This is a genomic window from Ruegeria sp. HKCCD6647-2, from assembly GCF_057221075.1.
The window spans coordinates 1-334,456 of the sequence record NZ_JBWVBD010000006.1; the positions used below are offsets into that span (position 1 = coordinate 1).

The 334,456-nt window shown below is 58.1% G+C and carries 321 protein-coding genes, 7 tRNA genes, 1 other RNA gene and 2 pseudogenes; 163 read left to right on the plus strand and 168 right to left on the minus strand.

Annotated features, from left to right (window positions below):
* Positions 1 to 182 (plus strand): annotated as a pseudogene (glyA, locus tag AC2TDJ_RS16070) (serine hydroxymethyltransferase); the annotation flags it as partial.
* Positions 183 to 263: 81 nt separating this feature from the next.
* On the opposite strand, the gene AC2TDJ_RS16075 reads toward glyA, so the two are convergent.
* Positions 264 to 638 (minus strand): hypothetical protein, encoded by a 375-nt coding sequence (locus AC2TDJ_RS16075; RefSeq protein ID WP_480843678.1) that lies wholly within the window; start codon positions 636 to 638, stop codon positions 264 to 266.
* 46 nt (positions 639 to 684) lie between these two features.
* Between AC2TDJ_RS16075 and AC2TDJ_RS16080 the strand changes: the two genes are divergently transcribed.
* A complete protein-coding gene (locus AC2TDJ_RS16080) occupies positions 685 to 1,485 on the plus strand; it encodes an alpha/beta fold hydrolase (protein WP_480843680.1) in 801 nt (266 codons plus the stop codon).
* On the opposite strand, the gene AC2TDJ_RS16085 is transcribed toward AC2TDJ_RS16080, so the two are convergent.
* From AC2TDJ_RS16085 to AC2TDJ_RS16110, 6 genes are all read right to left on the minus strand, one after another.
* The gene (locus AC2TDJ_RS16085; protein ID WP_480843682.1) at positions 1,486 to 1,674 is read right to left on the minus strand and encodes a hypothetical protein; all 189 of its coding nucleotides are present in this window, start codon (positions 1,672 to 1,674) and stop codon (positions 1,486 to 1,488) included.
* Positions 1,675 to 1,757: 83 nt separating this feature from the next.
* Positions 1,758 to 2,150, minus strand: coding sequence for a rhodanese-like domain-containing protein (locus AC2TDJ_RS16090; protein WP_480843684.1), 393 nt, complete (start codon positions 2,148 to 2,150; stop codon positions 1,758 to 1,760).
* An 85-nt stretch (positions 2,151 to 2,235) separates the two neighbouring features.
* A complete protein-coding gene (locus AC2TDJ_RS16095; RefSeq protein WP_480843686.1) occupies positions 2,236 to 3,576 on the minus strand; it encodes an HlyD family type I secretion periplasmic adaptor subunit in 1,341 nt (446 codons plus the stop codon).
* A 9-nt stretch (positions 3,577 to 3,585) separates the two neighbouring features.
* Complete coding sequence (locus AC2TDJ_RS16100; protein WP_480843687.1) at positions 3,586 to 5,886, minus strand: type I secretion system permease/ATPase; 2,301 nt, start codon at positions 5,884 to 5,886, stop codon at positions 3,586 to 3,588.
* Positions 5,887 to 5,923: 37 nt separating this feature from the next.
* The gene (locus AC2TDJ_RS16105) at positions 5,924 to 7,879 is read right to left on the minus strand and encodes a type I secretion protein (protein WP_480843689.1); all 1,956 of its coding nucleotides are present in this window, start codon (positions 7,877 to 7,879) and stop codon (positions 5,924 to 5,926) included.
* A 129-nt stretch (positions 7,880 to 8,008) separates the two neighbouring features.
* Positions 8,009 to 10,282: a hypothetical protein gene (locus AC2TDJ_RS16110; protein WP_480843691.1), complete on the minus strand. Its 2,274-nt coding sequence runs from the start codon at positions 10,280 to 10,282 to the stop codon at positions 8,009 to 8,011.
* A gap of 724 nt (positions 10,283 to 11,006) precedes the next feature.
* On the opposite strand from AC2TDJ_RS16110, the gene AC2TDJ_RS16115 reads away from it, so the two are divergent.
* From AC2TDJ_RS16115 to AC2TDJ_RS16125, 3 genes are all read left to right on the plus strand, one after another.
* Complete coding sequence (locus tag AC2TDJ_RS16115) at positions 11,007 to 11,618, plus strand: helix-turn-helix transcriptional regulator (RefSeq protein WP_480843693.1); 612 nt, start codon at positions 11,007 to 11,009, stop codon at positions 11,616 to 11,618.
* A complete protein-coding gene (locus AC2TDJ_RS16120) occupies positions 11,611 to 12,108 on the plus strand; it encodes a hypothetical protein (protein WP_480843695.1) in 498 nt (165 codons plus the stop codon). Before AC2TDJ_RS16115 ends, AC2TDJ_RS16120 begins: the two co-directional genes overlap by 8 nt.
* A gap of 102 nt (positions 12,109 to 12,210) precedes the next feature.
* Positions 12,211 to 13,281 carry an agmatine deiminase family protein gene (locus AC2TDJ_RS16125; RefSeq protein ID WP_480843697.1) on the plus strand — a complete coding sequence of 357 codons (1,071 nt, stop codon included), beginning with the start codon at positions 12,211 to 12,213 and terminating at the stop codon, positions 13,279 to 13,281.
* Positions 13,282 to 13,314: 33 nt separating this feature from the next.
* Here the strand turns inward: AC2TDJ_RS16125 and AC2TDJ_RS16130 are convergent.
* Positions 13,315 to 14,069, minus strand: a pseudogene (locus AC2TDJ_RS16130) (IS5 family transposase); the annotation flags it as partial.
* On the opposite strand from AC2TDJ_RS16130, the gene AC2TDJ_RS16135 reads away from it, so the two are divergent.
* Positions 14,063 to 14,599: an RES family NAD+ phosphorylase gene (locus AC2TDJ_RS16135; RefSeq protein ID WP_480843699.1), complete on the plus strand. Its 537-nt coding sequence runs from the start codon at positions 14,063 to 14,065 to the stop codon at positions 14,597 to 14,599. The pseudogene AC2TDJ_RS16130 and the gene AC2TDJ_RS16135 overlap by 7 nt on opposite strands.
* A gap of 84 nt (positions 14,600 to 14,683) precedes the next feature.
* Here AC2TDJ_RS16135 and AC2TDJ_RS16140 read toward each other — a convergent pair.
* Positions 14,684 to 14,769: transfer RNA gene (locus AC2TDJ_RS16140), tRNA-Leu, on the minus strand.
* A 173-nt stretch (positions 14,770 to 14,942) separates the two neighbouring features.
* Here AC2TDJ_RS16140 and AC2TDJ_RS16145 point away from each other — a divergent pair.
* Positions 14,943 to 16,121: a BaiN/RdsA family NAD(P)/FAD-dependent oxidoreductase gene (locus AC2TDJ_RS16145; protein WP_480843701.1), complete on the plus strand. Its 1,179-nt coding sequence runs from the start codon at positions 14,943 to 14,945 to the stop codon at positions 16,119 to 16,121.
* On the opposite strand, the gene AC2TDJ_RS16150 is transcribed toward AC2TDJ_RS16145, so the two are convergent.
* The 9 genes from AC2TDJ_RS16150 to mraZ all read right to left on the minus strand — a co-directional run bounded on the left by AC2TDJ_RS16150 (position 16,118) and on the right by mraZ (position 25,799).
* Complete coding sequence (locus AC2TDJ_RS16150; RefSeq protein ID WP_480843703.1) at positions 16,118 to 16,498, minus strand: glycine zipper family protein; 381 nt, start codon at positions 16,496 to 16,498, stop codon at positions 16,118 to 16,120. The genes AC2TDJ_RS16145 and AC2TDJ_RS16150 overlap by 4 nt on opposite strands.
* A gap of 84 nt (positions 16,499 to 16,582) precedes the next feature.
* Positions 16,583 to 17,998: a UDP-N-acetylmuramoyl-L-alanine--D-glutamate ligase gene (murD, locus tag AC2TDJ_RS16155; protein WP_480843705.1), complete on the minus strand. Its 1,416-nt coding sequence runs from the start codon at positions 17,996 to 17,998 to the stop codon at positions 16,583 to 16,585.
* 149 nt (positions 17,999 to 18,147) lie between these two features.
* Positions 18,148 to 19,230, minus strand: coding sequence for a phospho-N-acetylmuramoyl-pentapeptide-transferase (gene mraY / locus AC2TDJ_RS16160; RefSeq protein ID WP_480843707.1), 1,083 nt, complete (start codon positions 19,228 to 19,230; stop codon positions 18,148 to 18,150).
* Between the two features lie 24 nt (positions 19,231 to 19,254).
* A complete protein-coding gene (locus AC2TDJ_RS16165) occupies positions 19,255 to 20,649 on the minus strand; it encodes a UDP-N-acetylmuramoyl-tripeptide--D-alanyl-D-alanine ligase (protein ID WP_480843708.1) in 1,395 nt (464 codons plus the stop codon).
* Positions 20,646 to 22,127, minus strand: a complete 1,482-nt coding sequence (locus tag AC2TDJ_RS16170; protein ID WP_480843709.1) for a UDP-N-acetylmuramoyl-L-alanyl-D-glutamate--2,6-diaminopimelate ligase — start codon at positions 22,125 to 22,127, stop codon at positions 20,646 to 20,648. The genes AC2TDJ_RS16165 and AC2TDJ_RS16170 overlap by 4 nt, the downstream gene beginning before the upstream one ends.
* A gap of 22 nt (positions 22,128 to 22,149) precedes the next feature.
* Positions 22,150 to 23,937, minus strand: coding sequence for a peptidoglycan D,D-transpeptidase FtsI family protein (locus AC2TDJ_RS16175; protein ID WP_480843710.1), 1,788 nt, complete (start codon positions 23,935 to 23,937; stop codon positions 22,150 to 22,152).
* Entirely contained in the window at positions 23,934 to 24,302 is a 369-nt protein-coding gene (gene ftsL, locus AC2TDJ_RS16180; protein ID WP_480843711.1) for a cell division protein FtsL, read from the minus strand. The genes AC2TDJ_RS16175 and ftsL overlap by 4 nt, the downstream gene beginning before the upstream one ends.
* Positions 24,299 to 25,291, minus strand: a complete 993-nt coding sequence (gene rsmH, locus AC2TDJ_RS16185) for a 16S rRNA (cytosine(1402)-N(4))-methyltransferase RsmH (protein WP_480843998.1) — start codon at positions 25,289 to 25,291, stop codon at positions 24,299 to 24,301. The genes ftsL and rsmH overlap by 4 nt, the downstream gene beginning before the upstream one ends.
* A 4-nt stretch (positions 25,292 to 25,295) precedes the next feature.
* The gene (gene mraZ, locus AC2TDJ_RS16190; RefSeq protein ID WP_480843712.1) at positions 25,296 to 25,799 is read right to left on the minus strand and encodes a division/cell wall cluster transcriptional repressor MraZ; all 504 of its coding nucleotides are present in this window, start codon (positions 25,797 to 25,799) and stop codon (positions 25,296 to 25,298) included.
* Positions 25,800 to 26,705: 906 nt separating this feature from the next.
* Between mraZ and AC2TDJ_RS16195 the strand changes: the two genes are divergently transcribed.
* A complete protein-coding gene (locus AC2TDJ_RS16195) occupies positions 26,706 to 26,930 on the plus strand; it encodes a DUF1127 domain-containing protein (protein ID WP_480843713.1) in 225 nt (74 codons plus the stop codon).
* A gap of 373 nt (positions 26,931 to 27,303) precedes the next feature.
* Complete coding sequence (locus AC2TDJ_RS16200) at positions 27,304 to 27,594, plus strand: DUF1330 domain-containing protein (RefSeq protein ID WP_480843714.1); 291 nt, start codon at positions 27,304 to 27,306, stop codon at positions 27,592 to 27,594.
* Between the two features lie 4 nt (positions 27,595 to 27,598).
* Here the strand turns inward: AC2TDJ_RS16200 and AC2TDJ_RS16205 are convergent, their stop codons facing one another.
* Positions 27,599 to 29,995, minus strand: a complete 2,397-nt coding sequence (locus tag AC2TDJ_RS16205) for an ATP-dependent helicase (protein ID WP_480843715.1) — start codon at positions 29,993 to 29,995, stop codon at positions 27,599 to 27,601.
* Positions 29,996 to 30,175: 180 nt separating this feature from the next.
* On the opposite strand from AC2TDJ_RS16205, the gene AC2TDJ_RS16210 reads away from it, so the two are divergent.
* The 3 genes from AC2TDJ_RS16210 to AC2TDJ_RS16220 all read left to right on the plus strand — a co-directional run bounded on the left by AC2TDJ_RS16210 (position 30,176) and on the right by AC2TDJ_RS16220 (position 36,233).
* Complete coding sequence (locus tag AC2TDJ_RS16210; RefSeq protein WP_480843716.1) at positions 30,176 to 31,960, plus strand: sensor domain-containing diguanylate cyclase; 1,785 nt, start codon at positions 30,176 to 30,178, stop codon at positions 31,958 to 31,960.
* 373 nt (positions 31,961 to 32,333) lie between these two features.
* Positions 32,334 to 35,771: a pyruvate carboxylase gene (locus AC2TDJ_RS16215; RefSeq protein ID WP_480843717.1), complete on the plus strand. Its 3,438-nt coding sequence runs from the start codon at positions 32,334 to 32,336 to the stop codon at positions 35,769 to 35,771.
* A gap of 78 nt (positions 35,772 to 35,849) precedes the next feature.
* Positions 35,850 to 36,233 carry an MAPEG family protein gene (locus AC2TDJ_RS16220; protein ID WP_480843718.1) on the plus strand — a complete coding sequence of 128 codons (384 nt, stop codon included), beginning with the start codon at positions 35,850 to 35,852 and terminating at the stop codon, positions 36,231 to 36,233.
* A gap of 27 nt (positions 36,234 to 36,260) precedes the next feature.
* Here AC2TDJ_RS16220 and AC2TDJ_RS16225 read toward each other — a convergent pair whose 3' ends face one another.
* Positions 36,261 to 36,413, minus strand: coding sequence for a hypothetical protein (locus AC2TDJ_RS16225; protein ID WP_480843719.1), 153 nt, complete (start codon positions 36,411 to 36,413; stop codon positions 36,261 to 36,263).
* Between the two features lie 149 nt (positions 36,414 to 36,562).
* Between AC2TDJ_RS16225 and AC2TDJ_RS16230 the strand changes: the two genes are divergently transcribed.
* From AC2TDJ_RS16230 to AC2TDJ_RS16240, 3 genes are all read left to right on the plus strand, one after another.
* Positions 36,563 to 36,637: transfer RNA gene (locus AC2TDJ_RS16230), tRNA-Gly, on the plus strand.
* 32 nt (positions 36,638 to 36,669) lie between these two features.
* A tRNA-Gly gene (locus tag AC2TDJ_RS16235) sits at positions 36,670 to 36,744 on the plus strand.
* An 85-nt stretch (positions 36,745 to 36,829) separates the two neighbouring features.
* Positions 36,830 to 37,696 carry a GNAT family N-acetyltransferase gene (locus AC2TDJ_RS16240; RefSeq protein WP_480843720.1) on the plus strand — a complete coding sequence of 289 codons (867 nt, stop codon included), beginning with the start codon at positions 36,830 to 36,832 and terminating at the stop codon, positions 37,694 to 37,696.
* Positions 37,697 to 37,699: 3 nt separating this feature from the next.
* Here AC2TDJ_RS16240 and AC2TDJ_RS16245 read toward each other — a convergent pair whose 3' ends face one another.
* Positions 37,700 to 37,939 (minus strand): Lrp/AsnC ligand binding domain-containing protein, encoded by a 240-nt coding sequence (locus tag AC2TDJ_RS16245; RefSeq protein ID WP_480843721.1) that lies wholly within the window; start codon positions 37,937 to 37,939, stop codon positions 37,700 to 37,702.
* A gap of 153 nt (positions 37,940 to 38,092) precedes the next feature.
* On the opposite strand from AC2TDJ_RS16245, the gene hisB reads away from it, so the two are divergent.
* Together hisB and hisH are read left to right on the plus strand one after the other, a co-directional pair.
* Complete coding sequence (gene hisB, locus AC2TDJ_RS16250) at positions 38,093 to 38,680, plus strand: imidazoleglycerol-phosphate dehydratase HisB (RefSeq protein WP_480843722.1); 588 nt, start codon at positions 38,093 to 38,095, stop codon at positions 38,678 to 38,680.
* Positions 38,681 to 39,319 carry an imidazole glycerol phosphate synthase subunit HisH gene (gene hisH / locus AC2TDJ_RS16255; protein ID WP_480843723.1) on the plus strand — a complete coding sequence of 213 codons (639 nt, stop codon included), beginning with the start codon at positions 38,681 to 38,683 and terminating at the stop codon, positions 39,317 to 39,319.
* 4 nt (positions 39,320 to 39,323) lie between these two features.
* On the opposite strand, the gene AC2TDJ_RS16260 is transcribed toward hisH, so the two are convergent.
* Complete coding sequence (locus AC2TDJ_RS16260; RefSeq protein WP_480843724.1) at positions 39,324 to 39,725, minus strand: DUF2147 domain-containing protein; 402 nt, start codon at positions 39,723 to 39,725, stop codon at positions 39,324 to 39,326.
* Positions 39,726 to 39,857: 132 nt separating this feature from the next.
* Between AC2TDJ_RS16260 and hisA the strand changes: the two genes are divergently transcribed.
* The gene (hisA, locus tag AC2TDJ_RS16265; RefSeq protein ID WP_480843725.1) at positions 39,858 to 40,577 is read left to right on the plus strand and encodes a 1-(5-phosphoribosyl)-5-[(5-phosphoribosylamino)methylideneamino]imidazole-4-carboxamide isomerase; all 720 of its coding nucleotides are present in this window, start codon (positions 39,858 to 39,860) and stop codon (positions 40,575 to 40,577) included.
* A gap of 1 nt (position 40,578) precedes the next feature.
* Here the strand turns inward: hisA and AC2TDJ_RS16270 are convergent, their stop codons facing one another.
* A complete protein-coding gene (locus AC2TDJ_RS16270) occupies positions 40,579 to 40,971 on the minus strand; it encodes a DUF302 domain-containing protein (RefSeq protein WP_480843999.1) in 393 nt (130 codons plus the stop codon).
* 171 nt (positions 40,972 to 41,142) lie between these two features.
* Between AC2TDJ_RS16270 and hisF the strand changes: the two genes are divergently transcribed.
* The 3 genes from hisF (at position 41,143) to AC2TDJ_RS16285 (ending at position 42,873) form a co-directional block, all read left to right on the plus strand.
* Positions 41,143 to 41,904, plus strand: coding sequence for an imidazole glycerol phosphate synthase subunit HisF (gene hisF, locus AC2TDJ_RS16275; RefSeq protein WP_480843726.1), 762 nt, complete (start codon positions 41,143 to 41,145; stop codon positions 41,902 to 41,904).
* Positions 41,901 to 42,218, plus strand: a complete 318-nt coding sequence (locus AC2TDJ_RS16280; RefSeq protein WP_480843727.1) for a phosphoribosyl-ATP diphosphatase — start codon at positions 41,901 to 41,903, stop codon at positions 42,216 to 42,218. The genes hisF and AC2TDJ_RS16280 overlap by 4 nt, the downstream gene beginning before the upstream one ends.
* Positions 42,219 to 42,297: 79 nt before the next feature.
* Positions 42,298 to 42,873 carry a hypothetical protein gene (locus AC2TDJ_RS16285; protein ID WP_480843728.1) on the plus strand — a complete coding sequence of 192 codons (576 nt, stop codon included), beginning with the start codon at positions 42,298 to 42,300 and terminating at the stop codon, positions 42,871 to 42,873.
* A 4-nt stretch (positions 42,874 to 42,877) separates the two neighbouring features.
* Here AC2TDJ_RS16285 and AC2TDJ_RS16290 read toward each other — a convergent pair whose 3' ends face one another.
* Together AC2TDJ_RS16290 and AC2TDJ_RS16295 are read right to left on the minus strand one after the other, a co-directional pair.
* On the minus strand, positions 42,878 to 43,348 hold the full coding sequence (locus AC2TDJ_RS16290) for a CoA-binding protein (RefSeq protein ID WP_480843729.1): 471 nt from the start codon (positions 43,346 to 43,348) through the stop codon (positions 42,878 to 42,880).
* 200 nt (positions 43,349 to 43,548) lie between these two features.
* Positions 43,549 to 43,998: a YHS domain-containing (seleno)protein gene (locus tag AC2TDJ_RS16295; RefSeq protein WP_480843730.1), complete on the minus strand. Its 450-nt coding sequence runs from the start codon at positions 43,996 to 43,998 to the stop codon at positions 43,549 to 43,551.
* 40 nt (positions 43,999 to 44,038) lie between these two features.
* On the opposite strand from AC2TDJ_RS16295, the gene AC2TDJ_RS16300 reads away from it, so the two are divergent.
* Entirely contained in the window at positions 44,039 to 44,353 is a 315-nt protein-coding gene (locus AC2TDJ_RS16300; RefSeq protein WP_480843731.1) for a hypothetical protein, read from the plus strand.
* Positions 44,354 to 44,397: 44 nt separating this feature from the next.
* On the opposite strand, the gene rlmB is transcribed toward AC2TDJ_RS16300, so the two are convergent.
* Complete coding sequence (gene rlmB / locus AC2TDJ_RS16305) at positions 44,398 to 45,171, minus strand: 23S rRNA (guanosine(2251)-2'-O)-methyltransferase RlmB (protein WP_480843732.1); 774 nt, start codon at positions 45,169 to 45,171, stop codon at positions 44,398 to 44,400.
* Positions 45,172 to 45,287: 116 nt separating this feature from the next.
* Between rlmB and AC2TDJ_RS16310 the strand changes: the two genes are divergently transcribed.
* Positions 45,288 to 45,371 (plus strand) — tRNA-Tyr (locus tag AC2TDJ_RS16310).
* 159 nt (positions 45,372 to 45,530) lie between these two features.
* On the opposite strand, the gene AC2TDJ_RS16315 is transcribed toward AC2TDJ_RS16310, so the two are convergent.
* The 5 genes from AC2TDJ_RS16315 to AC2TDJ_RS16335 form a co-directional block, all read right to left on the minus strand.
* Positions 45,531 to 46,052 (minus strand): DUF2478 domain-containing protein, encoded by a 522-nt coding sequence (locus tag AC2TDJ_RS16315; protein ID WP_480843733.1) that lies wholly within the window; start codon positions 46,050 to 46,052, stop codon positions 45,531 to 45,533.
* A gap of 74 nt (positions 46,053 to 46,126) precedes the next feature.
* Positions 46,127 to 46,792 carry an NnrU family protein gene (locus tag AC2TDJ_RS16320; protein ID WP_480843734.1) on the minus strand — a complete coding sequence of 222 codons (666 nt, stop codon included), beginning with the start codon at positions 46,790 to 46,792 and terminating at the stop codon, positions 46,127 to 46,129.
* A 105-nt stretch (positions 46,793 to 46,897) separates the two neighbouring features.
* Positions 46,898 to 48,964: an ABC transporter permease gene (locus tag AC2TDJ_RS16325; RefSeq protein ID WP_480843735.1), complete on the minus strand. Its 2,067-nt coding sequence runs from the start codon at positions 48,962 to 48,964 to the stop codon at positions 46,898 to 46,900.
* Positions 48,961 to 50,013, minus strand: a complete 1,053-nt coding sequence (locus AC2TDJ_RS16330) for a quaternary amine ABC transporter ATP-binding protein (RefSeq protein ID WP_480843736.1) — start codon at positions 50,011 to 50,013, stop codon at positions 48,961 to 48,963. The genes AC2TDJ_RS16325 and AC2TDJ_RS16330 overlap by 4 nt, the downstream gene beginning before the upstream one ends.
* Before the next feature lie 10 nt (positions 50,014 to 50,023).
* Positions 50,024 to 50,974, minus strand: coding sequence for an ABC transporter substrate-binding protein (locus AC2TDJ_RS16335; RefSeq protein WP_480843737.1), 951 nt, complete (start codon positions 50,972 to 50,974; stop codon positions 50,024 to 50,026).
* A 376-nt stretch (positions 50,975 to 51,350) separates the two neighbouring features.
* On the opposite strand from AC2TDJ_RS16335, the gene AC2TDJ_RS16340 reads away from it, so the two are divergent.
* Together AC2TDJ_RS16340 and AC2TDJ_RS16345 are read left to right on the plus strand one after the other, a co-directional pair.
* Positions 51,351 to 52,013, plus strand: coding sequence for a DNA-3-methyladenine glycosylase I (locus AC2TDJ_RS16340; RefSeq protein WP_480843738.1), 663 nt, complete (start codon positions 51,351 to 51,353; stop codon positions 52,011 to 52,013).
* Between the two features lie 42 nt (positions 52,014 to 52,055).
* Positions 52,056 to 52,742, plus strand: coding sequence for a hypothetical protein (locus AC2TDJ_RS16345; protein ID WP_480843739.1), 687 nt, complete (start codon positions 52,056 to 52,058; stop codon positions 52,740 to 52,742).
* Positions 52,743 to 52,746: 4 nt separating this feature from the next.
* Here AC2TDJ_RS16345 and AC2TDJ_RS16350 read toward each other — a convergent pair whose 3' ends face one another.
* Positions 52,747 to 53,154 carry a c-type cytochrome gene (locus AC2TDJ_RS16350; RefSeq protein WP_480843740.1) on the minus strand — a complete coding sequence of 136 codons (408 nt, stop codon included), beginning with the start codon at positions 53,152 to 53,154 and terminating at the stop codon, positions 52,747 to 52,749.
* 96 nt (positions 53,155 to 53,250) lie between these two features.
* On the opposite strand from AC2TDJ_RS16350, the gene AC2TDJ_RS16355 reads away from it, so the two are divergent.
* A complete protein-coding gene (locus AC2TDJ_RS16355; RefSeq protein ID WP_480844000.1) occupies positions 53,251 to 53,688 on the plus strand; it encodes a DMT family transporter in 438 nt (145 codons plus the stop codon).
* Here the strand turns inward: AC2TDJ_RS16355 and AC2TDJ_RS16360 are convergent.
* Both AC2TDJ_RS16360 and AC2TDJ_RS16365 read right to left on the minus strand, forming a co-directional pair.
* Entirely contained in the window at positions 53,672 to 54,358 is a 687-nt protein-coding gene (locus AC2TDJ_RS16360; protein ID WP_480843741.1) for an ABC transporter ATP-binding protein, read from the minus strand. The two genes, AC2TDJ_RS16355 and AC2TDJ_RS16360, sit on opposite strands and share 17 nt — an antisense overlap.
* Positions 54,351 to 55,637, minus strand: coding sequence for a lipoprotein-releasing ABC transporter permease subunit (locus tag AC2TDJ_RS16365; protein WP_480843742.1), 1,287 nt, complete (start codon positions 55,635 to 55,637; stop codon positions 54,351 to 54,353). Before AC2TDJ_RS16365 ends, AC2TDJ_RS16360 begins: the two co-directional genes overlap by 8 nt.
* Before the next feature lie 445 nt (positions 55,638 to 56,082).
* Between AC2TDJ_RS16365 and AC2TDJ_RS16370 the strand changes: the two genes are divergently transcribed.
* Positions 56,083 to 56,442 carry a hypothetical protein gene (locus AC2TDJ_RS16370; RefSeq protein WP_480843743.1) on the plus strand — a complete coding sequence of 120 codons (360 nt, stop codon included), beginning with the start codon at positions 56,083 to 56,085 and terminating at the stop codon, positions 56,440 to 56,442.
* 24 nt (positions 56,443 to 56,466) lie between these two features.
* On the opposite strand, the gene proS is transcribed toward AC2TDJ_RS16370, so the two are convergent.
* On the minus strand, positions 56,467 to 57,807 hold the full coding sequence (gene proS, locus AC2TDJ_RS16375; protein ID WP_480843744.1) for a proline--tRNA ligase: 1,341 nt from the start codon (positions 57,805 to 57,807) through the stop codon (positions 56,467 to 56,469).
* A 169-nt stretch (positions 57,808 to 57,976) separates the two neighbouring features.
* Here proS and AC2TDJ_RS16380 point away from each other — a divergent pair, with 169 nt between their 5' ends.
* The 5 genes from AC2TDJ_RS16380 (at position 57,977) to AC2TDJ_RS16400 (ending at position 63,759) form a co-directional block, all read left to right on the plus strand.
* The gene (locus AC2TDJ_RS16380) at positions 57,977 to 59,341 is read left to right on the plus strand and encodes an FAD-dependent oxidoreductase (RefSeq protein ID WP_480843745.1); all 1,365 of its coding nucleotides are present in this window, start codon (positions 57,977 to 57,979) and stop codon (positions 59,339 to 59,341) included.
* Positions 59,341 to 60,315 (plus strand): isopenicillin N synthase family dioxygenase, encoded by a 975-nt coding sequence (locus AC2TDJ_RS16385; protein WP_480843746.1) that lies wholly within the window; start codon positions 59,341 to 59,343, stop codon positions 60,313 to 60,315. The genes AC2TDJ_RS16380 and AC2TDJ_RS16385 overlap by 1 nt, the downstream gene beginning before the upstream one ends.
* Positions 60,316 to 60,404: 89 nt before the next feature.
* Positions 60,405 to 61,475: an AI-2E family transporter gene (locus tag AC2TDJ_RS16390; RefSeq protein WP_480843747.1), complete on the plus strand. Its 1,071-nt coding sequence runs from the start codon at positions 60,405 to 60,407 to the stop codon at positions 61,473 to 61,475.
* Between the two features lie 3 nt (positions 61,476 to 61,478).
* Entirely contained in the window at positions 61,479 to 62,168 is a 690-nt protein-coding gene (locus tag AC2TDJ_RS16395) for an HdaA/DnaA family protein (RefSeq protein WP_480843748.1), read from the plus strand.
* Positions 62,169 to 62,217: 49 nt separating this feature from the next.
* Positions 62,218 to 63,759, plus strand: a complete 1,542-nt coding sequence (locus tag AC2TDJ_RS16400) for a Ppx/GppA family phosphatase (RefSeq protein WP_480843749.1) — start codon at positions 62,218 to 62,220, stop codon at positions 63,757 to 63,759.
* Positions 63,760 to 63,769: 10 nt separating this feature from the next.
* Here AC2TDJ_RS16400 and AC2TDJ_RS16405 read toward each other — a convergent pair whose 3' ends face one another.
* The 6 genes from AC2TDJ_RS16405 to scpA form a co-directional block, all read right to left on the minus strand.
* Positions 63,770 to 64,144 carry a hypothetical protein gene (locus AC2TDJ_RS16405; protein WP_480843750.1) on the minus strand — a complete coding sequence of 125 codons (375 nt, stop codon included), beginning with the start codon at positions 64,142 to 64,144 and terminating at the stop codon, positions 63,770 to 63,772.
* Positions 64,145 to 64,182: 38 nt separating this feature from the next.
* The gene (locus tag AC2TDJ_RS16410; RefSeq protein ID WP_480843751.1) at positions 64,183 to 65,196 is read right to left on the minus strand and encodes an endonuclease/exonuclease/phosphatase family protein; all 1,014 of its coding nucleotides are present in this window, start codon (positions 65,194 to 65,196) and stop codon (positions 64,183 to 64,185) included.
* Between the two features lie 4 nt (positions 65,197 to 65,200).
* Positions 65,201 to 65,881 (minus strand): TerB family tellurite resistance protein, encoded by a 681-nt coding sequence (locus AC2TDJ_RS16415; RefSeq protein WP_480843752.1) that lies wholly within the window; start codon positions 65,879 to 65,881, stop codon positions 65,201 to 65,203.
* Positions 65,882 to 65,926: 45 nt separating this feature from the next.
* A complete protein-coding gene (locus AC2TDJ_RS16420; protein ID WP_480843753.1) occupies positions 65,927 to 66,415 on the minus strand; it encodes an N-acetyltransferase family protein in 489 nt (162 codons plus the stop codon).
* Positions 66,412 to 67,008, minus strand: a complete 597-nt coding sequence (locus AC2TDJ_RS16425; protein ID WP_480843754.1) for a VOC family protein — start codon at positions 67,006 to 67,008, stop codon at positions 66,412 to 66,414. Before AC2TDJ_RS16425 ends, AC2TDJ_RS16420 begins: the two co-directional genes overlap by 4 nt.
* Positions 67,009 to 67,145: 137 nt before the next feature.
* Positions 67,146 to 69,272 (minus strand): methylmalonyl-CoA mutase, encoded by a 2,127-nt coding sequence (gene scpA / locus AC2TDJ_RS16430; RefSeq protein WP_480843755.1) that lies wholly within the window; start codon positions 69,270 to 69,272, stop codon positions 67,146 to 67,148.
* Positions 69,273 to 69,440: 168 nt separating this feature from the next.
* On the opposite strand from scpA, the gene AC2TDJ_RS16435 reads away from it, so the two are divergent.
* Positions 69,441 to 69,887, plus strand: coding sequence for a DUF4174 domain-containing protein (locus AC2TDJ_RS16435; protein ID WP_480843756.1), 447 nt, complete (start codon positions 69,441 to 69,443; stop codon positions 69,885 to 69,887).
* A 90-nt stretch (positions 69,888 to 69,977) separates the two neighbouring features.
* On the opposite strand, the gene AC2TDJ_RS16440 is transcribed toward AC2TDJ_RS16435, so the two are convergent.
* Together AC2TDJ_RS16440 and AC2TDJ_RS16445 are read right to left on the minus strand one after the other, a co-directional pair.
* Positions 69,978 to 72,023 carry an ATP-binding protein gene (locus AC2TDJ_RS16440; protein WP_480843757.1) on the minus strand — a complete coding sequence of 682 codons (2,046 nt, stop codon included), beginning with the start codon at positions 72,021 to 72,023 and terminating at the stop codon, positions 69,978 to 69,980.
* Positions 72,024 to 72,140: 117 nt separating this feature from the next.
* Entirely contained in the window at positions 72,141 to 72,344 is a 204-nt protein-coding gene (locus AC2TDJ_RS16445) for a hypothetical protein (protein WP_480843758.1), read from the minus strand.
* A 713-nt stretch (positions 72,345 to 73,057) separates the two neighbouring features.
* On the opposite strand from AC2TDJ_RS16445, the gene AC2TDJ_RS16450 reads away from it, so the two are divergent.
* Positions 73,058 to 74,158: a DcaP family trimeric outer membrane transporter gene (locus tag AC2TDJ_RS16450; protein ID WP_480843759.1), complete on the plus strand. Its 1,101-nt coding sequence runs from the start codon at positions 73,058 to 73,060 to the stop codon at positions 74,156 to 74,158.
* Positions 74,159 to 74,244: 86 nt separating this feature from the next.
* On the opposite strand, the gene AC2TDJ_RS16455 is transcribed toward AC2TDJ_RS16450, so the two are convergent.
* The 3 genes from AC2TDJ_RS16455 to AC2TDJ_RS16465 form a co-directional block, all read right to left on the minus strand.
* The gene (locus tag AC2TDJ_RS16455; RefSeq protein ID WP_480843760.1) at positions 74,245 to 74,598 is read right to left on the minus strand and encodes a hypothetical protein; all 354 of its coding nucleotides are present in this window, start codon (positions 74,596 to 74,598) and stop codon (positions 74,245 to 74,247) included.
* A gap of 136 nt (positions 74,599 to 74,734) precedes the next feature.
* Entirely contained in the window at positions 74,735 to 75,175 is a 441-nt protein-coding gene (locus AC2TDJ_RS16460; RefSeq protein ID WP_480843761.1) for a DUF6497 family protein, read from the minus strand.
* A gap of 116 nt (positions 75,176 to 75,291) precedes the next feature.
* Complete coding sequence (locus tag AC2TDJ_RS16465) at positions 75,292 to 76,824, minus strand: acyl-CoA carboxylase subunit beta (protein ID WP_480843762.1); 1,533 nt, start codon at positions 76,822 to 76,824, stop codon at positions 75,292 to 75,294.
* A gap of 181 nt (positions 76,825 to 77,005) precedes the next feature.
* Here AC2TDJ_RS16465 and AC2TDJ_RS16470 point away from each other — a divergent pair, with 181 nt between their 5' ends.
* A complete protein-coding gene (locus AC2TDJ_RS16470) occupies positions 77,006 to 78,211 on the plus strand; it encodes a multidrug effflux MFS transporter (RefSeq protein ID WP_480843763.1) in 1,206 nt (401 codons plus the stop codon).
* A 63-nt stretch (positions 78,212 to 78,274) separates the two neighbouring features.
* Complete coding sequence (locus tag AC2TDJ_RS16475; RefSeq protein ID WP_480843764.1) at positions 78,275 to 79,675, plus strand: helix-turn-helix domain-containing protein; 1,401 nt, start codon at positions 78,275 to 78,277, stop codon at positions 79,673 to 79,675.
* A gap of 66 nt (positions 79,676 to 79,741) precedes the next feature.
* Here AC2TDJ_RS16475 and AC2TDJ_RS16480 read toward each other — a convergent pair whose 3' ends face one another.
* From AC2TDJ_RS16480 to AC2TDJ_RS16505, 6 genes are all read right to left on the minus strand, one after another.
* Positions 79,742 to 79,981: an HP1242/YdcH family protein gene (locus AC2TDJ_RS16480; protein WP_480843765.1), complete on the minus strand. Its 240-nt coding sequence runs from the start codon at positions 79,979 to 79,981 to the stop codon at positions 79,742 to 79,744.
* A gap of 111 nt (positions 79,982 to 80,092) precedes the next feature.
* A complete protein-coding gene (gene betA / locus AC2TDJ_RS16485) occupies positions 80,093 to 81,751 on the minus strand; it encodes a choline dehydrogenase (protein WP_480843766.1) in 1,659 nt (552 codons plus the stop codon).
* Between the two features lie 72 nt (positions 81,752 to 81,823).
* A complete protein-coding gene (gene betC / locus AC2TDJ_RS16490; RefSeq protein ID WP_480843767.1) occupies positions 81,824 to 83,332 on the minus strand; it encodes a choline-sulfatase in 1,509 nt (502 codons plus the stop codon).
* Positions 83,329 to 83,901, minus strand: a complete 573-nt coding sequence (betI, locus tag AC2TDJ_RS16495) for a choline-binding transcriptional repressor BetI (protein WP_480843768.1) — start codon at positions 83,899 to 83,901, stop codon at positions 83,329 to 83,331. Before betI ends, betC begins: the two co-directional genes overlap by 4 nt.
* A gap of 90 nt (positions 83,902 to 83,991) precedes the next feature.
* Positions 83,992 to 84,900: a DMT family transporter gene (locus AC2TDJ_RS16500; protein ID WP_480843769.1), complete on the minus strand. Its 909-nt coding sequence runs from the start codon at positions 84,898 to 84,900 to the stop codon at positions 83,992 to 83,994.
* Positions 84,901 to 84,940: 40 nt separating this feature from the next.
* Positions 84,941 to 85,540 carry a LysE/ArgO family amino acid transporter gene (locus AC2TDJ_RS16505; RefSeq protein ID WP_480843770.1) on the minus strand — a complete coding sequence of 200 codons (600 nt, stop codon included), beginning with the start codon at positions 85,538 to 85,540 and terminating at the stop codon, positions 84,941 to 84,943.
* A gap of 85 nt (positions 85,541 to 85,625) precedes the next feature.
* On the opposite strand from AC2TDJ_RS16505, the gene AC2TDJ_RS16510 reads away from it, so the two are divergent.
* On the plus strand, positions 85,626 to 86,513 hold the full coding sequence (locus tag AC2TDJ_RS16510; RefSeq protein ID WP_480843771.1) for a LysR family transcriptional regulator ArgP: 888 nt from the start codon (positions 85,626 to 85,628) through the stop codon (positions 86,511 to 86,513).
* A 9-nt stretch (positions 86,514 to 86,522) separates the two neighbouring features.
* On the opposite strand, the gene AC2TDJ_RS16515 is transcribed toward AC2TDJ_RS16510, so the two are convergent.
* Together AC2TDJ_RS16515 and AC2TDJ_RS16520 are read right to left on the minus strand one after the other, a co-directional pair.
* The gene (locus AC2TDJ_RS16515) at positions 86,523 to 87,797 is read right to left on the minus strand and encodes a permease (RefSeq protein WP_480843772.1); all 1,275 of its coding nucleotides are present in this window, start codon (positions 87,795 to 87,797) and stop codon (positions 86,523 to 86,525) included.
* A gap of 185 nt (positions 87,798 to 87,982) precedes the next feature.
* A complete protein-coding gene (locus AC2TDJ_RS16520; RefSeq protein ID WP_480843773.1) occupies positions 87,983 to 88,723 on the minus strand; it encodes a YebC/PmpR family DNA-binding transcriptional regulator in 741 nt (246 codons plus the stop codon).
* Between the two features lie 110 nt (positions 88,724 to 88,833).
* Here AC2TDJ_RS16520 and AC2TDJ_RS16525 point away from each other — a divergent pair, with 110 nt between their 5' ends.
* The 4 genes from AC2TDJ_RS16525 to AC2TDJ_RS16540 all read left to right on the plus strand — a co-directional run bounded on the left by AC2TDJ_RS16525 (position 88,834) and on the right by AC2TDJ_RS16540 (position 93,960).
* A complete protein-coding gene (locus tag AC2TDJ_RS16525) occupies positions 88,834 to 90,606 on the plus strand; it encodes an SLC13 family permease (protein WP_480843774.1) in 1,773 nt (590 codons plus the stop codon).
* A gap of 16 nt (positions 90,607 to 90,622) precedes the next feature.
* Positions 90,623 to 91,357, plus strand: coding sequence for a glutamine amidotransferase (locus AC2TDJ_RS16530; protein ID WP_480843775.1), 735 nt, complete (start codon positions 90,623 to 90,625; stop codon positions 91,355 to 91,357).
* Between the two features lie 72 nt (positions 91,358 to 91,429).
* Positions 91,430 to 92,287: a bile acid:sodium symporter family protein gene (locus AC2TDJ_RS16535; RefSeq protein ID WP_480843776.1), complete on the plus strand. Its 858-nt coding sequence runs from the start codon at positions 91,430 to 91,432 to the stop codon at positions 92,285 to 92,287.
* 11 nt (positions 92,288 to 92,298) lie between these two features.
* A complete protein-coding gene (locus tag AC2TDJ_RS16540) occupies positions 92,299 to 93,960 on the plus strand; it encodes an FAD-binding dehydrogenase (protein WP_480843777.1) in 1,662 nt (553 codons plus the stop codon).
* Positions 93,961 to 93,970: 10 nt separating this feature from the next.
* Here the strand turns inward: AC2TDJ_RS16540 and AC2TDJ_RS16545 are convergent, their stop codons facing one another.
* The 3 genes from AC2TDJ_RS16545 to AC2TDJ_RS16555 all read right to left on the minus strand — a co-directional run bounded on the left by AC2TDJ_RS16545 (position 93,971) and on the right by AC2TDJ_RS16555 (position 97,496).
* Positions 93,971 to 94,717, minus strand: a complete 747-nt coding sequence (locus AC2TDJ_RS16545) for a YbaY family lipoprotein (RefSeq protein WP_480843778.1) — start codon at positions 94,715 to 94,717, stop codon at positions 93,971 to 93,973.
* Positions 94,718 to 94,813: 96 nt separating this feature from the next.
* Positions 94,814 to 96,592 (minus strand): SLC13 family permease, encoded by a 1,779-nt coding sequence (locus AC2TDJ_RS16550; protein ID WP_480843779.1) that lies wholly within the window; start codon positions 96,590 to 96,592, stop codon positions 94,814 to 94,816.
* Between the two features lie 91 nt (positions 96,593 to 96,683).
* The gene (locus AC2TDJ_RS16555; RefSeq protein ID WP_480843780.1) at positions 96,684 to 97,496 is read right to left on the minus strand and encodes a TIGR00282 family metallophosphoesterase; all 813 of its coding nucleotides are present in this window, start codon (positions 97,494 to 97,496) and stop codon (positions 96,684 to 96,686) included.
* An 89-nt stretch (positions 97,497 to 97,585) separates the two neighbouring features.
* Between AC2TDJ_RS16555 and AC2TDJ_RS16560 the strand changes: the two genes are divergently transcribed.
* On the plus strand, positions 97,586 to 97,819 hold the full coding sequence (locus tag AC2TDJ_RS16560; RefSeq protein ID WP_480843781.1) for a putative hemolysin: 234 nt from the start codon (positions 97,586 to 97,588) through the stop codon (positions 97,817 to 97,819).
* 3 nt (positions 97,820 to 97,822) lie between these two features.
* Here AC2TDJ_RS16560 and AC2TDJ_RS16565 read toward each other — a convergent pair whose 3' ends face one another.
* Both AC2TDJ_RS16565 and mgtE read right to left on the minus strand, forming a co-directional pair.
* A complete protein-coding gene (locus tag AC2TDJ_RS16565) occupies positions 97,823 to 98,395 on the minus strand; it encodes a 5-formyltetrahydrofolate cyclo-ligase (protein ID WP_480843782.1) in 573 nt (190 codons plus the stop codon).
* Positions 98,392 to 99,786: a magnesium transporter gene (mgtE, locus tag AC2TDJ_RS16570; RefSeq protein ID WP_480843783.1), complete on the minus strand. Its 1,395-nt coding sequence runs from the start codon at positions 99,784 to 99,786 to the stop codon at positions 98,392 to 98,394. Before mgtE ends, AC2TDJ_RS16565 begins: the two co-directional genes overlap by 4 nt.
* A 139-nt stretch (positions 99,787 to 99,925) precedes the next feature.
* Between mgtE and guaD the strand changes: the two genes are divergently transcribed.
* A complete protein-coding gene (guaD, locus tag AC2TDJ_RS16575; protein WP_480843784.1) occupies positions 99,926 to 101,215 on the plus strand; it encodes a guanine deaminase in 1,290 nt (429 codons plus the stop codon).
* Positions 101,216 to 101,218: 3 nt separating this feature from the next.
* On the opposite strand, the gene AC2TDJ_RS16580 is transcribed toward guaD, so the two are convergent.
* The 3 genes from AC2TDJ_RS16580 to AC2TDJ_RS16590 all read right to left on the minus strand — a co-directional run bounded on the left by AC2TDJ_RS16580 (position 101,219) and on the right by AC2TDJ_RS16590 (position 103,877).
* Positions 101,219 to 102,553 (minus strand): 8-oxoguanine deaminase, encoded by a 1,335-nt coding sequence (locus tag AC2TDJ_RS16580; protein WP_480843785.1) that lies wholly within the window; start codon positions 102,551 to 102,553, stop codon positions 101,219 to 101,221.
* A gap of 115 nt (positions 102,554 to 102,668) precedes the next feature.
* Positions 102,669 to 103,460, minus strand: coding sequence for a histidinol-phosphatase (gene hisN, locus AC2TDJ_RS16585; RefSeq protein WP_480843786.1), 792 nt, complete (start codon positions 103,458 to 103,460; stop codon positions 102,669 to 102,671).
* A gap of 45 nt (positions 103,461 to 103,505) precedes the next feature.
* Positions 103,506 to 103,877: a helix-turn-helix domain-containing protein gene (locus AC2TDJ_RS16590; protein WP_480843787.1), complete on the minus strand. Its 372-nt coding sequence runs from the start codon at positions 103,875 to 103,877 to the stop codon at positions 103,506 to 103,508.
* 337 nt (positions 103,878 to 104,214) lie between these two features.
* Here AC2TDJ_RS16590 and AC2TDJ_RS16595 point away from each other — a divergent pair, with 337 nt between their 5' ends.
* Positions 104,215 to 105,171 carry an NADPH:quinone oxidoreductase family protein gene (locus tag AC2TDJ_RS16595; protein WP_480843788.1) on the plus strand — a complete coding sequence of 319 codons (957 nt, stop codon included), beginning with the start codon at positions 104,215 to 104,217 and terminating at the stop codon, positions 105,169 to 105,171.
* A gap of 5 nt (positions 105,172 to 105,176) precedes the next feature.
* Here AC2TDJ_RS16595 and AC2TDJ_RS16600 read toward each other — a convergent pair whose 3' ends face one another.
* Positions 105,177 to 106,058 carry a LysR family transcriptional regulator gene (locus AC2TDJ_RS16600; protein WP_480843789.1) on the minus strand — a complete coding sequence of 294 codons (882 nt, stop codon included), beginning with the start codon at positions 106,056 to 106,058 and terminating at the stop codon, positions 105,177 to 105,179.
* A 127-nt stretch (positions 106,059 to 106,185) separates the two neighbouring features.
* On the opposite strand from AC2TDJ_RS16600, the gene AC2TDJ_RS16605 reads away from it, so the two are divergent.
* Entirely contained in the window at positions 106,186 to 106,404 is a 219-nt protein-coding gene (locus tag AC2TDJ_RS16605) for a DUF1127 domain-containing protein (protein WP_480843790.1), read from the plus strand.
* A 173-nt stretch (positions 106,405 to 106,577) separates the two neighbouring features.
* Entirely contained in the window at positions 106,578 to 107,315 is a 738-nt protein-coding gene (locus AC2TDJ_RS16610) for a Bax inhibitor-1/YccA family protein (protein WP_480843791.1), read from the plus strand.
* Between the two features lie 201 nt (positions 107,316 to 107,516).
* On the opposite strand, the gene AC2TDJ_RS16615 is transcribed toward AC2TDJ_RS16610, so the two are convergent.
* From AC2TDJ_RS16615 to AC2TDJ_RS16625, 3 genes are all read right to left on the minus strand, one after another.
* Complete coding sequence (locus AC2TDJ_RS16615) at positions 107,517 to 108,023, minus strand: membrane lipoprotein lipid attachment site-containing protein (protein ID WP_480843792.1); 507 nt, start codon at positions 108,021 to 108,023, stop codon at positions 107,517 to 107,519.
* 219 nt (positions 108,024 to 108,242) lie between these two features.
* Complete coding sequence (gene rpmG, locus AC2TDJ_RS16620; protein WP_037309480.1) at positions 108,243 to 108,410, minus strand: 50S ribosomal protein L33; 168 nt, start codon at positions 108,408 to 108,410, stop codon at positions 108,243 to 108,245.
* A gap of 127 nt (positions 108,411 to 108,537) precedes the next feature.
* On the minus strand, positions 108,538 to 109,242 hold the full coding sequence (locus tag AC2TDJ_RS16625) for a DUF533 domain-containing protein (RefSeq protein WP_480843793.1): 705 nt from the start codon (positions 109,240 to 109,242) through the stop codon (positions 108,538 to 108,540).
* A 348-nt stretch (positions 109,243 to 109,590) separates the two neighbouring features.
* Here AC2TDJ_RS16625 and AC2TDJ_RS16630 point away from each other — a divergent pair, with 348 nt between their 5' ends.
* The 3 genes from AC2TDJ_RS16630 to AC2TDJ_RS16640 all read left to right on the plus strand — a co-directional run bounded on the left by AC2TDJ_RS16630 (position 109,591) and on the right by AC2TDJ_RS16640 (position 111,485).
* Positions 109,591 to 110,226: a DUF1326 domain-containing protein gene (locus AC2TDJ_RS16630; RefSeq protein WP_480843794.1), complete on the plus strand. Its 636-nt coding sequence runs from the start codon at positions 109,591 to 109,593 to the stop codon at positions 110,224 to 110,226.
* A gap of 13 nt (positions 110,227 to 110,239) precedes the next feature.
* The gene (locus AC2TDJ_RS16635) at positions 110,240 to 111,082 is read left to right on the plus strand and encodes a DUF2182 domain-containing protein (RefSeq protein WP_480843795.1); all 843 of its coding nucleotides are present in this window, start codon (positions 110,240 to 110,242) and stop codon (positions 111,080 to 111,082) included.
* 70 nt (positions 111,083 to 111,152) lie between these two features.
* Positions 111,153 to 111,485 (plus strand): GYD domain-containing protein, encoded by a 333-nt coding sequence (locus AC2TDJ_RS16640; protein ID WP_480843796.1) that lies wholly within the window; start codon positions 111,153 to 111,155, stop codon positions 111,483 to 111,485.
* A gap of 7 nt (positions 111,486 to 111,492) precedes the next feature.
* Here AC2TDJ_RS16640 and rnpB read toward each other — a convergent pair.
* The 5 genes from rnpB to gatC all read right to left on the minus strand — a co-directional run bounded on the left by rnpB (position 111,493) and on the right by gatC (position 115,200).
* An RNA gene (gene rnpB, locus AC2TDJ_RS16645) (RNase P RNA component class A) lies at positions 111,493 to 111,890 on the minus strand.
* A gap of 123 nt (positions 111,891 to 112,013) precedes the next feature.
* Entirely contained in the window at positions 112,014 to 112,733 is a 720-nt protein-coding gene (locus AC2TDJ_RS16650) for an N-acetylmuramoyl-L-alanine amidase (RefSeq protein ID WP_480844001.1), read from the minus strand.
* Positions 112,684 to 113,382, minus strand: coding sequence for a hypothetical protein (locus AC2TDJ_RS16655; RefSeq protein ID WP_480843797.1), 699 nt, complete (start codon positions 113,380 to 113,382; stop codon positions 112,684 to 112,686). Before AC2TDJ_RS16655 ends, AC2TDJ_RS16650 begins: the two co-directional genes overlap by 50 nt.
* A 39-nt stretch (positions 113,383 to 113,421) precedes the next feature.
* Positions 113,422 to 114,909, minus strand: coding sequence for an Asp-tRNA(Asn)/Glu-tRNA(Gln) amidotransferase subunit GatA (gene gatA / locus AC2TDJ_RS16660; protein ID WP_480843798.1), 1,488 nt, complete (start codon positions 114,907 to 114,909; stop codon positions 113,422 to 113,424).
* Between the two features lie 3 nt (positions 114,910 to 114,912).
* The gene (gene gatC, locus AC2TDJ_RS16665) at positions 114,913 to 115,200 is read right to left on the minus strand and encodes an Asp-tRNA(Asn)/Glu-tRNA(Gln) amidotransferase subunit GatC (protein WP_068335936.1); all 288 of its coding nucleotides are present in this window, start codon (positions 115,198 to 115,200) and stop codon (positions 114,913 to 114,915) included.
* A gap of 220 nt (positions 115,201 to 115,420) precedes the next feature.
* Here gatC and AC2TDJ_RS16670 point away from each other — a divergent pair, with 220 nt between their 5' ends.
* The 3 genes from AC2TDJ_RS16670 to AC2TDJ_RS16680 all read left to right on the plus strand — a co-directional run bounded on the left by AC2TDJ_RS16670 (position 115,421) and on the right by AC2TDJ_RS16680 (position 117,063).
* Positions 115,421 to 115,576, plus strand: coding sequence for a hypothetical protein (locus AC2TDJ_RS16670; RefSeq protein WP_480843799.1), 156 nt, complete (start codon positions 115,421 to 115,423; stop codon positions 115,574 to 115,576).
* Between the two features lie 135 nt (positions 115,577 to 115,711).
* Positions 115,712 to 116,275 (plus strand): DUF4202 domain-containing protein, encoded by a 564-nt coding sequence (locus AC2TDJ_RS16675; protein WP_480843800.1) that lies wholly within the window; start codon positions 115,712 to 115,714, stop codon positions 116,273 to 116,275.
* Between the two features lie 32 nt (positions 116,276 to 116,307).
* Entirely contained in the window at positions 116,308 to 117,063 is a 756-nt protein-coding gene (locus tag AC2TDJ_RS16680; protein ID WP_480843801.1) for a class I SAM-dependent methyltransferase, read from the plus strand.
* Here AC2TDJ_RS16680 and AC2TDJ_RS16685 read toward each other — a convergent pair.
* Positions 117,060 to 117,713: a ceramidase domain-containing protein gene (locus AC2TDJ_RS16685; RefSeq protein ID WP_480843802.1), complete on the minus strand. Its 654-nt coding sequence runs from the start codon at positions 117,711 to 117,713 to the stop codon at positions 117,060 to 117,062. The two genes, AC2TDJ_RS16680 and AC2TDJ_RS16685, sit on opposite strands and share 4 nt — an antisense overlap.
* A 58-nt stretch (positions 117,714 to 117,771) precedes the next feature.
* Between AC2TDJ_RS16685 and AC2TDJ_RS16690 the strand changes: the two genes are divergently transcribed.
* Positions 117,772 to 118,464 (plus strand): metal-dependent hydrolase, encoded by a 693-nt coding sequence (locus AC2TDJ_RS16690; protein WP_480843803.1) that lies wholly within the window; start codon positions 117,772 to 117,774, stop codon positions 118,462 to 118,464.
* Positions 118,464 to 119,639, plus strand: a complete 1,176-nt coding sequence (locus tag AC2TDJ_RS16695) for a M24 family metallopeptidase (protein WP_480843804.1) — start codon at positions 118,464 to 118,466, stop codon at positions 119,637 to 119,639. The genes AC2TDJ_RS16690 and AC2TDJ_RS16695 overlap by 1 nt, the downstream gene beginning before the upstream one ends.
* Positions 119,640 to 119,648: 9 nt before the next feature.
* Here the strand turns inward: AC2TDJ_RS16695 and AC2TDJ_RS16700 are convergent, their stop codons facing one another.
* A complete protein-coding gene (locus tag AC2TDJ_RS16700; protein WP_480843805.1) occupies positions 119,649 to 120,116 on the minus strand; it encodes a nucleoside deaminase in 468 nt (155 codons plus the stop codon).
* Between AC2TDJ_RS16700 and AC2TDJ_RS16705 the strand changes: the two genes are divergently transcribed.
* The 16 genes from AC2TDJ_RS16705 (at position 120,115) to AC2TDJ_RS16780 (ending at position 137,643) form a co-directional block, all read left to right on the plus strand.
* A complete protein-coding gene (locus AC2TDJ_RS16705) occupies positions 120,115 to 120,993 on the plus strand; it encodes a pseudouridine synthase (RefSeq protein WP_480843806.1) in 879 nt (292 codons plus the stop codon). The two genes, AC2TDJ_RS16700 and AC2TDJ_RS16705, sit on opposite strands and share 2 nt — an antisense overlap.
* A 174-nt stretch (positions 120,994 to 121,167) precedes the next feature.
* On the plus strand, positions 121,168 to 122,082 hold the full coding sequence (locus AC2TDJ_RS16710; RefSeq protein WP_480843807.1) for a 5-bromo-4-chloroindolyl phosphate hydrolysis family protein: 915 nt from the start codon (positions 121,168 to 121,170) through the stop codon (positions 122,080 to 122,082).
* A gap of 29 nt (positions 122,083 to 122,111) precedes the next feature.
* Complete coding sequence (locus AC2TDJ_RS16715; RefSeq protein WP_480843808.1) at positions 122,112 to 123,302, plus strand: toxic anion resistance protein; 1,191 nt, start codon at positions 122,112 to 122,114, stop codon at positions 123,300 to 123,302.
* A 31-nt stretch (positions 123,303 to 123,333) separates the two neighbouring features.
* On the plus strand, positions 123,334 to 124,272 hold the full coding sequence (locus AC2TDJ_RS16720; protein WP_480843809.1) for a DUF2927 domain-containing protein: 939 nt from the start codon (positions 123,334 to 123,336) through the stop codon (positions 124,270 to 124,272).
* A gap of 23 nt (positions 124,273 to 124,295) precedes the next feature.
* On the plus strand, positions 124,296 to 125,444 hold the full coding sequence (locus AC2TDJ_RS16725) for an SPFH domain-containing protein (protein ID WP_480843810.1): 1,149 nt from the start codon (positions 124,296 to 124,298) through the stop codon (positions 125,442 to 125,444).
* 66 nt (positions 125,445 to 125,510) lie between these two features.
* The gene (locus AC2TDJ_RS16730) at positions 125,511 to 126,002 is read left to right on the plus strand and encodes a cytochrome b (protein WP_480843811.1); all 492 of its coding nucleotides are present in this window, start codon (positions 125,511 to 125,513) and stop codon (positions 126,000 to 126,002) included.
* Between the two features lie 17 nt (positions 126,003 to 126,019).
* The gene (locus tag AC2TDJ_RS16735) at positions 126,020 to 127,135 is read left to right on the plus strand and encodes a TFIIB-type zinc finger domain-containing protein (protein WP_480843812.1); all 1,116 of its coding nucleotides are present in this window, start codon (positions 126,020 to 126,022) and stop codon (positions 127,133 to 127,135) included.
* 95 nt (positions 127,136 to 127,230) lie between these two features.
* Positions 127,231 to 127,899: a nitroreductase gene (locus tag AC2TDJ_RS16740; RefSeq protein WP_480843813.1), complete on the plus strand. Its 669-nt coding sequence runs from the start codon at positions 127,231 to 127,233 to the stop codon at positions 127,897 to 127,899.
* 30 nt (positions 127,900 to 127,929) lie between these two features.
* Positions 127,930 to 128,370, plus strand: coding sequence for a D-aminoacyl-tRNA deacylase (gene dtd / locus AC2TDJ_RS16745; RefSeq protein WP_480843814.1), 441 nt, complete (start codon positions 127,930 to 127,932; stop codon positions 128,368 to 128,370).
* A gap of 11 nt (positions 128,371 to 128,381) precedes the next feature.
* Complete coding sequence (locus AC2TDJ_RS16750) at positions 128,382 to 129,470, plus strand: DUF4147 domain-containing protein (RefSeq protein WP_480843815.1); 1,089 nt, start codon at positions 128,382 to 128,384, stop codon at positions 129,468 to 129,470.
* A gap of 51 nt (positions 129,471 to 129,521) precedes the next feature.
* The gene (locus AC2TDJ_RS16755; RefSeq protein WP_480843816.1) at positions 129,522 to 131,516 is read left to right on the plus strand and encodes a CocE/NonD family hydrolase; all 1,995 of its coding nucleotides are present in this window, start codon (positions 129,522 to 129,524) and stop codon (positions 131,514 to 131,516) included.
* Positions 131,517 to 131,637: 121 nt separating this feature from the next.
* The gene (locus AC2TDJ_RS16760; RefSeq protein WP_480843817.1) at positions 131,638 to 133,224 is read left to right on the plus strand and encodes an ABC transporter substrate-binding protein; all 1,587 of its coding nucleotides are present in this window, start codon (positions 131,638 to 131,640) and stop codon (positions 133,222 to 133,224) included.
* Positions 133,225 to 133,240: 16 nt separating this feature from the next.
* Positions 133,241 to 134,197: an ABC transporter permease gene (locus tag AC2TDJ_RS16765; RefSeq protein WP_480843818.1), complete on the plus strand. Its 957-nt coding sequence runs from the start codon at positions 133,241 to 133,243 to the stop codon at positions 134,195 to 134,197.
* A complete protein-coding gene (locus AC2TDJ_RS16770; RefSeq protein ID WP_480843819.1) occupies positions 134,194 to 135,009 on the plus strand; it encodes an ABC transporter permease in 816 nt (271 codons plus the stop codon). The genes AC2TDJ_RS16765 and AC2TDJ_RS16770 overlap by 4 nt, the downstream gene beginning before the upstream one ends.
* Positions 135,006 to 136,643 carry an ABC transporter ATP-binding protein gene (locus AC2TDJ_RS16775; protein ID WP_480843820.1) on the plus strand — a complete coding sequence of 546 codons (1,638 nt, stop codon included), beginning with the start codon at positions 135,006 to 135,008 and terminating at the stop codon, positions 136,641 to 136,643. The genes AC2TDJ_RS16770 and AC2TDJ_RS16775 overlap by 4 nt, the downstream gene beginning before the upstream one ends.
* Before the next feature lie 163 nt (positions 136,644 to 136,806).
* Complete coding sequence (locus AC2TDJ_RS16780; protein ID WP_480843821.1) at positions 136,807 to 137,643, plus strand: alkaline phosphatase family protein; 837 nt, start codon at positions 136,807 to 136,809, stop codon at positions 137,641 to 137,643.
* Positions 137,644 to 137,652: 9 nt separating this feature from the next.
* On the opposite strand, the gene AC2TDJ_RS16785 is transcribed toward AC2TDJ_RS16780, so the two are convergent.
* The 4 genes from AC2TDJ_RS16785 to AC2TDJ_RS16800 all read right to left on the minus strand — a co-directional run bounded on the left by AC2TDJ_RS16785 (position 137,653) and on the right by AC2TDJ_RS16800 (position 142,659).
* Positions 137,653 to 138,576, minus strand: a complete 924-nt coding sequence (locus tag AC2TDJ_RS16785; protein WP_480843822.1) for an alpha/beta hydrolase — start codon at positions 138,574 to 138,576, stop codon at positions 137,653 to 137,655.
* Positions 138,577 to 138,588: 12 nt separating this feature from the next.
* Positions 138,589 to 140,478 carry an acyl-CoA synthetase gene (locus AC2TDJ_RS16790; RefSeq protein ID WP_480843823.1) on the minus strand — a complete coding sequence of 630 codons (1,890 nt, stop codon included), beginning with the start codon at positions 140,476 to 140,478 and terminating at the stop codon, positions 138,589 to 138,591.
* Positions 140,479 to 140,635: 157 nt separating this feature from the next.
* On the minus strand, positions 140,636 to 142,456 hold the full coding sequence (locus tag AC2TDJ_RS16795; protein WP_480843824.1) for an ABC transporter transmembrane domain-containing protein: 1,821 nt from the start codon (positions 142,454 to 142,456) through the stop codon (positions 140,636 to 140,638).
* A gap of 129 nt (positions 142,457 to 142,585) precedes the next feature.
* A tRNA-Gly gene (locus AC2TDJ_RS16800) sits at positions 142,586 to 142,659 on the minus strand.
* A 197-nt stretch (positions 142,660 to 142,856) separates the two neighbouring features.
* On the opposite strand from AC2TDJ_RS16800, the gene AC2TDJ_RS16805 reads away from it, so the two are divergent.
* Positions 142,857 to 144,500, plus strand: coding sequence for a hypothetical protein (locus tag AC2TDJ_RS16805; protein WP_480843825.1), 1,644 nt, complete (start codon positions 142,857 to 142,859; stop codon positions 144,498 to 144,500).
* 199 nt (positions 144,501 to 144,699) lie between these two features.
* Positions 144,700 to 146,589, plus strand: a complete 1,890-nt coding sequence (locus tag AC2TDJ_RS16810) for a PhoX family protein (protein ID WP_480843826.1) — start codon at positions 144,700 to 144,702, stop codon at positions 146,587 to 146,589.
* A 59-nt stretch (positions 146,590 to 146,648) separates the two neighbouring features.
* On the opposite strand, the gene AC2TDJ_RS16815 is transcribed toward AC2TDJ_RS16810, so the two are convergent.
* Positions 146,649 to 147,215: a tetratricopeptide repeat protein gene (locus AC2TDJ_RS16815; RefSeq protein WP_480843827.1), complete on the minus strand. Its 567-nt coding sequence runs from the start codon at positions 147,213 to 147,215 to the stop codon at positions 146,649 to 146,651.
* A 30-nt stretch (positions 147,216 to 147,245) separates the two neighbouring features.
* Entirely contained in the window at positions 147,246 to 147,734 is a 489-nt protein-coding gene (locus AC2TDJ_RS16820; protein WP_480844002.1) for an Lrp/AsnC family transcriptional regulator, read from the minus strand.
* Positions 147,735 to 147,836: 102 nt separating this feature from the next.
* Between AC2TDJ_RS16820 and putA the strand changes: the two genes are divergently transcribed.
* Together putA and AC2TDJ_RS16830 are read left to right on the plus strand one after the other, a co-directional pair.
* Positions 147,837 to 151,238 (plus strand): bifunctional proline dehydrogenase/L-glutamate gamma-semialdehyde dehydrogenase PutA, encoded by a 3,402-nt coding sequence (gene putA / locus AC2TDJ_RS16825; protein WP_480843828.1) that lies wholly within the window; start codon positions 147,837 to 147,839, stop codon positions 151,236 to 151,238.
* 42 nt (positions 151,239 to 151,280) lie between these two features.
* Positions 151,281 to 152,024 carry a rhomboid family intramembrane serine protease gene (locus tag AC2TDJ_RS16830; RefSeq protein WP_480843829.1) on the plus strand — a complete coding sequence of 248 codons (744 nt, stop codon included), beginning with the start codon at positions 151,281 to 151,283 and terminating at the stop codon, positions 152,022 to 152,024.
* 5 nt (positions 152,025 to 152,029) lie between these two features.
* On the opposite strand, the gene AC2TDJ_RS16835 is transcribed toward AC2TDJ_RS16830, so the two are convergent.
* Positions 152,030 to 152,848, minus strand: coding sequence for an IclR family transcriptional regulator (locus AC2TDJ_RS16835; RefSeq protein ID WP_480843830.1), 819 nt, complete (start codon positions 152,846 to 152,848; stop codon positions 152,030 to 152,032).
* Positions 152,849 to 153,049: 201 nt separating this feature from the next.
* On the opposite strand from AC2TDJ_RS16835, the gene bhcA reads away from it, so the two are divergent.
* From bhcA to bhcD, 4 genes are read left to right on the plus strand one after another with little or no spacing between them, the layout of a single operon-like run.
* Entirely contained in the window at positions 153,050 to 154,240 is a 1,191-nt protein-coding gene (gene bhcA, locus AC2TDJ_RS16840; RefSeq protein ID WP_480843831.1) for an L-aspartate--glyoxylate aminotransferase BhcA, read from the plus strand.
* Between the two features lie 11 nt (positions 154,241 to 154,251).
* Positions 154,252 to 155,223, plus strand: coding sequence for a beta-hydroxyaspartate dehydratase BhcB (gene bhcB / locus AC2TDJ_RS16845; RefSeq protein WP_480843832.1), 972 nt, complete (start codon positions 154,252 to 154,254; stop codon positions 155,221 to 155,223).
* A gap of 11 nt (positions 155,224 to 155,234) precedes the next feature.
* A complete protein-coding gene (gene bhcC, locus AC2TDJ_RS16850; RefSeq protein ID WP_480843833.1) occupies positions 155,235 to 156,398 on the plus strand; it encodes a 3-hydroxy-D-aspartate aldolase BhcC in 1,164 nt (387 codons plus the stop codon).
* Between the two features lie 15 nt (positions 156,399 to 156,413).
* Positions 156,414 to 157,397 carry an iminosuccinate reductase BhcD gene (gene bhcD, locus AC2TDJ_RS16855; protein WP_480843834.1) on the plus strand — a complete coding sequence of 328 codons (984 nt, stop codon included), beginning with the start codon at positions 156,414 to 156,416 and terminating at the stop codon, positions 157,395 to 157,397.
* Positions 157,398 to 157,451: 54 nt separating this feature from the next.
* Here bhcD and AC2TDJ_RS16860 read toward each other — a convergent pair whose 3' ends face one another.
* Both AC2TDJ_RS16860 and AC2TDJ_RS16865 read right to left on the minus strand, forming a co-directional pair.
* A complete protein-coding gene (locus AC2TDJ_RS16860) occupies positions 157,452 to 158,237 on the minus strand; it encodes an inositol monophosphatase family protein (RefSeq protein ID WP_480843835.1) in 786 nt (261 codons plus the stop codon).
* Between the two features lie 96 nt (positions 158,238 to 158,333).
* Positions 158,334 to 159,239, minus strand: a complete 906-nt coding sequence (locus AC2TDJ_RS16865; RefSeq protein ID WP_480843836.1) for a LysR family transcriptional regulator — start codon at positions 159,237 to 159,239, stop codon at positions 158,334 to 158,336.
* Between the two features lie 96 nt (positions 159,240 to 159,335).
* Here AC2TDJ_RS16865 and metF point away from each other — a divergent pair, with 96 nt between their 5' ends.
* Together metF and AC2TDJ_RS16875 are read left to right on the plus strand one after the other, a co-directional pair.
* Positions 159,336 to 160,202: a methylenetetrahydrofolate reductase [NAD(P)H] gene (gene metF, locus AC2TDJ_RS16870; protein ID WP_480843837.1), complete on the plus strand. Its 867-nt coding sequence runs from the start codon at positions 159,336 to 159,338 to the stop codon at positions 160,200 to 160,202.
* Positions 160,203 to 160,421: 219 nt separating this feature from the next.
* Positions 160,422 to 161,093: a DnaJ domain-containing protein gene (locus AC2TDJ_RS16875; protein WP_480843838.1), complete on the plus strand. Its 672-nt coding sequence runs from the start codon at positions 160,422 to 160,424 to the stop codon at positions 161,091 to 161,093.
* A 66-nt stretch (positions 161,094 to 161,159) separates the two neighbouring features.
* On the opposite strand, the gene AC2TDJ_RS16880 is transcribed toward AC2TDJ_RS16875, so the two are convergent.
* Positions 161,160 to 161,678 carry a YHS domain-containing (seleno)protein gene (locus tag AC2TDJ_RS16880; RefSeq protein WP_480843839.1) on the minus strand — a complete coding sequence of 173 codons (519 nt, stop codon included), beginning with the start codon at positions 161,676 to 161,678 and terminating at the stop codon, positions 161,160 to 161,162.
* A gap of 249 nt (positions 161,679 to 161,927) precedes the next feature.
* Between AC2TDJ_RS16880 and yghU the strand changes: the two genes are divergently transcribed.
* Positions 161,928 to 162,803 (plus strand): glutathione-dependent disulfide-bond oxidoreductase, encoded by an 876-nt coding sequence (gene yghU / locus AC2TDJ_RS16885; protein ID WP_480843840.1) that lies wholly within the window; start codon positions 161,928 to 161,930, stop codon positions 162,801 to 162,803.
* Positions 162,804 to 162,811: 8 nt separating this feature from the next.
* On the opposite strand, the gene AC2TDJ_RS16890 is transcribed toward yghU, so the two are convergent.
* Entirely contained in the window at positions 162,812 to 163,600 is a 789-nt protein-coding gene (locus AC2TDJ_RS16890) for an SseB family protein (RefSeq protein WP_480843841.1), read from the minus strand.
* The gene (locus AC2TDJ_RS16895) at positions 163,593 to 164,180 is read right to left on the minus strand and encodes a uracil-DNA glycosylase family protein (RefSeq protein ID WP_480843842.1); all 588 of its coding nucleotides are present in this window, start codon (positions 164,178 to 164,180) and stop codon (positions 163,593 to 163,595) included. The genes AC2TDJ_RS16890 and AC2TDJ_RS16895 overlap by 8 nt, the downstream gene beginning before the upstream one ends.
* A 216-nt stretch (positions 164,181 to 164,396) precedes the next feature.
* On the opposite strand from AC2TDJ_RS16895, the gene AC2TDJ_RS16900 reads away from it, so the two are divergent.
* Genes AC2TDJ_RS16900 through AC2TDJ_RS16915 form a run of 4 tightly spaced genes read left to right on the plus strand, consistent with a single transcriptional unit; the run spans position 164,397 to position 168,962 of the window.
* Positions 164,397 to 165,056: an ABC transporter ATP-binding protein gene (locus AC2TDJ_RS16900; protein WP_480843843.1), complete on the plus strand. Its 660-nt coding sequence runs from the start codon at positions 164,397 to 164,399 to the stop codon at positions 165,054 to 165,056.
* On the plus strand, positions 165,034 to 166,611 hold the full coding sequence (locus AC2TDJ_RS16905; protein ID WP_480843844.1) for a KpsE/RkpR family capsule polysaccharide export protein: 1,578 nt from the start codon (positions 165,034 to 165,036) through the stop codon (positions 166,609 to 166,611). The genes AC2TDJ_RS16900 and AC2TDJ_RS16905 overlap by 23 nt, the downstream gene beginning before the upstream one ends.
* A 5-nt stretch (positions 166,612 to 166,616) precedes the next feature.
* Entirely contained in the window at positions 166,617 to 167,450 is an 834-nt protein-coding gene (kdsA, locus tag AC2TDJ_RS16910; protein WP_480843845.1) for a 3-deoxy-8-phosphooctulonate synthase, read from the plus strand.
* Between the two features lie 15 nt (positions 167,451 to 167,465).
* Entirely contained in the window at positions 167,466 to 168,962 is a 1,497-nt protein-coding gene (locus AC2TDJ_RS16915; RefSeq protein ID WP_480843846.1) for a phosphomannomutase/phosphoglucomutase, read from the plus strand.
* 40 nt (positions 168,963 to 169,002) lie between these two features.
* Here the strand turns inward: AC2TDJ_RS16915 and AC2TDJ_RS16920 are convergent, their stop codons facing one another.
* The gene (locus AC2TDJ_RS16920) at positions 169,003 to 170,946 is read right to left on the minus strand and encodes an AsmA family protein (RefSeq protein WP_480843847.1); all 1,944 of its coding nucleotides are present in this window, start codon (positions 170,944 to 170,946) and stop codon (positions 169,003 to 169,005) included.
* 110 nt (positions 170,947 to 171,056) lie between these two features.
* Between AC2TDJ_RS16920 and rimO the strand changes: the two genes are divergently transcribed.
* Entirely contained in the window at positions 171,057 to 172,454 is a 1,398-nt protein-coding gene (gene rimO, locus AC2TDJ_RS16925) for a 30S ribosomal protein S12 methylthiotransferase RimO (RefSeq protein WP_480843848.1), read from the plus strand.
* A gap of 17 nt (positions 172,455 to 172,471) precedes the next feature.
* Here the strand turns inward: rimO and AC2TDJ_RS16930 are convergent, their stop codons facing one another.
* The 7 genes from AC2TDJ_RS16930 to AC2TDJ_RS16960 form a co-directional block, all read right to left on the minus strand.
* Positions 172,472 to 173,050 (minus strand): diacylglycerol kinase, encoded by a 579-nt coding sequence (locus tag AC2TDJ_RS16930; RefSeq protein ID WP_480843849.1) that lies wholly within the window; start codon positions 173,048 to 173,050, stop codon positions 172,472 to 172,474.
* A complete protein-coding gene (locus AC2TDJ_RS16935; protein ID WP_480843850.1) occupies positions 172,959 to 173,147 on the minus strand; it encodes a hypothetical protein in 189 nt (62 codons plus the stop codon). Before AC2TDJ_RS16935 ends, AC2TDJ_RS16930 begins: the two co-directional genes overlap by 92 nt.
* Before the next feature lie 463 nt (positions 173,148 to 173,610).
* Complete coding sequence (locus AC2TDJ_RS16940) at positions 173,611 to 173,868, minus strand: DUF6455 family protein (RefSeq protein ID WP_480843851.1); 258 nt, start codon at positions 173,866 to 173,868, stop codon at positions 173,611 to 173,613.
* Positions 173,868 to 174,137 carry a DUF6455 family protein gene (locus AC2TDJ_RS16945; protein ID WP_480843852.1) on the minus strand — a complete coding sequence of 90 codons (270 nt, stop codon included), beginning with the start codon at positions 174,135 to 174,137 and terminating at the stop codon, positions 173,868 to 173,870. The genes AC2TDJ_RS16940 and AC2TDJ_RS16945 overlap by 1 nt, the downstream gene beginning before the upstream one ends.
* Before the next feature lie 15 nt (positions 174,138 to 174,152).
* The gene (locus tag AC2TDJ_RS16950) at positions 174,153 to 174,404 is read right to left on the minus strand and encodes a DUF6455 family protein (RefSeq protein ID WP_480843853.1); all 252 of its coding nucleotides are present in this window, start codon (positions 174,402 to 174,404) and stop codon (positions 174,153 to 174,155) included.
* 69 nt (positions 174,405 to 174,473) lie between these two features.
* Positions 174,474 to 174,842, minus strand: a complete 369-nt coding sequence (locus AC2TDJ_RS16955; protein ID WP_480843854.1) for a YigZ family protein — start codon at positions 174,840 to 174,842, stop codon at positions 174,474 to 174,476.
* On the minus strand, positions 174,839 to 175,543 hold the full coding sequence (locus AC2TDJ_RS16960) for a M48 family metalloprotease (RefSeq protein ID WP_480843855.1): 705 nt from the start codon (positions 175,541 to 175,543) through the stop codon (positions 174,839 to 174,841). Before AC2TDJ_RS16960 ends, AC2TDJ_RS16955 begins: the two co-directional genes overlap by 4 nt.
* A 121-nt stretch (positions 175,544 to 175,664) precedes the next feature.
* Between AC2TDJ_RS16960 and AC2TDJ_RS16965 the strand changes: the two genes are divergently transcribed.
* The 3 genes from AC2TDJ_RS16965 (at position 175,665) to AC2TDJ_RS16975 (ending at position 177,392) form a co-directional block, all read left to right on the plus strand.
* Positions 175,665 to 175,910 carry a hypothetical protein gene (locus AC2TDJ_RS16965; protein WP_480843856.1) on the plus strand — a complete coding sequence of 82 codons (246 nt, stop codon included), beginning with the start codon at positions 175,665 to 175,667 and terminating at the stop codon, positions 175,908 to 175,910.
* A gap of 208 nt (positions 175,911 to 176,118) precedes the next feature.
* A complete protein-coding gene (locus tag AC2TDJ_RS16970; protein ID WP_480843857.1) occupies positions 176,119 to 176,697 on the plus strand; it encodes a nitroreductase family protein in 579 nt (192 codons plus the stop codon).
* Positions 176,694 to 177,392, plus strand: a complete 699-nt coding sequence (locus tag AC2TDJ_RS16975; RefSeq protein ID WP_480843858.1) for an EI24 domain-containing protein — start codon at positions 176,694 to 176,696, stop codon at positions 177,390 to 177,392. Before AC2TDJ_RS16970 ends, AC2TDJ_RS16975 begins: the two co-directional genes overlap by 4 nt.
* A gap of 3 nt (positions 177,393 to 177,395) precedes the next feature.
* Here the strand turns inward: AC2TDJ_RS16975 and AC2TDJ_RS16980 are convergent, their stop codons facing one another.
* A complete protein-coding gene (locus AC2TDJ_RS16980) occupies positions 177,396 to 177,671 on the minus strand; it encodes a DUF1467 family protein (RefSeq protein WP_480843859.1) in 276 nt (91 codons plus the stop codon).
* Between the two features lie 9 nt (positions 177,672 to 177,680).
* The gene (gene mce, locus AC2TDJ_RS16985) at positions 177,681 to 178,085 is read right to left on the minus strand and encodes a methylmalonyl-CoA epimerase (protein ID WP_480843860.1); all 405 of its coding nucleotides are present in this window, start codon (positions 178,083 to 178,085) and stop codon (positions 177,681 to 177,683) included.
* Between the two features lie 135 nt (positions 178,086 to 178,220).
* Here mce and AC2TDJ_RS16990 point away from each other — a divergent pair, with 135 nt between their 5' ends.
* Complete coding sequence (locus AC2TDJ_RS16990; RefSeq protein ID WP_480843861.1) at positions 178,221 to 178,934, plus strand: response regulator; 714 nt, start codon at positions 178,221 to 178,223, stop codon at positions 178,932 to 178,934.
* Positions 178,935 to 179,187: 253 nt separating this feature from the next.
* Here the strand turns inward: AC2TDJ_RS16990 and aspS are convergent, their stop codons facing one another.
* From aspS to AC2TDJ_RS17010, 4 genes are all read right to left on the minus strand, one after another.
* Positions 179,188 to 180,963, minus strand: a complete 1,776-nt coding sequence (gene aspS / locus AC2TDJ_RS16995) for an aspartate--tRNA ligase (protein WP_480843862.1) — start codon at positions 180,961 to 180,963, stop codon at positions 179,188 to 179,190.
* A gap of 79 nt (positions 180,964 to 181,042) precedes the next feature.
* Complete coding sequence (locus tag AC2TDJ_RS17000; protein WP_480843863.1) at positions 181,043 to 181,714, minus strand: CPBP family intramembrane glutamic endopeptidase; 672 nt, start codon at positions 181,712 to 181,714, stop codon at positions 181,043 to 181,045.
* Positions 181,711 to 182,358 carry an aminotransferase class IV family protein gene (locus AC2TDJ_RS17005; RefSeq protein WP_480843864.1) on the minus strand — a complete coding sequence of 216 codons (648 nt, stop codon included), beginning with the start codon at positions 182,356 to 182,358 and terminating at the stop codon, positions 181,711 to 181,713. Before AC2TDJ_RS17005 ends, AC2TDJ_RS17000 begins: the two co-directional genes overlap by 4 nt.
* On the minus strand, positions 182,313 to 183,440 hold the full coding sequence (locus AC2TDJ_RS17010; RefSeq protein WP_480843865.1) for an aminodeoxychorismate synthase component I: 1,128 nt from the start codon (positions 183,438 to 183,440) through the stop codon (positions 182,313 to 182,315). Before AC2TDJ_RS17010 ends, AC2TDJ_RS17005 begins: the two co-directional genes overlap by 46 nt.
* A gap of 177 nt (positions 183,441 to 183,617) precedes the next feature.
* On the opposite strand from AC2TDJ_RS17010, the gene carB reads away from it, so the two are divergent.
* From carB to AC2TDJ_RS17025, 3 genes are all read left to right on the plus strand, one after another.
* Positions 183,618 to 186,962 carry a carbamoyl-phosphate synthase large subunit gene (carB, locus tag AC2TDJ_RS17015; protein ID WP_480843866.1) on the plus strand — a complete coding sequence of 1,115 codons (3,345 nt, stop codon included), beginning with the start codon at positions 183,618 to 183,620 and terminating at the stop codon, positions 186,960 to 186,962.
* A 235-nt stretch (positions 186,963 to 187,197) separates the two neighbouring features.
* Positions 187,198 to 188,322 carry a beta-ketoacyl-ACP synthase III gene (locus AC2TDJ_RS17020; protein WP_480843867.1) on the plus strand — a complete coding sequence of 375 codons (1,125 nt, stop codon included), beginning with the start codon at positions 187,198 to 187,200 and terminating at the stop codon, positions 188,320 to 188,322.
* A gap of 154 nt (positions 188,323 to 188,476) precedes the next feature.
* The gene (locus AC2TDJ_RS17025) at positions 188,477 to 189,034 is read left to right on the plus strand and encodes a class I SAM-dependent methyltransferase (protein WP_480843868.1); all 558 of its coding nucleotides are present in this window, start codon (positions 188,477 to 188,479) and stop codon (positions 189,032 to 189,034) included.
* A gap of 135 nt (positions 189,035 to 189,169) precedes the next feature.
* Here the strand turns inward: AC2TDJ_RS17025 and AC2TDJ_RS17030 are convergent, their stop codons facing one another.
* Complete coding sequence (locus AC2TDJ_RS17030) at positions 189,170 to 189,631, minus strand: hypothetical protein (protein WP_480843869.1); 462 nt, start codon at positions 189,629 to 189,631, stop codon at positions 189,170 to 189,172.
* 351 nt (positions 189,632 to 189,982) lie between these two features.
* Here AC2TDJ_RS17030 and AC2TDJ_RS17035 point away from each other — a divergent pair, with 351 nt between their 5' ends.
* Positions 189,983 to 190,561 carry a thymidine kinase gene (locus AC2TDJ_RS17035; RefSeq protein ID WP_480843870.1) on the plus strand — a complete coding sequence of 193 codons (579 nt, stop codon included), beginning with the start codon at positions 189,983 to 189,985 and terminating at the stop codon, positions 190,559 to 190,561.
* Here the strand turns inward: AC2TDJ_RS17035 and AC2TDJ_RS17040 are convergent.
* The 5 genes from AC2TDJ_RS17040 to AC2TDJ_RS17060 all read right to left on the minus strand — a co-directional run bounded on the left by AC2TDJ_RS17040 (position 190,558) and on the right by AC2TDJ_RS17060 (position 193,766).
* Positions 190,558 to 191,508, minus strand: a complete 951-nt coding sequence (locus tag AC2TDJ_RS17040) for a 2-hydroxyacid dehydrogenase (protein ID WP_480843871.1) — start codon at positions 191,506 to 191,508, stop codon at positions 190,558 to 190,560. The genes AC2TDJ_RS17035 and AC2TDJ_RS17040 overlap by 4 nt on opposite strands.
* Positions 191,508 to 191,846 carry a tRNA-binding protein gene (locus tag AC2TDJ_RS17045; RefSeq protein ID WP_480843872.1) on the minus strand — a complete coding sequence of 113 codons (339 nt, stop codon included), beginning with the start codon at positions 191,844 to 191,846 and terminating at the stop codon, positions 191,508 to 191,510. The genes AC2TDJ_RS17040 and AC2TDJ_RS17045 overlap by 1 nt, the downstream gene beginning before the upstream one ends.
* Positions 191,839 to 192,654 carry a pyrroline-5-carboxylate reductase gene (gene proC, locus AC2TDJ_RS17050; RefSeq protein WP_480843873.1) on the minus strand — a complete coding sequence of 272 codons (816 nt, stop codon included), beginning with the start codon at positions 192,652 to 192,654 and terminating at the stop codon, positions 191,839 to 191,841. Before proC ends, AC2TDJ_RS17045 begins: the two co-directional genes overlap by 8 nt.
* 39 nt (positions 192,655 to 192,693) lie before the next feature.
* Positions 192,694 to 193,194, minus strand: a complete 501-nt coding sequence (locus AC2TDJ_RS17055) for a type III secretion system chaperone family protein (protein WP_480843874.1) — start codon at positions 193,192 to 193,194, stop codon at positions 192,694 to 192,696.
* A gap of 323 nt (positions 193,195 to 193,517) precedes the next feature.
* Positions 193,518 to 193,766 carry an accessory factor UbiK family protein gene (locus AC2TDJ_RS17060; protein ID WP_480843875.1) on the minus strand — a complete coding sequence of 83 codons (249 nt, stop codon included), beginning with the start codon at positions 193,764 to 193,766 and terminating at the stop codon, positions 193,518 to 193,520.
* A gap of 97 nt (positions 193,767 to 193,863) precedes the next feature.
* On the opposite strand from AC2TDJ_RS17060, the gene lgt reads away from it, so the two are divergent.
* From lgt to AC2TDJ_RS17085, 5 genes are all read left to right on the plus strand, one after another.
* On the plus strand, positions 193,864 to 194,751 hold the full coding sequence (lgt, locus tag AC2TDJ_RS17065; RefSeq protein ID WP_480843876.1) for a prolipoprotein diacylglyceryl transferase: 888 nt from the start codon (positions 193,864 to 193,866) through the stop codon (positions 194,749 to 194,751).
* The gene (locus tag AC2TDJ_RS17070) at positions 194,748 to 195,815 is read left to right on the plus strand and encodes a class I SAM-dependent methyltransferase (RefSeq protein ID WP_480843877.1); all 1,068 of its coding nucleotides are present in this window, start codon (positions 194,748 to 194,750) and stop codon (positions 195,813 to 195,815) included. The genes lgt and AC2TDJ_RS17070 overlap by 4 nt, the downstream gene beginning before the upstream one ends.
* Positions 195,812 to 196,570 carry a peptidoglycan editing factor PgeF gene (gene pgeF / locus AC2TDJ_RS17075; RefSeq protein ID WP_480843878.1) on the plus strand — a complete coding sequence of 253 codons (759 nt, stop codon included), beginning with the start codon at positions 195,812 to 195,814 and terminating at the stop codon, positions 196,568 to 196,570. Before AC2TDJ_RS17070 ends, pgeF begins: the two co-directional genes overlap by 4 nt.
* A 269-nt stretch (positions 196,571 to 196,839) precedes the next feature.
* A complete protein-coding gene (locus tag AC2TDJ_RS17080; protein WP_480843879.1) occupies positions 196,840 to 196,968 on the plus strand; it encodes a hypothetical protein in 129 nt (42 codons plus the stop codon).
* Between the two features lie 329 nt (positions 196,969 to 197,297).
* Entirely contained in the window at positions 197,298 to 198,080 is a 783-nt protein-coding gene (locus tag AC2TDJ_RS17085) for a Hint domain-containing protein (protein WP_480843880.1), read from the plus strand.
* Between the two features lie 119 nt (positions 198,081 to 198,199).
* Here AC2TDJ_RS17085 and AC2TDJ_RS17090 read toward each other — a convergent pair whose 3' ends face one another.
* On the minus strand, positions 198,200 to 198,700 hold the full coding sequence (locus AC2TDJ_RS17090) for an Lrp/AsnC family transcriptional regulator (RefSeq protein WP_480843881.1): 501 nt from the start codon (positions 198,698 to 198,700) through the stop codon (positions 198,200 to 198,202).
* A gap of 227 nt (positions 198,701 to 198,927) precedes the next feature.
* Between AC2TDJ_RS17090 and trxB the strand changes: the two genes are divergently transcribed.
* From trxB to AC2TDJ_RS17105, 3 genes are all read left to right on the plus strand, one after another.
* Entirely contained in the window at positions 198,928 to 199,869 is a 942-nt protein-coding gene (gene trxB, locus AC2TDJ_RS17095; protein WP_480843882.1) for a thioredoxin-disulfide reductase, read from the plus strand.
* 201 nt (positions 199,870 to 200,070) lie between these two features.
* Positions 200,071 to 201,762, plus strand: coding sequence for an adenylate/guanylate cyclase domain-containing protein (locus AC2TDJ_RS17100; RefSeq protein WP_480844003.1), 1,692 nt, complete (start codon positions 200,071 to 200,073; stop codon positions 201,760 to 201,762).
* Between the two features lie 196 nt (positions 201,763 to 201,958).
* Positions 201,959 to 203,677, plus strand: coding sequence for a bifunctional sulfate adenylyltransferase/adenylylsulfate kinase (locus tag AC2TDJ_RS17105; RefSeq protein WP_480843883.1), 1,719 nt, complete (start codon positions 201,959 to 201,961; stop codon positions 203,675 to 203,677).
* 57 nt (positions 203,678 to 203,734) lie between these two features.
* Here AC2TDJ_RS17105 and AC2TDJ_RS17110 read toward each other — a convergent pair whose 3' ends face one another.
* The 3 genes from AC2TDJ_RS17110 to AC2TDJ_RS17120 all read right to left on the minus strand — a co-directional run bounded on the left by AC2TDJ_RS17110 (position 203,735) and on the right by AC2TDJ_RS17120 (position 205,347).
* Positions 203,735 to 204,613 (minus strand): PhzF family phenazine biosynthesis protein, encoded by an 879-nt coding sequence (locus AC2TDJ_RS17110; RefSeq protein ID WP_480843884.1) that lies wholly within the window; start codon positions 204,611 to 204,613, stop codon positions 203,735 to 203,737.
* 90 nt (positions 204,614 to 204,703) lie between these two features.
* Complete coding sequence (locus tag AC2TDJ_RS17115; protein ID WP_480843885.1) at positions 204,704 to 204,928, minus strand: DUF1150 family protein; 225 nt, start codon at positions 204,926 to 204,928, stop codon at positions 204,704 to 204,706.
* A 5-nt stretch (positions 204,929 to 204,933) separates the two neighbouring features.
* Complete coding sequence (locus AC2TDJ_RS17120; protein WP_480843886.1) at positions 204,934 to 205,347, minus strand: Hsp20 family protein; 414 nt, start codon at positions 205,345 to 205,347, stop codon at positions 204,934 to 204,936.
* A 163-nt stretch (positions 205,348 to 205,510) separates the two neighbouring features.
* On the opposite strand from AC2TDJ_RS17120, the gene AC2TDJ_RS17125 reads away from it, so the two are divergent.
* From AC2TDJ_RS17125 to AC2TDJ_RS17140, 4 genes are all read left to right on the plus strand, one after another.
* Entirely contained in the window at positions 205,511 to 205,735 is a 225-nt protein-coding gene (locus tag AC2TDJ_RS17125; protein ID WP_480843887.1) for a YdcH family protein, read from the plus strand.
* A 77-nt stretch (positions 205,736 to 205,812) separates the two neighbouring features.
* Complete coding sequence (gene purE, locus AC2TDJ_RS17130) at positions 205,813 to 206,298, plus strand: 5-(carboxyamino)imidazole ribonucleotide mutase (protein ID WP_480844004.1); 486 nt, start codon at positions 205,813 to 205,815, stop codon at positions 206,296 to 206,298.
* Positions 206,250 to 207,050: an NAD(P)-binding domain-containing protein gene (locus AC2TDJ_RS17135; protein WP_480843888.1), complete on the plus strand. Its 801-nt coding sequence runs from the start codon at positions 206,250 to 206,252 to the stop codon at positions 207,048 to 207,050. Before purE ends, AC2TDJ_RS17135 begins: the two co-directional genes overlap by 49 nt.
* Positions 207,051 to 207,052: 2 nt before the next feature.
* Entirely contained in the window at positions 207,053 to 208,120 is a 1,068-nt protein-coding gene (locus tag AC2TDJ_RS17140) for a 5-(carboxyamino)imidazole ribonucleotide synthase (protein ID WP_480843889.1), read from the plus strand.
* 24 nt (positions 208,121 to 208,144) lie between these two features.
* Here the strand turns inward: AC2TDJ_RS17140 and AC2TDJ_RS17145 are convergent, their stop codons facing one another.
* The 6 genes from AC2TDJ_RS17145 to AC2TDJ_RS17170 all read right to left on the minus strand — a co-directional run bounded on the left by AC2TDJ_RS17145 (position 208,145) and on the right by AC2TDJ_RS17170 (position 213,933).
* Positions 208,145 to 209,296: an alpha-D-ribose 1-methylphosphonate 5-triphosphate diphosphatase gene (locus tag AC2TDJ_RS17145; RefSeq protein ID WP_480843890.1), complete on the minus strand. Its 1,152-nt coding sequence runs from the start codon at positions 209,294 to 209,296 to the stop codon at positions 208,145 to 208,147.
* Positions 209,293 to 210,066 (minus strand): alpha/beta fold hydrolase, encoded by a 774-nt coding sequence (locus AC2TDJ_RS17150; RefSeq protein WP_480843891.1) that lies wholly within the window; start codon positions 210,064 to 210,066, stop codon positions 209,293 to 209,295. Before AC2TDJ_RS17150 ends, AC2TDJ_RS17145 begins: the two co-directional genes overlap by 4 nt.
* Before the next feature lie 38 nt (positions 210,067 to 210,104).
* Complete coding sequence (locus AC2TDJ_RS17155) at positions 210,105 to 210,947, minus strand: DMT family transporter (protein WP_480843892.1); 843 nt, start codon at positions 210,945 to 210,947, stop codon at positions 210,105 to 210,107.
* A 174-nt stretch (positions 210,948 to 211,121) separates the two neighbouring features.
* Positions 211,122 to 212,762: a chaperonin GroEL gene (groL, locus tag AC2TDJ_RS17160; RefSeq protein WP_480843893.1), complete on the minus strand. Its 1,641-nt coding sequence runs from the start codon at positions 212,760 to 212,762 to the stop codon at positions 211,122 to 211,124.
* Between the two features lie 55 nt (positions 212,763 to 212,817).
* The gene (groES, locus tag AC2TDJ_RS17165) at positions 212,818 to 213,105 is read right to left on the minus strand and encodes a co-chaperone GroES (protein WP_010441779.1); all 288 of its coding nucleotides are present in this window, start codon (positions 213,103 to 213,105) and stop codon (positions 212,818 to 212,820) included.
* A gap of 153 nt (positions 213,106 to 213,258) precedes the next feature.
* On the minus strand, positions 213,259 to 213,933 hold the full coding sequence (locus AC2TDJ_RS17170; RefSeq protein WP_480843894.1) for a DUF2161 domain-containing phosphodiesterase: 675 nt from the start codon (positions 213,931 to 213,933) through the stop codon (positions 213,259 to 213,261).
* 127 nt (positions 213,934 to 214,060) lie between these two features.
* On the opposite strand from AC2TDJ_RS17170, the gene AC2TDJ_RS17175 reads away from it, so the two are divergent.
* From AC2TDJ_RS17175 to AC2TDJ_RS17205, 7 genes are all read left to right on the plus strand, one after another.
* Positions 214,061 to 215,041: a TraB/GumN family protein gene (locus AC2TDJ_RS17175; protein ID WP_480843895.1), complete on the plus strand. Its 981-nt coding sequence runs from the start codon at positions 214,061 to 214,063 to the stop codon at positions 215,039 to 215,041.
* A gap of 110 nt (positions 215,042 to 215,151) precedes the next feature.
* A complete protein-coding gene (locus AC2TDJ_RS17180) occupies positions 215,152 to 216,072 on the plus strand; it encodes a manganese-dependent inorganic pyrophosphatase (protein ID WP_480843896.1) in 921 nt (306 codons plus the stop codon).
* A 228-nt stretch (positions 216,073 to 216,300) separates the two neighbouring features.
* Positions 216,301 to 217,176 (plus strand): HAD family hydrolase, encoded by an 876-nt coding sequence (locus tag AC2TDJ_RS17185; protein ID WP_480843897.1) that lies wholly within the window; start codon positions 216,301 to 216,303, stop codon positions 217,174 to 217,176.
* A gap of 101 nt (positions 217,177 to 217,277) precedes the next feature.
* Positions 217,278 to 217,721: a MaoC family dehydratase gene (locus tag AC2TDJ_RS17190; RefSeq protein ID WP_170763754.1), complete on the plus strand. Its 444-nt coding sequence runs from the start codon at positions 217,278 to 217,280 to the stop codon at positions 217,719 to 217,721.
* Between the two features lie 225 nt (positions 217,722 to 217,946).
* On the plus strand, positions 217,947 to 218,879 hold the full coding sequence (locus tag AC2TDJ_RS17195) for a bifunctional riboflavin kinase/FAD synthetase (protein WP_480843898.1): 933 nt from the start codon (positions 217,947 to 217,949) through the stop codon (positions 218,877 to 218,879).
* Complete coding sequence (locus AC2TDJ_RS17200) at positions 218,876 to 219,349, plus strand: YcgN family cysteine cluster protein (RefSeq protein ID WP_480843899.1); 474 nt, start codon at positions 218,876 to 218,878, stop codon at positions 219,347 to 219,349. Before AC2TDJ_RS17195 ends, AC2TDJ_RS17200 begins: the two co-directional genes overlap by 4 nt.
* Entirely contained in the window at positions 219,349 to 220,383 is a 1,035-nt protein-coding gene (locus tag AC2TDJ_RS17205; protein WP_480843900.1) for a threonine aldolase family protein, read from the plus strand. The genes AC2TDJ_RS17200 and AC2TDJ_RS17205 overlap by 1 nt, the downstream gene beginning before the upstream one ends.
* Positions 220,384 to 220,395: 12 nt before the next feature.
* Here AC2TDJ_RS17205 and AC2TDJ_RS17210 read toward each other — a convergent pair whose 3' ends face one another.
* Entirely contained in the window at positions 220,396 to 221,001 is a 606-nt protein-coding gene (locus AC2TDJ_RS17210; protein ID WP_480843901.1) for a DsbA family protein, read from the minus strand.
* A 108-nt stretch (positions 221,002 to 221,109) separates the two neighbouring features.
* Between AC2TDJ_RS17210 and AC2TDJ_RS17215 the strand changes: the two genes are divergently transcribed.
* A complete protein-coding gene (locus tag AC2TDJ_RS17215) occupies positions 221,110 to 222,129 on the plus strand; it encodes a ribose-phosphate pyrophosphokinase (protein WP_480843902.1) in 1,020 nt (339 codons plus the stop codon).
* Positions 222,130 to 222,150: 21 nt separating this feature from the next.
* Complete coding sequence (gene rpiB / locus AC2TDJ_RS17220) at positions 222,151 to 222,591, plus strand: ribose 5-phosphate isomerase B (protein ID WP_480843903.1); 441 nt, start codon at positions 222,151 to 222,153, stop codon at positions 222,589 to 222,591.
* 36 nt (positions 222,592 to 222,627) lie between these two features.
* Here rpiB and AC2TDJ_RS17225 read toward each other — a convergent pair whose 3' ends face one another.
* The 7 genes from AC2TDJ_RS17225 to AC2TDJ_RS17255 form a co-directional block, all read right to left on the minus strand.
* Positions 222,628 to 222,978 (minus strand): H-type lectin domain-containing protein, encoded by a 351-nt coding sequence (locus tag AC2TDJ_RS17225; RefSeq protein WP_480843904.1) that lies wholly within the window; start codon positions 222,976 to 222,978, stop codon positions 222,628 to 222,630.
* 117 nt (positions 222,979 to 223,095) lie between these two features.
* A complete protein-coding gene (locus AC2TDJ_RS17230) occupies positions 223,096 to 223,506 on the minus strand; it encodes a F0F1 ATP synthase subunit epsilon (protein ID WP_170670045.1) in 411 nt (136 codons plus the stop codon).
* 12 nt (positions 223,507 to 223,518) lie between these two features.
* Positions 223,519 to 224,943 carry a F0F1 ATP synthase subunit beta gene (gene atpD / locus AC2TDJ_RS17235; protein ID WP_480843905.1) on the minus strand — a complete coding sequence of 475 codons (1,425 nt, stop codon included), beginning with the start codon at positions 224,941 to 224,943 and terminating at the stop codon, positions 223,519 to 223,521.
* A gap of 18 nt (positions 224,944 to 224,961) precedes the next feature.
* Positions 224,962 to 225,840, minus strand: a complete 879-nt coding sequence (locus AC2TDJ_RS17240) for a F0F1 ATP synthase subunit gamma (RefSeq protein ID WP_480843906.1) — start codon at positions 225,838 to 225,840, stop codon at positions 224,962 to 224,964.
* Between the two features lie 12 nt (positions 225,841 to 225,852).
* The gene (atpA, locus tag AC2TDJ_RS17245; RefSeq protein WP_480843907.1) at positions 225,853 to 227,391 is read right to left on the minus strand and encodes a F0F1 ATP synthase subunit alpha; all 1,539 of its coding nucleotides are present in this window, start codon (positions 227,389 to 227,391) and stop codon (positions 225,853 to 225,855) included.
* Positions 227,392 to 227,952, minus strand: coding sequence for a F0F1 ATP synthase subunit delta (locus AC2TDJ_RS17250; RefSeq protein WP_480843908.1), 561 nt, complete (start codon positions 227,950 to 227,952; stop codon positions 227,392 to 227,394). It lies immediately after the preceding gene.
* 312 nt (positions 227,953 to 228,264) lie between these two features.
* Positions 228,265 to 228,999 (minus strand): class I SAM-dependent methyltransferase, encoded by a 735-nt coding sequence (locus AC2TDJ_RS17255; RefSeq protein WP_480843909.1) that lies wholly within the window; start codon positions 228,997 to 228,999, stop codon positions 228,265 to 228,267.
* A gap of 61 nt (positions 229,000 to 229,060) precedes the next feature.
* On the opposite strand from AC2TDJ_RS17255, the gene gloB reads away from it, so the two are divergent.
* The 3 genes from gloB (at position 229,061) to AC2TDJ_RS17270 (ending at position 233,376) form a co-directional block, all read left to right on the plus strand.
* Positions 229,061 to 229,828 carry a hydroxyacylglutathione hydrolase gene (gene gloB / locus AC2TDJ_RS17260; RefSeq protein ID WP_480843910.1) on the plus strand — a complete coding sequence of 256 codons (768 nt, stop codon included), beginning with the start codon at positions 229,061 to 229,063 and terminating at the stop codon, positions 229,826 to 229,828.
* 174 nt (positions 229,829 to 230,002) lie between these two features.
* Entirely contained in the window at positions 230,003 to 232,327 is a 2,325-nt protein-coding gene (gene clpA, locus AC2TDJ_RS17265; protein WP_480843911.1) for an ATP-dependent Clp protease ATP-binding subunit ClpA, read from the plus strand.
* Positions 232,328 to 232,488: 161 nt separating this feature from the next.
* Complete coding sequence (locus AC2TDJ_RS17270) at positions 232,489 to 233,376, plus strand: YHYH protein (protein ID WP_480843912.1); 888 nt, start codon at positions 232,489 to 232,491, stop codon at positions 233,374 to 233,376.
* An 18-nt stretch (positions 233,377 to 233,394) separates the two neighbouring features.
* Here AC2TDJ_RS17270 and AC2TDJ_RS17275 read toward each other — a convergent pair whose 3' ends face one another.
* From AC2TDJ_RS17275 to AC2TDJ_RS17285, 3 genes are all read right to left on the minus strand, one after another.
* A complete protein-coding gene (locus AC2TDJ_RS17275; protein WP_480843913.1) occupies positions 233,395 to 235,074 on the minus strand; it encodes a peptidoglycan -binding protein in 1,680 nt (559 codons plus the stop codon).
* 3 nt (positions 235,075 to 235,077) lie between these two features.
* Positions 235,078 to 236,256, minus strand: coding sequence for a biopolymer transporter ExbB (locus tag AC2TDJ_RS17280; protein WP_480843914.1), 1,179 nt, complete (start codon positions 236,254 to 236,256; stop codon positions 235,078 to 235,080).
* Between the two features lie 69 nt (positions 236,257 to 236,325).
* Positions 236,326 to 236,856: a gamma-glutamylcyclotransferase gene (locus AC2TDJ_RS17285; RefSeq protein ID WP_480843915.1), complete on the minus strand. Its 531-nt coding sequence runs from the start codon at positions 236,854 to 236,856 to the stop codon at positions 236,326 to 236,328.
* 67 nt (positions 236,857 to 236,923) lie between these two features.
* On the opposite strand from AC2TDJ_RS17285, the gene AC2TDJ_RS17290 reads away from it, so the two are divergent.
* Complete coding sequence (locus AC2TDJ_RS17290) at positions 236,924 to 237,925, plus strand: DUF2125 domain-containing protein (protein WP_480843916.1); 1,002 nt, start codon at positions 236,924 to 236,926, stop codon at positions 237,923 to 237,925.
* Here the strand turns inward: AC2TDJ_RS17290 and AC2TDJ_RS17295 are convergent.
* From AC2TDJ_RS17295 to AC2TDJ_RS17310, 4 genes are all read right to left on the minus strand, one after another.
* Entirely contained in the window at positions 237,922 to 238,767 is an 846-nt protein-coding gene (locus AC2TDJ_RS17295) for an extensin-like domain-containing protein (RefSeq protein WP_480843917.1), read from the minus strand. The two genes, AC2TDJ_RS17290 and AC2TDJ_RS17295, sit on opposite strands and share 4 nt — an antisense overlap.
* A complete protein-coding gene (locus AC2TDJ_RS17300; protein ID WP_480843918.1) occupies positions 238,767 to 239,684 on the minus strand; it encodes a prephenate/arogenate dehydrogenase family protein in 918 nt (305 codons plus the stop codon). The genes AC2TDJ_RS17295 and AC2TDJ_RS17300 overlap by 1 nt, the downstream gene beginning before the upstream one ends.
* Complete coding sequence (hisC, locus tag AC2TDJ_RS17305) at positions 239,681 to 240,766, minus strand: histidinol-phosphate transaminase (RefSeq protein WP_480843919.1); 1,086 nt, start codon at positions 240,764 to 240,766, stop codon at positions 239,681 to 239,683. The genes AC2TDJ_RS17300 and hisC overlap by 4 nt, the downstream gene beginning before the upstream one ends.
* A 64-nt stretch (positions 240,767 to 240,830) precedes the next feature.
* A complete protein-coding gene (locus AC2TDJ_RS17310; RefSeq protein ID WP_480843920.1) occupies positions 240,831 to 242,246 on the minus strand; it encodes an aminotransferase class V-fold PLP-dependent enzyme in 1,416 nt (471 codons plus the stop codon).
* A 103-nt stretch (positions 242,247 to 242,349) separates the two neighbouring features.
* Between AC2TDJ_RS17310 and AC2TDJ_RS17315 the strand changes: the two genes are divergently transcribed.
* Entirely contained in the window at positions 242,350 to 242,811 is a 462-nt protein-coding gene (locus tag AC2TDJ_RS17315; RefSeq protein ID WP_480843921.1) for an Lrp/AsnC family transcriptional regulator, read from the plus strand.
* Between the two features lie 128 nt (positions 242,812 to 242,939).
* Here the strand turns inward: AC2TDJ_RS17315 and rpsD are convergent, their stop codons facing one another.
* From rpsD to AC2TDJ_RS17335, 4 genes are all read right to left on the minus strand, one after another.
* Positions 242,940 to 243,560, minus strand: a complete 621-nt coding sequence (rpsD, locus tag AC2TDJ_RS17320; RefSeq protein WP_480843922.1) for a 30S ribosomal protein S4 — start codon at positions 243,558 to 243,560, stop codon at positions 242,940 to 242,942.
* A gap of 217 nt (positions 243,561 to 243,777) precedes the next feature.
* Positions 243,778 to 244,284 (minus strand): hypothetical protein, encoded by a 507-nt coding sequence (locus tag AC2TDJ_RS17325; RefSeq protein WP_480843923.1) that lies wholly within the window; start codon positions 244,282 to 244,284, stop codon positions 243,778 to 243,780.
* Between the two features lie 172 nt (positions 244,285 to 244,456).
* The gene (locus AC2TDJ_RS17330) at positions 244,457 to 246,739 is read right to left on the minus strand and encodes an adenosylcobalamin-dependent ribonucleoside-diphosphate reductase (RefSeq protein WP_480843924.1); all 2,283 of its coding nucleotides are present in this window, start codon (positions 246,737 to 246,739) and stop codon (positions 244,457 to 244,459) included.
* 28 nt (positions 246,740 to 246,767) lie between these two features.
* Positions 246,768 to 246,875 (minus strand) — tRNA-OTHER (locus tag AC2TDJ_RS17335).
* Positions 246,876 to 247,001: 126 nt separating this feature from the next.
* Between AC2TDJ_RS17335 and AC2TDJ_RS17340 the strand changes: the two genes are divergently transcribed.
* Entirely contained in the window at positions 247,002 to 247,433 is a 432-nt protein-coding gene (locus AC2TDJ_RS17340; protein WP_480843925.1) for a DUF1489 family protein, read from the plus strand.
* A 2-nt stretch (positions 247,434 to 247,435) separates the two neighbouring features.
* Here AC2TDJ_RS17340 and hisG read toward each other — a convergent pair whose 3' ends face one another.
* Genes hisG through hisS form a run of 3 tightly spaced genes read right to left on the minus strand, consistent with a single transcriptional unit; the run spans position 247,436 to position 250,701 of the window.
* Complete coding sequence (hisG, locus tag AC2TDJ_RS17345; protein WP_480843926.1) at positions 247,436 to 248,125, minus strand: ATP phosphoribosyltransferase; 690 nt, start codon at positions 248,123 to 248,125, stop codon at positions 247,436 to 247,438.
* Positions 248,122 to 249,210 (minus strand): ATP phosphoribosyltransferase regulatory subunit, encoded by a 1,089-nt coding sequence (locus tag AC2TDJ_RS17350; RefSeq protein WP_480843927.1) that lies wholly within the window; start codon positions 249,208 to 249,210, stop codon positions 248,122 to 248,124. Before AC2TDJ_RS17350 ends, hisG begins: the two co-directional genes overlap by 4 nt.
* Before the next feature lie 3 nt (positions 249,211 to 249,213).
* The gene (hisS, locus tag AC2TDJ_RS17355) at positions 249,214 to 250,701 is read right to left on the minus strand and encodes a histidine--tRNA ligase (protein ID WP_480843928.1); all 1,488 of its coding nucleotides are present in this window, start codon (positions 250,699 to 250,701) and stop codon (positions 249,214 to 249,216) included.
* Between the two features lie 158 nt (positions 250,702 to 250,859).
* On the opposite strand from hisS, the gene AC2TDJ_RS17360 reads away from it, so the two are divergent.
* Positions 250,860 to 251,054, plus strand: coding sequence for a SlyX family protein (locus AC2TDJ_RS17360; protein ID WP_480843929.1), 195 nt, complete (start codon positions 250,860 to 250,862; stop codon positions 251,052 to 251,054).
* A gap of 4 nt (positions 251,055 to 251,058) precedes the next feature.
* Here the strand turns inward: AC2TDJ_RS17360 and AC2TDJ_RS17365 are convergent, their stop codons facing one another.
* The 3 genes from AC2TDJ_RS17365 to dnaE all read right to left on the minus strand — a co-directional run bounded on the left by AC2TDJ_RS17365 (position 251,059) and on the right by dnaE (position 255,232).
* Positions 251,059 to 251,406, minus strand: a complete 348-nt coding sequence (locus AC2TDJ_RS17365) for a hypothetical protein (RefSeq protein WP_480843930.1) — start codon at positions 251,404 to 251,406, stop codon at positions 251,059 to 251,061.
* 26 nt (positions 251,407 to 251,432) lie between these two features.
* Positions 251,433 to 251,645, minus strand: a complete 213-nt coding sequence (locus AC2TDJ_RS17370; RefSeq protein ID WP_480843931.1) for a YMGG-like glycine zipper-containing protein — start codon at positions 251,643 to 251,645, stop codon at positions 251,433 to 251,435.
* An 83-nt stretch (positions 251,646 to 251,728) separates the two neighbouring features.
* The gene (gene dnaE / locus AC2TDJ_RS17375) at positions 251,729 to 255,232 is read right to left on the minus strand and encodes a DNA polymerase III subunit alpha (protein ID WP_480843932.1); all 3,504 of its coding nucleotides are present in this window, start codon (positions 255,230 to 255,232) and stop codon (positions 251,729 to 251,731) included.
* Here dnaE and AC2TDJ_RS17380 point away from each other — a divergent pair.
* From AC2TDJ_RS17380 to AC2TDJ_RS17420, 9 genes are all read left to right on the plus strand, one after another.
* Positions 255,231 to 255,488, plus strand: coding sequence for a hypothetical protein (locus tag AC2TDJ_RS17380; RefSeq protein ID WP_480843933.1), 258 nt, complete (start codon positions 255,231 to 255,233; stop codon positions 255,486 to 255,488). The two genes, dnaE and AC2TDJ_RS17380, sit on opposite strands and share 2 nt — an antisense overlap.
* Before the next feature lie 88 nt (positions 255,489 to 255,576).
* Positions 255,577 to 256,938: a xanthine dehydrogenase small subunit gene (gene xdhA, locus AC2TDJ_RS17385; protein ID WP_480843934.1), complete on the plus strand. Its 1,362-nt coding sequence runs from the start codon at positions 255,577 to 255,579 to the stop codon at positions 256,936 to 256,938.
* Positions 256,935 to 259,349 (plus strand): xanthine dehydrogenase molybdopterin binding subunit, encoded by a 2,415-nt coding sequence (xdhB, locus tag AC2TDJ_RS17390; RefSeq protein ID WP_480843935.1) that lies wholly within the window; start codon positions 256,935 to 256,937, stop codon positions 259,347 to 259,349. Before xdhA ends, xdhB begins: the two co-directional genes overlap by 4 nt.
* On the plus strand, positions 259,349 to 260,284 hold the full coding sequence (gene xdhC / locus AC2TDJ_RS17395) for a xanthine dehydrogenase accessory protein XdhC (protein ID WP_480843936.1): 936 nt from the start codon (positions 259,349 to 259,351) through the stop codon (positions 260,282 to 260,284). The genes xdhB and xdhC overlap by 1 nt, the downstream gene beginning before the upstream one ends.
* A complete protein-coding gene (locus AC2TDJ_RS17400) occupies positions 260,281 to 261,798 on the plus strand; it encodes an ABC transporter ATP-binding protein (protein ID WP_480843937.1) in 1,518 nt (505 codons plus the stop codon). The genes xdhC and AC2TDJ_RS17400 overlap by 4 nt, the downstream gene beginning before the upstream one ends.
* Before the next feature lie 63 nt (positions 261,799 to 261,861).
* Positions 261,862 to 262,944, plus strand: coding sequence for an ABC transporter permease (locus AC2TDJ_RS17405; RefSeq protein ID WP_480843938.1), 1,083 nt, complete (start codon positions 261,862 to 261,864; stop codon positions 262,942 to 262,944).
* Positions 262,945 to 262,947: 3 nt separating this feature from the next.
* Positions 262,948 to 263,868, plus strand: a complete 921-nt coding sequence (locus AC2TDJ_RS17410) for an ABC transporter permease (RefSeq protein ID WP_480843939.1) — start codon at positions 262,948 to 262,950, stop codon at positions 263,866 to 263,868.
* Positions 263,869 to 263,903: 35 nt separating this feature from the next.
* Entirely contained in the window at positions 263,904 to 264,977 is a 1,074-nt protein-coding gene (locus AC2TDJ_RS17415; RefSeq protein WP_480843940.1) for a BMP family ABC transporter substrate-binding protein, read from the plus strand.
* Positions 264,978 to 265,105: 128 nt separating this feature from the next.
* Positions 265,106 to 266,464 carry an MFS transporter gene (locus AC2TDJ_RS17420; RefSeq protein WP_480843941.1) on the plus strand — a complete coding sequence of 453 codons (1,359 nt, stop codon included), beginning with the start codon at positions 265,106 to 265,108 and terminating at the stop codon, positions 266,462 to 266,464.
* 45 nt (positions 266,465 to 266,509) lie between these two features.
* On the opposite strand, the gene AC2TDJ_RS17425 is transcribed toward AC2TDJ_RS17420, so the two are convergent.
* Both AC2TDJ_RS17425 and AC2TDJ_RS17430 read right to left on the minus strand, forming a co-directional pair.
* Positions 266,510 to 267,742, minus strand: coding sequence for an HlyD family secretion protein (locus AC2TDJ_RS17425; RefSeq protein ID WP_480843942.1), 1,233 nt, complete (start codon positions 267,740 to 267,742; stop codon positions 266,510 to 266,512).
* 3 nt (positions 267,743 to 267,745) lie between these two features.
* Entirely contained in the window at positions 267,746 to 268,141 is a 396-nt protein-coding gene (locus AC2TDJ_RS17430; RefSeq protein WP_480844005.1) for a hypothetical protein, read from the minus strand.
* Between the two features lie 188 nt (positions 268,142 to 268,329).
* Between AC2TDJ_RS17430 and AC2TDJ_RS17435 the strand changes: the two genes are divergently transcribed.
* The 4 genes from AC2TDJ_RS17435 to AC2TDJ_RS17450 all read left to right on the plus strand — a co-directional run bounded on the left by AC2TDJ_RS17435 (position 268,330) and on the right by AC2TDJ_RS17450 (position 271,140).
* Positions 268,330 to 269,403 carry an NAD(P)/FAD-dependent oxidoreductase gene (locus tag AC2TDJ_RS17435; protein ID WP_480844006.1) on the plus strand — a complete coding sequence of 358 codons (1,074 nt, stop codon included), beginning with the start codon at positions 268,330 to 268,332 and terminating at the stop codon, positions 269,401 to 269,403.
* Complete coding sequence (locus tag AC2TDJ_RS17440) at positions 269,400 to 270,050, plus strand: DUF938 domain-containing protein (RefSeq protein ID WP_480843943.1); 651 nt, start codon at positions 269,400 to 269,402, stop codon at positions 270,048 to 270,050. Before AC2TDJ_RS17435 ends, AC2TDJ_RS17440 begins: the two co-directional genes overlap by 4 nt.
* A 70-nt stretch (positions 270,051 to 270,120) precedes the next feature.
* Positions 270,121 to 270,456, plus strand: a complete 336-nt coding sequence (locus AC2TDJ_RS17445; protein ID WP_480843944.1) for a carboxymuconolactone decarboxylase family protein — start codon at positions 270,121 to 270,123, stop codon at positions 270,454 to 270,456.
* Positions 270,457 to 270,603: 147 nt separating this feature from the next.
* A complete protein-coding gene (locus tag AC2TDJ_RS17450; protein WP_480843945.1) occupies positions 270,604 to 271,140 on the plus strand; it encodes a hypothetical protein in 537 nt (178 codons plus the stop codon).
* 83 nt (positions 271,141 to 271,223) lie between these two features.
* Here the strand turns inward: AC2TDJ_RS17450 and AC2TDJ_RS17455 are convergent, their stop codons facing one another.
* The 5 genes from AC2TDJ_RS17455 to AC2TDJ_RS17475 all read right to left on the minus strand — a co-directional run bounded on the left by AC2TDJ_RS17455 (position 271,224) and on the right by AC2TDJ_RS17475 (position 279,689).
* A complete protein-coding gene (locus tag AC2TDJ_RS17455) occupies positions 271,224 to 273,731 on the minus strand; it encodes a GcvT family protein (RefSeq protein ID WP_480843946.1) in 2,508 nt (835 codons plus the stop codon).
* Positions 273,732 to 273,867: 136 nt separating this feature from the next.
* A complete protein-coding gene (locus AC2TDJ_RS17460; protein ID WP_480843947.1) occupies positions 273,868 to 275,190 on the minus strand; it encodes a hypothetical protein in 1,323 nt (440 codons plus the stop codon).
* A gap of 95 nt (positions 275,191 to 275,285) precedes the next feature.
* The gene (locus AC2TDJ_RS17465) at positions 275,286 to 276,686 is read right to left on the minus strand and encodes an FAD-binding oxidoreductase (protein WP_480843948.1); all 1,401 of its coding nucleotides are present in this window, start codon (positions 276,684 to 276,686) and stop codon (positions 275,286 to 275,288) included.
* A 94-nt stretch (positions 276,687 to 276,780) separates the two neighbouring features.
* Positions 276,781 to 278,574: a gamma-glutamyltransferase gene (ggt, locus tag AC2TDJ_RS17470; RefSeq protein ID WP_480843949.1), complete on the minus strand. Its 1,794-nt coding sequence runs from the start codon at positions 278,572 to 278,574 to the stop codon at positions 276,781 to 276,783.
* A gap of 128 nt (positions 278,575 to 278,702) precedes the next feature.
* A complete protein-coding gene (locus AC2TDJ_RS17475) occupies positions 278,703 to 279,689 on the minus strand; it encodes a 2-hydroxyacid dehydrogenase (protein ID WP_480843950.1) in 987 nt (328 codons plus the stop codon).
* 138 nt (positions 279,690 to 279,827) lie between these two features.
* Between AC2TDJ_RS17475 and AC2TDJ_RS17480 the strand changes: the two genes are divergently transcribed.
* The gene (locus AC2TDJ_RS17480; protein WP_480843951.1) at positions 279,828 to 280,349 is read left to right on the plus strand and encodes an SH3 domain-containing protein; all 522 of its coding nucleotides are present in this window, start codon (positions 279,828 to 279,830) and stop codon (positions 280,347 to 280,349) included.
* Between the two features lie 223 nt (positions 280,350 to 280,572).
* A tRNA-Gln gene (locus AC2TDJ_RS17485) sits at positions 280,573 to 280,647 on the plus strand.
* 377 nt (positions 280,648 to 281,024) lie between these two features.
* On the opposite strand, the gene AC2TDJ_RS17490 is transcribed toward AC2TDJ_RS17485, so the two are convergent.
* From AC2TDJ_RS17490 to AC2TDJ_RS17505, 4 genes are read right to left on the minus strand one after another with little or no spacing between them, the layout of a single operon-like run.
* A complete protein-coding gene (locus AC2TDJ_RS17490) occupies positions 281,025 to 282,758 on the minus strand; it encodes a carbamoyltransferase C-terminal domain-containing protein (protein WP_480843952.1) in 1,734 nt (577 codons plus the stop codon).
* Between the two features lie 58 nt (positions 282,759 to 282,816).
* Complete coding sequence (locus AC2TDJ_RS17495) at positions 282,817 to 284,652, minus strand: carbamoyltransferase family protein (protein ID WP_480843953.1); 1,836 nt, start codon at positions 284,650 to 284,652, stop codon at positions 282,817 to 282,819.
* Between the two features lie 4 nt (positions 284,653 to 284,656).
* Positions 284,657 to 284,806 (minus strand): DUF5989 family protein, encoded by a 150-nt coding sequence (locus AC2TDJ_RS17500; protein WP_480843954.1) that lies wholly within the window; start codon positions 284,804 to 284,806, stop codon positions 284,657 to 284,659.
* Positions 284,807 to 284,824: 18 nt separating this feature from the next.
* Positions 284,825 to 285,322: an SxtJ family membrane protein gene (locus tag AC2TDJ_RS17505; protein ID WP_480843955.1), complete on the minus strand. Its 498-nt coding sequence runs from the start codon at positions 285,320 to 285,322 to the stop codon at positions 284,825 to 284,827.
* 573 nt (positions 285,323 to 285,895) lie between these two features.
* On the opposite strand from AC2TDJ_RS17505, the gene AC2TDJ_RS17510 reads away from it, so the two are divergent.
* Entirely contained in the window at positions 285,896 to 287,071 is a 1,176-nt protein-coding gene (locus AC2TDJ_RS17510) for an SGNH/GDSL hydrolase family protein (RefSeq protein ID WP_480843956.1), read from the plus strand.
* A 178-nt stretch (positions 287,072 to 287,249) separates the two neighbouring features.
* On the opposite strand, the gene AC2TDJ_RS17515 is transcribed toward AC2TDJ_RS17510, so the two are convergent.
* Positions 287,250 to 288,152, minus strand: a complete 903-nt coding sequence (locus AC2TDJ_RS17515; protein WP_480843957.1) for a LysR substrate-binding domain-containing protein — start codon at positions 288,150 to 288,152, stop codon at positions 287,250 to 287,252.
* Positions 288,153 to 288,247: 95 nt separating this feature from the next.
* Between AC2TDJ_RS17515 and AC2TDJ_RS17520 the strand changes: the two genes are divergently transcribed.
* Genes AC2TDJ_RS17520 through AC2TDJ_RS17535 form a run of 4 tightly spaced genes read left to right on the plus strand, consistent with a single transcriptional unit; the run spans position 288,248 to position 292,810 of the window.
* On the plus strand, positions 288,248 to 289,423 hold the full coding sequence (locus tag AC2TDJ_RS17520; protein WP_480843958.1) for a pyridoxal phosphate-dependent aminotransferase: 1,176 nt from the start codon (positions 288,248 to 288,250) through the stop codon (positions 289,421 to 289,423).
* A complete protein-coding gene (locus AC2TDJ_RS17525; RefSeq protein WP_480843959.1) occupies positions 289,420 to 289,575 on the plus strand; it encodes a hypothetical protein in 156 nt (51 codons plus the stop codon). Before AC2TDJ_RS17520 ends, AC2TDJ_RS17525 begins: the two co-directional genes overlap by 4 nt.
* Before the next feature lie 11 nt (positions 289,576 to 289,586).
* Positions 289,587 to 291,776 (plus strand): dehydrogenase E1 component subunit alpha/beta, encoded by a 2,190-nt coding sequence (locus AC2TDJ_RS17530; RefSeq protein WP_480843960.1) that lies wholly within the window; start codon positions 289,587 to 289,589, stop codon positions 291,774 to 291,776.
* On the plus strand, positions 291,773 to 292,810 hold the full coding sequence (locus AC2TDJ_RS17535; protein WP_480843961.1) for an ACP S-malonyltransferase: 1,038 nt from the start codon (positions 291,773 to 291,775) through the stop codon (positions 292,808 to 292,810). The genes AC2TDJ_RS17530 and AC2TDJ_RS17535 overlap by 4 nt, the downstream gene beginning before the upstream one ends.
* Before the next feature lie 43 nt (positions 292,811 to 292,853).
* Here the strand turns inward: AC2TDJ_RS17535 and cuyB are convergent, their stop codons facing one another.
* From cuyB to AC2TDJ_RS17560, 5 genes are all read right to left on the minus strand, one after another.
* Positions 292,854 to 293,546 (minus strand): cysteate racemase, encoded by a 693-nt coding sequence (cuyB, locus tag AC2TDJ_RS17540; protein ID WP_480843962.1) that lies wholly within the window; start codon positions 293,544 to 293,546, stop codon positions 292,854 to 292,856.
* A gap of 29 nt (positions 293,547 to 293,575) precedes the next feature.
* Entirely contained in the window at positions 293,576 to 294,589 is a 1,014-nt protein-coding gene (gene cuyA, locus AC2TDJ_RS17545; RefSeq protein WP_480843963.1) for a D-cysteate sulfo-lyase, read from the minus strand.
* 392 nt (positions 294,590 to 294,981) lie between these two features.
* A complete protein-coding gene (locus AC2TDJ_RS17550; protein WP_480843964.1) occupies positions 294,982 to 295,800 on the minus strand; it encodes an ATP-binding cassette domain-containing protein in 819 nt (272 codons plus the stop codon).
* 1 nt (position 295,801) lies between these two features.
* Positions 295,802 to 296,926: an ABC transporter permease gene (locus AC2TDJ_RS17555; protein WP_480843965.1), complete on the minus strand. Its 1,125-nt coding sequence runs from the start codon at positions 296,924 to 296,926 to the stop codon at positions 295,802 to 295,804.
* Between the two features lie 76 nt (positions 296,927 to 297,002).
* Positions 297,003 to 297,953 carry a sugar ABC transporter substrate-binding protein gene (locus AC2TDJ_RS17560; RefSeq protein WP_480843966.1) on the minus strand — a complete coding sequence of 317 codons (951 nt, stop codon included), beginning with the start codon at positions 297,951 to 297,953 and terminating at the stop codon, positions 297,003 to 297,005.
* Between the two features lie 194 nt (positions 297,954 to 298,147).
* Here AC2TDJ_RS17560 and AC2TDJ_RS17565 point away from each other — a divergent pair, with 194 nt between their 5' ends.
* Positions 298,148 to 299,149, plus strand: a complete 1,002-nt coding sequence (locus tag AC2TDJ_RS17565; RefSeq protein ID WP_480844007.1) for a LacI family DNA-binding transcriptional regulator — start codon at positions 298,148 to 298,150, stop codon at positions 299,147 to 299,149.
* Here the strand turns inward: AC2TDJ_RS17565 and AC2TDJ_RS17570 are convergent.
* Genes AC2TDJ_RS17570 through AC2TDJ_RS17580 form a run of 3 tightly spaced genes read right to left on the minus strand, consistent with a single transcriptional unit; the run spans position 299,146 to position 302,308 of the window.
* Positions 299,146 to 300,279: a Gfo/Idh/MocA family protein gene (locus AC2TDJ_RS17570; protein ID WP_480843967.1), complete on the minus strand. Its 1,134-nt coding sequence runs from the start codon at positions 300,277 to 300,279 to the stop codon at positions 299,146 to 299,148. The two genes, AC2TDJ_RS17565 and AC2TDJ_RS17570, sit on opposite strands and share 4 nt — an antisense overlap.
* A gap of 12 nt (positions 300,280 to 300,291) precedes the next feature.
* Complete coding sequence (locus AC2TDJ_RS17575) at positions 300,292 to 301,185, minus strand: TIM barrel protein (RefSeq protein WP_480843968.1); 894 nt, start codon at positions 301,183 to 301,185, stop codon at positions 300,292 to 300,294.
* Positions 301,186 to 301,204: 19 nt separating this feature from the next.
* The gene (locus AC2TDJ_RS17580; RefSeq protein ID WP_480843969.1) at positions 301,205 to 302,308 is read right to left on the minus strand and encodes a Gfo/Idh/MocA family protein; all 1,104 of its coding nucleotides are present in this window, start codon (positions 302,306 to 302,308) and stop codon (positions 301,205 to 301,207) included.
* A 134-nt stretch (positions 302,309 to 302,442) separates the two neighbouring features.
* Between AC2TDJ_RS17580 and iolD the strand changes: the two genes are divergently transcribed.
* From iolD to AC2TDJ_RS17605, 5 genes are read left to right on the plus strand one after another with little or no spacing between them, the layout of a single operon-like run.
* Entirely contained in the window at positions 302,443 to 304,311 is a 1,869-nt protein-coding gene (gene iolD / locus AC2TDJ_RS17585; RefSeq protein ID WP_480843970.1) for a 3D-(3,5/4)-trihydroxycyclohexane-1,2-dione acylhydrolase (decyclizing), read from the plus strand.
* A complete protein-coding gene (locus tag AC2TDJ_RS17590) occupies positions 304,311 to 305,150 on the plus strand; it encodes a phytanoyl-CoA dioxygenase family protein (RefSeq protein WP_480843971.1) in 840 nt (279 codons plus the stop codon). The genes iolD and AC2TDJ_RS17590 overlap by 1 nt, the downstream gene beginning before the upstream one ends.
* Positions 305,147 to 306,124 carry a 5-dehydro-2-deoxygluconokinase gene (gene iolC / locus AC2TDJ_RS17595; RefSeq protein ID WP_480843972.1) on the plus strand — a complete coding sequence of 326 codons (978 nt, stop codon included), beginning with the start codon at positions 305,147 to 305,149 and terminating at the stop codon, positions 306,122 to 306,124. The genes AC2TDJ_RS17590 and iolC overlap by 4 nt, the downstream gene beginning before the upstream one ends.
* A gap of 14 nt (positions 306,125 to 306,138) precedes the next feature.
* Positions 306,139 to 306,981, plus strand: a complete 843-nt coding sequence (locus AC2TDJ_RS17600) for a 5-deoxy-glucuronate isomerase (protein WP_480843973.1) — start codon at positions 306,139 to 306,141, stop codon at positions 306,979 to 306,981.
* Positions 306,978 to 307,808: a class II fructose-bisphosphate aldolase gene (locus tag AC2TDJ_RS17605; protein ID WP_480843974.1), complete on the plus strand. Its 831-nt coding sequence runs from the start codon at positions 306,978 to 306,980 to the stop codon at positions 307,806 to 307,808. Before AC2TDJ_RS17600 ends, AC2TDJ_RS17605 begins: the two co-directional genes overlap by 4 nt.
* A gap of 38 nt (positions 307,809 to 307,846) precedes the next feature.
* On the opposite strand, the gene AC2TDJ_RS17610 is transcribed toward AC2TDJ_RS17605, so the two are convergent.
* The 5 genes from AC2TDJ_RS17610 to AC2TDJ_RS17630 form a co-directional block, all read right to left on the minus strand.
* Positions 307,847 to 309,502, minus strand: a complete 1,656-nt coding sequence (locus AC2TDJ_RS17610) for a sulfatase-like hydrolase/transferase (RefSeq protein WP_480843975.1) — start codon at positions 309,500 to 309,502, stop codon at positions 307,847 to 307,849.
* Between the two features lie 99 nt (positions 309,503 to 309,601).
* Positions 309,602 to 311,095: an aldehyde dehydrogenase family protein gene (locus AC2TDJ_RS17615; protein WP_480843976.1), complete on the minus strand. Its 1,494-nt coding sequence runs from the start codon at positions 311,093 to 311,095 to the stop codon at positions 309,602 to 309,604.
* A 26-nt stretch (positions 311,096 to 311,121) separates the two neighbouring features.
* The gene (locus tag AC2TDJ_RS17620; protein ID WP_480843977.1) at positions 311,122 to 311,979 is read right to left on the minus strand and encodes a DEAD/DEAH box helicase family protein; all 858 of its coding nucleotides are present in this window, start codon (positions 311,977 to 311,979) and stop codon (positions 311,122 to 311,124) included.
* An 11-nt stretch (positions 311,980 to 311,990) separates the two neighbouring features.
* On the minus strand, positions 311,991 to 313,601 hold the full coding sequence (locus tag AC2TDJ_RS17625; protein ID WP_480843978.1) for a thiamine pyrophosphate-dependent enzyme: 1,611 nt from the start codon (positions 313,599 to 313,601) through the stop codon (positions 311,991 to 311,993).
* Positions 313,598 to 314,689 (minus strand): pyridoxal phosphate-dependent aminotransferase, encoded by a 1,092-nt coding sequence (locus AC2TDJ_RS17630; protein ID WP_480843979.1) that lies wholly within the window; start codon positions 314,687 to 314,689, stop codon positions 313,598 to 313,600. Before AC2TDJ_RS17630 ends, AC2TDJ_RS17625 begins: the two co-directional genes overlap by 4 nt.
* 169 nt (positions 314,690 to 314,858) lie before the next feature.
* Here AC2TDJ_RS17630 and AC2TDJ_RS17635 point away from each other — a divergent pair, with 169 nt between their 5' ends.
* Positions 314,859 to 315,617 (plus strand): helix-turn-helix transcriptional regulator, encoded by a 759-nt coding sequence (locus tag AC2TDJ_RS17635; protein ID WP_480843980.1) that lies wholly within the window; start codon positions 314,859 to 314,861, stop codon positions 315,615 to 315,617.
* A gap of 150 nt (positions 315,618 to 315,767) precedes the next feature.
* Here AC2TDJ_RS17635 and AC2TDJ_RS17640 read toward each other — a convergent pair whose 3' ends face one another.
* The gene (locus AC2TDJ_RS17640) at positions 315,768 to 316,556 is read right to left on the minus strand and encodes an aldolase/citrate lyase family protein (protein ID WP_480843981.1); all 789 of its coding nucleotides are present in this window, start codon (positions 316,554 to 316,556) and stop codon (positions 315,768 to 315,770) included.
* A gap of 351 nt (positions 316,557 to 316,907) precedes the next feature.
* Here AC2TDJ_RS17640 and AC2TDJ_RS17645 point away from each other — a divergent pair, with 351 nt between their 5' ends.
* From AC2TDJ_RS17645 to AC2TDJ_RS17670, 6 genes are all read left to right on the plus strand, one after another.
* Positions 316,908 to 318,488 (plus strand): ABC transporter substrate-binding protein, encoded by a 1,581-nt coding sequence (locus AC2TDJ_RS17645; protein ID WP_480843982.1) that lies wholly within the window; start codon positions 316,908 to 316,910, stop codon positions 318,486 to 318,488.
* 145 nt (positions 318,489 to 318,633) lie between these two features.
* Positions 318,634 to 320,199, plus strand: coding sequence for an ABC transporter substrate-binding protein (locus tag AC2TDJ_RS17650; protein WP_480843983.1), 1,566 nt, complete (start codon positions 318,634 to 318,636; stop codon positions 320,197 to 320,199).
* A 4-nt stretch (positions 320,200 to 320,203) separates the two neighbouring features.
* Entirely contained in the window at positions 320,204 to 321,124 is a 921-nt protein-coding gene (locus tag AC2TDJ_RS17655; RefSeq protein ID WP_480843984.1) for a glutathione S-transferase family protein, read from the plus strand.
* 66 nt (positions 321,125 to 321,190) lie between these two features.
* Positions 321,191 to 322,168: an ABC transporter permease gene (locus AC2TDJ_RS17660; protein ID WP_480843985.1), complete on the plus strand. Its 978-nt coding sequence runs from the start codon at positions 321,191 to 321,193 to the stop codon at positions 322,166 to 322,168.
* On the plus strand, positions 322,165 to 323,115 hold the full coding sequence (locus AC2TDJ_RS17665) for an ABC transporter permease (RefSeq protein ID WP_480843986.1): 951 nt from the start codon (positions 322,165 to 322,167) through the stop codon (positions 323,113 to 323,115). The genes AC2TDJ_RS17660 and AC2TDJ_RS17665 overlap by 4 nt, the downstream gene beginning before the upstream one ends.
* Before the next feature lie 5 nt (positions 323,116 to 323,120).
* On the plus strand, positions 323,121 to 324,830 hold the full coding sequence (locus AC2TDJ_RS17670) for an ABC transporter ATP-binding protein (protein ID WP_480843987.1): 1,710 nt from the start codon (positions 323,121 to 323,123) through the stop codon (positions 324,828 to 324,830).
* A gap of 102 nt (positions 324,831 to 324,932) precedes the next feature.
* On the opposite strand, the gene AC2TDJ_RS17675 is transcribed toward AC2TDJ_RS17670, so the two are convergent.
* A complete protein-coding gene (locus AC2TDJ_RS17675) occupies positions 324,933 to 325,793 on the minus strand; it encodes a LysR family transcriptional regulator (RefSeq protein ID WP_480843988.1) in 861 nt (286 codons plus the stop codon).
* Between the two features lie 103 nt (positions 325,794 to 325,896).
* Between AC2TDJ_RS17675 and tmpA the strand changes: the two genes are divergently transcribed.
* The 8 genes from tmpA to AC2TDJ_RS17715 all read left to right on the plus strand — a co-directional run bounded on the left by tmpA (position 325,897) and on the right by AC2TDJ_RS17715 (position 333,247).
* On the plus strand, positions 325,897 to 327,042 hold the full coding sequence (tmpA, locus tag AC2TDJ_RS17680; protein WP_480843989.1) for a 2-trimethylaminoethylphosphonate dioxygenase: 1,146 nt from the start codon (positions 325,897 to 325,899) through the stop codon (positions 327,040 to 327,042).
* Complete coding sequence (tmpB, locus tag AC2TDJ_RS17685; protein ID WP_480843990.1) at positions 327,039 to 327,635, plus strand: (R)-1-hydroxy-2-trimethylaminoethylphosphonate oxygenase; 597 nt, start codon at positions 327,039 to 327,041, stop codon at positions 327,633 to 327,635. Before tmpA ends, tmpB begins: the two co-directional genes overlap by 4 nt.
* Before the next feature lie 229 nt (positions 327,636 to 327,864).
* Positions 327,865 to 328,845 carry a biotin synthase BioB gene (bioB, locus tag AC2TDJ_RS17690; protein ID WP_480843991.1) on the plus strand — a complete coding sequence of 327 codons (981 nt, stop codon included), beginning with the start codon at positions 327,865 to 327,867 and terminating at the stop codon, positions 328,843 to 328,845.
* Positions 328,842 to 329,984: an 8-amino-7-oxononanoate synthase gene (locus AC2TDJ_RS17695; RefSeq protein WP_480843992.1), complete on the plus strand. Its 1,143-nt coding sequence runs from the start codon at positions 328,842 to 328,844 to the stop codon at positions 329,982 to 329,984. Before bioB ends, AC2TDJ_RS17695 begins: the two co-directional genes overlap by 4 nt.
* Positions 329,972 to 330,592, plus strand: a complete 621-nt coding sequence (gene bioD / locus AC2TDJ_RS17700; protein ID WP_480843993.1) for a dethiobiotin synthase — start codon at positions 329,972 to 329,974, stop codon at positions 330,590 to 330,592. Before AC2TDJ_RS17695 ends, bioD begins: the two co-directional genes overlap by 13 nt.
* A complete protein-coding gene (gene bioA, locus AC2TDJ_RS17705; RefSeq protein WP_480843994.1) occupies positions 330,589 to 331,875 on the plus strand; it encodes an adenosylmethionine--8-amino-7-oxononanoate transaminase in 1,287 nt (428 codons plus the stop codon). Before bioD ends, bioA begins: the two co-directional genes overlap by 4 nt.
* The gene (locus tag AC2TDJ_RS17710; RefSeq protein ID WP_480843995.1) at positions 331,872 to 332,492 is read left to right on the plus strand and encodes a pimeloyl-ACP methyl esterase BioG family protein; all 621 of its coding nucleotides are present in this window, start codon (positions 331,872 to 331,874) and stop codon (positions 332,490 to 332,492) included. The genes bioA and AC2TDJ_RS17710 overlap by 4 nt, the downstream gene beginning before the upstream one ends.
* Positions 332,489 to 333,247 carry a methyltransferase domain-containing protein gene (locus AC2TDJ_RS17715; protein WP_480843996.1) on the plus strand — a complete coding sequence of 253 codons (759 nt, stop codon included), beginning with the start codon at positions 332,489 to 332,491 and terminating at the stop codon, positions 333,245 to 333,247. Before AC2TDJ_RS17710 ends, AC2TDJ_RS17715 begins: the two co-directional genes overlap by 4 nt.
* Positions 333,248 to 333,291: 44 nt before the next feature.
* Here AC2TDJ_RS17715 and AC2TDJ_RS17720 read toward each other — a convergent pair whose 3' ends face one another.
* Entirely contained in the window at positions 333,292 to 334,299 is a 1,008-nt protein-coding gene (locus AC2TDJ_RS17720) for a helix-turn-helix domain-containing protein (RefSeq protein ID WP_480843997.1), read from the minus strand.
* Positions 334,300 to 334,456 lie beyond the last annotated feature (157 nt).

Here is a 334,456-nt window from a genome sequence, read left to right on the forward strand (position 1 = left end):
CGCCCGCCGGCACCACCCGCGGCTTTGGTGAGGTCGAGTTCCGCCAGATCGCCGACTGGATCATCGAGGTAGTCGACGGCCTGGCCGCCAATGGCGAAGACGGCAACGGTGCCGTCGAGGCCAAGGTCAAAGCCGAAGTCGCCGAGCTCTGCAAGCGCTTCCCGATCTACCCGAACCTGTAATCTATTCGGCAAAAAGCTGAAAACGGCGTCCAGATTAGGCGCCGTTTCTTATTTTGTTGAACGCATTCTTCACCTAAGTGGTCAGATGAAATCTTGCCAACGCAGGATCACAAGAAACACAGTCGCAAGAGCCAGTAAACCGAGCGCCATTGAGCCGAGAATACTCAGAAACAGACCCCAACGGCGATCCGCAAGATTGATGGAATTCAGGTGGGACTGCACCTCATCCGACGCTTTCTGAAGTGCAGGGGTATCCAGAATCAACCTCAGCTTTGGGTGTTCGACCATTGGCTCGGCACTGGCGAGCACCAAAGCCTGTTTGTAGACCTTGCGCGGTAGTCGCCGCTTTGCCCGCCGAACGGATGCAGCCAGCGTTTTGTCGCGCACGCCGAGCTTTTTGCGCAGCAACTGGATCGTCTCGGATATCCGGGATTGGATTTCGGTTTCCTGCGACATGAGCCCTCCTGAACGGGCAATTTAGCTGTGGGTGGGGCGGGGGACAATGGGGCTGGTTACTCCGCCCGGTGAAAGGTATCACGGCAATATGCTGAACACGATCATTCACGGCACGCCGACACAGAAACCGCCATTGTTGATTGCTCATGGCTTGTATGGCTCGGCCCGGAACTGGGGCGTCATTGCCCGCAGGCTTTCAGATGAGCGGCAAGTGATCGCCGTGGACATGCGCAATCATGCCTACAGTTTTTGGGACAGTCATCATGATTATCCCCATCTCGCCAACGATCTGGCCGAAGTGATTGAGAGTATTGGCGGTCAGGCAGATGTCGTCGGGCATTCCATGGGGGGCAAAGCCGCAATGGTATTGGCCCTTCAACATGGTGAAATGGTGCGCAAGCTTGTTGTCGCCGACATCGCGCCCGTTTCCTACGGCCATAGCCAAATCCAATTCATCGAAGCGATGCGTGCCGTTGATATGTCACGTGTCGAAAGACGATCGGATGCGCAGGAACAGTTGTCCGAACTGGGCGTCGACACCGCACTGCAGAGCTTTTTTACGCAATCGCTGGATACCGAACAAAGGAAATGGCGTCTTAATCTGGATGTTCTGGCCGAAGAAATGCCCAAAATCATGGGCTTTCCGGACATCTCATCCTCCTGGGACGGTCCGGCACTGTTTCTGTCCGGGGCCGCATCTGACTATGTGCTGCCCGAACATCGAGACCGCATTCGCAGCCTTTTCCCATCCGCCAAGTTTGCCAAGATCTCCGGCGCCGGTCATTGGCTGCATGCCGAAAAACCGCGAGAGTTCGAGGCCGCGGTCCGGGCATTCCTGAATGCCTGACTACGCGGCGTCTTGATACAGGCGCTTTGCCACCAGCCAGGATACCGGCGCAGCCACAACAGCCCCTGCCGCGGCTGCCGCAAGAATGGCCATGGCTGAAACCATACCAGCCGACAAAACGGCGATTACGGCGGTCCCTGCCGTGGCGGTAGCGATCAAAGAGTACAACATGGCGGCAAGGCGAAACATGTCAGTCGTCCTATCCGGTGGCAATTGAGATTCACATAGCAACAACTGAATGCAACTTCCTTGATCTGCATCAGATCAAAGGGTTACATCCCCGAATCCACCGGACCGACCACCTTGCCACCGCCATTTACCCAATCCGCGAAACCGCCGAGGTTGTAGACCTGTTCATACCCCATTTCCCTGAGCAGCTTACCCGCCAGTGCGGCACGCCCGCCCGAGGCACAATGCAGGATTATCGGGCGATCCTTGCGCAGTTCTGCGTCGTACGAGGGCAAATCCGGGTCAGCGCGAAACTCCAGCATCCCACGCGGGATATGATGCACCCCAACAGCGCGTCCGGCTCGTTCCAACTCGGGCGCATCGCGCACATCCAACAGCAGAGCGCCCTGCTCCAGCAGGTTTTTCGCCCGATTCACGTCGATACGTTCGACCACGGCGTTTGCAGCCTCGAGCATGGTTTTGACCGTCAGCGGCATGAGCATTCCTCCAGTTCTGATCTGGCCAGAGGTTAACATGCAATTTTTCGAAGATGTAGCCGTGTCGGGGCCGATCGCACGAACGTCAGTGTTCCCGAAACGCACGGGACATGCTGTCGACCACGGGTTTGGCGATATAGGCCGCAAAAGTCCTCTCTTCTGTCTGGATCATGATCTCGGCTGGCATTCCCGGGGTCGGGACAAAACCGCGAACACGTTCGATTTCGTCAGCTGTCAGGGAAATACGCGCCAGATAGACCTCTTGCGGAACACCGGCCGAATCCTCGAGCAACGCGTCGGCCGAGACGTAAAAGACTTCACCGCTCAGCACCGGTGTGGTGCGTTGATTAAGGGCCACCAGACGCACCGTTGCGGATTGCCCGGTTACTACGCTGTCAATTTCAGTGCGCGGTATCTGCGCTTCGATGATCAGCGGCGCATCGGCTGGCAGGATTTCTGCGATAGGTTCACCGGTTTCGATAACACCGCCCGGCGTATGGTGATGCAGACGAACGACCGTTCCGGTCACAGGCGCACGCACAACGGCGCGGTCCAGAACGCTGCGCGCCTGACGCGCTTTTTCACGCACGCTTTCCAGATCAGCCTCGATCACGCCCAATTCGTCCAACGCGGCTTCACGATAGGCAGATCGGGTTCGCGAAATCTGTTCCTCGTACTTCAAAAGCATCTGGTTGACTTCAGCCGTTTCGGCCTGCAAACGCGCCAGTTGGCCTTCGGCCTCGGCCTGAACCCGGCGGATCGTGTTCAGATCACCTTTGCGCACTAACCCTTTTTCGAACAAGGATTGTTTCGTGTCGAACTCTTCCTGAAGAATATCCGACCGGCGTTTCATGCTGATCAGCTGTGCTTCAAACCCCGATGCGCGTATCCTCAGCGCCTCCATGTTGCGTTCCAGCAGAGCGATGTCGTTCAGCAAAGTTTTGCGCGACACGTCAAAACTGAGCTTCTGACTGTCGAGAATGGTCATTACTTCGACATCGCTCGACGCTTCGATCAGAGCGGGCGAGAAAGTCAGTTGCTCTTTTTCGCTGTGCTCGGCCAACAGGCGTTCGGTCATAGCCTGCAAGCGAATCTTGCGGATGAACAATTCGCGCTCATTGGCTTGTGCAGAAGTCTGGTCCAGCGTCATCAGAACCTGACCGGCTTCAACCGCCGCGCCTTCCAGCACCAGGATTTCCTCGATAATCCCGCCCTCAAGATGCTGCACGATCTTGTTTCGCCCGGTGGCGACAAAGCTTCCCTGGGCGATAACCGCAGCGGCCAGCGGAGCACTGAACGACCACACGCCAAAGCCACCAAAACATACAATCAACATCAGAATTCCAATTACGATCAGCTTGTTGATCGAGCGTGGGACCTCGGAATACCAAAGGGTCGGGTCATCGGTTCGAGCCAGGTCGTTCATCACATCCCCCTACCTTTGCAACTCGGGCTTACGTCGGTGGCCGCTGAGTTCCTGCAAGACCTGATCGCGCTGACCGAACAGTGCAACGCGGCCATCCGTCAGCAGCATGATCTTGTCCACCACATTCAGCAGCGTGGGTTTTTGCGTGATCACGACGACCGTGATTTTACTTTCCCGCGCTTGTTCGATCGCCCGCGCCAACGCCTTGTCCCCTGCCACATCCAGGTTCGAGTTTGGCTCATCCAGAACCACCATTCGGGGGTTGCCAAAAAAGGCCCGCGCCAGTGCGATACGTTGCTTTTGCCCGCCGGACAGCGGCGCGCCGTCTGCGGCCACTACGGTTTCATATCCTTGCGGCAGTGTAGCAATCATATTGTGCACATCGGCCAGAACCGCAGCATCGTGGATTTGCTCGTCAGTCACATCAGCCCGCATACGGCCGATATTGTCCTTGATGGTTCCGGGAAACAGCTGCACATCCTGCGGCAGGTACCCGATGCTTTCCCCGAATTGGCGAGGATCCCAGTTGCGGATATCCATCAGATCCAACCGCACGCTGCCGGATGTCGGCAGAACCGAACCGACCAACGATTTTCCCAGCGTTGTCTTGCCTGCGCCGGAGTTGCCGATGATAGCCAGCGTTTCACCCGGGTTGAGCGAAAAATTGATGCCGTTCAGAACCACCCGCTTGGTGCCGCCGGGAACGTAAAGCAGACGCTCCACATCCAGCCGGCCTTCTGGGCGCGGCAGGCGCAGCTTCTCAAACTGCAGGGCAGAGTTGGAGAGCAGCGCCTTGACGCGGCCAAAAGCGCCACGCGTCAGCAGGAAGTTGTTCCAGCCTTCGATCGACCCTTCGATCGGCGCAAATGCGCGGCCCGCGATAATCGAGGCCGCGATGACCATACCGCCGGTAATCTCGCCTTGCAGGGCCAGATAAGCCCCCCAACCCAAAATCCCGATCTGCGTCAGCAGACGCACTGCCCGTGATATTGCGGCGAAGATTACGTTGCGATCCTGCGCGCGCACCTGCCACGTCAGGGATTGTGCCGTATCGCGCCCCCAGATGCGTACCGCCTCGGGAATCATCGCCAAAGCGTTTATGATCTGACTGTTGCGCGACATCGAATCCAGATGCTGGTTTGCCATCGATTGCGCCCGATTGGCCTTGGCAAACGGCTTCGCAGTCATTTTCTGGTTGATCAGGGCGATAATCATCAAAAGCAGCGCAGTAACCACAACGATCATTCCAAGCTGCGGATGCACCAAAAAGATCATCAGGATGAACATCGGCGCAAAGGGAACATCCAGGAACGAGATCAGAGTACCCGAGACAAGAAAACCTCTTACTTGCTGCAAATCGCCCAGTGTCTGGTATTCGCGGCCGTTCCCATGCAACGAGGCATGCGCGGCTGCGCTCAATACCGGTGCGCCAAGACGTGCGGCAACCTCGACAGCTGTGCGCATCAGCATGAAACGGCGCACCGCATCGAACGCTGATTGGAAGATTACGGCCCCGGCTACGATTGCCGTCAACATGATCAGCGTATCCAGTGACCGGCTGGTCAGTACTCGGTCGCTGATCTGGAACAGGTAAATCGGGATCGAGAGGATCAGAATATTCGTGGCGCAAGTCAGCAACAGAACGAATGAAAGGTTACGCCAGATTGCGCGTAGAGACGTGCGAAGCGTTTTCTGAAAATCCTCGGGCGGAGTGCGTTTGTGGAATGTCTGGGGTGGCCCTTTACCGTCACCGCCACCGGATTCCGGTCGCAACAACGGCTGATTAGCCTTGGCCTCGATCGTGGCGCCCATGCGATCTCCGCCGTCCGACGGCGCAGAGGGGGTCATACGCGCAGTCGACTGGTCGGTGGTGGTATCACGATCCAAGGTATCGGCGTTGGCCACCCCTTCGCCGCTGTCCACGCCGGAATTGTCGGTGGCAGGTTGCGGCTGCGCACGCTGTTGGGGAGGTTCGGCGCGCACTTGATGTTCTGAGGCTTGCGGTGGTTGCCCTTTCGTGCCGACAGGGTCGACCTTTGGCGATTGCGGAGGTTGCACCGCCTGTCCGGCCTCTTCAGCTTTCACCGCCTTGGTATTTTCGCCGGTCAGCGTGGTCGTGGTTGAATCCTGATCGGCGTCCGGCACACGCATTTCCCCGGTCAAAAGAAGCTCTCTGTCTGCCGCCGGTGCATTCGCCGGCTTTATGGATAGCGATTCAATGCGGGGCTTCTTGGTATTCGCCTGTGCGCCTCCGTTTCGGTCCAGCGGGCTGGAGTAACGGGTGCGGCGTGACGAAAAACAAATCGACATGAATAAACCTTTGAGTCACTCGTAACATTTACGGAAATCAGGCCAGCATGGTCTGCAGGCCATCGACTGAGTTCGCTGTCTCGGACGGGGTCAAATCCGGACCGTTCTGATCTACGCCCGCCGGAGCACCCGTCTGGTTTGGGTCATCCATCAGGAAGGCAATCGCTTCGTTGGCAAGCTCCGAACCGGTGTCGGCCTGGGGCGAGTCGATCAGGCTGGCCTGATGAATCAAGAGATCCGAATAGGTTCCGTTTGCCGCCATAACCGTCGAGTCCACTCCGGACTTGGTAATGTTGGCTGCGTTCAGCATCGCATTGCTGCCCGCGATCACTTCGGTCTGGGCGGCATTTGGCTCGCTCAGATGAATATCGTCCTGATCTGACAGCTTGGTAACTTGGTCAACGATATTAAGCTGCAACAGGTCGCCGTCGATCTTGAGCACACGCATCTGCTCCATGCCGGCGAACATCGGATCGTTCAGCAATGCATCCTCAAGAGCAGCAAGATCCGCTTTGGCAATCGCCATCGCGTCAGATATTTCTTTCTGAACGGCACCCTCGATATCCTGGCCAAGTGTGGTCAATGACGCCTGGTTCATCAGCAGGTTATCGTCGGCACCGCCCGCAGGTCCGGGCAGTCCGCCGGTAACCACATCATCATCGGCCAGGACAAGGGTCTGAAACAGCATGTCGACGGAAATCATGTCGCCGGCAATCATGATGAGGTCATAATAGCTGCCCAACTGCACGATATCAGTCACGTTGACCAACTGGTTCGCGCCCATCGTATAAAGAGTTGAGGCGGCGGTTATTTCGGTCTGAATGTGGTCGATATCGGTGGCGTCAATCGTTTGCTGGATAAAGTTCGACACGATCAGATCAGTCTGAATCCAGTCAATGTGAATTTGCGACGGCTGGCCGCCGGGATTGGTTGTGGCGTCCAACCAAGGTGCCGCTTTCGCCTCGGTCTTGATTTCAGAGGACTGGACGACATTTGTTCCTGATCCGGAGCCGGGGATGCCCTGGTCGTGATCCGAGACTACTGCAACCTGACTGATCATGGTTAGATTGATCGCCTGACCACCGACCGCGATGAACGGGGCGTCCACCCATGCAATGGTCGCAGCCACCTCGTTAATCGCAAGGTTCCCACCGGTGACCACGGTGTGCCCGTCCGCAAATTCCGGATCTTTACTTTGATCCCACTCAGCCGGAGTCATTTCTGGCCCCGCATCTTCGCTTTCGGGATCATCGGGCTGATGATACGCGGGAAGCAGATCGCTCCATTGCGGGGCCTCATCAACACGCTGCCCGTTCACAATGATGCCAACCGCGTCATCGCCGTGGAACTGGTAGATGGTTACTCCTTCCACTTCAGCCGTAATCGGCGACAGCATTTTCTGGGCCAACGCTTCGACGTACTCTACGGAAAGATAGTCCGATATCGAAAACGACGGCGCGGATAATGCGTGCAAGGACAAGGCCGTATCCAACATGACTTCGGCCTGCGCCATCAAAGTTTCGGCGTCGCGGAAATCACCCGAACCCAACGTGTCATTGTCGCGCATGAACAGGGTCTGGAATGTGTAGGTAACGGCCGATCCGATTAAATCTGTCACGATCTGGGGTTGCAGGATGACAATAGCCTGCTCCGCAGACACAATCGGCTCAACCTCTGGCAACTGGATTTCTGGCAGGTACGGCAGTCCCACAGAGATCAAAGGCCCCGCACCCACGCCTTCGGTCGGCGGAGGCAAATCCGGATTGGTCGGAGGAGATGGAAGCCGGTACGGAAGCGGGTCATATTTTCCGGGATCAAGGTCCAATTCCGCCTTAACCCTGATAGCCGATGGATCTTCCAGCTCATCAAGCTCGAACTTGCGCCGCAGCGCAGTGAACTCTTCGTATTGATCCCTCAGGCGGGCTTGTTCAATCGTAAGGTTAAAGGTTCCGATAAAATGGGCAATCGTTTCCGTAACACTGTCGAGAGACATCTGAATGATCCCTATCTCCCTCACCGGCCAGTAATTTCCGGATCTGGGTTCACTGTGCCGGGGCCGACAGTCCGGCCCCGGCGATTAGTTAAAACACGGAGGCCGAAAATGCGGCCTCCGAAACTGGTTTTAGACGTCAGTATCGTCGCTTGCGTAAGACGAAGACATTGCTCCGCCAACCATTGTCGTATCGACCGAATTGCCAAGTACGTTGGCACCCATGATGATCGACTGGTTGAAGGCCGACGTGTCGACCACGGCCGCTGCCGAGGCATAGGACTCGCCGGTCACGATGCCGTCACCGCCATTGTTCGAGCCCCAGTTGCCGCCATTGCCGCCAGCACCGCCAGCGCCTGAATAGGCGCCTGCTGCGCTACCGCCGGTAACAGTTGCACCCATGGTGTCGCCAGACATGCCGGTTCCAGTGGACGAACCGCTGGTTCCGCCGGTCGACGAAGCCATACCTCCGGCGCCGCCCGCACCCGAGCTTGCCGCGCCAGTGGCGCTGCCCGACCCGGTCGAAGTGGCGTCGTTGTCGCTGTTGGCCGATCCGCCATAACCGGCGATGGCTTCAGCAAGGCTGTCGGCTGTGCCGGTCGTCGCCGAGTCGCCCATGACGTCGGCACCACCACCCGCACCAGCGGTATTGGCGGCATCGGCCGAACCCGCACCGCTGCCGGTCGACGTCGAGGTCGGTGTGGTAGTGCCACCGGCACCCGCCACGCCATCAGCCATCGACGAGCCGGATCCCGATCCGGTTGCCGAGCCAGTCGCGGAGTTGGAGCCACCGGCGCCGCCATCCGTGTCCGTTGCTTGCGAGTTGCTGGCTGCACCATTCACATCGCCAGGACTCTGATCGATGTCTGGACCGCTGGTAGACTGATCACCAACACCCTGGGACGTCGACTCTGCCGAAGACGTTCCGCCAGTACCGGCACCACCAGTACCGGTTCCACCGGTGCCGTCGCCGCCGGTTCCGTCGCCACCAGTGCCGTCACCACCGGTTCCGTCGCCGCCTTCACCGGCTTCGGCATCAAATCCGGCGATTTCTTCCTGCAGGGCCATGATGGCCGCCTCGACTAGTGCCGAGAATCCACCTTCGCCATTGCCGCCGGTGCCGTCGCCACCGGTGCCATCACCGCCAGTACCATCACCGCCGGTACCGTCGCCACCAGTACCGTCGGCGCTGCTGGTGGAGGCGCTGTTGGCCTCGCCTTCCGCGGCATTGCTGCCGGCAGTCGCATCGTTGGCTTCGGTATCTGCGTCGCTGGAGTTATTCGCTGTCCCGGCGGTTGTCCCGGTTGCGTCGCCGCCGTTTGCTCCACTCGCAGGAGAGTAGTTGCCGGCAGAGCCATATCCTGACGCGTCAGAGCTGGACCCGTTGTCGCCGCCGTCTGCATCGCCATTGGCGTCCGAGCCCGAAAGACCGAGGCCAAGGCCAAGGCCAAACGAGTCCGCGCTTCCGCCGTCACCGCCGGTACCGTCGGCATCTACGCCAGACGAGCCGTTATTGTTTGCGTTGGAGTTACCCGTGGCGTTGCCACCATTTCCGCCGGCGCTATCGCCGTCCGCGCCCGCACCGGACAATCCCAGTCCCGCGCTGACATTGGTTGCATTACCAGAGGCACCACCGGCGCCACCTTCCGAGCTTGCACCGGCATCACCGGTATTACCGCCAAAGCCCAGCGCATGGCTGCCATAGGTGTCCGAGGCAGCCGAACCGCCATAGCTGGTTCCACCACCGCCGGAATTGCCGCCATCCGTGGACACTTTGATGCCTTCTTGCGCGTTCGCAGTGCCGCCATTGGCGTCGCCATACTGATAGAAGCCCGAGTTGTTTGACACTGACGCGTTTGACAGCGTGTCATCGTCGCTCAGCTCCGCCATCTGTTTGTTGATCGACGACATGTCATTGCCGGCACCATCAAGCGAGATGTTCAGATTCAGGTCGTCGCCCGGATCGTAATCCAGGGCGTCGCCGGCAGTAATCACGTCACCACCAACATAGCCACCTTTGCTCACGTCAACATCGACCTTGTCGTCGTCACGCGGAATCCACTCGCCACCGCCAAAATCAATGTTGATCGAGTTGGTGTTCGAGTTGTCGTTGCTGTCGTCGCCGCCATTGACGTTGGATTGATTCTGAGCCTGTTGCTGAGCCTGGTTCTGATCTTGGTCCTGGCCTTGCTCATTGCCAACCTCGGTTGACTGTTCCTGGCTCTGCTCATTCTGGTCGGCATTGTTGTTTTCGACAGCCTGATCCTGTTGTTGCTGTTGTGCGTTCAGGTCGGCATCAATCTCGGCTTCTGCAACTTCGATATCTGTTTCGAAATCAGCGTCAAGATTGTCGATATTTACTTCGTCAACGGTCGTGACATTTGTATTATTCGTATTGCGTCTCATAATAAATTTCCATCTTTCGAGCGCCAGACCGCCATTCATCTAAAAAGCGATTACAAGCGCGATTGAAACAAACCGAAAAGCACCCGCGCACAAAATCATGCGCGATTGCCACCAAAGTTTTTCTCTGTCTGCACCCCCTTTCTCGGCCAAGCCGATTCCGTGACCTCGCAGATTCCGCAAAATAAGCGGCCTGTTCACCGGTCAGGTTCAAGGACGCTTCCAAAATTGAAGCAGGTTCATCGTTGCAGCGACACAGAACTGTGACTAGCTGACCAAAAGCATAAAACCATGTAACAAGCTGTATTGAATTCGTTTTTTACAGTGGCGCCGACAAACGTGAGGCGCTGGCGCAAGAACCTAACGATCTGACCAGGGATTGGAATAAATTCAGACTTATCGCTGGGTTACAATTCAACAAGGGTTTTTTCCCTAACCAAAAGTTCTAATTTCCAGAAAAACACAATTCCCATTGGTTGCCGATTTCCGCACTTTCAGCTATAATGTGCACACATTTTAGAGACCCTTTGAACATCCTGTACCGGTTAAGTATCGCGCCCTATTTGCAAGGGACCGTTTATTAGTGGGGAAGGAAGCAATGATCGATTCATTGAAAAATAACGCCCGCAATCAGAATGATTACCCAGCAGAATTATCAGTAGTTTTTATTGGAAAGGAATTATTCTACTCCAACCAAACCCTGAGAAGTGTACAAAGCGAATTTGGAGTGCTGGCCTTTCGGTACGACAGTTTGGATACTCTACGTTCGAACAACGGCAAACAGACCCCAATCGAAAGCATTATCATAGTCGATCAGATGTTGCTGGAAGACCTGTTGGCGCGCCCCTCGGACTACACGAAAGTGGCGGCGGCGGGGTGCCTTGCGTTTGCATATCGCAAGGAGAATTCGGCCAGGTTTCTGTTCGAACACTGGGACAGGCGACATCATGGCGACATCGGCTATCTGCCGATGAATGTCGCGCCGGACGTGTGGCGCGCTATTCTGCGCCTTTTGATGCATGAGGAATTGCACCTGCCCAGCTTTGTGGCCGATTGCCTCCCGCACACGCGGGACGTGCAGCCGGAACAATCACACGCGCGAAAGACAGAGCCCAGTAAGCTCAAGCTCTATTCAACGCTGACACGTCGCGAGAAGCAGGTGCTGAAATTGGTTTCGCAAGGCAAAAGCAACAAGATGATTGCAGCCAAACTGGGGATCACCGAACACACCGTAAAACTGCACTTACATAATGTTTCCGGGAAGATCGGAGTGGGCAACCGCACCGCAGCAGCTCATTTCTTCTTCGAGGTCGCTCCGGACGAGCAGTTTCGTGACTGACACATTCGAAACCCGGTTTGACAGGCTGATCCTTCTGGTCGGCCGTCTCAACTATATGTGGACCAATACCGAAAGCTTGCTAATCCATTTGATCGCGGGCCTGACCGGGGCCAATAAAGATGTGGCCGTTATCATATTCCTGACCCTCAACACGACACGCGCGCGGATTGACCTTGTCGAACGGCTTGCCAAGATGGAGGGGAGACCCCCCGAGGTACGCGACCCAATTCTGGATCATACGCATCGCCTCACCCGTCTGGCCGCAATTCGGAACAGGTACAATCATTGCATCTATTCCTTTGACCCCGAGAGCGGGAACCCCAAGACCATTCTGATGCGCATTGCCGATCGCAAAACCGATATCAAGCTTGGCCGTGCCGACACCGTTGATGAAAAGGCCATGAAAGAGATCGAAGGCGTGGTCGACCAGCTGTCAGCCGCAAACCGCGATATCTGGCAGTTGATCCGTCAATTGGGATATCCCGTCTGATCATCCTGTAGGTGAATTTTTCAGCCAGCGGTGGATATCTTAGGTGTTGTCTCAGTACGCTCATGTTTATAACCGCTTGGAACAACGATGCAGGGTGGCTTGGTGAAACGACGTGACTTGCTCTTGTCCGGAGGAGCACTTGGAATGATCGGACCGGCGGGCCTTACCTCGGCAGGTTCAAAAACAGGTTTCTTTGTCCCCGCGGAAGACTCCAGACACCAGCGGACATTCATGCAGTGGCCTGTCAGCAGACAAGTATACCCCGACCCGCTATTCCTCGAAATGATTCAACAGACCATCGCCGACATCGCAAATACGATCGCGGAATTTGAACCGGTTTCGATGTTGGCGGCCCGAGCGGACCACAGCACCGCACGTTCGAAACTAACTGGCGCAGTCGAGCTTTGGGACATTCCAACCGAAGATCTGTGGTGCAGGGACTCAGGTCCGATTTTTGTCGTAAACCCTGCCGGCGAAATTGCCATCAGCCACATCCAATTCAACGGTTGGGGTGGGAAGCAAGTCGACACACACGACAGCCAGATTGCGCGTCGTGTGGCAGAATTGCTGGGACTGCCGCTTTTGCCCACCGGCTTAGTCGGTGAAGCGGGCGGGATTGAACAGGACGGCAACGGCGTACTTCTTGCTCATGAAAGCAGTTGGGTGAACGCGAACCGCAACCCGGACTTGTCACGCAATGAGATCGAGTCCCGCCTGTTGGAAGCCTATGGCGCGGATCGCATGATTTGGTCCGAAGGCGTCTGGGGCGAAGACATAACCGATTACCACATCGACAGCCTTGCCCGGTTCATCGGACCCGGGAGAGTATTGATTAATCTTCCCGACGTGCCGGACGTGAACGACCCGTTTCACCTTGCAGCGTTTGATACATATGACAAGCTTGTCACGTCGGGCCTGCAGGTTGACATCATTCCCGAGCCGCACTCACCACGTATAAAAGGCATTGATTTTGTAGCATCCTATGCAAACTACTACGTCTGCAACAATGCCGTGATTGCGGCAGAGTTTGGCGACCGCGAGACAGACCAAATTGCCAAAACCGCTCTGGCTCGACATTACCCAGACCGTGAAATCATCACGCTGAATGTCGATCCGTTGGGCGAAATGGGCGGAGGAATTCATTGCGCGACACAGCAGATGCCGGTTGCTTGACCAAAACGCCGTGAAACTTACGGTCAGGTCTCGTAACCAAAAGATGACTATTGCTGCGAGATAGACGGCGGATCTGAAGGTATGGGCGCATCTATCGTAGCGGGTTGCGATACGTTGCCAGTCCTTGGGTTTTGCAAAGAAGTTTTCCACCCTATGTCGGGTTTTGTATGTTGCGTTGCAGTAATCGATTGGTTCCTTGCGGTTTTTCTTTGGTGGTATGCACGGAATGATCTCTAGCTCGGCCAGAAGATTGCGGATTTTTGTTGCTGCCGTATCCTCGATCACCGATCAGAGTCTCGGCCATCGGCAGGTCCTTGAGTAGAACATCCGCGCTTTTGAAGTCACTGCGCTGCTCTTCGGTCAAATGCAGCCGAACGGGCCGCCCAAGATTGTCGCACAAGGCATACAGCTTTGTTTTTTAGCCGCCTTTGGTGCGCCCGAAGAACCTTAGCTCATCACCCCCTTTTTGTGGCTGGAGGCGGTGCGATGGGCTTTCAGGTGGGTGGCGTCGATCATTTGAACAATGCCAGCGTCGCCCCGCGCTGTGCCAATTCTTCGATGATACGCTCGAACACACCGTTTTCCGACCATCGCTTGAAGCGGTTGTAGAGCGTTTTATGTGGGCCATATTCAGCGGGGGCGTCCGTCCATTGCAATCCGTGCATTATGACGTAGATGAAACTGCTCAGAACTTTACGGTCATCGGCTCGGCCGACGCCGCGTTCCATGGAAAAGAACGGTGTGATGCGTTCAACCTGTTCTTCATTGAGCCAAAACAGACGTGACATGGGCGATCCTCCTTGCGCCGATGAATCACATTTGGGATCAAGGCGATTGTGCTTTGAAATTGGTAGGGCCAATGATTCCATTATCGCATTTCAATAAACCCGTCTGGAGGCTTCTGCCCAAGGGCCTTGCTAACACGCCAGACGTAGCCGCAAAAGCGCCCGAAGGTAGGTTCCACCATTCGGGACAAGTGGCAGCTTATGCTTCTCTGACCGCAGAAGGCGCGGCGGTGGCGATCCAAAGATATCTCGATGATGACGTCCCGCGAGTTCTCGTTCCAATGCGATTGGTGGCTCAACACGTCGCAGACGAACGCGGCAATCTGAATGCTTCCATCGTTTGGCAAGAAATTCGGGCATCGGGAAATCCATCGCCAACCTGGGCATTCTCAGACGCCGCTCGAAAAGCTGGGGCACAGGCAATGTTGTATTCGTCGCGTTCGCGACCTGAAATTTCACATGTTGTTGTTTTTGAGCCCAGATGCCTGACCTATGTCGGGCCAATCTCGAAATTCAATTCAGGCGACGTTTAATAGGTCCTGACCCTAGGCCGAAGCCCTTCAGCCATTTGGCTACACTTGCAAGTTTTCTGTTTTGCAAAGCATGTCTTAGCGCAGTGGTGCGGGCGGTGGGACTCGAACCCACACGGGCGTACGCCCTTCAGATTTTAAGTCTGATATGTCTACCATTCCATCACGCCCGCACGGCGCCGGACCCGTTGCGGGTCTGAAAAACCAGTAAGGCCACGGGCCACTGAATACAATCCGTTTCACCGACCAGACACCAGGATTTTCTGTTCCTTCAAAGAAACCGGAGCCAGCCCCTGCAATCCTGATCCCTCTTGTCTTCACGCCGGAATCAAGCCAAGGCCTCGGCATGACTTACGACACGATCATTCTGGGCGCCGGAGCAGCAGGCATGATGTGCGCGACCCGCTGTGGCGGGCGGGTCCTGGTGATCGATCATGCAAAGGCACCGGGCGAAAAAATCCGCATCTCGGGTGGCGGGCGGTGCAACTTCACCAACCTGCACGCGGGTCCCGAAAATTTTCTGTCCGGCAACCCGCACTTCTGCAAATCCGCCCTGGCGCGGTATACGCAATGGGATTTCCTTGATCTTGTGAACAGCCATGGCATCGCCTGGCACGAGAAGACGCTGGGGCAATTGTTCTGCGATGGCTCATCGAAGCAGATCATCGCAATGCTGCTGGCCGAAATGGAACGCGCAGATGCCGATTTGTGGCTGCAAACCACACTGCAAACGCTTGACCAGACCGAAGACGGGTTCGCTGCAGAGCTCGAACGCGATGGATGTCGATACAGCGTGACCTGTCGCAATCTGGTGCTTGCGACAGGCGGCAAATCGATCCCCAAAATGGGGGCGACTGGGCTCGCCTATGAAATCGCTCGGAAATTTGGCCTCGAAATCACGGATACACGGGCAGCGCTGGTGCCGTTCACGTTTTCCGATGGCCGATTCAGAGATTTGTCAGGTGTTTCCGTGCCTGCGCGTCTTACGAATTCCCACGCAAGTTTTGATGAGGCACTGTTGTTCACGCATCGCGGATTGAGTGGACCCGCGGTATTGCAGCTATCATCCTACTGGCGCGAAGGAGAGGAGATTTCCGCCAACCTGATACCCGATCTTCCCTTGTTCGATCTTCTGCGCGAACAGCGGCAGTCGGCAGGTCGCAAGGCATTAAAGACAGAATTGGCACGGCACCTGCCCACTCGGTTGATCGACTACTTGAGCCATCACATTCCGATGAACGGAAACTTGGCGGATCAGTCCGATGCCGCGCTTGGTGAATTGATCGCCGCTCTGACCGATTGGCAACTGCTGCCTTCGGGAACCGAAGGGTACAGGACGGCCGAGGTCACTTTGGGCGGGATCGATACCAAGGGATTGTCGTCAAAAACGATGGAGGCCAAGGATGTCCCCGGCCTCTATGCAATTGGCGAAGCGGTGGATGTCACCGGCTGGCTGGGCGGGTACAATTTCCAGTGGGCGTGGTCCTCTGGCCACGCCGCCGGAACGGCAATCGCCGGCCGTTAGCCGACCACGTTGTAGCCGCGCCCGCGCATGCAATTGCGCACGATCACTTCCTGGTTCTGGGTATTCTGAAGCGCGCTGGCGCCGGCACCGACCAGAGCACCTGCAGCCGCAGCGCGTCCGAGATCACTGGCACTGTCGTCGATGATGGCTTTGGTGCCTGCAGCCCCGACAGCACCGATCGCTGCTGCGCCCGCCGTACGACTGTCAACGGTCGGCTGAGACCGTGCCAGCGCCTGACACTGAGCCAGATCAGCATTGTAATTTGGCCCAACCGGACCATCGACAACGGGTTGATAATTTGCCCCGACATTCGAGCAGGCACCCGCCAGCAGAATTGCGGGAACAATCAAAAGAGACTTACGGTTTGGCATATCCATGACCTCGTGTTGAATTTTCGCAAGGCAAGACCAATAACAATGTCGCGTCAAGCGGATAGGGTCCAAGCTTTGCCGAACCGGCAATCAATTGCAACCGGCGGCCTCTTTCAGCCGCTGTTTGACGTTCTTCGTAAAATCCTCACCCCGCTGTTCGAAATTGTCGTATTGATCGAAGCTGGCCGCGGCGGGGGCGAGCAGAACGGTTTCGCCCGGTCGGGCGTCTTGCATGGCCTGTTCAACAGCAGTTGCCATATCCGTGCATACTGCTGTTTCCATATCCAGTTGGATGGCAAACGAGGCCGCCTCGCGCCCTATTACATAGGCCTTGAGGACCCGACCGCCAGCTTCGTTCAACGCAGCAAGTCCACCTTCTTTTTCCAATCCGCCGCAAATCCAGCGGATGCGTTCAAAGGCGTTCAGCGCTTTCAGCGCGCTATCGACGTTCGTGGCTTTTGAATCGTTGACGTAAGTGACCCCGTTTTCCTCGGCTACTACCTGACTGCGATGTGGCAGGCCCGGGAAACTGCGCATGGCGGCTTCGATCACGCGCGGCGCAAGCCCCAGCGCGCGACAGGCCGCATAAGCGGCGCAAGCGTTCTGATGATTGTGGGTTCCGGGCAACCCCCTGATGTCGCGCAGGTCGATCGAACCGGCTTGCCGTCCCTTGCGGTACTCTGACAAGAACCCTTTTCGAGCAAAGACCTGCCAACCCGGACCCGTCAGTTTCCGCGCAACCGAGACACGGATCACCCGATCATCTGCTGCCGCTTCGGCCAGTTGCCCCGCCAGAAATGCTCCTTCGGTTTCATCGACGCCGATTACGGCACGGTCAGGGCCGCCTTCGGCAAACAATCGCCGCTTGGCTGCAAAGTAACCACCCATACCCCCATGCCGGTCCAGGTGATCCGGCGATAGGTTGGTGAAAACCGCAATGTCTGGCGTCAGAGCGCGGGCCAATTCGGTCTGGTAGCTGCTCAGTTCCAATACCACGACAGACCCGTCGCCGCCCGGGTCGATGTCCAGAACACCCCGTCCGATATTGCCCGCCAGTTGGCACTCTCGTCCGGCTTCGGACAAGATATGGTCTATTAATGCAGCGGTCGTGGATTTGCCATTCGATCCGGTTACCGCGATTACACGTGGGGGCGTGTCGTAGTTGTTCCACTCTGCCCCCGCGAATGAGCGGAAGAACAATCCGATGTCGTTATCCACCGGCACGCCCGCTTCAAGCGCGGCTTTCACAATGGGGTTGGTCTTTGGAAAAAGATGCGGAATTCCCGGAGACACGATCAGCGCGGCTACATTGTCGAATGAACCCTTTCGGTGCAGATCAGCACACTGAAACCCTTCGGCCTCGGCCTTTTCGCGTGCGGCTGGATTGTCATCCCAACAGGCCGCGTCGGCGCCGCCGGCGCGCAAAGCTCGTGCCGTGGCAAGCCCAGAGCGGCCAAGGCCCAGTACCGCAACCTTCTGTCCGGAAAACCCTTTGACCGGGATCATTCTGCCCACCCTCACAAGAAAATTATGCGCTGCCACACTGCACCGAAGAAATTCCGAATGGCAAGGGCGCGTTCAGGCTCGCGCCTATGCGCGAGCCGGGCCCAACAGGTGGCAGGCTGGCCGCAGGCCCGCCGAACCTGGCGGGAGTGCTACCTGACCTTGAGGGTCGCCAGACCGATCATCGCCAGGATCAGGGAGATGATCCAGAACCGAATGACGATGGTAGGTTCTGCCCATCCCTTTTTCTCATAGTGGTGGTGAATTGGCGCCATCAGAAACACGCGTCTTCCGGTGCGTTTGAAATACAGCACCTGAATGATCACACTCAGCGCCTCGACGACGAACAGGCCACCGACAACCGCCAACACCAGCTCGTGTTTGGTTGCCACCGCGATTGCGCCCAATGCACCGCCCAATGCCAGCGAACCGGTGTCACCCATGAACACAGCCGCAGGTGGCGCGTTGTACCACAGAAAACCCAGACCTGCGCCGAACAGCGCCGAGGTGAAGATGAAGATCTCTCCCGTTCCTGGCACATAATGCACGTCCAGATATTCGGTAAAGTCGACGCGTCCCACAGCATAGGCAATAACACCCAGCGTCGAGGCAGCAATCATTGCGGGCATGATCGCCAAACCATCCAGCCCGTCGGTCAGGTTCACCGCATTTGCGGCCCCGACGATCACAACGATCGAGAAAGGTATGTAGAAAATACCCAGATTGATCAGAGTATCCTTGAAAATCGGCAAAGCCAGCTGGTTCTGTAGCGCTTCGGGGTGGTGCAAGGTTGCCCAAAGCGCCGCCAGTACGGCAATCAGAATGCCCAGCGCCATTCGCATCTTGCCGGATACGCCCTTGGTGTTCTGTTTCGAAACCTTGGCATAGTCATCCGCAAAACCGATCGCCGCATAGGCCAGCGTAACAAACAGAACCATCCAGACATAAGGGTTGTCCCATCGTGCCCAGACCAGTGTCGACGTGACCAGCGCGCCGACGATCAGCAACCCGCCCATTGTCGGCGTACCGGCTTTGTTGAAATGCCCCTCGGGGCCGTCGTCGCGGATCGGCTGCCCTTTTCCCTGCTTCTTGCGCAATACGTTGATCAGAGGTTTGCCGAACAGAAACCCGAAAACCAATGCCGTCATAAAGGCGCCGCCAGCGCGGAAGGTGATGTAGCGGAAGAGGTTCCAGAAATCCCCTCCATCCGACAAGGCGGTCAACCAGTACAGCATTACAAAACCTCTCTCACGCGGCGGTCATGGTTCAAGCGCGCGCTCATGCCCCATTTTCCGCAAACCGTCAACAATTCGCGCCAGCGCCATGCTCAACGAGCCCTTGGCCAATACAACATCCCCCTCCCGGATCAGGTCGGGTAGTTGCGCGGCCATTTCATCGCTGGATTCAAACCACAGCCCGCGCTTATCTTCGGGCAACGCCTCGTGCAGCGCCCGCATGAGCGGCCCGATGCAATGCACCTTGTCGACGCGTGACATCGCCTCAACTTCCGCCATAGCTGCGTGCATTGCGTGTTCTTGTGCGCCCAGTTCTTTCATATCTCCCAGAAACGCAATGCGACGGGCGCCTTGCGCTGCGGCCAGAACGTCCAGCGCGGCCTCCATCGAGGTCGGGTTCGCGTTGTAGCTGTCGTCCAGAAGTTCAATCTGCCCGCTTCCTGCCAGAGGCAGAGTTTCCCGCACTCCGCGTCCGGTCACCGGTGACCAGCGGCCAAGGCCCTGAATTGCCTGCTTCAACGGAATATCCAGCTCGGCGCACGCCGCCAGCGCACCCAGCGCATTCATGGCAAAATGCGTGCCTGCGGATTTGACCTCGAATGTCGTCGAATGACCGTCGACCATAGCCTGCGCTTTGACCGAATTTGCGGACTGGGCTACGTCTGACAGCACATAGTCCTTCGCGTTCCGCCCGAAATCGACCATCTTGGCACCCGCCGCCGCAGCACAATCGCGCAGGATCTGCGCGTGTTCGATATCGGCATTCACGATGGCCGCGCCACCATCGGTCAGCCCTTCAAAAATAGCGGCTTTTTCATGGGCAATACCGGCAACTGACTCGAACGCCTCAAGATGGACAGCTGCAACTGTCGTGACCAAGGCGACATGTGGGCGGGCTTGCCGGGCTAACGGAGCGATCTCGCCCGGATGGTTCATCCCGATCTCGATCACTGCGAAATCTGTATCGCGCGGCATCCGGGCCAATGTCAGCGGCACCCCCCAGTGGTTATTGTAACTGGCGACGCTGGCATGGGTCTTGCCCTGCGTTTCCAATATCGTGGCCAGCATTTCCTTGGTCGAAGTCTTGCCAACGCTTCCGGTGACACCCACCACTTGCGCGGAACACCGGGCGCGCGCCGCCTGCCCCAGTGCCTCAAGTCCCGCCTGAACGTCTTCGACAATTAAAAGAGGGGCGTCCTCTGCCACACCGTCCGGCACCCGCGATACCATCGCGGCGCCTGCCCCTTTTTCGAGCGCCTGAGCGACAAAATCATGCCCATCTCGCGCTGCCTTCAAAGCAACAAACAGGTCACCGGGCCGCAATGTGCGTGTGTCGATCGAAACACCGTTGACCTTCCAATTCGATGTAGCGTGTCCACCTGTGGCCTCTGCGGCCTCCTGCGCAGTCCAGAGTGTCATGCGACCCGCCCGTCCAGCGCGGCTACGGCAATGCTGGCCTGTTCGACATCGTCAAAGGGTAGTACCTGATCGCCAACAATCTGACCCGTCTCATGGCCCTTACCCGCGATGAGCAGCGCATCGCCCGGCTGCAACGCATCGACGCCGCGTAGGATCGCCTCGGCCCGATCACCGACTTCGGTCGCCTCAGGCGCGCCAAGCATGACGGCTGTTCGGATCGTTGCGGGATCTTCGCTGCGGGGGTTGTCGTCGGTGACAAAAACGATATCCGCGTTGGCCGCTGCAGCCTTTCCCATCAACGGGCGCTTGGTGGCATCGCGATCCCCCCCGGCACCGACGATCGCAATCAGACGCCCCATCACGTGTGGCCGCATGGCCTTGAGCGCCGTGGCCACCGCATCCGGTGTGTGGGCATAGTCGACGAAAACCGCTGCGCCGTTCTCGCGCGTGGCGGCCAGTTGCATGCGTCCCCGAACGGTTGTCAGGTGGGGCAGCGTCTCAAAGACACGCTCAGGGTCATCCCCGGCTGCAAGGGCCAAGCCACAGGCCAACAGAACATTTTCCGCCTGAAAGCCGCCGATGAGGTTCAGACGAGTCTGGTAGACCTTCCCCTTCCACGAGAATCGCAGATCTTGCCCGGTTGCATCAAATCGCTGATTGATCAGACACATATCGGCCGATCCCAAACCTACCGTCAGAACCGACTGACCACGACGTTCCGCGATCCGGCGAACCTGTGCGCCTTTCGGGTCGCTCAGATTGACCACAGCTGTACCGTCTTGCGGAAGAACCCGGTCAAACAACCCGGCCTTTGCATTAAAGTAGGCCTCAAACGTCTCGTGATAGTCCAGATGGTCCTGCGTAAAGTTCGAGAATCCGGCAGCCGACAGGTGAACCCCGTCCAGCCGGCGCTGCTCAAGTCCATGAGACGAAGCCTCCATCGCCGCGTGCGTCACACCATTTCTCGCCGCTTCGGCGAGGCAGCGATGCAATGTGATCGGCTCGGGCGTGGTATGCGCCAGTGGGGCGGTCCAACTGCCTTCAACGCCGGTCGTGCCCAGGTTGACGGCGGCATGGCCGAGTTCGGTCCAGATCTGGCGCACAAAACTGGAAACCGACGTTTTGCCGTTAGTACCCGTAACAGCAACGATTGTCTGAGGCTGTGCACCGAACCACAATGCGGCCGAGCCCGCCAGCGCCTGGCGCGGGTCTTCGACCACGATCAACGCGACATCGGAACGGCCAAGCTCATCAGCCGCGATCTCGGCCCCCTCGGCGTCGGTCAGTATTGCCGCCGCACCCATGCGCAAAGCGTATTGGATGAATTCGCCGCCGTGGACCCGTGTTCCAGGCAGCGCCGCAAACAGGTATCCATCCTTGACCTCACGACTATCAACAGCCAGGCCGGTGATCGTTGGATTCGCCCCACCCCGAGCGGTCAGGGCCAGTTGGCTGAGTTTCTTTGACCTTGCGCCCATGACCCACCTCTTGCCGGACAGTCTAATTCGAAGTCAGCGTTATAGCAGCGCCCGCCTCAGGCTCAAGCCGGGGACGCAGGCCCAGCAGGGGTGCAATCCGTGCGATCAGTTCCGAGGCCACGGGCACCGCCGTCCAGCCCGCCGTCCGCCGTTTTTCGCCGTAAGCCACGATCGACGGCTCATCCAGGGTAACGACCAGAACATATTGCGGGTTATATGCCGGGAAAATGGTGGCGAACGTGGCGATGACCTTGTCGTCATAATAACCACCACGCGGTTTCGGCTTGTCCGCAGTTCCGGTCTTGCCGGCGACGGCATAACCCGGAACGTCACCAAAGCTGGCCGTTCCGTCCGTCACGACCTTGCGCAACATTTTTTGTGCCTGGCGTGCCGCCCCCTGCGACATGACCCGTGGGCCATATTGCGGCCCGTTCCTTCGCAGAATCGTGGGGCTGACATAGTGCCCACCATTGGCAATTGCAGCATAACCTGCTGCCAGATGCATCGGGCTGGTTGAAAGCCCATGACCGTAAGAGATCGTCACAGTGCTCAACTCGCCCCATTTCTTGGGTTTAAGGGGCGCGCCACCCTTCGCTTCGACAATCTCGAACGGGGTCGGATCGAACATACCCAATGCCTGCAGGAAGTCCTGCTGGCGCCGTGCACCGATCTGCAAAGCCAGCCGCCCGGTGCCCCGGTTCGAGCTGTGCATGATCACATCCGCCACACTGATCTTGCCGTAGTTCTTGCCGTTGAACTCTCCGATCGGGAACCGCCCGATCTTCATCGGGCCGGACGTGTCGATGATCGTCTCGGAATTCACCAACCCAAGCTGAACGGCCTGCGCAGCAGTGAAGATCTTGAAAACGGAACCCAGTTCGTAAACCCCCTGAACATAGCGGTTGAACAGAGGGCTGTCGGAAGGATCAAACCCCGAAGTCGGAGGGCGTGGCCGGTCATTTGGATCAAAAGATGGTAGCGAAGCAGCCGAAATCACTTCCCCTGTATGTGCATTCATCAGAACGGCCGAGGCACCTTTGGCGTTCATGATCTTCATGCCGCCATACAGCACCTGCTCGACCGCCGCCTGAACTGTCAGGTCGAGGGACAGTTGCAGCGGCTTGTTGCCGTTGGCCGGGTCACGCAGATAGTCGTCGAATTGTTTTTCAACCCCGGCAACGCCGATCACCTCAGCCGCACTGACACCTTCACGACCAAAACCGGACCCGCCCAGAATGTGCGCAGCCAGTTTACCGTTAGGATAAAGGCGCATTTCGCGCGGGCCGAACAGGATGCCGGGATCGCCGATGTCGTGAACAGCCTGTTTCTGCTCGGGCGAAACCCGTTTTTTGATCCACAGGAATTTGCGTTTGCCCGTGAAATCTTTGATCAGCCTCTCTTTTTCCAGATCGGGGAAAATAGCCACCAGCTTTTCAGCCGCAGCGGTGGGGTCGATCATCAAAGGGGGTTGGGCGTAAACGGAATACGTATCCAGATTGGTTGCCAGGATTCGCCCTTCACGGTCCACGATGTTGGCACGCTGCATGGCGATGGAGGCCCCCGGCGCACTGGCCAGAGGCTCTTGCGCCTCTGAGGTTGCCAGCATCCCCATGCGGAACCCGACCACGGAAAAGGCACAGAAGAAAAACAAACCCAGGACCAGCAGGCGCCCTTCGGCCCTGGCGCGGGCACGGTCCTTCATGTCTTCGTGACGCTGGCGGATGTTCTCACGCTCGATAGCCTTGGGGTTTTCACCGCGGGCACGGGCATCCAGGATTCGCGCAAGCGGGCGAAGAGGTGTGCGTGTCATGGAATCTGCACCTCGATCAATGCCTGAACCTCGGTGATGGCCTGCAACTCATCGGGATCAACTTCGGGCAGATCGGGGTCTTCACCGTAAGCAATACGATCTGCGCGCCCGAATTGCTCTGCCCGCAAGGGCAAAAGACCCAAACGCTCAAAGTTCAGGTCGGCCAGTTCACGCAGTCGGTCAGGGCGGTTGAGATAGGCCCATTCTGCGTGCAGCACCGCCAACCGCGCCTGCGCGACGCCAATCTGGCGTTGCAGCGACTGGGTTTCCTTCAGCACCTGCTGCGTTCGGTAATTCTCCTGATATGCCCATAGCGCCAGCCCGAACACGGACAGAGCAGTCAACACATACAACACACTCTTCATCTTGCCCTTCCCCCCAACTGAGGCATCCCGATGGCGCGGGCATCGATTTCGCCGGCCGGAGCCTCGGTCCGAATGGCCACGCGCAGCTTGGCCGAACGCGCGCGCGGATTTTCCTGCAATTCCTGATCATCGGGGCCGACGGCCTTACGAGTTTTCAGTGTAAATTGCGGCTGTTCCTGCTGTGTTTCGGGCGCATAACGGTTGGGGCGCCCGGTTTTGCCAGCGCGAGACTGGAAAAACCGCTTCACCATTCTGTCTTCGATGGAATGGAATGTGACAACAGCCAGTTGCCCGCCCGACTTCAATGCCCGTTCAGCGGCCATAAGGCCCTGAAACAGTTCCTCATATTCGGCGTTCACTGCGATGCGCAGGCCCTGAAAGCTGCGCGTTGCCGGGTGTGATTGCCCCGGTTTCGGACGTGGCAGACAGGATTCGATGATTTCGACCAACCTCAGGGTCGTAGTGATTGGCTCTTCGGCCCGCGCCTTGACGATGGCCTTGGCAATGCGACGGCTGGCGCGTTCTTCGCCGTAGTGGAACAGAATATCGGCAAGTTGCGCCTCGGTCGCGGTATTGACCAGATCGGCAGCGCTTTCGCCTTCCTGGCTCATGCGCATGTCCAGCGGGCCGTCCTTCATGAAGGAAAAACCACGCTCGGCCTGATCAAGCTGCATCGAAGAAACACCCAAGTCCAACACGACCCCGTCCAGATCCTGTGCGTATTCGTCCATGCGCGAGAATACACCTGGTTGCATCACCAACCGATTACCATATTCGCCGGCCCAATCCGCAGCCATTTCAAAGGCGAGCGGGTCACGATCCACGCCGATGACCTTGTCTGCCCCGGCCTCCAGCAGACCACGCGTATAACCGCCAGCGCCAAACGTTCCGTCCAGCCAAACTCCGGACACCGGTGCCACGGCGGCCAAAAGCGGGCGCAGCAAAACGGGGATGTGAGGTTTGTTCGAGGGGATCTCTGCGCCGGCCATGCCGTCACGCATCCCCGGTTCCGTCGAGGAACTCCATCGGGTCGAAGTCGTCCGGCAGATCATCCAGCCATTCTTCGGCTGCTGCCAGTTCTTCGGCCTCGTAGGTCTCGGGTTTCCAAATCTGAAATGTATCACCGGCAGCGATAAAAAACGCCTCGCCCTCAAGCTCGATTTTGGTGCGCAACTTCGCGGGCAGCACCAGCCGTCCGGTTTCGTCCACATTGGTCGGGAAAGACTGACCATGGAACATGCGCTGCAACATCTTACGCTGCATCGAACCGCGTGGGAGCGCATCGATCTTGGCATCAACCTCGTCGATGGCCTCCATCGTGTAGCACTCAAGGTATTTCCTTCGGTGGTCGCCATAGACGATCACCAGTTCGGGATTGTCACCGGGCTGCCAGTTTGGGTCAGAGGCTTCCAGCACACGACGAAACGAAGCCGGGATCGACACCCTGCCCTTCGTGTCCACCTTGTGGTGGCTTTCACCTCTAAACCTGCGCGCCAAGACGACTGTCCCTTTCGCTTGCGCCCCACCCAAATTCACGTTCCCCCGGATGAAAAACGGCGGGTTGATCTGCTGCCACTGATCAACCCGCCGCATTGACCCGCTTTGCGGGATGTCCAGCTGCGCGCGCCACCTGGGGGGATGTCTGCTCGCCCGCGCGCCGGATCTCTTGAGTGATGAAAGCGAGATGCCTGTATGAAACCTGAATTAGTCTTTTTGGTTCGGGGTCGTTTGGTGCCCCATGTGCCTCGTCCTCATCGGATGTATAAGGGATGGCATGGGAATTCATGGAAATCAATAGTCATTTTTGGGAAACCGCTATAATGCGAAGACAATGAGGCCTCACAGAATCACAAGATTTAGCGCAAATCGCACCACAAATTGCCCTTGTGGATTCCAACAACACAAGATGTATGCGCATCGACAGGAATCAGATTTTTCCCACAATTTCCCAGAATTTTTCGAAAAGTCCCGCCAGAACTAACACTGACTTTAGTTTTGACCTCGGTTTCCGCCGAATCACCCACCGCGCCTGGTAAGGAATTTAGCCAACCGCACCTTAGAAGGTATCGGCCCATGAATTCCCATAGCACCAAATCAATCCCAGCAATTAAGGCACCAGCGCCGTCGTCCAGTTCTCAATCAGCCCAGATTTCAACCGCATCCGCCTAAACAAATCGCACGCCCCCTCTCCCCAAACATGCGCGCAAGGGGCATGACCATGCTGCAAATCCCTGTTTTTAAGGCGGCTTGCGCTGTCCGCAGGCAACATAATGATATCTATGCATTTGCTGCATAGCAGCATTGATGACACCCGCTATTGTGCAATCGCAGCATTCGCTTATTTTCAGTCTCAAGCAAGCGCCGGACGCACCGGTGCAAGACACGAGTTACCGGAATAAGACGATGGCAGCAGCAAGCAACATTTCCGCCCTGAAAGGCACACACACAAACGTCCTGGCGTCACTGATCGAAGCGATGAAAACCCGCTTTGTCCGCTACCGGATCTATCGCCAGACGGTGAACGAACTGTCGGCATTGTCCAACCGTGAGCTGGCCGATCTGGGCCTGCACCGGTCAATGATCCGCCGTGTCGCGCTGCAGGCAACCGAAGACTACGCAGCGCATTAAGCGCGAAACGAACAACCGAGATCAGGCCCACCTCCTCCCTTTGGGTCTGTATTTCAGCGGCAGCGTCTCTCCTCCTCCCTGACGCTGCCGCACTTAATACCGGCTTTGAACGCCGGACGCAGATGCATCGGGTACTCCTCCTCCCTTTCCCGATGTTGAAAGCGCGCGGTGACGCCCTCCTCCTCCCTGGCGTCGCCGCGTCTTCCTCATACCGGGCTGTAACCCGGGTTCGGATACATCGGGGCTTTCCTCCTCCCTGCCCCGGTGTTGAAAAGAACGGCGGTTCCCCCTCCTCCTCCCTGGGAACCGCCGTTTTTTCTTTTGCGCATGCCGCTGTATGATCGGGTCATATCCCTTTGCACCGGAGCCACCCATGCCCGCCTATTTCATCGCTCAGATCGACATTCACGATCCCGAAAACTACCAAGGCTACCTTGAGGGGTTCATGCCGATATTCGACCGACACGGCGGCCGGTTGCTGACGGTTTCATCCAAGCCCGTCGATCTGATTGAAGGCACTTGGCCCGAGGGCGGGATCGTCCTTATGGAATTTCCTGACCTTGCTGCCGCTCACGCATGGAAGAACGATCCGGATTACATCGCGCTTGCGGAAATCCGGAAAGCGACGGCAACAACAAACATGGTACTGGTCGAGGGTATTTGATCTTTCAGAAGGGCACGTCATCCTTAGCAGACAAAAACCGCGAGACGACTTTCTTGATGCCGGCCTTGTCAAAGTCGACCTCTACCTTGTCGCCTTCGATTCCGACCACCGCGCCATAGCCAAATTTCTGATGGAACACACGCTCGCCCAGCGTAAAGCTGGCGACAGCGGTCGCGTCGATCACGGTATTTCTGCTTTCGCGCGGTTGAGACATGCCATACTGGCCCTGCCGCGCCTGCATCCGCTTCCAACCGGGCGAGTTGTATACATTCGCTTCGGCCGCTCGGGTTTCGATACTGGCTGCGGTTTGCCCACCGCCATAGAGGCCCGGCGGTGTCAGAACTTCCACGTGATCCTCGGGCAATTCGTCGATGAAACGCGATGGCATCGAATTCTGCCACTGCCCAAACACCCTCCGGTTGGCCGCAAACGAAATCGTGCAGACCTCTTCCGCGCGGGTAATGCCGACATAGGCAAGGCGACGCTCTTCCTCGAGGCCTTTAAGTCCCGATTCATCCATCGACCGTTGCGAGGGGAACAGTCCGTCCTCCCACCCTGGCAGGAAGACTGCTGGAAATTCCAAACCCTTGGCGGCGTGCAAAGTCATGATCGAGACCTTTGCCCCATCTGATTCCTGCTCGTTATCCGTGACGAGGCTTACATGCTCCAAAAACCCTTGCAGGTTCTCGAAATTGTCTAACTGGTTGACCAGTTCCTTGAGGTTCTCCAGCCGCCCCGGTGCCTCGGGCGTCTTGTCATTCTGCCAATGCGCGGTATAGCCGGATTCATCCAGGACGATCTGTGCCAGTTCGATATGGTTGTGCTCCGGTTCGCCATAGCGGGCCGGCGAGGTGCCATCGTCGATCACCGAGTCATCTTCAATCTCGATCCGCGGTCCACGGGTCATGGCATTCCACCGGGTGACACCGTCAATCAATTGCCTGAGTGCCACGCCGCCTTTGCCCTTGATCAATCCCTGATCCACCGCGATCCGAGCGCCATCCACCAGGGACACACCGTTTTCCCGCGCGGTCAATTGGATCGTCTGCTGTGCCTTGTCGCCCAAGCCGCGTTTTGGCGTGTTCACGATCCGCTCGAAGGCCAGATCATCCTCGGGGCTGACCACCAGCCGGAAGTAGGCCATGGCATCGCGAATCTCCATCCGCTCGTAAAACCGAGGTCCGCCAATCACCTTATAAGGCAGGCCGATGGTAAGAAAGCGATCCTCAAAGGCGCGCATCTGGTGGCTGGCACGCACGAGAATGGCAATTTCGTCTAGGTTCATTGGCCGCACACCGCGCGTGCCGCCCTGCATCGCGTCGATTTCTTCCCCGATCCAGCGCGCTTCTTCCTCGCCATCCCAATGGCCGATCAGGCGAACCTTTTCGCCTTCCTTCTGGTCGGTCCAGAGTTCCTTACCAAGACGGCTTTCATTGCCCCGGATAACGTTCGATGCCGCCGCCAGAATATGCGGGGTCGAGCGATAGTTCTGCTCGAGCCGAACAACGTAGGCACCAGGAAAGTCCTTTTCGAACCGCAGGATGTTGCCCACCTCGGCACCACGCCAGCCATAGATCGACTGGTCGTCGTCACCAACGCAACAGATATTCTTGTGTCCGCCCGCCAGCAGCCTAAGCCACAGGTATTGGGCAATGTTCGTATCTTGGTATTCGTCCACAAGGATGTACCGAAACCAGCGCTGGTATTGCTCCAGAACATCCGAATGAGATTGAAAGATCGTGACCATATGCAACAGCAGGTCACCAAAATCCACAGCATTCAGTTCGCGCAACCGTGTCTGGTATTGCGCATAAAGCTCGACGCCCCTGCTGTTGTATGCCCCGGCATCTGCAGCGGGCACTTTCTCTGGGGTCAGCGCGCGGTTCTTCCAGTCATCGATGATGCTGGCCAGCATCCGAGCGGGCCAGCGCTTGTCGTCGATATTTGCGGCCTGAACCAATTGTTTGAGCAGGCGAAGTTGGTCATCTGTATCCAGAATCGTAAAGTTCGATTTCAAGTCCACCAGCTCTGCGTGGCGTCGAAGCAGCTTGACACAGATTGAATGAAAAGTGCCGAGCCAGGGCATACCTTCTGCCGGCTGGCCTAACAGACGTCCGACCCGTTCTTTCATCTCGCGCGCGGCCTTGTTGGTGAAGGTCACGGACAGGATTTCATTGGGTCGCGCCCGCCCGGTGGACAAAAGATGCGCAATTCGTGCGGTCAACGCCTTTGTCTTGCCGGTTCCCGCGCCTGCCAGCATCAGAACCGGACCGTCCAGGCGTTCAACCGCCTCGCGCTGCGCCGTATTCAATTCATCCAGATATGGCGCGGGGCGCGCGGCCATGGCGCGTGCCGACAGCGATGCGCCCTCGAAGGCGTCCGTTTCATCAAAACTGCTCATGGCCTCAAACTACGCTGGATAAGCGCCGAGGGAAAGGGTTTGTTCACGGCTTGTTCGCCGAAACATATTCAGTTCAATGTGGTCAATTTTAACAATCTTTCCATACATTCAGACGACCGCGTTAAGACTCTGTCAAACCGCGCTTGTGATGCTGGTCCGGTGGATGCGGGAGCACAAGACATGCAAAACGACAGCAAGCCGGGCGATATGCCCAAAGCAAAGGCAGTGGCAATCGCGCTGATGCTGATCGGTCTGACGGGTATTGCAGGTTGGGGCATATTCACGTTGCCCGCTCCGCTGGTGGATCGAATGCTGGAATCCGATCTCCGTTACCGCGCCATGCAGCTGAAACAGCAGGTCATCTCACATTTGGGCGAAGTCGAAGCGACATTTCGAACTGGTGAATTGGATGGGCATGACGAGGAATTTCTGGAACTTTTGCCCGCAACATCCGACATCTATCGTTTCAAACTTTTCAACAGCACCGGACAAGTCGTTTGGTCGACGCGCAGGGCGGACATCGGGGAAACGGCGAACAAACCTTATTTCCAAGCGATCGTCGCCGCCGGCAACATCTTCTACAAACACGAAGAAAAGCCACTTACCGACGTCGATGCTTTCAACCCTGACCTGCAGCATAACGCGGGTAGCACAACGCGCCACGTGGCTGAAATTTATGTCCCTGTTCTGCAAGACGGGCGCTTTCTGGGCGCGATTGAATTTTACACGGACATCACGCAAGTGCGGAACCTGTTCATCCTGCGGGCCCGTCTTTCGCTGGCGGTCCTGTGCGGCGTAGCCCTGCTGGCTTTGACCGCTGTTGTGCTGGTCATCTACCGCACAAATCGCCGTCAGATGCGCGACTTGCGTGTTCGGGCCGCGAAAGAGCGTGATTTGGTGGACGACCAGCTGCGTCTGGCGCGCGAGGTGCGCTTGTTGGGCGAGTTGAACGAATGGTTGCAATCCAGCCGCTCTCTGGACGAACTGTTCGATATGGTCTCGCGCTTTATGACACACATTCTGCCCGAGGCTGAGGGCAGTGTTTACGTGTACTCCAATTCACGCGACGTTTTGGACGGATGCGCCAGTTGGAACGGTGGCGCCCACAAAGCCCATATACATCCGGAAGGCTGCTGGGGTTTGCGGCGAGGTCGAACTTATGAATTCGGAGCCTCGGAAATCGATTTCGTCTGCGAGCATGCAGAACCCCATGACGGGCGTCCCTATTTCTGCTTTCCGATCCTCGCCCATGGAGAGACTGTTGGACTGCTTCACTTGCGTGCTCATGAGGGCCGCGGTGAGGAGTTTCATTCCAGCAAGAAACTCGCGCAACTCTGCGCTGAACAAATCAGCATGGCCATTGCCAACGTGCGGATGCGGGATCAGTTGCACGACCAGTCGGTCCGCGACCCTCTGACCGGGCTGTTCAACCGCCGGCATATGACGGAAACGCTACGCAAGGCGATCGGCCGCAGTCAGCAGACGGGGGCCCGGCTCAGCCTAATCGCGGTGGATGTGGATCATTTCAAGAAGTTCAACGACACGCATGGTCACGATGCGGGCGATATGGTCCTGCGAGCTGTGGGGTCCGCACTGGAACAAGGATGCGACCGGGACGAAATCGCCTGCCGCATTGGCGGAGAGGAGTTTATGCTGATCCTGCCCGACAACAGCCCCGAGGAAGCAAGCACCCGCGCAGAGCACCTGCGGCAGGCGGTCGAAGCCGTGACGGTGCGCTATGGTGAGAAATCATTGCCACGCATCACCATTTCGGTTGGGGTTGCGCATTACCCTGCGCATGGAACCATGCCTCAAGATCTGATGCGTGCTGCGGATGACGCCCTGTACGCTGCAAAGGACAAAGGAAGAAATCAGGTTCAGGTGGCTGGTTCGGCAGTTGCTGGCACCTCGGGAGTCAAAACCAAGCAAAAGGAAGAACCAACCCCGCCTGCATCGGCCGCATAGCCGTTGACCTCATGGACAGGTCCGATGCACCGCTGGCACCGGGTTTGAAAGATCAGCGTTGTCCGATATTCGACCGTCAAAGGGTGGTGGAAGGCACGAATCATTGTCCATGAATTTGATGAAGACGCTGACCCATTCTGTTTCACTCTGACACTCCAAGGCCACCCAAGAAGGCCGGAATCGCAACCTTTGGTAAAAAACTAAGCTCGAATCGTTCAAAAGATTGATGCTGCATTGCCGCATCGCTAAAAGGTCAGCGCGAACAAGTGGCGTTTGCGAGCGTTAACATGCCGGTTCTACCCAGAAGAACTGATATCCCTGCGCATAATCTCGCTCTATCAACACGGCCACACCTAAAAGACCGGGACCAGAGATGACCGACTTCAAGAAAATCCTGATCGCCAACCGCGGCGAGATTGCCATTCGCGTGATGCGCGCTGCCAACGAGATGGGCAAGCGCACCGTTGCTGTCTTTGCCGAAGAGGACAAGCTGGGCCTGCATCGCTTCAAAGCGGATGAGGCTTACCGCATCGGCGAAGGTTTGGGGCCGGTGGCCGCATATCTGTCAATTGACGAGATCATTCGCGTCGCCAAAGAGTGCGGCGCCGATGCCATCCACCCCGGATACGGGCTGCTGTCGGAAAACCCGGATTTTGTCGATGCCTGTGTCAAGAACGGTATCACCTTCATCGGCCCCAAGGCCGAAACCATGCGCGCGCTTGGCGACAAGGCCAGCGCGCGGAAGGTTGCGATTGCCGCTGACGTTCCAGTCATCCCTGCCACCGAAGTGCTGGGCGACGATATGGACGCCATCAAGTCCGAGGCGGCAGAAATCGGCTATCCGCTGATGCTCAAGGCGTCCTGGGGCGGCGGCGGTCGGGGCATGCGCCCGATCCTGTCCGAGGATGAACTGGAAGAAAAAGTGCTGGAAGGTCGGCGCGAGGCCGAAGCCGCCTTTGGCAATGGCGAGGGTTATCTGGAAAAGATGATCACCCGCGCCCGCCATGTCGAAGTGCAGATCCTGGGCGACAAGCACGGCGAGATCTACCACCTGTACGAGCGCGACTGTTCAGTCCAGCGCCGCAATCAGAAGGTCGTAGAACGCGCGCCCGCCCCTTACCTGAGCGAAGACCAGCGCGCCGAACTGTGCGAGCTTGGCCGCCGTATCTGCGCGCATGTGAACTATGAGTGCGCCGGGACTGTCGAGTTCCTGATGGATATGAACACAAGCAAATTCTACTTCATCGAAGTGAACCCGCGCGTTCAGGTTGAACATACAGTCACCGAGGAAGTCACCGGTATCGACATCGTTCAGGCTCAGATCCTGATCGCCGAGGGTAAAACTCTGGCAGAAGCGACCGGCAAGGCCAGCCAGGACGAGATTCGTCTGAACGGCCACGCGCTGCAGACGCGTGTGACGACGGAAGATCCGCTCAACAATTTCATCCCCGACTATGGCCGCATCACCGCCTATCGCTCGGCCACTGGCATGGGCATCCGTCTGGATGGCGGTACCGCCTATGCGGGTGGTGTGATTACGCGGTACTACGACTCGCTGCTGACCAAGGTCACCGCCTGGGCGCCGACGCCTGAAAAAGCAATCGCACGAATGGATCGCGCGCTGCGTGAATTCCGTGTGCGCGGTGTCAGCACCAACATCGCATTTGTCGAGAACTTGTTGAAACACCCGACTTTCCTGTCGAATGAATACACCACCAAGTTCATCGATGAGACCCCGGACCTGTTCCAGTTCAAGAAGCGCCGCGACCGCGGGACCAAGGTCCTGACCTATATTGCGGACATCACGGTCAATGGTCACCCCGAGACCAAGGACCGCCCCGCCCCGCGCACCGATCTGAAAGAGGCCAAGGCCCCTGCGCCGAAGGCCGAGCCGCGGATGGGCGCCCGCAATCTGCTGGAACAGAAGGGACCGCAAGCTGTCGCCGATTGGATGAAGGCGCAGCGGCAACTGCTGATTACCGACACCACCATGCGCGACGGTCACCAGTCGCTGCTGGCGACCCGGATGCGCTCGATCGACATGATCAAGGTGGCGCCGAGCTATGCGGCGAACCTGCCGCAATTGTTCTCGGTCGAATGCTGGGGCGGTGCAACGTTCGACGTGGCGTACCGCTTCCTGCAGGAATGCCCTTGGCAACGTCTGCGAGATTTGCGCGAGGCGATGCCGAACCTGATGACGCAGATGCTGTTGCGCGGGGCGAACGGGGTTGGCTACACGAACTATCCCGATAACGTCGTGCAGGAGTTCGTCCGTCAGGCATCCAGAAACATCGACGTTTTCCGCGTGTTCGACTCGCTGAACTGGGTCGAAAACATGCGTGTCGCCATGGATGCGGTCATTGAGAACGGCAAGATTTGCGAAGGTACCGTCTGCTACACCGGTGATATCCTGGACCCGGATCGCGCCAAGTATGACCTGAAATATTATGTCGGCATGGCGAAGGAACTGCGTGACGCCGGCGCCCATGTGCTGGGCCTCAAGGACATGGCGGGCCTGCTGAAACCGGCCTCAGCCAGGGTTTTGATCCGCGCACTGAAGGAAGGGGTCGGCTTGCCGATCCACTTCCACACCCACGACACGGCCGGTATCGCCAGCGCGACCATTCTGGCTGCGTCCGAAGCCGGTGTGGATGCTGTGGATTGCGCCATGGACAGCTTCTCGGGCAACACGAGCCAAGCAACACTTGGTACAGTGGTCGAGGCGCTGCGCCATACCGACCGCGACACCGGGCTGGACATCAAGGCCATCCGCGAAATCAGCGACTACTTCGAATCCGTCCGCGGCCAGTACGCGGCCTTCGAATCCAGCCTGCAGGCACCGGCTTCTGAGGTTTATCTTCACGAAATGCCCGGTGGTCAGTTCACCAACCTCAAGGCGCAGGCGCGCTCGCTGGGGTTGGAAGAGCGCTGGCACGAGGTCGCTCAGATGTATGCGGACGTGAACCAGATGTTCGGCGACATCGTGAAGGTGACGCCGTCGTCCAAGGTGGTCGGTGACATGGCGCTGATGATGGTTAGCCAGAACATGACGCGCGAGCAGGTCGAGGATCCCGGCACAGACGTGGCATTCCCGGACTCGGTCGTGGACATGATGCGCGGCAATCTGGGCCAGCCTCCGGGTGGGTTTCCCGACACCATCGTCAAGAAGGTGCTCAAGGACGAAGCGCCCAACACAGACCGCCCCGGCAAGGATGTCCCCCCTGTAGACCTTGAGGCCACGCGCGCCGAGCTGTCCAAGCAGTTGGAAGGCAAAGAGGTCGATGACGAGGACCTGAATGGCTATCTGATGTATCCCAAGGTGTTCCTGGATTACATGGGGCGCCATCGGGTTTATGGCCCGGTCCGGACATTGCCCACCCGCACCTTCTTCTACGGCATGGAGCCTGGCGAAGAAATCACCGCGGAAATTGACCCGGGCAAGACATTGGAGATCCGCTGCCAGGCCATTGGCGAAACCGACGAAAACGGTGAGGTCAAAGTGTTCTTTGAGCTCAACGGTCAGCCGCGGGTGATCCGGGTGCCAAATCGTCTGGTCAAGGCCTCAACCGCGCAGCGCCCCAAGGCCGAAGCTGGCAACGCCAATCATATCGGCGCTCCGATGCCCGGTGTCGTGGCGACCGTTGCGGTCAACGCAGGGCAGGAAGTCAAAGAAGGCGATCTGCTGCTGACCATCGAAGCGATGAAGATGGAAACCGGCATCCACGCCGAACGCGACGCGGTAGTCAAGGCGGTCCACGTCCAGCCCGGCGGCCAGATTGACGCGAAAGACCTTCTCGTCGAACTGGAATAAACTACAGATCGAATTAGAATTATTGGGCCGTGCGGGAAACTGCGCGGTCCTTTTTTGTTGCGCATTGAAAGGCTACTTATGCTGACCATCACACCAATCTACGCGGCCCTGATTGCATTTCTTTACGTCGCGCTCAGCGTCAATGTCATCCTGCACCGTCGAAGTGGCAAGATCTCGGTGGGAGACCATGGGAATAAGACGATGATCAAAGCGATGCGCACCCAGGCCAATTGTGCGGAATATGCGCCGTTTGCCCTACTTCTGATTGCCATGGCCGAGCTACAGGGCGCTGTAGGACTGTTGCTGAACCTGTTGGGGCTGATGCTGCTGGCTGGTCGCCTTCTTCATGCCTATGGCTTCGGTCGCACGCCGCAAATCGTGATTCTGCGACAGATCGGCATGTTCCTGACCTTTGCGGCAATTCTGGTCGCAGCGATGGCGAACCTCGCACTGGCGACTTGACGTACCGACAATGGGCGCTGGCCCGCCCTACCCGGTCAAAACGCGCATTTCGACCTCGGGCGGCTGTTTCAGGATCGGGTCGACCTTACCCAACTGATCTTCGCGGGTTTTGCACAAAGCCATGGCCAGCAATATCAATGCGGTCAGGGCCACCATTTTCACACTCTCGAACCTCGCCATCAGCTTTCCTCCACTATTCTTGTTTTGCAATTCACTGGGTCTTTAACGCGCAAGTTCACAATTTCTGTCGCCAAAGATTTTTCGGCTTTTTGTGTTTTTCCGCTTGCAGCCCCGCGTTGGAATTTATACATCCCTCCTCACTCAACGGCGCGGGCGTAGCTCAGGGGTAGAGCATAACCTTGCCAAGGTTAGGGTCGGGCGTTCGAATCGCCTCGCCCGCTCCATTGAGAGACCATTGGGTCGAATTGTATCTGATGCGGGCGTAGCTCAGGGGTAGAGCATAACCTTGCCAAGGTTAGGGTCGGGCGTTCGAATCGCCTCGCCCGCTCCAGATACCAAACACTCCGAACATACTGGTTCTTTCCCGGACGTTGCTCCATTGTGATTTCAGTCGCAATCACGAAGGAGATGCGCCCATGCCGGATTATGAAATTCGCGCGTTGACAGCGGCAGAACTGCAAAGGGCTGTGGACTGGGCGGGTCACGAAGGGTGGAACCCCGGGCTTCATGACGCGGTTTGTTTTCATAGCTCCGATCCCGAAGGGTTCAAGGGCGGGTTTCTGGATGGAGAGATGATCGCATCGGCCTCGGCGGTCAATTACGATGACAGTTATTCGTTTTTGGGCTTCTACATTGTGCGGCCCGAATTTCGCGGCTCGGGATACGGTATTCAGGTGGCCGAAGCAGTCAAGGCACATTGCGGCGAGCGAAACATGGGCATGGATGGTGTCGTCGAACAACAGGACAATTATCGCAAGTTCGGCTTCACCCTGGCCTATGACAATTACCGCTTCGCCGGTACTGTCGGCGATGTTTTGCAGGGCTTGGCGCGCGCTCACACCAACCAGATTACACCATTGAGCGCCGTGACCGACGAGCTTAAACAGTATGATCGGAACTTGTTTCCTGCACCGCGTGATACGTTCCTGCAAGCCTGGCTGGACGCACCAAACCATGTTTCCCGCGTCTATCGGGAGAACGGGCGCATAAAAGGCTATGCGACCGTGCGGCGATGCCTGAGCGGCTACAAAGTCGGACCCTTATTCGCGGACGATTCCGAAATAGCGCAGGCCCTCTTGGTGTCGTTGTTGTCAACCATCCCGGAAGACGAGATGGGCGCCGAGATGTTTATCGACATGCCAAACCCGAACGGACAGGCGATGAAATTGGCCGCCCAGTTGGGATTGACCAAAGTTTTTGAGACCGGTCGCATGTATTCCAGCCACGCGCCAGACATCGATCTGGACAAGATCTTCGGTATTACGACGTTCGAGCTGGGCTGAACGTCAAAACGCCTTGAACGTCATCGTCGTCAGCGATCGCTCGATATCCGGAATCGTCAGCAGGTTTTCGTTGATGAAATGGCCTACATCCTGAGACTCGGGGATGTAGAGTTTCAGCAGCAGGTCATATTCGCCGCTGGTCGAATAAAGCTCGGAATGAATTTCCCGCAGCGCGATGTCTTCGGCAACCTTGTATGTTGTGCCCGGCTTGCAACGGATCTGAATGAATACGCAGGTGGACATGGTATGGCCCTGTTGGTTGAGTTGCCGGCAGGCTGGCATGGCGGGCCCGTAGGTGCAATCCCCTGCAACAGATTGTATCGATAGCCAAGCTTGGGCTGGATCAATCTGCCCCAGCCCGTCTATAAGCGCGCCTGTAGCAAAAGGAAATCGCCCATGCGCACCGCTTCGATCAGCCGCAAGACCGCCGAGACGGATATCTCGGTCGAGGTCAATCTGGACGGCACCGGCACATATGACAACCAGACCGGTGTAGGTTTTTTCGATCACATGCTGGACCAGTTGGCGCGCCATTCGCTGATCGACATGACGATCCGGGCCAAAGGCGATTACCACATCGATGACCACCACACGGTCGAGGATACCGGCATCGCGCTGGGTCAGGCTCTGACGCAAGCATTGAGCGACAAGAAGGGCATCCGCCGTTACGGCGAGTGTCACTTGCCCATGGACGACGCGCAGGTAAGGTGCGCCCTCGACCTTTCGGGCCGTCCATTCCTGATCTGGAACGTGGACCTGCCGACGTCAAAAATCGGGACGTTCGACACCGAGCTGGTGCGAGAGTTTTTTCAGGCACTCAGTACCCATGGCGGCATCACTCTGCATATCGATCAGCTTCACGGGTTCAACAGCCACCACATCGCCGAAGCGGCCTTTAAAGCGGTGGCCCGTGCACTGCGTCAGGCGGTCGAGACCGATCCGCGCAAGGCGGATGCGATCCCGTCCACCAAGGGCGCGCTGTAAATGCTCACCGCAATAATCGACTACGAAAGTGGCAACCTGCATTCCGCCGAGAAAGCGTTTCAACGTATGGCGCGTGAGTTGGATGCGGGTGAAGTCGTTGTCACCTCGGATGCAGAAGTTGTCGCGCGCGCGGACCGTCTTGTTTTACCGGGCGACGGGGCCTTTCCCGCCTGTGCGTCCGAGCTGCGCGGGCACAAAGGCATCCACGACGCGATGGTCGAGGCCGTCGAACAGAAAGGCCGACCGTTTCTGGGTATCTGCGTCGGGATGCAACTGATGGCCTCCAAGGGCCATGAATATTGCGAAACCGATGGGTTGGACTGGATTGAAGGCGATGTAGTGCGGATCGAACCGGCAGACCACACCCTGAAGGTGCCGCATATGGGATGGAACGATCTGGTGCTGGAAAACACCCACCCGGTGTTTGACGGGGTGAAATCCGGCGACCATGTCTATTTCGTCCACTCCTACCACTTCCGGGTCAACGAGCATGCGGAACGTCTGGCCTATGTGGATTACGGTCAGGAAGTCACGGCCGTGATTGGCCGCGACACGATGGTCGGCATGCAATTTCACCCCGAAAAAAGTCAGGACGTGGGGCTGCGTATGATTGGTAACTTTCTGACCTGGGCCCCGTGACGGGTTACTGAACGCGCGTCCAGGTCTGGCCGCGGCAGACCAGGCCACCGGCAACACAGCCTTTGACTGTCAGCTTATTCTGCCCGTCCAGCTCCATTTTCGACCTATAGGTTTTGTCGCGGTCGGGCGCCCAGATCTTGCCGTCGTCATACTTGCCGTCGCCTTCCGGAATCATGTCCCAGATGATCTGCTTCCCGAGGTTCTCGTATTCCAGCTGCTCGTTGCCATCTTTATCGAATGCGGTGTCGATGGTGCCGCAAATGGCACTGCCGCACTCGGCAATCGAAACGTGCAGGTAACCGCCGGTATCGCCCGGCTGCGTTTTCCATAGGCCATCGACCGGATCGGCTGCAATGGCGCTGGTGGCCAGGGCAGCAAATGCAGCCGCAATTGTGAATGTCTTCATGATATTCTCCCTGTTTTGGCCACTCTGGCCGCCTGACTGCAATCGGGCAAGATTGACTTTGCGTCGCGTTGCATCCCCTGCCCCGCTTGTGCGATATCCCGCGCGTGTAACTGAAATATAGGGCCGCGCAAAATGATCCTCTACCCCGCAATCGACCTCAAAGACGGCCAGGCCGTGCGCCTGTTGCGCGGAGAAATGGATAAAGCCACGGTCTTCAACGAAGACCCCGCCGCGCAGGCGCGTGCCTTTGTCGAGGCTGGATGCGAATGGCTGCATCTCGTCGACCTGAACGGCGCCTTTGCTGGTGAGCCGGTCAACGCCTCCCCCGTCGAAGCGATTCTGAAGGCCTGCAACGTGCCCGCCCAATTGGGTGGCGGTATCCGCGATATGGCCACGATCGAAACCTGGATCGACAAAGGTCTGGCGCGCGTCATCCTGGGCACAGTCGCTGTCGAAAACCCCGATCTGGTGCGGGATGCGGCCAAAGCCTTCCCCGGAAAAGTTGCAGTAGGCATCGATGCGCGCAACGGTATGGTCGCCACCAAGGGCTGGGCCGAAGAAACCAACGTTCAGGTCACCGATCTGGCACGTCGTTTTGAGGACGCCGGCGTGGCCGCGATCATCTACACCGACATCAATCGCGACGGCGCAATGCAGGGCCCGAATGTCGAGGCCACCGCAGCGCTTGCACGGGCTGTATCCATCCCCGTTATCGCCTCAGGCGGCGTCAGTTCATTGGACGACCTGATCGCCCTGCGCGACTGCGGAGTAGAACTGAACGGCGCGATATCAGGCCGCGCGCTTTATGATGGCGCGATTGACCTGGCCGAAGCCATTCGCGCCCTGAACTGAGTTACTGCGCGGCGGCCGAGGTCAGTTTGGCCAGCGCGCCGCGCATTTTTTCGATCACAGGCGAGTTTTCGACCGCATCAAGTTCGTCCATGGTCTCTTGTGGGTCTTCATAGGCTAGCCAGACCTGACCGTTTTCATCCTCGTAAGCCTGCACTTTCAGAGGCAGGAACAGCCCGGCGCGTGGGTCGATTTGCATCGCTGGTGTGCCCAGCGCAGGATTGCCAAAGATCAGAACTTGATTGGCCGGGATCGTCATACCTACCTTTTCGGCACCTGCAGCGTGATCTACGCGCGCAAAAACGGTCGCCCCGGCATTACCCACGGCGGCTTCGAGGGCATCCATCGCATCGGACACCGATTTGGCGGTATTTACCTTGATTATGTCGTCGGCCATCGCTGTGGCAGCGCTTCCAAAAATAAATGTGGTCGTCAAAAAGAGTTTACGCATCACATTGATCTCCTGATGAATTAGTGGCCATTTTTCACGGCTTTCGTGCGAGTGACAATCACAACTCTGGCATCGGCGGGGGTTTGCCGGTAGAGGTGCGGCAACAAAGGATGCGCCATGTTGAAAACCCGGATCATTCCCTGCCTGGATGTCGCTGATGGCCGCGTGGTCAAAGGTGTGAACTTCGTGGGTCTGCGCGACGCAGGCGACCCGGTGGAATCGGCCAAGGCCTATGACGCCGCGGGCGCGGACGAAATCTGCTTTCTGGACATCCACGCCACCCACGAAAACCGGGGCACCATGTTCGATGTGGTGCAACGCACGGCCGAACAGTGCTTTGTACCGCTGACGGTCGGCGGCGGCGTTCGGACCAAGGATGACGTTCGCGCGCTGCTGCTGGCGGGTGCGGACAAGGTCAGCTTTAACTCTGCTGCCGTAGCGAACCCGGACGTCGTAGCCGAGGCCGCGGATCAGTTCGGCAGCCAGTGCATCGTCTGCGCGATTGACGCCAAGACCGTCAGCCCCGGCAAGTGGGAGATTTTCACCCATGGCGGGCGCAAACCCACCGGCATCGACGCGGTTGAATATGCCCGGACCGTCGTCGCCAAAGGCGCAGGTGAAATCCTGCTGACTTCGATGGATCGCGATGGCACCAAGGCCGGGTTCAACCTGCCTATCACCCGCGCCATCTCGGACGCGGTGGATGTACCGGTGATCGCGTCAGGCGGTGTGGGTAATCTTGACCACCTGGTCGAAGGTGTTACCGAAGGTGGAGCCAGTGCAGTTCTGGCGGCCTCGATTTTTCATTTTGGCGAATACACGATCCGCGAGGCCAAGGAGCACATGGCCGCCGCAGGCATCCCGATGAGGCTGACATGAACATTCTTCACGACCTCGCAGCGACCATCGAAACCCGCAAAGGCGCGGACCCGGAGTCGAGTTGGACCGCCAAACTGCTGGCCAAGGGACCCGAGAAATGCGCCGAGAAATTCGGGGAAGAGGCAATCGAAGCCATCATCGAAGCCGTCAAGGGTGACTCTGATAAACTGACTGCCGAGGCGGCTGATGTCCTCTATCATCTGCTGGTCATGCTGGCCGCACGCGACGTATCTCTGGATGCCGTTTTGCAGGAACTGGCGCGACGTCAGGGCGTCAGCGGCATCGCGGAAAAGGCCACTCGTCCAGACAATTGACCCGGCGGGTTCCGGTGTCAGGCCTCGGTCTTTATACTCGGGCTGACGCGCGCTGGCGCGACAATCTGAGGGTGCAGGAATGATCAGACCTTTGGCATATGCACTGGCGCTGTTTGCCCTTGTAGCACTTGGCGCCTGTTCCACCCCGCCCCCAGCCGGCAGCGATGATGTTCAACGGCTTTCAACCCAAATCCAAGGCCTGGGGCCGGACATCGATCCGGAAGAAGCGGATCGTGCCGCCAGCATTGCTTATTCCTATACTGCGCAGCTGGTGCAGGAATACCAGATTACCGACCCACCATTGATCCACAATGCCAAGGTTAACAAGGGATTGCGCCCCCGCGGCCTCTGTTGGCACTGGGCCGAAGATATCGAGCGGAGGCTGAAACAGGAGAATTTTCAAACCCTGACGCTACATCGCGCAATCGCCAATGCGGACAATCCGTTCCGAATCGATCACAGCACTGCCATTATCAGCCGCCGGGGAGAAACCATGTATGACGGGGTGGTTCTGGACCCCTGGCGTTACGGAGGCGTCCTGTTCTGGGCTCCGCTGTCCGAGGATACGCGCTATGAATGGGTTCCACGCGAGGTTGTGTTGGAAAAGCGCCGCAAGGAACAAGTGGCACGCCTGAAGCCGCTGCCAGGCGGCTAAGGTCTCAGAGCTTCGACGATATCACACCAGTAGCAAAGCCACCCATTCGCAATTCGCCAAACAGGCGTTGGTATTCGATCTTGGGGCAGCGGTTCATGATCACATCGATGCTGCGCGCTTGCGCTTTCTCAGCCGCCTTTTGATTTTCGACGCCGATTTGCATCCAGATCGTTTTTAAGTCAGGAAATACCTCCAACGCCTCATCAACAATTGGCGGCACGGCTTCAGAGCGCCGGAAAATATCCACCATATCAACAGTTTCTGTAATATCCGATAGGGACCCGCGCACCGTTTTCCCGAAAAGAACCTTGCCTGCATGCCCGGGGTTTACCGGGATCACTGAATACCCTTTGAGCGACAGGTACCGCGCGACGTAATAACTGGGCCGCACCGGATTCAGGGACACACCTACAACGGCAACAACCTTTGTGCGCTGCAAAATGGATTTCAGGTATTTGTCGGAATAATCAGGCATGTCGGCACCCTAACCGTACCGGCTAAAAGAAAAAAGCGCCCAGGAGTTCCTGGGCGCCAGTTGTTGGAACGAGGGACAGTGAAATGACCCGCGGCAGTTCCGTTCCGCGGTCACTGTGACATTTAAGCACGAGTTCGGTAAAAAAAAGAGGGGGAGCGCATTTTTGTGATGACATATCACGAAAAGCGGAAACCCGCCGATCATTGATACAGAATGCCCGGCCAGTTCTTGTCAGCCTGACGGATGAACTTACCCACATTTCGCTGCCAAATCTGTTCGATTGCTGGGGAGTGCGTCAGATACAGCTTGCCGTCGACGATCCTCCAGGCCAGCGGGTCCGAACTGATGAGTTTGCCCTTCGCCATGGCATACGAGCAATACCCGCCGTACTGAGGGGCAAAGGCGCGTGGATTGCGCTCGAACCGGTCGCGGTTTTCCTCGGACACGAACTTCCAGGTCGCCCCTTTCCACATCAGGGCTATCTCAGGCCGCCCGGCTACAGGGCCAGTGGTTCTGAAATATGAAACGGTATCATAGCCGGACACAGCCACACCGCCGGCCGCGTAAAACATCGGCATGGTCTGCGCCCGGACCATTGGCGCCAAAGCGGAACATGTCAGGGCAGAAAGAAATGTGCGTCTGGACAACATGAGCGATTCATTCAGTATCAATTTGAAGGTTTAAACATGCATGTTTCATGCACCAGTAGAAACCCCCGATGACGTTGATGTGAACAACCGTGCCAAGACCCAGTCGGATCAGTCGAATACGTCCTCGATCGCGTCCCAGGCTTCATCAAGTACGCGCGAGAAAAGGCCCTTTTTCTTCTTCTTTTTCGGCCTGTCGTATCTTTTTTCGTATTTTGAGGGCTGCTTTGGTTTGCGTTCTGCCAACTTGGCCTTGGGCATCATCTTAAGGTTATGCAGTGGCGCACCACAGCTCGAGCAGCTCAGCTCGTGCTGCTGCTTGCCTTTCAGAACCAGTGCTGCGCGTGTGCCGCAATAGCAGCACGTTGCGATTTTGGGCGGCGTGGAAATTGGAACCTCCTGCTATCTGCGTCCCGATGCATATAGGGCAATCGCGGCCGCATTTGAGACATTCAGTGACCCAAATCCACCCGCCGCGTCAATCTTAACCAGTTGATCCACGGTCTCTTTGGTCTTTTGGCGCAGTCCCGGCCCCTCGGCACCCAGCACCAACGCCACGGGTCGGTCTCGCCGCCCTTCAAGAGCCGTTTCTATCGTCTCCTCCGCCTCACCGTCCAGGCCGAGCACCAGGAAGCCCATGCCCTGCAATTCGATGATTGCATCGGCCAGATTGCGGACCCGCAGATAAGGCTGCCTTTCCAGTGCCCCGCTGGCGGTCTTGGCCAGTGCGCCGGTTTCCGGGGCGGAATGGTGTCGCGTCCCGATTACGGCACTGGCCCCCAGCACCTCGGCCGAGCGCAAGATCGCCCCGACGTTATGAGGATCAGTCACCCGGTCCAGAAGCAGCACGCGTGGGTTTTCGCGCCCGATACAGTTTTCCGCAAGTCCACCCCAGTCCAGCGGCTTGACTTCGAGCGCTGCACCCTGATGGACCGAACCCGGATCGATAGGAGCGGTAAATTTGCGCGGGTCCACCATCTCGGCGTCGATCCCCGCAAACTCTATCGCGTCGGCCAGTTTATCACTCGCATTCCGGGTCACGATCAGGCGGATTTTCTTACGGTCCGGGTTCATCAACGCATCGCGCACGGCGTGCAATCCAAACAGCCAAACAGTTTCCGAGGCCGCCGCTTTGCGCGCCTGTTCCTTCTCGACGACCCATTTGGGTTTCTTCATGTCATGGGCCTCCGGGCCGACGAATACGTTTCCTGCGTCAAAGCGGAATTTTCCTGTTGACGCTCCTTAGGCGCGCTAGTAATCACGCCTCCACGTCAGGTGCAACGCCTGACAGTGGGCGACAGGCCGCAAGGTGTGGCAGGGGACTGTAACTCCCTCGCGGAGACGCACGCCTGGTTCGATTCCAGGGTCGCCCACCATTCTCCAACCTCCATACAGCACTCCTTCTTTGAACGGCGACACAGAGCATCCATGCGTGATGCATCCACACGCGCGTGAAGCTCGGAAAGGGTGAAACTCCTAATGAGGTGCACTGAATCAGCGCACCCGCTACGCGTTTCGGCTAGGGGGGCTGCGGGTCACTCTGCAGCGGTGCGCAGCGCATCGATCCGGTCGAACCACGCGACAATCGCGTCTACATCCGGTTCCAAAGCTTCCGCTGCTCCGTCCGTAAAGTCCTGAAATTTATCCTCGTTCAGACTGTTCACGCCGACCAGTACCGGGATATCCAGCGCCAAAGCCTCGCCAATCACAGGACGGAAGCCCCGACCGTCGGCTTCATGTTTGCCGAACTTGTTGACGATCAGAAGTTGCGGCGCTTCACTTAGCGATGCCGTCACATAGCCCACCGCCTGTTCCAACGCCGCGGGGTCCAGACGACAGCCGCGCGATTCTGCCCCCAGAGATTGCGAGATTCTGATCGTGTCGCCATCGGGCAGGACCCGCAGATCCATATCGCATTTCGTGTTGTCGGCGCATTCAGTGTTGGTCTGCACAACGCCGGACAACCGGGCGCCCTTCGCCAGCAGGCGTTCGGCAACCGCGCTTAGCAATCGGTCCGTTGCTCCGCGATCGGTAGTAGTGACATAGGCCAGGTTCATTCTTCAAACCCTCAGAGAATTCCAGTGTTTCGTTTCAGATAGCACGCAACGGGCTCCGCGACCACTCCGCACCATTATGGCAGCGCTGAGAGGCCGATCACGGATGCGTGCAGGTGGATGAGGGCCGCATATGCTGCGGCGGCGACCAGCCAGACCCAAAGGCGCGGCCATGGCCGGGGCGCGCGCAGCGACAGGCGCGCGGTGTTTCTGGACAGACGGGACCAATCAGCTCCCATATCCCGTGCCTTGCGGCGATCAACCAGGACCATGCCTAGCCCCGCGAATCCGGCAAACAACCCAAACAGGATCACATGAGACAGGCTGCCATTCGCCAGCAGATGCGCAATCGCCCACAGCATTAGCGCCACAAGGATTGGATGACGGGTCGTGCGCAGTATTCCGGGGTGATCGGGGTCAAATGATGCACTTCCAAGGCCTCCGAAGGAAAACGGATTTTGTATGGTCAGACCGGCGACTGCCAGCCAGCACACCACAGGCATGATCAGGATCGGCGCCCAACGCAATGCGGCATAGGGCGGGATCACCTCGACGTAGGGCGCATTGGCGGCGGCAAGGATCAACCAGGCCAGCACGAGCAGAGAAAGGACCGAATAGGCGGCAAAGTAGCCAGTCCGCCCAAACACACCTATCAGCCACCCCCGCACAGCCGGACGTGCCGGAATGGCGTGGCTGAGCAAAAAGGTCATGAGAGCCGCGAAGAATATGCCCCAACCGGCCATGGTTGCCTCCGAACTTACTGTCGCCGGTTTAGACCTCGGTTTGCTTCTGGTCCTTGTCCGAAATCAAGCCGGGCAAAGGGGCGGTCGCACCGCCCCTGCCATGATTTAAAGGCCGAGCGCTTTCCGGCGTTCCTCGGCGAAACCCTGCACCATTCGGTCGGCGATCAGGGCAAGAATTGCCATGGCTGCACCGGCGGAGATGCCGAGCCCCACATCCGCCTGCCCCAGTGCCAGATAGATTGACTGACCCAGTCCGGTCGTGCCGATCAGCGCCGCAATGACCAGCATGGCGAAGGCATAGAGGATGGTCTGGTTCAAACCCAGCAGGATGGTTGGCGCCGCGTAAGGCGCACGCACGTCACGCAGGATCTGCCACTCGGTCGCGCCGCTGGAAATCGCGGCCTCCATCATCTCGTCCGGCGTGTTCACCAGACCGTGCCGGGTGTAGCGGATCATCGGTACGATCGCGTAGGCACAAATCGCCAGAAATGCCGAAAACTCGCCGATCTGGAACACCATCAACACGGGAATCAGGAACACGAACAAGGGTATGGTCTGCAACATGTCGCAGATCGGGCGAACCACATTCCACACCGGTCCCCAAACCGCACTTGCCAGACCGATCAGGCCACCAAGCACGGCACACGAAAACACCGCCGCACCGCTGAGGTACAGCGACAACAATGCCCGCTCCCACAGCCCCGAAACGAGAATAGTGCACAGCAACCCAACCGACATCGCCGCAAGTCGCCAGCCGCCTGCGACCCAGCCCAGAGCAGCGGCGCCGGTCAATACGAAGGGCCACGGCAGGTTGGCAATGCCCGTTTCCAACATTCCGATCAGGATCAGAACCACCAGCCCGCCGGTCAGATGCCCGCGCCATGCCATCACCAGTGCGATCACCGCACCAAAGGCAAATAGGCCGTAGCTCATCGTTGGTGTCCAGGCAAAGCCCCAGGTGAACGGCAGCACCGCCTGATCAAGGCCGATCCGCAACGGGAGTAGCACATAAAACATCGAGTTGTTCTTGAGCGCATCCAGCCACGGGCCGTTGCTTTGCGTAAACGCCGTCAGGCCGCTATCAACAGCGCCGGCAAGAGGGTCCAGCAGGGTCAGCTCAGACGGGTTCGGAAGCCAGGCCCAGAATGCGACCGTGAGCAGAACAGTGAAGCCCAGTACCGCCCAAACGACACGTTGGTCGTATCGCTTGCGTTCGGTGGCCAAGGTCCCGCTCATGCGGTCGATAACGACGGCAAAGACCACGATCACCAGACCGGCCAGCAGCGATTCCCCAAACTGGGCCTTGCGCATGGTCAGCAGGACTTCCCAGCCGATGTCATTGAAACCGCCGATGACGGCCGCGATGATGACCATGGACAAGGCTGCCATAAGGCATTGGTTTACGCCGACCATGATCTGGGTTGCGGCCGAGGGGATCTCGACCTGAAACAACTGTTGAAACCGATTGCCGCCGGACATAATGGCGGCCTCTTTGATTTCCGGCTCCACCCGCTCGAGGCCCAGCATTACGTTGCGGGCCATCGGAGGGGCTGCATAAATAGCCGAAGCGATCAGTCCCACAACGGGACCAAATCCAAACAGCAGCAACAACGGGGTCAGATAGGCAAATGTCGGAACCGTCTGCATGACATCCAAGACGGCCTGTACCACCGATTTCACCCGAGGGACTTCGTTGGCGAGGATACCGATTGCACCGCCGACGATCAGCGCCACAGGGACAGATACCGCGACTAGGGCCAGCGTATTCATGCTCTCGGCCCAATAGCCTGAGGCCAGTACAAAGCAGAGCCCGAAGAAACCCAGCGCCGCCATCGGTAGCCCGCCCAGATACCAACCCAGCGCTGTAACAAGGCCGATCAGGATCGGCCAGGGTGTATTGCCAAGCACGAAATTGGCCCAGTCCATCGGGTATGCCATCAAATCCGAGAACAGTCGCGCGGCGGGTTTGATACCGTTCAGGAACCAGGCCAGAAACGAACCCACCCATTCCGTTGCGGGCAACTCCAAAGAAGCAGGCCATTTGATCAGCCACGGAGCGACGCCCTCAAGCGCGAGGCACAGCGCGCCAACGACCAGCGTGATCAGAGCCGCCTGCGCTCCTGCCGTCATTCGAGCATGCCTGTGCACCGAAACATCAGTAAGGGCGGTCATGCTTCATCCACCTGCAAGGCCGCCGCCAGATCGGACGGGTGGACCGTGCCAACGATGGCGCCGTTTTCGTCCCGTACAGGCACCGGTTCATAAAGTTCCATGCAATGCGCCAAAGCAGCGTCCAGCGTCATCGACGTCGTCAGACCGGGATCATCGGGGCCATAGTCGCTTTCTCCGTGATGCAGGACCGAGGCGACCTTGGCGTGCTGGCCTTTTGCGACGTCCTTGGAAAACTCTCGCACATAGTCGTCGACCGGGCGCAGCACGATATCCGATGGCGTACCGATCTGAACGATCTTGCCATCGCGCATAATGGCGATACGGTCTGCCAGTTTCAGCGCCTCGGCGATATCGTGGGTAATAAACACGATGGATTTCTTCAGCGTCGCCTGAATACGCAGGAATTCGTCCTGCAACTGGCGGCGGATCAGCGGGTCGAGCGCCGAGAACGGCTCGTCCAGAAACCAGATATCGGGATTCACGGCCAAAGACCGCGCGATCCCTACTCGCTGACGCTGGCCACCGGATAGCTGGCGGGGAAAACTGTCTTCGCGGCCCTCAAGACCCACCAGCGAAATAACCTCTTGCGCGCGGGCAAGCCGCTCTTTGCGACCGACACCTTGGACACGCAGCGGATAGGCTACGTTTTCGGCCACTGTCATATGCGGGAACAAGCCGAAATGCTGAAACACCATCCCCAGCTTTTTGCGGCGCAGTTCGGTCAGCTTTTTCTTTGAGGCACCAATGACGTTGTCGCCATCGACGCGAATCTCACCGCCCGTACCCGGCAAAAGTTGCGAAATACAGCGGATCAGCGTGGATTTGCCCGACCCGGACAAGCCCATGATGACGAACAACTCGCCATCCCTGACTTCAAAATTGGCATCCTGAACGGCTGGAATGAACCCGTTGTCGCGCAAGTCAGCGGCGGCTTTGTCGGCATCATTCCCTGACCGAGACAGCGCGTCGGTCAGGGCTTTGTCAGCGCCGGGGCCAAAGACCTGCCAGAGATTCTGGCAGGCGATGGCTGGCGTAGTCGCTTCAGTCACTTATGTCAGCTCACTGTGTTGCAGCGTCGACAACCGGACGCCACTTACCTTCGTTTTCCGTCATCCAGGCGGCAACAACTTCTTCAACGGAACCACCATCCACGTCGATTGCGCCCATCATCGGCTGCTGGTCTTCAACAGCCAGCTGATAGTTGGACAGAATCTCGTAGGCGGCAGGCCACTTTTCCTCCAGCCCGCTCCAACCGGCCTTGAAAATACGGGACGGAGAGAAGTCGCAATCGTTGACCGCGTTGGGGTTTGGGCCCCATGCCGGATCGGTAAAGCAAGCTTCTTCTCCTGCCGGCAGATCGACGAATTGCACGTCATAGGCCGACATCGCCCAGTGCGGCTGCCAGAAAGTGATCAGCAGCGGTGATTTACGCTCGGTCGAAGCGCGAAGTTCTGCGATCAATGCACCTTCGGAACCTGCCGGAACGGCTTTGAACGGCAGCTCGAGACCGACCATGCGATCAGCTCCCGGTGTGCCCCAATCCGCCGGATAGTCAACCAGGCGCCCGCCGGGCAACGTTTCAGCCGTTGCGAAGACCTGCGCACAATCTTTCAGAGCTTCCCACGCGGGCAAGCCAGGGCACAGATCTGCAACGTGCGCCGGGTATGCGATACCTTCCTTGGCATCCAGCCCCAGATCACCGATTTCGACGACAGTGCCTTCGGCAACTTTCTTGGCATATTCGTCAGATACGTTCGAAGACCAGATTTCCAGCGTTGCGTCGATGTCGCCGTCCGCCAACGCCTGGAACTGGTTCATCATGCCGGCCGTCACGTATTCGACGTTGTAACCCGCAGCTTTCAGCATCTCTCCGGCAACATGTGTCGTAACGTGCTGCCCGGTCCATTCGTTGATCGCCAGTTTTATTGGCTCGTCCACAGCGCCCATGTCGGCGGCGCTGGCAGCACCGGCAACGGTCATCGCCAGAAGGCTTACACCTAGTTTTTTCATCAGTTTAACTCCCTGTTTTCCTTTAAGACCCCTTGTGACAGGCAAAACCCGACCAAGGTGTTCTCCGACTACAAAACCATGTCGCAGCATGCACAAATTCTGTCGGAAAAGAAAAGAGAACAGTTGGCCGCTTGGTCGTTTTGTCCGACCGAAGAACCATCGTCACCCTCCCCATCCCGTCTGCACCACTTTGCGCGCATCTGGCTTGTTTCTCGTCGCAGGCTGCGGGAAATTGATTGACTAGTCAATTACAAAAATCACAGATCGACCATCGATCGCGAATTTGCGACTTCGCCGGCGGCCTCAGACGCCTGAAATTCCCACTTGCCAGAACGGAACAAACGGGCAACACTTCCCGGTAAACAGGAGGTCCGACATGCGCCATTTCGACGAAATCCATACTTTGGCTGCGGACCGCCACGGTGGGTCGGACGCTCTGGAAGGCAAACTGGTCAAACCGAAATCCAAAGCAGAGCTGGCCGAGATATCTGACGACCGTTGGTTATCGACGATCAGCAAGACCGTCTTTCAGGCCGGCTTTAACTGGAAAGTCATCGAAGCAAAATGGGAGGGGTTCGAATCCGCTTTCGACGGCTTTGACGTGGGGCGTTGCGCGTTCATGGACGACGAAAAATTCGACGCCTTGCTTCAGGATACAAGGATCGTGCGAAACGGCACCAAGATCGCATCGGTTCGCGACAACGCTGCCTTTCTGCTGGAACTGCGGAACGAAGGTGGTGCCGGACAGGTGCTTGGGGGGTGGCCGTCGTCCGATTACATCGGTTTGCTTGCGATGCTGGCAAAGCGCGGCTCGCGGCTGGGCGGCGCGTCTGCGCAGTACGCGATGCGGTTTGCCGGGCGTGACAGTTTCATCCTGTCACGAGATGTCACGGCCCGCCTGATCGCCGAAGGCGTGATCGACAAACCCGCAACGTCGAAGAAAGCGATGACAGCAGTTCAGGACGCTTTCAACATCTGGATGGAACAATCCGGGCGCTCCTTGACCGAGATCAGCCGAGTTCTGGCGATGAGCCTTTGAAAACGGCTTGCAGAGCGGATTGGACGCATTAGGCTCATACCCATGGTTCGTCCCCTGCTGATATGCATCGTGTTCCTGATTTCAGCCTGCGGTCGTCCCCTGACCGAGCAAGAACGCGCCTTTGCCGGTAATATTCATGGTGAAACGCTGAATCTCGACCGGGTGCGACTGGTCGAAGGCGCGCCGGTGACCGCAATTACCTATACTCGAAAGGTGCGCCCCCGCCTTGCTTGCCGGGAACGAATCCTGCCGCCGGCGAAAGAGGAAACCGTAACCGGAAAGCCGGCAGCCGTCGCGCTGTTCAACCGCGTGTATTTCACAAGGGACTGGTATCTGGACGACTACATGACCGAATACCCGGATCAGATGAACCTGATCGCCGCGATGTTGCTGGCTCATGAACTGACACATGTCTGGCAATGGCAAAACCGTAAAACGACCGGGTACCACCCCCTGCGCGCAGCCGCAGAACATGGAAGACAAAGCGACCCTTACCTGTTCGATCTGGATACCTCGCCCGATTTTCTGGCCTATGGGTATGAACAGCAGGGGTCGATCGTCGAAGAATACGTGTGCTGCCGTGCGCTGGATCCTGATGCACCACGCACCAAACGACTGCACAAAATGCTGAGCCCCCACTTCGACGTGTCGAAGCTGCCGGGCGCGCGACGCGAACGCGACGTGCTGCTGCCGTGGGCCGGGGCCGAGCTACAGGGGATATGCGGTTGAAGCGTCAGTTGCCCTGCAGTGTTTTCAGATACGCAACCAAATCGACAATAGGTTTGCTTGTTAGAATCGGTTGCCCGTCTGGGGTTTTGATCGCGGTATCCTGTCCTTCGAAATACGGACCGTAGACCGGCATCGGACTGCCGTGGCTGACCAGAGGGTCACGCCCGTCGATACGCGCCACAACCCGAGCTGTTGGAAAGACGCCATCCTCGTCAGCGAGGGTTTTCAGGTTGGTTGGCTGAATAATCAGTACCCCGGCCATCGGACCGTGCCCGGTCGCATCCAGCCCATGGCAGGTCGCGCAGTAGTGTTGATACAACTCAGCACCCGTTTCGGCATCCTGCGCCGCAGCGTACTGGGGGATCGCCGCAAGCGCAGCCGCCATACACGTCTTGAAGTACCACCTGATCATCGCTTCCTCCACTGCAATCAGACATTTACAGGCTTGCCCGAAGCCCTGCTGAAGGCAATGATCCAGATCAACAGTTTCAGCTTGGAAGGGCTTATCATGACACAATACGCGGCGATCATGCTGGCGGCCGGAGTTGGCATACCGGTTCTCGCAGCGCTGAACGCAGCCCTTGGCAAGCTGATCGGGTCGCCGAACACTGCGGCGGTTATCTTGTTTGGCATTGCGTTCGCGGCTTCCGCGCTTGCCTTGATGGTGTTGCCGGGCGGTCAGGCTTTTGCCAAAGCAGCCAGTGCCCCTAAACACCTGTTTCTTGCCGGCGTGCTGATTGCCTTCTACGTGCTCTCCATTACCCATGTGGCACCCCATTTTGGGGTGGGAAATGCCGTATTCTTTGTATTGCTGGGTCAGCTGATCAGCACCGCCGCGATTGACCATTTCGGCCTATTTGGCGCTCAGATCACGCCGCTCACATTGACACGGGCCGCAGGTATCACGGTCATGGCCATCGGCGTTGCAATTACTCAGCTGGCCTGAGAACGCCCGCGTCCAAACGCACCATGCGATCCATACGGGCCGCAAGGTCCAGATTGTGCGTTGCGATCAGCGCTGACAATCCGGCTTCACGCACAAGCGACATCAGCGCGGCAAACACCTGATCCGAGGTTTCGGGGTCAAGATTACCTGTCGGCTCATCCGCCAGCAGAACACGCGGCTCGTTGGCCAGAGCTCTACAGAAGGCAACCCGCTGCTGCTCGCCGCCCGAAAGGGCGGCAGGGCGATGATCAGACCGGGCGGCGACACCGACGCGATCCAGCAGTACCATCCCCCGTTCCCGCGCGACCCGTTCGGAGGCACCATTGGCGAGTTGCGGCAACACGATATTTTCCAGCGCGGTGAATTCCGGAAGCAAGTGGTGGAACTGGTAGACAAATCCAACATCGCGCCGCCGGATCGCCGTACGCGTGCGATCCCCTTTGCCCGATGCGGCTTGCCCGGCAACCTCGATCGTGCCGGTGTCGGGAGTGTCCAGCAGTCCCGCGATATGCAACAGTGTGGATTTACCTGCACCAGAAGGTGCCACCAGCGCCACCGCCTCGCCCGCGCGCAACTCAAGATCGGCACCGCGCAATACCTGCAGCTCGCCCGGCGTGCCTTGCAAGTAGGTCTTAGTCAGGCCGTTCAGCCGCAAAGTTACATCACTCATAGCGCAGCGCCTCGACCGGGTTCAGCCGCGCCGCGCGGCGGGCCGGGAAATATGTGACCAGAAAAGAAAGCCCCAAAGACAGACCAATGGCCTTGAGCACATCAGACAGGTGCAGTTCCGCGGGCAACGCGTAGATACCGCGGATGGATGGATCCCACACCCCTCCGCCCATGGCGTAGTTCACAAACGAAAAGATCGGGTCGATGTATATCGCAAAGAGACACCCCAGGATGACGCCCATCGCGGTGCCGATGATCCCGGTGAAGGCCCCGCAGATAAAAAACACGCGCAGCACCGACCCCTCGCTCAGCCCGATGGTGCGCAGGATCCCGATATCGCGGCCCTTGTTCTTCACCAGCATGATCAGGCCCGAAACGATGTTCATCGCCGCGATCAGAACCAGGATCGACAGGATAATGAACATCACGTTGTCCTCAACCTCGAGCGCGCGAAGAAACCCGCCCGATGCATCCTGCCATGTCCACAATTGCGGCCTATCACCGGCAGCTTCAAGGATCGGAACCAGAATCGGGTTCAAGTCTTCGGGCTGTGCAACCATCACCTCGATCTCGTCGGCAACGCCTTCGCGGTTGAAGAAACTCTGCGCCTCGTCAAACGGCATGTAGACACGGGTGCGATCGATGTCATAACGACCGGCGGAAAAGACATAGACGACTTCATAAGCGTTGACCCGCGGCGAAGTTCCAAAGGCTGTCTTGACGCCGTTGGGTGAGGTTACCTTGACCGTATCCCCCACATTTGCCCCAATAGCCCGCGCCACGCCCGAGCCGATGGCAATACCCTCGTCAAAGCGGGTCAGATCACCATATGCCTGATCGCTTTCGGCAATTCCCGGCAGGCTGAACAGGTCATCCGGCCGAATCCCGAACACTTCGACCCCGGAGCTGCGATCCCGGTTGGTTAGCAGTACCTGACCCTTGACGAGTGGAGCAGCCCGTTCCACTCCCGGCACCTGAGCGATGCGAGCGGCCATTTCATCATAGTTGGCAATGGTGCGGTCGACATGACCTTGCCCATCAATCTCGCCTGTCGAGTAAACAGTGACATGTGCATTCGCGCCCAGAATTGTGCCGACAAACTCCGACCGAAAACCTGACCTCACCGCGAGGGTTGCAATCAAAGCAAACACTGCAAGCGTGATCCCGATCAGGGATATCCATGTCATCACGTTGACGCCCCCTTCGGCGCGACGTGCACGCAGGTATCGCCATGCAATTTTCCATTCAAATGGGGCGAAAGGCGGGGGTGTACTGGCCATTCCTGCTCCGACAATTGTTTTGCCGCGACCCTTTAGGCATTTGGGCGGATGGTCAAGTCGGTTATGGGGGGCAATGCAGGTCAGACCGATTGGTCGGCGGCGGTCTGCAAAACAGCTTTGTCTGCTTACCGAACGCGCTCATGACCCTGGCCTCACGTTGCGAAATTCTGATGCTTAAGCGTGACACTTGCGAATCACTGCACGGCGCTCCTGTTAGGCGATCCTCCAAAAATAGACACGCTTTGATCTGATTAAACCGGCAGTTGTGACGCGCTTCACAGACATCGCGGTATTGTTTCGGTTATGAAGTCAATGTGATTATTGCATCCAAAACTGAATTCAAAATGCAACATATACTAAGCAATTTTCTTTCGCTTTTTGCTTAATTTAAGAAACTTTGACACCCTGTTGTTGGGGGTAACGATTTTAGAGCGGGGGTACGCTCATGAATTTTGATAGTGACTTTGAAACAGTTGGGTCGAATTTGACCCGCACGGCATCAACAGACCTGGATTGCGAAAGCGCAGCACTGTTACGCGCTTCTATCCGCCCGTTATTCACCGGAGCCGCAAACTGGGGCAACCTGACGGACATTCTGAAAGAAAAAGGCTATCGTCTCGCCTTCCGCAAAGGCCGGCTGTGCATTACCGACCGCACGACGGACCAGCGGATCTGCGGGCTGCGGTTTCTGGGCCTGGACTTTCGGGAGCTGGTGCGACGCATGGGCCGCCCGATCGTCGTGGCCCGAGGCAGTCAGGCCGACGGCGATGTGCTGGCCGTTCGGCCAACACAGGGTGCGTCTTGAAGCGTAACGAAACGGCCCGTCCTGTCAGGCGATCTGTTCGTAGATCTTGGCGATCTTGCTGACGGCAGCTTCGGGGCTCAGTTCTTCACTCTTTCCGGTTCGACGGCTGGTCAGTTCAACTACGCCATTCTTCAAACCACGCGGCCCGACAGTGATACGCCACGGCAAACCGATCAGATCCATGGTGGCAAACTTGCCCCCTGCCCGTTCGTTGCGATCATCATATAGCGGTTCAAGCCCCAGAGCGGTAAGCGCCGCGTAGATTTTCTCACAAGCCGCGTCTGCCTCTTCATCGCCTTGCTTCAGATTGACGATGCCACAGTGGAACGGCGTCACGCCTTCGGGCCAGATGATGCCCTTGTCGTCATGGCTGGCCTCGATGATTGCACCGATCAGGCGGCTGACACCGATACCATGGCTACCCATGTGAACCGGGACGGGTTTACCGTCGGGTCCCTGAACCGTGGCCCCCAAGGGTTCGGAATACTTGGTGCCAAAGTAGAAAATCTGACCAACTTCGATCCCGCGCGCCACGCGGCGGCGTTCTTCAGGGATTTGGTTGAACAGCGCCTCGTCATGGGTTTCGTCCGTGCGGGCGTATTTCGAGGTAAACTCCTCAAGGATCGCCTGGCACTGTTCACGGTTGTCATAGTCGATTTCACGGTCGCCAAAGGTCAGATCGGTGACGGCGCTGTCATAGAAGACCTCAGACTCACCTGTATCAGCCAGCACGAGGAATTCATGCGTATCGTCACCACCGATGGGGCCGGAATCGGCGCGCATCGGAATGGCTTGCAAACCCATCCGCTCATAGGTGCGCAGGTAACTGACAAGGTGCCGGTTATAGGCGTGCAGCGCGTCCTCTTTCGTCAGGTCGAAATTGTAGCCGTCTTTCATATAGAACTCGCGACCCCGCATCACACCAAAGCGGGGACGGATTTCGTCGCGGAACTTCCACTGGATTTGATACAGCGTCAGCGGCAGATCTTTGTAGCTGTTGACGTGACCGCGGAAGATATCGGTCACCAGTTCTTCGGCGGTCGGCGTATACAGCATGTCGCGCCCGTGGCGATCCTGCATCCGCAGCATTTCCTGGCCGTAATCGTCATAGCGACCGGATTCGCGCCACAGATCCGCTGATTGCAGGATCGGCATCTGTATCGGAATATGACCTGCCCGCGCCTGCTCTTCATGGACGATATTTTCCAGCTTGCGCAGAACCTTGAAGCCCAGTGGCAACCACGAATAAATTCCGGCCGCGGCCTGCTTGATCATACCAGCGCGCAGCATCAACCGGTGGCTGACGATCTGGGCCTCGGAGGGGTTTTCCTTGAGAACGGGCAGAAAGTAACGGCTGAGGCGCATTGTATGACCTTCAAAGGTGAGAATTCGACTTCAAAGCTGCTTATGACAAAGCCTCGCCGGGGGCAATCGGGCATTGGCGAAATTGCGACCTCAGGTCAGTCGGTTTTTGGATTGACCAGTCAGTCAGGAACCTCAAGTGTGACAGAAATGTAAAACTCATGAGGCTCCAATGCAGACGATTCAGGAACCCGCCCGGCAGATTCCCGTTATCCACAAGACGGACGTTCTAGTTGTCGGATCAGGTCCCGCAGGGCTGGCTGCCGCCTTGGCCGCAGCGCGCGCAGGGGCCGAAGTTTCTCTGGTCGATCGCTTTGGCTGCATGGGAGGTAATATCACCGCCGTCGGGGTCGAGGGCTTCGCGTGGTACCGCCACGAACAGACCGTCGAGGCTGGCGGCATCGGCATGGAGTTCGAAACGCGTGCCAAGGAAATGGGCGCGGCCGTGCCGGAAAGCCAGTCGCTCAGCTATGAACTGGACAGTGAAGGATTCAAACTGGTCGCGGACAAACTGGTTGAAGAGGCTGGCGCGCACCCAATGTTGCACCGGCAGTTCGTGGCTCCGATCATGGAGGGCGACCGTATCACCGGGATCATTACCGAATCCAAGGCCGGACGCGAAGCAATCCTGGCCAAAGTGATTATCGACGCCACTGGTGACGCCGATGTGGCCCATCGCGCAGGCGCACCAACTCATAAGACCCCGCGAGAGGATATGATGGCCGCCTCGGTCATGTTCCATCTGGCGGGTGTCGACAAGCGTGCCTTCATGGAGGGCATCAAATCTGATCCGCAAACCTACAAGGACTGGGGCGGCGGCGGTGAATGGAACATCGAAACAAGCGGAAAAGAGGACGACATGTTCTCGCCCTTCGTCAAGAAGCCGTTCCAGCATGCCATCGAAGAGGGGCTCATCCCTGCGCATCTGAACACCATCGCCGGCACCTGGGGCGCAATGCACGACACGGGTGAACTGACCTACATGAACCTGATCCATCTGGCAGAAATAGACGGCACCGACCCGGACAGCCTGACCAAGGGAGAGATCGAAGGCCGCCGCCAGACCATGCTGGCCATCGAGGCGCTGCGGCGTTTCATGCCCGGGTGCGAAAACGCAAGGTTGCGTAACTTCGGGATGACCATCGGCATTCGCGACACGCGCAAGATCAACGCGGTCTACAACATGACCGAAGACGACGCACGCCATCAGGGGCGGTTCGAAGATACAATCGGTATCTATCCTGAGTTCATCGACGGTTACGGCATTCTGATCCTGCCGACGACTGGGCGGTACATGCAAGTTCCGTACCGCTCGATGCTGCCAAAAGGGATCAAGGGTCTGCTTGTTGCTGGACGGTCGCATGGCGCGGACAAGGTCGCGCATGCCGCGACACGCAACATGGCCTGCTGCGCGGTTATGGGTCAGGGCGCGGGTATTGCCGCAGCATTGTCGCTCAAAACCAATCAGGAGCTGGATTGCCTGAACCTGGCGACAGTCCACTCAGAATTGCAGCGCCAAGGGGTCAGGATCCACTGATGGACAGTATTCCGACCATTGATATCTCACCGCTCGGCGACTCAACCCATCCGCATTTCGCAAGGACGGTTCGGCAGATTCTCGACGCTTGCACTGGAATCGGCTTTTTGTCGATTACGGGCACTGGGATTTCGCAAGAGACAATAGGTAGCGTGCGCGCTTGCGTCCGTGAAATTTTCGCTATTCCGGAGAAAAGGAAATGGGATCAGGCAATTACGCGGGACAATTATCGCGGCTATATCCCGATGGGTTTCTTCACCCCTAATGACGGGTCCGGCAAAGCCGACAAGTACGAAGGCTACAAACTGCATCGCGAAACCGCCGAGGACGCCGCCATCCGTGTGGAATGCCCGCTGTATGGCCCCAACCACTGGCCACAGGAAGTTCCGCAGGCCCGGGACACTATCCTTGAGTATTGGCAAGCACTGGACGGTGTTACGGACAAGCTGCTGGGTGCGCTTGAAACAGGGTTGGAACTTGGACCCGGGGCATTGCGCCAGGCGTTCAGCGACCCAATGACTAATATGACCCTGCTACACTACCCGCCTCAGGCACCTGATGAGGGCGGTTACGGCATCCACCCGCATAAAGATACCGACGCCCTGACCATCATCGCACCGGATCCGGTCGGCGGACTGGAGGTTCAGACCCGCGGGGGCGGCTGGGTCACTCCGGACTGCCCCGAGGGTGGATTTGTGGTCAATATCGGCGATATGCTCGAACTCTGGTCGGGCGGCCGGTTGAAATCCACACCACATCGAGTGGTCAACAGATCAGGGCGAGAACGTTATTCGTTCCCCTATTTTGCGGTGCCGCGCCACGATGTCACCGTGAAACCGCTGCTAACGCCGCTTCCCGGCTTTGACCGTCCCGCGGTGCATTGCGGCCACTGGTCGGCCGAGATCTGGAGGACCAACTGGCCCGACGAAACCGCCGACAGGGATACGCCCGAACTGGGAACGCTTCACGACTGACCAGCAAAACCGGCTGAGCTATGAACCACTTGCATCGCAGGCATTCATACGCCAAGAACATGGCAATGCGCCGCTAAGAAGGATGCGCCATGGCTTTGCCGGTTAAGGATCAACTCAGGTATTGGGGCATCGCAACGGCGGTGTTCGTACTGGTTTTGTACCTTCTGGGCGACGTCCTGCTTCCTTTCGTCATCGGTGGCGCGATTGCCTATTTCCTTGACCCGGTAGCGGACCGGCTGGAAAAACTGGGCCTGTCCCGAATAGCGGCAACCGGGATCATCACGGTGGTTGGTGTGCTTGGCTTTGTCCTGATGATCCTGATGGTCGTGCCTGCGCTGATTACGCAGCTTCTGGATCTGGTGGACACTCTTCCCAGCCTTTTCAAGCAATTACGTGCCTTTATTGAAAAACAGTTCCCGTCGCTTCTGGACAGCGAATCCAACACGCACCAGATGCTGGTCTCATTCGGTGAGACGCTGAAATCCAAAACCGGAGATGTATTGCAAACCGTTCTGGCTTCACTGGGATCGGCCATCAATGTGGTCGTGCTGCTGGTGATCGTCCCGGTGGTTGCTGTGTACCTGCTGATGGACTGGGATCGAATGATCGCCCGCATTGGCGAGCTGTTGCCGCGCGACCATGCCCCCACCATCAAGCGGCTGGCGAGTGAGATTGACGCGGCCCTTGCATCCTTCGTGCGCGGCATGGGTACGGTTTGTCTGATCCTTGGCACCTATTACGCCATCGCCTTGATGGTCGTTGGATTGCAGTTCGGCCTGATTGTCGGTTTCATCGCAGGTCTGGTCACGTTCATACCGTATTTAGGCGCCCTGATCGGCGGCACGTTGGCGATTGGTCTGGCCCTGTTTCAGTTCTGGGGGGACTGGGCTCATATCGGTCTGGTTGCGGGGATCTTTGCGCTTGGGCAGGTGACCGAAGGCAATTTTCTGACGCCGAAACTGGTTGGCAGTTCTGTGGGCCTGCATCCCGTCTGGCTGCTGTTGGCCTTGTCGGTATTCGGTGCGTTGTTTGGGTTTGTCGGAATGCTGGTTGCTGTTCCTGTCGCGGCGGCCCTGGGCGTGCTGGCGCGGTTTGCAACTGACAAATACCTGCACAGCCGGCTCTATACCGGTCACGAAGGGCTGGAGCAGGAAGACTAAGAGATGGCCACTCAGCTGAGTTTCGATTTGCCCTCCAAAACGGCGCTGGGGCGCGAGGATTTCTTTGTCTCGCCTGCCAACGCACTGGCTGTTGCCATGATTTCGGCCACATCCTGGCCTGGAAATAAGCTGGTGCTGAGCGGCCCTGCGGGATCAGGCAAGAGCCATCTGGCGCATGTCTGGGCCGGCGAAACCGGCGCGCGAATCCTATCGGCTTCTGCATTACGGTACGAAAATGTTCCGGATCTGGCCCGCGCGCCCGTCGCTGTCGAAGACGTGCCGCTGATCGCATCGGACCTCGAGCAACAAAAGACACTGTTTCACCTGCACAACCTCGCCCTCGCCGAAGGCCACACCCTGCTGATGACCGGGCGAGAAACCCCGAAGTTGTGGAACTTGCCGCTTGCCGATCTGCAAAGCCGCGTCGAGGGCGCGCATCATGTTGCGCTGGAAAGCCCGGACGACGCATTGTTAGGGGCAGTGCTGGCCAAGTTGTTTACAGACCGGCAGTTGAACCCCGGCCCTGATGTCATCTCGTATCTCGTCAAACATATGGATCGCAGTTTTGAAAACGCGGCTGGCGTGGTTGACCAACTAGACGATTTGGCGCTCAGGGAGAAACGGGAAATTACCAGGGCGCTGGCAGTGCGTGTTTTGAATACTGCGGCCAATAAGCTCACCACCGACGATTGACCGGGCATCAACGATTTCGCATCCTGTGGCCGGAACTTCTGGGGAATCCATGAAACAGACTGTGACTGAAACCCCCGACTACGGCCCGTTTGGAACGCCTCTCTTTGACGATCCCGACGCCAGAGCGTTGTCAAAAGTGGGTGTCGTGGATGTGGGATCGAACTCGGTCAGGATGGTCATCTTCGACGGGGCGGCGCGATCTCCGGCCTACTTTTATAATGAAAAGGTCATGTGTGAATTGGGGGCTGGCCTATCGGAAACGGGGCGACTTAACCCGCGTGGACGCATTCGGGCGCTGGCAGCCCTGCAAAGGTTTCAATTCCTAGCCAACGATCTTGGGCTACCTGCCCTGCACGCGGTCGCAACTGCGGCCGTACGCGAAGCCGAAGACGGGCCTGACTTCTGCGAAGAAGTGAAAGAAAAGACTGGTCTGGCGATCAAGGTTGTCGACGGCGAGGAAGAGGCGCGTTTGTCTGCCCAGGGGGTCCTACTTGGCTGGCCAGGTGCCTATGGCTTGATCTGTGATATCGGCGGTTCGTCGGTCGAGCTGGCCGAGATCGGAGGCGGCGAGGTAGGCCGTAGAATGACATCACCATTGGGCCCGCTGAAACTGCGCGACATCAAGGGCGGTCGCCGGGCCCGCAAGGCGCATATCAAACAAACGCTGGAAGAGATGCGCGACCGGATGGGTCCACAGAGAGATCGCCTGTTTCTGGTCGGAGGCAGTTGGCGCGCATTTGCACGGCTGGATATGTTGCGTCGCGGCTATCCGCTAAACGTGCTGCACGAATACCGCATGACCCATAAACAGGTTCGCGAAACCATCAAGTTCATTGAAAAGAACGATCCGGACAAGCTGCGCAGCAAAGCCGGAGTTTCCAGTTCGCGCATGGCGTTGATACCGTTTGCAATGGATGTTCTTGCGCGATTGATCCGAACGTTCAAACCCAAGGACATCGCGATCTCAAGTTACGGTATTCGCGAAGGGTTGCTGTATCAGCAAATGCCGCAGCATGTGCGCGACCGGGACCCACTGATCGAGGCCAGCCGCTTTTCCGAGGCCAAGGACGCGCGACTGCCCGGATTCGGCAAACATCTTTTCGATTTCGTCATGCCCCTTTTCCGTTCAGCGCCACCCCAAAAAGTGCGGTTGGTGAAGGCTGCCTGCCTGTTGCATGATGTCAGCTGGCGTGCGCACCCTGATTATCGCGCCGAGGTCTGTTTCGAAACTGTAACGCGCGCAAACATGAGTGGCCTGAAGCATTCCGAACGGGTCTTCATCGGCCTGGCCCTGCAACACCGGTACCGCAACAAACGTGAAGGCAATCGGTTTGCGCCGCTGTACGAGCTGCTTGATGAAGCAGGCCAGAAGCAAGCCGAGATTCTTGGCAAAGCCATGCGTTTTGGTGCCATGCTCTGGATGCAGAAGGACGCAGCAATGGGTGAATTACGTTACTTCCCCAAAAAACGTGAGCTGGAGTTGATCCTGCCAAAAGAAGCCGCACCACTTTTCAACGAAGTGGCTGAAGCCCGGTTCAATTCACTTGCTGATGCCCTGAATTCGGAGAGCCGAGTGAAGTTGCGAGGCTGATCCTGGTTGATCAAATTTCGGTCAAACCTTCAGACGGCGCAATCTCGGGCTCAATATCCTGCGGCTCATCTCGTTGTGGCTTTTTCCTGATGATAATGTCGCCATTGGGCAGCAATTCGGGCATCTCATAGACACTCCAATCATCGATCTGCGCCGCCAGCTCTGCCAAGGCGGGGCCCATCTCTTGAATAAAGGACTGAACTGCCGGGCCGAACTGATCCGCAAGCCCCAGCAATTCGTCCAGGGCCGGTTCCATTTCCTTGCGCAGGCCTTCCAGAAACAGCTCGGCACCCTGTTCCATCAGAGACTGACCGCCTTCTTCCTGGGCATGGGCTGGAATAGCCATGGCCGTACAGACCGCGCAGATCATCGCGATACGTTGCATGGCAAAAAATATAGGTGATGCTTATTCAGGTTGAAAGGTTACAGGTTGATATCCAGCGTAACCGGAAAATGATCTGAAGCTGTCAGCAAGGCATCCCTGAGCTCCGGGTTGGACCAACAGGCGGCATCCCGAAACGGGTGCCAGATACGCCATTCCGGGTTCAGGTCACGCAAGTCATTGCTGATCATTATGTAGTCCAACAGTGCCTCAAGGAAACGGCCTTCGTCCGGTCGCGCAAAACGCGCCGTGGAAGGGACCGAGCCGGGGCGCCGCCCATATGCCCGAGCAGCATGTGGATCATAGAGACCGGCCTCCAACAATATTTCGACCGAGGAACGCCCAAACAAGTGCTCGAATTCATCCAGACCGGGACCGTCGTTGAGATCACCCAGCAGGATAGTGGGCTCGTCATCGGCAAGATGAGCCTCGACCCGACGGGCCAGCCATATCGCCTGAGCCAATTGCTTACGGCGATTGGCAATCGAGATGCGGATCGCTTCGTCTCTGGTTTCTGCGCCGTGGGGGGCCTTGGACTTCAAATGCGCGCCGATCAGGCGAAAAGATGCGCCGGTTGCCAATTCGACGGCCAACTCCATCGGAGGTTTGGAAAATCTGACAAGATCTTCCGTGGCGTCCACATCCAGGTCTATTCTGAAAACCCCATCAAATCGCGGTGTATTGGTACTGCCGGCTTCGGTCGTAGGCTCTCCGACCGGGTCATGCCGAACGCGCAGGATATCTGGGTCGAAAAGCAGCCCCAGTTCCTGATGTGTGTCATTGGGAAACCCCATAACAGCGCGCGTTGTCCTGAGGCCGAAAGCCTCGGCAAACTGTTGAAGTGCACGGACTGTGTTTTGGGACTTTCCTGTATTGGGTGCCTCGACAATCAGGATCGCATCGGCGTCCAATGCCGTCAGAACCTTGGCGATGGCTTCGACCTGCCGGGCTTTCGTTATGTCATGACGACCCGACCAACTGTCATCCAAGATCAACGCATCATTTCGATCAAACAGATTGGCAAACCATTCGATATTATAGGTCGCCAGCCGCATCGGCTCAGACCGTTGCCCCGTTGATTTCGTCCCAGGCGCGATTGATGTCGATCATCTTCTTTTCCGCCAGACGCACCGCTTCTTCCGGCACACCGCGGGCCATCATCGCGTCCGGATGTGTATCGCGAACAAGCTGGCGCCAGACTTTGCGGATATCGGACATAGGCATATCCCGGGGCACGCCGAGCACAGTGTAAGGGTCATTTGGCGCGTCCGGAACAAACCGCGCGCGCAGGGCCATGAATTGAGCTTCGGATTGGCCAAAAATGCGACTGACCTCCTCCAGAAACTCGTTTTCGTTCGGATGGTAGAACCCATCCGCCATGGCAATATGAAACAGCCCTTCCATCAGGTCGCACAGGGTGGTGCTGTCCTCGCCAAACATCTTTGCGATCTTGCGGGCGTAATCCTGATACCCCGCGACATCCGTGCGGGCCATGTCAAAAACACGCGCCGCCCCCTCTTCATCTTCGCGCGCGATCTGAAACACCTCGCGAAACGCCGTCACTTCGTCGCGTGTTACCTGCCCGTCGGCCTTGGCCATCTTGGCGCCCAGTGCGATCACCGCGATGGCAAAGGCCACCGAACGCTCCGGCGGCGTGCGAAGTTTCTCAAAAACTGCTGTCAGGCTTTCGCCCTTGGCAAGCGCGCTCAGCGCGTCGGATATGCGGGTCCAAATCGACATGGGCGCACAGTAGCGCGCACCGATGCGACTGTCAGGTGCGACAGATCACAGCGGGGCCAGTATTTTTTGCATTAATACCAAATCCAGCCAGCGCCCTCGTTTTCGGCCCACCTCTGGCATCCGCCCAACCTCGTCAAAACCAATGGCAGCGTGAAAAGCCACTGCGTTCGGGTTGGCCGACGATATGCCTGCCACCAGAACATGCACTCCGTTCAGGCGGGCCGCCTCTTCCAGAGCGGCCATCAAAGCACGACCGACACCCTGGCCGCGTGCCTCGGGCGCCAACTGGATCGTATGTTCGCAGGTATGAGCGTATCCCGGACCCCCACGGAACTGGTTGTACGTGGCAAAACCAACGACCTGTTTGTCCAACTGTGCCACCAGATACTGTTCAGGTCGTGAAGCGATATCGGCAGCAATGCTGTCCCGGTTGCGTGTTTCGGTCGTGAACGTAACCAGTGTGTCCCGAATGATCGCGTTGGTGATCGCGGCAATCGCATCTGCATCGGCGGCCCGGGCCGGACGAATGATCATTCCAGCACACGGGGCCCGTGCGGTGTGTCAAACTCGGCCTGCATCGCCGCAGGGCCAGAGTCGAATTCGACCAGATCCAATGGCCCCAACAGACGCGCAAGATCCAATGCATCGGGATGATACACCACCAATCGTCGCAATCTGCACCCGCTGGCCTGCAGCATCTGAGCAGGATGCAGATCCCCCTGCCACTGGATGAGAGCCGGATAGAGATTGTCGAAAGGCAACCGCCCGGACGGAGGTACTGCCATCCGCCATCGCAACGCGCCCCGATCCAGATCAATTGGTGTAACGGGACCACCAGGCATTGTAACGGTTTCTATATCCGTCACCCGACAAATCCAGTTGGTCAGGCGCGCGTCCCCTTGGAACCGGTCCAGATCGAACCATCGTGGCTGGTCAGGCACAGGTGCATCCGGATCAATTGCGATCGCTTCCAGATACAGACCGTTATCCAGCCCTAGCAAACGATTATGGGTGCCAAATTTCGCGTGCTTGCCGCCTTGCTGCAGTTCAACGCCGAGAGCATGCTCGACATGGGCGGTTGCGGCTTCCAACGATTCACCGGAAACGGCAATATGGTCCAATATCATGGCGTACCCCTTCAAATCATCCAAGAAAAAGCAGCGCGAAAACGCGCTGCTTTCGATGGCAGAGTCGTCGTCGAAGGCTTTGTACCACAAGATTTTTCAGTAAAAAATCTCGTTCCTGCGGTCGTTGCCTGAAAGCACTATTCGCGCGCTTCACCGATCAGACGCAAGATATCCTGCGCCGCCTCAGGTATATTTGTTCCCGGTCCGAAAATCGCCTTGACGCCGTGGTCATACAGGAACTGGTAATCCTGTTGCGGGATGACGCCGCCGCAGATCACGATGATATCCTCGGCACCGGCTTTTTTCAGCTCCTCGACCAGTTGAGGCGCCAATGTCTTGTGACCCGCAGCCTGAGAGGAGATCCCAACCACGTGCACGTCGTTATCCACTGCGTCTTGCGCCGCTTCGGCCGGGGTCTGGAACAAAGGCCCAACGTCCACGTCAAAACCGATGTCGGCAAAGGCCGTCGCAATCACCTTGGCGCCCCGGTCGTGACCGTCCTGCCCCATCTTGACGACCAGAAGACGGGGGCGGCGCCCTTCAGCCTCGGCAAAATCCTCGATGGATTTCTGGATCGCGGCGAAACCTTCGTCGCCCTCGTAGGCTGCGCCGTAAACGCCAGCCAGCGTCTTAACTTCGGCGCGATGACGACCGAATTCTTTTTCCATGGCCATGCTGATCTCTCCTACGGATGCGCGGGCGCGGGCGGCTTCGACGGCAGCGGCCAGCAAATTGCCTCCTTCGCGGGCGGTAACGGTCAGGGCGTCCAAGGCTTGCTGGCAGGCGGCTTCGTCGCGGGTCGACCGAATACGTTCCAAACGTGCGACCTGAGCTTCGCGAACGGCAACGTTATCAACGTCCAATATGTCGATCGGATCTTCCTGTTCCTTGCGATACTTGTTGACCCCGACGATCACCTCGTCTCCCCGGTCGATCATCGCCTGACGGCGGGCCGCGCTTTCCTCGATCCGCAGCTTGGGCATGCCAGAGGTGACGGCTTTGGTCATACCGCCCATCTCCTCGACTTCTTCCATCAAGGCCCAGGCCTTTTCGACCAGTTCGTTGGTCAGGCTTTCGACATAGTAAGACCCGGCCAACGGATCGACCACGTCGGTCACGCCCGTTTCTTCCTGCAGCACCAACTGCGTGTTCCGTGCGATGCGGGCCGAGAAATCGGTGGGCAGCGCAATCGCCTCGTCCAGAGCGTTTGTATGCAGCGATTGTGTTCCGCCCAGTACCGCGCTCATCGCCTCATAGGCAGTGCGGATCACGTTGTTGTAGGGGTCCTGCTCCTGCAAGCTGACGCCCGAGGTCTGGCAGTGGGTGCGCAGCATCTTGGAACGTTCGGATTTTGCCCCGAACTCTGTCATCACACGGTGCCACAGCGTGCGCGCCGCACGCAGCTTGGCAATCTCCATGAAGAAATTCATGCCGATGGCAAAGAAGAAGGACAGCCGGCCAGCAAACTTGTCCACATCCATCCCGGCCTGCGTCGCGGCGCGGACATATTCGCGGCCATCCGCCAGCGTATAGGCCAGTTCCTGAACGAGATTGGCCCCGGCCTCCTGCATGTGATAGCCCGAGATCGAGATCGAGTTGAATTTCGGCATCTCGTTCGAAGTGTATTCTATGATGTCCGAGATGATCTTCATCGACGGTTCAGGCGGGTAGATGTAGGTGTTGCGCACCATGAACTCTTTCAGAATGTCGTTCTGAATGGTGCCAGACAGGGCTGATTTGTCGTGGCCCTGCTCTTCGCCCGCTACAATGAAATTCGCCAGGATCGGGATCACCGCACCGTTCATGGTCATCGAGACAGAAACCTTGTCCAGCGGGATGCCGTCGAACAGAATCTTCATATCCTCGACGCTGTCGATAGCGACGCCTGCCTTGCCCACGTCTCCAACGACGCGCGGATGGTCACTGTCATAACCCCGATGCGTCGCCAGATCGAAGGCAACCGACACGCCCTGCTGGCCGGCAGCCAGGTTGCGACGATAGAAAGCGTTCGACTCCTCAGCTGTCGAAAACCCGGCGTATTGACGGATGGTCCAGGGGCGGCCCGCATACATTGTTGCCTTGACACCGCGCGTAAACGGCCCGAATCCGGGAAGCGACCCCATATGGGGCAAATCAGCGGTATCTTCCTGCGTATAAAGCGGTTTGACGTTGATACCTTCCAGCGTCTCTTTGGTCAGATCGTCCAACGGCCGTCCGCGCAGCTCTTTTTCAGCCAGCGCCTGCCAGTCCTTCGTGTTGGTCATTTCGATTTCCTCTCGTCAATTCGGGTCGCGGCAGGCTGTTGCCCGCGCGCAGAGTTGTTCGGCGCCGCCTCTTTCCGACGGTCAAAGCGCGAATTTTTGAGCGCTGTCTGCAATTCGCCGGTCGCATTCGTCCGCACAGCGGCTATATTCAACAGGACAGGAGGCCCTATGACACGCACGCTTGCCCTTGTTTTCTCGGCACTAATCCCGCTGGCGGCATTCGCCGCAGACGGGTCTGCACCTACGGATGACGCATTCGTTCGTCCGACTGGCGACAGCGATCTGAGCGAATTTCTCTGGGTCAATCGGCCCATTGTCGTATTCGCGGACACGCCGGCAGATCCGCGTTTCCAGCAACAAATCGACATGCTGCTTGAGGGCGAAGAAGCGATGCGCGACCGGGATGTGATCGTGTTGACCGACACGGACCCGGCGGCCCGGTCGGCGATCCGGTCACAGTTGCGCCCGCGTGGGTTCCAGATGGTGTTCGTCGATAAAGACGGCGTGGTCAAGCTGCGCAAGCCCAGTCCCTGGAGCGTGCGTGAGATCGGTCGGTCCATCGACAAGACGCCGCTGCGCCAGCGCGAAATCCGCGAGCGGCGCGAAGGCGGCTGACCGAACTCTTCCAGACTGCCACACAGGCTGGCCCCGGCGCAAAGCGCCGGTAACTTTGGGATATGTGGCACAGTCGCGCGCATGGCGTGATCACTCAAATTCCATGATCACATCGTCCACGGCCAGACTGTCGCCGGGACCCGCGTTGATCTTGGATACGGTGCCCTTCTTTTCGGCGCGCAGGATGTTTTCCATTTTCATCGCCTCAACCGTGCAAAGCGCCTGACCTTCCTGCACCTCCTGACCGACTTCGACATCGACTTTCACGATCAGGCCGGGCATCGGGCACAACAGCATCTTTGAGGTATCTGGCGGTAGTTTCTCGGGCATCAGCTTGGCCAGTTCCGCCGCGCGTGGGCGGCGCACATGCACCTTCAGGTCCGCGCCGCGGTTCCGGATGCGGAAGCCGCCCGAGACCTTGCCGACTTTCAGAACCAGCGTATGGCCATCGACATCCAGCACCGCCAGTTGATCGCCCGGAGTCCAATCCGAAGCGACACGCAGCGCGGATCCGTCCTCGAACTTCACGGTCGCACCTTCCCTGTCGGCATTGACCTGCACGGCATATTCCTGACCCTGCAACGAAACGACCCAGCGTTTCCCGACCTTGCGTTCGTGGTTGTCCATCCGGCCAGATACGCGGGTGCGGCGGATTTCCGCGACCCGGTGCATCGCCGCGCAAGAAGCCGCAATGCGTCGCAGATCGTCTTCGGGCAGCTCGACACCTTCAAAACCATCCGGGTATTCCTCGGCAATGAAGGCCGTGGTCATGTCGCCGCTGACGAATTTGGGATGGTCCATCACGGCCGACAGGAAAGGCAGGTTGTGGCCAATGCCCTCAACCTCGAAACTGTCCAATGCGACACGCATGGCCTCGATCGCCTGCGCCCGCGTCGGGGCCCAGGTGCAGAGCTTGGCGATCATCGGATCGTAATACATGCTGATCTCGCCGCCCTCATAGACGCCGGTATCATTGCGCACGGCCGTGTCGCCTTCGGGCGCGTCACCCTGCCATTTTCCATTCACCAGCAACGGGCCAGCGGCGGTTTCCTGCGGCGGGCGATAGCGGGTCAAGCGCCCGATCGACGGCAGGAAGTTGCGATACGGGTCCTCGGCATAAAGGCGGTTTTCAATGGCCCATCCGGTCAGGGTCACGTCGTCCTGCGTGATCGACAGTTTCTCGCCCGCCGCCACACGGATCATCTGTTCTACAAGATCAACACCGGTGATCAGCTCGGTCACAGGGTGCTCCACTTGTAGACGTGTGTTCATTTCAAGGAAGTAAAAGTTCTTTTCGCCATCGACGATGAACTCGACCGTCCCCGCGCTTGCGTAGTCCACAGCCTTGGCCAGTGCGACCGCCTGTTCACCCATTGCCCTGCGAGTCTCAGGATCAAGGAAAGGCGATGGAGCTTCCTCCACCACTTTCTGGTTCCGGCGTTGGATCGAGCATTCGCGCTCACCCAGATAGATGCCGTTGCCATGGCTGTCACAGAGCACCTGAATTTCGATGTGGCGAGGCTGGGTCACGAATTTTTCGATGAAAATCCGATCGTCACCGAACGAGTTGGCGGCCTCGTTTTTGGATGACTGGAAGCCCTCGCGCGCCTCTTCATCATTCCACGCGATCCGCATCCCTTTGCCACCGCCCCCGGCGCTGGCCTTGATCATCACCGGATAACCAATGTCGTTTGAGATCTTCACCGCCTCATCCGCGTCTTCGATCAGCCCCATGTAGCCGGGCACGGTCGAAACCCCCGCGTCCTGAGCAATTTTCTTCGAGGTGATCTTGTCACCCATAGCCTCGATTGCGCCTTTGGGAGGGCCGACAAAGGCGACACCTTCGGCTTCGAGCGCTTCAGCGAATTTGGAGTTTTCAGACAAGAAGCCATAGCCCGGGTGAACCGCCTGGGCACCGCTTTGACGTATGGCGTCCATGACCTTGTCGATCACGATATAGGACTGGTTGGCCGGCGGTGGGCCTATATGAACTGCCTCATCCGCCATTGAGACATGCAGCGCGTTCTTGTCCGCATCCGAGTAAATGGCAACCGTGCCGATTCCCATCTTGCGCGCGGTCTTGATGACGCGGCAGGCGATTTCGCCCCGGTTGGCGATCAGGATCTTGTTGAACATGAAACGTCCTTTGTCTTGGTGTTCCGAAAACGCAAAAACGCCGCTGCAGGGTGCGAGCCCTGCAACGGCGTGATGCGCGATGACTGTCGGGGCCGTGCAAGCCCCGAAGAAGTGTTGTTAGTTACAGTTGTTCTGCGTCTTGCAGTACAAGACGTTGCCTGCGGCCCCGACCGCCGCTCCGAACAACGGGTCGGCGTTAAGGACCGCTGCGCCGATTGCCCCGGCACCGCCGCCAAGCACCGCTTGCTCGCCTGTAGTGTCGCCGCAAGCCGCAAGCCCTGCGCAGGCCGCCAATACATAGCACAGTCGTGAGAATCGCATTTCTTCTGCCCCTTTAGGTTTCTTGAAGTCTTTGATGGCAGATGTGGGAAACAGGCGTTGTTATGCAATAACAATGCGCGGAATTTCATGAATTGCGCAAGTTTTTGCCTCCGCACCCTGGAACCCTGCCTGGAACCCTGCGCAAAGAAAAACGCGGACAGGTGATTGTGGGGTTCACAAGCCTGTCCGCGGAAGGAAGGGGTACGGAATAGTAGGTGCTTGTGCGACGCAGGCAAAGTAGAGCCGCACGGCCCGACCACCTTGCACAGTTCATTTTCGGCCGCCAACCTGGCATTTCTTCCTTTTTGATTTCCGGCTGAAACCCGCCAATCGGGCAAAATCTCGCGCAGATTTGCGCCGACGTCTCGGCATGAGACATTCGTTTTCACACCCGTTTCGCACGTCACATTGTCGTTACAAAACGACTGTGAGAGCCCAGCCTGGCGCCAAATCCCCTCACAACAAATGTGTTGGATACGATGAAAATTGTTGCGTGCATATGGGCGCTTAGGAACGCGGATCACACGCGAGTGAATACCGCTGCAATTCCCGTCACGATTGCTTGAGAATACGCGGTTGTTTTCTCCAGCTTTAGTGATTTCCATCAACCTTGCATGCGTGAAACTGTGGCGTCGCACACTCGCACACAAGGACTTAATCCCATGAAAATAAAGGGTAAAACAACTTGCCTGCTTGCTGCCAGCACACTTTGCGTGACCGGTACGCAAACCTTTGCGCAAGATGCTCAGACACAGGCCGAACTGGACGCGCTGCGCGCCCGGGTCGAAGCTCTGGAGACCGCCAATCCCGGCTCGAGGACCGGTGATTTGCAGATCGGCAACACCACACTTGACGTCTACGGATACGTCAAAGCCGACTTCTTCTACGACTTTGAATACGATCAGGGCGACACGGCCTTCGTGAACGTAATCGGCGAGCCCTCGGCGGCAACCGACGGAACTTTCGGGGCCACGGTCCGGCAGTCGCGGATTGGCCTCAGAACCAACACTCCCTCGGCGATCGGAGACATCGGAAGTCAATTGGAACTGGACCTTTTCGCGTCGAACGGAACAGCTGAACTGCGCCTGCGCCACGCCAATATCACAATCGGAGACGCCTGGCTGATCGGTCAGACATGGACCAATTTCATGCCGCTCAATTCGTACCCGACCACGGTCGAATTCAATGGCCCCGTCGGGATCCCCTTCGCTCGTGTTCCACAAGTGCGTTACACGAATAACTTTGCGGATAACACGACCTTCGCCGTCTCGGCTGAAGAAAACGTTGGCGGCTCCAATTCCAATGATCCGGTCCTGACCGGTTCTGTCGAATACAATGACGGAACCTACCTCGCACGGGCTTCGGCCCTGTACGGCAAGGCGCAGTCCGGCAATGTCGAGGTCGACCAGACCGGCTTTACTTTGTCCGGATCGATCCGCCCATGGAACGGCGGCTTGTTTCAGGTCAACTATGTCAACGGCGAGGCCCTTGGACCCTACCTGATCGGCCTGGGTGCTCCGATCGTCAACGGCCAAGCCAACGATGTCGACGGCTACACCGTCGAGTTCCGACAGGATATCACCCCGAAATGGAATGTTGGCATCAGCTACGGTCAGGAGGACTACGATCTGCCGACCTCGACCGGAACGCTTTCGTTCACCGAACTGGAAACGATCCACGTCAACGCCTTTTACAAGGCGACTGACAACCTGACATTGAGTGCCGAATACATCTATGGCGAGCGGAACGACGTCAACACTGGCCGTACTTTCGACGGGAACCGCGTTCAGGTTGCCGCGCAACTGAACTTCTGACGCATCAACATGGCCTCGCCCAATCCAGGGCGGGGTCACACAGCCTTCGCCGCGCTGCGCCATATTTTGCATCACACCAGTCACGATCAACCTGCCCCGTCCAGAATGTCGGGAAAGGACTGGCGCACAGCTTCCAGATCAATGACCAGCAAAGCATCATAGCTGGCAGGATCAAAGGGATCCTCCGCCGCGACAACCTCACGCCCGAACAGCCAGCTCAAGCGCCCGGCATCCAGGTTTCCGCGCTCGAATGGCTGATCCCAAAAATGTTCTACCAAGGCACGCATAAAGGCGGCATCAGCCCTGCGGTCAGCCGGTTTGCGGTCCCTGAATCGTTCGCGCCGGGTCAGCGGTGTCGCGCCCTTTGGGTTGGCGCGTCGAATGGTGAACTGGAAATCCGTACCGGGCAAACGGCCGGGGAAACCGCGATGTTTCAACATGCTTTAATCTCCTCGCTCTTATTGCTGAGAAGACAAGGAAACCGGTGTATGGACCGGGATGGAAAAGTCATGCAAACCTCCGAAGGTGCGACATGGGGATAAGGCTCGCTGAGGTCATGAATTCTGGTATTCATGGTCAGAGCCCCTCCCAGATACACCGGGACTCTTCCAGGCGGTAGGCTTCGAAAAACTGGGTGGCGGCAAGGTCCGTTTCGCCGAAATCCAGTGCGCGATCCGAGAACGAGATTACGACGCGGGCCGGTTCCAATTCGTGCTTCGCCACGTAAGGCACCGCCAAAGCCTCGCACAAGTGCGCCATGTCGACCACCGCGACATCATAGGTGATGTGCCCGGCGGTCGAGCCGATTTTCGGCGCGACAAACCTGAACCGAACCCAAAGCTCGCCCGGATTTGTGTCCAGCAAAACGTTGTTGAGTTCGACAGGTTGTCCGGACGGAACCGGAAGCAACGATTCACCCCACGCCACCGGTGCCGACAGCAACGTTACGACGGACCAAACAAAGGCGCAGCCCCGGAACCGCCGCGGGCGACAACCTCCATTCGGAGTTGCGCGCATCAGGCTTTGGACCTGCGCTATGCTATCTCTGTTTGCTTGCATTACTTAGAGGCTGTACGTCGCTGTTTCGCTTGGATTTCTTTGATCGCGGCGGGCGCATTGCTCCGCCGCTTACCTCACAACGGGATATTGTCGTGTTTCTTCCAGGGGTTCTTCAGCTGCTTGTTGCGCAAGCTGGCAAACGCCTTGGACACGCGGCGGCGGGTGGACTGCGGCATGATCACCTCGTCGATGAAGCCACGCTCGGCGGCGACGAAGGGATTGGCAAACCGGTCTTCGTAGTCCTGAGTATGCTTGGCGATCTTGTCCGAGTCGCCCAGATCCGCCCGGTGGATGATTTCGGTGGCACCCTTGGCGCCCATCACCGCAATCTCGGCCGTGGGCCAGGCATAATTGAAATCGCCGCGCAGGTGCTTGGACGCCATGACGTCATAAGCCCCGCCATACGCCTTGCGGGTGATTACGGTGACCTTCGGCACTGTCGCCTCGCCGTATGCGAACAGCAGCTTGGCGCCGTGCTTGATCACGCCACCATATTCTTGCGAAGTACCGGGCAAGAAGCCCGGAACATCCACGAAGGTCAGGATCGGAATTTCGAAACAGTCACAGAACCGTACGAACCGTGCCGCCTTGCGGGAACTGTCGATGTCCAGACACCCGGCCAGAACCATCGGCTGATTGGCTACCACGCCAACAGTCTGCCCCTCCAGACGGATGAAGCCGGTGATGATATTCTTGGCGTAGTCTTCCTGGATTTCGTAAAAGTCGCCCTCGTCCGCCACCTTGGTGATAAGTTCCTTCATGTCGTAGGGCGTGTTCGGATTGTCGGGGATCAGCGTGTCGAGCGAACCCTCAACCCGTTCGGGGCTATCGAAGAACGGACGTACGGGCGGCTTTTCGCGGTTGTTGAGTGGCAAGAAATCGACCAGGCGCCGAACCTCTGCCAATGCCTCGATATCGTTTTCGAACGCGCCGTCGGCAACCGAAGACTTCTTGGTATGGGTCGACGCCCCACCCAGTTCTTCGGCCGTTACGACCTCGTTGGTGACGGTCTTGACGACGTCCGGACCTGTCACGAACATGTACGAGGTATCTTTGACCATAAAGATAAAGTCTGTCATCGCCGGGCTATATACCGCACCGCCGGCACACGGGCCCATGATCACACTGATCTGAGGCACGACGCCCGACGCCATGATGTTGCGTTGAAAAACTTCCGCATACCCCGCCAGCGATGCAACACCTTCCTGGATTCGCGCCCCGCCCGAGTCGTTGATACCGATCACGGGGGCGCCATTCTGCACAGCCATGTCCATGATCTTGCAGATCTTCTGCGCATGTGTTTCCGAAAGAGAACCACCGAATACCGTGAAATCCTGACTGAACACATAGACCATCCGGCCATTGATCGTACCCCATCCGGTCACGACCCCGTCGCCGGCAGTCTTTTGTTTTTCCATACCAAAATCGGTGCAGCGATGGCTGACGAACATGTCGAATTCTTCAAAGCTGCCTTCGTCCACCAGCAGCTCGATCCGTTCGCGTGCAGTCAGTTTTCCTCGCGCGTGCTGCGCGTCGATCCGCTTTTGCCCGCCCCCGAGACGTGCATTGTTGCGGCGGTCTTCAAGCTCGGAAAGGATGTCTTTCATGCCGGTATTCCCCTATGCGATTTTCCGGGACAATACCGATGCGCGACCTGTGACCAAAGAAGTTTTCGGCAAATTTGCAAACCTTTGGCAATCAAAGTGCAGATAATTGCAAATTTGTTAATTCGCGCGACACCTCAAATGCCGGATGGCGTTTCCCGGAATGAGGCACTAATGGTGAACCATGCAGTTCAGAACGTCCACTGTGAGCCGAACACCCCCGACACTTGCAACACTTGTTTTGTTGTCCGGTTTGTCGGCACTCAGCATGAATCTGTTCCTGCCCAGCCTGCCTTTCATGGCCGCCTATTTTCAAACCGACTACAAGATCATGCAGCTGTCCATTGCGTTGTACCTGTTGGTCAACGCAGTCCTGCAGATTCTGATCGGCCCCATTGCGGACAAGGCCGGGCGCAGGCCGGTTCTGCTGTGGGGGCTGGCATTGTTTCTGCTGGCCACGCTGGGTTGTATTTACGCGCCGAATGTCGAGACGTTTCTGGCATTCAGAATGTTTCAGGCTGTGGTTGTTGTGGGTATGGTACTCAGCCGTGCCGCCGTCCGCGACATGTATGAACAGGATCAGGCGGCGTCGATGATCGGGTATGTAACCATGGGCATGGCAGTCGTGCCGATGATTGGCCCTGCAATCGGCGGGTTGCTTGAGGAGGCCTTTGGCTGGAAGGCCAACTTCTGGATGCCCTTCGGTCTGGCAGCGCTGACGTTGCTACTGACCTATCGCGATTTCGGGGAAACAGCCGCCGCGAGCGGAAAGACGCTTTTGCAGCAGTTTCGCGAATACCCCGAGCTGCTGACCTCGCCTCGATTCTGGGGCTATTCGCTGTCCTCGGCGCTGTCTTCCGGCGCTTTCTTCGCCTATCTCGGGGGTGCACCATTCATCGGGACCGAAGTTTTCGGCATGACTGCTTCTGAGGTCGGAGTATATTTCGGCGCCCCAGCGCTGGGTTACTTTTTCGGCAATTTCATCAGCGGACGCTATTCGATACGTTACGGCGTCAACAGAATGGTGCGCTGGGGCTGCTGGTTGAATGCAATTGGCGTAGCGCTGTCCGCGGCATTGTTTCTGTTGGGATTGGGTACGGCCATCAGCTTTTTCGGCCTGATGACCTTTGTTGGCCTTGGGAACGGCATGTCTATCCCGAACGCCACCGCCGGCGCGCTGTCTGTCCGCCCGCGTCTGGCCGCCACCGCCTCGGGGCTGAGCGGCGCGATCATGCTTGGCGGCGGCGCCGCCCTGAGCGCCCTGGCCGGTGCCCTCCTGACGCACGAGACGGGGGCCATGCCCTTGCTGTGGCTGATGCTGGCGACATCGGTTCTGGCCATATTTGCAATTACCAGCGTGATATGGCGCGAACGGCAGCTGGGCCTCTAACGGCTTGCGCCCGTGAATTTGCAAAGTTAGCCTGCGCATTCAGGAAATCTGCAAAGGCACGCCATGGCCACTCAGAAACTATACGCCGGTGCGAAACTGCGCGAAATGCGCACGCGCCTGACCCTGACACAGAAGGAATTCGCCACCAAACTAGGTGTCTCGCTGCCCTATCTGAACCAGATGGAGAACAACAACCGGCCAATCTCGACCACGGTTGTTCTGGCGCTGGCGCAGGAGTTCGGCATGGATGTGACCGAACTCAGTACCGGCGATAGTGAGCGGCTGGTTTCGGATATGCGAGAGGTGTTGGCCGACCCCGTTTTTGCCGACACCATGCCACCATTGGCCGATCTGCGATTGACCGCCTCGAACGCTCCGGCACTGGCGCGCGCGTTTATCGAACTACATCGCACGTATCGTCAAACCCATGAGCGACTGGCGTCGCTGGACGAGGCTCTGGGACGCGAGGACGCGCGCACCCAGGCGAGCCCCTGGGAAGAGGTGCGCGATTTCTTCCACTACTGCGACAACTATATTGATGCGGTGGATCGGGCTGCCGAACGGTTCGCATCGCGCGCCGAAGCACCGGGCGGTATCCGACAGGCGGCCCTCGGTAGCCTGACGGAACGAGGAATTCAGGTCACATTTGCCGATACCGAAACGCTGCGCAGTTATGACGCGGCAGAAAAAACTCTGCGTCTGTCTTCCCGCGCCGCGCCGCAGACGCAGGTGTTTCAGCTTTTGCTTCAAGTAGCCCTGATCAGCCAGGACAAGCTGCTTGAGGCCACCCTGGATTTCGCCCGCTTTCAAAGTGACGAAGCCCGCGCCATCGCGAAAATCGGGTTGGCCAACTATTTCGCCGGCGCCTCGCTGATGCCTTACGGCCCGTTTCTGGCCGCGGCGCAAGAGGACCGGCATGATCTGGAACTGCTCAGCAACCGTTTCGGGGCCTCGATTGAACAAGTGGCACATCGCCTGTCTACGCTGCAGCGTCCGGGGGCCAAGGGCATACCATTCTTTTTCGTGCGCGTCGATCAGGCCGGAACGATTACCAAGCGCCACTCCGCCACCCGATTGCAATTCGCTCGCTTTGGCGGAGCATGTCCGCTATGGAACGTCCACCGCGCGTTCGAAACACCGGGGCACTTTCTGCGCCAACTGGCGGAAACCCCGGACGGTGTTCGCTATATCTCTCTGGCGCGGGATGTTTCGAAATCCGGCGGCTCCTTCGGCGCGCCGGTCCGTCGATATGCTATCGCCTTGGGATGCGAGGTCCGTCACGCCGAGGCGCTGGTCTATGCCGACAATCTGGACATCAACAACGCCAGCGCCTTTGAACCGATCGGCATCTCTTGCCGGATTTGCGAACGCCAGACATGTCATCAGCGCTCAGTCCCACCGCTTGAACGACGCCTGACGATTGACGCGCATAGACGGGGTACCCTGCCCTACGAAGTGACCTGACTGTCCTCGGGCTTAAATTCCCCGAAACGGCGAGGTTGCGGCGGGGGCGGAGCCCCCACTCATATTTCAGGTCTTGGACAGGATCGCCCAGATCTCGTCCTTGAGTGCCGCGCGTTTCTTGCGCAGTTCAACTTCGGCCAGCTCCTCCATCGGGGCAACATTGGTTTCGGCCCTGTGAACCTCGCGGTTGACCTCGTGATACTCATCCGCCAGCCGCGCGAAATGCGCGTCCGTCTGCTTGAGCTGGCTCATCATTTCGACCTTGTCGGGGAATTCTTCGGCCAGTTCATGCGGGGTGTGGGACATCCTGTTCGCTCCTCTAATTGGCGTTACGTCCCGATGCTAAGGATACCTGCCAGACACCACATTGACGCGGATCAAAAACAACCCACGCCATTCAGTCTTTTGTGGGATATCTCATCGCTGCGCCGTCGCCCAACCGGGATGAATCCAGGGGCGATCGTTGGCTTTCGGCAAGGGATTTCTGCCCAGCATGTGATCCGATACTTTTTCGCCGACCATGATCGAAGGAGCGTTCAGGTTGCCATTTGTGATCTGCGGAAAGATCGAGCTGTCAGCGACACGCAGCCCATCCACGCCAATCACGCGCCCCTCGGGATCTACAACGGCGTTTTTGTCGTCAGCACGCCCCATCCGACAAGTTCCGCAGGGGTGATAGGCGCTTTCCGCGTGCTCGGCGATGAAACTGTTCAACTCTCCATCCGTCTGGACATGCGCACCCGGTTGGATTTCCTTGCCGGCGTAAGGTTTGAACGCGTCCTGCCCAAATATCTCACGGGTCAACCGGATACAGGTACGGAAGTCCTCCCAGTCTTCTTCGTGGCTCATGTAATTGAATCGGATAACGGGCGCGTCTTCCGGCCTGTTCGACCGCAGCGTCACCGCTCCGCGCGAGGGCGACCGCATCGGCCCCACATGCGCCTGGAAACCGTGCCCCTCGGCGGCGGCCTTTCCATCGTAACGCACAGCCATCGGAAGGAAATGGTATTGGATATCAGGATATTCCACGCCAGGCTTTGACCGGATGAACGCCGCGCTTTCGAACTGGTTCGACGCGCCTAGCCCGGTTTTCGTAAACAGCCATTGCGCACCGATCAGGCCTTTGCTGATCAGGTTCCAATGCTTGTAGAGCGTGATCGGCTGCAGCGAAGCCTGCTGTATATACAGCTCTAGATGGTCCTGCAGATTCGCACCCACGCCCGGACGATCCGCCACGACTTCAATGCCGTGCTCGGCCAAATGAGAGGCCCGGCCAATCCCGGACAGCATCAGCAACTTGGGCGAGTTGATCGATGACGCAGCCAGAACCACCTCGCGCCGCGCGCGGATGATCTCTTTCTTGCCGCCGCGGACCAGTTCGACCCCGCTCGCGCGTCCGTTTTCCATGACAACGCGCGAGGCGAGACCACGGACAATATCGCAGTTTTCGCGCTTCAGAGCAGGCCTCAGATACGCGTTCGCTGCCGACCAGCGCCGTCCCTTCCAAACGGTCTGCTCCATCGGCCCAAAGCCTTCCTGCTTCTCTCCGTTGTAGTCCCCGGTGACTTCGTAGCCTGCCTGCTGGCCAGCATCCACAAAGGCTTTGAACAGTGGATTTTCACGGGGTCCGCGTGAGACGTGCAGCGGCCCATCCGTGCCTCGCCATCTGTGATCGCCGCCATGACCCCCGTCATGCCAGGTTTCCATGCGCTTATAGTAAGGAAGCACATCCGCAAAGGACCAGCCATCGGCCCCCAGTTCGGCCCATGTATCAAAATCCCGGGCATGGCCGCGCACATAGACCATGCCATTGATCGAAGACGATCCACCGATCACCTTGCCGCGAGGGCAGGCCAACCGCCGGTTGTTCAGGTGCGGTTCAGGTTCTGACTGGTAACCCCAGTCATAGCGCGACATATTCATCGGATAGCTGAGCGCCGCCGGCATCTGGATGAACGGCCCGGCATCTGTGCCACCGTGTTCGATCACCAGAACCGAGGCGCCGGCCTCGCTAAGCCGGTATGCCATCGCACAGCCCGCGGATCCTGCGCCAACGATGACGAAATCTGCTTCCATATTCACGACTCCTTGCCCCGCCGCGCCAATTCGGAAGACACTCGGCGGGAGTATTTCAAAACGATGAAAAGGTCATTCCCCGCGCGGGAAACGAGCGTTTTCCTCTACGACATTCAGATCCATGTGGTTGCGCATGTAGCGTTCAGACGCCTTCTGCAGCGGCTGGTAATCCCACGGATAGTAGCCGCCCTGCCGCAGCGCTTCATAAACGACCCAGCGGCGAGCCTGACTGGCGCGCACATCGGCGTCGAACTGATCCAGATCCCAGCGCGCTTTGGACTTTGCCTGAAGCGTCTGCAACGTGCCTGCATGTTCCGGATCGTCCGCAAGGTTGTTCAATTCGTGGGGATCAGCCTCAAGATCATACAACTGGTCGGGGTCCAGCGTGCAGCGGTTGTATTTCCATTTGCCATAGCGCAGCGACACCAGCGGCGCATAGGACGCCTCGGCCGCATATTCCATCTTCACCGGCGCTGTGCGTTCGGTCCCTTTGGCAAGCGGCACGAGGTCTTCACCATCGGTCCACGGTGCAATCTCTGCCATATCAACACCGGCCAACGCCCCAAGGGTCGGCGTGACGTCGATTGTCGAGACCGGTGTATCGATACGACCGGCAGGCATATCGGGTGCGGAGATCATCAAGGGCACACGTGCCGAACCTTCGTAGAAGTTCATCTTGAACCACAGCCCGCGTTCGCCCAGCATGTCGCCATGGTCAGACACGAACATGACGATGGCGTCCTGCCGTGTGGTATCCAGAACTTCCATGATTTCGCCGATCTTGTCGTCCAGGTAAGAAATATTGGCGAAATAGGCGCGGCGAGACTTGCGGATATCTTCTTCGGTGATGTCAAAGCTGCGCCAGTCGTTGGCGTCAAATATCCGCTTGGAATGCGGGTCCTGATTGTCATAGCCCAGATCGGCAACTTCGGGCAGAAGGTGCTCACAGTCCTCGTACAAATCCCAGTACTTCCGGCGCGCTACATAGGGATCGTGCGGATGGGTAAAACTGACGGTCACGCACCAGGGACGCTCGTCCTTACCACGGGCCAAATCGTAAAGCTTGGCCTTGGCGTTGTAGGCAACCTCGTCGTCGTATTCCATCTGGTTCGAGATTTCGGCCACGCCCGCCCCGGTGACCGAGCCCATGTTGTGATACCACCAGTCAATCCGTTCGCCCGGTTTGCGGTAATCCGGAGTCCAGCCGAAATCGGCAGGGTAGATATCAGTAGTCAGGCGGTCTTCGAACCCGTGCATCTGATCGGGGCCGACGAAATGCATCTTGCCGGACAGGCAGGTGTAGTAACCCGCACGGCGCAGATGGTGGGCATAGGTCGGGATATCACTGCGGAACTCGGCTGCATTGTCGTAGACCCCTGTACGGGACGGCAACTGCCCGGACATGAAACTGGCCCGACCGGGGGCGCATAGCGGCGATGCTGTGTAAGTATTGGCAAACCGCGTCGACCGGGATGCCAGCTTTTTCAGGTTCGGAGCGTGCAGCCAGTCCGCGGGACCATCCGGAAAGAGGGTTCCGTTGAGTTGATCCACCATCAGGATCAAAATATTGGGTTTTGTCATTTTTCAGCCTCAAGCAGGGTATTGAGGACGCGCTGAGCATGCGTAACAGCCAGCTGCGGCTCTTCCGGCGCGCTGAGCGCGGCGCGGATATAAAGGCCGTCAATCAAGGCAATCATGTTCTCGGCTGCCTCGACCGGATCGTTCATTAGCGGGCGCAGGGCGAAAATCAGGTTCGACCGTATCCGCGCCTGATAGATCTGCCACAGGCGCAGGGCATCGTCATTGGTCTGCGCCAGCACATAAAAGGTCATCCACGCGGCAATCACATCCGGCGTAAAGCACGAAGGTGCGAAACATGCCCGGATGATGGCCTGCGCACGCTCGTTCGGCTTGGCATTTTTCAGTTCGTTCCGGGCCTCGGCACCGAAATCTGACAGGATGCGCCGCATGGCAGCCAGAAATATCTGCTCTTTGCCGCCGAAATAGTGGTGGGCCAACGCGCTCGACATCCCTGCCCGCTTGGCGATCTGACTGACTGTTACGTCCAGTGATTTCTGAACGCCCAGTTCGGCAATCGTCGCTTTGATGATTGCGTCACGGCGGATCGGTTCCATTCCGAGTTTTGGCATTGATACACCCCTGGCTCAGGCCTAGTAGCCAAACGCTAGGGGGTTTTTATTGACCCGTCAATCAATAACCGCATGCGGCACCCCACGTCTCTAGAATTTCGTACCAACATCGGGTGGAGTTACCGGTTTCCGGTTCAGCACCGCCTCGCGCCAAGAGATAAAGCTGACCGCAGCCAATATGAGTGTCCCGCCGCCGACAACCCAGATGTCTACGCCCTCGTGAAACACCAGCGCCCCGAGCAATGTGGCCCAGATCAGTTGCAGGAACGTCACCGGCTGGGTCACCGCCACAGGAGCCGCCTGAAGGGCAAGTGTCATGAAATAATGTCCAGCTGTTGCAAAGCTTGCAATCAGGAACAGAACAAAAATGTCTCGCAGGGTTGGTGGCTCCCACACAGCGACGGCAAAGGGGATCAAGGCGATTGTTACCCAGATCGAAAGATGGGCCACGACCACGGATGGTGGAATATGCTGCACGAGCACCTTGGCCAACAGGTAAGACCCACCCAGCGCCAGAGTTGTTCCCAGCATCGCAAGGTGCCCGGGCGACACCTCACGAAATCCGGGGCGCAGAACAATGGTCACACCGATCAGCGCTACACCAATGGCTGCAATCCTGCGAAAGGCCAGCTTTTCACCCAGAAAAAGCGCTGCACCGATGGTGACATAGATCGGTGTCAGGTAGTTCATTGCAGTAACCTCGGCCAGTGGAATGGTGGTCATTGCGTAGAACCAAAGCATAACGGCCACGGCGTGGATGATGCCTCGTACCCCGAACAGTTTCAGATCGCGCGCCGTCAGGTGCGTTGACCAAATCGTTCGCAGAGCCGGAAGCAGGAAAACCAGGCCAAGCACGTACCGCAGGAACGCTGCCTGTATAGGGTTCATTGTCGAACCCAGCGATTTCACCAATGCGTTCATCCCGACAAAGGACAGCCCGGCAGCAAGCATCCAAAGCATTCCGGCAACATGGCGAGACGGGGCAGGAGGAGATGTCATGGCCTTGGTTGAACACCGAAAACGGCCGGGCCACAACCCTTCACATGGCAACAAGTTTCGCAGCAATTCCCAACATGACGATACCGATCAGAACATCCAGAAACTGCCACGCGCGAGGACGTGTGAAAAGTGGCGTCAGAATGCGGGCGCCATACCCCAACGAAAAGAAGAACACAAAGCTTGAAGACATGGCGCCGATGGCAAAACCTACTCGGTCCTCGTACTGAGCTGATATGGATCCAATCAGCACAACGGTATCCAGATAGACATGCGGGTTGAGCCACGTAAACGCCAGCACTGTCAGCAGGGCCGTTCGTCGCGTGGTGATGCGGTTGGCCCCAACTTCCATTACGGCCCCACCCTGCCAGGCCGACCAAAAGCTTCGTAAACCGTACCAAGTCAGAAAAAGCGCACCGCCATAGCGCATGACCGATTCAAACCATGGAACGGCCTGCGCCAAAGTGCCGAACCCGGCCACGCCGGCCCCGATCAGGATTGCGTCTGACATCGCACAGGTGAAGCACAAGGCAAAGACGTGTTCGCGTCGCAGGCCCTGCCGCAGGACAAAAGCATTCTGAGCGCCAATGGCGAGGATCAGGCTGAACCCAAGGGCGAATCCGGCAATGAGCGACGTGGACATGGAACCTCCGGCTGCTGACTGGTTGACTACACAGCACCGATGATTCAAACCAATTAAAGATACTCATCCTGATTAAGACTTGCTTATGCAACTGGATCCACATCACTTGTCCGCACTGTCGGCTATCCTGCGTCATGGCAGCTTTGAGGCGGCGGCTGCGGAATTATCCGTGACGCCGTCCGCCATTTCCCAAAGAATCAAAGCATTAGAAGATCGCATTGGTGTTTCGCTGATCCAGCGTGGCACCCCTTGCACCGGGACACCATCGGGGTTGCGGATCGCGCAATACGCGGCGGAAATCGGGTTGCTTGAAGCGCAGCTAACCCGAGAACTGGGCATGGGCCGGGATACCGGCCCGCCTCGGGTCAGAGTGGCAATCCCCGCTGACAGCCTGGCAACATGGTTCATCGAAGCCATGTCTCAGGTTGAAGACATGCTTTTTGATCTCGTGATCGACGATCAGGATCACTCTGCTGACTGGCTCAAGCGCGGCGAAGTGAGCGCGGCAGTCACGGTGGGTGGACAGCCCGTTACGGGTTGCGATGCCAATGCCTTGGGGACTTTGCGGTATTTGCCGACAGCCAGCCCGGCATTCGTGAAAAAATGGTTTGCAGAAGGTGTAACAACAAGCTCACTGCAAACTGCGCCCTGTCTGACCTTCAACCGAAAGGACAACCTGCAAAAGGCCTGGATTTTGAACCATACCGGCAGCCGGATCACTCCACCCTCCCATTTTCTGCCATCTTCGAACGGGTTTGTGGATGCCGCCGTGGCCGGACTGGGCTGGGGTATGAATCCCGAGAGCCTTGTGCGATCCGCATTGGATGACGGACGCCTTTGCGCAATTGTGCCCAATGCTCCGCTGGACGTGGCGCTCAGCTGGCAGGTGGGGCGTATTCTGGCCCCTGCCCTGGCCCCTCTGACACGCGCCGTACGAAATACGGCGGCGCGCAATTTGATGCCTCCATCCTGAGGATCAGGTTTACGCCCGGACGGGCTTGCTGTCATCCGGGGTCACGATGCGGTAGCAGAAATAGGCCGACCAGAGGCTGACGATGACAATGAACACGATTGCTGCCGCGACCTCGTGAATATGTGCCACAGCCGCCAGGATGGTTGATAAGATAACCCCTGCAAGCCGGCAGATTGCCTTGATAGCGGCGGCCCCTTGAACGCGTTGCTCCTTGGGAGCGACATCCAGATAATACAATCCCTTGGCACTGCTGATTCCTGTCACCGCGACCGAGACGACGAACAGGGCGATCGCGTGCAAATGAACGCCGTGGTCAAAGTGCATGTAGTGGAACAACAGCAAGACAATCCCGGTCACGGCCACCATCAGCGTTCCCGAAACCATGACCGCCCGATGTGATTTCATGTTCACAAGTTGCCACAGCGGAGCCGAAACCAGATAACCGGACGCCGAAGAAACGATCAGTGCCGTCAGCCCCTTGGCCGAGTGATGATGCGCCTCTGCCGCGATGAGGGCAAAGAATGGTACCGACAGCGACACCACCACCAAGGGCAGGCGCATAATCAGATAGCGGCGAAACCATGCCTGATCGAACATGCTCCGGATACCGGAAATTATCTGGCGCAGCGTTTGACGAGGGCCGTGTTTTGCCTGCCCATCAACCGCTTTTTTCGACGCAACTTCAGTCATTGCCAGAATGCACAAGGCGGAAAACAAGAAAAAGGTCACCGAAGCGGCGATAACTGCTGAATGGCGGGAAAACGGTGGGCGCTCCTTTGTGATCTCATGGATGAACAACACAAGACCAATTGCAAACAGTCCGCCCGCGCCCAGTTGCAGATAGCGGATCAGCATGCGGGATTTGGATTTCAGATGATCGCCGCGCAGGTCAGACAACATCAGTGCCTGAGTCTCTTCGATCATCCCGATCGTGAAAAACGCTCCGACAAATGCGGTCGCAGTCAAAAGGATGCTGCCTGTCCATGCGGCAAGCAGGGCCAACAACAGGCACGCACCGATCCCCAATTCGGTTATTGCTATGCCGCGTTTCTTTTGCTGCAACGCTGCAATTGGACGCGCAAAAAAAACGTCCGAAAGCATGCTGCCCACCATGCGAACCGAAACCAATGCGCCAGCCAAAAACATCGGCATCTCAAGCGACACCGCTAAAAATGGCAGGACGACCGAGGGGCTGCCCAGCGTCCAGGCCACCTGCGACAGGATGCTCTGCCCAGCGAGTACCGGCACATTCCGCTTTGCGGGATCAGAAGTCTTGCTTGCCATTCTCCGGCCGTCCACGTTGTGCGACACCACAAGGCGCGAACATTATCGCCTGCAGCGGCATATCCAGCGCTTGCCGCGAGTGTATTTACTTGCGCAGCTCCGGCCAAGAACTCGTTGAAGTACCCCAGGAAACGAAAAAACCCGGCCGTTTGGGGCCGGGTTTCGAAATAGAACGACATCGCCAATCAGAGCTGCGCCATGACCTCATCAGTGGCTTCAAAATTTGTTGTGACGCGCTGAACGTCGTCATCGTCCTCCAAAGCATCGACCAGCTTCATCAGGCGCTGCATGTCTTCCAGTCCCAGCTCGGTCGTGGTTGTAGGTTTCCAGACCAGTTTGGTGGATTCGGTTTCCCCCAATGCTGCCTCCAAGGCGTTGGAAACATCGTTCAGGTCAGTATCGGCACACCAAATGATATGGCCGTCTTCCGAGCTTTCGACGTCTTCCGCGCCCGCCTCGATTGCGGCTTCAAAGATGGTGTCTGCATCGCCGGCGGACGCGGGATAAACCACCTCGCCCTTGCGTTCGAACATGAACCCGACCGAGCCGGTCTCACCCAGATTGCCGCCGTTCTTGGAAAATGTCGAGCGCACGGTCGAAGCCGTTCGGTTGCGGTTGTCGGTCATCGTTTCGACAATCACGGCAACGCCATTGGGGCCATAACCTTCATAGCGGATTTCTTCGTAATCATCCCCTTCACCGGCAACCGATTTCTTGATCGCACGGTCGATTACGTCCTTAGGGACCGAGTTCGACTTGGCTTCTTTCACCGCAAGACGCAGGCGCGGGTTCTTGTCGGGATCGGGGTCGCCCATCTTGGCGGCCACGGTGATCTCTTTCGACAATTTTGAAAACAGCTTGGACCGCGCGGCGTCCTGACGTCCCTTGCGGTGCTGGATGTTGGCCCATTTAGAGTGGCCTGCCATGGTGCGTCCTCGTGATAGTGATTGCGTATTTGGCGCTCATATAGACGTTTGCGGGGCATGGGATCAAGAGAGCGACTTGCGAAGGCCCTGACGGCAGGTATGGTGGCGGCATGACGACAGACCAGATTGTTCTTTTCGCGCTTTTCATTGCTGTTTTCGGAATGCTTCTATGGGGCCGGTTTCGCTATGATCTCGTGGCGTTTACCGCACTGTTGATTGGCGTTGTTCTCGGTGTTGTGCCCGTTGACAATGCCTTTGCCGGGTTTGGCCATCCCGCGACCATCATCGTCGCGCTGGTTCTGGTCGTATCGGCCGGTCTGGTCCGGTCGGGCGCCGTGTTCCTGATCACACGCACGCTGGTCGATGCATCGCGCGGCCTGGGTGCCCACATCGCGTTGATGGGCGGGATCGGGGCGATACTGTCGGCTTTCATGAACAACGTGGCGGCATTGGCACTGCTGATGCCAGTGGACATCCAGACCGCGCGAAAAGCCGGGCGTTCGGTCGGATTGAGCCTGATGCCGCTGAGTTTTGCCACCATTCTTGGCGGCATGGCAACGCTGATCGGGACGCCACCCAATATCATCATTGCCTCGATCCGGGCCGAAACACTGGGCGAGCCGTTTCGCATGTTCGATTTCGCCCCCGTCGGTGGCCTGGCTGCGATCGCCGGCCTTGCTTTTGTTGCACTGATCGGCTGGCGGCTGATCCCCAACCGAGGGCCGCAGGAAGAAACATCGGAGGCTTTGGCCGAGTACATTGCCGAGCTGACCATTCCGGCGGACTCGGCCCATATCGGCAAGCGCGTCAGCGAGTTGTACGAGGCGGCCGAGAAATCGGACGTGGCCATCATCGGACTGATCCGGGACGGGAAGCGACGCTATGGCCGATCGGCGCACGCGACGCTTCACGAAGGCGATGCGCTGGTGCTGGAAGCGCGCCCCGAAGCGTTGGACGAGTTTCGCGCGGCCCTGAACCTGGATTTTTCCGACACACGCCGTCAGGAACTGCTGACCGCTGCCGGTGAAGGGCTGGAAGTGATCGAGGTCGTGGTTCCCGAAAGCGCCCGCATCAATGGCCGCACCGCACAAGGAATTGGCCTTGCCTGGCGGCAGAGCACCGTTCTTATGGGAATATCCCGCCAAGGTCGAAGAATTACCCAGCAAGTGCGCAAGACCGAGGTCGAGCCTGGCGATATTCTGCTGCTGCTTTGCCCGCGCGACCGGGGGCCGGACGTCACCGAATGGCTGCGATGTCTGCCGCTGGCAGAACGCGGGTTGAGTGTAACCGCGAACGACAAGGCGTGGCTGGCCATTGGTCTGTTTGCCGCTGCCGTTCTGGCGGCAAGCGTCGGACTGATCTACCTGCCGATTGCACTTGGCCTGGTTGTCGTCGCATATGTACTGACCAAAATCCTGCCCATTGCCGATATCTACAACCATATCGAATGGCCGGTCGTCGTGCTGTTGGGCTCGATGATTCCTCTGGGCAGCGCGCTGGAAACTTCGGGCGGTACGGAACTGATTGCCAACGGGTTGATTCAACTGACCAACGGCCTGCCGGCCTGGGCAATCCTGACCGTTCTGATGGTTGTCACGATGACCTTGTCGGATGTGCTGAACAACACGGCCACGGCCATTGTCGCGGCACCGGTCGGCATACAGATGGCACGCACGCTCGAAGTCTCGCCTGATCCGTTCCTGATGACCGTGGCCGTCGCCGCCTCTGCCGCGTTCCTCACACCCATCGGGCATAAGAACAATACGCTTGTGCTGGGTCCCGGTGGTTACCGGTTTGGGGACTACTGGCGTATGGGTCTGCCGCTTGAAGTTCTGATCATTGCCGTTTCCATTCCCGCGATCCTTGTCTTCTGGCCGCTTTGACGGGTAAAGGCATCGCATGAAACGCTTTTTGATCCTGCAGTTGCGCCCGGAAACCGATGCGTCGGACGCCGAATTCGCATCGATCCTGAACCGCAGCGACCTGTCGCCCGAGCATGCCCACCGCATTCGGCTGGATTGCGAGGATCTGCCTGAGGGGCTGGATGTCACGGATTATGCTGGTGTCATTGTTGGCGGGGGTCCGGGTTGTGTCAGTGACGATCCGGCAACGAAATCGTCTTTGGATGCGCGGATCGAAGCTGCCATCATGGGGCTGATGCCTCAGATCACCGCGCAGGATCATCCCTTTATGGGGTGCTGTTATGGGTTGGGGATCCTGGCGGCGCATCTGGGCGGAGAGGTCAGCAAGGATCAGTATGGAGAACCGGTCGGGCCTTCGACCTGCTACCTGACCGAAGACGGCTCACGGGATCCGCTGACCGCGGGCCTGCACTCCGAATTCGACGCATTTGTGGGGCACAAGGAGGCCGTGCAGAAACTGCCCGATGGCTGCGTGCATCTGGTGGCCTCGGCGCCTTGTCCGATTCAGATGATCCGCTGGGGTCAGAATGTCTACGCGACGCAGTTCCACCCGGAAGCGGACGCGCGGGATTTCGAGCAACGCATCAACATCTACAAGGATCACGGATACTTCCCGCCCGAGAATGCCCAGCGATTGATCGAGATCTGCCACGCGGCCGACGTCACGCAACCCGGTGAAATCCTGCGGCGGTTCGTCCAGCGATACGGGTGACCCAACGGCGAGGTTGCCTGATCCGTTGCCCCTCGCATAGGTTGATCCGAACGGCTTTGGGAGGAGTTGTTCTTGGATCTGCTTATCAATGTAGGCCTGCCACTGTCGCTGGCCATCATCATGTTATCGCTGGGGATCGGGCTTGAGGTAGCTGACTTCAGGCGCGTCCTGGCCCGTCGCCATGCCTTTGCCATCGGCGCTTTTTGCCAGGTGCTGATACTTCCTGTCGCGGCCTTCGTCACGGTCATGCTGTTGGCCCTGCCGCCAGAGATCGCCGTTGGTTTCATGCTGCTCAGCTTTTGCCCCGGTGGCGTGACCAGCAACATTCTGTCCAAGCTGGCCAAAGCCGATGTGGCCTTGTCTGTCAGTCTGACGGCTGTCATCAGCCTGCTGTCTATCCTGACCGTTCCGATCCTTGCGGCTTGGTCCATATCATACTTCATGGGTGAAGCAGCGCCGAAAGTCTCCATCAGCGGTCTGGCCATTGCCCTTTTTCTGATCACAACTCTGCCCGTTGCCACTGGTGTCTGCATTCGCCGTTTCGCGCGCGGGTTCGCTGATCGAATTGACGACCCCTTGTCGAAAGCCGCCACTGTATTGTTCGTTCTGATCGTGCTGGCTGCATTGGCCGGGAACTGGCAACTGTTTACCGACAATCTTGCCGTGATGGGCACTGGCTTGATTTCATTGAATGTGGCTTTGTTGCTGATGGGGTTGGGTCTGGCACGCGCCGCAAATCTGTCATGGGACGAGAGTAAAACGATCTCGATCGAAACCGGCATCCAGAACTCGACGATGGGCATCACGCTGGCCGCATTGATCACCGGCACAGAAAGCGGGTTTAGCCCACTGGCGCTGCCCGCCGCCGTGTATGGCATTACGATGTACGCTGTCGTCGTTCCGTTTATCGTCTGGTTCCGTTCCCGCTGAAAGGACGCCACATGACCAACAACACTGCTGATGCAATCGTCGTCGGGTGCGGACTTGCTGGCCTGGCCACCGCTGCCGAGTTGGGTGATCGCGGCAAAAAGGTGATCGTTCTGGATCAGGAGCCGGAACACTTTCTGGGCGGGCAAGCGTTCTGGAGCCTCGGCGGGCTGTTCATGGTCGACACGCCCGAGCAACGCCGGATGGGCATCCGCGACAGCCACGAACTCGCCCTGCGTGACTGGATGGGCAGCGCGCAGTTTCACCGGGACGAAGACGTGTGGCCCCGCAAGTGGGCCGAGTCCTACGTTGAATTCGCCGCTGGTGAGATGCGCCCCTGGCTGCACGGCATGGGTCTGCGTTGGTTCCCGGTTGTTGGCTGGGCCGAGCGGGGCGGATCTTTTGCGGACGGTCACGGCAACTCGGTGCCGCGGTTTCACATCACCTGGGGCACCGGACCGGGTGTGTTGGAGCATTTCATCCGCCGAGTCCGTGAGCACATCAGTGCCGGTCTGATTGAACTGAAATTCCGCCATCAGGTAAGCCACATCATCATGCAAAACGGCAGCGCCAAAGGTGTGTCAGGAGAAGTTTTGGCCGAAGACACGGCTCAGCGCGGTGGAAAGACCAACCGGGATGAGGTTGGCGAGTTTGAGGTCTATGCACCTTCTGTCATCGTTACATCTGGCGGCATCGGCGGCAATTTCGAAATGGTTCGCAAGAACTGGCCGCGCGACCGGCTGGGAGAACCGCCGCAGGACATGGTTGCGGGCGTCCCGTTCCACGTCGACGGCCGAATGATCCCGATCAGCGAAAAGGCTGGCGGACATGTGATCAACGGCGACCGGATGTGGCACTACACCGAGGGCGTGCGGAATTGGGACCCGATCTGGCCTTCGCATGGCATTCGCATTCTTCCGGGGCCCAGTTCGATGTGGTTCGATGCGGAAGGCAACAGGCTGGCACCGCCCTGCCTGCCGGGGTTTGACACGCTGGGTACGCTGCGCGAAATTCTGAAAACCGGGTATGAATACAGCTGGTTCGTCCTGACGCAGAAAGTGATCAAGAAGGAGTTTGCGCTCTCGGGTTCCGAACAGAACCCCGATTTCACGTCGGGCAGCTGGAAAGAAGTGATCCGCCAACGTATTCTCTCGGGCGCAAATGCAACAGCTCCGGTTGAGGCCTTCAAGGAAAAAGGTGAGGATTTCGTAGTTGCCAATACGTTGACCGAGTTGGTCAACGGCATGAACCATCTTGGCGACGGGTTGATAAACGAGGCGCACCTGCGCGCCCAGATCGAAGCGCGGGATTCGCAAGTGGACAATCCATTTTCGAAAGACGCGCAGATGATGGCCATCCTTGCTGCGCGCAACTATCGCGGGGACAAACTGATCCGTACCGCCAAGCCGCACAAGTTCCTGGATCCCTCAAACGGGCCGCTGATCGCGGTCAAGCTGCACGTCTTGACTCGCAAGACTTTGGGCGGCCTTCAAACCAATTTGGACAGTCAGATGATCGGATCGGACGGGCAGGTTGTTCCGGGCTTGTTTGCCGCCGGAGAAGTCGCGGGTTTCGGCGGTGGTGGTTATCACGGCTACAACGCTCTGGAAGGCACGTTTCTGGGCGGATGCATATTCTCCGGGCGCAATGCGGGACGGTCTCGGGCGATCGCCTGACGGCCCTGCTCTATTGCGCGCGGACGAATTTCAACGTCGGTTCACCCGCGCTGTCCAGCATCACCAGGCTGTCGCCAGCGACCGCATAGGTCGCAACGCCCTGCAACGCATCAAAAAACGCGCGCTCGATCTCTTCCAGTTCCGGAGTGCACGCCATCAGGGTCGCGGCGATATTATCCGGGAAATCCAGACTGTTGCCTGAAATCTCTGCCTGACCGGTAAACCGATTGCAGCCGCCGCTGCCACCAAACGCCCCGCCGGTTTCGAATGCAATCTCAGGGCGGCGTTCACTGTCGAGCGCTTCGCCATTCAACCCGATGGCGATCCATTTCGTATTCTCGAGCATCGCGGCGCCCTGACTTCCCGCTTGAACCAACACGAGATCTGATGAGTTGCCCTCGCCATTGGTCAACACTGGATAGGCGGTGTCCGTAGTGAACAACAACCTGTCCCCGTCGTAGATCGACCCTTGGACCACATAGATCATTCCGTCCTGAATCAGATCCTCGTCATATGTCAGCTTAAACTCAGCAGGCACTGCGTTCAGCGCATAGCGCTGAGCGGCCAAGGTCACCGCGGCAGCATCGGCGCGAGAGATGTCCTGCAGCTCTACATACAGCGTTGCTTCGGGCGGAAGCGCAATCCGTTCCCGGTACGTCGCAGTTCCAGTCACGGTTCCGGCCGAGCTGATACTGCCCAGAAGGGTCAAAATAATTGCGCCGGCCACAATGGCCGTACCGATCCTTGGAAAAGACATCGTCCCGTCCTTCTTTCAAGAGCTTTGAAGAAAAGATCGGTTCTGGATAAGCGTTTACAAGACCATTGCCACTTTTTCGGCGGTTCTGCGCCGGTTCTACAAAGGCCAGATGAGGGGGATCAGCAGCGACGCCAGTAGCCCAACGGTCAGGTTCAGCGGCACGCCGACCCGCAGAAAGTCGGTGAACCTGTACCCGCCCGGACCATAGACCATCATGTTGGTCTGATACCCGATGGGTGTGGCGAAAGAGGCCGAAGCCGCGACCATCACCGCCACCACAAGCGGGCGTGAATCTATGCCGACCGCCTGCGCCAACCCGATAGCAATAGGCGTAACCACGACGGCCACGGCGTTGTTCGAAACCAGCTCGGTCAACACTGACGTCAGCAAATAAACCGCCCAGATGATCAGGAACGGAGGCAGCATTCCCAACCCGGGCGCCACGGCTTCGACAATCAGAGATACCGCGCCCGAGGCATCCAGCGCCGCCCCGATGGCGAGCATCGAAAAGATCAGCGCCAGCAGGCGGCCCTCGACAAAGGAAAAAGCCTCATCAGCGTCAATGCAGCGGGTCAGCAGTACCACGGCAACCGCAAGGATCGACAGCAAAAGGATCGGCGCCACGCCCAGCGCGGCCAGAACGACGATGCCGGTAAGCGCACCGATGGCGATCGGCGCGTGGCTGCGCCTGAAGGCGCGGGCCGAAGGTTGTGTGACATCCACCATATCCATATCAGCGGCCAGCTTCTGGATGTCGGCGGGCGAACCTTCGAGCAGCAGAGTATCGCCAACCCGAACCACCAGATCGTCCAGTTGCCGTCCGATATTCTGGTTCCGACGATGCACTGCCAGCACATAGACACCATAGCGGCGACGCAACCGCATCGCGCCCAAGGTTCGTCCGACCATACGGCAACCGGGAGTAATCAGGACCTCGACGGTCTTTGTTTCGACCGCCGAGACCTGATCGACGCGTTTCAGTTCCCGGTTGCTCTGAAGGCTCAGCAACTCGGTCATCTCGGTTCTCAGAACAACCCGGTCTCCGACGTTCAGCGTAACGCCTTTCAGGTTCCGCCGCAGCGATTCATCGCCCCGGATCACGTCGATCAGACGCACACCGGGTCGCTTGAAAAGTTGAACCCCAGTCACCTCGCGCCCGATCAGGTTGCTGTCGGGTGGGATCACAGCCTCGGTAAAGAACTTCATCTTGGATCGGTCGCTGAGCATAGAGGCCATGCTGTCCCGATCCGGCAAAAGGCGGTGTGCGACAAAGCGCAGGTAGATCATTCCATAGATCACCAGCGCGATTCCCAGAGGTGTGACCTCAAAAATCGTAAAGGCCTTCATGCCCTGCGCCCGCGCCACACCGTCGACCAGCAGGTTGGTCGAGGTCCCGATCAGCGTAAGCGTTCCACCTAAGATGGCGGCATAGCTGAGCGGAATCAGCAACTTGGACGCCGGCACGCCGAGAGTGCGTGCAATCTGAACAAAGACGGGGATCATCACAACGACGACGGGTGTATTCGACACCACCGCCGAAGCCAGGATAACGAATGCCATCAACAGGCCAATGGCGATACGTGGGTTGACCTGAGCCTGTTTCTGCGCCGTCGAGGTGAACGCGTCCAGCGCACCGGTGCGAACCAATGCGCCCATAATGATGAACATGGCGCCGATGGTCCAAGGTGCAGGGTTGGACAACACGGCCAGAGCCTTCTGATATGGCAAAATACCCGTCACCAGCATCAGGGCGACGCCCCCTATTGCCACCACTTCGGTCGGGTAAACTTCGCGCAGGAACATGACGAACATGCCCGCAACGATTACCAGCGCCAGAATTGCACTGCCCATATCTGTCAGTTGAAGGAATTGCATTCGTGGTATTCTGTCCGAACCCTAACCTGGCCAACGCGCCTGACGGGCAGTTTCTCGCATTGACAGGGGCAGAGCAAGCCTGACGTGCACTTCAGGGGCCTGCCTGTTGCAGCCGACCACCCACGCGGACCATGTGAACGGACTTGGCCTGCCCGTCCCGGTCGTCCGTTTCAATGAATACACCGCTCAGTGTCGCCTCGCCGGCGGCGGGCGTGAACCGTGTCTTGGGCATGCCGGTGATAAAGCGGCGCATCGGCTCCACCTTGTCCATGCCGATGACCGAATCGTAATCGCCGCACATGCCCGCATCGGTCAGGTAAGCGGTGCCACCTGGTAAAATTTGCGCGTCCGCTGTCGGTACGTGGGTGTGCGTACCAACCACCAGGCTGACGCGCTTGTCGCAATAATGGCCCATCGCCATCTTTTCCGACGTTGCCTCGCAATGCATATCGACAATTACGGCTTGCGCCTGACCGCCACGCGGATGCGATTTCAGGATGGGTTCGACAGCCGAGAACGGATCGTCGAATGGGCGTTTCATGAACACCTGTCCCAACACCTGAACCACCAGCACCTTGCGACCGCCGGGCGCCGTATACAGGCGATACCCCCGACCCGGCGCACCTTTTGCATAATTCACCGGGCGAATGATGCGCGGTTCATTCTCGATGAATTGCAGCATATCCTTCTGGTCGAACGCGTGATCGCCCAGAGTCAGGCAGTCGGCCCCGGCCTCCAGCAGCAGCTTGGCATGGTCCCCGCTCAGACCCATCCCGTTCGAGGCGTTCTCGCCATTGACCACAACGAAATCCAGCCGCCATTCTTCGCGCAAACGCGGCAGATGTTGCTGTATCGCGGCGCGACCTGCGCGCCCCATGACATCACCCAGAAAAAGTATTCTCATTCAATCTGTCCTAAGTGTGGTGTCGGACAAGCACAAGCGGTTAAGCTGCGGACATAACCTGTTGAAACGATTTCTCACGGAGGAATTTGATGCACCGTTTTTTTCTGACAACTTTCGCTGTCGTGACGCTTGCCGCCTGCGAGCAAGCCCCGTCTTCGGGCGATACGGCTCAACTGGCTAACCCGGCGGCTACATTTTGCGCAGACAGCGGCCATCGTTACGAGATCCGAGACGGTGCAGATGGCCAGACAGGCGTGTGCATTCTGTCAGACGGGCGCGAGGTCGATGCCTGGGACTACTTCCGCGAGAATCACACGGGCTGACGGTCACGACCGGAACGTCAGCACCCGGCTTTCGGTAATGACCATATCCAAAGGCTGATCCGTCGGCTCCAACGGCAGTCCTTCGGCCTCCTGAGCGTCAAAGGCAAATCCGATGGCAAGCGTCGGGCGCTTGGCGCGCAATCCTTGCAGCGTGCGGTCGTAGAACCCGCCGCCATATCCCAACCTGCCGCCCTGCGCGTCGAAAGCAACCAGTGGGACGATCAGGATTTCAGGATCGAAATAGTCGTCAATTTCCGGCACCCTGGCCCCAAACGGCCCGTCTTTCAGCGCGCCTTCGGGGGTCCAGCGGGAAAACCGGAGCGGCTGCCCGGCGGCCTGAATCACCGGCACTCCGACAGGACCATAGGCCGAGGCCTCGGCCATCGCCGGCAGTGGGTCGATTTCCGTGCGGATGGGCATGTAGCCGGACAGGGGCACGCCCCTGTGACCAGCCAGAACTTCGGACAACCGCCCTGCAGCGCCAGGCAGGCGCGCATCGAATGCAGCTTTGCGGCGGGCAAAAGCAGCCTTTCGCGCGACAGCTTTGATTTCGGTCAGATCAGTTGTTTCGGTCACAAAAGCACCACGCTGGCAAGGCCAAGGAATATGAAGAACCCCATGACATCCGTCGTGGTTGTCACGAAAGTTCCCGATGCCAGCGCCGGGTCCACACCCAGACGATCCAGCACCACCGGTACTACCGTACCCACGAAGCCGGCGATGATCATATTCACGACCAAGGCTGAACCGATCACGACACCGAGCATCGGAGAGTCGAACCACATCATCCCCACGGTCCCCAACACGATCGCGAAACACAGCCCGTTGAGCAGGCCGACCAGCAACTCGCGCCGGATCACCCGCGCCACGTTCGAGCCCGTTAGGTCGCGTGTCGCCAGCGCGCGCACGGCCACAGTCAGGGATTGCGTTCCGGCATTCCCCCCCATTGAGGCGACTATCGGCATCAGAATAGCCAGCGCCACCAGCTGATCGATCGCCGCCTCGAATTGCGAGATCACCAACGAGGCACAGATGGCCGTACACAGGTTCACTGCCAGCCATGGCAGGCGCCGCTTACTGGTGGCGGCCACACTGTCCGAGATCGAGCTTTCGTCGCTGACACCTGCCAGGCGCAGCATGTCTTCTTCATACTCTTCATCCAGAACGACCATCGCGTCATCGATGGTGATGACACCGACCAACCGCCCGTCTGCATCCACCACCGGGGCCGAGATCAGGTGGTACTGGTTGAAGGCATAGGCCACATCTTCTTCGTCCTGATCGACCGGAATGATGTGCAGTTCCTCATCGGTGATATCCCTCAGCAAAACTTCGCGCCGCGTCGCCATCAGCTTGCCCAGCGTCACCTGCGCCACGGGTTTCAGCCGCGGGTCGACCAGAATGACGTAATAGAACTGCTCGGGCAGGTCATCATTGGCGCGCATGAAGTCGATGGCCTGACCGACGGTCCAGTGGTCCGGTGCCATGACCACTTCGCGCTGCATCAGACGACCGGCCGAGTTTTCCGGGTATGACAGCGCCTGTTCAGCGGCAATACGCTCGGAATCCTCCAGTGCGCCCAGAATGGTTTCCTGCTGTGGTTCCTCCAGATCCTCCAGCAGGTCGACGACATCGTCGCTTTCCATGTCGCGGACCGCTTCGGCCAGAACGTCCGGCTTCAGTACGCCGATCACTTCTTCCCGTACTGCCTCGTCCAGCTCCGACAGGATGTCGCCGTCGAATTCCTTGTCATACAGGCGGATCAGGCGCGCCCGGTCATAGGGATTGATCTGTTCAAGAAGGTCAGCGATGTCAGCCGGGTGCAGTGGCTCCATCAACTCGATCAGCTTGTCGCGATCATCCACGTCCACCGCGTAGAGAATTGCCGCAACCGTCCGGCGGTCCAACGCATAGGCGTCCTCGTCATGGGGCTGGTCGGGTTTGACCTCGTCATTGCCTGTCGTCATGCGCTGCCCCCTTTTTTCGGCGATTGGCCCTTAAATAGAAGAAGCAGCTACCGGAAAACAATGACAATGCTCCGATTTACCCGCATCTTTCGCCCCCTTATGCTGATGGGCGGTTCAAAAAGGGCGGAGAACAGAACTCATGGCGCAAAAGACGCTGTTGAAAGGACGCGTGCTGATTTTCACCGGCTCACCATTCGATGGTGAACCGATCGAAGCCACCAAGATCAGCGAAGCGGTCCTTATCGAGGATGCACATATTTCTGCTGTGGGCTCGGCAGCGGACCTGTCTGCCGCGCATCCCGAAGCGCAGGTGAAAAACTATGGCGATCAACTGATCATGGCTGGTTTCATCGACCCGCATGTTCACTATCCGCAGACCGCCATGATCGCCAGTTGGGGAAAGCGCCTGATTGACTGGCTGAACACTTATACATTTCCCGAGGAGATGAAGTTCGACGCGCCGGAATACGCGTCCGAGATTGCCAACCGCTACCTGGACCTCACCGCGGCCCATGGTACCACGACCATGTGCAGTTTCTGCACCATTCACCCCGAAAGCGTAGACGCTTTTTTCCAAGCGGCGCAGGAACGCGGGCAGCGTGTGGTAGCGGGAAAAACCTGCATGGACCGCAATGCGCCCGAAGGGCTGCGGGACACGGCCCAGACGGGATATGATCAATCCAAAGCATTGTTGGAGAAATGGCATGGGGTGGGTCGAATCTCTTATGCGATCACACCGCGGTTCTCGCCCACGTCAACGCCCGAACAGCTTGAAGCCATGGGCGCGTTGTGGGCTGAAAACCCGGACTGCCTGATGCAAACTCACCTGAGTGAGCAAACCGACGAAATTGAGTGGGTCAAGTCCCTGTTTCCAGATGCACGGGATTACCTTGAGACTTATGAGAAGTTTGGCCTGTTGGGAGGACGGGGTCTGTACGGCCATGTCATCCATCTGGAACCCAGGGAACGCGACCGGCTGCGCGAAGTGGACGCCGCGCTTATTCACTGTCCGACATCGAACACCTTTATCGGTTCTGGTCTGTTCGACATGAACGGGCTCATCCGCGATGGGCATCGGGTCGGTTTGGCCACAGATACAGGCGGCGGTTCAAGCTTTTCGATGTTGCGGACCATGGCGGCGGCCTATGAAATCGGCCAGTTGCGCGGCCGTCCTCTGCATCCAGCGCAACTGCTGTGGCTCGGGACCGTTGGATCAGCCCGAACGCTGCGGATGGACGACAGCATCGGCAACGTCGCACCGGGAATGGAGGCCGATCTTGTTGTTCTGGACCTCGCCTCAACCCCGGCCATAGCGCAGCGCGAAGCCAATGCAGACGATCTGTGGGAGGCCATTTTCCCCACTATCATGATGGGCGACGACCGCGCCGTCGCCGATGTGTGGATCGCGGGAAAGCCCGCGACACACTAAACCTCACCCCTGCAAGGCGCGAACCAACTTGTTTTGCCGTTCGATCACACGGGGCAAATCCAGTGTGGTAATCTGACCATCGCGGACGATTTGCCGACCCTCGACAAACAGATGTTTGACCTTTGGTGGACCGGCCAGCAACAGTGCGGCCGGGTCCCAGCTGCCGGCACTTTCGATGCTGCCGGCGTCCCAGATCGCGATGTCAGCGCGTTTTCCCGGTATCAGGCGCCCACAATCCGGCCGGTTCAAGACGTCGGCCCCGCCTCGGGTCGCGATCTCAAGCGCCTCACGGGCGGACATTGCGTCGGCACCGTTGATGACGCGCTGTAACAACATGGTCTGGCGCGCCTCGACAAACAGGCTGCCATTGTCGTTGCTGGCCGATCCGTCTGCACCCAATCCAACCTTAACGCCCTTGTCCCGCATCGCCCGGACCGGAGCGATACCCGACCCCAACCGACAATTCGAGCAAGGGCAATGGGCCACACCCGTACCGGTGCGGGCGAAAAGGTCGATCTCGCCACTGTCTAACTTCACACAATGGGCGTGCCAGACGTCGGACCCGGTCCACCCCAGATCCTCGGCATACTGTCCGGGACGACATCCGAATTGCGCTTGAGAATAGGCTATATCCTCATCATTTTCGGCCAAATGCGTGTGCAACATCACACCCTTGTCCAGCGCCAGCAGGGCAGCATCCCGCATTAGCTCTCGACTTACCGAAAACGGAGAGCATGGCGCCAGACCCACCCGGCACATGGCGCCCTCAGATGGATCATGAAAGGCATCCACAACCCGGATCATATCTTCGAGGATAGAACGCTCGGTTTCGACCAACCCGTCCGGCGGCAACCCTCCATCGCTTTCACCGATACTCATCGCGCCTCGTGTGGGGTGGAACCGCAAACCCAACTCTGCCGCCGCCGAAATCGTATCTTCCAGACGCGCGCCGTTGGGATACAGGTACAGGTGATCGGAACTGAGCGTGCATCCGGACAATGCCAGCTCGGCCAATCCGATCTGCGCGGACACGAACATCTCTTCCGGGCCGAACCGGGCCCAGATCGGGTACAGCGTTTTCAGCCAGCCAAACAAAAGCGCATCCTGTCCGCCAGGAACCGCACGGGTCAACGTCTGATAGAGATGGTGATGGGTATTGACCAATCCGGGCGTGACGACGCAGCCTTTGGCGCCATGCACCTCTCCGGTTGTCGCCAACCCGTGGCCTATTTGGACAATCTGACCGTCACGTATCAACAGATCGGCACCGGTCAATTCCCGGCGGGTTTCGTCCATTGTCAGGACCGAATCGGCGTTTTGGATCAAAATTTCCGGCATATCGCGCACTCCTGCATTTGCCCGCCTCATGCAAAGGAGTGTCGGCTGGTGGAAAACGGGCTCAAGAACCAGCCGTAGCGATGATAACCCGGGCCGCAAGACGCGGCAACCGGGTTCAATAGGCGCGCAAAACCTCCAAGGCTGCGGCATGTATCTCGGGATTGGCCGCGGCCAGCACCCGACCGCCGTCATGCGCAGGATGACCTTGCCAGTCGGTGACGACCCCGCCTGCGGCCTGAATCAATGCGATCGGTGCCTGGATGTCATAAGCGTTCAAACCCGCTTCGATCACCAGATCAACCTGCCCCGCGGCCAGCAAAGCGTAAGCATAACAATCCATACCGTATCGGGTGAGTTTGGCGCGACGGGACACGGCCCGAAACGCCTCGCCCTCTGCCGCTGTGCCGACTTCCGGGAAAGTAGTGAAGACAATTGCCTGATCCAACGAACCGGTCGCGCGGGTTTTCAGGTCGGTCTTGCCGGTCGGTCCATGAACGAATGCCTGCCCCTCACCGCCTATGAACCGTTCTCCGATATAAGGTTGGTCGATCACGCCCAAAAAAGGGCCGTCCTCGGCGCTTAGGGCAATCAGGACACCCCAGGTTGGTGTGCCGCTGATGAAACCACGCGTTCCGTCAATCGGATCAAGCACCCAGGTCCGCCCGCTGGTGCCCGCGCTTTGACCAAATTCTTCGCCCAGAATCCCATCTTCGGGCCGGTGCATGGCCAGAACGGCACGCATCGCCTGTTCTGCCTCGCGGTCGGCAACGGTGACGGGATCGAACCCCGCGTCCAGTTTATTGTCGGTTTTCAGGTCGGACTGGCGGAAAAACGGAAGAATGGCCGCACGCGCTGCGTCGGCCATTTCTTCGGCAATCTCTAGATCGCTGAGAGGAGAGTTTCGCATGCGCTACCCGTGCGATGGCGCAACCCCAAAGTCAAGATGATCGTCTCAGGCAACGTCACTCAGAACACGCGCCAATTCAAAAAGACGACGACGCTGGTTTTCCGGGATCGAATAATAGGACCGCACCAGATCAAGCGCCTCTTTGTCCCCCATCAGATCGGCCGGCACCGAACTCTTTTCGGATTCGTCCTTTTGAACCTCTTCAAGCCCCTCAAAGAAAAAGCTGACGGGAACCTCCAACGCCTCGGCAATGTCCCAAAGACGCGAAGCACTTATCCGGTTGGCACCCGTTTCATACTTTTGAATCTGTTGAAATTTTATACCAACTTGCTGCGCCAGCTGCTGCTGGGTCATGCCAATCAGCCAGCGGCGATGTCGGACGCGCTTGCCCACATGGACATCGACGTGATGGGTCATTGGTATTCTCCTCTGTTACACAAACAACCGACCGGGATAAAACGACAGCAGCCATCACCGCAAAACTAGCGGGTTGCTGCTTAAGAACTCCCTAATCCGGAACAGGCCCCCAGACCGGCACTACCCAACCAATATTGCCGCATTCGAATTTTTTTTCAAGCAGGTTGAATTCACAACCACGAATAGTTGTTTACGGTTGTACCCTTTTGGCACCCGGCTGATAGGACCCAATGTCGCAGCCGGGGCAGGCCGTCTCGAAATCATCATTCGCGGCTTGCCTTTGGAATTGACAACAGCTCGCCCGCGCCCATCAATGCGCCGAAACCGGAGGGCTGACATGCAGGCATATCGAGTAAAATCCAGCGGCTCCAGAGCCGAGCTTTGCGACGCAGAAGTACCAACGCCGGCCGATGGGCAGGTCCGCGTGGATATCCGGGCTTGCGGCCTGAATTTTGCGGATTTGCTGATGCAAAAGGGTACGTATCAGGAAACTCCCGATGCCCCATTTACACTGGGTATGGAAATCGCGGGAATCATCGATGAGATCGGCAAAAACGTCTCTGGCCTGAAGCGTGGAGACCGAGTAGCGGTTTTTTCGGGGCAGGGTGGGCTGGCCGAATTTGGTGTCTTTGACGCTGACCGGGTCATTCCCCTACCCGCTTCAATCAGCTTTGAAGACGCCGCTGCGATGTTGATTGCCTACGGCACCGGCCACGTTTCACTGCATCATCGGGCGCGGTTGCAACCTGGGGAAACCCTGCTGGTGACAGGCGCTGCCGGTGGCGTTGGCCTTACAGCGGTTGAACTGGGCAAATTGATGGGGGCCACGGTCATCGCCCAGGCGCGAGGGTCCGAGAAACTGGCCATTGCTCAAAACGCGGGTGCCGACCACCTGGTGGATGCGGACGAGGATTTGCGCGAACGGGTTCTCGCACTGGGCGGGGCCGATGTGGTCTATGATGCGATCGGCGGGGACGTCTTCAAAGCGGCCTTCCGCGCCACAAACCCCGAGGGACGTCTGCTGCCCATAGGTTTCGCTGGCGGGGACGTACCGCAGATTCCCGCGAACCATCTGCTGGTCAAGAACCTGACCGTGATTGGCGTCTATTTCGGAGGCTACCTGAAATTCCGCCCCGACGTAATTCACGAAAGCTTTGCCACCCTGTTTCGCTGGCACGCCGAGGGTCGGATCAAACCGCATATCAGCCACGTTCTGCCTTTGCGCGACGTCGCGCACGGCATGCAATTGCTGAAAGAGCGCAAGTCGACCGGAAAGATCGTCATTACGCCCTAACCGATTTACCCGACGACGGCCTTGAGTGGCGTGCGTCCCAGCATGTGAAAATTCTGCCGGACCAAAGCAGCCAACGCATCCACCACAGAATCGCGGGCCCGATCGCCCCCGTACAAATTGATCTTGTGACCGGGCAGCTCTGGCAACGCCCCGCCCGAGTCGATTTGTTCCAGATGCGCGGCCTCGGTGCCGTCCAACATGGCGTGAACAGCCAGATCGGCGCTGACCGTTGCCTCGATCGTTCGGTCGTTTTCGGTTTCAACCGACAATTCCCAAGGAATGCCGACCTCATCCAGCGCGGCAATCACCTGCGGCCGGAACAGGCACCGACGCCCCAGTGCCAGTGGGATGGGACGCTTCCGCCATGCGGACCCACCCGGAGCACCAATCCACCTCAGCGGTAATTCCGCGATGGTCTCCGCACCTTCTGCGCCTGATGCCTCGGTCGTGAGAATCAAGTCACATTCGCCGCGTTGAAACATGTCTTTCAATTGCAGAGAGTATGAGGACACCAATTGCACCCGGACACGTGGGAAATCCGCATTGAACCGCTGCAACACGCGTGGGATCGCCGGATAGACGATGTCGTGGGGCACGCCCAGTACGACCTCACCTTCAAAAGCTTGGTCTGTCAGCTTGGAAATCACCTCGTCGTTCAATGCGATCATCCGCCGGGCATAGGCCAGCAACTGTTCACCGGACGCGGTCAGGGCGATTGTCCGTCCGCTGCGGTCCAGCAAGTCCAGGTCCAGCAACTCCTCTAACCGTTTGAGCTGCATCGAAACCGCAGATTGCGTCAGATGCAGAAACCCGGCGGCGCGCGTAACCCCACCATGATCAGCAACGGCAACAAAAGACCGCAGGGTGGTTATATCCAAATTTCGCATCTTCAAGATTCCTTATGGGACTCTTCATAAACATTCATTTTTAAAATATGTCACGGTACGCCATATAGATCAAGAAGTTTGATCCATACCGCAAACTTCATCACATAACGACGAAAGGGCAAAAGCCATGACCCAAATTGCGATCAAAAAACCACTTGGACTGACACGATCCGGTCAAGGCAGCAAACTTTGGCGTCTGCTGAGCCTGGCCAAGCAGCGTCGCGCGTTGGCGAGGCTCGACGACCGAGCGCTCGAGGATATCGGGGTAACCCGCGCCGAAGCGCGCGCCGAGGCTGATCGCCCGATCTGGGATGCGCCGGATTACTGGTGTAAACACCTGTATTAATTGAAGTTGAGCACCGAATTGGCGGCTTGATCGGGCAAGCCGCCAGATTTGTTGACAGTTTTGCTGAGAATTGGGCCTAAAACTCTTGAAACACAGGCCACTCTCTCCGATATTTGCTGGGAAGCCGGCCTGCAATCGCGGGCTGAGCACAGAAATTTGAAGGGAGATCCTTTATGGCACAATTCGACACGATCCGGACGGCGGCCGGTGCGCGCGCTGCCGAGATTGATGAGGGCCTTCGCGCCCATATGAACAAAGTCTACGGCACGATGTCCGTAGGTATGCTGATCACCTTTGCGGTGGCCTGGGCCGTTGGCACCAGCCCGCAATTGCTGTCGGTATTCCGCGACCCGATCACGCTGAGCCCGAACATTCTGGGCTGGATCGTGATGTTCGCACCGCTGATCATGGTCTTCGCCTTTGGCGCAGCCATCAACCGCCTATCGGCGGCCGGAGCGCAACTGTTCTTCTATGCCTTTGCGGCGATCATGGGCTTGTCCCTGAGCTGGATCTTCGTTGCCTTCACCGGCATCTCCATCGCTCAGGTCTTTCTGGTTACATCAATCGCCTTCGCAGGTCTGTCGCTGTATGGCTACGTGACCAAGAAAGACCTGTCCGGCATGGGTACCTTCCTGATGATGGGCGTGATCGGTCTGATCGTTGCAATGATCATCAACCTGTTCCTGCAATCACCGGCGATCATGTTCGCGGTGTCGATTCTGGGCGTACTGATCTTTGCTGGCCTGACGGCTTACGACACGCAGAACATCAAGAACACATACCTGCAGATGGCCCATTCGGGCGATAAAGAGTGGTTGGGCAAAGCCGCCATCATGGGCGCACTGAACCTGTACCTCGACTTCATCAACATGTTCATGTTCCTGCTGCAACTGCTGGGCAGCCGCGAATAATCGGAGCACAATACCATTTCTTTAAAGGGCGGGTCCTGCGCGACCCGCCCTTTTTTGTTTTGCTTCGGAATGGCTGCAATCACTGTCGCCGGCAGGTTGGCAAGCAGACCGTAAAGGGCATACCTGGTCAGCCACTACACGTCTAAACGGAGAACCCCCACCAATCTGGCGGGGGTGAATGTCCGGGTCTGATTGTTTTCGTCAGCTGCAGTTCAGCGGCACCGCAAAACCCGAGCTGCGCTCGGACGAGCCTTTGCCATAAACATCCCCTGCAGGCAGACAGCCGGTGAAACGCTCGGTTTCCTGGCCAAAGATCGAACCGATCGAAGTATCAACCCTTGTGCTGTTGTTCACGGTGCGCAGAACACCGTAAAGGGTCCCGTTCACATCGACGGTGCTCAGATACAGCGTGGTATCGCTGCCTGTCAGTTCCACCGCGTTCGCGCCAGAGCGGCCACCGTTATCAATGGCGACGCCGGCCAGTTTCTCTGCCTCTACCTTGTCGGATGTTACCCGAATGGTCGAAAGCTCAGCAAGTTCCGCGGGTACATTCGTGGCCTCGGGAAGAAAGGCTGCGGCGCCGGGAACGTCGGAAATCGTGCGGGGTTCACCGTCAATTCCGGTGAATCCTACACCTTCGCGGTTGAACGGATCTTCACAGGCGGTAAGCGTCAGTACGGCCAGTGCGGGCAATATGATTTTTTTCATGACGGTCAACATTTTGGAACGGTTAGCTGAAGCGTAGCGGTACGCTGCACGAAAAAGCAAGCCGCCCTGATTCAGAATACCCGAACGCCTGATGCGCCTCTGCAACGGCTGGACTACCGTGAAATTGCACGTTCAACAGACCATGCACCTTGCGGGCAAACAAAAAAGGACCCTGCGCGTGGCAGAGCCCTTTTGAAACTGTCCAAGCTGGACGGCAGATTACTTGATCTTGCCTTCCTTGTACTCGACATGCTTCCGAACGACCGGATCGTACTTACGAATGGTCATTTTCTCGGTCATGGTGCGAGCGTTTTTCTTGGTCACATAGAAGTGGCCCGTGCCCGCGGTCGAGTTCAGACGGATCTTGATTGTCGTCGGCTTCGCCATGGTTATCTCCTGCGTCCGAAAAGGCAGGGGCCCTTCGGTTGAATTCCTATGAGCGTGCGCTTTTACGCTCTGCACAGCCCATGTCAAGGGCATTCGCACCCATGACGACCGACGATTGATACCCCGCTCAGGCGGGTAAGGCCGGTGCACCCATATAAGTATGGATCTGATTTCGTTGGGCGTCCGTCAGCCCTAGGGCCGAGGCCAGCTGCCGCAAATAGGACGCCTCGCGTTCATTATCCAGACGAATCGCCGCCAGCGACGTGGCATAGACCTGCGTTTTGAGTGGTGCCGCGCAGTCTGCCGCCAACCCCAGAACGTTCATCGGTGCTTCCAGTTGTTCCTGCACGAAGGTTCGTTCCTCATCACTGATGTCGTCGCCCAGCTCTGCAAGAATCGTTTGCTTTTCTTGCGCGTCCAGCTCTCCGTCAGCCTTGGCCGCCTGGATCATCGCCCGCAACATCAGCTTGGCCTGCTCTTCCATCGCCGCGCCGCCCGGAGTGCCTTTGAATACTGTCTCCATCATTTCTGCGGTCTGCTGGCTGCCGGTTTTCGCGGCCCCTTGCATGGCGTTCATCAATCCGCCGAGGCCGGCCGCGCCAGTCGGGTTGGCCATACCCAGCTTGCCGATCATTTCCTGCAAGCCGCCTGCACCGCCCGGCATGCCGAACTGTTCAGCCAGCTTGCCAAGCTGATCGACGCCAAATCCCCCACCTGCCCCGGACATCATGTCCTGCAACCCGGCCATTCCACCCATTTGCTTGTATTTCTCCATCCCCTTTGCCGCGGCAAATCCAACGGCAACCGAGGCCAGCGCCTTCATGAAACTCATGACAATTCTCCCTTTTAACGAGTCGTGCTTTCGTCGAGTAGTTTGCAGTTGAAAATATAGAGACCTATCAAATTCCGAGCGCGCCATTGGAACTGTCGCTGACACGCGGCGTGCATTTCCGCACCATATTCCAAATTTCGGATTTTGGGCCGGAAAACAAATCGCGACGTGAAAACCGGCGCAAAGTTGCAGATCAAAGGCATCATTTGAAAACATCACGATTCCGTGATATTTGCGTATTTGTTCCAAAAAACAAACAACCAACGCAAGGTTGGATCGTCGAGGCACCGGAAACAGGCGACACCCTGTCGGCAGGTTTTTACTGCACGATATTTCCGGGGGGATCTCATGACAGAATGGACGATTCAAGGCGAAGAACTTGCCAATTGCAATTGCAACTTCGGATGCCCATGCCAGTTCAGCGTGCTGCCGACGCATGGCAACTGCGAAGCGGTTGTAGTTTTCGACATTGAAAGCGGGAACTACGGCGACACCGACCTTTCCGGATTGCGCGCTGCAGGCGTTTACTACTGGCCGGGTCCAATTCACGAGGGCAACGGCGAGATGCAGCTGATCATCGATGACAGCGCCACACCAGATCAACGAGCCGCCCTGCAGGCCATCATGTCCGGCGAAGACACCGATGAGATGGCGACCATGTGGTACGTTTACAGCGCCATGGCCCCCACCAAGCACGAAACACTTTACGTGCCCATCGAACTGAACTGGAGCCGGGAAGACCGTACCGGGAGCGCCAGGGCCCAAGGCATATTTGACGTAGAGGTCAGCCCAATTCCGCACATCGTTTCCGGTGCCGCGCACAGGGCCTCGATACAGTTGCCCAACGGATTTGAATATCGCCACGCCGAGGCAGCCTCGGGCACCGCCAAAACCACGGGCGGCGCAATCAGCCTGACCTTTGACGCGACGCACGCGCATCTGGCCCATCTGAATATTTCCGGCCACGGCGTCCTCGGCGCTTGACCGGGGTGATCTGATGACCAATCACCCTGCCCCTCCGCGCCTGGGGGCGGTCGAGCGGCTGATGCGTCAGGACGGCGCCATTGTCCTGGGCAGCGTTTTTTTGATCGTTCTTGCCGCGTCCTGGTACACGATCGCCGGTATTGGAATGAACATGTCGGCGGTCGAAATGACCCGGATGGCCGGCCCAATCGGTGACCCCATGCAAATGGGGGATAGCGCCCTGTGGGGGGCAGGTTTTGCCGTCCTGATCTTCCTGATGTGGTGGATCATGATGATCGCCATGATGACGCCAAGCGCAGCGCCAACAGTTTTGCTTTATGTTGCGCTCAAACGGATGGGCCCCGAGAGGGATCGCGCAGCATTCTACAGTCTGCTTTTTCTGTCCGGCTACCTGGTTGCATGGGCTGCGTTCAGCGCCATTGCGACGGTCGCGCAATGGGGGTTGGAACAGTCCGGCCTTTCGGACGGCCCCATGATGACAATCCGGTCACAGGAGTTTGCGGGCACTGTATTGTTGGCAGCCGGGGTTTATCAGTTGACCAACCTCAAATCCGCCTGCCTGAGACACTGCCGAAGCCCCGCACATTTTCTTTCAGAACACAACTTCCCGGGACCGATGGGAGCCTTTCGTGTCGGGGCCTCACACGGGATCTACTGCCTGGGGTGCTGTTGGGCTCTGATGCTGCTGCTGTTCGTGGGCGGCATTATGAACCTGTATTGGATCGCGGGTATCGCAATCTACGTCGCTGTGGAAAAACTGCTTCCGCGGGCGACCTGGCTTGTTCCCCTAACCGGTATAGCGTTGATCGTCATGGGCGTTTGGCTGATCGCAACTCCTTGGTTTCTTGCGGGCTGAAACGCACATTCTGGCCAAAGGACCGGCCAAATTACGGGTCCTGCATCAACTTGATTAACAGGAGGTACACATGCCCCTTTTCATTACCTACGCGTCCTATTCGCAAGCCGGCATCAAGGGAATGCTGAAAAAACCCGCGGATCGCACCGGTCCCGTCAAGGACCTGCTGAAGAAGGTCGGTGGCAAGCTTTTGGCGTTTTACATGACGACGGGCGACAATGATGTCGTTGTCATCAGCGAGGCCCCGGACGGAACGGATGCCGTTGCAATCGGCATGGCCGTCGCCGCCTCGGGCGCGGTGTCCAAAGTTGAGACGGTGCGTGCCTGGACGGCAAAAGACTTTGTCAAAATTTCCAAGAAGGCAGCCAAACTGACCGGGGCCTATACGCCACCCGGTGGATGATCGGAAAACGCGCGAAGGGCCTGTAAGCCGGATCCTGTTCCGGGGTTGCCCCCTTCGATGACCATTCCTCTAGGCCGTGCATTGCTGCGCGGCTCAAGCTGCCAACCCGGTCCCTCTCGGCCAAGGCGCGCCTAGCGGCGGTTTCGGCTGACACCGACCTGCCCGCGCGGGGACCCTATTCGGCATTGCTCCCGGTGGGGCTTGCCGTGCCGCCCCTGTTGCCAGAGACGCGGTGGGCTCTTACCCCACCGTTTCACCCTTACCCGGGACCGAGGTCCTGGGCGGTCTGATTTCTGTGGCGCTATCCGTCGGGTTTCCCCGCCCGGGCGTTACCCGGCACCGTTGCCTTGTGGAGTCCGGACTTTCCTCTCGGGCTTACGCCCCAGCGGCCATCCGGCCCTCCGCGCGGGGTCGTGGGTATGCCCTGGTTTGGGTGGCGTCAAGAGCAGATGGAGTGGAAGGGGCCAGCCCCTTCTTGGCCTGCGGTCAATTCAACCCCGGGATATTTTCGGCCAGATGAAGAACGGATCAGCTTGGTGCGGTTGGGGGCGTCAGGACGGCAATATCCGCATCGTTGAGCGGGCCGGTTGCCCAAGGGCGATAGCGCAGGCGAATGGCGGCCAGGAGGGTGGCGTCATCAACCTCTGCGGTGAAACCTGCCTGATGCGCCAGAACGCGAAACTGATCCGGGCTTGGGGTTTCATTTCCGACACCTGCGTTGCGTGGATTGGCGAGGCCCTGCCGTTCCAGCCTTTGCCAGTCAAACCGGGGGCCGGGGTCGAGTTTGCGGGCCGGCGCCATGTCGGAATGCCCGATGATGCCGGCTGCCGGTATGGACCAGCGTGCCATGACCTCGCGAAGCAGAGTTTCCAGCACCGCCATCTGAGGGGCGGGAAATGGATGGTCGCCGCGGTTGTCCAACTCAATTCCGATTGAGCGCGAGTTGATGTCGGATTGGCTTTGCCACTCCCCGGCCCCTGCGTGCCAGGCGCGATCCTTTTCCTGAACCAATTGCCATAAGGTACCGTCGGCACCGATCAAGAAATGGGCAGACACTTCAGACGCAGGGTCGCACAAGCGATCCAGAGCTTCGGCAGCGTTGTCCATGGCCGTGTAGTGCAAAACGATCAGAGACGGAGTCAGCCCGCCCCGGCGCGGGCCGAAATTTGGGGAAGGATGCCAGATTGGGTCCAAAGCGTCAGTTGCTGACGGCGCTTCGGAACGGGCTGGGATCCCATCCGCAGGCATAACCGTCACCGTCCGGATCAAGCCCTTTTCGGTCGCGCTGCGGACCGCCATTGGCCAGAAACTCGATCTGCGCCTGATCGGGTGAGGCAAAACGGGCGCAGTTTCGTTGCGCTTTGGCTTGCAGGTTGAAACCAGCGCGGCTGTAGAGTTGCGTACCGACCGGGTTCGAGGTGCTCAGGGCATATTGAACGATATTGGGCTGGCCGTCTGTCCCCCGTTGCGGAACCGCGGTAGGCGCAACGACCTCGTAGGTCTGGCGGTTTTGTTCAATGCGGGCCGCGTCGGATTCGATCGTGCGCCTGTTCGACACCGCCTCGAAGTCCTGTTCATCCGAAATATCGGTATTGTTCGGCACCAGCACAGGTTCACCTGACGTGCTGGCCAGCGCAGCAGCTGTTTGATCGGCGATATCGCTGGCGTCGTCCGTACCGTAGGGTGTTATCGCTCCGGTCGATCCCTGCGCCGAGAGCGGCTCCTCGGAGATTACGGGTGGCGGTGCCAACGGGTTACCCGCCAAGCCCTGCCCGGTCAGTTGCGCCTCACGCTGAGCCTGATACTCGGGTGTGTTAAAGCCGGTGCTCGATACGGGCGTCACCGTATCACATGCCGCGATCAACCCGAGGGCGGGGATCAGAAGCAATCTGCGCATTTGGCTGCTCCGTCTTGCTGTGTCTTGCCTGTCTGAGGCTTACCACCATTTCCCCGGCTTGGCCACAAACCCGGCCGCGCTTTCCAGCACATAGGCGGTGTTGAGCAGATCGCCTTCATCCCATGGGCGGCCAATCAATTGCAGACCCAGCGGCAGACCGTGAGTGTCCAGTCCCGCAGGAACCGAAATGCCGGGCAGACCCGCCAGATTGACGGTAACGGTGAACACATCGTTCAGGTACATCTGAACCGGATCCGCCTCGGTCATCTCACCCAGACCGAAGGCTGCTGAAGGGGTTGCCGGGGTCAGAATTGCGTCGACACCCGCGGCGAAGACATCCTCGAAATCCTTCTTGATCAGGGTTCGAACGCGGCGTGCGCGGTTGTAGTATGCGTCGTAGAATCCCGCCGACAGCACATAGGTGCCAATCATCACACGACGCTGTACTTCGTGGCCGAAACCTTCAGCGCGAGTTTTCTCGTACATCTCGGTGATGCCGTCACCCTGCGCCAGATGCGCGCGGCGGCCATAGCGGACGCCATCATAGCGAGCGAGGTTCGAGGACGCCTCGGCCGGAGCAATCACGTAGTATGCGGGCAACGCGTATTTGGTGTGCGGCAGTGAGATATCGACAATCTCGGCGCCCGCAGCTTTCAGCATATCGGCGCCATCCGCCCACAGCTTTTCAATTTCGGCGGGCATGCCGTCCATACGGTACTCTTTCGGGATACCGATCTTCTTGCCCTTGATGTCACCGGTCAGCATCGCCTCGAAATTCGGCACGGCCAGCTCGGTGCTGGTCGAATCCTTGGGGTCGTGACCGCACATCGCCTCCAGCATGATTGCCGCATCGCGGACGTTCTTGGTCATCGGTCCGGCCTGATCCAGCGAGGACGCAAACGCGACGATGCCCCAGCGCGAACAACGGCCGTAGGTCGGCTTGATGCCAGTGATGCCTGTGAACGCGGCGGGCTGCCGGATCGAGCCGCCGGTATCGGTCCCGGTTGCGGCCAGGCAGAGATCGGCCGCCACTGCCGAAGCCGAACCACCAGACGAACCGCCCGGCGTCAATTGCGCGTCGTCATTGCCGCGCCGCCACGGGCTGACCGCATTGCCGTAGACCGAAGTTTCATTGGACGAGCCCATGGCGAATTCGTCCATGTTCAGCTTGCCCAACATTACGGCGCCTGCATCGGCCAGTTGCTGCGACACGGTGGATTCGTATTCCGGCTTGAAGCCTTCCAGAATCTTCGAGGCCGCCTGCGAGGGCACGCCCTTGGTGCAGAACAGATCCTTGATGCCGATCGGCAGACCACACATCGACGGCGCGTCGCCGCCCTTGATCCGCTCGTCCGCAGCTTTCGCGCGTTCGAGCGCGATCTCGGGCGTCTTGTGGACAAAGGCGTTCAGCGCGTCGGCCTCATCAATGGCTTTAAGGAGAGATTCGGTCAATTCGACCGAGGTCACATCACCCGCTCGCAGCGCGTCGCGGGCCTCGGCCAAGCCCAGTTTGTTCAGATCGCTCATGTCTTACTCCACCACTTTGGGGACAGCGAAAAACCCTTCGCGGGCGTCGGGCGCATTGGCCAGGACCTTGTCCTGTTGGTTGCCGTCCGTGACCACGTCCTGCCGGCGCTTCAGGCGCATCGGCTCGACCGAAACCATCGGCTCGACCCCTTCGACGTCGACTTCGTTCAGTTGCTCGATGAACCCAAGAATGGTGTTGAACTCGGACGCCAGCGCCGGCAGCGCGTCATCCTCGACCTTGATCCGGGCCAGTTTGGCCACCTTGGCGGCGGTGCTTTGGTCAATCGACATCGGCTTCCCTCATAAACGTTAGGGGGCATTTACCCGTCTGCCGCAACAGCCGCAAGACCACTGCGCAACTGTCCAGCAATACCCCTTCCGGAAACGTCAAAGTTGGCCTGAATTCCGGCCCGTCGAGAAAATAAACAGATTAGTTCACTTTTGCCCTTGAAAATCTAAACTGAACTGTTCATTTCGTATTGTGCGAAACAACGCATACCGGAGAGTGACCATGAAAACCTTCATCACAGCCCTTACTCTGTCCGTCGTTGCCCTGAGCACCCCGGCCCTTGCCATTGGCACAACCAGCACCCTGATCCCGGATCTTACGTTTCCTGACCAATCCCCTGAGTCGGTAACGAAAAACCGATCCCCCCTGGACAAGTAATCTTGTCCCTTATCCGGGTCGGGTTCCCCCTCCCCGACCCGGAAATTTCACAATTGAGTGATGCACCTGCCATTGCAAGCCGTTAGGATGTCCGCACCATTCCCGCGTCAAGCGGGCCAGACAACGGAGCAGGACATGAGCGCGCAGATGCAAACGGTTTTGGACGCAATTGACGCGGCCAACGCACAAGACCCCAATCACGAAGACGGGCAGCCAGAGGCCTTGCTGTACGGCCAAAGGATGAGCGCCGAACTGAACCGTTTGTTCCCCGATGCCTCAGAACAGCTGCAAATCGCCGCGCGCGGTCAACATGTCGAGCGTTGGAAGTTGAAACGTACCGAATACCCGGAAGGGCGCGCGGGGTATCTGGCCTGGCGCAAAGCACAAGGCGTCTATCACGCGGACGTTGTCATGGGTCTGATGAAACAGGCGGGATATGACGATGACCAGGTCGATGCAGTCGGACGCATGCTGCGCAAGCAAGGGATCAAGCGAGATGCTGACGTTCAGGCGCTGGAGGATGTGATCTGTTTCGTGTTCCTGAAATGGTATTTCCAACCCTTCGCCGCAAAACACACCGACGAGAAGATTCAGCGTATTGTTGAAAAGACGGCCGTGAAAATGTCGGCAAAAGGCCGGACGCGTGTTCTGAAGGAATTCGAACTGCCGGAACCTTTGGCGGCGGCTTTTCAGTCCTGAGCCGGGCTTTTTATGTCCCAAGAGGTGATCTGATGGACGATCTGCGGCTTTTGCTGGACTTGCACAAAGATGGAGATCGCCAGGGCCCCGGCAGCCCTGCCACGACGCGGCGCGCAATGGACCTGGCAGGGCTTACGCACCGAAAGGGCTTACGTATCGCCGATATTGGCTGCGGCACAGGGGCAGCGAGCCTGATTCTGGCACAGGATCTCGACGCCGAGATCGTGGCGGTGGATTTACTGCCCGAGTTTTTGACAGAGCTTGAGATCCGGGCTGCGTCTGTAGACGTGGCGCGGCGCATCCGGACCTTGCCCGTGTCGATGGAAGCGTTGCCATTTCAGGATGCGAAACTGGACGTAATTTGGTCCGAGGGCGCTATCTATAACATCGGCTTTGAGACAGGCATTCGAGAATGGCGCCGGTTCCTGAAGCCGGATGGCATTCTTGCCGTATCGGAATTGACGTGGCTGACGCAGGACCGACCGGATGAACTGACGCAGCATTGGGCTGGCGAATACGCCGAAGTTGGCCTTGCCTCCGAAAAGATCGCGCAGCTAGAGGCAAATGGTTACGCCCTGCTGGGTTACTTTCCGCTGCCGACGGACTGCTGGCTGGATATGTATTACCGTCCCCTGCAGCTCAGGTTCAGTGCGTTTCTCGAGCAGCATGAACAGTCAGAGCAAGCCCGCGCGCTGGTCGAGGCGGAGCAGGCCGAGATCGATCTTTATGAGCGGAACGCGGCTTTTGTCAGCTATGGATTTTATATCGCCCAAAAACTGCCGGATTAGGCACGTGGATTGATGAGGGTCCTTCGGTAGACCTCGATCATCCAGCCCAACATCACAGCGTTCAGAATGTGCCACATGAAATGTGTCCCCAAGGGAAATTGCCCGCAAACCGGCATGTCCAGCGCCCGGAAGGTGATCGAGGCGATCAAAATCAACGCGCCGACGGCCAACCCACCTGCAATTCGCGGTGCGTGCGCCCGAAGCAAAAATGCGTAAATGAGGATCAGCAAAGGAACCGGCGCATAACCTGCTGTGCTGCCCAAGCCGGGAATCAGTCGAAAGACCGGGACTGTCAGCGCCGCGTAAGGAAAGAACAACAAGGTCAGGCCCAGCGATTGCCACGGCCCCAAACCCCACACATCGCGGTTCACGGCAAAGATATAGACCAGAATGAAAGACAGTATTGGCGTGGTATCTGCGATCGCGGCCCAGATCTGAGCATGTGTGTGAAACAGATAACTGCCCACACCGATAATCGCCAAAAGTACCACCAGCAGGCTCGCCAATGGCGCCTTTTGCCCCTGCAACCTGCGCCACATGATCAACGCGGCTACAAGAAAAGCGGCGTTTGTCACAGCATTGATCGGCTCGGCCCAATAGGCGGGCGACAACCGCTCGCAATAGCTGTCAATTTGCTGTGTCCAGTCCATAGATTTTTACATACCGGATGCTAGGCTGCATCCAATAGTATCTCGGGAGGATTTTTTCATGAATATCATCTGGCTGGGGCATGGCAGCTTTCGCATTGAAACCGAAGGCCAGGTTCTGCTGATCGATCCGTGGCTCACCGGCAACCCGGTCCTGCCCGAGACCCAACACGATGCCGCAGTCGATGGCGCGACGCATATTCTGCTGACCCACACCCACTTCGACCACGTGGTCGATGTGTTGCCGCTTGCCAAGCATCTTAGCATTCCGGTCGTCGGGCAATACGACCTGATGGGATACTGGGCCGAAGCCGAAGGCATCGAAACCGTCGGCTTCAACAAAGGCGGTACGGTTAACCTGAATGGTGTGAAGGTCAGCATGGTGCCCGCCTCTCACAGTTCAACGTTCTCAACGCCGGACGGGCTGCGAACAGGCGGGACTGAGGTCGGCTTCATGATCGGGGCCGAAGGGCGCGTGGTCTATGTCTCGGGGGATACCGACATCATGGCGGATATGGAGTGGATGGGGGATTACTACAAACCCGACATCGGCATCCTGTCAGCTGGAGGCCACTTCACCATGGACATGAAGGGCGCGGCCTATGCGGCCAAGCGCTATTTCAACTTCAAGACCATCATTCCCTGCCACTACCAGACTTTCCCGATCCTCGAACAATCGGCCAAGGCGTTGGCCGGCGAGCTGCCTGGCGTCGAGGTGATCGAACCTGAAGTCATGAAAAGCATAACCCTCTGATGCCCGCGTCCGATTTCAGCCCGCAGGAATATGCCGCGCGCCTTGCAGCCACTCGGGCAGCAATGGATCGACAAGGCGTGGAAACACTACTGGTCACCGACCCCTCCAACATGGCCTGGCTGACCGGCTACGACGGGTGGAGCTTTTACGTCCCTCAGATGGTAATCCTGCACCGTGCGGGCGCTCCGCTGTGGTGGGGCCGCACGCAGGATAAGGCCGGGGCACAGCTGACCACGTGGCTGCAACCGCAAGACCTGCATGACTGGCCTGAAGAACATGTGCAGCACCCGGATCACCACCCGATCGAGTCCCTGGTCGACCTGTTGCGGGATCGCGGCTGGACAACCGGGTTGGGCGTCGAGATGGACAATTACTACTACTCGGCCGCCAGCCACCGGATCCTCGAAACTGCTTTTGGGGCGCGGGCCCTGTGCGATGCCACCGGGTTGGTTAACTGGCAGCGCGCGGTCAAAAGCGACACCGAAATCGACATGATGCGCAAGGCCGGGCGCTTGACGGCGCATATGCACGCGGTCCTGCGCGAGACCTTTCGGGAAGGCTTGCCCAAGAACCAGCTAGTAGCCGAGGTTCAAGCCGCCGGTATCGCTGGGCTGCCCGGTCTGGCGGGTGACTATCCGGCGATCGTGCCAATCGCGCCGTCCGGTGTCGAAGCTTCTGCCTCGCACATCACCTGGAACGACAGGCCATTGACACTCGGTGAGGCAACCTATTTCGAGATTTCCGGCTGTTTCCGTCGTTATCACTGCCCAGCCAGCCGCAGCCTCTTTCTGGGCGATCCTCCTGCAGCTATCCAGCGGGCCGAAGATGCAGTTCTGACCGCCATCGACGACGCCCTGCAGGTCGCACGCCCGGGCACCACCTGCGAAGAGGTCGCGCAGCGTGTCTATGATAGCTTTGCCAAAGCAGGTTACACCAAAGCCAATCGAACCGGCTATCCTATCGGTCTCAGCTATCCTCCGGATTGGGGTGAGCGCACCATGAGCCTGCGCCCCGGCGACACGACGGAGTTGCAGCAAAACATGACTTTTCACCTGATGCCGGGGCTTTGGACCGCCGATTGGGGGCTTGCAATAACCGAAAGCTTTGTCGTGACACCGCACGGTGGCCAGCCCTTGGCCGCCATTCCCCGCGCAATGGTTGTCAAACAGGTCTGACCCTTCTGGCTACTCTTTGGCGTCGGCCTTACGCTGCGCGGCAAAGAACACCCGAAGCAGTTCGGCGCAGTCATCGGTCGCAATACCATCGTAGACTTCCGGAACATGGTGGGCCTGTGGGTGGGAAAACACCCGCGCCCCATGGGCCACCCCCCCTGACTTCGGATCGGACGCGCCATAGTAAATTCGCCCGATCCGCGCCGCGGCCATGGCCGCCGCACACATGGCGCAGGGTTCGAGTGTCACATAAAGATCATACCCCGGCAACCGCTCGGACCCCGCCGCGGCGCAGGCCGCGCGCAACGCAAGAATTTCTGCATGAGCCGTGGGATCGTTCAGTTCGCGCGTCCGGTTCCCTGCCGATGCAACGACGCGGCCATCGGGCGCAACGATTACTGCGCCCACCGGCACTTCGCCCCGGTCCGCCGCCGCGCGTGCCTCGTCCAGTGCTTGCTGCATGTGCGATCTGAATGTCATGCCTCTGACTGCCCCAGAAACCTGCCTTTCGCAAGCCGCGCAGATGGGTTATGGCCGGGGAATGAGCAACACCCCTCCCCCAGGCGACCGGATCGCCAAAGTGCTGGCCCGTGCCGGTGTCGCCTCGCGCCGCGAGGCAGAACGCATGATCGAAGCCGGTCGCGTGACCGTGAACGGCAAAGCGATCCAAAGCCCCGCCCTGAATGTGACCGCAAAAGACAAGATCACAGTGGATGGTAAACCGGTTTCCGAACCCGAGCCATCTCGGCTGTGGCTGTACCACAAGCCTGCCGGGCTGGTGACAACCGCGCGGGACGAAAAAGGGCGCGAGACGATTTTCGACAAGTTACCGGATGACATGCCCCGCGTCATGAGCGTTGGACGGCTGGACCTGAACTCTGAAGGGTTGTTGTTGCTGACAAATGACGGCGGCATCAAGCGCAAGCTGGAATTGCCTTCGACAGGCTGGCTGCGAAAGTACCGGGTGCGTGTCAATGGCCGCCCCAAAGACGAAGAATTTGAACCACTGCGCAAAGGCCTGACCGTCGAAGGCGAGCGATTCCAGCCCATGACCGTGACGCTGGATCGCCAACAAGGTGCCAATGCATGGCTGACGATCGGGCTGCGCGAAGGCAAGAACCGCGAAATTCGACGTGCAATCGAAGATATCGGCTTCGTGGTGAACCGCCTGCTGCGCGTCTCCTACGGCCCGTTCCAACTGGGCAACCTGAAACCCGGCGAGGTCGAAGAAATCCGCCGCCGCGTATTGCGCGACCAATTGGGGCTGGACGGGGATACCAAACCAGAGGCCGTTGCCAAGCGTCCAGCTCGCCCGCAGCGGAAACGGCCTTCCGTCGGCAAGAAACCCCGCAAGTGACGCAAGTTACCTTACCTTCCCCCTAGCGCGATGACCTTACATCCCCTACATTTTTCGTGAAAGGCTCAGTGGGGGAATACATGTCCGGCTCAGGAATCCAAAATCTGGCCTATGCAGCGCTGTTGATTCTGCTGTTCGGTGTCTGCACCGGCCTGCTTGGAGGTCTGTAGGGCGATGGCCAAAAGCTATGGCGGAAAGTACAGCCCGGAAGGCGGTTCCGACCCCGAGGATCAAACACGTCGCGGTCAGTTCGACGGTGCCCGGGTTGAACCGGCCGGTGCGCGGGCCAATGTCCTGTTCCTGCCAGCGGTTCCACTGATCTTTTTGTCCCTGAACGACGGCGCTGTCGGTATGACAATCGGTCTTGTGGCGGCTGGACTTTTGACAGCTGCCGCGTTCCTGCTGCGCGAAGGGCTGCGCGCCGAGGCCGCCTATAACGCGCGCCGTACCGCCCGCCGACCGGCCATTCCGCGCAAGATTTTCGCCAGTGTCCTGACGGGCCTGGGGGCCGCGCTGGCATCGTATCGGTCTGAATACCTGGATGCCGAAACCGCCGCACAGGCCAGTCTTTTGGCACCTGTATTGTTCGGTTTGGCGGCAACAGTTCTGCATTCCACAGCCTTCGGGTTCGACCCGATGAAAGACAAGGGAATGGATGGCATTGATACCTTTCAGCAAGATCGTGTCGCCCGCGTTGTCGAGGATGCGGAAACGCATCTGTCCGAAATGACAGACGCCATCAAACGCGCCGGAAACCGCAAGATCGAAGCGCGGGTCGAACGGTTTCAGGACACTGCTCGCGATCTGTTCCGTACGGTCGAAGAGGATCCGCGTGATCTGGCTGGTGCCAGAAAGTACCTGACGGTCTATTTGCAAGGCGCGCGCGATGCGACAATCAAGTTCGCCGATGTTTACGCACGCACGCGCGATGCGCAGGCTCTGGCAGATTTCTCCGCACTGCTGGATGATCTTGAACAGAATTTTGCTGCACGCACCCGGAAGATGCTGCTGGATGACCGCAGCGATTTGACAGTTGAAATTGACGTGCTGCGCGACCGGCTGCAGCGCGAGGGCGTCCGGTTGGACTGACCGGCCATTTTTGAGCGAGGATTATCCCCATGTCCGATACCATAAAGAACAAAGCGGTCGAGGCCGAAACTCTGGTGCAGGAAGTCACCGCCGTCACCCTGCCCGAACCCCATGCCGAGGTCGTTGCGCTGGAGGAGGCGGACGAACCGGTGGGCGCCGAAATCCGCAAGCGGATGGGTGAAATCGATATGGGAAACACCAACTCGATCGTGTCTTTTGGTTCGTCCGCGCAGGCTGAACTGCAAGAGATCAGCCAGGCCATGTTGGCCGATGTACGCAACAAGGATGTTGGACCGGCGGGCGACAGCCTGCGCAACATCGTGACGACAATCCGCGGTTTCTCAGTCAGTGAGCTGGACGTGCGTCGCGAACGCAGTTGGTGGGAGAAGCTGCTGGGCAAAGCGGCGCCTTTCGCCAAATTCACCGCGCAATACGAAGAAGTGCAAAGCCAGATCGACCGCATCACCGACGATCTTCTTGGGCACGAGCACACGCTGTTGAAAGACATCAAGTCGCTCGATCTGCTCTATGAAAAGACGTTGGAGTTTTACGACGAACTGGCCCTCTATATCGCGGCGGGTGAGGAAAAGCTGACCGAACTGGACAGCCACGATATCCCGGAAAAAGAGGCGGCGGTTGAAGCTGCCCCAGAAGAAGAACAGGTGATGAAAGCGCAAGAGCTGCGCGACCTGCGCGCCGCGCGCGACGATCTGGAGCGCCGGGTTCACGACCTTAAACTCACACGCCAAGTGACGATGCAATCGCTGCCCTCGATCCGTCTGGTACAGGAAAATGACAAATCGCTGGTGACCAAGATCAACTCGACCCTGGTCAATACGGTACCGCTCTGGGAAACCCAGCTGGCACAGGCCGTCACCATCCAACGCAGTGCCGAGGCGGCGGCGGCTGTGCGCGGGGCCAATGATCTGACCAACGAATTGCTGACGTCGAACGCGGAAAACCTGCGGCAGTCGAACAAGATGATCCGCGAAGAAATGGAGCGTGGCGTCTTTGACATCGAAGCCGTCAAAAAGGCCAATGCAGACCTGATCGGTACAATCAACGAAAGTCTGGCCATTGCGGACGAAGGCAAGGCCAAACGCGCCGCCGCCGAGGAAGACCTGAAAAAGATGGAGGCCGAGCTGCGGGACACTCTGGCTGCTGCAAAGGCCCGGCGCGACGGAACCGGCGATAACGCCGGCACTGCAGTTCCGGGCTAAGGCTGGATCGGGCGTGCGGCCAGTAGATTATGTGAAACCTGCGTTAGCGTTGGCATCCCTGCTGGCGCTTGCCAATTGTGATGAGGCTTTGACGAGCTCGGTCTCTCTGCCGCCGCCTCCTGTACAGCCGGAACCTGCTGCAAATGCGTATGTCCCGCCATCGGCAGCCAGCCAGGATCTGGCCCGCTTCTACGCCCGGGTCGAGCGCGACCTGCTTACCAGGGGACTGTTGCGCACCGATGGAGGTGGGCCGGACACGCCTTATGATGCCGACGATCTGGCGCGCAATTTCGAAACCATCGCTTTTTACAGCGAATATCCGGATCACGCGATTTCAATCGGATCGCGTCAGACCGACGGTCAGCTTAGCCGCTGGTCCGGGCCTGTGCGTGTCCAGACAGAGTTTGGCCCGTCGGTAGCACCAGAAGTCCGCACGCAGGATGCAGCGCAGGTTGATGCCTATGTCAAACGTTTGGCGAAACTGACGGGACATTCCATTTCGACCGTAAACCGCAAGGCAAACTTCCATGTCTTCTTTGCCGGCAAGGACGACAGCAGTTACGTGGTCACGCGCCTCAGGCAATTGATTCCGAATATCAGTCAGGCGTCTTTGGATCTGGTTGCTAATCCGCGCGCCAATTTCGATTGTTTTGTGTTTGCCTCGGCGACGCGAACGTCGCCGCACAAATATGTGCGTGCCGTGACGCTGATCAGGGCCGAGTTGCCGGATCTGGTCCGACGCAGTTGCATTCACGAAGAGATCGCTCAGGGGTTGGGCCTGTCCAATGACAGCCCAAACGCGCGACCGTCGATTTTCAACGATGATGACGAGTTCGCCTTGCTGACAAGCCACGACGAGAAGTTGCTGACAATGCTTTATGATCCGCGCCTTGAACCCGGCGTAGCCGTCGACGAGGCCCGCCCTGTGGTGCGGATCATTGCACGCGAATTGATGGGTCAGTCGCTCTGACCCCCTAGGACAGGAGAACCCAAATGGGAATTTTCGATTTTCTGACCGGAGAATTCATAGACGTCATTCACTGGGTGGATGACACCCGCGACACCATGGTCTGGCGGTTCGAGCGCGAAGGACATGAAATCAAATATGGCGCCAAGCTGACCGTGCGCGAAGGTCAGGCCGCTGTGTTCGTGCACGAGGGCCAGCTGGCGGATGTTTTCACGCCGGGTCTCTATATGCTCGAGACCAATAACATGCCGATCCTGACGACCCTTCAGCATTGGGATCATGGCTTTCAATCGCCTTTCAAGTCCGAGATTTACTTTGTCAACACCACCCGGTTCAACGATCTGAAATGGGGAACCAAGAACCCCATCATGTTGCGTGACCCCGAGTTTGGCCCCACCCGCATTCGTGCGTTTGGCACCTATACTGTGCGGGTCAAGGACCCGGCCAGGTTCCTCGTCGAAATCGTCGGAACCGATGGTGAATTCACCATGGACGAAATCAGTTTTCAGATCCGCAATATCATCGTGCAGGAATTCAGCCGCGTCATCGCCGGGTCAGGCATTCCGGTTCTGGACATGGCCGCAAACACCGCCGATCTGGGCAAGCTGATCGCCGCAGAAGTCTCTCCGGTTCTGGATGGATACGGGTTGGAAATGCCCGAATTCTACATTGAAAACATATCGCTGCCGCCAGCAGTTGAAGCTGCGCTGGACAAGCGGACCTCAATGGGGTTGGCCGGAGATTTGGGAAAGTTCACACAGTATTCGGCGGCCGAAGCGATGACAGCCGCCGCGAACAATCCGGGCCAGGGCGGTGGCATGGGCGCCGGTCTTGGCATGGGAATGGGCATGGCGATGGCTCAGCAGATGTCAAACATGGCAGCGGGTCAACCGTCCGGTCCCTGGGGCAGTTCCGCACCCGCTGCACCGCAACCAACAGCGCATATGGCACCGCCACCACCGCCGCCCGTCGAGCATGTCTGGCACATCGCCGTGGACGGAAAGACAAGCGGGCCATTCTCGAAAGCCAAGATGGGACGCATGGCGACGGACGGCGAAATCACACGTGACACCTTTGTCTGGACCGCTGGTCAGGATGGCTGGAAAAAGGCGGGCGACGTGCAGGAGCTGGCTCAGTTGTTCACGATCCTGCCGCCGCCGCCTCCGGGCGCATGACGCCGACGGAAAGCTTGATTTCTGACGTTAAAGTAAGACCTGACAACCAATTGAAAGACTCAGACAATGAAGATTTCCGCCAGCTATTCCAAATCACAGATCATCCTGCACTGGTTGACTGCTCTTTTGATCCTGATCGCATGGTTTACCGGCGACAATATGGGCCGGGTATTGCGAGCCCGATTTGAAAGCGGCGCGACGGGTTTCGAGGGCAACACACCGCATGTCTGGATCGGCAGCGCCGTATTCGTGTTGGTTGTGATCCGACTGCTCATGCGGTGGCGACAGGGCACGCCGGGCCCGTTGCCGGGAAACTCGGATCTGATGAATCGGGCGGCAGAATGGGGCCACCACCTGTTGTATGCTGTGATGATTGCCGTACCCGCAACAGGTGCTCTGGTGTGGTATGGAGGTATCAAAGCGGCAGGAGAGTTGCATGAAATCGCGGCAAATGCCCTGTTGCTTGTAGCCTTGGGTCATGCCCTGGCAGCGATCTGGCACCAATGTGTCAAAGGCGATGGCGCGCTGGAACGGATGCGCCTGACCGCCCGAAGGTAAAAGCCCTGGTCAAATTCATGCCCACGACATCCAATCCATCGCCAGTATCCAACGAACACCGGTTTCCCTGCAATCAGTGCGGCGCGGACTATAGGTTCAATCCTGGCGATGGCACATTGACCTGCGATCACTGCGGCCATTCCGAGGCGATCGGGGCCGGCCCATGGGGTGGCGCCAGCCTGAAGGAACTGGATTTTGATGCGGCCATCGCCGACAAACTGCCTGAAGCCGAAATCGAGGAAACGCGCGTTCTCTCCTGCCCGAACTGTGCCGCTCAGGTCGAGTTTGATCCAAACACGCACGCCGCTGAATGCCCGTTTTGCGCCACTCCGGTAGTGACCGACACAGGCGTCAGCCGGCATATCAAGCCGCGTGGCGTTTTACCCTTTGTCTTGGACGAACGGGCAGCGCACAAGGCGATGGGGGACTGGCTTGGTCGGTTGTGGTTTGCGCCGAACGGTTTGAAAGACTACGCCCGCAAGGGGCGAAAAATGCAGGGAATTTATGTCCCCTACTGGACTTTCGACGCCAATACCAAATCCAGCTACAGGGGTGAACGAGGCGTCGTTTATTACGAGACGCGAACCGTTATGCGTGATGGCAAACGGGTTCAGCAACAAGTCGCCAAAGTGCGCTGGTCTCCAAAATCCGGACGCGTTGCGCGTTTCTTCGACGACGTGCTGGTGCTGGCCTCTCGGTCGCTACCGAAATCCTATACCGATGCGTTGGAGCCCTGGGACCTGCCCGCGCTGGAGCCCTATCAGCCCGAATACCTGGCAGGCTTTCGGGCCGAGGCCTACACCGTTGAATTGCAGGATGGCTATACAGAAGCTCGTAGTCACATGGCCCGGGTCATCGAGCGCGATGTACGTTTTGATATCGGAGGCGACCGTCAGCGCATCCACAATATCGACACGGACATCCGAGACGTGACCTTCAAACACGTTCTGCTGCCGGTTTGGTTGGCGGCCTACAAATACCGCTGCGAAACCTATCGCTTTGTTGTGAACGGACGGACAGGACGTGTTCAGGGAGAGCGCCCCTGGTCAGCCATCAAGATCACCATCGCCGTAGTTCTGGGCTTGTTGGTTGCCGCAGGTGTCGGCTATTTGGTCGCGACTGGGCAGCAATAGTTCCGCCCTCATGTGTTTCGGTAAACCCGTTGCGTCGGGCCTTGAAACTCGGGGAATCTGACGTCATCCTGCGCTTCGTTTGGGGGGAGGCCGAGTTGACATTGGATGTTCTGAACAACCTGCTCGAGAACCGACACTCGTGCCGCGCTTTTTTGCCCGATCCCGTTCCTAAAGCTGTGATCGAGCAGATTCTGATCAGTGCGACCCGTGTTCCAAGCTGGTGCAACGCGCAACCCTGGCACGTCCATGTGACAAGCGGCGCCGAAACCGATCGGTTTCGTGAGGCGCTGTGTCAAGAAGCAAAAACCGGCACCCCAGCTCCGGACCTACCATTCCCCAGCTCGTACAGTGGCGTCTATCAGGATCGCCGCCGCGCATGCGGATGGGCGTTGTACGAGGCGGTGGGGATCGAAAAGGGTGACCGCGCCGCCTCGGCGCAGCAGATGATGGAGAATTTTTCTCTGTTCGGTGCCCCGCATTGCGCGATTATCTCCAGCCCCGCTGAGCTCGGCCCGTATGGCGCAATGGATTGCGGCGGCTTCGTTACAGCCTTTACGCTGGCGGCCCAGGCGCTAGGGATTGCGAGCATTCCACAAGCGGCCGTGGCATCTTACAGTCCTTTCCTGCGACGCTATTTTCAGGTTCCGGAAGACAGGATGATCTTATGCGCAGTTTCGTTCGGATACCCGGACAGCGAACACCCAGCAAACGCCTTTCGCACGGAACGCGCAGGGTTGGATGAAGTGGTATTTTGGCACGAATGAACCTGCCGATGTGCAAGACGGGAGAATGAATTGCGCGCCCTGCTACAAAGAGTGTCACGAGCACAGGTTTCGGTCGACGGATCTGTCATCGGGCAGACCGGCCCCGGGCTGACGATCCTTGTGTGCGCTATGCAAGGCGACAGTGAGGAACAGGCCTCTAACCTGGCAGCAAAAATCGCCAAGCTTCGGATATTCAAGGACGACGCCGGCAAGATGAACCGGTCCATTCTGGATATCGGGGGATCGGCCCTTGTCGTAAGCCAGTTCACGCTGGCGGCGGACACGTCACGCGGTAACCGGCCTGGGTTTTCGAATGCCGCCGCACCGGAACAGGGCGAACATCTGTACGAGTATTTTGCGCAGCAGTTACAGGCACAAGGAATCGCGGTCGAAACAGGTCAGTTCGGGGCCGATATGGCTGTTGAACTCGTCAATGACGGCCCGGTTACAATTTGGGTTGAAAATCAGTGAACCAAGCAGAGTTGGCAATCAAGATCTGGCAGGCGGGTGTCGATGCCGTGGGCGGGTATTCTGCCACAAGGGCGGCACTGCCCGACGTCTCAAGACCCGACCGCATTCTCGCAGTTGGCAAGGCCGCGGCCGCTATGGCCCGCGCGGCTTTGGATCAGTTCAAAGCAGTTCCGACCCTTGTCGTTACAAAGGATGGTCACGGGCGCGACCTGCCCGCTGATGTCGACGTGATCGAGGCTTCGCACCCAGTCCCCGACCAGCGCAGCCTGAAAGGCGGTGTAGCCCTGCGCAAGGCGGTTGAGGAGATGGGGCAAGACACTCACCTGCTGTTGCTGGTCTCAGGCGGTGCTTCCTCGCTGGCCGAAGATCTGATGCCGGGCAGGACACTGGCCGATCTGGAAAACCTCAATCGCCGGCTTTTGTCCGAAGGCCTTGATATCAAGGCCATGAATGCCGAACGGCGCAAGCTGTCCCGTATCAAGGGCGGTGGTTTGCTGTCGCACTTCACGGGTCAGCAAGTCACCGTTCTGGCGATCTCAGACGTTCCCGGCGACTCGCTTGGTGTCATCGGATCGGGGATAGGAGCCCTGCCCGAACACTATGGCTTTCAGGCCACCACAAAGATTATTGCGTCCAACGCCCACGCCCGGACTGCGGCCGAGGCTGCCGTGCACGCGGCCGGGCTGGACGTGCTGGCAAATGAAGAATGCCTGCATGACGACTTTCTTCGGGTTGCAGCAAAGCTTGGTCCCCGCCTGAGAGCAATGGAAAACGGCGTCATGGTGTTTGGCGGAGAACCCACAGTCGTCCTGCCCGAAAATCCCGGCTGGGGTGGCCGCAATCAGGCATTGGCCTTGGCGCTGGCTCGGGAAATTGCAGGCTGTGACGGTCTTACCCTGGTGGTCGGCGGAACGGACGGAACAGACGGCCCGACCGACGCGGCTGGTGCGGTCGTGGATGGCCATACCTGGAAAGAAGAAGCCGCAGGCGCCTTGGACAGAGCGGACAGCGGCTCCTTCCTTGACAAGGCGGGGGCGCTGCTCGTCACCGGCCCGACCGGCACAAACGTCATGGATCTGATTGTCGCAATGAGGTGTTAGATTGACGTTTTTGCCCTTCAAGAACATAGCGAACAGCTTGAAACTGATCGGATGACGCCCGCTCACAATTCCCTCTGCGACATCGAAGAATTTCCTGACCTCGGTATACGGTTGTCCGATGGTTGCCGCTTGTCCGCACGGGTCTGGCGACCCGTAGATGCCGAGAAATCACCGGTTCCGGCTATCCTTGAATACCTGCCCTATCGCAAGCGCGATGGGACCACCGCCCGGGACGCGCTGACGCATCCCTGGTTCGCCAAACGCGGCTATGCCTGCATTCGCGTGGACATGCGCGGCAACGGTGACAGCGAAGGGCTGATGGAAGATGAATACACGCAGCAGGAGCTTGATGACGCGGTCGAAGTGATCCATTGGCTGGCTGACCAGCCCTGGTGCAGTGGCACGGTCGGTATGATGGGGGTCAGTTGGGGCGGTTTCAACGCCCTTCAGGTCGCCGCAATGAGACCAGATCCGCTCAAGGCTATAGTCACCTTGTGTTCGACCGCAGATCGATACGCTGATGACATTCATTACAAGGGCGGTTGCCTGCTGAATGAAAACCTCGGCTGGGGCGCGACGATGTTGTCCTATTCCTCGCGTGCACCGGACCCCGAGCTTCGCCCGAACTGGCGCGAGCTGTGGATCGACCGGCTTGAAAACGAGCCTTTCCTTCCATCGATCTGGCTTCGGCACCAGACGCGCGACACTTATTGGCAGCATGGTTCGGTTTGCGAGGATTTCGGGGCAATTCAGGCCGCGACGCTTGCAATCGGCGGCTGGGGTGACGCGTACAAGAACACTGTCCCTTGGCTGGTCGAGGAACTGAACGCGCCTGTCAAAGGTATCGTTGGCCCGTGGGTTCACAAGTATCCCCATTTCGCGGTGCCGGAACCTCGGATCGGCTTTCTTCAAGAAGCGCTGAGATGGTGGGATCATTGGCTCAAGGGTCACGACACGGGCATTGAGGATGACCCTGACTATCGCGCCTACCTGATGGATGGTGTTCGCCCCGCGCGGTGGTACACCGAACGTCCCGGGCGCTGGATAAGCCAAGCCGCAGGTGCGACTTCTCATCTTAACACACTGGATCTTTCGCTGGGCGATGGGGGGCTGGGGATTTCAGGGCCGTTGGATGCCCGAATCCGATCACCGCATCATTGCGGGCTGGAAGGCGGCGAATATTGCGCCATTTGGCTGGGTCCCGACATGCCCGGTGACCAGCGCGCAGATGATGCCCTGTCGGCTTGTTTCGATAGTGCCCCGCTAAAGACCGATCTGGATATTGTAGGTGCTCCGCGCATTCGTCTGAAGCTCAGCTCTGACAAACCGCAGGCACAAATGGCCGCCCGCCTGAATCACGTCCACCCCGATGGTGCCACGACCAGAATTACCTACGGGGTGCTGAACCTCAGCCACCGCAACAGCCATGCCGAGCCCTCGCCTCTGCGCGCGGGCGAGGTTTACGATGTCGAGCTGGATCTGGACCACATCGCCTACAGGGTTCCCAAGGGGCATCGCCTACGCGTCGCCATTTCCAGCACCTATTGGCCTTTGATCTGGCCGTCCCCGGAAACGGCCGAATTGCATCTGACTTCCGGAACAATCTCTGTTCCTACCCGGGCACCGGCAACAGGCGACGAGTGCAGCTTTGCCCCGCCCGACGCGGAAAAGCCGCGTCAGGTTACCACTCTGCGCGAGGGGTCGAATGCCCGCCGCCTTGAAACCGACATGAATACCGGAACCGTTCATCTGATTATTGAAGACGATTTCGGGAAGGTGAAAGATAGCCAGCATGGGTTGATCACAGGTGGCACAGCACGGGAAACGTGGTCGATTCACCCCGATGACGCCCTGTCCGCCCGTGGCGTTTGCGAGTGGACGCAGGAACTGGAACGTCCGGGCCTTCATCTGCGTACGGAAACCCGATGTGAAATGACCTCGGACACCGAGAACTTTATTCTGGAGGCCAGCATAAAAGCGTTTGAAAATGATGTCTTGGTATTCGCCAAAGAACTCGATGACACCGTACCACGCAATCAGATGTAAACTTTGTACGCCCCGAAACCGGACAATAGGTATTGCTCGGTGGGAGGAAATGCGCCAACGTTGACTCATGCGTCAACAAAAAGCCCGCAAAGGGCTGATCCAACCAACTGGGAGATTCTGGATGAACGAACAACTCACTCACATGACCAAACAAGTGACGGCCGGCAAACTGACCCGTCGCGAGTTCATGGGGAAAGCGGCGGCTTTGGGCGTCTCGGCAGCAATGGCAAGCACCATGTTTGCAGATGCGGCACGGGCTGCTGGCCCGAAAAAGGGTGGCGACCTGAAATTTGGCCTGCAGGGCGGCGAATCTACGAACTCGCTTGATCCGGCGACTTATTCCAGTTCAGTGCCGTTCCAAAACGGAAAACAATTCGGCGACCAGCTTGTCGAGGTCGCACCTGACGGAACGATCGAACCCCGTTTGGCCGAAAGTGTCGAGGGCAGTTCGGACGCCAAAGTGTGGACCTTCAAGCTGCGCAAGGGCGTCGAGTTCCACAATGGCAAAACCATGACCAGCGAAGACGTGCTGAAAACCATGGAGCGCCATTCGAACGAAGAATCCAAGTCCGGCGCCCTCGGCATCATGAAGGGCATCGAGTCCATGAAGGCTGATGGTGACAATTTCCAGGTCACACTTACGGAACCAAACGCCGACTTGCCGTATCTTCTGGCCGACTATCACCTGATTATTCAGCCTGACGGTGGTATGGAAAACCCCGGAGCGGGTATAGGTACGGGTCCTTACAAACTGGAGGTCGACGAGCCGGGTGTGCGTCACCTGTTTACGAAGTTCGAAAATCACTGGAACAGCGATTATGGTAACTTTGACAGCGTCGAAGTCGTCGTCATCAACGATGCGACTGCACGTACAGCTGCGCTTCAGTCCGGGCAGGTTCACGCAATCAACCGCGTTGAACCCAAAGTTGCGGACCTGTTGGGTCGCGCACCGAACTTGACGGTACACTCGACCGCTGGTCGCGGCCATTACGTCTTCATCATGCACTGTGATACTGCACCGTTCGACAACAATGAGCTTCGCACGGCGCTGAAATACGCGATCAACCGCGAGGAGCTCGTAGACAAAGTCCTGCGCGGCTATGGTTCAATCGGAAATGATATGCCCATCAATGCGGCTTACCCATTGTTTGATGAAACCATCGAACAGCGTGAGTTCAGTATTGAGAAGGCAGCCGAGCATTACAAGAAATCGGGTCATGACGGTTCGCCGATCATATTGCGCACCGCGGATGGCGCCTTCCCCGGCGCGGTCGATGCGGCCGCCTTGTTTCAGCAGACAGCCGCTCAGGCAGGTATCCCGTTGGAAATCAAGCGTGAGCCAAATGACGGTTACTGGTCCGAAGTCTGGAACGTTCAGCCCTTCTGTGCGTCGTACTGGGGTGGCCGTCCCGTACAAGACCAGATGTACGCGACCGCCTACTTGTCGACAGCCGATTGGAACGACACGCGCTTCAAGGTACAGGCGTTCGACGACCTGCTGTTTGCGGCGCGTGCCGAACTGGACCCGGAGAAGCGTAAGAGCATCTACAGCCAGATGGGCCGGATGGTCCGTGACGAAGGCGGCCTGATTTGTCCGATGTTCAACGACTTTGTCGAAGGTATCAGCAATCAGCTGGACGGTTGGGAAACTGACCCGACGCAGGAGATGATGAATGGCAACATTTCCCGCAAGATGTGGTTCGTCTGATACGGGTCACTGATTTATGCATCCCATTGTCAAATTGGTTTCCCAGCGCGTTGCGCTGGGACTCCTTCTTCTGTTTGGCGCTTCGGCCCTGATTTTTGGCCTGACCGAAGCCCTTCCCGGAGACGCAGCGCAAGCCGTCCTGGGCCAGTCCGCAACGCCCGAATCCCTGGCAAACCTGCGCGAGGAAATGGGCCTCAATCGTCCCGCTCTGACGCGCTACTTTGAATGGCTGGGCGGAATTTTTCAGGGTGATCTGGGCCAATCCCTCACCAACAAACTGGACATTGCCGAATCGGTTGGCAGCCGTCTGGGCAATACCCTTTTCCTGGCATTCTGGGCCGCCATCGTGTCGGTTCCATTGGCCATATTCCTTGGTCTGCTGGCCGTGCGCTACCGCAACCGCTGGCCTGACAAGTTGATTTCGGCGGTCACACTCACGACGATCTCGATCCCCGAATTCCTGATCGGCTATGTTCTGGTCTACTTCATCGCGGTGAAGCTGGGCATGTTCTCGCCCCTGGCCATGATCAACGACAGCATGTCGTTTGGGCAAAAGCTGAATGCAATCGCTCTGCCCGTAATCGTTCTGACCATGGTTGTGCTTGCGCACATGATGCGGATGACCCGTGCGGCGATCCTGAACGTGATGCAGTCGGCCTATGTCGAAACGGCTGAACTCAAGGGCCTCAGCAATTTCAAGGTCATCTACCGCCACGCCTTCCCGAATGCGATCGCACCGATCGTCAACGTCGTCATGCTGAACCTTGCCTATCTGGTGGTCGGCGTCGTCGTGGTCGAGGTGGTGTTCGTCTACCCCGGCATGGGGCAATACCTTGTGGACCATGTGACCAAGCGTGACGTTCCCGTGGTTCTGGCCTGTGGCGTCATCTTTGCCGCCATCTATATCGGACTGAACATGATTGCAGACATCGTTGCCATTCTGGCCAACCCAAGGCTGAGGCATCCGAAATGAAGAATATCCCAATCTCTGCAATGATCGGGCTGGCCTTCACAGCCCTGTATTTCGTCATCGCTGTTTTCGCGCCTCTGCTAGCCCCTTACGGAATGGCCGAGGTCGTCGGTGACGTCTGGGAACCATCCAGTTCTCAATTCTGGCTGGGCACGGATAACATCGGACGCGACCTGCTGAGCCGGATGATCTATGGCGGGCGCACGACCATCTTCATCGCCACCGCCGCGACGATCCTCAGCTTTGTAACCGGTTCGATCCTCGGCTTTCTGGCGGCCGTATTGGGAGGCTGGGCAGACCAGGTCATGTCGCGGACCGTGGATCTGGTCATGTCGATCCCGTCGCTGATTACCGCACTGGTTGTTCTGGCCATGGTGCCAGTTACCATCCCGGTTCTGATCATCGTCATGGGTCTGCTCGACGCGACACGGGTCTATCGACTGGCCCGCGCCGTCGCGGTGGATATCGCAGTAATGGACTATGTCGAAGCCGCCAAGCTGCGCGGTGAAGGCCAAAGCTGGATCATCTTCCGGGAAATCCTGCCCAACGCTCTGTCGCCACTGGTGGCAGAACTGGGCCTGCGCTTCATCTTCATGGTTCTGTTTGTCTCGACCCTGTCATTCCTCGGCCTTGGCGTTCAGCCGCCGCTGGCGGACTGGGGTGGCATCGTGAAGGAAAACAAGGACGGCATCGTCTATGGCATCGGCGCGGCCCTGTACCCCGCCGTAGCTATCGCGACGCTGGCCATCTCGGTCAACCTTGTCGCTGACTGGGTCCTGAACCGTACCACATCGCTGAAAGGAGGCCGGGGATGAGTGATACCCTTCTCAAGGTCCGCGACCTCAAAATCGGCGCGACTGTCTACCCGCCGGGTGAGAAGCCCCATGACATAGAAATCGTGCACGGGGTCAATTTTGACCTCGAGCGCGGTAAAGTGCTTGGCCTGATCGGAGAGTCAGGGGCTGGTAAATCCACTATTGGTCTGGCCTCAATGGCATATGGTCGTGGCGGCGTGCAGATCACCGGTGGCGAGGTTTGGGTAAACGGACGCGACATCCTGAAGTCGTCTTTGGGTGATATTCGCAACCTGCGCGGTGGCGAGGTGACCTATGTCTCGCAATCTGCGGCGGCGTCCTTCAACCCGGCCAAGAAAATCATGGATCAGGTTGTCGAGGCTGCGGTCGAGCACAAGAAATTCTCGCGCAAGCAAGCCGAAGGGCGTGCGCGGGAGCTGTTCGCCAAACTGGGTCTGCCTGATCCGGACAACATCGGTGAACGCTATCCGCACCAGGTGTCGGGTGGTCAGTTGCAGCGTTGCATGACCGCGCTGGCACTGTGTCCCGAACCGGATCTGGTGGTGTTCGACGAGCCCACCACCGCTTTGGATGTGACCACGCAGATCGACGTGTTGATGGCGATCAAGGAAGCCATTGCCGATACGGGAGTTGCCGCGCTCTACATCACTCACGACCTTGCTGTCGTGGCGCAGGTTAGCGACGACATAATGGTTCTGCGGATGGGCAACACGGTCGAATACGGCCACACCGACCAGATCATCAACAACCCGCAGGAAGAATACACCCAGGCCCTTGTCTCGGTGCGCTCGATCGAGCATGAAGAAAAAAAGCCCACACCTGAACCGGTGCTGACGGTCGATGGCATCACCGCGCGCTACAAGGGTCTGAATTTCGACGTGCTGCACAACGTCAATGTCGAGCTTCATCCGGGGCAGACGCTGGCGGTTGTTGGTGAGTCCGGCTCGGGTAAATCCACCCTTGCCCGGGTAATCACTGGTCTGCTGCCGCCACGCGATGGCGAGATCAATTTTGCAGGTCGCAAGCTCTCACCCGATCTGGCGGGACGTACCCGCGAGGACCTGCGCGAGTTGCAGATGATCTACCAGATGGCTGACGTTGCGATGAACCCACGTCAGACAGTTGGAACAATCATCGGGCGGCCGTTGGAGTTTTATTTCAACATGCGTGGCGCCGAAAAGCGCAAGCGGATCATCGAACTGCTGGACGAGATCGAACTGGGCGAAAAGTTCATCGATCGCTATCCGGCGGAACTGTCAGGTGGCCAGAAGCAGCGCGTCTGTATCGCCCGGTCGCTGGCAGCCAAGCCCAAGATGATCATCTGTGACGAGGTTACCTCGGCGCTCGATCCGCTGGTCGCAGACGGAATTCTCAAGCTGCTGCTGGACTTGCAGAAGATCGAGGATGTGGCCTATCTGTTCATCACCCACGATCTGGCGACGGTCAAGGCGATCTCTGACTCGATAGCTGTGATGTATCAGGGTCGCGTGGTTCGCTATGGCTCCAAGTCTCAGGTTCTGAGCCCGCCGTTTGACGACTATACCGACCTGCTACTCAGTTCGGTTCCGGAAATGCATCTGGGCTGGTTGGAAGAGGTTGTAGCGCATCGCAAAATGGAAAGCGCGGGTAACTGATCCCGCCCCTCATTGTAACAACGCAATGAAACTTTGAACTCCCCGGCGTTTGTCGCAATGACAAGCGTCGGGATTTTGCTATTGGGGGCGCGAACTGGCGACCCAGAGAATGCGAATCCATTAGGATCTCCAAAAAAACAAATACTGTCAAAAGGGCCGCAACATGGACCGCAAGTTGTTACTCATCATTCTGGACGGTGTCCCGTGGCGCAACTTTCGCCGCCTGTTCGGCAATCTCGAAGGCTGGGTCGACAGCGGTGAAGCGCAGGTCTGGAAACTACGGGCCGTTCTGCCCTCGTCCTCAGCCAGCTGCTACGCGTCGATCCACACCGGTGTCACTCCGCAGGAACATGGTTGCACGGGAAACGGCAACGTCTTCCGTCTGAGCCACAAGGACGTCTTCAGCCAGGTTCGCGAAGCCGGTGGCGTGACCGGAGCCGTCACGCACAGCTATTGGTCACAGTTCTTCAACCGTCACCCGTTCGACTATGTGCGCGACATCGAATATGACGAGCCGGAAAACAAGACAATCAACCATGGCCGGTTTCACAGCATGACCGGTTACGGCAAGGACAACCAGATGACGCCCAGCGACGTCGACCTGTTTGGTACTTTGACCAATCTGTGCCTGCGGTTCGGGCTCGACTACGGTATTCTGCATACCTGCACGCTGGACAGTATGGGGCACCGCTTTTTTCACGATTGCGAGGAAATGGACCATGCATGCTTCGTCATGGATGAAATGCTGGCCCCGTTTATTCCGCGCTGGCGGGATTTGGGGTACGAGGTGATTGTAACCGCCGATCATGGTCAGGATGAACGCGGGCACCACGGCGGACGTGGCCCCCTGCAACAGGAGACCGCGCTATACTATTTTGGTGACGCTCAAGGCCCGGACGCAGATACCGTGATTGACCAACTGCAACTGGCGCCCACGATCCTGACCCTTATGGGCGCACCAATTGCCGATACGATGAAGGCCGATCCGTTCCTGCGCTGATTCAGCTCTTCAATCGTAGGACCAGATGCACTGCCCCAGCGCCTCGATTGCGACAGAAATTCGTTCGAAACTATCGGCGGCCCGTTTCACTGTAGTGCGGGCCCGCAAGTAGCCGTGAACCAAACCCGGCTCGTTAATCCAATGCGCCTGCCCTCCCGCCGCAGTGATTTTCTCACAATAGGCCGGCCCGTCATCGCGCAGGGGATCGCAATCGGCCGTAAACACCACCGTCGGCGGCAAGCCCGAGAAACCGGAATCTTTAAGCGGTGCGAATGTGGGATCGTCTTGCGGCACGGTACCGCCGCAGCGAATCTTCTCGTAAAAGAGAATTTCATCCAGCGTCAGTAACGGGGCATGCGCATGCTCGACGTAAGAACCCTGTGATGTGTCCCCGCCAAGACCTGGGTAGATCAGTACCTGACCCAGGACATTATCCAACCGGCCTCGGGAGTGTTGCGCGACGGCGGCCGCCAGATTGCCCCCGGCGCTGTCGCCAGCCAATACGATGGGATCTTCGAAATGCTGAACGACCCAGTTGGTTGCGGTCCAACTGTCGTCGAACTGCGCCGGGTGCGGGTGTTCCGGACACAGGCGATAGTCAACGGCCACCACCCGATACCCGGTTTGTGCACAAAGCTCGGCGCAGACATCGTCGTGACTGTTCAACCCGCCGACGACAAAGCCGCCACCATGGAAATAGACGACAGAACGAGTGGGATCCCCGGCAGAATAGACGCGGACAGGCACACCGTCGGCAGACCTGTCCTCTGTTTCGACGCCACGTGGGCGAGGTTGTCGGAAATCCTCGCACATATTGTCATAGACCCGGCGCTGATCAACGATCGTCAGATCCACCGCATCATCAGGATAGCTTTCGGCAGTGCGTCTTATGAACGCCCAGGTTTCCTCATCAATCAGACGTTCATAGTCCATTGTCCCTCCGGATTATTCAGACCACTCCCAAGGCCGGGTAAATGCACCCAACACCTTCGAGACATCGTCTTCGGAGGAACCGTTCGCGTCAAGCTGCGCGACAAGTCCGCGTTTCTTGTCATCAATCACGGACACGACGCGGGCCGTTACTCCGGCCGTCTCCAGCGCCCCGTTGTAGATGCGTGTGATTGCCTGTTTGCGCAGTTCGGGCTTGAAAACCTTGCCGACCGCGGTCTTCGGCAGTTCGGGAAGGATCGTCATGTGCTTGGGTTGTGCCGCCCGTTCGTGAACGTGGACCTTGCAATACTCCATCAGCTCTTTTTCTGTGGTCGAAGCTCCTTCGACCAATTCGACAAAGGCGCAAGGCACCTCGCCCGAATGCGCATCGGGCTGGCCGATTGCGCCCGCAAAGGCGACAGCCTCGTGCCCAAGCAACGCCTCTTCGATCTCGGCCGGGTCGATATTGTGACCACCGCGAATAATCAGATCCTTGGCACGGCCTGTGATCCAGAGGTAGCCATCCTCGTCAAAACGCCCGAGGTCGCCCGTCCGCAGATACTTGTCGAAGTGGTACAGATTCACGTTCTTATCCGCTTCGGTATAAGTGTTGCCCGCAAAGACGCCCGGGTTCGAAATGCAGATTTCGCCGATTTCGTCCTTTTCGCACTCTACCGGCCCGTCGGCTCCGTCTTTGAGGATTTTGACATCCGTGTACGGGAACGGAATACCAATCGAGCCGATTTTCTTTTCGCCATCCACCGGGTTGCACGAGACCAGACAGGTTGCTTCGGTCAAGCCATAACCTTCGACGATTGTGACCCCGGTGGCCTCCTCGAACCTGCGAAACAGTTCAACCGGCAACGGAGCCGAGCCGGAAAACGCGGTTTTCACTGTCGAGATATCAGCATCCACCGGGCGCTGCATCTTGGCGGAAATCGCCGTCGGTACCGTGATGATGAAGGAAACTTTCCAGCGTTCGATCAGCTTCCAGAAATTGTCAAACACACCGTCTCCACGATAGCCGGCAGGCGTCGGGAAAATCACGTGCGCACCGGACGACACCGCAGCCATCACAATCACGTGCACCGCAAAGACATGAAACATGGGCAGCGGGCACATGATGACGTCATTTTCATCAAACAGCAGCGTGTTGCCCAGCCATCCGTTATAGATCAGCCCGGAATATTTGTGCTGCGCCACTTTCGGCATCCCGGTGGTCCCGCCGGTATGGAAATAGCAGGCCACACGGTCTTCGTTACTGTCATCGAAGGTCAGCGTCGTAGGCTGTTTGGCCAGTTCCTTGTTGAAACTTTTGTAATCTGCATGCGCCAGATGCTCCTTGTCGCCCATCTTGGGGCGCAGCAGCGGCACCAGCCATGACTTGGGCGGCGTCAGATATCGGTTCAGGTCGATTTCCAGGATCGTGTTGACATTGGGCGCGTGGCGCACGGCCTCTTCGACCTTTTGGGCCACATCCGTTTTCGGGAAGGACTTCAGCGTGACAACGACTTTGGCCTTGGTTTCGCGCAGGATGGCCGCGATCTGTTCCGGCTCGAGCAACGGATTGATCGGATTGACGATACCAGCCACCGCACCACCCATCATGGTAACCAGTGTTTCGTTGCAGTTGGGCAGGACGTAGGCCACAACATCCTTTTCTCCAATCCCCAGAGACCGGAACAGGTTCGCCGCCTGATTTACCTTGCTCAGCAACTGGGACCAGGTCAGCGTCTCTGCTTTGTCCGTCGGCCCCGACAAAAGCTGGAAACTGATGGCATTGTGGTTCGGGAACTTGCCCGCCGTGCGCGACAGCAGTTGGTGGAAAGTCACAGGTACGTCCCGGTCCTCCCACGGCATCTCCTGTTCGATACGCGCCTTATCTTCCAATCCCACAAAGGCCATGTGGCTCCTCCCCTGATTTTTCCCATGTCCTGCACGGGCTTTTGCTCGCCCCCAAGATGGAAGCAAAAGCAACCTCGTGCAAGCAAGGGCTTAGCTTTCGGGTCAGAGAAAATGTAGAATGACGCTACGGCCCAATGCGATGTGCCGGGGCGTCACTTTATTCCGCGGCAACACCGTCAGTAAATTGCAGGCGCGCCAGACGGGCATAAAGACCGTCCTGAGACACCAGGTCGTCATGCGTACCCTGGGCGACGATACGCCCATTCTCCATCACTACGATGCGGTCGGCCTTTTTCACCGTCGCCAATCTATGCGCCACGATCAGCGTCGTGCGCCCGGCGCGCATCTTGTCAACGGCCCCCTGCACAGCGCGCTCGCTTTCGGCGTCCAGCGCCGACGTTGCCTCGTCCAGCAGCAGAACCGGCGCGTCGCGCAGAATAGCGCGTGCAATCGCGATGCGCTGTTTTTGACCACCCGACAGCATCACGCCACGCTCGCCCACAAAACTGTCATAGCCTTCCGGCAGAGCCATAATGAAGTCATGCGCCGCGGCGGCTCGCGCTGCAGCCTCAACCTCGGCATCGCTGGCGTCCAGACGCCCAAAGCGGATGTTTTCGCGGGCCGAGGCTGCGAAGATCACAGGGTCCTGCGGCACCAGTGCCATATGCTGTCGGAAGTCCGAGCGGTCCAGTTTCTTCAGATCAACGCCATCCAGGCTCACCTGTCCGGCATCCGGGTCATAGAAACGCTGGATCATCTGAATCACAGTCGTCTTGCCGGCGCCTGACGGCCCCACGAATGCGATGGTCTCACCCGGTTCGACTTTGAGCGAGAGGTGGTCCAGCGCCACAACGTCCGGGCGGGCAGGATAGCGGAATGTAACCTCGTCGAACTGGATCTCACCGCGCACGGGCTGCGGCAACGCTTGTGCCCGCTTTGGATCGGTCACGGTATCCTCGGCGTTTAATAGTTCGATAAGCCGTTCCGTTGCGCCTGCGGCACGCTGGAGCTCGCTCCAGATCTCGGACAGGGCTGCTACCGACCCGGCCATGATGATCGAATAGATCACGAACTGGATGAGAACACCTTCGGTCATGACGCCGTTGCGTACGTCATTCGCCCCCATCCACAGCACACCAACGATGCCGGAAAAGACCAAAAAGATTACAATCACCGTCAGCACGGCCCGGGTCTGGATGCGCCGCAACGACACCACATAGGATGTCTCGGTTACCTCGCCGAACTGCTTTCGGCTGGCGTTTTCATGTGTGAAGGCTTGCACGGTCTGCACCGCGCCCAGCGCTTCACCAGCATTCCCGGATGAGGCTGCGATCCAGTCCTGATTTTCACGGCTGATCACGCGCAAACGGCGGCCCAATACCAGAATCGGCACAATCACAACCGGGATCAGCAGCAGAACAAGTCCGGTCAGCTTGGCCGAGGTCAGCAGCATAAGGACCAGCCCGCCGACGAACATCAGCATATTCCGCAATGCAATCGAAACCGAAGACCCCAGCACCGACTGGATCAGTGTTGTATCCGTGGTGATCCGGCTCAGCACCTCGCCGGTCATGATACGCTCGTAGAATTCCGGGCTCATGCCGATTACTCGGTTGAACACCGCCTTGCGGATATCGGCCACCACACGTTCGCCCAAGCGGGTCACCAACGCGTAACGAATACCTGTACCGACGGCCAGAATTGCAGCGATGCCAAGCGCTGCCAGAAAATACCAGTCCAGCAGTTCGCCGTCCTGAATGCGAAAGTTGTCGACCACGCGGCGCACTGCCAGTGGCAATGTCAGGGTCATGCTGGCAGTTAGAATCAATGCAAGCGTCGCGCCGAACATCAGCAGTTTGTATGGCTTCATGAAGGGCCAGAGCGATGCCAGCACCCCAAGCTTTTTTGAGCCCGCTCTTTCTTCGCTGGCTCCCGGTGCAGGTGTGTTTGCTGGACTGGCAGCGGTCTTTCTCGCCATGTCGGGCCCTTGTTTCCTGAACGGTCCTGAGTGAACGCTTCTTGGCCGCAGTGGCAACCGGGGTCAAGCAGCACAACGCAATTTGGCGTGCCAAAAGGGCCATTTGACGCAGAAACTGTGGGGATGAACTGGAGCGGGTAGACGGAATCGAACCGACATAGCCTGCTTGGAAGGCAGGGGCTTTACCATTAAGCTATACCCGCTCAGGTCTGGGCTGAGTAGTCCATGCGCCTGCGGGCGTCAAGCGGCGAAATCGCGCCCAGGCCCGCTTTTCCGATCCTTCTCGCCTGATCCCAAAAAGCGCGGCTCAGAATTTTGTGTTATTTTGAGACTGGCCGAATTCCGGCAAGCCCGGGGCTATTGAGGAACGCGGGCGGTTTTCTCACGGGGGATTTCAAAGATGACCGAATTCGATCTGGGTACATATGGCCGTCAAATCACGACGTCGTCACCTGTGGCACAGGAGATCTTCAATCAGGGGCTTATCTGGCTATACGGATACAATCACGAAGCCGCGGCGGCAAGTTTCGAGCAGGCGGTCGTACGCGACCCGCAATGTGGCTTGGCACATTGGGGCGTGGCCCATGCAATCGGTCCAAATTACAACAAACCATGGGAGTTCTTCGAACCGGACGAAAAGACCGATACCCTGAAGCGAGCCCATCGGGCCATTCAGGATGCGATGGCGCTGCGCGAAGCCGTTACACCTCTGGAAGCCGCGCTGATTGATGCACTGTCAAACCGATTCCCGACGGACCCTGAAATCGAGGATTACGGCCCGTGGAACGACGCATTTTCCGATTCGATGCGCAACGTTTATGCGGATCACCCCGACGATCTGGACGTCGCCTGTCTCTTTGCCGAGGCTTTGATGAATCGCACGCCATGGCAACTTTGGGATCTTAAACAAGGCGCTCCCGCAGAGGGTGCCTCAACCGTTGAGGCGCAAGAAGTTTTGGAACGGGCATTCGACACCCTGCCCGGCGCTTGGGACCATCCGGGATTGTTACACATGTATATCCATCTGATGGAGATGTCGCCGACACCTGAAAAGGCACTGCGCCACGGGGATCGGTTGGTCGATCTGGTTCCAGATAGCGGTCACCTGGTTCACATGGCCACGCATATCGATGTGCTGTGCGGTGACTATCAGAACGTCGTCTGGCGCAACCACCGCGCCGCGCAGGTGGACAAGAAATACGAGGCCATGGCGGGTGGCGAGAACTTTTACACCGTCTATCGCGTTCACAATGTTCATTTTGAAGCCTATGGTGCCATGTTCCTTGGACAGCCGGAAAAGGCCCTGGCCGCTTCGGAAGAACTGATGCGCATGCTGCCCGACAACGTGATCCGGTACTTCCCGGACCTGTTCGAATCCTTCTACGGCAAGAAAATCCATGTCATGGTCCGCTTTGGCATGTGGCAGGAGATTTTGGATGAACCCATGCCGCAGGATGCCGAACTCTATAGTTACACCACCGCCGCTATTCATCAGGCCCGTGCCGTGGCTCTGGCCAATCTGGGGCGCCTGAACGACGCGCAACAGGCGCAAGCGCTGGCCGTTCAGGCCCGCAAGGCGGTGCCGGAAAGCCGTCTGGTCTTCAACAACACCGCCGAGGATGTGCTGATGATCGGCGAGGCCATGATGGATGGCGAGATTGCTTTCAAGTCCGGTGACCGCGAAGGCGGGCTTGCACATCTGCGGCGTTCGGTCGAGCTCGACGATTGTCTGGTCTACGACGAGCCCTGGGGCTGGATGCAGCCTACTCGACATGCGCTTGGCGCCCTCCTGATGGAAGATCAGCGGTTCGAGGAGGCAGAGGCGGTCTACCGGGCCGATCTGGGGCTGGACAACACTCTCGCCCGCGCCTGCCAGCACCCCGGAAATATCTGGAGCCTGCACGGTCTGCACGAATGTCTGGTCCGACGCGGAGAGGAGAAAGAAGCGCGCCACATCAAGCTGCAACTGGACAAAGCGGCCGCACGGGCGACAGTCTCAATCCACGCTTCCTGTTATTGCAGAAGCAAAGCAAAAGCAGCCTGATTTCGATTTGCTGACCCTGCACGAGACGGACGGCTCAAGCGTACCTCCGGCCGGCGGACAGTCAGATGCCCTGCCCAACCGGCGATTTTCTGCGCGCGCGATCGACGGAAAAAAACTTTACTTTGGATGTTATTTTCCTGTCATGTGGACGCTCTACACCCGCTGAACGAATCTTAATTCAGACAGCCAGGAGCCATCCATGAAAGACGTCGATCCTACCACCCTGTCCGCCGACGATTGGGACGAGCTGCACTTCCCCCGCCCTGAAGAAAACGACTTTGACCGTGTGGTCGAAAGCGCCATTTCCCGCCGTGGTTTCCTGGGCGGCGTATTGGCCTTCGGCTCGGGCGCGGCTGCCATGGGCGCGGGTCTGATGGGGTCGACTTCGGCACAGGCCGTCGAAGCCTCGCGCTTTGCTTTCACACCGATTCCGGCGCAAACCGATGGCACCGTACATGTGCCTGAAGGTTACGCGTGGAAGATGCTGATGCGATGGGGTGACCCGCTGTTCTCGGAAGCGGACGGCTACGACGTCACCGATGGCGGCCCGGTCGAGAATTCGGACAAGATTTTTGGTGAAAACACCGACGGAATGGAGACCTTCTCGTTCCAGGGCCACGAGCTGATCGCAATCAACCACGAATACCCCAACCGCAAGATTAACCTGCCTGCCGCGCAGGAAGGCGTTCCGGCCAACGCCGATGAAGTTCTGAAGTTCCAGAACATACAGGGCGTCACCGTAATGGAGATCAAGGAAGGCCCCGACGGCTGGTCGGTCGTCAAGGACAGCCCCTTCAATCGCCGTATCCACCACAACACCCCGATGAAGATCGTTGGCCCGGCAGCTGGTCACGACCTGCTGAAAACCGAGGCCGACCCGACCGGCACGGCTTCACTGGGCACCCTGAACAACTGCGGTTCCGGAAAGACACCGTGGGGCACCTACCTGACATGTGAAGAAAACTTCAATGGCTACTTCGGTTCCTCGAACGAGAATGCCAGCTATGATCAGAAGGTCGCGGACGGCATGAAGCGGTATGGCATCAAGGCCGAAAGCTGGAACCACTACGAGCTGTTCGACCCGCGCTTTGACACGTCAAAGAACCCGAACGAGCCTCACCGCGCTGGCTGGATCGTTGAGATTGATCCGACCAAGCCGGACAGCACGCCGGTCAAGCACACAGGCCTGGGCCGTTTCAAGCACGAGAACGCCGAGGTAACTCTGGCCAAGGATGGTCGTGTCGTCGTTTATATGGGTGACGATGAACGCGGCGAGTACCTGTACAAGTTCGTTTCAAATGGCACCTATCAGCCAGGCGCCGAGACCGAGAGCCTTCTGAACGACGGCACGCTGTTTGTCGCCAAGTTCAACGACGATCTGACCGGTCAATGGCTACCCTTGACGCCGGACTCCACGGGTATGGACGCGGCCGAGATCCTGATATTCACGCGCATGGCGGCTTCGGCCGTGGGCGGCACCACCATGGACCGTCCGGAATGGGTGGCCTCCAGCCCTGTTGCGGTCGAGGCCTATTGCTGCCTGACCAACAACAAGAACCGTGGCGTCAAGCCGAATGCCGGTGGTGACGATACCTCGGCCAATGGCCCGAACCCGCGCAACGAGAACAAGTACGGTCAGATCGTGCGCTGGCGTCCGGCGGATGAAGATCATGCCGCCGAAGCCTTCGATTGGGATCTGTATGTCATGGCTGGAAACCCGACCGTGCACTCGGACGACCGCGCCGGTTCGCCGAATGTGAACGAAGGCAACCTGTTCAACTCACCTGACGGCATGGCCATCGACTCGACTGGTCTGGTCTGGATTCAGACGGACGGCAACGACGACAACGAGGAAGACTTCGCTGGTAACGGCAACAACCAGATGCTGGTTGGCGACCCGATCACCGGTGAGATCGCGCGTTTCATGACTGGACCAAACGGCTGCGAAGTCACCGGTCTTGCCTGGTCCACCGACTTGCGCACCATGTTTGTCGGCATCCAGCATCCCGGCAGCAACTGGCCAGATGGCGGCACGCCACGGTCGTCCGTGATTGCGATCAAACGAGCAGATAACGGTCTGGTCGGCTAAACAGGTTTAGTAACTGAAAGCCCCGGTACCCAAGTCTCTGGGGCACTCCTTTTCAGGGTTCAAATGTCTTCGCCGGGCGGCTCCAGTGGTCCGCCCGGCGCCATCAAATGACGTTCGGACAGCCAGGGATTCAGTTCCAACGCCTGCGACAACGCCTCTCTTGCCTCATCTATCCGTTGCAGCCCCAAAAGTGTAAGTGCTCGACCACTTATGGCTGCGACATGGTTGGGCGACAGTTCTATTGCCTTGTCCAGATCGATCAGTGCAGCTTGAAAATTCTGCCTAAGGTAATTCGCAAAGGCGCGTTGGTTGTACCCTTCGGCATATGACGGGCAATAGGCGATGAGCCTGTCAAAATCTTCGATCGCACCCAACAGGTCCCAGGCATTTCGCCGTGTCATGCCTCGATCCAATACGGCCTGAGCGCTTTCATCCGGTGCGTCCGTCCAAAGCTCCCAAAGCTGGTTTGACAATTCCCGGGCCGCACGTTCATTCTCGGCGTTTTGAATCTGCGCGATGAGCGCATCGACGCCTGCCGTATGATCCGGCGGCATCGGGCATTCTTCGGAATATGCAGTAACCGAGGTTGCCAGGAACAGGACTATGGACGCAGCGCAGAGTTTCATATTCCTATGGTGGCCCAAAGGCGGATTTGGTCAACCCATGCCCTCGATACTGCCTGACACTCCCGTCTCTTTGACCGCCTCCATGGCAACAAAGGTCGAGGTGTTTGCCACATGCGGCAGTGAAGAGATTTTCTCAGCCAGAACAGCGCGGTATTCCGACATCGAACCGGTGCGCACCTTCAAGAGATAGTCAAAATTGGACGCGATCATGTGCGCCTGTTCGATCTCGGCGATGCGACGTACGGCGGCGTTGAACTCACCCAGCGCCTTTTCGCGCGTGTCGGACAACCGAACTTCGACAAAAGCAACGTGATCCAGCCCCAGACGGATCGGATCCAGCATTGCGCGATAGCCGGTAATGACCCCTTCGGCCTCGAGCCGTTTCAGCCGCGCCTGAGTTGGCGATTTCGACAAACCGATCCGCCGGGCCAGATCCGCCACGGAAATCCGGCCATCCTCGGCCAGAATCGTCAACAAGGCCTGGTCAAACCGATCCAGTCCGGGAAAGTCCTTTTGCATCTCAAACACCGTGAATTTCAGCACATTGATCTGCAGAATACTGAAAAACGAACGATTGTCCTGAAAAATCACATGTATACTCCCCAAAAGCCCGGAGGATACATGACTCATACCTTGCGCACCTTAATCGACAATCAGACCTACGCCGATCAATCTGTTGCACTGGAAGAACTGGTTGCCCAAGCCTCATTGGCAACCGATGACCGCCAGTCCATCTGCGATGCGGCGGCCCAGTTGGTGCGCGACATCCGGTCCAGCACCTCACCGGGCCTGATGGAGGTGTTTCTGGCCGAATATGGTCTGTCCACTGATGAAGGCGTGGCCCTGATGTGCCTGGCCGAAGCGCTGCTGCGCGTGCCGGACGCTGACACCATAGACGCGCTGATCGAGGACAAGATCGCCCCTTCGGACTGGGGCAAGCATTTGGGTCAGTCTTCCTCCTCTCTGGTCAATGCCTCGACATGGGCACTGATGTTGACCGGGCGCGTTCTGGACGAAGACAAATCCTCGCCCGTGGGGGCGCTGCGCGGGGCGATCAAAAGGCTGGGTGAGCCGGTGATCCGCACAGCAGTGGGACGCGCCATGAAAGAGATGGGCCGCCAGTTCGTGCTGGGCGAAACCATCCAATCGGCGATGTCTCGGGCCAAAGGCATGGAGGCCAAGGGCTACACCTATTCCTATGACATGCTCGGCGAAGCGGCCCGCACCGAGGCTGACGCCGCGCGGTATCACCTGTCCTATTCGCGCGCCATTGCCGCTATTGCCGAAGCTTGCACGCATGATGATATCCGCGCGAACCCGGGGATATCGGTCAAACTGTCTGCACTGCACCCGCGCTATGAACTGGCGCAGGAAGGGCGCGTGATGGATGAACTGGTCCCGCGTCTGCGTGCCTTGGCCCTGCTGGCAAAATCCGCTGGCATGGGGTTGAACGTGGATGCTGAGGAAGCCGACCGTCTGTCGCTGTCCCTTCAGGTCATCGAGGCCGTGATGGCAGAACCTGCGCTGGCCGGATGGGACGGGTTCGGCATCGTGGTTCAGGCCTATGGCCCACGGGCCGGGCTGGTGTTGGACACGCTGTATGACATGGCCCAGCGACATGACCGCAAACTCATGGTTCGGCTGGTCAAAGGCGCTTATTGGGATACCGAGATCAAGCGCGCTCAGGTCGAGGGGGTCGACGGTTTCCCGGTCTTCACCCAAAAGGCCGCAACGGATGTGTCATACATCGCAAATGCCCGCAAATTGCTGGCGATGACGGATCGTATCTATCCACAATTCGCCACACACAACGCTCATACCGTCAGCGCAATCCTGCATATGGCTGATGATCAGCCGTTCGAGTTCCAGCGCCTGCATGGGATGGGCGAAACCCTGCATCAAATCGTCAAGGGTAAGCAGAACACCCGCTGCCGTATCTATGCGCCCGTCGGTGCGCATCGTGACTTGCTGGCCTATCTGGTCCGGCGCTTGCTGGAAAACGGTGCAAACTCGTCTTTTGTCAACCAGATCGTCGACGAGGACGTCCCGCCCGAGGTCGTCGCGGCAGACCCGTTCGACATGGTGCAAAAGCCGGTGACGCCGCTGCCGACCGGCCCCGAACTATTCAAACCCGAGCGGCCGAATTCCAAAGGCTTCGATCTGCATCACACGCCAACGCTTGATAGCATCGAGGCTGCTCGGGATCAGTTCAGGGCGCATCACTGGTACGCGCAACCGCTTCTGTCGGAAACCGCCAAACCGGAAAAAGACCAACCTGTGATCAATCCCGCGCAACCCCAGGACCATCCCGGCTCTGTCGCAGCGGCCAGCGAGGAAGATGTCGAACTGGCCTTGGCGACTGCAAACCCATGGCACGCCTCGGCCCCCGATCGAGCGCGTATTCTGAACGCTGCGGCCGATCTCTACGAGGCACATTTCGGCGAACTTTTCGCTCTTTTGGCGCGGGAGGCGGGAAAATCCCTGCCCGACGCGGTTGCCGAACTGCGCGAGGCCGTCGATTTCCTGCGCTACTACGCCGCCAATATTCCCGACGCAAAACCTGCTGGCGTGTTTACCTGCATCAGCCCATGGAATTTTCCGCTGGCGATCTTCACCGGTCAGATATCGGCGGCCTTGGCGACCGGAAACGCCGTGCTGGCCAAACCAGCGCCGCAAACCCCGCTGATCGCACATCGGGCAGTGCAGCTGCTTCACCAAGCCGGTGTGCCACGAGACGCCCTGCAACTGTTGCCCGGAGGCCCGATGGTGGGCGCAGCGCTGACCTCGGATTCCCGCGTTAACGGAGTGGCGTTTACCGGATCGACCGCGACTGCATTGAAAATCCGCGCAGCAATGGCCGAAAACCTTCGTCCCGGCACCCCGTTGATTGCGGAAACAGGTGGTTTGAATGCGATGATCGTGGACAGCACCGCGCTGCCGGAACAAGCTGTTCAGTCCATCATGGAAAGCGCGTTTCAATCCGCTGGCCAGCGGTGTTCGGCTTTGCGCTGCTTGTATGTGCAGGAAGACATCGCAGACGATCTTCTGACGATGCTGAAAGGTGCAATGGATGCGTTTCAGATTGGCGACCCTTGGCTGATCTCAACCGATTGCGGGCCGGTCATCGATGAGCAGGCACGCCAGGGTATTGCGGAACACGTTGCCCGGGCACGCGCCGATGGTCGAGTGCTCAAGGAACTGTCCTTGCCGCCTGAAGGAACATTTGTTGCGCCAACGCTAATCGAAATTCCCGGAATCGCTGCGCTGGAGCGTGAAGTGTTCGGCCCGGTCCTGCATGTCGCTCGGTTCAGGGCGCAGGATATCGACCATGTCATCGCCGATATCAATGCCACCGGTTATGGGTTGACCTTTGGCCTGCACACTCGGATCGACGATCGGGTTCAACACGTGACCGAAGCGATCCACGCGGGCAACATCTACGTCAATCGCAATCAGATCGGGGCAATCGTTGGTTCGCAACCGTTCGGGGGCGAGGGGCTGTCGGGTACGGGACCCAAAGCAGGCGGGCCGAACTACATGGCCCGGTTCTGCGCACCCGATCGGCAGACGACCTCGGCTGAATGGACCGACACGATGCCGTCGCTTCCCGTGGCTAAAGGCCAGGCCGTCGCGGTACGGACTCAAACTCTGCCCGGACCGACCGGTGAATCAAATCGTCTGAGTGAGTTTCCCCGGCCTCCGCTTTTGTGCATGGGCCCCGGAGCGGACGCCGCAAAAGCGCAGGCGGACGCTGTCAATGCCCTGGGCGGAACCGCAATCTGCGCAACCGGCGCCGTGGACCTGCATCGGCTGGAAAACCTGACTGATATCGCAGGTGTGCTGTGGTGGGGTGACGAAGGCACGGCCCGCGAGATCGAACGGCATCTGGCCCGCCGAGATGGCCCAATTCTCCCACTGATCCCCGGCAAGCCGGACCGTGCACGTGTTTTGGGAGAGCGTCACGTCTGCGTTGACACCACGGCGGCAGGTGGCAACGCGGCCCTTTTGGGTGGTGCGGCATAACCGAACCTTGACGCTGGGCCGGTAAAGGCCCAGCGTCACGCCATGTTTCCGATCCGTGACCATAACCCTTCGGGGCGCACACCCTTTGTCGTCTATACGCTGATGGCGGCCAATATCCTGATCTTCCTCAGTTATGTAGGGATCATGGACGAGGCGCGCCTGATTAATCGCCTGTATTTCGACTATGCGATCATTCCTGCGCGGATCGCCGACGGAGTCGCGTTCGAGACACTGGTCACGTCGATGTTCCTTCATGGCGGCTGGATGCATCTGGCCGGAAACATGCTGTTCCTGTGGATCTTCGGCGACAATCTGGAAGACGAGATGGGCCACCTGCCCTTTTTGCTGTTCTATATTATTGCCGGTGTCGGCGCGGGGTTGATCCATGTCGTGACAGCTCCGGACTCCGTTGTTCCGACCATTGGCGCGTCGGGTGCAATCGCTGGCGTCATGGGTGGGTACTTGCTGTTATTCCCGCGCGCCCGTGTAGACATCCTGCTGATTTTGATCGTCTATATTCGTATCTTCACGATACCGGCTTTTGTCATGTTGGGCGTTTGGCTTGGGTTCCAGTTCCTTGGCAGTCTGGCCAGCAGCCCGGACGAAGGCGGTGTTGCCTATTGGGCGCATACAGGCGGGTTTGTGGTTGGGCTGATCCTTTGCATCCCGCTTTGGCTGAAACGCGGCGGGACAGGATACTGGAATCGCACCCATGGTCACCCACCGCATCCGGAGCATAAATACAAACTTTCGGCGTCGCGAATTCCCAAAATACCCCGCCGGTAGTCCATTTAAGACGGGTTTTGGCCCCCACTTAAATGCGTGATCTCTTGCGCGGCTTGCGTGACCAAATCGGCCAGCTCCGGTGCCCGCGCCGCATTGAACCGAACGGTCGGGCCCGACACCGAAATGCCGGCGCAGGGCTCGCCCCGACTGTTGAATATCGCGGCACCGATACATGACATGCCCTCGTACCGTTCTTCCCGGTCATGAGACCATCCGCGCGCTCGGGTTTCCGATAGATCGTCCAACAACCCCGAGTCCGGCAGTCGCGTGTGCTCGGTAAAGGCAATCGGGTCCGTTCCCTGCAGGACCTTGGTCAACGCCACCTCGCTCATCGCGGCCAGAATCGCTTTGCCTGTACCCGAGGCATACATCGGCGTCCTTGCGCCCGGCGGAAAAAATGCGCGGATCGGGTTGAGGGTTTCGACCTGACCGACAAAAACAACTTCCGCCCCGTCCGGTACGGCCAGATTGGCAGTCTCGCCGCTGTCCTGCATCAACCTGCGCAGAATTGGCCTGCCGATCTCAAGTACGCTACTGCGTCTCAGGAAGGTTGCACCGGTCCGGTACGCCTCGATCCCGATCAACCACTCCTGCCGTTCTTCATCAAATGCGACAAACCCGTGCTTTTGCAACGTCACGAGAATGCGGTGCGTGGTGGCCGTTGGCACACCGATCTCACGTGCCAGGTCGCTGAGCGTTGCCTTTTTGAGCCGGGCAATTGACGTTAGAACGCCCAACGCCCGGTCCAGTGATTGCATGGTCCCGGCGGAGCTTTCCTTAAACATCGATTTGGGTCTGCCGCGCGGTCTCTTCTGGGTCTCCAAGGCTGATACTCCCTTACGCATTCGGCCGGTACGATGCCAAGGTCAAAAGACTGGCATCTCCCGATCGCTAAATTGAGAAACTAAAATTGTATGCTTTTCAGCGTGTTAGATATTTTATTCCATAAATGAAAATATTTTTCAAGAAAATTGCACAATTACGAAAGACAAGCGACACTTGTGTCCAAAGCGGAGGACATGATGATGTCAAACCAAAACCCGGTCTTTATTCCAGGCCCTACAAACATTCCCGACCGACTGCGCCTTGCCATGCAGGTGCAGACGCAAGATCACCGCGCCCCGGACTTTGTCGAAACCTTTGCACCAGTCCTTGAAGACACCAAAAAGGTGTTCGGCACGACCGACGGCCAGATCGTGACCTTCCCCGCCAGCGGAACCGGCGGATGGGAGGCAGCTATCACCAATACGCTCAGCCCCGGCGACAAGGTATTGGTGGGCCGCTATGGCGTATTCAGCCATCGCTGGATTGATCTTTGCCAGCGGCACGGGCTGGACGTACAGATCATTGACTGCCCATGGGGCAGCGGAGCGCCAGCTGACAAGTTTCAGGAGGTCCTGTCCGCAGACAAGACCCACGCAATTCGCGCCGTTCTGGTTACGCATAACGAAACGGCCACGGGTGTGCGTTCGGATATTGGTGCCGTTCGGCAGGCGATGGACGCCTCGGATCACCCGGCGATGATGTTCGTGGATTGCGTCAGCTCTCTGGCTTCAATGCCGTTTGAGTTTGATCGCTGGGGCGTCGACATCGCCGTTTCAGGTTCGCAAAAAGGGTTCATGCTGGCGACCGGTATGGCGATTTTGTGCGTCAGCCCCAAAGCGTTGGAAGCCGTGGAAACGGCAAAACTGTCCCGCACATTCTTTGATTTTAAGGACATGATGGCGGCCAATGCTTCCGGAGGTTTCCCTTACACCCCTCCCCTGCAACTGATTTACGGCATGCGGGAAAGCCTGAAAATGCTGTTCGAAGAAGGCCTTGATAACGTCTATGCACGTCATTTCCGCCTCGCCGAAGGGGTGCGCCGCGCGGTGGATGCCTGGGGCCTGAAACTGGTCGCGCAATCGCCGGACCTTTATTCGGACACCGTCAGCGCCATTTACGTGCCTGAAGGGTTCGACAGCAACGCCCTGACCGATCACGCGTTCAATGCTTACGGCGTCTCGTTCGGGATCGGACTGGGGCAGTTGAATGGCAAAGCGTTCCGCATCGGCCATCTGGGCAGTCTGACAGACGTGATGGTTCTGTCCGGGCTGGCAACCATCGAAATGGCGATGGCTGATCAGAACTATCCCATCACGCTGGGCAGCGGTGTTGCGGCCGCACAGGACTTTTTTCGCACGGGGCCGTCCGGCCACGCACAGGCTGCGGCGTAAGGAGGGCATGGATGTTGGATCAAATTGCTGCTGCTGACCTGACAATTGACGACATGCGCACGGCGCATGAACGGATAAAACCATATATTCGCCGAACGCCGGTGATGACGTCTGATTACCTCAACGATCTGACCGGCGCGCAGTTGTTCTTCAAATGCGAGAACTTTCAGGAGGCCGGTGCCTTCAAGGTGCGCGGAGCCTGCAACGCGGTGTTCGGACTGCCCGAAGATATGATGGAAAAAGGTGTCTGCACGCATTCCAGCGGTAACCATGCGCTGTCTCTGTCCTACGCAGCGGGCCGACGCGGCATTCCATGCAACGTGGTCATGCCGCGTACGGCACCGCAAGCCAAAAAGGACGCCGTGCGCCGCTATGGCGGAACGATTACAGAATGCGAGCCGTCAACGTCATCCCGAGAGGCGACATTTGCCGAAGTACAGGCACGCACGGGGGGCGAGTTCGTGCATCCCTACAATGATCCGCGCGTGATCGCAGGTCAGGCCACGTGCTCGGCAGAGCTGCTGGAGCAGACCGAGGGCGTGGACGCAGTTATCGCACCCATCGGCGGTGGTGGCATGGTGTCCGGCACATGCCTGACGGTTTCCAATCTGGCACCGCAAACCGCGATTTTTGCGGCAGAGCCGGAACAGGCTGACGATGCCTACCGCTCGTTCAAGGCAGGCCATATCATCGCGGATGATGCGCCCAAGACGATTGCCGACGGTCTGTTGGTTCCGCTTAAGGAAAACACCTGGCATTTCGTTTCGAACCACGTGACCGATATCTTCACGGCGTCCGACGCCGAGATCATCGAAGCGATGAAACTGACCTGGAAGTACTTGCGGGTGGTGATGGAGCCATCTTCGGCGGTACCGCTGGCCACCATTCTGAAGAACCCCGACATGTTTCGGGGCAAGCGCGTCGGCGTGATCGTCACCGGCGGCAATGTGGATCTGGATAAACTGCCCTGGCTGAAAGGGTAAGGAGGAAGAAGATGAACAAACCTGTGAACATTGATCAGCTTGAGGTTGGCTTCGACATCCCTGCCGCTGTCGGCATGGATGAGGCCGACATTCAGACGCCCTGCCTGATCCTCGATCTGGACGCGCTGGAGCGGAACATCAAGAAGATGGGCGACTATGCCAAAGAACACGGAATGCGTCACCGCGTTCACGGCAAGATGCACAAATCGGTTGATGTGGCCAAGCTGCAGGAGGAACTGGGCGGCGCCGTCGGAGTGTGCTGTCAGAAGGTATCCGAGGCCGAAGTGTTCGCCCGTGGTGGCATCAAGGATATTCTTGTCTCGAACCAGGTGCGCGACCCCGCCAAGATCGACCGTCTTGCGCGCCTTCCCAAGCTGGGTGCCCGCACGATCGTTTGCGTCGATGACATCGATAACGTCGCGGACCTGTCAGCAGCGGCCCAGAACCACGGAACCGAGCTGGAAGTTTTCGTTGAGATTGACTGCGGCGCAGGTCGTTGTGGCGTAACAACGACCCCGGATGTGGTTGCAATCGCCAAGGCCGTCGAAGCTGCGCCCAATCTGAAATTCACTGGAATTCAGGCATATCAGGGCGCTATGCAGCATCTGGATACTTACGACGCGCGTAAAGAAAAACTGGATGCAGCGATTGCGATGGTCAAAGACGCTGTTGACGGCCTGGAGGCCGAGGGTATCTCGTGCGAGCTGGTTTCGGGCGGTGGAACAGGGTCTTACTACTTCGAAAGCAATTCAGGCGTTTACAACGAGTTGCAGTGCGGTTCCTACGCGTTCATGGATGCCGATTATGGTCGCATTCTGGACAAAGATGGCAATCGGATCGATCAGGGAGAATGGGAGAATGCACTGTTCATCCTGACCAGCGTCATGAGCCACGCCAAACCCGACAAGGCCATTTGCGATGCGGGCCTCAAGGCTCAGTCGGTCGATAGCGGGCTGCCGTTTATCTTTGGGCGCGACGACGTGGAATACCTCAAATGTTCCGACGAGCATGGCGTGATCGGTGACCCGAATGGTGTGCTCAAGGTAAATGACAAACTGCGACTGGTGCCGGGTCATTGTGATCCCACCTGCAACGTCCATGATTGGTACGTGGGTGTACGAAACGGCAAAGTCGAAGCCTTGTGGCCCGTCTCGGCCCGCGGAAAGGCTTACTGAACGATGAGGGATGCCATGAATACGCAAGATGGCCTGCTGATTGTAGGCGAAGACCTCTGCCAGAAGCTGGTCGGCCGCGAACAGGCCTTTGAAGCCGTGCAATCGGTCTTTGGTGCTATGGCCAGCGGAGGTGCCTGGAACTTCCCGGTTGTCCGCGAAGCGTTGGGTTATGCCGATGCTCTCTATGGTTTCAAATCCGGCTTTGACCGCGACGGTCAGGTTCTGGGCGTGAAGTCAGGGGGGTACTGGCCCGGAAACGCCGACAAAGGGCTGACAAACCATCAGTCCACGGTGTTTCTGTTTGATCCCGACACGGGGCGATTGTCCGCTCTGGTCGGCGGCAATTACCTGACAGCCGTGCGCACGGCGGCCTCCTCGGCGGTCTCGATCGCGCATCTGGCCCGCGCGGACGCCAAAGTTCTGGGCATGGTTGGCGCAGGACATCAGTCCACGTTCCAACTGCGCGCCGCAGCCGAGCAGCGCGCGTTTGAAAAGGTCGTGGCCTGGAACCCGCATCCGGATATGCTGCCGCGTCTGGCGGCAGTCGCCGAAGAGATCGGCTTGGAATTCGAAGCCGTCAGCCAGCAGGAACTGGGTGCGCAGGCCGACGTGATCATTACGATCACCTCGGCGTTCGAACCTCTCTTGATGAAAGACTGGATCAAACCCGGCACGCACCTGGCCTGCATGGGCACGGACACCAAAGGCAAGATGGAAGTCGACCCCGCACTTGTCGCCAATGCTTCTGTTTTCACCGACGAAGTGGCGCAATCCGTCACCATAGGCGAAGCGCAACACGCCGTTGGCTCGGGCGATCTCTCAGAAGACGAAATCACTCAGATCGGCGCTGTCATCAATGGTGATCATGCCGGTCGCACCAGTGAGACTGAGATCACATTGTTCGACGGAACCGGCGTGGGGCTTCAGGACCTGGCGGTGGCCTCCGTAGCCGCGAGGCTGGCGGACGAGGCCGGACTGGCACAGCGCACCACCCTCTAAAACGAACAAGCGCGCCCCGTCGGGGCGCGCCTGTTCGCTTCTTGCTTCCGAAGCTTAGCCCCGGATGACCTTGGCGAAATTGTCGAAAATCGGTTCGTTGGCGCAGATCACCTCACCGTCTTCCAGTACGCTGCCTTCGGGGTTGATGGCCTGAACGAAACCGCCTGCTTCTGTGACGATGATTATTCCAGCGGCCAGATCCCAGGCATGCAACCTGCGTTCCCAGAATCCTTCATATCGGCCTGCGGCCACGTAGGCCATGTCCAGCGCCGCAGCTCCCCAGCGACGCACACCGGCGCATGTGGGCATCAGGCGCGCCAGATCCTGCAGCGTGGCAGGCAAGTCGGAACGGCCACCAAAAGGCACGCCGGTTGCAAAGACCGACTCGATCATGCGGTGACGACCCGAAACGCGGATACGGGTGTCATTCATCCACGCGCCCTCGCCTTTTTCGGCAAAGAACATTTCGTCCTTGGCCGCGTCATAGATCACTCCGGCGACAATCTTGCCCTTGTGCTCCAGCGCGATGGAGACTGCCCAATGGGGCAAGCCATGCAGAAAGTTCGTGGTGCCGTCCAGCGGATCGACAATCCAGCGACGGGTCGGATCTTCTCCGTCCTGACCACCGCCTTCTTCGCCCAGCCAGCCATAGGTCGGACGGGCACCCAGCAGTTCCTCTTTCAAGATGTTTTCGGCCGCGATATCAGCCTTGGACACAAAGTCTCCGGCGCCTTTCATCGACACCTGCAGGTTCTCGACTTCACGAAAATCCTTGACCAAAGACCGCCCCGCTTTGCGCGCGGCTTTCATCATGATGTTGAGATTTGCACTGCCAACCATTTTCAAAAGGCTCCTGTCCGGTCAAACCGCGCGTATACTGGGGCAATGCGCCCTTGCCAAGAGGAATGATGCGCATAGCAGACCCGCGTTTTGCGCTTATTGCGCCTGCAGCTTTCGCGCCTCGGTCCGGGCCAGTTTCACCAGTTCCTGCACAAAGGGTTTTTCCAGGTCTTCGGACCGAACAGCGGCGTAGAGCCTGCGTGTGATCCCTTCTTTCGTGAGCGGGCGCGTGACATAGTCCGAGTTGTATTTGACTTCACGCACAACCCAGTCCGGCAGCACCGAAACCCCTCTGTTCGAGGCGACAAGCAGCAGGATCACAGCGGTCAACTCGACCTGACGGATCGTCGCGGGTTCAACGCGCGCGGGGATCAGAAGCTGGCTGAATACATCCAGTCGGGTGCGCTCCACCGGATAGGTGATCAATGTCTGACCGCGAAAATCCTCGGCTTCGATGTAGGCTTTTTTCGCAAGGGGATGAGAAGATGCAGCCACAAACACCGCGTTGTAATCGAAGAGTTCGACAAACTCGACACCAGGCAGATCTTCCGGGTCCGATGACACGACCAGATCAACTTCTTCTTTTTGCAACGCAGGCAAAGCGTCGAACGCGAGGCCGGGTCGAATGTCCACATCCACGTCGGGCCAGGATTTGCGGAATGCCTCCAACACTGGAAACAACCACTCAAAGCAGGCGTGACATTCGATCGCGATATGCATCCGCCCTGTGCGGCCATCTCGGAGTGACGAAAACTCATCCTGCATCGCCTCGACCTGAGGCAGAATCTGTTCGGCCAATCGCAGCAAGCGCAACCCGGCAGCGGATAATTTCATCGGTTTCGAACGACGCAGGAACAGTTCGACACCGGCCTGATCTTCCAACCCTTTGATCTGATGACTTAATGCCGATTGCGTTATGTTTAGTTGATCCGCCGCACGGGCCAACCCGCCGCATTCGTGTATGGCCTTGATTGTGCGAAGGTGGCGGAATTCGATATGCATATCTCACGCAACTCATGTTGTTCTTGAATAATATGAGTTTGTCTCACAATGCATTGGATGTCACAAGGGGATAGTTCTGCTGTTGATGAGGCTCCGATGACTACGCCCGAAATTTCCTTCGAGTTCTTCCCGCCCAAGTCGCTGGAGGCGTCATTCCGCCTTTGGGACACCGTTCAAACGCTTGCTCCGTTAGAGCCCCGGTTTGTTTCCGTAACCTACGGTGCTGGGGGCACGACGCGTGAATTGACGCGAGACGCCGTTGCCACACTTCACAAATCCTCGGGATTGCCTGTCGCGGCACATCTTACCTGCGTCGACGCCTCGCGTCAGGAAACGCTGGAAATCGCCGACACATTCGCGCGCGCCGGAGTTCAGGATATTGTCGCCCTGCGTGGTGATCCGCCTTCGGGTCAGGATCGGTTTGTGCCACATCCGGATGGATTTGCGAATTCTGTCGAGTTGATTTCTGCATTGGCCGAAACCGAAATGTTCAGCATCCGGGTTGGCGCTTACCCCGATATTCACCCCGAGGCGCAAAACGCGCGTACCGATGTTGACTGGTTGAAGGCAAAACTGGATGCCGGCGCGGACGAGGCACTGACACAGTTCTTCTTCGAGGCCGAGACGTTTTTTCGGTTCCGCGATGCCTGTGCCAAGGCCGGGATCGACAAACCCATCGTTCCGGGCATCCTGCCGATCGAAAACTGGAAAGGCGCCCGCAAATTTGCAGAGCGTTGTGGTACCCGTATTCCGCCCTGGATCGATCAGGCCTTTGAAAAAGCTGTGCGCGATGATCGCGAGGATCTGCTGGCCACGGCGCTGTGTACCGAACTTTGTTCGGACCTGATTGAAGGCGGCGTCGACAAACTGCATTTCTACACGCTCAATCGCCCCGAGCTTACCCGAGACGTGTGTTTCGCCTTGGGAATCACTCCGCGCGCGGAACTGCAGAACGTGGCTTGATTTCGCGTACTGAAGTCTGTGATTGGGCCAATGAATGTTGGCCCAATCGCCATTTTTCGCATTTGATTCAGATGAAATCAGGTCGACAGTTTCGGGCAACAATTTCGAAATGCTCGACCAAACTGTTGACCCAATTCACGCTAATACCCCGATAAATTTGACAAAAATGCAGCCATTCACAAAGTGGTGTGAGTGTAGTTGTTAACGAGTTCTGTGAGTATGGAGCCAGTAAGTAAGATAAAGGCTCGGGCCGAAGCGTTGAAAGAGCTGGGTCTAGACCAAAATGCCAGTGCCGATGAAATTCGCGATGCCTGGCGAGACGTGGCCTTTCACGCCCACCCCGATCACACCGGTGGTGATTGCGCTGATTTTGCGCGCGCCAAATCGGCTTATGATTTCCTCCGGAAAGAGGGGCTGGCCGGCAACAATCGCGCGGGACCAACGAAGCCACGCCGCCCGAAACTGCGCAAGCGCGTGGTTGAGTTGTCGGCCGATGTTCTTAAGACGTGCCGCGAACTCTTATGCCCTGACCGGGTTCTGTCGCATGCGCCAGACACCGGTGGAGTACCAGAAGATTCATCCGACCTAACTTCTGATCCTGCGGCTGATCACATCCCGGATGCGATTGGCTGTTTCGGTCGTGACCTGACTTATTTTGTAAAGACACCAGTCTGTGAAGGTCCGAACCGGGTGGCCTTGCCAACTTCGGTTTTGGCAGGCACGCGCAAGGCCGAGGCGGAAATTCTGACCTTCCAATCCAAAAATTCGGGGAAAGGCGAAGTTGTGGTTCCGGATACAATCCGCGTTCGAAAATTTCCCGGTGCTCGCAGCGTAAAGATCAAATTCGATGCGAACCAGCAGATGAGAGATGACTACTGGCTTGCCAGTTAAAGGGGGGTTGTGCCCATCTGCACATAAAGCCCGGCTGAAATCAGCCGGGCTTTTTTCTTGCCTGTATCAGTTGGTGACCGGACCTTCGGAAGTGAATTTCGGGATAACGCTGGTCGATGCGGCATCAGCCTCGATCCCGGGCCAGTTTCCTTCGGCCAAGTTGATATTGCCCGGTACATCCTCTTCCCAGAAACCGACCACTACATCTGTGATGTTCAGATAAAGCTTGTCATCGACGATCCGCCACAGGTTGGGGTTGGCCGGAACCTTGCCGCCGCGCGACACACCATAGGCGCAATGGCCGTCATATTGCGGCGCATAGTATGCCGGGTTTTCCAGAAATTTGTCGCGATTTTCTTCAGTCGCAAACGCCCACGTCGAGCCGTTGTATTCCGCTGTGATTTCCGAGCGACCGCGGACTGCCTCGGGCTGTGCCTGACCGACAGGAGCTTGGTCGAGGCTGCGATACGCTACGACATCATAGCCCGAAACGGCAAAGCCGGTGCCGTCGACATACTGATCTCCGGCAAAGGCGGGGATGGCAAACGCCATCGCTGCCGCAAAAGTCATGGCAAATCGTTTCATGTGGTCGATCCTTTTTTTGTCTCAACAATTTCTGATGCGCCATCGTGGCGGAACTGGCATGACAATAAGTGATTCTGGATGACTTCGTAGTCCCGCTCGCGGCGGTGTGACCGACTACCAAGAAACGTGAGGCCGCGGCCGGGTATTGTTACAAAAACAGTTTCCCGACCGGGGTTGGACTTTGCCTTTTGCAATATTAGCTGTGGATGCAGCTGCCGCGCGGCCCGGCAGTGAAACGAAAGGCACGAGATGAGCGAACTATCCACCTATACCCCTCCGAAGGTCTGGACCTGGGACAGCGAAAGCGGCGGGCGTTTTGCCAATATCAACCGGCCCATTGCTGGCGCCACTCATGAAAAGGAGCTGCCTGTCGGACAGCATCCTTTACAGCTGTACTCGCTTGCGACACCGAACGGGGTAAAAGTGACGGTCATGCTGGAAGAACTGCTGGCACTTGGGCACAAGGAAGCCGAGTACAACGCCTGGCTGATCGATATTGGCGAAGGCGAGCAGTTCAGTTCAGGATTTGTAGGTGCCAACCCCAACTCCAAGATCCCCGCCCTGTGGGACCGGTCAGGCGAGGAGCCGGTGCGCGTATTCGAAAGCGCTTCGATCCTGTTTCATCTGGCCGAGAAGTTCGGAGCGTTCCTGCCCAAAGTCGGCCCCGAGCGGACGGAGGTGATGAACTGGGTTTTCTGGCAGATGGGCAGCGCGCCCTATTTGGGCGGCGGATTTGGTCACTTCTACGCTTATGCGCCTGAAAAGTGGCAATATCCGATCGATCGTTTCGCGATGGAGGCCAAACGCCAACTGGACGTTCTGGATCGTGAACTGGCGGAGAAAACCTATATCGCAAGCGATGAATACTCCATCGCAGACATGGCAATCTGGCCTTGGTACGGTCAGTTGGTCCTGGGTCGTCTCTATGATGCAGCTGAATTCCTGGATGTGGAATCCTACAAAAACGTGGTGCGTTGGGCCAAGGAAGTTGATGCGCGCCCGGCGGTTCGGCGCGGGCGCATGGTCAACCGGTCATTCGGCGAGCCTCACATGCAACTGCATGAGCGTCATGACGCGAGCGATTTTGAGACGCGCACACAAGACAAACTGGAACCGGCGGACTAACTCTTAGACTACCGAAGAATCGGGGGCCGTTCCGGATCGCTTCCCGGTGCGGCCCTTTCTGCGTTCGACGCCTGCGGTTGCGGAAGGTCGAACCGCAAGCCGACTTTGGCCAAGGCCGTCGTCGTCGGATCATCCGCCTCGAAAAACCCGACATCCAATGCGCCAGCGTCGATCCCGGAAAAAGTCAGGGCCTCGGACACAGCCCGCGCCAGCGCCGGTTTTGCGGCGTCAATCGCAGCTACGAATCCAAGCAAGTGACCCCGACCACTGCCATCAGATTTCGTTCCGACAAGAAATGCAGTTGCAGCCAGACCGGCAGCGGTCGCGAGCTTCGTGTCCAGCGCCGACAGCAGCGTGTCAGGCAGACCAGTTGGCGGCAGAAATTCTGCCAGACGTTGCCGAACTTCTTCTGGACCATGTTGCAAAGTGTCCGACAACCACCCCAGCGCTTCGGCCGGAATTAGCATCGAGGACGGTGCAACATCCAGATTCAGCCCCAGCCCGACCCCCTGCCCGGCCAGCATTGATGACAAGACCCGCCCGGATAGCGCCACGTAGGGAACCGGACGACCAGCGAACTGTGCCAACCGCTCCTCCAGATCAAAGACCAGCACGAAACGGCCATCGGCCACATCGAAGAGTTCCGGCGAGATGTTTTCGTCCTGCGCTTCTTCAGCCAGCATCAGGAACAGTTCACTGTCGGCCAGGCGCTCGAAAAACCGTAGCCGCGCCGCGTCATCCTGCGGGGCGGCCTCCATCACAGAATGCGCGGTGTCCAGAGCCGTGGCGTCAGTCATTCAGCACCTCTTGCACCCGGGCACGCAGATCCGGCACCAATTCGGTCTCGAACCACGGGTTTTTCTTCAACCAAGCCGTATTGCGCCAGGACGGATGAGGCAAGGCAAAGACCCGCGGCGCATGGTCCCGCCAGTTCCGCACCGTTTCGGTCACCGATGATTTTGTGCCAAGGTGGTACTTATGCGCATGCCCGCCAACCAGAACGGTCAGCGGCACCTCACCCAGTTCCGCCATCACCCGGCCATGCCAAGTGCGGCGGCAGAGTGGAGGGGGCGGCAGATCCGCATTGCGATCATCGTAGCCGGGAAAACAAAACGCCATTGGCACGATTGAGACCTTTGATCGATCATAGAACGCCGCCTCGTCCAGCCCGAGCCACTCGCGCAGTCGATCCCCCGATGGATCGGTAAAAGGACGGCCCGACTCGTGCACCCGAGCACCGGGTGCCTGACCTGCGATCAGGATACGGGCGCCGGAACGGAACCAAACAACCGGGCGCGGCTGATGCGCAGTTGCGGTTTCCGCAAACCGCCCCGCACATAGTCGGCAATTTTCGATTTCCCGGGACAGTGAGGTCATCAATTCCTGCTTTTTCTTCAAAGAGGCCCGGCATAGATATGCAAGTACAGTGCAGCGTCCAATACCCGACTGATGCCTCCAACATCACACATTGCGTGATAACCTCTCTGAACGCATTGATCATTTGTTTCATAATTCGACATAATGTGGCCAACATGGATCGGTAGTACTCATGCATTTAAACCGACGCACGCCGAAGGACTGAGCAGGCTCCAGATGCTGGAATTCGAAAACGTCAGCAAATCCTTTTGGACCGGGACTCGCCGCAAGGTGATCCTGGATCAGGTGTCGTTTCGGGTCGAACTGGGCAAATCCATCGGTATCCTCGCGCCGAACGGGACCGGAAAAACCACGCTCATCAATATGATGGCCGGGCTGGAAAAGCCCGACGAAGGCGTAATCCGTCGCGACTGCCGGGTTTCTTTCCCCATGGGGTTCACCGGTGGGGTGTCCAAACGGCTGTCAGCACTGGAAAACGCCCGATACATCGCGAAAATCTATGGTATGGATCCGGACTACGTCGAGGCGTATTGCAATTGGCTGTGCAATCTCGGGGAATATTTCAACCAACCGTTGGGCACCTATTCATCCGGCATGCGGGCCCGGTTCACCTTTGCGCTGATGCTGGCGCTGGACTTCGACATGTACCTTATTGACGAAGGGATGCCGGCGACGACGGATGTGGACTTCAACAAAAAGGCTGGCGACATCCTGCGCGAGAGGCTGCGAACGACAACCTTGGTGATTGTTTCCCACAACCCCTCGGTCCTGGAAAAGTTCGCCGAACAGGCCGCCGTTCTTGTGGACGGGCAGCTTTATATGTTTGAAACCTTGGAAGAGGCAAAACAGTTATATGACTACCAAACCCAAGGCTAAGAAATACAATCCGGATCCCAAACCGCAGGGCAAGGGAACCGCGGACGCCCGTTCCGACGCCATTTCACGGATTCGGCGCGCCACTCAGGGACAGGCACAAGAGGCGGATGAGAATACGAAACCGTCCACCAATCTGGACGAGATCAAGCGCGAGGGGCTGACCGGTCGGCAACTGCGGGTGGCACGGCGGTTGGCCCAAAAAAACGGATTGGCCGCGACGTCGGATTATGACGCGGTGCGCCTGCTGCGCGAGAATGGGATCGACCCGTTTCAGCGCATGAACCTTTTGAATCTTGCGGCCAATGACCAGCCTTCGCCCGAGGCGCAGGACACGATAAAAGTGCAACTGCCGCAAACCGTTGTGAAAAAGCCTGAAAATCTGCCTGGTCCTGAACTCAGCCCGGCGCAGCGCCGGGATTACGAAATCGGGCAGATCCAGAAAGACATCGCCCGACGGCGGCGGCGCAAGCTTTTCGGCCTCTTTGCAAGGCTGGCGGCGTTCGTGATTCTGCCAACGCTGATCGTGGGTTACTATTTCTATCGAGTGGCAACCCCGATGTATGCCAGCGATTCCGAATTCCTGATCCTTCAGGCGGATGGAGGCCCGGGCTCGATCGGCGGCCTGTTGGCCGGGACTCAGTTTGCGACGACGCAGGATTCCATTTCGGTCCAATCTTTCCTTGAATCGAAAGAGGCGCTGCTGTCGCTGGATCGCGACGCCGGATTCTCGGATGCATTCAAACAGGAATGGATCGACCCGGTTCAACGGCTCGCGCCAGATGCGACCCTTGAAGACGCGTACAAGCTGTACAAAAAAATGGTAACAATCGGCTATGATCCGACCGAAGGCGTGATCCGAATGGAAGTGGCCGCACCGGATGCGGCAACGGCGACTTTGTTCTCTGAAAACCTGATTTCCTATGCTGAGGACCGGGTGAATGCCCTTTCCGAGAAAAAGCGCGAAGATCAGATGCGCGACGCGTTGGAAAGTTTCGAAAGCGCGCAGGAAGCACGCAGGCAGGCACAGGAAGACCTGATTGAGCTACAATTGCAGGGTGCGGTTCTGGACCCGCAGAACGTCATTGCCAGCCTGCGCGCCCGCATTGACCAGTTCGAATTCGAATTGCAGGACAAGAAACTGGAACTGGCAGCCCTTCTGGACAACCTTCGCCCGAACCAAGCCAAAGTTGACGGCGTCAGCCGCGACATCGCGCGGCTTGAGGCGGTTCTGGAAGAGTTGAACGCCGAGATGCTGGACGCCTCCGCCGGCGAAAACTCGCTGGCGCGGTTAAGTGTACGAATCCAGATGGCGCAGGCGGATCTGGCCGCGCGTGACCTGATGCTTCAAACCGCTATGCAGCACATGGAAACCACACGGACCGAGGCCAACCGCAAGGTGCGCTATCTCACGGTGTCGGTAAACCCCGTGCCCAGTCAGGAACCCAGCTATCCGCGCAAGTTCGAAAATACGATTTTGGCTTTCCTGTTGTTTGCTGGTATCTACCTCATGATCTCGCTTACCGCGTCGGTCCTTCGTGAACAGGTATCCTCGTAAGACTCATGAAACATGTAAAAATCGCCGACCTGACCGTTGGCAACGACCTTCCGCTGACCATCATCGCCGGCCCTTGCCAGCTTGAGACAGCCGATCACGCCCAGATGATTGCCGGCACCATGAAAGAGGTATGCGAGGCCACTGGCGCGCAGTACGTTTTCAAAGCCTCCTATGACAAAGCAAACCGTACGTCCTTGTCCGGCGCACGCGGCATGGGGATTGATGCCGGCCTGAAGGTGCTGGACGATATCCGCAAAACGATGGGCATCCCGGTGCTGACCGATGTCCATACCGAAGCGCAATGCGCCATTGCGGCCGAAGCCGTGGACGTCCTGCAAATCCCCGCGTTCCTGTGCCGCCAGACCGACATGCTGTTAGCGGCTGGGAAAACCGGCGCCGTGATCAACGTTAAAAAAGGTCAGTTCCTTGCCCCTTGGGAGATGCCCAACATCGTCTCCAAAATCGAAAGCACCGGAAATCACAATATTCTGTTGACAGAACGCGGAACATCGTTTGGCTACAACACTCTGGTTGCCGACATGCGGTCGCTGCCGCAAATGGCGCAAACTGGGTACCCGGTGGTGATGGATGCCACTCATTCGGTGCAGCAACCCGGCGGACAAGGCGGATCTTCGGGCGGCCAACGCGAATTTGCTCCGGTCATGGCGCGCGCAGCAGTTGCTGTCGGCTCTGCCGCAGTATTCATGGAAACTCATCAGGACCCGGATAATGCGCCCTGTGATGGCCCGAACATGATCTACCTTGATCAGATGCCCAAACTTGTCGACACATTGATGCGCTTTGATGCGCTGGCCAAAGCAAATCCTATTCAGATTTAACGATTGAGACTTGTTATGATCAAACCCCTTCCCGAGGTGACTCCAAACACCTGGAGCTTTCTGCGCGACCCGATGATCAAGCCTACGGGCTTTCGCGAATATGACGCGCGGTGGAAATACCCGGACGAGATCAACCTGCCGGGCATGACGGCCCTTGGTCTGGGTCTGGGAACTCAGATGCATAAGCGCGGCATCGCTCCTGTTATCGCGGTCGGAAACGACTACCGCGACTATTCGCTGTCGATCAAGAACGCCTTGGTCGTTGGGTTGATGCAGGCCGGTATTCAGGTCAAGGACATAGGTCCGGCGCTTAGCCCGATGGCTTACTTCGCTCAGTTCCATCTGGACGTGCCCGCCGTGGCAATGGTGACCGCCAGCCACAACCCAAACGGCTGGACCGGGGTCAAGATGGGCTTTGACCGCCCTCTGACCCACGGCCCCGATGAGATGGCAGAATTGCGCGACATCGTCCTGAACGGTCAGGGTGTCGCCCGCGAGGGCGGTTCTTACGAGTTCGTGGAAGGTGTCAAGGAAGCCTATATCAACGATTTGGTGGGTGACTTCAAAATGTCCCGTCCGCTCAAGGTCGTTTGTGCCACCGGTAATGGCACGGCATCCGCCTTTGCGCCCGAAATTTTCGAACGTATGGGCGTCGAGGTCGTACCCAGCCACAATGAACTGGATTACACATTCCCCAACTACAACCCGAACCCCGAAGCGATGGAAATGCTGCATGACATGGCAGACACCGTGAAGTCCAGCGGCGCCGATCTGGCGCTGGGGTTCGACGGGGACGGCGATCGCTGCGGCGTAGTCGATGACGAGGGCGAAGAGATCTTTGCCGACAAGGTCGGTGTCATCATGGCCCGCGATCTGGCCAAGCTGCATCCCGGATCAACCTTTGTTGCGGATGTGAAATCAACCGGCTTGTTCGCCAGTGACCCCGAACTGCAGACCCTTGGCGTGAAAGCAGATTACTGGAAAACCGGCCACAGCCACATGAAGCGCCGGGTCAAGGAAATCAACGCGCTGGCCGGGTTCGAGAAGTCTGGGCATTACTTTCTGGCCGAACCGATCGGGCGCGGCTACGACTGCGGCATGCGGGTGGCGGTTGAGATCTGCAAGTTGATGGACCGCAACCCGGACCGCAGCATGTCCGATCTGCGCAAGGCGCTGCCCAAGACGTGGTCGACCCCGACCATGTCCCCCTACGCAGCCGACACCGAGAAGTACGACATTCTGCAACGACTTGTGGGCAAGCTGGTCGCCAAGGCCGATGCGGGTGACAGTTTTGCCGGTCGCGCGATCAAGGAGGTCGTGACGGTTAACGGAGCGCGCGTTATCCTGGACAATGGCAGCTGGGGTCTTGTGCGGGCCTCGTCAAATACGCCGAACCTGGTCGTAGTCTGTGAAAGCAGCGAAAGCGAAGACGAAATGCGCGCGATTTTCGGTGAGATCGACGCCGTTATCCGCACCGAACCCGGTGTCGGTGAATACGATCAAACCATCTGAACTCGGACCAAGGGGCGGCGCCGAATAGTTGCCGCCCCGGTCAATCGCCGCCCAGCAGTTTCAACAGTCCTTTCCTGGCTTCATCTTCAAGCTTGTTCTTGATCGCGTCTTCGATCTGTTCGCTGTCGGTTATGGTGGTGTCCAGTTCGTTCCCAACTTTGTCCAAGACCTTTTGTTTGGCGTCATCCTCCAACCCCTTGATCTTACCTTCAGCGGCAGCTTCGATAACCTTGGTGAGGTCAGGCTTGATCGAAGGGTTGCTCCATGGGCCCTGAATACGCACAGGAACGGAAATCCCCTGCCCGGCATTGGCGCGCAGAGCGACAGGAGTGAACAGATAGTCGATATCGCGCGCACCCAGCCCGACCCGCCCTGCTCCGTCCGCGCGGAAATTGTCCAGCTGCATCAGCAGGTCGTTATTGGTCAGGTTGCCGCCATCCATCGTGAAGCTTGCTGTCAGGCTGTTGAACACGGTTGTGCCGCCCGACCCCTTACCCCGCCCCATCAAGCGATCAAGATCTATCCCCGCGATGACGCCTTTGCCGACGTTGATATTGCCCTTGCCGCTAAGCGAATTCATGATCTGATCCTCGGTCTGCCCGACCGCCAGAAACTCCAGTGCGCCCGAACCGGTCCCCGACAGACGCTCGATACCACCCAAGGCACTCAGCGCCTGCTGGATGTCGATGCCATCAGCCTTAAGGCTGCCGCCAACCGACAGGCCGTTCCGGTTATTTGCAACAACCTGCCCGTTCAGTTGCCCGGAAAACAGCGTTGCCGGATGCATCTTCAAAACTGCGCGGGACCGGTCGAGGATCAGCGTCAGATCGCTCGGGCCCAGTGTCAGATCCGGAGCGGCAATTGAATTGGCCTGCAGCCTGATTGTCCCGTTGGCCAATGCCAGAGCGGATGCGTCGATCGGCGTATTGGACCATCCTTGCGACGCGGCTGAACCTCCGGACCCTGTACCTCCGGCACTGTCTCCAAGAGACTGTGTGAGGTCCAGATCACCGGCGTTCAGCCGTGCCGTGATCTGTGGCGGGTCGGAGATCACGATATCCGCCTCTCCGGTCAGCCTGTTGTTGTCCAGCGCTGCGGTCATGCTCCGCAATGAAATCCGGCCATCGCTGGTATAGGTCATCTGGGCCGTCAAGTCCGCCACCCGCCCCAATCCCGTGGGTACGGAAACCCCGCTCTGACCAAAAGCCGCCAGCATCTTATGGGTGTTCGTGGCTTTGACCGTTGTCTTGCCATCCATTTCCCCAGCCAGATTGACGCGCCCGGAAAAGCCGAATGTGCCGCCCGGCGCCATCATGCTCAGTTCCAGCGGAGTTGCTGCTCCACTCGAAAATGCCGGCAGATCAGGTATTTTCAGATCTACCCGAACAGAGCCGCCCTGCACGGGCATGCTCGCCTCCATCTCCATCGGGGCAGAAACGTCTGGCCAGCGCGCTGCCAGATCGACATTCGCGAAATCCAGTCTTGTCTGGCCGTTTTCGACATAGATCAGGCGCGCATCAGTAAGTTCCAGCCGATCCAGAGTGACCGTTCCAGAGGACTCTGGAACACTGCCACTGTTCGAAGGCTGCGCCTGAGTGGCTGGCGCGCTCAGTTCCCAATTCCCGCGCCCGTCGCTCAGTTCAAGACGTAGAACCGGTTTGTCTGCAACGACGCGCCTGATCTTTAGATCGCCAGCCAGCAAGGCCGAGGCATCGACGCCGACTGCAAGGCTGTTCGCGCTCAGCATTGGGTCGGGTCCGGCCCATTGCGCGTTACCGAATGTGACTGGACCGGTTTCCATACCCAGAACCGGCCAGAATGACAGGCTGACGTCACCGGACAGCGTCAGGTCACGGCCAGTCTGCGCCTTGACCTGCTCGGCCAGAATAGCGCCCAGCTTGTCGCCTGGCATCAGAAGTAGCGCCCCTACCATCAGCCCGAAGACCGCTACCAGAATGAATAGGATACGTATCAGCCACTTCATTTTCCGCCACCTGCCTTTTCGGCTTATCTGCTCTTTATCTGCTCTGATGCAAGTCAGCCCTGCGCGCACAACATTTGCAAGGGGAAGCGTTCCCCACTATATGCCGCGCCATGAGTATGAACCCGCCGAACCTCCGCCCCGACCTGGCGCCCGCCGCCCGGATCTCTGATGCTCCGCGCACCGGCCAGCCGACGCTGGGCATGGTGTCGCTTGGCTGTCCCAAGGCCCTGGTCGACAGCGAACGCATTCTGACGCGCCTTCGCGCGGAAGGGTACGGTATTTCGCCCGATTATGCAGGGGCTGATGCCGTGATCGTGAATACATGCGGCTTTCTGGACAGCGCAAAGGCGGAATCCCTGGACGCCATCGGCGAGGCGTTGGTTGAAAACGGCAAGGTTATCGTGACGGGGTGCCTTGGGGCCGACCCTGACTACATACGCGAACATCACCCGCGTATTCTGGCGGTCACAGGCCCGCATCAATACGAGCAGGTTCTGGATGCGGTCCATTCTGCCGTGCCCCCGGATCCAAATCCGTTTGTGGACTTGCTGCCCGCCTCGGGTGTCAAACTGACGCCACGACACTACAGCTATTTGAAGATTTCAGAGGGCTGCAATCACAAGTGCAAGTTCTGCATCATCCCCGATATGCGCGGGAAACTGGCCAGCCGCCCAGCACATGCGGTGCTGCGCGAGGCCGAAAAACTTGTCGACAACGGCGTGCGAGAGCTGCTGGTGATTTCTCAGGACACCTCGGCCTATGGATTGGATCGCAAATACGATTCGAACCCCTGGAAAGACAGGGAAGTCCGCAGCCACATCATTGATCTCGCGCGCGAACTGGGACGGTTTGATGCCTGGGTACGCTTGCATTACGTCTATCCCTACCCGCATGTACGCGATCTAATACCTCTGATGGCGGATGCGGGCTGCAACGTGCTGCCGTATCTGGACATCCCCTTCCAGCACGCACATCCAGACGTTCTGAAACGCATGGCCCGCCCGGCGGCTGCGGCCAAAACACTGGACGAAATTTCGGCCTGGCGGTCGGTTTGCCCGGACATCACACTCCGATCGACCTTTATTGTTGGCTACCCCGGCGAAACTGAGGCCGAGTTTCAGACGCTGCTGGATTGGATGGACGAGGCAAAGTTAGATCGCGTCGGGTGTTTTCAATATGAAAACGTGGATGGGGCCAGATCGAACGACTTACCCAATCACGTCCCCACCGAGATCAAGCAGGACCGGTGGAACCGCTTCATGGAAAAGGCGCAAGCCATTTCCGAGGCAAAACTGGCGGCGAAGGTTGGTAGAACACTGGAGGTCATCGTTGACGACGTCGATGATGAGGCCGCGACATGCCGGACCAAGGCGGACGCGCCTGAGATAGACGGCAACCTGTTTATTGACGAAGGGTTTGAGGCGTTATCTCCCGGAGACATTGTAACGGTCGAAGTCGACGAGGCTGGCGAGTACGACCTCTGGGGAAAATTGTCCACAAGCCGCTGAGGCTTACGGTCGGATATTCACGCAAGACTGACCAGCGCTGCAACCCAGGAAACTCCTGCAGCAACCGCCGTGAGGGCCACTGCGGCGCTTGCCGCGTCCTTGGCCTGACCAGCCAGCTTATGGTGATCCGTCGAGGTGTGATCGACCGCACGCTCGATGGCGGTATTGAACAGCTCGGCCACCAAAACCAATAGCCCAAGCACAAGGATCAGCGCTCGCATGTTGCCAGCAATTGGCAGCCAAAAGGCGAAGCCAGCTGATATCAGGTTTGCCCAGGCCCAAACGCGGAACGAATATTCATCGCGGAACGTTTCGACCAATCCCTGCCAGCTCCACCTGGTTCGATCCCTCAGCCGAACAAAGAAGTTTTTCAACGCAATCCCCCGAAAACAAAAAAGCGGATTTGGCGACCGTGCCGCCCGTGAGACAACAAAAAACCGCCCAGCGGGCGGTCTGTCAAAGCCTGATTGCAGGCGGCCCGCAATTGGGCCGCCTGCGGAAAGGTTATTGTGTGACCGGGTTACATACGGTCTGACCAGCTTCGGTCGTGGCCAGTTCATACCCGGCCGAGCAGCTGGGCGTACCGTACTTGTCATAGTCGGGCTGAATGTAAACGGGGGTCGGTTCTTCCTGCTGCGAGCAGGCGGCCAAAACAACGGCCGTGGCACAGATAGCAGCGAATTTCAGTTTCATGTCCATCAATCCTCTAATACTTTTCTGATATTGCCCAACTTTTCGGGGCCACGGTCAGAATAGGGACAAGACTGCACTCTGGCAACTCGGTTAATCACAACCTTGTGATTAGAGGCAAAACAACGCTTGCCGACAGTTACGTCGATGCGGGCTATTCATTTTGAAGTTTGGCCCTGAACATTGAATCCGGCATCAGCACCTGACAAAGAAGCCGCATGTCCGACGCTCCGTTCATCGCCCGGATGTCCCTGTTTCCCGTGGAGGTGCCCGAGGGCAAAAGCCGTTTCTGGTGCGTTTGAGGGAGGTCACACAAACAGCCGTTTTGCGATGGATCGCACAAGAGAACAGATTTCGGACCCGTGAAGTACACAGCTAAGGAACGCAAGAAAGCCTATCCCTGTGGCTGCAAAAAACCGGCACGGCACCATCTTGCAACGGCAGTCACACAGGGCTCTGACAGTGATTAAATCAAGTCGTTAAGGACGTCCGCGTTGGCGCAGAAATCAGGCGCCGTTCGGGCGCGGGCCTGTTGAGCCGCGAGCCAGAACTGACAGTTTTCACTGCAATCCGCGGTGCGGCATTTGGTTACCATCTCGGCATAGTCGTGCGACGAGAGTTTTCCTTCGGCCATCGCCTCGCTCAGTGAAACGCCCATGCACCGGGCCACGGAACGCGTCAGCCAAAAGTGCTTTTCGATATCCCCCAGCGAATTCTGTGGCATTAGCTTACCTGCGTCCTTCTGGCTTTGAGCGCCGCAAACCGCGATTGGTTCGGACAGGTGCATGGCGCGACTTGTGCAGCTTCATTTTCGTCCAACCAGTCCGGGCAGGCATTGGCCCATTCACACCCACGACAATGTTGCACCATCTCGGACCAATCCTGTTGGCTCAGATAGCCTTCACGGTGCGCCGCTACGATATCGGTTCCGGTGACCTTCCCCATCCGCAGAACCAGACGAAGGTGGGTCATGATCTCTCCGAGTTGCGGCATGATGGCCCCTCTTTGTTATGGCGCTAATCGAGCCAGCAGGTCCCTGTTACGGCAGTATTCCGGCGCTGCGGGATCGGCGTGTAATTGCGCCAGAAAAGTCTCGCAGTGACCGGGGTTGGGACACTCGGTGCACTGAAGAACAGCATCCGAGATTTCATCCACCCGCAGACTGCCGCCTATGGCGGCTTCTTCCAAGTCTACGCCCAGCTTCGTGGCCATCTGATCCACCAGCCCGGCATGGTGTCGCAGCGTTTCGCGGCGGGACATGCGGTTTCCTTTCCGTTTCGCGTCTGCGTTAACGGTACCGCATCGAAAGGTCTGCGCCTTTGACTCATGTCAATGCCCGGATTCCAGGTGATCCAGATAGGCACGGGTGGCATCTTGTACACGGCGAAATCGGTCGCCACCCAGTTTTTTGCCACCATACCAGCGGGTTACCACAATGACGTGATCTTCGAGCATGGCGCGCTGCATCATCCGCAGGATCACCATGGCCGCACCGGTTTCGCCATCATCCGCCTTCAGGGCACCCGTCGGCAAAATTGCGGCCCAAGTGTTATGCGTGGCCTTGGCATAGGCCTTGTCGGATTTCAGCTCTGCCAGAACCGCATCCACGTCCTGCCGACAAGAGACGCGCGCGCCGGTCACTGCATATTTCGACCCCCGATCGCTGAGGACCACACCCAGACAGGTCATGCGCGTCATTGCGTCAACCCCAGCTCCGCTGCGGATTGCAACACAACCTGAACCCGTTTGGCATTGGGCGGGTGAGTAGCCAGAAAGCGGTCTCCCGGGTCGGGAATCTTTCGAAAGAAATTCATACCAATCAGCGGATTATACCCGGACGAATACGTAATTACTGTTCCAAGCCGGTCTGCCTCAAGCTCAAATTCCTTGGAATAGCTCTGCACGCCGACTTCGGCACCCAGTTCCTGTGCCCGTTCGACGCCGGCGTCGTCTTCACCTTGCGATCGGGCGAGATCTCCGAAGATTCGGGCACTTTCCTTGGCGTTTTCGGCCTGACGTCGGATATGGCCCAGAACGTGGTGCGCCGCTTCGTGTCCCATGACAAAGGCCAGCTCGTCAGAGTTCTGCGCCGACCGGATCATGGATTGCGAGAAGATAATGACCGGGCGCCCGTCTGCGTCCAGCGTTTGCATGGCGTTTGCGGGTGAACGCGGGTTCAGATCGACCAAAATCCCAAAGTCGCAATTGACGTCACGTGTGTGGCGCAGGCACTCGGTTCGGGCTGCGGCCCCGACCTTTTGACTGACCTCGGCGAAGTTGCGTGCCATGACTTGCAATTCGGGTGTGTTTGGCTGCCAAACTTCGGCCGGCACGGCAACAAGCGAACGGTATCCGCACGCCGCCAGAGACAGAACCAGCATCAGGGCAAGGCGGCGCATTCAATTTCCTTTCAGTCACTCCTGCCGGCAGGCAAGCATAACGCGGCAAATTCGGCTCGACCACTATCGAATTGGTTCGACGCGGGTTGCATTAGGCGTCACAGCCCTGCACTCTGCGAACATGTTTTCGATTGAGCATGAATTCGACTCGACAGTGATTACTCTGGTGGATGAAGGCCCTAAGCCTTTGCAAGAGGATGTCGTCATCAACAGCTTTGCCGAATGTGTCACGCTGGAACAGTTGGACCCGCGCACAGACAAAGTTCAAAAAATTACCCTTTCACCGGAACAGGTGCGCGACCTTGCGGCGGCACTGGATCTGCCTGAAGGCGTCTATCAAGTCCGGGCAACAGCGCGCGACCGATAGTCCGCATCAGGACTTTGGCAAAGGACTGCACATTGCCGTGACGGTAGTGATACGTGTCGCGCAGATCTGGTGGCAGCCTGAACAGGGCGGCACGCGTATTTTTTTTGTTTTTCCGGTTGAGAATCTTCCATCCTTCCCATCAGTTTGCACTTGAAACAGGGCCCTGCCCAACCGAGATACATCTGGGCCATGTAAAGGAAGTTAACATATGTCGCTGAAATCTCCCGCCGCGCTCGAATTTCTGCAGAACCGTCGCTCTCGCCCGGCCAAAACGTTGGTGGCTCCGGCCCCGACGCGGGAAGAACTGAAGCCTTTGCTGAACGCGGCCGCGCGCAATCCCGATCATGGCAAACTGGAACCCTGGCGATTTATCGTTCTGGAAAAGGGCGCGATGCACCGCTTGGCCGAATTGACGGAAACGCGCGGTGCTGCCATGGGCAAAAGCCCCGAAGACGTTGCCAAGGCACGAAGTCAGTTCGACATGGGTCTGTTGGCGGTGGCCGTCGTCGAGGTTCAGAAACCTTCGGATAAGGTGCCTTCAATCGAGCAAACCTATTCTGCCGGGGCGGTCTGCCTGGGTCTGCTCAACGCAGCGCTGGCGGCGGGATGGGGCGCGAACTGGCTGTCCGGGTGGCAGGCGCATGACAGAGAGTTCTGCAGACAGGCGTTGGGATTGGACGAAAACGAACGCGTTGCCGGCTTCATCCACATCGCCACCGAAAGTGTCGCCCCGCCGGAACGGCCTCGACCAGATGTCGAGGCCCTGACGCAGTGGGTTTCTGAATGATCATTCTGAACGCCTTCTTTTCAGCTTTGGGTCAGATCGGAGACCCGAGATTCCGAGGCGTCCTGTGGCGCGGCGTCGGCCTTACGATCCTGCTGTTGATTGCGGCCTGCGCCGGCGCGATCTGGCTCATAAATACATTGTCTGGGAATGAGATCACGTTGCCCTTTGTCGGCGCGGTGCCTTGGCTGAACGATGTGCTGAATTACTCGGGCATCGTTTTGGTGCTGATCTTGCCAGTGTTCCTGATGGTCCCGGTTGCATCAGCCATCACGTCCATGTTTCTGGAAGAAGTCGCGCAGGCCGTCGAGGACAAACACTATCCAAATCTACCCAAGGTTCCCGGCATCCCATTTGGCGATGCTCTGAGGGATACCATTGCCTTTCTTGGCGTCCTGATCACGGCCAACTTGCTGGCGCTGATCCTCTACGCGATCTTTACACCACTTGCACCATTCATCTTCTGGGGCATGAACGGGTTCCTGCTGGGACGCGAGTACTTCACCCTTGCCGCCATGCGGCGGGTGGGTCGAGAAGGTGCACGAAAACTGCGGGCCAAGCATTCAATGACAATCTGGCTGGCCGGCACGTTGATGGCCATTCCGCTCTCAGTGCCTCTGGTCAACCTCGTGATCCCGATCATCGGGGCGGCGACCTTCACGCATATCTATCACGGGCTGTCAGGTACAAAACCCTAACACTTACTCACGAGGCTCCAACTGGTTGAGCCAGTCGAAATCGCGAACCGAGATCACGCCCGACAGGATAATTCCCGCGATGATTGCCCATAACACCACCGAAATCCCGGTGGTAATCCACAGTTTTTTCTTCATGTGATGGATTTCGGGGGCGCCCGCATGTGTGCCCGGTACGATTTCACCCAGGTCTCCCTGCGTCTTGATCCGCACGGGCAGCACAACCAGTAAGGTCAAAAACCAGATAACGGCAAAAAGAACCAGCGCTGCGGTGATTGTCATCGGGTGGCCTCAGACCTGTTCCAATTCAACCAGACAGCCGTTGAAATCCTTGGGATGCAGGAACAGCACGGGCTTGCCATGCGCCCCGATCTTGGGCTCGCCCGAGCCCAGCACACGGGCACCCGTTTCCTTCAGATGGTCACGAGCGGCAATGATGTCCTCGACCTCATAGCAGACGTGATGGATCCCGCCCGAAGGGTTCTTTTCCAGAAACCCTTTGATCGGGCTGTCATCACCCAGCGGATAGAGCAGTTCGATCTTTGTATTGGGCAGTTCGATGAACACAACCGTTACACCATGATCGGGTTCGTCCTGTGGCGCGCCAACCTTTGCGCCCAGCGCGGTGCGGTATTGCGCCGACGCGGCCTCGAGGTCGGGAACTGCAATGGCGACATGATTCAGGCGGCCGATCATGGAACTCTCCTCTGTTCTGCGTTGCAGCGGTTATGGGGGGTGTGCGGCCAAAGGGCAAGTGCGCCAAAACGCGCGTTAACCCGGTATTAGCCAGAAGTTCTTAGCGTGAGGCATCTGCTGATAAGGAGTTCTGCCATGGACGATTCGGGACCTTTCGAAGCCCCCTCTGCCACCGCGTTGCGGCCATTGCTGGGACAGACCATCCTGGTGGTCGAGGATAGCCGCTATGCCTGCGACGCCATCCGCCTGATGTGCCTGCACAGTGGTGCGCGTATTCGGCGGGCCGACTGTTTGAAATCGGCTCGGCGGCATCTGCGGATATATCGTCCGTCAGTCATCATCGTGGATATGGGATTGCCCGACGGCTCCGGGGCGGATTTGATCGCGGATCTGACCCACGCCACACCTCGGATCGGCGTTATTCTGGGCCTGTCCGGAGATGATGCGGCAAAAGATCTGGCACTTCAGGCAGGGGCGGATGGGTTTCTGGCCAAACCACTGACTTCTCTGGCCTATTTCCAGAGGACAATACTGGAACTATTGCCCGAAGACCGACGCCCGAGCGCGTTGAGCGCCGTGAGGGACGACACCATAAGCCCTGATCCGCTGGCCTATCAGGACGACATGGCTCATATCGCGGATGTTCTGACCGGCCCTACGGATCACCAAACGCTGGATTACGCTGCACAGTTTCTGAGCAGCGTCGCTCGGGATGCCGATGACACTGTATTGGCGGAAGCCGCTCAACAACTGGCGGCCTCGCGGGCTTGCGGCGCTCCGGTCACAGCGCAGGCCGCACGAGTTGCCGGGCTGGTTCAAATCCGACTGGAACGGCAGGAAGCGATCTGAAATGGTGACAGCCTATTTCGTGACCGCCTCGATGTTGTGTTATTGGGCCCATCGTCAAACCAGACGAAAAGCTCACAACATTCGCGCCAACCGACAACGGCTGGGCAATCCGCTCGGGTAGATTGTTGGATTCCCCGGTTCCGGAAGTGGCCAATTGCCTGCGTTTTCAGTGCAGAAATCAACCGGGAAGCGACGCGTTTCAGAACCAGCACCGCCATACGCAAACCGCCCGCTCTGGGGCGGGCGGAAAGGGTCAGTCCTGCGGGATGATCCGGAGGCCGAGCTCCATCAACTGATCCGAAGTCGGATCGGACGGCGCATCCATCATGAGGTCTTCGGCGCGCTGATTCATCGGGAACATCATGACCTCGCGGATGTTGGCCTCGTCGGCCAGCAGCATAACGATCCGGTCGATACCCGCAGCGCAGCCCCCGTGCGGCGGAGCGCCATAGTGGAACGCATTGAACAGAGCGCCAAAGCGGGATTTCACTTCATCCTCGCCATAGCCAGCCAGTTCAAAGGCCTTCAGCATGATCTCAGGTTTGTGGTTCCGGATCGCGCCCGAGACCAGCTCATAACCGTTACAGGCTAGATCGTACTGATAGCCACGTACGTCCAAAGGATTGCCGTTCAGCGCTTCCATCCCGCCCTGCGGCATCGAGAACGGGTTGTGTTCGAAATCGATCGCGCCGGTTTCCTCGTCCTGTTCATAGATCGGGAAATCCACGATCCAGGCGAAGGCAAAACGGTCTTTTTCGGTCAGGTTCAGTTCCTCACCGATCACGTCGCGCGCTTTACCGGCAACTTTTTCAAAGGCCTTCGGCTTTCCACCCAGGAAGAACGCTGCGTCGCCAACGCCCAAACCCAGTTGCTGACGGATCGCTTCGGTCCGCTCGGGGCCTATGTTCTTAGCCAGTGGACCTGCGGCCTCCATCCCTTCGCCCAGATCGCGCCAGAAGATATAGCCCATACCGGGCAGACCTTCTTTCTGCGCAAAGGCGTTCATGCGGTCGCAGAACTTGCGGCTGCCACCAGTCGGCGCGGGGATGGCGCGGATTTCTGTGCCTTCCTGCTCCAGCAGCTTCGCGAAAATTGCGAAGCCACTATCGCGGAAGTGGTCGGAGACCACTTGCATTTTAATTGGATTGCGCAGGTCGGGCTTGTCGGTGCCGTACCAAAGCGCCGAGTCTTTGTAGGAAATTTGCGGCCATTCCTGATCAACCTTTCGACCACCGCCGAACTCTTCGAACACGCCGGTCAGAATGGGTTGAATCGTGTCGAACACGTCCTGTTGCTCGACAAACGACATCTCGAGGTCGAGCTGGTAGAAGTCGGTGGGCGAACGGTCGGCACGTGGGTCTTCGTCGCGGAAACACGGCGCGATCTGGAAGTACCTATCGAAACCCGAGACCATGATCAGCTGTTTGAACAGCTGCGGCGCCTGCGGCAGTGCATAGAACTTGCCCGGGTGCAGACGCGACGGCACCAGGAAGTCGCGCGCGCCTTCGGGCGAGGACGCAGTAATGATCGGCGTCTGGTATTCGCGGAACCCCTGATCCCACATCCGGCGGCGCATCGAGGCCACCACGTCCGAGCGCAGGGTCATGTTGCGTTGCATCGCCTCGCGTCGCAGGTCCAGATAACGATAGCGCAGGCGAGTTTCTTCAGGGTACTCCTGATCGCCGAACACCATCAGCGGCAGTTCCTCGGCGGCACCCAGCACCTCCAGCTCGCGCACATATACTTCGATCTCGCCGGTGGGCAGTTTCGCGTTCACCAGTTCGGGGTCACGCGCCTTGACGGTGCCATCGATGCGGATGCACCACTCGGAGCGCACTTTTTCCAGTTCGGCAAAAGCTGCGCTGTCGCCGTCGCACAGAACCTGCGTGACGCCAAAATGATCGCGCAGGTCGATGAACAGGACACCGCCGTGATCTCGGACACGATGCACCCAGCCGGACAGGCGTACGGTTTCGCCAACATTGGCGGCGGTCAGAGCGGCGCAGGTGTGGCTGCGATAGGCGTGCATGGATCATATCCCTTCGGGCGCAAAATTCGTCGCGCCGGTACACCGCGTCAGGTCCGGAAAGTCAAGGCAGGTTGCGCCGTCAAAACGGTCTTTGCACGTTGCCCGAGTAGAAATAGACACCCAATCCCACGGCAAAGATGATATTGCCCGCAATGGCGTGCAGCAGAACGGCAAAGAAAAACGATCCGCGCTTGCGATAGGCCCAAGAAAACAGCAGCCCGCCCGCAAATGTCATGACCGCGACGATCCAGCTCCAATACATCAGGTGAGCCAGTGAAAACAGCGTCGCATTCAACAGATAGGCGACGCGTCCGTTGGGCAGGATCGCATGGTATCGGCGGTAAAAGAGCGACCGGAACAACAACTCTTGCGGCAGGGCAGAGGCCAGCGGATAGCCGACCCAGATAAAGGCCAGCAATTCGGGCCGATACAGCAAAAGGCCAAACGCCGCGTCGGGCCGTGCGATCAAAACGATTGCCGAACAGACAGCCACCATCGCGACTGAGAAGCAAAATACTTCAACCCAGGACCAACTGCGCCATCCATAGCGTAGCTCGGCCCAGGAAAATCCCGGTGTGCAATGCAGCAAAATGATGCCCAGTGCGGTGAAGGCAAACAGCGAAGGAAACATCCAGTCGGGCGGAAATAGCACTGCGATCAGCACTGGTGCTGCAACATAGAACAGGCCGAATTCCAGCTTTAACCGCAGATGGGTATCAGGGGCTTCTGCCCAGTCACTTTGTTTGCTCACCTTGTCACCAACTCAGCCCGGATCAATCCTCTCAGGGAGTTCCCGAGATGGATAGTTCGCGCATTCTGCAAGTCGGTCAAGGTCAGCACGGCCTCGGTAACCTGTTTAGTATCCAATAATTCTTCGCGCAGGACACCGGGAAGCAGCCCGCTGGACAGCGCCGGTGTCAAAACTTGACCATCGGGCATATCAAGAAACAGGTTGGTGATCGTGCCTTCGCACAGTTCCTCGCGTTCATTCAGAAACAGTAGCTCGTCGACACCCTGGGGTAAGGATGCGCGTGCGGTGTCGTACACTGCGCGGCGGGTTGTCTTGTGGCGCAACCAGATGTCCGCGGCAGCAAGGCGTTTTCCTGAAACAGCCAGCTTCCATACTGCTGGATTGGCCGCGAGTTCTCCGGTCGTGACTTCAAAACCGCCCGCTGCATCCAAAGTCAGACGGCAGCGCAATGGCACACCCCCGGCCACAGCTTCCAGGGCTTTAACTGCCGCCTTGATGTCAAAGGGAATTCCAAAGGTCGCAGCCGTCCGGGCCATGCGGTCCAGGTGGCGGTTACGTCGGATAAATCCCTGCCCCGGCCGGAAGGCCAGCGTTTCGATCAGGCGGAAATCAGGCTCAGCTGGTGGGCGAAGCGGGCTTTCCATAGCGCCTCCTCATATTCAGACGGAGCGGTGCTGTCCCAGACGAGACCGCCGCCTACGTTCAGCGTCGCGGTGCCGTCTTCGACCATCAGGGTGCGAATGGCCACGTTGAATTCAGATCGCCCATCCGGCGCAGCCCAGCCGATGGTTCCGCAGTAAATGTCCCGTGGCCAGGGTTCCAGATCCGACAGGATTTCCATTGCTCGGATCTTGGGGGCGCCTGTGATCGAACCGCACGGGAACAACGCGTTCAGAATGTCCGATAGCCCCACGCCCAAATGCAATTGCGCCTGAACTAGTGAAACCATCTGGTGGACCGTGGCATAGGTTTCGACCTTGAACAGTTCGGGCACCTTGACTGACCCCGCCAATGCAACGCGGCTGATATCGTTGCGCAGCAGGTCGACGATCATCAGGTTTTCGGCCCGGTTTTTTTCGTCCGATGAAAGAAACGCGCGGCGGCGGGCATCTTCGACCGGGTCTTCGCAGCGCGGCTGCGTACCCTTCATCGGACGCGTTTCGATACGTCCCTCTGCATCGGTTCGGAAAAACAGCTCGGGCGAGCGGCTCAGCAGATCCGGCAGCCCGTCTTGCTGCACCAGTGCGCCGTGCCCCACAGGTTGCCCAGCCGCCAGCGAGGCATAAATCGCGGCGCTGTCACCAGAGACTTTCAGGTCGATCGGAAAGGTCAGGTTAGCCTGGTAGATGTCGCCCGCCCCAATAGCATTGTGAACCGATTGGAAGGCTGGCGTATACCGCGCCTCGTCCCAACGTGGGCTGAATTCGGTGATTTCACCCGTTGGTTTGGGTAATCCAACCCGGTCGGGCGCATCGAACACCCCAAAACACAGCAGGGGCAATCTGCGCGCCTCGGGTAACCGGGCCGCCAGGCGCGGTTCCAGAACATATCCCAGCTCATAGCTCGCGTACCCGGCCAGCCACGCGCCGTCCGCGCGCGCCTCATCCAGCGCCGCCAGAGCCTGGGGCACATCCTCCGCGTTGTCCGCGCGGATCACATGAGACGGGTGCTCAAACCGGGTGCCTCGCCCGGCCGGTCCCTGATCGAAACGAATACGCAAGTGCATCCTCTTTTGCCGTGCGTCGCGATATAGAGAATAGTCTGCCGAGGGAAAGGGGGGAAAGCGGCAATTTCGCCTCTGTTTCCGATACCCCTTGAACCTTTTCGCGCTGTCCCTATAACGCACGACAATTTGGGCGCTTGGGCGGTGCCCTGACTCGCGGACAATCGAAGGGAAAAGGCCATGCCGAAGAGAACCGACATTCAGTCGATCATGATCATCGGGGCGGGCCCCATTGTCATTGGTCAGGCGTGTGAATTCGACTACTCGGGCGCTCAGGCCTGCAAGGCGCTGCGCGAGGAAGGGTACCGAGTCATTCTGGTAAACTCGAACCCCGCCACGATCATGACCGATCCGGGTCTGGCGGATGCCACCTATATCGAACCGATCACGCCCGAAGTTGTCGCCAAGATCATCGAGAAAGAGCGCCCCGACGCCCTGCTGCCTACGATGGGCGGGCAGACCGGCCTGAACACATCACTGGCGCTGGAAGAGATGGGTGTGCTGGAGGAGTTCGGTGTCGAGATGATCGGCGCCAAGCGCGACGCCATCGAGATGGCCGAAGACCGCAAGCTGTTCCGCGAAGCGATGGACCGGCTGGGCCTTGAGAATCCGAAGGCGACCATCGTGACCGCGCCCCGCAAGGAAGACGGCTCGGCCGATCTGGATGCGGGCGTGCAGATCGCGCTGGATGAACTGGAGAATATCGGCCTACCCGCCATCATCCGCCCGGCCTTCACCCTGGGCGGCACTGGCGGTGGTGTGGCTTATAACCGTGAGGATTATATCCATTTTTGCCGCTCGGGCATGGATGCTTCGCCGGTCAATCAAATCCTCGTCGACGAAAGTCTGTTGGGTTGGAAAGAATACGAGATGGAGGTGGTGCGCGACACAGCCGACAACGCCATCATCGTCTGCTCCATTGAAAACGTCGACCCAATGGGCGTGCATACGGGCGACTCGATCACCGTGGCCCCGGCGCTCACGCTGACCGACAAGGAATACCAGATCATGCGCAACGGTTCGATCGCCGTTCTGCGTGAGATCGGCGTGGAAACCGGCGGGTCTAACGTTCAATGGGCGATTAACCCGGACGATGGCCGGATGGTCGTGATCGAGATGAACCCGCGCGTGTCGCGCTCCTCGGCGCTGGCCTCAAAAGCGACCGGTTTCCCAATTGCCAAGATCGCCGCGAAGCTGGCGGTGGGCTACACGCTGGACGAGCTGGACAACGACATCACCAAGGTCACGCCTGCCTCGTTCGAGCCGACCATCGACTATGTCGTCACCAAGATCCCGAAATTCGCGTTCGAAAAATTCCCGGGTTCCGAACCCTACCTGACCACCGCAATGAAGTCGGTGGGTGAGGCCATGTCCATTGGCCGCACGATCCACGAATCGATGCAGAAGGCTCTGGCCTCGATGGAATCGGGCCTGACAGGGTTTGACGAAATCGAAATTCCCGGGCTGAACGTGGGCGTCTGGGAAGAAGCGGACGACAAGGCCGCCGTAATCAAGGCGATCAGCCAGCAGACGCCTGACCGTCTGCGCACCATTGCGCAGGCTATGCGCCACGGCCTGACTGACGACGAAATCTTCGGCGTCACTAAGTTTGACCCCTGGTTCCTGGCCCGTATTCGCGAGATCATCGAGGCCGAGCGTCAGATACGGAAAGACGGCCTGCCAGTGACCGAAGAAGGCATCCGCAAGCTAAAAATGCTGGGCTTCACCGACGCGCGTTTGGGTGACTTGACCGGCCGCGACGAGGACAACATCCGCCGCGCCCGCCGCAACCTAGGAGTCAACGCCGTGTTCAAACGGATCGACACTTGCGCCGCCGAGTTCGAGGCCCAGACGCCTTATATGTATTCGACTTACGAAGCCCCGATGATGGGTGAGGTCGAATGCGAGGCCCGCCCGAGCGACCGCAAAAAGGTCGTCATCCTCGGTGGTGGCCCGAACAGGATCGGTCAGGGGATCGAGTTCGACTATTGCTGCTGTCACGCCTGTTTTGCGCTGACCGAGGCCGGCTATGAAACCATCATGGTCAACTGCAACCCCGAGACGGTCTCGACCGACTATGACACCTCGGATCGTCTGTATTTCGAGCCGCTGACTTTTGAGCACGTCATGGAGATCCTGACGAAGGAACAGGAAAACGGCACGCTGCACGGCGTCATCGTTCAGTTCGGCGGCCAGACCCCGCTGAAACTGGCCAACGCGTTGGAGGCCGAAGGCATCCCGATCCTCGGTACGACCCCTGACGCCATCGACCTGGCTGAGGATCGGGAAAGATTCCAGGCGCTGGTTAACGAGTTGGGCCTGAAACAACCCAAAAACGGCATCGCATCCACCGACGAGCAAGCATTGGAAATCGCCGAGGATATCGGTTTCCCGCTGGTGATCCGCCCGTCCTACGTGCTGGGCGGCCGTGCGATGGAAATCGTGCGGGACATGGATCAGCTCAGACGCTACATCAACGAGGCCGTGGTGGTTTCCGGCGACAGCCCGGTTCTGCTGGACAGCTATCTGGCCGGTGCAGTCGAGCTGGACGTGGATGCGCTGTGCGACGGCACAGATGTGCACGTTGCGGGCATCATGCAACATATCGAAGAAGCTGGCGTACACTCGGGCGACTCTGCCTGTTCGCTACCGCCCTACTCTTTGTCGAAAGAAATTCTGGCCGAGATCAAGGATCAGGCATTCAAACTGGCCAAGGCGCTGAACGTTGTCGGCCTGATGAACGTGCAGTTCGCGATCAAGGATGACGAGATCTACCTGATCGAGGTCAACCCGCGTGCCAGCCGTACCGTGCCCTTCGTGGCCAAGGCCACCGACAGTGCGATTGCATCCATAGCCGCGCGCGTCATGGCGGGGGAAAAACTGTCGGACTTCCCGATGCGCCCACCTTATCAGGAGGGCAAAGACACCAAGATTGCCGACCAGATGACGCTGGCCGATCCGGACATGCCTTGGTTCTCGGTGAAAGAGGCGGTTCTGCCTTTCGCCCGTTTCCCGGGCGTCGACACGATCCTCGGTCCGGAAATGCGCTCGACCGGCGAGGTGATGGGCTGGGACCGCGAATTCCCTCGCGCTTTCCTCAAAGCGCAAATGGGGGCCGGAATGGTGCTGCCGTCCTCGGGTCGGGCCTTCATCTCGATCAAGGACGCCGATAAAGGCACAGCCATGCTCGAGGCAGCGCAGGTTTTGGCGGCGCAGGGTTTCTCTCTGGTCGCCACCCGCGGCACGCAAAGCTGGCTCGAGGAACATGGTGTCGCGTGCGAGGTGGTCAACAAGGTCTATGAAGGTCGCCCGGACGTGGTCGACATGCTGAAGGACGGTCAGGTGCAATTGTTGATGAACACCACCGAAGGCGCGCAGGCGGTCGAGGACAGCAAGTCCATCCGCTCCATCGCGCTCTACGACAAAATCCCTTACTACACGACCGCTGCGGCAAGCCATGCCGCCGCGCTCGCCATTAAGGCGCAAGCCGAAGGGGATGTGGAAGTAAAGTCGCTTCAGGGATAAGACCCTTCCTGCCCTGCTTTAGGATTACAAAACCCCGGCCAACGCGTCGGGGCTTTTCTTATTACGGGTTGCCCATCCGTTGGATCTGCCCCGGTGCGTCGGCGGAAAAGCACGCAATGCTGCAAGAATTGACACCGAATGTGACCCGAACGCGCATATTCCCTTAGGTCAACATGCCTTGATCAAATGCTGTACCGGCTGCATTTTGTGCAGATCAAAACATTCAGGACCCACCATGTATACGCCCGCGATCACCGGTACCGGAGTTTTCACGCCTCAGAACATCATCACGAATGCCGAGCTTGTCGAGGCGTTCAACGCCTATGCCGATCGCCAAAACGCCGAAAACGCCGAAGCCATCGCCGCCGGAGAGATGGAACCGATGCAGCATTCCTCGGAGGAATTCATCCTTAAGGCTTCGGGCATTGAAAACCGTTACGTGATGGACAAGACCGGTGTGCTGGACCCCGAAATCATGCACCCCTCTTTACGTCAGCGCAGCGATGACGAACCCGGAATCATGACCGAAATGGCGGTGGATGCTTGTAAAACGGCGCTGGCACAGGCCGGGCGAACGGCTGCGGACGTTGATCTGGTCATCTGCGCGGCGTCCAACCACGAACGCGCCTATCCCGCTATTGCGATAGAAATTCAACAGGCGCTGGGAATCAAGGGCTTTGGTTTCGATATGAATGTCGCCTGTTCGTCGGCTACGTTCGGTATTCAGGCGGCGGCGGATATGGTGCGCTCGGGCTCGGTCCGGGCGGCGCTGGTGGTGAACCCCGAGATTTGCTCGGGCCACCTGGAATGGCGGGACCGTGATTGCCATTTCATTTTTGGTGATGTCGCCACAGCCACGCTGATCGAGCGCATCGAAAACGCCAATGGCCCGCATTTCGAGATCCTCTCGACCCGATGTGCCACCGAGTTCTCCAACAATATCAGGAACAACAACGGGTTCCTCCGACGTTCTCGTCCGGATGGTATGATCGACCGTCGCGACATGCAATTCATGCAAAACGGTCGGAAAGTGTTCAAGGAAGTTCTACCCATGGTCAGCCGCCACATCGCTGACCACATGGAGGCCGAAGGTGTCGCCAGCGAGACCCTGAAACGCCTGTGGCTGCATCAGGCCAACAAGACGATGAATGACTTCATTGGCAAAAAGGTCCTTGGACGCGAACCGGAAGACGGAGAGCAGCCCAACATCCTGCAGGACTATGCAAATACGTCCTCGGCCGGTTCGATTATAGCCTTTTCCAAGTATTCCGATGATCTGACGGATGGAGATATCGGCCTGATCTGTTCGTTTGGAGCGGGGTATTCGGTGGGGTCGGTGATCGTGAGGCGGCATGGGTGACGCAAATAACGTTCTCCAGTAGGGCGGAGAGGCCGAGAGCTTTCTCCGCCTCCTAGATTTAAGAAAACTTGTGTGCCAAGTCTTCTTGATGGTGAATTCAACCACGAACACCACACCTCGCTACGAATCCGCCGCGCCCCGGTGGAGAGATAAAATGCGGGCGTTGGGATATTATGACGGGTATCTCGGATTTCTTTCTGCGTCCTCCCATTGCCCAAAGCCTGAGATCAGCGTCGTCGATGTCGGCGCAGGCACGGGTTCTTTCGCGGAAGCATGGGTCGCGGCTTTCGGCGCACCCGGTGCGTTGACTTTGCTCGACCCCAGCGGTGCCATGCTCGAACGCGGCCTGACCGCATTGCGCGCGCGTGGTGTAGAGCCCCAGTTGGAAAAGTGCGTGCTGAACGAGGCGGCTCTGAAACCTTCAGACGTAGTTTTGGCCGCCCATGTGATCGAACATTGCGATGACCCATTGACTGCGCTGCGGGCCATCCATGATCTGTTAAGCCCCGGTGGCCGGTTGTATCTTGTTGTTTCGAAACCACATTGGTGCAATGCGATAATTTGGTTTCAGTGGCGACATCGCACCTTTCGCAAGGACGAGATCATTGAGTTATTGCGAAAGGCAGGTTTCAGCGTAGAGCGCGTCCATGCTTTTCCGTCAGGACCACCTTCGCGAACAAGCCGGGGTATCGTGGCCGTTCGTGCGGCTTGATCCTGACTTTGGCCCTAACGTCGAAGCGGAACTTCAACAAATACGAACCCTATTCGAATGTGTGTTGCGTTGCGAAATACCCAGACACGCCGTTGACGCGACCGCGCTTGACCACGTTAGGGAGCGCGTTTGGGTTCAGCTCACACTCTCTTCTTCCAGGTGCAGCTTCATCTCGATCAGCACCTGTTGCAGCAGGCTGGTCTCTTTCAACAAGCGTTTGGCCTCGTTCACGGTAATTATGCCGTCTTCAATCGCGGCCTGATATTCGGTCATCAGCATTGCAAAACGTTGGCTCAGCGCGATGACGTCCGAGTTGACGCCCCCGGTCCGGGGATTGTCGGAATTTCGGCCGTCATACGACAGCGTGATGTTTCGAAGATCGGCAAGTGCAGATGTCACGTGCGGAAACGAAGAGGCATTCTCCAACCGCGCTACTGCGTCCACCGGCATGAACCGATCCGCATGCTCAGCATTGTCGGAATAGTATCGACCCAATGTAGCCTTGGATTTGCCGGTGATCTCGCACGCGGCTTCGATTCCGACGTCTTTGACCAAAGCTTCGGTATGCTTTTTCAGATAGGCCCCGATATCCGCCATTTTGTTACCTTTGTTACCTGCACACCCACCCCGCCTGTCCATGCGGGGGAAAGGGTGGGGAAATTTCCCATATTCGATTCATAATTGAAATGCCATAAATTGACTATCCCTCAGATATGCAGGGATTTTGTGAGTGAGTGGCGGCCGTTCGTGCCGGTAAAGAGTGGTAGTAGGGCACCATTTATAGCCCTGCCGTTATAGGCCTCATGGTGGCCGGTGCGCCGCTGTTGTGATATCGGGATATCCATCCCCAAGAGCATCTGCTCGATCCCGAGGACCGCAACGGCGGCGTTGCTTTTTCAAATAGATAGACGACTTGCCCCCGCGGGCTGCGCGAATTAGACCCGCGTCATGGCCAAGCTGTATTTCAACTATTCCACCATGAATGCCGGCAAATCGACCGTTTTGCTGCAAGCCTCGCACAATTACCGCGAGCGTGGCATGGACACTTATCTGTTGACCGCCGCCATAGACGGGCGCGCCGGAACGGGGCGCATCGCTTCGCGCATCGGCATTTCGGAAGAATCCGACACATTCCGCCCGGAAGATAATGTATTTTTGATGATCGAGAGACGGTTAAAACAGAGTCCGGTAGCCTGTGTCTTCGTCGATGAGGCTCAGTTTCTGTCCGAAGATCAGGTCTGGCAACTGGCCCGGGCGGTGGATGATCTGAAGATCCCGGTACTTGCCTATGGCTTGCGGGTGGATTTTCAGGGCAAGTTGTTTCCGGGCTCGGCGGCATTGCTGGCACTGGCAGATGAAATGCGGGAAGTTCGGACCATATGTAAATGCGGCCGCAAAGCGACAATGGTGATTCGTCAGGATGAAAACGGTCAGGCGATCACCACTGGGGCTCAGGTGCAGATCGGCGGGAACGAGACTTACGTCTCGCTCTGCCGAAAGCACTGGCGTGAGGCGGTGGGCGCCTAAACCGGGTTGAGTAATGGGCGCGCCGCTATATACGCGGCAACGTTGTCCAACGCCATTTGCCCCATATCGGTGCGCACTTCCTCGGTGGCCGTCCCGAGATGTGGCAGCAGGGTTACATTCTCCATATCACACAATGCCTGCGGGACGGCGGGTTCGAACTCATACACGTCCAGCCCGGCACCTGCGATCTGGCGCGCTTGCAGGGCCGAGATCAGGGCGGCTTCGTCCACGACCTCGCCCCGTGCGATGTTGATCAACAGCGCCGTGGGCTTCATTGCCGTCAAAACCTGCGTGCCGATCAGATGGCGGGTTTCTGCTCCGCCCGGCACAGCCAGCACAAGGAAATCGACGTTTGATGCCAAAGCCAGAAGATCGGGTGCGTGAGTCGCCGGGAAGTTGAGGTCCTTCGGGCTGCGCGCAGTGTAAGACACCTGCATCCCGAAGCCGAAATGGCAGCGCCGGGCAATGGCCTGACCGATGCGGCCCATGCCAACGATCCCGACATGCTTTCCGGTGACGTGATGACCCAACATCTGCGTTGGGTGCCACCCCTGCCATTCACCTGCCCGCACCAATCGTTCCCCTTCGCCGGCGCGTCGGGCGGTTGCCAGCAGCAGGGTCATTGCAATGTCTGCCGTGGCGTCGGTTACCGCGCCGGGCGTGTTGGTGACCTCGATCCCCGCAGATCGGGCAGCCGCAACGTCGATATGGTTGTAGCCAACCCCAAAATTTGCCAGCAGTTTGCAGCGCTGCGCTGACATTTCCGAAAAGACCTGTGCCGAAAACTGATCGCCCAAGGTAGGTACCACAACGTCAAATTCCGTCAGGGCTTGCACCATTTCTTCGTGTGTCATTGGCAGGGTGCTGTTGCGCATTTCAACGTCGAATTCGGATCGCGCCCGGGTCTCAACGGCCTCGGGCATCGGGCGTGTGATCAACACTTTCATCAGTGCATCCTTCCGCCGACAGGCACTTCACCATCTGGCCCGATCAATACGATCTCACCTTTTTCATCCGGGAGACCCAAGACCAGAACCTCGGACATGAACTTGCCGATCTGGCGCGGCGGAAAGTTGACCACCGCCATCACCTGTTTGCCGATCAGCGTCGACGGGTCGTAATGCGCGGTGATCTGAGCCGACGTTTTTCGCTCGCCGACCTCATCGCCGAAGTCGATCCACATCTTGATCGCGGGTTTGCGCGCTTCGGGAAAGGGTTCGGCACGGATGATTTCGCCTACGCGGATGTCGACCTTCAGGAAATCGTCAAAGGAAATCTCACTCACGCGAAAGCTCCTTCGATCGGTCGGTTGCAGCTTTGACTGCGCGGTGCAGAAGATCGGGAAACCCCTCCTCTTCATGCATCAAAACCTCAAGCGCTGCCTGCGTGGTGCCGTTGGGTGAAGTCACATTGACACGCAACTGCGCCGGGTCTTCTTCTGCGGCCATGGCCAAAGCCCCTGCTCCGGCCACTGTGGACTTGGCCAGTTTCATCGCCAGCTCATGTGGCAAGCCCTGCGCCTGACCAGCAGCGGCAAGGGTTTCGATCAGGTGAAAAACGTAAGCCGGACCCGAACCGCTGAGACCGGTCACCGCGTCCATCTGCACCTCATCTTCCAGCCGAACGGTTTCCCCGACTGCAGAAAGCAGATTTTCAGCCAGCTCCAGATCGGTTTCCGAGACATGCGAATTTCCGATCAAAGCCGTAATGCCTTGCCGGATCGCCGCCGGTGTGTTGGGCATCGCCCGGACGATGGGTGTCCCTTCACCCAGCACCGCCTCAAATGTCGCCAGAGATGTGCCGGCTGCAACCGAAACGAACAGGCATCTGCTTTTCCCCAACGCCTGAATGGAGGGCAAGGCTTCGCCCATCATCTGCGGCTTGACGGCCACCAGAACCACTGCCGGGGCTTCGGGCAACGCTGTGTTGATGTTGACACCCTGCGCCTTGAGCCAATCTGAAGGATAGGGATCGATAACCCAGACGGATGCGGCCGGAAGGCCATGCTCAAGCCACCCGGCGAGCATGGCGGATCCCATTTTCCCACATCCCAGAAGCACAAGCCCCTGTTCAGCGACACGTGACATGTCCATGATTGCCCCTCCCCTTACTTGTCGGTTCGGGGCAAAGCTTTACGCGCGGCCGTAAGCCTCTGCAATGGCGACTTGCATCGCTTCTTCGGGGGAGCGGTTCCCCCAGGTCACCAGCTGGATCGCCGGGTAGTAGCGCTCGGCGCTCAGTACGGCGGCGTTGATCATCGTATCGATCTGCTCGGGGCTGGCCATCTGGCCACCTGCAAGCACAAGACCATACCGATAAACCATCAGCTTCTGGTTGGCCCAATACGTGAACGCGCCAGCCCAGCACTGATCGTTCATCTTGTTGAGCAATTCATAAAGCTCGGGATCACGATCCGTTGGTGGTTCCATTTCGAACGAGCAAACCATCCGCAGCGTTTCATCATAGTTGGACCACGCCAGCGTGATCGAATAGGTGCGCCACTGGCCTTCAACAGCCATGGCGATCTGATCATCCCCGATGCGGTCAAAATCCCAGTCGTGGTGTTCAGCCAGATGTTCAACAATGTCGATTGGATGAAGGTCTTCTTCGAGAAACTGCTCGGAAAGGGCCATAATGCCACCTCACTCATCTCTAGCATTTCGGGGCTGGCAGTGCCCCAGCGCTAGTTGCCTGCTCTACAAGCCGGGCTTCCCCCATAGGCTTGTACTAAATATGGTGCGATGCGAGCGGGGTTCTGACAACCCTATTTCTTGGGGATAAGAGCAATAAGTTGTGGACAGCCGGCAACGGCGATCAAAATATTGGCGTGGGATGCAGCTTTGTCTTGATTAAATTCTGCGAGGCGTCACACTACAGCGCACCGCACAACCCGGCACAGGATTGTACGGTGGATGGAATTGTCCTGACAATCTGGGTGACGCGGGGGAAGCTGGTGCTATTTGTACAGTTTCGCCTCAAGTGCGGCGATCCGTTCCTCGAGCGCTGCGTTTTCTTCACGTGCTTTCTGGGCCATCGCGCGAACTGCATCGAATTCTTCGCGCGTGACGAAATCGCGATCAGCAAGCCAGCGGTCGATCATCGACTTCATGGCATTCTCGGCCTCTTCCCGCGCGCCCTGCGCCACGCCCATGGCGTTGGTCATCAACTGGGAAACGTCGTCGAGAATCTTGTTGCGGGTTTGCATGGCTTTACTCCGATATCGCGATTGGTCTCTATATGGGTAAAGAATGGCCCGGGCTCAAGGTTGACTTGCCACGCCAACCCCGGGCAATGAGACGCACATGCAGGCTGTTCTGAATTTCCCCGATCTGTCGCCCGAGCTGTTCTCGATCTCATTGTTCGGGATGGAGCTCGCGCTGAGATGGTACGCCTTGGCCTATATCGCGGGCATCCTGATTGCCTGGCGCATGGCGATGATGGCGCTGCGGCGCCCTACCCTATGGCGGAATGACTTGCCGCCGATGAAGCCCGAGCAACTCGAGGATCTGGTCACGTGGATCATCTTAGGTGTCATTCTGGGCGGTCGTTTGGGCTTTGTGCTGTTTTATCAACCATCGTACTACTTTTCGCACCCTCTCGAGATTCTGAAAGTCTGGCAGGGCGGGATGGCCTTTCATGGCGGATTGCTTGGTGTGGTACTCGCCTCATTTCTGTTTGCGCGGCGTCATGGCATATCCGCCCTGTCGCTTGGCGATTTGGTGGCTTACACGGTACCGCCAGGTTTGTTGCTGGGACGGTTGGCGAATTTCGTCAACGCCGAGCTGTGGGGTCGCCCAAGCGAATTGCCCTGGGCGGTGATCTTTCCCGGAATGGCGGCGCAGGACTGTCCCGGTGTCGTTGCGGGCATGTGCGCCCGGCATCCGTCGCAACTCTATGAAGCAGCGCTTGAAGGACTGCTACTTGGGGCATTGCTGATTTGGTTGGCTTATCGGCGCCAAGCGTTTTGCAAGCCGGGCCTGATCATGGGCGTCTTTCTTGCCGGCTATGGCGCATCCCGGTTCATCGTCGAATTCTTCCGGCAACCAGATGCACAGTTCGTTTCCCCCGGCAACCCGTTGGGGCTGGCATGGCATGTGGGCGGGTATGGTCTTACCATGGGGCAGATGCTGTCACTTCCGATGATTGCCCTTGGCCTTTGGTTTGTATGGCGAGCGGAGCGTGCAACATGAGCCTCAAGGATCATCTGCTTGCCCGCATCCAACAGGATGGCCCGATGAGCGTAGCGGACTTTATGACCGAGTGCCTGCTGCATCCCGAGTTTGGGTATTACATGACCCGCGATCCATTGGGTGCTCAAGGCGATTTCGTCACGGCACCCGAGATCAGCCAGATGTTCGGCGAACTGATTGGGCTCAGTCTTGCGCAGTCATGGCTGGATCAGGGACACCCGGAGCAAATCGCTTTGGTCGAACTCGGTCCCGGGCGTGGGACACTTATGGCCGATATCCTGCGTGCGACCCGCAAAATCCCTGGGTTTCACGATGCCGCACAGATCATCTTGCACGAGGTCTCGCCAGCGCTGCGTGAGATCCAAGCCAAAACACTGGAGGGATATTCCCCCCGGTGGATCGACTCACTTACCGAGTTACCTGATCAGCCCCTGTATCTGGTCGCCAATGAATTTTTCGACGCGCTTCCAATCCGTCAATTTGTTCGGGACCAAAATGGCTGGCGTGAACGCCTGATCGGGGCTGAAGCAGGAAATCTGACATTTGGGCTTGGCCCGCAAGCCGCTCAGGTCGCTCTGGCGGATCGGCTGAAGGATACGCAGGACGGAGATCTGGTCGAATTGTGCGCCGCGGCGATTCCGATCCTCACGGTAATAGCCAGTCGCATCGCGACAGAAGGTGGTGCAGCGCTGATCATCGATTACGGCGACTGGCGCTCTCTCGGTGATACGTTTCAAGCGTTGCGCGCGCACGAGCCTGCAAACCCACTGGACGCGCCCGGTCAGGCAGACTTGACCGCGCATGTTGACTTTGAGCCGCTGGCCATTGCGGTCCATGCGGCGGGTTGCGGGCACACGCGATTGACAACACAAGGCGTGTTTCTGGAGCGCCTGGGAATTGCGACACGGGCCGAGACACTGGCCGCCGCGCAAAGCGGACCGGCGCTCGACTCGTTGATTGCCGCGCATCGACGGTTGACGCATCCAGATGAAATGGGAAACCTGTTCAAGGTGCTGGGTCTCTACCCTTCATATTCCACGCCGCCACCTGGACTGGAGCGATGACACTGGAAATTCTCACCTCGGATCTTCTGTCCCACGTTCGCCATGGGTTCTTCACGCGCCGCGGAGGCGCTTCCTCGGGGATCTTTGCCGGGTTGAACTGCGGGCTCGGGTCGTCTGACCTGACCGAGGCCGTTGCATTGAATCGTCGTCGCGTCGCGAACGCAATGGACGTCGCTCCGGAGGCTCTGGTCGGAGTGCATCAGGTCCATTCGCCGACTGTCCTGACGATTGATGCACCTATCAACGGAGAAAAACCCAAGGCCGACGCGGTAGTCACAGCGACACCGGGGCTGGCCCTGACAATTCTGACCGCCGACTGCCAACCGGTGCTGTTTGCCGATCCTGACGCAAAAGTGATCGGGGCTGCTCATGCCGGATGGCGCGGCGCACTGGACGGCGTGCTTGAGGCGACGCTTGACGCGATGGAAGGGCTGGGCGCAAACCGCCAAAACACTGTGGCCGTGATTGGGCCAACAATTTCGCAGCGGGCCTACGAGGTCGGCCCGGAGTTTTTGGACGACTTCCTGTCGGATTCACCGGAAAACGCCCGATTCTTTGCAAATGGGCAAGGCGACCGGTTGCAATTCGACCTGCCCGCATTCGGTTTGCATCGGCTGCGGGAAGCAGGCGTCGGCCAAGCCGAATGGACCCGGCACTGCACGTATTCCGATCCGGACAAGTTCTTTTCCTATCGTCGCGCCACCCATTCCAATGAAGTTGATTACGGGCGTCTGATTTCCGCCATCAAGTTGTAATTCTGGCCCGAATTAAGGCAGCTCTGCCCAGATTCTGCCACATTCATTGTGTTTATCTGAATCAGAATCGTTTCAAGTTTTCACTAGTCCTCAGGCAGTTACCCGGTACTTCACCCTGACCTGCCTGATCTGGTTAACCAAGGAGTACCAATAACCTTCATTTTGTCCTGAATTCATCCCGGATCAGCCTTATCCGCGCCTCAAATGGGCGTCACTTTAAGGTCATAACCGGAAACCGGGGTTCAAACCCCAAATGAGCAGGACCCAATATGAAGTCGAAATCGCGCTTTCTCAGTGCCGTTGTTGCGGCCATCCGGGATCAGGAACCTGAAATGCCCTGGAAGCGGGTTTCAAGCCATTCTGTCAGAGTCGCGCGCCGTCTGGCCGCACGCCGCTGACACACCAACCCCACGGAGCCATGCTGCCGGCTCCAACGGGCAAGCCGCACATCGGAGGTTGCTTCGACCTGGTGTGTGTTGCTGCAGATGGGTTCTGCGGCGGTTTCTTTCGGAGCGCGTGTGAGCAGGTAATTTTCGCCTGCGAGTAATGAGTTTGTCTGGGGGGTCGGAATATTGACCAGAAGATCACAATTTTCTGTCGCAGCTGTTCGCCTTGATGGCACCGTGCTGCTTCAGCCCCTCGATTCAGACAAAGAACAAGACGGTTTGGTGGGAATGCACGGGGGTTCACCCCGCCAAAACGGAGTTTTAGAGGGGACGGAATATAAATGACTATTCCAAATTCGCTGTCGCGTGCAGCCAGAAACGCGGTCGAAACATCGGCCCTTTTACGGGACGCACCCAGACCTGCATCCAAACCAAAGGCGCAGCTGCGGCGCTATGAAGTCAGCACGCTGTTGGAAAACGGCGACGTTTCCCAGACACGCCACATCGCGCCGGCCCTGCCGATGTTCGAGGACGCGTTCTGCGCCTTCACACGCGGTTCGCTCGTCGAGACGGAAATGGGACCGACGGCCATCGAAGATCTGTTGCCGGGGGATACTGTGCTGACCCAGGACGGGGCGTCGCAACCGGTCCTTTGGAAAGGCTCCGTCACACTGATTCCCGGGCGCGTTGATTCTCGCGGGCGTACACGACCCCTGACACGGATCATGGCTGACACGTTCGGTATGCAGAAACCAATGTCAGGCGTGATCACCGGTCCGGCAGCGCGGCTGCTGGGAACGCCTGCACACATGCGTCATCTCAACGGTGGCCAGCCCATGTTGACACCAGTGTACGAATTCCAGGACGGCATGAGCGTGATCGAAACATTGCCGCCTACTCCGGTCGAATTGTTTCACATCTGCCTTCCACGCCATTCTGTCATTCGGGTCGATGGGCTGCAATTCGAAACGTATCATCCCGGCATCAACGCCGCTCGGATGATCAGTCAATCCTTGCGTTCTATTTACCTCAATTTATTCTCTCATATAGAATCACTGAATGATTTCGGCCCGCTGCTTTTCCCGCGGGCCGGAGATGGTGAGATCGACGCGATTACCGCGTAAGTACATTAACGATTACTGCAAGTGTGGGGGCATCATGCAGATAATTTTATGGTGGGGCTTTTCCCTAACCGTTGCCGCGTTTTTGCGGCCCTGTTGCGCAAGTGACGCTGCAACAGGTGTCAGGCCGTACGGTTCATCCGGTCTTCCAGCACGTCAAATGGTACGCCTGGCTCGTCTTTTGCGCCTCGGATAACCAGAGATGTCTTGACACTGGCCACGTTCGGCGTGGTCAGTAGTTCGCCGGTCAGAAACTGCTGAAAACTGCTGAGATCCGGTGCGACGCATTTCAGGATGAAGTCAACTTCGCCATTCAACATGTGGCATTCGCGGACCAGCGGCCATTCGCGGCACCGCTCTTCAAATGCGCTCAGCTCGGATTCAGCCTGACTTTCCAGCCCAACCATGGCGAAGACCTGCACCTCGAAACCCAGTTCGCGGGCATTCACTTCGGCGTGGTATCCCCGGATATAGCCGGACTCTTCCAGCGTACGCACCCGTCGAAGGCAGGGCGGAGCCGAGATTCCCACCCGTTTGGCCAGTTCCACATTGGTCATGCGACCGTCCGCCTGCAATTCCGCCAGAATCTTGCGGTCGATTTCATCCAGCCGAGTCGTGACCATAAAAAGCTCCTGATTTTTTCGGTTGTTATAACAGCAGACCGGAAATGCGCAATAATATTTCGCAGATACGCAATATCCTTAGTTCTCAACGGATTTCAGTCGGAAATACCATGCAAGGAACGCATATCCGGCTGGCAAAAGGAAGGGGCTTTAAGCCCCGCCCTGTGGTCGCTATATCGAAGCGCACCGGACAAATAGTCCACCGAGGCAGATTGAGTGGGGGTACAATGGGCGACACACGACACACCAAGGTTTTGATCATCGGATCAGGGCCCGCAGGATATACCGCCGGCGTTTACGCGAGCCGGGCAATGCTGGAGCCCATCCTGGTGCAGGGAATCGAACCCGGCGGCCAGTTGACAACCACGACCGAGGTCGAAAACTGGCCCGGCGATACTGAGGTTCAGGGCCCCGACCTGATGGTTCGGATGCAAGATCACGTCAAAGCCATGGGGTGCGAGGTGGTTGGCGATATCATTAGCGATCTGGATCTGAACCAGCGCCCGTTCAAAGCCAAAGGTGACAACGGCACCACATATACCGCCGATGCGGTCATACTTGCGACCGGTGCCCGCGCGAAATGGCTGGGCCTGCCGTCGGAAGAAAAATTCAAAGGCTTTGGCGTTTCGGCCTGTGCAACTTGCGACGGTTTCTTTTACCGCGGGCAGGAGATCGTGGTGATCGGCGGCGGCAACACCGCGGTCGAAGAAGCCCTTTTTCTGACCAATTTCGCCAGCAAGGTCACCCTGATCCACCGCCGTGATGAACTGCGCGCAGAGAAAATATTGCAGGATCGCCTATTCAAAAACGAAAAGATCGAGCCGCTCTGGTTCCATGAGCTGGACGAGGTGATCGGGACCGATGCGCCGCTTGGTGTCGAAGGTGTTCGTGTCAAGAACGTCAAGACGGGCGAAATCACCGAAATCCCGTGCAAGGGCGTCTTTGTCGCCATCGGTCACGCGCCGGCCAACGAACTGGTCAAGGACTCGCTCGAGACTCATATGGGTGGCTACGTCGTGACCAAACCCGGAACGACCGAAACTTCGGTTCCCGGCGTCTTTGCCGCCGGAGACCTGACCGACCACGTCTACCGTCAGGCTGTGACCAGCGCAGGCATGGGATGCATGGCTGCACTTGATGCCGAACGGTTCCTGGCGGAGCAAGAGTAAACAACGACTGAATAACCCGGTTCGGGCGGCGGTTTCCTTCCGGTTTGAAACTGGTGCAATTCCGACCATTCTTGAGCCGGATCAATCAGCTATGCGGTTTGACCTTGCATGACATCGCCTCAATTGGGATCGACCCGTGACTTGACCACCGCCCGGACGCCGCCCACACTTGCGAAAACGAGGTGATTGCGAGTGGTCGCATTGGACAACGCTCTTTGGCGCGGTGGGTGGGCAACCCGGCTCAGGATTGGCAGCGGGCTGATCCTGTTCATATTTGCGTTCTTTCACTTCATTAATATCGGTCTGGGTCTATTTCACACCGACTACCTTCACGGCATGCAGGACGGGCGAAAAGCGGTCACGCGACACGACGTCATGAGCGTGCTTCTCTATGTTGCACTGTTCGTGCACGCTGGTCTGGCGCTGGTGTCCATTGCCCAGCGCAGAACCCTGCGGATGCCGTTCAGCTCTGCCTTGCAGATCGTGCTTGGTTTCCTGATCCCGTTGCAGCTGATCTCGCACATCATTCAGACGCGCGTTGCACACGAGATATATGATGTAAATGACGAGATGGGTTATATCATCATCCTGATGTGGCCCAGTTCGGCGGTGTGGATGCAAAGTCTTCTGCTGCTGATTGTCTGGATACATGGCTGCATAGGGCTTCACATGTGGCTGCGCCTAACCCGTTGGTGGCGCAATGCGCTCCCTTATCTGATTGGCATCGCTGTTTTCATACCGTCCTTCGCACTGGCCGGGCTTCTGACAGAAGGCAGGCGCATCTGGACCGACTTCTCGGATGAGTTCCTGCGTGAGCAGTATATCGAGCATTACAACTGGCCCTCGCCCCAAGCGTTCCAGACCATGTTCAGCATCAAAGACAATGCGGTGGCGGTGTTTCTATTGATGCTTGGCGCGACGGGTCTGATCTACCTGGGGCGCAAGCTGTGGCGGCGCAGACATTCAGTTCGCGTCACCTATGCCCGCGGCCCTGAGGTTGTCGCGGAGAAAGGCCTGACGTTGCTGGAGATTTCACAGGCGAACGGCATCCCACACACGGCACTGTGTGGCGGTAAGGGGCGGTGTACCACCTGTCGGGTCATTGTCGAGGACGGCGCCGATGACCTGCCGCAACCCAGCGATGTTGAGGCCCGCAGCCTGGCAGCAGTAGGCGCAAGCGGGCACACACGGTTGGCCTGTCAGATACGCCCGACCGAACCGATCACTGTGTTTCGCGTTTTCCGACCTGATGGCGGTCGCAATCGCGGGCACGCAAGTCAGGGGCAGGAAAGGCAGTTGGCCGTTCTGTTTCTGGACATGCGCGGGTTTACGGCGCGCACCACAGGCCAATTGCCTTATGACATCGTTTTCCTCCTGAACCGATTTTTCGACGCGATTGTACCCTCGATCACCGAGGAGGGCGGCGTCGTGGACAAGTATATGGGCGATGGCCTGCTGGCCGTGTTCGAAAAACCAGATGCAGCCCGTTCTGCCCGCGCCGGTCTGAATGCAGCGATCCACATCAGCCATGCGCTGGACGGTTTCAATCAGAAGTTGGAGGCCGAAGGCAGCCCGCGAATCCGCGTTGGTATGGGGTTACATCTGGGCGACCTCGTTCTGGGCGAGATTGGCGCGGCAGGGCACGCCTCTCGCACCATAATCGGAGACGCTGTAAACGTTGCCAGCCGCCTGGAAAGCGCAACCAAAGAACAAGGCGTCGAGTTGCTGGTTTCCGAGACTCTGCTGAAGGCAGCGGGCATCGACGTCGACTCGAATCAGATCCGTCTGTTTCAGCTGCGGGGTGTTACGCATCCTGTTCCCGCCCTGCCTGTGGCGCGTGCGTCAGATCTCGATCAATCGGCCCGAGAACGAGAACACACATACTCTGCCTGATTGAATTGTTGCCGATACGCAGAACCAAAGTCGCAATTTCGGGGCCCGGCTGGAAATTCCTTCCAATCAGGAAAAAATCAGCGCATATCGTCCTTTGTTCCATTGACGCCGGTGGACTTCATCGGGCTGTCGGGGCAAATGCCTCGCAAACGCCTGAGAATCACGGGCAAAACACCACTGCGACAAGAGTTTTCTGATGACGATGTTAAGCAATCTGGCCCCGATCCCCGAACTGTATGTTTCCTATGAATCGGCCCAGAAACTGAAGGTTGAAGCGGCAGACCTGACCAGTTGGGATCTGAGCCCGCGCCAGATTTGCGATCTGGAACTGCTGATGAACGGTGGGTTCAACCCGCTCAAAGGGTTCCTGAGCGAAGCCGATTACAACAATGTGGTCGAGAATATGCGCCTGGCTGATGGCACGCTTTGGCCGATGCCGATCACCCTGGACGTCAGCGAAGACTTCGCAGAGAAAATCGAACTGGGTCAGGACATTGCCCTGCGCGATCAGGAAGGCGTCATTCTCGGCACGATGACTGTGACCGACCGCTGGACGCCCGACAAGGCCAATGAGGCAGAAAAAGTCTTTGGCGCGGATGACATCGCTCACCCGGCGGTGAACTACCTACACAACGTGGCCGGCAAGGTCTATTTGGGCGGACCGATCACGGGCATCCAACCGCCCGTGCACTATGACTTCAAGGCCCGCCGCGACACTCCGAACGAGCTGCGCGCCTATTTCCGCAAGGTGGGCTGGCGCCGCATCGTCGCGTTCCAGACCCGTAACCCGCTGCACCGGGCGCACCAGGAACTGACCTTCCGCGCCGCCAAGGAAGCGCAGGCCAACTTGCTGATCCATCCGGTTGTCGGCCTGACCAAACCCGGCGATGTCGACCACTTCACCCGCGTGCGCTGCTACGAGGCGGTGCTGGACAAGTACCCTGCTTCGACCACCTCGATGTCGCTGCTCAATCTGGCCATGCGCATGGCTGGCCCGCGCGAGGCGGTCTGGCACGGCCTGATCCGCGCCAACCACGGCTGCACCCATTTCATCGTGGGCCGCGACCATGCAGGTCCGGGCAAGAACTCGGCAGGTGAAGATTTCTACGGCCCCTATGACGCGCAGGACCTGTTCCGCAAGTATCAGGACGAGATCGGAATCGAGATGGTCGATTTCAAACACATGGTCTATGTGCAGGAACGCGCCCAGTACGAGCCTAATGACGAGATTAAGGATAAGGACAATGTCACCATCCTGAACATCTCGGGCACCGAACTGCGCCGCCGTCTGCGCGAGGGGCTGGAAATCCCCGAATGGTTCTCATTCCCCGAAGTTGTGCAGGAACTGCGAAACCGCTTCCCGCCGCGCTCGCAGCAGGGCTTCACCGTGTTCTTCACCGGATTCTCGGGCTCCGGAAAGTCAACGATCGCCAACGCGCTGATGGTCAAGCTGATGGAAACCGGCGACCGCCCTGTGACCCTGTTGGATGGCGATATCGTGCGGAAGAACCTGTCGTCCGAACTGGGCTTCTCGAAGGAACACCGCGATCTCAACATCCGCCGCATCGGTTATGTCGCCTCCGAAATCACCAAGAACGGCGGTATCGCGATCTGCGCTCCGATCGCTCCTTATGCTTCGACACGGCGCGCGGTTCGCGAAGAGATCGAGGCGTTCGGTGCATTCTGCGAGGTCCACGTGTCGACCAGTATCGAAGAATGCGAGCGCCGTGACCGCAAGGGTCTGTACAAGCTGGCCCGTGAGGGCAAGATCAAAGAGTTCACCGGTATTTCCGACCCCTATGACGTGCCGGAAAGCCCTGAGCTGCGTGTCGAGACCGAGAATGTCGATGTCGACAATTGCGCCCACCAGGTTCTGCTCAAACTCGAAAGCATGGGCTTGATCGCCGGATCTTGATCTGGCCGGAACGTTTCAAGGCCTCCGGCACACCGGGGGCCTTTTCATTTGATCCGCCTAATCCGGCAGATCGACCTGCCCGCGCATCAGGACAAACCCCTTGCCCGCCACTTTGATACCGGACATGTCATCAATGTTGCCAACTCGCGTGACCGTGGCCTGACCTGGGCGACCCAAGTCGTGGCCTTGCTCGGCAACAAATGTATCTTTGTTCATCAATCCGTATTTCCAAAGATAGGCCGCCATCGCTCCGGTCGCTGACCCGGTAAAAGGATCTTCGGGCGGGCTGGGCGGTGCCATCAACAGGCGCGAGAATGTATCGCCGTCTTCGGTCGCGCCTTTTAGTGTGACCAGAAAGGGTTCCGCTATGTCGGACCCGGAATACCCGCCGGCTTCGGCCACTTTGCACAGGGCACGATCATCCAGCTTCGCGGCGCGCAAGGCTTCATGGTCGCGCAGAACAGTAATGCAGTACGGTAACCCCGTTGAGACCATCTGAGGCGGCGAGATGATGGCATCTTCAGGTAAGTTGACGGCGGCCGCGACCAGACCGGCAGCAACATGCAGACCAAATTGCGGGGCGACCTGAGTCATTTCGATACTGTCGCCGTCCAACCGAATCGAAACGATGCCGGCCCCGGTTTCCAATGTCAGGGCATTTCCGGAAAACAGGCCACGCGACCGCATGGCAGCAACGGTCGCAATGGTCGGATGCCCGGCAAACGGAATTTCCCGACTGGCCAGAAAATAGCGGACATGGATATCGGCCACTTCTGAAGGGCCCGTGAATGTGCACTCAACCAGCGAGGTTTCGCGGACATAAGCCAGACAGACCTCATCCGACAGCCCTGCCCCGCCATGAACTACGGCACATCCGTTGCCGCCAAAGGCGCTGTCACTGAAGGCATCCACCCAATCGAAATCGAACCAGCCCATCTACGCCCTCCGGTACTGCGCCACGGCAGTTCGCGCCTTTTGCCTCAGTCGCGGCCAATGCCACGTCAATTCAGATGGATAAGGGGCCGTTCAGTGAACGGCCACCGGGGACAGGTCATGCTGGCGGGCCAGGACAAAGGCCAGCTTGCGGTCTGCCACAAGCGCCAATTGCTGCCCGTCCGAATCGTGAACGGCATAAAGCTGGTCCAAATCGCCCGCCTGATCACGAAGATCCCGAGGCAGATCAGCAACATCAACCGTTTTGACATAGACGATACGATCGCCTTCGGTGTTGATCTCAACCGGTGTATTCATAGCTCTTACCCCTTTTTTATGTTGATCGTTTGCACCACGGTTTCGGGCACGGCGCGGGTCAGGTCCACGTGCAACAGACCGTTTTCCATAATCGCCTCGCCCACTTCGACGCCGTCGGCCAGCACGAACATGCGCTGGAATTGACGCGCTGCGATGCCGCGATGCAGGTAGATGCGCCCCTCGCTGTCGTCGCGCTGACGGCCCCGTATCACCAATTGGCGGTCTTCGATGGTTATCGACAGGTCTTCTTCCGCAAAACCGGCCACGGCCAGAGTAATACGATAGGAATAATCCGAGGTCTGTTCGATGTTATAAGGCGGGTACCCTTCGTTTCCGGCCTTTGCGGACCGTTCCAGAAGGCGTTCCAACTGCTCGAACCCCAAAAGATGCGGGTATGAGCCAAGAGTTAGTTTCGACACGTTTTTTCGTCCTTCATTGTAAAAGCGACGTATTGGGCGGTCCCGTTCCGGCAACCGCGTACTATAGAATATGGGAAGATATGGGGATGTCCACAAGGTCTGGCCGGATAAACCCTGACACACTATCTTGTGTGAAAAGCACCACAACCAAGCCGAGTCGCCAATGAACGCGCCCACCGATCTGTCCATGAAAACCGATGAAGTTCTGCGGGTTGAGCTGGAGGTCTTCCGCCGCCAGCACCGGGATCTGGACGAAGCGATCGAGGCATTGGAGGCCAAGGGTACGGCCGACCAGCTGACCATCAAACGGTTGAAAAAGCAGAAACTGCGGCTGAAAGACATCATTCGTCTGATCGAGGACCGCCTGACCCCCGATATCATTGCCTAAAACCCCCATACCGCATTGCCACAAAACCGGATTTGGCTATAGTGCGCGCTCTTTCTGGATCGCAGGGGCATGAGCGGATGGGCGAGATCAAAGTCGGGATCATCATGGGCAGCCAGTCGGACTGGCCGACAATGAAAGAAGCCGCAGACATTCTGGACGAGTTGGGCGTTGCCTATGAAAAGCGTATCGTTTCGGCCCATCGGACACCCGACCGCCTTTGGGACTACGGAAAGACCGCCGTTGAACGAGGACTGCAGGTCATAATTGCCGGAGCCGGCGGTGCCGCGCACTTACCTGGCATGATGGCATCGAAGACACGGGTTCCCGTGATCGGCGTACCTGTACAGACACGGGCATTGTCCGGAGTCGATTCGCTCTACTCCATTGTTCAGATGCCCAGGGGTTTTCCTGTGGCGACCATGGCCATTGGGTCGGCAGGCGGTGCCAATGCCGGTCTCATGGCGGCTGGCATACTCGCGCTGCAGGATGACGCGCTGGCCACGAGGTTGGACACATGGCGCGCGACCTTGTCCGCCTCGATCCCCGAGGAGCCGCAGGGATGAGCCGGATCGGCTTTGTCGGCACCGGCCATATCGCAGCCCCTATCGCGCGATTCCTGGCGGGCAAAGGGCATGAGATATTCGTAACCGAACGCAGCGCCTCGGTATCCGCCGCGCTGGCAGCCGAAATAGACGCAACAGTTTCAGACCCACAAGGCGTTCTGGATCAATCCGAGATCGTCTTTCTGTGTCTGCGCCCGCACTTGGCGGCCGAAATCCTTGAACCTCTGAGCTTTCGCGCAGAACACCGGATCGTTTCGGTCATGGCGGGCGTGAACGAGGCGCAGTTACGTCCGCTCTGCGCCCCGGTGGCGGAGTGTGTGCAGACCATACCGTTGGGATTTCTGGAGCAAGGCGGCTGTCCGATGGCAGCCTACGGCAATGATCACCTTCTGGCCGAGTTGCTCGAACCCGAGAACCCGGTGATCAAGGTCGCGGACGAATCCGCGTTTAATGCCCATTTCGCTATATGTGCCATGGTGCCGGGTATTCTGGATTTGTTGGCCACCGGGTCCGAATGGCTGGGCGAGGTGACCGGCGATGCGGATGGGGCAGAATTCTATACCACACAATTGATATCCGGCTTTTTGGCCGCAATGGATAAAGGTACTGCCGGCCGGTTGGCTGAAGAACGCGATGCATTGGCGACCGAGGGAACTCTGAGCCTGCAGATGACAGAAACCCTGCATGACCAGCGCGCGCATGATGCCTTGTGCGCGGCGCTCAGCGCAATTGGCAAACGGTTGGAGAATTGAAAATGGCGAAAATGCTCGCCCCCGGCGCAGTAATCGGGATTCTGGGCGGAGGCCAGCTGGGCCGAATGCTGTCGGTGGCCGCAGCACGACTGGGATTCGTTAGCCATATCTATGAGCCCGGCGCGAACCCGCCCGCCGGTCAGGTTGCCGATCGTGTCACAACGGCAGCCTACGACGATGTCGAAGCGCTGAAAGCTTTTGCCGATGCCGTGGATGTAATCACCTACGAGTTCGAGAACATCCCGACCGATGCGCTGGATGTACTGGAGGCTCACCGCCCGATAAGACCAGGTCGAGAAGCTTTGCGGGTCAGTCAGGATCGTTTGACGGAAAAGACCTTTCTGCAGGATCTGGGTCTGAACACCGCGCCCTTTGCCGATATCTCGGACCTGAAAGATCTTAACGCAGCCATTGAACGGATCGGTGCCCCCGCCATCCTCAAGACCCGCCGCTTTGGATATGATGGCAAAGGCCAGGCCCGGCTGGGATCACCCGAGGATGCCGAAGCCGCCCTTGCGGAGATGTCCGGTGCACCGTCCATTCTGGAAGGTTTCGTGAATTTCTCCCACGAAGTGTCCGTCATCGCCGCCCGCGGGCTCGATGGGCAGGTTGCCTGCTTCGATCCCGGCGAGAACGTGCATCGGGACGGTATCCTTCACACGACAACGGTCCCTGCCCGTCTGTCGCCGGCCCAGCGCACGGACGCTGTTTTGTTGGCGGCCAGCATCCTCAACGCGCTCGACTATGTTGGCGTGATGGGAGTGGAGCTGTTCGTAACACCCAAAGGTCTGATCGTGAACGAGATCGCTCCGCGGGTGCACAATTCGGGACACTGGACACAGAACGGATGCGCGGTTGATCAGTTCGAACAACACATCCGCGCCGTGGCCGGCTGGTCCTTGGGGGACGGTCAGCGCCATACGGACGTGGTGATGGAGAACCTCATCGGTCACGATATGGACCGCGTGCCCGAACTGGCACGAGAACGCGATGTCGCCCTGCACCTGTACGGAAAGGCCGATGTCAAGCCAGGTCGAAAGATGGGCCATTTCAACCGGATCGTTCGCTGACCGATCCGGTATTGCCCGCTTGTCTCAATTGATAAAGCGGGTTGCGATATCGCCGGACATATAGCTGATGCGCCCAGCGGCAATTGTTGCCGCGACCCTGTGCGTATCGGCATGCAGTATCACCAGATCCGCACGTTTTCCGGGTGCGAGGGTGCCTCGGTCGCTCAACCCCAACACATTTGCGGGACCAGAGGAAATGAGGGCCCATGCGCCTGCGAGATCGAGCAAACCAGTTCTGGCCGCCAATAGCGCGGCGCGGCGCGGGCTGGGATAGTGGTAGTCCGAGGCCAGCGCGTCGCACAGCCCCATCGCAATCAGATCCAGCGCGCTGGCATTGCCCTTATGGGATCCGCCGCGCACCACATTGGGCGATCCGAGGATGATATGGTCCCCGGCTGCGCGCGCGGCCTCGGCGGCCAACAGCGTCTCAGGGAATTCCGCGATCGAAACGCCTCTCTTTCGCCACCATGCCCTTGTTTCGGCTGTGGCGTCGTCATGGCTGCCCATCCGAACACCCTGCTTGCGCAGCTCCTCGCACAGTGTATCAAGCGCCGCAGGCACTTCATCCTTTCGTTCGTGCATGTTCATCAGCAGGTCAAAATGAACCTCAGGATTGCGCCCCGCTTTCAGCGCCTGGCCGGTCAAGCGCGGTGGTTTGCGACCCTCGGCCAGACGGTCGTGCGGCAGGTGGTCGTTGAACACCACGTAGGGCACCTGCCAAGCGGCAACACGCCTTGGTAGATCATCATAGTCGTCCAGCATGTGGGTTTCGAACCGCAGTTGCGGGATCAGATCGGTCACCACGCTATCTTTGACTGTCGCAATGGCCTCAAAGACCTGCGCCGCGAACTCTGGGCCGCGAACCCCACCTTCCCAGCTGTGAAATTGCGCCAGTACAGCGGTGGTAATACCATTCGCGGCCAGTTCGGCCTCGGCCGAGAGAATACCCTCGGCCATTTGCTTCATCGCCCCGCGCCGCGGTGCAATATGGCGTTCAAACCCGTCACCGTGCAGATCAATTATTCCGGGCAGAACGATATAGCCCGTCAGGTCGACGCGCCGTCCAACTGTGCCCGATTGTACCAGCCCTTGGCCTATGCTGAGCTCTGCCTGCACGACGCTGCCCTCGGGCTGCAGGACATCCGCGCCCGTGAATGTCAGTTCAAGAGATGTCATTGCGTGGGTTCCGACTCCGGTTCCGAACAATCCTGCCCGATGCAGATCTCGTCTATTATGTCCATGACACCATCAAGCCAAGTGATTTGCGGATCGAACCTGCCGAACTCGATGAAATGGAGCGCTTGCGCCATGACGCGCGGGTTGTTCATCATGAACGTGTGAGTCACCGGCAAAACGATATGGTCCGCCATCCCTTGGACCTTGGTAGTCTCGACTGAGACCTTTCCGTCATCCGGGCCATCAATCAGCGAAGAAAACACCGGGTTCAGTGAGTTTTCACCCGCGACGACTCCCAATTCAAACTCCACGGGCGGCAATCGGCGCGGCAATCCTTCCGGCCCGGTTCCAAGCGCCAAACCGGCCGGGCCGTGCAACAGGCCGAATACCTCCCAATCGCCCAGCTCGTCCACAAGTTGGCTGCCCTGATTTGGCGGCCCCAACATGACAACGCGGCCCAGGTTGTCTGGCGCGTTGCCCTGCAGCCAATAGCGCAACAGAATACCGCCCATGGAATGCGCAACCACATTGACCGTATCGTCGCCGCAGGCAGCAAAGGCATCGGGCAAGGTTTGGTCGGCCAGATCCGGTATCGGAAGATCCGTGGACGGATAACCGGGTCGAACCACGGTGTAGCCGTGCGCTCGAAACAGCTGCTCCATGACAGAAAATGATGCTTCAGTCCGCGCGAGACCGTGCAACAGCACAACACATTTCGCGGAAGCTGCGACCGGTGCAAGAACAAACAGCAGGGCGACAAGAAATCTCATGCCCGCCAGATAAGCGCTCGGGCGGAGTGAGGGAACCCCTAACCGCGGCCGACACGCACTACCGCGAGCGCGATACCGCCCAGAACCAGAGCCGCGCCCAACAATAGCTTTATTGTCGCGACCTCTCCCAACAGAACGACCCCACCAGCGATGGCAATCACCGGGACGCTGAGTTGGACAACGGCCGCGATGGCCGGGGCAAGCTGCGGCAATACGCGATACCACAATGCATAGCCCAATCCAGAGGTTACACCGCCAGACAGCGCGGCCAGTAGATAGCCCAAGGCGGTCATCTGCCACGTTCCGCCAGTTGCCAGCAGCACCAATCCCGTCACCGGCAGCGCCGCCAGGAAATTTGCCGCCGTACCCGATAGGGCATCCGGCTCGGACCGTCCTGCCAGCGAATAAGCCGCCCAGCCGATTCCGGCCGCTGTCATCAACGCAGCGCCGGGAAGATCAACCTGAACCTCACCTGAAGGCCAAAGAACATAAGTAAGGCCGCTCAGCGCGATAACTGCGCCCAATAATTGTCTCGTGGTTGGCGTCGTCCCCATTGCGGCGGCGGCAGCGAACATTGTGATCTGTACAACACCAAACAGAATCAAAGCTCCTACACCGGCATCCAGCGTCAGGTACGCAACGGAAAACCCAATCATGTAAAGCGACAAAGAACCTGCACCCACAATCCGCCGAAGGTCAAACAGTGGCAGAGGTCCGTGTCGCAGCGAAACCAAAACGACCAATACAAGCGCTCCGGCCAATACGCGGACGACGGCAAAACCAGCCGGGTCGCTGGCACCACTGTCAATGGCAAGACGATTCAGGACCGAATTCGCCGCAAAGGCGCACATGGTCAGGGCAGTCAGCAAGAACAGTCGCATATCAATGGCATAGCGCGTCGGCCGAGGTTTTGACACTCACTTTCGCACAGACGCCCCTACCCTTCATCTTTTTGTAAATACTCCCGCCGGAGGCTTAGCCGCGCAGCGGCTAATCATAACGAAACGGGGCCGCCCGAAGGCGACCCCGTCCATAAGCACTATGGCTTAAGCAGCTTACATCATGCCGCCCATGCCGCCCATGTCGGGCATACCGCCTGCAGCAGGCGCATCTTTCTGCGGCTTGTCTGCAACCATCGCTTCGGTGGTGACCAGCAGACCAGCAACCGATGCCGCATCTTCCAGAGCGGTCCGGACAACTTTGGCCGGGTCGATCACGCCGAACGAGAACATGTCGCCATATTCTTCGGTCTGCGCGTTGAAGCCGAAAGACGCGTCCGAAGATTCGCGAACTTTGCCAGCAACAACAGCACCATCAACGCCTGCGTTTTCGGCAATCTGGCGCAGCGGCGCTTCGATGGCCTTGCGAACGATGTTGATGCCTGCGTCCTGATCGGCATTTGCGCCTTTCAGCTCGTTCAGCGCTTTGCCGGCCTGAACCAGAGCAACACCGCCGCCCACAACAACACCTTCCTGCACGGCAGCGCGTGTTGCGTTCAGAGCATCGTCCACACGGTCCTTACGCTCTTTCACTTCAACTTCGGTCATGCCGCCGACGCGGATAACGGCAACACCGCCTGCCAGTTTGGCAACGCGCTCTTGCAGCTTCTCACGATCGTAATCCGACGAGGTTTCTTCGATCTGAGTACGGATCTGAGCAACACGTGCTTCGATCTCGGCTTTCTCGCCAGCGCCGTCGACGATGGTGGTTTCGTCTTTGGTGATTTCGATTTTCTTGGCGGTGCCCAGCATGTCCATGGTGACGGACTCGAGCTTCATGCCCAGATCTTCGCTGATGACCTGACCGCCGGTCAGGATTGCGATGTCCTGCAGCATGGCTTTACGGCGATCGCCGAAGCCCGGTGCTTTGACAGCAGCAATTTTCAGGCCGCCGCGCAGTTTGTTGACAACCAGAGTTGCCAGCGCTTCGCCTTCGACATCCTCAGCAATGATCAGCAGCGGCTTTTGCGACTGGATCACTTGTTCCAGCAGCGGAACCATCGGCTGCAGCGAGGACAGTTTCTTTTCGTGCAGCAGGATCATGCAGTCGTCGAGTTCTGCAATCATCTTGTCTGCGTTGGTGACGAAATAAGGCGACAGGTAGCCACGGTCGAACTGCATACCTTCGACAACATCGGTCTCGGTTTCCAGACCTTTGTTTTCTTCGACGGTGATGACGCCTTCGTTGCCAACTTTCTGCATAGCGTCTGCAATCTGCTGGCCGATTTCGGCTTCGCCGTTGGCCGAGATGGTGCCGACCTGAGCAACTTCTGCCGAGTCTTTGACTTCCCGCGAAGCAGCTTTGATGCCCTCGACGACTTTGGCGGTCGCCAGGTCGATGCCGCGCTTCAGGTCCATCGGGTTCAGGCCCGCCGCAACCTGCTTCAGACCTTCCTTGACGATGGCCTGAGCCAGAACGGTCGCAGTGGTGGTGCCGTCGCCGGCTTCGTCATTGGTGCGGCTGGCGACTTCTTTCACCATCTGCGCGCCCATGTTTTCGAACTTGTCTTCCAGTTCGACTTCCTTGGCAACCGAAACACCGTCTTTGGTGATGCGCGGCGCGCCGAAGGACTTGTCCAGAACCACGTTACGGCCTTTGGGGCCGAGGGTTACTTTTACAGCATCTGCCAGGATGTTCACACCTGCCAGCATGCGGTTACGGGCATCGGTGTCGAATTTGACGTCCTTTGCAGCCATGTCGTTTCTCCTTGAGAAAAATATTGAGAATGAAGATCAGAGAAAGCGCATGGGCTTACTCGATGATCCCCATGATGTCGCTTTCTTTCATCATCAGCAGTTCTTCGCCGTTGACCTGGACCTCGGTGCCCGACCATTTGCCGAACAGTATTTTGTCGCCAGCCTTCACAGCCATTGCGATCAACTCGCCGCTGTCCTTGCGCGCGCCTTCGCCGGTTGCGACGACTTCGCCTTCGCTGGGCTTTTCTTTTGCGCTGTCAGGAATGATCAGGCCGCCTGCGGTTTTTTCTTCGCTCTCTACACGGCGAACCAGCACACGGTCATGAAGCGGTTTCAATGCCATCTTTGCAGCTCCTTGGGCTCAAAGTTTATCTATCCTCCCCTCACCGAATGGCGAGGCGTTAGCACTCGACCCTTGCGAGTGATAACGACGCATAGCTAGGAGGTCAGAAACCCTGAGTCAACAATCTGAGAGCGATTTTTTTTGTCATTTAGTTCAGTCAGCCTGTTCCCAACTGTAAGCCCAGTGTTTCAGGCCCTGGGAGCCGGCATCCGACAGCATGTAGACGCCTTTTTCAACCTTGTCGAACCAGCCATAATGATTGTCCCTCATCAGACGTGTGGCCTCGGCCACACCGGTCGCCTTAGCTACTTCCGATCCCTTGGTGGCGCCGTACTCGGCCAAGTGTGCCGCACATTTCAGCGCGTCTTGCCGATAGGCCGTAACGATACCGTGCCGCGTGGCGCCGCCTGCGTTTGGATCCCCCTCCAGACGGTCGAATTCGCGAAGAAGCTGCGTGGCCTTGGCCTTGTTTTTTCGCGGCGCATAAGGACCCGGATCACACTGCACTTCAACCGCGCCGTCGGTACGAACAGTAATCAATCCCAGCCCCAGCCGGCGGCACAGCGCAAGATTGTCTTTCAAGGCGCGGCGAGCCGTTCGCCCCTTTGGTTTACTGACACCAATATAGACTTGATCGGTGATCTTCAGTCGCGCGATGGCCTGATGGAACAGAGCAAGGCTGAACCTCAACTTCAACTCAACAATCACTGGCTCCTGCCCGTCGCGGATCGCGACAATATCGGCTGCACCAACCTCACCCTTGACGGTGTAACCTTGACGTTCCAACAACGCTTTGATCGGGGGATAGAGATCCTGCTCGCGGTTCATGCAGGCATGCTATGCGGTTTCTCGTGGATTGCCAGACGCTATGTTCCGGGCACTCCGTCTTGCGCAGGCTTTGGTGCCGTGAATAAGTGATGAAACAATCGAAGAACTCAAGTCCGGGATGACCTTTATGCGCATTTTCAGCCTTATTCTATTTTTCCTTCTGCCCGCCTTTGCACATGCAGCCTGCGAGGGACGTGATCTTAGGCTGGACATGAGTCCCGAAGACAAAGCCACACTGGAACAACGAGTCAGCAGTACCCTTTTCCCGGAAGGCAATCATTGGATAGCCCAAAAAGACGGGACAGTTCTGCATCTGATCGGAACACTGCACACCAACGATGAACGGATGGGAGCGATCGTCGAACGGCTGAGACCGGTACTCAGTCAGGCGGATGCCATCTACTTCGAAGTAACCGACGCGGACATGAACGCATTCGAACAAGATCTGGCCAAGGATTTCAGCCCGGTTCTCATCACTTCCGGCCCAACACTGGTCGACCTGATGTCCGAAGAAGATTGGGCTGCCTTGTCCGTCACTCTGGCTGAGCGCGGCATTCCCAGCTGGATGGCCGCCAAGATGCGCCCCTGGTTCCTGAGCATGATGCTCGGCATTCCACCTTGCCTCATGGAAACACCCGAATTCGATCGCGGCATGGACAAACGCCTGAGCGAAATCGCCGAAGCGCTGGGTACGCCGCAGCATTCGCTCGAGCGGATTGCCGATCTGATTGCGATGTTCGACAGCCATCCGATAGAAGAGCAGGTCCAATCCCTGACGCGTCTGGCCGGGGCTCTGCATGCCGGGGACGATCAATTCATCACGATGGCCAACGCCTACATTGAAGAGCAGCATGCGCAGATTCTGCATCTCGCAAAAATGGAGGGTCTCGCGGCATCAGGACTGACGCCCGAGGAATTCGAAGAAGAGTGGGAAAGCTTCGAAGATCAGCTTTTGGTGCAGCGAAATACCAACTGGATGAAGACAATTCTGAATATTCAGGATCAAACCGCCGTCATTGCTGTTGGTGCAGGGCATTTGGGCGACGAGCACGGCCTTCTGAACATGCTACAAAAAGCCGGTTACTCCCTCAGCCGCGCCGCGTTTTGACCGGTACAAGCGTTTCTTAAGACCAACGGTCGCAGAGCGCCTGCAACCGGGTGACAAGACCGTCTGGCAGCCCTATAAGGCGCGCAATTTCCATTCCTCAGGACGTTGACATGACAACCCTAGTATTTGGCCACAAGTCCCCCGACACCGATTCCACCGGCTCTCCAATCCTTTGGTCTTGGTATCTGAACGAAGTCAAAGGCGTACAGGCCGAACCTGTGCTGCTGGGCGAGCCCAACACCGAAGCCGCTTTCATGCTGGAAAACTGGGATCTGCCCAAGCCGCGCATTATCGAAGTACTGGCAGCGGATACACCGGTGGTTATCGTAGATACGAACAATCCTGCCGAGTTGCCCGCCAATATCAACGATGCAGACATCCGCGCCATAATCGACCACCACAAGCTGGTCGGCGGCCTGGAAACCAAAGGCCCAATCGACATCACGGTACGCCCGCTGGCCTGCACCGCCACGATCATGGTCGACATGATGGGCGACGATGCCGCCAAAATGCCCGATGCGATCAAAGGTGCCGCCCTGACCTGCATCCTGTCGGACACGCTGGAATTCCGGTCCCCAACGACTACGGAGCATGACCGTATGGTTGCGGAAAAGCTGGCGGCCGAGCTGGAGTTGGATATCTCGGCCTATGCGGCAGACATGTTCGCGGCCAAATCTGATGTCTCGTCATTCTCGGACGCCGAACTGATCCGAATGGACAGCAAGGAGTACGAAGTCGACGGCACCAAGTTCCGCGTCTCAGTGCTGGAAACAACGGCACCCGGCGTTGTATTGGATCGCAAGGCCAGCCTGGCGAACTCGATGGCGGACGTTGCCAAGGAAGATGGCGTCGATCAGGTTCTTCTTTTCGTTGTCGATATTCTGAACGAAGAAGCCACCTTGCTGGTGCCCAATGATCTGGTGAAATCCGTTGCGGAAAAAAGCTTTGGCGCTTCGGTTGACGGTGACGCCGTTGTTCTGCCTGGTATCATGAGCCGGAAAAAGCAAATCATCCCGAACCTCAAGGTTTGACATCCCAGCGTTCAGGGCGCCCAACTTGGGCGCCCTTCTTTTTGCGAGGCTCTGCCTCGCGCTCCGGGATATTTGAGGCCAGATGAAGCACGGATCCCCTGCTTCATCTGGCTAAAAGTATCCCGGGGGAGACGCCCGTAGGGCGGCGGGGGCAGAGCCCCCCTCTGGTCAAACGGAACAACCTCTGCCATAGGCTTGAACTGCCAATGCCCGCCAAAAGAGGCCCCAATGACCCAGATCATTCATTCGCTTGCCGAAATTTCCGACCGTTACCGGGCGCTTTTCGTCGACCTCTGGGGATGCGTCCACAACGGCATCACCGCGTTTCCCGAGGCCGTGGCGGCATTGCAGGCCTATCGGCAGAACGGAGGCGCAGTGGTCTTGGTCACCAATTCCCCCAAGCCGCGCGCAGGGGTTGCCGAGCAACTGGTTCAGTTCAACGTACCATCCGACGCATACGACACCATCGCCTCCAGCGGCGACTCGGCCCGGTCAGCCCTGTTCCGCGGCGCAGTTGGTGAGAAGGTCTATTTCATGGGCGAATGGCAGCGCGATGCGGGATTCTTCGAACCGCTGAAACTGCTGGACCATCCGCTGAAAATCGAACGCGTGCCTCTGAGCGAAGCCGAGGGTATCGTGTGCTGCGGTCCGTTCGACCCTATGGCGGATCCGTCCGTGAACAGGCCCGATTTCCTATACGCAAAGCAAAAAGGCATGAAACTGCTTTGCGCCAATCCGGATATTGTGGTCGACCGCGGGGAAACACGTGAGTGGTGCGCCGGTGCTTTGGCGCGGCTCTATACCGAAATGGGCGGTGAGAGTCTTTATTTCGGAAAACCGCATCCGCCGATCTACGATCTGGCAAGGCGCCGGCTACTTGCGCTTGGCATCGACGTCCCGGATTCGGAGATTCTGGCCATCGGTGACGGACCGCAAACCGATATTGCCGGCGGCATGGGTGAAGGTATCGATACTCTGTTCATCACCGGTGGTTTGGCCGCAGCAGAGACCAAAACGTCGCACCATCCGGATGAACACGCCTTAAGAGACCACAACGAAAAAGAAAATATCAATCCGACCTACTCGATCGGCCGGTTGCGGTAGTCAAAAAAGACTTGATTTTCTGCAAGTGCAAAGTAATAAAGTTGCTCAAGGGCGGCTACTGATGGTCTTTTGTTGCCCTTTCGATCTCGAGTGAGGGCAACATGTTGGACAATCTTCCGCGCGGAACGATCTGTATCGAAGACATCGAAATGGGCATGACCCGGCACCTGCGCAAAGTGGTGACCGACGAAGATATCGAGATGTTTGCCCAAGTCTCGACGGATCGCAATCCGGTGCATCTGGACGATGACTATGCCCGCGACACAATCTTTGAAGGGCGCATAGCCCACGGGATGCTGACCGCCGGGTTGATTTCAGCGGTGATCGGAGAGCAACTGCCCGGGCATGGCACTGTTTATATGGGGCAGTCGCTGAAATTCCTGGCCCCGGTACGCCCTGGCGACATGGTTTACGCCGAGGTCAAAGTCATCGACATCGATTTTTCCAAGAGGCGCGTAAAGCTGGATTGCCACTGTTCGGTCGAAGGAAAGAAGGTGCTTGTGGGCGAGGCGATGGTCCTGGCACCGTCGCGGAAGTTCGACTAACCCAACATCACTTGTTGACACCAAGGGCGCCTATATTGGCGCCTTTGACTTTGAAAGCCGTAGCAAGGCGTCAATCACGTGCCCACTCTGACAGCAAACCTGAAGGACGTTTTGAAAGGCAATTGGCCACCATGCGCTCTCTTGCACAAAACGGCAGGATCCAATCGGCGTCGGCATCTGAATCAGGTGCTTGAACCCAGTCCCTAGTCCCGCTAGGCAAACCACATGCAAATCATCCGGGATTTCCAGTTTGTTGAGCCAGAAGACCGCGGCGCCAGCGTTGCGATCGGCAATTTCGATGGCGTTCATGTCGGCCATCAATCCGTGATCGACATCGCCCGCAATGCGGCGCCTGAGGCTCCGCTTGGTGTACTGACCTTCGAACCGCATCCACGTGAGTTTTTCGCACCGAACTCGCCGCCGTTTCGCCTGATGCGCGGCAACACGCGGGCACACCGCTTGCAGAAGCTGGGCGTTCGGAAACTGTATGAACTTCCCTTTAATTCCGCACTGGCGGGTTTGTCACCCGAGGAATTTGCTCAAAACGTAATCTGCGATGGTCTTGGCTTGTCTCATGTGGTGGTCGGCGCGGATTTCTGTTTTGGCAAGGGCCGTAGCGGAACGGCCCAGGACATGAAGCGGTTTGGTGAAGAAATGGGTTTTGGAGTCACGATTGCGCCGCTTATGGAGCGATCCGAAAACGTTGTATCCTCAACCGCGATCCGCAGTGCATTGTCCGAAGGTCGTCCTCGCGACGCGGCGGCGATGCTGGGCCACTGGCACCGTATAGAAGGCGAGGTTGTGGGTGGCGAACAGCGCGGGCGCGAGCTGGGCTTTCCAACTGCCAACATGTCGATTGAAGGACTGCATCCGCCTAGATTCGGAGTATATGCGGTGTTGGTGGACGTGCTGGATGGTCCGCATCAGGGCAGCTATCACGGCGCAGCTTCTATTGGGACGCGACCAATGTTCAACGGCGAAATTCCGAATATCGAGACCTTCCTTTTTGATTTCTCCGGCGATCTGTACGGCACGACCTTGTCGATCGGACTGGTGGACTACCTGCGCCCCGAGATGAAGTTTGACGGGCTTGACGGCCTGGTTGCCCAGATGGAAGCGGATTGTGACAAGGCCCGTGAATTGCTGGCAGCCTCATGACCACCGACCCGATTGACCGCACAGGACTGGCCCCCCGCTTTTGGGAGCGCAAACCGCTGCAAAAGATGAACCCCCGCGAATGGGAGGCGCTGTGTGACGGTTGCGGAAAGTGCTGCCTGAACAAGCTGGAAGACGAAGACACCGGCGAAGTCGCCCTGACCTGCGTGGCCTGCCGCCTGCTGGACGATGAAACCTGCCGCTGCACACAATACGACATCCGGCACCAGTTTGTTCCCGAGTGCATCGTCATGAGGCCTGACAATATCGACGATCACGCCTATTGGCTGCCAGGGACCTGCGCCTATCGTCTGCTATGGGAGGGCAAGCCCCTTTACGACTGGCACCCCTTGTTGTCTGGTACGCCGGAAACGGTTCACTCCGCCGGTGTATCGGTCAGAGACCGCACCGTTTCCGAGTTCGAAACCCCCATTGAAGAGTGGGAAGACTACATTATCGAGGAGCCGAGCTGATGCACTTTGCCTCTGACAATTCCGGACCCGTACACCCCGAGGTTTTGGCCGCCCTCGCCGAGGCGAACCAAGGGTACCAGATGGCTTATGGCGCGGACACGCTGATGAATGAGGTGCGTGACAGGATTCGGGGGATTTTTGAAGCCCCTGGTGCAGCCGTCTATCTGGTGGCCACCGGCACGGCGGCGAATTCACTGGCTCTGGCCACGCTGTCCCAACCCTGGGAGACCATTTTCTGCTCGCCTGTCGCCCATATCCATGAGGACGAATGCAACGCGCCGGAGTTCTATACGGGTGCAAAACTGACCCTTGTGCCGGGCGGCGACAAGATGACACCCGATGCCTTGCGTCAGTCGATTGAAGGCGAAGAAACCCGGGGCGTCCACGGCCCGCAGCGCGGTCCGGTCTCGATCACGCAAGTTACGGAACGGGGATCTGTGTACTCTCTGGAAGAGCTACAGGCGCTGTGCGGGGTTGCTAAAGACTATGACCTGCCAGTGCATATGGACGGGGCTCGCTTTACCAACGCTCTGGTTGCACTGAATTGTTCACCCGCCGAAATGACCTGGAAAGCCGGTGTTGACGCCGTCAGCTTTGGTGGCACAAAAAACGGTCTGATGGGTGTCGAAGCCGTTGTTTTCTTCGACGAAAGCAAAGCGTGGGAGTTCGAATTGCGCCGCAAGCGCGGAGCGCATCTGTTTTCCAAACACAGATATCTCTCTGCGCAAATGGCGGCATATCTGCGGGATGAACTGTGGTTGAAATCCGCCCGTAAGGCGAATGACAATTGTGCGCGTCTGGCAGACGGGTTGCGTGCCGCAGGTGCTTCGTTCCTTCACGAACCTCAGGCCAATATCATTTTCGCCAGTTTTCCTCGCAGCCAGCACAAACGCCTGCATGAAGCCGGGGCAGTTTATCACCTGTGGGGAGATTCTCTGGACGGCGAGGACGAGGATGAGATGCTCGCCTGCCGACTGGTGTGTGACTGGTCGGTCAGCGCCGACCAGATCGATCGCTTCCTGGCCCTTCTCTGACGGGATCGCGCGTTACGCCTTTTTCAATTCGGTCAAATGCCGGTCAAGATCGTCCAGACGGTCTTGACCCCAGAACCGCTGGTCATCCGGCGTGATGTAGAACGGCGCGCCAAATACGCCACGATCCACGGCTTCTTCGAGATTTGCAGCATAAGTCTCGGCACCGACCAGCAGGCCGCTGTCTGCCAGGTTGGGATCGAATCCAGCCCGTGACAGGCAATCCCGGATCACCTCGTCCTGGGCGATATCCTTTTCTTCGGCCCAGCACGCGCGCAGGATAGAATGGCACAGTTGACCTACATCACCCGACCCATCCTTTATGGCCGCAATCACGGCATAAGAAGACGGCGCCATGTTGGTCGGCCAATGCGCAGGCTGCAGGTTGAAATCCATGCCCAGATTTCTGGACTGGCGCAAAAGTTCCTGCGCGCGGTATTCAATGCGCGAAATATGGCGGTCTTTCGGTGGCACTCCCCCGGTGCGGCTAAACAGGGCGATGATATCCAGCGGCTTGTAGTTGATCCTCGCACCATGTTTTGCGGCAATCTCTTCCAATCGTGTTCCCGCAAGGTAGGAATAGGGCGAGAGTGTCGCAAAAAAGTAGTCAATCTGGGTCATGTTCACTTTCTCCGCTGCGTTACCTTTGCGGGACGGTAAGGCCATGCTAAGCGGTGTCAACATCACGAATCTGTCACATTGCCACTGCTGCCCGGGGACCTTCAGCCGATGCCGACACTTCACGAACCCAAGCTTATCGCTGGGAACGCTAACCTTCCGCTTGCCGAAACCATTGCGCGCCGCATGAGCCTGCACCGCGGCGTCGACCAGGGGTTGGTCGATGCACGCGTCGAACGCTTCAACGATGGCGAGATCTTTGTCGAGGTCTTCGAGAATGTGCGCGGCGAGGATATGTTCATCGTCCAGCCGACCTCGAACCCGGCCAACGACAACCTGATGGAACTGCTGATCATTGCTGACGCATTGCGGCGGTCGTCAGCGCAACGGATCACTGCCGTGATCCCTTATTTCGGATATGCCCGCCAGGACCGCCGTACCAAGGCGCGCACGCCAATCAGTGCCAAGCTGGTGGCGAACATGCTGACCGGCGCGGGGATCGAGCGGGTTCTGACCATGGATCTGCACGCCGCTCAAATTCAGGGCTTTTTCGATATTCCGGTGGACAACCTCTATGCCTCGCCAATCTTTGCCCTGGACGTGAAGAAGCAGTTCAGGAACCAGATGGACGACCTGATGGTCGTATCTCCGGACGTGGGCGGCGTGGCGCGCGCACGGGAATTGGCGAAGCGGATCAACGCCCCGCTGTCGATCGTCGACAAACGCCGCGAGAAAGCCGGTGAAGTGGCCGAGATGACAGTGATTGGCGATGTCAAAGACAAGATTTGCCTGATTGTTGACGACATGTGCGATACCGCCGGAACGCTGTGCAAGGCGGCGCAAGTGCTGATCGATAACGGTGCGAAAGAGGTCCACTCATACATCACCCACGGCGTCATGAGCGGCCCTGCGGTTGAGCGTGTGACAAACTCAGTAATGAAATCTCTGGTTTTGACGGATACGATCCAACCCAGACCCGAAGTTGCCAAGGCTTCGAACATCCGCATCGTACCGACGGCTCCGATCTTTACTCAGGCGATCCTGAACATCTGGAACGGAACCAGCGTGTCGTCCCTGTTCGAGGACAAGACGCTAACACCGATCTATGAATCGCTTTACCACATGGACTGAGGCCCGCAGGGAAGCATGAGCATGACCGCCAACAAACGCATCGTTCTGTCCAGCGACCACGCAGCGATCGAGCTGCGCAAGGCCGTTGCCAATCACATTGCCGACCAGGGCTGGGAAGTAGTCGATATCGGCCCCACCACGTCCGAAAGCACCCACTACCCCCTGCACGGCAAGGCCGCGGCCGAGGCGGTTACTTCGGGCGATTGTCAACTGGGGATCGTGTTGTGCGGCACTGGTCAGGGCATCATGATGGCGGCCAACAAGGTCCCCGGCATCCGCTGCGGCGTCTGCTCGGACGCATTCTCGGCCCGCATGATCCGCCAGCACAATAACGCAAACATGCTGTCTATTGGCGCACGCGTCGTGGGCGAAGGTCAGGCGCTGGATATCGTGGATGCGTTTCTGTCTGCCGAGTTCGAAGGCGGCCGCCACGCAACGCGCGTGGATATGATCGAGGCGTAGCGCCTTACGACAGTTGGCCCCGGTCAACTATCGGGGCTATGAAATCTGCCAATCGTCTTCATGTGCGACTTCCCCTATTGCGGTCCAGGTCACGCGGATTCGTGCAATGCGGGTGTCTGACCAGGTGCGAAACACCGCGTCAAAACCCTCGGGCGTGATGTTTTCGGCCTGAACCTCGGCGCGCAAGGCCGAAGTGGTGTCAACGTCCCACAAAGACACACCTAGCTGAATCAGCGGGGGCGACCGAAACGGCTCGCTGAATCGGATTGCAGAGCGGCGTTCCCGTGGGCCTGCACCGGTCCACATATCTCCACCATTACCGAATTCGGAAAACAGAACGGCTTCGCCTTGGTCGACGCCAATGGGATGAGTTCGAAATGTCTTCATTGCTGTGGTCTTTATCTATCAATTTCCGCAACTTACCGGTCACCGCAGACAAAATCACGACAAAAAAACGGCCCCGCAAAGCAGGGCCGTTCCGAATGATCTAATTGCAACAAGCCCTTACAGGCTCATATGCGTTCCAAGGGCTTCCATGTCAGCCAGCAGTTTGGCGGCATCGTCGACGATGGTCTGATCATCGCCTGCTTTTGCCGCCTCGTGCGAAGCCCGCGCCTCGGCGATCAGGTCGTCCAGATGCGACCGGGTCACTTCGGCAACCGGGATGGCCTTTTCGGCCAGAACCGACAGGCCATCGCCGTTGATCTGGGCAAATCCGCCGGTGACCAGGTATTCGCTGGACCCTTCGGGTGCCTCGACCTTCAGGATGCCCGGGCGCAGAGTGGTGATGGTGGGGGCATGATCGGGCATTGCCGTCATGTCCCCGTCCGCGCCGGGAATCTGGACCGCGGTAGCCGCGAGCGAAGCGAGGCTCCGCTCGGGGCTGACGAGGTCGAATTGCATCGTGTTTGCCATCAGGGATACTCCTTAGGCGGCTTCTGCGGCCATCTTCTCCGCTTTGGCGATCACTTCTTCGATGCCGCCAACCATCAGGAAGGCCGCTTCGGGCAGGTGATCGTATTCGCCGGCCACAACGGCCTTGAACGACGCGATGGTCACATCCAGAGGGACCTGAACGCCGGGCGAACCGGTGAAGACTTCGGCCACGTCGAACGGCTGCGACAGGAAGCGTTCGATCTTACGGGCGCGAGCCACGGTCAGCTTGTCCTCTTCCGACAGTTCGTCCATGCCGAGGATGGCGATGATGTCCTGAAGCGACTTGTAGCGCTGGAGTATCTGCTGAACGTCGGTCGCAACCTTGTAGTGCTCTTCACCAACGATGGCCGGGTCAAGCAGGCGCGAGGTCGAGTCGAGCGGGTCAACCGCGGGGTAGATACCTTTTTCCGAAATCGCACGGTTCAGAACGGTGGTCGCGTCCAGGTGTGCAAACGAGGTTGCCGGCGCGGGGTCGGTCAGGTCGTCCGCAGGAACATAAATGGCCTGCACCGAGGTGATCGAACCGGCCTTGGTCGAGGTGATACGCTCCTGCAGGGCACCCATGTCGGTGGCCAGTGTCGGCTGATAGCCCACCGCCGAAGGAATACGACCCAGCAGAGCCGAAACCTCAGAACCCGCCTGCGTGAAGCGGAAGATGTTGTCGACGAAGAACAGAACGTCGGTACCGGACTGGTCGCGGAACTGTTCGGCCAGCGTCAGACCGGTCAGAGCAACGCGGGCACGCGCACCCGGAGGTTCGTTCATCTGACCGTAAACCAGGGCCACCTGCGATTCCGACAGGTTGTCCGGCTTGATCACGTTCGATTCGATCATCTCGTGATAAAGATCGTTCCCTTCACGGGTCCGTTCGCCAACGCCCGCGAACACCGAGAAGCCCGAGTGCACTTTTGCGATGTTGTTGATCAGTTCCATGATCAGAACGGTCTTGCCAACGCCGGCGCCGCCGAACAGGCCGATTTTACCGCCTTTGGCGTAAGGGGCCAGCAGGTCAACAACCTTGATGCCGGTTACCAGAATTTCCGACTCGGTCGACTGTTCGTCGAACGCTGGTGCGGGCTGGTGGATGGCACGGGTTTCGGATGCCTCAACGTCACCTTTTTCGTCGATTGGCTCGCCGACAACGTTCAGGATGCGGCCCAGCGTGGCGTTCCCAACCGGAACCGAGATCGGGCCACCGGTATCGGTGACTTCTTCACCCCGGACCAGACCTTCAGTCGCATCCATCGCGATGGTGCGGACGGTGTTTTCACCCAGGTGCTGGGCAACTTCCAGCACCAGGCGCTTGCCGTTGTTGGTGGTTTCCAGCGCGTTCAGAATTTCAGGCAGCTGATCTTCGAAGTGCACGTCAACGACGGCCCCGATGATCTGTGTGACTTTGCCTTTTGCATTCGCCATGTTTCGTCTCCGGTTTTCTTACAGCGCTTCGGCGCCGGAAATAATTTCAATCAGCTCGTTGGTGATCACGGCCTGACGCGAACGGTTGAACTGGATCGTCAGCTTGTCGATCATCTCACCCGCGTTACGTGTCGCGTTGTCCATCGCGGACATCCGTGCACCCTGTTCAGACGCTCCGTTTTCGAGCAGAGCCGAGAAGATCGCGGTCGCAACCCCCTTGGGCAGCAGGTCGGCCAGAATGGCCTCTTCGCTGGGCTCGTAGTCGAAGACCGCACCACTGTCGTCACCCATCGCTTCATCTTCGAACGAGGCGGGGATGATCTGGTGTTCCGTCGGAATCTGGGTCACGACGTTCTGGAACTTCGCATAGAAGATCGTGGCAACGTCGAATTCACCCGCGTCGAAACGGGACAGGATGTCCTTCGCGATGTCCTGCGCGTTGGTGTAACCGACGCGCTTGACCTCGCTCAGGTCGATATGGCCAACGAACAGATCGCCGTAGTCACGCTTGAGTGCGTCACGGCCTTTCTTGCCGACGGTCAGGATCTTGACCGTCTTGCCTTTCGCCGTCAGCTCATAAGCCTTGGCACGGGCCAGTTTGGCGATGTTCGCGTTGAAGCCGCCACACAGGCCGCGTTCAGCTGTCAAGACAACCAGCAGATGCACATCATCACTGCCCGTACCACGGAGCAGCTTGGGGGCGCTGTCGCTGCCCCCGACCGAAGCTGCCAGACCCGCCATCACAGCATTGAACTGCTCGGCATAGGGGCGCGAGGCTTCGGCAGATTCCTGGGCGCGGCGCAGTTTTGCCGCCGCGACCATCTGCATGGCCTTGGTGATCTTGCGGGTCGATTTGACCGACTCGATCCTGTTTTTAAGGTCCTTCAGACTAGGCATCGGAACCTCCTATCAAGCGAAGGTCGCGGCGTATTCGTCGATCGCAGCCTTGATCTTGTCGGACGCTTCACCTTTGATCTTCGGATCTTCGTCTGTGATCCACTGAAGCAGGTCAGCATGCTTTCCGCGCAGGTGCGCCAGCAGGCCAGCCTCATAGCGGCCAACGTCAGACACGTCGATCTTGTCGAGGTAGCCGTTGGTGCCGGCAAAGATGACGCAGACGATTTCAGCGTTGGTCAGCGGCGAATACTGCGGCTGTTTCATCAGCTCAGTCAGGCGCGCACCACGGTTCAGCAGCTGCTGGGTTGCGGCGTCAAGGTCGGAACCAAACTGCGCAAAAGCAGCCATTTCGCGGTACTGAGCCAGCTCCAGTTTCACCGGACCGGCAACTGATTTCATCGCGTTGGTCTGAGCCGACGAGCCCACACGCGAAACCGACAGACCGGTGTTCACGGCAGGACGGATGCCCTGATAGAACAGTTCGGTTTCCAGGAAGATCTGGCCGTCAGTGATCGAGATCACGTTGGTCGGAATAAAGGCCGAAACGTCACCACCCTGAGTTTCGATAACCGGCAGAGCGGTCAGCGAACCGGCGCCGAAGTCTTCGTTCAGCTTCGCCGAACGCTCCAGCAGGCGGGAGTGAAGATAGAAAACGTCGCCCGGGTATGCTTCACGTCCGGGCGGACGGCGCAGCAGCAGGGACATCTGACGATAGGACACAGCCTGCTTCGACAAGTCATCATAGATGATCAGCGCGTGGCGACCGTTGTCGCGGAAGTACTCAGCCATCGCGGTCGCGGCGTAGGGTGCCAGGAACTGCATCGGCGCCGGGTCGGACGCGGTGGCAGCAACAACGATCGAGTAGTCGATCGCGCCGGACTCTTCCAGTTTCTTCACCAGCTGCGCAACGGTCGAACGCTTCTGACCAACCGCAACGTAAACGCAGTACAGTTTCTTCGACTCGTCGTCGCCAGCTGCGTCGTTGTACACTTTCTGGTTCAGGATGGTGTCCAGTGCCACAGCGGTTTTACCGGTCTGGCGGTCACCAATGATCAGTTCCCGCTGGCCACGGCCGATCGGGATCATCGCGTCAACCGACTTCAGGCCGGTTGCCATCGGCTCGTGCACCGATTTACGCGGGATGATGCCCGGCGCTTTGACGTCTGCAACGCCACGCTTGGTTGCGTTGATCGGGCCTTTGCCGTCAATCGGGTTACCCAGACCGTCAACAACGCGACCCAGCAGCTCGTCACCGATCGGAACGTCCACGATCGAGTTGGTACGCTTGACGGTGTCACCTTCTTTGATGTCACGGTCGGAACCGAAGATAACGACACCAACGTTGTCGCTTTCCAGGTTCAGCGCCATGCCCATGATGCCGCCGGGGAATTCGACCATCTCACCCGCCTGCACGTTGTCCAGGCCGTATACACGGGCAATCCCGTCACCGACGCTCAGCACGCGGCCGATCTCGGCCACTTCGGCTTCCTGACCAAAATTCTTGATCTGGTCCTTCAGGATTGCAGAAATCTCTGCAGCTTGGATTCCCATTTATCCGACCTCTTTCATTGCATTCTGTAGGGAGTTGAGCTTCGAACGGATCGAGCTGTCGATCATTTTCGAGCCCACTTTAACGACAAGACCGCCGATGAGGCTTTCATCAACGGTCGCATTGATTGTCACGGTCTTGCCCACACGCTCGGACAGCGTCTTGGACAGTTTATCCATTTGCGTCTTGGTCAGTGCCTTGGCCGAGGCGACATCGGCGGTCACTTCGCCACGCTCATCCGCCAGCATGTTGCGCAGAACCTGCACCAGCTGCGGGATAACAAACAGGCGGCGTTTCTCTGCCATCAGACCCAACGTATTGCGCAGGATCGTATGCAGACCCATCTTGTCAGCAATAGCGGTAATCGCGGCTTCTTGTTCTGCGCGGGAAATCAGCGGCGAGGCGATCAGGTCGCGCAAATCGGCGCTTTCGCCCAAGGCTGCTGCCAGATCATTGATGCCGGTTTCCAGACCTGCGAGGTCATTATTCTCTTTGGCGATCTCAAAAATCGCGGTGGCATAGCGTTCGGCGATGCCTGTGGAAATCGAAGCTGGTTCGGACACGTCCACCCTTCCGATATTTTGGGCCCCGAATTCGCGTGCGGCAGCTACCCCGGGGGCGTGAAGAAACCCCGTCCATAAAGGGCGGGGATCAAAATCACCGGGGATGTAGCAGAGCCGAACCCAGCTAGCAACATATTATCACGGGAACGACTTTATCCACAAAATGTTATATTTCATACACTTACACAAGGTGCGACCCTTTTATCCGGCCTCGGGGCAGGAAAAATGTTACGAAAGTGTAGGTTTTTGCGATTCCTGTGACCTTTTTCCCTCAATTTTGCGGTTTGACGGGTCGAAATACGACCCGTAACGCTAGGCCGGTTTCAACAGGCCATCCAGCGCTTTGATCGGGCGGCGTTCAGCGTCTTTGGTGACGCTTCCACTGGGCGGCCGGATGTGCTTGGTGGCTTCGACCATCAGCACTCCACCTGCCATAACGGTCGGCAGGCGCTGTCCGGTTTTCTCGATCAGATTACCCGATTTCAACCAGAACCGACGAAACGACGGCGGCAAATACAGGGCCGAGCAGTGGTTCTCGGGGATGAAGTGATGCGCCTTGAGCTGACTTTCCAGTTGCGATGCCGAGTACGGTCGGCCAAATCCAAATGGAGTTCGATCAGATCGCGACCAAAGACCCGCTCGGTTCGGAACAACGAAAAGCGCGCGCCCACCGGGGCCAAGCACACGCCAGCATTCATCCAGAAGTTCGCTTGGACGTCCCGACGTTTCGAGGCCATGCATCACGACCAGTTTGTCCACGTGACCCGTTTCAATCGGCCAGCGCGTCTCTTCCGTCAATACCGAGACATTAGGCATCCCTGCCGGCCAGGGCATGACACCTTGCGGCCCCGGCATCAGGCCGATTACACGCCTTGCATCGGCCAGGTAGGGCCGCAGCAATGGAACCGCAAACCCGAAGCCAACCACCGTTTGCCCCTTGGCCTCGGGCCACAGGTCGACCAGCCGCCCGCGGATCGCAGCCTGCGCCGCACGCCCCAACGTGCTGCGGTAGTAGAAATTCCTCAGATCCTGCACATCAAGATGCATTGCGGACACCTGACCAATCGGCTTAGCTGGGCGCAGTCTAGCAACGAAAGGGCAAAAGGCCATGCCTCTTGAGATCGTCACCATCCCCTGCCTTAGCGATAACTATGCTTTTCTGGCGCACGATGCCAACAGCGGTGAAACCGCGCTGATTGACGCGCCGGAGGCCGCACCGATCCTGGCCGAGTTGGACGCACGCGGCTGGACCCTAAGCCACGTTCTTTTAACCCATCACCACTGGGACCACGTCGACGGCCTGGCCGGGATTCTCGAAAAACACCCTGCCAAAGTCATCGGCGCTGCCGCTGACGCCTACCGCCTGCCTCCGCTGGATCAACAGGTAAGCGATGGCGACAGCTTCGAAGTAGGAGGAGAGCCGGTTCAGGTCATGGATGTCTCAGGCCACACCGTCGGCCACATTGCCTTTTACATGCCGAAAAGCGGGGCGGTGTTCACCGCGGACAGCCTGATGGCATTGGGATGTGGCCGCCTTTTCGAAGGCACGGCGCCACAGATGTGGGCATCTCTTGGCAAACTGGCCGCCCTGCCCGACGAAACAATCGTGTGCTCGGGCCACGAATATACACAATCCAACGCCAAATTCGCCATTACCGTGGACCCCGACAATGCCGCACTGCAACAGCGCATGGCCGACATAGACCGCGCCAGAGCCGCCGGCGAACCTACAGTGCCGTCGACACTGGCACTGGAAAAGGCCACAAACCCTTTTTTGCGGGCAGCTGACCCCGCGATTCAGGCAAATTTGGGCATGGAGAATGCTGACCCTGCGTCAGTTTTTGCAGAGGTGCGGGCTAGAAAAGACCGCTTCTAATGCCTATTTCGCGCTCTTCATGGCCACGGTCACGGGAAATGTGACTGTCAAGAGCAAGAAAACCCTTGAAGCCGGGCCACGATCAACCAAACTCTAATAGTATGAGGACATGGTTGGGATGGGGTTCCGGCCGCCGCCTGCCCCCGTTTCGACCCAAGACAGAGGAGCACCCGCGTGCCTTCATTCTCGAGCACATTAGAACAAGCCATTCACGCGGCCTTGGCGGCTGCGAATGAACGGCGGCATGAATTCGCAACGCTGGAACATCTGTTACTGGCGCTGCTGGAAGAACCCGATGCCATTCGGGTGATGAAGGCGTGCAGCGTGGATCTTGATGAATTGCGCAGCACTCTGGTCGAATTCATTGATGAAGACCTGTCAAATCTGGTGACAGATATCGACGGGTCCGAGGCTGTGCCGACGGCAGCCTTCCAGCGCGTTATCCAGCGCGCTGCGATTCATGTCCAAAGCTCGGGCCGGACCGAAGTCACCGGTGCCAATGTTCTGGTGGCAATTTTTGCCGAGCGCGAAAGCAATGCCGCGTATTTCCTGCAGGAACAGGACATGACGCGGTACGACGCGGTGAATTTCATCGCCCATGGGGTGGCAAAAGATCCGGCTTATGGCGAGAACCGCCCGGTGTCGGGTGCCGATCAGGTCGAGGATGAGGCCCAGCCAGCGGCCAGCGAAGGTGAGCAGAAAGAAAGTGCTCTTGGAAAATACTGCATTGATCTGAACGCAAAATCTCGGGCGGGCGACGTCGATCCGCTGATCGGCCGCAGTGATGAGGTCGAACGCTGCATCCAGGTGCTGTGCCGCCGCCGCAAGAACAACCCGCTGCTGGTGGGTGATCCCGGTGTTGGCAAGACCGCTATCGCCGAAGGGCTGGCGCACAAGATTGTCGCTGGTGAAGCACCCGATGTTCTCGCGAACACGACAATTTACTCTCTGGACATGGGCGCCCTGCTCGCCGGAACCCGCTATCGCGGTGATTTCGAAGAGCGCCTGAAGGCTGTCGTGACCGAATTGGAAGAACATCCGGATGCGGTGTTGTTCATTGACGAAATTCACACGGTAATCGGTGCCGGAGCGACGTCTGGCGGCGCGATGGATGCGTCGAACCTGCTGAAACCGGCCTTGCAAGGTGGCAAACTGCGCACCATGGGCTCGACGACGTACAAGGAGTTCCGCCAGCATTTCGAAAAAGACCGCGCATTGTCACGCCGGTTCCAGAAGATCGACGTGAACGAGCCTTCGGTTGAAGACAGCGTGAAAATCCTGCGCGGTCTGAAGCCCTATTTCGAAAAGCATCACGACATCAAATATACCGCCGATGCGATCAAGACGGCCGTGGAGCTGTCCGCGCGCTACATTAACGACCGCAAACTGCCGGACAAAGCCATCGACGTCATCGACGAGGCCGGTGCCGCGCAGCACTTGGTCGCCGAAAGCAAGCGCCGCAAGACCATCGGCGTCAAGGAGATCGAGGCGGTCGTCGCCAAGATCGCGCGCATTCCGCCGAAAAACGTCACCAAGGACGATGCCGAGGTTCTGAAAGACCTCGAAGCTGCGCTCAAGCGGGTTGTGTTTGGTCAGGATGAAGCCATCGAGGCGCTGTCCAGCGCGATCAAACTGGCCCGTGCCGGCCTGCGCGAACCTGAAAAGCCCATCGGCAACTACCTGTTCGCCGGCCCGACCGGTGTGGGTAAAACCGAGGTGGCGAAACAGCTGGCAGATACGCTGGGCGTGGAGCTGCTGCGCTTCGACATGTCGGAGTACATGGAGAAACACGCCGTTTCCCGTCTGATCGGCGCGCCTCCGGGCTATGTCGGGTTCGATCAGGGCGGCCTGTTGACCGATGGTGTTGACCAACATCCGCATTGCGTACTGCTGCTGGATGAGATCGAAAAAGCACATCCGGATGTGTTCAACATCCTGTTGCAGGTGATGGACCACGGTGAGTTGACCGATCATAACGGTCGTACTGTGAACTTCCGCAACGTGGTGCTGATCATGACCTCGAACGCAGGTGCGCATGAACAGGCCAAAGCGGCAATCGGTTTTGCACGCGATCGTCGCGAAGGCGAGGATACCGCTGCGATCGAACGGATGTTCACGCCGGAATTCCGCAACCGTCTGGACGCCGTAATCTCGTTTGCGCCGCTGCCGAAAGAGGTCATCTTGCAAGTGGTCGAGAAATTCGTGTTGCAGCTTGAGGCGCAATTGCTGGATCGCGGTGTGACCATTGATCTGACCCCGAAAGCTGCCGAATGGCTGGCAGACAAGGGCTACGACGACAAAATGGGCGCACGTCCGCTTGGCCGTGTTATTCAGGAACACATCAAGAAACCTCTGGCCGAGGAATTGCTGTTCGGCAAACTGGCCAAAGGCGGCGTGGTTCGCGTTTCGGTCAAGAAAGGCGAGCTGAACCTGGAAATTCTAGGCCCAGATCAGCCGCGTATTCCGGGTGACAAGCCACCGCTTTTGACAGCGGACTAGTCCTGGCAGGCAAAAAACACTGATCGCCCGGTTGGCTCTCCAACCGGGTGACTTGATTTCCATCGCCCGAAAAATACTGCTTTCAGTCAGTTGAAAACATTTTCGACGGAATCCCGAACGGCGCGCGTTTCAACGTCACAGTTGAAACGAAAGGGATTTCGATGACCAAAGTCGCCACCGTTTGGAGCGTTGCATTCGCCATTTCAACCATCGCCGCAATAGCGACCGCGCAACACAGGTTTCGATACCATGATGAAACAGAAACGAAACCGCTGACCCTTCAACCCGCTACAGTCAATCCGGGGAACAGTCGTTCCGAATTCGACGAGTACCGCAATACTCTGCGCGTAACGGCCAATGGCATCCCGGATCACCTTGTCGGGCGATTTCCGAACCGAGGGAACCCAAACCGGATATCAGAGCAGATGGTGAACTTAAAGATACCGTCCAGCCCGAAGGCCAAGGGTAGTATAACCCCCTTAAATCTTGGCTGGAATTTTGGTGTATCCTTGAACGGTGTTGTGTTCGATCCATTGGCCGCCGAGTTTTGGCATGGCGATCCCCGCTCCGGCTGGTCGTATAATGCACTGGGTGGTGCTATCGTTCTTGGGTTAGATGAGAATTTTGCGCATGTTCAGCCCAATGGAAAGTATCACTACCACGGTGTCCCGACCGGGTTGATTGAGTTGCTGGACTATGCACCCGACCGACACTCACCGCTGATCGGATACGCAGCTGACGGGTTTCCGATTTACGCAATGACCGGTGTGCTGAACGGGCATGTGACGGAAATGGAGTCATCATACCGGTTGAAAAGCGGCAACCGTCCTGGGGGCAGTTCACCAGACGGCAAACATGATGGAACTTTCAACGAAGACTTCGTCTATGTTCCCGGACACGGAAATCTGGACGAATGCAATGGGGCCTTCACCACCTCGCCCGAATACCCCTCGGGTACATATGCCTACTTTCTGACCGAGGACTATCCCGTCGTGCCCCGTTGCTTTGTCGGAACGCCAGATAACAGCTTTCGTTTCGGGCGGCGCTGACCACCGTACGAGGCAGATTTACCTTTCGGTTAGTTTCAGCTCGATCCTGCGGTTCTGTGCCCGGGCCTCTGGCGTATCCGCAGGATTGACAGGCTGGAACTCGCCGAACCCGTTTGCGGCCAGTCGGTCTGGCGGAATACCCAAAGCGTCAACCATGTATCGCACAACCGACAGCGCCCGCCCCTGACTAAGCTCCCAATTGTCGCGATAGCGTCCGGAGCCGGCCAGCGGCACGTTGTCTGTATGACCATCGACCCGGATCACCCAATTGAGACCCTCGGGGATTTCCGCAGCCACGCTCCGAAGGATATCCGCGACCTTGGCAACTTCCCGACGCCCTTCGTTCGAAAGAACTGCCGACCCGGTGTCGAAAAGCACCTCGGAGGAGAAAACAAAACGATCTCCTTCAATACGCACACCTTCCTGATCGCCCAGCACATCCCTTAGTCGCCCGAAGAACTCGGACCGGTAGCGTTGCAGGTCTTCGGCCTGAGCGGTCAGTTCCAGGTTTTGACCGGCCAAAGCCTCGGCCTCGGCTTCCAGACGAATGCGCTCGGCCTCTTCCAGCAAACGACGGCGACGTTCTTCGGATGCGGCGCGCGCCAGTGCCGCGTTCAGGTCCTGACCCAGCGTCTGGATTTGGATCTCAGCCGCTTCGTTTCGCTCTTCGTAATCGTCCAGCAAGGCCTGCAATGACCCCAACTGGCTGCGCAAGGCCGACATTTGTTGGTTCAGCAAAGCCGTTTGGCGTTGTGCCTCGGTCGATGTTTCTTTCTCGGACGCAAGCGTGTCGCGGGCCACGGCCAAAAGCGCCGCGCGTTCTTCGGCCAAAGATCGCTGAGTCTCTGCTTCGGCTTGCGCCTCGCTTTGCGCATCCAACGCGGCCTGCAACTGCGCTTTGAGTTCCTCGGGCTTCAGGTCACCGAATTGCCGTTCCAACTCGGCTTTGGCAGCCTGTGCTGCGGCCAGCAGGGTCAAGGTCTCTTCGGCCTCCTTACGCTGCGCTTCCAGGGCAAGCGTCATTGCGGTCAGTTCGGCATCTGCGTTCTCAAGCCGGGTGCGCAGGGCTTCTGCCGCAGCGGCCTCGGCCAGTCGGGCTGTTTCTTCATCCGATAGCTGCTGTTCCAGATCGGCAATTTGTGCGGTCTGCGCTGCGTCGCTACTTTCCAGGTCAGCGACCAGGGCCTCCAGTGCTTCGCGCCGGGCTGCGGCCAAACGGGCAGCTTCGGCCTGAGCATCAATTTCCTGCCGGCTTTGCACCAAGGCCAAGTTCAACGCTTCCTGCTCGGTCAGCAACTCGTCCCGTTGGCTTTCCAGCGCCGCGATATTGCCCTGCGCGCGCTCCTGATCCGCTATCAGGGCGGCAACTTGCGCCTCGAAGTCGGTAATACGGGACCGCGCCTGTGCCAGATCTTCCTCTACGGTGGACAAGGTCGTGTTTAACGCCCCAAGACGCGCTTGCAGGCGGCTGTTCTCGCGCTCTTCCAATCCCAGCGCCCCGGCCAGGGCGGCGATCTCATCGGACAGCGCCGTCAATTCGTCCTCTTGCCCTGAGATCGTTTCGCGCAAAACAAACTGCACCACCATGAAGATGGTCAGTACGAAAGTCAGAACCATCAGCAGACCCGTCATCGCATCCACGAAACCAGGCCAGACCGAGCCCTGGAAACGTTGACCGGTGCGACGAGACAGGGCCATCGGTTATTCCCCTTCCGGCGGGGTTCGAACCGCACCGCGGGGCAGTGTCAGCGCTTTGACCAACAGTTCAAAATCCTTGCGCAGCTCGTTCATGCTGTCCTGTCGGCCCGCCGAGATTTCTTCTAGGATGCGCAGCAACTGTACATCCATCGAACGCAATCGCATTCGGCTTTCAGCATCGATCCCCTCGCCTGCGCCATGTTCGCGCATGTGGTCCAGCAACGCGTCCTGCCCCAGCGCAACGCGCTCCAGCGCCCCCGTAACACCCTCGGTCTGTGCTTGACGCTGGTTCATGTCGCTGATCACGTCGACAAGCTGTCCCAGTTTGGAGGAAACTTCGACGCGGTCCCGCTCCTGCGCCGAGAACATGTCCTGCAAGGCATCCATTTGCTCGGCCATTGTATCCAGTACAGGCGTCAGAACCGCCAGTTCGGCGCTGCCTTCGTCTGATCCGCTGAACCCGACGCGGGTGATGCTGGACAGCCATTCCTCAAGCTCACGGTAGAATCTGTTTTGGCCATGCCCCGCGAACAGTTCCAGCAAACCAACGATCAGCGAACCGGCCAGACCAAGCAACGAGGACCCAAAGGCGACGCCCATGCCCTGCAACTGGGATTCAAGACCGGTCATCAGGCGATTGAAGACCGCCAGACCTTCCTCGCCGGCCTGCGGGTTCAGGCTGCGGATCGTATCCACAATTGCGGGCACTGTCGTGGCGAGGCCGAAGAACGTCCCCAAAAGGCCAAGGTAGATCAGAACATTGGTAATATAGCGCGTGATCTCGCGTTCTTCTTCGATCCGCTCGGCCACGGAATCCAGAATGGATCGGGTCGAACTGGAACTGATCTGCGATCGCGCGCCCCGTGCCCGCAACAACGAGGCAAGCGGGGCCAACAATTGCGGCGGGCTGGTGTCATCTCGCTCGACACCGCCGACAAAGGCTTCGATCCAGCGGACCGAGCCGATCAGCTGGGTCACCTGCAGGAAACAGGCCAGCACGCCTATGACGAAGACCAGAATAATGAACCCGTTCAGATAGAGGTTCGCCTGAATGACCGGCAGCACATAAGGCAGTGCCAGGAACACGCCCGCCCCCGACAACCCAATTGCGATCAGCATCATCAAGATCTGACGGATCGGTTGCGAGAAATGTGGTCTCGCGCCCTGCTGTGCCTGCGCCATGCGCGTGGTTCCCGGTGTTTTTCTGCTCTGGCCAGAGCCTAGCGAAAACCTGCCGATGACGCCAAGGGTTTATGCGCTGATTTTGCGTACGCGTTGCGACAACCACTCAAGATCTGGGTCATTCAATCCGATCTCGGCCAGATGTGAAGCGGTGTTGTACAGGTACTCGGTATTCGGGCCCCGACCGCCAACCGCATGCGCAATGATCTGGGCCTGCTCCTCCAGCGGCATGCCACCGCAATACTGAACATGGTGGGGGTCGATCACATAAGTGACGGCGTTCACCACCTGCCCGCAATCCAGATGCACGTCCAGTATCCGTTCCAGATAGGCGGAAGAAATCAATTCCCGCTCGCGTAGTTCGTCCAGCGTCCGCTCTTCGTGGCCTTCTTCAACGGCCAGAGCCAGCCCGGTGCAATAAGCTCCGGATTGTTCGTCCAAAGCAAGCACCAGTCCGGGTTTTTCTTCGGTCCCCCGATGATGGATGGAGCTCATGCAAAAGGAACGGGCATAACCATGCAGCGTGGCCCGCTCGCTGCGCGCGACCGGGAATCCCGGATTCCACAGCAGCGATCCATATCCGAAAACCCACATCGTCATTCTGCTGGTCCTTGCCTGTTTGCGCCTATAAACATCAATTCCAAGGCAGGAAAAAGGGCCATTTGCCATGCGCCGTCTGACACGCGTACTCATTTTTGCAGCCATCGCATGGAGCGCATACTGGTTCATCGCCGGATATGGGTTGCGAACGGCAATCACCGGTTGGTTCGACAAGCAGCAGGAGCTTGGCTGGCAGGCCGAGTTTTCCGGCGTCAAAACGGCCGGATACCCGGCACATCACGCGACAAGGCTTGTCAACCCGGCGCTAGCGGATCCAGTCAATGGCACCGCCTGGAGCGCGGATTGGATCGAATTCCAAAGCCCTGCCATCTGGCCCGGTCGTCAGGTATTGCGATTTGCCGATACCCCGCAGCGATTATCATATTTTGATCAGACCGCAACCATACAGGCCCAAAACCTTCAGGCCGAGTTGCAATTGCAACCCGGCGTCGCGCTGACATTGGAAAAAATGGCGCTGACAGCCGACACATGGTCCGTCACAAATGACGAAATTCCCTGGGCTGGTGGGGACACGCTTGCCCTGGTCATGGAACAGACCTCTGATCCCGAAGCCTATGTCATCGCCGCCCGTGCCGATAGCTTTGCCCCGGGTGACGATCTGCGCGACCTGATGCGCTCGGCCACATCATTGCCTCAGGCGTTCGAAACGCTTGAGCTGGACTTGGTGGCAACGTTTGACAAGCCATGGGACAGAACCACGCTAGAGGAAAGCAGGCCCCAACCGGTCGCAATCGACCTGCGGCTGGCCGAGGTCAAATGGGGTGAACTCCGCCTTTTTGCCACTGGCGAACTGGAAGTCGACGATCAGGGCATCCCCACCGGAGAAATTGCCGTCAAGGCCGAAAACTGGAGGGATATGATTGCCATGGCCAACGCCGCAGGCGCACTGCCCGACCAGGCAGTTGATCCTGTTACCCGTGCGTTGAATTTCATGGCAGGGCTGGGCGGCAACCCTAACGCACTGGATATGCAGCTGAATTTCCGCGATGGACTTGTGGCACTGGGACCGCTTCCGCTGGGTCCGGCGCCTCGTCTGATCCTACGTTAACGGCAATAGGGACCGTTGCGGTACCGCGCGGTATCCAGGTGGAAATGGTCGCGATGGTAACGATCCGAATTCGGCCCCAGAACGGTACCAAACGGTCCGCAAGCCCCGCGCCACACTTTAATCAGCTGCTTTTGTGAAGGGTTTTTTCGCCAGCCATTCAGGACGGTCACCACTTCTCCATCCGCCATCTTGAATCCCGAAATGTCGATGGCCCGCCCCTTTCCATGCTCAGAAATCCGGGCGCCCTTGCGGTTGTTACGCGAACGGCAGGCGTAGTGGGCGGCGACCTGCAGCTCAACCACCGGACCGCGCCGCTTGAACGTCGGTTTCACCGTCTTGTCGACCCACTTGTTCAGGGCAATCGCAGTACCGCAATCCATGGTCGACGGACGGCTGAGTGCCACACCTGAAATGGACGTGATTTGCACCGCGTCCTTGATCCCGCACGCTTTGATCTTGCCCGGCACCGTGCCCACCGGTTTACCCTGAATGGCGATGTCTCCGCACACAGAACCTTTGCGCAGTTTCCGTTTTTTGAAGAGCACCTGTTGCTCCAACGACTTTGGCCGCATGTAAGGCATCAACGAAGTGTCAGGTCCGAGCAACGGCAGATCAGTCGGTCGGGCGGCAACCGCTAACACCTGTGGCGAAGCGGGGCGAAGTTCAGGGCGCAAATTCGGGATTGAAATGACCGTTTCTGCGCTGACAACTACAGCTTGCGCGAGCGTAGCCTCAACAGGACGGCTCACCGGGACAAGAGATCGTTCGAGAGGGGACGCGTAAGACGTCGAGGCCAGCGCGGCCCCACATCCAATCAAAACAGCGCCCCACCGCAATCGCATCAGCTTGCCTTTCCCCGCCCAAAATCCGGAGCATCCGTGTCCTGCCCCGCATCGATGATCCCACGTCGGATCGCACGCGTGCGTGTGAAATAGTCGAACAGGTGATCACCGTCACCGGTGCGGATCGCCCTTTGCAGGGCAAACAGCTCTTCGGTGAAACGGCCCAGTATTTCCAGCGTGGCGTCCTTGTTGCTCAGGAATACATCCCGCCACATCGTCGGGTCCGAGGCTGCAATTCGGGTGAAATCCCGAAAACCGGCGGCCGAGTATTTGATGACCTCGGTGTCTGTAACCCGCCGCAGATCGTCCGCAACGCCCACCATGGTGTAGGCGATCAGGTGCGGCGCATGAGATGTCACCGCCAGCACAAGATCATGGTGTTCGGCATCCATTTCATCGACATTCGACCCAAGCCCTTCCCACAGCGCGCGAAGCCTGGCGATTGCGTCCGGATCAGAACCCTCGACCGGTACCAGCAGACACCAGCGGTTGTCGAACAACTCGGCGAACCCCGATTCCGGACCGGAATGTTCCGTTCCGGCCAGAGGGTGAGCCGGGATGAAATGCACACCATCTGGAACGTGCGGCCCAACCGCCTGAATAACGGCCCGCTTGACCGAACCCACATCCGTTATAGTCGCGCCGGGTTTCAGAGCCGGGGCAATGTCGGCCGCCACTGCGCCCATGGCGCCGACCGGAACGCACAGAACAACAAGATCGGCACCCTCAACCGCCTCTTGCGCAGAGTCGCAGACACGGTCGCACAGCCCGATACGACGAGCTGTGTCGCGGGTTGCCTCGGAACGGGCATACCCCGTCACTTCGCCCGCGAGCCCGGCGCGTTTGATCGCCCAGAACATGGACGAAGCGATAAGGCCCAACCCGATCAGCGCCACACGGTCGTAAATCTGGCTCATGCGGCATCTCCTTTGAACGCAGTGATGGCTGCAACCACGCGGCGACATGCCTCTTCGTCGCCCACAGTGATCCGCAGGGCGTTGGGCAGGTTGTAACCTGCAACCCGGCGCACGATCAAACCCTGCGTCTTGAGGTAGTCATCACAGGCCTCGGCCTCGGCCCTGTCCGCAAATCGCGCTAGGATGAAATTGGTGCAGGACGGATCAGAGGCTACACCGATCTTTGCAAGCTCGTCGGCGAGCCAGACACGCAGACGCGCGTTTTCAGAGTGGCAGAAGGTCAGATACTCATCATCTCTGACCGCCGCCTCGGCCGCAGCCAGCGCCGTCAGCGACAGGTTGAACGGCTGACGTACCCGATTGAGGACATCAATGATGGCCTGATGCGCGTAACCCCAGCCAACCCGCATGCCGCCCAGCCCGTATATCTTCGAAAAGGTCCGCGTCATAATAACGTTGGGATATCGGTCGACCAAAGCTGCGCCACCGTCGAATTCCGGAACGAACTCTGCATAGGCGCCATCGAGTACTATCAGGCAGGTCTCGGGCAGACCTTCGGCAAGGCGCGCCAGCTCGGCCTCGGAAATCATCGTCGAAGTCGGGTTGCCCGGGTTGGTGACAAAGACGATTTTCGTTTTGTTCGTCACCGCAGTCAGGATGGCATCCACATCCACCGTCCGATCCCGCTCGGCGACCATTACCGGTGTCGCGCCGACCATGCGGGCAATGATTGGGTACATCGAGAAACCGTGCTCGGTGTGGATCACCTCGTCTCCGGGCCCGGCATAGGCGTGCGCGATGAATTGCAGCACTTCGTCGCTGCCCACACCGCAGATGATACGATCAGGGTCCAGCCTGTGCCGATCGCCAATCGCCATTCGCAGGCTGGCGTGATCGGTGCTCGGGTACCGATGCAGCGTAGAAGCACTTTCGCGCACCGCCTCAATGGCCTTGGGGCTGGGACCAAACGGGTTTTCGTTTGAACTCAGCTTGATGACATCCGCCACACCCGCGATATGCGACTGGCCGCCCTGATACAGAGCGATGTCCATTATACCGGGCTGCGGGGTGATCTTGGTCATGAGAGGCTCCTTACGTGAGGCCCCTCATACCTGTCTCAACGGGTTGAGAAAAGCGGCAATTCTTTCACGCGGCTTTGAAGCGCGCCGTCGCCGGATCGGCTGTGTAAAACGGCGCGTACTCCTCGGTCCGGCGTGACAGATCGTTGACACTGTTGATGACGAACTGAACCGTTTCTTCGGTCATAAGGTATGAGAAGTTCAGCCGAACCCAACCGGGTTTCTTCATCTCTTCCCCCGCCGATAAGGCGGCATGCAACGCTTCCGAAGTCGCGCGATCGATCCCCAGCAGACGATGCGCATAGGGTCCTGCGCATGCACACCCACCCCGGGCCTGAATTCCGTAAATGTCGCTGAGCATCCGCGTAAACAGTTGCTGATGTACTGGCTGCCCAGCATTGTCACGCACCAGGAAGGAAAAGATCGGCAATCGATGCGGATTGTTGGTCCCCAGCAAGGTCAGATGCGGATTTTCCGCCCAACCGTCCAACGCCATTTGGTTGTACAAGGCCTCTCGTCTGGCAATTTCGTCGGCTCCGACGGCATCCTTGACGATAAAGGCCAGCGCGGCACGAATATCGCCGATCACATTGGGCGTTCCGGCCTCTTCACGCGTGGCCAGATCGGCACTGTAATCATGCCGCCAGGGCGAGACAAAGCTGACAGTTCCGCCGCCTGGCCAGCTGGGGCAAGTTCGCTGGACCGCATTGCCGTTGACGATCAATACCCCGGACGCACCCGGCCCGCCGGGAAATTTATGAGGCGACACCACAACAGCGTCTTTGCGCGCATCATCCGGGCCCATATCCATCGGCAAATATGGCCCGCCGCCAGCATAGTCCCAAACAACCAGCGCGCCGTGTTTCTTCAGCAGTCGCGTCACCGGATCTGGGTCGGTTATGACACCGGTCACGTTCGACGCCGCCGAAAAGGACCCGATCACCAAATCTGCCTCTGCGTTCTCGACCAGTGCAGCCTGCAGGGCGCTCAAATCCAACCCGCCTTGTTTCGCTTCAGGAATCTCGACCACCCGGGCCTTGCTTTCGCGCCAGGGCAGAATGTTCGAATGATGCTCATACGGCCCGATCAAAACAACCGGCCGGTCAGCCTCTTGCACTCCCAGCAGGCTGACCAGCCGGTTGAGCCCTGCAGTGGCACCCGACCCGGCGAAAATCACCGCGTCCTCTTCCCTTGCACCAACAATGCGGGCGATTTCAGATCGCGCCTCACGCCGCAGCCGCGTCATGTAGGAACCGCAATAAGAGGCCTCGGTGTGACTGTTTGCATAAAATGGCAGCACATGTTTTGCCACAAAGTCTTCGACCTGCCGCAGGGCGCGGCCCGAAGCGACGTAATCCGCGTATACCAGCGGCACGTCCCCATGCAGACCCGGGATCATCACATTCTCTCCGATTAGCCCATCACGCAGAGTATTGTCGTGAGCGGCGGCCTGGATCTCTGCGCGAAATCGGGAAAGGGTCATATCATCGGCTCCATATTGCATTTACCAATATGATTGATGCGAAGTACAAATACTTCACCATTCTTTGCTTAATTTTCCCAATAATTGTGTCATATGATCATGTATGAGGAAAAATTTAGACCAAATTGACACACGCATTCTGAAAGAGCTGCAAAAGGACGCCACTCTGTCACAACGAGAGCTGGCCGACAGAGTAGGCCTGTCTCAGAACGCCTGCTGGCGTCGCCTGAAGGCGCTAAACGATGATGGAGTACTGCTCGGATCCACCGCGCGTATTGCGCGGGAGAAACTTGGGCTAAGCCTTGTGGTCTTTGTCATGCTGCGCACCCGTCACCACTCGACCGAGTGGCTGGAGGCTTTTCGCAGTCATGTGCTGACCATCCCCGAGGTTGTGGATTTCCACAGGATTGGTGGCGACTACGACTATCAACTCAAGGTCGTCACGCAAGATATGGCGTCCTATGACAAGGTCTATCAACGCCTGATCGAGAAGGTCGAGCTGGACAGCGTCACCTCGTATTTCGCGATGGAGGCAATTGCCGAAGGGCGCCCGCTGCCGATCTGATCCCCCCTTCATCTGGCCAAAAGTATCCCGGGGGAATCGCGGCCCGCCGCGATGGGGGCAGAGCCCCCCCTCCAACAAAAAAAGACCGCGCATTGCGCGGCCTTTGGGATCTCAAAAGTCGGCGAAGATCAGTTCTTCGCGTAGAATTCGACGACCAGGTTCGGTTCCATCATGACCGGGTATGGCACATCGCTCAGACCCGGTGCACGCACAAAGGTCGCGGTCATTTTCGAGTGATCGACATCAATGTAGTCCGGCACATCACGCTCAGCCAGGGCAGCAGCCTCCAGAACGACAGCCAGTTGCTTGGACTTGTCACGCACTTCGATCACGTCGCCTTCTTTGACGCGGTAGGACGGGATGTTCACCCGCTTGCCGTTCACTTTGACGTGGCCGTGGTTCACGAACTGGCGTGCAGCAAAAACGGTCGCAACAAACTTGGCGCGGTAGACGACTGCGTCCAGACGACGCTCCAGCAGTCCGATCAGGTTTTCACCGGTATCGCCGTTCACACGCACGGCTTCGGCGTAGATGCGGCGGAACTGCTTCTCGGTCAGGTCGCCATAATAGCCTTTCAGCTTCTGCTTGGCGCGCAGCTGCAGACCGAAGTCAGACAATTTGCCTTTGCGGCGCTGGCCGTGCTGGCCGGGGCCGTATTCACGACGGTTGACCGGGGATTTCGGACGACCCCAGATGTTTTCGCCCATCCGGCGGTCGATTTTGTACTTGGCAGACGTGCGTTTGGTCACGGCTGATCTCCTTCGTTTTGGTCGAGGCCTTTGCAGGCCACTATAGAAGGGCGTTGTCCTCTTGGGGTTTCCCCCATGACAGGCATCCCCTTGCGGGGTCCACCAACACCAATGAAGCCGCGCTTATATCTGTGAAAACCGCAGAGTCAACACGCCCAATTGGGCCCAGAGGCATTTCCTGAAAAAATATGCCCGCGACACTTGTTCTCTGAATAGATTACTCGGCCGCCGTCAAAACCAAAGGCTGCGCCTCGCTCAGATCCTGCTCGACAATCGGACGCTGAACTGGAAACGCGACAACGGTTTCGTCGGGCGCTTCCACGCGGCCTCTCTGCTCTGACAGATCTGAGACACGACTGATCCAGAATTCCTGGTCCCGCACGGGGCACCCGTTTTCGAAGATCAGTACAGGCATGTCTTCGCCTTCGATCCACAACAGGTCTGCAATGAACCGTTGCGCACCGTTGGAAATTTCGACCACAGAACACTCCAGACCAGCGCGCGCTGCTACAGCGACCTCTATCCGATCCGACAGTAGTGAAACGGCACCGACGTAGATGGCCTGCTCGGGGGCAACAACTTCCGACGCCGAAAGGGCCAACCCCCGGCCTCGCCACGACCACGCTGCTCCAACAGTCAAGTGGGCAAGCGGCGCAGCCTCAAGCCCATCCAGTTCTGTTTGCTTCCAGGTTATTGCTGTTCGACCGTTATCCCCGGCTCTCATCTGCCCGCCTGTACCTTCAACACCCCAACCGCTCACAATTCGTGTGTATCAACGATGATTCCGGCAGAAAAGAGACGGAAATACAGCATTCCGGAGAATGTTGCTTCTGAGTCAAGTCAATCTGAGACTTAGAAAGTCGAATTTCTATTCAAGGTTGTGCAAATACCCCATGCTACCCGCATTTAGAGTGTCCGCAGCTTCGGCACGTCATGCAACCCTCGATCATGACCATGTCGAACTGCCCGCAGGACGGGCAGGCCTTACCGCGTGGCGCGTCCATGTTCACCACCTGCGCCTGCGGATCGGATTTCAGCCCCATGCCTTCGCCTTCCAGAAACCCGATGGCGATCATGTGCTGTTCGATCACGCCCCCGATCGCCGCAAGGATTGATGGAATGTATTTGCCCTTCACCCAGGCACCACCGCGCGGGTCAAACACGGCTTTCAACTCTTCCACAACAAAAGACACGTCGCCCCCGCGCCGGAACACGGCAGAAATCATCCGGGTCAGCGCAAGCGTCCACGCATAATGTTCCATGTTCTTCGAGTTGATGAACACCTCGAACGGGCGTCGGCGCCCACCGATGAAAATATCATTTATGGTCAGATAGATCGCGTGCTCGCTATCGGGCCATTTCAGCTTGTAAGTCGAACCTTCCAATGACTGGGGGCGGTCCAGCGGTTCAGACATGTAAATAACGTCGCCGCCATCGACCTCATGCGGCGCATTGGCGCTTTCGCCCGGCGCCCTGTCATCGCTTTCCGATACACTCAGCACCGATCCGGTCACATCGTTCGGGCGATAGGTCGTGCAGCCCTTACAGCCCTGATCCCAGGCTTGCATGTAGACATCCTTGAACGCGTCAAAGCTTATGTCTTCCGGGCAGTTGATCGTCTTTGAGATTGAGCTGTCGATCCACTTCTGCGCCGCCGCCTGCATCTTGACATGGTCAGACGGCGAGAGCGTCTGAGCGTTGACGAAAAAGTCAGGCAGCTCCTTATCACCGAACTTGTCGCGCCACATCTGCACGGCGTAGTCCACGACCTCTTCCTCGGTCCGAGAACCGTCTTTCTGCAGCACCTTGCGGGTGTAGGCATAGGCAAAGACCGGCTCGATCCCCGAGGACACGTTGCCTGCGTAGAGTGAAATCGTTCCGGTCGGGGCAATCGAGGTTAGCAGCGCGTTGCGAATACCATGTTCTCGAATGGCATCTCGCACGTCCTCGTCCATCTGCTGCATGGTGCCGCTGGCCAGATACTTCTCGGCATCGAACAAGGGGAAAGACCCTTTTTCCTTCGCCAAATCCACCGAAGCCAGATACGCGGCGCGGGCGATCGCGTGCAACCAGCGCTCGGTCTGACGCGCCGCCTCGCCGGACCCATAGCGCAGGCCCAGCATGAGCAAAGCATCCGCAAGACCGGTCACGCCCAGGCCAATACGGCGCTTGGCCTGTGCTTCGGCGGCTTGCTCGGGCAGCGGGAATTTCGATGCGTCCACGACATTGTCCATCATCCGGACTGCGGTGGCGACGAGCTCTTGCATCGCAGCATCGTCCAAATGGGCATTCTTTTCGAACGGTTCAGCAACAAGCCGCGCCAGATTGATCGAACCCAGCAGGCACGCGCCATAAGGCGGCAATGGTTGCTCTCCGCATGGGTTCGTTGCGGCGATTGTTTCGACATAGCTGAGGTTATTGGCCTGATTGATCCGGTCGATGAAGATCACACCCGGCTCGGCATAATCATAAGTTGCCTGCATGATCTTGTTCCACAGATCACGCGCCTGAACGGTGTGATAAACCTTGTCGCCAAAGACCAGCTCCCACGACCCATCTGCCTTGACCGCTTCCATGAATTCATCGGTCACCAGCACTGACATGTTGAACATACGCAACCGTGCCGGGTCGGACTTGGCGGTGATGAACTGTTCAATATCGGGGTGGTCGCAGCGCATCGTCGCCATCATCGCCCCGCGGCGAGATCCCGCGGACATGATCGTGCGGCACATCGCATCCCACACATCCATGAACGAAAGCGGCCCCGAGGCATCCGCCGCCACACCATGCACATCGGCACCGCGCGGGCGAATGGTCGAGAAATCGTATCCGATCCCCCCACCTTGCTGCATGGTCAGAGCGGCCTCTTTCAGCATGTCGAAAATGCCGCCCATGCTGTCCGGAACGGTGCCCATGACAAAGCAATTGAACAGGGTCACCTGCCGTGCGGTGCCAGCACCAGCCGTGATGCGTCCGGCGGGCAGGTATTTGAAGTCTTCCAACGCCTCAAAGAACTTCTCTTCCCAATGTACCGGGTCTTTCTCTACCCGTGCCAGATCACGCGCGATACGCCGCCAGCTGTCCTCGACTGTCTGGTCGATGGGCGTGCCATCCGCTTTCTTGAAGCGGTATTTCATGTCCCAGATCTGCTCGGCGATGGGGGCGGCAAAACGGCTCATTCGTGCTCCAGTGTTAATAAATGATGGGACGTGGCGGCGGGACTTGAACCTGCAACCTCCTCGCCGTAGTTTATCGGTGGTCAAACCTAAAAACTAACTCGAAAGCGAGGCGCTCAATCCGTTGAGCTTCGCCACGTATACGCCGATTCCTCGACAGGTTTCTACGTTACAGCAGAGCGCACCCCCACCACAACACCTTGATGACAGCGCCTGGCGAGCTACAATATAAAGATGGGCTTAGGGACGACTCTGTGGGTAAGCTGTGGATAACTACGTAAACCTCATAAAACTGTCGGTCGGATCGGAAAGCGTCGACAGCCTGATCGCGTGGCAGGACAGCTATCGCCAGAGGTTCGAGGACGGCTTGCCACGGCACGTCACCCGCATGTGGCCCAAGCGCGAAACGGAAATATTGAACGGCGGATCAATCTATTGGGTGATCAAGGGCGTGGTTCAGTGCCGTCAGCGAATATTGCGACTGGACGAAGCGCGTGGAGATGACGGCATCCGCCGCTGCGCTATTGTGCTGGAGCCCGAGGTATACCGAACGCAAAATGCCCTGAAACGACCATTCCAGGGTTGGCGTTACCTGAAACCCGAAGATACGCCCGCCGATCTACCGAAAAACCGCGCGCAGGACGACGCGCTGCCCGAAGACCTGAACCGCGCGCTTGCCGAAATCGGCGTGCTCTAGGTTCAGGCCAATCGATCCAGCAATTCGGACAAAACCGCTTTCTCCTCAGCAGAATAGCGTGCCATGCGGCTGCGCCACAGCGTAGCCTGCGATTGCAGGATCAGCCCATCCGACAAGATCTTCAAATGGTTCGCCCGCAAGGTTTCACCGGTTGAGGTAATATCCGCGATCGCTTCGGCGGTCTCGTTCATCACTGTACCTTCGGTCGCGCCCTGACTGTCGACCAGTGTATAGTCGGCAACCCCGGCATCGGTCAGGAATTCCCGCACCAGCCGGTGGTACTTGGTGGCAATCCGCAACCGATGGCCATGGGTCTTGCGAAACGCCGCCGCCGCCGCGTCCAGATCGTCCACCGTATCCACGTCTACCCAGCAGGCCGGAGTGGCAATGATCAAGTCGGCCTTGCCAAACCCAAGTTGCGAGATTTCTTCGACCTGTTGCTCCCAGCGCGGCAGTTTTTCCTGCACCAGATCAATCCCGGTCACGCCAAGGTGGATACGGCCAGCGGCCAGTTCGCGGGGGATTTCCCCTGCAGACAGCAGGATCAGCGAGACGTCTTCGATGCCCTCGACCTTACCGGCATATTCCCGATCCGATCCACTGCGCGACAGTGTAATGCCGCGTTTTTGGAACCACGAAAAGGTTTTCTCCATCAATCGGCCTTTGGATGGCACGCCCAGTTTCAGGCTCATTGCGCATCCTCCTCAACCATAAGCATCAGGTCAGGCCGCAACACGCCGCCCACTGCGGGGATTTCAGCCCCGTTGCCCAATTGACGCGTCAGCGCATCGTAGCGCCCACCCGTGGCAATGGGTGGCAGATCAGGCCGACCCTCGGCATAAAACCCAAAAACGAAACCGTCGTAATATTCCATCGAGGTCCGGCCATAGGCGGCCTCGAAATCCAGCCTTTCCACATCAACACCACGCGCCTGAAGCGACGCGATGCGCGCCTCAAGCCGGTCCAGCGCCGGGGTGATCTGCGGCAGGTCGACAGCCACATCCCGCAGCTGTTCCAGTGCGAAGGGCATGGTTTCCCGAACATTCAGGAGTGTTTCCAGCCCCACGAGCTCGTTATCGGAAATCGGTGGCGTCTCGCGGTCGTCGCGCAGCGCTTCGATCCGCGCCTCTATTTCCTGGGCACGACGTTTGCCAATCATCGGAAATTCGAAGGCCATCGGGTCAGCCGCATCAAGCAACGCGTCGCGTCCTTCCGGTGCCGGCTTCCGGCCGGCAAAGCGATCCAGCAATACTCGGAACCGGCGCGGTCGCCAAAGGTGCCGCATCAATGCCGCCTTGCGTCGATCCGTCGTTCGCAGACCCTCGACAGCCGCTGTCAAAATACCGATATCACCTGTCGCCGCCCGCAGAGGCAGACCGCGCAGTTGCAGGGCGAACAGCGAAAACACCTCGGCATCGGCGCCAGCAGGGTCATCGCGGTCAAAAACCTCGTAACCCACCTGAATATACTCGTTGGCCCGATCCGGGTCGTGTTCCTGCCGCCGGAAAACTTCGCCCGAATAGGTGTAGCGCGCAGGCTCTGCTCCATCGCTCATATGCATCTGCACGACGGGCAAGGTGAAATCCGGGCGCAGCATCTGCTCGCCCCGCACCGCGTCAGAGGTCACATAAGCCCGGGCGCGTATGTCCTCGCCGTAAAGGTCCAGAAGCAATTCAGCGGGTTGCAGCAGCGGCGTGTCCACAACCTGCGCGCCGGCGGCTTCGAACCGGACACGCATCATTGCAGCGCGCGCCTGTATCTGGGAACGGTTGGCCATTAGTCAGTCCTGACTGTCCAGAATTTCGCGCACCTTGGCGACCAGATCGCCGCGCGGCACTTCGAATTGGCTGGGACGCTCTTTCCACTCCTCCAGCGTGGCGCTTTCGGCAATTTTTGCGCCTAGGATCAGGTCCTTGATCTGCACGATGCCGTTGGCCTTTTCATCACCGCCTTCGATCACTGCAATCGGAGAGTTTCGCTTGTCCGCATATTTCAGCTGATTGCCGAAATTCTTGGGATTGCCCAGATAGACCTCGGCCCGTATGCCCGCGTTGCGCAGCTCGGCCACCATCGCCTGATAATCCGCCATGCGGTCGCGATCCATCACAGTGACAACCACTGGGCCTGTGGCCTGCGCAGCGATCCGACCCTTTTCGCGCAGCGCCGCCAGCAGGCGGTCAACGCCAATGGAAATACCAGTCGCGGGCACTTCCTGCCCGGTGAACCGCTTGACCAGATCGTCATAACGCCCACCGCCCGCAACCGAGCCGAACTGACGCTTGCGGCCTTTTTCGTCGAAAATCTCGAAGGTCAGCTCGGCCTCGTAGACCGGCCCGGTGTAGTAGCCGAGGCCGCGCACGACCGAAGGATCAATTTCAATCCGGTCCGCGCCGTAGCCGCCCGCATCCAGCAGAGCGCCGATCTGTTCGAGTTCGGCGATACCGTCGAGACCTATCTTGCTGTCCCCCACGGCGGCACGCAGATTGGCCAGCGTACCGGCAGTGTCGGGGGCTTTGGAGGTCAGGAAGGCGATCACCGGCTCGGCTTGATCGTCGCTGAGACCGACACCCTCAATGAATGCACCTGACGCATCCAACCGACCCTTGGTCAGCAACTCGCGCACGCCCTGCTCACCCACTTTGTCGAACTTGTCGATGGTGCGCAGAACGTTATCTCGGGCCGCGACGTCTTCACCCAACCCCATCGCCTCAAGCACGCCATTCAGAACCTTGCGGTTGTTGACGCGCACCAGATAGTCGCCGCGCGGAATGCCGACCGTCTCCAGCGTATCCGACAGCATCGCGCAGATCTCGGCATCAGCGGCCATCGACGCCGTGCCCACCGTATCCGCATCACACTGATAGAACTGACGATACCGCCCCGGGCCAGGCTTTTCGTTGCGCCAGACCGGTCCCATCGCATAGCGGCGATAGGGCGTCGGCAAATCGTTGCGGTGTTGCGCGTAGACTCGTGCCAGAGGCGCGGTCAGGTCATAGCGCAGCGCCATCCAGTCGCCCTTGTCGTTCTCGTCGATTTCCTGCCACGCAAAGACACCTTCATTCGGGCGGTCCACGTCGGGCAGGAACTTGCCCAGTGCCTCGACGGTCTCGACCGCGCTGCTTTCCAAGGCGTCAAACCCGTAGCGATGATAGACGCCAGCAATGGTCCGCAGCATCTCGGTGCGCTGCGTGACTTCCGAGCCGAAATAGTCGCGGAACCCTTTCGGCGTGACTGCCTTGGGGCGGGGCTGTTTCTTGGGCTTGGCCATTTGGGGCGTCCTTGGGATTTTCTCGTTCCGCGCGCGGTCTATCCCATGGTCCGGATCGGGGCAAGCCAAGCCTCTGCCGCAGGTGTTCTTTCTCTGGCCTTGGCGGTCGCAGGCCGCTATGACCAGCACAGAAACAGGAGCGCTCGCAGGAACCCGAAATGCAGCATCTGGAAGAACAGGTCGCCCATCTGACTCGCACGGTCGACGAACTGAACACGGTGGTTACCAGTCAACAGGCCGAGATCGACCGTCTAACCCGCCGGGTCGAAATGTTGTTGCAGCGCGAGGCTGAGCGGGCACAGGAAGGATCCGGCGGGGTTGTATTCGGAGACGAACGTCCGCCGCATTATTGAGGGTTTACAACCCCAGAGTGGTTTTTACCGCGTTGTCGACCACGCCGCCTAACAGGGCATCCTTATCCGCAGCACATCCTTCCGACAGCGCGGCTATGAACGCTTCGCGCAGCTGGGCCTTTTCCTCGTCAGTGGTTGCGTGATCTTCGATATTGATCTGGCGATTGTAGAGAGATAAGGCCGTCATCTTTTCAATAACGGTCACAACAAAAGCTTCGTCGCCGTCTGCCTCCTCGGCGATCGAGGCGCAAGTATAGTGCATCACGGGCAATGCATCCTGTACCATCTGTTCAGCGGCGTCATCGGCCGTTGCCGCACATGGAACCGCCAGAATAGCGGCGCAAGCGGACATTCTAAGTTTTTTTAACAGCATCGCCATCACTTCCAGTTATGCCCGATAATGGCCCCGGCCACGCCACCAATCGCAGCACCTTTGCCGTCGCCGATCAGCGCACCGACACCGGCGCCAATCAAGGCTCCCTCGATGGTTTTCTTTTTCTTCTTGTCATCAGCCATCCCGGCCGATGCCATCGCCAGCGACGCAACAACGGCCAATGTGAATGCCCTGAAACCAATACCAGAGTATGTCATATCGGATCCCTCCTATGACAGTATTCAAAAGGATATGACCTCAGACTAGCCGCGCGATTTCCACGTGGCAACAAATCGGTGTGTCAGATTTCCTCGACCGACATCACACCATCCAAGGATTTTATAGCACCCTTGATCTGCGGATTGATCGGGAATTCCTGTCCCAAATCCATTTCGACTTCACCCGGCAAACCCGGGTCCATCAGGCATAGCTGTATCGGTCCTTTCGAGGCGTTTTTGGCTGCGCTAGCCGCGTCCTCAAGCACTTTGGCGACAGTTGGCAGCACCTGCGGCTCATCGATAAATATCTTGAGCCCGGTCGCCCCGGCCTCGGCCACTACGGCATCAACCGGTCCAACCGAGCGGCCCAAAAGCTTCAACTGATCCGCCTCCATCGTCGCTTCGGCGGTCAGCACTACCTGCGCGCCGGTTTCCAGAAATTCACGCGATTTTTCTAGGGTTTCCGAGAATAGCGTGACCTCATAGGCGCCCGTCGGGTCGGAAAGCTGGGCAAAGGCAAAGCGATTACCCTTGGCGGATTTCCTTTCCTGCCTCCCAGACACCACGCCCGCCATTTTGACCAGCATCATGCCCTTGTGCTGCACGTGTTTGATAACCTGCTCCAGGGTCATGACGTCGCGCCGTTTCAGCGCGGGCATATAGTCGTCCAGCGGATGACCAGACAAGTAGAACCCGATGGCTTTGAATTCCTCGCTAAGCCGTTCAGCCGGCAACCAATCCGGTGACAGCGACAGGCGGGGCTCGGGCAGATCGTCGCCCGCCTCACCAAACAGCGACACTTGGTTCGAGTTCTTCTGTTCGTGGATCGCTGCCGAGTACTGCACCAGCGGGTCAAGGCTCTCGAACACGCGGCGGCGGTTCTTGTCGAGCTCATCGAATGCTCCGGCCCGCGCCAGCATCTCAAGCGGGCGTTTGCCGACCTTCTTCAGGTCAACCCGACGTGCGAAATCGAACAGATTCACGAAAGGCTTATCAGCACGCCCTTCGACGACAAGATTCATCGCCTCGACGCCGACATTCTTGAGCGCGCCCAGCGCGTAGACCAGTTCGCCATTCACCACGTCGAACGTCGCCAACGAGCGATTAACACAGGGCGGAACATAAGGCAGTTCCAGTCCCTTGCGAACCTCTTCGAAATAAACGGCCAGCTTGTCGGTCAGATGGATATCGCAGTTCATGACGCCCGCCATGAACTCAACCGGGTGGTTCGCCTTCAGCCAGCCGGTCTGGTAACTGACCACCGCATAGGCGGCCGCGTGGGATTTGTTGAAACCGTAGTTGGCGAATTTCTCCAGCAGGTCGAAGACTTCGCTGGCCGTTTTTGCATCCACGCCATTCTCACCCGCGCCCTTTTCGAATTTCGGGCGCTCGGCATCCATCGCCTCTTTGATCTTCTTACCCATCGCGCGCCGCAGCAGGTCGGCGCCGCCGAGAGAATACCCGGCCATCACCTGCGCGATTTGCATCACCTGTTCCTGATAAACGATAATGCCCTGCGTTTCCTCAAGGATGTGGTCGATCAGCGGATGCACAGATGTGATCTTGCGCAGCCCGTTTTTAACCTCGCAATAGGTCGGGATGTTCTCCATCGGGCCGGGGCGGTAGAGCGCCACAAGTGCCACGATATCCTCGATACAGGTCGGCTTCATGCGCTTGAGCGCATCCATCATGCCCGAGGATTCCACCTGGAACACCGCCACCGTCTTGGCCGCCGAATACAGCTTATACGTCGCCTCATCATCCAGCGGGATGGCGTTGATCTGGTTTTCAGCCCCTTCTGCAGGTTCGTAGAGTTCGGTACCGTCCGCGGCGATATGCAGAGGCCGCCTGGATTTGAAGATCAGATCCATCGCGTTCTGGATCACTGTCAGCGTTTTCAGACCCAGAAAATCGAACTTCACCAGCCCGGCCTGTTCCACCCATTTCATGTTGAACTGGGTCGCGGGCATGTCAGAGCGCGGATCCTGATACAGAGGCACCAGCGCGTCCAGCGGCCGGTCGCCGATCACCACACCCGCCGCGTGGGTGGAGGCGTTCCGCAGCAACCCTTCGACCTGCTGGCCGTAGGTTAGCAGCCGGTCCACGACCTCTTCGTTCCGCGCCTCTTCCCGCAGGCGTGGTTCGTCCTTCAGCGCCTTTTCGATGGAGACCGGTTTCACCCCTTCGATCGGGATCATCTTGGACAGGCGGTCGACTTGCCCATATGGCATCTGCAGAACCCGACCGATGTCGCGTACAGCCGCCTTCGACAGAAGCGCACCGAAGGTGATGATCTGACCCACCTTGTCACGGCCGTACTTCTGCTGAACGTACCGGATCACCTCTTCGCGGCGATCCATGCAGAAATCGATATCGAAGTCGGGCATCGAGACCCGCTCGGGATTCAGGAACCGTTCGAACAGCAGCGAATATCGCAGCGGGTCGAGGTCGGTGATCGTCAGCGCATAGGCCACCAGCGATCCGGCACCCGAACCCCGTCCCGGCCCCACCGGAATGTCGTGGTCCTTGGCCCATTGGATAAAGTCCGCAACGATCAGGAAATAGCCGGGAAAGCCCATCCCCTCGATGATGCCCAGTTCGAAATCCAGCCGTTCCTGATATTCTTCAGGCGTCACCGCATGGGGGATCACGGCCAGACGTTTCTGCAAGCCTTCGTTGGCGATGCGGCGTAGTTCGGCGACCTCGTCATCGGCGAATTTCGGCAGGATCGGATCACGGCGATAGGCCATGAAGGCGCAGCGTCTGGCGATCTCAACCGTATTCTCGATGGCTTCGGGCAGGTCGGCGAACAGGGTCACCATCTCCTGCTGCGATTTGAAATAATGCTGCGCGGTCAAGCGACGGCGGCCATCCTGCTGGTCGACATAGGCGCCCTCGGCAATACAGATCAGCGCGTCGTGCGCCTCGTACATGTCCGAGGTTGGAAAATACACGTCATTGGTGGCGACCAGCGGCAGGTTCTTTGCATAGGCCATCTCGACATGCCCACGCTCGGTCAGGCGTTCGGCCTCGGGCTGGCCGTCCTCACCCGGATGGCGCTGCAACTCAATATATAGGCGGTTCGGGAACATGTTCGACAGACGATCCACCAGAGCCTCAGCGGCTGGCCGCTGCCCCTGTTGAAGCAGGCGACCCACCGGCCCGTCCGGCCCGCCCGACAGACAAATCAGCCCGTCCGAACGTTCGGCCAGCTCGTCCAGCGTCACCTGCGGCAACTGCCCGCCCTTGTCCACATACAGACAAGTGCTGAGCTTCATCAGGTTCTCGTACCCCGTCTCGGACTGTGCCAGCAGCACCAGCGGCGCGGGCGCTTTGGGTTTTTCCCCCGGTTGCGCCTGCACATAGGTCAGATCGACCTGACACCCCATGATCGGTTGCACTCCGGCCCCGCTGGCCGTCACGGAAAACTCCAGTGCCGAGAACATCGAATTTGAATCCGTCACCGCAACGGCAGGCATCTGCATCTGCTCGCAAAGCCCCGGCAGCTTCTTCAGCCGCACGGCGCCTTCCAACAGGGAATATTCGGTGTGAACGCGGAGGTGGATGAATCGAGGTGTACTGCTCATGACCGGCAGGCTACCCCAGCCAGCGGGTATGAAAAAGCCGGAACCTGAGCCTCGAAAGGTCAAAACAATCGGTGTGGATTATTCGGCTTTTTCAGAAGGTGCTTCGGACTCGAATGTCTTGGCAACGAAGAAAATGCTTTGGTTTCAAGCGACTGACCCTTATGCAATCAACACGATTTCACGCCGTTCGGCCGTAATGGTGCATCACATAGGCAGTTTTTCTTGCCAGACAACACGCGCTGTTTCTAACATCTGACGGCAAGCTATCCGCCCGCCGCTCTTTCTACGTCGCATCGAAGGAGGGCACCGAGGGGCGCAACCAGGTAAGGCGACGGGTTTCACGCATGAATATCACGTTTCTTCTAAACGGAGAGACTGTGGAGCTGGCGGATGTCGATCCGACAGCGACTCTGCTGGATTGGCTGCGCGAGGATCGCGGTCTGACCGGCACCAAGGAAGGCTGCAACGAGGGCGATTGTGGTGCCTGTACTGTCATGGTGACGGATGAGGATGGCGCCAAAGCGCTGAACTCCTGCATCCTGTTCCTGCCGCAGTTGCACGGCAAAGCCGTGCGCACAGTGGAAGGCGCCAGCGGTCCGAACGGAGAGGCACATCCGGTCCAACAGGCCATGGTCGACCTTCACGGTTCGCAGTGCGGTTTCTGTACACCCGGCTTTGTCATGTCGATGGTCGCCAGCCACGTCAACGGGGCGACCGATCACGATACTCAGCTTGCCGGAAACCTGTGCCGTTGCACAGGTTACGCGCCGATTATTCGCGCCGCGAAGGCTGCCGAGGAACAGCCGGTTCCGGTTTGGGTCAAGGACAAGCCCGTCACCACAAAGTCGACATCGCGCTTGCTTCCCGGATCTTCCAACGAGTTGGCCGCTGTCTACGCTGAACACCCGAACGCAACTCTGGTCGCCGGTGCTACGGATGTCGGGTTGTGGGTCACCAAACAGTTGCGTGATCTGGACCCGGTGATTTTCCTCAACCGCTGTGATGATCTGAAGGAAATCGAATTTACCGACACGGAAATCCGCTTTGGCGCCATGGTCGACATGAACCGCATGGGCGAAGCTCTGGCCGATTTGCATCCGTCTTACGCCGAGATGATCCGCCGCTATGCCAGCGTTCAGGTCCGCCATGCCGCTACCGTCGGTGGCAACATCGCCAATGGCTCGCCCATCGGGGACAACCCGCCTGCACTGATTGCCCTGGATGCGACCCTGCATCTGCGCAAGGGTGATGAGCGTCGCTCGATCCCGTTGGAGGAGTTCTTCATTGACTATGGCAAGCAAGACCGCGCGCCGGGCGAATTTGTCGAGGCGGTCAGCTTTCGCCTACAAGCGGATCGGCTGAAGGTTTACAAGCTCAGCAAGCGGTTCGATCAGGATATCTCGGCCGTTTGCGGATGTTTCAACGTCACCGTTTCGGAAGGCATGGTTACCGAAGCGCGTATCGCCTTTGGCGGCATGGCCGGTATTCCCAAACGGGCCGCGAGTGTCGAGACCGCACTGGTTGGAAAACCATGGACGCGCGAGACCGTTCAGTCCGCTCTGCCGGCATTTGCCGACGACTTTACGCCGATGACGGACATGCGCGCCTCGGCCGACTACCGACTGGAGACCGCCAAGGCGATGCTTGAACGCTACTTCTTCGAGGATCAGGGTGAAGTGATCAACGTGCTGGAGGTGACGGCATGAGCGTGACCAAACCTCTTCCGCACGACGCGGCACCACTGCATGTCTCTGGCACCGCGCGCTATGTCGACGACATTCCAACACCCAAGGGGTCGCTGCACCTGGCATTTGGGCTCAGCCCGATTGCCAAGGGCACGATCACTTCGATGGACCTGTCTGCGGTGAAAGCCGCCGAAGGTGTTGTCATGGTGATGTCTGCCGAAGATTTGCCATTCGCAAATGATGTCTCCCCCTCGATCCACGACGAACCGCTGCTATCTGACGGCACGATCCATTATATCGGTCAACCCGTCTTTCTGGTCATTGCGACAAGCCATCTTGCAGCACGCAAGGCGGCGCGTCTCGGCAAGATTGACTATGCCGAAGAGAAGCCGATCCTGACGGTCGAAGACGCGCTGGCCGCCGACAGCCGCTTCGAAGAAGGCCCGCGCATCTACGCCAAGGGCGACGCGGACGCAGCTATTAAAAATGCGGCACACGTTATCGAAGGCTCGTTCGACCTCGGCGGGCAGGAGCATTTCTACCTTGAAGGTCAGGCCGCGCTGGCCGTGCCCAATGAGGGCGCGGATATGCTTGTACACAGTTCGACCCAGCACCCGACCGAGATCCAGCACAAAGTAGCCGACGCTCTGGGCGTTCCCATGCATGCGGTTCGGGTGGAAACCCGGCGGATGGGAGGCGGCTTTGGCGGCAAGGAAAGCCAGGGCAACGCGCTGGCCGTCGCCTGTGCCATCGCGGCCCGGGCGACCGGCAAGGCCTGCAAGATGCGCTATGACCGGGATGACGACATGATCATCACCGGCAAACGCCACGCCTTCCGGATTGCGTACAGGGCCGGTTTCGATGAGTACGGCCATATTCAGGGCGTTTCGTTCCTGCATCATGCCATTTGCGGCTGGGCACAGGACCTGTCCCTGCCGGTCGCGGATCGCGCAATGCTGCATTCCGACAACGCCTATCTGCTGCCCAATGCGCGGATTGAAAGCCATCGATTGAAGACCAACACCCAATCCGCCACCGCGTACCGTGGGTTCGGTGGCCCGCAGGGGATGGTCGGGATCGAACGCGTGATGGATCACGCCGCGTTTGAGCTGGGGATCGACCCGGTCGAATTGCGTCGTCGGAACTTTTACGACCCCGCACATGCGCCGACCATGGAACCTGAGCATCTGGCGAAGCGCCCGTTGGGTCATGTCGACCCGCACGAGGATCTGACCAGCTTGGGTGCTGTCGAGCAGGTAGAGACTGCTCCACCAGTCCGGCCAGTGCCCGAAGGCGGCAATACAACGCCCTACGGCATGGAAGTCACTGATTTCGAGCTGCATGAGATGACAGAGGCATTGCTGAAATCCAGCGACTATACCGCGCGCAAGGCAGCGATCGAGAAATGGAACGCCGAGAACAGCGTGATCAAGAAAGGCATCGCTTTCTCTCCTGTCAAGTTCGGCATTTCCTTTACGCTGACTCACTTGAACCAGGCCGGCGCGCTGGTGCATGTCTATCAGGACGGCTCGGTCCACCTGAACCACGGCGGCACCGAAATGGGCCAGGGGCTGTTCCAAAAGGTGGCTCAGGTCGCCGCTTCGCGCTTTGGTATCCCACTGGAAATGGTGAAGATCACGGCCACCGACACGGCCAAGGTGCCAAACACATCTGCGACCGCGGCGTCTTCGGGCAGTGATCTGAACGGCATGGCGGTAAAGGCGGCGTGCGACACGATACGCGACCGGATGGCGAATTATCTGGCCGAACGGCATCAGGCCGATCCGTCAACCGTCACGTTTTCCGATGGCAAGGTCTCGGTCGGTGAAGAAAGCTATCCCTTCGCTGAGGCCGCCGCGCTGGTCTATCAGGGCCGTGTCAGCCTGTCAGCGACCGGTTTCTACAAGACTCCCAAGATCGAATGGGATCGGATCAAAGGCCGTGGCCGTCCGTTTTTCTACTTCGCCTATGGTGCAGCAATCACCGAAGTCGCCGTGGACACGCTGACCGGTGAAAACCGCATTCTGCGCGCAGATATTCTGCATGACGCAGGTGCATCGCTGAATCCGGCGCTGGACATCGGACAGGTCGAGGGCGGTTATGTTCAGGGCGCGGGTTGGCTGACAACCGAGGAACTCGTCTGGGATGACAAGGGCAGCCTGCGCACGCACGCCCCTTCGACCTACAAGATCCCGGCCTGTTCCGACCGCCCGGACATCTTCAATGTGGCGCTCTGGGACGGCGAGAATCGCGAGGACACGATCTATCGCTCCAAAGCGGTCGGAGAACCGCCGTTCATGCTGGGCATCTCAGCCTGGCTGGCCTTGTCGAACGCGGTGGCAGCCTGCGGCGAGAGTTACCCCGCACTGGATGCACCGGCCACGGCAGAGGAAGTCTGGCGTGGGGTCCAAAGGATGAAGGGAGGCATCTGATGGGATTTGATCGGGAGGCTTTGAGGGAGGCGGTCAAGACCCACGGGAAAGTGGTCCGGGTGGTCATCGCAGGGATCAAGGGATCGTCACCCCGCGAAGTTGGTGCCGCGATGCTTGTCTGGGAGGACGGGCAATCCGGTACCATCGGCGGTGGAACGCTGGAGTTTCAAGCCGCCGAGGCAGCGAGGACTCAGACCGTGTCATCGCGGATGACGCAGCATGCGCTTGGCCCTGATCTGGGGCAGTGTTGCGGCGGAGCGGTGACGTTGTTCAGCGAACTCTATGACATCGACACCGTTGACCACCTGGACGACACTCTGATCGCCCGCCCGGTTTCCGGCAACGAGATGCCGCTATCCGTCAAGCGCCTGCAGACGCAGGCCCGTGGCCAGGGTGTACATCCGGAACCGCAACTGATCGACGGCTGGATGGTCGAGCCGGTGCACAAACCGGCGCGCGATTTGTGGATCTGGGGGGCTGGCCATGTTGGCCGGGCTCTGGTCGACGTTTTGTCACCGTTGCCCGATCTGGCAATCACCTGGGTCGATACCGGGCCGGAGCGATTTCCTGATTCAGTACCGAGCGGTATTGCAGTCACGCCTGCGGCGAAACCTGCCGAACTTGTGCGCTATGCGCCTCGCGGGGCTGAACACCTTGTACTAACCTATTCGCACAATCTGGATCTGGAGCTGTGCAACAGACTGCTTTTGCATGATTTCCGCTTTGCGGGCCTGATCGGCTCGGCTACCAAATGGGCGCGGTTTCGATCGCGGCTGGCGTCCCTTGGGCATCCGCCCGAGCGGATAGCCCGGATCACTTGCCCGATTGGTGACCCAAAGCTGGGCAAACACCCACAGATGATCGCCGTCGGCGTCGCAGCGCAAATCCTGCGCCCTGCCCGACAGAATGACTTGAAGAAGGACCTGAGCGCGTGACCACTCCATTATTGAGTTTGCAAGGGCTGACCAAAGCCTACCCCGGCGTTGTGGCCAATGATCAGGTGTCCTTTGACATCGGCGAAGGCGAGGTACATGCGCTTTTGGGCGAAAACGGCGCGGGAAAATCCACGCTGGTTAAAATGATCTATGGCCTGGTGAAACCCGACAGTGGCACCATGTTGCTGCGCGGTCAGGTATTCGCGCCTCCGGAACCCCGTGCCGCGCGGGCCGACGGGATTGCGATGGTGTTCCAGCATTTCTCGCTGTTCGACGCGTTGAACGTGGCCGAGAACATCGCATTGGGAATGGAAAACCCGCCGCCGATGGGAGATCTGGCTTCGCGCATTCGGGAAGTGTCCGAGACATACGGGCTGCCGCTGGACCCCTATCGAACGGTCGGCGACCTGTCAGCGGGTGAACGTCAGCGGGTCGAGATCATCCGCTGTCTGCTGCAGGACCCAAAGCTGTTGATCATGGATGAACCGACATCGGTTCTGACGCCGCAAGAGGTCGACATCCTGTTCGAAACGCTGAAAAAGCTGCGCTCGGAAGGGACCTCGATCCTCTATATCTCGCACAAGCTGGAAGAAATCCGCACGCTGTGCGACCACGCGACTATTCTGCGTCTGGGTAAGAACGTGGGCGAATGCGTCCCGCGCGAAACCTCGGCCCGGGATATGGCGGAGATGATGGTCGGTTCGACCCTGCAAACGCCCGAGCGCGCGGGGCGCGATTATGGTGAGGTCGCGCTGGATGTCAGCGGGCTTTCGGTACCATCGCCCTCGGAATTTGGAACCGCCCTGAAAAACGTGCACATGACCGTGCGCAAGGGCGAGGTTTTGGGCATTGGCGGCGTAGCAGGCAACGGACAGGACGAACTGCTGGGCGTATTGTCCGGAGAAATCCTCACGGCGGCCGATGCGATCAAGTTCAACGGCCAGTCAATCGGCAAGCTGGGCCCGACAGCGCGACGCAAGCTTGGCGTTTTGACCGCGCCCGAAGAACGGCTGGGTCATGCCGCTGCGCCGGACATGAGTCTGACCGAAAATGCCTTGTTGACCGGCTCGGTTCGCGAAAACCTGGAAAGCAACGGGTTCCTGAAGTGGAGCGAAACGCAAGGCTTTGCCGAAAAGATCATCAAGGCCTTTGACGTCCGCACACCGGGTCCTGAAAACGCCGCGCGGTCATTGTCGGGCGGGAACCTTCAGAAGTTCGTGATTGGGCGCGAGGTATTGCAAAACCCCGACGTGCTGGTGGTGAACCAGCCGACCTGGGGCGTCGACGCCGCAGCGGCCGCTGCGATCCGTCAGGCGATCCTGGATCTCGCGGCCAAGGGCACGGCCGTCATTTGCATCAGCCAGGACCTGGATGAACTGATGGAAATCTCGGACAGCTTCGCCGCCCTGAACGAAGGTCGGCTAAGCGCGCCGCGCCCGACGACGGGTCTGACCGTGGACGAAATTGGCCTGATGATGGGCGGCGCGCATGGCATGGAGGTGGCGCATGTCTAAACCGTTTGACCGCCTCCGGCGGGAGTATTTGCAAAAAGATGAAGAACTTGGGGGGATGAGCAGGTGATTGTATTGGAGAAACGGCCGCAACCGTCCAAAGCGTGGTCCTATGCGACCCCTTTGGTGGCGGTGCTGGCAACGATGATCTTTGGCGGCCTGTTGTTCGCCATTCTGGGCAAGAACCCGATTGAGGCTATTGGCACCATTTTCTGGGAACCACTGTTCGGAGAGTTCGCGTTTTACTATCGCCCGCAATTGCTGGTGAAAGGCGCACCTCTGGTGTTGATCGCCATCGGCCTTTCACTTGGCTTTCGTGCGGGTATCTGGAATATCGGCGCCGAGGGGCAATACATCATGGGCGCCATTTTCGGCGCGGGCGCAGGTTTGGCCTTCTACCCGTTGGATGCCTTCTATGTCTTTCCGATCATGGTGATCGCAGGCGCGTTTGGCGGCTGGATCTGGGCGATGATCCCGGCCTTTCTGAAGGTGCGCTTTGGCACCAACGAAATCCTCGTCTCGCTGATGCTGGTCTACGTGGCGGAACAGATGTTGGCGTCCGTTTCGCTTGGTTTGCTAAAAAACCCCGAAGGGTTCGGCTTTCCCGGCTCACGCAACCTGCAGTCCTATGACAGCGCGTATAATGCCGAACTGATTGCCGGATCCGGTATGCATTGGGGTGTCGTTACTGCACTGATTGCGGTGATCTTTGCCTACATCCTGCTGAACCGCCATATGCTGGGCTTTCATATCCGCCTGACAGGCGAAGCGCCCCGGGCTGCCAAATTCGCAGGGGTAAATCCGGCGCGGTTGATCCTGTTCTGTCTGGGTCTGTCCGGTGCGCTGGCCGGGCTGGCGGGATTGTTCGAGGTCTCAGGGCCATCGGGCGTGGTCAGTATCGACTTTAACGTCGGATACGGCTTCACCGCTATCATCGTGGCCTTCCTCGGTCGTCTGCACCCTATCGGGATTTTGTTGGCCGGCGGTCTGATGGCCCTGACATACATAGGTGGCGAAATTGCGCAGTCTCAACTGGGCCTGCCCGCCGCTGCCATTCAGGTGTTCCAGGGGATGCTTCTGTTCTTCCTGCTCGCCTTCGATCTTTTGACCAACTACCGCATCCGTGCGGCCCGTAGCGAGGTAGCCTGAGCCATGGACCTTTCCGAAATCAATCCCGTCCTGCTGGTCGCCTCACTGATGGTCGCCGCAACCCCGTTGTTGCTGGCTGCGATCGGAGAGCTTGTGGTCGAAAAAGCAGGCGTTCTGAACCTTGGGGTCGAAGGCATGATGATCGTAGGTGCGATCAGCGGTTTTGCCATCTCGGTCGAAACCGGCTCACCCTGGCTGGGTTTCGTTGCCGCGGCGATTGGCGGTGCCCTGTTGTCCCTACTCTTCGTCGTGCTGACCCAGTTTGCATTGGCCAATCAGGTGGCCAGCGGTCTGGCCCTGACTCTGTTTGGCCTCGGCTTCAGCGCGCTTATGGGGCAAAGCTATGTTGGCGTTAAGCCGCCCGACATGGATGAGATCCACATCCCGCTGATCAGCGACATTCCGGTCATCGGCCCCATTTTGTTCCAGCATGATCCAATCCTGTATGTCGGTATCGCTCTGACCGCCGCTGTCTGGGCTGTCCTGAAATACACACGCGTCGGTCTGATACTGCGTGCGGTGGGTGAAAACCACGATGCAGCACATGCCTTGGGCTACAAGGTCATCAAGATCCGTATTCTGGCGATCCTGTTCGGTGGCGCGTGTGCCGGACTGGGCGGTGCCTACATCAGCCTGATCCGGGTCCCTCAATGGACCGAGGGTATGACTGCCGGTGTCGGCTGGATCGCACTGGCGCTGGTGGTCTTCGCCAGCTGGAAGCCGTGGCGCGCATTGCTGGGGGCGTATTTGTTCGGCGGAATCACAGTGTTGCAGCTTAATCTGCAGGCAGCAGGCGTTGCCATTCCTGTCGAGTATCTGGCAATGTCGCCCTATATCATCACGATCCTAGTGCTTGTGATCCTTTCGGCCGACAAGAGCAGCGCACCTGCCTCACTGGGCCGAACCTTCCATGCTTCGCACTAAGCGGGGCCAACTGAACCAACTTGGGGAGTAACCACATGAAATTCACTACACTACTGACAAGTGCCGCAATGGCACTGGGTCTGTCAACAGGTGCCATGGCCGAAGACAAAACCAAGGTCGGCTTCGTCTATGTCGGACCGGTCGGCGACGGCGGCTGGACTTATGAACACAACAAAGGCCGTCTGGCGGTCGAAGAAGAGTTCGGTGACAAGGTTGAAACCGTTTTCGTGGAATCGGTTCCCGAAGGTCCGGATGCCGAGCGTGTGATGACACAGATGGCGCTGGAGGGCGCTGATCTGATCTTCACCACCTCGTTCGGTTACATGGACCCGACGATCAACGTGGCCAAGAAATTCCCGAACGTGAAGTTCGAGCATGCCACCGGGTATAAAACTGCTCCGAACGTCTCGGTCTATTCGGCACGCTTCTATGAAGGCCGCGCCGTTCAGGGCCACATCGCGGGCAAGATGACCAAGTCGAACATCGTGGGATACATCGGCTCCTACCCGATCCCCGAAGTGATCCGCGGGATCAACTCGGCCTATATTCACGCCAAGAAGGTGAACCCGGATGTCGATTTCAAGATCGTCTGGGCCTACACCTGGTTCGACCCCGCAAAGGAAGCGGACGCTGCCACAGTTCTGATCGAGCAAGGCGCGGACGTGATCCTGCAGCATACGGACTCGACTGCGCCGCAGGCGGCCGCGCAAGAAGCGGGGAACGTGATCACCTTTGGTCAGGCCTCGGACATGAGCGAGTATGCTCCGATGCCCCGTGTTTCGTCGATCATCGATAACTGGGCACCCTACTATATCGCACGCACCAAAGCGGTGATGGACGGTACGTGGGAAACCGTGAATACCTGGGACGGAATTGCCGAAGGTATGGTCGAGATCGGTGAAATCACCGACGCGGTGCCTGCTGACGTCAAAGAAGAGGCACTGGCACTGAAAGCGTCCATCGCGGATGGCAGCTATCACCCATTCACTGGCCCGTTGAAAAAGCAGGACGGCAGCGACTGGCTGGGCGAAGGTGAAACCGCAGATGACGGCACGCTGGCCGGCATGAACTTCTACGTCGAAGGGCTGGAAGGCGAAATTCCACAGTAAACACAGCCACATGAAATCAAGAAGGGCCGGCCGTTGCGCTGGCCTTTTTTGTGCCCGATGGCTTGACGCCTGGTTTTCCGTGGGACCTGATAGGCAAGAGGTCGGTTCGCTAGAAGCGGAGAAACTCAGTGACGCGAAGGCACAGCCGTTGGTGGATTTTGGCCGCAATGGGCGCCATCCTTGGCGTGATCCTGTTGGATGAGACCGTTATCAGCGTCGCCCTGCCTACCATTCAAAACGATCTTGGCTTGTCTCAGCTGGATGCGCATTGGGTCGTGAATGTCTACCTGCTGGTTCTGGCCTGTTTTGCGGCGGCTGCTGGGCGCATCGGAGACATTCTTGGTATTCGATGGCTTTTGAGCGCCGGATTGATGGTTTTTGGACTGGCCTCCGCTTTAGGAGGTTTTGCCCAGAACGGATTTGAATTGCTGCTGGCACGCGCCGTTCAGGGCTTTGGGGCGGCGCTTATTTTTCCGTTGTCCCTTGTGGTCTTGGTGCAGTCTTTCGACGAGGACGAACGCGGCCTGGCACTAGGTCTCTATGGCGGGATCGGCACCATATTCCTGTCGCTGGGTCCGTTGGTCGGTGGGTTGTTGACCGAGTATCTGTCATGGCGTTGGATTTTTTGGGTCAATCCGCCAATTGTCTTGGGCGTCGCGGCAATCGCATGGATCTTCTGGCGCGATCCGTCGCACGCACCCGAAGAAGGGTTTGACTGGAAAGGTCTTGTTCTGCTGGTGCCGGGCATGGCGGCAATTGTGTTCGGGATCATGGAAGGACCTGATCGCGGATGGCTGCAGCCCGATGTTTTGGGCGCGCTGGCGGCAGGGCTGGTTCTGCTTGCCCTGTTTACTCGGGCCGAGACGAGGTCATCCAACCCGCTCATCGCGGTTTCCCTGTTTCAAAACGCCAGTTTCGCGGCCTCGAACATGATCCTTTTCACAGCTCAGTTCGGCAAGATTGTGCTCTTTGTGTTCGGCGCACTCTTCTTTCAGGTCAGGCTCGGCTATTCGCCATTGGCGGCAGGCGCTGCTCTTCTGCCGATTGCCGTTCCGCAGATATTCATCGCTCCTCTGGCAGGAAAGATCGCTGATCTTTTTGGAACGCGCGGCGCATCTCTGACGGGATTAACACTGGGCGTACTGGCGATCCTGATGGTTGCCACCGGGACATGGCAACACTCCACCGCCTTACTTTATGCCGGTTTCGTGCTTTGGGGTGGTTTCGTGCCCTTCCTGTTTGTGCCACCACGGCGCGCCGTCATGTCGGCTGTTCCCAAGGACCTTCACGGTCAGGCCAGCGGTATTTCAATGACTTTTCAGTTGCTGGGAGGAACAGTTGGAATGGCGCTGGGGAGCTCGGTCTACGCGATTACCGGTTCGTTTCCGATGGTGTTCGGCTTTGTCGCAGCATTTGCAGCCTGCGTTCTGGCCTTTTCATATGCTTCACTGGAGGCAAGAAGCAAGCCCGGCCCAGCACCCGGATAAACCGGGTTACTTGGCGCGCGACAGTTCTCTTGACCGGCGATTGCATCAATGCCCGCTCAGAACCAGCGTGTTCACGGGCATCAGGATCAGGCGCAAACGCAATCCAGCGGCATGAACAACTCCAATCGTGTCAACAACATGCAGGAACGCTTTTTCCCAGAAACCCAGATTTTCGTCCTCCAGCTTGGCGTGATTGTCGGTATAGACATTGGCCAGACAGTTGCTGCCCGGTGGGATCCGATCGGCCATTCCTTTGTACAAAGGCTCAAGATAGACCAGAATTGAACCCGGATTGGTGTTGGTCTGGACATCGCGCAATTCGTCCGAAGGGCGAATTTGCCCGGACGGGATCACATCCTGTACCTGAACCACAACGACCGGAATAACCGTGAACGGTTTCGTCATGCACCCAAGTTCGCCAATCATCCCCGGCTTGATGACCTGAGCTGACAGTTGGTTGAACGCCGCCTGAAACCGGTCATGACCGGACGATGATGGCACCAGAATGCCTGCGGGACGCAGCAGCGGGCTGACGTAGTCACCGACCTGCAGCCCGAACTGCTCAACACGGCCCGTCACGCCTGCACTGATCACGGTCTTGTCCAACTCGGTCAGGGCGGCATCAAGCTGTGCGTTGGCGCTGGCGAGTTGGGCGGGGATCAGTTCTTCGATCTGCTGAACCACGGCGGCACGCTGAGATTGTGCCGCGACAACCTGAGCCTCCCGTTCGGCCACCAGATTTTCGAGGCGGTCGATTTCCGCCAGACGAACCGCGCTGGACCCTTCGTCGCGCAGTGTGGTATTCCGCTCCAGATCTTCCAGCGCCTGATCCAGTGCCGCGCGCGCGCCTGCGATACTGGCATCAGCCTCGGCCAGGTCAGTTTGCGCCACCTTCAGCGACGCCTGAACCTGAGCGATTTGCGCATGGGCGGCTTCTACCTGAGCGGTCTGCGTGAAGTCCTCGATGCGAAAGATTGGCTGGCCAGCAGTGACCTGCTGGTTGTTGGTGACGTAGACCTCGGACACGCGCCCGCCCAGTTGCGGCAGGATCGTGACCGTGCGGAAATAGGATGCCGCAGCGCTGCTGGACGGGTGGAAGTAGAACAGAGTCGTAATCACGGTCAGCGCCAGAATCGCGCAGGTTGTCAGGCCCCACCGCAACTCGTACCACATGGTGAACAACGTGATCTCGTGACCGATCCGCTTGCCCTGTACAAAACGGCGGAACAGAAAATCGGGTAGCACGGTCACAAGCGCGCACATCAGTGTTTCCAGCATGTTCTAGTGCTCCTGCGGCGCGGCTGTTTGGGGGCCCGGGTCAGCGGGTGGCTCATCGACCGTCGGCACAGACGCACTTTGCGGCGCTAATGAGCGGATGGCGTCGGCGATGGCCCGCAAAGGCGCTGCAAAGTCAGGAAACTGGAAACCCGCCACCAGAATGGCTGCCACCCAGAACAACCCGTTATGCGTAAACAATGCAAGCAACGCCAATATCCCAACCAACTGGAATTGCGGGTGATTTGACTCATGCGCGATTTTTTCCGGGATCGAGTGCAATGTGAAATACGCAACCCCGATCAAGACGATAACGACAACCGTAAAAACCAGCATGAATGTAAAAAGAAAGTCGCTGCCGTCGGCCTGAACCACATAGGCCGGGATATGTCCTGTGGCCATCGGGTGTGTTTCCGCAGTGTTCACCCTGCCCTCCTGTCACCTGTTTATTCATTGTTTGGATGGGTTGATGCACAATTTCAAGCCTGCTTATAGTCTGCGGGCCGACTGAACGGTGTCACGGAACAGGGCTGAGAAACAATGATTAGTGATACACGCTTGGCCGAATCCTCGCGCCTGATCGAATGGCAATGATCGATTTTCTTGTAATCGGCGGTGGAATTGCAGGCCTCAGCGCCGGCGCGCGCCTGTCATCTTACGGTTCGGTCACCGTGCTCGAAGCCGAAGCCGCCCTTGGCTATCACGCCTCGGGCAGGTCGGCGGCGCTGTTCGAGGAAAGTTATGGTCCGCCCTCTGTTGTTGCCCTGAACAGGGCCGGTGCGGAGTATCTGAAATCTGAAAACGGCGGTTACCTGACCCCGCGTGGGCTGATGCTGGTTGGTGCAAGGGATCAGGCGGAATTGTTTCGCAATGACCTAGCCAGTTTGGGTATGCAAAGCATCTCGGTCGATCAGGCAATAGCGCGCGTGCCCATCCTGAATCCGGTCACGGTCGGGTTCGCCGCTGTAAGTGAAGCCGCGTTCGACATAGACACGGACCGCCTGTTGCAGGACTTTGCCCGAACCATTCGCGCAAACGGAGGGTCGGTCCTGACCCGGCAAAAGGTGTGCGGCATTCGCAAGTCGGGGCACTGGGTTGTGGAAGCAGGCCAAACCTTCGAAGCCCGGACCCTTGTGAACGCGGCCGGTGCCTGGGTGGATGACATCGCCGAAATGGCGGGAATAAGCCCAATCGGGATTTCACCCCGGCGCCGATCCATGGCGCGAATCCCGGCACCCGACGGGCATGATGTGACAGGTTGGCCGATGATATTGGGCGCGGGTGAGGGTTGGTACGCCAAGCCTGATGCAGGAAAGCTGCTGGTGTCCCCTTCCGAAGCCGACGCCACTACGCCTCATGACGCCTTTGCGGACGACATGGTTCTGGCCGAAGGACTGGCACGATATGAAGAAATGGTCACGGTACCTGTGACCCGAGTTGAAACCAACTGGGCCGGGCTGCGCAGTTTTGCACCGGATGGCACTCTGGTCCTTGGCCCGGACCCTTCTGATCCAACATTTATCTGGTCCGCCGGTCAGGGGGGCTACGGATTTCAGACTGCTCCCGCTGCCTCGCAACTGGTGGCGGATCTGGCGGTGGGGCGCAGTCCCGATCTGGATCCGCCGCATGTCGCGGCTTTAAGGCCGGAAAGGTTGAGAATATGACCAATGAGACGCCGCCGAAGGCCAGCGTCGTGGTCCAAAGTGACGGCGACAAGCTTATCGCCCCGGCGGCCAATCGAAATGTCGACGTTTTGTGCGAGCTGATTGAACGCATTGCGCCTGTGCAGGGTCGTGCCCTGGAACTGGCAAGCGGGACCGGGCAGCATGTTATGGCGTTCGCCCGGCGCCGGCCGCGCTTGACCTGGCAACCCACAGAGGTCGAACCCGAACGCCGGGCCAGCATCAACGCTTATACCGTTGACTTGCCAAACGTCACCGACGCTGTGCATCTGGATGCGACCGAGCCCGGTTGGCACAAGTCGTTCGGCGAACAGGATCTGATCGTACTCATCAATCTTTTGCACCTGATCACCTGGCCCAGCGCCAAAACTCTGGTTGCCGAGGTGGCGCTGGCCCTGCGCCCATCGGGCCACCTTGTGCTTTATGGTCCTTTCAAACGTTCAGGTCGCCTGACCAGCGACGGTGACCGCCGGTTCCACGATGCTTTGACCCAACAAAACCCCGAAATCGGCTATAAGGATGACACCCAAATCCTTGCCCTGTTGCATGATTGTGGCCTGGACCTTGTCGAACTCACCGATATGCCTGCCAATAATTTGGCATTCGTCGCAAAAAAACCGGACATCTGATCAAGATCAAAGTCCGGCTACGCCTCATAATACATATGCAGTTTATCATATATTTACTGAGGAAAACACAATGGCCTGGCAGGAAAAACTATCGGACACGCGCAAAGGGCTACGCAATCTCAATGCTGCCATCCCGGATACGGCCCGTGCTTTTGGAGCACTGGGAAAAGCAGTCAAGGAAGGCGGGACACTGGATTACAAGACCAAAGAGTTCATCGCCTTGGGAATGTCGATCGCTGTCCGTTGTGAGCCCTGCATATCGTTGCACACCGAAGCGCTGATCAAGGCTGGTGCGACCCGGGGCGAAGTATCGGACGTTCTGGCCATGGCCATCCAGATGGGTGGCGGACCGTCCATGATGTATGCAGCCAAGGCGCTGGAGTGTTTTGACGAGCTAAGCGGATAAGAAGGCTCTCGTAATATGGATCAATCCATGGCGGCAACAGGTTGCCGCCTTTTTTGCGTCAGCCTACTTAAGAAAGGCCTGGTTTCGGCCCTCTTTCGTGACTTTTTCAGAGAGTTTTGCTAGGGTATCTGAAGGAGTGTAGCCGCAATGAAAGCTATACCAGCTATACTGATATCCTTGCTGCCCACGCAATCTCTGTCTCAGGATGATCCGATCAGGGGTCGATTCCACTGCGACGTACTGGACAACCGATTTGTCCCGTCGGAAACGGACCAATCGAACCCGAAGGTCGAGTTTCCTCGGGGTCATGCGCCCGGCACCACCTTGATTGTTGACTACACGCTTGACCCGGCAAGCGGTCTGACGATCTATCTGGGCGAACCGAACCGAATGAATGTCCTGATCGAGGAACCGTTTCCCGAAAGCAGCTTCAAGGGGATATCCAAGATTACCCATAAGGCGGAATACCGCTCGACCTTCAGCGAGGTTTCTCTTGGCAAGCATTCGGTAAACTACAAAGGCAACGATCAGCTCAACATCAAGAGATCCTGCGGCGCCGCATGGTCCGGCCACTACGTCCAGACCTATGTCAGCGGGCGTTTCACTCAGGTTGTCTCGCTGAATTGTCACCCGTTGGTAAACGCTACCGAAGACTTGCTCGACCGATTGAAACTGTACAACTAGGCCACTCCAATCTCTCGTGACTGGCACTGTTTTCGGCAAACGCAAATTGAAAGGCCCCGGATTTCTCCGGGGCCCTTGCTTGATCAACCGTCCTTGCGGATAGTTTCGTTTTTCGGATCGTAGGGGCTGTCGCAGGTGACGACCGCGTCCCACAGTTTGTCTTGGATTTTGACCTGCAGTTTAGTCCCCTCGACCGCCAACTCGGGCTTTACGTAACCCATGCCGATGGATTTCTCGAACGCCACCGAATAGCCGCCCGAGGTCAGACGACCCACTCGCTCACCTTCCGGTGTGTACAGCGCCTCGCGGCCCCACGGGTCTGCATCGTCCGGGCCGTCGATCAGCAGGGTGCAGCATTTGACGCGCACGCCGGTCTCTTCCAGCTTGGCCTTACCGTAGAAGTCTTTCGACAGGTCGACAAAGCGCGGCAGGTCGGCTTCCAGCGGGGTCGCGTCGCGGCCAAGTTCGGTACCAAACGCGCGATAGGATTTCTCCTGACGCAGCCAGTTCTGGGCGCGCGCACCAACCAGCTTCATTCCATGCTTCTCACCGGCTTTTTCCAGCAGGTCGAACAGGTAATTCTGCATCTCGATCGGGTGGTGCAGTTCCCAGCCCAGCTCACCGGTATAGGCCACACGGATCGCGTTGACCGGGCACATGCCCAGCTCGATCTGACGGGCCGACAGCCAGGGGAAGCGCTTGTTGGACAGCGCGGTTTCCGGATCGGCGTCTTTGATGACTTCTTTCAGAACGTCACGCGATTTGGGTCCGGCGATGGCGAAGACGCCCCACTGAGTGGTTACGTCCTGGATCTCGATGTAACCGAACTCCTCCATCTTGTCCTCGGCCGCCTTGCGCAGGTAGTCGGCGTCATACTCGCTCCAGGCACCGGCGGAGACGATGTAGTAGTTGTTCTCGCCATTGCGGACGATGGTGTATTCGGTGCGGGTGGTGCCGTGCGAGGTTAGCGCGTAGGTCAGGTTGATACGACCGACCTTGGGCAGCTTGTTGCAGGTGAACCAATCCAGGAATTGTGTGGCACCGGGGCCTTTGACGACATGCTTGGTGAAAGCCGATGCGTCGATCAGGCCAACGCCTTCGCGGATCGCCTTGGCTTCTTCGACGGCATATTGCCACCAACCGCCACGGCGGAACGAACGGCTTTCCTTGTCGAAGTTGTCCGACGCGTCCAGCGGGCCGAAGTAGTTCGGGCGTTCCCAACCGTTGACCCAGCCGAACTGAGCGCCACGTGCTTTCTGACGGTCGTATGCCGGAACAGTACGCAGCGGACGGCAGGCTTCACGCTCTTCATCCGGGTGGTGCAGAATGTAGACGTGTTCGTAGCATTCTTCGTTCTTGCGCGCCGCGAACTCGGTGGTCATCCAGTTGGACGAGTAACGCTTGGGGTCCAGCGAAGCCATGTCGATCTCGGCTTCGCCGTCGACCATCATCTGCGCCAGATAATAGCCGGTACCGCCTGCAGCCGTGATGCCGAAGCTAAAACCCTCGGCCAGCCACATGTTGCGCAGGCCCGGAGCCGGACCGACCAGCGGGTTGCCGTCCGGGGTGTAGCAAATCGGGCCGTTGAAATCGTCTTTCAGGCCGGATTCAGCGCAGGACGGAACACGTTCCGCCATCGCCATGTACTGATCGGCAATCCGGTCCAGATCCAGCGGGAACAGGTCAGCGCGGAAGCTGTCCGGCACGCCGTGCTCGAACCGCGCGGGTGCGCCATGTTCGTAGATGCCCAGAATCCAACCGCCGCGTTCCTCGCGCGCATAGGATTCGTTGTCGGCGTCGCGCACGACGGGGTGCTCCGGGTTGCCAGCCTCACGCCATTTGACCAACTCGGGGTCTTTGTCCATGACGATGAAGGTGTGCTCCACCGGGATGGCTGGCATCTTGATGCCCAGCATCTTGGCGGTGCGTTGCGCGTGGTTGCCCGATGCGGTCACGACGTGCTCGGCGGTGATCACGACCTTCTCATCGCTTTCAACAAGGTTACCGCCCTTTTCCACCATCTTGGTGCAGGTGACTTCCCAATGAGTGCCGTTCCAATGGAAGGCATCGGCTTGCATCTTGCGGACGATATCGACGCCGCGCTGACGGGCGCCTTTGGCCATCGCCTGCGTTACGTCGGCAGGGTTAATATAACCGTCCTCGGTGTGGTAGATCGCACCCTTCAGGTCCGAGGTCTCGATCAGCGGCCAGCGCTCTTTTATCTGGTCAGGTGTCAGCCATTCGTAGGCCACGTCACAGGTCTCGGCGGTGGACGCATAGAGCATGTACTCGTCCATACGCTCTTGCGTCTGCGCCATGCGCAGGTTGCCGACAACGGCGAAACCCGCGTTCAGGCCGGTCTCTTCCTCAAGCGTCTTGTAGAAGTCGACCGAGTATTTGTGGATGTGGGTCGTCGCATAGGACATGTTGAACAGCGGCAGCAAGCCCGCCGCGTGCCAGGTCGAGCCTGATGTCAGCTCGTCCCGTTCGATCAGCATCACATCGTCCCAGCCCGCCTTGGCCAGATGATAGGCAATCGAGGTCCCAACGGCGCCACCGCCAACGACCAATGCTTTGACTTGGGTTTTCATAACCGGGCGTCTCCCCTTGAAATCAGTTGACACCATATGGCGCATTTGAAGCCCCCGGCGCGACATTCATCCGACCAGTGATATAAAAAAAACGACCCGCAGGTCCCGCGGGTCGTCGTTCTGACTGAATATGAGATCAGTTTCCGCCGACAGAACAGCGTTTGGCACTGCCCACTAGCGAACAAGCCTTGCTGCCGCCGCCTTTGCGCACAGTCACTGCTGCGGATTGTTCGGCATCCGAACCTTGCAGCATGGACGTCAACCCCCCAAGCAAACCACCCGAAGCCTCCTGCCCGCTTTCATCAGAGGAAGCATCGCCGCCTTTGGCTTTCGCAAACAAGCGACCTAAGAAGCCTTTTTCTTCGGTGCTTGCCCGTTCGGTTTCCGCAGCCGTCAGATTGAGCAATCCTTTGCGATACCCAATTTGCATCAGGTCGTTTGGCGAGGAAATCTTGTTCGCCGTCAAATCGAATGCGTCGTTTGGTAGTCCGTATTGTCCGGCCAGCGTGTTCGCCACCAGAGACAAGCCGTCCACGTTTTGAATTCGCATACGTGCCAATTCGCCTCTCAGCTTGACGAACTCGTTGCGCAAGTTCGCCATTTCAACGGCAAGTTCGGCCTCGGTCGCCTTGTCCACTTGCGTGTCATTCCCAACGCCCGGGACAGGCAGGCTGAGCAGCGCGTTCAGGCCGTCATAATCCAGCTGCTCGAGAAAACTGTACACTTCATTGACCGGGGCATCGGAACGCGCAAGAACCCGAATTTCTTCGCCGAAACCGATCGTCCCCACAAAAGTATTGAAGCTGACATTGATGCCGGTCTCAGCCACCTGCTTTTTGACCATGGCCCAATCGCGACGCGCGGATTTGGGCACGTCGTAGTATTCGTCCTGAATCGCCTGAAAAAACGCGGTGCCACCAATGACGCCCAGCGGGACATAATCCGTGTCCGAGAAATCCATCGCGGCAATCGACTGCGCAATGTTGCCCGCGAGCGTTTTGGTATTTGCCCGATTGACCAACGAAACCTGCACCCAGATGGTGTTGTCTCCGTTTTCATAGACCCAGCCGACGCGATCCAGCTTCCGGGCACGCGTTTTCGCCTCTTGCACGGCTACTTCCACGGCCAACGGACGCGCGGCCTCACTCGCCTTGGCCTGATCCTCGCCGAGACGTGCGTCCACAGTAAAGTCGTGGTCCGAAATCGCGCGACGCACCCATTGTTCGCTGGATTCCGGAAGATAGGGCTTTCCGCCGGCACGCCACCGTTTTTGCCGGTCACGTTCGACCTCTTCAGCGGCCTGTTCCTTCTGATACAGGCTGAAGCGGGCGTTAACGGTGTCGACATAGCCGTTAACAGACAGGGTGCCTTCGTGCTTTTTGTCCTGCTGGTAATAGTCGAGGCCTGCGACAACCATTATTGCAACCAACGCGAATCCAAAGAAACGCAAAAAATCCATTGAAAACCTCGGAATCAAATTGCTGCTCTGAGAGGTTTGATCACATGAAATTGAGGCTTCCTTGTGGCCGGAACACGCAGAACTCTGGAACAGAGTCAGGGCAATATCTTGCCGGGATTCATAATGTCATCAGGGTCCAGCGCCACTTTGATCGCTGACATAAACGCCGTCGCTGCGCCAAGCTCTTTCACCAGATAAGGCCGCTTGCCCTGACCGATTCCATGCTCTCCGGTGCAGGTTCCGTCCATCGAAATTGCCAGATCGTTCAGCCAGCCAACGAATTCCTCGGCTTTTGAGACCTCATCCAAATTCTCCATGTCGATCAGCAACAAGGTGTGAAAGTTGCCATCGCCGACATGCCCCACCACAGGGGCCAACAGGCCAAGTTTTGCCGCTTTTTCCTGCGTCTCTGTCACGCATTCGGCCAAGCGCGAGATCGGAACACATACGTCAGTTGATATACCGCGCGCACCGGGACGTAATTGCAGGCAAGCCCAGTACATATCGTGCCGAGCTTGCCACAGCTTGTTGCGCTCTTCGGTGGTCGACGTCGCGGCGAAATCGGCGCCACCAAACTCCTCGGCGATCTGGCCAAAGGTTTCGGCCTGCTCGGCTGCTCCGCTTTCCGATCCATGAAATTCAAGCAGCAATAATGGCGTTTCCGGCAGGTTTAACCCGGAATAGGCGTTTGCTGCCACTACCGACATCTCGTCCAGAAGCTCGATCCGCGCCACCGGGATGCCGTATTGGATCGTCATCATCACCGCCTGACAGGCCGCATCAACCGTCGGAAAGGAGCAGCGGGCCGAGGTAATCGCCTCGGGGATGCCCTGCAGGCGCAGCGTAAGTTCCGTGATAATACCCAGCGTACCTTCGGCCCCGACCAGAAGTCGGGTCAGATCATAACCGGCCGACGACTTTTTGGCCCGATGCCCGGTCCGAATGATCTGGCCATCCGGCATGACGGCTTCCAGGCTCAGGACATTGTCTTTCATCGTCCCGTAACGCACCGCGTTCGTGCCAGAAGCCCGCGTGGCCGCCATTCCCCCGAGCGAAGCGTTGGCACCAGGGTCAATGGGAAAAAACAGGCCCTGATCACGCAGATGGGTGTTCAGGTCCTCTCGCGTGACACCGGGTTGCACGACGCAATCCAGATCACCCGGATGAACGGCCAGCACCTTGTTCATCTGGCTCAGGTCGACCGAGATGCCGCCCGCGGGGGCATTCACATGCCCCTCGAGCGAAGTGCCGGTTCCAAAGGGTATGACAGGCACCTTGTGGGCGGCGCAGGTTCTGACAATTTCGGAAACTTCGTCCGTCGACTGGGGAAAGATGACCGCGTCGGGGTGTTGATTTTCAATCCATGTCGTGGTGTGGCCATGTTGTTCGCGTATCGCTGAACCGGTTTGCAGTCGGTCGCCAAATCGCTGTTTGAGGATTCCGATGGCCGATTCTATTCCCGCCTCGTTTCTCGGCAAAGTTGTCGCCTGCACCATGGCTTTCCTCCCCCAGCTTGACATCAATTGCGGCCATTCGATCCATGACTAAAAGGCCCGTCGTGTCGCGGCAATACCCACAATCCCTGAGGGCCTAGTCGCCAAGCGCAATCCCCTCGCGCCGGGGATCGGCGCCGCCTTTCAGAACGTCTCCGATCTCGATCGCATGCAGGCCCGAAGTCAGGTCGCGCGGGTTTACTTCAAACCCCATGGCGATCAATGCATCGCCATGTCCTTCTGCGGCGGTGTCGAGTTCCAGATCATATGTGCCGAAACGGTTGACCAGGTGCGGTACCATCAGAGCCTGTTGGACATTCATACCCCAATCCGCCCAGGCGATGATCGACTTGGCCACATAGCCAATAATGCGACTGCCGCCGGGCGATCCGATGGCCAAGACCGGAACGCCATCCTGCAGCACAATCGTCGGGCTCATCGACGAACGCGGGCGCTTGCCGGGCTCAAGCCTGTTCGCGATTGGCACCCCGTTGGAATGTGTTCTGAACGAGAAATCCGTCAGTTCATTGTTCAGCAGAAACCCGTTGGTCATCAGCCGCGAACCAAAGCCGTTTTCGATGGTGGTCGTCATCGACAGCACGTTTCCATAAGCATCCACGATGGAGATATGGGAGGTCGACGGCAGTTCGAGCGATTCATCATCCGCCCAGTTCAAAGCATGATCGAATTCGGGATTGCCAGGAACAACCTCTGTCAGCGCACCGTCTTCCGACAGCAATGCGCCACGCTCGGACAGATAATCCGGATCGACCAGGCCTTTGGTTGGCACCGGAACAAAGTCGCTGTCTGCCATGTACCGACCACGATCTGCAAATGCCAAACGCGAGGCATCGCCGATCAGCCGCCACGCTTCCACGTTGTCCGGTCCCATCGCGGCAAGGTCGTATCCCTGCAACATTCCCAGTATCTGCCCGACTGTCAGAGCCCCGGACGAGGGCGGCCCCATGCCACATACTTCATAATCGCGATAAGCCGCGCAGACCGGTTCCCGCTCGATCACTTGATAAAGCGCCAAATCGGTTCCTGACATAACCCCGGGATTACCGGGCGCATTGCGCACCGTATTGACGATACCGGCTGCGATGTCCCCGCCATAAAACCCCGCTGCACCTTCCATAGCGAGCGTTCTGAGCGTTTCAGCATATTGCGGGTTCGTCAGCCTTTGCCCCTGTGAAAGGGGCTGACCATTCGGCAAGAAGTAAGCGGCGGTCGCCGGAAAGCGCGACAGCCGCTCAGCGTCATTTTCAACAAGCCCGGCAAGGCGCGGTGAAACAAGGAACCCATCATCAGCCAGTCGGATTCCGTCTTCGAACAGCGATGGCCACGGGCTGCGGCCCCAACGTCTGTGCGCCTCTTCCAGCAGTGCCGGAGTCCCCGGCGTGCCCACGGACAGCCCGCCGACCACGGCATCGAAAAATTTCAGTGGCTCACCGTTTTCATCCTGAAACAGCGTCGGCGTTGCGGCCAGTGGCGCAGTTTCACGCCCATCCAAGGTGGTCAGAGTGCCACTTGCCGCGTCAAACCAAACCAGAAACGCTCCGCCGCCCAGGCCCGAGGATTGCGGCTCAACCAGTCCCAGCACGACCTGAACGGCCACCATTGCATCCGCTGCCGTACCGCCTGCCGCCAATATGCGGGCACCGGCTTCGACCGCCAGAGGGTTGGCCGCAGCTACCATCCAGTTCTCGGCCTCTACCGGTTTACCTGCGGCCTTGGCCTCCAACGCGGCGATGACCTGATCCGTCAGCGCCTCAAACTGCCCTTCCGTCGCGCCTTCCGGTGACACGGCATCGGCTGTCTCCTGCGCCAACCCGGGTACGGCAAACATGGCGCTGCTCAGCAAAACTCCTGAAATCCAATTGGCACGCATGTGCTCCTCCTGCTTCTGAAATAACACAATTCTGACATCCACACGTGCGCTTACAAGCGTCTTGTGAAACGCCGGCCATGGTCACGAAATATTGCCATCTGGCCGAAAGCAAGAAACCGTCGAGGGCTTTACAGCATCGCCGGCACGACCTGATCGGGTGGGCGATGACCGTCTTCGAAAGTCTTGATGTTGATGATGACTTTCTCACCCATCTCGATCCGGCCTTCCAGCGTGGCCGACCCCATGTGGGGCAGCAAAACAACGTTGGGCATCTGCCGCAACCGCGGATTCACGTCGGTTCCGTGTTCATACACATCCAGACCGGCGCCCGCGATCTCACCAGCGCGGATCATGCGCGTCAGAGCGTTTTCGTCTATGACCTCCCCACGCGAGGTGTTCACGATCACGGCCGAAGGCTTCATCAACTTCAATCGCCGCGCATTCATCAGGTGAAACGTCGATGGGGTCGAAGGGCAATTGACCGAGATGACATCCATACGCGCAACCATCTGGTCCAGGCTTTCCCAATAAGTTGCCTCCAGTTCTTCTTCTACTTCGGGCCGCAGCCTGCGGCGATTGTGATAATGCACCTGCATCCCAAATGCACTGGCGCGTCGCGCAACCGCCTGACCTATCCGGCCCATACCCAGAATTCCAAGCCGGCGACCACCTACGCGCCCGCCCAACAAAGCTGTCGGCGCCCAGCCCGTCCAATCGCCCTTCTGCATGAGGCTCAAGCCTTCGGGGATACGCCGTGAAACCGCCAGGATCAGCGCCATGGTCATGTCCGCCGTGTCATCCGTCAGCACTCCGGGCGTGTTCGAAACCAAAATGCCGCGCTGTCGGGCCGTTTGGACATCGATATTATCAACGCCTGCCCCATAATTGGCGATCAGGCGCAGTTTCTCTCCGGCCTGACCCAATATCCCACCGTCGATCGTGTCGGTTATGGTTGGCACCAGCACATCGGCATCCTTGACGGCAGCCACAAGCTCGTCGCGGGACATTGGCGTATCATCGTCGCGCAGGCGTACATCAAAAAGCTCACTCAACCGGGTTTCAACGGCTTCTGGCAACCGTCGCGTAACGACAACACTCAGACGTTCTCTTGGCACCTCAGCCCTCCTACTGCTTTGCAAACAGTCGCGCGCCATGGCATCGTGGCGCAGGAACAGGCGGGGCACAAGAACCCCATGTGCATTGACGCAACCTTTTTTCGAAACACGATAAACAGGCATAAGAGCAGGCAGGCAGTGAGTGCTACTTTTTCGGTGAAACGCCGCGGTTTGGCGCTGATTTCCGCGTTTCTGGTCGCGTTTGGAGCCTTGACGGCGAATGCACAGGACAAGCGCGGGCCGGTAACGAACCTGCCCCTGCCACGATATGTCTCGATGAAAGCTGCCGAAGGCAACGTCCGTCGCGGACCGTCACTGACGCATCGAATCGACTGGGTCTTCAAGCGGCGCGGCATGCCGCTGCAAATCACCGCCGAATACGGCAACTGGCGCCGGGTTCAGGATCGCGACGGCGCCGGAGGATGGGTTCACTATGCGCTGCTTTCAGGTGTGCGCACGGTTCTGGTCGAGCCCGACTTGCTGCCGGTCTACGCAACTCCCGACCCCAGCTCGCAAGTCAACGCGCATTTCGAAACCGGCGTGGTTGCGCGATTGGGGAGTTGCACGAAGGAATGGTGCCGAATCTCAGCCGGCGGTTACCGTGGCTGGACCCAGAAAACCAATCTTTGGGGTGTCGACCCATCGGAAATCCGCGAGTAACGATCCGCATCCTCTGATTAATGGTGCAGCGGCGGCGGCTGAAACGTCAAAACCCCACAATACTTAGTGGTCGAACACCCGACCCGCAGGCCAGGGACAACCGATCTGAATCGCGCAAACCGGTCAAAACAATGTGGTCGAGATAATTTGCAAGTTCCCCTGATTTTTTGTCCAAAAAGCTCTTGAACCCGGAAAGCAACAGTCGTAGACAGCCGCTCACCGTTGGGGTGTAGCCAAGTGGTAAGGCAGCGGTTTTTGGTACCGTGTATCGTAGGTTCGAATCCTACCACCCCAGCCATAAATCCCTATGCCTTAATGTAGATTGATTATTATTGATCCCCTTGAAGTTATTCATGGTGATTTGAAACCTCAGATCCTCAGGCCATCAATTCACGGTTTGATATCCGCAATATTTGAAGACAGTCTTCGGCACTCGTAAGATGGCGGTTTTGCCAGGGGTGACGCTTGTGTTTCAATTTGGGAAAGCGCCATCGCAAAGTGGATAAACGACGGGTTGGCTTGCAGTGCTCGACCGCATAGATATTTGGTATTCCCGGTTCCCTCACCCCACCACAGGGCAAGGTTCGTTAAGAAAACCGGGCCGCGATCTGCAATGATCAGGGCTCGTTCAAATCAATCCTTGGATAAACGGAACTCTGCACAGGACAAGGCCGGTCAAGAAATCGGTCGTCGGAAGCGGTAGAAAGACAGGCCTGCCACAACACCATCCAGACCGGCAGAACGTGCATAGTTGTAGAGGTCACTGGTTGTGTTGATGAACCCTGCGCCTTGAAAGTTCAACGACGTGTTACACAGAACTCCGCAGCCAGATATTGCCTTGAATTCACGCAGCAAATTGTAAAGCATCGCATTTTGACTTTGCGTGACAGTCTGAACTCGCGCGGACCCGTCCAAGTGAGTTACCGCCTTCAATTTCGCGTCGGTCACTTTCGAAAAATGAAGCATGTAGGGCGATGGGCCTGACCAATCGAAGTGTTTCGACACGTCCTCTTCGAGGCATACTGGCGCAATCGGCGCATTCAAAGCGCGGCCCTTGATCCTGTTCAGCCTGTCGCGGGTTTTTGTGTTGAACGGAGCGGCAAGTATCGAGCGATTGCCAAGAGCCCTGGGGCCGAGCTCACAGTTCCCAATGGCCCAACCAATTATCATTCCGTCATTTAACGCGTCCGCTACCTCGCGCAAATTAAGTTCACTGGACGTTACATCCTCCATTTTGCAACGGTCGTCACAAAACGATTGTCCTGAGTACACGGTCCAATCCAGCTTGGCCTTACCGGTGAAATGGCGCATCGCATCGACCGCCGTTCCAATGGCGCTGCCAGAGTCGTTCGTGCAGGGAGGGACAAATACATCGCGAAAAAGCCCGCTTTCGCGCCAGCGTGTATTCCAGTCGCAGTTCAACCCACACCCGCCCGATATTAGCAGCGGGAAGCCTTCCGTCATATGGGCTTCGGCGAAGTCAAAAAACACCGAGAATATTGCCTGAGAGTATTTTGCGGCCAGGTTTCGGAACCTCTGTGTCTCAACGCCAATGTTGTGGAACGGTGACGTTTTGAGATCATCTTTCGATAACTGATCGACTGCCAAAGGTTTACTCAAAAGGTAATCGATCAGTTCCTGGGCTTCTCCGTCAGCTTCCGCGACATTGCCGAGCGCGCTGGCCGCCATCAACCTGCCCGCGTCGCCTTTTCTCGCCGCCCGACTGGAGGAAGAGAAGCTCGGGTCGGCAAGGGCATAGAGAAACGAGAATTTTTGGCCGGGGTTGGTCATCACTCGACCAAGGTGGCGAATCTTCAAATCACTGCCGATTTGATAAAAATCTCCCAAGGAGCCTTCCCAAACCAACACATAGCAGGGTTCGCTTTGTTCATACGGAGACATCGCATAGGTGGCCCAGATGTGCGACCGCTCGTGCGTTGAAGAGTAGTAATCAATCGATTTTCCGAAGAACCTTTTGACCCCTACAACTTCGGAACCTTTTCCGACCCCAAAGTACCCGGCACCCGAGCGCTTTGTGTGGTCGACGCCCGTGTTTGACCATCCGCTTAACGCCAAGACATCCGGAATTTTGTCAAACCACGATGCTGCATTGATGAGTGTCTCTGGATTTACAGGTGCATTTCGGGGAAAACTGTCTTTCTCAGCTTCATAGGCGAACAGTAAATTCTGCCGGCTTGCATCAACACCGGCGGTAGAGCCGTCATGGCCAGAATTGATTGAAAAGATCCTCATTACTTTAAACCAGAGTTTCGCCCATTTCTTTGCATCGACCGTCCAATTGAGTTTTGCTGACCTTTCATTTCTTTCCACAACACCACTGAGCACCCCGGCATAGTGCTGCACTTTCCCAAATCCGCCCAGTTCAAACTTTCCCAACTCAACAAACAAAGAGTTTCGACGTCAACTTAGGGCACTCATTTCCTGTGTTGAAAATCACCAGCACATTCTAGTCCAACTCATATTTTTCTTCATAGTTTTCAGCCAGATCCGGATTTTGATCTTCCTTGCGAAGAAAGGCATTACCGACCGCCAAAACTTCGATCCCTGTTCCCATGAAACAGCGAAAAGCATCCTCTGGCGAGCAAACGATCGGTTCGCCGCGAACATTGAACGAAGTATTTACGATCACAGGACAACCCGTCAGCTCTCGAAACGCATCAATCAACGCGTGGTATTTGGGGTTCGTTTCTTCATGTACAGTCTGAACGCGAGCCGAATAATCCACATGGGTAATCGCTGGTATGTCAGAGCGTTTCACGTTCAATTTGTCGATACCAAAAAGGCGGCTCTCTTCATCAGACATTTGCCGACGGATTCTCTCGTTCACATCGGCCACAAGCAACATGTACGGGCTATCGTAATCGAGCGCGAACCAGTCACTCACGTGTTCCCGCAACACAGAAGGCGCAAATGGACGGAAACTCTCGCGGTATTTCACCTTCAGATTCAAGACTTTCTGCATTGTGGGTGAGCGCGCGTCGCCAAGGATCGAACGTCCGCCCAATGCTCGCGGACCGAATTCCATGCGCCCCTGAAACCATCCGACCGCTTTTTCCTCTGCCAGGGCTTCGGCCGTTTTCGCAATCACCTCATCGTCCGAGAGGATTTCGAACCTTGCACCAACCTTTTGAAGCTGCGCAGCGATGTTCTTGTCGTCGAATGACGGCCCTAGATAGGCCCCCTTCATCGCGTCTTTGGGGCGAACGGTTCGCGGCATTTTCATTTCGCTGTGCCAAGCACCCAGGGCTGCACCCAATGCACCGCCCGCATCGCCAGCCGCGGGCTGAATCCAGATGTCCTGGAATGCGCCATCGCGCAGGATTTTACCGTTGGCGACACAGTTCAGTGCCACGCCCCCCGCCATGCACAGGTTTGGGCAATCGTATTCCTTGGCCAGCGCTCGGGTCATGCGCAGGACGACATCCTCGGTGGCGGCCTGCACCGACGCTGCAATATCCATGTGAAACTGCGTCAGATCGTCGGTTTCGGGTTTCCGTACAGGCTGACCGAAGAGGTCCGCGAATGCCTGATTGGTCATCGTCAGACCGTGCGTGTAATTGAAATATGATTGATTGAGCTTGTAGGAACCGTCTTCTTTCACATCAATCAGGTTATCCAGGATCAGGTTTTTGTATTTTGGCTCACCATATGGCGCGAGGCCCATAACCTTGTATTCACCGGAATTTACCTTGAAGCCGGTGTAATAAGTGAAGGCGGAATAGAGAAGCCCAAGCGAGTGCGGGAAATGTATCTCCTTGTCGATTGCAAGGTCGTTTCCATTTCCCATCGCTACGGTGGTCGTCGCCCATTCGCCAACACCGTCAAGAGTCAGCACTACGGCCTGTTCGAAAGGCGATGGGTAAAAGGCACTGGCTGCATGGCTGAAATGGTGTTCGGAAAACATCAACCGATCACCGGAAAAGTCCTTTTCCAACCGACGAAACTCGCGCACCAAGAGATCCTTGAGAAACAATTTTTCGCGCAACCAGACCGGCATTGCCTTGCGAAACGAGTTGAACCCTTTGGGTGCTGTGGCGAGGTAGGTTTCAAGCAATCGTTCAAACTTGAGAAACGGTTTGTCGTAAAATACCACATTGTCAACGTCAGCGAGTGAAATGCCCGCTTCGGAAAGTACATACTGCACCGCGTTTTGCGGGAACCCTGGATCGTGCTTTTTTCTGCTGAAACGCTCTTCCTGCGCTGCAGCAATGATTTCACCGTCGTCAATGAGAGCTGCTGCGCTGTCGTGATACAGGGCAGATACACCAAGTACGTAAGTCATGTGATTAGAACAATGTGTATATGAATGGTGCGACTGCAGATCCCTGGCTCAGGACTATCAAAACTCCAAACAGAGCCAACACAAGCATCACCGGAAAAAGCCAGAACTTTTTGCGTATTCTCAAGAAAGCCCAAAGTTCAGATACAAAAGACATTTTTAGATTTCCCTAAAACTAGAACTGGTTGTTCATACTGCCTGGAAGGTCCGTGCGTTTGATCCAGTAGGATTCTGCGTCCGGGTCGAGTTTCTGACCCAGAAGATCTTTGCCAAAAAGCCGCAAGAGACCCCCAATCGTGACGAAAGTCGTTAGAAAAACGAGGGCCATTACAATCGGCGCAATGATCGCACCCAGCAGTAATCCGAACTTGAACCATAACAAATTAAGCCACTTCAATTTCGACGGCGCAACAAACGCCACACATAGGAATACCAAAGAAATTGCGGCAGCCCAAATCCGCACACCCCCGTCGCCCGTCAATGGCCACAGTGCGATAATGGCGAAAACAACGGCAAAAACCAGACCGAAGCTGCGTTCGGAACCTATTTCGACGTCCACTTTGGCTTCGTGATCAGACAAAACAACGATCTCCCGAATTCGACTAGAAATGGACTCTGAAAATTGACGAGCAATAACTCTGGTCAGCCGAGAAAACCCGCTCAGACGAGGCAACTACATGCAACTCCAGGCCATGAACTTGCCCTTTCTACCAGACCTGTTCACGTCGATGTTTTTAGGCCAGGTATTTAAGACCAACCATTGCAGCCAAAAACTCTTTCAGAAATTGGATACTCAAACCATCTTGAACAACTTTAACCCTATTTTTGTTGCCAGATCAAATTACAGAAATAATGGCACCCGAGTTCACGGACAGTATTGTTTCCGCTTGGTATTTTGTTTCCTGGCGCGATGCTGGTTAGATTGAGCTGCCTGTATAACCGGTCTGCCAGCCCAATTCTGAACTGTCGAACAACTCCTCCTGGTCACGATGCACCTGGATTGCAGGGCACGAACGGCAAGGAAACAAAAGGCCACACGGCGCCCGTGACGATTTGAACTGGGGATCGATGGCGTTTCCATCGCCTTCCCAAGCATTGCATCCGCGCAACTTATGCAGAAACCAATTTGTCGGCAATCGCCCATAGGCTAATGTAGCATTGTCGGTAAATAGCATTCCCGAGCGCCGCATTGACTGCAACGACAGGTCTTACCGCGGTATGCATTCGGGACGTAGGGACAAAACAAATGATGGCAGCGTTGAGAATTTTCTTGATCAATGTGCTTGTTGTGGTGGGGCTCTACGGGATCATTGAAATTGCTGTCTCGACATATGTTTTCCTCTCAAACGGGCAAACGGTCTGGGTAGCAGAGGATGCGGGCAGGACCGTCCAATTTGATCCGGTCATGGGATACAAGCTGACAGAGACACCTTCGCGGTTTATCCGGATCAATGACGGTGTTCTGAACTATGTGGGTACGTTCGAAGGTAACGCTCAGGGGTTTCCTGACCGGGACGATTTCGATGCCCAACGAACAACGCCCGAACAGCGCGTCTATGCGGTTCTCGGCGATTCATTCACGGCTGGAAATTTTCTATCTCACAATTGGCCCGACAGAACCGAAGACCTTCTGAGGGCGCAGGACGAGGATGTCGTCTTACTGAACCTTTCAGGTGATGGTTGGGGGCTTGGAAACTGGGCGAGCATTATCGACGGAATGCTGCGGCAGGATCCATATGAGATTGATGGCTTGATCTTCGCGGTCTGGACCTGGGACCTTGCGCGCTCGTTCCGGTATGCGGACTTCAGAAATCAGAAACGCCGCGCTGCATCGCATGTACCAGGATGGAAACTGGACGACCGACCCAAAGACCTGGCAGCGGCAATGGAGACACTGAATGGCACGGGTCCTGAGCAATCATGGATCGTGTCCTCGGAAGAGTTCGATGCGGTGCTTCGCGGCAAACAATTGTCCGAACCCGGCTGGGGCCTGGTGATTTTCGACCGGGTCAAGTCACTGCTCAGGCCAACCGTTCAGCAGTTTCGCAGGGCACGCGATGGCGAGGGCTGGGCAGAGCGAAAAGGCTGCGTGGGGGAAAACGACCCAGACCGGATTGCAATTTTCGATTCCATCAAGGCCTATGCGCAGGACCGCGATCTGCCCATCCTTGTTGTCTATATCTGGAGCCGTGAGGGGTTGATCGACGGGGCGGTCAATACTGACATGTGCCGGAGAGAGAACGCGCGCGAGTTTGCCGAACTTATTGGCGCTGAATTCGTTGACGGCGGCGATGCTTTTGCCGGCATTCCTAATGACCAGCTCAAGCAGCTTTGGCTTCCCAATGACGGCCATTGGGGTCAGGGCGGCTCGGATGTTTTTGCGGGCTTCATGGCTGGAATTCTAGCCCACAACTGGCCGTGAAACGCGACAAACAAGTGTAAGTGTCTCAGAATTGGGAGCGACCCCCGTTCCATTGAGCTCATCAAAGGCAAGTTAACGAGTAACACTGTGCCAGTTGGGCCAGGGCCCATTTGTCGGCTGTTTTCATCGCTGCAACCGACATCAACTGGCTTTCAAATTGGTTTCTGAGCATACCCAATCAGGATCCCGCTCGCGCCTGCTTGCTAATCCAATCAGAGAACAACTGCACCGCTTCATTTCTTTGTCCCGCCGGAGAAACGATGTAGTAAGCGCTGTTTGACGTGTTGTTCAATTGACCCACTTCCAAAAGCGCACCAGAAGCAAGTTCCGCTTCGATCAAGTAGGACGGCAGAATTGCGGCACCCAACCCGGTTACCGCACCGGCGATCAACATTGAGAATTGATCGAAGCGCAGACCGGGAAAGACTGCGCGGCTATCAACCCCCAATTGTGCGTGATAGGTCGACCAGAGATCTGGCCGGGACGTCAGATGCAAAAGCGGCAGGTCAAAGATCGACGCAGACGATTGCAACCCATCCCCGCCGAGCAATGTCGGCGAGGCCGTCACGATCAGGTTTTCCGGGAATAATCTGCGCAACTTTGCGCCCGGCCAGTCGTCGAGGCCAAAGTGAATGGCCAGGTCGATGCGATGCTCTTCAAGGCTGAATGGCGTTGTATAGGATTGCAATTCCAGCTCGATTCCGGGGTGCAGCGCTTTGAACTTCGGCAGGCGTGGCACCAGCCATCGTGTCGCGAAGGTGGGAAGCACAGCCGCACTCAGCAGGGATGCACCGTCGCCTGCAGCAATTGCCCGGCTGATCGTTACATTGAGGCGTTCAAGATCGCCGGCAAGTTCGTCGCGCAGTGCAAGTCCTGCCTTTGACAGGCGTACAGCGCGACCCACGCGGCGAAACAATGCCACGCCCAAGGCCGTTTCCAGTTCGCGGACCTGACGGCTGATGGCGCTTTGGGTTACGCCGAGTTCCTCAGCCGCCATGGTATAGCTTTCGAACCGCGCGGCGGCTTCGAAGCTACGCATTAATGCAAGGGACGGCAGGGCGTTGAATTTCGACATGGTCATTTATGAGTTTTTATCACTAATACGATACTCATTCGCACCTTTTTCTCAAGTTACTTTGTCGATAAAACCGGAAACCAGCTACCTGAGGAGTGTTCATGTCGTTCCAACGCGCCGCCCGTCTGGACGGGATCGAATTATCCGAAATCGTGCAGATTTCGGAAGCCGCCTCACGACTGCGCAGCGAAGGGCGCGATATTGTCGCTTTGTCGACCGGTGAACCAGACTTGCCGACCCCGCCACATGTGGTCGAGGCCGCGCATCGCGCCGCGAAAGAGGGCAAGACAAAATACCCGCCGACTGCCGGAGTGCCTGCATTACGGACCGAAATCGCCAAGCAGGCCGGGGCCGACGCGGCACAGGTAATTGTCTCGACCGGTGCAAAACAGGTGATCGCAAACGCCATGCTGGCAAGCCTGAATCCAGGTGACGAAGTCGTCATGCCAGCGCCCTATTGGACCAGTTATTCGGACATCGTGCGCATGGCGGGCGGAGTACCGATCGTCTTGTCCTGCCCGATGGAACAGGGTTTCAAACTTCTCCCCGAACAACTGGACGCCGCAATCACCCCACGGACCCGTTGGCTGATGCTCAACACGCCGTCAAACCCCTCGGGTGCGATCTACACAAAGGCCGAGATTACGGCTTTGGCCGCTGTACTGGCGCGCCATCCACATGTCTGGGTGCTGGCGGATGAAATCTATCGCCATCTCAGCTATGTGCCCTTCATCTCGGTTGCCGAGGCTGCGCCGGAACTGGCTGATCGTATGTTGATTGTCAACGGCGTTGCCAAGGCATGGTCCATGACGGGATGGCGCATCGGCTGGGGCATCGGGCCGGTTGCCCTGATAAAGGCCATGATTGCTGTGCAAGGGCAGGTCACTTCAGGGGCCTGCTCGATCTCGCAATGGGCCTCTCTCGCCGCAATCACCTGTGACCCAAAACTGCTGGATGACCGCCGGGCCCTGTTTGCCGCCCGCCGCAACCTTGTCGTTGCAAGGCTGAATGCCGTTCCCGGTCTGCACTGCGCGGCACCGGATGGAGCTTTCTATACTTTCCCTTCCGCCACCGGTTTGCTGACAGCGCAGGGTGGGCCGTTCCGCACCGATGCAGAGTTCTGCAACTGGGTGCTGGAAGAGGCCGGCGTTGCACTGGTTCCCGGCCGTGCCTTTGGTCTGCCCGGGCATTTCCGTCTTTCTTTTGCGTATGCCGAGGATACGATTGAAGCGGGTCTGGATCGATTGAAGACCGCCGTCGAAAGGAAACTTGCATGATGCCAGAACCCTTTCCCGACCTTGGCCCGCTCACATGGGACGACCCGTTCCCGTTTGACGACCAGTTGGACAAAGACAAAAGCATGGTGCGTAAAACCGCTCATGCCCCGTTATTGACCCGAACGCCGGCGAGGCTTCGGACAGATGCATAAAAGAGGCTGACATGGATCGCGCCACCATCGTTCACGACAATTTCCTGCGCAGGGTCGCTGCAGGAGACTTGCCCTCGGGCGCCTCCCCGTCGGGTCCGCTGACCGGGCCGCAGGCTGTCGCACTCTATCGTGCACAATGCCTCAGCCGGGCACTGGACCGACAGAGCCGCGCCATGCAGAAAGCAGGGCAAGGTTTCTACACTATCGGATCCTCCGGGCACGAAGGCATGGCGGCAATCGCTGCCGCACTGCGTCCGACCGACCCGGCGTTCCTTCACTATCGCGATGCCGCGTTTCAGATAGCGCGCGCCGATCAAGTGCCGGGGCAGAGTCCGACCTGGGACATCCTGTTGTCCTTCGCCTCATCCTCCGAAGATCCGATCAGCGGCGGACGTCACAAGGTTCTGGGGTCCAAGACCCTGTGCATTCCGCCGCAGACGTCGACCATCGCCAGCCACCTGCCGAAGGCAGTCGGTGCTGCCTATGCCGTCTGTGCAGCACGTCGACACCGACCTGAACATGCAGACATGCCCGAAGACGCCATCGTCTATTGTTCGTTCGGCGATGCCTCGGCCAACCATTCCACCGCGCAGGGGGCGTTCAACACCGCGCAGTGGACATCTTATCAATCCGTCCCGCTGCCATTGTTGTTTTGCTGCGAGGATAACGGGATCGGAATATCCACCAAGACTCCAAAGGGGTGGATTGCATCGACGTTTTCGAACCGGCCGGGGCTAAAGTACTTCACTTGCGACGGGCTGGACATCTTCGAAACCTTCCGCGTCGCGCAAGAGGCTGCAGCATATGTGCGCAACCGCAGAAAGCCCGCGTTCCTGCATGTCCGCACGGTACGCCTTTACGGTCACGCCGGGGCGGACATGCCAACGACTTACATGCCCAGGGCCGAGGTGGAAGCGGAAGAAGCAAACGATCCCCTGCTGCACTCCGTTCGCCTGCTTGAACAATCCGGGGCCATGTCGCCGCAAGAAGCATTGACTGTCTACAACGACACCTGCGCCCGGGTGGCGCGCGTGGCGGAACAAGCCGTAACCCGACCGCGTCTTCAAACCGCCAAGGACGTCATGGCCAGCCTGATTCCCCCGGCGCGCGCCTGCAAGCCAACCAACGGCCCCACGCCAGAGCAGCGAGCCGAAGTTTTTGGCAGTGACTTGAAGGCGCAGTCAGAACCCCAGATTATGTCGCGACTGATCAACTGGGCTCTGACAGACCTGATGCTGGAACATGGCGAGATCGTCATGATGGGCGAGGATGTCGGCCGAAAGGGTGGGGTCTATGGCGTAACGCAAAAGCTTCAGGCGCGTTTTGGCCCGGACCGGATGATCGACACGCTTCTTGACGAGCAGTCGATCCTGGGGCTGGCCATAGGTATGGCGCAAAACGGTTTTACACCGATACCGGAAATCCAGTTCCTGGCCTATCTCCACAATGCCGAGGACCAATTGAGAGGTGAGGCCGCCACCCTGCCCTTCTTCTCGAACGGGCAATACACCAACCCGATGGTCGTGCGCATCGCAGGCCTGGGGTATCAAAAAGGGTTTGGCGGTCACTTCCACAATGACAACTCGGTCGCCGTTCTGCGAGACATTCCGGGTCTGATCCTGGCGTGCCCGTCAAATGGCGCTGACGCCGCGCGGATGCTGCGCGAATGCGTTCGGCTGGCGCGCGAAGAACAGCGGTTGGTGGTTTTCCTTGAGCCCATCGCGCTTTATCCGATGCGCGATCTTCACGAGGCTGGCGACAACGGCTGGATGATGACTTATCCGGACTCTTCCGAACGGATCGGGTTTGGTGAGGTTGGCGTGGATGGTGATGGCGATGACCTTGCCATCGTCACCTTTGGTAATGGCGTCTATCTCAGCCATCAGGCGCGAAGAGCGCTGGAGGCCGACGGGATCAAGACGCGGATAGTAGATATGCGCTGGTTGTCACCTTTGCCCAAGGACACCCTGACTCGGGCCGTGGCCGGAGCCAGGCATATTCTGATCGTGGATGAAACCCGGCACCATGGCGGCGTCGCCGAAGCACTGATGGCGCATTTCCACGAAACAGTCGACGTACCGCTGGCCCGCATCACGGCCGAGGACAGCTTTATCGCAACGGGACCGGCCTATTCCGTGACGATGCCGTCGAAAGACAGCATCGCAGCCGCCGCGCGATCCTTGTTGGAGGCCGACACATGAGTTCCGCCAAACAAACGGCCGTCGTCATCTGCCCGGGCCGGGGCACCTACAATAAACCCGAGCTTGGCACCTTGGGGCGGCATTTCACCGACAAGGCCCTTTTGGCCCATTTCGACGAAATGCGTCGCGCGCAGGGGCAGGACAGCCTGAGCGATCTGGATGGCGCGGCGCGCTACTCCATCGCCAGACATACCCGCGGCGACAATGCGTCGGCCCTGATCTACGCTGCCACGCTTGGAGATTTCCGCGCTATCGACCAAAGCCATATCGAAATCGTGGCTGTAACCGGAAACTCGATGGGATGGTATTCGGCCTTGGCTTGTGGTGGGGCTTTGTCGGCCGAAGCCGGGTTCGAAGTGGTCAACACCATGGGCACGCTGATGCAGCAAAGCCTGATCGGCGGGCAGTTGATCTACCCGTTTTCCGATGCCGATTGGCGACCGGACCCGAGGCGTAAGTCCGAACTGCTGGCTCTTGTCGATGACATAAACAACTCGCACGCAACCTTATCTCTGTCGATAGACCTCGGGGGGATGCTGGTGCTGGCCGGGGACGAAGCCGGACTGTCCGCTTTCGAAAAGGCTGTCCCTGTCGTGCAGGAACGGTTCCCGATGCGACTGGCCAATCATGCCGGGTTCCATTCGCACCTTCAGGCCCCTGTTGCGGCCATGGGTCGTGCGCGGCTGGCAGCAGACCTGTTCCGGCAACCGGACCTGCCTATGATCGATGGTCGCGGCCAGATCTGGTGGCCCGGTGCCTGCGATTTGGACGCGCTTTGGGATTACACTCTGGGCCATCAAGTGACCGAAACCTATGACTTTTCGCATGCCATCGCTCAGGCCGCCCGCGAATTTGCCCCGGATCTGTTCATCGTAACTGGCCCTGGCACCACGTTGGGCGGAGCCGTGGCGCAGAGCCTGATCCTGTGCGACTGGGATGCGCTGAAAGACAAATCGTCGTTTCAGGCGCGCCAGGCCAAAGACCCCATGCTGATTTCCATGGGGATGAAGGAGCAGCGCGTTCAAGTGGTTTAGCCTGCCGTCATCCACGGCAGGTTTCGATTACCTCATCTAACCATCATGCAACAAAATGGTCTCGGATAGCTTCGGCCAGTACATCAACAGTGTCGGTGACGGGTACCGGCACCTCCAGCGTGGCCGCAATCAGCGAGAACTCGGAACACGCGACAATCAAATGCGCGGCACCAGCCGAAACCAGATCAGAAGCGGCACGGGAAAGAATGCCCACAGCCTTGTCGGTCGGTCCGCTGGCTTTGACGTCCTTGATAGCGGAAAGCAGCTCGTCTGGCCGCTCTGGCCAGATTGCCACCAGGTCATGTCGTTTCAGTGACGGGTCAAACACCTCCGCCTTCTGAATTGCTGGCGAGGCCAGAAAGCCCACCCGGCTTCCGGCTGGCAGATTTTGCGATACACGCGCGACGGAAAGCTCCACCATGTCCAGAAACGGTACTGTCAATTGGTCCGTGATCTGAGGCAAATAGTAATGCGCCGTGTTGCAGGGCATCGCCAGCGTCGTGACCCCCGCCTGTTGCAGGCGCCGGGCCATGTCGATGAGAACGGGCGCAGGGGACGGGCCGGTCCCTTCGATCAGATGGGCAATCCGGGACGGAACCTGAGGGTTCATATCGATCAGAAGCGGCAGGTGATCCGAGTCGTCCTGTGCATCGATGATCTGCAAAACTCTTTGCTGTAAAAGAATTGTTGCCTCTGGCCCCATTCCGCCCAAAATTCCAACCACTTTCCGGGTCATGGTCGATCTCGCGTCACTGGCGACACCCCTCAGATTTCGACCCAACGATCAGTGTTATCGAAGGCAAAATCGTATCCGAACAGGCCAACCGAACCGCCGGTGTGCAAAAAGACCACTCGCTCTCCGGCAAACGTGCCCTTGCGCGCCAAATCGATCAACCCGGCTGCGCCTTTGGCGGAATAGACCGGATCCAGCAGGAGGCCTTCAAGCTCGGCAAACAGGCGGATCGCTTCGATACCGCTTTCCGTGGGCAGGCCATACCCCTCTCCGACATAGTCCGTGTTGGCCATCACATCCTCGCGCTTGACGACTCCTGCGCATCCCAGCTTCTCGGCCGTTTTGCATGCCAGATCATAGACCATCTGTTCTTGCTTGGGCTGCGGTGCGCGGGTTCCGACGCCCAGCACAGGGATCTGCGCATTCATGGCACTCAACCCGGTGACAAGCCCGGCCTGGGTGCCTGACGAACCTGTCGCGTGAACAATGCGGTCGATGACCAATGCTTCGTCGTTGGCCTGACCCACCAATTCCATCGCGCAATTCACGTATCCCAACGCCCCGGTCGGGTTCGAACCGCCGCCCGGAATAACGTAAACGTTGCGCCCCTTGGCGCGCATCGCCTCGGCGGCCCGGTCCATCTCGGCCACCATGTCATGACCACCGGGAAACTTCTCGGTCGTGGCTCCGTGGAGGTGATCCAGCAGAACATTACCGTTTCCGTTGTAATTGGCATTGTTATAGCCGGTGCGGTCTTCCAACAGGACGTGACATCCCAGACCCAGCTTGGCGGCAAAGGCCGCCGTCTGGCGCGCGTGGTTCGATTGCGTCGCGCCCTGCGTCATGACCATGTCCGCGCCTTGAGCCAGAGCCTCACCCATCAGGAATTCCAGCTTGCGGGTCTTGTTGCCACCCGTCGACATGCCGGTGCAGTCATCGCGTTTGATCCAAAGCTCGACGCCCAACTCTTCTGACAGGCGTTCCATCGGCTCAAGCGGTGTTGGCAAATGGGCAATATGTACGCGGGGGAAGCGGGAAAGGTGCATGCTGGATCCTGTTGGCCTGTTTCTTTGCGCAGCAGTATCCACTGTCTGCCATTTCAAACAAGGGCTTGCTTCCTGCATTCGCCCGGAAAATACACTGGCGCATCGGGGAACCGGGGAGACTTTGGCGTCTCAACCCTGCCTTCCGACCCGGCGTGCCTCGCTTGCGTGTTCCTACAGGCGTCAATCCGAACTAAGTCCGGACGGATTCAACCAGTGAAGGGACCGAGGAACGGGATCATCCAAACCGTTGTTGACGACCAGGGTCTTTGAACTCAGCGCGTCGGGCGGTTCACCTCACAGAAGGATTTGGTAATTCCACAGAACAGCAGCCGGGGACAGAAGCGGCCTGATTGCAAATCGGACCGGTTCTATCCCAATCTGCAACCTGTCCGTCAGACCGTTCCGCCCAGACTGCCTTCCAGTTCAACCATTTCCTGCCCACCGGCCATCAGATCCTGAAGCTCTTCGGGCGAGATCTGTCCCCGCTGTGCCGTGCCGAGCGTCTTGCCGCGGTTCAAAACAGTGAATCTGTCGCCAACTGCCAAGGCATGCCTGACGTTATGCGTGATAAACACCACGCCGATGCCTTGCTTGCGCACCTTATCGATTGTCGCCAGAACATTTGCGGTTTGGCGCACACCCAGGGCCGAGGTCGGTTCGTCCAGAATCAGAACTTTGGCCCCGAAATGCACCGCCCTGGCAATTGCGACGGTTTGACGTTCGCCGCCCGACAGGGTGCCTACCGCCTGATCCGGACCGCGCAAATTGATCCCCATTTTGCGCATTTCGTCCATTGTCACTTCGTTGGCATATTCATGGTCGAAAAACTTCAACGGACCAACCTTGCGCAAGGGCTCGTTACCCATGAAGAAATTGCGGCTGACCGACATCAGGGGAATCATGGCCAGATGCTGGTGCACCGTGGCGATTCCCGCAGCAATAGCATCACGCGGGTCGTCGAAATGCATTGGTTTGCCTTCGAACAGGATTTCCCCTTTGGTGGGTTGATGCACACCGGACATGGTCTTGATGAATGTCGATTTACCCGCACCGTTGTCGCCCAACAGGCAGTGGCATTCGCCCGGATAGACATTTACTGACACACCGGCCAGTGCGATGACCGCGCCAAAGTGTTTTTCGATGTCCCGCATCTCGATGATCGGGTCGCTGGCGGCCGGGTCACCATGGTGGAATTTGGTATCTTCGGTCATATCAACGTTCTCCGGTGATCATGCGGCGGATGTAGGTGTTCAGGACAACGGCAAAGAGCAGGATCAATCCCAGGAACACTCGGAACAACGAGCTTTCGACCCCGGCAAAAAACAAACCTTGCTGTACGACGCCAAAAATCAACGCTCCCAGGGCGGCACCCAGCACCGAGCCGTATCCTCCGGTCAGCAAGGCCCCACCAATCACCACGGCGATGATGGCCTCGAACTCCTTGAGCAAGCCGCGATCCGCACCGGCCGAGCCGAACTCCATCACCTGACAAGTTGCGAAAATGCAGGCGCAAAAGGCGGTGAACATGAACATCTTGATCTTGACGCTGCTGACCGGCACACCCGAGTTGCGGGCAGCCTCGGCATCACCCCCCGAGGCGAAAATCCAGTTACCGAACTTGGTTTTGGTCAGAAGAATGTGACCAAAGATCACCAACCCGATCGCCCAGACGATCAACATCGGGATACCGTCAACAACGGGCTGCCCTTCGCGCGTTCCACGTTCGAATGTGTCGATGACGCCATTATCTCCCAACCACTGGAAAAACCCGGTCAGAATCTTGCCGCCGAAGATTGGGGCGAGCCAATCGCCTTGAGCGGCATCCTTGATACCGCCGATGATGGTTTTGCGCTCAATCGTTTGCGGCAGATAAATGGTAAAACCGCGCAGAATGAACAAAGAGGCCAGCGTCACGATAAAGCTCGGCAATCCGGTTTTGACCACGATGAAGCCATTGACGGCGCCGATTGCGACACACAGGGCAAAGGTAATAATAATCGCTATCCAGACGGGCCATCCCAAGGTGACCGAAAAGATCGCGATCATCATTCCCGCAAAACCGATCATTGACCCGACGGACAGGTCAAATTCGCCTGCGATCATCAGCAGACAGGCCCCTACGGCGATGATCATGAACTGTGCGGAAACCTGGCTCCAGTTCAGGATACCTTGCGCGTTGAACATGCCTGAATCCGATGCAAAGAGCAGGAACATGGCAAAAACAACGATAGTGCCGACGATACCCCCCAATTCGGGGCGGATCATGGCTTCGCGAAACCGGGAACGTTGTTTGATACGTTCATCGACTGCCGCGGTCTGTTGATTAGATCCGGACATGATCAGACCTCGTGATGTCTTGGAGTTGGGAAAAAAGGGCGGCCGGAAATCTACCAGCCGCCTTCGTTTCATTCGATCAGCGGTATTCGCCGGCGAATTGTTCAACCAGAGTCAGGCCATCGGCTGTAACGAAGCCCGGACCCGAGTTGATGTTGTTGCCCGGCAGAACGCCATAGCGGTGGTAGTTGGTCAGGATCACAACCGGCAGGTAGGCCTGCAGGAAGGGTTGCTGGTCGATGCCCCAGTTGATCACCCCACTTTTGATACCTTTGACGATCTCTTCGCCCAGGTCGAAAGTGCCAAAGTAAATGTCACCGGCCATTCCGTTTTCTTCCAGTGCCTGAATAGTGGGATCAGCCGACACCGGACCAAGGGTCAGAACCGCATCGGTATCCGGGTTGGCGGTCAAATATGCCAGCACCTTGTTCTTGACTTCCGCCGGGTCCGCACCGCTGTCCAGCATTGAATCGCCCAGATCGACACCCAATCCGTCCGCGAAGCCCTGGCAGCGATCAGCAAGGGTCGGCTGTTGGATCGAGTGGTTAACGCACAGGAACGATCCCACGCCATCGCCCTTGGCACGCAGACCAGCCGCGTATCCGGCATCGTATTCCGGCTGACCGACATACATCAGGGCGCCGACCTCGCGCGCCTGATCACCGGTTCCGGTGTTCATGATGATGACATCGATACCAGAATCGACCGCATCCGAAATCGGTCCCTTCAGCACGTCGAAATCAGCCAAAGTCGTAATGATCCCGTCAGGACCCGAGGCCGCGGCCTGTTCGATGATCCGTGCCATGTCTGCAATGTCACCGGTTGGTGGGTTGCGGTATTCAACCTCAACACCCATCTGCTCACCGGCCAGCGCGATGCCGTTCTTGATCGTGTTCCACCAGCTGTCGCTATCCGGTGCGTGGCTGACCAGAACGTATTTCTCGCCTTCCGCGACAGCTGCGCTTGCAGCAATCAACGGAGCGGCGGCCACGGTCGCTGCCAGCGCCAGTTTCTTCATCAGTGATGTCATGATTTCCTCCCAGTTTCACCGTTTGTGGCGACGAGGCGGTTTCAAAACCACTCCTCCGACTCAATTTAAAGCACATCTTGCCATTTCTTGCAACCGGTTGCAAAATGGATCAAGCCAATGAACACTGCAAAAGCGCGCGGAACGTTCTAAAAGGAGCCTGCAAGGCGACGAAAGTCGGAAAGGGAACAGAAGCAATGGCCGTCACTTTGAAAGAGGTTGCAGAACGCGCCGGGGTATCCCGGTCTGCTGTTTCGCGGACTTTTACCGATGGTGCCTCGGTTTCGGACAGGATGCGACGGAAGGTGGAAAAGGCCGCGCGCGAACTTGGCTACAGCCCAAACGCGCTTGCTTCTTCGCTGACGACCGGGCGGACGAAACTGATTGGGCTGATCTCGAACAACTTTCACAACCCGATCTTTCTGGAAGTCTTCGATCTGTTCACACGCGGACTTCAGGATCGCGGCTTGCGCCCCTTGCTGGTCAATCTGACGGATGAAGTAGACCCCGCGAATTCAGTGCGGATGTTGCGCCAGTATTCAGTGGACGGAGTTGTTGTGGCCTCATCGACATTGCCACCCGCATTTGCCAAGGCGTTCCGGGACGCGCAAATGCCGGTTGTTCATTCATTCGGTCGATCTTCCTCTGCGCCGCAGGTGCATGTGGTTGGAATTGACAACGTGGAATGCGGACGCATGGCAGCGAGAGAGCTGATACGCAGAGGCTATGAGCGGGTGGCTTTTCTGGGCGGCCCCGAAATGGCGACGTCTACGCAAGACCGCTTCAAGGGCTTTATGGCCGAACTCGAAAACCATCCCGAAATCCAGTCATCCCATTCGTTTGCCGATGCCTATTCATTCGATGCCGGGCGGAAAGAGATGTTGCGGCTGTTAAAGGACACGCCGGCCGAAGCCTATTTCTGCGGTGATGACGTTTTGTCGATCGGGGCGTTGTCCGCGATACAAGACAGCGGTTATTCCTGCCCCGGGGACATCGGGATTATCGGACTGAACGACATGGAAATGGCCGGGTGGGAGTACATCAACCTCACCACCATTCACCAGCCAATCAGGCAGATCGTGAACTCGTCCATCGAATTGACGGTGGCCATGCTGAACGAACCCGATCGCTATCCCGAAGCCCGCATCTTTCCATGCGCCGTCGTGGATCGGGGCACTTTGCGCCCCGTCCGAACTTAGCGGAACATTGGCGGGCGGGCATCCGTCCAAACCCCATTCCCTTTTGCGGATTCCACCGCCGCGTGAACAGCGGCCATAGAACGAACGCCGTCTTCTGCGCCGGGCAGCCCATCCCGATCCTCGCCCCGGATGGCATCCGCAAGATCGCAATAGATGTTTGCCACGGCCAGGGGGAACCCTTCGGGATGCGCAATTGCGACGCGGGACAGCCGCTGCGCTTCTTCGTGCAAACCGCCCTCACCCTTCTCGATGATCTGAGTGCGGCCGCCCACAGGTGTATAGATCAGCTGGTTTGGTTGCTCGGACATCCACCGCAGGCCGCCGGTTTCCCCGAAGACCTGAATGTCAAACCCGTGCTGGCGACCGATCGCAACCGATGACGTCCACAGACGGCCAACTGCCCCGCCCGCCATTCGAAAATTGACCATCGCGTCATCCTCCAACTCGCGGCTGGGAATGGTCGACGCAAAATCCGAGGACAGGGATTTGACGTGATCATCACAAACAAAGCTGGCCATGTGCAGGGCGTGAATACCGCAATCGGCGAATTGCCCGGACACACCGGCCATTGCCGGGTCATAACGCCAGCGCACGCGCGGATTGTCCGCGTCCGTTGCATCTCCGTGATGGCCGTGACTGAAATTCGTGACAACCAGCCGAACCTTACCGATCTCACCTTCGCGCACCATCGCGCGGGCAAGACGCACCATCGGATAGGCGGAATAACAATAGTTCACCGCGCAGATCTTGCCCGAGGCTTCGGCGATACGCACGATCTCTTCGCCTTCCTCCACAGTCATGGTCATCGGCTTTTCGCACAGCACATTGAACCCGGCCTCTAGAAACGCCTTGGTGATTTCAAAGTGGGTCGAGTTTGGAGTAGCGACGGTCACCAGATCGATCCTGTCCGGGCGCGCTGCCTCGGCCATCAGCATTTCGCGCCAGTCACCATAGGCGCGGTCAGCGGCGATCCCCAGGCGTTGCGCGTATTCACGCCCCTGCTCCGGTCGGTGATCAAGAGCGGCTGCCGCGAATTCGAACAGGCCATCGGCCTGGGCTCCCAGGCGGTGCGCAGGACCAATCTGGCTGCCTTCACCACCGCCAATCATACCCCATTTCAGTTTTGCCATTGCCTGCTCTCCCTAGTTGAAGCCAATGGATTCAAGATATTCGCGATTGCTGCGTGCATCCCCAATCGGGTCAGGATCAAGTGTCGGGTCGCAATCCTGCTCGACCGTGCACCAGCCATGGAAGCCTGAATCCAGAAGCACCTGCCGGACAGCGGCAAAGTCTACATCGCCGTCCCCCAGATTGCAGAAGATACCCTGACCGCAGGCATCATAGAATCCGGTCCGGTTCTCGATGACATCGGCTTTGACCTTTGGGTCGATGTCCTTGAAATGCATATAGGAAATGCGGCTTGCATTCCGCCGCATGAAAGCCACGGGATCAAATCCGGCGTAAGAATGATGGCCGGTGTCAAAGCAGATCTTCAGGATCTTTTCGTCCACTTCGTCCAACAGACGCTCCAATTCGGGTTCAAAATCCATGAAACCTGCTGCATGCGCGTGAATGCCCACGGTCAGCCCATAATCTTCCGTTCCGATCCGGGCAGTTTCCGCGATGCGGTCACGGTATGCGGCCCACTCTGACTGATCCATCTGCTCGGCCTCAGATGCCCGACCCGCAGTCGGTGCGCGGCGTGGCGAGATCGAGTCAATCAGAACCAGGTGCTCGGCGCCATGCGCCTTCAGGGCCCGCGCTGTGCGATGGGTGGCATTCAACACATCCTCCCACGCGTCAGGATCGTGAAAGGCGCGAAAGACAACGCCGCCAATCAATTCCAGATCATGCTCGGCAAGTGCATCCGAAAGGATAGCGGGGTCTTCCGGCATGTACCCGACCGGGCCAAGCTCAATCCCCTTATAGCCCGCTGCGGCACATTCCTGCAGCACCGTCTGCCACGCCGGGTTGCGGGGATCATCCGCGAACTCCACCCCCCACGAACAAGGCGCGTTGCCAATTCTCATTGTCATCTTGTTACATCTCCGATGCTCAGAAACTTTCGACATCTTTCCAAGTGCCGTCCTGCGCCGAAGCCAGCGCCGCAGAGACCACACAGTTAACCGCATGCCCGTCGCGGAAGGTCGGCCAGACCGGCCGTCCAGTCTCGATTGCCGTCAGGAAATCGCGGGCTTCGATAATAATCTGGTCCTGGTAGCCGGTCCCATGGCCGGGGCCTTGACAGAACGGCTCATAGTCCGGATGGGCGGGTCCAGTCAGAATCCTGACAAAACCGCGCGTCGCTTCGGGCCCTTCTGCCAGGTACAACCACAGGGCATTCTGGTCTTCCTGATCAAACCGGATCGACCCTTTGGTACCGGTGACCTCGTAGGCGTAGCCCATCTTGCGCCCCGTCGCGATGCGCGAGATGTACAGGTGGCCCATGACGCCGTTTTCAAACCGGCACATCATCTGCCCGTGATCATCGTTTGTGACATCTCCGCCAGGGCGGGATTTGTGAACGGTTTCCACCTCGGCCGACACGCGCACGATCGGGCCAATCAAAGCCTTTGCCGCGTTGATTATGTGCGGCGCGAGGTCCCCCATCGCCCCGTTGGAAATACCTTTGGCACGCCATGTCGCAGGGGTTTGCGGGTCGGCATAGAAATCTTCAGTGTGTTCGCCGCGAAACCAGGTTATGTCGCCAATGGCACCATCCGCAATCAATTGGCGGGCATATTGGCTCGCCGGTGTGCGGATATAGTTGAAGCCAACCATGTTGACGGCACCCGATCGCTCGGCAGCGGCAACCATGGCCGCTCCATCTGAAACGGACGCACCCAAGGGTTTTTCGCACAGCACCGGCTTGCCCAGCGCAAACGCCGCCTCGGCAATGGCGCGGTGGGTCTCGGAAGGTGTGGCAATCACGATTGCTTCGACTTTCGGGTCGGCCACAAGCTCCTGCCAATCATCCGTTGAACGGAGAAACCCATAGGCGCCTCGGTACCTCTCAGCACTTTCAGCGCTTGAGGCGCAAACCATCTCGAGCCGCGGACGCAGGGCAGTGTTAAACACCGCGCCGACAGAAGACATGGCGACGGCATGAGCTTTCCCCATGTAGCCACCGCCGACGATGCCGATTCCGATCTGGGTCATCCCGCGGGCCTCCCTGTTTGGAAATTGATTTGCAACCGGTTGCAAAATTTGTATCTTGAGATTCGAAAACTCGCAAGCCGCTTTCGGCACAGCGTCAAAAATTCGCCGACACATCCCGGAGGGTTCGCAAGGACATGACGACATCAAATGATACGGTTCGCCTGACCACCGCACAGGCGATAATTCGGTGGCTTTCCAATCAGTTCATTCAGATCGGCGGGCAAGAGATGCGCCTGTGCGGCGGCGGATTCGGTATCTTTGGGCATGGCAACGTGACCTGCCTGGGCGAAGCGCTGAACGGGGTCCGGGACGAACTTCCACTTTATCGTGGACAAAACGAACAAAGCATGGGATTCGCGGCCTCTGGATACGCCAAGCAGTGGTTGCGCCAGCGTTTCATGTTCTGCACCGCCAGCGCAGGTCCGGGAACGGCAAACCTGTTGACCGCGGCCGGGCTGGCCCATGCCAACCGTTTGCCGATGCTGATGCTGTGCGGGGACACGTTTATTACCCGCCTGCCCGATCCGGTTTTGCAGCAGATGGAGAATTTCAACGACCCGACTTTAGGCGTCAACGATGCGTTCAAACCCGTGGTGCGCTACTGGGATCGCATCACCCACCCGGCGCAGGTGATCCAGTCCCTGCCCAACGCCATCGCGACCATGCTTGATCCGGCGGATTGCGGTCCAGCCTTCCTCGGGCTGCCGCAGGACGTTCAGGGCTGGACTTACGATTATCCGGTGAAGTTCTTCGAAAAGAAAGTGCACCGCATTCGCCGTCAGGCCCCGGATGTACGGGAAATCGCCGACGCCGCAGCGGCATTGGCGCAAGCCGAACGCCCGATGATCATTGCCGGGGGCGGTGTTCAGTATTCTCAGGCGGTGGAAGAATTGACGGCTTTTGCCGACGCACATCAGATCCCGGTAGTCGAAACCATCGCCGGGCGCGCCAATATGCTGGCAACCCATCCGCTGAACATAGGCCCCATCGGTGTCACTGGTTCCGACTCGGCCAATGCGATCGCCGAAAAGGCTGATGTCATCGTCGCCATCGGCACGCGCCTTCAGGACTTCACGACTGGGTCGTGGACGGCCTTTGCCAAAGACGCGCAATTCATCTCGATCAATGCTGCGCGCCACGACGCAGGCAAGCATATGTCGTTGCCGGTTGTCGGGGACGCCAAGCTGTGCATTTCGGCGTTGGACGACGTGCTCAATTATCGTGCATCAGACAGTTGGGTATCCACAGCACAAGCCGAGCGCAACAAGTGGGATGCATATGTTGCCGACAACGTCTCGTACGGCTATCGCCCGAATTCTTACGCACAGGCGATTGGCGTCGTAAACGAATTGTGCGACGCGCGCGACCGCGTTGTCGCAGCGGCTGGCGGTTTGCCTGCAGAAGTCACGGCCAATTGGCGCACACTGGATATCGGAACAGTGGACGTGGAATTCGGCTTTTCCTGCATGGGATACGAGATCGCCGGAGCCTGGGGCGCCCGGATCGCACAAAAGCAGCGGGAACCGGACCAGGATACGATCACCTTCTGCGGTGACGGCTCCTATATGATGCTGAATTCCGACATTTATTCTTCTGTTCTCAGCCAGAGCAAGCTGATCGTTCTCGTCTTGGACAACGGCGGTTTCGCGGTGATCAACAAGCTGCAAAACAACACCGGAAACGAAAGCTTCAACAACCTGCTCCAAGACTGCCCGACAATCGCGGAACCGTTTGGCGTGGATTTCGTTGCCCACGCCACATCAATGGGAGCGGCAGCGGAAAAGGTCTCGAACCCCGAAGAGCTGGGCGAAGCCTTCAAGCGCGCGAAAGCCAGCGACAAGACCTATGTCATTGTCATGGACGTCGATCCATACGAGGGCTGGACGACCGAAGGCCACGCCTGGTGGGAGGTTGGAACCCCGCACATCACGGATGACGACACCGTTCGTCAGGCCCACATCGATTGGGAAGCCACACGCGAAAAACAACGGCGGGGCGTGTGATGAAACGGTTTACCGCTCAATCCGCGTCTGCTTCGGAAATCGTGGACGAACTGCTGAACGGCGGCGGGGCTGTCGGCATTTCGGGCCTGTTTTCGCCGCAGGACGTCGCCGAGGCCCGCGCCATTGTCATGGCCCATTCCGAAGAAGCCGCCCACAAGGTGACGCATTTCCAGGGCACAGCCGAGGAGGAGGGCAAACTGAACCTGCAAAGGCGGGTTTGGAACCTGTTGGCAAAGGGCGAAGTGTTCTCGCGCATGGCGGCACATCCCGTGCTGATGAACATTTTGCGCTCGTTTCTGGGGACCGAGTTCATCATGGGGTCGATCGCTGCCAACCGCATCCTGCCGGGCGGGCCCGGGCAGGAGCCACATGTCGACTATCCCTATTGGGATTTTCATCGTCCCGAAACGCACCCCGTTGGATTGAACGGATCGTTTCCGATGAACGCACAGGTTTCGGTGCTGTTGGACCCATTTACCGAAGAAAGCGGCGCCACGGCTTATGTTCCGGGATCGCAAAAAGAACTACGCTACCCCGGCCCCGACGACGGATTCTTTGAGCGTTGCGAACGCATGACAGGCGATCCCGGCGATGTGGCTCTGTTCTATGGTGTGACGTGGCATTGTGCGATGCCAAACCGATCAGATCATGATCGCAGCGCCATCCTGATCCAATACCTGCCCAAATGGGTTAAACCGATGGAAGACATGCCCGCTGCTCTGCCGCAAGAGTTCTTGCAGAAAGCCAGCCCCGACATGCGTCAGCTGCTGGGAATGAACTACCCCTACCCCGAGGTTCTGGACGCTGCGAAAGCTGGCAATACGGAGGGCCGTGCATGAATCTGGTGGACGGAATAAAAGGCAATCGCTTTGCCGTTTTTGGCCGCGCGGGCATGGACCTGTTCGCCGATCCGATTGGCGTCAAAAGCGAAGACGCCGGAACCTTTCGCGCCGATTTAGGAGGATCGTCCGCCAATATCTGTGCGGGACTCGTCAAACTGGGCAGCGCGGCGGCATTGGTCACTTCGGTGTCGGATGACGCCGTGGGGCGGTTCTGCCTCAACCGGCTTAAGGACTACGGTGTCGAGACAACCTATGTCCGCTCGGCGGGCGGAGAAGCACGCACCTCGCTTGCGGTCTATGAAAGCTGCCTCGAGGATTTTCAGAATGTTATCTATCGCAACGGGGCTGCTGATTTTCAGGTCACCGACGAAGACATGGATGCGGTGGATTATTCCGCCTACACAGCATTGATCACCGCAGGCACCGTCTTTGCTGCCGAGCCATCGCGATCAGCCACATTCCGGGCGTTCGAAAACGCGCGCAAGGCCGGGCTTCCGACTATTTTCGACATCGACTACCGCCCGTATTCCTGGCCTTCGCCGCAGATTGCCGCCGACGTGCTATCCCGCGCAGGGGCAGAAAGCGACCTGATCGTCGGCAACGACGAGGAGTTCGGTTTCATGGCCGGCGGAATCGAGCAAGGTCTGGAAAAGGCGCGCGAACTGGCCGCGCAGGGGCGCATGGTCGTCTACAAGATGGGGCACAAGGGGGCCGTTACACTGGTGGACGGGCAGGAAATCCGGACCGGTATCTACCCGGTGACAGCGGTCAAACCCAACGGGGCCGGTGACAGTTTTCTGGCCGGCCTCTTGGCGTCAATCGCTGCAGGGCACGACCTGCGTGACGCTGTTTTACGCGGATCGGCCTGCGCATCGATCGTTGTATCTAAACCCGGCTGTGCCGGAGCCATGCCAACAACTGCCGAACTCGAGTCCTTTTTGGCCTCGCACCCCGGCCCGACCGAGTGCTGAACAAGGAGACGCACATGCATATCGCGCCCTACGACAACCAGAACAGACCGATCGTCGATGTCGATCACGATCTGGTTCCCCTGAACTACTTCAACATCATCAAGCTTCGCCGGGGCGAAACGTTCGACTATGCAGTGCCGGGTTATGAAACCTGCGTTGTGCCGGCGACGGGTACAGTGACCGTCGATGTCGATGGCTCAGTCTACGAAAGCCTCGGCAATCGCACCGTTGACGTCTGGGATGGCGAACCCGAGGGTGTCTATGTCCCGGTCGGGGCCAAAGTTCGCATAACCTGCCAGTCCGACGAAACCGAAACATTCATTGCCGGTGCGAGATTCGACAAGGTGCTTGAACCCTTCGACGTCCGCGCCGACGATCTGGACGTGGTGCAATACGGCTCTGACGACACGAAAACACACCGCAAGATCAAACACATCCTTGGTGCAAACCACCATGACAAGGTTGGTCGCCTTCTGGTGTCCGAGCTTTACACCGTTGGTGAGGGCGGCTGGTCCGGTTTCCCCAGTCATAAGCACGATACCGACCGCCTGCCTGATGAAACGCGGCATGACGAGACCTACAATTTCAGGTTCAAGCCAAACTACGGTTCCGGGCTGCAGATGTTGCAGCGTGAAGACAATGAACCCGGTGACGCCTATCACGTTGTGGACGGCTCGACCCTGTGCATCGACAAGGGATATCACCCCTGCGCGGTTCTGCCGGGGTACCAGATGTACTACTTCACCATTCTGGGCGGGCTCAGCCAACGCAGCCTGAAGCAGTATTTCCAACCCACCCATGCCGAGCAATTACACACCATTCCCGGTATCATGGACATGGTGGCCAAGTTCAAATGAGCCTGGTGACGTTATCCGAAGTTCTGCAACCGGCTTTGCGGGGCAATTACGCTGTTGCCGGTTTGGTGACACTGGGATGGGAGGACATGCGCGCCTATGTGGCGGCGGCCGAGGCCGAAGGCGTGTCGGTCATCCTGCAGGCAGGTCCTTCTTGCCGCGAACACACGCCTCTGCCCGTATTGGGTGCGATGTTCCGACATCTGGCCGAACATGCTTCGGTCCCTGTTGTCGCTCACCTGGATCACGGTTACACGGTCGGGGAATGTCGCGAAGCGATCGACAGCGGATTCAGTTCGGTGATGTTCGACGGCTCGCGCAAGCCCTTGTCCCAGAACATCGAAGAAACGGCTGCGATTGCCGAAATGGCGCGGGCCGCCGGTGTTTCTTGCGAAGGTGAAATCGGCTTTGTGGGCTATTCGGGCGGCGAAGGCTCGGCCGGAACCGATCCTGACGAGGCAGCGCAGTTCGCCAGGGAAACCGGCGTGGACGCAATGGCAATCTCGGTCGGCAACGTTCACCTGCAGCAGGACAAGGAAGGCGGGCTCGACGAACCCCGCATTCGCGCCATCGAGGCCATCACCGAGGTTCCCTTGGTGATCCACGGCGGCTCGGGCGTCCCGTCCGCCCAACGGCAGGCGTTGGCGCGGCGGTCCAAAATCTGCAAGTTCAACATCGGGACCGAGCTGCGCATGGCCTTTGGCAATGCACTGCGAGAGGCCGTGAACGCAGATCCTGCGAGGTTCGATCGGGTCCAGATCCTGAAAGAGACACATGACCCGCTGGTCGCTGCCACCCGTCGGGTGTTGCGGGACTTCAAAGCGGCCTAAGCCACTGTATTTTTGTAAATTTTGGAAACCAAGGACGTCTAGCGCATGTCCTTGGTTTTCTTGCCCACATATTTCGCCGTCAGTTCGGGCGGAAGTTCGTTCTCGTCCCAGACGCCAATCAACACGCCTGTGCCGCCCTTCTCTTCCCGCATGGCCACAAGGTCTTTCTTCGACACGGTCGTGCGCTGCGAGATACGTCGCGACCAGGCCCCCAACCGATCGTACATGTCCCTGACAATGTCCTGATGATCGGCCGAGGCCCCCAGATCGTTCAACTCATCGGGATCATTTTCCAGATCAAAAAGGATGGGCCGGTGATCGGTCTCGAAGTGGATCAACTTCCATTGTCGCGTCGCAACCATGTAGACCATGGCCTGATCCGGCGATGCACCCAGAAGAGCAGCCTCGTTGTTTGTTGTATAGTCCACCTCGCAAAAAACCGCCTCGCGCGCCGTATCTGTCGAGTTACCGTGCAGGATCGGTAGCAAGGACTCACCTTCGAGGATGTGATCCGCCACGTCGCCCCCGGCGATTTCCAGGAAAGTGGGTGCAAGATCGATGCTTTCGACCAGCGCGTCGCATACCATTCCGCGCGATGCATCCGCCTCGGGAGAAGGATCGTAGATGATCAACGGCACCCGGATCGATGTCTCGTAGAAGAATGACTTCTCGCCCAGCCAGTGATCACCAAGAAAATCGCCGTGGTCCGAGGTCAGCACGATCATCGTGTCTTCCATACGTCCGGTTTCTTCCAGCCAGTTGAACAACACGCCCATCTGATCGTCGACCTGTTTGATCAGGCCCATATAGGCGGGCACCACGGTGTTGCGCACCTCATCCCGCAAAAATGCCTGACTGACGCGGCTTTGCATGAAGGCATCCAGCACGGGGTGGGGGTTTTCACGTTCGGCTTCGGACCGCGCGGCAGGAAGAACATGTTCAGGCCCGTACATATCGTTGTAAGGGGCCGGAACGATGTACGGCCAATGCGGCTTGATATAACTCAGATGGCAGCACCACGGGTCTTTTGCTTGCTGGATGAAATCCATACCCCTTTTTGTCAGGTAAGGCGTTTCGCTGTCGTCTTCGGCAATATTGGCGGCCCGAGAAGCATTCTTCATGAACCACCCCGACAGGACATTCCCTTCATCGTCGATGCCCGAGTTGGCATGGTCGTGCCAGGGATTGTCAGCCTCATAGCCTGAGGCCTTTAAATAGGCATTGTACTTCAGCGCGCCATCGGGGTCGTAGAACCCCTTGGGTCCTTCCGGACGCATCCCATCATCACGTTCGAAAACGTCAAACCCGCATTCGGCGATCCGCGCGCCGATCACAGTGTCTTTGCTGATCCCCAGACGCTCCATCCCCTCGACGTCCGCAGACATATGCGTCTTGCCGACCAGCCAGCATCCCATCCCCGCATTTCTCAGGTGATCGCCAAGTGTTACCTCTCCCACTTTCAAAGGGATGTTATTCCAGGTCGCCCCGTGGCTGTGGGCATAGCGCCCGGTATAAAAGCACATCCGGGAAGAGCCGCAGATCGGGGACTGGATATAGGCCCGGGTGAACCTGACGCCCATGCTGGCCAGACGATCGATATGAGGGGTGTGCAGATGAGGATGCCCGTAACAGCTCAGGTAATCCCAGCGTAGCTGGTCAAACATGATGAACAGTATGTTTTTGGCCTTGGGCATTTGCGTCTCCGTCTTCTGGACCCCACATGAGGGGCTCTCAGGTGGTTCAGGGCGAGCCTTTCCACATTCGTCGCACTTTGCACCGCAATTCGCCCAACATCAAAGCTGTATCCACGTCGCCTTGAGGTTTTCATACTTCTCCAGCGCATGCAGCGACTTGTCGGACCCGTTACCCGATTGCCGGACCCCGCCCAACGGCGACGTGATATCCGAGCCCGAAAAACAATTGACGTGCACCTGCCCCGATTTGATCTGCCGCGACAATCGGTGCGCCCGTGACAGGTTGGACGTCCAGACGGCAGATGAAAGCCCGAATACCGTTTCGTTGGCGATCCTGATTGCCTCTTCCTCGGTGTCAAAGCTCCGGGCAGCCAGCACCGGGCCGAAAACCTCGTTTTGCACGATGCTCATGTCTGGCGTCACGTCCCGCAGAACGGTGGGTTGATGATAGAAGCCTCCGCTTTCGGGGAGCAAAGCATTGCCACCGGCACACAAATCCGCCCCTTCGGAAAGCGCCAATTCCACGGCCTTTTCGGTTTTTTTCAACTGCGCTGCATTGGCCAGCGCGCCGGTCGTGTACTCAAGCTTCAAAGGGTGACCGACTTTCAATGCTTCGGCATGTGCGCAGACCATCCCAAGAAACTCGTCATACACGGATCGTTCCACGGCCAGGCGTGAGGCCGCGACACAAACCTGTCCGTTGTTGCGAAAGATCGAAGCCGCCGTTTGGGCAGCCGCGACCTCAAGATCGGGCGCGTCCGAGAAAACCAGATTGGGTGATTTTCCTCCGAGCTCAAGATAGACCCGCTTGAGGTTGGATCGTCCAGAATACTCCATCAGTTTCCGGCCGACGACACCCGAACCGGTGAAGGCAATAACATCGACGTCCATATGCAGACCCAGCGCCTCACCCACAACCGGGCCGCGACCGTTTACAAGGTTCAAAACACCCGGCGGCATCCCGGCCTCATGCGCCAGTTCCACGAATTTCGTCGTCGACAGGCACGCGTCCTCCGAAGGCTTGATCACCACGGAATTCCCCGCAGCCAATGCAGGCGCGACCTTCCACGCGCCGATCATCAACGGGAAGTTCCAAGGAATGATCACACCAACGACGCCGACAGGTTCCTTATGGATCAGTGACAACACATCCGGACCGGTCGGAGTAATCTCGCCCGCTCGCTTGTCGATAGCCTCGGCATAATAGCGGATCGTGGCTGCCGCGGACAAAGGCTCTCCCTTTAGTGCCATGCGGATATCCGTACCGTTATCCCGAACACCAAGTACAGCGATGTCCAGCGCTTTGGCCTCGATCAGATCCGCCCAGTTCAGGAGCACTTTCTTGCGCACCGCCAGAGGCATTGCCGCCCATACGCCCGCCTCAAAGCTCTGACGCGCGGCGGCCACGGCGCTATCGACATCCGTTGCGCTGCTGTCCGCCAGTGCGCTGAAAGGTCTGCCGTCAATCGGGCTGGTGATCTCAAGCTCTTGCCCGTTGGCTGCCGCTCTGGCCTGACCATTTATGATGTTCAATGCCTTCGAGGCCGGTGCTTGCGCAATGTCGTCAATGTACGTCTGATCCAGTTGGGTCATGCCAGATCCTTTGTCTGTATCGGGCGTCAAAAATCCGCCCAGCCTTCGGTGGCTTTTTCCGCTGATTGCCCAGGGAACAGAACCTGCAGCCTTGCATAGGCTGCGTCGACTTCACCTGCTTCAGCGCGAATTGTGTGAATCGGAATCGTTCGCTCATAGGCAGAGCCCGTCGTCGGGAAAACCTGATCGATTGCAAGCAATTCGGTACGTCGAAACCGGCACAGGTGTTTGAAGACAGCGCGAACCACGTTTTCATCATATTGCGCGTCACGCGCGTCTTCGTCTTCCAGCCCGTTCCAGCGGTTATACAGCCTGCGCGATGCAAGCCAGAGGTCGCGAACAATGTAGGGCGGCGCGTCCTTTTCTTCGTGCGCGTTGCGGGGGTTGGAAAACGTTTCGGCCCGAAATCCTTCAATTTTCTGACGTAATGCGTTCGTCGGGACGGGTACCAGGACAATGGTCTGATCTGACGACAACAGGTCCTCGATTGCGTCGTTTTCTTTGTGCAAAAGCTCGATAAAACGCCCACCAATAACGGGAAGCTCGATGACCACAAGGTGTTTCGGGTCCGGATGCGTTTCCTGCCATTTTTGCAAGCCCTGACGCACCCACAAGCCAACAGCCTTTCGCACACCGGGGTGAGTGAGGTTGTCGATTTCAGGATAAAACGCCAGCCATTTCGATTTTTCGAAGGCCTGCCGGGCGTCGTCCCACTGCATCGTGTGGACAGCACGACCAGCTTCCCCCGCAAGAATTGTAAGCTGCTGGAACAGCAGGCTTTTCCCGGTCCCCGGCAATCCCGCGATGAACACGACGCGGGATTTGGCCGCCGCGTTCAGCGTCCGGCGCAAATCCGACCCGTCAGGTATTATACAGTTGCTCAATCCGGATCTCCTCAGCGGAATTGATCGACACTTGGCATGTCGTCAAAGGGCACCTCGATCACTGTGGGCACGTCGTCCGTTGCGATGCCCCGCGCAATCGCAGACCGCAGTTCGGCCGCGTTGGTTGCCCGCATGGCCTGCGCGCCAAAGCTCTCGACCATGCGGCAGAAATCAGGATTGACCAGATCAGTTGCGATGACACGGCCGCCATAATTATTTCTTTGCATCTGCTGCACATTGCCGAACTGATTGTTGTTGAACAACACCGTCACCAGCGGAATCTTATGCTGTACTGCGGTTGCCAGCTCTTGCACGCCGAACATGAAACCACCGTCACCTGTGATCGAGATCACGGGCACATCCGGGCGGGCCACTTTGACGCCCAGCGCAGTTGGGAAACCGTAACCCAGCGTGCCCTGATACCCGGTCGAGATATAGGTGCGCGGGTTGTAGACCGGATAGACGATGCGGCTGGCAAAGCCCACCTGTGTCAGCTCGTCGACAAAAACCCCCTCTTCTTCCAACTCTTCCCGAATGACATTCAGATAGGTGATCTGCGGTTCGAGTATGGCGGAGCGTTTCGCCCAATCCGCCTTGGCCTCAAGCAGCTCATCCTGACGAGAGGCGCGCCCGCGATTGTGGTGTTCAAGCCGCTCCAACAGGAATGGCACTGCGGTTTCGGCGCGCGAAGTAACTGCGATTTTTGGGTGCGCAAAAAGCTCGTGAGTATTGGGGTCGGTATCAATCCGGATAATATCCGGTTGATGCCCCTTGACCCATTTGCCCATCGGCACCCGCATGTTGCTGCCGATTGAAAGAACCACATCCGCCTTGTCCCACAGGGGCCGGGCCGCGGGCAGATGCAGCGAATACGGGCTGCGTGCATCCACAATCCCCATCCCGGTCCGGTAGCCCACAACAGGCGCCTGCAATGCTTCGGCGAGCCTACGAACAGCCGGGCTGGCGTCCATTGCTCCGCTGCCGACAAAGATCATCGGTGTTTCCGCCTGTCCTAACAGCGCGGCAGCCCGGTCCAGTGCCTCTTCATCCAGCGGTGGAATATCGGGTTCTGCCGATTTCTGGTTCAGGTCAACGGGCCCTTGCGCGGCCAGAATATCCATCGGTATTTCCAAGCCGACCGGCCGAGGGCGGCCGGATTCGATCTGGCGAAACGCCTCGTTGATCAGAACGGGAATACTTGCGGGATCATTGGCCCTTGCCGCCCATTTTGTCAGGTTGCCAAGGATTTGCAGTTGCCCCTCGATCTCGTGCAACTCACCCATCTTCTTACCGATCTTGTGCGATGAGATTTGTCCGGTCAGGCAGAAAACCTTGGCGTTCAGTGCATATGCGGTGGACAGGGCGGCAGTTGCGTTCAGCAATCCCGGCCCCGGAACAACGTTGAAAACCGATTTGTCCCCCGTCGCCAGCGATGCGCCTAGCGCCATATAGGCCGCGCCCTGTTCGTGCCTTGTATGAATGATCCGGAACTTCGAACGATGGTCGTAGAATGCATTATACAACCAGTCGTTCTGCACACCTGGCAGACCAAACACTGTTTTCACTCCGTGATTGTGGAGCGAGAGAACAGCCGCTTCACCGCCTGTCATAACCTGCGTCATATTTCTGTTCCCAAAACTGATTGCAGCGCAGCCAGCAGCCGCTTGTTGTCTTCGGGTTTGCCCACCGTAGCTCGGATATGATTGGGCAGGTTGAACGCGGGCCGGACCATGACTGCCTGCTGGACCAAAGCTTTCGTAAGGCTATCTGCATCATGACCAGCGGGGCATCGGAACATCACGAAATTGGCCTGACTTGGCGTCGTCTGCAACCCAAGCGCCTCGAGAGCCTTTGCCAGTTTTGGACGTTCGGCGTGGTTGTTCTCAACGGTTCGAGTAAGATGCTCCGCATCGCCCAACGCCGCGATTGCCGCTGCCATGCCGGCCGAGTTTATGTGAAACGACCGTTTCAGGCGCTGAATTCTGGCGACCATTTCAGGACGGGCAATCCCATACCCAAGGCGCATTCCAGCCAGCCCGTAGGCCTTGGAAAAACTATGCACAATGACGATATTGCGCCCGTTTTTGACGTGACGACTTGCGTCCGGCAACCCCTGATCAGTGGCGAACTGGTAATAGACCTCGTCATAGATCAGGGTCACGTGGTCGGGCAGCCTGTCGATGACAGCGGTCAAAGTATCCTCCCCAAACCACGTGCCGGTAGGGTTGTTCGGATTACACAGATAAACCAAACGGGTCTCGGGCGTGACTGCGTCCAGAAGGCCGTCAACATCGACTGCATAGTTCTTGCCGACAAGCTCGACCATGCGAACCGTTGCGGCCTTCTTATTCAAGGATGCCGCGTAAGCTCCGAAACAAGGGGGGCAAATGATGGCTTCCGCGCCATCCGCAAGGATCGCATCTTCGATCAGGGACAGAACTTCGACACCGCTGTTCGCTGCGAAAAAGTGCTGGGGGGTCAGGCCCCGCCCATGAAACTCCGCCAGCGCCTCGCAAAGCGCGGAGTCATTGCGCTCGGGGTACAGGTTGGCCTCTTCAATCGTGGCAAGCGCCGCTGAGACGGCTTTGGGTGATGGGCCAAACGGGTTCTCGTTTGACGATAGCTTGGTAACCGGCTTCCCGTCAGTTAGCGTTGCTACCTCTTTGGCCGACAAGCCCGCCTTGTATTCCGTTGATGTTACATCATTCATTCCGTACGGCGTCCTCTGTTCATGACCGGCGCATGTTTCCATTGGTTGCGAAACTAACATATCGATACACTCCATTCTGTCCCCCGCAGCAGGGGACATGGCCTGCTTTCGACTGCTCGCTTGCGCCTGTCGCGTTGCCATCGCCCAAGAACTTCCGCATCATGAATTCATGTCACTCGAAACCATCTTCAGCGGAAAAGAATCGCAGGAATTTCTGGAAATTCTGGCGCCCTGCCTGTCGACGGCTGGCACGGCGGAATTCAATGTTCATTTCCTTGATCTGATCGAGCGCGTCGTCAAAGCCGACCAATGCCTGATCTTTTCCTACAAACACGATCGCCCCCACTGTTACCTGTCGTTCAGCAAGAGACAAAAACAATCGGCAACAAACATCGCTCAGAAGTATTTGCGCGGGGAATATGCCGATGATCCGGTGCTGGAAGAAGTTCAGTTGGTCAAGCAGGATAGAAAGATGCGCGTCCTCACTCTGAACGAGGTTCGGGATCGGATGCCGGATTCCTATTTCCAGAACTTTTTCACAAAAACAGGCATAGCGGACAAAATTTCGGTCCTGTGTTGTGACGGAGACGAAGTGCTGGGGATGAGTTTCTACCGTTTTCAGGAAAACGGACACTTTGGTATCAGCGAAGACAACTTGCGTCGCGATTTCTGGACACTGGTTTCGAAGATCGCCTTGCTGCATTACTCCGCCGGTCAACCAGTGCAGCTAAGGAGCCCCCTCAATTCACTATCAGCCCGCGAGAAGGACATCTGCGAAGGTATTCTAATGGGGAAAACCACCGACACTATCGCGTGGGAGCTGAACCTGGCCGCAAGCACGATCAATACTTACCGAAAGCGGGCTTACGGAAAACTGGGCGTCAACTCAAAATCAGCACTGTTCGAATTGTGCAACCCGGGAAATTGAGCATTTGACCCGAGAATGCGCACTGCAAGAAAGCTCCTCTGTTTTAAGAGCTTCTCGGACAAAATCAGCTTTTGGCGATCCACGGGCTTAGCAGGATCGCAACCATTCGCCAGCAAGAGTGGCTCAGGCATTATTTCGACCGGGAATGCCTCAACCTGCAGAGCCTTTCAAACCGTCCCGCGCCCTTTGGGCTGACTGTCGGATACTGCGTGCGAGAGCCGTGACGTCGATCTCGGTTGCAACAAAAGTTGCGCCTTGATCGACGTAAGCCCGCTGTTGAGCCGGATCGAGTGTTATTATACCTGCCGCTTTCCCCGCGGCGGCAATCTTGCGAATACTGTCCAGAATTACCTGCTGAACCTCTGCAGCATCAGATTGACCGAGATACCCCATATCGGCGGCCAAATCTGCCGGGCCGATGAACACACCATCTATCCCATCAATGGTCAGGATCTCATCCAAAGCCGCCATACCCGCACGGTTTTCGACTTGCACCAGCAGGCAGATTTCATCATCCGCTGTCGTCACGTAGTCGTCTATCTCACCAAATCGCGACGCGCGCGCCAACGAGGCCCCCACCCCACGGACGCCCTGTGGTGGATAAGTCACGTCGCGCACCAGGGCACGCGCCTGTTCAGCGCTTTCGACCATGGGGATCAGCACTGTTTGAACCCCAACATCCAGAAGCTGCTTTATGATCCGGGTGTCCCCTATGGGCGCTCGCACGGCCGCGTGACTAGGGTAAGCGGCCAGAACCTGCAACTGAGCCGTGATCGACCGCAGGTCATTCGGCGCATGCTCACCATCGATCAAAAGCCAATCGAAACCGGCCGTCGCCGAGATTTCCGCTGCATAAGGATCTGCCAGACCGAGCCAGCACCCCAATTGCAGTTCGCCCCGCTTCAGAGCAGCCTTCAAAGGATTATGTGGTGCAGGCATGTTGACCTCGTTCAAGATTGATAGCGTCAGCGCCTAAAACAGCATCCAGCAAGTCGGATGAGGCAAACGGACAATACGATGTGAACGGCGTAGCTCATTGTCCGCAAGGCACAATTTCTTGCGCAAAATAGTTGTCACTTTCGGCCTAAGCGTACAACCCGCATGCACGAAAATGAGCTTGTCATTCAAACTCGAACCAAAATCCTGACGCCCGGTCAAGCCCGAGGAAACGAGGTTTCATCATCAATGGTGTTGCAACTTTCGGTTTGATTTGGATTATCAAGGGCATGATGGCCGAAAAACTCGGCCACCCGCATTCTCTGCGGCAAACAAAAAACTGGGGAGACCAAGATGACTTTGAAACACCTGATGATCGCGGCAAGCGCGACTGCGCTACTTGCGGCGGGCGCTTCGGCGGAAACGCTGCGCTGGGCACGTGCCGGTGACGCGTTGACGCTTGACCCGCACGCGCAGAATGAAGGTCCAACTTCGGCGTTGGCCCACCAGATCATGGAACCGCTGGTCATGCGCGACATGACCGGAGCCATGGTGCCTGCGCTGGCCACAGAATGGGGACCATCCGAAGACAACCCGAATGTCTGGGTATTCAAACTGCGCGAGGGCGTCACCTTCCATGACGGCGCTGAGTTTGACAGTGAAGACGTGGTATTCTCGCTGAACCGCGCGATGACGCCGGATTCCGACTACAAGGAACTGCTTGCTTCAGTGAAAGAGGTCCGCGCACCGGACAAATACACTGTTGAAATCGAAACCGATGGTCCGAACCCCATCATGCCCAACAACCTGACCAACATGTTCATGATGGACAAAGGCTGGGCCGAGGCCAACAACGCGGTCAAGGTTCAGGACTATGAGGGTGGCGAAGACACTTTTGCCGCCAAGAACGCAAACGGAACCGGCCCTTACAAGCTGGTCAGCCGCGAACCCGACGTGAAGACGGTTCTGTCCGTGAACGAAAACTATTGGGGCAAAGACGAGTTCCCAATGCAGGTGACCGAGATCGTCTACACCCCGATCCAGAACGCGGCGACCCGCGTTGCAGCGTTGCTGTCGGGTGAGGTGGACTTTATCCAGGACGTACCGGTTCAGGACCTGGAGCGCGTTGCAAGTACGGACGGGCTGGATGTACGCACTGCACCGCAGAACCGCGTGATCTTTTTCGGGATGAACATGGGGGACGCCGATTTGTCGTCGGACAATGTCGATGGCAAGAACCCGCTGTCGGATGTGCGAGTGCGTCAGGCCATGTCCAAGGCCATCAACCGCGATGCGATCAAACAGGTCGTGATGCGCGGACAGTCGGCACCAGCAGGTATGATCTCACCGCCGTTTGTGAACGGATGGGATGCCGATATGGATGCTTCGTCGTCGACGGATATCGAAGGTGCCAAGGCACTAATGGCCGAAGCTGGTTATCCCGATGGGTTCTCGATCACATTGAACTGCCCGAATGATCGCTACATCAATGACGAGGCGATCTGTCAGGCGGCAGTCGGTATGTTGGCCCAGATTGGGATCGCGGTGAATCTGGATGCCAAACCGAAAGCTCAGCATTTCCCGCTGATCAACAATCTGGAAACCGACTTCTACATGCTGGGCTGGGGCGTTCCGACCTATGATTCAGAGTACATTTTCAACTTCCTGGTTCATACCAAGGGTGAAAAGTACGGCTCGTGGAACGGTACGCGTTACAGCAACCCGGATCTGGATTCCAAGATTGTCGCTCTGGCGTCCGAGACCGATCTTCCGGCGCGTGACAAGCAGATCGCAGATATCTGGCAAGTTGTTCAGGATGAACAGCTTTACATCCCAATCCACCATCAGGTTCTGAATTGGGGCATGAAGTCGAATGTCGGCACAGGCGTCGCTCCGGATGACACTGCCAAGTTCAAGTATTTCACACTGAACTGACAATCACCGAGTTGATGAAACAGGGCGCGAATTCGCGCCCTGTTTTTTTTGATCCCGGTCACGCCCCCGTGATCTCAGCGTGAGAATTCCTTTACGCGGCGCTGAAAAAGCCAGAAGGTTCGGGGACAAACAGGGAGTTTTCGCCATGATCCTCAGGAACAGCGTCGTTGGTCTTGCCATGCTGGTGGCAGGGGCTGCGCAGGCCGCCGAGTTCAAATGGGCATCAACCACCGATCCACAAACAATGGACCCGCACGCGGTCAACTCCGCTGCGGTTCTGGGATTTCTCAACAATGTCTACGAAGGATTGGTTCGCCGCGGCAAGGATATGACCGTCGAGCCTGCACTGGCCGTCAGTTGGGAGCCCATCGGTGACGGCGAAGGCTGGCGGTTCAGGCTGCGCGAGGGAATTACTTTTCACGATGGAAGCAGCTTTGACGCTCAGGACGTCCTGTTCAGCTATCAGCGCGCGTCCAGCGAAGCGGCGGACACCCGCAGTTGGTTTGCCCCGATCAGCGAGGTGAAGGTTGTCGACGACTATACCGTCGATTTCATGACAACTGCGCCCAATCCCCTTTTCCCGTCTTCGATCGCCAATTGGATGATCATGGATCAGGGCTGGACCGAAGCGAATGATGCCGTGGTCCCTGACAAGGAAACCGGCAATTACGCGACCATCAACGCAAACGGCACCGGAGCCTTCAAAGTCACCGCGCGCGAACCCGGGCTCAAAACCGTGCTCGAACCCTTTGAGGGTTGGTGGGGAGAACCCGAGCACAACATCACCCGAGCCGAATTCAATCCGATCCAGAACCCGGCAACGGCGGTGGCAGCCCTGTTGTCCGGTGACGTGGACATGATTAATCCGGTTCCCATTCAGGACGTTGCCCGACTGAAAGGTAATGCCGATGTCAACGTCATTCAGGGCATCGAAGCACGCGTAATCATGCTTGGTTTTGACCACGATGCCGAGGCGTTGAAATATACTGCTGACGCCGGCAAACCGAACCCGTTCCGTGACCCGCGCGTTCGGCAGGCAGTGGCGCAGGCCATCAATGTCGATGCCATACTGGCCACCATCATGCGTGGGAGTGCCGCGCCTGCGTCGCAACTCGTCAGCCCGGCAATGAGCGGGTATTCATCGGCCAATGCCGCACGTCCCGCATTTGACCCCGAAGCGGCGAAATCTTTGCTGGCAGAGGCGGGCTATGCCGACGGGTTTTCGTTCGGATTGAAATGCCCGAACGACCGGTATCTGAATGATGAGGCCGTCTGTCAGGCCGTGGTTGGTATGCTGGCTCAGATCGGGATAACCGCAGAACTGGAGGCAATGCCGGTCCGGAATTACTGGCCCGAGCTGCGCGAGGACAACTACGACATGTACCTGCTGGGCTGGAGTCCGGGGACCTTTGACGCCGAACATCCTGTGCGCTTTCTGGTTGCGACCCCCAATGAAGAGAAGAAACTCGGCAGCTGGAATTTCGGTGGCTTCTCGAACGAGCGGATCGACGAGCTGTTGCCGATGATCCAGTCCGAACTGGATGCAGATAAGCGACAGGCCATGCTGGACGAAGCGGCCCGGATCATTCAGGACGAGCAGGCTTATGTTCCCATGTACGTTCAGCCTCTGGTCTGGGGGACACGCGGCAATATCGAACTGACGCAACGCCCGGACAACTTTTTGATCCTGCGCTGGGTCACGGTGAACTGATCCGATGGGACTGATGATCGCGGGCGTTTATCACATCGAAGACCCCGCCCCTGACACGCAGCTTGACGGCGAATACCGCCGTCAGGCTTCGACCATCCGCCACCCGCTGCCCGAAGGCCCGTATGAAACGGGCCGCTTCCATCTTTATGCGGCATGGAACTGCCCGTGGGCTCACCGGGTTCTTCTGACGCGCGCCGTTAAGGGCTTGGAGGACCTGATTACCGTGGCCTATGCCAACCCTCGTCGCACAGCGGATGGTTGGGTGTTCTCGGAAGGTGCCGACGGGCTGTTCGACGCAACAGCCCTGCATCAAGTCTATACCCGCGTTGATCCAGCCTATACAGGACGGATCACCGTGCCGTTGCTTTGGGACCGGATTGAAAACAAAGCCGTTTCAAATGAATCTTCAGATCTGGTCCGTGCGCTGGGAACGCTACCCAATTTCGGGCCGAACCTGGCTCCTGTTGACATGTTGCCAATGATCGAAAGCTGGAATGCCAAAATCTACCCGCGCCTCAACAACGGGGTTTACAGGGCCGGTTTCGCACGAACCCAAACCGCCTATGAGGCCGGCGTTCGGGACGTGTTCGAAATGTTGGATGAGTTGGAAACGCATCTTGCCGAACACCGATTTCTGTGCGGAGACATCCTGACTGAAGCAGACTTGCGTTTGTTCCCGACCCTCGCACGGTTCGATGTCGCCTATCATTATGCGTTCAAATGCAACCTGCGCCGGTTGACCGACTATCCAAACCTATGGGGATATGCGCGTGATCTGTATGCCCGGCCGGAGATTGCCCGAACCGTCAAGTTCGACATCTATAAAGCGGGTTACTTTTCTCAGTCGGAACTACGCAATCCGCTGGGCATCGTACCGCTGGGGCCCGACGTCAACTGGGACACGCCACATAATCGTGGATCATGAGTTATGCTGATGTCTTGACCGCCCGGTCGGTGAAAGCATAGACAGACGGACCAACGAGGAAGAAGAATGTTCGCATATATCATCCGCAGAATGTTCCAGTCCGTGATCGTGCTGTTGGTCGTGGGCTTGGTGGCATTTTCGATGTTTCGCTTTGTCGGCGATCCGATTGACAACATGCTTGGGCAGGAACGTACGCAGGCCGACATAGACCGGCTGCGAACCGAACTTGGCCTGGATCAACCCTTTCCGGTCCAGTACTTCAAGTTTCTGCAAGGCGCGGTTCAGGGGAATTTCGGCGTCTCTTACCGGCAAGGCCGCCCGGTTTCCACGATTATCGCCGAACGCGCCCCTGCAACACTGGAGCTGGCATTTGTGTCGGGATTTCTGGCCATCACGATGGGCATTGCTCTGGGCGTCTTCACCGCCATACGACGACAAGGTGTTGCAGCAAATATCATCATGACGGTCAGTCTGATCGGGGTCTCGCTACCCACGTTCCTGATCGGTATCTTGTTGATCTACATCTTCTCGGTCGAGCTTGACCTGTTGCCAAGTTTCGGTAGGGGTGAGACCGTGATGATCGGCAATTGGTCTACCGGGTTCCTGACCGCATCCGGCCTTAAGGCGCTGATTCTGCCGGCAATTACACTCGGCCTGTATCAAATGACGCTGATCATGCGGTTGGTGAGATCCGAAATGCTCGAAGTATTGCGCGCCGATTATGTCCGCTTTGCCCGCGCGCGCGGACTGTCGGACCGGGTGATCAACTTCCGCCACGCGCTGAAGAACACTCTGGTGCCCGTGATCACCATTACGGGCCTTCAACTTGGCTCGATCATCGCCTTTGCCATCATCACCGAGACAGTATTCCAGTGGCCCGGTGTCGGGTTGCTGTTCATCAACGCAATTCAGTTCGTCGATATCCCTGTGATGGCCGCATATCTGATGCTGATCTCGGTGATGTTCGTAACGATCAATCTGATCGTCGATCTTCTGTACTATGCCATTGACCCGCGCCTGCGTGTCGACGCGAGGGCCACATGACCGATATCACAGAAACCCAAAAGGCTGCGCCCAAATCGCGCTTTGCCAAGTTCTGGGACAGCGATTTCGCATGGTCCTACCGCCACTCGCCTGTGGCAATCGTCGCCTCACTGGTGGTGGTGATCCTTGTTCTTGCTGCGATTTTCGCGCCGCTGATTGCGCCCTATAACCCGTTCGACCCGGCGACCCTGAACCTGATGAACGGCTTTACCCCACCTGGTACGCCGAATGCCTTCACGCAGGATACGTTCCTGCTGGGCACCGATGATCAGGGGCGCGATGTGTTCTCGACCATACTTTATGGAATGCGGATATCGCTTTTCGTAGGTGCGTCCGCAGTGCTGCTCGCCATGATCATCGGAGTGGTACTCGGGCTTGTGGCCGCCTATTTCGGCGGCTGGATCGAGACGCTGATCATGCGCATCGCGGATGTGCAGCTGACCTTCCCGGCCATACTGGTGGCGATGCTCATCTTCGGGATCGCCAAGGGCGTGACCCCGCCGGAATACCGTGACGAGATGGCCATATACGTGCTGATAATCGCGATCGCCCTGTCCGACTGGGTGCAATTCGCGCGCGTCGTACGCGGTGCAGCGCTGGTCGAAAAGAACAAGGAATACGTGCAAGCCGCGCGCCTGATCGGGCGCGGGTCAGTCCCTATCATGTTCCGGCACATCCTGCCCAACGTCCTGAGTCCGGTGCTGGTGATCGCCACGATCTCACTGGCGCTGGCAATTATTGCCGAGGCGACGCTCAGCTTCCTTGGCGTGGGGGCTCCTCCGACCCAGCCGTCACTGGGCACGCTCATCCGCATCGGTCAGGGTTTCCTGTTCTCGGGTGAGTGGTGGATCCTGTTCTTCCCGGCCTGCACGCTGCTGGCCCTTGCCCTGTCGGTCAACCTGCTGGGTGACTGGCTGCGCGATGCGCTGAATCCCAAACTACGGTGACGTTGATGAGCCTTCTTACAATCCAGAACCTCACCGTTGAGTTTCCGACCCGCCGCAAGCTTTTTACGGCAGTGGATCACGCGGATCTTTCCGTAGAACCCGGTGAAATCCACGGGCTGGTCGGTGAATCCGGTGCCGGTAAATCCACCATTGGGGCGGCGGTCATGGGCCTGCTGGATCGCCCCGGTCGTATCGCCAGCGGCGAGATCAAACTGGGCGGAGAGCAGATCAGCGGGCTTGATGCCGAGGCAATGCGGGGTTTGCGCGGCAAGAAAATCTCGATGATCTTTCAGGACCCTCTGACTTCGCTGAACCCGCTTTTCACTGTGCGCGAGCAACTGACCGAAACGATCCAGGCTCATCTGGGTGGTTCCGAAGCAGAGGCCAATGATCGGGCCCGGGCGCTGATCGATCGGGTTGGCATCCCCGACCCGGACACGCGGCTGGACCAGTACCCGCACCAGTTCTCGGGCGGGATGCGACAGAGGGTGGTCATCGCGCTGGCGCTTTGCACCGAACCCGATGTGATTATCGCGGACGAACCGACAACAGCGCTGGACGTATCCGTGCAGGCGCAAATCCTGGACCTGATCAAGGAGTTGGCACGCGAGCGTCAGGTGGGCGTCATTCTGATCACCCATGACATGGGCGTGATCGCGGACACAACGGATCGGGTTACCGTAATGTATGACGGCAAGGTGGTAGAAAGCGGCCCTACCTCACGGGTCATGGGCCGCCCCGATCATCCCTACACCAAGTCGTTGATCGCTGCGGTACCGCGTCCGACGCTGAAACTGCATCGCTTCCCGCAGATCAGCTATGGCGGTCGCGAAACCCGTTTCGCCATCGAGGATATGGCGCGTCATTGGCCCAAGGTGAAAAACGATACAACCAAGCCGGTATTCGAAATCCGCAACATCTCGAAACACTTCTTGCAACGCCGTGGCCTGCTGCCGTGGGATCGCACTTATTTCACCGCCGTGGACAATGTCAGTTTTGACATTCAGGCCGGCGAAGTCTTCGGCGTTGTCGGGGAATCGGGGTCCGGAAAATCAACGGTCGCGCGCATGATTGCCGGGCTTTATCCGGTCGACGGGGGTACCATTACCTTTGACGGTAAAGTGGTCAGCGACCTGAGCGACAAAGCCGGTCTGGACGCCTATCGCAAGAACATCCAGATGATCTTTCAGGATCCGTATTCCTCGCTGAACCCGCGCATGCGAGTCGACGATATCGTGGCTGAGCCAATCCGCCATCATCGCCTGATGCAGGGCAGCGATGTGAAACGCCGCGTGGATGAGTTGCTGGATCAGGTCGGGCTGGGCTCCGAGGCCGGTTTGAAATATCCGCACGAATTTTCGGGCGGCCAACGGCAACGGATTTCGATTGCCCGTGCGCTGGCGACACAGCCGCGGTTTCTGATCTGCGATGAGCCGACCAGTGCGCTGGACGTCTCCATTCAAGCGCAAATTCTGAACATCCTGAAAGACCTGCAGGAACATCTGGGACTGACCATGCTGTTCATCAGCCATGACCTGCCGGTCGTGCGCCAGATGTGCGATCGGGTTGCGGTTATGAAGCAAGGCCAGATGGTCGAAATTCAGAAAACAGATGACCTGTTTGCCAAACCGCAAACGGAATACGCCCAAGAGCTGCTGACCCTGATGCCAAAACTCGATGACCTTTCGGTAGAAGGCCTGGGAGTTGAGGCGTAGCTGTAAGGTTCAAAGGGCGCTGCCGGGAGTTTGCCCCACTATTGGGCAGGCTGGGGAACCTAAAAAGTTGGTTTTGTGCAGGCGAACAGAATTGAAAAAGCTTCAATCCATCGCCACAACGGCCGTCAGCTTTTCCCATTGGCTGCGACCAATGGCGTCTTTGGATGCAAGCAGCCAGTAGGTTTCGTGATGGTCCAGCACGTCATCGCTTAATGGTTCCAGAGTTCCGGCTTCAATCTCGCGGGAACACAAGGGCAGTGACGCCAACGCAACTCCCAGCCCTTCCCTGGCCGCTCCGAGCGCGCTCAAAAACGTGTCGAACCGAAGCCGCGACGCGGGTTCAGCGGGGATGCCAAATCGGCTTGTGTAGTCGCTCCAGCCCGGTCGCGGTCCGGTGCAGGAAATGCGCGGCCAACTTTTCCAGTCCCCACCCAACTCTTTCAGCCGCGGCGACGCTACGGGAACCAGGGCCTCTCGATACAAGGGTTGCTTGTAGTCGTGCGGCCAGTTTCCCGCTCCATAGCGGATCTGGATGACATCATCCAGCGAGGCTAACTGGCTGCCAAGAACCAGCGACTGGATGGACAATTTCGCACCCGTTGCCTTTTGAATTTGCGACAGGCGCGGCGTGAGCCAGAGGTCGATGATCGACTGACTGGCCGATATGGTCAGGCTGTCTCGCCCACTCGAAAACAACGCCTCAGAACTTTCCCGCAATTCGGTCAGGGCGGCCTGCACCGGTGGCAACCAGGCTTCGCCTTCAACAGTCAGGGAAATGTTGCGTGCATTTCGAACGAACAGCTTGGACCCCAGGTGTTGTTCCAGATTGCTGATGCGCTGGCTAATGGCCGGCTGCGTCAATCCGGTCTCCCTGCCTGCGGCTGTAAAGCTGCCACATCGGGCGGCGGCTTCGAAGGCGCGTATCCACTCCAGAGGCGGTAGCTGGAACTTTCGATCACTCATTAGCAAAACCGATACATACTGCGGTTATTTCTGATTTGAGTTTATCCGTTCAATGTACAATTTGTAAGACGAACGACGACACGCCACTTCCATAGCTGAGAGAATGATCATGGAAACAGCCGTTGACCCCACAGGCCGCATCCTGACCTTGAAAGAAGGCAATGAACTGATGCGTTTTCACGCGATTTGGTTGCGCGACAATGCTCAGGATCCGGACACGCGGTCGCCGTCCAACGGCCAGCGACTGATCGCGCTGCGCGACATTCCCGGTGACACGCGGATCGCGTCCGCATCCTGCAGTGAAACCGGTGTTGAAATTCGGTTTGAGCCCGAAGGCAAAACAGTCCTGTTTTCCCCCGATTGGTTGCGCGCCCATACATATGACCGCTCCACAGCGAAGAACCGCGGGTGGTGCGCTGAAGATGTCGAACTTTGGGATTGCGGCATCTCGGGCAACGTTCCGACCGGCAAGCTCAGCGCTTTGGAGCAGCACAACGGTGGACTTGCCGAGTGGCTTGAGGGCGCAACCCGATACGGCTTTGCCAAAATCGAGGGCGGTCCAGTAGAAGAAGGCGCCTTGTTTCGCGTGGTCGATCTGTTCGGTTATGTACGTGAAACCAACTATGGCCGCCTGTTCGAAGTTCGGACAGAAGTGAACCCGACGAACCTGGCCTTTACTGGCCTGGGTCTTCAGGCCCACACGGACAACCCCTATCGCGACCCCGCCCCCACGGTGCAGGTTCTGTATTGCCTCGAAAGCACGGCCGAGGGCGGAGAAAACATGGTCGTCGACGGATTTGCCTGCGCCCGTCGCCTGCAAGAGGAAAAACCGGACTATTTCGACGTACTCGCAAATCATTGCGCACGATTCGAATATTCAGGCGAAGACGGCGTCTGCCTGACGTCCCGCCGCCCTTTGATCGAACTTTCGCCGGATGGTGAATTGATCGCAGTGCGGTTCAACAACCGGTCCTTGGCGACGGTGACAGACGTCCCGTTTGACAAGATGGATCTTTGGTACACAGCTTATCGACGCTTGGGTGAAATCATCGACGACCCCAGGATGGAGGTTACCTTCCGGCTTGAGCCGGGCGAAGGCTTTATCGTCGACAACACGCGTGTACTTCATGCGCGCAAGGCGTATTCCGGCACAGGAAAACGTTGGTTGCAGGGCTGTTACGCCGACAAGGACGGATTGCGCTCTACCCGCGATGCCATGCGACGCAACCGGCTGGAGGCAGCACAATGAGCACGCAAGACAAAGACCTGACACCTGAAACCATCGTTGAATTTCTGGGTTCCATTTTTGATCGCCGCGGCGCCGAAGAGTATCTGGGCGAACCCGTCACGATGGGTGAGCACATGCTGCAAGGCGCCACTCTGGCGGAAAAGGCCGGGCACTCAGAGGAAATCGTGGCCGCCGCTCTGTTGCACGACATCGGGCATTTCACCAGTGAATTCGGGACATTCACGATGGAAGACACCGAAGATCGCCATCACGAGGATGCGGGCGCCGAGGTACTGGAACGTTTCTTCCCCTCGGTAATCACGGATTGCGTTCGTTACCACGTGGCGGCAAAGCGCTATTTGTGCGCCACCCGCCCGGAATACCTGCGCCGTTTGTCCGATGCCTCGATCCACTCTCTGAACCTTCAGGGTGGACCAATGAGCGACGACGAAGTCGCGGAGTTCCAGCGCCATCCAAATCTGGAGGCAATCATCGCCGTCCGCTATCTGGATGATGCCGGCAAGCAGAATGGGATGGAGACGCCGGATTTCTGGCACTTCGCTCCAATTCTCCAACGACTGGTGGATCAACGTTGCCGGCCGACAGAGGCATAGCCGCTTCCGCTCGAACCGCTATATCCCATCCGTCCGATCCGGTTGCGTGCAGTGTGTACTTCGCACCTGCACCCAAGTTTACTGGCTTCCGATTGCTTAAATGATGCGCGAAAGGACCTGGGGCCAAATGTCTCGGTCAGCGGCTGTATTGGAGAATACAGTTGTGGTTTTTGGCGTTATCGATAATAAGGCCGGTGAAAAATAGGGATCCTGAGAAAATATCGATAAAATGAAAGACACTACCTTTTCCTGGACTCGCGAGGCCGCGCAGGCCGTGTATGACCTCCCGCTAATGGACCTTCTGTTTCGCGCTCAGACCGTTCACCGCGAGCATTTCGATCCCAATAAGGTTCAGACTTCAAAACTGTTATCGATCAAAACAGGAGGCTGCGCCGAAGATTGCGCCTATTGCTCGCAATCGGCCCGCAACGGCTCGACACTCTCGGCATCCAAACTCATCGAGGTTCAGCGCGTTCTTGCAGAGGCACGCAAAGCCAAGGACGGCGGTGCAACGCGTTTCTGTATGGGCGCGGCGTGGCGCGAGCCCAAGGATCGGGACATGGACGCTCTTGTCGCCATGGTCGAAGGGGTACGCGAGCTTGGTATGGAAACCTGCATGACGCTTGGCATGCTGGACGACAATCAGGTCATCCGGCTGCGCGATGCTGGGCTGGATTACTACAACCACAATATCGACACGTCTGAACGGTATTATTCCGAGGTCATCACCACCCGCACATTTGCCGATCGGATTGACACGATGAACCGTGTGCAGGAAGCGGGGATCAAAGTGTGCTCCGGCGGCATTCTGGGAATGGGTGAAGAGGTTCAGGATCGTGTCGATATGCTCGTGACGCTGGCCAACATGGAGCCAGCTCCGGACTCGGTTCCAATCAACATGCTGATGCCTCAGGAGGGTACGCCCTTGGCCGATGCCACGCCAATCGACCCGATTGATTTCGTGCGCGTGATTGCCACGGCCCGCATCATGATGCCGAAATCATACGTGCGCCTGTCTGCCGGTCGCAGTGACATGAGCGACGAGTTGCAAGCTATGTGCTTCCTGGCCGGGGCAAATTCGATCTTTGTGGGTGAGACCCTGCTGACGGCAGAAAACCCTGAAGAGGATACGGACGCGATCCTGTTCGCCAAGCTCGGAATTGAGGCGGAAACCGCAGCCGATCCATCCTGCGCGGAAGCCGCTGTATGAAGGCTTTGAGCCGCCTACAGTCCATGCTGGAGGCACTGGACAACAGGCATCGGCGCCGCGCCCTTTCACCACGGTGCGGGTTGGATTTCGCGTCCAATGATTATCTGGGGCTGTCGCAATCCCCGCTATTGCAGCAGGCGGCTCGGCACGCACTGGAACAAGGCGTTCCGCTGGGCTCGGGCGGGTCGCGGCTGTTGCGGGGGAACCACCCCGAACACGAAGCGCTGGAGCAGGAGGCCGCCGCGTTCTTCGGTGCCGAAGCTGCTTTGTTCATGGGGGGTGGATTTCAAGCGAACCAGGCGATATTCTCGACCCTTCCGGCTGCCGAAGATTTGATCCTGCACGATGAACTTGTGCATGCCAGTGCGCATGAAGGCATGCGCATCGGCAGGGCTCAGGTGCGCTCGTTTGCCCATAACGATGTGAACGCAGCGCAAAGCGCTATTCGCGATTGGCGGGCCGCTGGTGGTTCAGGTCAAATCTGGATTGCCGTGGAAAGCGTCTATTCCATGGAAGGCGATATGGCGCCTTTGGAAGACCTGTCCAGATTGGCTTGCGATCATGAAGCCATTCTGGTCGTGGACGAAGCGCATTCCACAGGTGTTTTCGGACCGAACGGCAAAGGGCTGGCGCACGGCCTGAATGCCGAGGTGCTGACACTGCACACCTGCGGAAAAGGGCTGGGTGTTTCCGGCGGGCTGGTCTGCGGAGCGCGCGTTATGATCGATACGCTGATCAACCGCGCAAGGCCTTTCATCTTTGCAACGGCCCCTGCCCCATTCTGTGCCGCTCTGGTACGAAGCGTGCTTCGTCAACTGCAATTGGACAACAGCCTGAGCGAGTCTGCACGGTCCCGCATCCGGTACGCTCATCGCGAAGCGCTGCGCCATGGTGTTCCGAAGGGCGCGCTGAACAGTCAGATCATCCCCATCAATCTCGGTGAAGACGCCCCAACAATGGCCACTGCTGCCGCATTGCAGGCCCGGGGCTTCGACGTTCGCGGTATTCGCCCTCCGACCGTGCCGCGCGGCACGTCACGGTTGCGGATATCCATCACGGGCAATGTCGACACCGCCGACATCGCCAATCTGTTTGAAAACCTCGCCCGTCACCGAAAGGAAGCCGCATGGGCGCCGTGATCGTGACTGGCACCGATACCGGGGTCGGAAAAACCGTATTCGCCGCAGGGTTGGCCGCAGCGCTTGGCGCCAGCTATTGGAAGCCCGTGCAGTCCGGCCTTGAAGAAGCTACCGACACCGAAACGGTCACAAATCTTTCCGGTGTCACATCCCTTCCCGAAGCCTACCGGCTTAACATGCCGGCCTCACCGCACCTGTCCGCCGAGGATATGGGGATCGAGATCGACCTGTCGCGGCTCGCCCTGCCACAGGTCGACGGGCCTTTGGTGGTCGAAGGCGCAGGTGGGGTCATGGTGCCGCTGAATCGCGAACACTTTTTCCTCGACGTTTTCGCGCGGTGGCAGGCCCCGATTGTTCTGGTCTCCCGCACGGCACTTGGCACTATCAATCACACAAGCCTGTCGCTGATGGCCTTGCGCAACGCCGGGTGCCCTGTGGCCGGAGTTGCTTTTGTTGGCGACCCGGAACCGGCTGTCGAACAGACAATCGCTCAGATGTGCGAGGTCCGCCACCTGGGCCGACTGCCGCATATCGACAACCTGTCGCGCCGGACCCTGACCGAAGCCTTTGACGCCATCGACGTCGATGCAATCCGGAGCTTCCTGTGACCCCGCTGGAGTTTGACGCCCGCCATCTGTGGCATCCCTACACCAACGTGCTGGATCCGGGTCCGATGCACCTGATAACCGAAGCTGACGGTGCCTGGCTGACACGCGAAGACGGCACGCAGATGATCGACGCGATGTCATCGTGGTGGTGCGCGGTGCATGGGCATCGTCACCCGGCCATTGTTGATGCGATGCAGGACCAACTGGCGCAAATGCCACACGTGATGTTTGGCGGTCTGACGCACCAACCCGCAATCGATCTGGGACGAAAGCTGATCGACCTGCTGCCCGATGGCTTGGATCGCATTTTCTACAGCGACAGCGGCTCGGTCTCGATCGAGGTCGCGTTGAAAATGGCGGTGCAGTACCAGATGGCCATGGGTCGCGCCGACCGAACGCAGTTTGCCACCATCCGCGGTGGCTACCACGGGGACACCTGGAAGGCGATGAGCGTCTGCGACCCCGTCAACGGAATGCACGGGCTATTCAGCGGAGCCCTGTCGATCCAGCACTTCCTGCCGCGCCCGCCCATCTCATTCAATCAGGAATGGTCCGAGGATGCCGTTCTCAATGGCTTGGGCGCACTGGAGGAGCTGTTGGCCGCCAAGGCTGACCGGATAGCTGCCCTGATCCTTGAACCCGTGGTTCAGGGTGCCGGTGGAATGTACTTTTACCACCCGACCTGGCTGCAGCGCGCGCATGAAATGTGCAGGGCGCACGATGTGCTGGTGATCTTTGACGAGATCGCCACCGGGTTCGGACGCACCGGCGAGCTGTTCGCGATGCATCACGCCGACGTTCTGCCAGATATTCTCTGTCTGGGCAAAGCGCTGACGGGCGGGCATATCACCATGGCTGCAACGGTCACTACCGAAACGGTGGCACGTGGAATAGGTGAGAGCGAGGCCTGCGTTCTGATGCATGGCCCAACTTACATGGCCAACCCGCTGGCCTGCGCGGCGGCAAATGCAAGTCTCGGTCAGTTGATCGCAAGAGATTGGCGGGAAGAAGTCAGCGGCATTTCTGAACAGCTTTCGCAGGAACTTGCACCGGCCCGTGCACTACCGGGCGTCGCAGATGTCCGCGTTCTGGGTGCGATCGGCGTGATCGAGATGGAAGAATGGGTCGACCCCTCGGTCGCCCACGGGTTGGCGGGGGACACGGGCGTCTGGCTGCGCCCTTTCGCCAAGAATATCTATTGCATGCCACCATACATCATCACGCCGGATGAACTGAGCCGCGTGACCGCTGCCATGGTCTCGCTGGCGAGGGGCGCGTCGTGAAGTGTCAATGGCTTACCCGTTCCGAAACCCAGGATCTGATCCTGGTGTTCGGAGGTTGGTCTCTTGGCACGACTCCGTTTGCAAACCTTGCGGGCACCGAGGATGTTCTGTTTGTCGACGACTACACTACGCTGGATGATCCACTTCCTGAGCTGAAGCACTATGACCGGGTCCACATCATCGCTTTCTCATTTGGCGTGGCATCAGCTGGGCATTGGTTGGACCAAACGGGTTTTCGCCCGGAAAGCCTGATCGCCGTCAGCGGAACCCTGGTGCCTGCGGATGCGGAACGCGGCATCGCACCGGACGTGATCCAAGCCACAGCGGACAATTTGAGCACAGACAGTTTCGCCAAGTTCTGCCGCCGCGCCGGTCTGGAAGGCACCGTGCCGAACATAGACATTGAGGCAGCCAAGGCCGAACTCGACGCCGTGATCGCGCGCGGCCCGGCCCCTGAACAGAGCTTTGATCGCATCTGGATTCCGCAAAGGGACCGGATCATTCCCACAAAGGCGCAAGAGATCGCGTGGAAGCCGCAACAGCAGGCCATCCGCTTCGTCCCCGGCCCGCATGTCCCGTTTCGCGTCGGGCAAAACTGGGCGGACTGGATCGAATGAACGTCCATCTGACAGAACGCGTTCAGCGCAGCTTTAGCCGCAGCTTTTCCAGCTACCACGAATCTGCGTGCCAACAGGCACGGATTGCCGATCTGCTGGTACAGAAACTTCTGGAATGCGGTGCGCCACGTCATTTTACATCCGCGCTGGAATTCGGTTGTGGCACCGGTCATCTGACACACCGGTTGCGCGAAAGGTTCGGTTTCGACACGCTCACGGTCAATGACCTGTCACCTCACGCCATTGATACAGCCAACATGTTTCAGGCAGATTTTCTGTGCGGTGATGCGAGGACCGTGGAATGGCCTGCCAGGCCCGATCTGGTCGCGTCCGCCTCGATGATCCAATGGCTCTCCGATCCGGCCGCCTTTTTGGCCAAAGCCTCGCACAAACTTGCCCGCGGCGGCTGGTTGGCAGTTTCCGGCTTCGGCCCCGAGCAATACCGAGAGCTTGCTCAGATTGGCTCAGCCGCCAAAGCGCCCGGCCTGTGCAGATCCAAAGACTTGGTCACGGCCGTGAAAGGCGATCTGGAGATCATTGCCACCGGAGAAACCAAGCAGCAGATGCACTTTGCCTCGCCCCGAAAGGTTCTTGAGCACCTGCGGAATACAGGTGTGAACGGGCGCGCGCAAACGACCTGGACCAAGTCCCGCCTCTCGCAGTTCACAAATGAGTATGCCCGGCTGTTTGGCAGCGAATCAGGTGTGTGTTTGACGTATCACCCGGTCTGGATTATCGCCCGCAAGCACGCTTAAGTCGTGCAGCAATCATTCCACCTGTGGATTGAGTTTCAGACCCACTAAGCAGGTTTGCAGTGACCCGACAAGTTTCCTGCAAAACGCTGATCGCGAACGTATTCCGGTGTCGTCCCATAGTGCGCCCGGAATGCCCGCGCCAAAGCTGTTGCAGAAGAAAAGCCCGTTGCCGTCGAAATCTCCCGCTGTGGCATGTCAGTGTGCCGAAGCAGGCTGTGGGCACGCTCCAGACGAAGCTCCCGGTAAGTTGTAAGGAGCTTTTCCCCAGTCTTGCTCAGGAACCGCCGCTGCAACTGGCGCGTGGATGTTCCAAGTGACCTGGACAGATCCGGAATCCTGAGCGGATCTTCAACATTTTTTAGCATTTGCTGGATGGCCATTCTGACCGTCGGATCGGCTCCTGAACGTTGAATCAGACGATTGGCAAGTTGGCTTTCGCATGTCTGCTTCGGCTCGGTCAGGCCAACGTAGCCGCGCAAAGAATCTGCCAGATGCTCACCATGGTCCAGCGCGACGAACTCGGACAACAGCCTCAGAGCACTCAGTTTGGTAGACGCGCTATGCGTGCGACCATCCAAAGATCGTTGGGTGCCCGTTCCGCTGTCGATCAGCCCGACTTCCCGCGCCGCAGCCGAAAAATTTGGGTGAACAGCCGCAACGGTTTCGTTTGCCCGCCCCACGTGGGCCAGCAGCAACACCGCCCCTCCGACGAGAATGGTCCGGGACGACAAATTCATAATCTGGGTGATCCTCGACTTGTCCTGACCAACCGGCGCCCAGTTCTTGTTGATGTCCCCCCAGAAGATTGCAGTGCGACCGGCCCAGTACAAAGGTCCCCCCGGCGGTTCGTCGGCGATCACGCGAAACTTGATGTGGTACGCGTGACCTTCGACAAGTTCATTTAAAGCCCGGTAAAACTCGACAATCATTTCTGCCGACGTTTTTGCCTCGGGATCGGCAACGATTACGTCGATGTTCTGAGTTTTTTCAGGCGAGCCGGAAACAGGACTTTCCAAATGCGCATGGTCGTTTTTGAGGACATAGTGTTTCATTGCTCCTCCACCTGATTGATATGGGCAGCGCTTGGTGCTGATTTGCCCTCTTCCGGTTTCTGACCCCGCCGATTTACCGGCGGGGTATATTGTTTGTGTTGTTTTTATTCTGCGGCGTCTTCGTATTCCGACATTGGGGGGCAGGTGCATACGAGGT

Bases quoted from the DNA above. Each gene is read 5' to 3' on its own strand.
- AC2TDJ_RS16075 (WP_480843678.1), bottom strand. From the start codon at position 638: ATGTCGCAGGAAACCGAAATCCAATCCCGGATATCCGAGACGATCCAG.
- AC2TDJ_RS16080 (WP_480843680.1), top strand. From the start codon at position 685: ATGGGGCTGGTTACTCCGCCCGGTGAAAGGTATCACGGCAATATGCTG.
- AC2TDJ_RS16085 (WP_480843682.1), bottom strand. From the start codon at position 1,674: ATGTTTCGCCTTGCCGCCATGTTGTACTCTTTGATCGCTACCGCCACG.
- AC2TDJ_RS16090 (WP_480843684.1), bottom strand. From the start codon at position 2,150: ATGCCGCTGACGGTCAAAACCATGCTCGAGGCTGCAAACGCCGTGGTC.
- AC2TDJ_RS16095 (WP_480843686.1), bottom strand. From the start codon at position 3,576: ATGAACGACCTGGCTCGAACCGATGACCCGACCCTTTGGTATTCCGAG.
- AC2TDJ_RS16100 (WP_480843687.1), bottom strand. From the start codon at position 5,886: ATGTCGATTTGTTTTTCGTCACGCCGCACCCGTTACTCCAGCCCGCTG.
- AC2TDJ_RS16105 (WP_480843689.1), bottom strand. From the start codon at position 7,879: ATGTCTCTCGACAGTGTTACGGAAACGATTGCCCATTTTATCGGAACC.
- AC2TDJ_RS16110 (WP_480843691.1), bottom strand. From the start codon at position 10,282: ATGAGACGCAATACGAATAATACAAATGTCACGACCGTTGACGAAGTA.
- AC2TDJ_RS16145 (WP_480843701.1), top strand. From the start codon at position 14,943: ATGACTTACGACACGATCATTCTGGGCGCCGGAGCAGCAGGCATGATG.
- AC2TDJ_RS16150 (WP_480843703.1), bottom strand. From the start codon at position 16,498: ATGGATATGCCAAACCGTAAGTCTCTTTTGATTGTTCCCGCAATTCTG.
- murD (WP_480843705.1), bottom strand. From the start codon at position 17,998: ATGATCCCGGTCAAAGGGTTTTCCGGACAGAAGGTTGCGGTACTGGGC.
- mraY (WP_480843707.1), bottom strand. From the start codon at position 19,230: ATGCTGTACTGGTTGACCGCCTTGTCGGATGGAGGGGATTTCTGGAAC.
- AC2TDJ_RS16165 (WP_480843708.1), bottom strand. From the start codon at position 20,649: ATGACACTCTGGACTGCGCAGGAGGCCGCAGAGGCCACAGGTGGACAC.
- AC2TDJ_RS16170 (WP_480843709.1), bottom strand. From the start codon at position 22,127: ATGGGCGCAAGGTCAAAGAAACTCAGCCAACTGGCCCTGACCGCTCGG.
- AC2TDJ_RS16175 (WP_480843710.1), bottom strand. From the start codon at position 23,937: ATGACACGCACACCTCTTCGCCCGCTTGCGCGAATCCTGGATGCCCGT.
- ftsL (WP_480843711.1), bottom strand. From the start codon at position 24,302: ATGAAGAGTGTGTTGTATGTGTTGACTGCTCTGTCCGTGTTCGGGCTG.
- rsmH (WP_480843998.1), bottom strand. From the start codon at position 25,291: ATGGCCGGCGCAGAGATCCCCTCGAACAAACCTCACATCCCCGTTTTG.
- AC2TDJ_RS16195 (WP_480843713.1), top strand. From the start codon at position 26,706: ATGGCAGCAGCAAGCAACATTTCCGCCCTGAAAGGCACACACACAAAC.
- AC2TDJ_RS16200 (WP_480843714.1), top strand. From the start codon at position 27,304: ATGCCCGCCTATTTCATCGCTCAGATCGACATTCACGATCCCGAAAAC.
- AC2TDJ_RS16205 (WP_480843715.1), bottom strand. From the start codon at position 29,995: ATGAGCAGTTTTGATGAAACGGACGCCTTCGAGGGCGCATCGCTGTCG.
- AC2TDJ_RS16210 (WP_480843716.1), top strand. From the start codon at position 30,176: ATGCAAAACGACAGCAAGCCGGGCGATATGCCCAAAGCAAAGGCAGTG.
- AC2TDJ_RS16215 (WP_480843717.1), top strand. From the start codon at position 32,334: ATGACCGACTTCAAGAAAATCCTGATCGCCAACCGCGGCGAGATTGCC.
- AC2TDJ_RS16220 (WP_480843718.1), top strand. From the start codon at position 35,850: ATGCTGACCATCACACCAATCTACGCGGCCCTGATTGCATTTCTTTAC.
- AC2TDJ_RS16225 (WP_480843719.1), bottom strand. From the start codon at position 36,413: ATGGCGAGGTTCGAGAGTGTGAAAATGGTGGCCCTGACCGCATTGATA.
- AC2TDJ_RS16240 (WP_480843720.1), top strand. From the start codon at position 36,830: ATGCCGGATTATGAAATTCGCGCGTTGACAGCGGCAGAACTGCAAAGG.
- AC2TDJ_RS16245 (WP_480843721.1), bottom strand. From the start codon at position 37,939: ATGTCCACCTGCGTATTCATTCAGATCCGTTGCAAGCCGGGCACAACA.
- hisB (WP_480843722.1), top strand. From the start codon at position 38,093: ATGCGCACCGCTTCGATCAGCCGCAAGACCGCCGAGACGGATATCTCG.
- hisH (WP_480843723.1), top strand. From the start codon at position 38,681: ATGCTCACCGCAATAATCGACTACGAAAGTGGCAACCTGCATTCCGCC.
- AC2TDJ_RS16260 (WP_480843724.1), bottom strand. From the start codon at position 39,725: ATGAAGACATTCACAATTGCGGCTGCATTTGCTGCCCTGGCCACCAGC.
- hisA (WP_480843725.1), top strand. From the start codon at position 39,858: ATGATCCTCTACCCCGCAATCGACCTCAAAGACGGCCAGGCCGTGCGC.
- AC2TDJ_RS16270 (WP_480843999.1), bottom strand. From the start codon at position 40,971: ATGGCCGACGACATAATCAAGGTAAATACCGCCAAATCGGTGTCCGAT.
- hisF (WP_480843726.1), top strand. From the start codon at position 41,143: ATGTTGAAAACCCGGATCATTCCCTGCCTGGATGTCGCTGATGGCCGC.
- AC2TDJ_RS16280 (WP_480843727.1), top strand. From the start codon at position 41,901: ATGAACATTCTTCACGACCTCGCAGCGACCATCGAAACCCGCAAAGGC.
- AC2TDJ_RS16285 (WP_480843728.1), top strand. From the start codon at position 42,298: ATGATCAGACCTTTGGCATATGCACTGGCGCTGTTTGCCCTTGTAGCA.
- AC2TDJ_RS16290 (WP_480843729.1), bottom strand. From the start codon at position 43,348: ATGCCTGATTATTCCGACAAATACCTGAAATCCATTTTGCAGCGCACA.
- AC2TDJ_RS16295 (WP_480843730.1), bottom strand. From the start codon at position 43,998: ATGTTGTCCAGACGCACATTTCTTTCTGCCCTGACATGTTCCGCTTTG.
- AC2TDJ_RS16300 (WP_480843731.1), top strand. From the start codon at position 44,039: ATGTTTCATGCACCAGTAGAAACCCCCGATGACGTTGATGTGAACAAC.
- rlmB (WP_480843732.1), bottom strand. From the start codon at position 45,171: ATGAAGAAACCCAAATGGGTCGTCGAGAAGGAACAGGCGCGCAAAGCG.
- AC2TDJ_RS16315 (WP_480843733.1), bottom strand. From the start codon at position 46,052: ATGAACCTGGCCTATGTCACTACTACCGATCGCGGAGCAACGGACCGA.
- AC2TDJ_RS16320 (WP_480843734.1), bottom strand. From the start codon at position 46,792: ATGGCCGGTTGGGGCATATTCTTCGCGGCTCTCATGACCTTTTTGCTC.
- AC2TDJ_RS16325 (WP_480843735.1), bottom strand. From the start codon at position 48,964: ATGACCGCCCTTACTGATGTTTCGGTGCACAGGCATGCTCGAATGACG.
- AC2TDJ_RS16335 (WP_480843737.1), bottom strand. From the start codon at position 50,974: ATGAAAAAACTAGGTGTAAGCCTTCTGGCGATGACCGTTGCCGGTGCT.
- AC2TDJ_RS16340 (WP_480843738.1), top strand. From the start codon at position 51,351: ATGCGCCATTTCGACGAAATCCATACTTTGGCTGCGGACCGCCACGGT.
- AC2TDJ_RS16345 (WP_480843739.1), top strand. From the start codon at position 52,056: ATGGTTCGTCCCCTGCTGATATGCATCGTGTTCCTGATTTCAGCCTGC.
- AC2TDJ_RS16350 (WP_480843740.1), bottom strand. From the start codon at position 53,154: ATGATCAGGTGGTACTTCAAGACGTGTATGGCGGCTGCGCTTGCGGCG.
- AC2TDJ_RS16355 (WP_480844000.1), top strand. From the start codon at position 53,251: ATGACACAATACGCGGCGATCATGCTGGCGGCCGGAGTTGGCATACCG.
- AC2TDJ_RS16360 (WP_480843741.1), bottom strand. From the start codon at position 54,358: ATGAGTGATGTAACTTTGCGGCTGAACGGCCTGACTAAGACCTACTTG.
- AC2TDJ_RS16365 (WP_480843742.1), bottom strand. From the start codon at position 55,637: ATGGCCAGTACACCCCCGCCTTTCGCCCCATTTGAATGGAAAATTGCA.
- AC2TDJ_RS16370 (WP_480843743.1), top strand. From the start codon at position 56,083: ATGAATTTTGATAGTGACTTTGAAACAGTTGGGTCGAATTTGACCCGC.
- proS (WP_480843744.1), bottom strand. From the start codon at position 57,807: ATGCGCCTCAGCCGTTACTTTCTGCCCGTTCTCAAGGAAAACCCCTCC.
- AC2TDJ_RS16380 (WP_480843745.1), top strand. From the start codon at position 57,977: ATGCAGACGATTCAGGAACCCGCCCGGCAGATTCCCGTTATCCACAAG.
- AC2TDJ_RS16385 (WP_480843746.1), top strand. From the start codon at position 59,341: ATGGACAGTATTCCGACCATTGATATCTCACCGCTCGGCGACTCAACC.
- AC2TDJ_RS16390 (WP_480843747.1), top strand. From the start codon at position 60,405: ATGGCTTTGCCGGTTAAGGATCAACTCAGGTATTGGGGCATCGCAACG.
- AC2TDJ_RS16395 (WP_480843748.1), top strand. From the start codon at position 61,479: ATGGCCACTCAGCTGAGTTTCGATTTGCCCTCCAAAACGGCGCTGGGG.
- AC2TDJ_RS16400 (WP_480843749.1), top strand. From the start codon at position 62,218: ATGAAACAGACTGTGACTGAAACCCCCGACTACGGCCCGTTTGGAACG.
- AC2TDJ_RS16405 (WP_480843750.1), bottom strand. From the start codon at position 64,144: ATGCAACGTATCGCGATGATCTGCGCGGTCTGTACGGCCATGGCTATT.
- AC2TDJ_RS16410 (WP_480843751.1), bottom strand. From the start codon at position 65,196: ATGCGGCTGGCGACCTATAATATCGAATGGTTTGCCAATCTGTTTGAT.
- AC2TDJ_RS16415 (WP_480843752.1), bottom strand. From the start codon at position 65,881: ATGTCGATTTGGACCCGCATATCCGACGCGCTGAGCGCGCTTGCCAAG.
- AC2TDJ_RS16420 (WP_480843753.1), bottom strand. From the start codon at position 66,415: ATGATCATTCGTCCGGCCCGGGCCGCCGATGCAGATGCGATTGCCGCG.
- AC2TDJ_RS16425 (WP_480843754.1), bottom strand. From the start codon at position 67,008: ATGATATTGGACCATATTGCCGTTTCCGGTGAATCGTTGGAAGCCGCA.
- scpA (WP_480843755.1), bottom strand. From the start codon at position 69,272: ATGACCAACACGAAGGACTGGCAGGCGCTGGCTGAAAAAGAGCTGCGC.
- AC2TDJ_RS16435 (WP_480843756.1), top strand. From the start codon at position 69,441: ATGACACGCACGCTTGCCCTTGTTTTCTCGGCACTAATCCCGCTGGCG.
- AC2TDJ_RS16440 (WP_480843757.1), bottom strand. From the start codon at position 72,023: ATGTTCAACAAGATCCTGATCGCCAACCGGGGCGAAATCGCCTGCCGC.
- AC2TDJ_RS16445 (WP_480843758.1), bottom strand. From the start codon at position 72,344: ATGCGATTCTCACGACTGTGCTATGTATTGGCGGCCTGCGCAGGGCTT.
- AC2TDJ_RS16455 (WP_480843760.1), bottom strand. From the start codon at position 74,598: ATGTTGAAACATCGCGGTTTCCCCGGCCGTTTGCCCGGTACGGATTTC.
- AC2TDJ_RS16460 (WP_480843761.1), bottom strand. From the start codon at position 75,175: ATGCGCGCAACTCCGAATGGAGGTTGTCGCCCGCGGCGGTTCCGGGGC.
- AC2TDJ_RS16465 (WP_480843762.1), bottom strand. From the start codon at position 76,824: ATGAAAGACATCCTTTCCGAGCTTGAAGACCGCCGCAACAATGCACGT.
- AC2TDJ_RS16470 (WP_480843763.1), top strand. From the start codon at position 77,006: ATGCAGTTCAGAACGTCCACTGTGAGCCGAACACCCCCGACACTTGCA.
- AC2TDJ_RS16475 (WP_480843764.1), top strand. From the start codon at position 78,275: ATGGCCACTCAGAAACTATACGCCGGTGCGAAACTGCGCGAAATGCGC.
- AC2TDJ_RS16480 (WP_480843765.1), bottom strand. From the start codon at position 79,981: ATGTCCCACACCCCGCATGAACTGGCCGAAGAATTCCCCGACAAGGTC.
- betA (WP_480843766.1), bottom strand. From the start codon at position 81,751: ATGGAAGCAGATTTCGTCATCGTTGGCGCAGGATCCGCGGGCTGTGCG.
- betC (WP_480843767.1), bottom strand. From the start codon at position 83,332: ATGACAAAACCCAATATTTTGATCCTGATGGTGGATCAACTCAACGGA.
- betI (WP_480843768.1), bottom strand. From the start codon at position 83,901: ATGCCAAAACTCGGAATGGAACCGATCCGCCGTGACGCAATCATCAAA.
- AC2TDJ_RS16500 (WP_480843769.1), bottom strand. From the start codon at position 84,900: ATGACATCTCCTCCTGCCCCGTCTCGCCATGTTGCCGGAATGCTTTGG.
- AC2TDJ_RS16505 (WP_480843770.1), bottom strand. From the start codon at position 85,540: ATGTCCACGTCGCTCATTGCCGGATTCGCCCTTGGGTTCAGCCTGATC.
- AC2TDJ_RS16510 (WP_480843771.1), top strand. From the start codon at position 85,626: ATGCAACTGGATCCACATCACTTGTCCGCACTGTCGGCTATCCTGCGT.
- AC2TDJ_RS16515 (WP_480843772.1), bottom strand. From the start codon at position 87,797: ATGGCAAGCAAGACTTCTGATCCCGCAAAGCGGAATGTGCCGGTACTC.
- AC2TDJ_RS16520 (WP_480843773.1), bottom strand. From the start codon at position 88,723: ATGGCAGGCCACTCTAAATGGGCCAACATCCAGCACCGCAAGGGACGT.
- AC2TDJ_RS16525 (WP_480843774.1), top strand. From the start codon at position 88,834: ATGACGACAGACCAGATTGTTCTTTTCGCGCTTTTCATTGCTGTTTTC.
- AC2TDJ_RS16530 (WP_480843775.1), top strand. From the start codon at position 90,623: ATGAAACGCTTTTTGATCCTGCAGTTGCGCCCGGAAACCGATGCGTCG.
- AC2TDJ_RS16540 (WP_480843777.1), top strand. From the start codon at position 92,299: ATGACCAACAACACTGCTGATGCAATCGTCGTCGGGTGCGGACTTGCT.
- AC2TDJ_RS16545 (WP_480843778.1), bottom strand. From the start codon at position 94,717: ATGTCTTTTCCAAGGATCGGTACGGCCATTGTGGCCGGCGCAATTATT.
- AC2TDJ_RS16550 (WP_480843779.1), bottom strand. From the start codon at position 96,592: ATGCAATTCCTTCAACTGACAGATATGGGCAGTGCAATTCTGGCGCTG.
- AC2TDJ_RS16555 (WP_480843780.1), bottom strand. From the start codon at position 97,496: ATGAGAATACTTTTTCTGGGTGATGTCATGGGGCGCGCAGGTCGCGCC.
- AC2TDJ_RS16560 (WP_480843781.1), top strand. From the start codon at position 97,586: ATGCACCGTTTTTTTCTGACAACTTTCGCTGTCGTGACGCTTGCCGCC.
- mgtE (WP_480843783.1), bottom strand. From the start codon at position 99,786: ATGACGACAGGCAATGACGAGGTCAAACCCGACCAGCCCCATGACGAG.
- guaD (WP_480843784.1), top strand. From the start codon at position 99,926: ATGGCGCAAAAGACGCTGTTGAAAGGACGCGTGCTGATTTTCACCGGC.
- AC2TDJ_RS16580 (WP_480843785.1), bottom strand. From the start codon at position 102,553: ATGCCGGAAATTTTGATCCAAAACGCCGATTCGGTCCTGACAATGGAC.
- hisN (WP_480843786.1), bottom strand. From the start codon at position 103,460: ATGCGAAACTCTCCTCTCAGCGATCTAGAGATTGCCGAAGAAATGGCC.
- AC2TDJ_RS16590 (WP_480843787.1), bottom strand. From the start codon at position 103,877: ATGACCCATCACGTCGATGTCCATGTGGGCAAGCGCGTCCGACATCGC.
- AC2TDJ_RS16595 (WP_480843788.1), top strand. From the start codon at position 104,215: ATGCAGGCATATCGAGTAAAATCCAGCGGCTCCAGAGCCGAGCTTTGC.
- AC2TDJ_RS16600 (WP_480843789.1), bottom strand. From the start codon at position 106,058: ATGCGAAATTTGGATATAACCACCCTGCGGTCTTTTGTTGCCGTTGCT.
- AC2TDJ_RS16605 (WP_480843790.1), top strand. From the start codon at position 106,186: ATGACCCAAATTGCGATCAAAAAACCACTTGGACTGACACGATCCGGT.
- AC2TDJ_RS16610 (WP_480843791.1), top strand. From the start codon at position 106,578: ATGGCACAATTCGACACGATCCGGACGGCGGCCGGTGCGCGCGCTGCC.
- AC2TDJ_RS16615 (WP_480843792.1), bottom strand. From the start codon at position 108,023: ATGAAAAAAATCATATTGCCCGCACTGGCCGTACTGACGCTTACCGCC.
- rpmG (WP_037309480.1), bottom strand. From the start codon at position 108,410: ATGGCGAAGCCGACGACAATCAAGATCCGTCTGAACTCGACCGCGGGC.
- AC2TDJ_RS16625 (WP_480843793.1), bottom strand. From the start codon at position 109,242: ATGAGTTTCATGAAGGCGCTGGCCTCGGTTGCCGTTGGATTTGCCGCG.
- AC2TDJ_RS16630 (WP_480843794.1), top strand. From the start codon at position 109,591: ATGACAGAATGGACGATTCAAGGCGAAGAACTTGCCAATTGCAATTGC.
- AC2TDJ_RS16635 (WP_480843795.1), top strand. From the start codon at position 110,240: ATGACCAATCACCCTGCCCCTCCGCGCCTGGGGGCGGTCGAGCGGCTG.
- AC2TDJ_RS16640 (WP_480843796.1), top strand. From the start codon at position 111,153: ATGCCCCTTTTCATTACCTACGCGTCCTATTCGCAAGCCGGCATCAAG.
- AC2TDJ_RS16650 (WP_480844001.1), bottom strand. From the start codon at position 112,733: ATGCCTGCGGATGGGATCCCAGCCCGTTCCGAAGCGCCGTCAGCAACT.
- AC2TDJ_RS16655 (WP_480843797.1), bottom strand. From the start codon at position 113,382: ATGCGCAGATTGCTTCTGATCCCCGCCCTCGGGTTGATCGCGGCATGT.
- gatA (WP_480843798.1), bottom strand. From the start codon at position 114,909: ATGAGCGATCTGAACAAACTGGGCTTGGCCGAGGCCCGCGACGCGCTG.
- gatC (WP_068335936.1), bottom strand. From the start codon at position 115,200: ATGTCGATTGACCAAAGCACCGCCGCCAAGGTGGCCAAACTGGCCCGG.
- AC2TDJ_RS16670 (WP_480843799.1), top strand. From the start codon at position 115,421: ATGAAAACCTTCATCACAGCCCTTACTCTGTCCGTCGTTGCCCTGAGC.
- AC2TDJ_RS16675 (WP_480843800.1), top strand. From the start codon at position 115,712: ATGAGCGCGCAGATGCAAACGGTTTTGGACGCAATTGACGCGGCCAAC.
- AC2TDJ_RS16680 (WP_480843801.1), top strand. From the start codon at position 116,308: ATGGACGATCTGCGGCTTTTGCTGGACTTGCACAAAGATGGAGATCGC.
- AC2TDJ_RS16685 (WP_480843802.1), bottom strand. From the start codon at position 117,713: ATGGACTGGACACAGCAAATTGACAGCTATTGCGAGCGGTTGTCGCCC.
- AC2TDJ_RS16690 (WP_480843803.1), top strand. From the start codon at position 117,772: ATGAATATCATCTGGCTGGGGCATGGCAGCTTTCGCATTGAAACCGAA.
- AC2TDJ_RS16695 (WP_480843804.1), top strand. From the start codon at position 118,464: ATGCCCGCGTCCGATTTCAGCCCGCAGGAATATGCCGCGCGCCTTGCA.
- AC2TDJ_RS16705 (WP_480843806.1), top strand. From the start codon at position 120,115: ATGCCTCTGACTGCCCCAGAAACCTGCCTTTCGCAAGCCGCGCAGATG.
- AC2TDJ_RS16700 (WP_480843805.1), bottom strand. From the start codon at position 120,116: ATGACATTCAGATCGCACATGCAGCAAGCACTGGACGAGGCACGCGCG.
- AC2TDJ_RS16710 (WP_480843807.1), top strand. From the start codon at position 121,168: ATGGCCAAAAGCTATGGCGGAAAGTACAGCCCGGAAGGCGGTTCCGAC.
- AC2TDJ_RS16715 (WP_480843808.1), top strand. From the start codon at position 122,112: ATGTCCGATACCATAAAGAACAAAGCGGTCGAGGCCGAAACTCTGGTG.
- AC2TDJ_RS16725 (WP_480843810.1), top strand. From the start codon at position 124,296: ATGGGAATTTTCGATTTTCTGACCGGAGAATTCATAGACGTCATTCAC.
- AC2TDJ_RS16730 (WP_480843811.1), top strand. From the start codon at position 125,511: ATGAAGATTTCCGCCAGCTATTCCAAATCACAGATCATCCTGCACTGG.
- AC2TDJ_RS16735 (WP_480843812.1), top strand. From the start codon at position 126,020: ATGCCCACGACATCCAATCCATCGCCAGTATCCAACGAACACCGGTTT.
- AC2TDJ_RS16755 (WP_480843816.1), top strand. From the start codon at position 129,522: ATGACGCCCGCTCACAATTCCCTCTGCGACATCGAAGAATTTCCTGAC.
- AC2TDJ_RS16760 (WP_480843817.1), top strand. From the start codon at position 131,638: ATGAACGAACAACTCACTCACATGACCAAACAAGTGACGGCCGGCAAA.
- AC2TDJ_RS16765 (WP_480843818.1), top strand. From the start codon at position 133,241: ATGCATCCCATTGTCAAATTGGTTTCCCAGCGCGTTGCGCTGGGACTC.
- AC2TDJ_RS16770 (WP_480843819.1), top strand. From the start codon at position 134,194: ATGAAGAATATCCCAATCTCTGCAATGATCGGGCTGGCCTTCACAGCC.
- AC2TDJ_RS16775 (WP_480843820.1), top strand. From the start codon at position 135,006: ATGAGTGATACCCTTCTCAAGGTCCGCGACCTCAAAATCGGCGCGACT.
- AC2TDJ_RS16780 (WP_480843821.1), top strand. From the start codon at position 136,807: ATGGACCGCAAGTTGTTACTCATCATTCTGGACGGTGTCCCGTGGCGC.
- AC2TDJ_RS16785 (WP_480843822.1), bottom strand. From the start codon at position 138,576: ATGGACTATGAACGTCTGATTGATGAGGAAACCTGGGCGTTCATAAGA.
- AC2TDJ_RS16790 (WP_480843823.1), bottom strand. From the start codon at position 140,478: ATGGCCTTTGTGGGATTGGAAGATAAGGCGCGTATCGAACAGGAGATG.
- AC2TDJ_RS16795 (WP_480843824.1), bottom strand. From the start codon at position 142,456: ATGGCGAGAAAGACCGCTGCCAGTCCAGCAAACACACCTGCACCGGGA.
- AC2TDJ_RS16805 (WP_480843825.1), top strand. From the start codon at position 142,857: ATGACCGAATTCGATCTGGGTACATATGGCCGTCAAATCACGACGTCG.
- AC2TDJ_RS16810 (WP_480843826.1), top strand. From the start codon at position 144,700: ATGAAAGACGTCGATCCTACCACCCTGTCCGCCGACGATTGGGACGAG.
- AC2TDJ_RS16815 (WP_480843827.1), bottom strand. From the start codon at position 147,215: ATGAAACTCTGCGCTGCGTCCATAGTCCTGTTCCTGGCAACCTCGGTT.
- AC2TDJ_RS16820 (WP_480844002.1), bottom strand. From the start codon at position 147,734: ATGCAAAAGGACTTTCCCGGACTGGATCGGTTTGACCAGGCCTTGTTG.
- putA (WP_480843828.1), top strand. From the start codon at position 147,837: ATGACTCATACCTTGCGCACCTTAATCGACAATCAGACCTACGCCGAT.
- AC2TDJ_RS16830 (WP_480843829.1), top strand. From the start codon at position 151,281: ATGTTTCCGATCCGTGACCATAACCCTTCGGGGCGCACACCCTTTGTC.
- bhcA (WP_480843831.1), top strand. From the start codon at position 153,050: ATGTCAAACCAAAACCCGGTCTTTATTCCAGGCCCTACAAACATTCCC.
- bhcB (WP_480843832.1), top strand. From the start codon at position 154,252: ATGTTGGATCAAATTGCTGCTGCTGACCTGACAATTGACGACATGCGC.
- bhcC (WP_480843833.1), top strand. From the start codon at position 155,235: ATGAACAAACCTGTGAACATTGATCAGCTTGAGGTTGGCTTCGACATC.
- bhcD (WP_480843834.1), top strand. From the start codon at position 156,414: ATGAATACGCAAGATGGCCTGCTGATTGTAGGCGAAGACCTCTGCCAG.
- AC2TDJ_RS16860 (WP_480843835.1), bottom strand. From the start codon at position 158,237: ATGGTTGGCAGTGCAAATCTCAACATCATGATGAAAGCCGCGCGCAAA.
- AC2TDJ_RS16865 (WP_480843836.1), bottom strand. From the start codon at position 159,239: ATGCATATCGAATTCCGCCACCTTCGCACAATCAAGGCCATACACGAA.
- metF (WP_480843837.1), top strand. From the start codon at position 159,336: ATGACTACGCCCGAAATTTCCTTCGAGTTCTTCCCGCCCAAGTCGCTG.
- AC2TDJ_RS16875 (WP_480843838.1), top strand. From the start codon at position 160,422: ATGGAGCCAGTAAGTAAGATAAAGGCTCGGGCCGAAGCGTTGAAAGAG.
- AC2TDJ_RS16880 (WP_480843839.1), bottom strand. From the start codon at position 161,678: ATGAAACGATTTGCCATGACTTTTGCGGCAGCGATGGCGTTTGCCATC.
- yghU (WP_480843840.1), top strand. From the start codon at position 161,928: ATGAGCGAACTATCCACCTATACCCCTCCGAAGGTCTGGACCTGGGAC.
- AC2TDJ_RS16890 (WP_480843841.1), bottom strand. From the start codon at position 163,600: ATGACTGACGCCACGGCTCTGGACACCGCGCATTCTGTGATGGAGGCC.
- AC2TDJ_RS16895 (WP_480843842.1), bottom strand. From the start codon at position 164,180: ATGACCTCACTGTCCCGGGAAATCGAAAATTGCCGACTATGTGCGGGG.
- AC2TDJ_RS16900 (WP_480843843.1), top strand. From the start codon at position 164,397: ATGCTGGAATTCGAAAACGTCAGCAAATCCTTTTGGACCGGGACTCGC.
- AC2TDJ_RS16905 (WP_480843844.1), top strand. From the start codon at position 165,034: ATGACTACCAAACCCAAGGCTAAGAAATACAATCCGGATCCCAAACCG.
- kdsA (WP_480843845.1), top strand. From the start codon at position 166,617: ATGAAACATGTAAAAATCGCCGACCTGACCGTTGGCAACGACCTTCCG.
- AC2TDJ_RS16915 (WP_480843846.1), top strand. From the start codon at position 167,466: ATGATCAAACCCCTTCCCGAGGTGACTCCAAACACCTGGAGCTTTCTG.
- AC2TDJ_RS16920 (WP_480843847.1), bottom strand. From the start codon at position 170,946: ATGAAGTGGCTGATACGTATCCTATTCATTCTGGTAGCGGTCTTCGGG.
- rimO (WP_480843848.1), top strand. From the start codon at position 171,057: ATGAGTATGAACCCGCCGAACCTCCGCCCCGACCTGGCGCCCGCCGCC.
- AC2TDJ_RS16930 (WP_480843849.1), bottom strand. From the start codon at position 173,050: ATGACAAGTACGGTACGCCCAGCTGCTCGGCCGGGTATGAACTGGCCA.
- AC2TDJ_RS16935 (WP_480843850.1), bottom strand. From the start codon at position 173,147: ATGAAACTGAAATTCGCTGCTATCTGTGCCACGGCCGTTGTTTTGGCC.
- AC2TDJ_RS16940 (WP_480843851.1), bottom strand. From the start codon at position 173,868: ATGCCACAGAATTCGCTGGGGGATATCGAAAAGCACTTTTGGCTGACG.
- AC2TDJ_RS16945 (WP_480843852.1), bottom strand. From the start codon at position 174,137: ATGCCGCAACTCGGAGAGATCATGACCCACCTTCGTCTGGTTCTGCGG.
- AC2TDJ_RS16950 (WP_480843853.1), bottom strand. From the start codon at position 174,404: ATGTCCCGCCGCGAAACGCTGCGACACCATGCCGGGCTGGTGGATCAG.
- AC2TDJ_RS16955 (WP_480843854.1), bottom strand. From the start codon at position 174,842: ATGACGCGCATGACCTGTCTGGGTGTGGTCCTCAGCGATCGGGGGTCG.
- AC2TDJ_RS16960 (WP_480843855.1), bottom strand. From the start codon at position 175,543: ATGCGCCGCCTTGCCCTGATGCTGGTTCTGTCTCTGGCGGCGTGCGGA.
- AC2TDJ_RS16965 (WP_480843856.1), top strand. From the start codon at position 175,665: ATGTTTTCGATTGAGCATGAATTCGACTCGACAGTGATTACTCTGGTG.
- AC2TDJ_RS16970 (WP_480843857.1), top strand. From the start codon at position 176,119: ATGTCGCTGAAATCTCCCGCCGCGCTCGAATTTCTGCAGAACCGTCGC.
- AC2TDJ_RS16975 (WP_480843858.1), top strand. From the start codon at position 176,694: ATGATCATTCTGAACGCCTTCTTTTCAGCTTTGGGTCAGATCGGAGAC.
- AC2TDJ_RS16980 (WP_480843859.1), bottom strand. From the start codon at position 177,671: ATGACAATCACCGCAGCGCTGGTTCTTTTTGCCGTTATCTGGTTTTTG.
- mce (WP_480843860.1), bottom strand. From the start codon at position 178,085: ATGATCGGCCGCCTGAATCATGTCGCCATTGCAGTTCCCGACCTCGAG.
- AC2TDJ_RS16990 (WP_480843861.1), top strand. From the start codon at position 178,221: ATGGACGATTCGGGACCTTTCGAAGCCCCCTCTGCCACCGCGTTGCGG.
- aspS (WP_480843862.1), bottom strand. From the start codon at position 180,963: ATGCACGCCTATCGCAGCCACACCTGCGCCGCTCTGACCGCCGCCAAT.
- AC2TDJ_RS17005 (WP_480843864.1), bottom strand. From the start codon at position 182,358: ATGGAAAGCCCGCTTCGCCCACCAGCTGAGCCTGATTTCCGCCTGATC.
- AC2TDJ_RS17010 (WP_480843865.1), bottom strand. From the start codon at position 183,440: ATGCACTTGCGTATTCGTTTCGATCAGGGACCGGCCGGGCGAGGCACC.
- carB (WP_480843866.1), top strand. From the start codon at position 183,618: ATGCCGAAGAGAACCGACATTCAGTCGATCATGATCATCGGGGCGGGC.
- AC2TDJ_RS17020 (WP_480843867.1), top strand. From the start codon at position 187,198: ATGTATACGCCCGCGATCACCGGTACCGGAGTTTTCACGCCTCAGAAC.
- AC2TDJ_RS17025 (WP_480843868.1), top strand. From the start codon at position 188,477: ATGCGGGCGTTGGGATATTATGACGGGTATCTCGGATTTCTTTCTGCG.
- AC2TDJ_RS17030 (WP_480843869.1), bottom strand. From the start codon at position 189,631: ATGGCGGATATCGGGGCCTATCTGAAAAAGCATACCGAAGCTTTGGTC.
- AC2TDJ_RS17035 (WP_480843870.1), top strand. From the start codon at position 189,983: ATGGCCAAGCTGTATTTCAACTATTCCACCATGAATGCCGGCAAATCG.
- AC2TDJ_RS17040 (WP_480843871.1), bottom strand. From the start codon at position 191,508: ATGAAAGTGTTGATCACACGCCCGATGCCCGAGGCCGTTGAGACCCGG.
- proC (WP_480843873.1), bottom strand. From the start codon at position 192,654: ATGGACATGTCACGTGTCGCTGAACAGGGGCTTGTGCTTCTGGGATGT.
- AC2TDJ_RS17055 (WP_480843874.1), bottom strand. From the start codon at position 193,194: ATGGCCCTTTCCGAGCAGTTTCTCGAAGAAGACCTTCATCCAATCGAC.
- AC2TDJ_RS17060 (WP_480843875.1), bottom strand. From the start codon at position 193,766: ATGCAAACCCGCAACAAGATTCTCGACGACGTTTCCCAGTTGATGACC.
- lgt (WP_480843876.1), top strand. From the start codon at position 193,864: ATGCAGGCTGTTCTGAATTTCCCCGATCTGTCGCCCGAGCTGTTCTCG.
- AC2TDJ_RS17070 (WP_480843877.1), top strand. From the start codon at position 194,748: ATGAGCCTCAAGGATCATCTGCTTGCCCGCATCCAACAGGATGGCCCG.
- pgeF (WP_480843878.1), top strand. From the start codon at position 195,812: ATGACACTGGAAATTCTCACCTCGGATCTTCTGTCCCACGTTCGCCAT.
- AC2TDJ_RS17080 (WP_480843879.1), top strand. From the start codon at position 196,840: ATGAAGTCGAAATCGCGCTTTCTCAGTGCCGTTGTTGCGGCCATCCGG.
- AC2TDJ_RS17085 (WP_480843880.1), top strand. From the start codon at position 197,298: ATGACTATTCCAAATTCGCTGTCGCGTGCAGCCAGAAACGCGGTCGAA.
- AC2TDJ_RS17090 (WP_480843881.1), bottom strand. From the start codon at position 198,700: ATGGTCACGACTCGGCTGGATGAAATCGACCGCAAGATTCTGGCGGAA.
- trxB (WP_480843882.1), top strand. From the start codon at position 198,928: ATGGGCGACACACGACACACCAAGGTTTTGATCATCGGATCAGGGCCC.
- AC2TDJ_RS17105 (WP_480843883.1), top strand. From the start codon at position 201,959: ATGACGATGTTAAGCAATCTGGCCCCGATCCCCGAACTGTATGTTTCC.
- AC2TDJ_RS17110 (WP_480843884.1), bottom strand. From the start codon at position 204,613: ATGGGCTGGTTCGATTTCGATTGGGTGGATGCCTTCAGTGACAGCGCC.
- AC2TDJ_RS17115 (WP_480843885.1), bottom strand. From the start codon at position 204,928: ATGAATACACCGGTTGAGATCAACACCGAAGGCGATCGTATCGTCTAT.
- AC2TDJ_RS17125 (WP_480843887.1), top strand. From the start codon at position 205,511: ATGAACGCGCCCACCGATCTGTCCATGAAAACCGATGAAGTTCTGCGG.
- purE (WP_480844004.1), top strand. From the start codon at position 205,813: ATGGGCGAGATCAAAGTCGGGATCATCATGGGCAGCCAGTCGGACTGG.
- AC2TDJ_RS17135 (WP_480843888.1), top strand. From the start codon at position 206,250: ATGGCGCGCGACCTTGTCCGCCTCGATCCCCGAGGAGCCGCAGGGATG.
- AC2TDJ_RS17140 (WP_480843889.1), top strand. From the start codon at position 207,053: ATGGCGAAAATGCTCGCCCCCGGCGCAGTAATCGGGATTCTGGGCGGA.
- AC2TDJ_RS17145 (WP_480843890.1), bottom strand. From the start codon at position 209,296: ATGACATCTCTTGAACTGACATTCACGGGCGCGGATGTCCTGCAGCCC.
- AC2TDJ_RS17150 (WP_480843891.1), bottom strand. From the start codon at position 210,066: ATGAGATTTCTTGTCGCCCTGCTGTTTGTTCTTGCACCGGTCGCAGCT.
- AC2TDJ_RS17155 (WP_480843892.1), bottom strand. From the start codon at position 210,947: ATGCGACTGTTCTTGCTGACTGCCCTGACCATGTGCGCCTTTGCGGCG.
- groL (WP_480843893.1), bottom strand. From the start codon at position 212,762: ATGGCTGCAAAGGACGTCAAATTCGACACCGATGCCCGTAACCGCATG.
- groES (WP_010441779.1), bottom strand. From the start codon at position 213,105: ATGGCATTGAAACCGCTTCATGACCGTGTGCTGGTTCGCCGTGTAGAG.
- AC2TDJ_RS17170 (WP_480843894.1), bottom strand. From the start codon at position 213,933: ATGAACCGCGAGCAGGATCTCTATCCCCCGATCAAAGCGTTGTTGGAA.
- AC2TDJ_RS17175 (WP_480843895.1), top strand. From the start codon at position 214,061: ATGCGCATTTTCAGCCTTATTCTATTTTTCCTTCTGCCCGCCTTTGCA.
- AC2TDJ_RS17180 (WP_480843896.1), top strand. From the start codon at position 215,152: ATGACAACCCTAGTATTTGGCCACAAGTCCCCCGACACCGATTCCACC.
- AC2TDJ_RS17185 (WP_480843897.1), top strand. From the start codon at position 216,301: ATGACCCAGATCATTCATTCGCTTGCCGAAATTTCCGACCGTTACCGG.
- AC2TDJ_RS17190 (WP_170763754.1), top strand. From the start codon at position 217,278: ATGTTGGACAATCTTCCGCGCGGAACGATCTGTATCGAAGACATCGAA.
- AC2TDJ_RS17195 (WP_480843898.1), top strand. From the start codon at position 217,947: ATGCAAATCATCCGGGATTTCCAGTTTGTTGAGCCAGAAGACCGCGGC.
- AC2TDJ_RS17200 (WP_480843899.1), top strand. From the start codon at position 218,876: ATGACCACCGACCCGATTGACCGCACAGGACTGGCCCCCCGCTTTTGG.
- AC2TDJ_RS17205 (WP_480843900.1), top strand. From the start codon at position 219,349: ATGCACTTTGCCTCTGACAATTCCGGACCCGTACACCCCGAGGTTTTG.
- AC2TDJ_RS17210 (WP_480843901.1), bottom strand. From the start codon at position 221,001: ATGACCCAGATTGACTACTTTTTTGCGACACTCTCGCCCTATTCCTAC.
- AC2TDJ_RS17215 (WP_480843902.1), top strand. From the start codon at position 221,110: ATGCCGACACTTCACGAACCCAAGCTTATCGCTGGGAACGCTAACCTT.
- rpiB (WP_480843903.1), top strand. From the start codon at position 222,151: ATGACCGCCAACAAACGCATCGTTCTGTCCAGCGACCACGCAGCGATC.
- AC2TDJ_RS17225 (WP_480843904.1), bottom strand. From the start codon at position 222,978: ATGAAGACATTTCGAACTCATCCCATTGGCGTCGACCAAGGCGAAGCC.
- AC2TDJ_RS17230 (WP_170670045.1), bottom strand. From the start codon at position 223,506: ATGGCAAACACGATGCAATTCGACCTCGTCAGCCCCGAGCGGAGCCTC.
- atpD (WP_480843905.1), bottom strand. From the start codon at position 224,943: ATGGCGAATGCAAAAGGCAAAGTCACACAGATCATCGGGGCCGTCGTT.
- AC2TDJ_RS17240 (WP_480843906.1), bottom strand. From the start codon at position 225,840: ATGCCTAGTCTGAAGGACCTTAAAAACAGGATCGAGTCGGTCAAATCG.
- atpA (WP_480843907.1), bottom strand. From the start codon at position 227,391: ATGGGAATCCAAGCTGCAGAGATTTCTGCAATCCTGAAGGACCAGATC.
- AC2TDJ_RS17255 (WP_480843909.1), bottom strand. From the start codon at position 228,999: ATGCATCTTGATGTGCAGGATCTGAGGAATTTCTACTACCGCAGCACG.
- gloB (WP_480843910.1), top strand. From the start codon at position 229,061: ATGCCTCTTGAGATCGTCACCATCCCCTGCCTTAGCGATAACTATGCT.
- AC2TDJ_RS17270 (WP_480843912.1), top strand. From the start codon at position 232,489: ATGACCAAAGTCGCCACCGTTTGGAGCGTTGCATTCGCCATTTCAACC.
- AC2TDJ_RS17275 (WP_480843913.1), bottom strand. From the start codon at position 235,074: ATGGCCCTGTCTCGTCGCACCGGTCAACGTTTCCAGGGCTCGGTCTGG.
- AC2TDJ_RS17280 (WP_480843914.1), bottom strand. From the start codon at position 236,256: ATGGCGCAGGCACAGCAGGGCGCGAGACCACATTTCTCGCAACCGATC.
- AC2TDJ_RS17285 (WP_480843915.1), bottom strand. From the start codon at position 236,856: ATGACGATGTGGGTTTTCGGATATGGATCGCTGCTGTGGAATCCGGGA.
- AC2TDJ_RS17290 (WP_480843916.1), top strand. From the start codon at position 236,924: ATGCGCCGTCTGACACGCGTACTCATTTTTGCAGCCATCGCATGGAGC.
- AC2TDJ_RS17295 (WP_480843917.1), bottom strand. From the start codon at position 238,767: ATGCGATTGCGGTGGGGCGCTGTTTTGATTGGATGTGGGGCCGCGCTG.
- AC2TDJ_RS17300 (WP_480843918.1), bottom strand. From the start codon at position 239,684: ATGAGCCAGATTTACGACCGTGTGGCGCTGATCGGGTTGGGCCTTATC.
- hisC (WP_480843919.1), bottom strand. From the start codon at position 240,766: ATGACCAAGATCACCCCGCAGCCCGGTATAATGGACATCGCTCTGTAT.
- AC2TDJ_RS17310 (WP_480843920.1), bottom strand. From the start codon at position 242,246: ATGACCCTTTCCCGATTTCGCGCAGAGATCCAGGCCGCCGCTCACGAC.
- AC2TDJ_RS17315 (WP_480843921.1), top strand. From the start codon at position 242,350: ATGAGGAAAAATTTAGACCAAATTGACACACGCATTCTGAAAGAGCTG.
- AC2TDJ_RS17325 (WP_480843923.1), bottom strand. From the start codon at position 244,284: ATGAGAGCCGGGGATAACGGTCGAACAGCAATAACCTGGAAGCAAACA.
- AC2TDJ_RS17330 (WP_480843924.1), bottom strand. From the start codon at position 246,739: ATGAGCCGTTTTGCCGCCCCCATCGCCGAGCAGATCTGGGACATGAAA.
- hisG (WP_480843926.1), bottom strand. From the start codon at position 248,125: ATGAGCCTGAAACTGGGCGTGCCATCCAAAGGCCGATTGATGGAGAAA.
- AC2TDJ_RS17350 (WP_480843927.1), bottom strand. From the start codon at position 249,210: ATGGCCAACCGTTCCCAGATACAGGCGCGCGCTGCAATGATGCGTGTC.
- hisS (WP_480843928.1), bottom strand. From the start codon at position 250,701: ATGGCCAAGCCCAAGAAACAGCCCCGCCCCAAGGCAGTCACGCCGAAA.
- AC2TDJ_RS17360 (WP_480843929.1), top strand. From the start codon at position 250,860: ATGCAGCATCTGGAAGAACAGGTCGCCCATCTGACTCGCACGGTCGAC.
- AC2TDJ_RS17365 (WP_480843930.1), bottom strand. From the start codon at position 251,406: ATGTCCGCTTGCGCCGCTATTCTGGCGGTTCCATGTGCGGCAACGGCC.
- AC2TDJ_RS17370 (WP_480843931.1), bottom strand. From the start codon at position 251,645: ATGACATACTCTGGTATTGGTTTCAGGGCATTCACATTGGCCGTTGTT.
- AC2TDJ_RS17380 (WP_480843933.1), top strand. From the start codon at position 255,231: ATGACCGGCAGGCTACCCCAGCCAGCGGGTATGAAAAAGCCGGAACCT.
- dnaE (WP_480843932.1), bottom strand. From the start codon at position 255,232: ATGAGCAGTACACCTCGATTCATCCACCTCCGCGTTCACACCGAATAT.
- xdhA (WP_480843934.1), top strand. From the start codon at position 255,577: ATGAATATCACGTTTCTTCTAAACGGAGAGACTGTGGAGCTGGCGGAT.
- xdhB (WP_480843935.1), top strand. From the start codon at position 256,935: ATGAGCGTGACCAAACCTCTTCCGCACGACGCGGCACCACTGCATGTC.
- xdhC (WP_480843936.1), top strand. From the start codon at position 259,349: ATGGGATTTGATCGGGAGGCTTTGAGGGAGGCGGTCAAGACCCACGGG.
- AC2TDJ_RS17410 (WP_480843939.1), top strand. From the start codon at position 262,948: ATGGACCTTTCCGAAATCAATCCCGTCCTGCTGGTCGCCTCACTGATG.
- AC2TDJ_RS17415 (WP_480843940.1), top strand. From the start codon at position 263,904: ATGAAATTCACTACACTACTGACAAGTGCCGCAATGGCACTGGGTCTG.
- AC2TDJ_RS17425 (WP_480843942.1), bottom strand. From the start codon at position 267,742: ATGCTGGAAACACTGATGTGCGCGCTTGTGACCGTGCTACCCGATTTT.
- AC2TDJ_RS17430 (WP_480844005.1), bottom strand. From the start codon at position 268,141: ATGGCCACAGGACATATCCCGGCCTATGTGGTTCAGGCCGACGGCAGC.
- AC2TDJ_RS17435 (WP_480844006.1), top strand. From the start codon at position 268,330: ATGATCGATTTTCTTGTAATCGGCGGTGGAATTGCAGGCCTCAGCGCC.
- AC2TDJ_RS17440 (WP_480843943.1), top strand. From the start codon at position 269,400: ATGACCAATGAGACGCCGCCGAAGGCCAGCGTCGTGGTCCAAAGTGAC.
- AC2TDJ_RS17445 (WP_480843944.1), top strand. From the start codon at position 270,121: ATGGCCTGGCAGGAAAAACTATCGGACACGCGCAAAGGGCTACGCAAT.
- AC2TDJ_RS17450 (WP_480843945.1), top strand. From the start codon at position 270,604: ATGAAAGCTATACCAGCTATACTGATATCCTTGCTGCCCACGCAATCT.
- AC2TDJ_RS17455 (WP_480843946.1), bottom strand. From the start codon at position 273,731: ATGAAAACCCAAGTCAAAGCATTGGTCGTTGGCGGTGGCGCCGTTGGG.
- AC2TDJ_RS17460 (WP_480843947.1), bottom strand. From the start codon at position 275,190: ATGGATTTTTTGCGTTTCTTTGGATTCGCGTTGGTTGCAATAATGGTT.
- AC2TDJ_RS17465 (WP_480843948.1), bottom strand. From the start codon at position 276,686: ATGGTGCAGGCGACAACTTTGCCGAGAAACGAGGCGGGAATAGAATCG.
- ggt (WP_480843949.1), bottom strand. From the start codon at position 278,574: ATGCGTGCCAATTGGATTTCAGGAGTTTTGCTGAGCAGCGCCATGTTT.
- AC2TDJ_RS17495 (WP_480843953.1), bottom strand. From the start codon at position 284,652: ATGACTTACGTACTTGGTGTATCTGCCCTGTATCACGACAGCGCAGCA.
- AC2TDJ_RS17500 (WP_480843954.1), bottom strand. From the start codon at position 284,806: ATGTCTTTTGTATCTGAACTTTGGGCTTTCTTGAGAATACGCAAAAAG.
- AC2TDJ_RS17510 (WP_480843956.1), top strand. From the start codon at position 285,896: ATGATGGCAGCGTTGAGAATTTTCTTGATCAATGTGCTTGTTGTGGTG.
- AC2TDJ_RS17515 (WP_480843957.1), bottom strand. From the start codon at position 288,152: ATGACCATGTCGAAATTCAACGCCCTGCCGTCCCTTGCATTAATGCGT.
- AC2TDJ_RS17520 (WP_480843958.1), top strand. From the start codon at position 288,248: ATGTCGTTCCAACGCGCCGCCCGTCTGGACGGGATCGAATTATCCGAA.
- AC2TDJ_RS17525 (WP_480843959.1), top strand. From the start codon at position 289,420: ATGATGCCAGAACCCTTTCCCGACCTTGGCCCGCTCACATGGGACGAC.
- AC2TDJ_RS17530 (WP_480843960.1), top strand. From the start codon at position 289,587: ATGGATCGCGCCACCATCGTTCACGACAATTTCCTGCGCAGGGTCGCT.
- AC2TDJ_RS17535 (WP_480843961.1), top strand. From the start codon at position 291,773: ATGAGTTCCGCCAAACAAACGGCCGTCGTCATCTGCCCGGGCCGGGGC.
- cuyB (WP_480843962.1), bottom strand. From the start codon at position 293,546: ATGACCCGGAAAGTGGTTGGAATTTTGGGCGGAATGGGGCCAGAGGCA.
- cuyA (WP_480843963.1), bottom strand. From the start codon at position 294,589: ATGCACCTTTCCCGCTTCCCCCGCGTACATATTGCCCATTTGCCAACA.
- AC2TDJ_RS17550 (WP_480843964.1), bottom strand. From the start codon at position 295,800: ATGACCGAAGATACCAAATTCCACCATGGTGACCCGGCCGCCAGCGAC.
- AC2TDJ_RS17555 (WP_480843965.1), bottom strand. From the start codon at position 296,926: ATGTCCGGATCTAATCAACAGACCGCGGCAGTCGATGAACGTATCAAA.
- AC2TDJ_RS17560 (WP_480843966.1), bottom strand. From the start codon at position 297,953: ATGACATCACTGATGAAGAAACTGGCGCTGGCAGCGACCGTGGCCGCC.
- AC2TDJ_RS17565 (WP_480844007.1), top strand. From the start codon at position 298,148: ATGGCCGTCACTTTGAAAGAGGTTGCAGAACGCGCCGGGGTATCCCGG.
- AC2TDJ_RS17570 (WP_480843967.1), bottom strand. From the start codon at position 300,279: ATGGCAAAACTGAAATGGGGTATGATTGGCGGTGGTGAAGGCAGCCAG.
- AC2TDJ_RS17575 (WP_480843968.1), bottom strand. From the start codon at position 301,185: ATGACAATGAGAATTGGCAACGCGCCTTGTTCGTGGGGGGTGGAGTTC.
- AC2TDJ_RS17580 (WP_480843969.1), bottom strand. From the start codon at position 302,308: ATGACCCAGATCGGAATCGGCATCGTCGGCGGTGGCTACATGGGGAAA.
- iolD (WP_480843970.1), top strand. From the start codon at position 302,443: ATGACGACATCAAATGATACGGTTCGCCTGACCACCGCACAGGCGATA.
- AC2TDJ_RS17590 (WP_480843971.1), top strand. From the start codon at position 304,311: ATGAAACGGTTTACCGCTCAATCCGCGTCTGCTTCGGAAATCGTGGAC.
- iolC (WP_480843972.1), top strand. From the start codon at position 305,147: ATGAATCTGGTGGACGGAATAAAAGGCAATCGCTTTGCCGTTTTTGGC.
- AC2TDJ_RS17600 (WP_480843973.1), top strand. From the start codon at position 306,139: ATGCATATCGCGCCCTACGACAACCAGAACAGACCGATCGTCGATGTC.
- AC2TDJ_RS17605 (WP_480843974.1), top strand. From the start codon at position 306,978: ATGAGCCTGGTGACGTTATCCGAAGTTCTGCAACCGGCTTTGCGGGGC.
- AC2TDJ_RS17610 (WP_480843975.1), bottom strand. From the start codon at position 309,502: ATGCCCAAGGCCAAAAACATACTGTTCATCATGTTTGACCAGCTACGC.
- AC2TDJ_RS17615 (WP_480843976.1), bottom strand. From the start codon at position 311,095: ATGACCCAACTGGATCAGACGTACATTGACGACATTGCGCAAGCACCG.
- AC2TDJ_RS17625 (WP_480843978.1), bottom strand. From the start codon at position 313,601: ATGACGCAGGTTATGACAGGCGGTGAAGCGGCTGTTCTCTCGCTCCAC.
- AC2TDJ_RS17630 (WP_480843979.1), bottom strand. From the start codon at position 314,689: ATGAATGATGTAACATCAACGGAATACAAGGCGGGCTTGTCGGCCAAA.
- AC2TDJ_RS17635 (WP_480843980.1), top strand. From the start codon at position 314,859: ATGTCACTCGAAACCATCTTCAGCGGAAAAGAATCGCAGGAATTTCTG.
- AC2TDJ_RS17640 (WP_480843981.1), bottom strand. From the start codon at position 316,556: ATGCCTGCACCACATAATCCTTTGAAGGCTGCTCTGAAGCGGGGCGAA.
- AC2TDJ_RS17645 (WP_480843982.1), top strand. From the start codon at position 316,908: ATGACTTTGAAACACCTGATGATCGCGGCAAGCGCGACTGCGCTACTT.
- AC2TDJ_RS17650 (WP_480843983.1), top strand. From the start codon at position 318,634: ATGATCCTCAGGAACAGCGTCGTTGGTCTTGCCATGCTGGTGGCAGGG.
- AC2TDJ_RS17655 (WP_480843984.1), top strand. From the start codon at position 320,204: ATGGGACTGATGATCGCGGGCGTTTATCACATCGAAGACCCCGCCCCT.
- AC2TDJ_RS17660 (WP_480843985.1), top strand. From the start codon at position 321,191: ATGTTCGCATATATCATCCGCAGAATGTTCCAGTCCGTGATCGTGCTG.
- AC2TDJ_RS17665 (WP_480843986.1), top strand. From the start codon at position 322,165: ATGACCGATATCACAGAAACCCAAAAGGCTGCGCCCAAATCGCGCTTT.
- AC2TDJ_RS17670 (WP_480843987.1), top strand. From the start codon at position 323,121: ATGAGCCTTCTTACAATCCAGAACCTCACCGTTGAGTTTCCGACCCGC.
- AC2TDJ_RS17675 (WP_480843988.1), bottom strand. From the start codon at position 325,793: ATGAGTGATCGAAAGTTCCAGCTACCGCCTCTGGAGTGGATACGCGCC.
- tmpA (WP_480843989.1), top strand. From the start codon at position 325,897: ATGATCATGGAAACAGCCGTTGACCCCACAGGCCGCATCCTGACCTTG.
- tmpB (WP_480843990.1), top strand. From the start codon at position 327,039: ATGAGCACGCAAGACAAAGACCTGACACCTGAAACCATCGTTGAATTT.
- bioB (WP_480843991.1), top strand. From the start codon at position 327,865: ATGAAAGACACTACCTTTTCCTGGACTCGCGAGGCCGCGCAGGCCGTG.
- AC2TDJ_RS17695 (WP_480843992.1), top strand. From the start codon at position 328,842: ATGAAGGCTTTGAGCCGCCTACAGTCCATGCTGGAGGCACTGGACAAC.
- bioD (WP_480843993.1), top strand. From the start codon at position 329,972: ATGGGCGCCGTGATCGTGACTGGCACCGATACCGGGGTCGGAAAAACC.
- AC2TDJ_RS17715 (WP_480843996.1), top strand. From the start codon at position 332,489: ATGAACGTCCATCTGACAGAACGCGTTCAGCGCAGCTTTAGCCGCAGC.
- AC2TDJ_RS17720 (WP_480843997.1), bottom strand. From the start codon at position 334,299: ATGAAACACTATGTCCTCAAAAACGACCATGCGCATTTGGAAAGTCCT.